Annotated in this window: 282 protein-coding genes, 5 tRNA genes and 6 pseudogenes (1 of these 293 running past the window's edge); 160 read left to right on the forward strand and 133 right to left on the reverse strand. The window is 72.8% G+C overall.

All coding sequences use genetic code 11. The features are described from left to right. The 6 genes from pknB to ACFYWQ_RS24810 all read right to left on the reverse strand — a co-directional run. Positions 1 to 1,427, reverse strand: partial view of a Stk1 family PASTA domain-containing Ser/Thr kinase gene (gene pknB / locus ACFYWQ_RS24785; protein ID WP_389519044.1) — the 5' portion only. The gene continues 568 nt to the left of window position 1, outside the view; 1,427 of the gene's 1,995 nt are visible here — the first part of the coding sequence; the start codon lies at positions 1,425 to 1,427; the stop codon falls past the left edge of the window. A 170-nt stretch (positions 1,428 to 1,597) separates the two neighbouring features. Then, a complete protein-coding gene (locus tag ACFYWQ_RS24790; RefSeq protein WP_389519045.1) occupies positions 1,598 to 3,064 on the reverse strand; it encodes a peptidoglycan D,D-transpeptidase FtsI family protein in 1,467 nt (488 codons plus the stop codon). Further along, positions 3,061 to 4,500 (reverse strand): FtsW/RodA/SpoVE family cell cycle protein, encoded by a 1,440-nt coding sequence (locus ACFYWQ_RS24795; protein WP_389519046.1) that lies wholly within the window; start codon positions 4,498 to 4,500, stop codon positions 3,061 to 3,063. The genes ACFYWQ_RS24790 and ACFYWQ_RS24795 overlap by 4 nt, the downstream gene beginning before the upstream one ends. A 27-nt stretch (positions 4,501 to 4,527) precedes the next feature. Continuing rightward, positions 4,528 to 6,057 (reverse strand): Stp1/IreP family PP2C-type Ser/Thr phosphatase, encoded by a 1,530-nt coding sequence (locus ACFYWQ_RS24800; RefSeq protein WP_389519047.1) that lies wholly within the window; start codon positions 6,055 to 6,057, stop codon positions 4,528 to 4,530. Between the two features lie 140 nt (positions 6,058 to 6,197). Continuing rightward, complete coding sequence (locus tag ACFYWQ_RS24805; RefSeq protein WP_389519048.1) at positions 6,198 to 6,710, reverse strand: FHA domain-containing protein; 513 nt, start codon at positions 6,708 to 6,710, stop codon at positions 6,198 to 6,200. A 10-nt stretch (positions 6,711 to 6,720) separates the two neighbouring features. Further along, a complete protein-coding gene (locus ACFYWQ_RS24810) occupies positions 6,721 to 7,584 on the reverse strand; it encodes an FhaA domain-containing protein (RefSeq protein WP_389519049.1) in 864 nt (287 codons plus the stop codon). A 451-nt stretch (positions 7,585 to 8,035) separates the two neighbouring features. Here ACFYWQ_RS24810 and ACFYWQ_RS24815 point away from each other — a divergent pair. The 7 genes from ACFYWQ_RS24815 to ACFYWQ_RS24845 all read left to right on the forward strand — a co-directional run bounded on the left by ACFYWQ_RS24815 (position 8,036) and on the right by ACFYWQ_RS24845 (position 14,593). Beyond that, positions 8,036 to 8,119: transfer RNA gene (locus tag ACFYWQ_RS24815), tRNA-Leu, on the forward strand. A 401-nt stretch (positions 8,120 to 8,520) separates the two neighbouring features. Further along, a complete protein-coding gene (locus ACFYWQ_RS24820; RefSeq protein WP_389519050.1) occupies positions 8,521 to 9,966 on the forward strand; it encodes a DUF2252 domain-containing protein in 1,446 nt (481 codons plus the stop codon). Between the two features lie 45 nt (positions 9,967 to 10,011). After that, a complete protein-coding gene (locus ACFYWQ_RS24825; protein WP_389519051.1) occupies positions 10,012 to 10,809 on the forward strand; it encodes a hypothetical protein in 798 nt (265 codons plus the stop codon). Between the two features lie 145 nt (positions 10,810 to 10,954). Continuing rightward, a complete protein-coding gene (locus tag ACFYWQ_RS24830) occupies positions 10,955 to 11,284 on the forward strand; it encodes a rhodanese-like domain-containing protein (protein WP_389519396.1) in 330 nt (109 codons plus the stop codon). A gap of 674 nt (positions 11,285 to 11,958) precedes the next feature. Continuing rightward, positions 11,959 to 12,591: a DUF5819 family protein gene (locus ACFYWQ_RS24835; protein WP_389519052.1), complete on the forward strand. Its 633-nt coding sequence runs from the start codon at positions 11,959 to 11,961 to the stop codon at positions 12,589 to 12,591. Beyond that, a complete protein-coding gene (locus ACFYWQ_RS24840) occupies positions 12,588 to 13,814 on the forward strand; it encodes an HTTM domain-containing protein (RefSeq protein ID WP_389519053.1) in 1,227 nt (408 codons plus the stop codon). Before ACFYWQ_RS24835 ends, ACFYWQ_RS24840 begins: the two co-directional genes overlap by 4 nt. Continuing rightward, the gene (locus ACFYWQ_RS24845) at positions 13,811 to 14,593 is read left to right on the forward strand and encodes a TrmH family RNA methyltransferase (RefSeq protein ID WP_389519054.1); all 783 of its coding nucleotides are present in this window, start codon (positions 13,811 to 13,813) and stop codon (positions 14,591 to 14,593) included. The genes ACFYWQ_RS24840 and ACFYWQ_RS24845 overlap by 4 nt, the downstream gene beginning before the upstream one ends. Positions 14,594 to 14,632: 39 nt before the next feature. On the opposite strand, the gene paaN is transcribed toward ACFYWQ_RS24845, so the two are convergent. Beyond that, positions 14,633 to 16,324: a phenylacetic acid degradation protein PaaN gene (paaN, locus tag ACFYWQ_RS24850; RefSeq protein WP_389519055.1), complete on the reverse strand. Its 1,692-nt coding sequence runs from the start codon at positions 16,322 to 16,324 to the stop codon at positions 14,633 to 14,635. A 212-nt stretch (positions 16,325 to 16,536) separates the two neighbouring features. Between paaN and ACFYWQ_RS24855 the strand changes: the two genes are divergently transcribed. After that, positions 16,537 to 18,060: a 3-hydroxyacyl-CoA dehydrogenase gene (locus ACFYWQ_RS24855; protein WP_389519056.1), complete on the forward strand. Its 1,524-nt coding sequence runs from the start codon at positions 16,537 to 16,539 to the stop codon at positions 18,058 to 18,060. Then, the gene (locus ACFYWQ_RS24860) at positions 18,057 to 18,647 is read left to right on the forward strand and encodes a TetR/AcrR family transcriptional regulator (RefSeq protein ID WP_389519057.1); all 591 of its coding nucleotides are present in this window, start codon (positions 18,057 to 18,059) and stop codon (positions 18,645 to 18,647) included. The genes ACFYWQ_RS24855 and ACFYWQ_RS24860 overlap by 4 nt, the downstream gene beginning before the upstream one ends. A gap of 19 nt (positions 18,648 to 18,666) precedes the next feature. Here the strand turns inward: ACFYWQ_RS24860 and ACFYWQ_RS24865 are convergent, their stop codons facing one another. Continuing rightward, positions 18,667 to 19,152, reverse strand: coding sequence for an Lrp/AsnC family transcriptional regulator (locus ACFYWQ_RS24865; protein WP_389519398.1), 486 nt, complete (start codon positions 19,150 to 19,152; stop codon positions 18,667 to 18,669). Positions 19,153 to 19,342: 190 nt separating this feature from the next. On the opposite strand from ACFYWQ_RS24865, the gene pdhA (ACFYWQ_RS24870) reads away from it, so the two are divergent. Genes pdhA (ACFYWQ_RS24870) through ACFYWQ_RS24890 form a run of 5 tightly spaced genes read left to right on the forward strand, consistent with a single transcriptional unit; the run spans position 19,343 to position 25,468 of the window. Further along, positions 19,343 to 20,476 carry a pyruvate dehydrogenase (acetyl-transferring) E1 component subunit alpha gene (pdhA, locus tag ACFYWQ_RS24870; RefSeq protein ID WP_389519058.1) on the forward strand — a complete coding sequence of 378 codons (1,134 nt, stop codon included), beginning with the start codon at positions 19,343 to 19,345 and terminating at the stop codon, positions 20,474 to 20,476. After that, positions 20,476 to 21,480, forward strand: coding sequence for an alpha-ketoacid dehydrogenase subunit beta (locus ACFYWQ_RS24875; protein ID WP_389519059.1), 1,005 nt, complete (start codon positions 20,476 to 20,478; stop codon positions 21,478 to 21,480). The genes pdhA (ACFYWQ_RS24870) and ACFYWQ_RS24875 overlap by 1 nt, the downstream gene beginning before the upstream one ends. Further along, positions 21,480 to 23,039 carry a dihydrolipoamide acetyltransferase family protein gene (locus ACFYWQ_RS24880; protein WP_389519060.1) on the forward strand — a complete coding sequence of 520 codons (1,560 nt, stop codon included), beginning with the start codon at positions 21,480 to 21,482 and terminating at the stop codon, positions 23,037 to 23,039. Before ACFYWQ_RS24875 ends, ACFYWQ_RS24880 begins: the two co-directional genes overlap by 1 nt. 54 nt (positions 23,040 to 23,093) lie before the next feature. Then, entirely contained in the window at positions 23,094 to 23,996 is a 903-nt protein-coding gene (locus ACFYWQ_RS24885) for an NTP transferase domain-containing protein (protein WP_389519061.1), read from the forward strand. Continuing rightward, complete coding sequence (locus tag ACFYWQ_RS24890; RefSeq protein ID WP_389519062.1) at positions 23,993 to 25,468, forward strand: molybdopterin molybdotransferase MoeA; 1,476 nt, start codon at positions 23,993 to 23,995, stop codon at positions 25,466 to 25,468. The genes ACFYWQ_RS24885 and ACFYWQ_RS24890 overlap by 4 nt, the downstream gene beginning before the upstream one ends. 107 nt (positions 25,469 to 25,575) lie before the next feature. Here ACFYWQ_RS24890 and ACFYWQ_RS24895 read toward each other — a convergent pair whose 3' ends face one another. Beyond that, entirely contained in the window at positions 25,576 to 26,691 is a 1,116-nt protein-coding gene (locus ACFYWQ_RS24895) for a potassium channel family protein (RefSeq protein WP_389519063.1), read from the reverse strand. 111 nt (positions 26,692 to 26,802) lie between these two features. Between ACFYWQ_RS24895 and ACFYWQ_RS24900 the strand changes: the two are divergent. Further along, positions 26,803 to 27,474 (forward strand): annotated as a pseudogene (locus ACFYWQ_RS24900) (potassium channel family protein); the annotation flags it as partial. Positions 27,475 to 27,559: 85 nt separating this feature from the next. On the opposite strand, the gene ACFYWQ_RS24905 reads toward ACFYWQ_RS24900, so the two are convergent. Next, complete coding sequence (locus ACFYWQ_RS24905; protein ID WP_389519064.1) at positions 27,560 to 28,408, reverse strand: ABC transporter permease; 849 nt, start codon at positions 28,406 to 28,408, stop codon at positions 27,560 to 27,562. Further along, positions 28,405 to 29,424, reverse strand: a complete 1,020-nt coding sequence (locus ACFYWQ_RS24910) for an ATP-binding cassette domain-containing protein (protein ID WP_389519065.1) — start codon at positions 29,422 to 29,424, stop codon at positions 28,405 to 28,407. The genes ACFYWQ_RS24905 and ACFYWQ_RS24910 overlap by 4 nt, the downstream gene beginning before the upstream one ends. A gap of 209 nt (positions 29,425 to 29,633) precedes the next feature. On the opposite strand from ACFYWQ_RS24910, the gene ACFYWQ_RS24915 reads away from it, so the two are divergent. After that, positions 29,634 to 30,614 carry an NAD(P)H-quinone oxidoreductase gene (locus ACFYWQ_RS24915; RefSeq protein WP_389519066.1) on the forward strand — a complete coding sequence of 327 codons (981 nt, stop codon included), beginning with the start codon at positions 29,634 to 29,636 and terminating at the stop codon, positions 30,612 to 30,614. Between the two features lie 28 nt (positions 30,615 to 30,642). On the opposite strand, the gene ACFYWQ_RS24920 is transcribed toward ACFYWQ_RS24915, so the two are convergent. Continuing rightward, positions 30,643 to 31,002 carry a hypothetical protein gene (locus ACFYWQ_RS24920; protein ID WP_389519067.1) on the reverse strand — a complete coding sequence of 120 codons (360 nt, stop codon included), beginning with the start codon at positions 31,000 to 31,002 and terminating at the stop codon, positions 30,643 to 30,645. A gap of 344 nt (positions 31,003 to 31,346) precedes the next feature. Here ACFYWQ_RS24920 and ACFYWQ_RS24925 point away from each other — a divergent pair, with 344 nt between their 5' ends. Then, positions 31,347 to 31,895 carry a bacterial proteasome activator family protein gene (locus ACFYWQ_RS24925; RefSeq protein ID WP_389519068.1) on the forward strand — a complete coding sequence of 183 codons (549 nt, stop codon included), beginning with the start codon at positions 31,347 to 31,349 and terminating at the stop codon, positions 31,893 to 31,895. An 85-nt stretch (positions 31,896 to 31,980) separates the two neighbouring features. Here ACFYWQ_RS24925 and ACFYWQ_RS24930 read toward each other — a convergent pair whose 3' ends face one another. Then, positions 31,981 to 33,630: a protein kinase gene (locus tag ACFYWQ_RS24930; protein ID WP_389519400.1), complete on the reverse strand. Its 1,650-nt coding sequence runs from the start codon at positions 33,628 to 33,630 to the stop codon at positions 31,981 to 31,983. Positions 33,631 to 33,976: 346 nt separating this feature from the next. Between ACFYWQ_RS24930 and ACFYWQ_RS24935 the strand changes: the two genes are divergently transcribed. Continuing rightward, entirely contained in the window at positions 33,977 to 35,590 is a 1,614-nt protein-coding gene (locus ACFYWQ_RS24935; protein WP_389519069.1) for a protein kinase, read from the forward strand. Between the two features lie 107 nt (positions 35,591 to 35,697). Here the strand turns inward: ACFYWQ_RS24935 and ACFYWQ_RS24940 are convergent, their stop codons facing one another. Next, positions 35,698 to 36,702, reverse strand: a complete 1,005-nt coding sequence (locus ACFYWQ_RS24940) for a phosphotransferase (protein WP_389519070.1) — start codon at positions 36,700 to 36,702, stop codon at positions 35,698 to 35,700. A gap of 522 nt (positions 36,703 to 37,224) precedes the next feature. Between ACFYWQ_RS24940 and pdhA (ACFYWQ_RS24945) the strand changes: the two genes are divergently transcribed. Genes pdhA (ACFYWQ_RS24945) through ACFYWQ_RS24955 form a run of 3 tightly spaced genes read left to right on the forward strand, consistent with a single transcriptional unit; the run spans position 37,225 to position 41,060 of the window. Further along, entirely contained in the window at positions 37,225 to 38,532 is a 1,308-nt protein-coding gene (pdhA, locus tag ACFYWQ_RS24945; RefSeq protein WP_389519071.1) for a pyruvate dehydrogenase (acetyl-transferring) E1 component subunit alpha, read from the forward strand. Position 38,533: 1 nt separating this feature from the next. Next, on the forward strand, positions 38,534 to 39,535 hold the full coding sequence (locus ACFYWQ_RS24950) for an alpha-ketoacid dehydrogenase subunit beta (RefSeq protein ID WP_389519072.1): 1,002 nt from the start codon (positions 38,534 to 38,536) through the stop codon (positions 39,533 to 39,535). Between the two features lie 10 nt (positions 39,536 to 39,545). Next, positions 39,546 to 41,060, forward strand: coding sequence for a dihydrolipoamide acetyltransferase family protein (locus ACFYWQ_RS24955; RefSeq protein WP_389519073.1), 1,515 nt, complete (start codon positions 39,546 to 39,548; stop codon positions 41,058 to 41,060). Between the two features lie 240 nt (positions 41,061 to 41,300). Here the strand turns inward: ACFYWQ_RS24955 and ACFYWQ_RS24960 are convergent, their stop codons facing one another. The 6 genes from ACFYWQ_RS24960 to ACFYWQ_RS24985 form a co-directional block, all read right to left on the reverse strand. Continuing rightward, positions 41,301 to 43,622, reverse strand: coding sequence for a hypothetical protein (locus ACFYWQ_RS24960; protein ID WP_389519074.1), 2,322 nt, complete (start codon positions 43,620 to 43,622; stop codon positions 41,301 to 41,303). 3 nt (positions 43,623 to 43,625) lie between these two features. Continuing rightward, a tRNA-Pro gene (locus ACFYWQ_RS24965) sits at positions 43,626 to 43,697 on the reverse strand. Positions 43,698 to 43,702: 5 nt separating this feature from the next. Further along, a tRNA-His gene (locus ACFYWQ_RS24970) sits at positions 43,703 to 43,774 on the reverse strand. Between the two features lie 5 nt (positions 43,775 to 43,779). Next, positions 43,780 to 43,851: transfer RNA gene (locus ACFYWQ_RS24975), tRNA-Lys, on the reverse strand. Positions 43,852 to 43,995: 144 nt separating this feature from the next. Further along, complete coding sequence (locus ACFYWQ_RS24980) at positions 43,996 to 45,309, reverse strand: nitrate/nitrite transporter (RefSeq protein WP_389519075.1); 1,314 nt, start codon at positions 45,307 to 45,309, stop codon at positions 43,996 to 43,998. Continuing rightward, positions 45,306 to 45,968: a GntR family transcriptional regulator gene (locus ACFYWQ_RS24985; protein ID WP_389519076.1), complete on the reverse strand. Its 663-nt coding sequence runs from the start codon at positions 45,966 to 45,968 to the stop codon at positions 45,306 to 45,308. The genes ACFYWQ_RS24980 and ACFYWQ_RS24985 overlap by 4 nt, the downstream gene beginning before the upstream one ends. 229 nt (positions 45,969 to 46,197) lie before the next feature. Between ACFYWQ_RS24985 and ACFYWQ_RS24990 the strand changes: the two genes are divergently transcribed. After that, the gene (locus ACFYWQ_RS24990; protein WP_389519077.1) at positions 46,198 to 47,100 is read left to right on the forward strand and encodes a D-alanyl-D-alanine carboxypeptidase family protein; all 903 of its coding nucleotides are present in this window, start codon (positions 46,198 to 46,200) and stop codon (positions 47,098 to 47,100) included. Positions 47,101 to 47,207: 107 nt separating this feature from the next. Here ACFYWQ_RS24990 and ACFYWQ_RS24995 read toward each other — a convergent pair whose 3' ends face one another. Continuing rightward, positions 47,208 to 48,032, reverse strand: a complete 825-nt coding sequence (locus ACFYWQ_RS24995; protein ID WP_389519078.1) for a maleylpyruvate isomerase family mycothiol-dependent enzyme — start codon at positions 48,030 to 48,032, stop codon at positions 47,208 to 47,210. Between the two features lie 187 nt (positions 48,033 to 48,219). Between ACFYWQ_RS24995 and ACFYWQ_RS25000 the strand changes: the two genes are divergently transcribed. Next, positions 48,220 to 49,017, forward strand: a complete 798-nt coding sequence (locus ACFYWQ_RS25000) for a carbon-nitrogen family hydrolase (protein WP_389519079.1) — start codon at positions 48,220 to 48,222, stop codon at positions 49,015 to 49,017. A 20-nt stretch (positions 49,018 to 49,037) separates the two neighbouring features. Here ACFYWQ_RS25000 and ACFYWQ_RS25005 read toward each other — a convergent pair whose 3' ends face one another. The 4 genes from ACFYWQ_RS25005 to ACFYWQ_RS25020 are packed head-to-tail and all read right to left on the reverse strand — an operon-like array spanning position 49,038 to position 50,843. After that, entirely contained in the window at positions 49,038 to 49,532 is a 495-nt protein-coding gene (locus tag ACFYWQ_RS25005; protein ID WP_389519080.1) for an LURP-one-related/scramblase family protein, read from the reverse strand. Positions 49,533 to 49,574: 42 nt separating this feature from the next. Then, positions 49,575 to 49,775 (reverse strand): DUF397 domain-containing protein, encoded by a 201-nt coding sequence (locus ACFYWQ_RS25010; RefSeq protein WP_389519081.1) that lies wholly within the window; start codon positions 49,773 to 49,775, stop codon positions 49,575 to 49,577. Between the two features lie 11 nt (positions 49,776 to 49,786). Beyond that, positions 49,787 to 49,987 carry a DUF397 domain-containing protein gene (locus tag ACFYWQ_RS25015; RefSeq protein WP_389519082.1) on the reverse strand — a complete coding sequence of 67 codons (201 nt, stop codon included), beginning with the start codon at positions 49,985 to 49,987 and terminating at the stop codon, positions 49,787 to 49,789. Positions 49,988 to 49,997: 10 nt separating this feature from the next. Beyond that, the gene (locus ACFYWQ_RS25020; protein ID WP_389519083.1) at positions 49,998 to 50,843 is read right to left on the reverse strand and encodes a helix-turn-helix domain-containing protein; all 846 of its coding nucleotides are present in this window, start codon (positions 50,841 to 50,843) and stop codon (positions 49,998 to 50,000) included. Positions 50,844 to 51,073: 230 nt separating this feature from the next. Between ACFYWQ_RS25020 and ACFYWQ_RS25025 the strand changes: the two genes are divergently transcribed. Beyond that, positions 51,074 to 51,511, forward strand: a complete 438-nt coding sequence (locus tag ACFYWQ_RS25025) for an ATP-binding protein (protein ID WP_389519084.1) — start codon at positions 51,074 to 51,076, stop codon at positions 51,509 to 51,511. A 110-nt stretch (positions 51,512 to 51,621) separates the two neighbouring features. Here the strand turns inward: ACFYWQ_RS25025 and ACFYWQ_RS25030 are convergent, their stop codons facing one another. Further along, the gene (locus ACFYWQ_RS25030) at positions 51,622 to 52,374 is read right to left on the reverse strand and encodes a hypothetical protein (protein ID WP_389519085.1); all 753 of its coding nucleotides are present in this window, start codon (positions 52,372 to 52,374) and stop codon (positions 51,622 to 51,624) included. A gap of 298 nt (positions 52,375 to 52,672) precedes the next feature. Between ACFYWQ_RS25030 and ACFYWQ_RS25035 the strand changes: the two genes are divergently transcribed. Further along, a complete protein-coding gene (locus tag ACFYWQ_RS25035) occupies positions 52,673 to 54,529 on the forward strand; it encodes an NHL domain-containing thioredoxin family protein (RefSeq protein WP_389519086.1) in 1,857 nt (618 codons plus the stop codon). A 12-nt stretch (positions 54,530 to 54,541) separates the two neighbouring features. Here ACFYWQ_RS25035 and ACFYWQ_RS25040 read toward each other — a convergent pair whose 3' ends face one another. The 3 genes from ACFYWQ_RS25040 to ACFYWQ_RS25050 form a co-directional block, all read right to left on the reverse strand. Then, a complete protein-coding gene (locus ACFYWQ_RS25040; protein WP_385069448.1) occupies positions 54,542 to 54,790 on the reverse strand; it encodes a DUF6458 family protein in 249 nt (82 codons plus the stop codon). A gap of 125 nt (positions 54,791 to 54,915) precedes the next feature. Beyond that, complete coding sequence (locus tag ACFYWQ_RS25045) at positions 54,916 to 56,265, reverse strand: M18 family aminopeptidase (protein ID WP_389519087.1); 1,350 nt, start codon at positions 56,263 to 56,265, stop codon at positions 54,916 to 54,918. 184 nt (positions 56,266 to 56,449) lie between these two features. Further along, positions 56,450 to 58,276 carry an acyl-CoA dehydrogenase gene (locus tag ACFYWQ_RS25050; RefSeq protein ID WP_389519088.1) on the reverse strand — a complete coding sequence of 609 codons (1,827 nt, stop codon included), beginning with the start codon at positions 58,274 to 58,276 and terminating at the stop codon, positions 56,450 to 56,452. Between the two features lie 521 nt (positions 58,277 to 58,797). Here ACFYWQ_RS25050 and ACFYWQ_RS25055 point away from each other — a divergent pair. The 3 genes from ACFYWQ_RS25055 to ACFYWQ_RS25065 all read left to right on the forward strand — a co-directional run bounded on the left by ACFYWQ_RS25055 (position 58,798) and on the right by ACFYWQ_RS25065 (position 61,591). Further along, a complete protein-coding gene (locus tag ACFYWQ_RS25055) occupies positions 58,798 to 59,262 on the forward strand; it encodes an SseB family protein (protein WP_385069453.1) in 465 nt (154 codons plus the stop codon). Between the two features lie 143 nt (positions 59,263 to 59,405). After that, entirely contained in the window at positions 59,406 to 60,386 is a 981-nt protein-coding gene (locus tag ACFYWQ_RS25060; protein WP_389519089.1) for a pirin family protein, read from the forward strand. A 155-nt stretch (positions 60,387 to 60,541) separates the two neighbouring features. Beyond that, positions 60,542 to 61,591: an AI-2E family transporter gene (locus tag ACFYWQ_RS25065; protein WP_389519090.1), complete on the forward strand. Its 1,050-nt coding sequence runs from the start codon at positions 60,542 to 60,544 to the stop codon at positions 61,589 to 61,591. On the opposite strand, the gene ACFYWQ_RS25070 is transcribed toward ACFYWQ_RS25065, so the two are convergent. Next, complete coding sequence (locus tag ACFYWQ_RS25070) at positions 61,558 to 63,690, reverse strand: SpoIIE family protein phosphatase (protein WP_389519091.1); 2,133 nt, start codon at positions 63,688 to 63,690, stop codon at positions 61,558 to 61,560. The two genes, ACFYWQ_RS25065 and ACFYWQ_RS25070, sit on opposite strands and share 34 nt — an antisense overlap. Before the next feature lie 213 nt (positions 63,691 to 63,903). On the opposite strand from ACFYWQ_RS25070, the gene aspS reads away from it, so the two are divergent. From aspS to ACFYWQ_RS25090, 4 genes are all read left to right on the forward strand, one after another. Next, positions 63,904 to 65,667, forward strand: coding sequence for an aspartate--tRNA ligase (gene aspS, locus ACFYWQ_RS25075; protein ID WP_389519092.1), 1,764 nt, complete (start codon positions 63,904 to 63,906; stop codon positions 65,665 to 65,667). 132 nt (positions 65,668 to 65,799) lie between these two features. Then, positions 65,800 to 66,804: an intradiol ring-cleavage dioxygenase gene (locus ACFYWQ_RS25080; protein WP_389519093.1), complete on the forward strand. Its 1,005-nt coding sequence runs from the start codon at positions 65,800 to 65,802 to the stop codon at positions 66,802 to 66,804. Positions 66,805 to 67,013: 209 nt separating this feature from the next. After that, on the forward strand, positions 67,014 to 67,433 hold the full coding sequence (locus ACFYWQ_RS25085) for a hypothetical protein (protein ID WP_389519094.1): 420 nt from the start codon (positions 67,014 to 67,016) through the stop codon (positions 67,431 to 67,433). Positions 67,434 to 67,618: 185 nt separating this feature from the next. Continuing rightward, a complete protein-coding gene (locus ACFYWQ_RS25090) occupies positions 67,619 to 68,602 on the forward strand; it encodes an intradiol ring-cleavage dioxygenase (RefSeq protein WP_389519095.1) in 984 nt (327 codons plus the stop codon). A gap of 109 nt (positions 68,603 to 68,711) precedes the next feature. On the opposite strand, the gene ACFYWQ_RS25095 is transcribed toward ACFYWQ_RS25090, so the two are convergent. Then, positions 68,712 to 70,220, reverse strand: coding sequence for a hypothetical protein (locus tag ACFYWQ_RS25095; RefSeq protein WP_389519096.1), 1,509 nt, complete (start codon positions 70,218 to 70,220; stop codon positions 68,712 to 68,714). A gap of 531 nt (positions 70,221 to 70,751) precedes the next feature. On the opposite strand from ACFYWQ_RS25095, the gene ACFYWQ_RS25100 reads away from it, so the two are divergent. After that, positions 70,752 to 70,955, forward strand: coding sequence for a hypothetical protein (locus ACFYWQ_RS25100; protein ID WP_389519097.1), 204 nt, complete (start codon positions 70,752 to 70,754; stop codon positions 70,953 to 70,955). A gap of 57 nt (positions 70,956 to 71,012) precedes the next feature. Here ACFYWQ_RS25100 and ACFYWQ_RS25105 read toward each other — a convergent pair whose 3' ends face one another. From ACFYWQ_RS25105 to ACFYWQ_RS25115, 3 genes are all read right to left on the reverse strand, one after another. Beyond that, positions 71,013 to 71,489, reverse strand: coding sequence for a hypothetical protein (locus tag ACFYWQ_RS25105; RefSeq protein WP_389519098.1), 477 nt, complete (start codon positions 71,487 to 71,489; stop codon positions 71,013 to 71,015). Between the two features lie 201 nt (positions 71,490 to 71,690). After that, positions 71,691 to 73,307 (reverse strand): methionine--tRNA ligase, encoded by a 1,617-nt coding sequence (metG, locus tag ACFYWQ_RS25110; protein ID WP_389519099.1) that lies wholly within the window; start codon positions 73,305 to 73,307, stop codon positions 71,691 to 71,693. Positions 73,308 to 73,438: 131 nt separating this feature from the next. Continuing rightward, on the reverse strand, positions 73,439 to 75,028 hold the full coding sequence (locus tag ACFYWQ_RS25115; protein ID WP_389519401.1) for a VWA domain-containing protein: 1,590 nt from the start codon (positions 75,026 to 75,028) through the stop codon (positions 73,439 to 73,441). A gap of 1,047 nt (positions 75,029 to 76,075) precedes the next feature. Between ACFYWQ_RS25115 and ACFYWQ_RS25120 the strand changes: the two genes are divergently transcribed. Beyond that, complete coding sequence (locus tag ACFYWQ_RS25120) at positions 76,076 to 78,178, forward strand: PhoX family protein (protein ID WP_389519100.1); 2,103 nt, start codon at positions 76,076 to 76,078, stop codon at positions 78,176 to 78,178. Positions 78,179 to 78,212: 34 nt separating this feature from the next. Here ACFYWQ_RS25120 and ACFYWQ_RS25125 read toward each other — a convergent pair whose 3' ends face one another. From ACFYWQ_RS25125 to ACFYWQ_RS25135, 3 genes are all read right to left on the reverse strand, one after another. Beyond that, positions 78,213 to 79,235 (reverse strand): endonuclease/exonuclease/phosphatase family protein, encoded by a 1,023-nt coding sequence (locus ACFYWQ_RS25125; protein WP_389519101.1) that lies wholly within the window; start codon positions 79,233 to 79,235, stop codon positions 78,213 to 78,215. Further along, positions 79,180 to 79,524 carry a hypothetical protein gene (locus tag ACFYWQ_RS25130; RefSeq protein ID WP_389519102.1) on the reverse strand — a complete coding sequence of 115 codons (345 nt, stop codon included), beginning with the start codon at positions 79,522 to 79,524 and terminating at the stop codon, positions 79,180 to 79,182. Before ACFYWQ_RS25130 ends, ACFYWQ_RS25125 begins: the two co-directional genes overlap by 56 nt. A 197-nt stretch (positions 79,525 to 79,721) precedes the next feature. Next, complete coding sequence (locus tag ACFYWQ_RS25135; protein ID WP_389519103.1) at positions 79,722 to 80,720, reverse strand: hypothetical protein; 999 nt, start codon at positions 80,718 to 80,720, stop codon at positions 79,722 to 79,724. Between the two features lie 284 nt (positions 80,721 to 81,004). Here ACFYWQ_RS25135 and ACFYWQ_RS25140 point away from each other — a divergent pair, with 284 nt between their 5' ends. Further along, positions 81,005 to 81,286, forward strand: a complete 282-nt coding sequence (locus ACFYWQ_RS25140) for a hypothetical protein (protein ID WP_389519104.1) — start codon at positions 81,005 to 81,007, stop codon at positions 81,284 to 81,286. Positions 81,287 to 81,407: 121 nt separating this feature from the next. On the opposite strand, the gene ACFYWQ_RS25145 is transcribed toward ACFYWQ_RS25140, so the two are convergent. Then, positions 81,408 to 81,857 carry a hypothetical protein gene (locus ACFYWQ_RS25145; RefSeq protein ID WP_389519105.1) on the reverse strand — a complete coding sequence of 150 codons (450 nt, stop codon included), beginning with the start codon at positions 81,855 to 81,857 and terminating at the stop codon, positions 81,408 to 81,410. A 322-nt stretch (positions 81,858 to 82,179) separates the two neighbouring features. Here ACFYWQ_RS25145 and ACFYWQ_RS25150 point away from each other — a divergent pair, with 322 nt between their 5' ends. Further along, positions 82,180 to 83,922, forward strand: coding sequence for a hypothetical protein (locus ACFYWQ_RS25150; protein ID WP_389519106.1), 1,743 nt, complete (start codon positions 82,180 to 82,182; stop codon positions 83,920 to 83,922). Positions 83,923 to 83,972: 50 nt separating this feature from the next. Here the strand turns inward: ACFYWQ_RS25150 and ACFYWQ_RS25155 are convergent, their stop codons facing one another. Continuing rightward, entirely contained in the window at positions 83,973 to 84,155 is a 183-nt protein-coding gene (locus ACFYWQ_RS25155; RefSeq protein ID WP_389519107.1) for a hypothetical protein, read from the reverse strand. 161 nt (positions 84,156 to 84,316) lie between these two features. On the opposite strand from ACFYWQ_RS25155, the gene ACFYWQ_RS25160 reads away from it, so the two are divergent. The 4 genes from ACFYWQ_RS25160 to ACFYWQ_RS25175 all read left to right on the forward strand — a co-directional run bounded on the left by ACFYWQ_RS25160 (position 84,317) and on the right by ACFYWQ_RS25175 (position 88,518). Next, positions 84,317 to 85,660, forward strand: coding sequence for a tetratricopeptide repeat protein (locus ACFYWQ_RS25160; protein WP_389519108.1), 1,344 nt, complete (start codon positions 84,317 to 84,319; stop codon positions 85,658 to 85,660). A 209-nt stretch (positions 85,661 to 85,869) separates the two neighbouring features. Continuing rightward, complete coding sequence (locus ACFYWQ_RS25165; protein WP_389519109.1) at positions 85,870 to 86,871, forward strand: permease; 1,002 nt, start codon at positions 85,870 to 85,872, stop codon at positions 86,869 to 86,871. Beyond that, positions 86,871 to 87,716: a TIGR03943 family putative permease subunit gene (locus ACFYWQ_RS25170; RefSeq protein WP_389519403.1), complete on the forward strand. Its 846-nt coding sequence runs from the start codon at positions 86,871 to 86,873 to the stop codon at positions 87,714 to 87,716. The genes ACFYWQ_RS25165 and ACFYWQ_RS25170 overlap by 1 nt, the downstream gene beginning before the upstream one ends. Positions 87,717 to 87,801: 85 nt before the next feature. After that, positions 87,802 to 88,518: a GAF and ANTAR domain-containing protein gene (locus tag ACFYWQ_RS25175; RefSeq protein ID WP_389519110.1), complete on the forward strand. Its 717-nt coding sequence runs from the start codon at positions 87,802 to 87,804 to the stop codon at positions 88,516 to 88,518. Between the two features lie 22 nt (positions 88,519 to 88,540). On the opposite strand, the gene ACFYWQ_RS25180 is transcribed toward ACFYWQ_RS25175, so the two are convergent. Then, a complete protein-coding gene (locus ACFYWQ_RS25180; RefSeq protein ID WP_389519111.1) occupies positions 88,541 to 89,311 on the reverse strand; it encodes a hypothetical protein in 771 nt (256 codons plus the stop codon). Between the two features lie 677 nt (positions 89,312 to 89,988). Here ACFYWQ_RS25180 and thrS point away from each other — a divergent pair. The 3 genes from thrS to ACFYWQ_RS25195 all read left to right on the forward strand — a co-directional run bounded on the left by thrS (position 89,989) and on the right by ACFYWQ_RS25195 (position 94,321). Beyond that, a complete protein-coding gene (gene thrS / locus ACFYWQ_RS25185) occupies positions 89,989 to 91,209 on the forward strand; it encodes a threonine--tRNA ligase (protein WP_389519112.1) in 1,221 nt (406 codons plus the stop codon). Between the two features lie 105 nt (positions 91,210 to 91,314). Next, positions 91,315 to 92,280: a nucleoside hydrolase gene (locus tag ACFYWQ_RS25190; RefSeq protein WP_389519113.1), complete on the forward strand. Its 966-nt coding sequence runs from the start codon at positions 91,315 to 91,317 to the stop codon at positions 92,278 to 92,280. Between the two features lie 394 nt (positions 92,281 to 92,674). Continuing rightward, positions 92,675 to 94,321: a glycoside hydrolase family 13 protein gene (locus ACFYWQ_RS25195; protein WP_389519405.1), complete on the forward strand. Its 1,647-nt coding sequence runs from the start codon at positions 92,675 to 92,677 to the stop codon at positions 94,319 to 94,321. 13 nt (positions 94,322 to 94,334) lie between these two features. On the opposite strand, the gene ACFYWQ_RS25200 is transcribed toward ACFYWQ_RS25195, so the two are convergent. Next, on the reverse strand, positions 94,335 to 95,114 hold the full coding sequence (locus ACFYWQ_RS25200; RefSeq protein ID WP_389519114.1) for a DUF4142 domain-containing protein: 780 nt from the start codon (positions 95,112 to 95,114) through the stop codon (positions 94,335 to 94,337). Positions 95,115 to 95,258: 144 nt separating this feature from the next. On the opposite strand from ACFYWQ_RS25200, the gene ACFYWQ_RS25205 reads away from it, so the two are divergent. After that, a complete protein-coding gene (locus ACFYWQ_RS25205; RefSeq protein ID WP_389519115.1) occupies positions 95,259 to 96,005 on the forward strand; it encodes an MOSC domain-containing protein in 747 nt (248 codons plus the stop codon). A 59-nt stretch (positions 96,006 to 96,064) separates the two neighbouring features. Here ACFYWQ_RS25205 and ACFYWQ_RS25210 read toward each other — a convergent pair whose 3' ends face one another. The 4 genes from ACFYWQ_RS25210 to ACFYWQ_RS25225 are packed head-to-tail and all read right to left on the reverse strand — an operon-like array spanning position 96,065 to position 97,902. Beyond that, positions 96,065 to 96,379: a hypothetical protein gene (locus ACFYWQ_RS25210; RefSeq protein ID WP_389519116.1), complete on the reverse strand. Its 315-nt coding sequence runs from the start codon at positions 96,377 to 96,379 to the stop codon at positions 96,065 to 96,067. An 8-nt stretch (positions 96,380 to 96,387) separates the two neighbouring features. Then, positions 96,388 to 96,855 (reverse strand): GNAT family N-acetyltransferase, encoded by a 468-nt coding sequence (locus ACFYWQ_RS25215; RefSeq protein ID WP_389519117.1) that lies wholly within the window; start codon positions 96,853 to 96,855, stop codon positions 96,388 to 96,390. A gap of 29 nt (positions 96,856 to 96,884) precedes the next feature. Beyond that, positions 96,885 to 97,073 (reverse strand): DUF397 domain-containing protein, encoded by a 189-nt coding sequence (locus ACFYWQ_RS25220; protein ID WP_389519118.1) that lies wholly within the window; start codon positions 97,071 to 97,073, stop codon positions 96,885 to 96,887. Positions 97,074 to 97,083: 10 nt separating this feature from the next. After that, a complete protein-coding gene (locus ACFYWQ_RS25225) occupies positions 97,084 to 97,902 on the reverse strand; it encodes a helix-turn-helix domain-containing protein (protein WP_389519407.1) in 819 nt (272 codons plus the stop codon). 243 nt (positions 97,903 to 98,145) lie between these two features. Between ACFYWQ_RS25225 and ACFYWQ_RS25230 the strand changes: the two genes are divergently transcribed. From ACFYWQ_RS25230 to ACFYWQ_RS25240, 3 genes are read left to right on the forward strand one after another with little or no spacing between them, the layout of a single operon-like run. Further along, a complete protein-coding gene (locus ACFYWQ_RS25230) occupies positions 98,146 to 98,568 on the forward strand; it encodes an ATP-binding protein (protein ID WP_389519119.1) in 423 nt (140 codons plus the stop codon). A 33-nt stretch (positions 98,569 to 98,601) separates the two neighbouring features. Next, positions 98,602 to 99,504 (forward strand): hypothetical protein, encoded by a 903-nt coding sequence (locus tag ACFYWQ_RS25235; RefSeq protein WP_389519120.1) that lies wholly within the window; start codon positions 98,602 to 98,604, stop codon positions 99,502 to 99,504. Beyond that, entirely contained in the window at positions 99,504 to 99,803 is a 300-nt protein-coding gene (locus ACFYWQ_RS25240; RefSeq protein WP_389519121.1) for a hypothetical protein, read from the forward strand. The genes ACFYWQ_RS25235 and ACFYWQ_RS25240 overlap by 1 nt, the downstream gene beginning before the upstream one ends. Here ACFYWQ_RS25240 and ACFYWQ_RS25245 read toward each other — a convergent pair. Beyond that, complete coding sequence (locus tag ACFYWQ_RS25245) at positions 99,797 to 100,303, reverse strand: hypothetical protein (RefSeq protein ID WP_389519122.1); 507 nt, start codon at positions 100,301 to 100,303, stop codon at positions 99,797 to 99,799. The two genes, ACFYWQ_RS25240 and ACFYWQ_RS25245, sit on opposite strands and share 7 nt — an antisense overlap. Before the next feature lie 208 nt (positions 100,304 to 100,511). Between ACFYWQ_RS25245 and ACFYWQ_RS25250 the strand changes: the two genes are divergently transcribed. From ACFYWQ_RS25250 to ACFYWQ_RS25260, 3 genes are all read left to right on the forward strand, one after another. Continuing rightward, entirely contained in the window at positions 100,512 to 101,048 is a 537-nt protein-coding gene (locus ACFYWQ_RS25250) for a hypothetical protein (protein ID WP_389519123.1), read from the forward strand. 83 nt (positions 101,049 to 101,131) lie between these two features. Continuing rightward, positions 101,132 to 101,734 (forward strand): ArsR/SmtB family transcription factor, encoded by a 603-nt coding sequence (locus tag ACFYWQ_RS25255; protein ID WP_389519124.1) that lies wholly within the window; start codon positions 101,132 to 101,134, stop codon positions 101,732 to 101,734. 14 nt (positions 101,735 to 101,748) lie between these two features. Beyond that, positions 101,749 to 101,937, forward strand: coding sequence for a hypothetical protein (locus ACFYWQ_RS25260; RefSeq protein ID WP_389519125.1), 189 nt, complete (start codon positions 101,749 to 101,751; stop codon positions 101,935 to 101,937). Positions 101,938 to 101,960: 23 nt separating this feature from the next. Here the strand turns inward: ACFYWQ_RS25260 and ACFYWQ_RS25265 are convergent, their stop codons facing one another. The 3 genes from ACFYWQ_RS25265 to ACFYWQ_RS25275 all read right to left on the reverse strand — a co-directional run bounded on the left by ACFYWQ_RS25265 (position 101,961) and on the right by ACFYWQ_RS25275 (position 105,143). Next, positions 101,961 to 102,842, reverse strand: coding sequence for a sulfotransferase family protein (locus ACFYWQ_RS25265; protein ID WP_389519126.1), 882 nt, complete (start codon positions 102,840 to 102,842; stop codon positions 101,961 to 101,963). A 187-nt stretch (positions 102,843 to 103,029) separates the two neighbouring features. Continuing rightward, positions 103,030 to 104,139 carry a M23 family metallopeptidase gene (locus ACFYWQ_RS25270; RefSeq protein WP_389519127.1) on the reverse strand — a complete coding sequence of 370 codons (1,110 nt, stop codon included), beginning with the start codon at positions 104,137 to 104,139 and terminating at the stop codon, positions 103,030 to 103,032. Positions 104,140 to 104,192: 53 nt separating this feature from the next. Further along, complete coding sequence (locus ACFYWQ_RS25275; RefSeq protein ID WP_389519128.1) at positions 104,193 to 105,143, reverse strand: glycoside hydrolase family 26 protein; 951 nt, start codon at positions 105,141 to 105,143, stop codon at positions 104,193 to 104,195. Between the two features lie 329 nt (positions 105,144 to 105,472). Between ACFYWQ_RS25275 and ACFYWQ_RS25280 the strand changes: the two genes are divergently transcribed. From ACFYWQ_RS25280 to ACFYWQ_RS25290, 3 genes are all read left to right on the forward strand, one after another. Then, on the forward strand, positions 105,473 to 106,153 hold the full coding sequence (locus ACFYWQ_RS25280) for a flavin reductase family protein (protein ID WP_389519129.1): 681 nt from the start codon (positions 105,473 to 105,475) through the stop codon (positions 106,151 to 106,153). Positions 106,154 to 106,248: 95 nt separating this feature from the next. Then, entirely contained in the window at positions 106,249 to 107,379 is a 1,131-nt protein-coding gene (locus tag ACFYWQ_RS25285) for a hypothetical protein (protein ID WP_389519130.1), read from the forward strand. 387 nt (positions 107,380 to 107,766) lie between these two features. Then, positions 107,767 to 109,065 (forward strand): LCP family protein, encoded by a 1,299-nt coding sequence (locus ACFYWQ_RS25290; RefSeq protein WP_389519131.1) that lies wholly within the window; start codon positions 107,767 to 107,769, stop codon positions 109,063 to 109,065. Positions 109,066 to 109,413: 348 nt separating this feature from the next. On the opposite strand, the gene ACFYWQ_RS25295 is transcribed toward ACFYWQ_RS25290, so the two are convergent. From ACFYWQ_RS25295 to ACFYWQ_RS25330, 8 genes are all read right to left on the reverse strand, one after another. Continuing rightward, entirely contained in the window at positions 109,414 to 110,757 is a 1,344-nt protein-coding gene (locus tag ACFYWQ_RS25295) for an NADase-type glycan-binding domain-containing protein (RefSeq protein ID WP_389519132.1), read from the reverse strand. Further along, the gene (locus ACFYWQ_RS25300; protein ID WP_389519133.1) at positions 110,754 to 111,323 is read right to left on the reverse strand and encodes a phage tail protein; all 570 of its coding nucleotides are present in this window, start codon (positions 111,321 to 111,323) and stop codon (positions 110,754 to 110,756) included. The genes ACFYWQ_RS25295 and ACFYWQ_RS25300 overlap by 4 nt, the downstream gene beginning before the upstream one ends. Further along, positions 111,320 to 113,278 (reverse strand): putative baseplate assembly protein, encoded by a 1,959-nt coding sequence (locus tag ACFYWQ_RS25305; protein ID WP_389519134.1) that lies wholly within the window; start codon positions 113,276 to 113,278, stop codon positions 111,320 to 111,322. Before ACFYWQ_RS25305 ends, ACFYWQ_RS25300 begins: the two co-directional genes overlap by 4 nt. Further along, a complete protein-coding gene (locus ACFYWQ_RS25310) occupies positions 113,278 to 113,721 on the reverse strand; it encodes a GPW/gp25 family protein (protein ID WP_389519135.1) in 444 nt (147 codons plus the stop codon). Before ACFYWQ_RS25310 ends, ACFYWQ_RS25305 begins: the two co-directional genes overlap by 1 nt. Positions 113,722 to 113,761: 40 nt before the next feature. Continuing rightward, complete coding sequence (locus ACFYWQ_RS25315; protein ID WP_389519136.1) at positions 113,762 to 115,669, reverse strand: VgrG-related protein; 1,908 nt, start codon at positions 115,667 to 115,669, stop codon at positions 113,762 to 113,764. Beyond that, positions 115,669 to 116,394: a LysM peptidoglycan-binding domain-containing protein gene (locus ACFYWQ_RS25320; RefSeq protein WP_389519137.1), complete on the reverse strand. Its 726-nt coding sequence runs from the start codon at positions 116,392 to 116,394 to the stop codon at positions 115,669 to 115,671. Before ACFYWQ_RS25320 ends, ACFYWQ_RS25315 begins: the two co-directional genes overlap by 1 nt. A gap of 37 nt (positions 116,395 to 116,431) precedes the next feature. Then, on the reverse strand, positions 116,432 to 116,854 hold the full coding sequence (locus tag ACFYWQ_RS25325; protein WP_389519138.1) for a phage tail protein: 423 nt from the start codon (positions 116,852 to 116,854) through the stop codon (positions 116,432 to 116,434). A gap of 72 nt (positions 116,855 to 116,926) precedes the next feature. Then, positions 116,927 to 118,201, reverse strand: a complete 1,275-nt coding sequence (locus ACFYWQ_RS25330) for a hypothetical protein (RefSeq protein ID WP_389519139.1) — start codon at positions 118,199 to 118,201, stop codon at positions 116,927 to 116,929. A 172-nt stretch (positions 118,202 to 118,373) separates the two neighbouring features. Between ACFYWQ_RS25330 and ACFYWQ_RS25335 the strand changes: the two genes are divergently transcribed. Together ACFYWQ_RS25335 and ACFYWQ_RS25340 are read left to right on the forward strand one after the other, a co-directional pair. Beyond that, the gene (locus ACFYWQ_RS25335; RefSeq protein ID WP_389519140.1) at positions 118,374 to 119,057 is read left to right on the forward strand and encodes a hypothetical protein; all 684 of its coding nucleotides are present in this window, start codon (positions 118,374 to 118,376) and stop codon (positions 119,055 to 119,057) included. A gap of 327 nt (positions 119,058 to 119,384) precedes the next feature. After that, positions 119,385 to 119,969, forward strand: coding sequence for a hypothetical protein (locus ACFYWQ_RS25340; protein ID WP_389519141.1), 585 nt, complete (start codon positions 119,385 to 119,387; stop codon positions 119,967 to 119,969). An 842-nt stretch (positions 119,970 to 120,811) separates the two neighbouring features. On the opposite strand, the gene ACFYWQ_RS25345 is transcribed toward ACFYWQ_RS25340, so the two are convergent. From ACFYWQ_RS25345 to ACFYWQ_RS25360, 4 genes are read right to left on the reverse strand one after another with little or no spacing between them, the layout of a single operon-like run. Then, positions 120,812 to 120,970, reverse strand: coding sequence for a DUF6760 family protein (locus tag ACFYWQ_RS25345; protein ID WP_389519142.1), 159 nt, complete (start codon positions 120,968 to 120,970; stop codon positions 120,812 to 120,814). Then, positions 120,967 to 121,461, reverse strand: coding sequence for a hypothetical protein (locus tag ACFYWQ_RS25350; RefSeq protein WP_389519143.1), 495 nt, complete (start codon positions 121,459 to 121,461; stop codon positions 120,967 to 120,969). The genes ACFYWQ_RS25345 and ACFYWQ_RS25350 overlap by 4 nt, the downstream gene beginning before the upstream one ends. Continuing rightward, positions 121,461 to 121,904: a phage tail protein gene (locus ACFYWQ_RS25355; RefSeq protein WP_389519144.1), complete on the reverse strand. Its 444-nt coding sequence runs from the start codon at positions 121,902 to 121,904 to the stop codon at positions 121,461 to 121,463. The genes ACFYWQ_RS25350 and ACFYWQ_RS25355 overlap by 1 nt, the downstream gene beginning before the upstream one ends. A 60-nt stretch (positions 121,905 to 121,964) precedes the next feature. Further along, positions 121,965 to 123,569: a phage tail sheath subtilisin-like domain-containing protein gene (locus ACFYWQ_RS25360; RefSeq protein ID WP_389519145.1), complete on the reverse strand. Its 1,605-nt coding sequence runs from the start codon at positions 123,567 to 123,569 to the stop codon at positions 121,965 to 121,967. Positions 123,570 to 123,791: 222 nt separating this feature from the next. On the opposite strand from ACFYWQ_RS25360, the gene ACFYWQ_RS25365 reads away from it, so the two are divergent. The 5 genes from ACFYWQ_RS25365 (at position 123,792) to ACFYWQ_RS25385 (ending at position 131,954) form a co-directional block, all read left to right on the forward strand. Beyond that, positions 123,792 to 125,513 (forward strand): DUF4157 domain-containing protein, encoded by a 1,722-nt coding sequence (locus tag ACFYWQ_RS25365; RefSeq protein WP_389519146.1) that lies wholly within the window; start codon positions 123,792 to 123,794, stop codon positions 125,511 to 125,513. Between the two features lie 113 nt (positions 125,514 to 125,626). Beyond that, positions 125,627 to 127,192, forward strand: a complete 1,566-nt coding sequence (locus ACFYWQ_RS25370; protein ID WP_389519147.1) for a peptidoglycan-binding protein — start codon at positions 125,627 to 125,629, stop codon at positions 127,190 to 127,192. Between the two features lie 218 nt (positions 127,193 to 127,410). Beyond that, positions 127,411 to 128,823 (forward strand): hydrolase, encoded by a 1,413-nt coding sequence (locus ACFYWQ_RS25375; protein WP_389519148.1) that lies wholly within the window; start codon positions 127,411 to 127,413, stop codon positions 128,821 to 128,823. Positions 128,824 to 129,002: 179 nt separating this feature from the next. Next, the gene (locus ACFYWQ_RS25380; protein ID WP_389519149.1) at positions 129,003 to 130,436 is read left to right on the forward strand and encodes an RICIN domain-containing protein; all 1,434 of its coding nucleotides are present in this window, start codon (positions 129,003 to 129,005) and stop codon (positions 130,434 to 130,436) included. Between the two features lie 135 nt (positions 130,437 to 130,571). Further along, positions 130,572 to 131,954: a ricin-type beta-trefoil lectin domain protein gene (locus ACFYWQ_RS25385; RefSeq protein ID WP_389519150.1), complete on the forward strand. Its 1,383-nt coding sequence runs from the start codon at positions 130,572 to 130,574 to the stop codon at positions 131,952 to 131,954. An 81-nt stretch (positions 131,955 to 132,035) separates the two neighbouring features. Here the strand turns inward: ACFYWQ_RS25385 and ACFYWQ_RS25390 are convergent, their stop codons facing one another. The 3 genes from ACFYWQ_RS25390 to ACFYWQ_RS25400 all read right to left on the reverse strand — a co-directional run bounded on the left by ACFYWQ_RS25390 (position 132,036) and on the right by ACFYWQ_RS25400 (position 135,541). After that, complete coding sequence (locus tag ACFYWQ_RS25390) at positions 132,036 to 134,078, reverse strand: ATP-binding protein (protein WP_389519151.1); 2,043 nt, start codon at positions 134,076 to 134,078, stop codon at positions 132,036 to 132,038. Further along, positions 134,075 to 134,728: a DUF4255 domain-containing protein gene (locus ACFYWQ_RS25395; protein ID WP_389519152.1), complete on the reverse strand. Its 654-nt coding sequence runs from the start codon at positions 134,726 to 134,728 to the stop codon at positions 134,075 to 134,077. Before ACFYWQ_RS25395 ends, ACFYWQ_RS25390 begins: the two co-directional genes overlap by 4 nt. A gap of 150 nt (positions 134,729 to 134,878) precedes the next feature. Beyond that, on the reverse strand, positions 134,879 to 135,541 hold the full coding sequence (locus ACFYWQ_RS25400) for a response regulator transcription factor (RefSeq protein ID WP_389519408.1): 663 nt from the start codon (positions 135,539 to 135,541) through the stop codon (positions 134,879 to 134,881). Between the two features lie 387 nt (positions 135,542 to 135,928). On the opposite strand from ACFYWQ_RS25400, the gene ACFYWQ_RS25405 reads away from it, so the two are divergent. From ACFYWQ_RS25405 to ACFYWQ_RS25420, 4 genes are all read left to right on the forward strand, one after another. After that, a complete protein-coding gene (locus ACFYWQ_RS25405) occupies positions 135,929 to 139,255 on the forward strand; it encodes an AAA family ATPase (RefSeq protein ID WP_389519153.1) in 3,327 nt (1,108 codons plus the stop codon). Between the two features lie 305 nt (positions 139,256 to 139,560). Then, entirely contained in the window at positions 139,561 to 139,821 is a 261-nt protein-coding gene (locus ACFYWQ_RS25410) for a hypothetical protein (RefSeq protein WP_389519154.1), read from the forward strand. A 2-nt stretch (positions 139,822 to 139,823) separates the two neighbouring features. Further along, positions 139,824 to 140,165, forward strand: coding sequence for a hypothetical protein (locus ACFYWQ_RS25415; protein ID WP_389519155.1), 342 nt, complete (start codon positions 139,824 to 139,826; stop codon positions 140,163 to 140,165). A 161-nt stretch (positions 140,166 to 140,326) separates the two neighbouring features. Continuing rightward, a complete protein-coding gene (locus ACFYWQ_RS25420; RefSeq protein ID WP_389519156.1) occupies positions 140,327 to 141,250 on the forward strand; it encodes a M12 family metallopeptidase in 924 nt (307 codons plus the stop codon). A gap of 123 nt (positions 141,251 to 141,373) precedes the next feature. Here ACFYWQ_RS25420 and ACFYWQ_RS25425 read toward each other — a convergent pair whose 3' ends face one another. The 5 genes and pseudogenes from ACFYWQ_RS25425 to ACFYWQ_RS25445 all read right to left on the reverse strand — a co-directional run bounded on the left by ACFYWQ_RS25425 (position 141,374) and on the right by ACFYWQ_RS25445 (position 149,283). Continuing rightward, positions 141,374 to 146,599, reverse strand: coding sequence for a hypothetical protein (locus tag ACFYWQ_RS25425; protein WP_389519157.1), 5,226 nt, complete (start codon positions 146,597 to 146,599; stop codon positions 141,374 to 141,376). Positions 146,600 to 146,685: 86 nt separating this feature from the next. Further along, positions 146,686 to 147,309, reverse strand: coding sequence for a Uma2 family endonuclease (locus tag ACFYWQ_RS25430; protein WP_389519158.1), 624 nt, complete (start codon positions 147,307 to 147,309; stop codon positions 146,686 to 146,688). A gap of 71 nt (positions 147,310 to 147,380) precedes the next feature. Beyond that, positions 147,381 to 147,725 (reverse strand): annotated as a pseudogene (locus tag ACFYWQ_RS25435) (hypothetical protein); the annotation flags it as partial. Next, a complete protein-coding gene (locus ACFYWQ_RS25440; protein WP_389519159.1) occupies positions 147,726 to 148,610 on the reverse strand; it encodes a helix-turn-helix domain-containing protein in 885 nt (294 codons plus the stop codon). Positions 148,611 to 148,824: 214 nt separating this feature from the next. Next, complete coding sequence (locus tag ACFYWQ_RS25445; protein ID WP_389519160.1) at positions 148,825 to 149,283, reverse strand: ATP-binding protein; 459 nt, start codon at positions 149,281 to 149,283, stop codon at positions 148,825 to 148,827. A gap of 121 nt (positions 149,284 to 149,404) precedes the next feature. Here ACFYWQ_RS25445 and ACFYWQ_RS25450 point away from each other — a divergent pair, with 121 nt between their 5' ends. Genes ACFYWQ_RS25450 through ACFYWQ_RS25460 form a run of 3 tightly spaced genes read left to right on the forward strand, consistent with a single transcriptional unit; the run spans position 149,405 to position 151,244 of the window. After that, a complete protein-coding gene (locus ACFYWQ_RS25450) occupies positions 149,405 to 150,280 on the forward strand; it encodes a helix-turn-helix domain-containing protein (RefSeq protein WP_389519161.1) in 876 nt (291 codons plus the stop codon). Further along, positions 150,277 to 150,537, forward strand: coding sequence for a DUF397 domain-containing protein (locus ACFYWQ_RS25455; protein WP_389519162.1), 261 nt, complete (start codon positions 150,277 to 150,279; stop codon positions 150,535 to 150,537). The genes ACFYWQ_RS25450 and ACFYWQ_RS25455 overlap by 4 nt, the downstream gene beginning before the upstream one ends. A gap of 41 nt (positions 150,538 to 150,578) precedes the next feature. Beyond that, on the forward strand, positions 150,579 to 151,244 hold the full coding sequence (locus ACFYWQ_RS25460; RefSeq protein WP_389519163.1) for a YdcF family protein: 666 nt from the start codon (positions 150,579 to 150,581) through the stop codon (positions 151,242 to 151,244). Between the two features lie 24 nt (positions 151,245 to 151,268). On the opposite strand, the gene ACFYWQ_RS25465 is transcribed toward ACFYWQ_RS25460, so the two are convergent. Continuing rightward, positions 151,269 to 152,234 carry a helix-turn-helix transcriptional regulator gene (locus ACFYWQ_RS25465; RefSeq protein WP_389519164.1) on the reverse strand — a complete coding sequence of 322 codons (966 nt, stop codon included), beginning with the start codon at positions 152,232 to 152,234 and terminating at the stop codon, positions 151,269 to 151,271. Positions 152,235 to 152,297: 63 nt separating this feature from the next. Between ACFYWQ_RS25465 and ACFYWQ_RS25470 the strand changes: the two genes are divergently transcribed. The 4 genes from ACFYWQ_RS25470 (at position 152,298) to ACFYWQ_RS25485 (ending at position 153,879) form a co-directional block, all read left to right on the forward strand. Beyond that, the gene (locus ACFYWQ_RS25470) at positions 152,298 to 152,684 is read left to right on the forward strand and encodes a VOC family protein (protein ID WP_389519165.1); all 387 of its coding nucleotides are present in this window, start codon (positions 152,298 to 152,300) and stop codon (positions 152,682 to 152,684) included. A 2-nt stretch (positions 152,685 to 152,686) separates the two neighbouring features. Beyond that, positions 152,687 to 153,013, forward strand: coding sequence for a putative quinol monooxygenase (locus tag ACFYWQ_RS25475; RefSeq protein ID WP_389519166.1), 327 nt, complete (start codon positions 152,687 to 152,689; stop codon positions 153,011 to 153,013). Between the two features lie 79 nt (positions 153,014 to 153,092). Beyond that, positions 153,093 to 153,470 carry a hypothetical protein gene (locus ACFYWQ_RS25480; RefSeq protein WP_389519167.1) on the forward strand — a complete coding sequence of 126 codons (378 nt, stop codon included), beginning with the start codon at positions 153,093 to 153,095 and terminating at the stop codon, positions 153,468 to 153,470. 34 nt (positions 153,471 to 153,504) lie between these two features. After that, positions 153,505 to 153,879 carry a DUF952 domain-containing protein gene (locus ACFYWQ_RS25485; protein ID WP_389519168.1) on the forward strand — a complete coding sequence of 125 codons (375 nt, stop codon included), beginning with the start codon at positions 153,505 to 153,507 and terminating at the stop codon, positions 153,877 to 153,879. Between the two features lie 33 nt (positions 153,880 to 153,912). On the opposite strand, the gene ACFYWQ_RS25490 is transcribed toward ACFYWQ_RS25485, so the two are convergent. The 3 genes from ACFYWQ_RS25490 to ACFYWQ_RS25500 all read right to left on the reverse strand — a co-directional run bounded on the left by ACFYWQ_RS25490 (position 153,913) and on the right by ACFYWQ_RS25500 (position 155,292). Further along, complete coding sequence (locus tag ACFYWQ_RS25490) at positions 153,913 to 154,308, reverse strand: luciferase family protein (RefSeq protein ID WP_389519169.1); 396 nt, start codon at positions 154,306 to 154,308, stop codon at positions 153,913 to 153,915. A gap of 114 nt (positions 154,309 to 154,422) precedes the next feature. After that, positions 154,423 to 154,764 carry an antibiotic biosynthesis monooxygenase family protein gene (locus ACFYWQ_RS25495; RefSeq protein ID WP_389519170.1) on the reverse strand — a complete coding sequence of 114 codons (342 nt, stop codon included), beginning with the start codon at positions 154,762 to 154,764 and terminating at the stop codon, positions 154,423 to 154,425. Between the two features lie 93 nt (positions 154,765 to 154,857). Further along, on the reverse strand, positions 154,858 to 155,292 hold the full coding sequence (locus ACFYWQ_RS25500; RefSeq protein WP_389519171.1) for a MarR family winged helix-turn-helix transcriptional regulator: 435 nt from the start codon (positions 155,290 to 155,292) through the stop codon (positions 154,858 to 154,860). Positions 155,293 to 155,374: 82 nt separating this feature from the next. On the opposite strand from ACFYWQ_RS25500, the gene ACFYWQ_RS25505 reads away from it, so the two are divergent. Continuing rightward, a complete protein-coding gene (locus tag ACFYWQ_RS25505; RefSeq protein WP_389519172.1) occupies positions 155,375 to 156,016 on the forward strand; it encodes an MBL fold metallo-hydrolase in 642 nt (213 codons plus the stop codon). A 77-nt stretch (positions 156,017 to 156,093) separates the two neighbouring features. Here ACFYWQ_RS25505 and ACFYWQ_RS25510 read toward each other — a convergent pair whose 3' ends face one another. Continuing rightward, positions 156,094 to 156,648 (reverse strand): Pycsar system effector family protein, encoded by a 555-nt coding sequence (locus ACFYWQ_RS25510; RefSeq protein ID WP_389519173.1) that lies wholly within the window; start codon positions 156,646 to 156,648, stop codon positions 156,094 to 156,096. A gap of 210 nt (positions 156,649 to 156,858) precedes the next feature. On the opposite strand from ACFYWQ_RS25510, the gene ACFYWQ_RS25515 reads away from it, so the two are divergent. From ACFYWQ_RS25515 to ACFYWQ_RS25545, 7 genes are all read left to right on the forward strand, one after another. Further along, positions 156,859 to 157,485 (forward strand): Crp/Fnr family transcriptional regulator, encoded by a 627-nt coding sequence (locus ACFYWQ_RS25515; RefSeq protein WP_389519174.1) that lies wholly within the window; start codon positions 156,859 to 156,861, stop codon positions 157,483 to 157,485. A gap of 239 nt (positions 157,486 to 157,724) precedes the next feature. After that, positions 157,725 to 158,708, forward strand: coding sequence for a hypothetical protein (locus ACFYWQ_RS25520; RefSeq protein WP_389519175.1), 984 nt, complete (start codon positions 157,725 to 157,727; stop codon positions 158,706 to 158,708). Continuing rightward, positions 158,708 to 160,885 carry a hypothetical protein gene (locus ACFYWQ_RS25525; protein ID WP_389519176.1) on the forward strand — a complete coding sequence of 726 codons (2,178 nt, stop codon included), beginning with the start codon at positions 158,708 to 158,710 and terminating at the stop codon, positions 160,883 to 160,885. Before ACFYWQ_RS25520 ends, ACFYWQ_RS25525 begins: the two co-directional genes overlap by 1 nt. Beyond that, positions 160,882 to 162,273, forward strand: coding sequence for a hypothetical protein (locus tag ACFYWQ_RS25530; protein WP_389519177.1), 1,392 nt, complete (start codon positions 160,882 to 160,884; stop codon positions 162,271 to 162,273). Before ACFYWQ_RS25525 ends, ACFYWQ_RS25530 begins: the two co-directional genes overlap by 4 nt. Positions 162,274 to 163,079: 806 nt before the next feature. Then, a complete protein-coding gene (locus ACFYWQ_RS25535; protein ID WP_389519178.1) occupies positions 163,080 to 164,150 on the forward strand; it encodes a protein phosphatase 2C domain-containing protein in 1,071 nt (356 codons plus the stop codon). Continuing rightward, a complete protein-coding gene (locus ACFYWQ_RS25540) occupies positions 164,150 to 165,721 on the forward strand; it encodes a hypothetical protein (protein WP_389519179.1) in 1,572 nt (523 codons plus the stop codon). Before ACFYWQ_RS25535 ends, ACFYWQ_RS25540 begins: the two co-directional genes overlap by 1 nt. A gap of 34 nt (positions 165,722 to 165,755) precedes the next feature. Further along, on the forward strand, positions 165,756 to 166,457 hold the full coding sequence (locus tag ACFYWQ_RS25545) for a VWA domain-containing protein (protein ID WP_389519180.1): 702 nt from the start codon (positions 165,756 to 165,758) through the stop codon (positions 166,455 to 166,457). 37 nt (positions 166,458 to 166,494) lie between these two features. On the opposite strand, the gene ACFYWQ_RS25550 is transcribed toward ACFYWQ_RS25545, so the two are convergent. Next, entirely contained in the window at positions 166,495 to 167,970 is a 1,476-nt protein-coding gene (locus tag ACFYWQ_RS25550; protein WP_389519410.1) for a SulP family inorganic anion transporter, read from the reverse strand. Between the two features lie 403 nt (positions 167,971 to 168,373). On the opposite strand from ACFYWQ_RS25550, the gene ACFYWQ_RS25555 reads away from it, so the two are divergent. Both ACFYWQ_RS25555 and ACFYWQ_RS25560 read left to right on the forward strand, forming a co-directional pair. Further along, a complete protein-coding gene (locus ACFYWQ_RS25555; RefSeq protein ID WP_389519181.1) occupies positions 168,374 to 168,826 on the forward strand; it encodes a MerR family transcriptional regulator in 453 nt (150 codons plus the stop codon). Positions 168,827 to 168,828: 2 nt separating this feature from the next. Continuing rightward, the gene (locus tag ACFYWQ_RS25560; protein WP_389519182.1) at positions 168,829 to 169,224 is read left to right on the forward strand and encodes a hypothetical protein; all 396 of its coding nucleotides are present in this window, start codon (positions 168,829 to 168,831) and stop codon (positions 169,222 to 169,224) included. A 94-nt stretch (positions 169,225 to 169,318) separates the two neighbouring features. Here the strand turns inward: ACFYWQ_RS25560 and ACFYWQ_RS25565 are convergent, their stop codons facing one another. Further along, a complete protein-coding gene (locus tag ACFYWQ_RS25565; protein WP_389519183.1) occupies positions 169,319 to 169,669 on the reverse strand; it encodes a MerR family transcriptional regulator in 351 nt (116 codons plus the stop codon). Between the two features lie 318 nt (positions 169,670 to 169,987). Between ACFYWQ_RS25565 and ACFYWQ_RS25570 the strand changes: the two genes are divergently transcribed. Then, the gene (locus ACFYWQ_RS25570) at positions 169,988 to 170,362 is read left to right on the forward strand and encodes a hypothetical protein (RefSeq protein ID WP_389519184.1); all 375 of its coding nucleotides are present in this window, start codon (positions 169,988 to 169,990) and stop codon (positions 170,360 to 170,362) included. Between the two features lie 91 nt (positions 170,363 to 170,453). On the opposite strand, the gene ACFYWQ_RS25575 is transcribed toward ACFYWQ_RS25570, so the two are convergent. From ACFYWQ_RS25575 to ACFYWQ_RS25600, 6 genes are all read right to left on the reverse strand, one after another. Beyond that, the gene (locus ACFYWQ_RS25575; protein WP_389519185.1) at positions 170,454 to 170,759 is read right to left on the reverse strand and encodes an SCO5918 family protein; all 306 of its coding nucleotides are present in this window, start codon (positions 170,757 to 170,759) and stop codon (positions 170,454 to 170,456) included. A 106-nt stretch (positions 170,760 to 170,865) separates the two neighbouring features. Beyond that, the gene (locus tag ACFYWQ_RS25580; protein WP_389519186.1) at positions 170,866 to 172,380 is read right to left on the reverse strand and encodes a DEAD/DEAH box helicase; all 1,515 of its coding nucleotides are present in this window, start codon (positions 172,378 to 172,380) and stop codon (positions 170,866 to 170,868) included. Between the two features lie 234 nt (positions 172,381 to 172,614). Further along, the gene (locus ACFYWQ_RS25585) at positions 172,615 to 172,818 is read right to left on the reverse strand and encodes a cold-shock protein (RefSeq protein WP_384965179.1); all 204 of its coding nucleotides are present in this window, start codon (positions 172,816 to 172,818) and stop codon (positions 172,615 to 172,617) included. A 375-nt stretch (positions 172,819 to 173,193) separates the two neighbouring features. Then, positions 173,194 to 174,552: an MFS transporter gene (locus ACFYWQ_RS25590; protein ID WP_389519187.1), complete on the reverse strand. Its 1,359-nt coding sequence runs from the start codon at positions 174,550 to 174,552 to the stop codon at positions 173,194 to 173,196. 67 nt (positions 174,553 to 174,619) lie between these two features. Then, complete coding sequence (locus ACFYWQ_RS25595; RefSeq protein WP_389519188.1) at positions 174,620 to 175,558, reverse strand: amidohydrolase family protein; 939 nt, start codon at positions 175,556 to 175,558, stop codon at positions 174,620 to 174,622. A 5-nt stretch (positions 175,559 to 175,563) separates the two neighbouring features. Continuing rightward, entirely contained in the window at positions 175,564 to 175,869 is a 306-nt protein-coding gene (locus ACFYWQ_RS25600; RefSeq protein ID WP_389519189.1) for a hypothetical protein, read from the reverse strand. A 165-nt stretch (positions 175,870 to 176,034) separates the two neighbouring features. Between ACFYWQ_RS25600 and ACFYWQ_RS25605 the strand changes: the two genes are divergently transcribed. From ACFYWQ_RS25605 to ACFYWQ_RS25625, 5 genes and pseudogenes are all read left to right on the forward strand, one after another. Continuing rightward, a complete protein-coding gene (locus ACFYWQ_RS25605) occupies positions 176,035 to 176,718 on the forward strand; it encodes a response regulator transcription factor (protein WP_389519190.1) in 684 nt (227 codons plus the stop codon). An 11-nt stretch (positions 176,719 to 176,729) separates the two neighbouring features. After that, complete coding sequence (locus ACFYWQ_RS25610; RefSeq protein ID WP_389519191.1) at positions 176,730 to 178,169, forward strand: ATP-binding protein; 1,440 nt, start codon at positions 176,730 to 176,732, stop codon at positions 178,167 to 178,169. Continuing rightward, on the forward strand, positions 178,166 to 179,365 hold the full coding sequence (locus tag ACFYWQ_RS25615; RefSeq protein WP_389519192.1) for a TAXI family TRAP transporter solute-binding subunit: 1,200 nt from the start codon (positions 178,166 to 178,168) through the stop codon (positions 179,363 to 179,365). Before ACFYWQ_RS25610 ends, ACFYWQ_RS25615 begins: the two co-directional genes overlap by 4 nt. Positions 179,366 to 179,451: 86 nt before the next feature. Further along, a pseudogene (locus ACFYWQ_RS25620) lies at positions 179,452 to 179,832 on the forward strand (BlaI/MecI/CopY family transcriptional regulator); the annotation flags it as partial. A gap of 204 nt (positions 179,833 to 180,036) precedes the next feature. Further along, positions 180,037 to 180,981, forward strand: coding sequence for a M56 family metallopeptidase (locus ACFYWQ_RS25625; protein ID WP_389519193.1), 945 nt, complete (start codon positions 180,037 to 180,039; stop codon positions 180,979 to 180,981). A gap of 40 nt (positions 180,982 to 181,021) precedes the next feature. On the opposite strand, the gene ACFYWQ_RS25630 is transcribed toward ACFYWQ_RS25625, so the two are convergent. From ACFYWQ_RS25630 to ACFYWQ_RS25650, 5 genes are all read right to left on the reverse strand, one after another. Then, positions 181,022 to 181,477, reverse strand: a complete 456-nt coding sequence (locus ACFYWQ_RS25630; RefSeq protein WP_389519194.1) for a tellurite resistance TerB family protein — start codon at positions 181,475 to 181,477, stop codon at positions 181,022 to 181,024. A 173-nt stretch (positions 181,478 to 181,650) separates the two neighbouring features. Beyond that, positions 181,651 to 182,649 carry a sporulation protein gene (locus ACFYWQ_RS25635; protein ID WP_389519195.1) on the reverse strand — a complete coding sequence of 333 codons (999 nt, stop codon included), beginning with the start codon at positions 182,647 to 182,649 and terminating at the stop codon, positions 181,651 to 181,653. 77 nt (positions 182,650 to 182,726) lie between these two features. Continuing rightward, positions 182,727 to 183,047 (reverse strand): hypothetical protein, encoded by a 321-nt coding sequence (locus ACFYWQ_RS25640; protein ID WP_389519196.1) that lies wholly within the window; start codon positions 183,045 to 183,047, stop codon positions 182,727 to 182,729. 312 nt (positions 183,048 to 183,359) lie between these two features. Then, positions 183,360 to 185,363, reverse strand: coding sequence for a tetratricopeptide repeat protein (locus ACFYWQ_RS25645; protein ID WP_389519197.1), 2,004 nt, complete (start codon positions 185,361 to 185,363; stop codon positions 183,360 to 183,362). A gap of 156 nt (positions 185,364 to 185,519) precedes the next feature. After that, positions 185,520 to 185,966 carry a MerR family transcriptional regulator gene (locus tag ACFYWQ_RS25650; RefSeq protein WP_389519198.1) on the reverse strand — a complete coding sequence of 149 codons (447 nt, stop codon included), beginning with the start codon at positions 185,964 to 185,966 and terminating at the stop codon, positions 185,520 to 185,522. A 65-nt stretch (positions 185,967 to 186,031) separates the two neighbouring features. On the opposite strand from ACFYWQ_RS25650, the gene ACFYWQ_RS25655 reads away from it, so the two are divergent. Further along, positions 186,032 to 187,240 (forward strand): MFS transporter, encoded by a 1,209-nt coding sequence (locus tag ACFYWQ_RS25655; protein ID WP_389519199.1) that lies wholly within the window; start codon positions 186,032 to 186,034, stop codon positions 187,238 to 187,240. 92 nt (positions 187,241 to 187,332) lie between these two features. Here the strand turns inward: ACFYWQ_RS25655 and ACFYWQ_RS25660 are convergent, their stop codons facing one another. The 5 genes from ACFYWQ_RS25660 to ACFYWQ_RS25680 form a co-directional block, all read right to left on the reverse strand. After that, positions 187,333 to 187,755, reverse strand: coding sequence for a PIN domain nuclease (locus ACFYWQ_RS25660; RefSeq protein ID WP_389519200.1), 423 nt, complete (start codon positions 187,753 to 187,755; stop codon positions 187,333 to 187,335). Further along, a complete protein-coding gene (locus tag ACFYWQ_RS25665) occupies positions 187,752 to 187,967 on the reverse strand; it encodes a type II toxin-antitoxin system VapB family antitoxin (RefSeq protein ID WP_329523962.1) in 216 nt (71 codons plus the stop codon). The genes ACFYWQ_RS25660 and ACFYWQ_RS25665 overlap by 4 nt, the downstream gene beginning before the upstream one ends. 106 nt (positions 187,968 to 188,073) lie before the next feature. Beyond that, positions 188,074 to 189,003 (reverse strand): hypothetical protein, encoded by a 930-nt coding sequence (locus ACFYWQ_RS25670; protein ID WP_389519201.1) that lies wholly within the window; start codon positions 189,001 to 189,003, stop codon positions 188,074 to 188,076. A gap of 2 nt (positions 189,004 to 189,005) precedes the next feature. Further along, a complete protein-coding gene (locus ACFYWQ_RS25675; protein ID WP_389519412.1) occupies positions 189,006 to 190,778 on the reverse strand; it encodes a sulfite reductase subunit alpha in 1,773 nt (590 codons plus the stop codon). A gap of 5 nt (positions 190,779 to 190,783) precedes the next feature. Further along, positions 190,784 to 196,411: a glutamate synthase-related protein gene (locus ACFYWQ_RS25680; protein WP_389519202.1), complete on the reverse strand. Its 5,628-nt coding sequence runs from the start codon at positions 196,409 to 196,411 to the stop codon at positions 190,784 to 190,786. A 301-nt stretch (positions 196,412 to 196,712) separates the two neighbouring features. On the opposite strand from ACFYWQ_RS25680, the pseudogene ACFYWQ_RS25685 reads away from it, so the two are divergent. Beyond that, positions 196,713 to 196,883: pseudogene (locus tag ACFYWQ_RS25685) on the forward strand (CGNR zinc finger domain-containing protein); the annotation flags it as partial. 68 nt (positions 196,884 to 196,951) lie between these two features. Here the strand turns inward: ACFYWQ_RS25685 and ACFYWQ_RS25690 are convergent. Continuing rightward, positions 196,952 to 197,614 (reverse strand): TetR/AcrR family transcriptional regulator, encoded by a 663-nt coding sequence (locus tag ACFYWQ_RS25690; RefSeq protein ID WP_389519203.1) that lies wholly within the window; start codon positions 197,612 to 197,614, stop codon positions 196,952 to 196,954. Positions 197,615 to 197,743: 129 nt separating this feature from the next. Between ACFYWQ_RS25690 and ACFYWQ_RS25695 the strand changes: the two genes are divergently transcribed. The 4 genes from ACFYWQ_RS25695 (at position 197,744) to ACFYWQ_RS25710 (ending at position 202,884) form a co-directional block, all read left to right on the forward strand. After that, entirely contained in the window at positions 197,744 to 198,514 is a 771-nt protein-coding gene (locus ACFYWQ_RS25695) for an SDR family NAD(P)-dependent oxidoreductase (RefSeq protein ID WP_389519204.1), read from the forward strand. 328 nt (positions 198,515 to 198,842) lie between these two features. Then, a complete protein-coding gene (locus tag ACFYWQ_RS25700; RefSeq protein ID WP_389519205.1) occupies positions 198,843 to 199,631 on the forward strand; it encodes a hypothetical protein in 789 nt (262 codons plus the stop codon). A gap of 482 nt (positions 199,632 to 200,113) precedes the next feature. Further along, positions 200,114 to 202,168, forward strand: a complete 2,055-nt coding sequence (locus tag ACFYWQ_RS25705) for a hypothetical protein (RefSeq protein ID WP_389519206.1) — start codon at positions 200,114 to 200,116, stop codon at positions 202,166 to 202,168. Positions 202,169 to 202,425: 257 nt separating this feature from the next. Further along, complete coding sequence (locus ACFYWQ_RS25710) at positions 202,426 to 202,884, forward strand: cupin domain-containing protein (RefSeq protein WP_389519207.1); 459 nt, start codon at positions 202,426 to 202,428, stop codon at positions 202,882 to 202,884. Between the two features lie 6 nt (positions 202,885 to 202,890). On the opposite strand, the gene ACFYWQ_RS25715 is transcribed toward ACFYWQ_RS25710, so the two are convergent. Next, positions 202,891 to 204,966: a BTAD domain-containing putative transcriptional regulator gene (locus ACFYWQ_RS25715; RefSeq protein WP_389519208.1), complete on the reverse strand. Its 2,076-nt coding sequence runs from the start codon at positions 204,964 to 204,966 to the stop codon at positions 202,891 to 202,893. Between the two features lie 162 nt (positions 204,967 to 205,128). Between ACFYWQ_RS25715 and ACFYWQ_RS25720 the strand changes: the two genes are divergently transcribed. Next, on the forward strand, positions 205,129 to 206,010 hold the full coding sequence (locus ACFYWQ_RS25720) for an alpha/beta fold hydrolase (RefSeq protein WP_389519209.1): 882 nt from the start codon (positions 205,129 to 205,131) through the stop codon (positions 206,008 to 206,010). A 48-nt stretch (positions 206,011 to 206,058) separates the two neighbouring features. Here the strand turns inward: ACFYWQ_RS25720 and ACFYWQ_RS25725 are convergent, their stop codons facing one another. Both ACFYWQ_RS25725 and ACFYWQ_RS25730 read right to left on the reverse strand, forming a co-directional pair. After that, positions 206,059 to 206,367 (reverse strand): TetR/AcrR family transcriptional regulator C-terminal domain-containing protein, encoded by a 309-nt coding sequence (locus ACFYWQ_RS25725; RefSeq protein WP_389519210.1) that lies wholly within the window; start codon positions 206,365 to 206,367, stop codon positions 206,059 to 206,061. Positions 206,368 to 206,545: 178 nt separating this feature from the next. Beyond that, positions 206,546 to 206,650, reverse strand: a pseudogene (locus ACFYWQ_RS25730) (TetR family transcriptional regulator); the annotation flags it as partial. A gap of 36 nt (positions 206,651 to 206,686) precedes the next feature. Between ACFYWQ_RS25730 and ACFYWQ_RS25735 the strand changes: the two are divergent. From ACFYWQ_RS25735 to ACFYWQ_RS25780, 10 genes are all read left to right on the forward strand, one after another. Further along, complete coding sequence (locus ACFYWQ_RS25735; RefSeq protein ID WP_389519211.1) at positions 206,687 to 207,097, forward strand: nitroreductase family deazaflavin-dependent oxidoreductase; 411 nt, start codon at positions 206,687 to 206,689, stop codon at positions 207,095 to 207,097. Between the two features lie 374 nt (positions 207,098 to 207,471). Continuing rightward, entirely contained in the window at positions 207,472 to 207,750 is a 279-nt protein-coding gene (locus tag ACFYWQ_RS25740; protein ID WP_389519212.1) for a hypothetical protein, read from the forward strand. Beyond that, on the forward strand, positions 207,747 to 208,145 hold the full coding sequence (locus tag ACFYWQ_RS25745) for a PIN domain-containing protein (RefSeq protein WP_389519214.1): 399 nt from the start codon (positions 207,747 to 207,749) through the stop codon (positions 208,143 to 208,145). The genes ACFYWQ_RS25740 and ACFYWQ_RS25745 overlap by 4 nt, the downstream gene beginning before the upstream one ends. Positions 208,146 to 208,572: 427 nt before the next feature. After that, positions 208,573 to 208,725, forward strand: a complete 153-nt coding sequence (locus ACFYWQ_RS25750; RefSeq protein WP_389519216.1) for a hypothetical protein — start codon at positions 208,573 to 208,575, stop codon at positions 208,723 to 208,725. A gap of 318 nt (positions 208,726 to 209,043) precedes the next feature. Then, entirely contained in the window at positions 209,044 to 211,356 is a 2,313-nt protein-coding gene (locus tag ACFYWQ_RS25755) for an N-6 DNA methylase (RefSeq protein ID WP_389519218.1), read from the forward strand. A 74-nt stretch (positions 211,357 to 211,430) separates the two neighbouring features. Continuing rightward, positions 211,431 to 211,655, forward strand: coding sequence for a hypothetical protein (locus ACFYWQ_RS25760; protein ID WP_389519220.1), 225 nt, complete (start codon positions 211,431 to 211,433; stop codon positions 211,653 to 211,655). A gap of 584 nt (positions 211,656 to 212,239) precedes the next feature. Further along, entirely contained in the window at positions 212,240 to 212,977 is a 738-nt protein-coding gene (locus ACFYWQ_RS25765) for a hypothetical protein (protein ID WP_389519221.1), read from the forward strand. A 210-nt stretch (positions 212,978 to 213,187) separates the two neighbouring features. After that, entirely contained in the window at positions 213,188 to 213,952 is a 765-nt protein-coding gene (locus ACFYWQ_RS25770) for an IS5 family transposase (protein ID WP_389519222.1), read from the forward strand. Positions 213,953 to 214,758: 806 nt separating this feature from the next. After that, the gene (locus ACFYWQ_RS25775) at positions 214,759 to 215,205 is read left to right on the forward strand and encodes a hypothetical protein (protein ID WP_389519224.1); all 447 of its coding nucleotides are present in this window, start codon (positions 214,759 to 214,761) and stop codon (positions 215,203 to 215,205) included. Positions 215,206 to 215,531: 326 nt separating this feature from the next. Then, positions 215,532 to 217,382: a hypothetical protein gene (locus ACFYWQ_RS25780; protein WP_389519226.1), complete on the forward strand. Its 1,851-nt coding sequence runs from the start codon at positions 215,532 to 215,534 to the stop codon at positions 217,380 to 217,382. Positions 217,383 to 217,756: 374 nt separating this feature from the next. Here the strand turns inward: ACFYWQ_RS25780 and ACFYWQ_RS25785 are convergent, their stop codons facing one another. After that, positions 217,757 to 218,854 carry a DUF1152 domain-containing protein gene (locus tag ACFYWQ_RS25785; protein ID WP_389519228.1) on the reverse strand — a complete coding sequence of 366 codons (1,098 nt, stop codon included), beginning with the start codon at positions 218,852 to 218,854 and terminating at the stop codon, positions 217,757 to 217,759. 86 nt (positions 218,855 to 218,940) lie between these two features. Between ACFYWQ_RS25785 and ACFYWQ_RS25790 the strand changes: the two genes are divergently transcribed. The 5 genes and pseudogenes from ACFYWQ_RS25790 to ACFYWQ_RS25810 all read left to right on the forward strand — a co-directional run. Beyond that, complete coding sequence (locus ACFYWQ_RS25790; protein ID WP_389519230.1) at positions 218,941 to 219,681, forward strand: GntR family transcriptional regulator; 741 nt, start codon at positions 218,941 to 218,943, stop codon at positions 219,679 to 219,681. 277 nt (positions 219,682 to 219,958) lie between these two features. After that, positions 219,959 to 220,396, forward strand: coding sequence for an ATP-binding protein (locus tag ACFYWQ_RS25795; RefSeq protein WP_389519232.1), 438 nt, complete (start codon positions 219,959 to 219,961; stop codon positions 220,394 to 220,396). Between the two features lie 87 nt (positions 220,397 to 220,483). After that, positions 220,484 to 221,212 carry a GntR family transcriptional regulator gene (locus tag ACFYWQ_RS25800; RefSeq protein ID WP_389519234.1) on the forward strand — a complete coding sequence of 243 codons (729 nt, stop codon included), beginning with the start codon at positions 220,484 to 220,486 and terminating at the stop codon, positions 221,210 to 221,212. A gap of 133 nt (positions 221,213 to 221,345) precedes the next feature. Continuing rightward, positions 221,346 to 221,696 (forward strand): hypothetical protein, encoded by a 351-nt coding sequence (locus ACFYWQ_RS25805; RefSeq protein ID WP_389519235.1) that lies wholly within the window; start codon positions 221,346 to 221,348, stop codon positions 221,694 to 221,696. Positions 221,697 to 221,701: 5 nt separating this feature from the next. Further along, a pseudogene (locus ACFYWQ_RS25810) lies at positions 221,702 to 222,973 on the forward strand (FtsK/SpoIIIE domain-containing protein); the annotation flags it as partial. A 465-nt stretch (positions 222,974 to 223,438) separates the two neighbouring features. Here ACFYWQ_RS25810 and ACFYWQ_RS25815 read toward each other — a convergent pair. Further along, positions 223,439 to 223,512 (reverse strand) — tRNA-Gly (locus ACFYWQ_RS25815). A 535-nt stretch (positions 223,513 to 224,047) separates the two neighbouring features. Here ACFYWQ_RS25815 and dcd point away from each other — a divergent pair. Both dcd and ACFYWQ_RS25825 read left to right on the forward strand, forming a co-directional pair. Then, positions 224,048 to 224,623 (forward strand): dCTP deaminase, encoded by a 576-nt coding sequence (gene dcd, locus ACFYWQ_RS25820; RefSeq protein WP_389519237.1) that lies wholly within the window; start codon positions 224,048 to 224,050, stop codon positions 224,621 to 224,623. Continuing rightward, entirely contained in the window at positions 224,620 to 225,129 is a 510-nt protein-coding gene (locus ACFYWQ_RS25825) for a phosphoribosyltransferase (protein WP_389519238.1), read from the forward strand. Before dcd ends, ACFYWQ_RS25825 begins: the two co-directional genes overlap by 4 nt. A 21-nt stretch (positions 225,130 to 225,150) precedes the next feature. Here ACFYWQ_RS25825 and ACFYWQ_RS25830 read toward each other — a convergent pair whose 3' ends face one another. Beyond that, the gene (locus ACFYWQ_RS25830) at positions 225,151 to 226,587 is read right to left on the reverse strand and encodes a diacylglycerol kinase family protein (protein ID WP_389519239.1); all 1,437 of its coding nucleotides are present in this window, start codon (positions 226,585 to 226,587) and stop codon (positions 225,151 to 225,153) included. Between the two features lie 452 nt (positions 226,588 to 227,039). Here ACFYWQ_RS25830 and ACFYWQ_RS25835 point away from each other — a divergent pair, with 452 nt between their 5' ends. Genes ACFYWQ_RS25835 through ACFYWQ_RS25845 form a run of 3 tightly spaced genes read left to right on the forward strand, consistent with a single transcriptional unit; the run spans position 227,040 to position 231,311 of the window. Beyond that, the gene (locus ACFYWQ_RS25835) at positions 227,040 to 228,953 is read left to right on the forward strand and encodes a glycoside hydrolase family 15 protein (RefSeq protein WP_389519241.1); all 1,914 of its coding nucleotides are present in this window, start codon (positions 227,040 to 227,042) and stop codon (positions 228,951 to 228,953) included. After that, the gene (locus ACFYWQ_RS25840; RefSeq protein ID WP_389519243.1) at positions 228,937 to 230,370 is read left to right on the forward strand and encodes an MFS transporter; all 1,434 of its coding nucleotides are present in this window, start codon (positions 228,937 to 228,939) and stop codon (positions 230,368 to 230,370) included. The genes ACFYWQ_RS25835 and ACFYWQ_RS25840 overlap by 17 nt, the downstream gene beginning before the upstream one ends. A gap of 8 nt (positions 230,371 to 230,378) precedes the next feature. Continuing rightward, positions 230,379 to 231,311, forward strand: a complete 933-nt coding sequence (locus ACFYWQ_RS25845) for a ribonuclease BN (protein ID WP_389519245.1) — start codon at positions 230,379 to 230,381, stop codon at positions 231,309 to 231,311. A gap of 98 nt (positions 231,312 to 231,409) precedes the next feature. Here ACFYWQ_RS25845 and ACFYWQ_RS25850 read toward each other — a convergent pair whose 3' ends face one another. Beyond that, complete coding sequence (locus ACFYWQ_RS25850) at positions 231,410 to 232,462, reverse strand: Yip1 family protein (RefSeq protein WP_389519247.1); 1,053 nt, start codon at positions 232,460 to 232,462, stop codon at positions 231,410 to 231,412. Positions 232,463 to 232,620: 158 nt separating this feature from the next. Next, complete coding sequence (locus ACFYWQ_RS25855; protein ID WP_389519249.1) at positions 232,621 to 234,912, reverse strand: heterodisulfide reductase-related iron-sulfur binding cluster; 2,292 nt, start codon at positions 234,910 to 234,912, stop codon at positions 232,621 to 232,623. A 250-nt stretch (positions 234,913 to 235,162) separates the two neighbouring features. On the opposite strand from ACFYWQ_RS25855, the gene ACFYWQ_RS25860 reads away from it, so the two are divergent. From ACFYWQ_RS25860 to ACFYWQ_RS25885, 6 genes are all read left to right on the forward strand, one after another. Next, positions 235,163 to 236,446, forward strand: coding sequence for an undecaprenyl/decaprenyl-phosphate alpha-N-acetylglucosaminyl 1-phosphate transferase (locus tag ACFYWQ_RS25860; RefSeq protein WP_389519251.1), 1,284 nt, complete (start codon positions 235,163 to 235,165; stop codon positions 236,444 to 236,446). Positions 236,447 to 236,541: 95 nt separating this feature from the next. Further along, the gene (dnaK, locus tag ACFYWQ_RS25865) at positions 236,542 to 238,389 is read left to right on the forward strand and encodes a molecular chaperone DnaK (protein WP_389519252.1); all 1,848 of its coding nucleotides are present in this window, start codon (positions 236,542 to 236,544) and stop codon (positions 238,387 to 238,389) included. Beyond that, on the forward strand, positions 238,386 to 239,039 hold the full coding sequence (grpE, locus tag ACFYWQ_RS25870; protein WP_389519254.1) for a nucleotide exchange factor GrpE: 654 nt from the start codon (positions 238,386 to 238,388) through the stop codon (positions 239,037 to 239,039). The genes dnaK and grpE overlap by 4 nt, the downstream gene beginning before the upstream one ends. 33 nt (positions 239,040 to 239,072) lie before the next feature. Continuing rightward, positions 239,073 to 240,245 (forward strand): molecular chaperone DnaJ, encoded by a 1,173-nt coding sequence (dnaJ, locus tag ACFYWQ_RS25875; RefSeq protein WP_389519256.1) that lies wholly within the window; start codon positions 239,073 to 239,075, stop codon positions 240,243 to 240,245. A gap of 5 nt (positions 240,246 to 240,250) precedes the next feature. After that, positions 240,251 to 240,697, forward strand: coding sequence for a heat shock protein transcriptional repressor HspR (locus ACFYWQ_RS25880; RefSeq protein ID WP_389519258.1), 447 nt, complete (start codon positions 240,251 to 240,253; stop codon positions 240,695 to 240,697). A 209-nt stretch (positions 240,698 to 240,906) separates the two neighbouring features. Then, on the forward strand, positions 240,907 to 241,566 hold the full coding sequence (locus ACFYWQ_RS25885) for a Uma2 family endonuclease (protein ID WP_389519259.1): 660 nt from the start codon (positions 240,907 to 240,909) through the stop codon (positions 241,564 to 241,566). Positions 241,567 to 241,602: 36 nt separating this feature from the next. On the opposite strand, the gene ACFYWQ_RS25890 is transcribed toward ACFYWQ_RS25885, so the two are convergent. From ACFYWQ_RS25890 to ACFYWQ_RS25905, 4 genes are all read right to left on the reverse strand, one after another. Further along, on the reverse strand, positions 241,603 to 243,318 hold the full coding sequence (locus tag ACFYWQ_RS25890) for a fibronectin type III domain-containing protein (protein WP_389519261.1): 1,716 nt from the start codon (positions 243,316 to 243,318) through the stop codon (positions 241,603 to 241,605). Between the two features lie 128 nt (positions 243,319 to 243,446). Then, on the reverse strand, positions 243,447 to 244,091 hold the full coding sequence (locus ACFYWQ_RS25895) for a hypothetical protein (protein WP_389519263.1): 645 nt from the start codon (positions 244,089 to 244,091) through the stop codon (positions 243,447 to 243,449). 58 nt (positions 244,092 to 244,149) lie between these two features. Continuing rightward, positions 244,150 to 244,353 (reverse strand): DUF397 domain-containing protein, encoded by a 204-nt coding sequence (locus tag ACFYWQ_RS25900; protein WP_389519264.1) that lies wholly within the window; start codon positions 244,351 to 244,353, stop codon positions 244,150 to 244,152. A 10-nt stretch (positions 244,354 to 244,363) separates the two neighbouring features. After that, complete coding sequence (locus ACFYWQ_RS25905; RefSeq protein ID WP_389519265.1) at positions 244,364 to 245,245, reverse strand: helix-turn-helix domain-containing protein; 882 nt, start codon at positions 245,243 to 245,245, stop codon at positions 244,364 to 244,366. Positions 245,246 to 245,406: 161 nt separating this feature from the next. Here ACFYWQ_RS25905 and ACFYWQ_RS25910 point away from each other — a divergent pair, with 161 nt between their 5' ends. Then, positions 245,407 to 245,844, forward strand: a complete 438-nt coding sequence (locus ACFYWQ_RS25910) for an ATP-binding protein (protein ID WP_389519267.1) — start codon at positions 245,407 to 245,409, stop codon at positions 245,842 to 245,844. A gap of 32 nt (positions 245,845 to 245,876) precedes the next feature. On the opposite strand, the gene ACFYWQ_RS25915 is transcribed toward ACFYWQ_RS25910, so the two are convergent. Continuing rightward, on the reverse strand, positions 245,877 to 247,613 hold the full coding sequence (locus ACFYWQ_RS25915; protein ID WP_389519269.1) for a fibronectin type III domain-containing protein: 1,737 nt from the start codon (positions 247,611 to 247,613) through the stop codon (positions 245,877 to 245,879). Between the two features lie 314 nt (positions 247,614 to 247,927). Here ACFYWQ_RS25915 and ACFYWQ_RS25920 point away from each other — a divergent pair, with 314 nt between their 5' ends. Next, positions 247,928 to 249,040: a sugar ABC transporter substrate-binding protein gene (locus ACFYWQ_RS25920; RefSeq protein ID WP_389519270.1), complete on the forward strand. Its 1,113-nt coding sequence runs from the start codon at positions 247,928 to 247,930 to the stop codon at positions 249,038 to 249,040. 328 nt (positions 249,041 to 249,368) lie between these two features. Then, a complete protein-coding gene (locus ACFYWQ_RS25925) occupies positions 249,369 to 250,406 on the forward strand; it encodes a LuxR C-terminal-related transcriptional regulator (protein WP_389519272.1) in 1,038 nt (345 codons plus the stop codon). On the opposite strand, the gene ACFYWQ_RS25930 is transcribed toward ACFYWQ_RS25925, so the two are convergent. Next, entirely contained in the window at positions 250,369 to 251,352 is a 984-nt protein-coding gene (locus ACFYWQ_RS25930) for a LuxR C-terminal-related transcriptional regulator (protein ID WP_389519274.1), read from the reverse strand. The two genes, ACFYWQ_RS25925 and ACFYWQ_RS25930, sit on opposite strands and share 38 nt — an antisense overlap. A gap of 476 nt (positions 251,353 to 251,828) precedes the next feature. Beyond that, positions 251,829 to 252,842 carry a helix-turn-helix transcriptional regulator gene (locus ACFYWQ_RS25935; protein ID WP_389519275.1) on the reverse strand — a complete coding sequence of 338 codons (1,014 nt, stop codon included), beginning with the start codon at positions 252,840 to 252,842 and terminating at the stop codon, positions 251,829 to 251,831. A gap of 86 nt (positions 252,843 to 252,928) precedes the next feature. Here ACFYWQ_RS25935 and ACFYWQ_RS25940 point away from each other — a divergent pair, with 86 nt between their 5' ends. Then, positions 252,929 to 253,132, forward strand: coding sequence for a hypothetical protein (locus ACFYWQ_RS25940; protein ID WP_389519277.1), 204 nt, complete (start codon positions 252,929 to 252,931; stop codon positions 253,130 to 253,132). A 5-nt stretch (positions 253,133 to 253,137) separates the two neighbouring features. Beyond that, entirely contained in the window at positions 253,138 to 253,476 is a 339-nt protein-coding gene (locus ACFYWQ_RS25945; protein WP_389519278.1) for a hypothetical protein, read from the forward strand. Positions 253,477 to 253,711: 235 nt separating this feature from the next. Here the strand turns inward: ACFYWQ_RS25945 and ACFYWQ_RS25950 are convergent, their stop codons facing one another. Beyond that, positions 253,712 to 254,125 (reverse strand): pyridoxamine 5'-phosphate oxidase family protein, encoded by a 414-nt coding sequence (locus tag ACFYWQ_RS25950; protein WP_389519279.1) that lies wholly within the window; start codon positions 254,123 to 254,125, stop codon positions 253,712 to 253,714. 116 nt (positions 254,126 to 254,241) lie between these two features. On the opposite strand from ACFYWQ_RS25950, the gene clpB reads away from it, so the two are divergent. Both clpB and ACFYWQ_RS25960 read left to right on the forward strand, forming a co-directional pair. Further along, positions 254,242 to 256,851 carry an ATP-dependent chaperone ClpB gene (gene clpB / locus ACFYWQ_RS25955; protein WP_389519281.1) on the forward strand — a complete coding sequence of 870 codons (2,610 nt, stop codon included), beginning with the start codon at positions 254,242 to 254,244 and terminating at the stop codon, positions 256,849 to 256,851. A 286-nt stretch (positions 256,852 to 257,137) separates the two neighbouring features. Continuing rightward, positions 257,138 to 257,671: a YbjN domain-containing protein gene (locus ACFYWQ_RS25960; protein WP_389519283.1), complete on the forward strand. Its 534-nt coding sequence runs from the start codon at positions 257,138 to 257,140 to the stop codon at positions 257,669 to 257,671. Positions 257,672 to 257,826: 155 nt separating this feature from the next. On the opposite strand, the gene ACFYWQ_RS25965 is transcribed toward ACFYWQ_RS25960, so the two are convergent. Together ACFYWQ_RS25965 and ACFYWQ_RS25970 are read right to left on the reverse strand one after the other, a co-directional pair. Next, the gene (locus ACFYWQ_RS25965; RefSeq protein WP_389519284.1) at positions 257,827 to 258,501 is read right to left on the reverse strand and encodes a DUF4232 domain-containing protein; all 675 of its coding nucleotides are present in this window, start codon (positions 258,499 to 258,501) and stop codon (positions 257,827 to 257,829) included. 228 nt (positions 258,502 to 258,729) lie between these two features. After that, positions 258,730 to 259,926, reverse strand: a complete 1,197-nt coding sequence (locus tag ACFYWQ_RS25970; protein ID WP_389519285.1) for a pyridoxal phosphate-dependent aminotransferase — start codon at positions 259,924 to 259,926, stop codon at positions 258,730 to 258,732. A 140-nt stretch (positions 259,927 to 260,066) separates the two neighbouring features. Between ACFYWQ_RS25970 and ACFYWQ_RS25975 the strand changes: the two genes are divergently transcribed. From ACFYWQ_RS25975 to ACFYWQ_RS26035, 13 genes are all read left to right on the forward strand, one after another. Beyond that, entirely contained in the window at positions 260,067 to 260,462 is a 396-nt protein-coding gene (locus ACFYWQ_RS25975; RefSeq protein ID WP_389519287.1) for a hypothetical protein, read from the forward strand. Positions 260,463 to 260,837: 375 nt separating this feature from the next. Further along, complete coding sequence (locus ACFYWQ_RS25980) at positions 260,838 to 261,395, forward strand: DUF2617 family protein (protein WP_389519288.1); 558 nt, start codon at positions 260,838 to 260,840, stop codon at positions 261,393 to 261,395. Positions 261,396 to 261,676: 281 nt separating this feature from the next. Next, positions 261,677 to 263,266 carry a polyamine aminopropyltransferase gene (locus tag ACFYWQ_RS25985; protein ID WP_389519289.1) on the forward strand — a complete coding sequence of 530 codons (1,590 nt, stop codon included), beginning with the start codon at positions 261,677 to 261,679 and terminating at the stop codon, positions 263,264 to 263,266. A 143-nt stretch (positions 263,267 to 263,409) separates the two neighbouring features. After that, the gene (locus ACFYWQ_RS25990; protein ID WP_389519291.1) at positions 263,410 to 264,321 is read left to right on the forward strand and encodes an SRPBCC domain-containing protein; all 912 of its coding nucleotides are present in this window, start codon (positions 263,410 to 263,412) and stop codon (positions 264,319 to 264,321) included. A 38-nt stretch (positions 264,322 to 264,359) separates the two neighbouring features. Then, the gene (locus tag ACFYWQ_RS25995) at positions 264,360 to 265,157 is read left to right on the forward strand and encodes an aldose 1-epimerase (RefSeq protein ID WP_389519293.1); all 798 of its coding nucleotides are present in this window, start codon (positions 264,360 to 264,362) and stop codon (positions 265,155 to 265,157) included. A gap of 30 nt (positions 265,158 to 265,187) precedes the next feature. Continuing rightward, positions 265,188 to 265,736: an orotate phosphoribosyltransferase gene (gene pyrE, locus ACFYWQ_RS26000; RefSeq protein ID WP_389519295.1), complete on the forward strand. Its 549-nt coding sequence runs from the start codon at positions 265,188 to 265,190 to the stop codon at positions 265,734 to 265,736. A 145-nt stretch (positions 265,737 to 265,881) separates the two neighbouring features. Then, positions 265,882 to 266,913 carry a class II fructose-bisphosphate aldolase gene (gene fbaA, locus ACFYWQ_RS26005; RefSeq protein ID WP_389519296.1) on the forward strand — a complete coding sequence of 344 codons (1,032 nt, stop codon included), beginning with the start codon at positions 265,882 to 265,884 and terminating at the stop codon, positions 266,911 to 266,913. A gap of 67 nt (positions 266,914 to 266,980) precedes the next feature. Continuing rightward, on the forward strand, positions 266,981 to 268,429 hold the full coding sequence (locus ACFYWQ_RS26010) for an MFS transporter (RefSeq protein ID WP_389519298.1): 1,449 nt from the start codon (positions 266,981 to 266,983) through the stop codon (positions 268,427 to 268,429). Positions 268,430 to 268,451: 22 nt separating this feature from the next. Further along, positions 268,452 to 268,865 carry a DUF3151 domain-containing protein gene (locus tag ACFYWQ_RS26015; RefSeq protein ID WP_385073208.1) on the forward strand — a complete coding sequence of 138 codons (414 nt, stop codon included), beginning with the start codon at positions 268,452 to 268,454 and terminating at the stop codon, positions 268,863 to 268,865. 184 nt (positions 268,866 to 269,049) lie between these two features. Beyond that, positions 269,050 to 269,889 (forward strand): tryptophan 2,3-dioxygenase family protein, encoded by an 840-nt coding sequence (locus ACFYWQ_RS26020; protein ID WP_389519300.1) that lies wholly within the window; start codon positions 269,050 to 269,052, stop codon positions 269,887 to 269,889. Next, the gene (gene kynU / locus ACFYWQ_RS26025; RefSeq protein ID WP_389519302.1) at positions 269,882 to 271,135 is read left to right on the forward strand and encodes a kynureninase; all 1,254 of its coding nucleotides are present in this window, start codon (positions 269,882 to 269,884) and stop codon (positions 271,133 to 271,135) included. The genes ACFYWQ_RS26020 and kynU overlap by 8 nt, the downstream gene beginning before the upstream one ends. 425 nt (positions 271,136 to 271,560) lie before the next feature. Next, positions 271,561 to 272,454, forward strand: coding sequence for an alpha/beta hydrolase (locus ACFYWQ_RS26030; RefSeq protein WP_389519304.1), 894 nt, complete (start codon positions 271,561 to 271,563; stop codon positions 272,452 to 272,454). 123 nt (positions 272,455 to 272,577) lie between these two features. Beyond that, positions 272,578 to 273,798 carry a cytochrome P450 gene (locus tag ACFYWQ_RS26035; RefSeq protein WP_389519306.1) on the forward strand — a complete coding sequence of 407 codons (1,221 nt, stop codon included), beginning with the start codon at positions 272,578 to 272,580 and terminating at the stop codon, positions 273,796 to 273,798. A 431-nt stretch (positions 273,799 to 274,229) separates the two neighbouring features. Here ACFYWQ_RS26035 and ACFYWQ_RS26040 read toward each other — a convergent pair whose 3' ends face one another. Continuing rightward, positions 274,230 to 275,096 carry a diacylglycerol kinase gene (locus ACFYWQ_RS26040; protein ID WP_389519308.1) on the reverse strand — a complete coding sequence of 289 codons (867 nt, stop codon included), beginning with the start codon at positions 275,094 to 275,096 and terminating at the stop codon, positions 274,230 to 274,232. Positions 275,097 to 275,314: 218 nt separating this feature from the next. Here ACFYWQ_RS26040 and ACFYWQ_RS26045 point away from each other — a divergent pair, with 218 nt between their 5' ends. Both ACFYWQ_RS26045 and ACFYWQ_RS26050 read left to right on the forward strand, forming a co-directional pair. Further along, entirely contained in the window at positions 275,315 to 276,598 is a 1,284-nt protein-coding gene (locus tag ACFYWQ_RS26045; protein WP_389519310.1) for an adenylosuccinate synthase, read from the forward strand. A 179-nt stretch (positions 276,599 to 276,777) separates the two neighbouring features. Continuing rightward, positions 276,778 to 277,497, forward strand: coding sequence for a hypothetical protein (locus ACFYWQ_RS26050; protein WP_389519312.1), 720 nt, complete (start codon positions 276,778 to 276,780; stop codon positions 277,495 to 277,497). Between the two features lie 13 nt (positions 277,498 to 277,510). On the opposite strand, the gene ACFYWQ_RS26055 is transcribed toward ACFYWQ_RS26050, so the two are convergent. The 3 genes from ACFYWQ_RS26055 to ACFYWQ_RS26065 all read right to left on the reverse strand — a co-directional run bounded on the left by ACFYWQ_RS26055 (position 277,511) and on the right by ACFYWQ_RS26065 (position 280,771). Continuing rightward, positions 277,511 to 278,161, reverse strand: coding sequence for a hypothetical protein (locus ACFYWQ_RS26055; RefSeq protein ID WP_389519313.1), 651 nt, complete (start codon positions 278,159 to 278,161; stop codon positions 277,511 to 277,513). Between the two features lie 224 nt (positions 278,162 to 278,385). After that, positions 278,386 to 279,093 (reverse strand): GntR family transcriptional regulator, encoded by a 708-nt coding sequence (locus ACFYWQ_RS26060; protein ID WP_389519314.1) that lies wholly within the window; start codon positions 279,091 to 279,093, stop codon positions 278,386 to 278,388. A 322-nt stretch (positions 279,094 to 279,415) separates the two neighbouring features. After that, a complete protein-coding gene (locus ACFYWQ_RS26065) occupies positions 279,416 to 280,771 on the reverse strand; it encodes an aspartate aminotransferase family protein (RefSeq protein WP_389519316.1) in 1,356 nt (451 codons plus the stop codon). Between the two features lie 304 nt (positions 280,772 to 281,075). Between ACFYWQ_RS26065 and ACFYWQ_RS26070 the strand changes: the two genes are divergently transcribed. Together ACFYWQ_RS26070 and ACFYWQ_RS26075 are read left to right on the forward strand one after the other, a co-directional pair. Beyond that, positions 281,076 to 282,974, forward strand: coding sequence for a protein kinase (locus tag ACFYWQ_RS26070; protein WP_389519318.1), 1,899 nt, complete (start codon positions 281,076 to 281,078; stop codon positions 282,972 to 282,974). A gap of 99 nt (positions 282,975 to 283,073) precedes the next feature. Continuing rightward, positions 283,074 to 284,624 carry a substrate-binding domain-containing protein gene (locus ACFYWQ_RS26075; protein WP_389519320.1) on the forward strand — a complete coding sequence of 517 codons (1,551 nt, stop codon included), beginning with the start codon at positions 283,074 to 283,076 and terminating at the stop codon, positions 284,622 to 284,624. Between the two features lie 84 nt (positions 284,625 to 284,708). Here ACFYWQ_RS26075 and ACFYWQ_RS26080 read toward each other — a convergent pair whose 3' ends face one another. Beyond that, positions 284,709 to 285,443 (reverse strand): SLATT domain-containing protein, encoded by a 735-nt coding sequence (locus tag ACFYWQ_RS26080; protein WP_389519414.1) that lies wholly within the window; start codon positions 285,441 to 285,443, stop codon positions 284,709 to 284,711. A gap of 310 nt (positions 285,444 to 285,753) precedes the next feature. Between ACFYWQ_RS26080 and ACFYWQ_RS26085 the strand changes: the two genes are divergently transcribed. From ACFYWQ_RS26085 to ACFYWQ_RS26115, 7 genes are all read left to right on the forward strand, one after another. Continuing rightward, complete coding sequence (locus ACFYWQ_RS26085) at positions 285,754 to 286,095, forward strand: YbaB/EbfC family nucleoid-associated protein (protein WP_389519322.1); 342 nt, start codon at positions 285,754 to 285,756, stop codon at positions 286,093 to 286,095. Positions 286,096 to 286,261: 166 nt separating this feature from the next. Further along, positions 286,262 to 286,861 (forward strand): recombination mediator RecR, encoded by a 600-nt coding sequence (gene recR, locus ACFYWQ_RS26090; RefSeq protein ID WP_389519416.1) that lies wholly within the window; start codon positions 286,262 to 286,264, stop codon positions 286,859 to 286,861. Then, a complete protein-coding gene (locus ACFYWQ_RS26095) occupies positions 286,854 to 287,519 on the forward strand; it encodes a DUF5063 domain-containing protein (protein WP_389519324.1) in 666 nt (221 codons plus the stop codon). Before recR ends, ACFYWQ_RS26095 begins: the two co-directional genes overlap by 8 nt. Positions 287,520 to 287,825: 306 nt before the next feature. Next, positions 287,826 to 289,103, forward strand: coding sequence for an aspartate kinase (locus ACFYWQ_RS26100; protein WP_389519326.1), 1,278 nt, complete (start codon positions 287,826 to 287,828; stop codon positions 289,101 to 289,103). Then, on the forward strand, positions 289,103 to 290,170 hold the full coding sequence (locus tag ACFYWQ_RS26105) for an aspartate-semialdehyde dehydrogenase (RefSeq protein WP_389519328.1): 1,068 nt from the start codon (positions 289,103 to 289,105) through the stop codon (positions 290,168 to 290,170). Before ACFYWQ_RS26100 ends, ACFYWQ_RS26105 begins: the two co-directional genes overlap by 1 nt. 425 nt (positions 290,171 to 290,595) lie before the next feature. Then, a complete protein-coding gene (locus ACFYWQ_RS26110; protein ID WP_389519329.1) occupies positions 290,596 to 291,282 on the forward strand; it encodes a SigE family RNA polymerase sigma factor in 687 nt (228 codons plus the stop codon). Positions 291,283 to 291,422: 140 nt separating this feature from the next. Then, entirely contained in the window at positions 291,423 to 292,484 is a 1,062-nt protein-coding gene (locus ACFYWQ_RS26115) for a hypothetical protein (protein ID WP_389519331.1), read from the forward strand. Here ACFYWQ_RS26115 and ACFYWQ_RS26120 read toward each other — a convergent pair. After that, a complete protein-coding gene (locus ACFYWQ_RS26120; protein WP_389519333.1) occupies positions 292,454 to 293,416 on the reverse strand; it encodes an SURF1 family protein in 963 nt (320 codons plus the stop codon). The genes ACFYWQ_RS26115 and ACFYWQ_RS26120 overlap by 31 nt on opposite strands. A 123-nt stretch (positions 293,417 to 293,539) precedes the next feature. On the opposite strand from ACFYWQ_RS26120, the gene ACFYWQ_RS26125 reads away from it, so the two are divergent. Beyond that, positions 293,540 to 295,357: a prolyl oligopeptidase family serine peptidase gene (locus tag ACFYWQ_RS26125; RefSeq protein WP_389519334.1), complete on the forward strand. Its 1,818-nt coding sequence runs from the start codon at positions 293,540 to 293,542 to the stop codon at positions 295,355 to 295,357. Between the two features lie 42 nt (positions 295,358 to 295,399). Here the strand turns inward: ACFYWQ_RS26125 and ACFYWQ_RS26130 are convergent, their stop codons facing one another. After that, positions 295,400 to 297,355: an NAD-binding protein gene (locus ACFYWQ_RS26130; protein ID WP_389519335.1), complete on the reverse strand. Its 1,956-nt coding sequence runs from the start codon at positions 297,353 to 297,355 to the stop codon at positions 295,400 to 295,402. 632 nt (positions 297,356 to 297,987) lie between these two features. Here ACFYWQ_RS26130 and ACFYWQ_RS26135 point away from each other — a divergent pair. Continuing rightward, entirely contained in the window at positions 297,988 to 298,929 is a 942-nt protein-coding gene (locus ACFYWQ_RS26135; RefSeq protein ID WP_389519418.1) for a permease, read from the forward strand. Beyond that, complete coding sequence (locus ACFYWQ_RS26140; RefSeq protein WP_389519336.1) at positions 298,926 to 299,687, forward strand: TIGR03943 family putative permease subunit; 762 nt, start codon at positions 298,926 to 298,928, stop codon at positions 299,685 to 299,687. The genes ACFYWQ_RS26135 and ACFYWQ_RS26140 overlap by 4 nt, the downstream gene beginning before the upstream one ends. Positions 299,688 to 299,709: 22 nt before the next feature. On the opposite strand, the gene ACFYWQ_RS26145 is transcribed toward ACFYWQ_RS26140, so the two are convergent. Continuing rightward, positions 299,710 to 300,003, reverse strand: coding sequence for a zinc-ribbon domain-containing protein (locus ACFYWQ_RS26145; RefSeq protein WP_389519338.1), 294 nt, complete (start codon positions 300,001 to 300,003; stop codon positions 299,710 to 299,712). Positions 300,004 to 300,303: 300 nt separating this feature from the next. Here ACFYWQ_RS26145 and ACFYWQ_RS26150 point away from each other — a divergent pair, with 300 nt between their 5' ends. After that, positions 300,304 to 301,833 (forward strand): FAD-binding protein, encoded by a 1,530-nt coding sequence (locus ACFYWQ_RS26150; RefSeq protein WP_389519340.1) that lies wholly within the window; start codon positions 300,304 to 300,306, stop codon positions 301,831 to 301,833. Between the two features lie 97 nt (positions 301,834 to 301,930). Here ACFYWQ_RS26150 and ACFYWQ_RS26155 read toward each other — a convergent pair whose 3' ends face one another. The 3 genes from ACFYWQ_RS26155 to ACFYWQ_RS26165 form a co-directional block, all read right to left on the reverse strand. Continuing rightward, entirely contained in the window at positions 301,931 to 302,818 is an 888-nt protein-coding gene (locus tag ACFYWQ_RS26155; protein ID WP_389519342.1) for a hypothetical protein, read from the reverse strand. Positions 302,819 to 303,101: 283 nt separating this feature from the next. Next, positions 303,102 to 303,239 carry a DUF397 domain-containing protein gene (locus ACFYWQ_RS26160; RefSeq protein WP_389519343.1) on the reverse strand — a complete coding sequence of 46 codons (138 nt, stop codon included), beginning with the start codon at positions 303,237 to 303,239 and terminating at the stop codon, positions 303,102 to 303,104. After that, positions 303,196 to 304,110, reverse strand: coding sequence for a Scr1 family TA system antitoxin-like transcriptional regulator (locus tag ACFYWQ_RS26165; protein ID WP_389519420.1), 915 nt, complete (start codon positions 304,108 to 304,110; stop codon positions 303,196 to 303,198). Before ACFYWQ_RS26165 ends, ACFYWQ_RS26160 begins: the two co-directional genes overlap by 44 nt. A gap of 181 nt (positions 304,111 to 304,291) precedes the next feature. Between ACFYWQ_RS26165 and ACFYWQ_RS26170 the strand changes: the two genes are divergently transcribed. Next, positions 304,292 to 304,765: an ATP-binding protein gene (locus ACFYWQ_RS26170; RefSeq protein ID WP_389519422.1), complete on the forward strand. Its 474-nt coding sequence runs from the start codon at positions 304,292 to 304,294 to the stop codon at positions 304,763 to 304,765. Between the two features lie 876 nt (positions 304,766 to 305,641). Then, the gene (locus tag ACFYWQ_RS26175) at positions 305,642 to 308,632 is read left to right on the forward strand and encodes an AAA family ATPase (protein ID WP_389519344.1); all 2,991 of its coding nucleotides are present in this window, start codon (positions 305,642 to 305,644) and stop codon (positions 308,630 to 308,632) included. Between the two features lie 155 nt (positions 308,633 to 308,787). Here the strand turns inward: ACFYWQ_RS26175 and helR are convergent, their stop codons facing one another. From helR to ACFYWQ_RS26215, 8 genes are all read right to left on the reverse strand, one after another. Next, positions 308,788 to 310,983, reverse strand: a complete 2,196-nt coding sequence (gene helR, locus ACFYWQ_RS26180; RefSeq protein WP_389519346.1) for an RNA polymerase recycling motor ATPase HelR — start codon at positions 310,981 to 310,983, stop codon at positions 308,788 to 308,790. Between the two features lie 380 nt (positions 310,984 to 311,363). Beyond that, positions 311,364 to 312,836 carry a hypothetical protein gene (locus ACFYWQ_RS26185; RefSeq protein WP_389519348.1) on the reverse strand — a complete coding sequence of 491 codons (1,473 nt, stop codon included), beginning with the start codon at positions 312,834 to 312,836 and terminating at the stop codon, positions 311,364 to 311,366. Then, a complete protein-coding gene (locus tag ACFYWQ_RS26190; RefSeq protein WP_389519350.1) occupies positions 312,833 to 313,897 on the reverse strand; it encodes an SIS domain-containing protein in 1,065 nt (354 codons plus the stop codon). The genes ACFYWQ_RS26185 and ACFYWQ_RS26190 overlap by 4 nt, the downstream gene beginning before the upstream one ends. Continuing rightward, positions 313,894 to 314,469, reverse strand: a complete 576-nt coding sequence (locus tag ACFYWQ_RS26195; protein ID WP_389519352.1) for a GNAT family N-acetyltransferase — start codon at positions 314,467 to 314,469, stop codon at positions 313,894 to 313,896. Before ACFYWQ_RS26195 ends, ACFYWQ_RS26190 begins: the two co-directional genes overlap by 4 nt. Then, complete coding sequence (locus ACFYWQ_RS26200) at positions 314,466 to 315,434, reverse strand: O-methyltransferase (protein WP_389519354.1); 969 nt, start codon at positions 315,432 to 315,434, stop codon at positions 314,466 to 314,468. The genes ACFYWQ_RS26195 and ACFYWQ_RS26200 overlap by 4 nt, the downstream gene beginning before the upstream one ends. A gap of 78 nt (positions 315,435 to 315,512) precedes the next feature. Beyond that, a complete protein-coding gene (locus ACFYWQ_RS26205; protein WP_389519355.1) occupies positions 315,513 to 316,610 on the reverse strand; it encodes a GNAT family N-acetyltransferase in 1,098 nt (365 codons plus the stop codon). Further along, entirely contained in the window at positions 316,607 to 318,085 is a 1,479-nt protein-coding gene (locus ACFYWQ_RS26210) for an MFS transporter (RefSeq protein WP_389519357.1), read from the reverse strand. Before ACFYWQ_RS26210 ends, ACFYWQ_RS26205 begins: the two co-directional genes overlap by 4 nt. Beyond that, positions 318,082 to 319,203 (reverse strand): GNAT family N-acetyltransferase, encoded by a 1,122-nt coding sequence (locus ACFYWQ_RS26215; protein WP_389519359.1) that lies wholly within the window; start codon positions 319,201 to 319,203, stop codon positions 318,082 to 318,084. Before ACFYWQ_RS26215 ends, ACFYWQ_RS26210 begins: the two co-directional genes overlap by 4 nt. A gap of 129 nt (positions 319,204 to 319,332) precedes the next feature. Between ACFYWQ_RS26215 and ACFYWQ_RS26220 the strand changes: the two genes are divergently transcribed. Continuing rightward, the gene (locus tag ACFYWQ_RS26220; RefSeq protein WP_389519361.1) at positions 319,333 to 319,815 is read left to right on the forward strand and encodes a gamma-glutamylcyclotransferase family protein; all 483 of its coding nucleotides are present in this window, start codon (positions 319,333 to 319,335) and stop codon (positions 319,813 to 319,815) included. On the opposite strand, the gene ACFYWQ_RS26225 is transcribed toward ACFYWQ_RS26220, so the two are convergent. Continuing rightward, the gene (locus ACFYWQ_RS26225) at positions 319,698 to 320,903 is read right to left on the reverse strand and encodes an ATP-grasp domain-containing protein (RefSeq protein ID WP_389519363.1); all 1,206 of its coding nucleotides are present in this window, start codon (positions 320,901 to 320,903) and stop codon (positions 319,698 to 319,700) included. The genes ACFYWQ_RS26220 and ACFYWQ_RS26225 overlap by 118 nt on opposite strands. A 102-nt stretch (positions 320,904 to 321,005) precedes the next feature. Here ACFYWQ_RS26225 and ACFYWQ_RS26230 point away from each other — a divergent pair, with 102 nt between their 5' ends. Next, the gene (locus ACFYWQ_RS26230; RefSeq protein WP_389519365.1) at positions 321,006 to 321,173 is read left to right on the forward strand and encodes a hypothetical protein; all 168 of its coding nucleotides are present in this window, start codon (positions 321,006 to 321,008) and stop codon (positions 321,171 to 321,173) included. Here ACFYWQ_RS26230 and ACFYWQ_RS26235 read toward each other — a convergent pair. Then, positions 321,158 to 322,237, reverse strand: coding sequence for a diiron oxygenase (locus tag ACFYWQ_RS26235; RefSeq protein ID WP_389519366.1), 1,080 nt, complete (start codon positions 322,235 to 322,237; stop codon positions 321,158 to 321,160). The two genes, ACFYWQ_RS26230 and ACFYWQ_RS26235, sit on opposite strands and share 16 nt — an antisense overlap. 510 nt (positions 322,238 to 322,747) lie before the next feature. Here ACFYWQ_RS26235 and ACFYWQ_RS26240 point away from each other — a divergent pair. Further along, positions 322,748 to 324,421, forward strand: coding sequence for a DUF885 domain-containing protein (locus ACFYWQ_RS26240; protein ID WP_389519368.1), 1,674 nt, complete (start codon positions 322,748 to 322,750; stop codon positions 324,419 to 324,421). A 603-nt stretch (positions 324,422 to 325,024) separates the two neighbouring features. On the opposite strand, the gene ACFYWQ_RS26245 is transcribed toward ACFYWQ_RS26240, so the two are convergent. Further along, positions 325,025 to 325,900: a helix-turn-helix domain-containing protein gene (locus tag ACFYWQ_RS26245; RefSeq protein ID WP_389519370.1), complete on the reverse strand. Its 876-nt coding sequence runs from the start codon at positions 325,898 to 325,900 to the stop codon at positions 325,025 to 325,027. Positions 325,901 to 326,024: the final 124 nt, after the last annotated feature.

Genomic DNA, 326,024 nt, shown 5'->3' on the forward strand with positions numbered 1-326,024 from the left:
GAGGAGACCTCTTCCTTCGTCTCGACGACCAGCTGGTACTTGTCGCCCTCCAGCGTCGACTTGGCCTCTTCCAGGGTCTTGCCGAGGACGCTGGGCACGGCGACCTTCGGCGCACCGGTCGAGACGACGATGTTGACCGTGTCGCCCTTGTCGACCTCGGTGCCGGCCTTGGGGTCCTGCTCGCAGACGCTGCCCTTCGGCGTGTCCTCGCAGGCTTCCTCGGTGCTCACCAGCTTCAGCTCGACGTTGTCGGCCATCGTCTGGGCGCGTTCCGCGGTCTGACCGACGAAGTTCGGTGCCTCGAACGGCTGGTCCTCGGCGCTGCCGCTGAACGCCCACTTGCCGATCAGGATCGCGCCGACGAGCACCAGCACGGCCGCGACGACCAGCAGGATCGTCGAGGTGTTGGACTTCTTCTGGCGGCGCCGGTCGGGGCGGTCGTCGTAGCCGAAGCCGCCGTCGTCCGGGCTCATCGGGGGCAGCATCGTGGTGGCGCCGGCGTCCGTGGAGCGCAGGGCCGTGGTGGGCTGGTCGTCGGGGTAGCCCCCGTAGCCGACGGAGCCCATCGCCGCCGTGGCCGCGACCGGCTGGCCGTCGAGGCAGGCCTCGATGTCGGCGCGCATCTCGTCGGCGGACTGGTAGCGGTAGTTCGGGTCCTTGACCAGCGCCTTCAGGACGATGGCGTCCATCTCGGGGGTGATCTCGGGGTCGAAGACGCTGGGCGCCTGCGGTTCCTCGCGGACGTGCTGGTAGGCGACCGCGACCGGGGAGTCGCCGACGAACGGCGGCCGGACGGTCAGCAGTTCGTAGAGGAGACAGCCCGTGGAGTAGAGGTCCGAGCGGGCGTCCACCTGCTCGCCCTTGGCCTGCTCCGGGGAGAGGTACTGGGCGGTGCCGATGACCGCGGCCGTCTGCGTCATCGTCATGCCGGCGTCGCCCATGGCGCGGGCGATGCCGAAGTCCATCACCTTGACCTGGCCGTTGCGCGTCAGCATGACGTTCGCCGGTTTGATGTCGCGGTGGACGATGCCGGCCCGGTGCGAGTACTCCAGGGCCTGGAGGATGCCGATGGTCATCTCCAGCGTCCGCTCCGGCAGCAGCTTGCGGCCGGAGTGCAGCAGCTCACGCAGGGTGGAGCCGTCGACGTACTCCATGACGATGTACGGGATCGAGACCCCGTCGATGTAGTCCTCGCCCGTGTCGTAGACCGCGACGATCGCGGGGTGGTTGAGCGAGGCGGCAGACTGGGCCTCCCGGCGGAACCGGGCCTGGAAGGAAGGGTCGCGCGCGAGGTCCACGCGCAGCGTCTTCACCGCCACGGTGCGGCCGAGGCGGGTGTCATGCGCGAGGTAGACCTCGGCCATGCCACCACGGCCGAGCACATGGCCCAGCTCGTACCGGCCGCCGAGGCGACGCGGCTCTTCCATAGCTACCTACCAGCCCTCTCCGTCGGTCCCGACCGGCACACATGTGCGGCCGGAGGCTGCCGTCCGGGCATTACCGTACCCGGACGGCGCTGCGTGACCTGGCCAAGCCCGTCACCCGATACAGGACCGGTATCGCAACGTGCACCGATGTGTAGGCGACGTGATCGGGGTCACTTCTTGCTGTCGATGACTGCCTGCATCACTTTCTTCGCGATCGGCGCGGCCAGACCGCCACCGGTGATGTCGTCGCGGTTGGCGGAGCCGTCCTCGACGACCACGGCGACGGCGACCGGCGAGCTGCCGTCGGACAGCTTGGCGTAGGAGATGAACCAGGCGTACGGCTTCTCGCTGTTGTTCAGGCCGTGCTGGGCGGTACCGGTCTTGCCGCCGACGGTGACGCCGTCGATCTGCGCGCTCGTACCCGTACCGGTCTTCACGACCGTCTCCATCATCTGCTGGAGCTTCTGCGCGGTCTCCGAGGACACCGCCTGGGACAGCTCCTGCGGCTCGGTCGTCTCGATGGTGTCGAGGTTGGCGGCCTTGAGCTGGTCGACCATGTACGGCTTCATCAGCTTGCCGTCGTTGGCGACGGCCGAGGCGACCATCGCCATCTGGAGCGGGGTGGCCCGGTTGGAGGCCTGGCCGATGCCGTCCATCGCGTTCTGCGGGCGGTTGTCCTCGGGGTAGACGCTCTCGGAGGCGCGGACCGGGGTGTCCAGCTCGGCGTTGTTGTAGCCGAACTTCTCCGCCTGCTCGATCATCTTCTCGCTGCCCACGGTGTCGGCCAGCTTCGCGAAGACGGTGTTGCAGGAGACCCGCAGGGCCTCGCGCAGGGTGGCGTTCTCGCAGTCGCCGTGCTCGTTGGTGAGGTCCGTGGTGGTCTGCGGCAGCTGGTACGGGTCCGGCGTGTCGGTGGCCTCGTCGATGCCCGAGACGACGCCGTTCTCCAGCGCGGCGGCCGCGGTGACGACCTTGAAGGTGGAACCCGGCGGGTACGTCTCGCGCAGCGCCCGGTTCAGCATCGGGTCGTCCTCGTTGTTCTCCTTCTGGACGGCCTTCCAGGCCTCGGCGTCCGAGTCGGACGTCCCCGCGAACTTCGACGGGTCGTACGACGGCGTGGAGACCAGCGCGAGGATCTTGCCGGTGGTCGGGTCGATCGCGGCGACGGCGCCCTTCTTGTCGCCCAGCCCGTTGTACGCGGCCTTCTGGGCGGCGGCGTTGAGGGTGGTGACGACGCTGCCGCCCTCCTTCTTCTTGCCCGTGATCATGTCGAGCGTGTTGCGGAAGAAGAGCCGGTCGTCGTTGCCGGTGAGGATGCCGTCCTCCAGCTTCTCCAGCTGGTTGGCGCCGAAGGCCTGCGAGGAGTAGCCGGTGACGGGCGCCCACATGGCGCCGTTCGTCCAGGTGCGCTTGTACTTGTAGTCACCGCTGGTGGCCTCGACGGACCCGGTGATCGCCTTGCCGTCGACGATGATGTCGCCGCGCGGGGTGGCGTAGCGCGCGATGTTGACGCGGCGGTTGTCGTCGTCGCCGGCCAGGTCGTCGGCCTTGGCGTACTGGAGCCAGTTGTCGCGGATGAGCAGGGTGAGGATCAGGAGTCCGCAGAAGATCGCGATCCGGCGCAGGGGCTTGTTCATGACGGGCGGACCACCTGGGTCATCTCGGCGTCGGGGTTGGCGGCGGGGGCCGGGGCGGGGCGGCGCGCGGTGTCGCTGATTCTCAGCAGGATGCCGACGAGCGCCCAGTTGGCGATGACGGAGGAACCGCCGTACGCCAGGAACGGCATCGTCATACCGGTGAGCGGGATGAGGCCCATCACACCGCCGGCGACGACGAAGACCTGGAGCGCGAAGGCGCCGGACAGGCCGATGGCGAGCAGTTTGCCGAACGGGTCGCGGGCGGCGAGGGCGGTGCGCACACCGCGCTCGGCGATCAGGCCGTACAGCAGCAGCAGCGCCATGATGCCCGCCAGGCCCAGCTCCTCGCCGAAGGTGGCGAGGATGAAGTCGGAGTTGGCGGCGAACCGGATCAGCTCGGAGTGGCCCTGGCCCCAGCCGGTGCCGAGGGTGCCGCCGGAGCCGAACGCCCACAGCGCCTGCATGGCCTGCTCGGAGTGGCCGACGACGCCCTCACGGGAGAGCGTGTACTCCTTCATCGGGTCGAGCCAGGCCTGGACACGCTGCTGGACGTGGGGTTCGAAGCTGGCCACGCCGACCGCGCCGGCCGCGGACATCAGCAGACCGAAGACGATCCAGCTGGTCCGCTCGGTGGCGACGTACAGCATGATGACGAACATTCCGAAGAACAGCAGCGAGGTGCCGAGGTCGGTCTCGAAGACCAGGATCAGGATCGAGATGAACCAGACCACCAGGATCGGGCCGAGGTCGCGGCCGCGCGGCAGGTACAGGCCCATGAAGCGGCGGCTGGCGAGCGCGAGCGCGTCCCGCTTCACCATCAGGTAGCCGGCGAAGAAGATCGCGAGGACGATCTTGGCGAACTCGCCGGGCTGGATGGAGAAGCTGCCGACCTGGATCCAGATCTTGGCGCCGTAGATGTTCTTGCCGAGGCCGGGCACCAGCGGCAGCAGCAGCAGGATCAGCGCGCCGACCATGGAGATGTAGGTGTAGCGCTGGAGGACGCGGTGGTCCTTGAGGAAGATCAGCACCGCGATGAAGAACGCGATGCCCATCGCCGTGTACATCAGCTGGCGCGGCGCGGCGGTGCCGGCCTGCTGGATGGACTGGAGCAGCTCGGACTGGTCCAGCCGCCAGATCGCGACGAGCCCGAGTCCGTTCAGCAGGGTCGCCAGCGGCAGCAGCAGCGGGTCGGCGTACGGCGCGAACTTGCGCACCACGAGGTGGGCGACGCCGGCCAGCAGGCCGAGGCCCAGGCCATAGCTGAGCAGGCCGGCGGGCACTTGCTCGTTGATGGCGAGGCCCACGTTGGCGTAGGCGAACACCGGGATGGCGACGGCGAACACCAGCAGCGCGAGCTCGGTGTTGCGCCGGCTCGGCGTGCCGATCGAGCCGATCGTGGACGTGTGGTGCGTCGGCGTGTTGGTTGAACTGCTCATCGTGTGACGGGGCCTCTCACGGCTTGCCTACTGCTTACCGCACAGCGAGACGACCTTCTGCTCCTCCTCCGAGAGGCTGGGGCCGGGGCTGGGAGTGGCGGTCGCGGTTGCGGACGGGGACGCGGACACCGAGGGGCTCGGTGTCGCCTTGGACGTGAGGGAGGAGGGAGTGGTTCCCGTGGTGCCTCCGGCCTCGCCCTCGCCCGTCTTGGAGGTCTTCTCGCCCGGGCTCTTGGCCTGCTGGGCCGTCTCCGCCTGCTTGCGGCACGCGGAGGCCTGCACGGCCAGTTCGTCGATCTTCTTCCGGGCGGTGGACAGGCTGCCTTCGGCGATCGTCGCCTCGACCAGCTTCTGCTGGTACTCGGGGAGGTACTTGAGTTCGATCTCGGGGTGGTCCTTCTCCACCTTCGAGAGCGAAACCCAGGCCAGGTCCTGGCTGATGCCCCGGTACAGCGCGACGTGCTCGCCCTTGGTGCCGACGTAGTACTGCGTCTGCGTCCAGCGCCAGCCGCCGTACAGGCCGCCGCCGATGACGGCGAGGGCGAGACCGCCGTAGAGGGATCTCTTCAGCCACCTGCGGCCCTTGCGCGGCTTGACGAAGTCGTCGTCGGTGTAGTCGCCGAAGCCGCCGGTGGGGATGAACCCGGTCACGTCGCCGGAGCCGGGCGGGCCGAACTCGCCGCCGCCCTGTCCGCCGCCGCGGCGGCCGAGGCCCGCGGCGCGGCCGGCGGGGGTCTGCATGATGCCGTTGTCGTGCAGCTGGTGCTGGTTCTCGGCGACGGCGCCGACCACGACCGGGGTGTCGGACAGCTGCCCGGCGAGGGTGTCACCGGTGTCCAGGTCGAGGACGTCGGCGACGATCACCGTGATGTTGTCGGGGCCGCCGCCGCGCAGCGCGAGCTGGATCAGCTCCTGCACGGTCTCCTGCGGGCCCTGATAGCTGGCGAGGGTGTCCTCGAGGGTCTGGTGGGAGACGACGCCGGAGAGGCCGTCGGAGCAGATCAGGTAGCGGTCACCGGCCCGGACCTCGCGGATCGACAGGTCGGGCTCGACGTGCTCACCGCTGCCGAGCGCCCGCATCAGCAGGGAGCGCTGGGGGTGGGTGGTGGCCTCTTCCTCGGTGATGCGGCCCTCGTCGACCAGCCTCTGGACCCAGGTGTGGTCCTGGGTGATCTGCGTCAGCGCCCCGTCGCGCAGCAGATAGGCGCGCGAGTCGCCGACGTGCACCAGGCCGAGCCGCTGGCCCGTCCACAGCAGGGCGGTGAGCGTCGTCCCCATGCCTTCGAGCTGGGGGTCCTCCTCGACCAGGGCGCGCAACTGGTCGTTGGCGCGCTGCACGGCCGTACCGAGCGAGGTGAGGACGTCGGAGCCGGGCACGTCGTCGTCGAGCGCGACGATCGTGGAGATCGCCTCGGAGGAGGCGACCTCACCGGCGGCGGCGCCGCCCATGCCGTCGGCGATGGCGAGCAGGCGCGGACCGGCGTAACCGGAGTCCTCGTTGCCCTCCCGGATCATCCCCTTGTGCGATCCGGCGGCGAAGCGCAGTGACAGACTCATGCCCACCTCGCCCGTCGGCCCCGGGTACAGCCGGTCGTGTCGAGCCACACTGCCCACCCTCCGGTCGGGAGCGCGCCGGGGCCCGGGGTGCCGGCCGCCGCTGCGTGCTCGCTCCGCTCGCGCTCACTCATGATGTAGCACTACTTCCGCAGCTCGATGACGGTCTTGCCGATACGGATCGGCGCGCCCAGCTGGATCGGTGTGGGAGTCGTCAGCCGCGTTCGGTCGAGGTACGTGCCGTTGGTGGAGCCCAGGTCCTCGACGATCCACTGGCCGTCGCGGTCCGGGTAGATCCTGGCATGGCGGCTGGAGGCGTAGTCGTCGTCCAGCACGATCGTGCTGTCGTGCGCGCGGCCCAGCGAGATCGTCTGGCCCTGGAGCGCGACGGTCGTGCCGGTGAGGGTGCCTTCGGTCACCACCAGCTTGGAGGGGGCGTTACGGCGCTGGCGGCCGCCGCCGGCCTGCTGGCGCTGCTGCGGGGGCGCGGCCTGCCGGGCGGCCTGCTGCGCCCGTCCGCTCTCCCGGCGCGAGCCGCGCTGGGTGACGCGCGTACCGAACAGGTCGCTGCGGATGACCTGCACGGCCACGATCACGAACAGCCACAGTACGGCCAGGAAACCCAGCCGCATGACCGTGAGGGTCAGCTCTGACATTGCCCCCGCTTCACCCTTCGGCTTGCCTATAGATAACGGTGGTGCTGCCCACGACGATCCGCGAGCCGTCGCGGAGCGTAGCGCGGGTGGTGTGCTGCCCGTCCACCACGATGCCGTTGGTGGAACCGAGATCCTGGATCGTCGAGGGCGAACCGGTCCGGATCTCGCAGTGCCGGCGGGAGACGCCGGGGTCGTCGATCCGCACGTCGGCCTCGGTGCTGCGACCCAGTACGAGCGTGGCGCGGGAGATCTGGTGGCGGGTGCCGTTGATCTCGATCCAGTGGCGGGTGCGGGAACCGGGCTGCGGTGCGCCGACCGGACCGCCGCCGCCGGCCGCGCCGGGGCGCTGGCCGCCTGCCGCGGGCGGGTAGCCGTAGCCGCCGGCACGGGCGCCGGGCGGCGGGGAGGACGGCATGGGCGGCGCGGCGGCGGGCGAATGGCCGTAGCCGCCGGGGCGCTGGCCGCCGGCCGCGGGCGCGCGCTCGGGGTCCTGGCTGCTGGAGGAGGCGAGCGTACGGCTGCGCACGCGGTACAGGCCGGTGTCGAGGTCGTCCGCCTTCTCCAGGTTGACCTTGATCGCTCCCATGAAGGTGTAGCGCTGCTGCTTGGCGTAGTCGCGCACCATGCCGGCGAGCTCGTCGCCGAGCTGGCCGGAGTAGGGGCTGAGGCGCTCGTAGTCCGGCGCGCTCAGCTCCACGATGAAGTCGTTGGGCACGACCGTGCGGTCGCGGTTCCAGATCGTCGCGTTGTTGTCGCACTCCCGCTGGAGCGCTCCGGCGATCTCCACGGGCTGGACCTCGGACTTGAAGACCTTGGCGAAGGTGCCGTTGACCAGACCCTCGAGACGCTGCTCGAATTTCTTCAGGACTCCCATGGGGCACCTCCTCCGTCGTGACTTGCGTCCCGCGTCCTGCTGCTTACCTGGTACTGCTTACTGATCGTATCCACGCGCCGGTGAATCGGCTGGTTCCCCCTGTCGGCCCCGTCGACGGGTGTCGACACCCTCTCCCTACCTGCTTCTGCCCAGGATCCGTTCCCCTGCCTCGGGCAGGGGCCGTACCTGTTTCTGCCCAGGATCGTAGAGGCGCCCGAGGACCAGTGTCCCGCACCTGACTGTGGACCTGGCCCGGCTGCCGGGGAGACGGCCGTCATAGGTACGAGGTTGATACGTGAACCGGTCGCCGCCGGGACGTTCGGGTCGCCGCACGTCCACGGCCCCCTGCCCAGGGAGAAGGGATGTGAACGCACCCTCGCCAGCGTGCTAATGTTCTGCATGTCGGAAGGCGCCGGGCCGAAAAGCCCACAAGCCCGAGGACACACCCAATGCGCGGGTGGCGGAATAGGCAGACGCGCTGGATTCAGGTTCCAGTGCCCGCAAGGGCGTGGGGGTTCAACTCCCCCCTCGCGCACAGCGGAAGCCCCGCAGGTCTTAGACCTGCGGGGCTTCTTCGTGTTCGGGTTGGCTCATGTTCGGGGTGGGGTGTGGCCGGTGGGTTCTGGTCGGGGTGTGTGGTGTTCGGGGTGAGGGGGACGGCTGCGGGCTGCGGTGCGAGCGCGGGTGCGGGTGTGTGTGGGGGGGGCGGGTGCGGGTGGGGTGCGGGGTTCGCGCGCGTGAGCTATCTCACGGGCCGGATGTCGGGGTGTGCGGGGGACGCCGGCGTGAGGCGTGGGGGAGTTGTCCACAGGTGGGGAGTTGTCCACAGGTCTGACGCGGTTCGGCCGTCGAGCTGTACGGTCGGCTCGAGTTGATGTTCGGCTCGTCTCGTCGAGCCGGGGTACGAATGACGCGTGACATGCGGGGGAGGCGGTCATGGTGGCCGATGTGACCGAGGGCGGAGCTGGGCGGGCCGCGGGTGCGGATGCGGTCGGTAAAGAGCGGCTGCCGCGGGTGCCCGGGTTCGCCGAGTGGCCTGCCGCGGGATCTCCCAAGGAGGAGGGCAAGGCGCTGCGCCACCGGGTGCCGCGCTCGGCCCACGCCGGACTCGACCTGGACGCCTCCCGCCCGGACGCGGTGACGGCGGTCGAGGAGTCCAACCGGGGCCGCATCCCCGACCTCACCCCGATAAGGGTGGGACGGATGGCGGCCACACCGTTCGCGTTCCTGCGCGGCTCGGCGGGCCTCATGGCGTACGACCTCGCCCGCACCCCCCTCACCGGGATCCGGGCCAGGATCTGCGGTGACGCGCACGCGGCCAACTTCGGTCTGTACGGCGACGCCCGCGGCCACCTGGTCATCGACCTGAACGACTTCGACGAGACCGTCGACGGCCCCTGGGAGTGGGACCTCAAGCGGCTCGCGACCTCGCTGGTGCTCGCGGGCCGGGTGGCCGGTGCCGACGAGGACACCTGCCGCAGCGCGGCCCATGACGCGGCCGGCGCCTACCGCCGCACCATGCGCCTGCTGGCGAAGCTGCCCGCGCTGGACGCGTGGAACGCCATCGCCGACGAGGAGTTGGTCTCCCACACCGACGCCCACGACCTGCTCGGCACCCTCGAACGGGTCTCGGAGAAGGCGCGGGCCAACACCAGTGGGCGGTTCGCGGCGAAGTCGACCGAGCCCACACCCGACGGGGGGCGCCGCTTCGTCGACGCCCCGCCGGTGCTGCGGCGCGTGTCCGACGCGGAGGCGGCGGCGGTCGCCGCGTCCCTGGAGCAGTACGTGACCACACTCCCCGAGGACCGCCTGCCCCTCCTCGCCCGGTACGCGGTGCACGACGTCGCCTTCCGGATCGTCGGCACGGGCAGCGTGGGGACCCGGTCGTACGTCGTCCTGCTGCTGGACCACCGGGGAGAGCCGCTGGTGCTCCAGGTGAAGGAGGCCCGCCCGTCGGCGCTGGTGCCGCACCTGCGGACCGCCGGCCTCGACACCCCGGACGTGGGCCACGAGGGGCGGCGGGTGGTCCTCGGCCAGAAGCGGATGCAGGTCGTCAGTGACATCCTGCTCGGCTGGACCACCGTCGACGGCCGCCCCTTCCAGGTCCGCCAGTTCCGCAACCGCAAGGGCAGCGTCGACCCGGCCGCCCTCGCCGCCGACCAGATCGACGACTACGGCCGGATGACCGGCGCCCTCCTGGCCCGCGCCCACTCCCACAGCGCCGACCCCCGCCTCGTCGCCGGCTACTGCGGCAAGAACGACGAGCTGGACGAGGCGGTCGCGGCGTTCGCCGTCGCGTACGCCGACCGCACGGAGGCTGACCACGCGGACCTGGTGGCGGCGGTGCGGGCGGGGAGGATCGCGGCGGAGACCGGCGTGTGAGGCGAGGGTCACGGTGCCCGCCCGCCCGTGGCCTACGCTGGTCGGGTGACGACCCCCGAAGCTGAGCAGGCGCGGCCCGAGGAGCGGCTCGAGCAGGCCGTGCGGGCCGCTGAGCAGGCGCTGATCGAGTTCGAGATCGCGGTGGAGACCTTCCGCGTCGAGGTCGAGAACTTCTCGCGGCTCCACCACCAGAAACTCGGTCCCATGTACACCCGGCTCGACGAGCTGGAGGCGCAGATAGCCGAGGCCCGTGCCGCCCGCAGCGGTGATCCGGAGGACGCGCGCAAGGCGGCCGAGGCGCGGGCGCGGGTGCTGCCGATGCCCGGGGTCGAGGAGCTGTTCCACGGCTGGATGGACGGTGACGGGCTGTTCCCGGAGGCCGCGGCGATGCTCACCGAGCAGCCCGTGCGGCCGCCGGAGCGGGTGCGGCCCAGTGACGAGGCCCGCAAGCTCTACCGCGAGCTGGCCCGCAAGGCCCACCCGGACCTGGCGCAGGAGGAGACGGAACGGACGCGGCGCGAGGAGTTCATCACCCGCGTCAACGCCGCCTACGCCCGTGGCGACGAGGTCGCGCTGCGGACCCTGGCCGAGGAGTGGGCGGCCGGTCCGGCGCCCGCAGAACGCAAGCCGAGCCCCAGCGAGGAGCTCTACGCCCGCCTGGAGTGGCTCGCCGAGCGCAAGGAACTGCTCGCGATGGTCGCCCGCGAGCTGGAGGAGAGCGCGATCGGCGGGATGCTCCGGCTGGCACCGGACGATCCCGACCGTCTCCTCGACGAGATCGCCGACCAGCTGCTGGCGGAGGTCGCCAAGAAGGAGGCCGAGCTGGCGGAGCTGGTGGGGTAGTCGCCCGGGCGGGGCCGGGGCCGTGTCGGGGCGGGCGGTGAGGATGACGGCGCGGCGGTGGTGACGGCGGCGTGGGGCGATGGCGGCGGTCCGGTCGGGGTGTGTGCCGTCCGGTAGCGTCGGGAGTATGAGTTTCGGAGCTGGTGTGCCCACGGTCGAGGTCGGGGACCTCAAGGACGACGACTTCCTGCTGGACGTCCGCGAGGACGACGAGTGGCAGGCGGGTCATGCCGAGGGGGCACTGCACATTCCCATCAGCGAGTTCGTCGCGCGGTACGGCGAGCTGACCGAGGCGGCGCCGCAGGACGGGCGGGTCCATGTGATCTGCCGCTCCGGTGGCCGTTCGGCCCAGGTCACGATGTACCTGGTGCAGCAGGGCATCGACGCGGTGAACGTCGAAGGCGGCATGCAGTACTGGGCGACGGTCGGCCGTCCGGTCGTGACCGACGAGGGACGGCCGGGTTTCGTCCTCTAGCGCGAGGGTTCCGCGGGTTCTGCGGGTTCCGCGGTTTCTCCGGTGCTCTGCGGGTTCCTCCGGCGCCCTTCGGACGGGTCGTTCGATCTGACGGTGTGTCATGAGTGGGGTCGGCGAGTGGCGTTCGGGGTGCCGTGAGGTCCGGGGTGTGCCGTGGGCCCCTTTCGTCCCGAGTCCGGACGGGGCGGTCCGGGGGGAGGGCTGCGCGGAGCGGGCGGGTCTGAGTACCGTTCCGTGCGACGACTGTGAGACGGCCGTGCGAAGGCCGTCCGGCTGTGCGCGGTGGTGCGCGGTGCCCGGGGCGCGGTCGTGCCCGGGGATGCGGTCGAGCCCGGGAGCGCGGGCGCACGGGCGGCCGCCGCGGCGCCGCGCGCAGCCGATGCCGCACAGTCGAACGGACCGGAATCGGGGAACGGGGCGGAATGAACGCGTACGACGGAGGCTCTGACGCTCCGCGGGAAGCGGAGGAGGCGGAGGAGGCGGAGGAGGCGGTGCGGACTCCCGAGACGGACAGGCCCACGGAAGGGCCACCGCCCGAACGCCGCCCGGCTGTTGCCGGCGCCGAGGGTGAGGACCATCCGCCCGCCGCCGGAATACCCCGGGGTCGCCCCGGCGACAGCCCCGCCCCCGCCCCCGCCCCCCTCCCCGCCCCCGAAGCCGGTCCGCGTACCGGTGTGGCCGCCCTCTCCCCCCGCTACCAGATCGCCGCCGCCCTGGCGCTCGCGGTCGTCGCGGTCACCGTCTGTGCGCACCTGGGCATGGTGTTCCTGCACGTCGCGCCGTCCAACACGGTCACCAAGGCACACGGCGACGCGATCGACGACTGGATCTACCCGGAGTTCGAGCAGAACTGGAAGCTGTTCGCGCCGAACCCGCTCCAGCAGAACATCGCCGTGCAGGTCCGCGCCGACGTCCGCACCGCGGACGGTTCCTCGCGCACCACCGGCTGGTTCGACCTCTCCGCGCAGGACGGCCGGGCCATCGACGGCAACCTGGTGCCCAGCCACACCCAGCAGAACGAGCTGCGCCGCGCCTGGGACTTCTACCTGGGCTCGCACGACGCCGACGACCGCGCGGTGGGTTCGCGCAGCGCCCTGTCCGAGGAGTACCTGCGCCGCATCGTCGTCGGTCGCCTGGAGCGTGGCGGCGCGGCCGGGGAGGGCGGCCTGATCGAGCGGGTCCAGGTCCGCTCCCGCACCACCAACGTGCCGACGCCTCCCTGGGTCTCCGACCAGGTCACGTCGCGGCCGGTGTACCGCGTGCTGCCCTGGTGGTCGGTTCCGGCCGCCGAGGGAGGTGCGCGGTGAACCGGTTGTCCCTATCGGTGTCCGCGGCGATGGCCCGTGTGACCGGGGCCGCGCTCGGGCCGTACCAGAGCGCCGTGGTCCGGATCGGCTTCAGCCTGACCTGGCTGCTGTTCCTGTTGCGTGAGTATCCGCACCGCGAGGAGCTCTACGGTCCCGACGGCCCCTGGAGCTGGGAGCTGGCCCGGCGGCTGATCGACGGCAACGGCGCCTTCTCGGCCCTGATGTGGTCGGACGGGCGGGTCTGGTTCGAGCTCGTCTACGCGTGCGCGGTGCTGGCGAGCGCGCTGCTGCTGCTCGGCTGGCGCACCCGCACGGTGTCGGTGCTGTTCATGGCGGGCGTGCTGTCGCTGCAGAACCGCAGTGTCTTCGTGGGCGACGGCGGCGACAACGTGATGCACCTGATGTCCCTCTACCTCGTGTTCACGCGCTGCGCCCAGGTGTGGTCGCTGGACGCGCGGCGGGCGCGGCGCGAGGCCGGGGCACGCGCGCGCGGAGAGCGGGTCACGGACCGGGTGGGGCCCGCCCTGTGGGGTGTGTTCGGGCTGGTGCTGGTCGTGGCGACCGGGACGGGACGCCTGGAGGGCGATCCGGTCGTGCCGGCGATCCTGTGGGCGGTGTGGGCCGCACAGGGCCTGTGGTGGGCCGTGGGGCGTCTGACACGGTCCGCGGAACCCAGGATCCTGCTGGACGTCGTCGCCAACATCCTGCACAACGGCGCCCTGCTGGTGATCATGGCGGAGGCCTGTCTGATCTACGCGACGGCCGGCTGGTACAAGGTCCAGGGCTCCCGCTGGCAGGACGGCACCGCCGTCTACTACCCCCTGCACCTGGACTACTTCTCGCCCTGGCCCGCCCTGGGCGAGCTGCTGTCCTCCAGCGGCACCATGGTCATGCTGGTGACCTACGGGACGGTGGCCGTGCAGGTCGCCTTCCCCTTCACGCTGTTCAACCGGCGCGTGAAGAACGTCCTGCTGGTGGTCATGATGATCGAGCACGCGGCGATCGCCGTGGTCCTCGGGCTGCCGTTCTTCTCGCTCGCGATGATCGCGGCGGACGCGGTCTTCCTGCCGACGCCCTTCCTGCGCCGGCTCGGCGGATGGGCGGCCCGCGCGGGCGTGGCGATCCTGGCCCGTCCGGGGGCCCGGGCCGTCGCGGCGGAGCCGCCGCCGGGCCCGCGGACGCCCCAGGACGCCGAGCCCAGCCGCGTAGGCTTCACGGCATGACCGACCCCCTCGCCCTGTGGCGCCGGACGGCCGACGCCCGCGTGCTCCTCGACGGTTTCCACGCCGTGAAGCACGCCGTGCGGTTCGGGGCCGAGATCCCGGTGGCGGTCGCCGTCGACCGGCGGGCGGCGCTCGCCCTCGCCGACGAGCTCGCCCCCGACGTCCGGCGGACGCTGGACGCGCTGCTGACGGAGGTGCCGGAGGCGACGTACGCCTCGCTGGTGCCGCGTCCGCATCCCACCGCCGTGGCCGCCCTGGCCGTACGGCCCTCCCGGGAGGCGCGTCTGCTCGCGCTGTCCCGGTTGCCGCGCACGGCGCCGGTCGTGGTGCTCGACGAGCCGCGCAACCTGGGGAACGCGGGGGCCGTGATCCGCCTGGCGGCCGGTTTCGGGGCGACCGGCGTGGTCACCACCGGCACGCTCGACCCCTGGCATCCGACCGTGGTGCGCGGCGGTGCGGGGCTGCACTTCGCGACCACCGTGGAGCGGCTGGCCGTCGACGAGCTGCCGCCCGGCCCGGTGTTCGCGCTCGACCCGGAGGGCGAGGACCTCCGCGGCGTGAAGCTCCCGGACGACGCCGTCCTCGCCTTCGGTTCGGAGCGCAGCGGGCTGTCCGCCGCGCTCCGTGCGCGGGCCGACCAGCTGCTCGCCCTGCCGATGCGGCCCCAGGTCTCCAGCTACAACCTCGCCACCAGCGTGGCCATGACGCTGTACCACTGGAGCGCCGGGGGCGGGGGCACGGAACTCCGGGACGGCTTCCCCGGGCCGGACACGATCTAGGACAGGTCCAGGGCGCTTCTGACGGATCTCCGCGGCGCCCTAGGCCTCCCGGCGCACCTCCACCACCCGGAAGCGGTTCGCGACGAAGGCGCCGTCGGTGAGGGCGGCGCTGGCCGCCGGGTTGCCGCCCGAGCCGTGGAAGTCGGAGAAGGCGGCCGTCTGGTTGACGTAGACCCCGCCGGTGAGGTTGAGGGACAGCTGGGCGGCCTCCTCCAGGCAGACCTCCTCGACGGCCCGCTCGACCTCCGCGTCGGAGGTGTACGCGCCGACCGTCATCGCGCCCTTGTCGCGGATGGTGCGCCGCAGCAGCTCGACGCCCTCCGCGGACGAGTCGACGGCGACGGCGAAGGAGACCGGTCCGAAGCACTCGCTCATGTAGGCGGCCTCGTCGTCCGGTTTGGCGCCGTCCAGCTTCACGATCACGGGGGTGCGCACGACCGCGTCGGGGAAGTCCGGGTGGGGCACCTCGCGGGAGGCGAGGGCCACCTCGCCGAGCCCGGCCGCCGCTTCGAGCCGGGCCTTGACGTCGGGGTTGACGATGGCGCCGAGCAGGGCGTTCGCGCGCGCGTCGTCGCCGAGGAGGCCGTCGACCGAGCGGGCCAGGTCGGCGACGACCTCGTCGTAGCCGCGGGGGCCCTCGTCGGTGCGGATGCCGTCGCGGGGGATCAGCAGGTTCTGCGGGGTGGTGCACATCTGGCCGCTGTACAGGGACAGCGAGAAGGCCAGGTTGGAGAGCATGCCCCGGTAGTCGTCGGTGGAGTCGACCAGGATCGTGTTGACGCCGGCCTTCTCCGTGTAGACCTGCGCCTGGCGGGCGTTGTCCTCCAGCCAGTCGCCGAAGGCCGTCGAACCGGTGTAGTCGATGATCTTGATCTCGGGCCGGAGGGCCAGGGTCCTGGCGATGCCCTCGCCCGGCCGTTCGGCGGCGAGCGCGACCAGGTCGGCGGCGAAGCCGGCCTCGGCGAGCACCTCGCGGGCGATCCGCACGGTGAGCGCGAGCGGCAGCACCGCGCGCGGGTGGGGCTTGACCAGGACCGCGTTGCCGGTGGCGAGGGAGGCGAACAGGCCCGGATAGCCGTTCCACGTCGGGAAGGTGTTGCAGCCGATGAGCAGGGCGACACCGCGCGGGACGGGTGTGAACCGCTTGGTCAGCGCGAGCGGGTCGCGCTTGCCCTGCGGCTTGGTCCACTCGGCGGTGTCGGGGGTGCGGGTCTGTTCGGCGTACGCGTACGCCACCGCTTCCAGACCGCGGTCCTGGGCGTGGGGGCCGCCCGCCTGGAACGCCATCATGAAGGCCTGGCCGGAGGTGTGCATGACGGCGTGCGCGAACTCGTGCGTCCGGTCGCTGATGCGCTTGAGGATCTCCAGGCAGGTCACCGCGCGGACCTCGGCCCCCGCGTCGCGCCAGGCCCGCTGGCCGGCCCGCATGGCGGGCAGCAGTACGTCGACGTCCGCGTGCGGGTACGTCACGCCCAGCTCCACGCCGTACGGGGAGACCTCGCCGCCCACCCAGTCGTCGGTGCCGGGCTGGCCCAGGTCGAGGCGGGTGCCCAGCAGGGCGTCGAAGGCCGCCTTGCCCGCGGCCGCGTCCAGGCTGCCGTGCTCGCCGTAGGCCTTGGGGTGTTCGGGGTGCGGGGACCAGTACGCGCGGGTGCGGATCGCTTCCAGGGCCTGGTCGAGGGTGGGCCGGTGCCTGGCGATCAGATCGGGTGCGGTGGGTTCGGCGGCCATGCGGGACCAACTCCTCGTCGTGAGAGCTCCTCGTCGAGCTCATGACCTGGGCGGAAGAAGGGCAGGACATCGGGAGACGCGGTGCGGGGCGCCTCCGTCGTGGTGGAGGCGGGTGACGGTTCGGCCAGTCAGAGTTAGAGTAACCGAACGATCGGTCGGGACAAGGGGGCCTGCCGCATCTGTGGAAAACCCCGTGCGGGAGGATCGCGCACATGACAGCACTCGACCTCAGCAGCCCCGTGGCCGTCGTCGGCACCGGCACCATGGGCCAGGGCATCGCCCAGGTCGCGCTGGTCGCGGGCCACCCCGTACGGCTGTACGACGCCGTGGCCGGCCGCGCCCGGGAAGCGTCCGCCGCGATCGGCGCCCGCCTCGACCGGCTCGTCGAGAAGGACCGGCTCACCGCCGCCGAGCGGGACGCCGCCCGCGCCCGCCTCCTGCCCGTGGACAGCCTCGCCGGCCTCGCCGACTGCGCGCTGGTCGTCGAGGCCGTCCTGGAGCGGCTGGACGTCAAGCAGGAGCTGTTCCGGGCGCTGGAGGACGTCGTCGGCGAGGACTGCCTGCTCGCCACCAACACCTCCTCCCTGTCGGTGACGGCCGTCGGCGGCGCCCTGCGCAACCCGGGCCGCTTCGTGGGCCTGCACTTCTTCAACCCGGCGCCGCTGATGCCGCTGGTGGAGGTCGTCTCCGGCTTCGCCACCGACGTCACCTCGGCCACGCGCGCGTACGAGACCGCCCGCGCGTGGGGCAAGACGCCGGTCGCCTGCGCCGACACCCCCGGCTTCATCGTCAACCGCATCGCCCGGCCCTTCTACGCCGAGGCCTTCGCGGTCTACGAGTCCCAGGGCGCCGACCCCGCCACCATCGACGCCGTCCTGCGCGAGTCGGGCGGTTTCCGGATGGGCGCGTTCGAGCTGACCGATCTGATCGGGCAGGACGTCAACGAGTCCGTCACGCACTCCGTGTGGCAGGCCTTCTTCCAGGACGTGCGCTTCACCCCCTCGCTCGCCCAGCGCCGGCTGGTCGAGTCCGGCCGCCTCGGCCGCAAGACCGGTCAGGGCTGGTTCGACCACCGCGGTGACGCCGGGGCCGGCGAGCGTCCCGAGCCGCACACCGCGGAGCGGCACCGGCCACCCGCCCACGTCGTCGCCGAGGGCGACCTCGGTCCCGCCGCGGAGCTGCTCGCGATGATCCGCGAGGCGGGCATCCCGGTCCACGAGGAGGAAGAGGACCACGGCACCCGCCTGATGCTGCCCGGCGGCGGCCATCTCGCGCTCGCCGACGGCCAGACCTCCGTCGAGTTCCGCGACGTCGTCTACTTCGACCTCGCCCTGGACTACCGCAAGGCCACCCGGATCGCCCTGTCCGCCTCCCAGGACACCTCCCCGCAGGCCCTGTCCGAGGCCATCGGCCTGTTCCAGGCGCTCGGCAAGGACGTCAGCGTCATCGGCGACGTCCCCGGCATGATCGTCGCCCGGACGGTCGCGCGGATCGTCGACCTCGCGCACGACGCCGTCGCCAAGGGCGTGGCCACCGAGGAGGACGTCGACACCGCGATGCGCCTGGGCGTCAACTACCCCCTCGGCCCCTTCGAGTGGAGCCGCAGGCTGGGCAGGACCTGGGCGCACGACCTGCTGGAGGAGCTGCATCTGCGCGAACCCTCCGGCCGCTACGCGCCCTCGCTCGCGCTGTACCGCCACGGACACGCCGCCGACCGGCGGGAGGGGACCTCATGACCACCGCCAAGCGGGACACGTACACCCCGGAGACCCTGCTCTCGGTCGCCGTGCAGGTCTTCAACGAGCGCGGCTACGACGGCACCTCCATGGAGCACCTCTCCCGGGCGGCCGGCATCTCCAAGTCGTCGATCTACCACCACGTCTCCGGCAAGGAGGAGCTGCTGCGGCGCGCGGTGAGCCGGGCGCTGGACGGCCTCTTCGGGATCCTCGACGAGGAGCACGCGCGCGTGGGGCGGGCCGCGGAGCGCCTGGAGTACGTCGTGCGGCGCATGGTCGAGGTGCTCATAGCCGAACTGCCCTACGTGACCCTGTTGCTGCGGGTGCGCGGCAACACCGACACCGAGCGGTGGGCCCTGGAGCGCCGCCGCGACTTCGACCACCGGGTCGCCGCGCTGCTGAAGGCGGCCGCCGCCGACGGGGACGTGCGCGGCGACGTCGAGGTGCGGCTGGCGACCCGGCTGGTCTTCGGCATGATCAACTCGATCGTCGAGTGGTACCGGCCGGACGGGCGGGGCATGGGCGAGCGGGAGGTGGCCGACGCGGTGGCGCGGCTGGTCTTCTCGGGGCTGCGCCGGGAGGGCTGAGGGCCAGGACGCTTCCGGGTCACCCCTGCGGCTCCAGGTCCTCCTCCTCGAACACCAGCAGCGTGCGCGTGCTGAGCACCTGGGGAATGGCCTGGAGCCGGGTGAGCACCAGCTCGCGCAGCGCCCTGTTGTCGGGTGCGTGCACCAGCAGCAGCACGTCGAAGTCGCCGCCCACCAGCGCGATGTGGGAGGCGCCGGGGAGCTGTCTGAGCTGCTCGCGCACCGTGCGCCAGGAATTCTGGACGATCTTCAGCGTGATGTACGCGGACGTGCCGTGGCCCGCGCGCTCGTGGTCGACGCGGGCGCCGAAGCCGCGGATGACGCCGTCGTCGAGCAGCCGGTTGATGCGTGCGTAGGCGTTGGCGCGCGAGACGTGGACCCGTTCGGCGATCGACCGTATCGAGGCGCGGCCGTCCGCCTGGAGCATCCGGAGGATGTCCTGATCGATGGCGTCCAGCGGGCGGGGCGGGGCCTGCGGCGAGCCGCCGTCCGGACTGTCGGCCATTTGTTCAGGTGTCATGTCCCCCCGCCTCTCCGCCGTGGACGACCTGCGTCCATCTCAGGCTGTGGAGAACCGTTTGTCCACAGCCTCGGGGGGCCAGTAGCCAAAATGTGCCGACGACCGAACAATCGGTAGGTGAGGCGGGTCACAGCCGACCCGCCTCCCGTAGCCACCCCCACGAGGAGGTGCCGTCATGACGGTCATGGAGCAGCGGGGCGCGTATCGGTCGACCCCGCCGCCCGCCTGGCAGCCCCGCACCGACCCCGCGCCGCTGCTGCCCGACGCCGAGCCCCACCGCGTGCTCGGCACCGAAGCGGCCGCGCAGGCCGACCCGGAGCTGCTGCGCGGGCTCTACGCCCAGCTGGTGCGCGGCCGCCGGTACAACGCGCAGGCCACCGCCCTCACCAAGCAGGGCCGCCTCGCCGTCTACCCCTCCAGCACCGGCCAGGAGGCCTGCGAGATCGCCGCCGCGCTCGTCCTGCGGGAGCGGGACTGGCTCTTCCCCAGCTACCGCGACACCCTCGCGGCCGTCGCGCGCGGCGTGGACCCCGTCGAGGCCCTGACCCTGCTGCGCGGCGACTGGCACACCGGCTACGACCCCCTGGAGCACCGGGTGGCCCCCCTGTGCACCCCGCTCGCCACCCAGCTCCCGCACGCCGTGGGCCTCGCCCACGCCGCCCGCCTGAAGGGCGACGACGTGGTCGCGCTCGCCATGGTCGGCGACGGCGGCACCAGCGAGGGCGACTTCCACGAGGCGCTGAACTTCGCCGCCGTCTGGCAGGCACCGGTCGTCTTCCTCGTCCAGAACAACGGCTTCGCGATCTCCGTCCCGCTCGCCAAGCAGACCGCCGCCCCCTCCCTGGCCCACAAGGCCGTCGGGTACGGCATGCCGGGCCGGCTCGTCGACGGCAACGACGCGGTCGCCGTGCACCAGGTGCTGTCCGACGCCGTACGGCACGCGCGCGCGGGCGGCGGACCGACGCTGGTGGAGGCCGTCACCTACCGCATCGACGCCCACACCAACGCCGACGACGCGACCCGCTACCGCGGCGACGCCGAGATCGAGACCTGGCGCGAGCACGACCCGATCCTGCTGCTGGAACACGAGCTGACCGCCCGCGGGCTGCTCGACGAGCGGGAGAAGCGGGCCGCGCGGGACGCCGCCGAGGCCCTGGCCGCCGACCTGCGCGCCCGCATGCACCGGGATGCGACGCTCGACCCCATGGACCTGTTCGCCCACGTGTACGCCGAACCCACCCCCCAGCTGCGCGAGCAGCGGGCCCTGCTGCGGGCCGAGCTCGACGCGGAGCGGGAAGGGGGGCACTGATGACCACCGTCGCCGCCGGGACCGCCACCATGGCGCAGGCCCTCACGCGCGCGCTGCGCGACGCGATGGCCGCCGATCCGTCCGTGCACGTCCTGGGCGAGGACGTCGGCACCCTCGGCGGCGTCTTCCGGGTCACCGACGGGCTCGCCGAGGAGTTCGGCGAGGACCGCTGCACGGACACGCCGCTCGCCGAGGCGGGCATCCTCGGCACGGCCGTCGGCATGGCCATGTACGGGCTGCGGCCGGTCGTGGAGATGCAGTTCGACGCCTTCGCCTACCCGGCGTTCGAGCAGCTCATCAGCCATGTCGCCCGCATGCGCAACCGCACCCGGGGCCGCATGCCCGTGCCGATCACCGTCCGCGTCCCCTACGGCGGCGGCATCGGCGGCGTCGAGCACCACAGCGACTCCTCCGAGGCGTACTACATGGCGACTCCGGGGCTCCATGTCGTCACGCCCGCCACGGTCGCCGACGCCTACGGCCTGCTGCGCGCCGCCATCGCCTCCGACGACCCGGTCGTCTTCCTCGAACCCAAGCGCCTGTACTGGTCCAAGGACTCCTGGAACCCGGACGAACCGCCGGCCGTTGAACCCGTGGGCCGCGCGGTGGTGCGGCGCTCGGGCCGGAGCGCCACACTCATCACGTACGGGCCGTCGGTGCCGGTCTGCCTCGAAGCCGCCGAGGCGGCCGGCGCCGAGGGCCATGACCTCGAAGTCGTCGATCTGCGCTCCCTGGTGCCGTTCGACGACGAGACGGTCTGCGCCTCGGTACGGCGGACCGGCCGCGCGGTCGTCGTCCACGAATCGGGCTCCTTCGGAGGCCCGGGCGGGGAGATCGCGGCCCGTGTCACGGAGCGCTGCTTCCACCACCTGGAGGCGCCGGTGCTGCGCGTGGCCGGGTTCGACATCCCCTACCCGCCGCCGATGCTGGAGCGCCACCACCTGCCGGGCGTCGACCGCATCCTGGACGCCGTGGCGCGTCTGCAGTGGGAGGCCGAGAGCTGATGGCACAGGTGCTGGAGTTCAAGCTGCCGGACCTCGGGGAGGGGCTCACCGGGGCGGAGATCGTGCGCTGGATGGTGCAGGTCGGTGACGTCGTCGCCGTCGACCAGCCGGTCGTCGAGGTCGAGACGGCGAAGGCGATGGTCGAGGTGCCGTGCCCCTACGGCGGCGTGGTCACCGCCCGGTTCGGCGAGGAGGGCACCGAACTGCCGGTCGGCGCCCCGCTGCTGACCGTCGCGGTCGGCGGACCGCCCTCCGACGAACCGGCGGACGACTCGGACACCCGGGGCGGCGGCGTCCAGGGCGCGGGCACCCGTGGACCGGACGCACCGGCCCCAGGTGCCCAGGGCTCGGGCAACGTCCTGGTGGGGTACGGCACGTCGGAGGCGCCCGCGCGACGGCGCCGGGTACGGCCGCCGCAGCCGACGCGGGCGGGACAGCCGACGCCGGAGGGCGGGTCGGCCCGGACGGCTCCGTCAGCCCCGCCCGCGCCCTCCGCGGGTCAGGAGCCAGCCGTCGCGTCCTTCTCCGCGCCCCCGGCGGCCCAGGGGCGGGCCGGAGGCCCCGGCGACTCCACGGCGGACGGTCCCGTCCCGGTGATCTCCCCGCTGGTGCGCCGTCTCGCCCGGGAGAACGGCCTGGACCTCGCCCAGTTGAAGGGGTCCGGCCCGGACGGTCTGATCCTGCGGGCGGACGTGGAGGACGCGCTGCGGGTGGCCGCCGCCCGGAGCCGGACCGCACGGCCGCCGGCCGGACAGCAGGCGCCGGCGGCGCTCTCGGCTCCCGCCGCCCCCCAGGTCCCCGCGCCACCGGCCCCCGCCTCCCGGCCCGCTCCCGTACCACCGACGTTCGCCGCCTCTCCGGCGCTCGCGGGAGAGCACCGCATCCCGCTCAGGGGCGTGCTCGGGGCCGCCGCCGACAGGCTCTCCCGCAGCCGCCGCGAGATCCCCGACGCGACCTGTTGGGTGGACGCCGACGCCACGGAACTGATGCGCGCCCGCACGGCGATGAACGCCGTCGGCGGCCCGAAGATCTCCCTCCTGGCGCTGCTGGCCCGCATCTGCACCGCTGCCCTGGCCCGGTTCCCGGAGCTGAACTCCACCGTCGATGCCGAGGCGCGGGAGATCGTCCGGTTCGACCACGTCCACCTCGGGTTCGCCGCCCAGACCGAGCGGGGGCTGGTCGTCCCCGTCGTCCGCGACGCGCACGCCCGGGACGCCGAGGGGCTCAGCGCCGAGTTCGCACGCCTCACGGACGCGGCCCGGTCCGGGACCCTCACTCCGGGCGATCTGACCGGCGGGACCTTCACGCTGAACAACTACGGCGTGTTCGGCGTCGACGGCTCCACGCCGATCGTCAACCACCCCGAGGCGGCCATGCTCGGCGTCGGCCGCATCGCCCCCAAGCCATGGGTGCACGACGGGGAGCTGGCGGTGCGCCAGGTCGTCCAGCTCTCGCTCACCTTCGACCACCGCGTGTGCGACGGGGGTACGGCGGGCGGATTCCTGCGTTACGTGGCGGACTGCGTGGAACAGCCGGCGGTACTGCTGCGCACACTGTGATGACGCGGCCGCCCACGCGTTCCCCGTGATCGGCGGGCCGCGCATACTCGGGGGGTGACCCCGAACGTGTCCCCCGCTCACGACGCCGTCGTGCTCGCCGGTGGCGGCGCCCGCCGCCTCGGCGGTGCCGACAAGCCCGGCGTCCGCGTGGGCGGGCGCGCGCTGCTCGACCGGGTGCTGTCCGCCTGCGCCGACGCGCGGACCACCGTCGTCGTCGCCGACCCCCGGCCCACCGTCCGGCCCGTGCGGTGGGCGCGCGAGGACCCGCCCGGCGCGGGCCCGGTCGCGGCCCTCGGCGCCGGACTGCGCCACACCACCGCCGACCGCGTCCTCGTCCTCTCCGCCGACCTGCCGTTCCTCGCGCCGGACACCGTCCGCGGCCTGCTGGCCGCCCTGGACGACCACCATGCCGAGGGCGCGCTGCTCACCGACGCCGACGGCCGCGACCAGCCGCTCGTCGCCGCCTACCGCACGTCCGCCCTGCGCCGTGAACTGGCGGCGCTCGGCGAGCGGCACAACGGCCTCACCGGCCTTCCGCTGCGCCGGCTCACCGCCGGGCTCGACCTCACCCGCGTCCCCGACCCCGTCGCGTCCTTCGACTGCGACACCTGGGACGACATCGCCACCGCCAGGGCACGTATCAGGGAGCATGGCCACGTGTTGGATGAATGGATCTCCGCAGTCAAGGACGAACTGGGCATCGACCTCGACGTCGACACCGGCGTCCTCCTCGACCTCGCCCGTGACGCCGCCCACGGCGTGGCCCGGCCCGCCGCCCCGCTGACGACCTTCCTGGTCGGCTACGCGGCAGGGCGGGCCCAGGGCGGGCCCGAAGCCGTCGCCGAGGCCGCCCGCAAGGCCGCCGACCTGGCCGTGCGCTGGGCCGACGAACCCGGCGACGGCCGGTCCGACGTGGCTCCCGACGCCACGCCCGACACCCGCCCGGACGCCGGATGACCGCCTTCGGTGTCCGGGGCGGCCAGGACGCCGAGGACCTCGACGTCGAGGAGGCGCTCGCCCTCGTGAACCACGGCAACAGCTCCCCCGGCCCGGCCGGGGACGGCGCCCTCCGCCCGGCCGGGGACGGCAGCCCCGCGTCGGCGGCCGCGCACGGTGAGGACCGGGGCGGACGGCACGGCGACGACCACGCCGGCCGGCCCGGCGCAGGGCACGGCGGGACAGCCGGCCCCCGTGATGCCCAGGGACACCCGGCCGGTCACCGGGCCACCGCCACCCCGTGGGCCGAGGCCCGCACGATCGCCGGTCGGGCCGCCCGCTCCACCGCCGCCCGCCGCACCCCCGTCTCCGTGTCCCTCGTCGACGCGCTCGGCCTGGTCCTGGCCGCCCCCCTGACCGCCCTCACCGACCTGCCCTCCTTCGACACCTCCGCGATGGACGGCTGGGCGGTCGCCGGCCCCGGTCCCTGGGCCGTACGGGACGAGGGTGTCCTGGCCGGGCACGCGCAGCCCGCGCCCCTCGCCGACGGTGAGGCCGCTCGTATCGCCACCGGAGCCCGGATCCCGCCCGACACCACGGCCGTGCTCCGCAGCGAGCACGGCCGTACCGACGAGAAGGGCCGGCTCCACCCCACCCGTGAGAACCGGCACGGCCAGGACATCCGCCCCCGCGGCCAGGAGTGCCGGAGCGGGGACCAGCTGCTGCCGGCCGGCTCGGTGGTGACCCCGGCCGTCCTGGGGCTCGCCGCGGCCGCCGGCTACGACACGCTGGCGGCCGTGCCCCGCCCCCGTGTGGAGGTGCTCGTCCTCGGCGACGAACTGCTCACCGAGGGCCGCCCGCACGACGGCCTCATCAGGGACGCGCTCGGCCCGATGCTTCCCCCATGGCTGCGGGCGCTGGGTGCCGAGGTGGTGGCGTTGCACAGACTGGGCGACGACGCGGAGGCCCTGTACCGGGCCCTGACGACGTCGGCGGCGGACCTGATCATCACCACCGGCGGCACGGCCTCTGGCCCCGTCGACCACGTCCACCCCACGCTGCGTCGTATCGGCGCCGAGCTCCTGGTCGACGGGGTTCAGGTGCGCCCCGGCCATCCGATGCTGCTGGCCCGTCTCCAGGACGGCCGGCACCTCGTGGGCCTGCCCGGCAACCCCCTCGCGGCCGTCTCCGGCCTGGTCACCCTCGCCGAGCCGCTGCTGCGTACGCTCGCCGCCCGTCCGGCCCCCGAGCCGTACACGCTGCCGCTGAAGGAGGCGGTGCACGGGCACCCGCACGACACCCGGCTCGTCCCGGCCGTTCTACGAGGCGACCACGCCGTGCCGCTGCACTACAACGGCCCGGCGATGCTCCGCGGCATCGCGGCGGCCGACGTCCTGGCCGTCGTACCACCGGGTGGGGTGCGCGCAGGTCAGGAGACGGAACTGCTGGACCTGCCGTGGGCTGCGGCCGGGATCGACGCCTGTTTCACGTGAAACACCCGAATGACCCACTCGGCCTGTTTCACGTGAAACACCTCGACAGATCACGACCTGCCCGTTTCACGTGAAACATTCGCCCCTTCAGGCGTCGCCCGCCCGGGTCACACCTGCTCGGTGACCGGGGCCCGGCTCACCGTGATCACCCGGTCCCCCGCCTTGAGCTCGGTGAGCTTCGGGTCGGCGAAGTCCAGCAGATCCTTGCCCCGCAGGACCGCCACCATCAGGTCCGCGCAGGCGCGTGGCGACCGTCCCACCTCCTGCCGGGTGACGGGACGTTCGATCAGGTCCAGTCCGCTGCCCAGGGTCATCAGGTCCTCCAGGGTCCTCGCCACGATCGGGCTGACCATGGAGACGCCGAGCAGCCGGCCGGCGGAGCTGGAGCTGGTGACCACTGTGTCCGCGCCGCTCTGCTTGAGCAGCGGGACGTTCTCGTCCTCCCGGGCGGCGACGACGATCGTGGCCCGCCGGTTCAGCTGGCGTGCGGTGAGGGTGACCAGGGCCGCGGTGTCGTCGCGCTGCGGGGCGACGATCACCCGGGCGGCGCTGGGAACCTCGGCCTTGAGGAGCGTCTCGGAGCGGGTGGCGTCCCCGGTCACCGTGACCAGCCCGTCGTCCCCGGCGGACACCGCGGCCTTGAGCTGCGCGTCCACGACGACGATCTGTTCCTTGGGGACGCCCTGCCCGACGAGCGTCTCCACCGCGTGGCGGCCCTTGGTGCCGTAGCCGACGACCACGACGTGGTTGTGGGTGCGGGTGCGCCAGCGGTGGACGCGGACCTGCTGGCGGGTGCGCTCGGTGAGCACTTCGAGGGTGGTGCCGACCAGGATGATCAGGAAGAGCACGCGCAGCGGCGTGATGACGAGGATGTTGACGAGCCGGGCCGTGTCGCTGACGGGCGTGATGTCGCCGTATCCGGTGGTGGAGAGGGTGACGGTGGCGTAGTAGGCCGAGTCGAGGAGGTCGACGGAGCCGTCGGAATTGTCGTTGTAGCCCTCGTGGTCGGCGTAGACGATCAACGTGGTGACGGCCAGCACGAACAGGGCCAGGGCGAGGCGCCGCAGCACCTGCTGGAGTGGCGGCAGGGCGCTCTGCACCGGCATCGTGATGGAGCGGCCGGCCTCGGCGTCGTCACGGGCCTCGGCGCGCGAGCGGTACCAGAGCGACCTGAGGAGGGAGAGCCGCCGTGCCCCGGCAGGCTGTCGTTCGTGGTCTCGCATCGCGTGCCCCCTGTCATGGTGATCCGTACGGTGGGCACCATGGTTCCCGGCGGGTTGTTCCCGTCAGCACGCAACACCCCGTCCGTACCGAGGTTTCGCCCAGTATCCCGGAGGTCTCCCTTGCGCGACCACACCGTCGTCGTCGGCTTCGGCACGAAGGGGCGGGCCGCGATCCGCACCGCCTGTGCCTCGGGACTGCGGAAGGAGCAGGTCGTCGTGATCGATCCCGGCGCCAAGATGATCGCCGCGGCGACGGCCGAGGGCTACGAGGGCGTGGTCGGCGACGCGACGCGCAGCGACGTGCTGCGCCGGGCGGAGGTGCAGCGGGCCGGAAAGATCATCATCGCGACGGAACGCGACGACACGTCCGTCCTCGTGGCCCTGACCGCCCGCCAGCTCAATCCCCGGGCGAAGATCGTGGCCGCGGTGCGGGAGGAGGAGAACGCGCCGCTGCTCCAGCAGTCGGGCGCGGACGAGGTCATCACCAGCGCGGGAGCGGCCGGACGCCTCCTCGGGCTGTCCGTGCTCAGCCCGGCGGCCGGCCGGGTCATGGAGGACCTCATGCACCAGGGCAGCGGCCTGGACCTCGTGGAGCGGCCCGTCACCAAGGCCGAGTCGGGACGCAGCCCGCGCGAGACGGACGATCTGGTGGTGAGCGTCGTCCGCGGTCACCGGGTGCTCGCCTACGACGATCCGGCGATCGGCGTCCTGGAGCTGACGGACCGCCTGGTCACCATCGTGCGGGTACCGCCGGAGCCGCGAACGGCACCCCCCCGCCTCTAGCGGACGGCGCCCCGCCTCCAGCGGACGGCGCCCGGCTTCTCGTGGACGGCGCCCCGCCTCCAGGGGAAGCCTTCTGGAAGCCTTCCTAATTGCGGTTGTACAGCCGCATCGTGACCGGTCCGAAGACCAGCACGAACAGCGCGGCCCACCCCAGCGACCAGGCGATGTCGGCGGTCGGCCGGTCGCCCGCCATCAGTCCGCGCACCGCGGAGGACAGATGCGTGACCGGGCTGTTGTTGACGAACGCCTGGAGCCAGCCGGGCATGGTCCTCGGGTCGACGAACACGTTGGACAGGAAGGTCAGCGGGAAGATCACCATCATGCTGACGCCCATCACCGACTTCTCGGTGCGCAGCATCAGCCCGAACATGGTCCAGATCCACGAGAAGGCGAACGAGAAGACGATCAGCAGGGCGATCCCGGCGACGACGCCGACGAACCCGCCGTCCGGGCGATAGCCGAGGATCATGCCGACGGTGAGCATCACGGCGGAGGCGATCGTGTAGCGCAGGGCGTCGCCGAGGAGGTAGCCGACCATCGTCGACGGCCGCCAGATCGGCAGTGAGCGGAAGCGGTCGAACACGCCCTTCTCGATGTCCGTGTTCACCGAGACGCCCGTGTACATCGTGATCATCATGACGGACATCACGAGGATGCCCGGCAGCAGGAACTGGATGTACTCCTTCGGCGACCCGGCCAGGGCACCGCCGAACAGGTATGTGTACATCAGCACCATCATGATCGGGAACGCGGTGACGTCGAAGAGCTGCTCCGGCACGTGCTTGATCTTCAGGACGGCCCGCCAGCCGAAGGTGAGCGAGGCCGACCAGGCGCTCGGGCGCGGCGGCCGCTCCCGGGCGACGAGCAGCGCCGCGAGGGAGTCGGCGCTCACCGGGGCGAGTGTCCGGGTGTCGTCGGTCGTCGCGGTGCTCATGCCGCCACCTCGTCCTTCGGGTCGGGCCGCACGTCGTCGGCGGCGTCGTGGGTGTCGTGTCCGGTCAGGGCGAGGAACACCTCGTCGAGGCTGGGCTGCCCGAGTGAGAAGTCGTCGACGGTGATCCCGGCCCGGGAGAGCTCGGAGAGGGCGCGCGCGGCCTGTTCGGCGGCCGTGTCGTCCGCCGTGGCGGTCAGCCGGGCCGTCAGCGCCACCGCGTCGGGTTCGGGCTCCACGGAGGCGTCCAGAACCCGTCGCAGCAGTTCCGCCGCCTCGGACCGCTGCCCGGCGTCCCGCAGCCGCAGATGGACGGAGCCGGCTCCCACGGACGCCTTCAGCTCGCCCTTGGTGCCCTCGGCGATCACCTTGCCGTGGTCGATGACGGCGATCCGGGAGGCCAGCTGATCGGCCTCGTCCAGGTACTGCGTGGTCAGCAGCACGGTGGTGCCCTGCGCGACCACCGCCCGCACGATGTCCCACACGTGGTTGCGGCTGCGCGGGTCGAGGCCGGTGGTCGGCTCGTCGAGGAAGAGCAGCTCGGGCGTGCTGAGGATGGACGCGGCGATGTCGATGCGGCGCCGCATGCCGCCCGAGTAGTGCTTGATCTGCTTGCCTGCCGCGTCGGTGAGCCCGAACGCCTCCAGGAGTTGGGCCGCCCGCTCCCGGGCTGGCTTCCTGCCGTGCCCGAGGAGCCGGCCGAGCAGCACCAGGTTCTCGGTACCGGTGAGGTCCTCGTCCACCGACGCGTACTGGCCGGTGAGGCTGACCAGGCCGCGTACCTCGTCGGCCTCGCGGACCACGTCGTGGCCGAAGACGTGGGCCTCGCCGCCGTCGGGCCTGAGGAGCGTGGCGAGCATCTTGACGGTGGTGGTCTTTCCGGCGCCGTTGGGCCCGAGGACGCCGTAGACCGTGCCGGCGGGCACGGCGAGGTCCACGCCGTCCACGGCGCGGGTCTCGCCGAACGTCTTCACCAGGCCCGCGGTCTCGATGGCCAGGCCGGCGGTGTGCTGGCTCATGGGGGAGTGTCCTTCCGCGCAGTCGGATTACGCAGGGGAGACCTTCACCGTCGCGCAGACTCATCGGTCGCGCATCGGGATGTCCCCGGGACCGGCCCATGACCGCTGCGGCTCCGCTGACCGCTGCGGGTCCGCTGACCGCTGTGGGTCCGCGGTCGCCCGACGGCCGCTACGGCGGACGCCGCGGACGCAGGAGTAGCGTCCCTCCCATGCATGCGATCACGATTTCCGAACCTGGTGGTCCCGAGGCGCTGGTGTGGGAAGAGGTCCCCGATCCCGTACCCGGCGAGGGCGAGGTCCTGGTCGAGGTGGTGGCCGGCGCCGTCAACCGCGCCGACATCATGCAGCGGCAGGGCTTCTACGACCCGCCGCCGGGCGCGTCGCCCTACCCCGGCCTGGAGTGCTCGGGGCGCATCGCCGAGCTCGGCCCCGGAGTCAGCGGCTGGGCCGTCGGCGACGAGGTGTGCGCGCTGCTCGCGGGCGGCGGATACGCGGAGAAGGTCGTCGTCCCGGCGGGGCAGCTGCTGCCGGTGCCCGAGGGGATCGACCTCCGGCAGGCCGCCGCGCTCCCCGAGGTGACGTGCACGGTCTGGTCGAACGTCTTCATGGTCGCCCATCTGCGCCCCGGTGAGACGCTGCTGGTGCACGGCGGCTCCAGCGGGATCGGCACCATGGCCGTTCAGCTGGCCAAGTCCGTCGGCGCCAGGGTCGCCGTCACCGCGGGCAGCGAGGAGAAGCTGCGGCGGTGTGCCGAGCTGGGCGCGGACATCCTGGTCAACTACCGGGAGCAGGACTTCGTGGCCGAGATCAAGCAGGCCACGGACGGTGCCGGGGCCGACGTCATCCTCGACAACATGGGCGCGAAGTACCTGGAGCGCAACGTCCAGAGCCTGGCCGTCAACGGCCGCCTCGCGATCATCGGCATGCAGGGCGGGGTGAAGGGTGAGCTGAACATCGGCGCGCTCCTCGCCAAGCGTGCCGCGATCAGCGCGACCTCGCTGCGGGCCCGCCCGCTCGAGGAGAAGGCGACGATCGTCGCGGCGGTGCGCGAGCACGTCTGGCCCTTGCTGGCCGCCGGTCACGTCCGCCCGGTCGTCGACCGCGAGGTCCCGATGCAGGACGCGGCCACCGCCCACCGCATCGTCGAGGAGAGCGGTCACGTCGGCAAGGTCCTGCTGGTCGCACCCTGACGGCACCGCACGGCCACAGGGCGTCGTCCTAGCCACGGCGCAGCCGCAGTCCGAGGAAGGCGAGGCCGAGACCGAGGCCGATGAGGATCAGGCCGCTGCCGAGGGGCAGGACCCGCAGGGCGTGCCCGACGGGCTGTTCCTGCTGGGTGGCCGCCCGCGGCGACGCGCTGGGCACGAGCCCGGCCGCGGGCGGGTCCTCCTCGGCCGGCTCCTCCTCGGCCGGGTCCTCCCCCGCGTCCTGCTCCTCGTACGCCTCCACGTCGTCGTCCTCGTACACGTCCCCGTCCTCGGCCCCGTCCTCGTCCGCCGTCCGCCCCGGACGGATGCGTCCCTCCCCGGCCCGGCTCCCGGCCCGGTCGGGCCCGACCGGGGACGCGGACGCGGACAAGGACGCGGATGTGTACGAAGACGTGTAGGGGGACGAAGACGGGGATGAGGATGAGGACGGGGACGAGGTCGTGGACGGCGACGGCGCGGCGGCGTACGACGCGACTCCGCCGTACGGCAGCCCGGCCGCCAGCGCCAGGCTCACCGCCGGTCCGCACAACCCCCACCGCCATGGAGTCACGTCCGTGACCCCCTCCCGGTGTCAGCCGATAGAGAACAAGTAGCGACAAGCCTGGCATTCGGCCGTGTTCACCGCATCACGGACTGCTCCGAACGGAAACGGTGGATCATCTTTCCCGGGGGGCACCACGGTGATGAGGTGTACGGGTGCGAGAGAATGGCGGCATGGAGATGCCGAGGAACGAAAGGTCGCCGGAGAACGCCCAGCGGATCCTGGTCGTGGGCCAGGACGGTATGGCACTCGGTGGCGGCGACGCGGACGAGGACTCCCGTGAGACCCCGGTGACGGAACAGGTCGAGCAGCCGGCGAAGGTCATGCGGATCGGCAGCATGATCAAGCAGTTGCTGGAGGAGGTGCGGGCGGCTCCCCTGGACGAGGCGAGCCGGGCTCGGCTCAAGGAGATCCACTCCAGTTCGGTGAAGGAACTGGAGGACGGTCTGGCGCCCGAGCTCGTCGAGGAGTTGGAGCGGCTCTCCCTGCCGTTCAACGACGACGCGACTCCGAGCGACGCGGAACTGCGGATCGCCCAGGCCCAGTTGGTCGGCTGGCTGGAGGGCCTGTTCCACGGCATCCAGACCACCCTGTTCGCGCAGCAGATGGCCGCGCGCGCCCAGCTGGAGCAGATGCGCCGCGCGCTGCCGCCGGGTGTGGGCGGCCAGGAGGGCCTCGACGACCCCCGCACGGGCGGCCGCTCGGGCGGACCGTACCTGTAACCCCGTACGAGGAGAAACCCCGTACGACCAGACCCCGTACGAAGGGCCCGGCGGTCGCCGCCGGGCCCTTTCGGTTGCCGGGACGTCAGGACGCCGGGTTGCCCGTCGACACGCTCAGCTCGATCTCCGGCATGTCCTCGGGGTCGACGTCCGTCCCGGCGGACGGGAACTGGTCCATGACCGCGCCCTGGCCGTACGTGTTCTCGTCGACGTCCTTGATCGTCATCGTCCAGCCGGCCGCCTGGAAGCACTCCTTGACCGACTTGATGTACTTGAACTGGAAGTTCGGGACGCGGATCTTGTCGGGGTCGTTGTACGACTCGTCGGGCTCGGAGCACTCGGCCGAGTCGATCGTCTTCGAGGTGTCCGGGCCGCGGTAGCCGGCCGCCTTCGTGGCGGTGGCGCTGGAACTGGCTCCGCCGGAGCCGCCCTTGTCGTCCTCGCTGCCGTCGTTCGCCATGAGGGTGCCCAGCAGGGCGGCGACCGCCACGACCGCGACGACAGTCGAGCCGACGACCACCGGCTTGCTGCTCGCCCGTCCGCTGCCGGGGCCCACCGCCGTCGACGGCTGCGGGGTGAGGTTGTAGGCGGGCGGGGTGTGCGGCGCCTGCTGGTGGCCGTACGACGGGGCGGGCGTCTGGTAACCGCCCTGTGCCGGATAGCCGTAGGACGGCGCCGGGGCCGGCGTCGAGGGCGCCGGGGTGCCGTACGGGTTGTTCGGCGCGGGCTGGTACGGCGTCTGCACATTGCCCGTCGGGCCCTGGGTGCCCTGGCCGACCGGCGGGAAGACCGCGGAGCCGACGCCCGCGCCGCTCGACGTCTGGGCACCGGCGACGATGCTCGGCGGGGCGGCCTGGAAGGAGGCCGCGACGCGCAGGCACTCGTCGCGCATGGCCACGGCGGTGGGGAAGCGCTCGTTCGGGTTCTTCTTCAACGCGCGCGCGACGAGCGCGTCCACGGCCGGCGGCAGCGCGCGGTTGACGGAGGAAGGAGCCACCGGCTCCTCCTGCACGTGCGCGTACGCGATCGCCAGCGCCGAGTCCGCGTCGAACGGGATCCGGCCGGTGACCAGTTGGAACAGCATGATGCCGACCGAGTACAGGTCGGAGCGGGCGTCCACGCCCCGGCCCAGCGCCTGCTCGGGCGAGAGGTACTGCGGGGTGCCGACGACCATGCCGGTCTGCGTCATCGAGGTGACGCCGGACTGCATCGCGCGCGCGATGCCGAAGTCCATCACCTTGACGACACCGCGCTTGGTCATCATCACGTTGCCGGGCTTGATGTCGCGGTGGACCAGCCCCATCTCGTGACTGATCTCCAGCGCCGCCAGCACGTCCGCGGTGATCTTCAGCGCCTTGTCGGCGGGCATCGCGCCCTGCTGCCGCACGTCCTCGTCGAGCACCGACCCGAGCGGGCGGCCCTCGATGTACTCCATGACGATGTACGGCGTCGTCATGCCGTCCACGTCGTCCTCGCCCGTGTCGAAGACGGAGACGATGTTGGTGTGCGTGAGCTTCGCCACGGCCTGGGCCTCGCGGCGGAAGCGCTCGCGGAAGGCCTGCTCGCGGCCGAGCTCGGTGTGGAGTGTCTTGATCGCGACCTGGCGGTCGAGCACGGAGTCGTAGGCGAGGTGGACGGAGGCCATGCCGCCCTCGCCGAGCAAGTCGCGCAGCTGATAGCGGCCGCCGGCGAGCGCCCGCCCCGCATACCGGCCCTGCGCGCCGTCCTGGCTCATCTTCTGCGTCCCCCGTAAGGCGTCGGGCACCTGCCGCTTGCTGTGGCTAGCCATTGATCGAAAGTGCCATTCCCGGCCAAGTCTGCCCCAGGCCACTGACACGTCAAGCGCGGTGCCCGTTCCGTGACCGTACGCGAAAGAAGCGTCGCGGAAGCGTTACAGGCGGCGTACGGCCGGTACACAGAATTTGCACGCCGGCATGGGGTGCGGGTTTGATGGCCGGTCCGGTCTCCGACCCGTACCCGCGCTCATCCCGGACCGGCGGCTTGCGCGGAGGCTGTAGCGTGGCCGACGGAGACCGTGACAACACCGCGCGCACCGCGGGCAGAAACGACGGCGAGGACTGATGGCACAGCAGCAGCGCGCTCAGGGCCCGTCCGACCCCGAGGCGACTGGCGGCGGTATGTCAGATGCGCCGGAGCTGTGGGGTAACGGCGGGCTTGTCGGGGACGGCCGGTACCGGCTGACCCACAGACTCGGCCGGGGCGGCATGGCGGAGGTGTTCGCCGCCGAGGACGTGCGCCTCGGGCGAACCGTGGCCGTCAAGCTGCTGCGCGCCGATCTCGCCGAGGACCCGGTGTCCAAGGCCCGGTTCACCCGCGAGGCCCAGTCGGTGGCCGGCCTCAACCACCACGCGATCGTCGCCGTGTACGACTCCGGCGAGGACTTCGTGGGCGGCCAGAGCGTGCCGTACATCGTCATGGAGCTGGTCGAGGGGCGGACGATCCGTGATCTGCTGCTCAACGCCGAGGCGCCGGGCCCCGAGCAGGCGCTGATCATCGTCTCCGGGGTGCTGGAGGCGCTGGCCTACTCGCACCAGCACGGCATCGTCCACCGCGACATCAAGCCGGCGAACGTGATCATCACGGACAACGGCGCCGTGAAGGTGATGGACTTCGGCATCGCCCGAGCCCTGCACGGCGCGTCCACGACGATGACGCAGACCGGCATGGTCATGGGCACTCCGCAGTACCTCTCCCCGGAGCAGGCCCTCGGCAAGGCCGTCGACCACCGCTCCGACCTGTACGCCACGGGCTGCCTGCTGTACGAACTGCTCGCGCTGCGTCCGCCGTTCACCGGCGAGACCCCGCTGTCGGTGGTCTACCAGCACGTCCAGGACATCCCGGTGCCGCCGTCGCGCACCTCGGACGGCGCCTGCCCGCCCGAACTCGACGGCCTGGTCATGCGCTCCCTCGCCAAGGAGCCCGACGACCGCTTCCAGACCGCGGAGGAGATGCGCGGCCTGGTCCAGTACGCCCTTCAGATGCTCTACGACCAGGGCGGCCACACCGGCACCTGGAACACCGGGCCGGTCGACGCGGCCGCCGGCGGGGCTGCCGCCGCGGCCGGGTTCGCGGGCACCACGGCGATGCCGCACGGCGCCGACGGCTCCAGCACCTCGCAGATCCCCCAGCCGATCCTGCCCTCGGGCTACGGAGGCGGCGACGACGGCGGGTTCGAGGGGCACGGCAACCGGGGCAGCGGCCGCGGCAAGCTGTGGGTCCTCGCCGTCCTCGCGGTGATCGCCATCGCGGCCGGTGTCGCCCTCGCGCTGAACAACAGCGGTTCGGACGGCGGCGGAGGGTCGGAGACCACGGAGTCGCCGACCGTCACGCAGTCCGCGACGGAGGACGAGAGCAGCGCGTCCCCGAGCGACTCGCCGACCGACGAGTCGACGGAGGAGGAGACGACGGAGGGCAGCTCCGGCTCGAACTACGGTTCGGAGTACACGCCGTCGTACACGCCGTCGTATTCGCCCTCCCCGAGCTACAGCAGCGAGGAGAGCGAGCAGCCGTCGGAGGAGCCGACCGAGACGCAGCCGTCGGAGGAGCCGACCGACACCGAGTCGAGCGACTCGGGCACCACGGACGGCGGGACCGGGGAGGACGCCGGTTCCACGACGGGCACCTCCAGCGGCAGCGACCAGGGCACCACCAGCCTCGGCAGCCTCGGCGGCTGACCCCTTCCGTCCACACCGCCACGCGCGCGCGTGGGGCCCGACCGGGCTCCCCACGCGCGCGTCGTCGTCTGCGCGGCCCGCCCCGGCGGGGCGGCCCCGCGCCCGGGTCAGAGCGTGAAGGCGTCGCACACCGCGTCGTACTCGCGCGTCCACCACACCGCCAGGGCGGAGGCCGCCGGGAACTGGGGATCGGCGCGGGTGTCGCCGCGCTCGTAGTGCCAGCGCAGCATCCAGAAGTCGTTGAGGCGCTCCCACCACACGCGGTGCACGGCGGCCGCGAGTTCCGAGGGGGTGGCCCCGGCGGCGCGCCGGTACGCGCGCGCGTACGCCCGCGCCTTGGGCAGGTCGAGGGTGCCGCCGGGCAGGACGAAGAAGATCGCGGCGGCGCGTACGGCCTCCTCGGCGCGCGGCTGCACACCGAGCCGGTCCCAGTCGACGATGGCGGCGGGGGCGTCGTCGCGGTAGAGCAGGTTGAAGGGGTGGAAGTCCCCGTGCACCCAGCCGGCCGGGCCGCCGCGCGGGGGACGGCGGTCGGCGTTCCGTTCCAGCAGGGCGCGCCGTTCCAGGAGCCGGTGGCGGGCCAGTTCGTCGAAGGAGTCGGCGGGGCGGTGCCGGCGCACGCGCGCGAGGAGGTCGTCGATCACGGCGAAGGTGTCGGCCGGGGCGACGCTCTCCGGGGGTGCGGCGCGGGCCCGCGCGTGTGCCGGCATCACCCGTTCCAGGCTCGCGTGCACGACCCCCAGCAGCGCCCCCAGACGGGCGCACTCACCGGGGGTGAGCTGGGCGCCGTGGCGGTGGCGGCCGTCGATCCACGGGTGCAGGGCGTAGGCGTGGCCGCCGACGACGGCGACCGTGCGCCCGTCGCGGCCGGGCAGCGGGGGCGCCACGGGGACCCCCAGGTCGGCCAGGCGCTGGGTGGCCCGGTGCTGGCGGACGATCGAGGCCTCGTCGGCGGTGTCCGGGTCGAAGTGGTGCTTGAGGAAGTAGCGGCCGCGGGTGGTGCGCAGCCGGTAGCCGCGGTTCAGCAGACCTTGGTCGACGGGCGCGCAGTCGAGGGGGGAGCCGGCGGCGTAGCGGCGGAGCAGGGCGCCCAGAGGGGGCGCGTGGGGCATGTGGGGTGGTACACAGGAGCGCGGCACGCGCCTGATGCTAGGGCACTGTCCGGTGCCGTGAGCTGCGCGTTGTCACACACAGTCACCAGGTGTCACAAGTGGTCCCCGACGGTCGCCTTGAGGTGGGTCCCGGGCGTGAAGTGATCCCCCCGGTCGGCGGCCGGTGTAGGGGTATGGGGCGCTTCGTCCTTTTCGGTGGGTTGGTGCACTCGTCTATCCGTGCTCTTCCCGTTGCCGAGGCCGACGGGATAACGTGCCGTTGCTCCGGCCTCCTGCAAGGCTGTGACCAGGATCCTTCCCGAGTTTGCCGATTTTACTTGGAAATCCAAGCAAAAACGCAGGTCAGGTGGGGTTTCACAGACATGTGGCGTACTGGGTAACGTGCATCTTGCAGGGCGCTCGCCGGGGCACCTGTCACGCCTGTTCCGGCCGAGCGGCACCCACCCCGTGCGCGGGTGTCGGAACAGGTGAGCCGTACTGGTTCCCGGCAACCCCGGGGGCCGGACCGACGGAGGAGCACACGTGACCGTGGAGAGCACTGCCGCGCGCAAGCCGCGACGCAGCGCCGGAGGCAAGGCCGGAGCCACCGGCACCGAGACGGCGACCGGCACCACCCGCGCCGCCGCGGCGAAGGCCACCGGCGGCAAGCGCGCCGCCGGCAAGCGCACCGCCGCCGGGGCCCGCACCGCCCGTACCGCCGGCGCCATCGCCGGGAAGGGCGGCGAGCCCGAGCTCGTCCAGCTGCTCACGCCCGAGGGCAAGCGCGTGAAGGACGCCGAGTACGACCCGTACGTCGCCGACGTCAGTCCCGACGAGCTGCGCGGCCTGTACCGCGACATGGTGCTCACCCGCCGCTTCGACGCCGAGGCCACCTCCCTCCAGCGCCAGGGCGAGCTGGGCCTGTGGGCCTCGCTGCTCGGCCAGGAGGCCGCCCAGATCGGCTCCGGCCGCGCCCTGCGCGACGACGACTACGTCTTCCCGACCTACCGCGAGCACGGCGTCGCCTGGTGCCGCGGTGTCGACCCGGCCAACCTGCTGGGCATGTTCCGCGGCGTCAACAACGGCGGCTGGGACCCCAACAGCAACAACTTCCACCTCTACACGATCGTCATCGGCGCCCAGACGCTGCACGCCACCGGCTACGCGATGGGCATCGCCAAGGACGGCGCGGACAGCGCGGTCCTCGCCTACTTCGGCGACGGCGCCTCCAGCCAGGGCGACGTCGCCGAATCGTTCACCTTCTCCGCCGTCTACAACGCGCCGGTGGTGTTCTTCTGCCAGAACAACCAGTGGGCGATCTCCGAGCCGACCGAGAAGCAGACCCGCGTCCCGCTCTACCAGCGGGCGCAGGGCTACGGCTTCCCGGGCGTCCGCGTCGACGGCAACGACGTCCTCGCCTGCCTCGCGGTCACCAAGTGGGCCCTGGAGCGGGCCCGCCGCGGCGAGGGGCCGACCCTCGTCGAGGCCTACACGTACCGGATGGGCGCCCACACCACCTCCGACGACCCCACCCGCTACCGGCACGACGACGAGCGCGTCGCCTGGGAGGCCAAGGACCCGATCCTGCGCCTGCGCCGGTACCTGGAGGCCTCAAACCACACGGACGAGGGATTCTTCGCGGAACTCGAGGCCGAGAGCGAGGCGTTGGGCAGGCGAGTGCGCGAAGCGGTCCGTGCCATGCCGGACCCGGACCACTTCGCCATCTTCGAGAACGCGTACGCGGACGGGCACGCGCTCGTCGACGAGGAGCGGGCCCGGTTCGCCGCCTACCAGGCGTCGTTCGAGACGGAGTCCGACAGCGGCGTCGCCGCGGGTGAGGGGGGCAACTGAGATGGCCGGCACTGCGACCAGCAAGACCAGCACGACCATGGCTCTGGCCAAGGCGATCAACGAGTCGCTGCGGCACGCGCTGGACTCCGACCCCAAGGTCCTCGTCATGGGCGAGGACGTCGGCAAGCTCGGCGGTGTGTTCCGGGTGACGGACGGCCTCCAGAAGGACTTCGGCGAGTCCCGCGTCATCGACACCCCGCTCGCCGAGTCGGGCATCGTGGGCACCGCGATCGGCCTGGCCCTGCGCGGCTACCGCCCGGTGGTGGAGATCCAGTTCGACGGCTTCGTCTTCCCGGCCTACGACCAGATCGTCACCCAGCTCGCGAAGATGCACGCCCGCTCGCTGGGCAAGGTGAAGCTCCCCGTCGTCGTCCGCATCCCCTACGGCGGTGGCATCGGCGCCGTCGAGCACCACTCGGAGTCCCCCGAGGCGCTCTTCGCGCACGTGGCGGGCCTGAAGGTGGTCTCGCCGTCGAACGCCGGGGACGCCTACTGGATGATGCAGCAGGCCATCCAGAGCGACGACCCGGTGATCTTCTTCGAGCCCAAGCGGCGCTACTGGGACAAGGGCGAGGTCAACACCGAGGCCATCCCCGGCCCGCTGCACAAGGCGCAGGTCGTCCGCGAGGGCACCGATGTGACCCTCGTCGCCTACGGTCCGATGGTGAAGGTCTGCCGGGAGGCCGCCGACGCGGCCGCCGAGGAGGGCAAGAGCCTGGAGGTCCTGGACCTGCGTTCGGTCTCCCCCCTCGACTTCGACTCCATCCAGGCATCGGTGGAGAAGACCCGCCGTCTGGTCGTGGTCCACGAGGCGCCGGTGTTCTTCGGCTCGGGCGCGGAGATCGCCGCCCGGATCACGGAGCGCTGCTTCTACCACCTGGAGGCCCCCGTGCTCCGGGTCGGCGGCTACCACGTCCCGTACCCGCCGGCGCGTCTGGAGGAGGAGTACCTGCCGGGTCTGGACCGGGTGCTCGACGCCGTCGACCGTGCCCTGGCGTACTGAGGAGAGGGTCGTGACGACGATGACGGAAGCGTCCGTTCGCGAGTTCCGGATGCCCGACGTGGGCGAGGGGCTCACCGAGGCCGAGATCCTCAAGTGGTACGTCCAGCCCGGGGACACGGTGACCGACGGTCAGGTGGTGTGCGAGGTCGAGACGGCCAAGGCCGCCGTCGAACTGCCCATCCCCTACGACGGCGTGGTCCGCGCGCTCCACTTCCCCGAGGGCACCACGGTGGACGTGGGCACGGTGATCATCGCGGTGGACATCGCGGGCGGCGAGGCGCCGGCGGCGGCAGCGGCTCCGGCGCAGGCCGCCGCCCCGGCCGTGGCGGGGGAGCCCGCCGCGCCCGAGGCGGAGGGTTCCGGCCGCCAGCCGGTCCTCGTCGGGTACGGCGTGGCCGCCTCCTCCACCAAGCGCCGTCCGCGCAAGGCCGCGGAGGTTCCCGCCCAGGAACCGGCGGCGGCCGCGGCCGTCCAGGCCGAACTGAACGGCCACGGCACGGCGGCGCACGCCGCACCGGCCCCCGCACCGGTCCCCAGCCCGGCCGCCGTACCGGCCCCCGGTCCGTCCGACGCCTCCGTCGGCAAGGCCCGCCCGCTGGCCAAGCCGCCCGTGCGGAAGCTCGCCAAGGACCTGGGCGTGGACCTCGCGACGGTGGTCCCGTCCGGGCCGGACGGCATCATCACGCGCGAGGACGTCCACGCGGCGGCGGCCCCGGCGCAGGCCCCCGCGCCCGAGCGGCCGGAGGCGCCGCAGCCCGTCCCGGCGGCCGCCCCCGCCCCCGCCCCCGTCACCGTCCCGGCCCCGGTGGTCTCGTACGACGCGGCCCGCGAGACCCGTGTCCCCGTCAAGGGGGTGCGCAAGGCGACCGCGCAGGCCATGGTGGGGTCGGCGTTCACGGCGCCGCACGTCACGGAGTTCGTGACGGTCGACGTGACCCGCACGCTGAAGCTCGTCGAGGAGCTCAAGCAGGACAAGGACATGCAGGGCCTGCGGGTCAACCCGCTGCTGCTCATCGCCAAGGCCCTGCTGGTCGCCCTCCGGCGGAACCCGGACATCAACGCGTCCTGGGACGAGGCCAACCAGGAGATCGTGCGCAAGCACTACGTCAACCTGGGCATCGCGGCCGCGACCCCGCGCGGTCTGATCGTGCCGAACATCAAGGACGCCCACGACAAGACGCTGCCCCAGCTCGCCGAGGCGCTGGGCGAGCTGGTGGCGACGGCGCGCGAGGGGCGGACGCCTCCGGCGGCCATGCAGGGCGGCACGGTCACCATCACCAACGTCGGTGTCTTCGGCATCGACACCGGCACACCGATCCTCAACCCCGGCGAGTCCGCGATCCTGGCCATCGGCGCGATCAAGCTCCAGCCGTGGGTGCACAAGGGCAAGGTGAAGCCGCGTCAGGTGACCACGCTCGCGCTGAGCTTCGACCACCGCCTGGTCGACGGCGAGCTGGGCTCCAAGGTGCTGGCGGACGTGGCGGCGATCCTGGAGCAGCCGAAGAAGCTGATCACCTGGGCCTGAGCCCGGGTGAGCGCGGGGAGCCGCGGCCCCCTCGGGTGGGGTCGCCCCACCCCGTGGAGCCGTCCCACCGGGCCGGGTCGCCCCACCGGGCCGGGTCGCCCCACCGGGTGGGGTCGCCCCACCCCGTGGAGCCGTCCCACCGGGCCGGGCCGCCCAACCGGGCGGGGTCGCCCGGTGGGCGGGGCCGTCCCACCGGGCGGGGCCGTCCCACCCGTGGGTACGACCCACCGCATGCCCGGCTCAACGGGCGGCGGTGGTCCCCGGGGTCTCCTCGCGCATCCAGTGGCCGTCGGTGGCCCAGCCCAGGAGTCGTCGGCCTTCGCCCTCGTCCGGCGAGCCGCCTTCGGCGGTCTGCCGCAGGCCGGTCAGGGCGGGAGCGAGCCGGGTCGCGACATGGCCGGGGCGGCGGGCGGCCTCCTCGGTCAGCCGGTCCAGGGCGCGGGCCTGTTCCCGCGGGGTGCACAGGGACAGGTGGAACAGCATCTGGCGCCAGGCGTAGGCCGCATCCTTGATGGTGGCGAGGGGACGCGGGTTCCCGTGGACGCGGGCGGTCAGGCGGCAGACGGTGTCGAAGCTACGGAGGGCCAGGTCCTCCCAGCCCGTGGCCGGGCTGATGCCGACCCGGTGGACCAGGGTGGCGAGGTTGTGCGTGGTGAGGATCTGCGCCTGCTCGATGACCGTGCCGTTCGCCGCCACCGATCCGGAGCCCCACCGGGAGCGGGTCGAGGAGGCCCCGGCCCGTTCGGCGCACAGCTGCGCGAACCGGGCCGAGGCCCGGGGCCGGACCGTCCGGAGCTGGGCCTCACCGGCTTCGAGGATCGCCAGGTTGCGCACGGCGCGGTAGTCGATGGCGTAGTAGCGCTCGTAGAGCGAGCCGCCTCCGAGGAGTTCCGCGGCGACACGGGCGGCGACGAGGAACTTCGGGGTGAACGTGCCCATGAAGATGTCGGCGGCCAGCTCCTCGACCAGCGGGGCGCCGAGGTCGGCCTGGCGGGCGAGGACGGACAGTTCGCGGACGAGCGGGTTGGGCAGGATCGTGCCCGGGAAGGCCTGCACGGCCAGTTCGCCGAGCTGCCGCAGCGCGAGGGCGGACACCTCGTCCGCCTCGCCACCGGTACGCCACCCGGCCACGGCCTTCACCCATGGCAGTTCCTCCGCCCGCACCTGCCGCTCCAGGTTGAGCAGCAGCAGCGAGCGGCGGTTGCGGAAGGCGCGGTAGTGGGCGGCGGCCAGCGTGCGCAGCGACTCCTCCGGGTAGGCCTGCGCGGTCGTCGCGGCGACGAGCTGCGGGACCAGTTCGGCCATGACCTCGGCGGACGGCACCACACCGCGCTCCACCAGCGTGCCCAGCGGCGCGCTCAGCGCGGTCTCGACGGGCCGGCGCAGGGCGCGCGGGATCGCCGCCCCCGCGGGCAGTCCCGTCTCCCGGGCCTCCTCCTGGCTGACCGCGGCGACGAGCGGACCGACCTCGGCGACGCCCTCCTCCGGCGGCAGCCCGGACAGCCGGCGCAGCACCAGCTGGGCCAGCGCGTGGTGCGAGGGCAGCGCCGCCTGCGCGGCCTGCTTCCGGCGCAGCGCCGTCAGTTCGGGCGAGCCGGGCAGGCCGCGCCGCCGCACCATGGAGGTGACGGCGTGCCGCAGCAGCCCGAGCCGGCGCGCGTCCAGCGGGCGTCCGGCGACGCTCTCCTCCAGCGCGCCGCGCAGGATGGCGAGGTTCTGCTTGGGGTCGAGGTGCTTGGTGCAGCGGGTGTGCCGGCGGGCGAGGTCGCGGTAGCGGCGCAGCAGGGCGGCGCCCCGCTCGTGCCAGGCGGCGTCGGGTGTGCGCGCCAGGACCCGGCCGTCCTCGGCCGTCTCCAGCCAGTGCGCGAGCAGTTCGTCGCCGAACGGCTGCCAGACGGCCAGTGCCTCCCGCTGTGTCTCCACGGCCTCGCCGGGCCGGCGCCGGCCCAGACCGTGCCGGGCGTCGCCGACGGTCCGGCGGTGCACCGCGGCGGCGTCGGGCGCGGGGCGGTCGGCGGGGGCCGGGGTGAAGCGCAGCCGGTCCGCGAAGGGGACCAGTTCCTCGACGAGGTCGAGGGCGGCGTCCGTCTCCCCGGCCCGGGCGAGCCAGGCGACGGTGAGCAGGGCGGCCTCCTCGGGGACGGTCACCTCGTAGCGGCCGCTGTCCAGCAGGTCGTACAGGCGGCGCAGTCCGTCCTCGGACAGCCAGTACGCGAAGAGGGCCCGCCGCTGCGCGGGGACGCCCGCCTGCCGCGCGGCCTCGGTCTCGTACGGGCGCAGGGGGCCGCCGGCCGCGGCCTCGCCGGTGGCGAAGCCGCCGCGGACGACCTGCGGGGTCACCCAGGCGGGCAGTCCGGCGACCGGGGTGCGCGAGCCGACGGAGAGCAGTCCGTTCGCCATGCCGGCGAGGACGGCCCGCCAGGCGCGGCCCTTCTCCTGGGCCCGGTGGCGGGTGTCGGGGTCCTGGTGGGTGTGGGCGGTCCTGAGCGCCTTGGCCAGTTGGCCGGACGCGTAGCCCGGGTTCGCCTCTGCGAGGTGCTGCTGGTCAGCGTCGTTGTCCATAAGCCGACGTGACGGGTTCCGCCCCCGTGCCCTCCGGGTCCCGAGCCCGGCGCTCTGCTGCTGAGCTACACGTCGATGAGCCGACGTGACGGGTTCCGCCCCCGTGCCCCCCGGGACCACAGCCCGGTGCTCTGCTGCTGAGCTACACGTCGTCGAGCCGACGTGGCGGGTGCCGCCCCCGCGCCCTCCGGGTGAAGAGCCCGGTGCTCTGCTGTTGAGCTACACGTCGATGGCCTAGACGGTAGATCCCGGAGCTACGGTCGGACAATCGGATTTACGACGGCGTCCGTTCCGCCCCGGGACCGGCACCGGCTCCGGGACCGGCATCGGCTCCGGCACCGGGACCGGCATCGGCTCCGGCACCGGGCCGTGGCTACGCGGGCACGTGCACGGTGGAGACCCGGCTGGCGACCAGCCGCTCCCGTTCCCGCCGGGCCGCCCGCCTGCGCAGCCGCAGGATCTGGCTCACCCCGACGGCCTGGAGCACGAACACCGCGGAGAAGGCGGCCCGGTAGTCGTCGCCGGTGGCGTCCAGCAGGACGCCGATCGCGAAGAGGGTCGTCATGGAGGCGACGAACCCGCCCATGTTGGTGATCCCGGACGCGGTCCCCTGCCGCTCGGGCGGGTTGGCGGGCCGGGCGAAGTCGAACCCGATCATCGAGGCGGGCCCGCAGGCCCCGAGCACCACGCACAGCACCACCAGCAGCCACATCGGCGCGTGGTCGTCCGGGTAGGCGAGCGTGGCCGCCCACAGCAGCGCGGTCGCCCCGACGGTGCCGAGCGCGAGCGGCAGGCGCGCCCCGTGGTGCCGGGCGACGACCTGCCCGTACACGAGTCCGACGGCCATGTTGGACAGGACGACGAGGGTGAGCAGTTCGCCGGCGGTGGCCCGGTCGAGGCCCTGGGCCTCGACGAGGAACGGCAGCCCCCACAGCAGCAGGAACACCATCGCCGGGAACTGGGTCGTGAAGTGCACCCACAGGCCCAGCCGCGTGCCCGGCTCCCGCCAGGAGGCCGCGATCTGCCGCCGTACGTAGGCGGCGCCCTGGTGCGGGAACGGCTCGGGGTCGTGCCCCTCGGGGTGGTCCTTCAGGAACAGCACCAGCAGCACCAGGACGACGACGCCGGCGAGCGAGCTGCCCGCGAACGCGGCGGTCCATCCCACGCCGTGCAGCAGCCGCGCCAGCACCAGCGTGGACACCAGGTTGCCGGCCATGCCCGCCAGGCCCGCGAACTGCGCGACCATCGGCCCGCGCCGCGCCGGGAACCAGCGGGTGCCGAGCCGCAGCACGCTGATGAACGTCATGGCGTCCCCGCAGCCGAGCAGCGCCCGCGAGGCGAGTGCCGTGCCGTACGTCGGGGAGAGGGCGAACCCGAGCTGCCCGGCGGTGAAGAGGACCACACCGATGCCCAGGACCTTCTTGGTGCCGAGCCGGTCGACGAGGAGACCGACCGGTATCTGCATGCCCGCGTACACCAGCAGCTGGAGGATCGAGAAGGTGGACAGCGCGGAGGCGTTCACATGGAAGCGGTCGGCGGCGTCGAGGCCGGCCACTCCCAGGGAGGTGCGGAAGATGACGGCGACGAAGTAGACGGAGACGCCGATCCCCCAGACGGCGACGGCGCGCCGTCCGCCCGGCGGGTCACCCGGTCGGGTGGAGTTGCCCAGGGGCCTCGCCGGGCTCATCGGACCTCCCCCCGGGCCAGGTGCGAGAACCAGCCGACGTGCCGGTGGACGATCCCGACGGCCGCCTCCGCGTCGCCGGAGCGCAGCGCCTCCAGGATCTCGGCGTGCTCGGTGAGGGTCTTGGCGATCCGGTCGGGGTGGGAGTGCAGGACCGCGACGCCCATCCGCAGCTGCCGGTCGCGCAGTTGGTCGTAGAGCCGGGAGAGGATCTCGTTGCCGCCGCTGCGGACGATCTCGGCGTGGAAGCAGCGGTCGGTGACGGCGGCCCCGGCCAGGTCGCCGGCGGCCGCCTGGGTCCGCTGCCGCGCGAGCAGTTCCTCCAGCCGTGCGATGAGCCCCGGCGGCGCGGGGACGGCCTTGCGCGCCGCGTGCTCCTCCACCAGCAGCCGGGTCTCCACGACGTCCGCGATCTCCTGCGCGGACACCGGCAGGACCAGGGCGCCCTTCTTCGGGTAGAGCTTGATCAGCCCCTCCACCTCCAGGCGCAGCAGCGCCTCGCGCACCGGCGTGCGCGAGACCCCGACGGCCTCGGCGAGCTCGCCCTCGGTGAGGAGCGTGCCGCCCTCGTAACGGCGGTCCAGGACTCCCTGCTTGACGTGGGTGTAGACGCGGTCGGCGGCGGGTGGCTGCTTGAGGGGGGCGGGCGGCGCGGATGGCATGTCCACAGGATAGATACAACACGTACGCATGGGTGGTCCGCGTCCATCATGCGGACCCCCGGGGCGAAGTGCCCTCCGAACGGGTCACGGGTGGGGCGTAAGGGGATCCCCTCGCAGCAAGCGCACAACTATCTGTGCTACTTACGTGTCACACACATGCGGCCCCTTCTGCTTTCCCCTGCAACTCGGCCGCACCTCAGGGGCATTCGACGTAATCGGGGTATTTCAGTTGATAACCGCCACCAAGGGCTTCCGTGTCCGCAGGGCCGCTGCCGTCGTCGTGACGACCGGCGCAGTGCTCGCCACCGGAGCTCTCACAGCGGCGCCCGCGCAGGCTGTCACGACGCCCACCATCACCGCCAAGGGCGCGTACCTGATGAACAGCGCGACCGGCGCGACGCTCTACAGCAAGTCCGCCGACTACAAGAGGCTCACCGCCTCCACCACGAAGGTCATGACCGCGAAGGTCGTGCTCTCGCAGTCGAACCTGAACCTCGACACCAAGGTCACGGTCAAGCAGGCGGTCAGCGACTACATGGTCCGCGAGGGCTACCCTTCGTCGGCCAAACTGATCGTCGGCGACAAGGTCACGGTCCGTCAGCTGCTGTACGGGATGATGCTGCCGTCCGGCTGTGACGCAGCGATGGTCCTCGCCGACAAGTTCGGCACGGGTACGACCGTCGCGGCCCGCACCAAGAACTTCATCGCCAAGATGAACACCACGGCCAAGAACCTGGGCATGACGAACACGCACTTCGACTCGTTCGACGGCCTCAGCAACGGCTCCAACTACTCGACGCCGCGCGACCTGACGAAGCTCGGCCGCAGCGTGATGAAGAGTTCCACGTTCAAAGCCGTCGTGAAGACCAAGTCCTACACGGCGAAGACGATCACCAAGACGGGTGCCACCCGCACCATGGCCGCTTGGACCAACACCAACACGCTGCTCGGCTGGAACGGCACGCTCGGCATCAAGACCGGCTCCGGCACCCAGGCCAAGTACTGCCTCATCTTTGCCGCCACGCTCAACGGCGAGTCGGTCGTGGGCACCGTCCTCACGGCTCCCGACGCGGCGAACCGCACGGCCGACGTGAAGAAGCTCATCAACTACGGCTACGCCAAGATCAGCTGACGCGCACCCACCCGTGTGCGGACGGGCCCGTCGTGACGTTCACGACGGGCCCGTTCCGTTGTGCGGCTGTGCGGCCTTGCAGCCGTGAGGCCATGCGGCCGTGACGGCTAGCGCGTCACCGCGAAGTTCCGCAGGATCGCGGCCGTCAGCTCCGGCTCGCCCTCCGCCTTGACCCGGTCCGCGACCGCCTCCGGGGACACCCGGCCGCAGGCGAGGCGGACGTACGTCTCCCAGTCGAGGGCGAAGGAGGCGGCGGGCCCGAGGGCGGGGGCCGTCTCCAGGGTGCCGCGGCCCTGGATGTCGACGCGGATGGTGCGCAGGAACTCGATCGGCCCGTGGACGTCGAAGACGACGGCGGAGCTGCGCGGGGCGTCGGACCGGGTGGCCACGACGCCGGGGAGCTCGGAGAGGAGCACGTCCCGGGCGATGTGCGCGCCGGGGGAGTCGAGGTTGCCGGGGCGGCCGAGGGCGGCGCGCAGGTCCTGCTCGTGCACCCACACGTTGAACGCGTGGTTGCGCATGGACTCCTCCAGCGTCAGCTCGGTGCCGAGGGGGCCCCGCACCTTGGCGCCGGGGTCGCGCGACTCGTTCCGCAGCTGCCGGTTGCGGCGGATGATCGTGTACTCCAGCTCGGACGTCATCTCCGGTGACGTGTGGTGCCGGCGGACGTCCACCTGTATCTCCATGTAGCGCTGGAGGTCGGTGGTGACGTGGAAGAGGTCCCGGGGCAGGGAGTGGATCGGCCGCGGGTCGCCGTACATCTCGCAGTCCAGCCCGATGACGTGCGACACGATGTCGCGGACCGACCAGCCCGGGCACGGCGTACGGCGGTTCCAGTCCGCCTCCACCAGCGGCTGCACCAGCTCGGTTATCGCTTCGATGGAGTGGGTCCAGGCGTCGGCGTAGGGCTGGAGGGTGGAATGCAGACTCACGGAACGGGACCCCTCGGCGGTCGGTACACGGGCGGGCAGGATGGTGGCGGCGGCGGTGCCAGCGGGAGGTGGCTGTCGGCGGGTGTCTTGAGACGCTAAGTTACGCTGCTGTGAGGCACCCCGGCAGTGCTTTCGTGTGACGATCGTAGGCCCGTGTGGACTACTCGAATGCCAGGACGGTGGTAGTGTGCGCGCCTCTCTGATCCAGATCGCCGTGGAAGAGGGCGAATCGGTCGACGTACGGCGGGCGCGAGTCGCCTCGCTGGTGCGGGAGCAGGCCGGCTCGGCCGACCTCGTGGTGCTGCCCGAGCTGTGGACGACCGGAGCCTTCGCCTACCAGCGGTTCGGCACCGAATCCGAGCCGCTCCAGGGCCCGACCCACGAGGCGATGGCCAAGGCGGCGAGCGACGCGGGCGTGTGGCTGCACGCCGGCTCGATCCCCGAGCGGGACCCGGACGGCACCCTCTACAACACCTCCCTCGTCTTCTCCCCCACCGGCGACCTCGCCGCTGCCTACCGCAAGATCCACCGCTTCGGCTTCGACAAGGGCGAGGCCGTCCTGATGGGCGCGGGGGGCGACCTGGTGACCGTGACGCTGCCGGAGACCACCATCGGTGTGGCCACCTGCTACGACCTCCGTTTCCCCGAGCTCTTCCGCGGCCTCGTCGACGCCGGCGCCGAGACCCTGGTCATCCCGGCGGGCTGGCCGGAGCGCCGCCGGGCGCACTGGACGCTGCTGGCTCAGGCGCGGGCGGTGGAGAACCAGGCGTTCGTGCTCGCGTGTGGAACGGCCGGCACGCACGCCGGGGTTCCCCAGGCGGGTCACTCGATCGTGGTCGATCCGTGGGGCGAGGTCCTCGCGCAGGCCGGCGCGGGCGAGGAGGTCCTCACCGTCGACTTCGACCCGGCGAAGGTCGCGACGACCCGGGAGCAGTTCCCGGCCCTGAAGGACCGCGTCCTCGGCGTGGCGGCACCCCGGCGCTGAGCCCCCGCCCCTCCGGGCGCTCAGTCCTCCCGCTCCTTCTCCGCCAGGTTGATCACGCACACCGCGACCGCGATCAGCAGCGCCGGATCGGCGTCGTCACGGACGACGTCGACGCCGTACGTGTCCCGCACGTGCAGCCACCGCCGTGAGATCACGGCCAGCAGTTCGCCGTCGTACTCCACGGCGAACTCCCGGTCGAGGATCTTGCCGCTGACGTCCAGCTCGGTACGGCCGTCCGCCAGGGCGACCCGGTAGTGGTTGCGCAGCAGAGACAGCCGCTTGCGGCGGATCGTCGCCAGGGGCTCGCCGTCCCGTTCGATCACCATCGTGTCGCGCAGGGCGAACATCTTCTGACGGATGTCGATCAGGACCCGTCCCTCGGTGTCCTTCAGCTCGAAGGTGTGCCGCATCCGGATCGCCTTGCCGTCGACGAGGTAGACCCGGTTGCCGTGGTCGTCCTCGATCCAGTAGTCGTCACCGAAGCCGAGGATGCGGTCGCGCACGAGGAATCTCATGGCTCTACGGGTACCCCCGACGGTCCGAGCGGGACGCAGCCGCTAGGCCGACGGGCTGATCCCCGCCTTCCGCACGGCGGTGAGCAGGGCGCTGACGGCGCTGGGGGTGGGGGTGAGGATTGTGGTGGGGGTGTCGCTCTCGCGGAGGTGGAGGGTGGTGGGGGTGGCGGCTATCTCCAGGCAGTCATTGTCGGAGTCGCCTGCGGAGAACGACGACTTCTGCCACTGGAGGGTTTCGGACACGTCGAGCCCCTTCACACGGTTGGGCCAGGTGCGGGCGTGTGTCGCACCGCTGTGAGCAGGGCGTTCAGGGCGGTGGGGGCGGGGGTGAGGATTGTGGTGGGGGTGTCGCTCTCGCGGAGGTGGAGGGTGGTGGGGGTGGCGGCTATCTCCAGGCAGTTGGTGTCGGTGTCGGCGGAGAAGGACGACTTCTGCCAGTGGAGGGTTTCGTGCACAGGGATTCCTTCACAGTTCCTGGGCGATGCGATGAATGAGGTCGAGTGAAGCATCCTCCGGGAGGGCTGCCTTGTCGATGCTCCCCAGGACGTTGCGGTAGCGGTTCAGTCGTGCCGTGGCGTCGATGAACTCGGCGCCGTGTGTGGTGTCGATCTGCACGGTGTCGAGCTGGTGGACAGCTCCGCCGACGTACTGCATTGAATAGCCGCCCCCTGAGAATCCCTCAGTGGTGAAGGGGACGACGCGCAGGATGAGCGACTTCCTGTCGGACGCATCGAGGAGGTGTTTGAGCTGGTCGCGGGTGACCTTGGAGCCGCCGACGCGCATGCGTAGCGCGGCCTCATGGATGATCACGTCATACGGCGTGCCCGACTCCAGCACCTGTCGGCGCTGCATCCGGAAGGAAACGAAAGCCTCGCGGATCTCCTTCGGGCGGTTCGGGTCGAAGAAGTCGGAGGTTGCGCGTACGTGCGCCTCCGTCTGAAGAACTCCGGGGATGTGCACCACCTCGAAAGCGCGCACGTATGACGCGTCGTGCTCCAGCTCGGCCAGATCGAGTGCCTGCGGCGGCATCACGCCTCGGTACTCGTCCCACCAGTTGCCGAAGCGCGGCAACGACATGGCGACCAGCGCGTCCACGAGCGCTGCGTCGTCGCAGTCGTAGAACTCGGTCATCCTGCGCAGGCGTTCTTCGCTGATGCCGATGCGCCCGGACTCGATGTGGCTGATCTGGGTCGGGCTGACGCCCAGTTGTGCGGCGGCCTTCCGGTTCGGGACACCCGCCGCCTCTCGCAGCTTGCGCATTTCCGTGCCCAGCCGCGCTTGTCGGGCCGTCGGATTGGGTCTCGAAGTCATGCGTCCTCCCAAACGGTGACGAGTTTCCCGAAACGTTGAGCCGCTTCAACGTTTGCCGCTACAGTCGTCACTGTACTCACGGAGAGTGCTCACAGTGTCACTCTCTCGCAACTTCCGTACGCCCGATCCCCGTTGGAAGTGCCACCCCGGCCCCGCTGCCGGGGCGTCGGACAGTGACGTGGTGGTCAGGCTCGCACAGACCCCCTTCTCCTCACCGGAGTTGATGCCCCATGCCCTCGTACACCCTGATCTGTCCGCCTCTCGACAGTTCCCCCCACATCGCCCGCGACTTCGTCGCCACCGTGCTGCGCGCGCTCGAACTGGACGGCGATCTGATCGACGACGCGACGCTCTGCACCTCGGAGATCGTCACCAACGCCTGTGTGCACGCGAAGGGCGGGGACGGCGCGATGCTGTGGCTGGCCGTGGAGGAGGGGCGGCTGCGGGTGGCGGTGTACGACGGGGACGACAACCCACCGGTGCTGAGAGAGGTGACGGCCGAGACGTGGGAGCGGGGCGGCGGCCGGGGCCTCTACCTGGTGGACGCCCTCACCGGCGGCCGCTGGGGGCACGGCCCGGACCTCCCGTACGGCGGGCACCGGTACCCGTACCCGGACGGCAAGGCCGTCTGGTTCGACCTGCCCGTGCGGCGAACGGCGGTGCCGTGACCGGTCAGCCGCGGACGGCCGACCGGCAGCTGCTGGAGCGAACACGCACCGGTCCGGCCGACGAGGACGCCGACCGGACCGGAGGGGATGTCGGATGGTGCGCCGCGCGGCTATCCGATGACCTGGAAGCTGAAGCCGCGGTTGCTGCGCGCTCCGACGCTGTTCCCGGTGACGATCACGACCCGTCCGGTCTCGATGACGGCGGCCTGGGTGTTGTCCAGCGTGTACCAGCCGTCTCCCCAGACGTTGGAGGTGGCGCTGGGCAGCGTGGTGAAGGGGCTCTGGAAGACGATGGAGTAGCGGCCCTCGCCCTCCCTGGTCACCCAGAAGTCGCCGCTGCCGCTGGCGACGCTCCCGTCGGCGTTGACGTTGCCGAACACCAGGCGTCGGCCCGTCGCCGTGGTGCCGCCGCCCTGGCCGGAGCCGGTGGAGGGCCGGCCGGCGGTACGGGTGAGGCCGAGCCGTTGCCCGTAGTCGTTGCGCAGCCAGATGCGGCGCGCCTCGCCCCCTCCCTGGAGGTCGAGGTTGTCGAAGACGTGGCTGTCGGCGCCGGGGTTGACGGTGATGGTGGCGCGCTCCAGGCACCAGCCGTCGGTTCCGAGGTAGCGGAGGTAGGCCGGATAGCGGTCCAGGTCCTCTGTGGTCAGTTGCGGTTTGCGCGGGTCGTTGTACTCGGCCTGCTCGACGTTGGCGCCCTCGCCGAGGACGAACTCGTCCGCCGCTCCCTGTTCGTAGTCGTCGGCCGCGGTTTCCAGGACGAACTCGCGCCCGGCGATGCCCAGGTAGACGGTTCCGCTGTCGGTCTTGGCGTCGGCGATGTCCGCGGTGTAGATCGTCGCGACGATCTTGGCGATGTCGGCCATGACGGCTCCTTCGTCTCGGTGCGGCGGTGGTCCTGCCGGGGCGGATCCCGGGGCGGTGTCGCCGCACAATCCGTTACGGAGGGTGTGTCCGACGTAAGCGGAACGTGAACTTCCCTGTGGAAGCGCGCAGTTGTCGGCCCCCGCCCGCGCACGCCAGCACCAGCCGCCGGACCACGGACGCACCGGTCGTGACCGGACGTGCCACCGGGTCCCTCATCGGTGGGGTTTGGCCCCCCCTGTACGCGAAAGTCCGTACACGTGTGAACCTACGCTCACGCCCGGCTGGCAAGCTGGACGCATGAACGATGCCGCCTCGGCGCCCACCCCCGCGTCCGCGCCCCCACCCCGTCGCCGTGCCCGTGTCCGTGCCCCCGAGCTGGTCGGCATGGGTGGCTGGCTGAACACGGGCGAGCAGCAGTACACCCTCGCCGACCTGCGAGGACGCATCGTCATCCTGGACTTCTGGACGTTCTGCTGCATCAACTGTCTGCACGTCCTCGACGAGCTGCGCGAGCTGGAGGAGAAGCACCGGGACACCGTGGTCGTCGTGGGCGTGCACTCGCCGAAGTTCGTGCACGAGGCGGAGCACGCGGCGGTCGTGGACGCGGTGGAGCGGTACGGCGTCGAACACCCCGTGCTGGACGACCCCGAGCTCGCCACCTGGAAGCAGTACGCGGTGCGGGCGTGGCCGACGCTCGTCGTGATCGACCCCGAGGGGTACGTCGTCGCCCAGCACGCGGGTGAGGGGCATGTGCACGCCATCGAGCGGCTGGTGACGGAGCTGGAGGCCGAGCACGCGGCGAAGGGGACGCTGCGGCGCGGTGACGGGCCGTACGTGGCGCCTGAGCCGGAGCCGACGGACCTCCGCTTCCCCGGCAAGGCGGTCCTGCTGCCGTCCGGGAACCTGCTGGTCAGCGACACCACCCGGCATCAGCTCGTGGAGCTGGCGGAGGACGGGGAGAGCGTCGTACGGCGGATCGGGTCGGGGGTGCGCGGCTTCGCCGACGGCGCGGCCGGCACCGCCTCCTTCAACGAGCCGCAGGGGCTCGCCCTCCTCGACGCCTCCTCCGTGGTCGTCGCGGACACCGTCAACCACGCCCTGCGCCGCCTCGATCTCGACTCCGGTGAGGTGACCACGCTCGCCGGTACCGGGAAGCAGTGGTGGCAGGGGGCACCGACGTCCGGTCCGGCCCGGTCGGTCGATCTGTCCTCGCCGTGGGACGTGGCCCTGTTCGGCGGCACGGTGTGGATCGCGATGGCGGGCGTGCACCAGCTGTGGGCGTACGACCCGGTCGCCGGGACCGTCGGTGTCGCCGCCGGGACCACCAACGAGGGGCTCGTCGACGGGCCCGTCGACGAGGCCTGGTTCGCGCAGCCGTCCGGGCTCGCGGTCTCCCCCGACGGGGAGCGGCTCTGGCTGGCCGACTCCGAGACCTCGGCCCTGCGCTGGGTGGATTCCGGCGGCGTCGTCCGCACCGCCGTCGGCACCGGCCTGTTCGACTTCGGTCACCGGGACGGCGCGGCGGGGCAGGCGCTGCTCCAGCACCCGCTGGGCGTCACCGTCCTGCCCGACGGCTCGGTGGCCGTCAGCGACACCTACAACCACGCCCTGCGCCGCTACGACCCGGCGACGGGCGAGGTCACCACGCTCGCCACGGACCTGCGCGAGCCCAGCGACGCGGTGCTCGTCGGCGACGACATCGTGGTCGTGGAGTCGGCCCGGCACCGGCTGACCCGGCTGCGGCTGCCGGAGGAGGCGGTCCGCGTCGAGGCGGTCGCCCACCGGACGCAGCGGGCCGCCACCGAGGTGGCGCCGGGCACGCTCCGGCTGGACGTGATCTTCCAGGCGCCGGCCGGTCAGAAGCTCGACACCCGCTACGGCCCCTCGACCCGTCTGCTGGTCTCCGCCACCCCGCCCCAGCTGCTGCTGTCGGGGGAGGGCGCGGACACCGATCTGGTGCGCGTGCTGGAGCTGAACCCGGCGGTGCCGGAGGGGGTGCTGCACGTCTCCGCGATGGCCGCGTCCTGCGACGACGACCCCGCGGCCGAGTACCCGGCCTGCCATGTCCACCAGCAGGACTGGGGTGTTCCGGTGGTGCTCACCGAGTCAGGCGCCGACCGGCTGCCGCTGGTGCTGGCAGGCCTGGACGCCTGATCCCGGGAGCGGTCACACGCCGTACCCGTCGCTGTAGCCGTCGCGGTGGTGCCGGTCCGTCTCGACCACGGTGGTCGAGGCCGGCGGCACCATCACGCGGCGGCGCCGGGCGATGCTGCTGAAGGTCGTCACGCCGATCAGGCCGACGATCATCAGGATGACTCCGACCAGGTCGAGGTTGACCCCCTGCATGTCCCAGTCGGTCGCGAACGTGAGGATGGCTCCCACGGCGATGAGGATGATGCACCCGCCGAGGCCCATGAGTGTCGCCTCCCTGTCCGGTGTACCGGTCGTTCCGGTTCCCCGAACCCGTGTACCCCGGCGGTCGACGCCCATGCGGTGACGGATCCTCACGGACCGCCGGCCGGTGCTCCGTCGACGGCGTCTCAGCCCTCCAGGAAGGCCGCCAGGGCGTTCGCCAGCAGGTACGGGTCGTCCGCGCCGCTCAACTCCCGTGCGCTGTGCATCGACAGGATCGCCACGCCGATGTCGACGGTGCGGATCCCGTGCCGGGCCGCGGTGATCGGGCCGATCGTCGTGCCGCACGGCATGGAGTTGTTGGAGACGAACGACTGGAAGGGGACGCCCGCCTTCTCGCAGGCGGCGGCGAAGACCGCGCGGCCCGTACCGTCCGTCGCGTAGCGGTTGTTGACGTTGACCTTGAGGATGGGGCCGCCGTTGACGCGCGGGTGGTGCGTCGGGTCGTGCCGCTCCGCGTAGTTGGGGTGGACCGCGTGCCCGGTGTCGGAGGAGAGACAGACGGTGCCGGCGAAGGCCCTCGCCCGGTCCTCGTACGTCCCCCCGCGCGCGAAGACCGAACGCTCCAGGACGCTGCCGAGCAGCGGCCCGTCCGCGCCGGTGTCCGACTGCGAGCCGTTCTCCTCGTGGTCGAAGGCGGCGAGCACGGGGATGCAGGGCAGGGCGGTGCCGCCGGTCGCCACGGCCGCCAGCGCCGCCGTGCCGGCGTGCACGGACAGCAGGTTGTCCATGCGCGGCCCGGCCACCAGCTCCTCGTCGCGGCCCAGGTAGGCGGGCGGCTCGACGGAGTGCGTCATCAGGTCCCAGCCGGTGACCTGGTCGGCGGCGAGCCCGGCCGACTCCGCCAGGAAGGCGATCAGGTCGCCGTCGCGGACGTCGTTGCCCAGTCCCCACACGGGCTGGAGGTGGCGCTGCTTGTCGAGCTTGAGGCCTTCGCTGCTCACCGCGCGGTCCAGGTGGATGGCGAGCTGCGGCACCCGCAGCAGCGGCCGGCCGACGTCGATCAGGCGGGTGGAGCCGTCGCGCAGGGTGAGGCGGCCGGCGATGCCCAGGTCGCGGTCGAGCCAGGAGTTGAGCAGCGGACCGCCGTAGATCTCCACGGCGACCTGGCGCCAGCCGTGCGCGCCGGTGTCGGGCAGCGGCTTGACGCGCAGGTTGGGGGAGTCGGTGTGCGCGCCGACGATCCGGAAGGGGGTGTGCGGGGCGGCGTCCTCGGGGACGTACCAGGCGACGATGGCGCCCCCGCGCAGTACGTACTTCCCGCCGCTGGTCCCGTCCCAGGCGTCCGTCTCGGCGACCTGCCGGAACCCGGCCTTCTCCAGCCGTTCGGCGGCGTTCGCCACGGCGTGGTACGGCGACGGGCTCGCCGTGAGGAAGGACATGAGGTCGTCGGTGTGGCCGCGGTCGAAGGCCGCAGGAACGCGCGAGGCGCTTCCCGGAGGGGTGGCGCCGGAGGGCGGGCGGGCAGGTTCGCTCATGGAGTTCACCTTAACGACGTACGAAAGCCCGCTCCTGTCGAAAGGAGCGGGCCCACGTGAGGACGGTGTGGAGTTCGCGGCTGCCGCGGGGGCTTCCCGGGGGGCGGTGACCCGGGCGCTTCCCCGGGGCGGTGACTCGGGCGCTTCCTCCGGGCCGTGACTCGGGTGTTTCCCCGGGCGGTGTCTAGAAGGCGGCCTCGTCCAGTTCCATCAGGTCCAGGTCGACGCCCGAGGCCACCTTGCGGGCCAGGGTGACGCCCGGCAGGACGTTCGCCGCGAAGAACTTCGCCGCGGCGATCTTGCCGGTGTAGAACGCCGTGTCCTTGGCGGAGGCCGTCTGAAGCTTCTCCGCCGCGACCGCCGCGCCCTTCAGCAGCAGGTAGCCGACGACCACGTCACCGGAGGCCAGCAGCAGGCGGGTGGTGTTCAGGCCCACCTTGTAGATGTTCTTGACGTCCTGCTCGGTGGCCGCGAGGTCGGTCAGCATCAGGCCGACGATCGCCTCCAGCTCCACGGCCGCCTTGGCCAGGTGCTCGCGGGCGCCCGCCAACTCCTCGCCGCCGGTGCCGAGGGCCAGGAACTTCTTGATGTCCTCGGCGAGGGAGTTCAGGGCCGCGCCCTGGTTGCGGACGATCTTCCGGAAGAAGTAGTCCTGGCCCTGGATCGCCGTGGTGCCCTCGTACAGGGTGTCGATCTTGGCGTCGCGGATGTACTGCTCGATCGGGTACTCCTGGAGGAAGCCGGAGCCGCCGAAGGTCTGGAGCGACTGGGCGAGCTGCTCGTAGCCCTTCTCGGAGCCGTAGCCCTTGACGATCGGCAGGAGCAGGTCGTTCAGCGCGTGCTCGGCGGAGGCGTCCTCGCCGTTCGCCTCCTTGACGGCGATCGCGTCCTGGACGGAGGCGGTGTACAGCACCAGCGCCCGCATGCCCTCCGCGTACGCCTTCTGGGTGATCAGCGAGCGGCGCACGTCGGGGTGGTGGGTGATGGTGACCTTGGGCGCGGTCTTGTCCATGAAGTTCGCCAGGTCGGGGCCCTGGACGCGCTCCTTGGCGTACTCCAGCGCGTTGAGGTAGCCCGTCGACAGGGTGGAGATCGCCTTCGTGCCGACCATCATGCGGGCGAACTCGATGATGCGGAACATCTGGCGGATGCCGTCGTGCTTGTCGCCGATCAGCCAGCCCTTGGCGGGGTGGCGGTCGCCGAAGGTCATCTCGCAGGTGTTGGAGGCCTTCAGGCCCATCTTGTGCTCGACGTTGGTGGCGTAGACGCCGTTGCGCTCGCCCAGCTCGCCGGTCTCGGCGTCGACGAGGTACTTCGGGACGAGGAAGAGGGACAGGCCCTTGGTGCCGGGGCCGGCGCCCTCGGGGCGGGCCAGCACGTAGTGGAGGATGTTCTCCGACATGTCGTGCTCGCCGGAGGTGATGAAGCGCTTCACGCCCTCGATGTGCCAGGAGCCGTCCTCCTGCTGCACCGCCTTGGTGCGGCCGGCGCCCACGTCGGAGCCCGCGTCGGGCTCGGTGAGGACCATGGTGGAGCCCCACTGGCGCTCGACGGCGATCCGCGCGATCTTCTTCTGGACCTCGTTGCCCTCGTCGAAGAGGATCCCCGCGAAGGCCGGGCCGGAGGAGTACATCCACACGGCCGGGTTGGCGCCCAGGATCAGCTCGGCGTACGCCCAGATCAGGGACGGCGGGGCGGTGGTGCCGCCGATCTCCTCGGGCAGGCCGAGGCGCCAGTACTCGGAGTCCATGAAGGCCTGGTAGCTCTTCTTGAAGGACGCGGGGACCGGCGCGGTGTTGGTGGCCGGGTCGAAGACCGGCGGGTTGCGGTCGGCGTCCGTGAAGGACTCGGCCAGCTCGTTCTCCGCGAGGCGGGTCAGCTCCTCGAGGATGCTTTTCGCGGTCTCGGTGTCCATCTCCTCGAAGGGTCCGCTGCCGTACAGCTTGTCGCGGCCCAGCACCTCGAAGAGGTTGAACTCGATGTCGCGGAGATTCGACTTGTAGTGCCCCATGGCGACGGCTCCCGGATCCGTAGAGAGATCGGCGAGGCACTGGATCCTCGCGCTAGTTCACGTACCAACAAGTAGCTACGATGATGCTACCCGCCGGTAATAAGCCGCAACCCCGATCCCGGATCTGTGACGATCGCCGCGTTCCCGCAGCCCGCGGACGGCGTCCGCCCGGGCCGCGGGCTGCGTCCGGGCGGCGGGCAGGCGGCTTCCGTGCGGGCCCGGACGGCCTCCGCGCGGCCGGTGGGCGGCCTCTGCCCGCTCCGCGGACGGCCTCCGGTCGGCCTAAGGGCGGCTTCCCCGTGGCCGGTGGGCGGGTTCCGCCCGGCCCGCGGACGGCCTGCACCCGGCCCAAGGGTGGCTTCCGTGCCACCCGCGGGCGGCCTCCGCCCGGCCCAAGGGCGGCTACCCCGTGGCCGGTGGGCGGGTTCGGCCCGGTCCCGGGGTGGGCCCTCCCGTCCCGGGATCCCGCTTACTCCCGGGTGGCGCCGCGCCCGAACACCGCTCTCGGTACGCTTGCGCCCATGTACGGCTACGACCAGAACGTCGGCGCTCAGCAGCAGTACGCCCCGCCGCAGCAGCCCATGGGCGGCGGGTACGGCCAGCAGCCGCCCCTGTACCCCGAGCCGTCCCCGCCCTCGCTCGCGGACGCGGTGCGGGCCTTCACCACCGGGCAGTTGGCCGCCGAGGACTTCCAGCAGGTCTTCGCGACCTCGAAGGTCTACTGCCCGCGCGGCGACAACCCCGGCTTCCTCGCCCTGCACAACACCCAGCAGCCGGTGATCCCGATGTTCACCACGCTCAAGGAACTGCGCCGGTACGCCGGCAAGGAGTCCAAGTACTTCGTGATCACCGGTGCCGAGGTGCTGGACCTGCTGCCCACCGGCTACGGCTTCGTCCTCGACATGGAGGGCGAGCACCGGATGGTCTTCGACGCGAAGGCGGTCGAGCAGATGGTCGACTTCGCGATGCGCCGCATGTACGGCTGACGGCCGACCGCACGCGCCGCACCGGCGCGGCCCGCCAGTGCACGAGCCCGGAGGGAATGCCCTCCGGGCTCGTGTCGTTATGAGTGGCGGAAAGTTCAACGCTCAACTAAAGTGGGACGCACGTCGCCCAAGGAGGTACCGACATGCCCGCCGTGACCGTCGAGAACCCGTTGACGCTGCCGCGTGTGACCGCGCCGGCCGATGCCGTGGCCCGCCCCGTGCTCACCGTCACGACCGCGCCCAGCGGTTACGAGGGTGAGGGCTTCCCGGTGCGCCGCGCGTTCGCCGGGATCCACTACCGTCACCTCGACCCGTTCATCATGATGGACCAGATGGGCGAGGTGGAGTACGCGCCGGGTGAGCCGAAGGGCACCCCCTGGCACCCGCACCGCGGCTTCGAGACCGTGACCTACATCATCGACGGCATCTTCGACCACCAGGACAGCAACGGTGGCGGCGGCACCATCACCAACGGCGACACCCAGTGGATGACGGCGGGCTCGGGCCTGCTGCACATCGAGGCGCCGCCGGAGCACCTGGTCATGTCGGGCGGTCTCTTCCACGGCCTCCAGCTGTGGGTGAACCTGCCGGCCCAGGACAAGATGATGGCGCCGAGGTACCAGGACCTGCGCAGCGGGCAGGTCGCCCTGCTGACCTCGCCGGACGGCGGCGCGCTGATCCGCGTCATCGCCGGCGACCTGGACGGCCACCAGGGCCCCGGTGCCACCCACACGCCGATCACGATGATCCACGCGACGCTGGCGCCGGGCGCCGAGCTGACCCTGCCGTGGCGCGAGGACTTCAACGCCCTCGCCTACGTGATGGCCGGCAAGGGCTCGGTCGGCACCCAGCAGCGGCCGATCCACCTGGGCCAGACCGCCGTCTTCGGCGCCGGCTCCTCGCTGACCGTCCGCGCGGACGAGAAGCAGGACTCCCACACGCCGGACCTGGAGGTCGTCCTCCTCGGCGGCCGGCCCATCCGTGAGCCCATGGTCCACTACGGCCCGTTCGTCATGAACACCAAGGACGAACTCATGCAGGCCTTCGAGGACTTCCAGAAGGGCCGCCTGGGCACCGTCCCGGCCGTCCACGGGATGACGGAGAGCGGTCCCGAGGAGGCCTGAGCCGCCGTCAGCCGCCGTCAGCCGCCGTCAGGCGTCGCCAGGCGTCGCCAGGCGTCGTCAGGCACCGTCAGGCACCGTCCGCCCGGGTGACACCCCGTCACCCGGGCGGACCGGCACGGAGGGACAACCGGGCGGGCACGTGATCCGCTGGACGCGTGCGCCTGCTGCCCCTCCCCGTCCGCCGCCTCGCCGCCTGGTGCGCCGTCATCCTGCTCGTGTCGGGCGTCGTCTACGTCGGGATCCGGCTGTGCGTGGAGTTCCGGACGGCCGTCGTGCCCGTGCTGCTCGCGCTGCTCGGCACCGCGCTGCTCGGGCCGTTCCACCGGCGGCTCGTCCAGGCGGGGGTCAACCGGTCGGTCTCCGCCGCCGCCACCTGCGTGGCCGTCCTGGCGGTGGTCGGCGGGGCCGTGTACATCGTCGTCGCCGTGCTGGTCGACAGCGGGGACCAGATCGTCGCGTCGCTGAGGGCCGCGGCGCGGGACCTCGCCCGGCACTTCGGGGCGGCCGGGACCTCACTGGAGGACCTCGCCTCCAACGCCAGGGAACTGCTCGGCAAGTTCGGCGGGACCGCCGCCTCCGGAGTCATCAGCGGGGTCAGCGTCGTGGGCGAGAGCATCGCCATGGCCGTCCTCGCGCTGCTGCTCGTCTTCTTCTTCCTGCGCGACTCCGACCGGGCCGTCGGCGCCCTGCGGGCGGTCGCGCCGGACGGCGGCGCGGACACCGTGGAGGCCATGGCCCGCAAGGCGTTCCGGGCCGTCGAGGGGTTCATGCGGGGGACGACGCTCATCGCGTTCATCGACGCCGTGTGCATCACCGTCGGGCTGCTCGTCCTCCGGGTGCCGGGGGCCGCGGGACTCGGCGCGCTCGTCTTCGTCGGGGCGTACATCCCCTACCTCGGCGCCTTCCTCTCCGGCGCGGTCGCCGTGCTCGTCGCGCTCGCCGACCGCGGCTTCGTCATCGCGCTGTGGGCGCTCGGGGTGGTGCTCGCCGTGCAGGTGCTGGAGGGGCATGTGCTCCAGCCGATGATCCAGAGCCGGACCGTGCAGATGCACCCGGCGGTGGTGATGCTGGCGATCACGGCGGGGGCGTCCGTCGCGGGGATCCTCGGCATGCTGCTGGCCGTACCGCTCACCGCGGCCGCCTTCGGGGTCGCGGACGAACTGCGGGAGCGCTATCCGGCGGCCGCCGCCGGGGGCGACTCGTAGAGCTCGAACCAGATGCTCTTGCCCTCGCCCCGCGGCGCCACCCCCCACCCGTCCGCGAGGAGCTCGATGAGGACCAGGCCGCGCCCTGAGGAGGCCAGCTCCCCGGGGCGGCGCTTGTGCGGCAGGTCGTCGCTGCTGTCGGTCACCTCGAACCGCATCCGCCGCTCGCCGGGGTCGCCGGTCACCTCGACGACCAGCAGCGCGTCGGTGTCGGTGTGCACGAGGACGTTCGTCAGCGTCTCGGAGACCAGCAGCACCGCCGAGTCGACCTGGTCCTCGGAGGGCCAGTCGTGCAGCAGCTCGCGCACCTCCCGCCGGGCCTCGGAGACCCGCTCGGGCTCGGCCTGCGCCACCGTCATCATGGTGCGCCGCACGGACGGTTGCAGGGGCACGGCGGCGCCGAGGTCGCAGCTGCCTCCCTGGCGGCAGACGAGGAGGAGGGCGATGTCGTCCTCCCGTCGGTCGGTGAAGGGGCCGGGGGTGTGGTGGGACGACGGCCCGTGCACCGCCTGGACCAGTGCGTCCGCCAGCTCCTCCATTCCGCCCTCGTGGGACTCCAGGATGTTGCGGACGCGCCGCCAGCCGGTGTCGAGGTCGTGCCCGCCGGTCTCCAGCAGCCCGTCGGTGCACATCATCAGCGCCTCGCCGGGTTCCAGGCCGAGGCGGGTGATCGGGTAGTCGGCGTCCGGGTCGACGCCCAGGGGCAGCCCGCCCGACGTGGCGCGGACCAGGACGGTGCCGTCGGCCAGCCGGACCGCCGGGTCGAGATGACCGGCCCGCGCGGTCTCCAGGACCCCGGTCACCGGGTCGACCTCGACGTACAGGCAGGTCGCGAAGCGCAGGTCGGGGCCGGTGCCGGACTCGTCGGTGTGGGTGAGGCCGTAGAGGAAGCGGGAGGCGCGGGAGAGGACGGCGTCGGGGCGGTGGCCCTCGGCTGCGTACGCCCGCAGGGCGATGCGCAGCTGGCCCATGAGACCGGCGGCGCGCACGTCGTGCCCCTGCACATCCCCGATGACCAGCGCGAACCTGCCCCCGGGCAGCGGGATCATGTCGTACCAGTCGCCGCCGACCTGGAGGCCGCCGCCGGTGGGGATGTAGCGGGCGGCGAGGGTCATGCCCGGGATCTCGGGGCCGAGCGTGGGCAGCATCGTGCGCTGGAGGCCGTCCGTCAGCTCCCGCTGGACCTCGGCGGCACCCGCCCGGCTGAGGGCCTGGGCGAGCATGCGGGCCACGGTGGTCAGGACGGACCGCTCGTCGGGGGTGAAGGCCACCGGATAGGTGAACGCGGCCATCCAGGCGCCCATCGGGCGGCCCCCCGCCGTCAGCGGAAGGTAGGCCCAGGACTGCCGGCCGTAGTGCGCGATCCGCGGCCAGATGAGCGGGTAGCGCTCCCGGTACTGCTCGGGCGAGGACAGGTAGACGGCCCGGCCGGTGCGTATCGCCTCGGCCGCCGGATAGTCCGTCCGCAGCGACAGCTGGGTGAAGGGGATGTCGCCGGGCGGATGCCCATGGTGGCCGGTGATCGTCAGCCGGTCGCCCTCCACTCCGAAGACCGTCAGGCCGTCCGGGGTGAAGCCCGGCATCGACAGCCCCGCCGCGACCCGCAGCACCTCCTCCGTGGAGCGGGCCTCCGCCAGCGCCCGGCCCGCGTCCAGCAGGAACGCCTCCCGGGAGCGCCGCCAGTCGCCGGTGACGGCGGTGCGGTCGGACGGGGTGCCCGGACGCGGCTCGGTGACCTCCTGGAGGGTGCCGGTCAGCTCGTACGCCTTCTTCACCGGGTCGAACGACGGCTTGGAACGGCTGCGGACCACCCGGACGACCCGTCCGTGGTCGTCCACGATCCGGATACGGACCTCGGCGAGGGTGCCCTCGGCGACGGCGAGCTGGATCACTCCGGTGATCTCGTTCCAGTCGACCGGGTGGATGCGGGCGCGGGCCCGCACCTCGGTGAGGACGGTCGCCTCGGCGGGCAGCCCGAGCAGCCGGGCGGCCTCGGCGTCGACCGTGACCAGCCCGGCGGCCGTGCTCCAGTGCCACAGGCCGGTCGCGAGGGAGGCGAGGACCTGCTCCACGGCGGGCAGGGGCTCACCAGTGCGCATTGCCCCACTTTAAGAACATGCGAACGACGTCTGCCACTGATCGCGGTCTGTGGGGTGCCGCCGGTCGACGGCCGATCGTCAGCGCCGTAAGTCGGGAGAGCCGACGGTGGCCTGCCCGGTACGCTGGGGGTGTTTCATGTTTCACGTGAAACATCCGGCCTGCAGCACGGGCCGATCCACAGACCCCGATCCGCGAAGACTGGATGAACGACGATGCATCGGTACAGGTCCCACACCTGCGGCGAGCTCCGCGCCTCTGACGTCGGCACCGACGTCCGGCTGAGTGGCTGGCTGCACAATCGGCGCGACCTGGGCGGCATCCTCTTCATCGATCTGCGCGACCACTACGGCATCACGCAGCTGGTCGCCCGTCCCGGCACGCCCGCGTACGAGGCACTCGACAAGCTGACCAAGGAGTCGACCGTCCGGATCGACGGCAAGGTCGTCTCGCGGGGCGCCGAGAACGTCAACGCGGACCTGCCCACCGGTGAGGTCGAGGTCGAGGTGGCCGAGGTCGAGCTGCTCGGCGCCGCCCAGCCGCTCCCCTTCACCATCAACACCGAGGACGGGGTCAACGAGGAGCGGCGCCTGGAGTACCGCTTCCTGGACCTGCGCCGCGAGCGCATGCACCGCAACATCATGCTGCGCACGGCGGTCATCTCGGCCATCCGGCACAAGATGACGGCCCTCGGCTTCAACGAGATGGCGACCCCGATCCTGTCGGCGACCTCTCCCGAGGGCGCCCGCGACTTCGTGGTGCCCTCCCGCCTGAACCCGGGCAAGTTCTACGCCCTGCCCCAGGCGCCGCAGCAGTTCAAGCAGCTGCTGATGATCTCCGGCTTCGACCGCTACTTCCAGATCGCGCCCTGCTTCCGCGACGAGGACGCCCGCGCCGACCGTTCGCCGGGTGAGTTCTACCAGCTCGACGTGGAGATGAGCTTCGTCGAGCAGGAGGACGTCTTCCAGCCGATCGAGAAGCTCATGACGGAGCTCTTCGAGGAGTTCGGCAACGGCCGTCACGTCACCTCGCCGTTCCCGCGGATCCCGTTCCGCGAGGCGATGCTGAAGTACGGCTCCGACAAGCCGGACCTGCGCGCCCAGCTGGAGCTGGTGGACATCACCGACGTCTTCGAGGGGTCGGAGTTCAAGGCGTTCGCCGGCAAGCACGTGCGCGCGCTGGCCGTTCCCGCTGTGCAGGACCAGCCGCGGAAGTTCTTCGACCAGCTCGGTGACTTCGCGGTCTCGCTCGGCGCCAAGGGCCTGGCCTGGGTGCGCGTGGCCGAGGACGGTTCGCTGACCGGCCCGATCGCCAAGTTCCTCACCGAGGAGAACGTCGCCGAGCTGACCAAGCGCCTGTCGCTGGCCGCCGGCCACGCGGTGTTCTTCGGCGCGGGCGAGTTCGACGAGGTCTCCAAGATCATGGGCGCGGTCCGGGTCGAGGCCGCCAAGCGCGCCGGGCACTTCGAGGAGGGAGTCTTCCGGTTCTGCTGGATCGTCGACTTCCCGATGTACGAGAAGGACGAGGACACCGGGAAGATCGACTTCTCGCACAACCCGTTCTCGATGCCGCAGGGCGGACTTGAGGCCCTGGAGACCCAGGACCCGCTGGACATCCTCGGCTGGCAGTACGACATCGTCTGCAACGGCGTCGAGCTGTCCTCCGGCGCGATCCGGAACCACGAGCCGGAGATCATGCTCAAGGCCTTCGAGATCGCCGGCTACGACCGGAACACCGTCGAGGAGCAGTTCGCGGGCATGCTGCGCGCGTTCCGCTTCGGCGCCCCGCCGCACGGTGGCATCGCGCCGGGCGTCGACCGCATCGTGATGCTGCTGGCCGACGAGCCCAACATCCGCGAGACCATCGCCTTCCCGCTCAACGGCAACGCCCAGGACCTGATGATGGGCGCGCCGACCGAGCTGGACGAGGCGCGTCTGCGCGAGCTGCACCTGACGGTGCGCAAGCCGCAGCCGAAGTAAGGCAAGCCTTTCGAACAGCGCCGTGAAAAGGGACCTGAAGTCGACGTCGATTTCAGGTCCCTTTCGCATGCGCGGCGGAAGACGGCCTTTTTCTCAGCTCGCTGACAGGCTTCCTACCTAGCTTCCAGCGCCATGACAGCGAATGAACAGCCTCAGGAGCGCAACGAGAACAACGAGTACAACGACTACGACACGACCGATGCACTGACGCGCCGCAAAGTGGTCGCCGTCGGCGCGGGCGCCCTCGCCGTGGCGGGACTGGGCGGCAGCGCCTTCGCGACGAGCGCGTTCGCCGGTGACGGCACGAGAACCGCCGACGACGAGGCCGACGCCGATCTCTGCTACCGGCTGACCTCGGAGACGGTCGAGGGCCCGTACTACATCGACGCCGACAAGATCCGTCAGGACCTCACCGAGGACCGCGAGGGGATCCCCCTGCTGCTCAGCCTCAAGGTGATCGACTCGGAGACGTGCCGGCCGATCCGGAACGCGGCCGTGGACATCTGGCACTGCGACGCGGTCGGCGTGTACTCGGGGTACGAGGACCAGGGCAACGGCGGCGGGGGCGGCCCGGCTCCCACCGGCGAGCCCCCGACCGGCACTCCGACCGACACCCCCACCGGCGAGCCCCCGACCGACGCCCCCACGGGCGCGCCTCCCGGCGGGGGGCACCAGGAACCGACGGACGACACCCGCTACTTGCGCGGCACCTGGCGGACCGACCGGCAGGGCCGGGTCGCCTTCCGGACGGTCTTCCCGGGCTGGTACCGGGGCCGCTGCGTCCACGTCCACACGAAGGTGCACGTGGACGGCGAGTGGACCGACGCCGGGTACGAGGGCGGGCACACCTGCCACACCGGCCAGTTCTTCTTCGACGAGGAGTCGGTCCTCGCCTCCGCCGAGCTCGCGCCCTACAGCACCAACACCGCCGAGCGCACCACGCTCACCGAGGACACGATCTACGACCAGAGCGGCGCGCAGGGCGGCCTGCTGAGGCTCCGCTACGACAAGGAGGACATCGGCAGGGGTGTGCGCGCGTCGCTGACGGTCGGGGTCGATCCGGAGGCGACGGAGGACGGCCAGGACACCCCGGGGACACCGGCTCCGAGCACCTCGCCGTCGGCCTCGGCGAGCTGACGGCACGCGCCCCTCCTCCCGGCCGCCCGCCCGGCGGCGCGCACGACCCGTCCGTACAGCCCTTCGCGGCATCTCACCGGCGCCCCACAGGTATCCCGATGGAGCCCACAGCGGCCTGTCGTCTCATGGTGGAGACGGAACGGAACCGGACGGAACCGGACGGAGCCGACGTGAGTCGGCACAGGTCTGCGCGCAGGGAGGAAGCCACCATGGGGCTCATGATCGTGATCGCGGTACTGCTGATCGCCGGTGCGGTCGCCGGCGTGGTGGCCCTGCGCCGGGCCGCACCCCGCCTCCGGCCCTCCTCGCACCTGTCCGACCTGGACGCCGAGGCGGAGGCGAACCAGTGGCTCGTCCGCCTCGGCGGCGGCCTCGTCCCCACCGACGTCCGCGCCTGGGCCGAGGCGGACGAGGCGGCGGGGCGGGCGTTGAGCCGTGCGGCGGAGTGCCACCGCACGGCTCGCGCCCGGCTGGCGGCGGCGCGGACGGCACAGGAGTACGGCGAGGTGACGCGGCTGGCCGGGGAGGGCCTGGACCACCTGCGCACGGCCCGCACGGCACTGGGCCTCGACCGGCCCCCGTCCGACGACAGGACCCCGGCGGCCGTCCACCGCCCGGCCGCGGCTTAGGGCGCTCCCCTTTTCCCGTGCTTTACCCGGGACGGGAAATTGTTCAGGCCGTATGTGGATTTGGTGATGTGTTGTCGGCCGTCGGCTGAAAAGCTGTGTGTTTCCGGGTGGGCGGCGCTGAATTCATGGGACTGCACAGGCCTTTCCCACGTCTCTGACAGGCCCGCCTCCTAGTTTCCTGGCCCATGACGGGAAACATTGAGAACGAGCAGGGACCCAAGCACAAACGCGATCTGACCCGCCGCAAGGTGGTCGTCGCGAGCGCCGGTGCGGCCGTGGCCGTCGGTGCGGGCGCCACGCTCGCCGCGGGTGCTTTCGCCGGCGAGAACGGCAAGACGAAGGGCGCCTCGGCGACCAGCACCTCCAGTGACTCCGAGGTCTGCTACCGGCTCACCTCCGAGACCACCGAGGGCCCCTACTACATCGACGCGGACAAGCTCCGCCAGGACATCACCGAGGACAAGGAGGGCATCCCCCTCACCCTCGACCTGAAGGTCATCGACTCCGAGACCTGCAAGCCGCTGCGGAACGTCGCCGTGGACATCTGGCACTGCGACGCGCTGGGCATCTACTCCGGCTACGAGAGCCTGTCCACGGGCGGGGGCGGCCTGCCGTCCGGCGCTCCCTCGGGCAGCCCCACCGGTGAACCGCCGACGGGTGCGCCGTCCGGCGGGACCGGCGGCGGCAGCATCCACTCGGAGCCCACCGACGACGAGCGGTACCTGCGCGGCACCTGGAAGACCGACAAGCAGGGGCGGGTCACCTTCAAGACCATCTTCCCCGGCTGGTACCAGGGCCGCTGCGTGCACATCCACACGAAGGTGCACGTGGACGGCGAGTGGACCGACGCCGGGTACGAGGGCGGGCACACCTGCCACACCGGCCAGTTCTTCTTCGACGAGGAGTCGGTCCTCGCCTCCGCCGAGGTGGAGCCGTACTCCACCAGCACCACCGAGCGGACCACGCTCACCGAGGACACGATCTACGACCAGAGCGGCACCGCGGGCGGCCTGCTCACCCTCAAGTACGACAAGAAGAACATCGCCAAGGGTGTGCGGGCGTCGATCACCGTCGGCGTCGACCCGGACGCCACCCACGACGGCACCGACGACGCCGTCCAGCCGGGTGGCGGGGGCGCGTCGGCCTCCCCGTCGTCCTCCGCGAGCTGATCCGGCGCCGCGGTGCCGGTCTGACCCGCCGACCGGTCCGGCCCGGCCGGTCCGGCGAGCCGATGCGGCCGGGGTGTACGCCCCGGCCGCATCGGCGTCCCGCGGCCGGTCAGGTCTGACGGCCCCGCGCGTGACGCCCGTGACTGCGGCGGAAGTGGGCGACGACGGTGCGCAGGAAGCCGCGGGAGGTGGGCGGCGCGGGGACGGGGGCCGGCGGCCGGACGTCCGGCAGCGGCCCGTCCGGGAAGGCGACGATCACCAGGCGCCGGGAGGGGACGGCGGCCGCGGGAGCGGGCAGGGTCCGCACGGGCGTGCTCGGACGGACGGCCTGGTACGCGGACGCGGTGAGGCCGTAGGGCGCGGTGTCATGGCTCGGGAACTCCTGGCCGGCACCGGGGTCGTGCGGGCCGTACGGGCCGTGCGGGTCGTAGGAGGGCCGACTGAGGGTGAACGGTGTCGGGTCGTACGGCCCGTGGTCGTACAGCCCGTGGTCGTACGGCCCGTGGTCGTACGGAGCGGACCAGTCGTACGACGGCGCGGACGACCCGTCGTACAGGGCGGCCGAGTAGCCGTACTGGGCGGCGGAGTAGCCGTACTGCGCGTCCGGGTCCGCGAAGTCCGCGATGACGGCCTGTGGCGCGAGGCTGTTCCACGACGGCAGCGTGTGCGTGGCCGGCTGGTGCGCCGTCGTCAGCGCGGCGAGCTTGTCCCGCTCCTCCCGCAGGATGACCAGGGCCCCCACCGCTTCCTCGCGGGCGACGTCGGCCCGCGTCGCCCGGTCGTGGGCCGCGGCCGCGTCGCCCTCCAGGCGCTTCAGACGGGCGGCGAGACGCGCCTGGTCGGCGCGGTGTGACAGTTTCTGACGTCGGCGTTCCTCACGTTCGGCGTCCGCGGCACGGGCCCGCTCCCCGAGCCGTTCGGCGTGGTCGCGGTAGGCGTCGAGCAGTTCGTCCGTCATGAACCGGCCGTACAGGACCGGGGCGCAGCGCCGGAGCACCTCGACGTAGTCGAGCATGAGCGACTGGCGCTCCCGCGGGGACAGGGGCCGGCCGTCCCGCGCCAGCAGGTCGAGGAGGAGCGCGACCTCCCGGTGCCGCGGTGTCCGAGTGCCCTGGGCGACTGCTGACAGCGCGGCCGGCGTCACCCCGTCGTCCGGTTCCCCGTCGGGGAGAAGGCCGCGCAGCCTGCCGCCGATGTCGTCGAAGTCGCCGCCCAGCGGGGTGAGGACGCTCGCGCGCAGCCGGGCGGCGAACCGCTGGACGGCGGCGGTGGCCTCCGGGTCGGCCTCCGACGTCTCCTCCCGCAGCGCGTCGTACCACAGGCCCTCGATCCTGGACCAGACGCGCTGCTCCTCCTCGGGCGTTCCCCGGGTGCCGTCCAGCCGCACCAGGTGGAGCACGACGGCGCGGAGCGTGTCCAGCCTCGTGCGCTGCTTGGCGCGGAGGATGACGGAGATCGTCTGACGGCTGGCGGTCGCTTCCTTCTCGTCCGCTCTGACACGGTCTTCGATCCGGCGCAGCGACGGGTTTCCCGCGGACGCCCGCAGGGCCGCCACCTCCCGGGCGATGCGGTGCAGCGCGCCCTGTGGCTCCTGGTCGTCCGGCGCCCCTGCCGTCATGGCCGCGGCTCCTCCGCTGTGTCAAGGCTGTGTCAGATGAGAGGGCCAGAGCATCCCATATGTCAGCCGTTCGGCAGACGGCGCACGGGGGCGCGTGTCAGAGCGCGACGGCGGAAGATCTGCCCCGTCAGACGCGTCAGTGCCCCTGCCGGTGGGTGTCGACTGGAGAGACCGGCTGGTCATCGGTGGGCCGGTCGGCCGAGACCGGGCCGCGCTTCCCGCTGCCTGCTGGTCCGCGACGGCCCGGTCTCTCCCACCCACTTCATTCAAAGGGGCGATATGTTCAAGCTACGGCGGACGTGTGCGCGGGGGGCCGTTCCTCGGCAAAGCGGTGGCCGGGAGGCGGCTCTGCGGTACCGTTCCTCCCTTCTCTGTGCCCTCGGGCTCCTGTGGCTCGCCGCCGGGCCCGCGACGGCCGCCTTTCCGGAGTCGTCCGCGGCCCCGACGCCGGCACGGTCCTCGGTGACGGCACCGGCACCGGCACCGGCACCGGCATCGGCACCGGCATCGGCCCCGGCACCGGCGGCCCCGGTGTCGGCCGATCACTCGCTGGTGCGCGACGCCCTGCCGGAGTTCCTCGGTTCGCTCGGTGCGGGTGTCCTGCTCGCCGTGGCGGGGGTCGCCGCCAACCGGATCAGGGCGCGGCGGGCGGCGGCACGGGGCGAGGGGACGGCGCGGGGCGAGGGGACGGCTGGGCCCGTGGCGCCGGACGCGGATCCGTCGGGCGGGCGGTGAGCCGTCGGGTGGTGAGGCTTCGGGTGGTCAGGTGCCGGGCGGTGAGGTGCCGGGCGGTCAGGTGTCGTACGTGCCGTCCCACGGTGCGGCGAAGGCCAGGCGGTCCGGGTAGAGCTCGGCCCAGCTCTCGTCCTCGTCCTTCCGGACCACCAGGCCGAACACGACGCCCTCGTGGGTGACCTGGAACGGGCGGATCGCGATGTCCGTGTAGGACCGGCCCGGGAGGCTGCGCAGCAGGTGGGCCAGGTGGACGCGGGCGCGGGTGAGGACCGAGTCCTCGCCGTGCGGGTCGCGCAGGTGGTCGGCCCAGGTGCCGGCGCACCGGATCTGCGAGTCGCGGTAGCGGCCGTCGGCGTCGAAGGTGTGGAGCACCGTGTAGAGGCGTTTGTGTTCCTCCCACCCCTCGTCGAGGCCGAATCCCTCGGGAAAGGCGTACGTGATCGACGCGAGGAACTGACCGTCCGCGTACCGGCCGATGGACTCGGTGCGCTGCTTCGGCCGGTAGCCGATCGGGATGACGTCGGGGACTGCCATGGCGAAAACCATACGGGTTGGCGGGAACATGGCGAAACGCGGCCCCAGGCTTCGGGGGCCCCCGCCTTCGGGGGCGTGGTGGGCCCCGGGCTCCGGGGGCGCGGGCACCGGGGACCCGGTCCCGGGGGACGCGGGGTCCGGAACGGGCGGGGCCCGGGAAGCCGTACGCTTCCCGGGCCCTGTTCACCGTGGACCGACGGCCTACGCGGTGGGCTTCTCCTCCAGGCGCGGGAAGAGCACCGCGCCCTTGGTGACCGTGGAACCGGCGGGCAGCCGGCCCCACGCGCCGGCCTCCTGCACCCGCTGCTCGGCGAGCGCGCCCAGGGTCGCCTCGGCGCCCAGGGAGTCCCAGAGCTTCTGGGAGGTGTCCGGCATGACGGGGTTGAGCAGGACGGCGACCGCGCGCAGCGACTCGGCGGCCGTGTACAGGATGGTGGCGAGGCGGGCCTGGCCCTCGTCCGAGGTGTCCTTGGCCACCTTCCACGGCTCCTGCTCCGTGATGTAGCCGTTGACCTGCTTCACGAAGTCGAAGACGGCCAGGATGCCGCCCTGGAAGTCCAGCTCGTCGCCGATCTTCCGGTCGGCCTCGGCGACCGCCTTGGCCAGCCCGTCGTGCAGCGCCTTCTCGGCCTCGCCGTCGGCGGTGGCCTCGGGCAGCCGGCCGTCGAAGTACTTGCCGACCATGGCGGCGACGCGGGAGGCGAGGTTGCCGTAGTCGTTCGCCAGCTCGCTGGTGTAGCGGGCGGAGAAGTCCTCCCAGGAGAAGGAGCCGTCCTGGCCGAACGCGATCGCGCGCAGGAAGTACCAGCGGTAGGCGTCCACGCCGAAGTGCGAGGTGAGGTCCTGCGGCTTGATGCCGGTCAGGTTCGACTTCGACATCTTCTCGCCGCCGACCATCAGCCAGCCGTTCGCGGCGACCTTGCCGGGCAGGGGCAGGCCCTGCGCCATCAGCATCGCCGGCCAGATCACCGCGTGGAAGCGGAGGATGTCCTTGCCGACCAGGTGGACGTCGGCCGGGAAGGTGGCCTCGAACTTCTCCTCGTTCTCGTTGTAGCCGACCGCCGTGGCGTAGTTCAGCAGCGCGTCGACCCACACGTAGATCACGTGCTTGGTGTCCCAGGGGATCGGGATGCCCCAGTCGAACGTCGAGCGGGAGATGGAGAGGTCCTGGAGTCCCTGCCGGACGAAATTCATGACCTCGTTGCGCGCGGACTCGGGCTGGATGAAGCCGGGGTTCGCCTCGTAGTGGGCGAGGAGCTTCTCGCCGTACTCGCTCAGCTTGAAGAAGTAGTTCTCCTCGCTGAGGATCTCCACGGGCTTCTTGTGGATCGGGCAGAGCTTCTGTCCCGCGAAGTCGCCCTCGCCGTCGAGCAGCTCGCCGGGGAGCTTGTACTCCTCGCAGCCCACGCAGTACGGGCCCTCGTAGCCGCCCTTGTAGATCTCGCCCTTGTCGTACAGGTCCTGCACGAACTCCTGGACGCGGTCGGTGTGCCGCTTCTGCGTGGTGCGGATGAAGTCGTCGTTCGCGACCTCGAGGTGCTCCCAGAGGGGGCGCCAGGCCTCGTCGACGAGCTTGTCCGCCCACTCCTGCGGGGTGACGCCGTTGGCCTCGGCCGTGCGCATGATCTTCTGACCGTGCTCGTCCGTGCCGGTGAGGTACCACACCTTCTCGCCGCGCTGACGGTGCCAGCGCGTGAGCACGTCCCCTGCGACGGTCGTGTAGGCGTGGCCCAGGTGAGGAGCGTCGTTGACGTAGTAGATGGGGGTCGAGACGTAGTAAGCCTTCGTCCCCTGCTTCTCGGTTCCAGTGGCCGCCATGCCCGGAATCCTACTGGCCCCGGGAAGGTCCACTCACCTGCGTTTGGGGGGTGGACGGGGCCTGGGCGGCGGTCCGTCCACCCCCCGGGGGCTGGTGTGGGGTGGGTGGTCGTGCGGGTGCGGGCGGGTGGTTACGGGCGCCAGGACGCCAGGACGCCCTCGTAGAGCTCCTGGTCCGTGAGCTCCCGCGGGGTGGGGCCCGCGTGGAAGAACGCCGTGTTGGGGGTCTTCAGCTTGCGCAGGTAGTCGAAGGCCTTGTTGTCGTGCTCGCCGAACGCGACGAAGGAGAAGAAGACCGTGGGGTGGTTCTTCGCGGCGTCGGTGAGGGACTGGGTGGCGGGGGTCTTGGCGTCCGGCGCGCCGTCCGTCTGGAAGATCACCAGTGCGGGGGACTGCGCCGATGCCCGGTGCCGCTCGTGGTGGGACACGACGGCCTCCACGGCGGCGTGGTAGCTGGTACGGCCCATGCGGCCGAGGCCGGCGTGCAGCTCGTCGATCCTGTTCTCCGGGTCGGCGGGGGTCAGGTCGGCGGTGCCGTCGACCTCCGTCGAGAAGAAGACGACGTGGACCTTGGGCTCCGTGCCCTCCGGGGTGAGGTGGGCGGCGAGGGCGAGGGTCTGGTCGGCGAGGGCCTGGGCGGAGCCGTCCTTGTAGTACGGGCGCATGGACGCGGAGCGGTCGAGGACCAGGTAGACGTCGGCGTGGGTGCCGGCGAGGTTCAGGTTGGCGAGGGTGGCTGTCGGGGGCTCGGCCTCGGCCTCGGCTTTGCCTTCGGCCGGGTCGTTCCCACCCGCACCACCCGTGCGGCTCTCGTCGTCGGGTGCGGGTGGCCCCTGCGGGGCTTCCTCGCCGTCGGCGGCCGCGGCCTCGGCGGCCTCGGCGGCCTCGGCGGGCTCGGCGGCCTCGGCGGGCTCGGCGGCCTCGGCGGGCTCGGCGGCCTCGGCGGGCTCGGCGGCCTCGGCGGGCTCGGCGGCCTCGGCGGCCTCCACGGGCTCCGCCGTGTCGGCCGGCTCCGCCGTGGGGGCATCCGGGGTCGTCGGCTCCTCGGAGGCGGCGGTGGCGGGAGCGGCAGGTGCGGCCTCGGGCTCGGGGGTGGCCTCCTCGGCGACCGGCTCCGTGACGGGCTCGGGCTTCTCGGCGACCGGCTCCGGCTCGGAGGCCGGCTCCTCGGTGGTGGGCTCGGGCTCGGTCTCCGAGGTGGTTGCCAGGGCGGGCTCTTCGGCGGCGCGCGCCGGCTCGGCCTCGGGCGTGGCCTCCTCGACGGGGGGAGCCGTCTCGGCCTCGGGCTGCTCCTCCGCCGTGGGCTCTTCGGCGGTCGGCTCGGTCTCGGGCGATGCGGTGGGTTCCTCGGTGACCGGCTCGGTCGCGGCCTCGGGCTCCGGGGCGGCGGACTCTTCGGTGGCGGGCGTCGTCTCGGGGGCGGGCTCCGGCTTCGCCGTCGGGGCCTCGGCGACCGGCTTCGTCTCCGGTGCGGCCTCCGGCTCCTCCGCGGCCTCCGTCGTCTCCGCGGCTTCCGCGGCAACCTGGGGCTCGGCCTCCTGTGCCGGCTCCGCGGCGACCGGCTCGGCGGAGGACGCGGCGGTCGTCTCCTCCGCGTCGGACTCGGTGTCCGGCGTGGCCGTCTCGGTGACCGCCGTCGGCTCGGCCTCGGTCTCGGCCTTCGGCGAGACCTCGTCCGCGACCGGCGTCGGCTCATCCGTGACCGTGGCGGGCTTCTCCACAGCCGCAGCCGCCTCTTCGGCGACCGGAGTGGGTTCCTCGGCGACGGGCGTCGGCTCTTCCGCGGCCTGGGCCGGTTCCTCGGCGACCGCAGCGGGCTCCTCCACGGCCGGAGTGGAGTCCTCGGCCTTCGGCGAGACCTCGTCCGCGACCGGCGTCGGCTCTTCCGTGACCTGGGTCGGTTCCTCCGTGACCGCAGCGGGCTCCTCCACGGCCGTAGCAGGCTTCTCCTCGGCCGGAGCGGCCTCCTCCGTCACCGGTACGGCCTCAGCCGCGGCCTGGGCCGGTTCCTCCGTGACCGCAGCGGGCTTCTCCTCGGCCGGAGCGTCCTCCTCCACGCCCGGGGCCGGTTCCGGCACGCCCGCCGTGGCCTCCTCCGTCACCGGAGCCGATTCCGCCTCCACCGCCGTCGGCTCCTCAGCCGCCGGAGCCGTCACGGTCGGAGCCTCCGCCTCCGCCGCAGCCTCCGCCGGCGTCTCCGCCGGCTTCGCCGTCGCGGAGAGGGTGTCCTCTGTGGGGCGGGACGGCTTGGGGACCGTTACGTTGTCGAAGGCTGCTGCGACCAGGTCGTGTTCGGTGGGGGGCGCGGTGCGGGGCTCGGGGACGTGGGGGGTGGGGGCGGCCGGTTCGGTCGCCTCGGGGGTGGCGGGGGCTTCCTGCGCGGGGGGCTCCTGCGCCGGTGCTTCCTGCCTCGGCGCCTCCTGCGAAGGAACCCGTTCCGCACCCTCTGCCTCGGCCGTGTGCGTCTTGCGTGAGCGGCCGAACGCGTTCCGCAGGAGAGTGAGAATGCCCATATGCGCAACCCTTCGCGTGAGTTGATGCCCGTCAATCCCTGGCCAGGACGGACACGTAAGGTTAGCGGCCCTGAGCGGTGATCTTGGGGAGGGGTGAGTGGGCGGAAGGCAGGTGTGTCAACACCGCCTCGGCGTTCCGTCAACCTCCTTGTGGCAGCCGGGGATTCACCCGCCGTTCACTCAGCGTCAGCGCTTCCGCACATATGTACCCCTACCGTCACGGTCACACCATGGGCACGCAAGGGGAGAGTAAAGGTGCGCAAGCTTCTGCCGCTGATCGGAACGCCGTCCCAGTCGCATCCCGGCGGACGATCCGCCATGACCTGCCGTTTCCGGTGTGGTGACGCCTGCTTCCACGAGGTGCCCAACACCAGCGCCAACGACTACGTCGGTGACGTCATCGCCGGTGCCCTGAGCCGCCGCTCGATGATGCGCGCCGCCGCCGTCGTCACCGTCGCGGGTGCCGCCGGAGCGACGGGCGTCGTCGCCGGGGCGCGTCCGGCCGCCGCGGCGGCCCAGGAGTCGACCGCGGCCTCCGCCGCCTCCGCGGCGCAGAAGACCTCGAAACCGGGCGGCAAGGCAGCGAAGGGGCTGCGCTACAGCAGCGTCGCGCCGAACACGACCGACGCCGTGGTCGTCCCGGACGGGTACGGGCAGAACGTCGTGATCCGCTGGGGCGAGCCCATCCTGCGGGGTGCGCCGGCCTTCGACCCGGAGAACCAGACGCCGGCCGCCCAGGCGGGCCAGTTCGGCTACAACAACGACTTCCTCGCGCTGCTGCCGCTGCCGGGCGAGCGGAACCGGCAGCTGCTCGTCGCCAACCACGAGTACACCGACGAGATCCTGATGTTCCGGGGCTACGACGCCGCCAACCCGACCCGGCAGCAGGTCGAGATCGCCTGGGCCGCGCACGGCCTGTCCGCCGTCGTCGTGGAGGAGGACCGCACGACCGGCAAGCTCGTCGCCGTCCCCCGGCACTCGCTGAACCGGCGCGTCACCGCCACCACCGAGTTCCGCCTGACCGGTCCCGCCGCCGGCTCCGACCTGCTGAAGACGTCCGTCGACCCGACGGGCACCAAGGTGCTCGGCACGCTCAACAACTGCTCCGGCGGCACCACCCCGTGGGGCACCACCCTGCACGGCGAGGAGAACTTCAACCAGTACTTCGCCAACAGCAGCCGGACGACGGACAAGCGGTACGGCATCGGCACCGGCGCCACCGAGCGCAAGTGGGAACGGTTCGACAAGCGGTTCGACGTCGCCCAGGAGCCGAACGAGGTGCACCGGTTCGGGTACGTCGTCGAGTTCGACCCGTACGACCCGACGTCCACGCCCCGCAAGCACACCGCCCTCGGCCGGTTCAAGCACGAGGCCGCGACCGTGCGGCTGACCTCCGACGGCCGGCCCGTCGTCTACACCGGTGACGACGAGCGCTTCGACTACTTCTACAAGTTCGTCGGCAGCAAGCGGATGAAGCACGGCAGCTCCCGCGCCGCCCGCGAGCACAACCTCTCGCTGCTCGACGAGGGCACCCTGTACGTCGCCAGGCTCACCGGCGACTCCCCGGCCGTCGAGATCGACGGCACCGGCACGCTGCCGGCCGACGGCGAGTTCGACGGCAGCGGCGAGTGGATCCCGCTGGCCACCGCCACCGCCGAGGGCGCCGTCTCGCACGTCGAGGGCATGACCGCGGAGGAGGTCTTCGTCTTTACGCGGCTCGCCGGTGACAAGGTCGGCGCGACGAAGATGGACCGGCCCGAGGACATCGAGCCCAGCCCGGTCACCGGCAAGGTGTACGTCGCCCTCACCAACAACAGCAACCGCGGTGTCGGCTCCAACGCCAAGCCGGACGAGGCCAACCCGCGCAACGCCAACAAGCACGGGCACGTCCTGGAGCTGACCGAGCGCCGCAACCGGGCGGAGGCGACGGAGTTCGCCTGGTCGCTGTTCCTGGTCGCGGGTGACCCGGAGGACCCGGCGACGTACTTCGCGGGCTTCCCGAAGGACTCGGTCAGCCCGATCTCCTGCCCGGACAACGTGGCCTTCGACCCGCACGGCAACCTGTGGATCTCCACGGACGGCGCGCAGCTCGGCTCGCACGACGGTCTGTTCGGCGTGGCGACGCGCGGTGCGCGGCGCGGCGAGCTGAAGCAGTTCCTCACCGTGCCGACCGGCGCCGAGACCTGCGGTCCGCTCATCCAGGACCGCCGTGTCCTGGTCGCCGTCCAGCACCCGGGTGAGGTGGACGGCGCGTCCGTGGAGAAGCCGGCCAGCACCTGGCCGGACGGCGCCGGCAAGATCGTCCGCCCGGCGGTCGTGGCCGTGTGGCGCCAGGACGGCGAGGACATCGGCGTCTAGCGGCCGGTGCCGTTCGCGCTCCACCGTCCCCGGTTCAGCGGGGCCGGTGGAGCGTGAGGTCCACCAGCAGGGAGCGGTGGTCGGTGCCGGGCAGGTCGAGGAAGCGGGCGCGGCGCGCGGAGAACTCCCCGGAGACGAGGACGTGGTCGATCTGGGCGCCGAGGGCGGGCGTGGTCCGGGTCGGCCAGCTGGGTTCGCGGTGCGCCCCGGCGAGGCGGGCGGCGTCGTACAGCCCGGTGTCGAGGACGCGGCGGAACGCGGCGTGGTCCTGGGAGGCGTTGAAGTCCCCGGCGAGGATCAGCGGCCCGTCGGCGCGGTGCGCGGCGGCGAAGTCCGCCAGCCGGCCGAGCTCCCGCTTCCACAGGGCGACCTGGCGGGGCAGCGGCGGCTTGGGGTGCGCGAGCTGGAGCCGTACGGGGTGCCCGTCGACGTCGGCGACCGCCCCGGGCATGCCCATCCGGCCGGGCACGCCCGCGGTCGGCGTGAGCGGGAACCGGCTGAGGATGACCGACCCGACCGAGGTGTCCCCCGGCACGGCCCGCCGGTGCGGGTAGCCGCCCCCCAGCTCCCGCACCACCGCCGCCTGACAGCCGTACTCGCACTCCTCGACGAACACCAGGTCGGGCCGCTCGCGTCGCACGGCGGCGATCAGCGCGTCGGTCGCCCGGCCGAACTCGACGTTGGAGGTGAGGACGCGCACCCGGGCGACCGGCACCCCCTCGGGCCGGCTCCCCTTCCCGTACGGCTCGGTGAACCAGCCGAGCAGGGCGAGCAGCACGGCCCCCCACACCAGCCCGGTCCACCAGCGCGCGAGCAGGGACAGCGCCAGCCCGAGCCCGGCCGGCACGAGCAGCCACGGCAGGAAGGCGAGGAGCTGCGGTACGGGCGTGACGGCGTCGGTGTCCGCGGTCCGGCACCCCACGACCAGGCTCACCCCGGCGCACAGCGCCCCCGCGCACCAGCGCCCGACCAGCGTCCACCGCCGCCGCCCGCCGGGCACGTCAGCGGAACTCCCGTACGACCTCGATGCGTCCGACGATGTGAGCGTTGAACTCATCCAGTTCCTCCGCCGGCACCCACAGCTCCAGGATGGTCTCTCCCCCGGCCCGCCGTACGGGATACCGCCGGAGGAAGTCGCTGTCGACCTCGAACCGGGTGACGTACCCGGCTCCGGACGCGGGCACGTTCCAGTCCCGGGCGATCCGCACCGCGTAGTCCTCGTTCAGCACCGGGTAGAAGATCGGCTGTTCGGGCAGCCGGGGCGGCCAGGCGGTCCATCCGGACGCCTCGACGAGGGCCAGTTCCTCCGGGCCGGTGGGACGCCAGAGCGTCGTCGTGCTGGGCATGCCCGGTGACGGTAGCCGGGCGGGTGCCGGTCCGGCCAGGGATTACCCGCCGGCCAGTCCGGCCAGGGATCACCCGCCGGCCGGCCCTGCCACCCCCGGACGGAGGGGAACGTCCCATGGAGTGGCGCGGGGGCTGACCGAGGTGAGCCGCGGTCAGGGGGACTGGGGGACAGGCGGCGTGGGGGCGTGGGGGTGGTTCAGCCGAGGCGGCTGGGCGGGTGCGTGAGCGGTGTCTGGGGCGGGGGTGAGGCCGGGGGCGTGGGTGTGGCTGTGGGTGTGGGCGCGGGTGGGGTTCCGGGGGCGGGGGGCGCCGGGGTGGGGCCGGTCGGTGGCCGGCGGGAGTGCGCCGTGCGGCGGACGCGGATCTGCCGGGTGAGCCACACCGTGCCCGCCACCGTCAGGCCCGCCGTCAGCAGCAGCCAGGACACCGTGCGCAGGGTCGAGGTGAGGGCGTCGTAGACGGCGGCCGCGGCCGGGCGGTGGGTCTGGTCGGGGAGGTCCCCGAGAGTGAGCCGGCGGCCGAGCGCCACCGCCAGGCCCAGGAACGCGCCGCCGAGGGCCGTGCCGAGGGCGGTGGCGGTGAGGGCGCGGCGGCGGTGCACCGCGACGGCGATGCCCGTGGCGGCCAGGGCCACCGCCGCGACCGGGAGCCAGAAACCGGCGACGTCCAGCACGTGGTAGCCCTTCCGGAGCGTGGCCAGGTCGTTCGCCGGGAGCAGGGCGACGCTGGTGTGCCGGATCGGCACCTTCTCGGCGAACGGCACCCGGTCGGCGACGAGCTGCGCCTTGAGACGCGTGGTCACCGGAGCCAGGTCCACGGAGATCCCGCGGGCGCGTTCGTCGTGCAGCGCCGTCATGACGGCCTTGTGCGCCTCCTCGTTGCCCGCGTCCCACGCCCGGCGGTAGGCGCTGGTCCGGGTGAAGGAGCGCACCGCGTCGTGCACGAAGGGCGTCACCTCGGGGTGCAGGGGGCGGTGGCGGTCGGTGGCGGCCTCCCGCAGGATGCCGGCGGCCACCGCGTCCACGACCTCGTCCTGGACGGCGGGGTCGGAGGCCAGCGGCGCCATCGTGGTGACGTAACGGCCCGTGTCCGTGAGGCCGTACGCGGCCCAGGCGGCCAACGCGCCGAAGGGCAGCAGGAGGCAGGCCAGGGCGATGGTGACGGCCGAGACGGCGGTTCGCAGGCGTCGGGACACGCCCTCAGACAACGGGAGCGGCGGCGGGTGCGCCAGCGGGGCTGGGCCGCTCGGGTGACGGCCGCCCACGGACGGCCGGTTGCCCCGCCGTCCGGTGCGGCGACCGGCCGGTCGGCCCGCCGTCCGGTGCGGTGACTGTCCGGTCGGTCCGCCGTCCCCGCAGGTGGCGGGCGGCCGGTCGGTCCGTCGTCCGCGCAGGTGGCGGGCGGTCTTGCGGTCTCCGGTGGAGGGTTCACCCGAACGGGTGTCTCATGGATCAGGGGGGACGGGAGAAGGAGGCGATGATGCGCACCACTCCGATCCTGCGGGCTCTGGCCGCGGTCCTGCTCACCGGTGGAGCCCTCGCCGTCACGGCGGCGGGCACCACGGCGTCGGCAGCCCCGCGGGCCACCGCCGAAGCACGAGCGAACGGCGTCGACTGCCTGGTCCTGGGACACGACTGGAGTGCCACCCTGGCCGACGCCTTCAGTTACTCGAGCTCCTGGACCGTCGGCGTCTGCGAGGCCTCCGTTGATACGTCCGGTACCTCGTCGGGCGAGTGGGAGTGGACCCCACTGGCCCGGTGAGTGGAGGGATGAGGGAAGTGGGCCCCGGCGAAAAACCGCCGGGGCCCACGTATGTCCTCGCGGGTCGGACGACCGTGGGTCGGAGACCGTGGGTCGGAGACCGTGGGTCGGAGACCGCGGGTCAGAAGATACGGTGTCCCTCCGCGTCCTCGTGCGTGTAGTAGCGGTAGAACAGCACCCCGAACCAGCCCGCCGCGCACGCCACGGCGATGCCCGCCGAGTTCAGCACGCTCGCGCCGGTCTGGCTGATCAGGAAGCCCACCGCGCAGCCGGTGAACGCCGCCCACAGCAGGGCGTGCACCTCACGCCGCATGCGGGAGGCCAGGGCGCGTACGGCGGCGTACAGCCCGACGAACACGAGCGCCGTCACGAAGCCGAACAGGATGTTCCAGCCGGTGACCGGGCCGCCGTGGCGCTGGTTGGCGGCGGCCCAGTAGCCGTAGACCAGCCCGAGGGTGACGGGTGTCGCCCACTTCGCGATCAGGTGGGTCCGCGCGCCGAAGACGTCGGGCGTCGTGGTGGTGACGGCGGACGGGGGCCGCACGCTCGGTGCGGGTGCCGCATGAGCCATGAGAGCACTCCTCTCTCCTCGCCCCCGGTTTCCAGGGCACACCTGGGCGCGGGCGGTGGCAAGTCGGCCGGTTGCCTGTCGCCGCCCGTGCCGGGCCGGCCGGTTGCCTGTCGCCGCCCGCGGCGGGCCGGCCGGTCGCCCGCCGCCGCCCGTGGCCGGCCGGTCGCCGCTGCCGCCCGTGGCCGGGCGCCGATCTTCGCGGACGGCGTGCGGGGCCGAGACCGACGAAGGCCCCGTACGGGGACGTTTGCAGACCTGGGCCCCTCCTTTGCAGCAGCAGCGGTTACGGTGCTGCCGTACGTGATCGACAGGGGGAGGGACGATGCCCGGAACCGTGCTGCTGCTGGCGGCCTCACCCGTGGGCAAGGGATGCCTGGTGGAGGCGGCCTCCGTGCTTCCCGTGCTCGCGGCGGTGCCGCCCGCGGTGCTGGCCGGCACCGACACCGCGAACGTCGTCGAGCTCGCCGATCCGCTCGAACCGCAGGCCGTCCTCACCCGGCTGCGGGCCGCCGCGGCCGCCCCCGGGCCGCTGACCGTGTTCGTCGCCGGTCAGCTCCAGCTCGACCGGCGCCAGCGGCTGCCCCATCTCGCGCTGGCCCGTACGACACCGGCGACCGTCCGGTACACGGCCTTCCCCTGGCACTGGTTCCGGGAGGAGCTGCGGCTGCGGCCGGCCGGGGCGACGACGCTGCTGGTCGACCTGCACGCGGACGCGGAGACCTGGCAGTGGCTGCGGGGGCGGGGCCTGGACTGCGGGCCGTCGGTCGCCGTGCACGGGCGGATCGCGCCGCCGCCCGGACGGCGGCGGGTGGCGTCGCCGACGTACATGAGGGCGGTCGCGACGATACTGCGCAGCGGCGGGCGGCCGCCGGCGGAGCAGTTGCACCAGATGGCGTTGGCGCGGATCGCGTCGGAGGGGGAGGTGGGGGACCTGGTGGTGTCCGGAGTGGGACCCGCCGGAGCCCCCTCCGCCCCCTCTGCCTCCTCCGCGGCCGCGGCCCCGTTCGCCGTGGCTCCCTTCCCCGGCTCCCCGTTCCCCGGCGGTGCTGTCCCGGTCCCGGCCCCGGTCCCGGCCCCGGTCGCGGTCCCGGTCGCGGTCCCGGCCTCTCCTGCCGTAGCGGCTCAGACCCCTCCGGCCGCCGCCTTCCCCGGCTTCCCGGCGCCCGGCTCTCCGCCGGCCGTCCCCGCCGACGCCGCGCTCCCCGCCCCCGCCCCTCCCACGGCACCCGTCCCGGCGGCCCCCGAGCCCGCCTCCGCGCTTCCCGTACCGGCCCCGGCGGTCCCGGCGGTCACCGGCACCACCCGGACGCCGGAGGGCGCGCAGGACGGCCCACAGGGCACCGCGCAGGACGGCCCACAGGGCACCGAGCCGGACGTCCCGCAGGGCATCGAGCCGGACGCCGCGCTGGGCACCGAGCCGGACGCCGCGCTGGGCACCGAGCCGGACGCCGCGCCGCACGTTCCGGAGGGCATCGAGCCGGACGCCGCGCTGGGCACCGAGCCGGACGCCGCGCCGCACGTTCCGGAGGGCACCGCGCCGGATGCCGCGCCGCACGTTCCGGAGGGCACCGCGCCGGATGCCGCGCCGGACACCCCGCAGGGCACCGGGTCGGACGTCACCCCGGACGACGCGGCGCCCGACGACGACCCCCACGCCGCGATCACCACCGCCGTCCAGTCCGGGCAGCACGCGGACGCCGACGCGCTCGCCGCCCGCTGCGAGCGGGCCGCCGCGGCCGCGCACGGGCCCGGTTCGGAGGAGGCGCTGCACTGGGCCGAGGTGCGGGCGGACCTGGCGATGTTCGCGGGGGACGCGGAGCGCAGCTGCCGTACGTGGATGGCGGTCGCGAGCGCGCGGCTGGCCGCCGGGCAGCCGGCCGACGCGCCCGCGGTGGAGGCGGCCGTGGACCGGGCGCACCACCAGTGGGGCCGGATCCCGGACGCCGACCGGGCCAGGGAACTGGGCCCGGACCTCGCCGACCTGCGCGGCCGCGTCCCGGGCCGCCGCGAGGGCGCCCTGGACCACGTCCGCCAGCACCTGCACCAGTTGCAGACCCAGGGCTGAGGCTGAGCAGGCCTCCGGTCAGGCGGAGGACCCGACGTTCCGGCCGCCCGTCACTCCGCCCCCCGCACCCCGTCCTCCACCGCCGCCGAGGGGACCGGGCGGTCGGACGTCGCCTGGGCCGGGATCGCGTTGGCCGCGGTGACGAGGGCCGCCACGGCGACGACGGCCGCGGCCAGGGCCCTGGCGTACCGACCGGAGGAGCGGCCGTAGGGTGCGGATGTGCGTCCGGGCACGGCAACCTCGCAACGTCGGCTTCTTCGGCGGGCAAAAAAGCGATTCCTGCCACGGCTGCTGGTGTCAACCGTGTATTAAGCATGGTTAATTCGATGTTTAACCTAGGGGCTGGGCGAGCCCAACGGCAAGGGCCCTAGGGGGAGTTGGGGGGAGTCGGGGCGTGCGCGAGCGGGACGAACCGGAGGTCATCGGACGCCGGGTGCAGCGGCTGCGGGTCGAACGCCGGCTGACGCAGCGGCAGTTGGCCGAGCCGACCTACACCCCTGCCTACGTCTCGACGCTGGAGGCGGGCCGGGTGCGCCCCTCCGACGACGCGCTCAGGCACATCGCCGAGCGGCTCGGGGTGGACTTCGACGAACTGGCGACCGGGCGGCCGGCCCGGCTCGTCACCGACCTGAGGCTCCGCCTCACCGAGGCCCAGCGCGTCCTCGCCACCGGGGAGGCGGAGGAGGCGGCCCGGCAGTACGCGGGGCTGCTCGCGGAGACCGAGGAGCACGCGCTCGTCGAGGAGCGGGCCACCGCCCTGCTCGGGCTCGGCGAGTGCGGCATCGAGGCGGGGGACCTGGAGACGGCCCGGGGGTTCTTCGAGCGGGCGGAGACGTGCCTGGCCGGGGCGCCCCTCACCGCGCGGGTGCCGGCCCTGCGCGGCCGGGCCGTGGCCCACTACCTCGCCGGGGAACTCCGCTACGCCGTGTACCTGCTGGAATCCACCCTCGACGAGCTCAACCGGGGCGGCCTGCACGACCCCGACGCCCTCCTGCTGCTCTACGCCTCCGTCATCGGCCCCTACATGGACATGGGCGCCCACGCCCGTGCCGCGCAGGCCGCCGAGTTCGCCCTCGCCCTCGCGCCGAAGGTCGGCGATCCGGCCCTCGTGGCCCGTATGCACCGCTCCGTCGCCCGCACCCTCCTCGCCGAGGGCCGCGTCGCCGAGGCCGACGCCTCCCTCGCCAAGGCCGCCGAGCTCTACCGGCAGCTCCAGCTGCGCACCGAGCTCGCCAACTGCCACTGGATGCGCGGCTACGTCTGCGCCCAGAACGGCGAGCTGGAGCGGGCCGAGGACGAGCTGAGGCAGGCGCAGGCGATGCTCTCCGCGCAGCGCGCCGCCCTCTACAGCAGCCAGGTCGCCGTCGAGCTGGCCGACGTCCTGCACCGCCGGGGCAGGTCGCAGGAGGCGGCCGCGCTGCTGCACGGTGTCCTCGGGGACCTGTCCTCCGAGCGCGGGGCCGTGCACGCGGCGGGCGCGCACCGGCTGCTGGGCATCATCGCCGAGGACGCCCGTGACACGGAGACCGCCGAGGAGCACTACGTCCGCGCCCTGAGCCTGCTGGAGCGGGCCGGGGCCGCCGGTGACCTCGCCGACCTGTGCCGGCTCCTCGGTGACCTGCTGCGGCGCACGGGGCGGGTGGAGGCCGCCCTCGACGCGTACCGGACGGGGCTGGGCCACCGTACGGCGCCGGGGACGACCACCCTGGGGCCGGCCCCGGCCCAGCCGCCGCTGTAGCCGGACGGCGCTCGCCCCGGGCGGGGCCGTTGCCGGGTGCGGGTCGTGGTGGGTTGTTCGCGCAGTTCCCCGCGCCCCTGGGGCGGATACCCGCACGTCCGCTGCCGTAGCAGATGTGCGGTGTGCACAGGTTTCTCTTCGGTGATCCCGAGGGTCCGCACAGTCGTCGTGGTTAGCGTGCCCGCGACGACGACGGGCGGGACCGGAGAGTGCAGAACGAACGAACAGTGGCCGACGGGCTGCGCCTCGGCGTGCGCGTGCTGGTGTACGCCGTCCTCGGGGGCACCGCGCTGCTCGCCGTCGCCACCGTCGTGGCCGTGCTCGGCCCGACGCTCGCGCTCGACCTGTACACCCCGCCCGTGGCCGCCTGGTGGACGGTCTTCACGGCCATCGCCGTCCAGGGCGTGCCGTTCCTCCTCCTCGGTACGGTCGTCTCGGCGGCGATCGGCGCGTTCGTGCCGGAGCGGGTGCTCCGACGGCTGCTGCCGCGCCGGCCGGCGTTCGCCGTGCCGGTCGCCGGGGTCGCCGGGGTCGTCCTGCCGGGCTGCGAGTGCGCGTCCGTGCCGGTGGCCGGGAGCCTGATGCGGCGCGGGGTCGCCCCGGCGGCGGCCCTCGCCTTCCTGCTCTCGGCGCCCGCGATCAACCCCGTCGTGCTCGTCGCGACCTCGATCGCCTTCCCGGGGCAGCCGATGATGGTCCTGGCCCGGCTGGTCGCGTCGCTCGGCACCGCCGTGGTGATGGGCTGGCTGTGGGCGCGGTTCGGCCAGGAGAAGTGGCTGCGCCTGCCGCGCCGGCCCGCCGCGCACGCCACCGGCGCCCGCGCCTTCCTCATCGGACTCCAGCACGACTTCCTGCACGCCGGCGGCTTCCTCGTGCTGGGCGCGGCGGCCGCGGCGACCTTCAACATCGCCGTCCCGCGCTCCGTGCTGGACCTGTTCACCGGCTCGCCGTGGCTGTCGGTGCTGCTGCTGGCGCTGCTGGCGGTGGTGCTGTGCGTGTGCAGCGAGGCCGACGCCTTCGTCGCCGCCTCGCTGAGTGCCTTCCCGGCGACCGCGCGGCTGGCGTTCATGGTGGTCGGGCCGATGGTCGACCTGAAACTGATCGCTCTCCAGGCCGGTACCTTCGGCCGCGCCTTCGCGGTGCGGTTCGCGTCCGTGACCTGGGTGGTGGCCGTGGCCGCCAGTGTGCTCGTGGGGTGGTGGCTGCTGTGATGCGGCGGTACGGACCGGCGGTGCTGCTCCTGCTGACGGGCGGGGCGGTCCTGCGCATCGCGCTCTTCAGCGAGCTGTACCTGCGCTACGTGCAGGCGGGGCTGCGGCCCTACCTGATCGTCTCCGGGGCGGCGCTCGTCCTGCTGGGACTGGTGACGGCGGTACTCCGCGGCCGCACGGCGGACGGTCACGGGGAAGACGACGGTCACGGGGAAGACGGCGGCCACGACGAGGACGGCGGTCACGACGAAAACGGCGGTCACGACGAGGACGGCGGTCACGCGGACCACGGCCACGACGAGGACGGTCACGAGGACGACGGCCACGGTCACGGCCACGCCCATCACCCCGCCGGCCCCCGTCTCGCCTGGCTCCTCACGCTCCCCGCCCTGGCCCTCCTCCTCTTCCCGCCGCCGGCCCTCGGCTCCTACAGCGCCGAGCGGGAGGCCGCGCAGCAGGCCGCGCAGGGCGTCGGGACCTTCCCGGCGCTCCCGGCCGGGGACCCGCTGGACCTCACCCTCTCCGAGTTCAGCTCCCGCGCGATCTACGACAGTGACCGCTCGCTGAAGGGCCGTACGGTCCGTCTGACCGGCTTCGTCACGCGCGGCGACGACGGCGCCTGGTACGTCACCCGCCTCGCCGTCGCCTGCTGCGCCGCCGACGCCACCACCGGCAAGGCCGAGGTCCGCGACGCGGACGCGCCGACCGTCGACACCTGGGTCACGGTCACGGGCACCTGGCACCCGAAGGGCACCCTCGGTTCGGAGAAGGCCTGGCCGCCGGTCATCGACGCGGTGTCGGTCCAGCGGATCGAGCAGCCCGCGGATCCGTACGAGGACGCGTAGGCCCGCCGGTTTCCGCCACGGGCGGGGGGTACCCGGCCGGACGACGGAGAGGTCACTGCGGCAGGCGTACGCGGAGGTGGTCGGCGTGCGCGATCGGGACCGGGAGCGGATCACCGACGTGATCGCCCAGGAGGTGCGCGACGCGGAACCCGGTGAGGTTCCCGAGCGGCTGTGCGCGGCGGCGGTGCGGCTGCTGCCGGTGAGCGGCGCGAGCGTGTCCCTGCGCGGGGACGGGATGCTCGTGCCGCTGAGCGCGAGCAGCGAGCTGGCCGCGCACCTCATGGAGGTGCAGGCCACGCTGGGGGACGGCCCCTGCCAGCGGGCCGCGGACACCGGCGCGCCCGTGTTCGCCTCCGACCTCACGGCGGGCCGGGACGCCGGCCGCTGGCCGGTGTTCGCCCAGCAGGCGGCGGCCGCCGGGGTGCGGGCCGTGTACGCGTTGCCGCTCGGCGACAGCGCGGTGTGCGTGGGCACCCTCGACCTCTACCGGGAGGCCCCCGGCGAGCTGGACCCCCAGGAGGTCCGTACGGCCCGCTATGTGGCCGACGTCGTCACGGTCGCGCTGATGGCGCTGCCCCGCGGGGAGGAGGCGGGCCGGCTCGGCGACGGCCTCTGGCTGAGCCCCCTGGCGACCGGCCACGACGAGGTGTACCAGGCCGTCGGCATGGTCATGGCCCAGCGCGGGGTCCCCGCCGACGAGGCGCTGGACCTCCTGCGCGCCCACGCGTTCGCGGAGGGCCGCACGGTCCTCGACATGGCGCACGACGTCGTCGCCCGTTCGACCCGCTTCGACGCGGACTGACGGGGCCCACCGGGTCCGCGCCTCACACCTGCGCCCGGCCCAGCTTCCTGACCTCCGTCAGCCGCCGCACGCCCAGTTGCACGGCGGCCTGCGTGGCCTCGTTCGGCACGTCGTTGAGGCTGCCGTTGGTGAGGGCGAAGGTGTCCTGGCCGGCGCGGACGACGGCGACGTCGAGGTCGAGGGAGACCGGGTCGCCGTCGGTGCTCCAGTCGGTCAGCGTCACCCGCAGGCCCTGCCGGGCGTCGCCGACCGCCGGCAGGCGCAGCTCCCTGACCGACACGTCGAGCACGGTGCCGTCCGGTGCCGTCGCCGTGAACCGCGCGCACTTCTCGGGCAGCGTCCGCAGCCAGGCCAGGACCCGGTCCGCCTCCGCCGGGCGCAGGCCGCCGAGCTGGTAGCGCAGCTGGGCCTCGCTGTCCGGGTCGTCGAGGGCGACGACGGCGCGGGCGGGGCCCCCGAGCAGCTCGTCGGTGTACAGGCCGTCGAGCAGTTTCTGGCAGTCCGCGGTCGGCGTGGTCGCCTTGAGCATGCCGTCCCGCCAGGCGGCGGTGCCGCGCGTCGGGGTCCAGGGCGCGCCGAGGTCGGTGTCGGTGATCAGCGCGGCGTGCGCCTGGTCCTCGGTGAGGACGGGGACGTTCGCGGGCGCGGAGGGCTTGCCCGACGGCTTCTCCACGGTGGGGAGCGGCTGCCGCGCGGTCGGGGGGTGCTCCAGGCCGAGGGTGGCGCAGGCGCTGGCGGTGAGCAGCAGCCCGGTGACGGAGAGGGCGGAGGCGAGGAGCATACGGCGGGTCATCGGGGCGTGCCTCCTGGAGGAACGGCGGTCTGCCGGGGGAAGGGCGGTGTGCCGGGGGCCGGGGAAGGGCGGTCTGCTGGACGGCCGTCGGCCGTCGGCCGGGCCGGGCGTGCGGCCACCCGGCCGGGCCGACGGCCACCCGGCCGGCGGTCAGCAGGGCTGCCTCCTCTTCACGGCACCATCAAGCAGGCGGCCCGACCACGCGGCGGAGCCGTCCGGATGACGGGACCCGGTGCGGACGGGTGAACGCGGGCGGGCGGGAGGCGTCGCCGCCGGAAGGCCGCCCGGGAGCCGGGAGAATCCGCCGCCGTCCGGGGGGTGTCCGGGAGCCTGGGGAGTTCGCCACCCCCGGAAGGCTGCTCGGGAGCCGGGGGAATGCGCCACCCCCGGAAGGCCGCTCGGGAGCCGGGGGAGTCCGCTGCCGTCGGGGAGTACCCGGAAACCGGGCGCGTCCCCTGCCCGCCCCCCCCGCGCCGCCCGCCCGAAAACCCGTCGCCCCCTCCCCGCCCCCCTTGCTACGTTCCCCCCATGAAGCGCGCCCTTCCGTCCGCCACCGCCACGACGACGCCGGAGAGTGTCCCGGCGCGCTGACCACTGGATGTCCGAAGCCCCGGGGCGAGTGCCCCGGGGCTTCGTCGTGGGTGCTCGTCCCTCCTGGTTCCCGAGGAGGAGCAGCCATGCACGACCACCGCCGGCTCGGCCGTGAGCTCGACCTGTTCGACACCGATCCCCTCATGGGCGCGGGCCTGCCGTACTGGCTGCCCGACGGCGCGGTCGTCCGCCACACCCTGGAGGAGTACGTCCGGGAGCTGGAGCGGGCGGCCGGCTACCGGCACGTGTACTCGCCGGTCCTCGGCAAGCGCGACCTGTACGAGATCTCGGGTCACTGGGACCACTACCGCGACGACATGTTCCCGCCCATGGAGCTGGGCTCGGAGCAGGTCGTGCTGCGGCCCGGCCTCTGCCCCCACCACGCCCTGATCTACCGCTCCCGCTCCCGCAGCCACCGGGACCTCCCGCTCCGGATCGCCGAGCTGGGCGGGATGTACCGCGCGGAGCTGTCCGGCGTCCTCGGGGGTCTGACCCGCGTGCGGGCCATCACCCTCAACGACGCGCACGTCTTCTGCACCCCGGAGCAGGCGGTGGAGGAGGCCCGCGCGGCGCTCGCCCTGATCGCCCGCGCCTACGCCGACCTCGGCATCCGCGCCTCCCGGCACCGTCTCTCCCTGCCCGGCGGGGGCGGCAAGTACGTGGCCGACCCGGAGCTGTGGCGGCGGGCGACCGCGCTGCTGCGGGAGGTGCTGGACACCTCGGGCCTGGAGTACGAGGCGGCCGAGGGGGAGGCCGCCTTCTACGGCCCCAAGATCGACGTGCAGATCACCGATCCGGCGGGCCGCGAGGCCACCCTGTCCACCGTTCAGATCGACTTCCACCAGCCCGAGCGCTTCGGCCTGCACTACATCGGCGCCGACGGCGCGAAACACCGGCCGGTCATGGTCCACCGGAGCGTCATCGGCAGTGTGGAGCGGGCCGTGGCCCATCTGATCGAGGCGCACGGCGGCGCGTTCCCGGCGTGGCTGGCGCCCGTGCAGCTGGCCGTGCTGCCGGTGGCGCGGGCCCAGGAGGAGCGGGCGCACGCGGTGGTGCGGGAGGCGGTGGCGCGCGGGCTGCGGGCGGAGGTCCACGGCCCCCGCGAGGGCACCCTCGGCGCCCGGATCCGGGCGGTGCGCCGGGTGCCGTACCAGGCGGTGCTCGGCGAGCGGGAGGCCGACGGCGGACTGGTCGCCGTACGGCTGCGGGACGGGCGCCGGCCGGGGGCACTGCCGGTGGACGAGGTGCTGCGCCGGATCACCGGCCGGGTCGCGGCGCGCGGGCCGGAACTGTGGGCGGCTGCGTAAGGTCACTGACGTAACGCCGAACCCCGAGCTCGCCCCCGACCCCGACCCCGACCCCGCGCCCGAGCCCGACCCCGACCCCGACCCCGATGTGGGAGGAGCACCGCCGTGACCCGTCACCACCCCATCCCGGTGATCATCGACTGTGACACGGGCGTCGACGACGCCCTGGCCCTGCTGTTCGCCGTACGGCACCCCGGTCTGGATGTGCGGGCGGTGACCTGCGTCGCCGGGAACACCGACGTGGACGGGGTGGTGCGCAACACGCTGACCGTGCTGGAGCAGGCGGGCGCGGGCGACATCCCGGTCGCCCGGGGCGCCGAGCGTCCGCTGATCGAGCCGGTCCGCACCGCCCGGCACGTGCACGGGCAGGACGGGATGGGCGACCTCGGGCTGCCCGCGCCGACGCGGGTCCCGGTCGACGTGGACGCGGTGACGCTGCTGCGCCGCGAGATCCTCGCCTCGCCGCGTCCGGTCACGCTGATCCCCACCGCGCCGCTCACCAACATCGCCCTGCTGCTGCGTACGCACCCGGAGGTGGTGCGCAACATCGAGCGGATCGTGTTCATGGGCGGCGCGGTGGCGACCGGGAACGCCACGCCGGTCGCGGAGTTCAACGTGTGGCACGACCCGGAGGCCGCGGCGATCCTGCTCACCGCCGGGGTGCCGCTCACCATGTACGGCCTGGACGTGTTCCGGCAGGTCCTGGTCCCGGCGGCGGACGTCCAGCGGCTGCGCGCGAGCGCGGAGCCCCGGCTGCGGCTGGCGGGGGAACTCCTCGCCCACCGCGACCCGGCGACGTCCGGCGACCCCACGCCCACGGGCGGCCTGGGGGACGCGGGCGCGGTCTGCGCGGTCGCCGACCCGGCGGGCCTGACCACCGAGCCGCTGCCGGTCGAGGTGTCGCTGGCGCCCGGCCCGACCCGCGGCCAGACGGTCGTCGACCGCCGCCCGCGGCCGGGCGAGGCCGAGATCCACGAGGGCGCCCGCGAACAGCGGCTGGTGGACGTGGCGTTGGGGGTGGACGTGGAGCGGTACGTGAGCCTGTGGCTGACGACGGTGGAGAAGCCGTAGGCCCACCGCCTCCCCGCCGCCTCCCGGAGGCGCCCCGCACCCCACAGCAGGCGCCCGCCCGCCCCACCCAGGGGCGCGGGGAACTGCGCGAGCAACCCACCACGACCCGCACCCGACGACGGACCCCCGCGCCCCCGCGCTCCCGCACCCCACAGCAGGCGCCCGCCCGCCCCACCCAGGGGCGCGGGGAACTGCGCGAGCAACCCACCACGACCCGCACCCGACGACGGACCCACCACGCCCCGCGCCCCCGCGCTCCCCACGCCCCCCGCGCAGGGGGTGCGCACGGCAGCGCCGGGAGGGCGCGCGCGGCGGCGCGGACGTTGTCCTTCCCGGCGAAGTGGACAGGCTTCTGTGCGTGACCGACTACGACACAGCTCCCGTGGCCGATCCCATGGCCGACCTGTCCTCCCGCAACCCCGACTGGTGGCGCCAGGCCGTCGTCTACCAGGTGTACCCGCGCAGCTTCGCCGACGCCGACGGCGACGGGCTCGGGGACATCAGGGGCGTCACCGAACGCTTAGCGCACCTGGGGGCGCTGGGCGTCGACGCGCTCTGGCTGAGCCCCTTCTACCCTTCCGAACTGGCCGACGGCGGCTACGACGTCATCGACTACCGGGACGTCGACCCGCGCCTGGGCACGCTCGACGACTTCGACGCGCTGGTCGCCGAGGCGCACCGGCTCGGTCTGAAGGTGATCGTCGACGTCGTCCCCAACCACACCTCCCACCGGCACGTCTGGTTCCAGGAGGCGCTGGCCGCCGGCCCCGGCTCACCCGCCCGCGCCCGCTACGTCTTCCGCGACGGGCGGGGCGAGCACGGTGAACTCCCGCCCACCGACTGGCAGTCCGTCTTCGGCGGCAGCGCCTGGCAGCGCGTGCCCGACGGCCAGTGGTACCTGCACCTCTTCGCGCGCGAGCAGCCCGACCTCGACTGGGGTCACGAGGAGGTCCGCGAGGACTTCCGCACCACCCTGCGCTTCTGGTCCGACCGGGGCGTCGACGGCTTCCGCGTGGACGTGGCCCACGCCCTCGTCAAGGACCTGCGCGAGCCGCTGCGCGACCTGGGGGCGCCCGCGCTGAGCGCGGAGGACGCGCTGGAGGGGATGGAGCCGGGCACCCACCCCTTCTACGACCGCGACGAGGTCCACGACGTCTACCGGGACTGGCGGCGCGTCCTGGACGCCTACACGCCGCCCCGCACGGCGGTCGCCGAGGCCTGGGTCCCGGGCGCCCGCCGCGCCCTGTACGCCCGCCCCGACGAACTGAACCAGGCCTTCAACTTCGAGTACCTGCAAGCGTCGTGGGACGCGGCGGCGGTCCGCGAGGTCATCACGTCCTCCCTCGCCACCGCCCGCGCCGTGGGCGCCTCCGCGACCTGGGTGCTCTCCAACCACGACGTCGTCCGGCACGCCTCCCGTCTGGTGCTCCCGCCGGGCACGGACACGAACGCCTGGCTGCTGTCCGCCGGTCACGCCCCGCCCGTCGACGAGGAGGCCGGCCTGCGCCGCGCCCGCGCGGCCACCCTGCTGATGCTGGCGCTGCCGGGATCGTCGTACCTCTACCAGGGTGAGGAACTGGGGCTGCCGGAGGTCGCCGGGCTGCCCGTGGAGGTCCTCCAGGACCCCCTGTGGGAGCAGTCGGGCCGGGTCCGCAAGGGCCGTGACGGCTGCCGGGTGCCGCTGCCGTGGACGACGTCCGGTCCGTCGTACGGCTTCGGCGCGGGCGGGGCGTGGCTGCCGCAGCCGTCGTCGTTCGCGCGGTACGCCGTCGCGGCGCAGGACGGCGCGGAGGGCTCCACCCTGGAGTTCTACCGCACGGCCCTGCGGCTGCGCCGCAAGCTGCTGGACGGCGAGGAACTGGTCTGGGCGGACGGCACCCCGCCCGGCGTGCTCGCCTTCACCCGCTCCGACGGCTGGCGGTGCGTCGCCAACCTGTCGGACGCGCCGGTGCCGTTGCCGCCCGGGGAGGTGCTGCTGAGCAGCGGGCCCCTGGACGGCGACGGGCGGCTCGCACCGGACACGACGGTCTGGCTGGCGTAACAGGCGAGGGGCCCTACCCGGCCGTCGGCGTCGGCGTCGGCGCCGGGGTGGCCCCGCCCACCACGGCCGCGGCGTCGATGTCCACGGGGGTGGACGTGGCGGTCGGCGGCGGTGTGAGGACGACGGTCGGCTGGCCGGCGGCCGGGGGCGGCGGGGTGAGGTCCGACGCGGGCAGCTTCGGCGGGCTGGTCTGCTGGAACAGCGACTGGTCGAAGTCGACCAGGCCGGTCTTCTCCATCACCGTGATGTGGTCGAGGACGGTGTCGTTGGCCTGGTCGGCCAGCGCCCGCACCAGCGAGTTCTTGGTGGTGGAGCGGATCTTCGCGACGGTGTTGAAGATGGAGCCGTGCGTCTGGCGCAGGATGTTGGCGAACTCGACGTCGAAGTCCTTGCCGGTCTTCGCGTTGATCTGGTTGACGAAGCCGACCTGCTGCGGGCTGGCCACGTTGGGCAGGGTGATGTTCAGCATCGGCGCGATCTTGCGGCAGGTCGTGTCGAGCGCCGCGTGCCCGTCGACCAGGTGCTCGCTGGCGGTCTTGACCGCCGCGCTCTGCCCCTTCTGCAACCCGATCACTCCGAGCGGGTACTCCCACAGCCCGGCCGCCCGCACCTTGACCACGAAGTCCCGGTCGCCCTCCGTCAGCGGGCCCCACTGGGTGTTGGCGATGATCCGGTCGTTCGAGGTGGACACCGTGTCCAGCCCCAGCATCGACGGATAGGCGAGGGCCACGAGGGTCAGGCTGAGAGCGCCGCCCACGAAGGCGGTTCCCACCGTGTTCCGCGAAAAGCGCACCGTTCCTCCTGCCCGGTCGGGGATGCCCGCCACGCGAACACCGTGCTCGGCGGGGCCGTACACACAGGAGTACGGACGCGGAGCCGCGGGAATTCACCGGTCCGCGCGGGAATTTCGGCCGACGGAACCGAGGGGGCGTCGCCCATGACGACGGCGAGGGTCACGGAACTCACCTACTACCCGGTGAAGGGCTGCGCCGGCATACCGCTCCCCCGGGCCCGGCTCACCTCCGCCGGCCTCGCCCACGACCGCGCGTACGTGATCGTCGACGAGGCCGGGGAGCCGCGCTGGCAGTGGGGCGACCCGGCGCTGGCCCTGATCACCCCCGAGCACGACCCGGCGACCGGCACCCTGACCCTGCGCGCCCCCGGCCACGAGCCACTGCGCCTGCACGACGCGGAGAAGGACGGGCAGGAGGAGGAGGCGGCGGCACGCTGGCTGACCCGGCTCCTGGGCCGCCCCACCCGGCTCCGCCGCGACCGCCCGGACGCCGACGGCGACGGCGGGACCGGGAACATGAACCGCCTGCACGTCGTCTCCCGCGCCAGCCTCAACCACCTGAACCGGAAACTCCACGAGCGCGGCGCCCCACCCCTCCCCATGAACCGCTTCCGCCCCAACCTTGTCATCGACGGCTGGACCGCCCCCCACACCGAGGACACCACCGCCCACCTGTCCATCGCCGGCACGGAACTGACCTTCACCGAACGCACGATCCGCTGCGCCGTCACCATGGTCGACCAGGAGACGGGCCGCCGTGCGGGCCCGGAACCCCTCCGCACCCTGTCCACCTACCGGCGCGAGCCGGAGGGCGTGGCGTTCGGGGCGTACTTCACGGTGGCGCGGGAGGGGGAGGTGGCGGTGGGGGACGTGGTGACGGAGCGGGGTTGACGGCGATGTGTTGACGGCCACCTCGTCGGCGTCACCCGATCGGTGGCCATGCAGAAGGCTCAGTATTCGGTGAGATCCACGACCACGTCACAGTGCGGATCGTCGGAAGGCCGGTGCAGATGCTTGTTCGCCAGGAAGGCCGGGGACACCAGAGCGCCGAGCAGCCCGGGTCCGGTATTGCTGATTTTCACGTCCACACCGTACGTACGGTCCCGCTCGGGCGAACGGAAATAGAGGCGAATACGTTCGCCGTCCGTGATGACCGCACCGATGAACAGCGGTTTCCACGACACGTGCGTGGTGACGAGTGAACGGACGAGACCGAGCAGACAGGCCGTGCCCGCCTCCTCGGCCTCAGCGTCAGGAGAGTTCACAGCCCGTCTCAGTTCAGGAGGAGGACGACCTCGTCGATCTCGCCGCCGCGAGCCTGGGCGAAGCCCCTGTCCCGCCCGGTGACGACGAAGCCGCACTTCTCCAGCACCCGGATCGAACCGGCGTTGTCGGCCGCCGCGCGGGCGTGCAGCGGCCGGGTGCCGACCAGACCGACCAGCGCGGTCAGCGCCGCCGTGGCGATGCCGCGCCCCCAGTGGGACCGGTCGATCCAGTACGTGACCGAGCGCTCGTCCGGCGGCCCGTACACCGAGGCGTGGCCGACCACCTCGTCGTCGGCGAGCACCGTGCGGATCACGATGTCCGGGTTGGTGCGGATCCTCGCCCAGTAGCCGTCGAACTGCTCCCGGTCGTAGTGGTACTTCCTGGTCACGGCGGCCACGTGCTGTGCCGCGGGGTCGGACAGGTGCTCCCAGAAGACGGGCAGGTCACTGTCACGCACTTCGCGCAGGGAGATCATGTCGACGGTCGCTCCTGGCGGGCTGGTCCTCAAACGGCCCTGGAGCGTACCGCGTTGAGCAGGTGATCGAGCGGGGTGCGGGTGGTGGTGAGGACGGTGGCGGGGTCGTCGGACTCGCGGAGGTGGAGGGTGGTGGGGGTGGAGGCGAGTTCGAGGCAGTTGTTGCCGTCGTCCGGGCCGGAGTAGGACGACTTCTGCCAGTTCTCTGGACTGGTCATGGCATGCGCCTCACAGTTCCTTCGCCATCCTGTGCATGAAGTCACGTGATCTGTCGGGTTCGAGCGATACAGACTCCACTTTACGGAAGCGCGTGCGACAGACGCTCAGCTGAGCCTCTGAGTTGATGAAGGCCGAGCCATGGGGTACGTCACGGACAACCGTGTCCAGCTTGGGGACGGGACCGCCCACGTAGGTCATGGCGCTGGCCGCTCTGCCGAAGTTGTCGAGGTCGAAAGGGATGACGCGCAGGGTGATGTGGTCCCTCTCGGACAGCTCCAGCAGCCGGAGGAGCTGATCCCGTGAGGCGGTACGATCGCTCACCCTGATGCGTAGCGCCGCCTCATGCAACACGACCTCGTACGGGCGGGGACAGGGCCCGTCGACGGCCACTTGGCGGGCCTTTCGGTGCTCGACGCGCACCTCAAGTTCCTCCTGCGTGAGTTCAGGGACTCGAGCCGAGAAGACGGCGCGAGCGTAAGCCTCCGTCTGCAACAGGCCGGGCACGTAAAGGATGGCCACTTCACGCTGGAACGTCGCATGGTGATCCAGCTCTGACAGGTCCAGGAACGATGTCGGCAGCAGCCCCCGGTACTCCTCCCACCAACCACGCGTCCGGTCGGTAGCCATCGCGACCAGGGCGTCGACGAACTCGTCGTCCGTGCAGGCGTAGTGAGATGCGAGACGGCGGAGTCGCTTCTCGCTCACGCCCGCGAGTCCCGACTCGATGTGAGTGATCTGGGCGGGACTCACTCCGAGCAGCGCCGCGGCCTGACGGGCGTTGAGGCCGGCCGCCTCGCGCAGTCTGCGCAGTTCAGTCGCCAGTCGCATCTGACGTGCCGTTGGTTCGCGCCTCACGGGTCTCGACTGCTCCTCGGTTCAACGCGCGCGTAGGCGCAACTCGTTCGGAGTCAGATTACGCGACCGGCTTGCGGCATCTCTAAATTTAGATCTACCGTCAGTGACGTAAGAATCACTCTGCGGAAGCGCACTGCTCCGTCCTGCCATGGCGGCTGCGGCATTGCCACCGCGCCCTCGTTCCCTCCCTCACCCCCTCACGAACGGAGCTGACGCATGTCCGAAACCGCCACGGCCCCCACTCCCTGGGAGTACTCCCTCTACATCCCCAACGACCCGAGAGCCGTCCCCGTTTCGCGCCGCACCCTGCGCCTGATCCTCGCCCTCCACGGCCTCGCCCACCTCACCGACACCGCCGAGCTGATCGCGAGCGAGTTGCTCGCCAACGCCGTGCGGCACACCAGTGGCCCCGCCGCCCTCCGCATCCGCTACGCCGACGGCGTCCTGCGCGTCGGGGCCTGGGACGCCGACCCCGAGCCACCGGACCCGCCCGCGAAGCTCGACGACCTCGCCGACGACGCCGAGGACGGCCGGGGCCTGGCCCTGGTCCGGGCCTGCGCGGACGTCTGGGGCTGGCAGCCGCTGTCCCGCCTCGGGCATCGCGGCAAGTACGTGTGGTGTGACCTGGCCACCGCGTAGCTCGTTGATCACGTCGGACAGAAAGGAGAGCCGATGGTCGGCTCGTCGCACGAGGCCATGCACCGCATCTTCCAGAAGGACCCCGCGCTGCTGACCCGTGCCCTCCAGAAGGTGTTGCAGGTCCCGTTCCCCGACCCGTACGACTTCGCGGCGATGAACGTGGACCTCACCGAGATCGAACCGGTCGAACGCCGCGTGGACACGCTGCTGCGGGCGGAGACCGGTGAGGGCACGTACCTGCTGGTCGTGGAGTCGCAGGGGAAGCCGGACGAGAGGAAGCGCGGCAGCTGGCCGTACTACCTCAGCTACCTGTACGAGAAGTACCGCTGTGAGCCGGTGCTCATCGTCGTCACGCAGAACAGCGCGACGGCGCGCTGGGCGTCGGAGCCCATTCACCTCGGGGTGGCCGGATGTCCGTCGCTGACGGTGCGCCCGTTCGTCCTCGGCCCGGACAACGTGCCGGTGATCGCGGACGAGCGGGAGGCCGGACAGGACGTACCACTCGCGGTGCTCTCGGCCATGACACACGGCCGGGGACGGCAGGCCCCCGCCATACTGGACTCCTTGGCGGCAGCCCTGCGGACCATCGACCGCGACACCGCCGCGGTCTTCGTGCAGTTCGTCGACTCGTGCCTGGCGGACGACCAGGCCCGGCAGATGTGGAGGGACCTGATGACGGCGATCCAGTACTTCTGGCGGCACCCGCTCGCCGAGCAGGTGCGCGAGGAGGGGCGAGTGGAGGGGCGCGAGGAAGTCCGTGTTCAGGAGAGGGCGGATACGGTCGTGCGGATTCTCGGTTTCCGTGGCGTCCCCGTCTCCGACGCCGTCCGCGCGCGAGTGGAGTCCTGCTCCGACCTCGACCGACTCGCCCTGTGGCAGAAGCGGGCCTTGCACGTGGAGAAGGCTGAGGACATCTTCGTCGAGGACCCCAGCTGATGCCGATGCAGAACGACTGGCGGCACCCGCTGGCCGAGAAGATCCGCGAGCAAGCCTTCAGGCAAGCGTATGAGGAAGGCTTCAAGGAAGGCCTTATCGAGGTGCGGGCGGAGGGGGTCGTCTGGATTCTCGGCTTCCGTGGCATTCCGGTCTCCGACGCGGTGCGCGAGAGGGTGGAGTCCTGCTACGACCCCGACCGACTCGCCCTGTGGCAGGACCGGGCCATGCGTGCGGAGAAGGCGGAGGACATCTTCGACGACCGCGACTTGACCGCACCACCCCCGCCCCACCCTCAGTAGCGCACCGCCCGCGGCACCTCCGCCCGTACGTTGCCCGGCAGCTGGTGGGTGCTGCGGGCCGTGGCCGTCTTCTTCCCGCCCGCCGGTACGTCCGCGACGGTGACGAGGACCGTGTCCCGCCAGGTGCCGTCGGGGTCGTTGAAGTCGACCTGGACGGCGAAGGACTTCGCCGAGTCGGCGGAGTTGGTGGCGGTCACCTGCACCGTGGTGCGGTTGCCGGCGACGGTGGGGGCGCCGAGCTTCACGTCGTCCTTGGCCTCGACGCCGCCCTTGATGGAGTCCAGCTTGCGGCCGGCCTCCGCCGTTGCCGACGCGAAGGCGGACGCGGCCTGGCTGCCGACCGATTGGGCGGCGGAGGCCGCGCGGCTGGTCACGGACGACGGGTTGGTGTCGTCCGTGCAGCCGGACAGCGTGGCGGACAGCAGGACGGCGCACGCCACCGCCACCGCCGCTGCCGTCGGCGCGGCTGCGCCCGCCCCGCGTATTCGGTGAGCTGCCATGGGGATCTACCTCCTGTGGCGTCCGGTCGGGTCCGGCCCCTACCGGGGGCCGACTCCAGTGAAAGACGCCACGCCGCCCCCCGCACCCCGGTTCACCCGGACGGCCCACCCCTCGTGGTGACGGCCCGCCGTCGCGCCGATGGTCGAGGGAGAACCGCCCGCGACGGAACCGCCCGGCGCGGGAGCAGCGAGAAGAGCGGGGTACGCCATGAGCGAGCAGCCGTCGCAGTCCCACCCGACCCGGGATCCCGATGCCAGTCCCCAGGAGTCGCCCGTGTGGGACCCGTCCCACCAGGGCACGGGGTACCACATGGCCGGACCGGGCGGTGGCCACCCGGCGGGTGAGGCCGGCTGGGCGGCCGGCGGGGTCGTCTTCGCGGGTGTGCTGATGCTGGTGAACGGCCTCCTCGCCGTTTTCCAGGGCATCGCCGCGATCGCCGAGGACGACGTGTACACCCGGATCGGCGACTACGTCTACAAGATCAACCTCACCGGGTGGGGCTGGATCCTGCTGATCGTGGGCGTCGTGGCGGCCGTCACGGGTTGGGGCCTGCTCAAGGGCGCCGCCTGGGCCCGCGCCGCCGGCATCGCGCTGGCCGCGCTGAGCCTGGTCCTCCAGTTCCTGTTCCTGCCGTACGCCCCGCTCTGGTCGATCATCCTGATCGCGATCGACGTCTTCGTGATCTGGGCGCTGGCCGTGTACCGGCCGACGGGCGCGGCGGGGACGAGGGTCCGTCCCGTCTGAGCCGTACGACCCGCCCACGCTTACAAAGAACCCGTTGCAAAGAGAGCCTTGCAACGGGTTCTTTGCATGACTACGGTTGAAGCATGACGGAACCCGGCACGACGGAACCCGAGGGCTCGCGGGTCCGCCCACTCGACGCCCGCCTCCTGCGCGGGCTCGCCCACCCGCTGCGCATGCGGCTGCTGAACGCCCTGCGCCACGGAGGCCCGGCCACCGCCTCTCAACTTGCTGCGAAACTGGGCGAGTCGAGCGGCGCCACCAGCTACCACCTCCGCCAGCTCGCCGCCCACGGCTTCATCGAGGACGCCCCCGAGCAGGGTAAGGGCCGGGAGCGCTGGTGGCAGGCCGCCCACCAGGGGGTCAGCTTCGACGACGCCCTGCTCACGGACGCCGACCCCGATGTGCGGGGGGCCGCCGACCTGTACCTGCACGAGGTCGCGACCACCCAGACCCGCGACCTGTCGACCTGGCTCGGCAACCGTCACGCCTGGCCCGAGGAGTGGCGCAGCACCTGGGACATGAGCAGCGCGACGCTACGGCTGACGCCCGAACTCACCCGCGAACTCGTCGAGAAGATGCACGCGCTCGTCGACACCTACCGCGACCGCGTCACCGACGAGGACGACGCCACGGACACCGCCCACGTACGCATCCATACCCACGCGTTCCCCTTCACCACGGAATGAGAGGCCGCAGTCCGATGCACTCGTACACCCACCTCGCCCCGCACCGCCTCCGTGTCGCCGAACTGCGCGCCGAGGCCGATGCCCACCGCCTCGCCATGGCGGCCCGGCGGCCCCGGGACCTGCGTACCCGCCTCGGCTGGGCCCTCGTGGAGGTCGGCCTGCGGCTGACCACCCCGCCGAGGACGGCCGCGGCCGTCGCCTGAGACCGGCGGAACCGCACCTGGCCCTACGCTTCGTACCCCCACGCGCGGGCGAACTCGGCCAGCCGGGGTGGGAGGTCGGTGTCCGGGGTGGCGGTGCGGGCGGGCTGGATGCGGCCCGACTTGATGGCGCTGCTCCAGTCGCCGAGCTGCGGGCGGAACGTGCCGTGGTCGTTGCGCCCGTAGTCGAGCATCCCGCTCTCCCAGGGCACGCCCAGGAAGGCGCACAGGCCCCGGGTGACGCGCTCCGGCTCCGCGGTGAGCTCCTCGTACGTGATCACGTGGGCGCCGTCGAGGCGTTGCCGGGCCTCCTCCAGCTTCTCGCAGTAGCCGAGCACCTCGGCGAGGATGGCCTCCCGGTCCGGATCGGTACGGCGACTGGTCAGGGACGCGACGATCGCGCCCGGGTGCCGCAGCAGCAGCACGAACCGCGCGTTCGGCCAACATCGGTGCAGCCTGGGCCAGATGAGACTGTTGGGCGGGGTCTTGTCGACGATGACGTCCTTGCCGCTGCGGGTCAGCTCCAGGTGCAGCACCCGGTCCCACAGCACGTGCTCCAACTCCGCCTTGTCCAGCTCCAGTTCCTTCATGGCGGCGGCGGTGAACCCGCGCGTCAGCTGGACGTGCAGCGTCCGCAGGTGCATCTCGTGCGGGGCGCGGACGCGGCTGTGGCTGTTGAGCAGCACCCGCAGCAGCGTCGACCCCGAGCGCACGGAGGACAGCACGAACACCGGTGACTCCACCAGCCGCGCGGCCCGCGGGGCGACGTAGCCGTCACCGCCGTCCGCCTCCGGCCGCGGCGCCGGTACGGTGCTCCCCGCGCGCCGCGGCGGGCTCACCGCCTGCGCCACGAGCCTCCCCCGGCGCTTCAGCCCCTTGCTTATCGCGGTCAGACGCGGGTCTCGCACGACGACACCTTCCTCCCTGGCTCCGGCTCCGCATCCCAGGTGCCCCAAGCGGACAACACGTGTCCCGCAGGCGAACAACGAGAGCCGGAAACGCCGCCAGGGAGGGCCTGAGCTGGGCATTTACCGATTTCTTAAGTGTTGCTGTGAGTTGCTGTCAGTTGCCCGTCACACCCCCGGTGGCGAGGCCTCAGTCGGTGCCCGGCTGCTCCGGCGGTGTCACCCGCACCGCCTTCCTCCGCAGCCACGGCAACGGCGGCACCGCGGATCCCATGTACGGCGTGATCCGCACCTCGAAGTGCAGGTGGGGACCGGTGACGTTGCCCGTGGCGCCCGCGAGTCCTAGGCGCTGCCCCGCCCCCACCCGCTCGCCCTTGCGGACGTCGGTGCGGGAGAGGTGGGCGTACTGCGTGAAGTACCCGTCGGCGTGGCGGACCACGACCTGGTTCCCGAAGCCGTCGCCGCACGTCGTCACGCGGACGACGCCCGGACCGACGGCGTACACCGGAGTGCCGGCGGGCACGGCGAAGTCCTGGCCGGTGTGCCGGTGGGCCCAGCGGGAGCCCTTGTCGGCGTAGCCGGCGGAGAGCCAGTAGCCGCGGGTCGGTGCGGTCCACTCCGCACGGTCGCCTTCCTCCTTGCCGCCCTTCTCCTTCTCCCGGTCCCGGTCCCGGTCCCGGTCCCGGTCGCGCTCGGGCGTCCGGTCGGGGGCGGGGGCGGGGTCCGGGACGGCGCAGTGTCCGGCCCGGCCCGCCGGGTCGACGGCGACCGGGTCGCCGTTGTCGTGCGCCGCCGGTCCCAGCAGGTCCCACAGATCGTCGCGGAGGGTCTTGCGGCGGCTTTCGGCGGCCTTGACCTTCGTGGTGCCGGCGTCCGTCCGCCGGAGCCGGTCGACCCGTTCGCGGGCCTGCTCGTGGTCGTGCACGACCCGGGCGGCCCGCTCGCGGACGCCGTCGCTCCCGGCGTCGGCGGGCATCGCGGCGAGCGCGACCAGGGCGGCGGCCAGCAGCACGGCCAGGACGGCGGCCCCGGCGGGGACGCCGACCGTCGTCCCGGCGGGGCTGCCGGGGACGCCGGGGACGCCGGCCGTCGTATCGGCATCGGCCCGGAGGCGGGCTGCCGTATCGGCAGGGGCACGGTCCGCGGACACGGTCGTCACCTCGGCCACGGCGTCGGCCGTCGCCCCGGTCACGGCATCGGTGGTCGCCCCGGTCACGGCATCGGTGGTCGCCGCGCACCCGGAATCGGTCGTGTCGTCGAGGCACGGGGGGAGGGGGTGCGCGGGGTCTTCTCGTCGCATCTTGGGATCATCGGACCGACGCTCGCCGACGGTCCGTCAGACGCGCCGCGCCCTCAGCCGAACGGCCCACCCACCAGGGCCCGGTACACCTCCGACGACCGGGGATTCTCCCGGCACTGCCACACCCCGTGCGGGCAGTAGTCGGTGATGCTCTGGTAGAGCGGCCGGTGCCGGGCGAACCAATTGAGCATCCCGCGCACGTAGTCGGGGTTGTCGCCGTTGCGGTACAGCCCCCACTCCGGGTACGCGATCGGCTTGCCGTGCTCGGCGGCGAACCGCACGTGCGCCGCGAGCCCGTACGGCTCGGCGACCTGCCCCGCGAAGGACATGCCCGCGGGCTGGTCGTAGGCGTCCATGCCGATGATGTCGACGTACGCGTCACCGGGGTAGCACGCGGTCCACGGGATGGCGTCGCGCCCCCGGTTGGGCGCGAACTCGAACCGGAACCGCTCCCCGTCCACGGCTCGCATGGCCCGGACGATCCGCGCCCAGTACCGCTTCCAGGCGGCCGGGTCGGGGCCGCAGCGGTGCGTGTAGGACACGCCGTTCATCTCCCAGCCGAGGACGAGCACCGTGTCGGCCAGCCCGAGCGAGACGAGCCGTCGCCCCAGCACCCGGAAGTGCCCGTCGTAGGCGCCGCCCGCGCCCTTCGCCAGCTCGTGCCGCACGACGGAGTCGGGCAGCCGCGCCTCGTTCCGCTCCAGCATCGGGACGTTCAGCACGAACATCCTCTCGGGACGCGCCCCGCGCCATCGCGCCCAGTGCTCCAGATGGCCGGGCTCCCCCTCGATACGGTGCCACCGGTCCCCGGGCAGGTAGGCCCGGCCGACCACCGGAGTGGCCTTCCCCACCCACGCGCCGAGCCTCGCGATCCGCGGCACCGCGGCCGCGTCGTACCCGACGTACGCCCCGAAGGCGGTCCCGTCCCCCGCCGCCGCCCTCGCCCGGCCGTCCGTCGTGCCGCCCCCGACGGGCACACAGGCCGCACCCGCGAGGAGCAGCACGAGGGCCGCCGCAACGAGCCGGAGCGCACGCGTGAGTGGGCGCGGTGAAGAGCGCGGCGGGCGCGGCGAAGAGCGCCGGAGGCGCGGCGAAGGGCGCGGGAGGCGCGACAGAGAGCGCGGGGAAGCGTGTGGGAGAACGCTGGGGAAAGCGCGCGGGAAAGCGCGGGGGAAAGCGCGCGGGAGCCGTAACACCGGCCCAGCATGCCGGTCAGCGCCCCACCCGGCGGCCGACTCGCCCCACGGGCCACCCGGACCGGGGACGCGGTTCGGACGTGCGTGCGAGCACGTTTCGGCGGGCGGCGAAGCGTCGGGCACCTAGCGTTCCCGGCATGAGCACAGCAGCAGTCGGAGGGGACGTCGTCGCCGGGCGGCACGTGGCCCTCTCCCCGAGCATCCTGTACTTCGGCACGCCCGTGGCCCTGCTGGCCACCGAGAACGCCGACGGCACGCCCAACCTCGCCCCCGTCTCCTCGGCGTGGGCGCTCGGGTACACCGTCGTGCTCGGGGTGGGCCGGGAGAGCCGTACGGCCGAGAACCTGGCCGCGCGGCCGGAGGTGGTGATCAACCTGCCGGGGCCGGGACTGTGGCGGCAGGTCGAGGCGCTCGCCCCGCTCACCGGCGCCGATCCGGTGCCGGAGGTCAAGCGGGCGGTGTACCGGCACGAGGGCGACAAGTTCGCGGCCGCGGGACTCACCCCGCAGCCCGCCGAGACGGTACGGCCGCCCAGGGTCGCCGAGTGCCCGCTCCAACTGGAGGCGGTCGTACGGGCGATGACGCCGGGCGGGGCGGACGGGCACTTCTGGACGGTCGAGTGCGAGGTGCTGCGCGTGCACGCCGACGCCTCCGTCGTCGTCCCCGGCACCCAGCACATCGACCCGTCGGCGTGGAGCCCGCTCATCTACAACTTCCGCCACTACCACGGCCTCACCCCCGAACTCGGCCACGGCTTCCGGTCCGAGACGCCGAGGGAACGGGACCGCGACCCGGACCGGGAAGGGGAGCGGGCCTGATCAACGCCCGTTTATTCACAGGTTGGTTGGCGGCGGACATGTCAGGATGAGGGTCCCTGTACGTGATCCGTCGACCCGGGGGAGTCAACGACGTCATGAGCACCACCGCCGACGGCTACGACCGGCCGCCCTACCGCACGCCCCCCGCCGCCCCGGCGCTGGTGCCCGGGCCCGTCGCCTGGGTGCTGGACGTACTCCTGCCGTGGCGGCTGGCCCGGCGGATCTACGGCCCGTTCCACGCCTTCCGGTTCGACGCCGCCGCGGCCATCGGTCTCGCCGCGCCGGGGCAGCCCGTCGTCACCACCCTCGCCGGGCAGGCGGCCGACCCGCTCATCGAGCGGCTGCTGCTGCCCAGGGCGCTGCTCGGGCTCGGCGTCCTGTTCTTCGTCATCCACCTGTTCACCGGCGGAGGCTTCTTCGACTCCGTCGAGCAGGCCATGACCGACAGCATCCTGATGCTGGCCACCGGGCCGGTCGCCCTGCTCGTGGCGTGCGTCCCGCTCATCGCCCTGGCCCGCCCCGGCGCCCGCGCCACCGTGGCCCGGCTGTGCCTGCGCCCGCTGCTGACCGCTTCCATCACCGCCGGCTTCTGCGCCCTGTTCGTGGTCTGGATGCTGAACGGCTACGACTACGAACCCGAGCAGATGGCCTGGTACGTCCTGCTGCTGGTCTTCCTCCCCTGGCTGATGGTGTTCTTCGGCTCGGTGCTCTACCTCATCCACCGCAACTCCTTCAGCGTCGGCGGGCACCCCCTCGTCCGCCCCCTGGCCGCGGTCCCGCTGGTGTGGCTGACGGCCATCGCGCACTCCGCCCTCGTCGACTCCGTGGAGGCCTACCCGGGGTCGCACCCGACGCCGTCCTACTACGTGGCCCTGTTCACGGGCCCGGTCGGCGTCACCGTGACCGCCGTGGTCGAGATCGTCCTGCTGCGCCGCCGCCACGGGGTCGGCTTCCGGGGCCCGCTGCCGCACTGGCGGCCCCCGCCGCCCCCGCCGCCCACCCTGCCCCCGGCCCTCGTCGAACGCCTGCGCACGGACGTCAACCTCGGCCACGCGCAGTTCTGGCAGCGGTACACGGACCGCAACGGCGTCGTCTGGGGCGCCTCCCCGCTCTTCCACGACGGCCATCCGGTGCTGTGGCCCTTCGTCTTCACCTTCACCGCTGAGGCCCGGCCGGCGACCTTGCCGGAGGCGCGGCGCATGGCGGGCCCGCTGCGGCCCCGGTAGGGGAACCGGGAACCGGCCTCCACCGGGTGCCGCGGGGGCACCGGCCGTCGTCGGCCGCCGTCAATGGACTTTCACGGGGAACGCAACGTTCGGGACGGATGAGTCGTCTGTGTTCCCGGGACGTATTCCTCCGTGTGGGGAGGTTCCCGTCGTCCGGCGGTGACCGACGCCGAACGATCCGAGCACGGTGTACGGGGTGGACGGCCGAGCGGAGGGCGAGTGCCGGTGAGCGGTACGGGAAGGCGTCGGCGCACACCGCCCGGCGGGACCGGCGGGACCGGCGGGTCCGGCACGGGCAGGGGAACGGGCGCGGGCGCGGGCAGGAGCCGGGGCAGGGGGAAGACCCGGCTGACGCGGCGCGGCCGGGTCCTGGCGTGGGGCGCGGGGGTGACCTCGGTGGTCGTCCTCGCGGTCGGCGGGGTCGGCGCGTGGATATACCAGGACCTCAACGACAACATCAGCGCCGCCGACGTGGACGACAAGCTGGGCGGCGACCGGCCCGAGAACCTCAGTCCGGGCTCGCAGAACATCCTGGTCGTGGGCTCCGACAGCCGGGACGGCGCCAACGCGAAGTACGGCAAGGACCTGACCACCATGCAGTCGGACACGCTGATGGTGCTGCACGTCCCCGCCGACCGGAAGTGGGCCGCGGTCGTGTCGTTCCCGCGCGACTCCTACGTGGAGATACCCGCCTGCGACATGGGCGACGGCCGGACGTCCACCCCGCACAAGGGGAAGATCAACGAGGCGTTCGCGATCGGTGGCGCCAGCGGTGAGGTCGCCGGGGCCGCCGCGTGCAGCATCAAGACCGTCGAGGCCCACACGGGTCTGCGCATCGACCACTTCATGTCCGTCGACTTCTCCGGCTTCAAGGGCATGGTCGACGCCCTCGGCGGCATCGAGGTCTGCCCCGAGCAGGCCATCACCTCCGACAAGGCCCGCCTGGACCTGGACGCCGGCTGCCAGACCGTCGACGGCGAGACCGCCCTCGGCTACGTCCGGGTCCGCTACGGCGTCGGCGACGGCTCCGACATCGGACGCATCGGCCGCCAGCAGGAGTTCATGAACGCCCTGGTGAAGAAGGCCAAGTCCAAGCTGACCAGCCCCAACGCGCTGTACGGGTTCCTCCGGTCCGCGACCGAGTCGCTGACCACCGACCCGGACCTGGCCGGCATCCAGCCGATCTACGCCCTCGCCAACGAGCTCAAGGGCATACCCACCGACCGGCTGTCCTTCCTCACCGTGCCCAACTACCCGCGGGAGGCGGACGTCCCGACGGACAAGGCCAACGTCGTCTGGCAGTACCCGCAGGCCGCCGATCTGTTCACCTCCCTGGCCAAGGACGAGGAGACGACCAAGACGCAGTTGCAGACGGCCGTGAAGGACCTCGTGTACGCCTCCGCCGTCCGCGTCCGGGTCCTCAACGGCACCGGGATCGGCGGACGCGCCGCCGCCGTCGCCGAGAAGCTGCGCGCGGCCGGCTTCACCGTCACCGGGACGGGCAACGCGCCCGAGCCGGCGAGCGAGACCACCGTCGGTTACCCGGCGGGCCTGGAGCGGCAGGCCGCCGTCCTCTCCTCGCGCCTGCCCGTCCCGGGGGTGCCCTCGGCCGCGTCGGCGGAGGCGGACGCGGACGTGGTCACGCTCGTCGTCGGTCCCGACCTGGACGTCGACGAACTCGGCTGAACGGTACGGGGGGTGGTGGGGTGACGGGTGGTGTGACGGGTGGTGCGGCTGTGGTTTGCGTGACGGCCGGAGTGCTGTAGAGTTGATCACGAGCTGGTCGCCACAACAACAGCGGCGAAACGGTTCTGCGTTGGTGGTCCAAGGAAAGACGTCCCGCTTCCTGCGGGGAGATGCAGGTGCAAGGCCTGCCCGGCGCTCCAGCGCGAGGCCCATTCCGTGTCACACGGAATGGGCCTCGTTCGTTTGTGCCGGCTCCCGGCTGACATCGGGGCCGTCCGGGCCGTCCCGTCCGGGCTGGGCCGTCCGGGCCGTGCGGCCCGGACGGTGGCGCGGGTGGGGCGGGGTCGGTCAGGTCGCGTTGGCGTTCGAGCGGCCGAAGAACTCGATCTCCGCGATGGAGACCTGCTTGCTGTCCGAGGCGGCGTAGGCCGACTCGATGGTGAAGCGGACCTTGATCACCTCACCGACGCGGAACCCGCGGCGCTGGCCGCCGGCGCTCTGGTCGAGCGTGAGCTCCCTCGTCGTGGTCGTGCCGTCCTTCAGGGTGATCGTCGCCTTGATGCGGTGCGGCAGGGCCGACTCGGACAGCTGCTCGGCGCGGGTCGAGACGCCCGGGGTGATGATCAGGTCCAGCAGGCGGGTCGGCTCGGAGAAGCGGGCCTCGATCCACTCGCCCTCGCCGGACTGGGCGACACCGGGGCCCCACCAACTGTTGTTGATCTTGTCGAAGGCCAGCTCCGGCTTGTGGCCGGGGTACGAGCGGGAGGCGGCGATCGTGTCCGGGGCGACCGGGGCCCGCTTGGCGAAGTGGTCGCGGGTGGCCTGGATCCAGTCCGGCGTGTTGACCCCGACCCAGATCAGCAGGCTGAGGACGGCCGCGGTCACCACCCACGTCACGATCCGGTCGAAGGTGCGGCGCAGCCGGGGGCGCTCGCCCGCCCACGGCGTCTCGCGGTTGCGCCAGTCCACCAGGCGGCGCCACCACGACCGGCGCTCGAACGAGTGGTCCTCCCGGGTCATCGGCATCGCGCAGCGGGTGCAGTAGTGCCGGTCGGGGCGGTTGGGCGTGGAGCACCAGGGGCACGGGAGCCCGTTCGCGTCGCCCAGCTCGGGGCCCACGGCGCGCACCTGCGGCCGCTCCGCGACCGGCCGGCCCGGCAGCACCGGCACGACGGTCGGCGGCGGGGTGGGCCGGTCCTCCGGGTCCGCCACCGGGACGAGGAGGGAACGCGCCCGGGCCGTCATGGTGTCGTCCGGGGCGGACGCGGACGCGGAGGAGGAAGTGGAGGAGGAAGTGGAGGCGGCGGCAGCGGCGGGGACCGGTTCGGTGGGGGCCGTGTCGTCGGCGGCCGGGGCCGACGGCCGGCCGGCCTCGCCGTGCGCCGGGGTGTGCTCGTCCGGCGGCAGGGCCGGGAGCGGGGTCTCCGTGGTGTCGTCGTCGTCCGCCGTCGCGGACGCGTCCGGCGTCCGGGAGGTGTCGGGGGCGCCGGCGGTGGCCACGGCGGCCGCCGGGCGGGCGGCGGCCGTCTCCGGCTCGGCCGGGGCCGACTGGCGGCGGGCCTCCGGCGCCGGCTCGGCCGCGGTGCGGGCCGGGGAGCGGTCCGTCCAGCTCAGTACGGCTCCGCAGCCGTCGCAGAAGGACTGGCCCGGCTCCGCCCGGGTGCCGCACTCGGCGCAGTTCTGGGTGGTCATCTCTCCGGGATCCTTTCGGCGGCGGTCAGGGCAGGGGTCACCTTGACCGTGTAGGGCATGTGGGCGGGCCGGGCGGCGGCCACGAGGGCGTCCAGCCGGTGCTCGTCCGCCGGGCCGGGGTCGGACAGACGGAGCGTGACGTGCAGATGGGGGCGGGACTCGCCGGGGAACGAGCCCAGGGGGCGGGCGCTCCAGGCGGCGCCGCCGCTCTCGGAGATCTCCGGCTCCACCCCGAAGGCCAGGCGGATCGCCTCCGCCAGCCCGCGCCGGGTGCCCCGGACCCGGTGCAGGTGGGTGGCGGCCGCGACCGCGGCCCGCAGCCTCGGCTCCGGCTCGGTGCCGTCGGTCTCGGCGCCGACCCAGCCGGCCAGCCACCGGGTGAAGTCGACGGGGGCGAGCGCCGGGTCGAAGTAGGAGGGCAGGCAGTCGAGGACGTTGAGGATCGGCGCGATGACGTCGTCGAGGCCGCCGACGAACCGCTGCGCGAGGTCGTCGTCGGCGAAGACGGCCGGCAGCATCGCCCCGATCGGCGCGGACGAGCCGAGCCCGTCCACCGAGCCCCTCATGCGCCGTCCCCGATCACGCGGACCCGGTGGTCGTAGGAGAACACCAGGGCGGGCGCCGACAGGTCGATGCGGTCGGTGGCGTCGCCCCGCTTGCCGGTCAGCGGGTCGGCGGGGTGCAGGGTGACCTGGTCGACCAGTTCGACGCCGGGGACGCGCTGGAGGACCGCGAAGACCTCGCCGGACTGCACGGGACGGCCGAACGGCCAGCCCTTGCCGTCGGCGCCGCCGGTCAGCGGGTCGAGGTGGCGGTAGAGGGCGTCGTGGGCCTGGCGCCGCACCCGGTCGGTGTCGACGCCGCGGAAGGCGTGCACGGTGGCGACGACGGTGACGCCCTGGTAGTAGGGCGGGCCGACCGCCAGTCGCGTCCCGATCAGACGGCGTTCGTCGAGGTGGCGGGTGATGCGGTCGAGCAGGGCGTCGCCGGGCACGAGCTGCTCGAAGCGGAGCCGGCCGCCGGGGTCGGGGACGGCCTGCGGGACCACCAGGACCCGTACCGCGTAGGAGCCGTGCTCGTCCGGGCTGCCCTCCAGGCAGGTGATGCGCGCGGTCTCGGGGGCGGCGCGGCGGGCCAGCTCCTCGTAGTCGCGCAGGGTGACGGCCCGTTCCTGGGCGCGCAGCGTGATCGGGGCGCGGACCTTCGCCTCCTCGACCGTCTCGCCGTCGACCCCGCCGCGCGCGGCCTCCCGGTTGACGACCTCGGAGACGTACGGGACGGAGGTGCGCAGGACCTGGACGGCGCCCCGGGCCACGTTGCCCGAGCGGCCGCCGCCGGTGCGGTAGCGGCGGGCGCGGACGACGGCGCCCTTGGGGGCGACGGCGCCGTACTGGCGCAGGGTGCCGTCGGGTTCGCGGACGGACGGCCCGAAGGTGATCTCGCCGGTGGCGGCGTCGAGGGTGATGTGCCGGTCCTGCGGCCCGGAGGCGGCGAAGTGGGGGACGACCCGCCAGTCCACCCAGCCCTCGTGCTCGGCGGTCTGGAGCAGCAGCGGCGGGTCGTCGCCGACGACGGGGGTGTGGGCGAGGCGCAGGCGCTGGCCGGGCAGGCCCGTCGACTCGCCGAGCGCCTCGTCGTACACCGTCTCGGCGTGCACGGCGGGCGCGGTGCCGCCGACCGTGAAGGCCTCCGCGGAGCGGACGGTGGGGGAGGTGGTGTAGAAGGGCTGGTTGGTGAGGGGCTCGGTGACGCGGCAGCGCAGCCAGCCGGCCTCCTGGCCGCCGGAGCGGGACAGCACGTGCCCGCCGGGGACGTGCAGGACGACCTCGCCGGGGCGGTTGAGGCCGCCGGTGCCGTCGCGGTCGACCTCGCACTCCTGCCAGCCGTCCTCCGTCCACGCCTCCCACACCAGGGGCGGCTGGCGCGGGTCGACGCCGACGCCGTCCACGCGGCTGTCCAGCTCCAGCACCACCGCGCAGTGCGGTACGGCGGCGCTGAGGCCGAGCAGCATGCAGTCACCGGGGTTCGGGGACTCGGCGAAGCAGAAGACGTCCTTGCCCTCGGCGAGGTCGGTGGTGCGGTCGGTGACCGGTTCCCCCTTGTGCTGCACCACGACGTGGCCCAACGAGCAGGGCACCACGCTCAGTTCGCGCTCCGTGGCGAAGACGACGGACTCCTCGCTCTCGGTGCGCACGGTGGCGACCTCGGTGCCCAGCGGCAGCAGCACGGTCTCCTCCTGGGGGGCGGAGAGCCAGAAGGTGACGTCCGTGCGGGCGGCCGAGGGCGGGAAGAGGGTGATGCCGACGAGGTCCAGGAAGGCCAGGTGGTTCTTGTCCGGCACGCGGTTGAGCCGGTAGACGATCTGGTCGGCCATGTGGGCCACGGTCTCGACGAGGGTGACGCCGGGGTCGGAGACGTTGTGGTCGGTCCACTCCGGGGCGCGCTGCTGGATGTAGCGCTTGGCGTCGTCGACGAACTGCTGGAAGCGGCGGTCGTCGAGGTTGGGCGAGGGCAGGGCCATCAGCGGTCGCTTTCGGAAGCCGTACCCGTGGAGCCCGGCAGGTCCGGCTCGTCGTGGGACGGGATGACGTAGAAGGGGAAGACGAGGCTGCGCGGGTTGTTGGTGCCGCGGATGGAGTAGCGGACGTCGATGAAGAGCACGCCCTGCTGCGTACCGGCGGTGACCTCGACGTCGTGGACCTCGATGCGCGGCTCCCAGCGGTCGAGGCTGACGTACACCTCGTGCTGGATGCGGCCGGCGGTGGCCTCGTTGACCGGCGCGAACACCAGGTCGTGGATGGCGCAGCCGAACTCCGGGCGCATCGGCCGCTCACCCGGCGCGGTGGACAGCACCAGCCGGACGGCCTCCTCGATCTCGCGTTCCCCGCTGACCAGGGCGATGCCTCCGGTGGGCCCGATCCGGAGCGGGAACGCCCACCCGGACCCGACGAACTGTTCGGCCATCAGAGGGCCACCTGCCTTCTCCTTCTGCTGACGGACCCGGTCATGCCGGGAGCGGATACTTGACGTTGTTGACGAACACCGCGCCCTGGAGCAGCAGCGTGGCGGCGCGGATGCCGACGTTCGCCACGGAGTTGACCTGGAGGGTGGCACCGGAGGAGATCAGTGTGGCGCCCACCGCCTTGAGGTTGAGGGCGCCCATCGCGTCCACCGTCACCGCGCCCGCGAGGGACTTGAGGTTGACCAAGCCCTGGCCCTGGAGGGTGAGCGGTCCACCGCTCTTGATCGTCACCGATCGGCGTCCGTTCAGCGTGAGGTCCGTGCCCGCGTTCACCGACACCGACCGGCTGCCCTTGATGCTGACCGATCCCTTGCTGTCGACGGTGATCTCCGTCTGCACCCGGTCCAGGTTGATGACGAGTTTGCCGTCGCCGCTGGTCACCCGGACGCCCTGCTTGCCGCCGGTGCGCTGGCTGAGCAGGTCGACGCGGTTGCCGGTGCGGTCGGACAGGGTGTGCCGGGAGGCGCGTCCCCGCATGCCGTCGTGCAGGGGCACGTCCTTGACCGGGGTCGGGTTGTCCTTGCCGTTGTAGAGGCCGGCGATGACGTACGGGTGGTCCAGGGCGCCCCGGTCGAAGGCGACGAGCACCTCGTCGCCGACGTCCATCGGGAAGATCGAGCCGCCGCCCTTGCCGCCCCACTGCGCCACGCGGGTCCAGTCGCTGATGTAGGTGTCGTCCAGCCAGGGGAACTGGAGCTTGACCCGGCCCTTCTTGAGCGGGTCCTGCACGTCGGTGACGAGGGCGTTGACCACGCCGGGCAGCCGCAGGCCGTTGTCCGCCCCGTTGCCGCCGCCGGAGGTGAGGCCGTAGAGGGAGCGCCACTGGCGTCCGCTGACGGTCACCCAGGTCTCGTAGTGCTTGCCGTCGCCGAAGACGTGGCGCACGGACGTGGGCGTGTACTTGCCCTCGAAGGGGAAGCCGACGTCGGACAGGGTGACGGGGATGCCGGGGCGGAGCTTGGGGCCGCCGTGGACGACGACCTCCATCTCGGTGAAGGAGGAGGTGACGTCGGCGGCGAGGGAGTCGGCGGCGAACTTCACCTCGGACTGCTGGTCGTAGGGGATCTGCGGGTCGACGAGTTTGGCGGCCTTGAACTTGCCGGCCGCCTCACCGGGCGTGGTGCCGATGGTGAAGCCGGTGTTGGTCGTCGCCTTCGCGGTGGCGGTCAGCGCCTTCTTGGTGGTGACGTTCCAGCCGCGGGTCTCGACGGTGCCGACCTGTTCGGCGGCGGTGACCGCGGAGCGCAGCCGCAGGATGTCGATGCCGGCCTTCAGCTCGAACGGGTTCTTCCCCGAGGAGCTGACGGGCGGGGCGCCGGACGCCGGGTCGGGCTTGACGAACTGGAACTTGCCCTTGTTGTCGACGGACATCACCATCTCGTTCTCGTCGGCGAGGCGCGCGAGGAAGTCCCAGTCGGTGACGTTGGCCTGGCTGATGAACTCGTACACCGTCTTCGTCGACTCGACCCGGCCGATGGGGACGCCGTCCAGGGCGGCCAGCTTGCGGGCGATGTCGGAGGCGGACTGGTTGCGGTAGGCGGCGACCCGGCGCTGGCGCATCAGACGGTGGCCGTGGTCGTAGCCGCGGATGATGGTGAAGGTGCCGGTGCCCTCGTAGTCGCTCTCCAGACCGCACACCTCGCCCGTCAGCAGGGGGTCGCCGGCCCCCTTGCCGTCGGCGATGGGCGTGATCACCACCTCGGTGCCGAACGTCGCGTTGAGCTTGCCCAGGAGCAGCCGGCCCGGGTCGCGGAAGGTGAGCCGGAACGCCGCCGGGACGCCGAGGCCCTGGTCGACCCAGCCGTCCACGAGCATCGGCTCCAGGTCGGAGGGCAGGGGGCTGCCGCCGATGGTGACCTTGATGACGCTGGAGTAGGCGATCTGCACCATCAGTGCCGCACCTCCTCGGCGGCGGGGAGGACGAGTTCGGTGCCGGTCGGCAGGTGGCCGGGGTTGTCGATGCCGTTGGTCTCGGCGATCGCCCGCCAGGCGCTGGCGTCGCCGTACTCGCGCCAGGCCAGGGACTGGAGGGAGTCGCCGGCCACGACCCGGTGCACGCGCTGCGCGGTCAGGGCGCCCGACGTGGGGTTCTGCCCCTTGGTCTTGCTGGGGATCTCGTGCAGGCTGACCTGGCAGGTGGCCCGGATGGGCATGCCCGTCGTCCCGAAGAGGGAGTAACTCACCTCGACACTGCGCACGTAGGCGGTGAAGCGCGCGGTGGAGAAGGAGCCCCACTGGAAGATCACCCAGGGCGGGGAGGGCTGCTTGGCGGCGATGGACTTGGTGGTGACCTCGCAGCATTCGAGCAGCGACTCGACCTGCTTCATCACGTCGTTGCTGTCCGGGTCGTCCGAGCGGTCGAGGAAGACCTCCACGCTCATCTCGCGGGGCTCGGGGCCCATGAACTCCGGGACGACGCCGTCGCGGACCGCCGGGGTGGGCGTCGACTTCCACTGGGACTGGCGGGACAGCGTCAGCTGCGAGGGGTTGAACTCGAGCTCGAACTGTTTGATCAGCCCGCCCGGCGTGGTGCTGGTGCCCACCGGCGGTTCGTGAATGGCGAGGGTGGCGTGGACCAGGCTCTTGCCGGCGCCGCCCCTGCTGGATTTGGCCATGCTGCTTCCGTCCTCTCCCGTGGTCCGCTGGGGGCCGTCAGTCCGTGAATCCGTGGTGGGTGATCTCCAGGACCTCCGTGGCGACGGCCGGGTTGGCCGGGTCCAGGGTCGGCCCCTGCCAGCTGACCGGCAGGACGTCGATCAGTCCCCACCGGGCGACCTCCGAGCCGTCCGCGCGCAGCGCGGCGATCTGGGCGGTGGGCCGGGTGACGCCCGTGGTGATCGAGGAGATCCACGCGGCGACCTTGCTGGTGTCCGGGGTGAGCGGGCGGGTCAGCTTGATGTTGGAGAAGGTGACGCGGGAGGGGAGCTGCCAGACGAAGCCGTTGTTGCCGCCTTCCTGGCGCTGCTCGATCTCCACCGAGGACGACAGTCCCTCGCACCCGTTGAAGTACCCGAGGCTCTCGCCGTCGATGGTCAGGGTGAAGTAGATGGCGGAGCCCGGATCGAGATCGGACATCGAGAGGGCCTTTCTGGGCGGCCGGTAGGGACGTGCGGAACGGTGACGCGCGTGGGGCGCGGCTGCGGGTGCTCAGCCGCGGGGGTCGCGGAGTCTGCCGATCCGCTCCCGGTCGAGCCGTAGTTCGGTACGGAGCAGTCGGGTGATCCGGCCGGTCAGCCGGTGGGTCAGCTCGTCGAGCTGGAAGTCGGTGAGCGCCCGGGGATCGAAGGCGCCCTTGGGCACCTCGGTGTAGGCGGGCGGTGGCGTCGACGCGCCGCCGGTTCGCTGGTGGCCGGTGGGGGGATCGTGGGGCGGCGCCGAACCGGTGGACGTGACCGCGGGCGCGTTGCGTCGCTGGACCGCGGGAGGCGCGGAAGCCGGGGGAGCCGAGTGCGGCGGCACGGCCGCGGACCGCTGGACGGCCGGGGGCGCCGCGACGGTGGGGAACGGCGGGGCGGCGGCCGGAGCGATGGGGTGCGCCGTGGAGGGGAACGGCTGGGAGGCCGCGGTGACGGGGTGCGCCGTGGACGGGAACGGCTGCGGGTCCGCGACGACGGGCGGCAGCGACCGGCGCTGCACGGCGGGCGGCAGCGCGCTCGCGGGCATGGGCCGGGCGACGGGCTGCGGCTCCGCGCCGGGCGGGGTACGGCGCAGCGGTACGGCGGCCGGAACCGCCCGGCGCTGCACCTGGGGCGCGGACGCCGGCCGGTACGCGGCCGGTTCCACCGGCGGTGGCGTGGCGGCGACGGCGCGCTGAACGGGGGCGGGGGCGGCGGGCCGGGGCGGCAGGGCGGTGGTGTGCCGTACCACGGGGGCCGGGCCGGGTGTCGGGCCGGCGGTGTGCGGCGGCGCGACCGGTGAGGGTGCGGGGGCGGCGACGTGCCGGCCGGGGGGAGCCGGCAGGGGCGCGTGCGGGGTGGCCGGTGCGGCGGTGCGCTGAACGGCGGGCGGCATGGCGGGGCTCGGGGCGGCGGGCGCCGACGGGTGCGTGTGCGGCGGGGTCGCGCCGGTGGGGGCCACGGCTGCGGCCTCGGCCGGCCGGGTCGGGTGCGGCGCGGTGGCCGGTGCCGGTCGGGTGGGGGTGGCGCGCTGTACGACGGGGGCGCCGAGCGGCTTCGCGTCGGCCGGGCGGGCGGTGAGCGGGGCGCCGAGCGTGGGGCGTTGCCGCAGCGGCGAGGGGCCGGCGGTGTCCGTCCGGTCGGGGGCGGTCACCTCGCGGGACCGGGGGGCACCGAGCGCGGAGGCGCGCTGGACGGCGGGGCGCGGTCCGTCGGCCCGTGAGCCGGCCTGCGCGGGCGGTCGGCCGACGGGCACCGGGGCGGCTGCGGCGGCGGGGGGAACGGCTGGTCCGGGGCTGTTGTTCACGGGCGTCCCTGGGGTGGATGCCGGCGCCGGCACGGAGGCCGGTGCGGTGCGCTGTACGGCGGGCGTGCCGGGGCCGGCGTGCGGACGTACGGGAGCGGGAGCGGGGGCCGGGGCGGTGGAGGAGGCGGCGGGGCGCGTCGGTGTGCCCGTTGCGGTGCGCTGTACGGCGGGCGTGACGGCCGGAGCCGGTGCGGTGGCCGGGGTGGAGCGCTGTACGGGAGCCGGGCCCGTCGGGGCGGGGCTCGTCGGCGGTACGGGAGCCGGGCTCGTCGGCGGTACGGCCGGGGTGGCGCTCTGTACGGGCGTGGACACCGGTGACGGCGCGGGCGCCGGACCGGTCCGCCGCGCGGGGGCCGGTTCCGCGGTGGCCGGGCTCGCGGGCGGCGGCACGGCGACGGGAGCGTTCACCGGGGAGGACGGGGTGTGCTGGACGGGGGACGCGGCCGGTACGACGGGAGTCGCTGCGGGCGTGCCGGGGGCCGGAGCGGGGGTGGTCCGCCCGGTGCGCTGGACCGGGGCCGGGGTCGGTGCACCGGCGGAGCCCGCCGGAGAGGACGTGGCGGGCGGGGTGGGCCGCTCGGCGCGCTGTGGGGGAGGGGCGGGCGTGGCCGGGGCGCCGGGGGCGGGTGTGGCAGAGGTGGTGTGCCGGGCCGGGGACCCCGGGGCGGGCGTGGCCGGGGTGGCGCGCTGGACGGGAGCGGCGGTCGGCTTCGTGGCGCGCTGGACGGGAGTCGCGGGAGTCGCGGGGGATGCGGTGGCGCCGGGTGCGGGTACGGGCGTCGCCGGGGTGGGGTGCTGGGCCGAGGCGCCCGGGGCGGGTGTGGCCGGGGCGGTGGGCGGTGTCGTGGCGCGCTGAAGGGGGGCCGCGGTGGGCGTGGCCGCGCCCGGGGCGGGCGTGGCCGGGGCCGGCTGCCGGGCCGGTGTGTCCGTGGCGGGTGCCGCCGGACGCGGTGTGGTCCGCTGGACGGGGGCCGGGTGCGGTGCGGTGGGGGCGGGCTCGGGTACCGGGGTGCGCGAGGTGGGGGCACCCAGCCCGAGCCGGCGCGGCGGAGTCGCCCCGGGGGCGACCGCCCGCTGGACGCCGGGCGCGGAACGGGGCGCCGGGGCCGGGGGCGTGATGCGCTGGGAGGCCGCCGGGGTTGCCGGGGCTGCGGCCCCTGCCGGAGCAGGGGACGGAGTGCCGGTGGCCGAGCGGTGTGGCGGGGTGCTGGACGGCACGGGTGCGTTCACCGGGCCACGGGACGGCGCGCTGTCGCTGTCCCGCGCGGCGCGCTGCACGTTCGGCCGGGGGGCGGCCGGCGACGTGGTGCCGCCGGGTGCCGGTGCCGGAGCCGGAGCCGCGGGACGGCCGGTCGTGGCGGCACCGCCGGATGCTCCCGAGCCGGTGCGCGACTCGGTCGCCGAGGTCGCTGAAGACGTCGGCGTCACCGGAGCCGCCGGAGCCGCAGAGGTCGCCGAAGACGCCGAGGTCGCCGACGTCGCTGAAGACGCCGGCGTCACCGGAGCCGCCGAGGTCGCCGCAGGCCCCCCGCTCCTCCGGTTCTCCGGAGCCGGGGTGTCCCGTCGTGCCGCCGTCCGCTGGATCGGGGGCCGGTCGGGAACGCCGGGGCGTCGGGCGGGCTCGGCCGACTGGGGCGCGGCGGCCGCCGGGGTCGTAGAGGCGTCCGGGGTCGTGGCGGCGTTCGGGGTCGGCCCTTCCTGCCGTGTCGCCGTCCGCTGCACCGGGTGCCGGTGCGGGGGGTCGCTCGGGACGGAAGCGGGGGCCTGACCGGGTCGCGGGGTACGGGTGTCTCCCTGCTGCGGCCGTGCCGCCGGGCGCGGCGCCGGGCGTTCGCCCGCCGGTCGCGCCGGTCGTGTCACGGCTCGCTGCACCGAGGGCGCGGCACCCGCGTCCGGAGCGGCCCCGCGCTCGGGCGCGGTCGGCCGCGTACCGGAGACGGCGGGCCGCGGGCTCACTGCCGGGCCCGGAACCGGCTCCTCACCGCTGTCGCTCCCCCCACCGCTGCCGCTCTCCACCGGGGCCGCGCCGGTACCCGAGCCGGTCGGGGCGGTCGCGGTCGTCGGGGCAGGGGGGATGCGGGCCGGCAGCGTACGACGCTGCACCGGCGCCGGTGCGGACTTCGTCAGAGATGCCGGGGCCGGCGTCGGGGGCTGGGGCGGTACCGGGTTGGCGCGGATGCCGTGTGCCGGGAACGACGGTGCGGCCGGCCGCGGGGCGGGCTCCGCCGTCTGCGGTGGTGCGACCGCCGGCCGGGTGCGCGGGGGCTGTTCGACGGAGGCCGGGGCGGAGAGCACGCCGCCCCGGGTGCCGTCCAGCACCGCGTGCGACCGCGTGCCCGCGAAGGTGGGGTTCTGCCAGGTGGCCAGCCGGCCGGCGAACCCCGGGTCCGCGACCCCGGCCGCTCCCGTGGCCGTGCGCTGGATGGGCGGCAGCGCGGGCCAGGCCGCCGGGCGGGGACGTGCCACGGGCACGGCGGGCGCGGGCGTACCCGTGTCCGCCGGTCCCGGTGCACCCGCGCCCGGCGTACCCGTACCCGCGCCCGCCGCGCCGTCCTCGCCCGTCGCCGGAACTCCTCGTCCCGCCCGGAACCGGTCCAGGAACCCCATGTCTCAGCCCTCCGCCCCGCTCCGGGTGACCAGGGTCGTGATCTGGTCCGCGTAACGGCGCCGGTCGTGGTGTTCCAGGTCCAGGATGTCGTCCAGGGCCCAGTGGAAGTGGTAGGCGACGTACGCGATCTCCTCGTGCATGCGGTCGGTCGCGTACGTCACGATTCCCCCAGGCGGCTCCCGCCGAGTTCCACCTCGAAGGGCTCCGAACAGTGCGGGCACTGCACCGAGGCGCGGGTGTGCCCCTCGGCGTTGACCTGGCGGTAGAAGTCCTGGAGGAACGCCAGGTCGGAGGCGAACATGTTCTCCACGATCCCGTCGTGGACCAGGGGGAGCGTGCCCAGGCGGGTGATGACCCGGCCCAGGAGCACCACCGACAGGTACGCGGGGTTCTCCTGGACGCGCATGTCCCGCAGGGGCACCAGTTCGTCGCGGGCCGTGGCCAGGCGCATCACACCGTCGCGGTGGACGGTGCCCGCCTCGTCGACGTAGCCGCGCGGCAGTTCGAAGGGGAACTCCGTCTGCAGGCGGTACGCCTCCGGGGCCGGTGCGGCGGCGGGAACGGGCGCGGGCGCGGCGGCGGGGGCGGGAGCGGGGGAATCCGGGCTGGTCCCCACTCCCGCGTCGGCCGCCCGGACAGCCGTACGGCGCATTACTCGATGACCAGTTCTTCGAACGTGATGGTCACGGTCTCGGTCAGGGCCGACGCCTCGCCGGCCTTGACCGTGCTGGTGTCGATCTTGCTGCACCAGGCGTTGCGCATGTTGTACCGCTTGACCGGGTTGTTCTGGTAGTCCATCACCATGATCGTGGCGTTCTTGCGGGCGGTGCCCATGTCGCCGCGGATGGAGCTGCTGATCCACTCGTTGAACGCCGCGGACTGCGTCATACCGCGCACGACCGTGGCCGTACCGGCCTTCTGCACGCCCGGCATCTTCTTGGTGACCGGCTTGCCCTGCGCGGAGACCTGCTGGTACTCGATGACGTCCTGCTCCATGCTGAGGCCGCTGACCTCGGCGAGGTACTCGACCAGCACGCCGTCGATCTGGAGCCCGAAATTGTGTGATGTGAGGGCGTCACCCGGCTGGAGACTCATCTGGCTGTCCTTCTAGGGGTTCTGGGGGTTGGCGACGGGCTGCGGAGGCGGAGGCGGTGCCTACTCCTCCAGCTCGCCGTTGCCGCTGGAGAACTGGGCCAGCCGGAAGATCACGAACTCGGCGGGCTTGACCGGCGCGATGCCGATCTCGCACACGACCCGGCCGACGTCGACCGACTCCGGCGGGTTGGTCTCCTCGTCGCACTTGACGTAGTACGCGTCCTCGGGCTTGGCGCCGAAGAGGGCGCCGGCGCGCCACTCGTTGACCAGGAACGCCGAGACGTTGCGCCGGATGCGGGCCCACAGCGCGTGGTCGTTCGGCTCGAACACCACCCACTGGGTGCCGATCAGGATCGACTCCTCCAGGTAGTTGAAGTACCGGCGGACGTTCAGGTAGCGCCAGGCCGGGTCGGAGGAGAGGGTGCGGGCACCCCACACGCGGATGCCGCGGCCGGGGAACGCGCGGATGCAGTTCACGCCGATCGGGTTGAGCAGGTCCTGCTCGCCGCGGGTGATCTGGAGCTCCAGGTCGACCGCGCCGCGCACGACCTCGTTGGCGGGGGCCTTGTGCACGCCGCGCTCGGAGTCGTTGCGGGCCCAGATACCGGCCACGTGACCGCTCGGCGGGACCAGGCGGGACTGGCCGGTCGCCGGGTCGAAGGACTTGATCCACGGGTAGTACAGCGCCGCGTACTTGGAGTCGTAGCCGGCGGTCTCCTGGCGCCAGACGCGGATCTGGCGGGCGTTCAGACCGGGCGGCGGGTCGATGATCGCGACGCGGTCGCCCATCAGCTCGCAGTGCGCGATCAGGCCGAGCTGGACGGCCTTCACGGCCTCCAGGTCGATCGCGCCGCGCTGGTAGGCGGCCATCAGGTCGGGGACCGCGACCATGGAGATCTCGTCGACGGCCTCCAGGCCGCCGAAGCCGGTGCGGTCGGCGCTGTCACCGAGGTACTGCGCGGGCCCGGCGGTCTGCGCGGGCTCCTCCCCGGCGGCCGGGGCGGCGGGGCTGCCGACGGCCGGCGCGGCCAGGGCCACCGTCTGGTTCTCGGGGCGGACCAGCTGCGCCGACGGCGCGGCCTCCGCCACGGTGATGAGCTTGGAGCGCTCCTTGACCTGGGTGACGACGTAGGAGCGGTTGCCCTTCTTGGCGGTCACGTCGAACGTCTCGACCGGCTTGTCGCCGTCCTTGACGATCAGCTTGAACCGCTCGGCGGGGCCCTCGCCCTCCGCGTCGGCGACCTCCACGCTCAGCGGGCCGTTCTGCCCGGGCGCGGTGGCGGTGACGGTGAAGGTGCCGAGCTGCGCGGGCTCGGCCGCGGGCAGCGCCGCCCGGGCGGGAGCACCGGACACGGCGGCCGGGGTACCGGCGGACCCGGCGTCACCGGCGGCGCCCGCCGCGGAGCCGCCGACCCGGACGACGTACGCCGCCGAACCGCCGTTGTTGAAGAACCCGTAGACGGAGTGGGCGAGGTAGTACCCGTCGGTGAAGTCACCGAACGCCGCGACGTACTGGCTCCAGTTGGTCACCAGCGTCGGCTCGTTCAGCGGGCCGGTCGGGGCGAGCCCGACGAAGGCCGCCACCGAGGTTCCCACTCCCTCGATCGGGCGTGAGCCGCTGGCCACCTCCTCGACGTATACGCCGGGCGACAGGTAGGACGGCATGCTGTGCTCTCCTCGGGGTACGCGTCAGGTCGGTTCCCACCCTCACGCGCGAAGCGCGTCGTCTGAAACGTCCTCCGGTACCGGACCGGAGGCAGACTCGTTGCCCGGAAGGGCAGACTCCCGGACCGTGCCCCCGTGATTGCCCCGGAGTTCCTTCCGCCGCCCCGCGGCTCCCCGGCATGCTGGGGGATTGACGTCTACCGGCAGTCGAGGGGAGCGCCCGTGCGCGCGCAGGACAGGGACAGCGACCGCGGCAGCAACCAGGCCGCTCCGGGCCGTCCCGTCGGGCGGAACGCCGTCACCGGGCCTGCCGCCGGACTGCTCGCACTCCAGCGGACGGCGGGCAACGCGGCCGTGGCGCAGGCCGTGGCGGAGGAACGCCACCAGCACGACGCGCACTGCGGTCACGCCCCGGCCGTGCAGCGCCGCTCCCTGGTGCACGACGTGCTGCGCACGCCCGGCCGGCCCCTGGACACTCCGCTGCGCACCGAGATGGAGTCACGCTTCGGGGGCGCCGACTTCAGCGGGGTACGCGTCCACTCCGACACCGTCGCCCAGCGGTCGGCGCTGGAGATCGAGGCCAAGGCGTACACCTCCGGACCGCACATCGTCGACGGCGGCTCCATGTCCAAGGAGGACTGGGCGCACGAACTGACCCACTACATCGACCAGCAGGCCGGTCCCGTCCCCGGCAAGGACAACGGCTCCGGCCTGAACGTCTCGGACCCCGGCGACTCGGGAGAGCGCCGGGCGGTGGAGAACGCGCGCCAGGTGATGAGCGGGCCGGTGCCGCCGGTGCAGCGGGTCGCCGCCGACGACGGGCACGGCCCGCACGCGCACGGTCGGCACGGTGCGCACGGCCCCGGCGGGACGGCGGCCGGGGCGACGACGGCGTCGGCGGACGCGCCGGCCGCCGTGCAGCGCACGGTGTGGAAGTACAACGGCAGCACCCGGACCCACGGCCACGTGGGCGGCCAGAACTCGGGCCTGTGGCACGACGAGGCCAACCCGCAGCAGACCCGCAGCACCACCGATCTCGGCCTGAACCCGGACCGGGTGCACCACGGCGACAAGTACGACGACACCACACGGCAGTTGCACGGCAGCGGCAACATCGCCTTCTCCAAGCGCGGCACCTTCGAGGACAGCCCGCAGGCGCACCAGCGGCAGACCGCCTACGCGCAACGGGAGAGGAGGATCCGCCAGGCCGTGGTGGAGTCCAAGCAGCGGATGGCCACCACGTTGCAGATGCTGCACGCGGCCACGCAGGGCGCCCCCCACCCGACGCTGCTGCACGCCCTCCACCGGAGCTTCCCCTTCACCCAGTCGCTCACCCCCGCCCAACTGGTGTCCGTGATCGGGCACATCACCCAGGCGATCACCCGGGTCCAGGCCGGCCTGAACGCGCAGGGCGCGCAGATCGCCGTGGTGGGCACACCGGGCCTCTTCGACATCAACGCCCAGGGGGCCTCCGCGGCCGGAGCGGTCGGCTGGGTGGAGCCGACCATGAGCGAGCGGATCACCAACGCCACCACGAACCGGCTCGCGCCCGAGAACCCGCTGCCGCCCATGGACACGGACCGCACCGGCCCCATCAACCTCAACTTCCAGGGCGACAACGCCTGGTTCGTCATCCACGAGGCCACCCACCGCTTCGCCGGCACCCTCGACTACCAGTACAGCTCGTACGACTTCGAGATCGGCGAGGACGCGGCGGAGAACGCGATGGCGACGCTCCGGACACCGGCCGAGCAGGCCGCACGCATGGCGGAGGTGGTCGGCAACCGCGCCGTCCGGCCGTCCGACGGCTACACCGGCCAGGACGAGAAGTCCCGCCCGGCGAAGCAGCAGAACTGGTACGCCATGGGCCGGCGCGCGCTGATGAACGCCGACTCCTACGCCCAGCTGGTGCTGACCGCGACCGGCGCGACCATGCCCTTGTGAACCGTGCCCCTGTGAACCGTGCCGGCCGGCCTCCGGTGATCCGGTCCTTTCGCGCAGCCTCGCGTGCCCCTTCATCCCCTGGCGCCGCGAAGGGCGTTTCGTAACGTCTTCCTGTGAGCCTTTGGACATCCCTGGAGCCCGCCTCCGTCACGGTCGATCCCGGCAGCCGCGCGACCGTGCGCCTGCGGGTGCGCAACACCGGCGACGTGGTGGACGAGTACCGTTTCGAGCCGGTCGGCGCGGTCGCGCCCTGGACGACCGTGGAGCCGCCGACGCTGCGGCTCTACCCGGGGACGACGGGCACGGTGGAGCTGACCTTCGCCCCGCCCCGCACCCCGGACGCCACGGCCGGCCCGAACCCGTACGCGGTGCGCATCACCCCGACCGAGCAGTCCGACGCGGTCACCGTGCCCGAGGGCACCCTCACCGTCACGCCCTTCAGCGAGCTGCGGGCCGAGCTCGTCCCGCCGACGGTCAAGGGACGGTTCCGGGGGCGGCCGCGCCTCGCGGTCGACAACCTCGGCAACACCCCGCTGACCGCGTCGGTCAGCGGCAGCGACACCGGCGACCACCTGTCGTACGACCTGACTCCCGGCTCGGTCCAGGTGCAGCCCGGCCGGGCCGTGTTCGTGGACGCCACGCTGCGGCCCCGGGAGACCATCTGGTTCGGGTCGAAGGAGCAGCGGCCGTACGCACTGGCCGTGCACCGCTCCGGGGAGAGCCCCGTCACCGTCGACGGGACGTTCGTGCAGCGCGGCGTCCTGCCCCGCTGGCTGGCCACGGTGCTCAGCATCGGCCTGGCGCTGGCGATCACGTTCGTGTCGCTGTGGCTCGGCTACACGCCGCGGGTGAACAGCGGGGCCGTGGAGCACGTGGAGGAGGTCGCCGCCGCCGAACTGCCCGCCGTGCCCACCTCCCAGGCGCCGCTGCCCTCGCCGCAGGCGCCGGAGGCGGCGGCCGGGCAGGACACCGGCGGTGACGGCGACGACGGCGGCGACGGCGGCGAGGAGGACTCCGGCGGAGCCGCCGCGGAGGAGACGGAGCAGGCGGAGCCCGCCGGCCCGCTGCCGTTCCGCGAGGGCGACGGACCCAACCTCTTCGTGCAGTTCGCCCAGTCCAGGATGGCCACCTTCAAATCGACGGACCCCTGCCGGCTGACCGCGGAGCACACCACGGGCGTGATGGACGCGGCGACGGTCGAGGCGCTGAAGTGCTCCCAGCAGAGACTCGACGAGCACTACGGCGGGGTCATGGTGGAGACGGACGGCCTGGGCAACCTGGGCCGCGCCACCATGACGGGCCTGCTGATGGCCCACTTCGGCACGGACACCTCCAGCGTCCAGCCCGGCGACGACAACCCGGACGTGGTGTGGATCAACAGCGTGCTGCTGTGGGCCGGCTACGACACCTACACCGACGACGTCGTCGCCGCCCAGATCCTGACCGTGGGGCAGGACATCCACTACCTGCGCAACGTCGGCAATCGCGCCCACGCCACCGCGGACGACGCCCTGCGCACCCGGGTGATCCTCTACCAGCAGGCGATGGGCCTCTCCGCCACCGGCACCATCGACGCGGACACCTTCGCGCTGCTGCACGCCGGGAAGGTGGTGTCGCAGGACGACCCGGGGACGGTCACCGCCGATCCGTACCCGCCTGCCACGTCCTCGGACCAGTAGCGCGCGGTACGCCGACCGGGCCCTCGGACCGTCCGGGCCCTCGGACCGTCCGGGCCCTCGGACCGTCCGGGCTCCCGGCCATCCGGGCTCCCGACCGTCCGGGCTCCCGACCGTCCGGGCCCCGTAGGCCCTCATGGGACGGGGCGGGAGCCCTTCGGGCAGCGGTCGTGCCCCGCGGGCTCCTGACGCCGTCACCGCCGGGGCCGTAGCGTCGACGGGTGACTCTGTGGACTTCTCTGGAACCGGCCTCCACGACGGTGGACCCGGGTGGCAGTGCCCGGGTGCGGCTGCGGGTGCGCAACACCGGTGACGTGGTGGACGAGTACCGCTTCGAGCCGGTGGGTGCGGTGGCGCCGTGGACGACGGTGGAGCCGCCGACGCTGCGGCTGTATCCGGGGACGACGGGGACGGTGGAGCTGACGTTCGCCCCGCCGCGCACGCCGGACGCGACCGCGGGGCCGAACGCGTACGCGGTGCGGATCACCCCGACCGAGCATCCGGACGCGGTCACCGTGCCGGAGGGCAACCTCACGGTCACGCCGTTCACGGAGGTGCGGGCCGAGCTGGTGCCGCCCGTGGTGAAGGGCCGTTTCCGGGGCCGCCCCCGGCTCGCGATCGACAACCTCGGCAACACGCGCCTGACCGCCTCGCTCAGCGGTTCCGACAACGGTGACCGGCTCGGGTACGAGCTCCAGCCGGCGAACGTGCAGATCGAGCCCGGCCGTGCCGTGTTCGTCGACACGACGCTGCGGCCCCGGGAGACCATCTGGTTCGGGTCGAAGGAGGAGCACCCGTACCGTCTGGCCGTGCGGCGGTCGGGGGCGGAGCCGCTGGAGGTGGACGGGACGTTCGTGCAGCGCGGGTTCCTGCCGCGCTGGCTGGCGACCGCGCTCAGCCTGACCGTCGCGCTGGCCATCGCCTTCGTGATGATCTGGCTCACCTACAAGCCGCAGGTGCGCAGCCTCGCGGCGGAGAAGCTCGCCGAGGCCGGCGTGAGCACCCTCGCGCCGCCCAGCCCGTCGGCCACGATCGAGGCACCGAAGGCCGTCGAGGAGGCACCCGCCGAGGCCGCCGCACCGGCCACCAGCGCGCCCGCCGCCGACGACGGCGACAGCGGGGGCGGCGGCGGGTCGGGCGAGGAGGAGGAGCCGGAGGAGGAGGCGGAGGTGACCGCCGCCACGGCCGTGCAGGAGCTCGCCGCCCGCAGCGACGGCCGGCACATCTGCTACCGCGCCTACGTCGCCGACCAGGGCTGGCAGGACCCGGTGTGCGACGGCGCCGAGGCCGGTACGACGGGCCAGAACCTGCCTGTCAAGGCGCTCAACATCGCCGTGTCCGGGACCGGTGGTGTGTCGGGCAACGGCGCCCACATGGTCGAGGGCTGGAAGACGGGCGACAAGTGGTCGTCGGCGGCCGACGGGATCGACATGTACATCGGGTCCACCAAGGAGGCGGACTCCGCGATGATGGGCTACACCATCAAGGTGACGGACGGCTCCGTCTGCCAGAACGCCCACGTCGCGGACAAGGGCTGGCTGGGGCTGGGCTGCACCGAGGCCGGCAAGTGGGTCTACGGCGGTGCCCCGTTCGACGACCGGAAGCAGCTGGAGGCGGTCCGCTTCACCGTGTGACGTGGACCGCGCCCGGCCGTGTGAGGCGATCGGCCCCGCCGTGTGAGGCGGTCCGCTCCGCCGTGTGAGGCGGTCGGCCCCCGCCGTGGGAGAAGGGCAGGCCCGGTCGTCCCTTTCGGGCACCGGTCCTGCCCCGCCGCTTCCTGACGAGGTATCACGCCCCGCCTTAGCGTCGACAGGTGACTCTGTGGACTTCCCTGGAACCGGCCTCCACGACGGTGGACCCGGGTGGCAGCGCGCGGGTGCGGCTGCGGGTGCGCAACACCGGTGACGTGGTGGACGAGTACCGCTTCGAGCCCGTCGGCGCGGTCGCGCCCTGGACGACGGTGGAGCCGCCGACGCTGCGGCTGTATCCGGGGACGACGGGCACGGTGGAGCTGACGTTCGCCCCGCCACGCACGCCGGACGCGACCGCGGGGCCGAACGCGTACGCGGTACGGATCACGCCCACGGAACACCCCGACGCGGTCACCGTCCCCGAGGGCAACCTCACGGTCACGCCGTTCACGGAGGTGCGGGCCGAGCTGGTGCCGCCGGTGGTGAAGGGCCGCTTCCGGGGCCGTCCCCGGCTCGCGATCGACAACCTCGGCAACACGCGCCTGACCGCCTCGCTCAGCGGCTCCGACAACGGCGACCGGCTCGGGTACGACCTCAAGCCGGCGAACGTGCAGATCGAGCCCGGCCGTGCCGTGTTCGTCGACACGACGCTGCGGCCCCGGCAGATCACCTGGTTCGGGTCCAAGGAGGAGCACCCGTACCGCCTGGCCGTGCGGCGCTCGGGGGCCCAGCCGCTGGACGTGGAAGGGACGTTCGTGCAGCGCGGGTTCCTGCCGCGCTGGCTGGCCACCGCGCTCAGCCTCACCCTCGCGCTCGCCATCGCGTTCATCATGATCTGGCTCACCTACAAGCCGCAGGTGCGCAGCCTCGCGGCGGAGAAGCTCGCCGAGGCGGGGGTGAGCACGCTCGCGCCGCCCAGCCCGTCGGCCACGATCGAGGCACCGTCGGCCGTCGAGGAGGCACCCGTCCAGTCCGTCGCGCCGGCCGCCACCGAGGAAGAGGACGACGGCAGCGGCTCCGGCGGCGGTGAGGCGTCCCCGTCCCCGACGGCGACGAAGAAGGCGGAGAGCGTGCTGCCCGCCATGAAGATCCTGCTGCGCAACACCACCACCAAGAAGTGCGCCGACCTCCCCGGCGAGGGCAAGGGCAGCCTGGACGGCACGGTCCAGCAGTTCACCTGCGACGAGTCCGAGGACGACAACATGCTGTGGAACCTGGAGGTGAAGTACCCGAAGCTCGGACCGGGCGGCCGGCAGCTCTTCCAGATCCGCAACGTCAAGGACCAGCTGTGCATGGACCTGCCGAACTACGGGGCGCAGCCGGTCAGGACCCCCATCACCGAGTTCACCTGTGACGGCACCACCGCCGACAACCAGCTGTGGTGGCTGGAGAAGCAGAAGAGCGGCGCCTACTGGATCCGCAACTACGCCTCCAACAACAAGTGCCTGGACGTGGCCGGCCTCAGCACCGGCGGCGACAACACGAACCTCACCCTGTACGACTGCTCCAACAGCGACGACCAGGAGTGGCTGATCGTCCGGCCCACCTCCGAGTAGGAGCGGGGCGCACGGGGAGCAAGGTCTTCACGGTCCGATGCGGTGTGAACGGGCAGGGCGGTGCGTCCCCTTCGGGCACCGGTCCTGCCCCGCCGCTTCCTGACGGGGCACCGCCGCTCGCCTTAGCGTCGACAGGTGACTCTGTGGACTTCTCTGGAACCGGCTGCCGCGACGGTGGACCCGGGCGGCAGTACGACCGTACGGCTGCGGGTGCGCAACACCGGTGACGTCGTCGACGAGTACCGCTTCGAGCCCGTCGGCACGGTGGCGCCCTGGACGACCGTGGAGCCGCCGACGCTGCGGCTCTACCCCGGTACGACGGGCACGGTGGAGCTGACCTTCGCCCCGCCCCGCACCCCGGACGCGACCGCGGGCCCGAACCCGTACGCGGTACGGATCACGCCGACGGAGAACCCGGACGCGGTCACCGTCCCCGAGGGGAACCTGACGATCACGCCGTTCACGGAGGTGCGGGCCGAGCTGGTGCCGCCCGTGGTGAAGGGCCGTTTCCGGGGGCGGCCGCGCCTCGCGGTCGACAACCTCGGCAACACCCGGCTGACCGCGTCGGTCGCCGGTTCCGACACCGGGGACCACCTGTCGTACGAGATCCGGCCGGGCAGTGTGCAGATCGAGCCCGGCCGTGCCGTGTTCGTCGACACCGCGCTGCGGCCCCGGCAGATCATCTGGTTCGGGTCGAAGGAGCAGCGGCCGTACGCGCTGACCGTGCAGCGGTCGGGCGAGCTGCCGCTGACGGTGGACGGGACGTTCGTGCAGCGCGGGTTCCTGCCCCGCTGGCTGGCCACCGTGCTCAGCGTGAGCATGGCGCTGGCCATCGCGTTCGTCATGATCTGGATCGCGTACAAGCCGCAGGTCAACAGCCGTGCCACCGAGCAGCTCGCCGAGGCGGGCAGCACCTCGCTGCCCAGTCCGGCCGTCTCCTCGCCGTCCGTGCCGAACACGGACTCCTCCGCCGAGTCCGTGCCCTCGGTCACGGTGCCGTCCGAGGACGCGCAGGAGCAGGACACCGGCTCCGGCACGAGCGGTTCCTCGTCGTCCTCCGGCGGCGGTTCGAGCAGCTCGGGCGGCGGCGGATCGGACACGGAGTCCACCCCCGAGGCCGTCCCCGGCACGCAGATCATCGGGCAGGCCTCCAACCGCTGCATCGACGTGACCGACTCCCAGGACGGCGAGGGCCGCGACGGCACCCCGCTCCAGATCTACGACTGCGCCGGCACCGCCAACCAGAAGTGGGACTTCCGGGGCGACGGCACCGTCCGCTCGCTGGGCATGTGCATGGACGTCGCGTGGGGGTCGAGCGAGGACGGGGCCGTCATCCAGCTCGCCCGGTGCAGCGGCAACCCCGCCCAGCAGTTCGTGCTGAGCGTCGACGGCGACCTGGTGAACCCGCAGGCCGACAAGTGCGTCGACGCCAAGGACAACGGCACCGGCAACAACACCAAGCTCCAGCTGTGGACGTGCGCGGGGACCCCCAACCAGAAGTGGCGGGTCGAGGACTGAGGCGTCCAGGACTGACGCGTCCAGGACTGACGCGTCCAGGACTGACGCGTCCAGGACTGACGGGGCCCGGCAGGGGCAGGGCTACCAGTTGGCCTCTCCGGGGACCAGGCGGCCCGCCTTGCGGTACTCGCGGCGGGCGCCCTCCAGCAGGTCCCCGTCGCCGACCGGCTCGTCCCGCGCCGCGGCCAGGTAGGCGGCGGTGACCACCGCGCTGCGGATCGAGCCGCCGGCCAGCTCGAACTCCTTGGCCAGCGGGGACGGGTCGATGCCGGGCGCGCACGGCACGTGGGAGAGCCCGTGCCGCCACAGGGCCAGGCGCTGCTCGGGGTCCGGGAACGGGAAGTCGACCACCAGGTCCAGCCGGCGGGTGAACGCCTCGTCGATGTTGGCGCGCAGGTTGGTGGTGAGCAGCGCGATGCCGTCGAAGGACTCCAGCCGCTGGAGCAGGTAGGCGCTCTCCATGTTGGCGTACCGGTCGTGCGAGTCCTTGACCTCGGAGCGCTTGCCGAAGACCGCGTCGGCCTCGTCGAAGAGGAGCACGGCGTCGGTGCGGTCGGCCTCGGTGAAGATCCGCTCCAGGTTCTTCTCCGTCTCGCCGACGTACTTGTCGACGACCGAGGAGAGCTGGACGACGTACAGGTCCAGGCCGAGTTCGGCGGCCACGACCTCCGCGGACAGCGTCTTGCCGGTGCCGGACTCCCCGGCGAACAGGCCCAGCACGCCCCGGCCCCGCCCGCCGCCCGCGCTCAGCCGCCAGTCGCCCAGGACCCGGTCGCGGTGGCGGGCGCGCAGGGCGAGCTCGCGGAGCTGGGTGAGGGGGCGGTCGGGCAGGACGAGGTCGTCCCAGGTGACGTCGGGGCGGATGCGGCGGGCGTGCCGTTCCAGGCCGGACGCCGACTGCTGGCGGGCGGCCAGGCGGATGTGGGCGGCGGTGAGCGGCCCGCCTTCCAGGGCGGCGAGCCCGAGGGCGGCGTGCGCGGCCCGCGCCACCCGTTCCCCGCCGAGCCGGTACGGCGCCACGGCGGTCGCCAGGTCGAACGCGTCGGCGTCCGGGCCGAGCGCCGCGGCCCAGGCGGCGGTGCCGCCCGCGCGGCGGCGGGGGGCGTCCAGGACCAGCGGGTCGCGGACGCTCCAGTGCGGGTCGTAGGGGCGCGGGTCGGACAGCAGCACGGTCACGTCCGTCGCCGCCGTCAGCGCCGAGATCAGCGGGCCCGGCTGCTCGGGCAGACCGGACAGGACGATCGCGCGGCCGCCGAGCCGGGCCTCGCGCAGCAGCTCGGGGACGCGGTCCTCGGGGCCGGTGTAGCGCAGCGCGCCGAGACCGGCGGCGGCCAGGGCGGCGGCGACGCAGGCCAGACCGTCGCCCTCGCGGTGCTCGCGCAGGTGGACGGTGAGGGGGCCGCGCCGCAGCCGGGCGGCGAGCCGGGCCACGAAGTCCTCGTCGTCGGCGGGGAGCAGCTCCGGCAGGGGCAGCAGGTGGCCGTGCAGGGCGGCGTCCGGGGTGTCGTCGCCGAGCAGGTGGGCCAGGACCCGGTCGGGGACGCGCAACGACCGGGACAGGAAGGGGCGTTCGGGCTCCTCCACGTCCAGCAGGCCGAGGGCGCGCAGGGGCGCCGCGGAGTGGAACCGGGCCCGGGCCGCCGCGAGGTGCACGGGCGCCCCGCACAGCTCCAGCGCGAGCCCGACGGTCGCCCGCCGGCGGCTCACGTCGTCGTTGAGGTAGCCGTAGAGCGGCTCGAAACCGCGGTCGAGATCGGGGGCGAGCGCGATGAGCAGGACCGCCGTGTCGAGGGCGGTGAGGGGGAGGCGGGCGGCCAGCCGGTCGAGAGGGTCGTGGGGGGTGTGCGGGTCGTGGGGGTCGTGCGGGGTGTGCGGGTCGTGGGGGTCGTGCGGGGTGTGCGGGGCGTGGGGGGTGTCTCCCGCCTGTGCCTCCCCGGACGGGTCGGCCGTCGCCGTGCTCAGCAGGTGGCGTACCGCCTCCTCCGACAGGTACAGGCCGCGCAGCGGGTCGTCGGCGGTGGGGTCGGTGGCGGTGCGGTGGTCGACCAGGGCGGCGACCCGGTCGCGCAGACCGGCCAGGCGGGAGAGCAGGGCGGGACCGCCCGCCGGGGGAACGTCCGTCATCGCCGCTCCCGCGCCTCACGGGCCGCCGCCACCTGGTGCGGGCGGTGGGCGCGTTCCCCGGAGGAGGGCGGGTCGCCGTCCAGGCCGCGGACGCGGACGGCCGCGCCCTCGGTGACCGGCGGTCCGGCGTCGTACTCGGGGTACGCCGGGAAGGGCGCGGTCACCACCAGGTCCAGGGACGGCTTGAGCTCACCGCCGAGCGCGGACCAGATCTCGGCGAGGGAACGCGACTCGGTGTGCAGACCGGCCACGGTCATCGGCACGGCGAGCCCCAGGGCGCCCAGGGCGCCGGGGAGTTCGTCGGCGGGGAGCAGCTCGCGCGGCAGCAGCGTCGCCAGGACCGCGGACAGCAGCCGGTGTTCGTCCTGCGGGGTGCGGGTCCAGGCGGTCACCAGGTACGACAGGCGGAACCAGCGCGGCGGTTGGCGGCGGCGTACGACGATGTCCCGCTCGTCGCGCACCGAGATCTGGCCGCGCTGCCGACGGGACACGTCCTCGCGGATGTCGTACAAGTAGGTGTTGATCGTGGGGGCGTTGCGGCGGGCCGCCCAGTCGCGGGTCGGGGCCTCGAAGGAGACGTCGATGCCGGAGCCGGCCAGCGCACCGCCGCCGAGGAGGCCTTTGAGGACCTCGTCCACCTCGTGGATCACCGTCGTGCGCTCCTCAACCGCCCTGCTCGCCGGGCCTTTTCACCCACCGTGCCGATCGTGCCGTCCGGACCGCGCCGACCGCAGGCGCGCCGGGGTCGGCGGGCGGGCAGGGGGCGTTGCCCGCGTGTCCTCCTTCGATTGCCCGTTCGGTCAGATGTAGCCTTCCCGGAGGGCATATGCCACGGCGTGCGCCCGGTTGCGCAGATGCAGTCGTGTCGTGAGCCCGTGCATCACGTTCTTGACGGTCCGTTCGGAGTAGGACAGCTTGCTGGCGATCTCTCCGGTGTCGAAGCCCTCGGCGACCAGCCGCAGGACGTCCACCTCTCGGGGCGCGAGGCCCAGGGAGGGCGCGCCCGGCCGGTTCGCCGCACCCCGGTGCAGGGTGCCCACCTGGCTGATGAGCCGGCCCAGCAGATCGGCCGGCAGGTCGCCGTCGCCGCGCGCGGCGGCCGTCACCGCCTGCACCAGCCGGTGCGCGGTGGCCTCGCGGCGCCAGACGATCGCGCCGACCCCGCACTCGATGACGTCCAGCAGTTCGGTCTCCCGGATCGTGCCCACGACCAGCACGGCCCGCGCTCCCTCGCTGCGCACGACCCGGCGCAGCCGGGCCAGGGCGGCCTCGTCGAGGGTGTCCTCGATCAACAGGGCCACCGTGCCGGCGCCGTACTCCTCGCGGAGCTCGATCTCCGGGCGGGACCGCAGCTGGCTGACGGCTCCCTCGCGGGAGATCGGGTCGGAGGCCTGCACGGCCACGGGCGTGCGGCGCGACGCGCCATGGCCGGCACCTGTGCCGGTACCGATGCCGGTACCGATGCCCGTGCCGGTACCGATGCCGGCGCCGATGCCGAGTCCCGTTCCGGTGCCGGTTTCTGGTGTCCGGGGTGCGCTGAGCAACCGTTTCCCCCCTGTTCACGAACCCGTCGACCGGCAGGGGCCGGTGACGGCAGGTCATGTTCCACCCTTCTGTGACCGCTGGGGCGGGCGCAATCGTGGAGCACCACGAGGCGGACCACGAGAGCAGCGCGACGGCCACCACGAGAAGTGCCGCCGACGGGCGTCGTCGCAGGTGAACCGGGGTGCGACGGGAGCCGTGGTGCAGGTGGGGGACCGTCCGGAGTCCGCCGTGAGCATCGCCACAACGACCGTACGCCCCCGTCGGAACCCGTGCGCGGGATTTCCCGTCCACCCCAGGAGGCAGGCATGACCGGACCGCTGCGGGAACGCGAGGACGCGTACGCGCTGTTCGCGGCCGAGACCGAGCGCGCCCGCGCCGGTGCGGGCCGGTTCGTCCTGCTGCGCGGGGCCACCGGGACCGGCCGCTCCGCACTGCTGGAGGCGGCGGTCGCCCACGCGGCCGGTCGCGGCCTGCGCGTGCTGCGCGCCCGCTGCTCCCCCGAGGACACCGCCGTGCCGTTCTCCTCCGTCCTCCATCTCCTGGGTCCGGTACCGGAGTTCGCCGACATGGCGCCCGGCGCCGACGACCGGGGCAGCGCGGCCCGGCTGTGGCGGGTGCTGCGCGCGTACGCGGCCGAGTCGCCGCTGCTGGTCGCGGTGGACGACGTCCACCTCGCCGACGGGGCCTCCCGCCGCTGGCTCGCCGAGGCGGCCCGGCGCGTCGACCGATTAGCGGTGCTGGTGGTGGCCACCGAACGCAGCCAGTACGACGTCGACCCGCAGCCCGCGGGCCTCACCCATGCCCTCTCCCCGTCCCTCGTCCGCACCCACACCCTCGCCCCGCTCACCGACGCCACCGCCGCCCGACTGGTCCGGGACGCCTTCCCCACCGCCCCCGACGGGTGGACGGCGGACTGCGTCCGCGCGGGCGCCGGCAGCCCGCTGCTGCTGCGCGCCCTCCTGGAGGACCTGCACGGCACCCCGCCCCCGACGGCCGTCCCGGCGACCTGCGCCGCCCTGTACCCCGGCGCCTACCCGGCGGCCGTCTCGTGGTGGCTGGACAGCGCGGGCCCGGCGACGGCGGAGGTGGCCCGCACACTGGCGGCACTGGAGGGTTCGTGGACGCCCACCGCCGAGGCCCCCGCGCCGGGCGGCGGTCCGGCGTTCACCGAGGCCCCCGCGCCGGGCGGCGTCCCGTCCTCCGCCGAGGGACCGTTCGGCGTCCCGTCCCCCGCGGAGGGACCGTTCGGCGTCCCGTCCCCCGCGGAGGGACCGTTCGGCGTCCCGTCCCCCGCCGAGGGACCGTTCGGCGTCCCGTCCTCCGCCGACGGACCGTTCGGCGTCCCGGCCCCCGCCGACGCGGCCGGCACCCCCGTCGGTCCCCCGGCCTCCGTCTACGGCACCGACGCCTCCGCTGTTCCTCCGGCCTTCTCCGGCTACAGCACCGACGCCTCTGTCATTCCTCCGGCCTCCTCCGTCTACGGCGCCGGTACCTCCGTCGTTCCTCCGGCCCCCGCCGACGGGACCGGCACCGCCGTCGGAAGGCCTGCGGGCTTCGCCGGTGCGACGCCCGCCGGTGACGGCGCGTCGGGTTCCGCCCACGGCGCCACCCCGCCTCCCGCGCATGGCGCCACCGCCGCACCCGTCGCGCATGGCGCCGCCACCACCCCGCCCCCCGCCCACGGCGCCCCCGCCCGAGGCGCCCCCCTGGCCCCCGCTTCCACCCCAACCCCCGCTCCCGCCCTGGCCGCTCTCCTCGCCGATGCCACCGGTGCCGATCCCGTCCGGGTGGCCGGTTGGCTGACCGCCATGACGCGGCTGGGGGTGGTGCGGCCGGACGCGGACGGACGGCCGCGCTTCGCGCACCCCCTGCTGCGGGACGCGGTGCTCGCGGGCTGGCCGACCGCCCGTCGCCGGGCCGCTCGGCTCGCGGTGGCCGAGGCGATGCTGCGGCGCGGGGACCGGGCCGAGCCGGTGGCGCGGCAGTTGCTGGGCAGCGGCGCGGTCGGCCTGCCCTGGGCGCTGCGGGTGCTGCGGTACGCCACCGCCGTCGCCGTCCGCGAGGGCCGTCCCGGCGACGCCGTCGCCTACCTCCGCCGCGCCCTGGCCGAACCGCTCTCCGACGAGTTGCGGCAACGGCTGCTGACCGAGCTCGGTTCGCTGGAGTACGCCTCGGCGGGCGCCCCGGCCGGCATCCCGCGTCTCGCCGAGGCGCTGAGCCTGCCGGCGGAGCCCCGCGACCGGGTGCGGACGGCGATCGCGCTGGGCACCGCGCTCGCGGCCCGCGGCGAGGTCCGTACGGCGGTGGACGTGCTGAACCGGCTGGAGGACCGGCTGGCCGGCCACTCCGAGCTGGTGCGGACCGTGCGGACGGCGTCCGCGCTGCTGTCCGACCGGGACCAGACGGTCCGCCGCGAGGCCTACCGGTGGCTGGCCGACGCGGCCGGGCGTTCACCGGAACTCGTCGGCGCCACCGGCCAGGCCCTGCTCGTGCGGTACGCGGCGACCGCCGGGGCCTCTTCGGCCCGGTCGGCGATGGCCCGGCTGCGGACGCTGCTGACCGAGCCGGCGGACCCGCTGGCCGAGCCGTTCCTGCTGGGTACGGCCGCCGCGGTCGCCCAGTGGGCCGACGAGCTCGACGAGGCGGAGCGGCTCGCCGAGCGCGGGATGGCCGGGCAGCTCCCCTCCCTGCTGCACCCGATGCAGCGGGCCCTGCACGACGTCCGCCTGGACGTCGCCGCCGCCCGCGGCCGGTACGACCTGCTCCTCGCCGGCCGCGCACCTGTGGACGCCGGTCCCACCAACGCCGACGCCCACGCCCTGCTCGCCCTCGTCGAGACCGGCCGCAGCGCGGAGGCACGGCGTCTCGCGCACGGGTTCGACCTGCGGGCGGCCCACGACTCCTGGGAGCTGAACCGTTTCCTGTACGCCCGGGGCGTCCTGCGCCGCACGGAGGGCGACGCCACCGGCGCCCTGCACGACTTCCTGGAGTGCGGCCGCCGCCAGTCCGGCCGGGGCGTGCTCAGCCCGGTCGTCACCCCGTGGCGTTCGGCCGCCGCGGAGTGCCAGATCGCCCTGGGCACCGTGCGGGAGGCGCGGGCGCTCGCGGAGGAGGAGCTGCGGCTGGCCCGGGTCTGGGACACCCCCCGTACGGTCGGCCGGGCGCTGCGCGTCCTGGCCCGCGCGACCGGCGGGCGGCACGGCCTGGAGCTCGCCGAGGAGGCGGTCGCCCTGCTGCGGACGTCACCGGCCGACGACGAACTGATCGCCGCCCTGCTCACCCGGGGCCTGCTGCTGACCACCGCGGGGGAACGCGCCCGGGGCCGGGAGAGCCTGCGCGAGGCCGCCGAGCGCGCCGAACGCCTCGGCTCGGTCCGTCTGCGCACACGGGCCGAGCACGCCCTGCGCGCGGGCGGCGCCCGCCGCAGCGGCACCGCCCGCACCGGCTCCGCGGCCCTCACCACCAGCGAGCGCCGGATCGCCGAACTCGCCGCGGAAGGCCGTACGAACACGGAGATCGCCGACTCCCTGCACGTGGCCCGCCGCACCGTCGAGACCCATCTGACCAGCGCCTACCGCAAGTTGGGGATACGGCGGCGCGGAGAGCTGCGGGAGGCCCTGGCCCGCCCCTAGCCGCAGTGGCCGTCACGATCCCGAACCGGATGAATTCAAAAAGGCGACGGTGTCTCCTTCGTCGTGTCATGAATTGCTGCGGTGAACGCCGTTCCCGGGATGCAGAACGGTAGGACCTGGAGCAGGATCGGTGGTAGGGGAATCAGTTCGGCGGGGATTCTGCGGCAGACGACGGTAATCACCCGTTGAACGTTTCGAGATCGCACGACAGGCCGGGCCGGGCCGGGCCCTTCAAAGGTCGATCAGTTTCGCTGCGGAAGGGTTCGGGATACCCGCGCCAGGGGAAAGCGACGGGGTGTTTCGACATGTCCAACAATCAACCGACCGGATTCCCGGCGCCGCTCCAGAATTTCGAGCCGGGTGTCGAACTCCTCCAGGAGGCGCCCGAGGAGGACGCCCGGGGCGGGCTCGACTCGACGGCCCACGACGAGGCGCCGGCCGCCGGCGCCGACGAGGCCACGGCGGTGCGGCGACCTCCCGTCGTGGCGGTGGAGGACGTGCCGCGGACCACGCTCGCGGAGCGCTGGCGCGAGCACGTGGACGCCTCCCGACAGCAAGGAGCATGACCATGCCGTACTTCCGCAACAGCCATTCCTCGACGATCCAGGTCGTCGGGATGTACTGGGACTCGCAGGCCTGCGGGGCCTACGGCAACTACCGGACCATGGGCTGGTGGCGCATCAAGCCCTACGAGCGGATCCTCATCGCGCCCAACAACAACCAGTTCTTCTACTGGTACGCCGAATCCGACGACGGGAACAAGTGGGAGGGCCGCTACGGGCCCGTCTACACCTACCTCTACCCGTTCGACTCCTGCCTGGGGATCGGTTCGACCGCCGCGTGGAAGACGGTGACGATGCGTGAGCACGACACGTACGCCTTCCCCGGCGGCGTGAACGTCGATCTGTGAGCCCCGACCACGAGCAGGACCCAGGAGCAATCGTCATGGTCGCTCAGAACGACAACGAAACTCCGCGGTATTGCGCCCAGCCTCCGCAGAGAATTCCCGCGCTCCGCCCGGACCTCAGCCTTCCGCGGACCAGAGCGATACTGCAGAACCACTCGAAATGGGTGAACGGTACACCGCTGCGGTACTGCTTCCTCGACGGCGCCGACAACGGTGTGGAGAAGGCGTGGCTGGCCGAGGTCCACAACGGTTTCCAGGAGTGGGAGGACCTCGGGATCGGATTGCGTTTCCGCCCCGAGGACAACCCCGCGGAATCGGAGATCCGGATCACCTTCGCCGACGACGGATCCTGGTCGTACGTCGGCACCGACTGTCTCGGCATCGGTGTCGACGAGGCCACGATGAACTTCGGATGGGATCCGACCTCGCCCTACGGCAAGACCACGGTCCGGCACGAGATAGGGCACGCGCTCGGTTGCTGCCACGAACACCAGAATCCGTTCGCGGGCATCGAGTGGGACGAGCCGAAACTGTACGCGTACATGGGCGGCCCGCCCAACTTCTGGCCGCGGGAGACGACTTACCACAACATCGTCCGGAAACTCTCCGCGGACCAGGTGAGCGGTTCGCACTGGGACCCGACATCGATCATGCATTACGGGTTCGGGCCAGGTCTGATCAAGCGGCCGGAAGAGTACCGGAACGGCATTCCCTCCCCGCGGGGGCTGTCCGAACAGGACAAGGAGTACGTGCGCACGTGGTATCCGCCGCTGGCTCCGCACATGGAGGTGCTCCAGCCGTTCCGGTCGGCGGTCCTCGGCCTCGGTACCGGAGAGCAGGCCGATTTCGAGATCGTCCCGGAGAAGAGCCAGAAGTACCGGTTCAGTACCTTCGGGGACGCCGACGTGCGGATGGTCCTCTTCGAGGGGGCGGAACAGGACCTGCGCTTCGTCACCGGCGAGGACGACAGCGGTGAGGACCGCAACGGCCAGTTCGAGGTCAAACTCTTCGCGGGCCGCCGCTACGTCCTCCGCCTCCGGATGTACTCCACGTGGGGCGCGGGGAACGCGTCGGTCATGTACTGGTGACCGACGGCCATGTACGGGTGACCGACGGGGGCCGGTCCGCCACCGGGCGGCCGGCCCTCCCGGACGTACCGGACGCACCGGATGCACCGGACGCACCGGATGTACCAGATGTACCGGACGCCCTCAGGCCCCCTCGGGCGGTGTCGCCCGGGCCGCCGCGCGCAGGCCCAGCCGGTCGTCCGGGTCGCTCAGCCGTCCCGCGTTCGCCGGATCGGTGAGCAGTCGGCGGACGGCCGGGTCCGGCATGCGGATCACGACGGGGGCCGGGAGGGTGACCTCCTGCACGGCCACCGACGGGCGGCCGCCGCGCACCCGGTCGGTCACCCGCGCCACCACCCGCACGTCCAGCGTGAACTGCACCAGCACGGACTTGAACTTCGGCTTGTGCATCGGCATCGAGCCGGCCGCGTTCGCGGCGGTCGCCGTGCCGCTGCCGGAGCCGTCGACCGTGCCGAGGAGCTGGTTCATGCGGAACTCGTCCGCGTTGAGCACGCCCGCGCCGAACAGACCGCGCGCCGACGAGCCGTGCTCGTTGGCCTGCTGCCCGTCCGCGCCCGTCGGGCGCGGCGCGTCCAGGCCGCTCTGCGCGACCGTCTCGAAGGTCATGGTGTCGCCGACGCCCAGCACCCGGCCCTCGCGCAGCCGCGCGTGCAGCGAGGCGCGCAGGTCCTGGCCGGACGCGCCGGTCGCGTGCACCGGCGGCAGGTCCACGCCCGCGGAGGTCAGCAGGGGCAGCGCCGCGATCAGCCACTCGGTGGAGACCGCCTCGCGCAGCAGGTGGAAGGCCGCCTCGCCGCCGGTGCGGAAGCGGTCGCCGCCGCCGGCCCGCTGGACGGCGTCGTCGACCGCCTGCTGCACCCTGGGCGTGCCCTGGAAGCCGTTGACCTGCGACTCCATCGGCAGGCGCACGCCGTTGGCCCGCCAGGACCCGAGCCGGTCGGCGCGCGCGTCGGAGGCCGGGGCGGACCGCCGCCCGACCTGCCGCGGCGGTGGCGGCGCGAGTCGGGACAGGGCGTGGAGATCGGCGTCGAGGACGCGGTGGGTCAGGGACAGCCCGGTCAGCCCGGTGAGGGCGATCCGGCGGTTGCCGTTCCACAGTTCCAGGGTCGCGTCGATCGGCACGCTCATCCGGGACGAGGACGCGGAGGACGCCTCGGCGACCGTCTTGACACCGAGCTGGGCCCGTCCGGCGGACGCGGTGCGCCGCGCGTCGCTCCGCCCGAGGCCCAGGCCGGCCGCCCCGCCGACGTTCTTCAGCTGTCCGGCGCCGCCGTCGGGTTTCCCGGCACCGGCGAGGACGGCCTCGACACCCCGGGAGTCGCTCTCGTCGTGGGCGGAGGCCCGCTGCGCGGCGGCGGAGGTGATGTACTCCATGTCCCGCCCGTCGGACGCCGTCTCCGCGTACTTGCCCCGCCCGGTCCGCCGGACGTGGAACACCGCCCGGTAGGGCCGCTTGCGCCCGTCGAACAGCTCGACGCCCACGCCGCCGTCCATCGCGCTCGACAGCAGGCCCGCCGAGCCGTCCCGGTCGAGGACCCGCAGCAGCCGCTGCACGTTGTCGTTGCGGTCCGTCGACTGGGTGCGCGGCAGCAGGTCGTCGGCGAGGGAGCGGTCGAGCCGGCCGCGCAGCCGCTCCAGGAGCGGCACGAAGTCGGGCAGGTCCTCGATCATCCCGAAGCCCAGCGGCAGCCCCTGGGCGAGGTCCGGAACGGGAGCGGGCGGGACGAGGGAAGCCGACTTCGGGGCGCCCCCGGCCGTCGAACCCCGCGCGGTGCCGTCGTCCCGGGCGGTCTCCTTGCCCTTGGCGGACGTGCCGTCCTTCCCGGCGGGCGCGGCGTCCTTGCCCTTGCCCTTGCCGCCGTCCTTGGCCGCGGAGGTCTCCCCCGGCAGCCGCAGCCCCGCCGCCCGCACCTGCGCCTCCGTCATCCACACGGCCACCGCGCCCGGCGCCGTGCGCCCGCCCCGGGCGACGTACGGGCCGCCGCCGGTGACCGCCACCTCGGCGACCATGCGCAGCACGAGGTCGCACTGGACGAGGTACAGCGGGCTCTTGCGGGAGGTGTGGGCGTTGCGTTCCACGGTGCCGGAGAGGGTGAGGGCGGAGGTGTCGCCCGAGCCCAGGCTGCGGCCGGCGGACACGCCCTGGCCGAGGCGCCACTCGGGGCCGTTCTCCGAGCCCATGAGGCCGCCCTGCACGGACGTTCCGTAGTTCTTGCCCTCCTGGCCGGTGACCTGGTGGCCGCCCAGCACGAACGTCTCGGTACCGGGGCCCGTCCCCTGGTGCACGACCCGCGCTCCGCTGAGCGCGAACCGGGTGCCGACCGCGCCGGTCAGCCCGTTCAGCCGGCGCGGGTGGCGCAGGTTCTTCACCACCCACCCGGCGGAGACGCCCTGGCGCAGCGCGGCGGTGAGGGCCTGCGGGCTGAAACGGTCCTCCAGGGTGACGCGGGGCGCCAGTCCCTCCGTCTGGAGGGCCCGGTCCTCGCGCGCCTCCTTGTTGCGGGCGGCGGCCTTCGCCAGCAGCTCGAACGCCAGGTCCCGTACGGGCTGCCCGTCGCCGACGGTCTCCACCAGCGTCCAGTCCCGCACCCCCTTGCCGCCCATCTGGCGGGGCGCGAGCCCGGCGAGGTCGCCGATGCCGGCCGCCGCGAAGTCCGTGCGGACGTCCCGGTGGGCGGCGGTGCGCGCGGCGGTCGCGTCGTCCAGCCGCTGCTTGCCGTCGTCGTCGAGGGTGAACGCGGTCGGGGTGAGCAGCCGTACGTCCTGCTCGTCCAGGCGCAGCCCGGCGAGGGTCGTGGCCTCCGGCACGTCGTGGCCGGGGGCGCCGAAGGTGACGGCGCGGGCCGCCTTGCGCTGCCGGCTCGTCATGGTGACGTCGACGTTCAGCCCGAGCGCCGCGCCGAACGCGCTCGCGTCCTCGGAGCCGTTGGTGAGGACGTCGGTACGGGTGGTCGGCCCGGCCTGCCCGCGCCGGGTCGTCGTACGGGTCTTGTCGGCGCGGACCGACGCGGTGAGGGCGCCGGGGATCAGCCGGAACTGGCCGAGGGCCATGCCGCCGATGGTGCGGGAGCTGGCCCGCCCGCTCTGCGCGCTGGTGGTGACGCCGGTGTGGCTGCGCACCAGCCAGTCCTTGGCGTCGCCGAGGTAGCCGGTCTCCCGGAGCGAGCCGGTGACCCGCAGCTGCACGTCGTGCGCGTGGAAGGTGCTCTTGCGGCGCAGCCGCACCCGTACGCCGGTGGACAGCAGCTGGTCCTTGTGGACGCGGAGGTTGGTCTCCGACAGGACGGTCACCAGCTCGCGGTAGTTGCGCCGCTGGACCTCCGCCTCCTCCGCGCTGACCTTCCCCGCCTGCCGCTCGGCGCCGAAGGCGGGCAGGTAGCCGGCGAGGCGCGGGTCGGTGGCGAAGAGGCCCAGCACCGCCTTCATCATCGGCGCGGTGTCCAGCTGGCTGATCGCCACACTCGACCCCATGGCGCCGAAGGGGAGGTGCCGCACGATGTGCTCGGGCGCCTCCTCCACGGCGTCGACGGCGTCCACCGCCTCCTCGGTCTCCTGCCCGGCGAGGGTGCCCGGCCCGGTGGAACTCCCGGCTTCACCCTGCCGGACGCCGACCGGTGCCCGCCCCTTGGCGCCCTTGCCCTTCGCCTTGCCCTTGTCCTTGCCCTTGGGGTCGTCGGCGGGCCGTTCCGGCCGGGTGAGGAAGTCCCCGGCGGTGACCCCGTCCGGCAGCGGCAGCCCCAGCTCCTGGGCCTCGTCGGCGCGCAGGGTGATCCACACCTTCATGGAGTGGTGGGCCGTACGGTCGCCCTTGACCAGGGGCGACTCGGGTCCGCTGCCCTCGACGGTGAACCGGACGGTCCCCAGGTAGAGGACCTTGTCGCCGCGGACCTCCGCGCCCTGCCGGCTGGAGACGGTCTGGTCGGCGACCGTGAACCGGGCCTTGCGGGCGCCCGTGATCGGCATGACGGTGCCGCGTACGGCGGCGGCGTTGCCCAGGACGCCCACGCCCATCGCGGGACCGGCGCCGAACATGCCGCCCCGGCCCTTCCCGGCGGTGTCCGTCACCGACTGCTGGGTCTGCTGGTGGGTGCGCAGCTGGGTCTTGCCGGTGCCCCAGCCGGGGGCCAGCGCGGTGATCGCGGCGCGCATCCGGTAGGTGCCGGTGGTCTGGCCGTCCCGGCTGGTGAGGTCCTCGCCGACGACGCCGTCGCGCAGCAGCCGGGGCATGTCCTCCAGCACGGTCGAGGCAGCCGTCGCCTCGTACAGCCGGGCCCGGCCGGGGGCGCCGGGCCAGGTCAGGGACGGGGGCAGTACGGAGGCGACCGCGTCGAACAGCCCGCCGCCGCCCCCGTGCGGCGCGGCCCGGTCGGCGACGGCCAGGGGTGCCATGGAGTCGGCCAGCGACACCCGCCGGGCGGTCGCGGCGCTCACCCGGCGCGGCCGGGCCGGGGCGCCCATGGACACCGGCACCAGGTGCTCGGTCGGCACCCGCATGGTGAGCCCGCCGGTCGCGGCGAAGTTCTGGGCCCCCGGGGTGCCGTCCTTGGCGATCCGTACGCCGTAGCGCACCTTCCGTGGCACCTCCACCGTGCCCTTGTCGCTGCGCAGGACGCGGGGTTCGGCGACGTTGCGCTGGCTGCGGGAGTCGCGGGAGGACTGCCAGGGCTGGGCGGACGCGGTCACCGCCCCGCCCGCCCACACGCCGGGGGCGACGGGCGCCAGCCCGAACGCGGTGAAGGCGGCGCCCTTCGCGGCGGAGGAGCCGGTGGACTGGGCGACGGTGGCGGAGGTGTTGTGGTGCACGTCCACCTTGGTCGCCGTGCCCTCGGCGTCCGGGTTCTTGGGGGCGAAGGTCGGGGGCCGGTCGTCGTCGGTGGGCGTCACGGTGACCGTGACGTCGTAGCGGTCCCGGCCGCGCGGCCCGGTGACGGCGAAGGCGCGGCCCTGCCCGTAGAAGCTCTCGGGGCGTCCGGCGAGTTCGGCGGCGATGTCGTCGATCGTCTCGTCGCGGTGGCCGACGACGGTGACGAGGGTGGTGGCGACGAACTCGTGCCCGCTCAGCCCGTACGCCGAGGACAGTCCGGGCGCGTCCATGTCCTTGAGGTACGGCGGGAGTTCGAGGGAGTCGTCGGCGACCTCGGTGAGCGCTTCGAGGGGCGGTCCGCCGCGCGCGGTGGAGGGGCCGCCGGCGCTCAGTGCGCGTGCGGTGGCGGCGTTGCCCGCCGTCTGCTGGAGCCCGAGCAGGGGAGGCGCGGCCGAGCGCGGTGGCCGGGACGTCCGGGACGCCCAGGGAGCCCGCTCGGTGCCCATGCCGTGACGGTCGTCCGTCGTCTGCCGCTGTCCTCGCACCGCGTCAGCGTAGGAACGGCGGGCCGCCCGCGGGGGCTGAGCGTCGAGTGTTCAACTCGTGTACGACAAAAGGTCATCGGTGCGGGTCAGCGGGGGTGTGCGCGGGTCGCCGCGGGCGGGTCCGGGTACAGCGGCAGCCCCTCCGTGGAGATCGTCCACTCGGCGACGGTGACGTCCTCGCCGTAGACGAAGTCCTTGCGGGTCGCGTAGCGGGGGCCGTCGGGGGTGGGGTGGATGTCGGAGAGGACGGCGCCGGTGCCGGTACGGGGGTCGAAGACCGCGTAGACGGGCACGCCCATCAGGGGGTAGTCGCGCATCTTGGTGACCCAGTCGTTGTCCGGGTTGGAGCGGGAGGCGACCTCGATGGCGGCGATGAGCGTGCGGGGGTCGAAGGACCCCTCTCCTTCCATCTCCGCCTCCGCGATCACCATCACGTCGGGGTGGCGCGTGATCCCCTCGGGTTCGTCCTCGACATCCGGTACACCCGTGTGGGCCACGATCTCGTCCGGCGTCACCTTTTCGAGGCGTTTCCGCAGGTGCAGGGTGGTCAGCTCGTGGGGGCCGACGGGGGCCCTCATGTCGTGGACGATTCCTTCCTTGGTGACCTCGAACTTGCCGGGGAGGGTGTCGTCCATGGACTGAACGAAATCCCGCATGGCCCGGTACCGGTGGGAGGCGCCCTGCCGCGCGTCGTCCGGGGCGATGGTCATGGCGCTCGCTCCTCGTCGTCTGTGCCCAGGGGCTTCGACGCCGAAGGCGTACTCCCACTTCCAGGACACTTGCGCACCGCGCTCATCGCCTCGTCCAGTACGGCGCTCAGCTCTTCCAGGGCTTCCTCCGCGACGACGACGTCCTCGTGCTCCAGGTTGCTCTTGGCACGGGCGTAGCGGCTGGAGAGGTCGGGACGGCGGGCGATCTCAATGTCCCGGGCCCAGGTCAGAACCCAGCTCCACACCGGGCTGAGGGACTGCCATTCGACTGCCCTGGCGAAGGCCTCGTCCTTCGTGGCCTGCATCTCTGCCAGACGGCCGGGTGCGACGACGGCGAGGGCGGCGCGAAGCGCGTCAGGGGTCCGCGCGGGACGAGGAACCAGTAGCGGGGAGCGCGAGAGGGGTGAACCGTGCATTCAGATATCCGAGTGAACGTGATCGCGGCAGTCGCGGCAGTCGCGGCAGCGGCCCGGCTCGGGGGCGCGGAAGGGGCGGTCGCAGCCGGGGCAGGTCTGGAAGGGGTGTCGGGTGGGTGGGGGCGGGCCGGAGGGCCGGACGGGCGGCGGTGGGGGGAGCAGGGCGGTGAGGCGGTGGGCCAGGAGGGCCGCGGGGCGGTGCAGTGGCTCCTCGGGGAGGCCGAAGGCGAGGGCGTGGCGTACGGCCGTGGGGGTGACCTCGCGTTCCAGCCAGGCGGCGACACCGGGCGCCAGGTGGGCCGTGTCGTCGGCTGAGAAGAGGAGGCGGGAGTCGAGCCGGCGGAGGGAGGCGAGGAGGTCCGTCGCCGTCTGGAGCAGGGCGGCGGCGGGGAAGGACGGCCGGGGGACGTCCGGGAGGGCCTTCTTGCGGGGAGCGGCGGGCGGGCGCTGCCGCGTGGGTGCGGGTGCGGGGCGGCGGTCGTCGGCCGCAGTGGTCTGACGGTGGTGGCCGGGCCGGTTGCAGGAGATCGTGCGGGTGACGATCCGGCCGCCGGGCACGCGGGTGCGTTCGCGCCGCAGGTAGCCGTGCGCCTCCAGCTCCCGCAGGGCTGCGGAGATCCGGGCCGCGCCCTCGGGGAAGCGGGCGGTGAGGGACTTGATGTCCACGTGGGCGCCCTTGGGCAGCGACTGGATGTGGACGCCCAGCCCGATCGCCAGCAGCGAGAGCTCGGGGTGCTGGGCGAGGTGGTTGCCGACCACCGTGAAGTGGGTGGTGTGGCGGGCGTTCTCGTGGTGGAGTCCGCCGGAATGCCGCCGGTTCGGGTGGTGGTTGGCACCAAGCCGGGACTGGGCGGGCGGGGGCGCGCTAGGGTTTTCGATACCCATTGGGGAAGTTGTTGCCTTCCTCGGTGGTCAGGCCCTCGCACTGGGATGGCAGTCCCGGCGGGGGCCGACGCATGTCTGCTGTGTCGTCGCGCTGAGCGTAGGGCAGGCAATGCCCCCCAAACCCCGCCGAGTTGGCATTTTCACCCACCCGGGTGAGTTTGCCGCGCGGGCGGGAGGGGTGGGGCTTGGTGAGGTTCTTTCACCCTGGTGGTTCTTAAAAAAGACCGCCCGTGTCACCGGAGCACGGGGACGCGAGTTCCGGTGCCAGAGACACCTCGGCCCAGACCGTCTTGCGCGACGCCGGACCCTCGCTCACTCCCCATCGCTCCGCCAGCGCGTCCACGAGAACCAGCCCCCGGCCTGACTCGCTGTCCGGCGGCACCTGCCCGACGCACGGCGTACGGTCACCGCGCGTGTCCGAGACCTCGATGCGCAGGGTGTCGCCGATGACGTACAGCAGCAGCCGGAAGTCGCGGCCGTCGGCCCGGCCGTGCGTGACGGCGTTGGCCGCCAGCTCGGCGACGATCAGCGCCGCCGGGTCGACCGGGAGCCCCCAGCTGCGGAGTTGCTCGGTGGCGAGCAGCCGGGCGAGGCGGGCCCCTCGGGGCGTGGGGGACAGCTGCGCGTGGAAGTGGCGGAGGGGCGAGTCGAGTTGGTGTGTTTCGTGGATCACATCACCCAGAGTGGCCGGGCTCGCCTACCGTGAACAGTGACGACATCGATACGTAGGGTCACTGTCGGTCGCTTGTCCGGGCGTGTCCGGGCATGTCGGCGGGGCGGAGAGGGGAGACCGGATGCTGGTCGACGGAGAGGCGGCGCGCCTCAAGGGGGAAGCGGACGAGCCGGGGTGGGAGGTCGACCCCGACGACGAGTGGGGCGTCGCGGTCGTCGCGACCGTGGGACGGCAACTGCGGCTCCGCCGTGAGGCGGTGGGCATGCGGGCCACCGAGTTCGCGGCGGCGGTCGGGTACGGCGAGGATCTCGTCTACAAGATCGAGGGCGGCAAGCGGATTCCCCGGCCGGAGTACCTGGACAAGGCGGACGAGGTGCTGGGGGCGGGTGGGCTGCTCTCGGCGATGAAGGTGGATGTGGAGAGGGTCCAGTATCCGAAGAAGGTGCGGGCGCTGGCTCAGTTGGAGGCCAAGGCGGTCGAGATCGGGGTGTACGAGTGCAACAACATCCACGGCTTGCTCCAGACGCCGGAGCACGCGCGTGCGTTGTTCGACGTATGGCAGCCGCCCTACTCTCAAACCGAGTTGGAGCGGGTGCTGGCCGCTCGTATGGGGCGCCAGGCCATCTATGAACGGGACCCATCTCCCTCGATCAGCTTTGTTCAGGAAGAGGGGACGCTGAGGCGTCGCATCGGGGACACAATGGCAAGGCGGCGGCAGTACGAACGACTGCTGGAGGTAGGGCAGATGCGAAACGTCACCTTCCAGGTCATGCCGCTCGACAGCGGTCCCCATCCCGGCCTGAGCGGGAGGATCGAGTTGCTGAAGTTCGAGGACGGTACGGGCGTTGGACGCTCCGACGGCGCGTTCAATGGCCGTCGGCTCACTGATCCCAAGCAGCTCCGCATTCTTGAGCTGCGGTATGGAACCATCCGGGCTCAGGCTCTCCCTCCGAGGGAGTCGTTGGCCCTCGTCGAGCAACTGCTGGGAGAGACATGATCCGCAAGGTCCCCTCACTGGTCTGGTTCAAGAGCAGCTACAGCAGCGGCCCGGACGGCGACTCCTGCGTCGAAGTAGCGCTTGCCTGGTTCAAGAGCAGCTACAGCGACGGCCCGGACGGCGACTCCTGCCTCGAAGTAGCCCCCACCCCCACCACCATCCACATCCGCGACTCCAAGGTCACCGACGGCCCCCGCCTCGCCCTCGCGCCCCGGCCCTGGGCGGACTTCGTCCGGTACGCCGCGGCCCGGACCTGAGGCGCGCTAGGCCTCGGCAACGCTGACCAGGGAGAACACGCGTGAGCGACGATCAGCAGGTCATCACCGAAGGCCAGCGGCGCCCGGCGGAGCTGATCTGGGACTACCACCGGATGCACCACGAGCTGCGGCCCGTCGACGTGGCGATCGGGCTGGGAAGCCACGACCTCGGCGTCGCGGCCCGCTCCGCTGAGCTGTATCGCGCTGGGTTCTTCCCCCATCTGGTGTTCACCGGCGGCACCAGCCGCACCACCGCCAAGGTCTTCCCGCGCGGCGAGGCCGTCCACTTCCGCGAGCACGCCATCGATCTCGGTGTCCCCGCCGCCGCGATCCTGCTGGAGCCCAACGCGGGCAACACCGGACAGAACATCACCTTGTCCCGTGAGGTCCTAGCGGCGGCCGGCATCCACCCGACCAGGGTGCTGCTGGTCTCGAAGCCCTATATGGAGAGGCGGTCGTTCGCGACCGCCCGCAAGCTGTGGCCCGACGTCGAGATCCTCTGTGCTTCGGCGCCGCTTGAGTTCGACGACTACGTGAAGTCCATCGGCGACGAGAAGCTGGTCCTGGACATGCTCGTCGGCGATCTTCAGCGGGTCATCGAGTATCCGAAGCTCGGATTCGCCATCGAGCAGGAGGTCCCGGAGGACGTGCGTGCAGCGTACGAATCCCTCATCTGCGAAGGCTTCACCCGCCGCCTCATCTCCTGAGCTCCCTGCCGCCACAACGTCTCTCTACCGGGGCTGACCGTTCGCGTTCTCCTCGAACAGTTCCCGGGTGCGGTGCAGCAGGGCTTCCCGTACGGCGTCCGGGGTCAGGACCCGCAGGGGTGTGGCCAGGCTGAGGAGGTACCTGGCGAGGCCGTCCGCGTCGGGGCCGCCGATGTCGACGAGCGTGGCGTCGGGGCCATCCGGGCGGTGGGTGCCGACCGTCTGCGGGATCAGTCGCAGCGCCTGGTCCAGGGGAAGCGGGAGGCGGATCGTCACGTGGAGCGGGTAGGCGCCGGTCGCGATGGAGCGGGAGACGAGCGCCGCCGGGTCGGGTGGGTCGAGGAGTTCCACCGGGCGCCCGGTCGGTTCTATCCGGCCGACCCTGTCGGCCCGGAAGGTGCGCCACTCGTCCCGCGTCACGTCCCGCGCGACGAAGTACCAACGGCGTCCCGTGTGCACCAGGCGGTAGGGGTCGACGTCCCGGACCGTGGCCGTCCCCTCCCGGTCGCGGTACGACAGGCGGCAGCGCTCCGCCCGGCGGCACGCGCCGGCCAGGTCCAGCAGCATGCCGGGCGCGATCTGCGGCGCGTCGGGCCGTGTGGTGTGGACGAAGGCGGCGTCCATCTCGCCCAGTCGGTCGGCGATCCGGCCCGGGAGCACCTGACGTAGTTTCAGGAGTGCGGACAGTGCCGCTTGGTCGCCGCCGAGGACGCCGCTGAGCGCGGCCTCGCGCAGCCCGACGGCCACGGCGAGTGCCTCTTCGTCGTCGAGGATCAACGGCGGCACGCGGGATCCGGCACGGAGGCGGTAACCGCCCCATGGCCCGGGGTCGGACTCGACGCCGTAGCCGAGTTCCCGGAGCCTCGCGATGTCCCGCCGCACCGTGCGCTCGGTGACCGCCATCCGGTCGGCCAGCTCGCCGCAGGTCCACGACGGCCGCGCGGACAGCAGGGACACCAGTCGCAGCAGGCGGGCGGATGTGCTGATCACATCGGGAAGTGTCCCGCACGACCAGGACCGAAACTGTCCTGGTCCCGTCATAGCGTCCTCCTCATGAGCACTGGAAGCACGTCCGCACCCGCGATCCGCTACGCGGCCGTCACGTTCGACTGCCCGGACCCCGCCGAACTGGCCCGCTTCTACGGCGAGGCCCTCGGTCTGCCCGTCGCCTACTCCAGCGACGACTTCGTCCTGCTCGGCCGGGAGGGCTCGGCCGGACTGGGGTTCAACCGCCTGGCCGACTACCGGCGCCCCACCTGGCCCGACCCTTCCCAGGAGAAGCAGGCCCACTTCGAACTCGGCGTCGACGACCTGGACTCCGCGCAGGCGCACCTGCTGGCCCTGGGGGCTGTCGAGCCCCCGACCCAGCCCCGGCCCGACCGGTGGAGGGTCCTGCTGGACCCCGCCGGCCACCCGTTCTGCATCACCACCCTGGTCTGAACATGATCGGCAGACTGATGACCATGACCGCGCACCCGGGCAAGGGCGGTGAACTCGCCGCCGTCCTGCTGAGGGTCGCGGACGGGCTGCACGGCTTCCCCGGCTGCGAGATCTACCTGATCAGCCAGGACGCGGCAGACCCGGACACGGTGCACGTCACCGAGGTCTGGCGGGACGAGGCCAGTGCGCAGGCGGCCCTCGCAGCTCCGTCGCGCCCCGACGGCCCCCAGCCCGCGGACGTCCTCGCGCTGCTGTCGTCCCCGCCGCGCCGCACCGACCTCACCGTCCTGGGCGGAGTGGGCCTCCCCGCTTCCGACGGCCGACCCTGACACACGCCCCTTACGGCGAGGGGGCCCGCTCGGCAGTCATTCCTGCGGTCGGGAGGGCGCACGCCCGTAGGGTGGCGGGATGCCCGCCACCACATCCGCCGCCACCACCCCCGCCGCGATCGTCCGCGGTTACGTCGCCGCGCTGCTGGTGAACCTGGCCATCGGCGTACCGACGGTCGTGCTCGTCGTGTGCGCCCGCTGGTACGCCGCCCACGGGCACTGCGACAACGGGGATCTGGCGCGGCGCGACCTGGACGGGTGCACGTACGACCAGATCGAGAACAGCGGGTTCGTGCTGGCCGGGCTGGTCGGATCCGGGGTTCTCGTCGCGGTGCTGGTGCTGGTCTTCGACGTGCTGCGTCCCCGGGCAGGGCAGCACCCGCTCGGGCCGCGCCTGCTGACGCTCCCCGCGGTCCTCCTGCCGTACGGGCTGCTGGCCACGGCGGCGGCCGGATGAGCGGCGTACCGGCAGCGCCTGGTACAACCGAACGATGATCTACCACGTCGTACCGAAGGGCGAGTGGGAGGCGGACCCCGGCGAGCCCTACGCGCCCGCTTCGCTCGCGGCGGACGGCTTCGTCCACTGCTCCCCCGACGAGGAGACGACCCTCGCCGTCGTGAACCTCTTCTACCGCAGTGCGCCCCGGCCGCTGCTGGCCGTGCTCCTCGACGAGGACCGGCTCACCGCGCGCTGCGCGTGGGAGGCGCCGGACCCCGTTCCGCCGCCCGGGGTCGCCGAAGGGGTCCTGTTCCCGCACGTCTTCGGGCCCCTCGACCGGGAGGCGGTCAACCGTGTACTGGAGGTGCGGTGGGACGGGCGGGGCCGGGCGACGGGACTGGTGGACCCGGCGGAGGCGGCGGGCTGACCGCTCAGCACCATGCGGAGCCCTGCCGGTCGGTCAGCGGTCGTCGGGGTCGTCCCGTGGCACCAGCGTCACCCGGTGCAGGTTGCAGGAGCCGGCGGCCGGAACGGCCCCCGGAACGGCGGCCAGGTGTGCCTTGAGCGCCATGCTGACCAGGCTCATCAGCAGGTCGACGTCCGCGTCGCAGTCGAGGTGGACGGTGACCCAGCGGGAGCCCGGCACCACCCGGACCGCCGTCGACGCCCGCAGGTCGTCACGTATGCGCTGGATCGCCGGGACGGTGAGGTGGAGGTCCACGTCGTGCCCGGAGTGGAAGTGGAGTATCTCGCTGTGAACGGAGCGCATCGCCCGCCCTGCCCCGCAACTGGCGTCGACCGCGGTGAGATCGGGCCAGACTTGAAGTCGTTCCAGGGCACGCTCGGCCAGAGTCATGTGCCCATGGTCGCCCGATCACCGCGCCGCAACCAGGGGTTGAGGGAAACGTAACCGGGGCGTGAGGTGGACCGGAGGCCCCGGCTCCGCCTGACGCCCCGGCCCGACCGGGCGTCAGTCCTGCTTCGGCGCCGCCTGCTGGACCACTTCGAAGGACCACAGCGTCGCGTCCGTCGCGGCGGGCTTCGGCCGCTCGCCGCCCTCCGCGGAGCCGGCGCCGGAGCCGCCGCCGTGCGCCGCCTGGGCGCGACCGGACATCCAGTTCTGGAAGTCCTCCTCGCTGCGCCAGCGCGTGTAGACGAGGTAGGTGTCGGTTCCCTCCACCGGCCGCAGCAGCTCGAACCACTCGAAGCCGTCGGAGCCCTCCACCGCGCCGGCCCGGGCGGCGAACCGCTTCTCCAGCGTCTCGCGCTGCTCCGCAGGGACCGTGAGTACGTTGATCTTGACGATGCTCATGGGGCCATTGTCCCGCAGCAGGCCCGGACGGAGCGGTTCCCGTCGGCCGTGGCGGCGTCAGGCGCCGGGCGCTGGGCGTCGGGCGTCGATCCGTCACCTTCCGGTGAGGTGTGCGGTCAGGCGGGACAGCAGGACGACGCAGTCGTGCAGTTGCCCTTGCTCTTCGGGGCTGAAGGTGTCCTGGAGGGCGGTGGCGAGGGCGCGGGAGCGCCGGGCGCGTTCGAGTCGCAGGCGGGCGCGGCCGGTGTCGGTGACGTGCAGCAGCAGCTTGCGGCCATCGCTGGGGTGGAGTTCTGTGCGCACCAGGCCGGCGTTGACGAGTTCCTTGACGGACTTGGCGGCCGACTGGTGCGTCACCCGGCGCCGGTGGGCGAGGTCGGACGTGGTCAACGGGCCGTCCCGGTCGAGGAAGCCGAGGGCGGCCGCCTCCCCGGCGGGCATGGTGTCCACGACCCGCACGGCCCGGACCAGGTCCCCGATCGTCTGCCGCAGCTCCTCGGCCAGCTCGGCCAGTGCCTCTTCGTCCATGCGTCCATCCTAGCCGGAGCCATGAAACATAGTTGTACAGTCTAGTTGTACAGTTTCATCGGTGAGGGAAAGGGAGCCGGTCATGCAGCTCACCAAGTTCGGCCATGCCTGTGTGCGGGTGGAGAAGGACGGTCGCCGACTGGTCATCGATCCCGGTGGCCTGACCGGGCCCGAGGCGCTGGACGGCGCCGACGCGGTCCTGGTCACGCACGAGCACTTCGACCACTTCTCGGAGGAGACGCTGCGCCGGGTGGCCGAGGCCGATCCGCGCCTGCGGATCTGGACCAACTCCTCGGTCGCCGGGCGACTGGACGGCCTCGGCGCCCGGGTCACCGCCGTCGGGGAAGGCGACGCGTTCACCGCGGCCGGCTTCGACGTGACGGTCCACGGCACCTGGCACGCGGTCATCCACCCCGACATCCCGCGCGTCGCCAACGTCGGCTTCCTCGTCGACGACGAGCTCTTCCACCCCGGAGACGCCCTGACCGTCCCCGGCGCGGCCGTCGGCACGCTGCTGCTGCCGGTCCACGCCCCGTGGTCGACCGTCGGCCACCTGATCGACTACGTTCGCGAGGTCGCCCCGCGCGACGCCTACGCCATCCACGACGGCGCCCTCAACGACATCGGCACCGCCATGGTCGGCGGCTTCCTCGGCGACCAGGGCCCCGGGACCGCCGCGCGCTACCACCGCCTGGTCCCGGGCGAGACCGCCCGGATCGGCTGAGGCCCGCCCGCCCGCCCGGATCGGCTGAGGCCCCTCCGCTTCCCGGCGCCGCCGTGTCCGTCAGCCCGCCGTGTCCGTCAGCCCGTCGCGGCCGCGGCCAGGGCCGCCGTCACCAGGCCGGCGGCGGCCAGGGCCAGGGACGCCTGGGTGCAGCGGTGTTTGCGCCAGGCGATCTTCGACATGATGACCAGCTGGCGGCTCAGCACGGGGAGGGGGTCCGTCGTGCGCAGGGTCTGCGCGAGCTCGTCGGGGTCCAGGCCGCGCAGGTCGCCGAAGTAGACGAAGCCCGGTCCGGACGGGGGGACCCCCTCGTTCCCCAGGCGGGGCACGACCGCCAGGACGGCCAGCAGGGCGGCGACCGTCAGCAGCCCCATGCCGGCGGTCGCCAGCACCGGGGCGGACAGGCCGTCCACCCGCGGTGCCCCGCCGGGACCGGAGTGCGACGAGGAACGCAGCACGGCCGTGAGGGCGAGCGCCGCGGATTCGACGGTCAGTGCGAATGCCGCCTTCGTGTCCACCTTTCCCGTCCAGTCGGCGAGCGCCGTGTAAATGCGCCAGGCGGTTTCGACCGTGGACGCCTGTGCGAATATCGGGGGTGCGGTGGTCGGCGAGTTTCCCGAAGAATCAGACACGTGTTCCTCCTTGCGTCCCTGCCGGTATGAACGGCCACTTCCACTTGTATCCCGACCGTGCTCATCGGTCTGCGTCATTCGGCGCACGCCAACTCCCCTATTTCCGTAAGCTGACGTCAACGCGGACAGGGTGGGGGAGGCCTTTTCGTGTCAGAGGAAAGATCTTTTGCGGGCCGTCGTACGGGCCATGAACCCTTCACTCCCGACGAATTGCTCCTCTTCCGCGCGGCCGGCCGGGTCCGGGGCTGGGAACGCGGCGCATCACTGATGCGGGCGGGCGGCCCGCCCGACTGCGTGGTGCTCGTGCTGAGCGGCCTCGCCAAGGTCACCGCCGAGTCCGACAACGGCTACACGAGCGTGCTCGCCCTGCGCGGTCCCGGCGAACTCGTCGGCGAACTCTCCTGTCTCGACGGCACCCGGCGCTCCGCGACCGTCACGGCGCTCGAACCGCTCGAAGGCGTCAAGGTCGGCAGCGACGCGTTCCACCGACTGCTGCGCAGCCACGCCTCGTTGACCCTGGCCGTGCTGCGCAGCGTCGTGGCGCGGCTGCGGGACTCCGACGCCATGCGCACCGAGCAGGGCGCGCGCTCGTCCCGGTCGATGCTCGCCCGGGTCCTCCTGGACACCGCCGTACGGCACGGGGAGCCGGTCGACGATCCGCGCGGCGCGCTCGCGGTCCGCATGAACCAGCAGGAACTCGCGGGCGCCGCGGGCGTCTCCCGCGAGTCGGTGGTGCGCTCGCTGCGCGCCATGCAGGAGGCCGGGCTGGTCACCACCAGCCGCGGCCGGACGTGCGTCCTGGACCTCGCCGAAGTCCGGCGCTGGGCCGAGGAATGACCCGCGGCCGCGCGTGACCTCGGGGGTCGGCCGTAACCGCCGTAACCGCCGTGGCCGCAGTGACCGCTGTGACATGCGTGATGGCCGTGACGCGGCACGCCATTCGGTGATCCGGTGCTGTGCGTCATCTGACGCTGTGCGCGGACCGGGCCCCGGATATGCATGACGAGGGCACCGTGGGCCGCCGGTCACGGGGGTGGTGGTCCACGGTGTCGCATCTCTCGTAAGAAGGACGGATCATGAAACCGAAGGCTCAGGTCTACTCCATAGTCGTCGTCGACATCGAGAAATTCGGCCGACGCGCCAATCCGGTCCAACTCTGGCTCAGGGAACGCCTGTACGACATCGTCCGGAAGGCGTTCTCGGAATCGGGGATCGACGCCGAGAACGGACCGGAACCGTCCGACCGCGGAGACGGATTCTTCTGGCTGCTGTCCGGAGTCGACCGCACCCAACTCACCGGGCGGTTCGTCGACGTGCTCGACCAGAAACTGCGCGCGCACGCCCGGACGAGCAACGAACAGGGCGCACTGCGGCTGCGCGTGGCCCTCCACCAAGGCGATGTGACCGACGACGGGCCCGGCTGGGTCGGCGAGGAACTGAACACCGCCTGCCGCCTCGTGGACATCGACCCGCTGCGCACGGCGCTGGAGTCCGGGCCGCGGGCCGGACTCGCGCTCGCCGTCTCCGGCGAGTGGCACCGGCAGGTCGTCCGCCACGACGACGCCTCCGTGGCGGGCGACACCTTCCGGTGCGTCCCCTTCGACGCCAAGGAGATCCGGGGCGCGCACGCCTGGATCAGGGTCCCCGGCTACGACGCCCCGCCCGGCATCTCGGGAGCCCGTACCGCGCCCGACACCCCGCCGCCCCACGGACCGGCACCGGGCGCCGCGCCCGCCGGAGGCGCGAGCGGGGGCCCGGCCACCGGTGACGGCGGCCGGACCGCGGCAGCCGACGGCGGGTCGACGGCAGCCGGTGGCGGGTCGACGGCAGCCGGTGGCGGGTCCACCGGAGCCGGTGGCGCGGGCGCGCGCGGCGAGGGCCGGCGCGGGGACGGCGCGGCCCCGGCCGGCCAGGGGCCCTTCGCGGGGGCCCGCTTCGACCGGGTGAACCAGGTCTTCGGCGGCGACCAGATCGTCCACGGAGGACAGACGTTCTCGTGGGGTGACGGCCCGGACGAACCCGCCGCGCGTGACGGCGAGGACGGGAACGGGGGTGCCTGATGGCGGACGCCGCACCCCCCGAAGGCCCGAAGCCCGAACCGACACCCTCCCCGCCCGGCACCCCCGACCCGCCGCAGGGCCTGCGCGAGGGCCTCGCGGCGCTGCGCGGCACCCGCGGAGCCGCCGGGGAGCGGCTCGACGCGGAACGCGACGCCGTCAACGGACTGCGCGTCTCGGCGGCCCAGGTCTTCGGCGGCGACAACTACGTCTTCCAGCTCGGCGGCACCGCCGCCGGCCCCCGCTCCTACCGGCTGACCGCCGAGAACCTGGACGAGACCCGCGAGGCGTTCGCCCCGCCGGACGGCTTCGACACGGTCGTCCACGAGGTGACGGCCCGTGCCGTCACCGTCCTGCGGGGAGCGGCCGGCACCGGCAAGGAGGCCCTGGCGCGGGCCGTGCTCCAGCGGGCCGGGCACCGCGTCCTGCACCTGCTCGAACCCACGACCGACCTCGCCCTCCTCGACGACAAGGCCCTCATCCCCGGCGTCGGCTACATCCTGCCCGACCTCCCGCAGCGGGGCGCGGACCTGCTGACCGCGTTCGAACTGCACCGGCTCGACGCCCTGCTGCGGCGCGCGGACTGCCGGCTCGTCCTCACCGCCCAGGCCGCCGTGCAGATCACCGACCCGCGCGTACGGCCCGCCGTGACCGACGCGCCCGGCGCCCCGGACCTGTCCGCGATCGTCGCCCGGCAACTGGGCTGGCGGCTGGGCGCGGCCGCCGCCGCCCGCGCCCGCCGCGTCCTCGCCCGCCCCGACGTCACCCGGCTGCTGCGCGAGCAGCTCGGCGGCGGCGCGGACGCCGGCACGGCGGCCGACCTGGGCCGCGACCTGGCCGAGGCCGCGGCGGCGGGCGGCGACGACGAGATCGTCGCCCGGGTCCGCGCCCGCAAGGACCTCCACGACGAACGCGCGGTCGCCCACTGGCTGCACGACATGGCGGACCTCGCCGAACAGTGCCTCGCCATCGGCATCGCCGTGTTCGGCGGCGAGGCCTACGAGACGGTGGCCACCCTCTCGCGCGACCTGGAGGAACGGCTCCAGGTCGAGGAGAGCCCCGACAACCCCGTACGCCCCCGGGGGACCAAGCTCACCGGGACCCGCACCGCCCGGCTGGCCGCCGTCCGCGCCGCGCTGGTGGACTCCGAGGTCGCGACCCGGCACGGCGGCGCCCGCGGCAAGGTCGTCCGCTTCCAGGACCCCGGTACCGCCCGGCGGGTCCTCGACCACGTGTGGAGCGAGTACGACGAGATACGCGAGGCACTGCCCGGCTGGCTGCGCGACGCGGCGGCCCGCGGCCTGCCCACCGTCGGCGTACGCGCCGCGGTCGGCGCCGGGACCCTCGCCCGGCACAGCTTCGAGACCGTACGCGCCCGCATCCTGCGGCCCTGGGCGGCCGACAAGGACGCCGAGCTGCGCGACGCCGCGGCCATCGCGCTCGGCGTCGCCGCCCGGGAGTCGGGCCACGCGCTCGCCGCGTACAACCTGGTCATGGCGTGGAGCGCGGACGACCGCTCCCCGGAGCTGCGGGCCACCGCCGCCCGCGCCTGGCGCGTGGTCTTCGAACAGGACGGCGACGAGATGGCCTGGGGCTGGCTGCACCAGCTGGCCGGCACCCAGCACGTGGCCGTGATCGAGGCCCTGTGCCGCAGCCTCACCGAGTACATGGCCCTCGACGGCGGCCGGTACCGCTCCGACGCCCTCGACCTGCTCGACCAGTGGGCGGTCACCGGCCTGCACGACCCGCAGCGCCGGATCTTCGGCGAACTGGCCTTCCTCTACGCCGCGGCCGACCTGGTCGGCCCCCCGCCCCCGCCCCCCGCCGGCCGGTCCGCGCCGCCCGGGGCGCCGGTCTGGCCGGCGCTGCTCACCGCCACCGCGCACGACCCGGTGCAGCGGGCGGACATCGCCGCCCTGTGGCGCCAGACGGTCAACTCGGCGCTCACGTACGGCATGGCGCACGACGTCCTCACCGACTGGGCCCGCCTGGTCGACCACGACCCGCGCGGGCGCGAGGCGCTCGCGGTCCTGCTGGCCGGCGTCGCCGCCGACCGGCGCACCCGGGTGATCCTCCGGCACCTGGCCGACGGCTGGGTCCGCGGCACCGCGGGACGCACCGCGCCCCGTTCCGGCCACCGTCTACTCGCCCGTCTCGACGCAGGGAGCGGCACACCGTGACACCACAGGATGCAGCACAGCAACCCCTCTTCACCGGCCCGCTCCCCGTGAGCATGGGGGACCGGGGCGGCCCGGTCCGCCCGGGGCAGGCCCTCCTGTTCAGCAACGAGGAGGGCGATCTCACCGAACTGCCGCGCAAACCCACGGCGTTCGGCTCCCTGCGCTACCGCTACCGGTACGAGGTGGACCTCTCGGACCACACGGTGAGCTGGTCGGAGCCGTTGCAGAGCGGCACCGGCGGATTCGACTTCCAGGCCGCGTTCGAGGCCCGCTGGAAGGTCTCCGGCCCGGCGGAGGTCGTCCGCCGCGGGATCCGGTCCGTGCGCGACGGACAGGAGGCGGTGTGCGTGGCCGTGCGGGACCTGCTCTGGCCGCACGCCACGCGGTACGGGATCGAGCGGATGGAGGAGTTCGCCGGGTTCGTGCGCGGCTCGCTGTGCAGCCGGCAGCACCGGCTGGCGACCGGCCTCACCGTGGACTCCCTGACCGTGCGGATCTACCTCGACGAGGCCGCGGCCGGGCAGCTGCGGGCGCTCAAGCAGCGCGAGTTCGACAAGCAGCTCGCCGTCGCCGGGCACGACGTGGCGATGACCGAGCACAGCCTCGACCAGCGGCTCCAGACCAAGCGCCGGGAAGCGCTGCTCGCGGCGGCCCGCGGCGAGGGCGGCCTGCTGGTCGAGCTCATCGCCCAGGACCCGTCGAAGCTCCACGAGATCATGCGGGAGCTGGGCCAGCGGCACGACGTGGCGGTGGAGCAGAAGGGCCGGATGCTGCGGGACCTCGTCGAGGCGGGCCACATCCAGCCAGCCGAGGCCCAGCAGATGTGGTACGAGATGTACAGCCCGGCACCGCTGTTCGGCGGCGGCCCCACCGCGCTCCCGGCCACCGGACCGGGCGGTCCGCCCGCGCAGCTGACGCAGGGGCCCGGTGCGCTGCCGGCGGGCGCGGCCTCCGCCGGGCCCGGGGGTGGCACGACGGGCGGTGCGCCTGGTGGCGTGACGGCCGGTACGCCTGGTGGCGTGACGGTCGGCGGGGCGGGTGGTGTGACAGGTGGTGTGACGGTCGGCGGGGCGGCAGGCCCGGCCGTGGTGGCCGGCACGGTGGTTCCCGCGGCGGGCACCCAGGAACCGCCCAAGCCCCGGCGACGCGCGGGATCACCGGTGTCTCCGGCCGCCGCCGGTCCCGCCGCGCCCGTCCCTCCCACCCCGCCCAACCCGTCGGCCCCGGCCAACCCGTCGGCCCCGTTGGCCCCGTCGGCCCCGGCGGTCCCTCCCGCGTCCCGGAATCCGGACGCTTCGGGGGACGGCTCGGCCAACGTGGTCGGCGAGACCCGGGTCGGCCCGCGGGGCGGTCGCGGTGGGCGGCGCACGCCGGGGGCCGGATCGTGAGGCCGGGCCAGGGCCAGCACCGGGCCACCGACGCACCGCGCACGGCCGGGGACCCCTCCGGCGCCGCCGGAGAGGGCAGGCCGTCCCGCGGGGTCCGGCCGGCCCGCCGTACCCGGCTGACCCTCACGTTGATCGTGGCGGGAACCGCACTGCTGGCGGGAGGAAGTGCCTTGTTCGGTTGGAAGGGGCTGGGCCTCACCGCGACGGGCGTCGCCGTGGCCGCCGTCGCGGGGGTGCTCCGCCAGGCGCTGCGGAACGACCCGGCGGGCGGCGACCCGGCGGGCCGTGACCCTGCGGGCCGCGACTCGGCGGGCGGCCCGCAGGAAGGGCCCGGCAACGGCTACGTCCGCCGTGAGTTCGGGCTGTACGGCAGCGCCGCCGCACGACCCGAGGGCGACCGGGAGGCGCGAGCGGGGTCCGGGTCCTCGGGGTCCGGGCCCTCCGGGTACGGACCGGAGGGCGACGGTCGCGAACCGCGTGCGGGAGCGGGCCAGGGTGCTGGTGCCGGTGCCGGTGCCGGTGCCGGTGCCGGAGCCGGAGCCGGAGCCGGAGTGTCATCCCGGCGTGGGAGCGACCGTGGGGCGCGTCCTCCGGCGGGGCGCGCCGCGCGGCCCCCGGTCTCCGGGGCACCGTCCGCGGGGGCGGAGGATTTCCACTCGGCGACCCCGGCGACCCCGGCGATCCCCGCGATGCCGGGCTTCTCACCCTCCTCACCCCCCTCATCCTCCTCACCTCCCTCCCCCTCCGGGGCCGACACCGGACGCCCGTCCGGCGGCACGGCCGTCCCCGCCCGACCCGTCTCCCCGATGACGAGCGACGGGCTCCCCGGACCGAACGGCCACCCGGCCGCCCCCGGGCCCAACGGGTACGGGGAGCTGCCGGAGGGCGCCGGAACCACCGGCCACGCCTCCGCACGGCCGGTGGCCGGGATCACCGAGGCCGTCGGCGGACCGGCGCCCGCCCCGGACGGCGCCGCCCCGGCCCGGCGGGCGCGGGACACCGGGCTCGCGTTCCCGGTGCCGGACGACGAGGGGCCGCCCGTGCTCGTCCGCGGTTCGCGCGCCTCCCGGGAGCCGTGGCGGCTGCCCGCCGAGCCGGGGCCGCACGGGCTGGCGGCGGACGAGGCCGCGCTGGGCGGGCTGACCGTCCGCGCCGCCTCGGTCGTCGGCCCCGGGCACCGGGCGCACGGCCGGCCCCGGCAGGACGCGTACCGGATCGGCCGGGACCGCGCGGGCGAGCACCTGGTGATCGCCGTGGCGGACGGCATGTCGGACAGCGCCCACTCCGACGTCGGCGCGCAGGTGGCCGTGTCGGCGCTGGTGAACACCGTCCGGACGGCCCTCGACGCGGGGACCCCGCTGGAGCGGCTGGACCACTGCGCCGCCTTCCTCAGCGCCGCCGGACAGATGATCGCGGTGGCGGAGCAACGCGGCTGGGACCCGGACACGGTGCGGGCCGTCGCGGTCGTCGCCGTCGTGCCGGCCCGGCCGCACGTCAACGGCCGGCGCCGGGTGTGGCTGGCCGCGATCGCCGACGTCAGCGCGTGGCGGCTGAACGGCGACGACTGGGAGCGTCTGATCGGCGAGGAGAAGCACGGCTTCGACGCGTCGGCCGTCGCCCGGTACCTGCCGCACGACCCGCGCGGCGCCGACCACGGCATCGTGGAACTGCCGCCCGCCAGCGTGCTGGCGGTGACGACGGACGGGGTCGCCGACGCGTTCGCCACCGGACCCCAGGCCCGCCGGTGGTTCGCCGAACGGTGGGCCCGGCCGCCGGCCGTGGGCACCTTCCTCAACCAGGTCGGCTTCGACCAGGTCCAGATGCACGACGACCGGACCGCCGTCGTGGTCTGGTGCGACGACGAGGAGCACCGCTGATGGGCACCTGGTCCGACAGCCCGTTCCCGTCCCGCGAGGAGCTGTCCGGCGCCCCGCAGGGCACGGTGATCAGCCGGGACAACGGCGAGTCCCGGCTGGTGTACGAGATCGAGGGCCGCCCCGGCTGGCTCGCCAAGCTCTACAAGCGCCCCGCGGACGCCGTACGCGCCTCCGACCTCCAGCGCCTGGTCTACCTGCCGACCGGCATGTCCCAGACGGACCAGGACCTGGTGGACCGGTGCCTGTCCTGGCCCACCACCCGCCTCTACGACGGCTCCGACCTCGTCGGCGTGGTGATGGCGAAGGCGCCCGACGGTTTCTACGCGCCCCTCAAGGCGCTGTCGGGCTGGAAGGACCCGGCACCGCTGCCGGTGGACTGGCTGATGCAGGACGCCGACAAGTGCGCCCAGGTCGGGCTGCGCCCGCCGGACCGGGACACACGGCTGCGCGCGGTGGAGGAACTGCTGGCGGTCGGCGACCTGTTCGCCCGGCACGACGTCGTGTACGGGGACTGGTCGTACCGCAACGCGCTGTGGAACCAGCACACGGGCGAGGTCTTCGTCATAGACATGGACTCCTGCGGGATCGGCTCCCGGGAGTGGGTGGAGTCGCCCGGCTGGGCCGACCCGCTGTTCCCCGACCGGTCACGGCGGCCGACGGTGGCCAGCGACAGCTACAAGCTGGCCGTGCTGACGGTGCGCTGCCTCACCGCCCAGCGCCAGGACCCGCTCGACGCGCTCCGCGCCGTGGAGACGTCGAAGGCGGACGCCTCGCTGACCGGCCTGCTGCGGCGGACGCTCACCGCGGCACGGCCGGAGGACCGGCCGGAGTGCGCGGAACTCCTCGAAGCGGTCCGGCGGATACGCGGTACGACGGCGCCGGGGGGAACGGCCACCGGGTCGGCGTCCGCTGCGTCCGCGGCGGGCGCGGACAACGTCACCACCTGGGTCAAGGTCGGCCCCAAGGCCGGCGCCACCCGTACCCCGCGGGCCGCCTCCGGCGCGGCGGGGACGAACGGCACCACGGCGCCGAACACCGGCGCGGCGTCGAACGTGACGGGATCGGTGAACCTGCGCGGCCGCTCGGCGACCCGCCCACCGGCCCCCGCCCCGGCGCCCTCGCCCTCGCCCCCTTCCCCTTCCCCTTCCCCTTCCCCTTCCCCTTCCCCTTCCCCGTCCTCGACCGGCGGAGGACCGGCCCGGCCTGGTTCCGGTTCCGGTTCCGGGTCCAGGTCCGGGGCTGCGGCGAACGGCACGTCCCGGCCCACCACACCCCGCTCGACCAAGGCAACCCCCCGGTCCACCTCCGGCCGGTCCACCTCCGGCCGGTCCACCTCCGGCCGGTCCACCTCCACCTCCACCTCCACCTCCGGCTCCGGCCGGGCCGCCGCCCGACGCGCGGCGGCGGCGCCCGGCCGGAGCGGCACCGCCCCGGCCGCCCGCACCGCCCCGGCCGCCCGCACCGCCCCGGCCGCCCCGGCCCGTCCCCGGCGGTACGCCGTCTCCGCGGTGCTGCTCTGCGCGCTGATCGTCGCACTCTGCGTCGCCCGCTTCGTCCTGGGCTGGATCTGACACACCCGTGCACAGAAGGAAAGAAGAAGAGAACATGACCGACTACACCGAGGCATCGGCGGGTTACAGCGCCTTCAAGACCAAGGGCCTGCCGGCCTACCTGGTCCTGGACACCTCCACGTCGATGAAACCGTACGAGCAGCTCCTCAACGAGACGCTGCTGAAGATCTACGACACCCTCTACACCAGCCCTCAGCTGTCGGAGTTCATCCACCTGTCGGTGATCTCGTTCAACACGATGCCGCACGTGGTGACGTCGATGACCGACATCGAGGCGCTGGAGACCCTGCCCACGGTCAGCTGCGGCGGATGGACCAACGTGGGGCCGATGTGCGAGCTGCTGAGGGCCCGGATCACCGAGGACGTCAGCGCCCTGGCCGGGGACGGCGTCCAGGTCCTGCGGCCCGTCGTGTTCCTGCTGACCGACGGACTGCCCACCGACAAGCCGTCCGGCGCGTGGAAGCACGACCTGGACGCGCTCCAGGACCGCTCCTGGAAGCCCCGGCCGCACATCATCACGTACGGCTTCGGCGACGCCAGCGAGTCGGTGCTCAGCACGATCGCGACCGCCGCCGCGTACATCGCGGAGGACCCCGGCGGCGACAACGGCGAGGCCCTCTCGCAGGCCATGGGCAGCCTGCTGAACTCGCTGGTGGCGTCGGCCCGGGCGCAGAGCCTCCAGGTGCCGGAGGAGGTGGAGGGCTACCGCACGCTGCCGACCGACTACGTCAGCTGAGCCCGGACGGGCACCGCCCCCGCGGTGCCCCCGCCGGTCAGCCGCCGCCCGTGAGTTCGCCGCTGAGCGTCCGGTGGAGGCGGGCGCTGTGCTCGTTCAGGCCGATGATCTCGACGGTCCTGCCGCGCTGGGCGTACTTGGTCTCGACGGCGTCGAGCGCGGCGACGGAGGAGGCGTCCCAGATGTGCGCGGCGGACAGGTCGATGACGACCCGGCCGGGGCCGTCGGCGTAGTCGAACCGGCCGACGAGGTCGTTGGACGAGGCGAAGAACAGCTCGCCGGTGACCCGGTGCACGACGGTGGTGCCGTCGGGGTCGGTGACGGTGGTGACCTCGGCCAGGTGGGCGACGCGCCGGGCGAAGACGACCAGGGCGGTCAGGGAGCCGACGACGACGCCGACGGCGAGGTTGTGGGTGGCGACCACGCACACGACGGTCACCACCATGACGGTGATCTCCCCGGCCGGCATCCGCTTCAGCGTCCTCGGCGCGACGGAGTGCCAGTCGAAGGTGGCCACCGACACCATGACCATGACGGCGACGAGCGCGGCCATGGGGATGTCGGAGACGACCGGCCCGAGCACGATGCACAGCACCATCAGGAACGCGCCCGCCAGGAACGTCGACAGCCGGGTACGGGCCCCGGAGACCCGTACGTTGATCATCGTCTGGCCGATCATCGCGCAGCCGCCCATGCCGCCGAAGAAGCCGGTGACGATGTTGGCGATGCCCTGTCCGACGGACTCCCGGGTCTTGGACGAGCGGGTGTCGGTGATGTCGTCGACCAGCTTGGCCGTCATCAGCGACTCCATCAGGCCGACCAGCGCCATGGCGAGCGCGTACGGCGCCACCGTCGTGAGCGTGTCCAGGGTGAACGGCACGTCCGGCAGGCCCGGCGTCGGCAGCGAGGACGGCAGGGCGCCCTTGTCGCCCACGGTCGGCACCGCGATCCCGGCCCCGACCGTGACGACGGTCAGGATCACGATGGACACCAGGGGCGCCGGGACCACCGTGGTGACCTTCGGGAAGAACACCATCAGCGCCAGCCCGGCCGCGATCAGCGGATAGACGGGCCACGGGACGCCCGTCATCTCCGGGACCTGCGCCATGAAGACGAGGACGGCCAGCGAGTTGACGAAGCCGACCATCACCGAGCGCGGCACGAACCGCAGCAGCTTCGCCACGCCGAGCGCGCCGAGGACGATCTGGAGGACGCCCGCGAGGATCACCGCCGCGACCAGGTGGCCGAAGCCGTGCTCGCGGTTCAGCGGGGCGATGACCAGGGCGACGGCACCGGTGGCGGCCGAGATCATGGCGGGCCGGCCGCCGACGACCGCCAGGGTCACGGCCATCGTGAACGAGGCGGACAGCCCGACCGCCGGATCGACCCCGGCGATGATCGAGAAGGAGATCGCCTCGGGGATCAGCGCGAGGCCGACCACGAGCCCGGCCAGCACCTCGGTGCGCAGCACCTTCGGGTCGGACAGCCAGGCCGGACGGCGGACGCCGCGCATCCGGGCGGCCGGGGACAGCGGGGAGGAGGACAAGAGGAACGGAACCTGTCGTGCTCGGGCCGCCGTGGCATCACGGCGGGCGCGCGGGAAGGAGGGCACGGCACGGCCGGACGCCGGGGCGCCCGGGTGCCCGCCGAGAGGGGGCGAAGGGTCACGGCGGGCAGGCGGCGGCGCGGGGCACCAGGGGCACGCGCACGCTCTCTCCCGCGGACATCGGTCTTCGCCGGGGGCTTCGTCGGCCCCGACACGGCTGACGGCGACGGGACGGACGTCCCGCGCCTGGGGCACGGGCGGTGGTCGCCGACCCGGCACCCCGGCAACCCTACCCTGACGTTAGGGTAGGGATCGGGTCCGGCGGCCGCGCCGGCCGCCGCAGCGGCGAGAGACCAGGAAGGCCCCCCGCGTGAGCAGCGCGCACATGCAGATCGGCGAGGTCGCCGCTCGGACCGAGCTGTCCCTGCGCACCATCCGGCACTACGAGGAGACCGGCCTCGTCATCCCCTCCGCCCGTTCCCAGGGCGGCTTCCGCCTCTACACCGAGGCCGACGTGGCCCGTCTGATGGTCGTCCGCCGGATGAAGCCGCTCGGCTTCACCCTCGACGAGATGCGCGCCCTGCTCGCGGCCACCGACCGGCTCGACACGGGCGAGGGACTGCCGCCCGAGGAGCGCGAGGCACTTGTGGAGCGCGTGCGCGGCTTCGAGCGGGCCGCCCGGCGCCGGGTCGAGGATCTGCGCACCCAGCTCTCCCGGGCGGAGGACTTCGCCGCCACACTGGCTGAGCGCCTCACCGCGCGGGGCGCCGACGGGCCGCGAACCTCTCCCCACCCGGCGGTGAGAGGCGGGAAGGAGCAGTGAACATGATCGAGTGGGCGCCGTTCGGAGTCGGAGCCAGGCCCGTTCCCCATCCCGTCGCCACGCCCGTGGTGTGGTCCGCGGCCGTCGGCGGAGCGCTGCTGCTGGTGGGGCTCGTCAACGCCTTCGTCGGCCAGGACCGGCCCGGCCTCGCCCTGGCGGCGCTGTCCGTGCTGGCCGCCCTGCTGGGCGTCTGCGCGCGCTTCACCGCGGCCCCCGGTACGGCCGTCCTGTGCTGGCTGTTCCTCAACGCCTTCGGCATACCGCCCACGGGCACGCTCGACTGGGTCGGCCACCGGGACACCTTCTGGCTCGGCTGTCTGCTCGCCGCCGCCCTCACCGGCACCCTCGCCGGCCGGCTGATGCACGCCCGCGCCGCCTACCGCCGCGTCGGCGGGTGAGGCGGCGACCCGGCGACAGGCGGCCACAGGCGGTAGGCGCCACGGCGCCACGGCGGCAGGCGGTGTGCGGCGGGCGCCGCGGGGCCGAGCCGGCTCAGCCGGGCCGGAGGCCGGGGTTGCCCCGCGCCGCGTCCGCCGCACGGCGGTACTCGGCGTTGATCCGCTGGGCTTCCTCCAGCTGGTCCTCGAGGATGACGATGCGGCAGGCCGCCTCGATCGGGGTGCCCTGGTCGACGAGTTCGCGGGCGCGGGCGGCGATCCGCAGCTGGTAGCGGGAGTAGCGGCGGTGCCCGCCCTCGGAGCGCAGCGGGGTGATCAGCCGGGCGTCGCCGAGGGCGCGCAGAAAGCCAGGCGTGGTGCCGAGCATCTCGGCGGCCCGGCCGATCGTGTACGCGGCGTAGTCGTCGTCGTCCAGTCGATCGTGGAGCGGATTGCCTGCTGTCATGTCACCTCGATGTGCAACGCGTCGAGGGGCCCCGTGCCGTACGGCACCGGGCCCCGGGACGAATTCAACACCATGGGCCGATTCTGCCGCTGTGCCGGTCCCGGGTGCCGGGCCCGGTGCCGGTCCCCTCGCGCGCCCCGGCCGCGGGAGCCCCCGGCCCTCCGCCGGGCCTTCTCCCGAACCCGTCGGCCCTCCGGCGGATCTTCTCCCGGCGCCGTCGGCCCTCCGCCGGATCTTCTCCCGATCCCGTCGGCCGTTCTCCGGAGGCCGTTCCCGGTGCGGGGCGGGCGCGACCGGTCCCTGAATAGAATCGCTTGCATGCCGAACGCTGATGAGTTGCTCGTCTCCATCGCCGCCGTGGTGGAGTCGGAGCCGAGCAATCAGATGTCGCTGACCGTGGTGGCCGGCGGTGCCGTCATCACCGGGCGGCTGGCCCCCGAGGCCATGTGGCGGGAGCGGGTGGCGGAGGTCCTGCGCTCCTCGGACCGGCTGGGCCCGTTCTCGGGTGTGTTCACCGGCCATCGCGAGGAGGGGCGGCCCGACCGCGAGGAGGCGCCCACGCACCTGCACTTCCACCTCGCGCGGATCCTCCAGGGCAGCCTCGGGATCCCTGAGACGGGCGGGATGTACCGGGTCGCGATCCGTGACGTCAGCGCCTGGACCGTGGGCGACCTCAGCTACTTCGAGCAGTGAGCCGGTGCCCGTGTGCCGCGAGGGTCCCGCCGAGCACGTCGGCGGGACCCTCGCGGTGTCACGGTGTGCGGCGGCTACACCCGCACGTCCCTCACAGGTCCGAGGGCGAGGTGCCGCCGAGCAGCTGCCACGCGGCCGGAACCGGGTCGGGCGCGGGCACGGGCTCGGGGGCGTGGCAGGTGAACCCCAGGCGGGTCATGGCCCGGGTGACCTCGTGGCCGGTGAAGTCGCGGCGGTCCTGACGGGTGATGACCTCGCCCACCTGCTTGACGGGGTAGCGGCGGCGGCCGATGGTCACGGACTCGCCCGTGACGGGCTCGGGCTTGACGCCCTTCATCGAGGCGAGGACTCCCTCCCGGGTCAGTTCGAAGGGGTACTGGGCGATGACACAGCGCATGGTGCCTCACAGGGAGAGGGAGGGTGGACGGGCCGGCCGGAAGAAGGACTCGGCCGCGGTCCCGCCGACGACAGGGGCCCTGCCGCCGAGGGGACCGCGGCCGGACTCAGGCCGCCGGGTCGGCGGCGGACGGGCGGCGGGCGCTGCGGCGCGCCGCTCCGCCGGTCGGCCTGCCCTTGCCGGTACGGCCGCGGCGGCTCCGGTTCGAAGAGTTCGAAGAGTTCGAGGACTTCGAGGAGTTCGCGGCGGACGGGGTGCGGCGGGCGCGTTCCGCGGCCGGTTCGGTGATGACGACCGGGACGCCGGAGGGCGCCTGCGCGCCGGTGATGCGGCTGAGCTCCGCCTCACCCGGACGTACCTGGGTGATCTGCGGGACGATGCCGGCCGTGGACATCAGCCGGTTGATGTCGCGGCGCTGGTCGGGGGTGACCAGGGTGACGACGCTGCCGGACTCGCCGGCGCGGGCCGTGCGGCCGCCGCGGTGCAGGTAGTCCTTGTGGTCGGTCGGCGGGTCCACGTTGACGACGAGGTCGAGGTCGTCGACGTGGATGCCGCGCGCCGCGACGTTGGTCGCCACCAGGACGGTGACGTGACCGTTCTTGAAGCGGTCGAGCGTCTTGGTGCGCTGCGGCTGGGACTTGCCGCCGTGCAGGGCGGCCGCGCGGACGCCGCTGTTCAGCAGGTGCTTGGTCAGCCGGTCCACGGCGTGCTTGGTGTCCAGGAACATGATCACCCGGCCGTCGCGGGCCGCGATCTCGGTGGTCGTCCGGTGCTTGTCGGTGTCGTGCACGTGGAGCACGTGGTGCTCCATGGTCGTGACGGCGCCCGCGGAGGGGTCGACGGAGTGGACCACCGGGTCCGACAGGTAGCGGCGGACCAGCAGGTCGACGTTGCGGTCCAGGGTGGCGGAGAACAGCAGCCGCTGCCCGTCGGGGCGCACCTGGTCGAGCAGGGCGGTGACCTGCGGCATGAAGCCCATGTCGGCCATCTGGTCGGCCTCGTCCAGGACGGTGACGGCGACGTCGTCCAGCCGGCAGTCGCCGCGGTCGATCAGGTCCTTGAGCCGTCCCGGCGTCGCGACGACGACCTCCGCCCCGGCCCGCAGCGCCCCGGCCTGCCGGCCGATCGACATCCCGCCGACGACGGTGGCCGGCCGCAGGCCCAGGGAGCGGGCGTAGGGCGTGAGCGCGTCGGTGACCTGCTGGGCGAGTTCCCGGGTGGGGACGAGGACCAGGGCGAGCGGCCGCCGTGGCTCGGCGCGGCGGCCGTGGGTGCGGGCCATCACGGCGAGGCCGAAGGCGAGGGTCTTGCCCGACCCGGTGCGGCCGCGGCCGAGCACGTCCCGGCCGGCCAGGGAGTTCGGCAGGGTCGCCGCCTGGATGGGGAACGGTGTGGTCACGCCTTCACGGCCGAGTGTGGCCAGCAGCGGCGCGGGCATGTCGAGATCGGCGAACGACTCGGCCGCGGGCAACGGCGGCGTGATCGTCTTGGGGAGCGCGAACTCGCCCTGGGGTGCGGCCTGTCGGCGCCCGCCGCCCTGGGACCGGCGCCTGTTGCCGGAGCGCTGGGACGCGGAGCCGCCGGAGCGGTCGTACGGACGGGTGGTCCGTGCACGGTTCATGCGGAGCCTTCCTTGACGCGGCGCGTACCAAGGAATTCCCGCAGCAATGGAGCGGCGCAGAGAATCGCGAGAACGTGCCGGAAATGATGGGCAGGGGAAGTGGGAAGTCGCACGGGAAAAGGCGGCTTCCGGCCCGGGGGGAATTCCCCGGGTTGCCCTGAAACGCAGCGAGCTGGGGCCCGCACCCCAAGGTGCGGGCCCCAGCTGCGAAGTATGACGTCAGGGACGACGACGTCAGGCCGCGGTGATGTTCTCGGCCGTCGGGCCCTTCTGGCCCTGCGCGATGTCGAACGTCACCTTCTGGCCTTCCAGAAGCTCGCGGAAGCCCTGGCTGTTGATGTTCGAGTAGTGGGCGAAGACGTCGGGGCCGCCGCCGTCCTGCTCGATGAAGCCGAAGCCCTTTTCCGCGTTGAACCACTTGACGGTGCCGGAAGCCATGAGAATCTCCTCTGGGACGGTGCTCGGAACACGCCCTGTGCGCGCTCCGGTCGCCGCGATGATCACCCCGTCGGAAAACCCTCCAGGCAACCAAAACTGCAACTGGCGTCGACAGTAGCATGTCGGCTTCGGCCCTGCCCGCCAGATATTTCCCCTCCGCCTGCTGCCCGGGGAATATTCCCGGGGCCCCGTGTCAATTCCTCACTTCACGGACACAGGTATTGTCCCGCCCGGACGGCAGTGTCGCCGCCGGGCGTTCCCGGCCGCACCGCCCTGACCTCCGCCGACGGGCCGGGGCGGCAGCCCGGCGGCCACCGCGGGCGGGACGCCGGCGGACCCGCCGGAGCGGCGACGGCGAGACGAATACCACACCGGTCAGGCCGGCGCCGCCTCCCGCTGCCGGGCCGTCTCGGCGAGACGGGCCGAGCGGGTGCGGGTGCCGAAGGCGGCCAGGGTGATCGCGCCGACCAGCCAGGTGGCGGCGATGAAGCAGAAGACGCTCCGGTAGCCGTGGCCGTTGTAGAGCGCGGCGACGATCAGTGGGCCGGCGGCGTTGGACAGGCGGCCGAAGCCGTAGGAGACGCTGGTGCCCAGGGAGCGGCTGCGGGTGTCGAACAGCTCGGGGGAGTAGGCGTAGGCGAGGGCGGTGTAGCCGCGCTCGAAGAGGTTCACCAGGAACCCGAACACGATGATGAGGACCGGGTCGAAGGTGAGCCCGTACAGCAGGCCGCAGCCGGCGATCACCGTGCCGAAGGCGACCAGGCACCACTTGCGCTCGAACCGGTCGGTGACCAGGGAGGCCAGGTAGCAGCCGAGCGGCGCGCCGACCGTGGTGAGCGCCACGTAGAAGACGGACTTCTCGACGCTGAAGCCCTCCTTGGCCAGCAGGGTGGGCGCCCAGCTGGAGTAGCCGAAGAAGCCGATGGTCTGCGTCGTCCACAGCACGGTGAGCAGCAGCGTCGGGAGCAGGTACTTCTTCCGAAGGAGCAGCCGCAGCGGCGCCTTCGTCGACGGGGTCTCGGCGACCGGCGGCGCGGGCTCGGGAAGGGGGCCCTTCTCCGCCGCGACGCCCGCCTCGATCTCCCTCAGGACCGCGTCGGCCTCGGCGTGCTCGCCCCTGCTCTCCAGCCAGCGGGGCGACTCCTTGAGGTGCCGGGCGAACAGCACGAGCAGGACGCCCAGGGAGCCCCAGAGGTAGACCAGCCGCCACGACCAGTCGTTGAGCGGGACGACCGCGCTGGCGACGAGGTTGGTGACGGGGGTGCCGCAGATGCCGATGACGATGGCGTACGCCTGGTACTTGCCGCGGATCGCGGACGGGTACATCTCGTTGACGTAGACGACGCCGACGACGGTCATGGCCGACAGGCCCGCCGAGGTCAGCACGCGGAACACGCCGAGCGACACGAGGTCCCAGGCGAACACCGCCGCGAACGAGGAGACGCCGAACGACAGCGTCGTCCACAGCAGCGCCCGCTTGCGGCCCCACCGGTCGGCGATGGACCCGGCGACGATCGCCCCGACGAACATGCCGACGAACGACAGGGAGGTGACGTAGGCGATCTGGTCGACCGTCACGCCCCAGAGCGTGATCAGTTTCGGCGCGGTGGTGGCGAAGCTGTTGATGTCGGCGAACTCGAAGAAGTAGGCGAAGGCGACGGCGAGCAGGGTGACTTTGTGGAACCGGGAGACCGGAAGCCTGTCCAGCCGGTTCAGCGCGTTGGAGTGGTGCATGAGCGGCCCTTGTCGAAGTCGGGGAGAGGGTCTCGGAACGGGGGCTCGGAACGGGGGCCCGGGGACGTCAGAGGTCCTCGTCGGGCCAGTAGAGGGCCATGGGGTTGGCGACGAGCAGCTTGTGCCGCTGCTCCTCGGTGACCGCCACCTGTGGCACGTGGCCGACGAGGAGTCCGTCGTCGGGCATGTGGCCGGTGAGGTTGGGGTGCGGCCAGTCGGTGCCCCACAACACCCGGTCGGGGAACTCCTCCACGACCCGGCGGCCGAAGGGGACGACGTCGGTGTAGGGGTGCCGTTCGCCGTCCAGGGCCGCGGGGCCTGTCACGCTGAGGCGTTCGGGGCAGGTGACCTTCACCCAGATGTCGTTGTCCTCGGCGAAGCGCAGGAACCGGGTGAACTCCGGCCCGTCCGCCGGCCGGGTCACGTCCGGCCGCCCCATGTGGTCCACCACCAGCGGGACCGGCAACGACCGGAAGAAGCCCTCCAGTTCGGGCAGGTCGGCGCTCTCGAAGTAGAGGACGACGTGCCAGCCCAGCGGGGCGACCTTCCGCGCGATCGTGCGCAGGTCGTCCTGGGGCGAGGCGTCGGCCAGGCGCCGTACGAAGGTGAACCGCACGCCGCGCACGCCCGCCGCGTCGAGCGCGAGCAGCTCGTCCGCGCCGATGTCCGGGCGGACCGTCGCGATGCCGCGGGCCCTGCCGCCGGCCGCGCGGACGGCGTCGACCATGGCGCTGTTGTCCGCGCCGTGGCAGGTGGCCTGCACGATGACGTTGCGGGCGACGCCCAGGTGGTCGCGGAGCGCGAACAGGTCGTCCTTGCCGCCGTCGCAGGGCGTGTACTTGCGTTCCGGCGCGAAGCGGAACTCCGCCTGCGGGCCGAAGACGTGGCAGTGGGCGTCGACGGTCCCCGGCGGCAGCCGGAAGGCCGGTGCGGACGGGTTCCGGTACCAGTCCAGCCAGCCGGGGGTCTTGGCGGCGAGAGGGGCCTCGGGGGAGGGGGCGTCCACGCGGATCACCGGCCCTGGCGCTTCAGCAGCGCGTCCGGGGCGTCCAGGGCGTCCAGGGCGTCCGGGCGGGGGGCCCCGACGTGGTGGGCCGTGAACGACGCACGGGGCGAGGAGACCGTCGTGTCGATGCCGGGCCCGTCCGTCAGCCGCGGCCGGTCCGGCTCGACGGTCTCGCGCGGCTCGTCGCCGCCGCGCAGGTCAGCGGGGGCGGGGGCGGCGGAGGGACCGGTGGGGGAGGCGAGCCGCCGGGTGCGCCACGCCTGAGGGGCCGGCGGGGCGGGCGTGCGGCGACCGTGACAGTCGATGATCATGTGCGGCGTCCTTCCGGGCTGCTGGGTGCCGTGCAGCCTGGCCCGGCGCCGTACCGCGGACGAGGGGTCCGGACGCAGAACTAACCTCCCCTTAACACTCCGGCGGGCGCGTGGCCGGTGTGGTCTACATTCGGCTGACGGGGTGGCCGAAAGGAGGTGGCCGGGGTGCAGATACTGCTGGCCGAGGACGACGACGGCGTGGCCGCGGCGCTCGTCGAGGTCCTGTACGACCATGGTCACGTCACCCGGCGGGTGCGGTACGGCAGGGAGGTGCTGACCTACCACCGCAGCTCCGACCTGCTCCTGCTCGACCTGGGCCTGCCCGACACCGACGGTCTGGACGTGCTGCGCGCCCTGCGGGCGGTCAGCGATCTGCCGGTGGTGGTGCTCACCGCCCGCGGCGACGAGCGCTCGGTCGTGCGCGGACTGCGGCTCGGGGCCGACGACTACCTCGTCAAGCCGGTGCGCCTCGCCGAGCTCCTCGCCCGCATCGACGCCGTCACCCGCCGCAACGCGGCGCGGGGCGCCTCCTCCGTACGGACGGTCCGGGCCGGTGACGTCGAGGTGGACCTCGACGCGCGCCGGGTCCGGGTCGACGGGACGGAGGCGGACCTGACCACCAAGGAGTTCGACATCCTCGCCGTGCTGGCCGGACGCGCCGGCACGGCGGTCAGCCGCGAGCAGCTCCTGGACGCGGTGTGGGGCGCCTCCCGCCACACCGCGTCCACCTCCCGCTCCCTGGACGTCCACCTCACCCAGCTGCGCGCCAAGCTGCGCCACCCCGAGCTGATCACCACGATCCGTGGCTTCGGCTACCGCTTCGGGGACTCCGGGCACCCCGGCGACTGAGGAGCTGACGCGTGCGTACCCGGGTCCAGGCCGCGCTCCTGGTGTTCGTCGTGATCGCGGTGGCCGCGTTCGCCGTGCCGCTGCTGCTGGTCACCGCGTCCGACCGCACCCAGCAGCTGGTCCTCGCCCGCAGCGCCGACCTCGACCGGTTCGCGTCCCTCGTGGACCAGGCCGCGGCGACCGGGGACACCTCGGCCGTCGCCGCCGAGGCGCGGCGCTACACCCGGCTGTACGGGGAACCGCTCGTCGTCACCGACACGCGCCGCCGCCCCGTCGTCCAGACCGGCGGCATGCGGGCCGCCGACCCGGCCGTCGCCCGGCTGCTCGACGCGGCCCTGCGCAACCAGACCGCGCACCCCAGGGACACGCTCCGCCCCTGGTCGCGGGGGTACCGCATGTTCGCCGAGCCCGCGGGCACCGGGACCCGGGTCTCCGGGGCCGTCGTGCTGCGGGCGTCGGTCGGCAACGCGGCGGAGGACATCACCCGGCGCTGGGCCGCCGTCCTCGCCGGTACCGCCCTGGTCGCCGTGGCCTGCACGGTCCTCGCCCGGGCCGCCACCAGGTGGGTGGTCAGCCCGTTGCGCCGCCTCGACCGGGCCGTCGGCCGGCTCGCCGCGGGGCTGCCGCCCGAACAGACCCGGGCCGGCGGCCCGCCCGAACTGCGCCGGCTCGCGACCGGCTTCAACCGCATGGCCCGTACGGTCACGGCGGCCCTGGAGCAGCAGCGCCGGCTCGTCGCCGACACCTCCCACCAGATGCGCAACCCCATGGCGGCGCTCCGGCTCCGCGTCGACGCCCTGCACACCCATCTGCCCGCGTCCGCCGACCGCACGTACACCGGGGTCACCACCGAGCTCGACCGCCTGGAGACCCTCCTGGACGACCTGCTGGCCCTCGCCGCCGCGGAGCACCGGGCCGGGGAGCTGACGGTGACGGACGGGTCGGGCGCCCGCTGCGACGCCGCGGCGGTGGCGGTCGACCGGCACCGCCTGTGGGAGCCGGTCGCCCACCGCGCCGGAGCCCGCCTGGTCCTGCGGGCGGCCACGGCCCCGGTCCCGGCCGCCTGCACCGACCGCGAACTCGCCCAGGTCGTGGACGTCCTCCTGGACAACGCCATCAAGTACGCGGGTCCGGGCGCCCAGATCTCGCTCCGCTGCACCGCCGAGGGCCCGCTGGCGGTCCTCACGGTGACCGACGACGGCCCCGGCCTGGACCCGGAGGAGCTCGCGCTGGCCACCACCCGCTTCTGGCGGTCGGGCCGCCAGTGCCGGGCCGGGACGACCGGGACCGGCCTGGGCCTGGCCATCGCCGAACAACTGCTGGCGGGGCGGGGAGGCCGGCTGGAGCTGGCGCCGGCCCGGCCGCGGGGGCTGCGGGCCAGGGCGGTGCTGCCGCGCGCGGCGGCCGCGGGCACCCCGGCCGGCACCGACCCGCAGGGCGGCACGCCATGACCCGCCCGCGCCCCCGTCCCCACGACCGTCCCCAGCCTGTGGACCGCCGCACCGTCCTCCACGCCGCCCTCGGCACGGCGGCCGCCGCGGTCCTCGGCGGGGTGCTCACGGCCGACACCTCCCGGCAGCGTCCCGGTCCGAGCGGCGTCCTGCGCTTCGCGACCGGTGAGCCCACGGCGTTCTACGAGGCGTTCGGCCGCCTCCTCGCCACCGAGCTCCACGCGGCACACCCCCGGCTGAGCTGCCGCGTCCGCACCACCGCGGGCAGCGTCACCAACATCGCACTGCTCCGCGACCGCCGCGCCGACCTCGCACTCGTCCTCACCGACACCGCGCGGGCGGCCCTGGGCACCGCGCTCTTCCCGCACCCGGTGCCCCTGCGCGCGATCGGCCGGGTGTACGAGACCTACCTCCAGTTCGTCGTCCGCGCCGACTCGCCCGTGCGCGCGGTGTCCGACCTGGCCGGACACACCGTCTCGCTCGGCGCGGCCGGATCGGGCGCGGCCGTGCTCGGCGAGCGGATCCTGCACGCCGCGGGCCTCACACCCGGCACCGACGTGCCGGTGCTCCACCTCCCGCTGGCCGACGCGGCGGACGCGATGCGGGCGGGCTCGGTCGACGCCCTGCTCGTCGCGGGCGGTGTACCGCTGCCCGTCCTGTCCGACCTCGACGACCGCCCCGGCCTGCGCTTCCTGCCGCTGGCCGGCCTGCTGCCCCGGCTAGGGCCTGTTGCGAAAGTCCCGCCTGCCTGGCGACGCCATGCACGCACTCTCGCCGCACCGGCCCCTGACCCAAGTACATCCAGTACGAGGGCCAGGGGCCGGCACGCCGAGAGCACGCACCTGACGCCGCCAGGCCCGCCCTCCGGGCGGACGACGGGACTTTCGCAACAGGCCCTAGGCGGCGCCGACGGCCGGGCCGGTTCCGGCCTGGAGGAGGTGACCCTGCCGCAGAGCGCGTACCGGACGGCGGGCGGGGTCGCCACCATCGGTGTGTCCAACCTGCTGGTGAGCCGCCCCGACCTGCCCCGCGCCGTCGCCGAGGCGCTCACCCGGCTCCTCGTCCTGCGGGCGTCCGCCCTGGTCCCCGACAACGCCGTCGGCACCCAGTTCCTCGACGTCGGCAGCCTGATCGGCACGGGCGCCGTCCCGCTGCACCCGGGCGCGGCCGCGGCGTACCGCGCCCTGCACGGCTGAGCCCGGGACGAGGTGCGGAGGGCGGCCGCCGGGTGCCCCTACGATGGACCGCTCGTGAACTCGGGGCCGGCGGAGAGGAGACGGACGTGACGGATCACCGGCAGCGTGCCCGGCGGCGCGGACAGGGCGAGCTGGAGTCGCTCGTCCTGTCCGCGCTGCGCGAGGCGGACGGCCCGGCGACCGCGGGCTGGGTGCAGGAGCGGCTGGGCGGGGACCTCGCCTATACGACGGTGATCACCATCCTGACCCGGCTGCTGGCCAAGGGCGCCGTCACGCGGGAGCGGGCCGGCCGGTCCTTCGCCTGGACGCCCGCCTCGGACCAGGCGGGCCTGGCCGCGCACCGGATGCGCAAGGTGCTGGACGGCGAGAGCGACCGGGAGGCGGTGCTGGCCAGCTTCGTCACCGGTCTCGGCCCGCAGGACGAGCGGCTGCTGCGCGAACTGCTGGGCCGGCCCGCGGACGACGGAAGCGGACACGGCGAAGCAGGCGGACTCGGCGAAGCAGGCGGACTCGGCGAAGCAGGCGGACTCGGCGAAGCAGGCGGACTCGGCGAAGCAGGCGGACTCGGCGAGGAGCGCGGGCACGGCGAGGGGCGCGGGCACGGCGAGGGGCGCGGGCACGGCGAGGGGCGCGGGCACGGCGAGGGAAACGAAGGAGACGGCTGAAGCCTCATGGGGGTGTTCGTCTTTCTGCCGCTGGTCCTGCCGCTGAGCGCCTGGCCGATCGCGCGCCTGGCCGAGCAGCGGCTGCATCCGCGGACCGCGACGAGGCTGCTGACCGGGGTGGCCGCGGTCATGGCGGTGTGCAGTTCGGTGTGCCTGGGGCTGGTGATGGTGGTCGGCACCGCACAGCTGCCCGGCAACCCGCTGCCCGACGGCTGGTCGGACCCCGAGGTGCGGGCGGCGGTCCCGTACGACGAGGTCGTCGGCAAGGCGGCCATCCCCGCGCTGTGCGCGGTGGTGGTGGCCTGCGGCCGGACCCTGTGGCGGCACGGCCGGGTGCGCCGCCGGGCGCACCGCGCGCTCGCCGGGCTGCGGGGCACGCGGGTGGCGGTCCTGCCGGACGACGTTCCGTACGCGTACGCCCTGCCGGGCCGTCGCCGCGACCGGATCGTGGTGACCACCGGCCTGCTGGACCACCTCGAACCGGCCGAGCGGCGCGCCCTGTTCGCCCATGAGCGGGCCCATCTCACCGCCCGGCACCACCGGTTCCTGCTCGCCGTCCGGCTGGCCGCGCGGGCCAACCCGTTCCTGCGGCCGCTGTGCACGGCGGTGGCCTACACGGCGGAGCGGTGGGCGGACGAGGAGGCGGCCGACGCCGTCGGCAGCCGCCGTACGGTGGCGTGCGCGATCGGCAAGGCGGCCCTCGTCTCCCGTGGGACCCCCGTGGCCACGCTGGCGGGCTTCGCGGCGCCCGGGCCGGCGCCGGGACCCGTGCCGCGCAGGGTGGCGGCCCTGCTCGGCCCGGCGCCCGCGGTGCGCAGCTGGCCGCCGGTGTTCACCTCGGTCGGCCTGGCGGCCTGGGGCGCGGCGGCGGGAACGGCCGCCTCCGCGATGTCCTCCGCGAACTCCGCCGTGACGATGGTCCTCATCCTGCGCGCGGCGACGCCTTTCTGAACCGGCCCGGTTCAGAAAGGCGCGGACCGTCGCGCGGGGGTCAGAGGTCGAACTCGTGCGGCGGCAGGTCGAGGGCGAAGCACGCCTCGCGGACCACGGCCTGCTCCGTCTTGTCGAAGTCGCCGTCGGCGCCGCCGATGACGACGCCGATCTGGATGACGGCACGCGCCTCGGCGGGCTTCTTCCTGGCCTTGGCGACCTCCTGCAACACGCTGACCTTGCCGAAGTCGAAGTCGGCGGTGAGCTTGTCCAGGTTGTCGTCGAAACGGCGCTGGAGGTCCATGGCGTCGAAGTTCTGCAACACCTCGTTGGTGGCGATCAGCTGGGCCACGCGCCGGCGTTCGGACGGATCGATGGTGCCGTCCGCCGCCGCGACCAGCGCGCACATCGCCATGGCGGCGTCCCGGAAGGCGCCGCTCTTGAGGTCGTTCTTCTTCGCCACGAGCTGCGTCTGCATCTGAGTGGCGGAATCCTTGATGCGGTCCCAGAGGGCCATGAGAGCTCCGTACGGTCGGTCGAGGGCCCGTCCTGCCCGGGCGGCAGCCGGCTCCCCGGTTCAGTTCTACAGCAATGTAGAAACGAGTGTCCCGCCCGGTGAGTTCCCGCCCGGTGGGTTCCCGCCCGGTGGGTTCCCGCCCGGTGGGTTCCCGTCCGCTCCGTCCGCGCGCCTCAGTCCTCCTCTCCGCCCTCGTCCTCGTCGTCGCCCTCGAAGAAGTCCCCCACCTCGTCGATCACTTCGGCCGCCACCATGCCGCCGACGACACCGACCGCGAGCCCGGCCGCGCCCGCGGCGACGGCGGTGCCCACGCCGGGCCCCGAGCGGTGGCCGTCGTGGTCGTGATCGCCGTACCCGTGTCCGGGGTGACCCTCGTGTCCGTAGGAGGCGTGGGAGCCGTACGCCGCCCGGTGCTCGACCAGGTGGCGGATCCACCCGTCGACCTCGGTGTTCCAGTCGCGGGAGTCGTGGTGCCCCACGGTGAAGCGGGTGAGCGTGTCGTGGCCGGGGGTGAAGAGGCCGCCGCGCTTGTCCGCCTCCAGGACGACCTCCACGCCGGCCGGGCCGGCCAGGAAGGTCAGCTCGATCTCGTTCACCTGGTGCGCGTACTGCGGCGCCGGGGTCAGCTCGATCTCCTGGTAGAAGGGCAGCTGCTGGCCGGTGCCGCCGATGCGCCCGTACTCCAGGTCGGCGGACCGGAAGCCGAAGCCGAGCTGCCCGAGCGCTTCGAGGACCGCCTCCTGCACGGGCAGCGGGGCGACGTCCAGCCGGTCCAGGTCGCCCTTGTCCCTGGCGCCGGCCACGGCCAGTTCGGTCCGTACGCCGAGGACGACGCCCAGGCCCTGCCCGTACAGCTCGGTGACGGGTGTCTCCCACGGCAGTGCCATGGTGAAGGGGACGCCGCGCTCCTCGCCCGCCGCGAGGCGGAACCCGCCGCCGACGGTGAACCGCTCGAAGGCGACCACGCCCTCGCTCTCCCCGTCCTCGTGCTCGGCCTCGACCCGTGCGACCAGCTCCAGGGTGATGTGCTCGACGTCGAAGTCGGCGTCGCCGCCCTTGAGCCGGACCTGGCCGGTCAGTGCGCCGCCGGGGCGGGCGGCTCCCGGGTCGAGGACCGTGTCGACCGTGGGGCCGCCGAGGCCGAGCGATCCGAGCAGTCGTTTGAACACCATCGTGGCGTCCACTCCTTCACGTGCGTGAGACCTACTGGTTCTACAGGCACGTAGAAGCATAGGGGGTGCGTCACCGGTCAGCCGTGTCCGGCGAGCAGGCCGTGCATCGCGGCCGCCGTGCGCTCCGGGGTGTCCCGCTCGTCGACACGGACCTCGACGTACCGGGTGCCGCTAGCCGCGTGCCGGTCGCGGACGGCGGCGACGCTCCGCGGGGCGCACGGGACGATCGCCACGACCCCGTTGCGCGCCAGCACCTCGGCCAGCAGGCCCGTGCGCCGAGTGTCGGCGCCCAGGTCGTCGTACCGGTCGAGCACCTCGACCCGGCGCCACTCGGCCGTGAGCCGTTCGGCCAGTGCGTAGGCGGCCGCGAGCCGGTCGGCCGTCGAGGGGCCCGTCACCCAGACCGTCGCGCCGGGACAGGTACATCGGCACCTCCCGTCGTGCCCGCCGTTCAGCACGGGCGCCCCCCGGCGCGAGTCACCTGACGCACCGTCGGACTGCCCAAGACCATCGCTGGCGCCTCCCTGCGAACCATGTGGTACCCGACGCTCCCGGTGAGAGCTGGACCATGATGCGGTGCGTTCCTGGTCGTGCCATGGGGAGAGGATGAGAATCCCGTGAGGCGTGCCGCGGGAGCGCGGTGACGGGGACGGGGACGGGGACGGTGCGGCCGGGGGACCGGCCGGGCCGACCGGTTCCCCCGGGTGGTGTCAGTGCTGGTGGCCGACCTGGTGGAGCAGGGCCCGGATCTCGCGCAGGGTCTGCTTGGTGCCGGCGTCGGCGTTCCAGTCGGCGACCACCTCGAAGTGCTTCTCGGCCGCGGGCAGATCGCCCCGGCGCCGGGCCAGGATCCCCGCGAGGCGGTTGGCCTCGACATGGCGCGGATACTGTTCGAGGAGCTCCCCGACCAGGCCCGCCGCCTCCTCGTCCCGCTCCGCGTCGACGAGCAGTCCGGCCAGTTCGGGCCGCGCGTCGGCGCGGGCCCTGCCGAGGCCGTCCTGCTCCAGCTCGAACTCGTCGCGCCGCTCCACCGCGCGCCTGAGCCACTCCTCGGCCTCCGCCTGCCGCCCCTGCGCGCGCAGGGCCCGGCCCAGGTGGTAGGACGCCTGGACGATGCCGTCGTCGAACGCGAGCCGCAGCCACCGTTCGGCCTCGGCGTGGCGCCCGTACCGCACCATGCTCCGGCCCGCGAGGTAGGCGGGCCGCGACAGTCCGGTCTCCGCCGCCCGCGCGTACCAGCGTTCCGCGAACTGGGGGTCGCCGCCGCGCTGCTGGGAGAGCCGGCCCAGGTACCAGGCGGCCCGGCCGTGCCCGAGCCGTGCCGCCCGCAGGTGCCAGAGCCCGGCCGAGCGTTCGTCCTTCGCCCGGTCGTGGAGGACGGCGATGTCGTACGCCGCCCCGGCGTCACCGGCGTCGGCGGCGGGTTCGAGGAAGGGGATCACGTGGCGGCTCCCGGCGCCGCCCCGCTCGTACAGCATGCGGCCGAGGGCGAGCAGTGCCCGCGGGGTGCCCGCCCGCCGGTACCACTCGGCCGCCTCGGGCAGCCGCTGGAGCCGGTCGAGCGCGTCGGCGCAGGCGGTCATCTCCTCCGGGCCGGCGCCGTCCGCCTCGGCGGCGGCCGTCAGCCCGGGCAGCCGCTCCCGCAGCTCCCCGTCCGACGGCCGTCCGGGCCGGGCGCGGGCCTCCTCGATGTCCGCCAGGGTGCGGACGATCAGGTCGTGCGTGGTGTCCCAGGGATCCTGGTTCTCCTCGTCGACACCGGTGCCGCGCAGCCACTCCTCCGCCTCGTCGAACCGGAGCTGGCGTTCGCAGAGCAGACCGAGGTTGACGCGGGCGACGAGGTGACCGCCGTCCGATCCGGCGGCGGTGCGGTACCACTCCTCCGCCTTCCGCAGCTCACCGCGCTGCTCCCACCAGACGCCCAGGACGTACGCGGCACCCGGGTAGCCCCGTGCGTGACCGCGCTCGGCGAGGGCGCGCACCTCGGCCCACCGGCTGTCGTCCCGGGCCGCGAGGACGGCCTGGTCCACCAGTGCCTCGGCGCTGCCGGCCGCCGCGGCCCGGGCGAAGAGGGCCTCCGCCGCCGCGGCCGCGGCCGGGTAGGCGTCGAACGCGTCGTCGTACCCGCCGTCGGTCAGCTCCCGCAGCGCTTCGTACGCGGCCTCGGAGTCGCCGTTGCGCTCGGCCTCCGCGAGGTCCGTCTCCCGTCGTTCGAGGTCGTCCAGGAGGCGGGTGAGGGCGGCGCGGGCATGGGCGGCCACCCGGTCCCCCCGCTCCTCCGCCTCCTCGAGCCGTTCCAGGGCCTCGTCCCACTCACCCCGCCGGGCCAGCCGGACGGCCCCGTTGGTCAGACACTCCACACTGCCCAGCTCGGCACCGCGCGCGTACCACTCCCGCGCGCCGGTGTGGTCGCCCGCCTCCTCCAGCAGGGTCGCGAGCCCGAACGCGCAGCCGCCGTCCCGGCCGGCGGCGCTGCGGTACCACCGTTCGGCCCCCGCGAAGTCCCACCGGTCCCGGTGGACGATGGCCAGGGTGCGCGCGGCCTGGGCGTCCCCCTCCGCGACCGCCTTCTCCCACCAGGGCAGCGCCTGGTCCACCTGTCCGCGCCGGGTGAGGAGGTCCGCGTACGTACGGGCCGCTCCGGGCAGGCCGGTCTCGGCGGCGGTCAACTCGGGTTCCGGATCGGGTGTTTCGGCGAACGTCCGCTCGTGCATGCGTGCATCGTGTCAGACGCCCGGAGCCGTCCGGGTGCCGTCGGCGGGCCGTCCGTGAGGGGGCCCGGGTCCCCCTGCGCGGCGTCCCATGGCGCCGATCACCGCAGGGTCCGGCGGCGCGCCGTGGACGAACGGGGGGAGGTCAGGCCGAGGCGGTCAGACCGACACGGTCAGGGCCTCGCCCGCGGTGGCGGGCGGCACCGGTTCTCCTGGTTCTCCCGGTTCCCCCGGGGCGGCCGGGTCCCGGTCCCGGCGTACGGCGTCGACGTAGTCGGAGATGGCGTCCCTGCTGCGGACCAGGCACTCGATCCGCCGTGTCATGCGGTCCAGCTCCCGCTCCAGGGTGGCGATCGTCTCCGGCGTCGCGTCGGAGACGCGGATGGACCGGGGCTGCTTCAGGCACGGCAGCACCTGCCTGATGATGCGGGTCGGCAGCCCGGCGTCGAGCAGCCCCCTGATCTGGAGGACCCGGTCCACGCTGCGCTCGCAGTAGTCCCGGTATCCGTTCGGCGAGCGGTCCGGGACCAGCAGGCCCTGTTCTTCGTAGTAGCGCAGCATCCGGCGCGGGGTTCCCGTGCGCTCGGCCAGCTCCCCTATGCGCATGTGGCCCACCTCACACAGAGACGACTTGACCCTCACATACATGTGAAGGTTGGACGATATCGCGCATGACAACGTCCGAGACAGAGCTTCCGGCCGGCGAACCGTCGGCACCGGAGGGGCCGCGACTGCCTCTCTCCCCGCTGCTCGCCCTGGCCACCGCCGCGTTCATGAGCATACTGACCGAGGCCTTACCGGCCGGCGTCCTGCCGGAGATGGCCCGCGGCCTCTCCGTCGGCGAGTCCGCGGCGGGACAGACGCTGACGGTCTACGCGATCGCCACGGGCCTCTCGGCCATCCCCGTCTCGGTGGCCACGGCGACGTGGCGGCGCAAGAGGCTGCTGCTGCTCGCCGTGGCGGTCTTCGCCGTCGCCAACCTCGTCACGGCCCTGTCCTCCAGCTACGCCCTGACGATGGCCTTCCGCCTCGCCGCCGGGGTGGCCGCCGCCGCCGTGTGGGCCGAACTCGTCGGATACGCCCGCCGTCTGGCCCCGCCGCACCTCCAGGGCCGGGCGATCGCCGTCACCATGGCCGGTGTGCCGCTGGCGCTCTCCCTCGGCATTCCCGTGGGTACCTTCCTGGGCGAAGCGTTCGGCTGGCGGCTGACCTTCGGGCTGGTGGCCGTGGTCTCCGTGCTCCTGCTCGGGTGGATCTCCGTCTCGGTCCCGGACCACGCCGGGCGCCGGCCCGGTAAGCGCGAGCCGGTCCTCGGGGCGCTGAGGCTGCCCGGCGTGGTGGCGGTGCTCTTCGTGGTCGCCGCCTACGTCCTGGCGCACAACGTCCTCTACACCTACATCGCCACCTTCCTCGACGAGCACGCCATGGGCGGCGCCCGCGACCTCGTGCTGCTGGTCTTCGGCATCGCCTCCGTGGTGAGCATCTTCGTCACCGGGGCCCTGGTCGACCGCAGGCTGCGCGCGCTGACCGTCGTCAGCAGCGTCCTGTTCCTGGTGGCGTCCGGCATGCTGACGGTGCTGGCCGACAGCGCCGCCCCGGTCTACCTGGCGGTGGTGCTCTGGGGCCTCGGCTGGGGCGGCGTGACCACCCTGCTCCAGACCGCGGTCACCGACGCCGGCGGCGACCGCGGACAGGCGCTGCTGGTCACCACCTGGAACTTCGCCATGGCCGGCGGCGGCGCCGTCGGAGGCGTCCTCCTCGACGCCCTCGGCCCCGACTCCTTCCCCTGGAGCGTCCTGATCCTGATGACGCCCGTCCTGCTCGTCGTCCTCGGCGCCCGCACCCACGCCTTCCCCGCCGAACGCCCGGGCACGCGATGACGACCCGCTGACCTCCCGCCCACGCGAACCCCCGGCACCCCGGCCCGGCACCCGTTCCCGTGTGCCGGGCCCGCCGCGGGACCGTCACCGGCTCACTTGCCGGGGTCGGGGCCGTACCACTGAAGTGCCTGCCCGGTGACGGCGGCGATGCACTCGAAGTCCCGGTCGCGGTGCAGGAGGGTCAGCCCTTGCAGTTCGGCCGTGGCGGCCACCACGAGGTCGACGGCTCCGGCGCTGCGATGCTGCCCGCGGTGGGTGAGGATTTCCTGGACCTGCCCCGCGCGGTCGTAGGCACGGTCGTCGACCGGTACCCAGCCGAAGAGCAGGCGCAGGTCTTCGACGCCCCGTGCACGGTCGGCGGCGGAACGCGCGCTGTAGAAGAACTCCAGCTCGGTGACCGGACACGTGGCGATCAGCCCGGCCGCCGCCGCCCGGTCCCAGCCGTACTGCTCGGCGTCACCGCGTAGCAGGCGGGCGAGCGCGCTGGTGTCGATCAGGAACTGCGCGGCGTTCACCGACGGTAGTTCTCCTTGTCCTCGAGGAGATCGAGATCGAAGGCGCCCTCGGCCGCCGCCGCCCGCAGACGGGTGAGTGCCAGAGCCCGCCGCCGGTTCTCCAGCACCTCGCGCAGCGCGGTGTTCACCGTCTCCTTCTTGGTGCTGGTGCCGAGGGCCTTGGCCACGTCGGCGACGAGTTGATCGTCAAGATCGATCACGGTGCGAGTCATCTGCCACACCTCCTGTGATATCGAGTGTGCCATCGAGTATATATACGTCGGTGGCGCCGAGACCCCCGCGTGCCCGCGGGGCGGCGTGCGTCGGTCACCCGACCGGCTAGGCCCTGCGGTCCGGCAGGGACGCCGTCAGGTGCTCCCACGCCGCGTGCACGTCCGCTCCGACGATTCCGAACTGCGTGATGACCGCGACGCAGCGGCCGTCCTCGTCGTCGAGTTCGATCGCCGACGTCGGGCCGTGCGCCGCCGTGGAGCGGACGAGGTGGCACGCCCGGACGCCCGCGAGGTCGATCTCCACCGAGCTCTCCGCGACCGCCGCGAACACCCGCCCGCCGACGGTGCGGTCGGTGACGTGCACCCGGCCGCCGCACGCCTGGAGGGCCGCCGGGGCGAACACCGCAACGCCGATCGGCAGCCCGAGGGAGCAGACGTGGTCGAGCACCGCGGGCACGACGCCGGGGTCGATGGTGCGGTGCTCGCCGCGGTACCGGTGGAACGCCCGGCGCCGGGCGGTGCCGCCGTCCGCGAGGACCGCGTCGAGCTGGGCGAGCTGGTCGCCGTTCTCCCAGGCCGGCACCGCGGGGGCCGCGGACGGTCCGGTGGCCGACGCCCCGGCGTCGACCGTGCGGGCGAGTCCGGCCAGCAGCCGGTCCCCCTCGGACAGCAGCCGCCCCTGGTGCGCGGTCCGGCCGGCCGCGTCGAGCAGGTGCAGGGCGACCGAGCCGGTGCCCGCGTCCCGCGCGACCACGGCCGAGGCGATCCCGTCGCCGTCGACGCGCAGCGTGATCGAGCCCGGGGTGACGGCGAACGCGTCGCCGCGCAGGCTCGGGACGGCGTAACCGCCGGCCTGGTCGATCCGCGCGACCGGTCCTCCGGTGACCGCCTGGACGTGCTGGAAGAGCGTCAGGCAGCGCGCCAGCTCCGGCATCCGCGCGTCGATCAGCCGCACGCTGCTGTCGCGCCGGCCGCAGCACCCCTCGAACACGCACCGGCCGTCGGCGCCCCGCGGCCCGGGATCGTGGTCCGTCATGCTCAGTACACGTCCCGCACGTAGCGCTTCGCCCGGCGCAGGTCCGCGAGGTACTCGGCGGCGTCGTCGTCCCCGCGTCCGCGCTGCTCGGCGATGACGCCCAGCAGGGCCGCCTCGACGTCCTTCGCCATGCGGGAGGCGTCGCCGCAGACGTAGAGGTGCGCGCCTTCCTCCAGCCACGCGTACAGCTCGCGCGACCGCTCCCGCATCCGGGTCTGCACGTAGACCTTCTCGGCCTGGTCGCGCGAGAACGCCAGGTCGAGTTCGGTGAGCACACCGCGCTCGCGCAGCCCGGTCAGCTCGTCCTCGTACACGAAGTCGGTGGCGCGGTGCTGGTCGCCGAAGAACAGCCAGTTGCGCCCGGAGGCGCCCCGCGCGGCCCGCTCGTGCAGGAAGCCGCGGAACGGCGCGATGCCGGTGCCGGGGCCGATCATGACCATCGGGGCGTCGTCGTCCGCCGGGACGCCGAAGGAGGCGTTCGGCTGGAGGTGGACGCCCACGGTCGCGTCCGCGCCGACGCGGTCCGCGAGGTAGGTCGACGCGACGCCCTCGTACCGGCGGTGCGGGGTGCCGTACCGGACGGACGCGACGGTGAGGTGGATGCGGTCCGGGTGGGCGAGCGGACTCGACGAGATCGAGTACTGCCGTGCCTGGAGCGGCCGCAGGAACGGCAGCAGCTCGTCGACGCCGGGCGCGGCGGCCCCGGCGTCACGGAGCAGGTCGAACACGTCCCGGCCCCAGAGCCAGGAGTCCAGGTCGGACCGGTCGCCGTGCGCGACGACCGAGGCGAGGTCGCTCGACGGCGCCCGCTCGACGAGGTCGGCGACCAGTTCCTTCGACGGGGTGCGGATCTCGCGTTCGGTGCGCAGCACCTCGGCGAGCGGCCGCCCGTCGACCTCCTCCTCACCGCTCGCGCCGAGCTGTTCCAGGAGCGCGCCGACGAGCGTGTCGTCGTTCACCGGTACGACGGCGAGCGCGTCGCCGGCCGCGTAGGTGATGCCGCTGTCGCCGAGGTCGAACTCGTAGTGGCGGATCTCCTTGGCGCTGCCCGGCGCGGACAGCAGCCGGTTCACCGCGAGCCGGGACCGGTACGGGTTGCGCCGGTTCCAGGGGGAGCGGGTCCGAGCGGACGCCTTGGCACCTGCGCCCGCACCCGCGCCGGTGCCCGCGCCCGAACCCGCGCCCGTGCCCGTCGCGCCGGTCTCCGCGGCGACCCGGTCCAGGACCGCCGCCGTCCACACCGCCGCGGGCTCCTCGAAGTCCACGTCGCAGTCGACGCGGTCGTGCACCCGGGTGGCGCCGAGCTGCTCCAGGCGGGCGTCGATGAGCTTCGCGGCCTGGCAGAAGTCGTCGTAGCCGCGGTCGCCGAGCCCGAGGACCGCGTAGCGCAGGCCCTCCAGCCGCGGCGCCGTGCCGGCCTGGAGCGCCTCCCAGAACAGCCCGGCGTTGTCGGGCATCTCGCCCTCGCCGTACGTCGAGGTGACGACGAGCACGTGGGACATCGCGGCGAGCCGCTCGGGCGTGACGGCGTCGAGCGCGGTGGCGGTCGCGCCGAGGCCGCGGGCGCGGGCCCCGGCGACGAGCTCGTCGGCGACGAACTCGGCGTTGCCGGTCTGCGTGCCGAACAGCACGTCGATCGTCGCGGCGGGCGCGTCGCCCGCCGCGCCGTCCTGGCGTCCGGCGGCCGCGATACCGGCGATGAACCCGGCGAGCCAGGCCTCCTGCTCGGCGGAGAACGGCGCGTCGGCCGGGATGAGGGACCCGGTCGGGGGCATGAGGGTCACGCGGTCACCGTCTCGGTCGGGGCCTGCGGGGCACGGCGTCCGGCGATGTCGGCGAGCGCCGCGGTCGCGAGCAGCTCGTCGAACCGGGCGGCCCGCACGCGGCCGGCGTTCTTCGTGTTCTGGTGGACGATCCAGCCGTAGGTGCCGGGGGCGTCCACGCTGAGGTTGTTGCGCTGCCGCAGCGCCTGCTTGTAGTCGTCGAGGCGCTTGACCGCGATGAGCGTGGCGAGCTCGTCGTCGTCGAACCGCTCCAGCGTGCCGCGCAGGTACTTCACGACGCGCTGCTTGACGAAGAAGTCCTCGGTGAGGACGAGGTTGCGGACGGCCTCGGCGACCCGCGGGTCGCCCGGACCGCTCGCCCCGGGCACCCGCTGGAGCGCGACGTCCTGCGCGACGCCGAGCACCGTGTACGACGACAGCAGCGAGAACATGTCGTCGCCGCCCTCGTCGCCGAAGGCCGGGGCACGGCCGCCGAGCACGGTGCGGCGGTCGCGGTAGTCGACCTTGAACGCGCGGAGCTTGTCCGTCGCGATCGACGTCGCCAGCTCGTCGAGGAGCTGCCCGCGGGTCGCGGCGGCGAGGATCTCCCCGGCGTCCTGGTACAGCAGCAGCGCCCGGGGCATCCCGCAGTACACGTGCTGCCGCTCGCTCTCCCAGTCCTCCAGCAGCCGGGCCGCGAGCGGCGAACCGGTCGCCTCCAGGTGCCAGGTCAGGAGCAGCCGTACGGCCTCCTCGTGGAAGGCGCCGTGCCCGGTGTCGGTCACCGGGAACACCAGCAGCGAGTCGGCGCTCACCCGGCCGGGCAGTTCGCCCGACGGGTCGTACTGGTAGAGGAACCCGCCGCTCATGCCGTTGCCGAGGCCCTTGCCGAAGCCGCCGAGGTTGAGCACGGTGCCGCCGGTCATGTACTCGCAGCCGAAGTCGCCGACGCCCTCGACGACCGCGGTCGCGCCGGAGTTGCGCACGGCGAACCGGTCACCGGCCTCGCCCTGCACGAACGTCCGGCCGCCGGTCGCGCCGAACAGCGCGAAGTTCCCGACGAGCACGTTGCCGCCGCGCTCCGCGCTGCCGCCGCCCGGGGCGCGCACGACGATCCGGCCGCCGCTCTGGCTCTTGCCGACGCCGTCGTTGGCGGTGCCGGTGTGTTCCAGGGTGATGCCGTCGTTGCAGAACACGCCGTACGACTGTCCGGCGGACCCGGTGGTGCGGATCCGGACGGCGCCGTCGACGAGGCGGCGACGGCCGCGGTCGTCGGTGGTGACAGCGGGGACGTCACCGTCGAACGCGTGATCCTCGTGATCCTCGTGATTGAGGATCCGCTCGACGTCGATGCCGAGCTGCCCGCCGACGGACTTGTCGCTGTTGCCGAGGTGGATGCCCTCGACGAGCAGGGACGGCTCGCGCCGGTCGAGGAGCGCGGCGCGGACGCGCTCGATGAGGGCGTCGTCGGTGGTGAAGTCCTTCTCCAGGTACTCCGGGTCCTCGACGACCTTCTCGGGCACGCGGGCGAGCAGCCGGCGCACGTCGAGCCGCCCGACGCTCGCGGGGTGGTCGAGCAGCTGGAGCAGGTCCGTGCGGCCCCGGGCCTCGCGCAGCGACCGCAGGCCGAGGCGGGCGAGGATCTGCCGGACGTCGTGCGCGATGTTGAGCAGGTACTGCGCCAGCGCGCGCGGGTCGCCCTCGAAGGCCTCGGCGTTGGTGGTGAGCCCGGCGGGGCACTTCACGTTGCAGTTCTTCGCCATGACGCAGCCGAGCATCATCAGCGCGGTCGTGCCGAACTCGAAGCTGTCGCCGCCGAGCAGCGCCGACGTGACGACGTCGCCGCCGGTCTGGTGCGCGCCGGAGCAGCGCAGGACGACCTTCTGCCGCAGCCCGTGGGCGACGAGCGCCTGGTGCACCTCGGCGACGCCGATCTCCGCGGACCGCCCCGCGTACTTCAGGCTCGTGACGGCCGCGGCGCCCGTGCCGCCGGTGTTCCCGGCGACGTTGATGACGTCCGCGCCGGCCTTGGCGACGCCGACCGCGATGGTGCCGATGCCCTCCGAGGACACCAGCTTCACGACCACCCGCACCCGCGCGGCCTTGCAGTCGTGGATGAGCTGCGCGAGGTCCTCGATCGAGTACGTGTCGTGGTGCGGCGGCGGCGAGATCAGCTCGATGCCCGGGGTGCCGCCGCGCGCGGCCGCGATGTCGACGGTGACCTTCGGCGCGGGCAGCTGACCGCCCTCGCCCGGCTTCGCCCCCTGCCCGATCTTGATCTCCAGCTCCTCCAGCATCGGGTCGGCGAGGTAACCCGCCCAGATGCCGAACCGGCCGGACGCGAACTGCTTGATCCGGGAGCCGCGGACGGTGCCGTACCGGGAGTGGTGCTCGCCGCCCTCACCGCTGTTCGACATCGCGCCGACCATGTTCGCGCCGTGCGCGACGGCCTCGTGCGCGGTCGCCACGAGCGCGCCGTGGCTCATCGCGCCGGAGGCGAGCGCACGGGTGATCTCGTGCGCGGGCTGCACCTCGTCGAGCGGCACGCTGTCGGGCGCGCCGTCGAGGAGGGTGAGCAGCTGTGCGGCGGAACCGGTGGCGGTGACGACGACGCCGTCGGCGTCGGTGCCCACCGTCCGGACCTCGCCGGGGTGGGCGAGGGCGAGCCCTTCGGCGAGGGCGGCGTGGCGCCGGGCGTCGTCGTCGGGTCCGGTGGATTCGGTGGGGCTGTTGGGTCCGGTGAGCCCGGTGAGCCCGGTGAGCCCGGTGGGTCCGGTGGGGGTGAGGCGCAGCCGGACCGTCACCGCGCCGCCGTCACCGGAGGCCCGGTCCGTGACGGTCGCGACGACCCCGCGGGCCGTGACGCTCGCGTTGCCGGTCGTGGAGAACCGGCCCAGCTCGCGGGCGAAGTCCTCCGGCGTGCGCAGCCCGGTGACGTCCGCGGGCAGCGCGAGCACGTCCCGCAGCGCGGACGGGCGGCGGGACCGCTCCTCGTGCGTCGTCCGCAGGAAGGCGCGGTACCCCGGCGTGATCCGGAACGCGTCGATCTCGGCGTCGCTGAGCGCGTCGTACCCGGTGTTGCGGTACGCGGCGTCGGTGATGCCGAACGCGTCGTCGAGCCGGCCGAGGGTGAGCAGCCGGAGCGCGTCCGGGTCGCCGGGCCGTTCGAACTGCGGCCGCTCCTCGACCATGTCGCCGAAGCCGCGCACGGCCGAGACGCCGAACGAGTGCCCGGCGCCGTCCGACCGCTCCTTGAACAGGCCGAGCAGCGGGATCTGCTGCTCGGTCTCCACGGTCCGGGCCCGCTCGTGCCAGTCCGTCGCGGCCTGCGCGATGCGGGCGAACCCGACACCGCCGACCGGGGCCTCCATGTGCGGGAAGATCCGCGCGAACACGTCGTCGCGGGTGTCGAGGTAGTTCGGCTCGAAGAACTCGCCGCCGATGTAGCTCTCGGCGGTGCACAGCCCGACGCGGCCCATGGTCTTCGCGAGGGACTTCTCGGCCGCCTTGCGGAACCTGGCCAGCGCCCGGTCGGTCTCGGTGATCTCGCCCGCGGGTGCCGGCGCGCTCGGGTGCTTCTCCTCGGCGCGCAGCCGCGCGCTGAGGCTGTAGACCGCCGAGGCGCCGAAGCCGAGCGCGGTCGCGACGTGGTGCGAGGAGGACAGCTGCCCGCTCTCCGCCACGACCGAGACGCGCAGCCGCAGCCCGGTCTCGATGAGGCGCTGGTTGACCGCCGCGACGGCGAGGATCACCGGCAGCGGGGCGCGGGTCGACGAGATCGCCCGGTCGGTGAGGAGCGCGATGCCGCCCCGCTCGGCGGCGAACCGCTCCACGTCGTCGCAGAGCACGTGCAGGGCCGACCGGAGCGCGTCGGCGTTCGCCGCCTCGTCGCCCGGCACCGGCTCGTAGAGCATGGCGAACCGCTCCAGCGGCACGATCCGCTGGTCGCGCAGCCGGACCATGTCGAGGTGCCCGAGCACGGGCGACGACACGACGAGCTGCCGGCCGCTGGTGTGGTGGGTGCCGTCGGGCTTCGGGCCGAGCGCGACCCGCATGCTCATGCCGTCGGCCTCGCGGATGCTGTCCAGCGGCGGGTTGGTCACCTGGGCGAAGCGCTGCGAGAAGTACTTCGCCATGCCGCCCTCGGTGTCGCTGAGCGCGTTGATGGCGTTGCCGTAGCCCATCGCCGAGATCCGCTCCGACCCGTCGGCGAGCATCGGGTCGAGCATGAACCGGAAGCTCTCCTGGTTCAGCGAGTACGCCACGTACCGGCCGGCGAGGGTGAGGTCGCCGTCGTAGCCGAGCGTCGTCGTGCCGCGGTAGTAGTCGGGGGCGGGCAGGTCGTCGAGGTTCACCCGGGCCGCGCCGAGCAGTTCGCTGTACGGCCGGCGCGCGGCGAGGGCGTCGAGCACTTCGCGGGTGCGCATCCGGCGGCCGGTGCGGTGGTCGACGACGAGCATGCCGCCGGCCTCGATCCGGCCCCGGTGCACGACCTCGTCGTCGGGGAAGGCGACCTGGCCGGCCTCCGACGCCACCATGAGGTACTCGGCGGTCTCGACGGTGCGCAGCGGGCGCAGGCCGAGCCGGTCGAGCCGAGCGCCGACGACGTCCCCGTCGCTGAAGATCACGGCCGCCGGGCCGTCGTTCTTCTCCTCGTACAGCGAGAAGTACTCCAGCATGTCGCGGACGCCGGCGGGCAGGGTGCGGTCGTTCTCCCACGCGGGCGGCATGAGCGACACGACCGCCTCGACGATGTCCAGGCCGTCGTCGAACACCCGGCTCTGGAGGGTCTGGTCGAGCCGGGAGGAGTCGGACTGGCCCGGCGGGCGCACGATGCTGCGCGTCCGGGCGCGGGCGAGGGCCTCGTCGGAGAGCCGGTTCTTGCGGTCGGTGTTCAGCTCGCCGTTGTGCGCCATGAGGCGGAAGGGCTGCGCCATGGTCGGGTGCGGCTCGGTGTTCGTGGAGAACCGGGTGTGGAAGTACAGCGACCGCACGGAGTGCCGCGGATCGCCGAGGTCGCGGAAGTACGGGATGACCTCGCCGGAGTTGAGCCGTCCCTTGAGCACCTGCGTGCGCGCGCTCAGCGAGAGCGGGTACAGCCCGGCGTACGCGTCGTCGGCGTAGGCGACGGCCTCGACCGCGAGCAGGGCACGGTTGGCCGCCGCGTCGACGTCGTGCCGCTCCCACCCCTGCGGGGCCCGGAACACCCACTGCACGATGGGCAGCTGGTACTGCTCGGCGACGGGCCGGGCGACGGTGTGGTCCACGGGGACGTCGCGGACCAGCAGCACGTCGAAGCCCTGCTCGGCGATGCTCCGCCCGACGAGGTCCACCGCGCCGTCGCGGCGGCCGGCGTCGGTCGGCACGAAGCAGTTCGCGACGCCGAAGTACCCGGCGCGCAGGTCCTCGCCGGTGAGCGCGCCGAAGAACTCCACCGACAGGTCGATGCTCACGCCCGCGCCGTCGCCGACGCCCTCGGAGGATTTGCCGCCCCGGTGCGGGATGGCACGGAGCGCTTCGTCGCCCTTGCGGATGACGTCGTGGCTCGGCGTCCCGTCGAGGCGGGTGAGGAAGCCGACGCCGCAGTCGCTGTGGTCGAGGGCGGGGTCGTGGAGACCGAAGGCCGAGGAGGGTGCAAGATTCAAGTGCGGGTCCTGTGAGCGGGTTCCGGCTGGGGGTACCTCCCAGGCCCTCGGGGCACTGGGGGAGGACGGCCAGGCTGCGTCGGTGGAGCGCTCGCCGCGGGCGGACCGGTGTGACGGCCCGGACCCTGAGTGGTGCGATTGTCGACGGTAAGCCTCGCCTAACTTCCGCCGCAAGGGTGTGTCCTGCACGTATACGTCACATTGCCGTCGCCGTCACGCGCCTTTCCGGCGCCCGGGGTGGGGCCGGAAGGCGCGGGCTGAGAGTGGACTGGGCGCGGGCCGGGCGCGGGCTGTGCGTCGGCCGGGCGTGCCCCTGCTCAAGGAGTGCGGCAGCCCGGAGCGCACCCGCACCTGCGTCGACCGGTCGCGGGGCATGCGCCGGCGGTGGTGCGGCATGGAGTCCTGCGGCAACAAGATCAAGGCGGCCGCATACCGCGCCCGCGGGAGGACCACGCCCGCGCCGGCCCGCTGACCCGGCCGCCGTCGGCCCCCTGACCCGGCCGGTCCGGTGTCGCAGGTCACGGCACCGGTCCGGGGCCGTCAGGTCCGCACCGGTCCGGGGCCGTCAGGTCCGCACCGGTCCGGAGGTCCGCCCCGCCCCGCCCCGCCCGCCGTCGCGCGCAGATGCTCGATCCCGGTGTCGAGCGCCGCCCTGAGGTGGGTGGAGTCCCCCGTGGACATCATGATGGCGACGCCTCCCTGAACGCCCGCGAGCAGCGCGGCGGCCGTCCGGTCCACATCGAGGTCCGGCGACACCAGGCCGTTCGCCTGGAGGGCGCGCATGCCGCGCGCGAGCTGCCGCTGCCATTGGCGCATCAGCTCCGTCACGATCGCCCGCGCTCCGGGGCGGGACCGCCCGACCTGGAGGAACAGCGACCCCAACGGGCAGTGGTCGCCCTGCCGTTCGTACCGTTCCACCACCACGTCCCGCCACTCCTGCCAGGACTCCCACGAGTCCAGCCGCCCCAGGTGCGGCTGCTGGTCCGCCAGGACGCGGTCGGCCTCGAACCGGGCCACCGCCAGCAGCAGTTCGTCCTTGCCGTCGGGGAAGTAGTGGAAGAGCTGGCTCTTGCTCGTGCCGGTGCGGGCGCGGATGTCGTCGAGGGTCGTGAAGGCGACCCCCTGTTCGCGCAGCACCTCGGCGGCCCCCTCGACGATGCGGGCCCGCGTGGCGCGGCCCTTCGCGGTCGGCGCGTCCGGCATCCGGCCCCCTCCCTCCTCCTGGGATCGACGACCCCACGCTACCGGCCCGGACCCCCGACTCTGGACTTGCTGGTCCATTTTCCTCGGCGCACAGTGGTCCGCACACTGCCGGACAAGGGAGAGTGCGTCATGAGTGGACGACTGCGGAACAAGACGGCGCTGGTCACGGGCTCGACCAGCAACATCGGGCAGGCGATCGCCGAAGCGTTCGCCGCCGAGGGCGCCCACGTCATCGTGTCCGGGCGCAGTCCGGAACGAGGAGCACAGGTCGTCGAAGGGATCCGCGCGTCCGGAGGCCGGGCCGACTTCCTGGCGGCCGACCTCGACGGCAGTGCGGAGGCTTCCCGGGACCTGGCCGACCGGGCCCGGGAGACCTTGGGCGGGCGGATCGACATCCTGGTGAACAACGCCGGCATCTACCCGGCCCCCGCCACCACCGACACCGACGAGGCGACGTTCGACAGGGTCTACGGAGTGAACGTGAAGGCCCCGTTCTTCCTCACCGCCGCCGTCGTCCCCGCCATGGTGGAGGCCGGTGGCGGTGCGATCGTCAACCTCGGCTCGTGGATCGCCCGCCTGGGCGTCCCCACCGGCGCGCTCTACAGCTCCACCAAGGGGGCCATGGAGACGCTCACGCGGGCGTGGGCCGCGGAGTTCGGCCCGAGGGGCGTGCGGGTGAACGCCGTCTCACCGGGGGTGATCCTGCCCCCGGCCCCGGAGGGCGGCGAGCCCCACCCCGGCGAGATCATGATGAAGGGCACCCCGGCCGGTGACGTCGGCACACCGGACGCCATCGCCCAGGCCGTGGTCTGGCTGGCCGGCGACGAAGCGGCCTTCGTGCACGGAACCGTCGTGGACGTCGACGGCGGCAGGACGGGCGTCGCCGTCATCGCCGCGTAGCGCACGCCTTCACACCGGACCGCACGCGAAGCCGAGGGGCCGAGGTCCCCGACCCGGGCCTCGGGCGCGGAACGGGCGGCGGGCACCGACAGCCGCCCGGCACACGCGCCCGACGTGGCGCGCAGCACTTACGCTGCTGGCTCCAACCAGTCGTCCCGGTCCAGGAGTTCAGTTGTCCTCGGCACCCCCGCCCCAGCCCAACAGCCCGAACCCGACGCCCGACCCGGGAGCAGGCCCCGACCCGGGAACAGGTCCCGACCCGGGAACAGGTCCCGACCCGGGAGCAGGCCCCGACCCGGGAACAGGCCCCGACCCGGGAACAGGCCCCGTGCCGGACCCTCCGCGACCGTCCCGGGCGCGCAGGGCCCAGGCCTGGTTCAACGGTCTGAGCGAAGCCGGGAAGATAGGTCTCATCGGTGCGGTCATCACCACCGTCGGAGGCGGCCTCTTCGGAGTGATCATCGCCCTCATCCCCGTGCTGGCCGGTGGATCGGGCGGCGATCCGGCGCCCACGCCGACGGTCCTGCCCTCCGACACGACGTCCCCGCCGAGCGAGGCACCGGCGACTCCGACTCCCACGCCCCCCGCTTCCCCGACCGAGGACACGCCCACCGGACCCGCGTCGACGGCGCCGGCCTCGTACAAGCTCGTCTACGAGGACCAGCCCATGAGCCTGGGCATCTCGGAGGAGCATCTCTCCACGATCGACTTCGACGCCCCCGAGGCCCGGAGCTACAGCTACGACGAGTGGGACGAGCTGGAGGCGAACGCCCAGGAGACCGGCGCCACCCTGGCACCGGACCTCTCGTACCACGACTTCTACTACGGCTACCTCCAGCTCGGCGACGGCCGTAGCGCCGCCCAGCTGAGTGCCGCGGAGGCGCCGACCACCGCAGAGGAATGCGCCCGCGCGGCCCGAACCGGCGGCTTCGGCGAGACGTACATGACCGAGTGGAAGGTCCCGGCGAAGACCGTGTTCTGCGTCGTGACCGACAAGGGCGACATCGTCCGCGCCGAGATCACCGGCTTCGTCGGCACCGACGACCCCGACAAGGAGGTCAACGACGCCCCCGAGCAGATCAGGTTCGCCGTCACGATGTGGGAGCCCGCGGGGTAGGGCGGGGCGGTACGAGGTCCGACACGGACCCGTACGCCTGTCGGGCCCCCGATCGATCAGTCCCCATGGTCACCGACATGCCCTACGCCGCGTCTTCGACAGCGATCACCCCCCCCGACGGCGGCAAGGCCACCTACAAGGTCACCCACCAGGGCGACGCCACGCGATCCCCTCGGCCCCCTCGGCTCCGACAGGCCGAAGAAGGCGAGGCACGGAGACGACGGCATCACCGCCGTGTTCCGTGGCCGACCAGGCTCAGCGGCACGTCTTCGTGTACGGCAGAGACGGTATGAGCGTTGCCCAGCTCTCCTTGCCGAGCCCAGTGCCGGCCAGCCGGCAGGCGTGGACGTCCGGCGTGTGGCGCAGCTCGGCGAGGCCGCCGGTGTCCCACGACCGCAGTTCCCCGTCGAGTTCTCCGTCACCATGTGACGGCCGATCAGAGGCCGCCCTCCGTTGTCAGACCCGTACGCCATGATCTGCCCATGGAGCGTTCGAGCGGGGTGCGGGGAGACGGGATGGCGTCGGGTGAGCTGCTGACGGCGCGGGCCGGGACGGTGGCTCTGGACGATCATCAGGTGGGGGTCGCGCTGGACGGGCTCGTGGACGGCTCGGGGTACTGGAGCGGCAAGGGGGCGCTGGCCGGTATCGAGCGGACGGGGCGTTATCTGGCCGGGACGTGGTCGCCGACCGCGCCGGACGAGGGTCCGGGATGGGCCGGGGAGGGCTCCTGGGCGCGGTTCATCGGGCGTATCGGTGCCGTGGCGCTGCGTGCCGTCGTGGAGCCCACCCGCGACGAGCGGCGCCGGCGTCTGCTCGCGCTGCTGGAGATCTGGGCGGACAGCCCCTTCGCCGATCCGCGGGCCCGGATACGCACCGGTCTGGTGCGGGTGGCCGAGGGCGACCCCGCGGCCGTCCGGGACGAGCGGGGAGCGGCCGTCGTGGTCGGCTGGGCCGCCGACGGGTTGCGGACGTTCGTCGACCTGCGGACGGGGGAGGCGGATCCGCCGAGCCTGGGGGAGATCGAGGGGGTGACCGACGTCCCGCGGGGGTGGGGCAGTGCGGAGCAGGTGCGCCGGCTGCTGGACCTCGTCCGGGAGCGCGGGCCGGTGCCGTGGGACCTCGACGCGGTGGGCGTGCTGAGGGACGGCACGGGGATGGGCCGGGCGGCGGCGTCCTTCGCGCTGGCGGGGGTGCTCGCCGGAGGGTATGTCCCGCGCCTCGACACCAGGGAGCGGGAGATCCACCGGCTCAAGGTGGCCGAGATCGAGGACGGCGTCCGCGAGCCCGGCCGGACGGGCTCGCCGGACCGCCTCGCGCTGGTGGCGGACGTGCTGCCCGAGGACCCCGCCGACCTGTGGGAGCCGCAGGGCATGCGCACGGTGGCGGAGCGGATCGCGCGGGCGTGGCGGGAGCGGCACGGCCGGCGGACCGTGGTCCCGGAGCGCACCTTCGACGCGGTCGTCGAACTGCGTCCGTTCCTGTTGTCGGCGGGCCGCTTCTGCGCGGCGTTCACCGACCCCGAGTCGATACGCGGTCTCCGCTCGGACCTCGACACCTGGATCCGCGACAGCGACTACCACCCCTTCCCGACCGCCGGGGGCTGGGACCTCCAGGACTTCGAGGACACCCTGCGTACCGTCGTCCCGAACCTCTTCTGGGTCTACGCGGAGCTTCCCGCAGGCGACCCGGTCCGCGCCGGCGCGCCCGGCCTCGTACGGGCGCTGCGGGAGCGGTTGAACCACCCGGGCCTGCTGCTGGACGCCGGTGTCCTCAGCGGTGCGGTGGGGCGCATGGTCGCCGATGTGCACGACCGGTTCGGCTCGCGCCCCTACACCGGCCCGGAGCCGCTGGACGTCGCGAGCGTCGACGACGGGCTGACCGTGGCCGTGGAGGGCGCCGTCGACCGCAGAGGCGAGCGGTTCCAGCCCTCGCTGTACTTCCGCCCGGCGTTCTACGGCGACGACGAGCGCTCCCGGACGCTGCTGGCGGCCCGGGCGGACTCCCGCTACTCCCCGGAGATCGAGCTGGTCGAGTGGCTGCGCGGCCCGGCCTGCGCGCGCATCGTCGAGCGGATCGAGGCCACGTCGCCGCCCTCGGGGGCGTACGAGACGCATCCGGTGCACTCCGCGCCCGACGTGCTGGCACAGGTCGTCGGCGAGCTCGGCGTCGACGAGGACGCGGCAGCGCTCTACCTGCAATTGCTGACCCTGCGCGCGCCGAGCGACCGCAACGTCCGTCTTTGGAACGGCTGGAAGGCCGCCCGGCACCAGAAGGCCGCCGCCGTGCTGGTCGAGCGCGGCCTGGCCGTCGAGGACAAGCGCGCCCGGGCGGGCCGCCGGCTCTTCCTCCCCGGCGAATGGATCCCGGCCGGGAAGCCCTACCAGCCCATGGAGGCGTGGAAGGCGGACCTGCTCGGGGTGGAACGCTCGTACAACGGCCGGCTGGAGAACCCCCTTCCCCTCCCCACCCGCACCCTGCCCGAACTGTTCGCCCACGCGTGGGGCCTGGTCGAGAGCGGACGGGGGCCCTCGGCGTAAGGACACCCGGCTCCGGCCGACGGCCGACCCCCCGGGTGGGTATCGGTGAGCGGCATCGAGCAGGGGGCGGGCAGACGGTGGCCTGGCCGGTGCCGACGGCGCCCGGAAGACTCCGGCACAGCCGAACTCCCGTGTCGCCGTGTCGCCGTGTTGCCGTGGGGGGCGGCCGTTGCCCGTGTTCCCGGACCGACAGAAGGAATCCGTGAGTGTCTCTTCGCCTTCCCCCCGTTCACGTTCCGCCCGACGGCGGGGAGCCCGTGTTCCTGGTCGGGCACACCCACACCACCCTGCTGACGTCGGCGCAGACCGGCGGCGAACTGTCCCTGGTGGAGTCGGTCCTGCCCGCCGACGCCGGGCCCCCGCCCCACACACACCACCGCGAGTCCGAGACCTTCATCGTCATCGAGGGCGAACCGGTCATCACCGCCGGGGACAAGGAGCACGAGGTCCGGGCGGGCGGCGTCGTGTACGTGTCCAAGGGCGTGCGGCACTCGTGCAGGAACCTCAGCAGGACGACCCCGCCCGGATCTACTTCCTGTACGCGCCCGGCGGCATGGACGGCATGTTCACCGGGATCGGCGCCCCCGGTGTGTTGTGCGGCCGGGTCGGTCCGCCGACCGCTCAGCCCGGCCCGTCCGTCCTCGCACCGCTCACCCTGCCCGGTCCGTGCCCGGCACCGTTCAGTCCTGCCCGGTGCGTCCTGCCGCGAGCCGTGACCGCTCCTACGCGCCGTCGGCGGCCGGCCCGGTGGGCGAGGGGACGCGCGCCCCGAGTGCCGCGTCGGCGGCCGACAGGTGGCGGGTGACCGGGCCGAAGGAGACCAGGCCGCTGCCCGCGCCGGCGTACTCGGCTCCGGCGGCGGCGAGTTCCTCGCGGGCGCGGCGCAGGACCGGCACATGCCCCACGGACGCGGCGGCGCGGGCGAGTACGCACCACAGTGCCTCCTGGAGGAGGTCGTGCGGTGGCCGGGGAACCGTCGTCAGTGCCCGGCGGGCCCGGTCGGTGGCGCCCGAGGCGGCCAGCAGCAAGGGGTCGAGCCACGGCCGGTAGGGACCGGCGTCGAGGCGGGCGAAGTCGTCGGGGTCGGGCAGGGCGTCACCGCGCATGACCGGGACCAGCGCGACGAGGACGGCGGCTCCCCGGGTCAGGCCGGGCATGCCGCAGCCGGCGGTTTCCGCCAGGACGTGCGTGTACCGGGGGCGGGCGGCCGGCCAGCCGTCGGTCTCGCAGGTGCGCAGCGCCCGGTACCAGGCGGTGAACACCGCGGCGAGCGGCCGTTCGTTGCGGTGCGCGAGCCGGTCGATCTCCTCGGCCTCGGCGTCCGCCGCCGCGAGGTCGCCGAGGCCGGCGAGCGCCTGGAGGCGGACGATGCGGCCCAGGACCTCGTGACCGGGCAGCTGGTGGTCGACGGCCAGCCGGGTCAGTTCACGGCCGAGGGTGTCCCTGCGGGCGGCGGACCCGCAGCCGGCGAACGACTGCATGAAGGCGCCGTTGAGGGCGAACGCCAGGAGCGCGGGGTCGCCCAGGCGCCGGGCGAGCCGGACGGCCTCCTCGGCGGCGCGTCCGGCGCGCTGCCGCCACGGTTCGGTGGCGGGGGCGTCGGCTGCCCGGGGAAGCGGCGCGTCGGCGGCGGCATCGCCCCGTGACTCGACCGCCACGACGGACAGCAGCCGGGCGCGCAGCGCGGCCGGCCCGCCGGGGCCGAGCCGGGCGGCGGCGCGGGCGGCGGCCCGGGACAGCTCACCGGCGCCGGCGGGGTCGTCGGCACGGGTCCACACCGCCGGGACGTCGTAGGAGCCGATGATCCTGGCGGCCAGCTCCGGGTCGCCGGTCGTCTCGGCCGCCGCGACCAGATCCCGCCGGTGCCGGTGCGCCTCCCCCAGACCGTCGGGGCCGGTCACCGCGAGGTCGCGCAGCAGGCCGGCGGTGGCGTGCAGCCGGGCCCGGGACCGGGCGGGCACCGAGCGGTCATAGGAGGCCGCCGCCCGGTCCCAGACGCCGTCGGCCGTCCCGGCCGGTTCGGTCGCGGAGCCGGCGGTGCCGCCGCGGATGCGGTCCTCGGCACGGGCCAGGGCGCCTCCGGGGCCGTACCCGCCGCTCGCGCCGGCGGTGACGGCGGTGACGGCGGCGCGGGCACGGCTCAGGGTGTCCAGCGCCTCACCGCGCCGTCCGGCACGGTCGAGCGCGGTGGCCAGCAGGACCCAGCCGTCCTCCCGGCCGGGGTGGGCGGCGACATGGGCCCGCAGGTCGACGACGGCAGCGCGGGCGGCGCCGGTCGCCAGCAGGGCGTCGGCACGCCGTTCGACCGCGTCGAGGCGGAGCGCCTCCAGCCGGGCCTGTTCGGCGGCGGCCCACGCGGCGGCGGGGAAGTCGGCCAGCACCGGCCCCCGCCAGCGGGCGAGCGCCTCGTCCCACAGGGCGACCGCCGCGTGGGGCGGTGCCTCGGCGGCCCGCGCGGCGGTGTCCTCGAACCGCCAGGCGTCCACCGCCTCGCGGCCGGCCCGCAGGACGTAGCCGGGGCCGTCGGTGACCAGCAGACGGGACGGCTGCCGGGGAGGGCGACCGGGCTCCAGGACACGGCGCAGCGCCGCGACGAAGGTGCGGACCGCGCCCACCGCACCCGCCGGGGGTTCGTCCTCCCACAGGTCCGCCACGAGCCGGCCGACCGGTACCACCCTGCCCCGGGCGATCAGCAGCCGTCCGAGGACCTCCCGGTGGCGGGGCGCGCCGAGCGGGAGGGCCGAGCCGTCGGCGTCCCAGGCGGCGACCGGCCCCAGCAGTCCGAACTCCACGCCCACGGCGGGTCCTTTCGCGGGCGGCGCCGTCCCCGGCGGGTGCCGCGTGTCCACTCATCGATCGCTGATCCGGGGCCCACAACCTGGGTGACGTCCCCGGACGACCCGGACCGCCGAGGTCAGGGGCCCGGAACGTCCACTCTGCCACGACCCAGAGGAATCGCTGTGACAACCCCGAGCATCCCCGGTTTCACCGAGCACCACGTGTGCGTCGACGACGGCGTCACCCTGAACGCCGCCGTCGGCGGCGCGGGCGCCCCGGTCGTCCTGCTGCACGGCTTCCCGCAGACCCACCTGATGTGGCGGCACGTCGCCGCCGACCTCGCCACCGACCACACCGTCATCTGTCCCGACCTGCGCGGTTACGGCGCCAGCGACAAGCCCGCCGAGACCGGCCCCGAGGTCTACTCCAAGCGGACCATGGCCCGGGACGTCGTACGTCTCGCCGCCGAGCTGGGCCACGACCGGTTCACCCTGGCCGGTCACGACCGCGGCGCCCTGGTCGCCTTCCGCGCCGCGATGGACCACCCGGACACCGTCGCCCGCGCCCTCTTCCTCGACGTGCTGCCCACCCTCGACATGTGGGACGCCCTGCGCGGAGTCTCCGCCGCGGTCGGATTCCACCTGTATCTGATGGCCCAGGCCCCCGGCCTGCCGGAGGAGATGATCCAGGCGTCCGCCGACCCCTTCTTCGCCCACTTCCTCGACGCCTGGACCAAGGACCGGGACGCGATCCCCGCCGACGTCCGCGACCACTACCTGACCGCGTCCGCGGCGGCCGTGCCCTCCATCGTCGCCGACTACCGGGCCTCGGCCGGCGTGGACGTGGACCACGACACTGCCGACCGCGAGGCGGGCAACCGGCTGGCCATGCCGGTGACCGTGCTCCAGCAGGACTGGGGCGCCGCGCTCGGCTACCACGCCCAGGGCCTGTGGAGCGCCTGGACCGACGACCTGCGGCACCGCACGGTGTCCTGCGGTCACTTCATGGCCGAGGAGGACCCCCGGCTGATCGCCGACGAGATCCGGGCGCTCGCCGACCGCTGAGCGGGACGCGCCGACGCCGCCGGGCCCGGACGGCAGGCGGACACCGCCTCAGGCCGCGGCGGACCTGGCCGCCATCATCAGGACGGCCTCGTCGACGACCCGCTCGACGGCCGGACCGTCCGGGGCCCGGTGCGGCAGGAGCCTCCGAGGCCGGAACACGCAGTTGGAGATCATGCCGAGGAACTGGGTCGCGGCCGGTCCGGGATCGTCCAGTACGACCGTGCCGACGTCCCGCTCCGCCTCCAGATAGCGGCGCACTGACTCGAAGTAGGGCATCTTGCCGCGGTTGAACTGCGACTCGGCCAGTTCCGGGAAGCGCGGCAGCTCGGCGATGACGATCCGGAACAGGTCGGCCATGTCCGGGCGGGTGAGCAGGGCGACATAGCGCCGGCCGATCAGGGCGAGGCCGGCGCGGAGGTCGCCCGGCGGCGGGGGCTTCCTCGCCCCCGTCCCCCGCCCGCCAGGACGCGGTGACGATCGCGTCGAAGAGCGCCGCCTTGGTCGGGAACTGCTTGAACAGGGTCGCCTTCGACACCCCGGCGGCCTCGGCGATCCTGGCCAGCGACGTCCGGTCGTATCCGGAGTCCAGGAACAGGCGGGTGGCCGCGCGCAGGATCGCCGCCCGCTTCTCGTCCGACAATCAAGGGAACCGCCAACCAAGGGAAAGGAGCACCCCGTGGACGCGGCGGTACGCGCGGCCATCGAGATCGCCCCCGCCGCCGGCACGCGCGAGCGGATCATCGACCTCACCACGACCGGACGCCGGACCGGCCGCCCCCGAAGGATCGATATCTTCTTCTACCGGGCGTCGGGCCGGACCTGCCTGTGCAGCGGCACCTCGGGCCGCCCCACCAGCTGGTACGCCAACCTCATGGCCCACCCGGACTTCACCTTCCACCTGAAGCCCGGCATCCGGGCGGACCTCCCGGCCCGCGCCGTCCCCGTCACCGACGAGGAGGAACGGCGCCGCATCATCACCGAGATCGTCACCGACCTCAACCAGCCGCACAATCCCGGCACTCTCGCCCAGCCGACCCACGTACGGGACTGGCTTGACAGCAGACTCGCGCGCGTCACCTTCCTCTGACGGGGCCGGTCCGCCGACGCACGGCGTCGGACGCGGCCCGGGAGGACGCCGCGGGAGGTCGGACATGATCCTGGAGACTGCGGCCCCGACCATGGAACCACCACCATCGAGACGGCCACGGCCGCCCCGATCGGCAACCACCGCCCACGGGGAAGAGACGGCGGTTCGGCGACCGTGTCCCCACACCGCGAACTCCTGTCGGGAACTGGTTCAGCCTCTGCACCGCGACGCCATCCACGCTCACCACTCCCTGAAGGGCGTGGGTGGTGCCCCCACTCGAAGACCTGGCCTCCGCGCTGGATTCCCTCGTCATCCGCTCACAGTCCCGTGCACCTCGCCGAGCGCTATGCCATATCCAATGGCATAATCGACGTGTGACTGATGACGACGTTGACTTCCCGCCCGGCGATGGCCCCACCAGTGGTATCTCCGTCACCCTGACCGCCGGAACTCTGCATGCGATCCGTGAGCGGGTCGGCAAGCGAGGCGTTTCGGCCTACCTGGAGAAGGCGGCCCAGCGCCAGATCGAGCGCGACAACCTGGACGAGCTGATCGCGGACTTCGACAAGGTGCACGGCCCGGCCGACCCTGCTGCCGTGGCGGCCAAGCGCGCCCGGCTGGCCGGAGGCTCGAACGCCGGGGCGGCCGCGTGAGCGGTGCCCTGGTCCTGGACAGCGAGGGCCTGGCGAAGGCCGTACAGCGTGATCGGGAGATCCACGAGTGGCTGGCGGCGGCTCGCGACGCGGACCTGCCAGTGATCACCTCGGCCGCCGTGCTGGTCGAGGTGATCCACCCGAAGATCAACGACGCCGCACTGAAGTGGACCCTGTCCCGCCTGAGTGTCGAGCCGGTAACCCAAACCCTCGCGCAATCCGCTGCCGCTCTGCTGCGTGCAGCGGGGCTGCACGGCCACAAGTACGCCATCGACGCCATGCTGTGCGCGACCGCCCTGCAGCATCCCGGCCCGGTGACGATCCTGACGTCGGACGTGGAAGACATCGGGCTGCTCACTGCGGAGCATCCGCGCCTGAGCGCGGAGAAGGTCTGAGCCGAGGCTCCGAAGCCGACTTTCGTGACGAAGAGCGAGCCGCTCACCCCGATGATCAGCGCTCTGAGGGCAGTCGCAGTATGGCGACGTCTGCCGTCTCCGTGACTCTGGGCTGCACCCTGCCCGATCTGGTGCGCTGGTGATGCGTGAGCCTTCATCGAATGCTCGGCGGGAACTACCGCCTCTGCGCTCCGCAGTGCTTCATCGGCGCGGTGATCCGCGCCTGGTCCGCCTGACCGTGCCCTCGCTTGTCCCGCATTCGGTGGCCACCTGGCACCCCCGGGCGATGTGCCGTCTCCTGCTCAGCACCCACTGGTGCATGGGTTCGACCTGGTCCGGAGGTTTTCGGGCATCGCGGTAAGGCCCGCATGGACGAACAGCCGTCGGCTGATCTTCGAAGTGTCCCACCTCGAAGGAGATCGGCACGATGACCGCACCCGACAGTGTGACCCTGCACGTCCTCGCCGAGAACAACCTCGCCGCGGCGAGTCCCGACCCGCTGCGCGCGATGGTTGACGCGTTCGTCGCCGACCTGACGTCGCCGGCACCATCGAATGCGCCGTGCCCGAACAGGCCCTGATCTCGGTGGTCGCCACCACCTACCTCCTCGGCGTCACCCACCGTCGAAAACCCAGGGCGGCACGAGAAGCAGGAGCCGAGACAACTGTTAAGCCCAGTAATCGTTGACTCTGGTCAGAGGATCCGGCCGCAGGGACATCACCAGACCCGTTTTCACGTGCTTCTTTCGTCTCTGTCGCGGTCTTTGCAGGGTCGGTTGCCCACCACTCCGCCCGTGCGGACTCAGTGAGCACTGTGAATGCGCGTTTGGATCGTACGTCCCCTTCCTCGTACGGTCCTCACGTCGGCATCTCAACCGGCCCAACGAACAGGAGTCGACGTGCAGTTGGCGGACGACGAACAAACCGGTCTTGTCACCCGAAACCAGATCGCTGAGCGTGCGGGCGTCAAGCGTCCGGCCGTGTCGAACTGGGCCCGGCGGCACAAAGACTTTCCCACCCCTGTGCGCTCCGGCGATACGGAGCTCTTCCACGAGACCGAGATCACGCGGTGGCTGACGGACCGCACCATTCCTCAATCGCAGTTGCGCGAAGGCGAGCAGGCGGGAACCACCTACGCCGACCGATTCCGCCGGGGGGCCGGCGGTGACCGACCGTCTGCGGAATCGAAAGCCGTGGGGAGTGTTCAGCGCACCGGGACAGAGGACAAGAACGCCGTCGATCAGCTTATGGGCCGACTCGCGGACCGGGTCCGCGGCCCGGCGACGATGGCGGACTACGTGAATCTCTGTCTCATCGTGATGTACGTACGACATGCGGAACCGGAGCGGTGGCGCCGGATCGAGGACGTCATGTCGGCCGGCCAGGGGGCCCGAGACGTGCAATCGCTGCTCCGCTCCCTCGGCGACATGGCGCAGGACACGCTGCGGCGGAACGGCGACCGCACCGACATGCGCAGCAGCTTGCTGCAACTGGAACCGCGGAGCTGGGACGACCTCACCACGGCAGTACGGACGGCGGCAGGCACAGGCGTCGGCGCCTTCCAACTCGTGTGGGAGTCCTTCAGCGCCAGGGAAGGGCTGCAGAGCTCGGAGTTCTGCAGCCCGGTGGGCCTGGCCTCGTTGGCCGCGGCACTCGTACTGACCCCGGGACAGAAGACCACGGTGCTCGACCCCTACATGAGAGGGGGAGAGATGCTGGCGGCTGCGCACCGTCACATCGGAGGCGCGCGCGGGACCCTGTACGGCGAGACCCTCGACGGCCGACTGCAAGCAGTCGCGAGTCTGTACCTTCTCCACCTCGGCGTACGGCCGAAGTTGACCAGCACCCGGTCCGACCGATGGCCACCGAACCACGCACACGGTGTCGACGTGGTGCTGACGAACCCTCCGTTCAACATGAGCGACGCACCCGGCCCCGGCCGCCGAGCGGGAGGCTGGCCGTACGGATCACCGCCACAGGGCAATGACAATTTCGCCTGGGTGCAGTACGCCCTCGGCGCGCTGGTACCCGGTGGTCGCGCAGTGGTGGTCATGCCGGTCAAGGCGGGCAACTCGGTGAACACCGCCGAGCGCGAGATCCGCCGCGCTCTTGTCCGTGGATGGGCCGTGGAGTGCGTCATCACGGTGCCGTCCCACCTGTTCTCCGCGACGCCCGTGCCGGTGTCCCTGTGGGTGCTGCGACGAGCGGAGCATCCGGCGAGGGAAGGCATCCTGTTCGTCGACGCCCAGGAGTTGGGGACGAAGGTCGGGCGTCGGCGCGTGCTGCGGGACACGGACCGCGACGCGATCACGGCCGTGGTCCGCCCATGGCTCGACGGGGAGCAGTGCCCGCACAGCGAGTACGCGGTGCGTGCTGCCGAAGGAGGCTTCTCCGCTGTCGTCGTGGCCCGTGAGGTCGTCGCCGACGAGGGATGTTCACTCCGCCCTGCCGACTACCTGGGGAGCGGAAACTACGGCGCTGCTCCCGTCACGGCCCAGTTGCTCGAAGCCGGTGAGTCGGTGGTGGAGCATGCGGACGAGCTACGTCTGCTGGAGCGGCGGGCGAGGGAAGCTGGGCACGGCTACCGCACGGGATCGGGAACTGGCGGCTGGAACGAGGCAGTGCTCAAGGACCTGTGCGACATCCAACCCGGCCCGTCATACACCCGCCTACCAGCAACGGCACGCACTGCGGACGCCGGTGTTCCGCTGGTCTTCCCGCAGGATCTCGTTGACGGACGGATCGGGGACGCAACCCGGGACCGCGTGCCGTGGGAGACGGCCGAGCGCTTCAAGAAGTTCGAGTTGCTCCCGAACGACATCGTCTGCGTACGCACGGGCGCGCAGCAACGACCCGCGCTGGTCTCCGGCACGCAGGCGGGATGGCTGCTCAGCTCGAACGTGATGCGCCTGCGCGTACGCCTGAATGTCGAGATCGACCCCCTGTACCTCCATGCCTACCTGGGCCTCCGGTACTCGCGCGAGTGGATGTCCCACCGCGCAGCGGCCACGGCAGCCCCGTCGCTGAGCTCTGCTGCTCTGGGCCACCTTCCCGTGCGTTTTCCGCCGGTCGGTCTGCAACGGCGCAGCGTGGATCTTCTCGACGAGCTCGGCCGGCGCGCCGACGCGTACGCCTCGTACGTCTCGGCACTTGGTCGGCTACGGGCTGAGCTCGCCGAACACCTGCTGCATGGCTTGGTCGAGCCGCGGTGACGGCCTGCCCGTCGCTGGGCCCCCGCGCGTCCCTTCTCCGTCTCGCCCGTGACTCTCGAAAGGATCTACGTCCCATGCCCGAATCGACAGCCCGTTCCGCACGTACGTGGCAACTGTGGCTGGCACTGTACGTTGCCTGCTCCATGGTGATCGGCCTCTTCGTCAGCCTGTTGGTATCCCGGTCAGGCGTTGGCACCACGGATGTCGTTCTGGCAGGGGGAGGTGGCTTCGCGACCTCCTTCGCCCTGTGCCTCGCACTGCCCGCGGCGGTACGCGAACTCAAACGACAGAGCCACTGACCCGGACCGATCGTCCACGCAGCTGAGCCCGGTCGGACGGGATCCTCTGACCACGGATGCGGCAGAGTCGGCGACAGCCTTCCGCAACGGCCCTGCCGCCGCCCCGGCCCGGCCAGTCAAAAGGCCCAGGTCTCTGACCTGGGCCTTCGATCTGGAGCGGGTGACGAGAATCGAACTCGCGCTCTCAGCTTGGGAAGCTGCGGTCATTTGGTGCCGGTTTGGACGCTGACCTTGGTGAACGGCCGTGGCGCGGCTTCGTGGGGCTCGGTCGTTTTCACCGTGGTTCCCCGCTGTTCCCCGCTCTATCTGGTGCGCTTGTGGTGCGGCGTCCGTGAGGGGGGCAGAGAGGTCCCCTCGGACTAGCCAGGTCTGCGGGGCAATGGCCCGGACGGGCCGGGGCCTGCATCTCAACTCGGTGCAGGCGAAGGGAACTTCGCCAGTTCCCGCTAGGCTCCCTGAGAACGTCAGCCTCGGCACATGCCGGGGCTTCTTGTGCGGGTGCTCCCAGTCGGGGCACCGGGGGGCGAATGATGAATGCTTCTACGGTCGGAAGACGGGTCGTTGCGGCGGCGGGTGTCTTGTTAGTGCTGGCGCTGACCGGCGCGTGTGATGCGGACAGCAGGGACGATGCCGGCGAAGGTAGAAAGCCTGCGACCGGCGGGTCCACCTTGTCTGCGAGCTCGACGCCGCAGCAGGTATCCGGATCGCCTGCCTCCGCGGCCGGGAAGAGCCTCGACCAGAAGGGCCTCGACCGCCTGGCGCTGACCGCGCACGATGTTCCCGGCTATACCGTCAACACCGTCACGGGCCAGGGCAGCCCGGTGGATCACGACGTGCTCACGACCTACCGCGCCGTCACGCCCGCCCCTTGCCGACCCGTCTACGCGGCCGCACAGCTGGGCAGCCTGCACGACTTCACGGCCCAGGTCAGCCAGGATGTCGTGTCCGTCTCCGACGATCTCGGGCAGCACGCGAGTGTCGGCCTGACGTCCTACCCCCTTGCCGACGCCCGCACGGTGATGACCGAACTGCGCACAGCGCTTCCGAAGTGCGCCACGGCCGAGATGCGCCCGTCCGCTGCCCACCCAGGTGCTGGACTGGGGTACTCCGGTTCCCAGTCCCGGTCTGTTTCCGGTTACGGCGACGAGACACTCGCATTCGACGCTACCCAGGTCGTCGACAGCGGGGGACCCAGCATCCCCGTCACCGTCCTGGTCGTCCGACAGGACTCCACCATCGCCACCTTCCTGTCCCTCAACCCCATCCAGCCCCCGACCATCCCGCAGGACATCGTCGACGCCCAGTTGAAGAAGCTCGCCTGACCTAGTCAGGTGGGGCATGACGTACGTGCCGCGGTTCACAGCAGACCTTCGGCCAGAGGATCCCGGCCTCCACGCAGCTGTAGTGGTACGCGTGTGGCACTGAGCGTTTTCCAACCTGCCGTTGTGATCCAGCAGTTGGCGTGACAGGCGAGTGAAGCCCCTGGTAGACGGGTTCACGACCAAGATCACCCGATCCGCCAGAGGCTTCACGTGCTTGTCTACCCCTCCGGACTGGACCTGTCCAGCTCGCACCTTCGTTTCCTCGCTGCCCGCATCCGCGAACGACGTCGTGCGATCGGCAGCCGGTGGCGCCGGCTGAGCGCGGGCCGACAGGCCCTGCTCACCCTCGCCCATCTGCGCAACGCGCACCCCTACGCCCAGCTCGCCGCCGGGTTCGGCATCGGCACGACCACGGCATACCGCTACGTCACCGAAGCCGTCGACCTCCTCGCAGCCCTGGCACCTACGCTCGAACAAGCCCTCCGCGAAGCGTCAGCAAAGGCGTTCGTCCTGCTCGACGGCACCCTGCTGCCCATCGACCGGATCGCCGCCGACCGGCCGTTCTACTCGGGCAAACACAAGAAGCACGGCATGAACGTCCAGGTCCTCGCCGACCCGGCCGGACTCCTGCTGTGGGCTTCACCCGCCCTGGCCGGTGCCATCCACGACATCCGCGCCGCCCGCGAACACGGCATCCTCGAAGGCCTCGCCTCCGCAGGCATCTTGTGCTGGGCCGACAAGGGCTACCAGGGCGCCGGACCGGCTGTCCGCGTGCCGTTCCGAGGCCGATGGGAGAACCTGTCCGAAGGCCAGCAGGCCGTGAACCGCTCGCAGGCCAAGATCCGGGCCCTGGTCGAACCCGCCGTCGCGACCCTCAAGAACTGGCGGCTCCTGCGCAAGCTCCGGTGCAGCACCACCCGCATCACCAGCCTCGTCCAGGCCGTCCTCACCCTTCATCTCACCTGCTCAAACTGAGGTTGGAAAAGGCTCACTGTCCGGGTACGACGAAGGGCCAGCCTGGGAGGAAACCCCTCCTGAGCTGGCCCTTCGGCTTGTGCCCCGACAGGATTCGAGCCTGTGACACCCGCTTTAGTTAGGAGTTCGATCCAAGGTCGCTCCGGCTGCTGCCGTCGGCTGGTGCGGTGGCCGGACAGAGATGCTTGTGTACATCCCCGTCCGGCGTCGTTGATGTCAGCCGTGGATGTCAGACGCCTTCTGATCCGTAGCTCTATGTGGATCGGTCGGTGAGGGCATACCGGTCGCCTTACGGCTCCTCAAGGACGCTGCCGGACGAGGACGGTTGCTGTATTCCCCTGCTGTACTGCTTCCGGCCAGATCCTTATCAGGTCGATCACGGGACGTCTCTGGTGTCGGTCAAACGGCCGGAGTCGCCGACCGATGGTCTGCAGAGGTTCAGCGCCTATCGCCGCTGTCCGTGGGTGTTGGTGCCAGGAATCGGACAGGCAGACCACGACGCAGCACGCGCCGCGCACCAGTGCGACAAGGCAGCAGTTCGCCAGCGGTTGTGAGCCGCCTGTATGGGGTTCAGGATGGAGAAAGTGGCGGATTGAAAGCCAACGATGGTCGCAGTGCTCCCCGCACTGAGCGCTAGATCGCCGCGATGCCTGGGAGCCTCCACTCGATCAGTCCGGGGCCACAGGCGTTTCCGGGCAGCGACCCGAATTCCACAGGCCTGTGCAATACGGCACCCCATCTCTCAATTCGGGCTGTCTCCGGAGGCGTGGAGCAGAGCGGGACTGACGGCGAGAAGGAAGATCGTGATGCCAACCGACACTGAGCTCCTCAAGACCGACGACAAGCAGCTTGAGGAGCTCTTTCGCAAGATTCCGGCGGGTGAGATCCCCAAAGGCCCGATGGAGGGTCTAGCGATCTTGCCAGGGGCGGGGCTTTCGGGGGCGCGGTTGCTCGCCCGCCTGGTGCATCTGTTCTGGTGGCGGGGCAAAGTCTTCAGCCCCGACGGCTACCTCAGTAATCGACTCTTCCCGCTGGACATGCTGTCCATCGTTGCCATGGTCGGGCCGGGCCCCAGCCGTCTGGACGGCCAGGAGTGCATCGTCATCGATTACTCCAACACGTCGCTGGTGTTCGGGGGCGTGCGCGATGAGCTCCGCCAGGTCGACCCACACCTGTACTTGGGCCTGATCTGGCTGTCCAGCCGCAAGATCGGATGGTTCACGCTGCGCGACCCGAACAGCAGCAACGGATAGGAACCGATCGCGCCGAACCGGGGCGCTGTGATCACGACCGTACGAGGGCCGCTGTCGGGAGTCTCTCCGGGAAGTCGTGACATTCGGTTGATGGGTTAGACCCCGCCTGTGAGCGCAGGTTCTGACACGAGCCGACATGACGAAAGGCGCCGACCTTGCTTCCCTCGACCATTCACCCCCGCAGATCAGCACTCCGCGTTCGTCGCAGCGTTGGGAAAGCCAAGCCCCGCCGACCCCTTCCAGGCGCCGCTTTTGCCGCATCGGCCACCATGGCACTGGTCCTGACGGGGCTCCCCGCAACCACGCCTCCCGGCACGCCGGCCCCGTTGCACGGCACAGCCACCAGCGCTGGAAAGCCGCTGTCCCACGCCGACGTCACGCTCTTCGCCGGAGACCGGCAAGGCACTCGGGAACTGGGACACGCCACCACCGACGCCAACGGAACCTTCCAGATCCGGCCCAGCCAGCGCACGGGCTCGGTGCTGTACGTCGAAGCCGTACCCGCTGGCGGCCGGTCGTTGCGTCTGCGCTCCGTCGTGGGAGTCGGCCCCGGCGGTGGTGTGCCGCAGCGCTTCGAATCCGCTGTCACGGTCAACGAGTTCACCACCGTCGCCGCCACCTACGCACTGGCCCAGTTCACCGACCAGCGCGGCATCACTGGGCCTAGCCCCGGCCTGGAGAACGCCGCAGCCACGTCCTACAACCTCGCAGACCCGGCCTCAGGAAGGCCCGGCAAGGTCGTCACCGACCAGAACAACGGCACCAAGAACGACACTCTGGCCACCCTCGGCACCCTGGCCAACCTCGTCTCCCTCTGTGCGCCGGGAGCGGATACCGGGAGATGCCAGGACATGCTGCGCCTGGCAACACCGCAGCACGGGACCACTCCCGCCGACACGGCACAAGCAGTGCTCAACCTCACCCACAACCCGAGACTGGCCACCGGCAAGCTGTACGCCCTGGCAGGCCGGGCACATACCTACACCCCCGCGCTCACCTCGGCCCCGGAGGCCTGGGTCCTGGCCCTGCACTACACCGCCCCCGACGTCTACGCCCCCGGCCGGATGGCCATCGACGCCAAGGGAAACGTCTGGGCCTCCAACAACTGGCTGCCCGGAACGCGAAACCCCAGCCCCTACGTCACCGTGCAGGACCCGGTGGGCAACCCCACCCTGAACAGCCCCATCAGCGGCGGCGGCATGAAGGCAGGCGCCTGGGGCATCGCCATCGACCACGATGGCTCCGTATGGGTGCCCAGCTACGGCGGCGATGCCATGTCGAAGTACTCGTCGACCGGAAAGCCGTTGTCGCCCGGCACAGGATTCAAGAACGGCGACCTGAACCACCCCCAGGGCACCGCCGTGGACCAGAAGGGCAACATCTGGATCGCCAACTTCTACGGCCTGAAAGGCAACCGCGGCCAGGGAAGCGTGATCGTCTACCCACACGGTGACCCCTCAAAGGCGATCACCATCAAGGGCGGCGGCCTCGACCACCCGTTCTCCATCCAGATCGACGGCTACGGCCGGGCCTGGGTCAGCAACGCCCGCCTCAACGGGGCAAAACTCCTGGACACACGCGTACCCAAGGGCCACGTCGGCGGGAGCGTCACCGTGATTGGCCCCGACTTCAAGCCGACCTCGTTCTCCCCCATCAAGGACAACTCACTCGACTGGCCCCTCGCACTCGCCGTCGACTCCAAGAACAACGTCTGGGTGCCCAGCTTCGTCAGCAACTCAGTCACCAAAATCGGGCCGAGCGGAAAGATCACAGGCGAGTACAAACTGCCGACCACGATCGCACCCTGGTCCCTGGCCATCGACGGATCCGACCGCATATGGATCGCCGGTTTCGGCGCCCCCTCCGTCTCCGTCCTGTGCGGCGTGAATACCAGCGCCTGCCCGCCCGGCTCCTCCACCGGCTCCCTGCTGACGCCGCCCCACGGCTACCGCAGCAACTCCATCCAGCACCTCACCGCCATCCAGATCGACCAGTCCGGCAACGTCTGGCTGGCCAACAACTGGTCCAAACTCGTCCCACCCACCGGTGGCACCGGCCTGGTCGAACTCATCGGAGCCGCCACACCCGTCTGCACGCCCCTGACCCCGGTACCCGCACGCCCAGCAACGACCAGCTCAACCGCCTGCCCCGCCCAGACCAGCACGCAGCCCAGATGACAACGGCCCAGTAATACCGCTGTCGGGCGTGACAGGTCGGCGGAGCGATTTTGGCCTGGAGCTGCTTTGGCGCGAGTGATCATGGCCCCGTAAGCTTCCGGCGAGTCGGGCAGTCTGTGGACCTGCCCGGTGAAGCACGACGTTGGGGCCATGATCTTCGAGGCTCGCGCCAAAGTGGCTGCCTAAAATTGCGGAGCCGACCGCCCCAGCCACGACGTACCCCTTCTCTGGGGTCAGGCGGCTGATTGCTGTGCGCGGCACGGGCGCCGGCCGGGCTGGAGCGGGGCGGAGACAGGAGCGCAGGCCCGGCCGGGGGCCGGGCCGCGCGCGGGGAGCGGAGCGAGCCGCCTTGAACCCGTAAAGAAGGTTGTTACTCAGGTGGCGTTTGGGATGTGCCACAGTGGGGACGCGAACTGCTCCGGTCGGCTGTCGATGAGTAGTCGGCGCAGGTCATCGCGCTGTGAGCCGCTGAGGTTCAGCACCTCGGTGAGGCGGCGGAACGTCGTGTGGGTGACTCCGCGGCTTCGGGCGGCTGCCTCGAACTGGGCGAGCTGGGGTAGCACCGACTCGGCGTCGAGCTTGGTCGACCGCTGGTCCTTGAGCCAGAGAGCCTTGTTCCGCTCGTAGTCGATCTCGGAGAAGCCACAGATCTCGCGGCTCAGTGCCTCTGCCTCGTCCAGGGTGGTGGTCGACATAATGGCGCGAGTCAACTCGTTGCGGCCCACGGCCTCGTCCAGGTCAACCTCGTGGAGCGTCGGGCTCTCGTCGGTGAGGGGGATGGGCAGGCCGGCGTCTCGGACTTCGCATGTGCCGCGTACGCCTCGGGCTGCTGCCGCGAGCATGCCTGTTGCCTCTGAGGGGTGCCACTCCAAGACCTGGCTGATCGACTCCGTGTCCGTCGCGGTGAAGGTGTGGACGAGTGGGCCGAGTATGCCTCGCAGGTCCTCGTGCGACAGTTCGCCGTCCAGGCCGGGGCCTGCGATCAACAGGCGTACGGGTGCGTTCATCTGGCAGCACGCTGCCAGTGTCAGGGAGTCGGCGAGTGGGCTCTTTAGGGTGGGTTCGTCGCCTCGGGCCAGCACGTCGCCGCCGACGTCCAGGAGATCGATCGACATCGGCCTGAGGTGGGTGACCAGGTCTTCGAGCTGGCGTGTGACGCCCTCGGCGCCGTCCTTCGGGTCGATCAGGGCGAAGGTGTGTTGCGGGAGGTCTGCCGCCAGTCGGGGGAGTGTGGAACCTGCCGGCGCGATGGGGCGGGCTTCCGCCGGCACTCTCCAGACAGCGGGGGTGAGCGCTTCCAGGCCGGTGAAGTCGTCGGCTCCCCGGGGGCCCGGTAGCGGGTCGATCAGCAAGCGGTCCCATGCGTAGGTGAGGATCACCGCCTGGTCGTCGTCCCCGTACAGGGCGGCCTGAAGCATTGCGGCGGCGACAGCGTCGCCCCCTCCTCCTGCTGCGACGATCAACCGCGTCATGGGCCCAAGACTACGGGGTGGGGTCTTGACCATTCACCCTATAGTGGCTAGAGGCTATAGCCACTTGGGCGAGGAGGGGACAGGACATGCCTCAGATTGAGGAAGCTCAGCCGAAGTATCTCCAGATCGCGCACTTCATCCGCGATCAGATCCTTCGGGGTGACCTGAGGCCGGGGGACGAGGTTCCGTCGGAGCGGCAGTTGGCGGCTGACTGGAAGGTGTCCCGGCCGACCGCGGCGCGCTCGTTGGAGGCGCTGAGCCATCAGGGGCTCGTCGAGAAGCGCCAGGGGTCCGGTACCTACGTGCGAAGCCTTGAAGTCAACCGGCGGGCGCGCGAGTTGTACGGGCGGGCCCGGCAGACCGGGAAGATCTACACGCCCGGTGAGTACGCGGTGATCACGTCGGCGGGGTGGCTGGATGCGCCGGACCATGTCGCTGAGGCGCTGGGCCTGGTCAAGGACCGTCGGGCCGTGCACCGACGACGGGTGACCAACAATCAGGACGGTCCCATCACGCTCTCCACGTCGTGGTTCGCGCCGGACGTCGGGCAGCGGGCGCCCAAGCTCTTGGAGCCGGAACGGATCCAGGAAGGCACCCTTATGTATGTCGAGAACGTGACCGGCCGCAAGGGGAGTTACGCGGAAGACCGTATGTGTGCCCGGCAGGCAACCGACGAGGAGGCGGCAGACCTCCAGCTCGCGCCCGGAAGCGCGGTGCTGATCGTGCACCATGTCGTCTTCGACCTCCAGGACCGGCCGTTGGAGTTCGCCGAAGCCACGTACCCGCCGCACCGCTGGGCGTTCGAGCAGGGGTATCCGCTCACCTGAGGTGACGTCACTTCGGTGGAACGGCTTGCGCGCCGCGAGTGGCTAATGCCACTATCCAGAAAGTGGCTAAGGCCACTTGATCGGAAGGGGGCATGGCGTGACGAGTCAGCGGCTGGACCGGGGAGCGCACTTACCTTGCCGGGGCTGCCGGGGCCGTGGCTGGAAGCGAATCGGTCCCCGTGCGTCCCTTGCGCTCGCCACTGCTGCCGACCGCGACCGTGCCACATCGAAGCGGCGCTGCCTCGACTGCGACGGCAGCGGCAAGGAGTGGCCGCGGATGGCTTACAGGATCGACCGCTACCCCTCTGAGGACTCACCGCGGCTCGGGGCGATGACCCTGCATCCGACCGCCGAGTCCGTTCCGCGAGCCCGACGCTGGTTCCGGAAGTTCATCGCCCCCTACAACCCCGCCTGCTCCGTCGACGAGTGCGTGCTGATGATCTCGGAGCTGGTGACCAACGCCATCCGCTACGGGCAGGCCGACGACCCCTGGAACGTGCGGGTCGAGTGGTTCCGTGAGGGCGCCTCGCTGCGGGTCGAGGTGCACAACCCGGGCTTCCCGGCGAACGTCCGACTGCGACACCCGGACGCCAACGACGCACACGGGCGCGGGCTGCTGCTGGTCGACTCGATCGCCGAGTCCTGGCACTCCGGCCCCAGCCGCTTCGGCGGGACGGTGGTCTCCTTCGTGGTCGCCTGCGCCTGGCCGTCGTGAGGGCGGCACCCCGGTACTGCGCCGGCGGATTCGTCGCTAGTCTGGTTGACCGGTTGACTTGGCCAATCTCGACGGGCGGCGGTTTTCATGGCGTATGAAGTGGAGGCGCCGAAGTACGTGCGCCTCGCCCAGACGATTCAGCGTCGCATCGAGGACGGCACGTACGCGCCCGGCACTCGCGTGCCCAGTGAGAACCAGCTGGTGCAGTCCTTCGGGATGTCCCGCCCGACCGTCGTCCGGGCGCTGGAGCTGCTGAAGCGTGACGGCTGGTTGGAGTCCCGGCAGGGGTACGGCACGATCGTGCGCGGGCGTCCCGCGGGGGCTGAACAGAAAGACCGTCGGGGGAGCGAAGCGCTCGCGCGCGACGAGTCTCGTGCCTCGGGGCGGCTCGTCGACGTCGGTCACGTCTCCGTTCCGGCGCGCGTCGCCTCCGTGCTCGGGCTGCCGAAGCGCGCGAAGGTTCTGATGCGCCGGTTCCTGGTCGAGGAAGACGGCGAACCCGTCGAGCTTGTCTCGTCGTACTTCCCCGCCGGCCTCGTCGAGGGCACCGAGCTGGAGAGTGCCGCGCCTCTGAGTGGTGGGACCCGTGCGCACCTGGAAGCGCGGAAGAAGGTCCGCTTCGACCACGTGACGGAACGGGTCTCGGCTCGGTTGCCCGAACGGGATGAAGCAGAGCTTTTGGAGCTTCCGGACGGCGTGCCCGTCCTCAGCGTCCTGGTCGTCGCGTGTGACGCCTCCGGGCAGGCGCTGCAAGTCTCCGACGTGCTGCTTCCTGCCGATCGGCAGGAGCTGGAAGACACGTACCGGCTGAACTGAGCTCGGCTGGGGGGCAGTTGCCTGCCACTTCCCCCGGTTCTCACTTGACAAGTCAACCTGTCGTCTCTATCTTCGAACTTGCTAAGTCAACTTGTCGGGTGGCGAGTTGATCGGCTCAGAAGGAGAAACCTCTGTGCGTGTGATCCGCATTGACGCCTCGACCGCGACGATCCTGCTCACCGAAGCGCCGGCGCCGAAGGTGCGCGACCGGCAGACCGGTGAGATCGCCAAGGACGCCGTGAGCGGTGAGGCGCTGATGACCATCGGCGTGGTCTACATCGACGAGGGCGACTCGTCGCTGATCCAGGTCACCATCCCGGAGAGCGGTGTGACGGACGGCCTGGCCGTCGGTTCCCCGGTCTCCCTGCCGGGGCTCGTCGCCCGGCCCTGGGAGAGCGTGTTCAACGGCCAGCAGCGGCACGGCATCGCCTACCGCGCCACGGCCGTCATGCCCGGCACGTTCCAGATGGCGCAGGCGGGCTGATCGACGTGCCCGACCTGGTGACGTTGGCCGAGCTGGGCGCACCGCTCGCCATGATCGGCGGCGCGGCCTACGCCCGGCACGCCCATCCGACGGCGTACTGGTCCACGGTCGGGCTGCCGCTCTCGGTGGCCCGGCTGCTGGCCTCGTACTCCTCGACCATGGACGCCTGCGGGCTGACCGTCGAGTCGTCCCGCTGGCGGGCCCTGGCCGTCCGCGCCACCACCCGGCGGGAGGTACGGCCGGTTCCTCCGCGTCGCGGACTCATCCGGCCCACCTCGACCGGTCTCCGGGTCCGGCTACGGCTCGCCCCCGGTCAGGAACCCGCGGATGTGGCTGCCTCAGCTGAACGGCTGCGGCACGCTTGGGGCGTTCACGCCGTGTACGTACGGGACGTCAAGCCCGGTGTCGTCGAACTCCGGCTCGTCGGCTACGACGTCTTACGCAAGGTTCGGATGCCTCGCCGCGTCGACAACGGGCTTCTCCGGGTGCCGGTGGCGCTGCGGGAGGACGCGACCGCGTTCGTCCGCGACTACCGCGCCGTACCGCATGAACTCGTCCTCGGCGCCACGCTGTCCGGCAAGTCCATGTACCTCCGGCACCTCATCGCCGGCCTCGCGGCCCAACCCGTCGCCCTGGTCGGCATCGACTGCAAGCGTGGTGTCGAACTGGCGCCCTTCGCCTCGCGGCTGTCCGCGCTGGCGACCGACCCGGACGAAGCGGCCGAGCTGCTGCCGGTCCTGGTCAAGGAAATGGAGGACCGATACGACCTGATCAAGGCCCGACAAGGCATCGCACCCGGCACCCCGCACGAAGAGATCACGTCCGACGTCTGGGGGCTGCCGAAGAGTGAACGCCCGGCTCCCATCGTGCTGTTCGTCGACGAGGTGGCCGAACTCTTCCTCGTCGCCACCCGCAAGGACGAGGAACGGCGGGACGAGATGGTCACCCACCTCATCCGGCTCGCCCAGCTCGGCCGTGCGGCCGGCATCTACCTCGAAGTGTGCGGGCAGCGCTTCGGCGCCGAACTCGGCAAGGGCGCGACCATGCTGCGGGCCCAGCTCACCGGCCGTGTCAGCCACCGCGTCAACGACGAAGCCTCCGCCAAGATGGCGCTCGGTGACATCGCGCCCGAAGCGGTCTACGCGGCCTGCTCCATCGCACACGAATTGCCGGGCCTGGCCGTCGTCGGCGACACCTCCGGCGGCTGGTCCCGCATCCGCACTCCGTATCTGTCCCTCGCCGAAGCCGCGGCCACCTGCCGTGAGTCGGCACACCTCGTCGAGGCCTGGTTCGCCGAGAAGGGGCCTGACGGCCTGGTCTTCGTCGGTGAGAAGGGCGCGCCCTTCCGGCGCACCTCCTTCGGCCGGAAATGGCGCCGGGCCCGCGCGGCCGTCGGCCTCCCGGACGGCTTCCGCTTCTACGACCTTCGTCACACCGGCCACACGCTCTCGACCCGCTCAGGCGCCACCCTCAAGGACACGATGGTGCGCGCCGGCCAGTCCTCCGAGAAGGCCGCGCTGATCTATCAGCACTCGGACGACGAGCGGCAGCGGGACGTGGCGGCCGGGCTCGACGACATGGTCCGGGCCGAGCGTGCGAAGCACCACACCGACGACCGTGTGCACCACAAGCAGAAGGCCACCGGCAGCTAGCAGCGCCCTTATGGTGCGAATGTGGTGCGCTCCTCACCCAGCGGTCTAGACAACAAACAACCCCCGGGTCGATGACCTGGGGGTTTGTCGTGGAGCGGGTGACGAGAATCGAACTCGCGCTCTCAGCTTGGGAAGCTGATGTTCTACCATTAAACTACACCCGCGTAAGACGCCAGCCAGTCGGCCCGTCGGTTGTGCCGAGCCGGTGTCTGATCGCCTCGTCACTGTACCTCATGCCAGGCCCCCGGCGCTGAAGCCGTGGGGCCTGAGTCTGTTTCAGGGGAGGGATCCGGGTGCGGGTGGCCGGAGTTGGGGCGTACGGTGGGGGCGTTGGAGAGGGTCCGGGTGAGGTCGGAGTGCCGCCTGGAGGGCCATCCCGAACGTCCCGTAATGTGGCGTTTGTCGTCACGGCATCCCGCCAGATGTGACGCCGGCTCTTGGGGAAGGGACTCTAGGACTTGATGGAGCGCACCGTCGTCCGTTGTGCCGATGGGCACGTGTTCAGTACCGCTTCGTTCCCGATGCAGAAGGCCGAGCGACTCGGCCCCGGGCGGCTCGTCCGGTGTCCTCGCTGTGCGCGGTTGCGCAGCGCGGTGCCGGTGACCCTCGAGAAGCGGTAGGACACAGCGAGGCACACAGCCTGGCGCGCGGAGTCGTCCTGATTGTGGCGGGTCCGCGCGCCTTGCGTATCCTCGGGGCGTGCTTCTCTCAGACAAGGACATCCGGGCCGAGATCGACGCCGGGCGGGTGCGGATCGATCCCTACGACGAATCCATGGTGCAGCCGTCGAGCATCGACGTACGTCTCGACCGTTTCTTCCGGGTGTTCGAGAACCACCGGTACCCCCACATCGACCCGTCCGTCGAGCAGGCCGACCTGACGCGGCTCGTGGAGCCGGAGGGCGACGAACCGTTCATCCTCCACCCCGGTGAGTTCGTCCTCGCCTCGACGTACGAGGTGATCACGCTTCCCGACGATCTCGCCTCCCGCCTGGAGGGCAAGTCCTCGCTCGGGCGGCTCGGGCTCGTCACCCACTCCACCGCCGGGTTCATCGACCCCGGCTTCTCCGGGCACGTGACGCTGGAGCTGTCCAACCTCGCGACCCTGCCCATCAAGCTCTGGCCCGGTATGAAGATCGGGCAGCTGTGCATGTTCCGGCTCAGCTCGCCGGCCCAGCACCCGTACGGCAGCGAGCGCTACGGCTCCCGCTACCAGGGCCAGCGCGGGCCGACCGCCTCCCGGTCCTTCCTCAATTTCCACCGGACCCAGGTATGAGCGACGTACGCGAGAACCTCAGCTACGAGCGGTTCGGCACCGCCGTCCGCGAGCTCGCCCAGACCATCGCCGACGACGGGTACGAGCCCGACATCGTGCTCTCCATCGCCCGCGGCGGTGTCTTCGTCGCCGGTGGGCTCGCCTACGCCCTCGACTGCAAGAACATCCACCTGGTGAACGTCGAGTTCTACACCGGCGTCGGGACCACGCTCGAGATGCCCGTCATGCTCGCGCCCGTCCCCAACGTCATCGACTTCTCCGACAAGAAGGTCCTGATCACCGACGACGTCGCCGACACCGGCAAGACGCTCAAGCTGGTGCGCGACTTCTGCCTCGACGCCGTCGCCGAGGTGCGCACCGCCGTGATCTACGAGAAGTCGCACTCGCTCGTGAAGTGCGAGTACGTGTGGAAGCGGACCGACGACTGGATCAACTTCCCGTGGAGCGTCCTGCCGCCGGTGCGGAAGCCCGGGGAAGCGGCCAAGCCGAACAAGGAAGCCCTCTGACCTGCCGTGCGCGGCTGATTCTCAGCGCGGGCGCGGCAGGGGCCGGATGCCGTCGGCGGTGAATCCGGCGGTGAATCGGGCGCTGAATCCGGAGGGGCATCCGGAGGTGTATCCGGAGGCGTGGATTGTGGCTGGCGACGGCACACCGAGACGCCGTGCCTCCGCGTCCGTGTCCCGAGTCCGGCGGGGAGACAGGCGGCCCAGCGCCAGGTCCGCCACGCGCGGCCAGTCGGCCGCCGAGCCGCTCGCCCGTGCCGTACGCGGGCGGCGGCGTGGCACGCGGACCCGGAGGGCCCCGGGGGCGCTGCGGCACACGACGGGTGCCGGGAGGACGACGTGTTCGCCGTCGATGCCGACCGGGAGGGTGTCCGTGTCCGCTTCGACGACGACCTCCCCGGCGCTGAGCCGGATGAGCCCCTCGGAGTGCCGGCCGGAGCGCGGACCGCGCACCATGCGCGCCGCCTGAACGGCGTTGGAGACCCGCACGCACACCACGCCGAGCAGCCCCGAGTCCAGCCGTTCCCTGCGCCCCGGTCGGGACGCGTCGACGGCGCGTCCGTAGGGGTTGTTGCTGACGAGCAGCGCCTGGAGCCCGTCGGTGCGGGTGCGGCCGACGCGCATCCGCAGCCCGGGCGCTTCCTCTCCGGTGAGGAGACCGGGGAGCGTCCGCAGGGCCGTGTGCGCCTTCGCGTTCCGGTACGCGGGGTCGGCGACGACGGCCGCGTACGTTCCGAACGAGGCGTTGTTGACGAAGACCCGGTCCGCCGCGTAACCGAGGTCGACGCGGAGTTCGACGCCGTCGGTCACGGCCTCTAGGGCCGCCGCGGGGTCGTCGCGGTCGAGGCCGAGATCGAGGGCGAAGTGGTTGCGGGTGCCCGCGGGAACCACCAGGAACGGCAGGTCGTGGTGGGCCGCGACCTCGGCCACCAGAGCCTGGGTGCCGTCGCCCCCCGCCACCGCCAGGAGGTCGGCTCCCTCGGACACGGCCTGCCGGGCCAGCGCGGTGACGTCCTGGCCGTGCTCGAGCAGGACCACTCGGCAGCCGGCCGCCCGGGCCTTCTCCACCAGGTGGAAGCGGCCCACCTTGCCGCCGCCGGAGCGCGGATTCATGAGGACCCAGGGGTGACGGGGCGCCTCGGCGGTTCCCTCGGAGGCGGTGGGGCCGGGCCCTGGAGCCAGTGCGGTGCGCGCCGTCGCGACGGCCAGCAGCCACAGCGCCACGGACAGGCAGGCCACCCACAGCATGCCGGACAGGGCGTACAGGACGAGGACGGCGACCGGGGCGGTCACCGCCAGGGCCGTCCCCAGGGCACGGAGCACACCGGTGTGCGCCAGGGCCCACCACACGCCGACGGCGGTGAGCGCCAGTCCGGCGATACCGGCCGCCACCCACAGCACGCTCCGCAGCAGACCGGCGGCGACGAGCGGGACCAGCGCGCTCGCCAGCAGCGCCAGCACGGCGAGGCGAGCCCGTCCGGGGCTGCCCTCACGGGGCCGTCCGGCACCGGCCCCACGTGGAGGTTCAGCCCTTCCCTCTCCCAATCCGCTCACCGCTCTTCTTCGCTCTTCTTCACGACCGTCGCGATCACCACGCCACGACCATCCCGATCACCGCGCGCTGTCCCGTTTCCGTTCCGGAACCCACCTCGTCAGCGTGCGCACACCGACGATCGGCCGGCCTCACCCGACCTGGGTGAATGTGCGGGCCACGGGATGCCCCCGCCGTCGCGCGTCCGGCGCCGGCACGCAGGTTTCACCCACCGTGGGTGAGGCGACGGCCACGGCACTGCCGAACGCTGAGCGTGGACAGGCCGCTGGCGTGCCCGACGTGCCCGAAGTGCGCCCGTCCGTACCGCCGCAGCGCGTCGGAACCCGCGTCGGAACCCGCGTCGGAACCACCGAGGAGAGTTGTGAACCGCTACCCGCCCATCGCGGAACACGGCATGGTCGGCGATCTCCAGACCGTCGCCCTGGTGTCGTCCGACGGAACCGTCGACTGGTGGTGCACGCCCCGCTTCGACTCGCCCAGCGTCTTCGCCTCGCTCCTGGACAGCGAGCGCGGAGGGCACTGCCGGCTGGCCGCGGAGTTCCCGGACGGCGACGGCATGACCGTACGGCAGTTGTACCTGTCCGACACGGCGATCCTGGTCACCCGGTTCATGGCGCCCGGCGGAGTCGGTGAGGTGGCCGACTTCATGGTCCCCGTCGACTCCGCGGCCCCCACGGACGCGCACCGGCTGGTGAGGGTCGCACGGGTCGTCCGGGGCAGCCTGCCGTTCGCGCTCACCTGCCGGCCCCGGTTCGACTACGGCCGCGCCCCGCACACGCTCTCGCGGACGGGCGATCACTCCGCGCTCTTCCGCGGCCCGGGGACGGACCTGCATCTGCGGTCCACCGCCGGCGTCGTCCTCCGCGCGGACGGCAACGACATCGGCGCCCGCTTCACCCTGACCGCCGGCCAGGTGGCCGCGGTGGTGCTGACCAGCACGGCAGGGGGCGGACCCGCCCCGGCCCCGCCCTCCCTCGAAGGCATCGCGGACGCGCTGGAGACCTGCCGTACCTTCTGGCTGTCGTGGCTGCGTCCGTGCACCTACCGGGGGCGCTGGCAGGACGTCGTCAACCGCTCGGCGATCACGCTCAAGCTGCTCACGTACGCCCCCACCGGCGCGCCCGTCGCCGCCGCCACGATGGGGCTGCCCGAGCAGATCGGCGGCGAGCGCAACTGGGACTACCGCTACACGTGGGTCCGCGACGCGTCGCTGTCCGTGAGGGCGTTGATCGATCTCGGCTTCCACGAGGAGGCGCACGCGTTCCGCCGCTGGCTGCGCGAGCGCATCGAGGCCGAGGACGGTACCTCGGCGGACCCCTTGCAGATCATGTACCGCGTCGACGGCGATCCCCACCTGACCGAGGAGACCCTCGCCCACCTGGAGGGCTACCGGGGGTCCCGTCCGGTGCGGGCGGGCAACGCGGCGGCCGACCAGCTCCAGCTCGACATCTACGGCGAGGCGTCGGACGCCCTGATCGTGGGCGGTGACATCGGTGCGATCCGCGGCTGGCACGCGCTGAGCGACGTCCTGGACTGGCTCGCCGAGCACTGGGACCAGCCCGACGAGGGGATCTGGGAGACCCGAGGCGGCCGTCAGGACTTCACGTACAGTCGGCTGATGACGTGGGTGGCGTTCGACCGCGGTGTCCGCGCGGCCACCGAATTCTCCCGCCCCGCCGACGTCGCGCGCTGGACCGGTGTGCGGGACACGGTCTTCCGCCAGATCGTCGAACGCGGCTGGCACGATGGGCGGCAGGCCTTCGTGCAGCACTACGACACCGACGTCCTGGACGCCTCGCTCCTGCTCATGCCGAAGGTCGGCTTCGTCTCGCCGCACGATCCGGACTGGCTCAGCACCCTGGACGCCATGGACGAGGAACTGGTCAGCGACAGCCTCGTCTACCGCTACGACCCCAAGGCGTCCCCCGACGGCCTGCGCGGCTCGGAGGGCACCTTCAACCTGTGCAGCTTCTTCTACGTCGAGGCGCTCGCCCGCAGCGGCCGGCTCAACCAGGCCCGCCACGCCTTCGACAAGATGCTCACCTACGCCAACCACGTCGGCCTGTTCGCCGAGGAGATCGGGCCCTCGGGGGAGCAACTGGGGAACTTCCCCCAGGCGTTCACCCACCTCGCCCTGATCACGGCGGCCATGGCGCTCGACGAGGAGCTGGAGAAGGCGCAGACCGGGCCGCGGCACGGCGACCACGAGCATCCGGTGACCTACGGCCTCACGGTGCCCGAGGAGGAGACGAGCCGGGGTGACGCAGGTGGCTGAGACGGCCGGCACCACACGACCGACGGGACAGCGACGCGTGCTCGCCGCCCTCGCCCTCGCCCAGTTCATCTGCAGCTTCGCCGGCTCCAACATGAACGTGATGATCAACGACATCAGCGAGGACCTGGACACCACCGTCCAGGGCGTCCAGGTGGCGATCACGGTCTTCCTGCTGGTGATGGCGGCCCTGATGATCCCCGGAGGCAAGCTGACCGACCGCTACGGCCGCAAACGCTGCTTCCTGACCGGTCTCGTCGTCTACGCGGTCGGCGCCCTGCTGAGCGCGGCCGCCCCGGGGCTCGGGGTCCTGATCCTCGGCAACTCGATCCTCGAAGGCATCGGCACCGCACTGCTCATCCCGCCCGTCTACATCCTCACCACCCTCCTCCACCCGGATGTCACCTCGCGCGCCCGGGCGTTCGGGGTCGTGATGGCGCTCGGCGGTGTCGGGGCCGCCGCGGGGCCGCTGATCGGCGGACTCATCACCACCGCGATCAGCTGGCGCGCGGCCTTCGTGTTCCAGGCCCTGGTGATCGCGGTGATCGTCGTCCTCAGCCGCCGGATCGACGACCCGCTGCCCCCCGATCCGACCCGTTCGTTCGACACCGGCGGAGCGGTCCTCTCGGCCGTCGGCCTCGTCCTCGTCGTCATGGGCATCCTGGCCACGGACGACAGCATCCCGCTCATGGCCGTCCTGCTGGTCCTGGGCGCGCTCGTGCTGTGGTGGTTCTTCCGCTCCGCCCGCGCCAAGGAGGCTTCCGGCCGGGAGCCGCTGCTGTCACCGAGCCTGTTCCGCAACCGCACCTCCGACCTCGGACTGGTCACCCAGAACGTCCAGTGGCTGCTGCTCATGGGCACGTCGTTCACGGTGGCGGCCTACCTGCAAGTGGTGCGCGGCTACGACGCCATCCGGACCGGCGTCATCTTCACGGCGGCCACCCTGGGCCTGCTGGTGTCGTCCCTGGCCGCCGAGCGGCTGGCCCGCCGGCACGCGCAGCGGACGCTCGTCATGACCGGCTTCGCCGTCGCCGTCGCCGGAGTGATCGTTCTGGTCGCCCTGGCCGGGACGTTCTCCACGGCGTGGGCGTTCGTCCCCGGACTCCTGCTCACGGGACTCGGCCTGGGCGTCATGCTGACCCCGTCGGTCAACGTCGTCCAGTCCAGCTTCCCCGAGGAACAGCAGGGGGAGATCTCGGGCCTGTCCCGCAGTGTGTCGAACCTCGGCTCGTCCTTCGGGACGGCCATCGCCGGCACCATCCTCGTCGCGGGCCTCACCACCGGCGCCTACGCCGCCGCGATGATCACCCTCGGCGTCATCGGCCTCGGCGGCCTGGCCGCGGCGGCGCTCCTTCCCCGCGCGGCGGGACCCGGACCGCCCGGCCGCCGCCGTGTGCGGCCCCACGCCGGAACGGGGTGACCGGTCGTATGACCGACCGCGGCGGCCCGCACGGCAGACGGGGTGACCTCCTCCACCGGGGCGTCCACTGGGGCGTCCACCGGAGCGCCCACCGGAGCGCCCACCGGAGCGCCCACCGGGGCGCGTGGCGGGGCGTCCACTGGGGCGCGTGGCGGCAGGGCACCGTCCGTCGTGTCCGGGGCAGCCAGGCGGGCACGCTGTGGAGCCGGCTCTCCACGGTGGACTTCCTCGGGAACTCCTTCCAGCTCGCCGCGCTCTCCCTGCTGTGCTTCTTCCCGTTCCTCATCGTCGTGACGGCCGCGACCGGCCGGGACGCCGCCACCGCCCTCGTCGGCTGGCTCGGGCTGCACGGGCAGGCGGCGCAGGCCGTGGCCTCCCTCTTCCCGGCGGGCGAGGCCTCGGGCGGCGTCACCGCGGCGAGTGCCTGTCTGCTGGTCGTCGGCGCCGTCGCCGTCGCCGGCACCTTGCAGAGCTGGTACCGCAAGCTCTTCGACATCGCCCCCGGTGGGTGGCGGGACGTCGCGGCGCGGATCGGCTGGCTCGCCGCGCTCCTCCTCTACAGCGCCGTGCAGGCCCTGGCCGGCCGTGTGCTCGGCGGGAGCGAGCCGGTCCTCCAGGCACTGGTCGGCTTCGCGACGGCCACCTGCTTCTGGTGGGGCAGCATGTACGTCCTCCTCGCGGGGGCGGTCCGCCCGCGCACGCTCCGGCCGCCGGCCGTCGCCACCGCCCTGTGCTGGACGGGCCTGGGGGTGTTCTCCGCGCACTACTTCTCCGAGCTGATCGTGGAGAACAGCCAGCGGTACGGCCCCATCGGGGTCGTCATGGTGATCCTGTCGTGGGTGATCGCGGTGGGGGTGGTCATCCACCTCGGCGCCGTGATCGGCTGCCTGTACCTGGAGCAGCGTTCCGGGCGGAGCGGGCCGCGCGGGGCACCCCGTTGACGCCTGCTTCCGGCCCCACGGACGGGCCGGGGCCTCCCGATCCTCGGTGGATCGGGAGGCCCCGGCCGTACTTTCAGTGAGCGGGTCCGCGGGCGGCCCTAGAACGTGCCCAGCTTCACGATCGACAGCAGGGCGACCAGCTGGATCGCGGACGCGCCCAGCGCCTTCGGCCACGGCAGGTCGTGGGAGCGGCTGACCATGATGGTCAGCAGGGCGCCGGCCGCCACCCAGGTCGCCCAGCCGAGGATCTGGACGAACGACGCGTCGCCGCCGAGGAACATGGCCACGATCAGCCGCGGGGCGTCGGTGAGCGACATGATCAGCATGGAGAGGCCGACCGTGGGCTGCCAGGCGCCGTCGCCGCCGAGCTGGCGGGCCAGGGTGTGGGTGACGACGCCGAGGACGAAGGAGCTCAGCACCATCGCGACGGCCGTCGTCAGGACTATCGGGATCGCGTTGGAGAGCGTCGCGTTGATCGCGTCCTCGCGCGCGGTGTCGAAGCCGAAGACGGCGAGCAGGCCGTAGAGGAACGTCACGATGAGGGCGGGGCCCCACAGCGTGTAGTCCCGCATCTGGAGGAACGTCCGGCTGGGCGACAGGACGACGCCCTTCAGCAGTTCCTTCCAGGGCAGGCGCGGGCCGACCGGGCCGGCCGGGGCCGCCGCGGCGCCGGCGTGGTACGTCTCGCCCCGGCTGTACTGCTGGTGGTCGTCGATCGAGAACGCCTGGGTGTGCCCGGGGTTGTTCGCGGCGTACGGGTCCGGGGTGCCCGGCCCGGCGCCGTACGACGACGGGTCGTCGCCGCCGAAGTACTCCGGCTCGCCGCCCTGGCCGCCGTAGCCGCCGCCGTGCGCGGAGGGCCACTGGCCGCCCGCTCCGCCGCCGGTCGAGCCGTACGGGGGCTGCTGGCCGCCGCGGTACTGCGGCCGCTGCTGCGGGTACGGCTGCTGCGCCGGCGGGTAGCCGTACGACGGCCCCTGGGGCGCCTGCTGCCCGTACGGAGGGTCTTGGGGTCGCGCTTGCGGGGCGCGGCCGTCCCGGCCGCCACGTCCGATCCTGAATCCAGCCACGTCAACGAACGTACCTGGTCCCGGAGAGTGACGTGCCGGGCCCTGCCCACCGGAGGCGGCTTTGCGGCCGACCTGTGACATCCCCTAAGGGACACCCGGAGTCCGGAGCCTCCCCCAGGGGGACCCGAAGCCCGGAGCCGCACACGCCGACGCCCCCTGTCCGCGTCCGGCGGAACAGGGGGCGTCGGTGGGGCTCGGCGGGCTCGGCGGGGTGCGGAGGTGCCGGGTGCCCGTGGTGGTCACTTGACCGGCTGGGGCTCCGGCTCGCTCTCCGTCTCGGACGTGCCCGCGGGGGGCTCGTCGTCGACGGGCGTCTTGACGGACTCCAGCAGGAGCTGGGCGACGTCCACGACCTGGATGGACTCCTTGGCCTTGCCCTCGTTCTTCTTGCCGTTGACCGAGTCGGTCAGCATGACGAGGCAGAAGGGGCAGGCGGTGGAGACGATGTCGGGGTCGAGGGAGAGGGCCTCGTCGACGCGCTCGTTGTTGATGCGCTTGCCGATCCGCTCCTCCATCCACATCCGGGCGCCGCCGGCGCCGCAGCAGAAGCCGCGCTCCTTGTGGCGGTGCATCTCCTCGTTCCGCAGGCCCGGGACGTTGGCGATGATCTCGCGCGGAGGCGTGTAGATCTTGTTGTGGCGGCCCAGGTAGCAGGGGTCGTGGTAGGTGATGATGCCCTCGACCGGGGTCACCGGGATCAGCTTGCCCTCGTCGACGAGGTGCTGGAGCAGCTGGGTGTGGTGGATGACCTCGTAGTCGCCGCCGAGCTGCGGGTACTCGTTGCCGAGGGTGTTGAGGCAGTGCGGGCAGGTGGCGACGATCTTCTTCGCCGACTTCGGCTTCCTCGACTCCTCGGTGACCTTGCCGTCGTCGTCCGTCTCCTCGCCGAACGCCATGTTCAGCGCCATGACGTTCTCCATGCCGAGCTCCTGGAAGAGGGGCTCGTTGCCGAGGCGGCGGGCGGAGTCACCGGTGCACTTCTCGTCGCCGCCCATGATCGCGAACTTGACGCCCGCGATGTGGAGGAGTTCGGCGAACGCCTTCGTGGTCTTCTTGGCGCGGTCCTCCAGGGCTCCGGCGCAGCCGACCCAGTACAGGTACTCGACCTCGGAGAGGTCCTCGATGTCCTTGCCGACGACCGGGACCTCGAAGTCGACCTCCTTGGTCCACTCCAGGCGCTGCTTCTTCGCCAGGCCCCAGGGGTTGCCCTTCTTCTCCAGGTTCTTGAGCATCGTGCCCGCCTCGGACGGGAACGACGACTCGATCATGACCTGGTAGCGGCGCATGTCGACGATGTGGTCGACGTGCTCGATGTCGACCGGGCACTGCTCGACGCAGGCGCCGCAGGTGGTGCAGGACCACAGGACGTCCGGGTCGATGACGCCGTTGTCGTCGGCGGTGCCGATCAGCGGGCGCTCGGCCTCGGCGAGGGCGGCGGCGGGCACGTCCTCGAGCTGCTCCTCGGAGGCCTTCTCCTCGCCCTCCATGGTCTTGCCGCCGCCGGCCAGCAGGTAGGGGGCCTTGGCGTGCGCGTGGTCGCGCAGGGACATGATCAGGAGCTTGGGGGAGAGCGGCTTGCCGGTGTTCCAGGCGGGGCACTGCGACTGGCAGCGGCCGCACTCGGTGCAGGTGGAGAAGTCCAGCAGGCCCTTCCAGGAGAACTGCTCGACCTGGGAGACGCCGAAGACGTCGTCGTCGCCGGGGTCGGTGAAGTCGATCGGCTTGCCGCCGGACGTCATCGGCAGCAGCGCGCCCAGCGAGGTCTCACCGGTGGCGTTGCGCTTGAACCAGATGTTCGGGAACGCCAGGAAGCGGTGCCAGGCCACGCCCATGTTGGTGTTGAGCGAGACCACGATCATCCAGATGAACGAGGTGCCGATCTTCACCATCGCGGTGAAGTAGACCAGGTTCTGGAGGGTGGTGACGCCCAGTCCCTTGAAGGCCAGGACCAGCGGGTACGAGGCGAAGTACGCGGCCTCGTAGTGCTCCACGTGGTGGATCGCGCCCTCCAGGCCGCGCAGCACGTAGATGGCGAGGCCGATGGTGAGGATGACGTACTCGACGAAGTACGCCTGGCCGGCCTTGGAGCCCGCGAAGCGGGACTTGCGGCCCGGGCGGGAGGGCAGGTTCAGCAGGCGGATGGCGATGAGCACGGCGATGCCGAGGATCGTCATCACGCCGATGAACTCGATGTAGAGCTCGAACGGCAGGAAGCCGCCGATGACCGGCAGTGTCCAGTCGGCCTGGAAGAGCTGGCCGAAGGCCTGCGCCAGGGTCGGCGGCAGCGTCAGGAAGCCGATGGCCACGAACCAGTGGGCGACGCCGACGATGCCCCACCGGTTCATGCGCGTGTGGCCGAGGAACTCGCGGACCAGTGTCACGCTGCGCTGGTAGGGGTTGTCGGTCCGGGTGCCCGCCGGGACCGGCTGGCCCAGCTTGAAGTACCGGACGAACTGGCCGATGGCTCGGGCGAGCAGGGCGACGCCGACCACGGTCAGGGCCAGCGACACGATGATCGCGGCGAGTTGCATGGGGGCTCCTCGGGCCTGCGAGGGGGATACGGCGGGGACGTGTCGTGCGGCGCGTGCGCGGGGTGCGCGGCGCGCCTCGGAACAGGTACCCGAAATTACTAAGCGGTAACTTATGTAGTCCGTCTGAGACTACCCCCATCTCCCGTCGCACTGTAGTCGGGCGGCGGGTGATCTGGGTCGCTGAGGGTCACCTCAGAATCAGACCGTGTTATTCATGCCAAATTGGTACATTCATGACTAATTTATATCCGTGCTCTACGGGATCGCCGCCGCCACCGCCGCCCTGCTCCTCACCGCCTTCCTCGCCGCGCTGCTGCGCGGGCCCGCCCTGCGCGTCGGACTGGTCGACCAGCGGCAGCGGCAGCGGCGGCGGCGGGTGGCGCTGTCGGGCGGCGTGGCCGTCGTCCTGACGACGTGCCTCGTCGCGACCGCCGGGGACTGGACGGGGGCCGCCCCGCTCGGCGAGGGCATGGGGGCGCTGCTCGTCGCGGGCGGCGGGGTCGCGGCGCTCGGGCTGGTCGTGGACCTGTGGCGGCTGAAGGCCCGGTTCGTGGTGGCGGGTACGGCGGTCGCGGCGGCCTTCGTGGTGCCCTACGGCGACACCGGCGTCGTCGCCGGAGTGGCGGCCGTCGGCTGGATCGCCTGCGTCGCGCTCGCCTTCCGGGCCCTGGACCACGCCGACGGGGTCGCCGGGACCGTGGGGGTCGTCACCGCCTTCGGCGTGGGGGCGTGCGCGGCGGCCGAGATGATGGACGGCCTCGCCGTGCTGCTGAGCGTGCTCGCCGCCGCCCTGACCGGGTTCCTGATGCACAACTGGCCTCCCGCGCGCGTGGCGCTCGGCGGCTGCGGCGCGCTCTTCACCGGCTTCCTGCTCGCGGCGGCGGCCGTCTCCGCGCGCGCGGGCCAGGACGCCGTGGCCGGCGCGGGCGTGCTGTTCGCGCTCACCGCGGTCGCCGCCGCCGACGTCGTCCTCGTCCTGCTGGCCCGGCGCACGGCCGGGCGCCCGCTGCTGCGGCGCGGGCCCGACCACCTGGCCCACCGGCTGCGGCGGCTCGGCCTCACCCCGCAGGGGGTGACGGTCCTGCTCGGCGTCGCGGCCTTCGCGGGGGTGCTCGTCGGGGCCCTGGTGCACGCAGGCTGGGCGGACGCGCAGGCCGTGCTGTGGGTGGCGGGCGCCGTCCTGGCCGTCGTCCTCGGGCTGTGGCGGGTGCCGGTGTACGCCCGGCCGCCGGGAGAGGGCGGCGGCGCGGCGCGGCGGCCGGGGGAGGGGGGCGTGGTGCGGCGCCCTGGCGAAGGCGGTGTGGTGCGGCGCCCCGGGGAAGCGGGCGCGCGGCGGTCCGGGGAGGGGGCCGGGCCGGGGCGGCGCCAGGAGGAGGGTGCCGTGCGGGCCCGTGCCCGTGCCCGGCGGCCCTCCGTCTCCGCGGTGCAGCCCCCTCGGCGGTCGGCCGAGTCACCCGCGCGATCACCCGCGCGAGCGTCTCGCCATACGGTGTCACCGCAGGTCAGCGAGGTGTTGCGCGTAAGGAACGGATAAGAGTTGAGTCGGTGTGACTCAGGTCTGTTGACCGGGCGCCGGGTGTCGTGCACACTTGAGTCCGTTCCACTCAAGTCAGCTGGAGGAAGATCACCATGGCACGTGCGGTCGGCATCGACCTGGGCACGACTAACTCCGTCGTCAGCGTTCTGGAGGGCGGCGAGCCCACCGTCATCACCAACGCCGAGGGTGCCCGGACCACGCCGTCCGTCGTCGCCTTCGCCAAGAACGGCGAGGTGCTGGTCGGCGAGGTCGCCAAGCGCCAGGCGGTCACCAACGTGGACCGGACCATCCGCTCCGTGAAGCGTCACATGGGCACGGACTGGAAGATCGAGCTCGACGGCAAGAGCTTCAACCCGCAGCAGATGAGCGCCTTCATCCTGCAGAAGCTGAAGCGCGACGCCGAGGCGTACCTGGGCGAGAAGGTGGCCGACGCGGTCATCACCGTCCCGGCGTACTTCAACGACTCCGAGCGCCAGGCGACGAAGGAGGCCGGTGAGATCGCCGGTCTCAACGTCCTGCGCATCGTCAACGAGCCCACCGCGGCCGCGCTCGCCTACGGCCTCGACAAGGACGACCAGACGATCCTCGTCTTCGACCTCGGTGGCGGCACCTTCGACGTGTCCCTCCTGGAGATCGGCGACGGCGTCGTCGAGGTGAAGGCCACCAACGGTGACAACCACCTCGGTGGTGACGACTGGGACCAGCGCGTCGTCGACTACCTGGTCAAGCAGTTCCAGTCCGGCCACGGCGTGGACCTGTCCAAGGACAAGATGGCGCTCCAGCGTCTGCGCGAGGCCGCCGAGAAGGCGAAGATCGAGCTGTCCTCGTCCACCGAGACCTCGATCAACCTGCCGTACATCACGGCGTCCGCCGAGGGCCCGCTGCACCTGGACGAGAAGCTCACCCGCGCCCAGTTCCAGCAGCTGACCGCGGACCTCCTCGAGCGCTGCAAGACCCCGTTCTTCAACGTCATGAAGGACGCCGGCGTCTCCATCAACGAGATCGACCACGTCGTCCTCGTCGGTGGCTCCACCCGTATGCCCGCCGTCGCCGAGCTCGTCAAGGAGCTGACCGGCGGCAAGGAGGCCAACAAGGGCGTGAACCCGGACGAGGTCGTCGCCATCGGCGCCTCGCTCCAGGCCGGTGTCCTCAAGGGTGAGGTCAAGGACGTCCTGCTCCTCGACGTGACCCCGCTGTCCCTCGGTATCGAGACCAAGGGCGGCATCATGACCAAGCTCATCGAGCGCAACACCACGATCCCGACCAAGCGGTCCGAGATCTTCACCACGGCCGATGACAACCAGCCGTCCGTGCAGATCCAGGTCTACCAGGGCGAGCGCGAGATCGCGGCGTACAACAAGAAGCTCGGTATGTTCGAGCTGACCGGTCTGCCGCCGGCGCCGCGCGGCGTCCCGCAGATCGAGGTCTCCTTCGACATCGACGCCAACGGCATCATGCACGTGACCGCGAAGGACCTGGGCACGGGCAAGGAGCAGAAGATGACCGTCACCGGCGGCTCCTCGCTGCCGAAGGACGAGGTCGACCGCATGCGCCAGGAGGCCGAGCAGTACGCGGAGGAGGACCACCGCCGCCGCGAGGCCGCCGAGGCCCGCAACCAGGGCGAGCAGCTCGTCTACCAGACCGAGAAGTTCCTCAAGGACAACGAGGACAAGGTCCCCGGCGAGATCAAGACCGAGGTCGAGGAAGCCCTCTCCGAGCTGAAGGAAAAGCTCAAGGGCGAGGACACCGCCGAGATCCGCACCGCCACCGAGAAGGTCGCGGCCGTCTCGCAGAAGCTCGGCCAGGCCATGTACGCCGACGCCCAGGCCGGCCAGGCCGCGGGCGGCCCGGAGGGCGCCACCGCCGGCGGTGCCAAGGCCGACGACGACGTCGTGGACGCCGAGATCGTGGACGACGAGCGCAAGGACGGTGCCGCGTGACGGAGGAGACCCCGGGCTTCGAGGAGAAGCCCGACGTCCCCTCCGGCGCCACCTCCGACGACGCCGAGCCGAAGGCCGCTCCCTCCGACGAGGGGGCGGCCCCGGCCGGGGACGCGAACCAGACGGCCGGGCTGGTCGCCCAGCTGGACCAGGTGCGCACCGCGCTCGGCGAGCGCACCGCGGACCTCCAGCGGCTCCAGGCCGAGTACCAGAACTACCGCCGCCGGGTCGAGCGCGACCGGATCGCGGTCAAGGAGATCGCCGTCGCGAACCTCCTGACCGAGCTCCTGCCCGTGCTCGACGACATCGGCCGCGCGCGGGAACACGGCGAACTGGTCGGCGGCTTCAAGTCCGTCGGCGAGTCCCTGGAGACCGTCGCGGCGAAGATGGGCCTCCAGCAGTTCGGCAAGGAGGGCGAGCCCTTCGACCCGACGATCCACGAGGCCCTGATGCACAGCTACGCGCCGGACGTCACCGAGACGACGTGCGTGGCGATCCTCCAGCCCGGGTACCGGTTCGGCGAGCGCACCATCCGTCCCGCCCGGGTGGCCGTGGCCGAACCCCAGCCGGGGGCCCAGACGGTCAAGCCGGCCGAGGAGAACGAGACGGCGGCCGACGACAAGGAGAGCGGTGGCCCGGACGAGGGCTGAGCTTGAACCGACGCGAGAGGAGGGACGTCGAGGATGAGCACCAAGGACTTCATCGAGAAGGACTACTACAAGGTCCTCGGCGTCCCCAAGGACGCCACCGAGGCCGAGATCAAGAAGGCGTACCGGAAGCTCGCCCGCGAGTACCACCCGGACGCCAACAAGGGGAACGTCAAGGCCGAGGAGCGCTTCAAGGAGATCTCCGAGGCGAACGACATCCTCGGCGACCCCAAGAAGCGCAAGGAGTACGACGAGGCGCGCGCCCTCTTCGGCAGCGGCGGCTTCCGCCCCGGTCCGGGCGCGGGCGGCGGCTCCTTCAACTTCGACCTGGGCGACCTCTTCGGGGGCGCCCAGGGCGGGAACGCCGGCGGTTTCGGCGGCGGGATCGGTGACGTCTTCGGGGGCCTGTTCAACCGCGGCGGCGCCACGGGTACCCGCGCCCAGCCCCGGCGCGGCCAGGACATCGACACCGAGGTCACCCTCAGCTTCACCGAGGCGATCGAGGGCGCGACGGTCCCGCTGCGGATGACCGCACAGTCACCGTGCAAGGCCTGTTCCGGCACCGGCGACAAGAACGGCACCCCCCGGGTGTGCCCGACCTGCGTCGGCACCGGGCAGGTGGCGCGCGGCTCGGGCGGCGGCTTCTCCCTCACCGACCCCTGCCCCGACTGCAAGGGGCGCGGCCTGATCGCCGAGCACCCCTGCGCGGAGTGCAGCGGCAGCGGGCGGGCCAAGTCCTCCCGCACCATGCAGGTCCGCATCCCCGCGGGCGTCACCGACGGGCAGCGGATCCGGCTGCGCGGCAAGGGCGCCCCCGGTGAGCGCGGCGGCCCGGCCGGCGACCTGTACGTCGTCGTCCACGTCGACCCGCACCCGGTCTTCGGCCGCAAGGACGACCACCTCACCGTCACCGTGCCCGTCACCTTCACGGAGGCGGCCCTGGGCGGCGAGGTCAGGGTGCCCACGCTCGGCGGCCCGGCCCTGACGCTGAAGCTGCCGCCCGGCACACCCAACGGGCGCACCATGCGCGCCCGGGGCAAGGGCGCGGTCCGCAAGGACGGAACCCGCGGCGACCTGCTGGTCACCGTCGAGGTGAGTGTTCCCAAGGACCTGTCGGGGAAGGCTCGTGACGCGTTGGAGGCGTATCGCGAGGCCACCGCGGGTGAGGACCCGCGGGCGGAGCTGTTCGAGGCCGCGAAGGGAGCTTGAGGGTGATGGACGGCCGTCGACGTAACCCGTATGAACTGACCGAGGAGACCCCGGTCTACGTCATCTCGGTGGCGGCCCAGCTCTCCGGCCTCCATCCGCAGACACTGCGCCAGTACGACCGCCTCGGCCTGGTCTCCCCGGACCGTACGGCCGGGCGGGGCCGACGCTACTCGGCCCGTGACATCGAACTGCTGCGCACCGTGCAGCAGTTGTCGCAGGACGAGGGCATCAACCTGGCCGGCATCAAGCGGATCATCGAACTGGAGAACCAGGTCGCCGCCCTCCAGGCCCGGATGGCCGAGCTCCAGTCCGCGCTGGACGGCGCCGCGGCGGCCATGCAGCAGCGGGAGGCGGCGGTCCACGCCTCCTACCGGCGCGACCTGGTGCCGTACCAGGAGGTGCAGCAGACCAGCGCGCTGGTGGTGTGGCGGCCGAAGAAGGCCAAGGACTGACGGCGACGCGTCGACCCGTGTGAAGGGGCCCGGAGGACGAACCTCCGGGCCCCTTCGCGCTCGTCGCACGCGGACGAAACCGTTCCGCTCTCGCTCGAACGGGTGAACAGGTGGCATGTGGGCCGGTCGGAGGCACGGCCGTTCCTACGGTGATCGCGTTGCTTGTGCCGTGTGCACCCCCGGCCCACACTTGAGGAGGTGATGCAGCCATGACCGCTCTTGCGCACGAGAGGCCCGACACCATGACCGAGACCAGGACCCCGTCCGTGCCTCTGCCGGAGAACGGCCCCGATCTGGACGAGGTCCTGTGGCAGGCATGGAAGGCCATGGAACTCCCCGAGGGCTACCGCGCTGAGATCATTGAGGGAGCCATCGAGGTGTCGCCCACCGGCCGCTACTCGCACAGTCAGATCATCTTCCTGCTGAGGGAAGCCCTGGGAGATCACTTGCGGGGCGGGGATTTCGCCGTCCGCAACGACACGAACGTCATCCACGAAGGCTCGGCGTGGGTGCCGGATCTGTTCGTCGTCGCGCGGGACCCGGAGCGTTACGTGACCGATGACGGTCTGGGCCTCACCGCCGCCGGAGTGCGGGCCGTCTTCGAAGTCACCTCGCCCGGCAAGCGCAGCCTCGAACGGGACCGTGTGAGGAAGCGCCGTGAGTACGCCCGGGCCGGCATCCCCGTGTACGTCCTCGTCGACGACTACGACGGCCAGGGCGCCGTCACCCTGTTCACCGGACCCCGCCCCGACGAGGCGGACTGGGAGGACGTCCACCGCGTTCCGTACGGCACCGAGGTCACCGTGCCCGAAGGCCCCGCCAAGGGCTTTGTGATCGGTGAGGCGATCACGGGCCCGAAGCGGGGCTGAGGCGGATCGGACGGCGGATCGGACGCGTGGCGTGCGCTACGGCGCGGTGACCGCCGCGCCTCCGGCCGGCAGGGACTCGGTGCCGTCGGCGGCGACCGCGGTCACCCAGTAGTAGTGGGTGGTTCCGGTCCGCGCGGTCAGGTCTTCATAGGCCTGCTCGCCGTTGGCGACGTCGGCGAGCTTGTCGTACGTGGAGGTCTCCGGGTTCCAGCGGTAGACCCGGTAGCCGCCCGCTGCCTCGGGGGAGGACGCGTCGAGGCCGGTCCAGTCCAGCCAGACCTCGCCGTCCCAGCCCGGCCACACCACGGACAGCTCCAGGGGCGAGCCGTCGGGAGTCGGGACGCTCGGTGTCATGTCCAGCTCGGTCGCGGTCACGATCTGCGCCTCGCCGGTCCACCGGAACGCGGAGTTCCCGGCATCGTCGACGGCGTCCACGATGAAGCAGGACTCCTCACCGTCGGGAAGGACGGTGTACGCGTACGAGGTGGTGCCGGCCGGTACGGAGTAGCCCGCGGAGAGGGAGCACACCCGCTCATCGCCCTCGTCGCCCAGGAGCTCGCCCCGGCGGACCGTGTAACTCGCCAGGTCCGCGGTCGGGTTGGCGTCCCAGGTCACCTGGAAGCCGTACTCGGTCGGGGTGACGGTCACCCCGGTGACCGCGGACGGGGGCGTGAGGTCCCGGCGCTTGCCGCTCGCGGCGGCGGACCGCGCGGACTCGTTGCCCGCCGTGTCCAGCGCGGTGACGCGGTAGTGGTACGTGGCGTCCTCGGCGGCGGTGGTGTCCAGGTACGAGGCCTGGTCCGTGCCGGTGCCGATCCGGGTGTACGTGCCGTCGGCGCTCGCCGCGCGGTACACGCCGTACGACGTCGCTCCCGTGACCTGACTCCAGTTGATCCGCAGGCCCCCGGACTCGCTGTTGACGTACAGCCCGGCGGGCACGCCCGGGGCGGTCCGGTCCACGGTCGTGACGGTCTTGTCCGCCGTGCCCGCCGACTCGTTGCCCGCCTTGTCGTAGGCGCGCAGCTCATAGGCGTAGGCCGCGCCGGTCACCGGGAGGGTGGTGTCGGTGTACGTGGTGGAGGCGGTGGCCGCCAGCCTGGTCCAGGTCGCGCTCTCGGCGGGCCGCCGGTAGACCCGGTACCCCGCGAGGTCCATCTCCTTGTTCGCCGCCCAGGTGAGCTTCGCCCGGCCGGCCGCGGTGTCGTAGGCGGCGGCGAGGCCCGTCGGGGTCAACGGCTTGACCTTGTCGACGGTGGCGGTGGTGCGGGGCGCGTACGTGAAGCCGACGTTGGCGCTGCCTGTCCAGTTCACGTAGTCGACGCGGAGGGTGTGCTTCCCGGCGGACAGGGTCAGGTTGACGGTCTTCGTCACCGTCGTCGACCCGTTCTTCCAGATGTCGACCTTGCGGACACCGTCGACGTAGACGCGGAGACCGTCCTGGACGGCGGCGGTGAAGGCGAAGGGCCCGCCGGAGCCGAAGTCGCGGGTCACCGTCCAGCGGACGCCGAAGTTGTTCGACGGGACGCCGGAGGCCGGGGCCTTGGCACCCCAGTTCTCGCTGATCGCGGCGTCGCATCCGGTCTGCTTCGGCGTACCGGAGAACGTGGTGTTGGCGAAGATCTGCCGCTGGTAGACGGGCGCGGTGCAGGTCGTGGCGGCGGAGGCGGGCGCGGTGGTGACGGCGAGCAGGCCGCCCGCGGTGACGAGCACGACCGTGGCAGCGGCGGCGGTCGTGCGTCTTGCTCGGTTCATGCAGTCCTTCGGTCCGTTTCGGCGACGGCGGTCATCGGCCGTCGCCGGGACGGACTGTTCAGGAGGGTGCAAGGTTGTACGGCGGCTGCCTGAGGTGCTGGAGGGGGGCGGGGAGGGGGCGGGTGGGCTCAGGACTCCCAGTAGTCGCTCAGCACGCAGCCGTCGACGAGGGCCGACTCCGTCCGGTAGTCGCTCGGCGGGGCGAAGTCCTCGTCGCAGGTGAAGAAGGCGAGTTCGGAGTGCGACAGGGCCTCCACCTGGTCGTCGCCGACCGGGACGACCACGATGTTCTCCCCGACGGCGAACTCGTCGCCACTGGCCTTGGCCTGGGTCTCGAACTTCGTCATGTCCGACACCGTCAACAGGGCTATGGGGTAGGTGAAGTCCTTGCACACGGCGCGGTCCGTGATCCCCCAGGCGGGGTCCGCCGCCTCCTCCGTGCCCCAGGCGGTGGCCGATCCGTCGTGCCCGGCGTCGTAGGCGTCGCCCGTCTCGACCTCCTTGCACGAGGTGTACAGGTCGACGTACCGCGCGAGGGCGGTGGTGTCCGTCGCCTCGGGGAGCGCGCCGTCGAAACCCTGCTCGGTGGTGCCGGCGCCCGACACGCTGCCGGTGGCCGGCTCCGTCGTACGGGCCCAGCTCGGCGCGGTGGTCGCCCCTGTGGTGTCGGCGGCGGCGCTGTCGTCGTCCTCGCATCCCGTCACCGCCGTCAACGCGACCAGTGTGATGCCGACCGTGAGTGCCCGCCTGATGCCCATGGTGTCCCCGGTCAACGCGTGAAGATCGCCTTGACCGTACACGGGCATCCCGGCGCGTCCCTCCGGTCGTTGTTCAGGAGGGTGCAAGGTTGTACGGGGGCTGGCGGAGGTGCTGGAGGAGGGCGGCGAGGGGGGTGGGGGTGGTGGCCAGGACCGTGTCCGGGGCGTCGCTCTCGCGGAGGCGGATTCCGCCGTCGGCGGTGGGGGCGAGGTAGAGACACTCTCCTTGCGGGCCGCCGCTGAACGACGACTTCTGCCAGGTGAGGTGCTCAGACATCCGGGCCTCCTCAAAGGGTGTAGAGCAGGTGCTGGATGAGAGCCAGCGAGTCCTTCACGGAGTGTGCTTCCGGGGCCAACGATACGTCGACGGGGGCGAGGGCGTACTCGGCGAGACTCTCGAACAGCGTCCCGTACTGGACCTGGCTGGCGCGGTCTCCCAAGTACTGCATGCTGCCGAACTGTTCGAGCACCACTGTGCCCAGTTCGGCGACGGCGGGGACGACGTGGACGAAGCTGCTGGAGAGAGCCGGGTGAGCCCGCGAGGTGAAGGGATAGATCTGCACGGTGACATTGGGCAGCCGAGCCAGCTCGATCAGACGCAGCAGTTGACCGCGCAGCACCTCGGTGCCGCCGAATCGCATGTGCAGAGCGGATTCGTGGATCACGGCGTGCACGGCGGGCGGGTCGTCGCGGGTGAGCACGCGCTGTCGCTCCATGCGGAACTTCAGTGCCTCTTCGATCCGTTCGAAGCCCAGGCCCGGGGTGGCGAAGAGAGCCCGCGCGTAGTCCACGGTCTGGAAGAGACCCGGGATGAGCAACGGCTGGTGCACCCGTAGCGCAACGGCGCCTTCTTCCAGCTCCGCCATGTTCAGCGGGCCCTGCTCCATCGGCTTCTTGTAGGCGGTCCACCAACCCTTGCCGGTGGCCTCGGACATGGCGACAAGGGCGTTGACGTAGGTCTCATCTTTGCATGCGTAGAGACGGCAGAGTTGGCGGAGCCGCTCCGTCAGGATCGTGGTCTTCGCGGTCTCGATCTGGCTCAGCTGGGCCCGGCCCATACCGATCCGCTCGGCGGCCTCACCAGCACTCAAACCTGCTTTTTCGCGCAGGTGTTTGAGTTCGAAACCGAGTCGCCGCTGACGTTCGGTGATGGTGGTGCGCAGTCCCACGGTTCACTCCTAGTCCGGTCGTCAAAGTCTCTCCCTGTCGGGTGAGTTCGTCCACCGATCTAGGTAGATAGCTTGAAAATTGTAAACCTCTATCTCTACCGTGAGTGTGGAACCGGTCACTCACCGGAATCGCTCCCCTGTGCCGTGAAGGAGCCGCCCTCATGAACCCAGCCCGCAGTGCCGCCCATCGGCCCACCCAACTCCTCTGGGAGTACAGCCTGTTCGCCCCCGCGGACGTGACCTCGCCCCGCGTCTGCCGGGACTTCGTCCGCGCCGTCCTCTTCACCCACGACCGCGAGCCCCTCGTCACCCCGGCCGCCCTGTGCACCTCGGAACTCGTCACGAACGTGCACCTGCACACCAAGGGCACGGCCATGCTCCGGCTCCGCCTCACTCCGGCGCGGCTGCGCGTCAGCGTCTTCGACGAGAGCCCGGACCCGCCGGTGGTCGGGTACCCGGCGGCCGGGGCCGTGGCCTGCTGGGGGAGGGGGCTCGCGCTCGTCGAGGAGATGGCGGATGTGTGGGGGGTCGCCGAGGAGCGGGCGGGGAGGTACGCGAAGGGGGTGTGGTTCGAACTGGGGCCCGCGACAACGGCGTGAGCGCCGGGTGCGGGCCCCGTGATGCCCGTGGGCTACGGCGCGGTCGACACGGCCCCGGCCGCCGGGAGGGACTCGGTGCCGTCGGCGGCGACGGCGGTCACCCAGTAGTGGTGGGTGGTGCCGCGTTCTGCGGTGAGGTCGTCGTAGTAGCGGTCGGCGGCCGCAGTGTCGGCCAGCTTCTCGTACGCGGAGGTCTCCGGGTTCCAGCGGTAGACGCGGTACCCGCCGGCCGCCTCGGGGGAGGACTCGTCGAGGCCGGTCCAGTCCAGCCAGACCAGGCCGTTCGACTCCGCCCACACGCTCAGTTCCAGCGGTGAGCCCGCGGGCGTCGGAACGCTCGGCGTGAGGTCGAGTTCGGTCGCGACCTGGCCGGCGGCCTCGCCGTTCGCACGGAAGACGGAGTTGTAGTAGTCGTCGACGACGTCCACGACCAGGCAGGCCGTCTCACCGTCCGGGACGGTGGTGTACGCGAAGGAGGTGGCGTCGGGCTGGTCGTCCACCCAGGCGACCGCCTTGTAGGAGGTGCAGGACTCGCCCTCCCCGTCGGCCTGGAGTTGCCCCCGGTAGACCGTGTAGTGGTCCACGTCGGTCGCCGGGCTGGGGTCCCAGGTCAGCTGGAAGCCGTACTCGGTGGGGGTGGCGGTCAGCCCGGTCAGGGCGGGCGGCGGGGTGAGGTCACCGCGCGATGCCTTGACCGCTGCGGACTGCGCGGATTCATTGCCGGCCGAGTCCAGCGCCGACACGCGGTAGTAGAAGGAGGCCCGCTCGGCGATCGTCCTGTCCACGTAGTAACTGCCCTTCGTGGTGCCCACGAGGGTGAACGCGCCGCCGGGTTCCGTCGCCCGGTACACCCGGTACGAGGCCGCGTCCTCAACCACGTCCCAGCCGGTGTAGGCACCTTCCGCCAAGAGGGAGCCGTCGATCCGCGTGATCGCGGCCGGTGCCGTCCGGTCGACGGTTACGACCTCCTGGTCGAGGCTGCCGCCCGACTCGTTGCCCGCCTTGTCGTAGGCGCGGATCTCGTAGTAGTAGAGGTGGCCGTCCGTCGGCGGGGTGTCGGTGTACGAGGTCGCCGTCGTCGACGTCAGCCGAGTCCAGCCGCCGTACTCCATGTTGCGGTAGACCCGGTACCCGGCGAGGTCCATCTCCTTGTTCTTCGCCCAGGTGAGCTTCATCTTGCCGGTCGTCTTGTCGTAGGCCGACGAGAAGCCGGTCACGACCAGGGGCTTCACCTTGTCCACCGACGCCGAAGTGCGCGGCGCGTAGGCGAACTTGACGTTCGCCTTGCCCGTCCAGTTGACGTAGTCGATGCGGAGGGTGTGCTTGCCGTGCGGGATGGCGATGTTCAGCGTCTTGGAGACCGTCGACGAGACGTTCTTCCAGAGGCTGATCTTGCGGACGCCGTCGACGTACACCCGGATGCCGTCCTGGGCGGTGGCGGTGAAGGTGAACGGGCCGCCGGAGCCGAAGTCGCGGGTGACCGTCCAGCGGACGCCGAAGTTGTTGGACGGGACGCCGGAGGCCGGGGCCTTGGTGCCCCAGTTCTCGTTGACCGCGGCGTCGCAGGCGGTCTTCTTCGGGGTGCCGGAGAAGGTGGTGTTCGAGAAGATCTGCCGCTTGTAGACGGGGGAGGCGCAGGTGGTCGCCGCGGCGGCGGGGGTGGCGGTGGCGGTGGTGACGAGGCCGCCGGTCAGGGCGAGCACGACGGCGGTCGCGCGCCTGGTTAAGACCCCGCGGGCGGGGCGGTTCATGCGGTTCATGCGGTTCATGCGATGCGTCGGATCCTCTGTTCGACGAAGGACGGCAGGTCGGCCGTCCAGTGATCGACTCGCCAGGGGTCGCCGTGGTTGTGCGGTTCCTCGGGGTTTCCTGAGACGCCGTCGAGTGAAGGGCCCGTAAAGGGTGTTTGGAGGGGAGTTCGCCTCGTCTCCATGTGTCTTCACGCGCTAAGCGGAGGGTGATGTTGCTACTTCGTTAAGTAGTACCGCTTGACGTCGGTGGTTGCCGACGCGTTGGCTTTTGAAGCACCTGGGTCAACATGCCGAACCCATGTCCGGAAAACGCACCTGAAGTGAGCCCCCTAATGCGCCGTCGTATCGCCATGGCCGTGGCCGCCTCCACGCTGTCCCTCTCGCTCGCCGGATGCGGGATGCTGAGCGCCACAGAGGACGCCGCCGACGCGACGCCGACCAAGGGTGACGACATGGTCATCGGCATGCTGATGCCGGAGAAGACGAACACCCGGTACGAGGAGTTCGACTACCCCATCCTCAAGGAGAAGGTCGCCTCCCTCACCAACGACAAGGGCAAGGTCGAGTACGCCAACGCGGCCGCCGACGCGGACACCCAGGTGACCCAGATGCAGCGGATGATCGACGACCAGGTCGACCTCATCCTGCTGGACGCCGTCGACGCGGAGTCCATCGCGGACACCGTGCAGAAGGCCAAGGACGCGGGCATCCCGGTCATCGCCTACGACCGCCTGGCCGAGGGCCCGATCGACGCGTACGTCTCCTTCGACAACGAGCTGGTCGGCGAGGTGCAGGGCCGCAGCCTCCTGGAGGCGCTCGGCACGGCCGACACCTCCGACCAGATCGTCATGATGAACGGCTCGCCGACCGACCCGAACGCCGCGCAGTTCAAGGCCGGCGCGCTGAGCGAGCTCCAGGACCAGGTGACGATCGCCGAGTCCTACGACACCAAGGACTGGAGCCCGGAGGTCGCCCAGTCCCAGATGACCGAGGCGATCGAGAAGATCGGCGCGGACAACCTCGCGGCCGTCTACTCCGCGAACGACGCCATGGCCGGCGGCATCCTCAAGGCGCTGGAGGCCGCGGGCGTCAGCGACTCCGACCTGCCGCCGATCACCGGCCAGGACGCGGAACTGTCGGCGGTGCAGCGGATCGTCAGCGGCCAGCAGTACATGAGCGTGTACAAGCCCTACCCGGAGATGGCGGAGGCCGCCGCGGAGATGGCCGTCGCCAAGGTGCGGGGCCGGGAGATCCAGTTCGACTCCCTCACCCGTGACACGGTCGACAGTGCCACCGACAAGGACATCCCGGCCCAGCTGGTCACCGTGGTCGCGCTGACGAAGTCCAACATCGAGAGCACGGTCGTCGCGGACGGCATCTACGACGTGTCCGACATCTGCACCGCCAAGTACGAGGCCGCCTGCGCGGCCATCAAGCTCAACTGACGCCGACGGCACGGCGGAAGGGAGGGGGGCACGCGCATCGCGTGCCCCCCTTCCGCGTGCCCCGGAGCGCCGGCGGCGCCCGCGTTCCGCCGCCCGCCCCTCACCGCCCGCGTTCCGCCGCTCCCCGCCCCGAAACCCGGGCGGAACGGGCGGGCACGAAACTTCTGACACCCCCAACTTGTTGCAGTGCGAACGGCGGAGGCCGGGAGATACCCGTATGTACCGGGGTATTCCAGCGGACCGGGCGGTCCGAGCCGTGTTGCGGTGCCGGTCCGGGCCGCGCATAGTTGCGCTGCGGAAGTGGCCGACAGCGGGGGTGGGATGGGCGATGGCCGGGCACGGGACGGAGGAGCATCCTCACGGTGCTGACCGACTGTGCGAGGCCGGGGATCGCGTGTATTCCCGGGCCGTACGGCGGGGCCGTGTGCCGCGCCGGGACGCCGAGCCGGTGCCCTGTCTGCTGGAGCTCGCCCTGCTCCACCCGGACCCCGACGACATGGACTGGCTGGTGCCGACCTCCCCGCAGGAGGTCATGACCCGGCTGCTGCGCGGACTGTACGACGAGGTCAGCGCGAGCCAGCGGCGGATGGGCTCGGCGGTGGCCGCCTTCGAGTGGTACGCGGGCCTGGGCGGACCGGCGCCGGCCCCGGTGGCCGGGGAGGGCGCGGCGATCCGCGTCCTGGACGGTGCCTCCCGCATCCAGGCGGCCCTGGACCAGGCGACGGACGCGTGTACGACCGAGGTGCTGACGGTCCAGCCCGGCGGCATCCGGCGCGAGCACGAGCTGTCCGAGGGCCTGCACCGGGCGCTGGCGCTGCGCGGGCGGGGCGTGCGCATGCGGGACCTGTACAACCATGTGGCCCGGCACGGCCAGGGCCTGCTCAACTACCTGGAACTGATGGGCGACACGGTCGAGGCGCGGACCCTGGACGAGGTCGTCGACCGGCTGATGCTCTTCGACCGGACGGTCGCCTTCATCCCCGCCAACGCCGACCGCACGATGGCGCTGGAGCTGCGCCACCCGGCCCTGATCGCCTACCTGGTCACCGTCTTCGAACGCCTCTGGCGGCTGGCGATCCCGCTGACCGCGCCGCTGCCCGACACCCGGATCGAGGGCATCTCGCACCGGGAGCAGTCCATCGCGGCCCTGCTCGCGGAGGGGCACCAGGACGCGGTGATCGCGGAGCGGCTGGGCATCAGCGTCCGCACCTGCCGGGCGCACATCGCCCGTCTGTCGGAGACGCTGGGCGCGGCGAGCCGTACCCAGCTGGGCGTGCGGATCGCGCAGGTGGGCCTGGACGGGCACCTGCCCGAGGTGGCCGCGCCGGTCATCGTTCCCGGTCGAGGATCCCCGACCGTCCGATGAGGTAGCCGAGCTGGGCGCGGCTCTCACTGCCGAGGGTGGCGGCCAGTTTCGCGATGTGGACGCGCGCGGTGCGGACGTTCATGCCGAGGCGGTCGGCGATGACGGTGTCGGTGTGGCCCTCGACGAGGAGGGCGGCGATCGCGCGCTGGCGGGGGGTGACGCCGTTGAGACTGGGCTGCCGGACGGCCTCCGGGTACATCGGTGTCGCGAGCCGCCAGAGGCGGTCGAAGACGGTGGCGAAGTAGTCGATCAGGGCGGGGTGGCGGACCTCCAGGGCGAGGGTGCGGTCCCTGCTGGCGGGGAGGAAGGCGACCGTGCGGTCGACGACGAGGAGACGCTCGGTGATCTCGTCGAGGGTGCGGGCCTCCACGTCGCCCCGCAGCCGTTCGTAGCGCGCCTGGACCGTGGGGATGTGCCGGGTGGTGTGCTGGTAGAGCGTGCGGATACGGCCGCCGCGGTCGAGGAAGGCCTGGTCGCGGTCGAGGGCCTCGGCGTGCACCTCGGGCGGCGGGCCCACGTGGCTCGCGTGCGGCTGGATGGCCAGCACCTCGCCGGTGGCCCGCGTCATGGTGCGCGTGAGGACCTGGTTGATCCGGCCGAGCCCGCTGATCAGGACGAGTTCGGCGGGGTCCGCCGGGTCGGCGCCGGGTACGGCGAGCGCGAGGAGCGGTGCGAACGCCTCGGCGAGCCGGGTCTCCTGCCGGCGCCGGCGGGCTATGTCCTCGGCGACGGCGCGCAGCAGGCGGGGCAGGGCGACGGCCGGGGCCAGCGGGTGCAGCCGGTGCGGGTCGCCGGGGCCGGGCCGCAGGAGCCCGGCGTCGACCAGACAGGGGTACTGCTCCGCCTCGTGCGCCGGGACGCCGCCCGACCGCAGGGCGCGCGCGTAGAGCTCCAGGGCCGCCTCGCAGGGCCCGTCCGGACCGTGGTCGTGCGCTGCCGCAGTCACGCGTGACTCTCTCCTCGGGTGTGCGGTGCTCCCGGTTCGGCGTGCGGGGTGGTGGCGGGGGTGGCGCGGCCGGCCCGGGGGTCGGTCGGGCCGGGGCCGGGGGCCGGCCGGGCCGGTGGGGTTGGTGGGGAGCACCGTGGGCTGGTGGGGGGGAGCGGGGGTGGGGGCCGATGGGCTGGCGGTGTGGGGAGTGGGGTGGGGGCCGATGGGCTGGTGGGGGCGGTGGGACCGCCAGGGCCGGCGGGTCCCGTGCGACGGGTAGGGCGATGCTGCCCGGGCGGGTGGTGCGGGATGCCCGTGGGGGTCGTGCGGGTCGGCCGGGCGGGTGGTGCGGGATGCCCGTGGGGGTCGTGCGGGTCGGCCGGAGGGGTGGGGCGGGACGGCCGTAGGGGTCGGGTGGGACGGCCCGGAGGGGTGGGGTGCCATGCCCGGAGGGGTGGGGCGGGCATGGCGGTCCGGGCGTCCCGGCGGGTGGGTCAGTGCTCCCGGTCGAGGATTCCCGACTGGGCGATGAGGAAGCCGAGCTGGGCGCGGCTGCCGCTGCCCAGGGCGGTGGCGAGCTTGGCGATGTGGGCCCGGCAGGTGCGGACGTTCATCCCCAGCCTGCGGGCGATGGCCTCGTCGACGTGCCCCTCGACGAGGAGCTTGGCGATGGAGTGCTGGATGTCGGTGATGCCGTCCGGATCGGTCTCGTACGGTGTCCCGGCCCTGAGGGGCACCGCGCGGCCCCACATGAACTCGAAGACCTTGGTGAGGTAGCTGACGAGGCCGGGGTGGCGCAGTTCGAGGGCGACCTGCCGGTCGTCGCGGATGGGGATGAAGGCGACGGCCTCGTCGCAGATGATCAGGCGCTCGACGAGTTCGTCGATGGTGCGGTACTCGACCTTGCCGTCGGTGAACTGGTCGACGTAGGCCAGCCGGTCGGGGCTGTAGCGGGCCGTGTGCTGGTAGAGGGTGCGGATGCGCACGCCGCGCTCGATCAGCGGTCTGTCGCGCTCCAGGGCCTCCAGGAGCCGGTTCTCGGGGCTGCGGCGGCCGCTGGGCTGCACGGTGAGCATCTCGGTGCGGCACTGCGAGGTGGCGAGGTCGAGCGCCGCGTTGATCCGGTCGAGGCCCTCCAGCACGGTGATCGAGTGGGTGGGGGCGGTCTCCTGGGCGCTGAGGGCCATGAAGGGTTCGAAGACGTCGGTGAGCGCGATCGACAGCCGCCGGCTCTCGGTGATCTCGCGCTCGAGGGGGTGCAGCCGCTGGGCCAGGGCGATGGACGGGGGGACCGGCCGCAGCCAGTTGGCGTCGTCGGGGTCGGGGTGGAGGAGGGCGAACTCCATCAGGCAGGGAGCGGGTTCGACGTCGGCACGGAGGATGCGGCCGGTGCGCAGGGCGTTCGCGTAGAGACGGCTTCCCTCCTCACACAGCTCGGTCACCGCATGGGGATGTGCCGCCTTAATCCCATTTGTTGCCAAATCTCCACCCCCCAGGGTCCTGAACATGCAGGAACATGATGCACCGATCGTGTGGCCATGACGTGCCTGAATGAGCCATCGTCTTACTCGACGGGGGAAGAGGGGACCTTCAAGTGAGGACGAAGCCGACTATGCGTAAGAGAATGCTTCGCTCGGTGCTTGTCGCCGCCTTCTCCGCCGTTGTGGCCGTCGGAACGCTGGCCGGCCTCTCCGAAGCGAAGAGCGACGCGCACAAGACGGGTGGTGCTCAGACCGTGATCGCCGCGGTCGCCAGTGAGGACACGCAGGTCGTCCCCCTTGACAGCAGGTGGGACTGATCACGATGACCACACCACCCGACGATCGTTCGTTCCGCCGCGAGATGGCCACCGCCTACCGCTCCGGCTGGCACTTCATCGACCTGGTCACCGCCATCCCCCACAGCGGCGACTCGTTGATGGTGACCGTGTTCGGAGAGCCGGTGGTCGTGACGCGGGACGACGACGACGACGTACGGGCCTTCCGGTGCCTGCGGCGGCCCCGGGGCGCGCCGCAGCCCGTCCGGTGTGCCATCCGGTACGGAATGATCTTCGTGAACCTCGATCAGCGTGACCACCAGCTGGCGGAGCCGGTGAGCCCCGCCGTCCCGAGGACCATCTCAGCCACCCCCCGCAGTGCCTGACGCGATTCCCCCGTCGTAACAGATCGCCTCAGGCGCTTCCCCCCGCAGCGGCGTCACCGTGACCTGAACACGGTGACGCCGCTGCAGTTTGCGGTGACATGTCGGGGTACGGAATCCCCGCGCGGTGGCCGAAAAGCGGTGGGTGTGGAACTGGTCACCCTCGGTGCCGACCGGTGCTGACCGGGCGGTCGGCCCGCCTTTCCGTCCGCTCCGCCCGCCCCGCGGCCTGCCGGTCTCAGCCCCGGCCCATGGCCCCGCTCAGTTCGATCTCGATCACCACGCGGGTGGGATTGGGGCGCGGGGCGTGCCCGTAGCGCTCGGCGTAGCGGCGCTCGGCCTCGGCGACGCGTTCCGGGTCCGCGTGGACGGAGGCCCGGCCCTCCAGGGTGGCCCAGCGGCGGCCGTCCACCTGGCAGACCGCGACCCGGGCCCCCTCGGGGCCGGCGGCCCGGACGTTGGCCGCCTTGGCGCTGGCTCCGTCGGTGATGACGCGAGCGACGCGGGCCTCGGGATCGTATGTGACACCGACCGGAACCACGTGCGGGGAACCGTCCGGGCGTGGTGTGGTCAGGGTGCACAGATGGCGTTCACGCCAGAAGGCGAGGTACGCGGCGTCGGGAGCGCCCGGGTTCTGCGGGTATGCGGCCATGGTGCGGAACTTAGTCGCCGCGGAACTCCCCAGCACCGCCTTGAGTGGAATAGACTCAACTTTGTGTACGTTGTGCGAGTCAGTGTGACGGCTGACGCAAGGAGGAGACAGCGAACGTGGACGCCGAGCTGACCAACCGGAGCCGGGACGCCATCCAGACGGCCGGCAACCGGGCCGTGTCCGAGGGACACCCCGACCTCACCCCAGGCCACCTGCTCCTCGCGCTGCTCCAGGGGCAGGACAACGAGAACATCGTCGATCTGCTCGCCGCCGTCGACGCCGACCAGGCGGCCGTGCGGGCCGGCGCCGAGAAGGTGATCGGCGCGCTGCCCAGCGTGACCGGGTCCACCGTCGCGCCCCCGCAGCCCAACCGCGAGCTGCTCGCCGTGATCGCGGACGCGCAGGCGCGGGCCCGGGAGCTGGGCGACGAGTACCTGTCGACCGAGCACCTGCTCATCGGGATCGCCGCCAAGGGCGGGCAGGCCGGTGACGTGCTCGCCCGGCAGGGCGCCACCGCCAAGAAGCTCCTCGACGCCTTCCGCAAGGCCCGCGGCGGGCGCCGGGTGACCTCCGCCGACCCGGAGGGGCAGTACAAGGCGCTGGAGAAGTTCGGCACCGACTTCACCGCCGCCGCGCGGGAGGGCAAGCTCGACCCCGTCATCGGACGGGACACCGAGATCCGCCGCGTCGTGCAGGTGCTGTCCCGGCGCACCAAGAACAACCCCGTCCTCATCGGCGAGCCCGGCGTCGGCAAGACCGCCGTCGTGGAGGGGCTCGCCCAGCGGATCGTCAAGGGCGACGTGCCCGAGTCCCTCAAGGACAAGCGGCTCGTCGCGCTGGACCTGGGCGCGATGGTCGCCGGCGCGAAGTACCGCGGTGAGTTCGAGGAGCGGCTGAAGACCGTCCTCGCCGAGATCAAGGACTCCGACGGGCAGATCATCACCTTCATCGACGAACTGCACACCGTCGTGGGCGCGGGCGCCGGCGGGGACTCCGCCATGGACGCCGGCAACATGCTCAAGCCCATGCTCGCCCGCGGTGAGCTGCGCATGGTCGGCGCGACCACGCTGGACGAGTACCGGGAGCGGATCGAGAAGGACCCCGCCCTGGAGCGGCGCTTCCAGCAGGTGCTGGTCGCCGAGCCGACCGTCGAGGACACCATCGCCATCCTGCGCGGGCTCAAGGGGCGGTACGAGGCCCACCACAAGGTGCAGATCGCGGACAGCGCGCTGGTCGCCGCCGCGACCCTCTCCGACCGGTACATCACCTCCCGCTTCCTGCCCGACAAGGCCATCGACCTCGTCGACGAGGCCGCCTCCCGGCTGCGCATGGAGATCGACTCGTCCCCCGTCGAGATCGACGAACTCCAGCGCGCCGTCGACCGGCTGAAGATGGAGGAGCTGGCCCTCGGCAGGGAGACCGACCCCGCCTCCCGCGAGCGGCTGGAGAAGCTGCGCCGCGACCTCGCCGACAAGGAGGAGGAGCTGCGCGGCCTCACCGCCCGCTGGGAGAAGGAGAAGCAGTCCCTCAACCGGGTCGGCGAGCTGAAGGAGAAGCTCGACGAACTCCGCGGCCAGGCCGAACGAGCCCAGCGCGACGGCGACTTCGACTCCGCCAGCAAGCTGCTGTACGGCGAGATCCCGGCCGTCGAGCGCGACCTGGAGGCCGCGTCGGAGGCCGAGGAGGAGGCCGCGAAGGACACCATGGTCAAGGAGGAGGTCGGCTCCGACGACATCGCCGACGTCGTCGCCTCCTGGACCGGCATCCCGGCCGGCCGGCTCCTGGAGGGCGAGACGCAGAAGCTGCTGCGCATGGAGGAGGAGCTGGGCCGGCGGCTCATCGGCCAGGGCGAGGCCGTCCGCGCGGTGAGCGACGCCGTACGCCGGTCCCGCGCCGGCATCGCCGACCCCGACCGCCCCACCGGCTCCTTCCTCTTCCTCGGCCCGACCGGCGTCGGCAAGACCGAGCTCGCCAAGGCGCTCGCCGACTTCCTCTTCGACGACGAGCGGGCGATGGTCCGCATCGACATGTCGGAGTACGGCGAGAAGCACAGCGTCGCCCGGCTCGTCGGCGCACCCCCCGGGTACGTCGGCTACGAGGAGGGCGGCCAGCTCACCGAGGCCGTCCGCCGCCGCCCGTACAGCGTCGTCCTGCTGGACGAGGTGGAGAAGGCGCACCCCGAGGTCTTCGACGTCCTGCTCCAGGTGCTCGACGACGGCCGCCTCACGGACGGGCAGGGGCGCACGGTCGACTTCCGCAACACCATCCTGGTGCTGACGTCCAACCTGGGCAGCCAGTACCTGGTCGACCCGGTGTCGACGGAGGAGGAGAAGAAGGAGCAGGTCCTGGAGGTCGTCCGGGCCTCCTTCAAGCCGGAGTTCCTCAACCGGCTCGACGACCTGGTCGTCTTCTCCGCCCTGAACAAGGACGAGCTGGGCCGGATCGCCCGCCTCCAGATCGACCGCCTGGCCCGGCGGCTGTCCGAGCGGCGCCTCACCCTGGAGGTCACCGACGCGGCCCTGGCCTGGCTCGCCGACGAGGGCAACGACCCGGCCTACGGCGCCCGCCCCCTGCGCCGCCTCGTCCAGACCGCCATCGGCGACCGCCTCGCCAAGGAGATCCTGGCGGGCGAGGTCAAGGACGGCGACACGGTCCGGGTGGACGCCTTCGGCGACGGACTCCTCGTGGGCCCCGCCACGGCGGAGCAGGCGGCCAAGACGCTCTGACGGCGGCCGGGCGCACGACACGGGCTCCGCACCGCCGCGGCGGTGCGGAGCCCGTGGAATCCGAGGCGGACCCGTGCGCCCCGCCGCCCGAGGCGGACCCGTGCGCCCCGCCGCCCGAGGCGGACCCGTGCGCCCCGCCGCCCGAGGCGGACCCGTGCGCCCCGCCGCCCGGGGAGGGCCGGGCGGCCGGATCCCGTCAGCCCGTGGCATACACACCGGGTCGGGGTTGCCATCCCCCGCCCCCTCTGGGGGAGGATGGCGGGATCCGTACGAAGGGAAAATCACGGTGAGCATCGACCCGTCCTCGATTCCGAACTTCGGGGGCCAGCCCGAGCCGCAGCCCCAGGGACCGGCGGGCCCCGTCGTTCCGGATCAGGACCTCGTGAAGCAGCTCCTCGACCAGATGGAGCTGAAGTACGTCGTCGACGACGAGGGTGACCTCGCGGCGCCGTGGGAGGAATTCCGTACGTACTTCATGTTCCGCGGCGAGGGCGACCAGGCGGTCTACTCGGTGCGTACGTTCTACGACCGCCCCCACAAGATCGACGACAAGCCGCAGCTGCTGGAGTCCGTCGACGACTGGAACCGCCGCACCCTGTGGCCCAAGGTCTACACCCACACCCACGACGACGGCACCGTCCGCCTCATCGGCGAGGCGCAGATGCTGATCGGCGCCGGGGTGAACATCGAGCTGTTCGTCTCCTCGACGGTGAGCTGGGTCCGCGCCGCCATCGAGTTCGACAAGTGGCTCGCGGAGCAGCTGGGCCTGGAGAAGGAGGTCAACGACGCGGACACGCCCGACGAGGGCGACGACGCGTGACGCCTCGCGACACGGCGTGAGGCCCGGCGGCGACGGCGTACCGGCGCACGCGACCGCACACGCCCCGTCCGCACGGGAGAGCCCGGCCCCGCCGCGACCACCACGGTCGCGACGGGCCGGGCTCTCGCCGTCGTCGGGAGGTCGTCAGGAGGCCGTCAGGAGGTGAAGGGCACGGCGTCCTGCTGGGCGGTGTGCCAGTTGGTGACGAGCGGCTCGTCCACGAGGACGGTGCCGATCTCCAGGGACTCCGGGTTGGGGTCGTCGGACGCGGCGGAGACGATCACCGTGGTGTATTCGACGCCCTCGTTCCCGCTGGTGCTCTTGGGGCTGAGACCGGCGTAGGCCGTCGTGTCACCGGAGAGGGTGAGCTCGTCCCCGGCGACCTGCTCGGCGGCGGCGGCCTCCGTGCCGCCGGAGCCGAAGGCCACCACGGGGAGACCGCCGGGCAGCACACAGGTGATGCCGTCCTTGGCCTTCACGCTGATCAGGAAGTAGCCGCCCGCCTGGCTCATCTCCTGGGCGCTCCAGGTCAGGTCGTTGGTGCCGCAGGACTGGCCGTAGCCGGTCTTGTCCCCGGCCTCGTCGGAGGAGTCGGTGCCGGAGTCGGTGCCGGACGAGCCGCCGGACGTCGCGGAGGAGCCGCTGCCGCTCGTTCCCGAGCCCGAGGCACCCGGCGTGGCGGATCCCGACGCGGCGGTCCCGGACGCGGTGGACTCCGCCGAGGCGGCGGGGGACGTCGCGGTGGCGTCGCCCTCGCAGGCGGTCATCAGCAGACCGGCCGAGACGGCGGCGGTCACGACGAGAGCGGTGCGCAGACGGCGGCTGTTCATGGGGAGTCCTTTCGAGGCAGCTCGCGCGCTGCCGTACGGCAGCCCGGTCAGCTGCCCGTTTCTCTCTTCCGATCAGCATGACGGCGGCGGAGGGGTGTGGGTTCGGTGCCGTCATCCACCAGTGACGGCTGTCACGCGGCTGTGACACGCCCGGCGGCCGGGGCGCGGGTTTCCGGCCACCCCGGACCCCGGGGGTGACCGGAAAGAAGCGCCCCGGTAGGCCGCCGGCTAGCCGGCCAGCGCCTTCAGCCGCCGCACCGCCTCCTCCAGCACGTGCGTCTGCTTGCAGAAGGCGAACCGCACGAACGGCGCGCCCGCCTCGCGGTGGTCGTAGAACACGGCGTTCGGGACGGCCACCACGCCCGCCCGCTCCGGCAGCGCCCGGCAGAACGCGACGCCGTCGCTCTCGCCGAGGGGCCGGATGTCGGCGGTGACGAAGTACGTGCCGGCCGGCCGGAACACCGCGAAGCCCGCGTCCGCCAGCCCGGCCGACAGCAGGTCCCGCTTGGCCAGCAGGTCCGCGCGGAAGGAGTCGAAGTAGCTGTCGGGCAGGGCGAGCGCCTCGGCGACCGCGTACTGGAACGGGCCGGACGCCACGTACGTCAGAAACTGCTTGGCCGACCGCACCGCCGTCACCAGCGCGGGCGCGCCCGTCACCCAGCCGACCTTCCAGCCGGTGAACGAGAAGGTCTTGCCGGCGCTGCCGATGGTGACCGTCCGCTCCCGCATCCCCGGCAGGGACGCCAGCGGCACGTGCTCCGCCCCGTCGAAGACCAGGTGCTCGTACACCTCGTCGGTGACGACCAGCAGGTCCCGCTCCACCGCCAGGTCCGCGATCGCGGTCAGCTCCGCACGGCTGAGGACCGTGCCGGTCGGGTTGTGCGGGGTGTTGACCAGCAGCAGCCGGGTGCGGTCGGTGACCGCGTCGCGCAGCTCGTCCAGGTCGAGCCGGAACCGGGCCCCCTCGGGGTCGGGCCGCAGCGTCACCGGCACGCGCGTCCCGCCCGCCATCGCGATGCAGGCCGCGTAGGAGTCGTAGTACGGCTCCAGGGCGACCACCTCGTCCCCCGGCTCCAGCAGCGCCAGCAGGGACGCCGCGATCGCCTCCGTGGCGCCCGCGGTGACCAGCACCTCCGTGTCCGGGTCGAAGGTCAGGCCGTAGCGGCGGCGCTGGTGCTCCGCGACCGCCGTCCGCAGCTCGGGGACGCCCGGCCCCGGCGGGTACTGGTTGCCGCGCCCGTCCCGCAGCGCCCGTACGGCGGCCTCCCGGATCTCCTCCGGGCCGTCCGTGTCGGGGAAGCCCTGCCCCAGGTTGATGGCTCCGGTCCGCACCGCCAGGGCGGACATCTCGGCGAAGATCGTCGTCCCGAAAGCGGCGAGGCGGCGGTTGAGGAAGGGGCGTGCGGTGGAGGTCATAAGGGTCATCCTGCGTCGAAGCTCTGGACTTCCTCAAGTGTGCTTTGGCCGGTGAGAGGGGCGGGCATCCCCCGTTCACGCACCGCTCGACCGGTGCGCGAGGCGCCCACGGGGGGTCGCTTCGGGGGACACGGAAGGAGGGTGACGCCATGGTCATCGGCATCATCCTGGCGGTGCTCGGAGTCGTCGTCGTGGTGACGGGCGTGTGCGCGATCGTCGACGCCGCGCGGCCCCGCCGCACCGCGCGGTCCGCACGGAGGGGCCGCGCCGGCCGCTCGCGCGGTTCCGCCGGCTCGCGCGGGTCCGGCGGCCACAACAACAGCGCGGACAGCGCGAGCAGCTGGTGGGTGCTCGGTGGTGACATCGGAGCGTCCTCGTCCTCGGGGAGCGACTCCGGTGACTCCGGCGGGCGTTCGGGCGGGCACTCCGGCCACTCCGGCGGCCACGGCGGCGGGCACTCCTGCGGCGGCGGATCGTCCTGCGGAGGCGGCTCGTCCTGCGGTGGCGGTGGCGGGGGCGGCGGATGCGGGGGCGGAGGCGGCTGACACGGGGCAGCCGAGCTCCCCGCGGGGGAGCCGCATCCGGACCGCGGGGCGCCCCCGAACAGGGCGCCCCGCGGTCGTCTCCCGTCCGGCGGCGGGGCGCGTGGAGGTGCGCGTGAGCCGCACGGCGTACGCCGTGGTGGAACAGTTGAGCTGGGGAGCCCTCTGAGGGATGGAAACGTTACGAAGTTGGGTAAAAACGCTGTGGCGGCGCCACCGTTCATGATTCCCTCTAAGTCACCAACGCAGCCCCTCGGACCCCTCGGACGTCCCGCGCGGACGCCCTCCCCAGACCGGGCCGGCCGGGGCCGATCCCCCGGTGTCGGCCGGGGCGCGCGGGACCCTTCCCTCTCCTTTGCGTTCTAGCGGAGCCGAGTCATGCTCACGACCCTGAACACCTCCTACACCGACACGTGCGCGGCCGACCTCGCCTGGGCCCTGGGGCGTGAACCGCTGCCCGCCCTGGCCACCCTCGACCTCGAACTGTCCGGAGCCAAGCTCCAGTTGCGGCTGCTCGGCGCGTCGCACCAGGTGCTGCTGGAGGAGGAACGGGGGTCGTGCTCCGAGACGGTCGCGTGCATCCCCGGCAGCAGCACCCCGCTCCCGCTGGGCGTGGCCAAGCGGCTGGGCGAGTGGGAGTACGAGTTCGCCGCCCACGTCGAGGCCCTGACGCCAAGTCAGTTCGCGGCTCGGGCTCAGGAGTTGCTGGCCCTCGTCGCCGAGCACCCGCACGGTCTCGCCGGTGTCTTCCCCGGCAGCCCCCACGCCTTCACCGCCCTCCTCGCCCAGCGCCACGAGGGGCATGTGCACTGGCGTACGTGGCACGCGTACCCGCAGGACGGGCAGCTGGTGGCGACCAGGACGAGAGTGGGCGTCCGCCGGGCGCCGGCCGGGCGGCCCGGGACGCCCGCGGGGGCCCTCTCCCGGGGGGCGTGAGGCCGGGCCGCCCGGGTCGCCCGGGCGGACGCGGCGGGGGCGGACATGACAGGGCCGGGAGCCACGGCCGGAGCGGCGACCGCCGTGCCGGTCCTGAACCGGCGATCCTCGTGCCGGTCCTGGGCCAGCGAGCGGCGTGCCGCTCCCGAACCGGTGACCGTCGTGCCGGTCCTGAACGGCGACCAGCCGTGCCGCTCCTAAACCCGCGGCGGGCCGGACATCCCGGGTTCCACACGTGTGGGTGACGTTGCGTACCGCACCCGTGACGTAACGTCGCAGTCGTGATCGAGCCGCACGCCCCCGCCCCGCCCGGAGCCCCACCCCCCTGGCGCGGCCCCGCGCGGCTCCCCGTCCGGCCGGACACCGGACGGTTCCTGGTCCTGGCGTGCGTCTTCGTCTGCGCGGCCTGCGGTCTGGTGTACGAACTCGAACTGGTCGCCCTCGCCTCGTACTTGATGGGCGACTCGGTCACCCAGGCCTCCGTCGTGCTGTCCGTGATGGTCTTCGCGATGGGCATCGGCTCCCTCGCCGCCAAGCGGCTGCGCCCCCGCGCCGCGGCCGGTTTCGCCGCCGTCGAGGTGACCCTCGCCCTGGTCGGCGGATCCAGCGCGCCCGCGCTGTACGCGGTGTTCGCCTGGACGGGGGACTGGGGCGGCCTGTGGGAGAACGGCCCCCGGATCCTGCTGGTCGCCTTCTCCCTCGCCATCGGCCTGCTGATCGGCGCCGAGGTCCCGCTGCTGATGGAGCTGATCCAGCGCATCCGCCGCCAGGACGCGGGCGGCGCCGTCGCCGACCTGTTCGCCGCGGACTACGTCGGCGCGCTCGTCGGAGGGCTGGCCTTCCCCTTCCTGCTGCTGCCGTTCCTCGGCCAGCTGACCAGCTCCCTGCTGACCGGGGCGGTCAACGTCGTCGCCGGCGGCGCCCTGGTGCTGGGCCTGTTCCGGCGCGACCTCACCGGCCGGACCCGCTGGCTGCTGCTGACGGCCACCGTCGGCGTGCTCGGCGTCCTCGGCTCCGCCGCCGTCCTCGTCGACGACTTCGAACACGCCGCCCGCCACGCCCTCTACGGCGACGACGTCCGCGTCGCCGTGGAGACCGACGTCCAGGAGGTCGTCCTCACCGGCGGCACCCGGGGCCGCCCCCTCGGCCTCTACCTCGACGGCCGGCTCCGCGTCGACGGCCGGGACGAGCGCCGCTACCACCGGTCCCTGGTCCACCCCGCGATGGACGGCCCGCACGCCCGCGTGCTGATCCTCGGCGGCGGCGACGGCCTGGCCGCCCGCGAGGTGCTCACCCACCCCGGCGTCCACCGCGTCGACGTCGTCGAGCTCGACCCGGGCCTGATCCGCCTGGCCCGCACCGACCCGCCCCTGTCCCGCCTCAACGGCCACGCCTACGCCGACCCGCGCGTCCACGTCACCGTCGGCGACGCCTTCCGCCACCTGCGCGACACCCCGGCCGCCCGCTACGACGTGGTGATCGCCGACCTCCCCGACCCCGGCATCACGGCCAGCACCAAGCTGTACTCCCAGGAGTTCTACGGCCTGGCCCGCCGCGTCCTGCGCCCCGGCGGCCGCCTCGTCGTCCACGCCGGACCGGTCGCCTCCCGCCGCCGCGTCTTCTGGACGGTCGAGACGACCCTGCGCGCGGCGGGCCTGCACACCACCCCCTACCGGGTCGACAGCCGCGACACCGGCGTCACCACCGGCCCCGACCGCACCGAGGACACCTCCCGCGCCCCCCGCGACTGGGGTTTCGTCCTGGCCGGCACCGCGGACCCGCCACCGCTGCGCCCGCACCACGACGAGCGGCCGCCGGGGCGGCCGGTACCGGGCGTGCGCGCCTCCACGCTGGTGCACCCGCGGTACTGACGGCGGACGCGGACGCGGGCGCGGGCGCGGCGGGGAGGGTAGGCGAGGCGGGCGCGGGAGGGTACGCGAGGCGGGCGCGGCGGCGGTGCGAATCATGGTTTCGGCGGGTGCTTTTCCACACGCCGTGGGTAGGCTCCGCTTCCATGGAGCATGAGGTGTTCGTTCCGGTTCCCGTCGAGCGGTTGCGGGCGGCCCTCGCCGATCCCGCACAGGTGGCCCGGGCGGTCCCCGGACTCCAGCAGGACGCCGGGAGCGAGCCCGTCGCGGGCCGGCTGAAGGTGCGCGTCGGCGGCCACACGATCACCTACCGGGGCACCCTGCGCGTCACCGCCCGGGAGGACGGCACCCACGCCGTGGAGGGCGACGCGAGCGAGGTGCGCGGCACGGGCACGGTCGAGTTCGCGCTCACCGTGCGGCTCGGGGCGTCCGAGGACGGCACCACGCTCGGCTTCGATGGCACCGCCTCCGCGGACGGCCGGATCGCCCAGCAGCCCGGCGAGGCGGTGGACGGCGCGGTCGTACGCCTGCTGAACCGCTTCGCGGAGAACCTGGGAGCCGGAGCCGGAGCCGGAGCCGCAGCCGAGGCGGCGGACGCCGGGGCCGCGCCCGAGCCCGAGCGGCCGCTCCCCGCCGACGAGCCCCCGGCCGTCCCCGACACCGGCATCCCCCGATCGGACCTGGCCGACGACATCGACGGCGGGGCCGATGCCGTGGACGACGGCGGCGACCTGGACGACATCGACGGACTCGACGACGTCGACGGCCTCGGCGAAGAGGACGAAGCCGACGAGGTGGACGAAGCCGACGAGATGGACGGTCTGGGCGGCCTCCCCCCCTCCTCCGAACCCCCCGCCGAGGCCGCGCACGCCCGCCGGACGATGATCGGGCGCAGTGCCGAGGAGGTCGACCACGCCCCGCCCCGCGGCCGGTACGCGCCCGTCCCGGCCGCGCAGACCGTCACCCCGAACAGCACCCTGCGCTGGGCGGGCCCGGCCGCCGCGCTGGTGGTGGCGTCGGCGATCGTGGTCGGCAGGGCGCTGCGCCGCCGCCGGTGAAGCCGACGTACCCCTGATCGCCTCGATAGGGTCGTCCCGTGAGCGACGAAGACATCACGCTGACCGCGGGTGACGCGGAGGTGACCGTGCAGCCCGGCAACGGCGGACGGGTCGGAGGGCTGCGCGTCGGCGGTGCGGAACTGCTGCGGCAGGGGGAGCGCTTCGGCTGCTTCCCGATGGTGCCCTGGTGCGGGCGGGTCCGGGACGGCCGGTTCCGGGACGGCGCGACCGTCCACCAGATGCCGCTCAACTCCCCGCCGCACGCCATCCACGGCACCGTCCGCGACGGCGCCTGGCGGGTCGCCCGCAGGTCGGCCGACGAGGCGGTCCTGACGTACGACCTGGTGGAGCCCTGGCCCTACCCCGGCCGGGTCACCCAGGTGGTCGCGCTCGCCGAGGACGCGCTGACGCTGACCATGGCGGTGGAGACGTACGGCTCGTCGTTCCCGGCGCAGATCGGCTGGCACCCCTGGTTCAACCGCACCCTCGACGGCGCGGACGGCGAGCGGGTGCGGGTCGCCTTCGACCCGGCCTGGCAGGAGGAGCGCGGCGACGACCACCTGCCGACCGGCCACCGGATCGACCCGAAGCCGGGCCCCTGGGACGACTGCTTCGGCATGCCGGACGGCGTCCACGTCACCCTCACCTGGCCGGAGCGGCTCCGGCTGGAGGTGACCAGCCCGGAGCGGTGGGTCGTCGTCTACGACGAGCAGGAGGCGGCCGTGTGCGTGGAGCCGCAGACCGGCCCGCCCGACGGCCTGAACACCCACCCCCGCCTGGTCACGCCGCTGGAGCCGCTGGAGGCCACCACCACCTGGCGCTGGACCCGTCTCTGAGCCGGCCGTACACGGCTCTAAGCTGGCCGTATGAGTGACGTACGTGGCGCGCTGCTGGAGCAGATCAAGGACAAGGCCGTGGTGCACGGCAAGGTGACCCTGTCGTCGGGCCTGGAGGCCGACTACTACGTCGACCTGCGCCGCATCACCCTCGACGGGGTGGCCGCCCCGCTGGTCGGCGAGGTGCTGCTGGACCTGACCGCCGAGCTGGAGTTCGACGCCGTGGGCGGCCTGACCATGGGCGCCGACCCGGTCGCCGCGGCCATGCTGCACGCCGCCGCGGCGCGCGGCCGCCGGCTGGACGCCTTCGTGGTGCGCAAGGCGGCCAAGGCGCACGGGCTCCAGCGGCGCGTGGAGGGGCCGGACATCACGGGCCGCCGGGTCCTGGTGGTGGAGGACACCTCCACCACCGGCGGTTCGCCGCTGGCCGCCGTGGAGGCCGTGCGCGAGGCGGGTGCCGAGGTCGTGGCCGTCGCGACCATCGTGGACCGGGCGACCGGTGCCGCCGAGAAGATCCAGGAGGGTGCGGGGGTGCCGTACCTGTTCGCCTTCTCGAAGGATGAACTGGGTCTGGACTGACGACCGACTTTGACCTGGACTTGACCGGCGCGTGGACCGACCGCGCATGTCTGGAAAGATGGGCACGACGATGACGTCGCACCCAAGGTCTAGGTCAGGGCCGTAAGCAGCTGAACGCCAACCCGCACACCCAAGGAGCGGACGAATGCCCATCGCAACCCCCGAGGTCTACACCGAGATGCTCGACCGGGCGAAGGCAGGCAAGTTCGCCTACCCGGCCATCAACGTCACCTCGACCCAGACCCTGCACGCGGCTCTGCGCGGCTTCGCGGAGGCGGAGAGCGACGGCATCATCCAGATCTCGACCGGCGGCGCCGAGTTCCTGGGCGGCCAGTACAGCAAGGACATGGTGACGGGCGCGGTCGCCCTCGCCGAGTTCGCGCACATCGTCGCCGAGAAGTACCCGGTCACGGTCGCCCTGCACACCGACCACTGCCCGAAGGACAAGCTCGACGGGTACGTGCGTCCGCTGCTGGAGATCTCCCGCAAGCGCGTCGAGGCCGGTCTCGGCCCGCTGTTCCAGTCCCACATGTGGGACGGCTCCGCGGAGACCCTGGCCGACAACCTGGCCATCGGGCAGGAACTGCTGGAGAAGGCCCGCGCCGCGAAGATCATCCTCGAGGTCGAGATCACCCCGACCGGTGGCGAGGAGGACGGCGTCTCGCACGAGATCAACGACTCCCTGTACACCACGGTCGAGGACGCGATCCGCACGGCGGAGGCCCTCGGCCTCGGCGAGAAGGGCCGCTACCTGCTCGCCGCGTCCTTCGGCAATGTCCACGGCGTGTACAAGCCGGGCAACGTCGTCCTCCGCCCCGACCTGCTGAAGGAGCTGAACGAGGGCGTCGCCGCCAAGTTCGGGCAGCCGGCCGGCTCGCAGCCGTTCGACTTCGTCTTCCACGGCGGCTCCGGCTCCACGGAGGAGGAGATCGCGACCGCGCTGGAGAACGGCGTCGTCAAGATGAACATCGACACGGACACCCAGTACGCCTTCACCCGTCCGGTCGCCGACCACATCCTCAAGAACTACGACGGCGTCCTCAAGGTCGACGGCGAGGTCGGCTCCAAGAAGACCTACGACCCGCGGACCTGGGGCAAGCTGGCCGAGGCCGGCATGGCCGCCCGGGTCGTCGAGGCGACGCAGAACCTGCGGTCGGCCGGTACGAAGATCAAGTAGGTCCTCGTACGGCTGATGGCGGACGAGCCCGGTGCCCCGGCACCGGGCTCGCTGTATACCTGGGGCCATGCCCGACGTCCGGCTGGCCTCGCCCCAGGGCACGTGGATCCTGCTCACCACGGTCCTCGGCTCCAGCATGGCCATGCTGGACTCCACCGTCGTCAACGTCGCCCTGCCGAGCATCGGCCGTGACCTCGACGCCGACCTGGCCGCCCTCCAGTGGACGGTCAACGCGTACATGGTCACGCTGGCCGGTCTGATCCTGCTGGGCGGCTCGCTCGGCGACCGTGTCGGCCGCCGGAAGGTGTTCGTGGTCGGCGTGGTGTGGTTCGCCGCCGCCTCCCTCCTGTGCGGTCTCGCGCCGAACGCGGCCGTCCTGGTCGCGGCACGGGCGTTGCAGGGCGTCGGCGGCGCCCTCCTCACCCCCGGCTCGCTCGCCCTCATCCAGGCCTCCTTCCACCCCGACGACCGGGGGCGGGCCGTCGGCCTGTGGTCCGGCTTCGGGGGCGTCGGGGCGGCCGTGGGGCCGTTCCTGGGCGGCTGGCTGGTGGACGGGCCCGGCTGGCGGTGGGTGTTCTGGCTGAACGTCCCCCTGGCGCTGGCGTGCGTCCCGGTGGCCCTGCGCCACGTCCCCGAGTCGCGCGACCGGCGCGCCCACGGCCGCTTCGACGTACCCGGCGCCGTCCTGGCCGCGCTGTCGCTCGGGCTGGTGACGTACGCGCTGATCGAGGCGGGCACGGGGACGCCGGCCGTCGCCGTCGCGGCGGTGGCCGGGGTCGCCGCCGGGGTGGCCTTCGTCCTGGTCGAGCGGCGCAGCCCGGACCCGATGCTGCCGCTGGACGTCTTCGCCTCCCGCCAGTTCACGGCGGTCAACCTGGTCACCCTGTGCGTGTACGCGGCCTTCGGCGGGTTCTTCTTCCTCTCCGCGCTCCAGCTCCAGACCGTGGCCGGCTACTCCGCCGTCGGCGCCGGTACGGCACTGCTGCCGACGACCGCGCTGATGCTGCTGCTGTCGGCGCGCTCCGGTGCGCTCGCCGACCGGATCGGCCCGCGCCTGCCGCTCACCGTGGGCCCGCTGCTGTGCGCCGCGGGCATGCTGCTGATGCTCCGGGTGGGCCCCGGCGCCTCCTACGCGGTGGACGTCCTGCCCGCCGTGCTGGTCCTCGGCCTCGGCATGGTCACCCTGGTCGCCCCGCTCACGGCGACCGTCCTGGCCTCGGTGGACGTCAGCCGCGCGGGTCTGGCCAGCGGCGTCAACAACGCGGCCGCCCGCGCGGCCGGCCTGATCGCCGTGGCCGCGCTGCCCCTGGTCACGGGGATGGGCCCGGAGGCGTACCGCTCCGCGGAGGCCTTCGAGGGGGCGTTCCGGCGGGCGATGGTGGTGTGCGCGGGCGTGCTCGTGGTGGGCGCCGGGGTGGCATTCGCGACGGTGCGGCGGCCGGGGCCGGGCTGCCGGCGGCCGGAGTGCCGGTGTCACGGCAGCGTGACGGCACCTCCGTTGGAGGCGGGGCGGTGAGCCGATCGGCCAGACTGGACCCATGTCCATTCACGAGAACCTCCTCGGGGGCCCGCCCCCGACGCACCTCCCCGACGACCCGGAGCCCCGTGAGCTCCTCGCCGCCGGCACGGCGCCCGCCGACGTCGCCGCCGGGCACCCGACCTCCTCCCTCGCCTGGGCCCAGCTCGCCGACGACGCGTTCGAGCGGGGCAGCGTGGTCGAGTCGTACGCGTACGCCCGTACGGGCTACCACCGCGGCCTGGACTCTCTGCGCCGCAACGGCTGGAAGGGCCACGGCCCCGTTCCCTGGGAGCACGAGCCGAATCGCGGCTTCCTGCGCGCCCTGCACGCTCTCGCAAGGGCCGCGCAGGCGATCGGCGAGCAGGAGGAGTACGAGCGCTGCTCGCAGTTCCTGAAGGACTCCTCGCCGACGGCGGCCCAGACGCTGGGCTAGGCGTGATGTCGACGGCCCACCCCACCTGACGTGGGGCGGGCCGGCGTGGCGGGCCCGCCCGGTGTGACCGGGCGGGCCTTGCGCTTTCGGGGGACGATACGGAGGATGCCCGTGGGGACCGGGGCCCCCGTGTCGGTAACGGCAGGGGCGGACCGCTACCCGGAGTACACAACAGGAGACAGCGATGTCCCATGAGGCTCAGGAACCGCACGAGCCCGAGACCCCGCATCTCGACTTCGACGGCACGACGCCGTACGAGGACTACGTCAAGGCCGACGTGCTCACCCACCTCCAGCACACCCTCTCCGACGACCCCGGAGAGATGGTCTTCCTGGTCACGACCCAGGTGATGGAGCTGTGGTTCACCGTCATCGTCCACGAGTGGGAGACGGCGGCGCAGGCCCTGCGCCAGGACCGGGTGCCGGTGGCGACCGCCGCGCTGAAACGTTCCGTACGGGAGCTGGAGGCGCTGAACGCCTCCTGGCGGCCGCTCGCCCAGCTCACCCCCGCCCAGTTCAACGCGTACCGCTCCGCCCTCGGTGAGGGGTCCGGCTTCCAGTCGGCGATGTACCGGCGGATGGAGTTCCTGCTCGGCGAGAAGTCCGCGTCGATGCTGGTCCCGCACCGGGGCGCGCCCCGCGTCCACGCCGAGCTGGAGAAGGCGCTGCACGAGCCGAGCCTGTACGACGAGGTGCTGCGGCTGCTGGCCCGCCGCGGGCACGCGGTCCCGGACTCCGTCCTGCGGCGCGACGTCGCGCTCCGGTACGAGCCGTCGCCGGAGGTGGAGGCGGTGTGGACCGCCCTCTACGCGGGCGACGAGAGCGACGAGCTGGCCCGCCTCGGCGAGGCGCTGACCGATGTCGCCGAGCTGGTGTGGCGCTGGCGCAACGACCACCTCGTCGCCACCCGCCGCGCGATGGGCGCGAAGACCGGCACGGGCGGCTCGGCCGGAGTGGCCTGGCTGGAGAAGCGCGCGCGCAAGAACGTGTTCCCCGAGCTGTGGACGGCGAGGTCCCATGTCTGACCTGACCCTCAGGGCGGGCGAGCTGGACGCCGGTGACGAGCTGGCCGCGAAGCGCGCCGAGTTCCTCCTCGACCCCGCGTCCGGCCCGGAGGCGGGCGACCCGGTCGTCTACCTCGACGGCAACTCCCTGGGCGCCCTGCCGGTGTCCGTCCCCGGCCGCGTCGAGGACGTCGTACGCCGCCAGTGGGGGGAGCTGCGCATCCGCTCCTGGGAGGAGAGCGGCTGGTGGACGGCGCCGGAGCGGATCGGCGACCGGATCGCCCCGCTGGTGGGGGCGGCGGCCGGGCAGATCGTGGTCGGGGACTCGACGAGCGTCAACGTCTTCAAGGCGCTCGTGGGCGCCGTGCGTCTCGTGGACGACCGCCGCGACGAGATCCTCGTCGACGCGACGACCTTCCCGACCGACGGGTACATCGCCGGGTCGGCGGCCCGGCTCACCGGACGCACCCTGCGGCCGGTGACCCCGCCGGAGGTGCCGGCGGCGCTGTCGGACCGTACGGCCGCGGTGCTGCTGAACCACGTCGACTACCGCACCGGCCGGCTGCACGACCTGCCGGGGCTGACCGCCGCCGTGCGCGCGGCGGGCGCGATCACCGTCTGGGACCTGTGCCACAGCGCGGGCGCCCTGCCCGTCGGCCTCGACGAGCACGGCGTGGACCTCGCGGTCGGCTGCACCTACAAGTACCTGAACGGCGGGCCGGGTTCACCGGCGTACCTCTACGTCCGGCGCGGTCTCCAGGACCGCTTCGACTCCCCGCTGCCGGGCTGGAACTCCCATGCGGAGCCCTTCGGCATGCACCCCGGGTACGAGCCCGCCCCGGGCGCCGCGCGCGGGCGCGTCGGGACGCCCGACATCCTGTCGATGCTCGCGCTGGAGGCGGCGCTCGACGTCTGGCGGGGCGTGTCGATCGAGGCCGTCCGCGCGAAGTCCCTCGCGCTGACGGACTTCTTCCTGGAGTGCGTGGCGGCCTACCTCCCCGCCGGGCGCCTGGAGTCCGTGACGCCGGTCGCCCACGAGGAACGCGGCAGCCAGGTGGCCCTGCGCTGCACCCCCACTCTCGGCTCCGCTCGAGCGGGCGGTGCCCCCATCGCCGGGGACATCATGAAGCGCCTGATCGACCGGGGCGTCGTCGGTGACTTCCGCCACCCGGACGTCCTCCGCTTCGGCTTCACCCCGCTGTACGTGGGCTTCGCGGACGTGGAGCGGGCGGCGCGGGTGCTGGGGGCGGTGGTGAGGGCCAGCTAGCGCGGGCGGGGGGCGCTGGGGGGCCGCGCGTCGGGCGGTCACCGGGTGCGGAGGCCCCCGTCGGCCCCCTCATCGGCCCCCCATCAGCGCCCTCGTCGGCGCCCCCCCGTCGGCGCCCTCATCGGCGCCCTCATCGGCGCCCCCGCCGTGGACGCCTGCCGTGGACGCCCGCGGCACGGCCGTACGGACCCGTGCCGTGCGGCCTCCAGGGCCTGCCGTGCCGGGTTCGCCGGACATGTCGACCTCCTCCACGCCCCGCTGATCGGCGTGACGGGACGTCAGAACCCCTGATCCCTCACCGAGCGTGACATCCCCGTGTCCGCGCACGTCACCGGCCTGGTACCGTCCCCGCCAACGGCCGAATCCCCACCTGGTCCGCCACATCCGTCCCGTCCAATTACGTTACGTTGCTGAGAGGTTGGAGCATGCCGGACGACGTCGTCGCAGCCCGGGCCGCCGCCGAAGAGGAGTCGGCCTTCTCGCACCCGGCGGTCGACCCCGACACCACCGCCGCCTACGGCGACCACCCCGACCAGGTGATCGACTTCTACGCGCCGCGGGCCACGGCCGGGGCGGGCGCCCCCGGCGGCGCCGCCCCGCTGGTCGTCGTCCTGCACGGCGGCGCGTGGCGGGCGCCGTACGACCGGCGGCACATCACGCCGTTCGCCGGCTTCCTGGCCCGGCGGGGGTTCGCCGTGGCCAACGTGGAGTACCGGCGGGGCGCGGCGGGCGAGGCCCCGGGGGAGAAGGCGCCGGTCGCCGGCCGCTGGCCCGACACCTTCGACGACGTCGCCGCCGCGCTCGACGCCCTGCCCGCCCTCGTACGCCGGGCCCTGCCGCAGGCCGACCCGCGCCGCACCGTCCTCACCGGCCACTCCGCGGGCGGCCACCTCGCCCTGTGGGCCGCGGCCCGGCACGTGCTGCCCGCCGACGCGCCCTGGCGCACCGGCGGCCCCGCCCCGCTGCGCGGCGTCGTCGCGCTCGCCCCGATCGCGGACTTCGAGGTCGCCGGGAAACTGGACGTCTGCGGGGGCGCGTGCCGCCAGCTCCTGGGCGGGGACGAGCACGTCGCCGAGCGGCAGCCGTACGCCGACCCCGCGCTGCTGCTGCCGACCGGCATCGCCACCACCCTGGTGCAGGGCCGCACCGACCTGGTCGTCCCGCAGGAGGTCGCCGAGTCCTACGCGGAGGCGGCGGCGAAGGCGGGGGAGGTGGTGGGCGTGACGCTGCTGGAGGACGTCGGGCACTTCCCGCTGATCGACCCGGTGGCGGACGCGTGCGCGGTGGTGGCGGAGGAGATCGCGCAGCTGGCGTGGTGAGGCGTGCGGGGGCGGTGTTCGTGTACGAGGCGCGGCTGGTGACGACGCCGGGGTGAGACGCCCCTGGTCCCCTGCCGCCTGACCCCCCTGGTCAGCGGGGCCGCCGACGGGTAGCGTCCGGTCATGGCAGCAGTCGACGATCTTCGCTTCGATCCCTGGGACCCGGCGTTCGTGGCCGACCCGTACCCGGCCTACGCCGAGCTGCGGGAGCGGGGCCGGGTGATCCGGTACGAGCCCACCGACCAGTGGCTGGTGCCGCACCACGCGGACGTCTCGGCGCTGCTGCGCGACCGGCGGCTGGGGCGGACCTACCAGCACCGGTTCACGCACGAGGACTTCGGGCGGACGGCGCCCCCGGCGGAGCACGAGCCGTTCCACACGCTCAACGACCACGGGATGCTCGACCTGGAGCCGCCGGACCACACCCGCATCCGGCGCCTGGTGTCGAAGGCGTTCACCCCGCGCACGGTCGAGCGGCTGAAACCGTACGTGGAGCGGCTGGCCGGCGAGCTGGTGGACGGGCTGGTGGCGGCCGGCGGCGGGGACCTGCTGACGGACGTCGCCGAACCGCTGCCGGTGGCGGTGATCGCCGAGATGCTGGGCATCCCGGCGTCGGAGCGGGCCCCGCTGAGGCCCTGGTCGGCGGACATCTGCGGGATGTACGAGCTGGGTCCGTCGGAGGAGACGGCCCGCCGGGCGGTGCGGGCCTCGGTCGAGTTCTCCGCGTACCTGCGGGAGCTGATCGCGGCCCGCCGCAGGGAACCCGGCGAGGACCTGATCTCGGGTCTGATCGCCGCCCACGACGAGGGCGACCGGCTCACCGAGCAGGAGATGATCTCGACGGCCGTGCTCCTGCTGAACGCCGGCCACGAGGCGACCGTGAACGCCACGGTCAACGGCTGGTGGGCGCTGTTCCGCAACCCGGACCAGCTGGCGGCCCTGCGCGCGGACCACTCCCTGGTGCCCTCCGCCGTGGAGGAGCTGATGCGCTACGACACCCCGCTCCAGCTCTTCGAACGCTGGGTCCTCGACGACATCGAGATCGACGGCACGACGATCCCGCGGGGCGCGGAGATCGCGATGCTGTTCGGCTCCGCCAACCGCGACCCGTCGGTCTTCGCCGCCCCGGACCGCCTGGACCTGACCCGGGCGGAGAACCCGCACATCTCCTTCAGCGCGGGCATCCACTACTGCATCGGCGCCCCCCTGGCCCGCATCGAACTGGCCGCCTCGATGCGGGCCCTGCTGGAGAGGGCCCCGGCGCTGACCCTGGCGGCGGAGCCGTCGCGCAAGCCGAACTTCGTGATCAGGGGGCTGGAGGGGCTGAGCGTGACGGTCGGCTGAGCCGCCTCACGCCGTCGGGGCTCGGCTGAGCCGCCTTACGCCGTCGGGGCTCGGCTGTGAGCTGCCTCCCGTCGCCCGGGCTCGGCTGGAGCTGCCTCAGGCCGTCGGGGTTCGGCTGGAGCTGCCTCCCGTCGTCGGGGTTCGGCTGGAGCTGCCTCAGGCCGTCGGGGTTCGGCTGGAGCTGCCTCCCGTCGTCGGGGTTCGGCTGGAGCTGCCTCCCGTCGCCCGGGTTCGGCTGAGCTGCCTCCCGTCGTCGGGGTTCGGCTGAGCTGCCTCCCGTCGCCCGGGCTCGGCTGAGTCGCCTCACGTCGTCAGGTCCCGTCGGTGCAGCGCGGCGGCGCCGGCCGCCACCAGTCCCGCGGCCGGACCCGTCAGGGCCAGGACCGGGCTCGGTGAAGGACCGCCCGGCGCTCCGGCGGTGCCGCGCCCCCTCACCGCCCCGGCAGCACCAGCCCCAGCGCGCCCTCCAGCACCGTCCACGTCCTCCTGCGGACCGGGCCCACCACCGACGCGTCCGCCCGGTAGCGGAAGTCCGCGCCCGAGACGGTCACCGTCCGGCCCCGGGCCTCCAGCGGTGACGCCTCGGCGCCCAGGGACAGCGGGCGCACCTCGACCGTCGCCGTGCCGGTGGCGTCGGGGGTCACCGCGACCTCCTCGACCGGCTGGCCCAGGTCGACCAGTGTCACGCCGTCGACCTCGACCCGCAGCCGGGCCGGGCCGGGCGGGGGAGGGGCGGAGGCGCCCCGGGCGGGCCGCGCCGGCACCAGGGTCCGTACCAGGTGCTGGCAGGTCCGCAGCCAGGGGTGCGCGTGCGCCCCGCCCGGGGCGGCCGCACCGTCCGGCGCGTCCCGCGGGGCCAGCGGCACCGGCGGGATGCGCAGCGCCCCCAGCACCACCCCGTCGCTGTCGTCGACGAGCAGGTCCAGCCGCCGCTCGGCCCCTTCGAGCACCGCCCGCGCCGCCGCCACGGCCCCCGTGGGCACCCCCAGGGCGTGCGCGACGCCCAGGGAGCCACCCACCGGCACCACCGACAGCACGCAGTCGGCGAGCTCCCGCCGGCGGTGCAGCAGGGCCACCGCCCGGCTCAGGGCGCGGTCGTCACCGACGACCACCGGCCTCCGGGAGCCCCGGCGGTCCAGCATGCGGGCAAATTCCTCCGGCCCCTCCGGAAGGCACACTTTCGCCGCCGCACCCGCGCTGAGCACGTCTTTCGCGATTCTCACGGACTCTCCGTCCGTCGTCCGGGCGACCGGATCGATGATCACCAGCAGCTGGTCCGGCGTCGCGAAAGTCGCCACCTCGGTCCTGCCTCGCTTCCTCGGGTAGCATCTTTGTGCAAGAGCCCCTTGCGCTATTGCGCCAGGGGCTTCGTCTATTCCGGGGCATCCGGGTCCGACGGTGTGCGACCGGTGACGGTCGCGTGGCGGCCAACGACGGTCGCGGTGCACGCGGTGGTAAGCGCCTTCGCGTACGCCCCTGACCCTGGACATGCCCCACCCGGAAGGGGTGTACGCGCGTGCCCGCACTTGTGCTGCTCGGTGCTCAGTGGGGTGACGAGGGCAAGGGGAAGGCCACCGACCTGCTCGGTGGCTCGGTGGACTACGTAGTGCGTTACCAGGGCGGCAACAACGCCGGCCACACGGTCGTCGTGGGCGACCAGAAGTACGCACTCCACCTCCTCCCCTCCGGGATCCTCTCCCCCGGATGTACGCCCGTCATCGGAAACGGCGTCGTCGTCGACCCGTCGGTCCTGCTCTCCGAGCTGAGCGGTCTGAACGAGCGCGGCGTCGACACGTCGAAGCTCATGATCAGCGGCAACGCGCACATCATCACGCCGTACAACGTCACTGTCGACAAGGTGACGGAACGCTTCCTCGGAAAGCGCAAGATCGGCACCACGGGCCGCGGCATCGGACCGACCTACGCCGACAAGATCAACCGCGTCGGCATCCGTGTGCAGGACCTGTACGACGAGTCGATCCTCCAGCAGAAGGTCGAGGCGGCGCTCGACGTCAAGAACCAGCTGCTCACCAAGCTCTACAACCGCCGGGCGATCGCCGTCGACCAGGTCGTGGAGGAGCTGCTCGGCTACGCCGACAAGCTGGCGCCGTACGTCGCCGACACGGTCCTGGTGCTCAACCAGGCCCTGGAGGACGACAAGGTCGTCCTCTTCGAGGGCGGGCAGGGCACCCTCCTCGACATCGACCACGGCACGTACCCCTTCGTCACCTCCTCCAACCCGACCGCCGGCGGCGCCTGCACCGGCGCGGGCGTCGGACCGACGAAGATCAGCCGCGTCATCGGCATCCTCAAGGCGTACACGACCCGCGTCGGCGCCGGCCCGTTCCCGACCGAGCTGTTCGACGCGGACGGCGAGGCGCTGCGCCGCATCGGCGGCGAGCGCGGTGTCACCACCGGCCGTGACCGCCGCTGCGGCTGGTTCGACGCGGTGATCGCCCGCTACGCCACCCGCGTCAACGGCCTCACGGACTTCTTCCTCACCAAGCTGGACGTCCTCACCGGCTGGGAGGAGATCCCGGTCTGCGTGGCGTACGAGATCGACGGCAAGCGCGTCGAGGAACTCCCGTACTCCCAGTCCGACTTCCACCACGCGAAGCCGGTCTACGAGACCCTCCCCGGCTGGTCCGAGGACATCACCAAGGCGAAGTCGTTCTCCGACCTGCCGAAGAACGCCCAGAACTACGTCAAGGCGCTGGAGGAGATGTCCGGCGCCCCGATCTCCGCGATCGGCGTGGGCCCGGGCCGGGACGAGACGATCGAGATCAACTCGTTCCTGTAGACCGCACGCCGACACACGTGGGCAGGTCGGCACACCGTCACGCCGGCCGGGGCCGGTCCGGGACATCCCGGACCGGCCCCGGCCGTTCCGGTACAGGGTGAAACCGCTTGCGCCCCGTTGATCGTCTCCTGTGGGCGACGGACGGAAACGGCAGCCGTGTCGACGGGGGTGGCGGGACGATGATCGTGACTCGTTTCCAGGGGGCGCTGCTGATCGCGGTGTCCCTGGTCTCGGCGGCGGCCTGCTGGTTCGCCTTCGCCACCTGGCTGCGGACCGACCTGGATCTCTACCGGGAGTACACCGCGGCCGCGCCGTGCCCCGACCGCGCGGCGAGCCGGCGCTCCGAGGACTGCCTGCGGACGGTCTCGTTCACCGTCGAGGGCACGAGAGTGAAGAAGGGCAGGCACCCCGAGTACCGGGCGGCCCTGTCCGGCACTCCCTTCTGGGACGGCGTCGTGGACTTCGGAGACCGGGACCCCCTGCTGGTGGAACTCGTGCCGGGCGACCGGGTCACCGGCACGGTCTGGCGCGGCGCGGTCATGACGATCGGCAAGGACGGCGTCCGGCAGAGCACCGCCGCCGAGCCGCGCGACGAACCCCAGATGGCGGCCGCCCTCGGCACGGGCGCCGGTCTCCTGGCCGTCCTGGGGCTGGTGTTCGGCACGGCGCGGCTGCTGCGTCCGGGCCGCCACGAGCGGTTCGTCTGGCGGCCCTACGGCAAGCGGCTGCTCATCATCACCGGGATCGTCTGTTTCGTCGTCGGGCTCCTGGGCGTGTGGTCCGGCATTCCCTGGTGGCTGGTCCCCGGCCTCGCCGTCCTGCTCGTCGCGGGGGGCGTGAAACTGGTCTACGGGTGGGAGGACCACACGGGAGACGTCCGGCGGACGGGCGTGTCCTGAACGGTGCCGCGCCTCAGCTGAACACGATCATCGACCCCTGCGCGAGGCTCCGGGTCGCGGCGGCGTGCAGCCCGAGCCACACGTGCCGCTCACGGGCGAACGGGCTGGGGTCGTACGGCGCGGGAACGGCCGGTTCCTCCAACTCGGTCGGGGCTGCGGGGGGTTGGGGGGCCGCCGGGGGGTTCGCCGGGTCGATGCCGATCGACGGGGCGACGTACTCCAGCTCGCGCAGCAGGGCCTGCGAGGAGCCCAGCGGGCCGCCTCCGGCGAGGAGGTCGTCGTTGGAGAGCGGATGCGGGAAGTCGACGGGGACGTACGCGCCCGCGTGGTCGTAGTGCCACACCAGGTGGGACTGCTGGGCCGTCGACTCGAACATCTCCAGGAGCTGCTCGTAGTCGCCGCCGAGTTCGTCGACCGGGGTGACCGGCAGGCCGCACACCTGCAACAGGTAGGCGCGCCGCAGGAAGTGCAGGGCGTCGTAGTCGAAGCCGGCCACGGGGGCGACGTCGCCGGACAGGCCCGGCATGTACTGGTACACCGGCACGGGCGGGAGTCCCGACTCGGCGAGCACCTTGTTGTACTGCGCGAGTTCCTCGGCGAACGGGTTGTCGGGGGTGTGGCACAACACGTCGACGAGCGGTACCAGCCACAGGTCACAGGCCAAAGAGAGCTCCTCACCTAGCGCGATCGTCGTGCCATTGCCATTGCCATTGCCATTGCATTGCCGTCGGTGCGTTGCTGTTGGCGTTGCCTTTGCCATTGCCCGGTCTGCGAAGGGTAGTCGGTGCGGCACGCCACGGCGCCCCTCGTACGTTTCCGCGTGCAGGTCCCCTACCCATCCACCGCCCGCTCACCTACCAGGACGGCCAGGATCGGCCGACGGGGCGCTCATCCCGTTTCCGCCGCCGGCCGCTCGATCAGCGCGATCGAGTGGGCGTGGTAGGCGTCGAGCATCGAGCGGGCGGTGGCGGTGTCGTGCCGGCGCAGGGCGTCGACCAGTTCGGTGTGGCCGGACCACAGGCGGCCGCGCAGCTCGGTCAGCCGCCGCAGGTGCTGCACGAGGCACACCCAGGACTGCACCCGCAGCCGGTGCAGGAAGTCCGCGATGTACGGGTTGCCGAACAGGGCACTCAGCTCGCGCCAGAACCGCAGGTCGTAGCCGATGAGGACGGTGAGGTCACCGGCGGTGGCGGCCCGCTGGGCCTCCTCCCCGCGCCGGCGCACGCCCGCGACGGCGGCGGCGATCCGCGGCTCCTCCACGTCCCGCAGGCGCCGGCTGTCCCGGTCGAGGGCGAGGAACATGCTCTCGGTGATCAGGCTGCGCGCCTCGATCATGCCGCGGAAGTCCTGGACGGAGTACTCGTGGACGCGGAAGCCGCGGTGCTGGTCGGCCTCCAGCAGCCCCTGCGCCGACAGGTCGACCAGGGCCTCGCGCACCGGGGTCGCGGAGACGCCGTACTGCTCGGCGATCTCCTTCACGGTGAACGCCTGGCCCGGCTGGAGCCGGCCCCCCAGCACCTCGTCGCGAAGCGCGTCGGCGATCTGCTGCCGCAGGGTGCTGCGGGTCACGGCGCCGCTGCCGCTGGTGCCGGGCATGGTCGGGGCGTCTCCCTCGTCGCGGACGTTCGGTGGCGTGCTCGTGCGCGGACCGCGCCGGCACTCGCGCTCGCACGGGTGCGGATGCGCGTACCGGAAGCCGACCGGCCGCCGTACCGACCGCCGCAGCGGCGGTCGTACCGGCAGCCGCGGTGGCCGTCGTACCGGCAGCCGCAGTGGCCGTCGTGCCACCGGCCGGGCCGGCGGTCGTACTCGCACACACACTCGTACTCATCTACGAGCACGCCACCTTACGCGTTCGACGGGGCCGGGCGCTCTCCGTGTTCGGACGCCGCCCCGCGCCGGTCGCGCCGGCCGGCGTCTACTCCGTGTACGCGTCCGCCACCGACAGTGCCGCGTCCAGTGCCGCCAGGCCCTCCTTCACCTCGGACTCGCTCGCGTTGCACGGCGGCACGAAGTGGGTGCGGTTCATGTTGACGAACGGCCACGCGCCGGCCTGCTTGGCCGCGGCGGCGAAGGCCGCCATCGGCGCGTTCGCCTCACCGGCCGCGTTGTACGGCACCAGCGGTTCGCGCGTCTCGCGGTTCTTCACCAGCTCGACGGCCCAGAACATGCCGACGCCCCGCACCTCGCCGACGCTCGGGTGGCGCCGCGCGAGCTCGCGCAGCCCCGGCCCGACCACGGTGGCGCCCAGCCGCTTCGCGTTCTCGACGATCCCCTCCTCCGCCATGACGTTGATCGTCGCGACGGCGGCCGCGCAGGCCAGCGGATGCCCGGAGTACGTCAGACCGCCCGGGTAGGGCCGCCTGGCGAAGGTCTCCGCGATGGCGCCCGAGATGGCGACACCGCCGAGCGGCACGTATCCGCTGTTGACGCCCTTGGCGAAGGTCATCAGGTCGGGCACGACGTCGAACAGGTCGGCGGCGAACCACTCGCCGGTGCGGCCGAAGCCGGCCATGACCTCGTCCAGGACGAAGACGATGCCGTACCGGTCGCAGAGCTCCCGTACGCCGGCCAGGTAGCCGGGCGGCGGAACCATGATCCCGGCGGTGCCGGGGATGGTCTCCAGGATGATCGCGGCGATCGTCCCGGGCCCCTCGAAGGCGATGGTCGTCTCCAGGTGCTCCAGCGCCCGGGCGCACTCCTCCTCCTCGGTCTGCGCGTAGAAGCGGGAGCGGTAGAGGAACGGCGCCCAGAAGTGCACGACCCCGGCGGAGGCGCCGTCGGAGGCCCAGCGGCGCGGGTCGCCGGTGATGTTCACGGCCTGCTGGGTGCCGCCGTGGTACGAGCGGTACGCCGAGAGCACCTTCGCCCGGCCCGTGTGCAGCCGCGCCATGCGCACGGCGTGCTCGACGGCGTCGGCGCCGCCGTTGGTGAAGAAGATCTTGTCCAGGTCGCCGGGGGTGCGTGCGGCGATCAGCCGGGCGGCCTCGGAACGGGCCTCGACGGCGAAGGCGGGCGCGAAGGTGGCCAGGCGCGCGGCCTGCTCCTGGATCGCGGCGACCACCGTCGGGTGCTGGTAGCCGATGTTCGTGTAGACGAGCCCGCTGGTGAGGTCGAGGTAGCGCTTGCCGTCGTAGTCCCAGAAGTACGACCCCTCCGCGCCGGCCACGGCGAGCGGGTCGATGAGTTCCTGGGCGGACCAGGAGTGGAAGACGTGCGCGCGGTCGGCGGCCTTCACGGCGGCGCCGGCCCGGGGGTCGGTCTGAGGGGTCATGCGGTGAGCGTAGATGTCCGCGATGCGGAAACGATATCGGCGTCATGTCTGCGGACGGGCGCTTTCCGCGACAGGTTGTCGACGGCCGGTACCGAGGACCGACCCTGCCGGTACCGAGGACCGGTACCGAGGACAGACCCTGCCGGTACCGAGGACCGGTACCGAGGACCGATCCGCTCGGCGCGGCGTCCGCCGCCTTCCACCGGCCCCCGTTATGGAACCGTACACACCACGCCGCTCGACTCCCCGAACGGCCGGATTATTCTCGGCTCGATCACACGTGCGGGGGGAAGGGGGAGCGGCCATGGAGAAGCTGGGGGCGGAGGATCCGCAGCACATCGGCGGATACCGGCTGCTCGCGCGGCTGGGGGCCGGCGGGATGGGGCGGGTCTACCTCGCCCGCTCGGACCGCGGCCGGACCGTCGCCGTGAAGCTGGTCCGGCCGGAGCTGGCGGCCCGCGAGGAGTTCCGGGCGCGGTTCCGCCAGGAGGTGCGCAACGCCCAGCGGGTCGGCGGCTTCTGGACCGCGCCCGTCCTGGACGCCGACACCGAGGCGGCCGTGCCCTGGGTCGCCACCGGCTACGTCGCCGGCCCGAGCCTCCAGCAGGTCGTGGGCCACGACCACGGCCCGCTGCCGGAGCGGTCGGTGCGCGTCCTCGCCGCCGGGCTCGCCCACGCGCTCACCAACATCCACGCGGCCGGGATCGTCCACCGCGACCTCAAGCCGTCCAACGTGATGGTCACCATCGAGGGCCCCCGGCTCATCGACTTCGGCGTCGCCCGGGCCATGGAGACGGTCGGCGGCGACGCCGGAGGCCTCACCCGGACCGGCGCGATGATCGGCTCGCCCGGCTTCATGGCGCCCGAGCAGGTGCGCGGCGACCGGATCACACCCGCGTGCGACGTCTTCTGCCTCGGCTCCGTCCTCGCCTACGCCGCCACCGGCACGCACCCCTTCGGCTCCGCCGACAGCGGCGTCCACGTGCTGATGTTCCGCATCGCCGAGGAGGAACCCGACCTGTCGGGCCTCTCCGAGGACGTCGCCGACCTGGTCCGCGCCTGTCTGCGCAAGGACCCGGCCGCCCGGCCGTCCCTGGAGTGGCTCCTGGAGCGCACCGGCGCGCACGAGACCGTCGCCGAGGGGCGCTCCCGTGAGCCCTGGCTGCCGAACACCCTGGTCGCCCAGTTGGGCCGGCACGCGGTGCGGCTGCTGGAGACGGAGAACCCGGAGGGCGACGGGGCGTCCCCGGCCGGCGCCCCCGAGGCCGCGCCGGAGCACTCCGGCCCACGCGGCGCGGTCCCGTACCCGGCCGCCCCCACGCCGCCCGCCGCCCCGCCGACGGGCGCCGGCGGCACGACCGCGCCCCCGGCCCACCCGGCGTACGGCCACCCCCGCCCGCACCCGCAGTCCGCGCCCCCGGTCCCCCAGACGGTGCCGGGGCCGGGACCCGTCCCGCACAACCCGTACGCGACGGCGGGCGGCGGCCCCGGCGCGACCCTGCCGCACTCCGGGCACGCCCCGTACGGGAACGAGCCGCACCCCTCGTCCGGCCCCCACGGGGAGGGCCCGTACCCCTCGTACGCCCCGTACACCCCGTACGGCCCCTACGGGGACGAGCCGCAGGAGCCGCCGCGCCGCAGCGGCCGTACGACCGCGCTGCTGGTCGTGGTCGCCCTGGTCGTCGCGCTGGCCGCGGGCGGCTCCGTGTACGCGCTGATGAACGGCGGCGGCGCCGACTCCACCGCGCGCCCCGACCCGGCACCGACCGCCTCCGCACCCTCCACGTCCTCCGGCACCGGGTCCGCCACCCCGGCCGCGTCCGGTGGGCCGTCGGCCTCGCCGTCCGCCTCGGAGCCGGCCGGCGCGGTCCCGGCGGACTACCTCGGCACCTGGGCCACGACCGTCGACGGCGCGAGCGGCACGGACACCCGCCGGCTCACCCTCACCCAGGGCGAGGTGGGCGACACCGTCCTCTCGCTCGTCGCGGAGGGCGACTCCTACCACTGCGAGTTCACCGCCGAGCTGACCCAACGGCCGTCCTCCGACGGCCCGTTGCGGATCGGCCCGTCCACGGTCACCACCGGCGAGCCGCTCTCCTCCTGCTCCCCGGGCGCCCCCACCGAGGTCACCCTCCTGTCCGACGGCAGGCTGCAACGCGTGAACACCTCCACCGGGGAGAAGCTGACGTACACCCGCCGGTGAACGTCCGGCGAACTCCCGCCCTCCCGTCCGGAATGTCCCCTCGGACAGACGTACGGTGACCCCACGATCCGGCCGGCGGGAGTGGCGGGGGCACCCACAGTGGACTGGCTGAACGCTGAGAACGTCGTGGCCGTGGGGACGGCCGTCCTCGGTATCGCCGCGTCCGGCGCGATGGTCTGGTACGAGCGCCGGGTGCCGCGCCGCAAGCGGATCGGCTACCGGGTGCAGATGGACAACCCGATCGGCGACGACGTCCGGTCCGGCCGACCCAACCGCCGTCTCGGCCTCTTCGACGAGACCCCCGGCATGGCGGCCGCCACCCTCGTCCTGCTGCGCATCGAGAACGACGGCTCGCAGGGCATCGCCCGCGACGACTACACCGGCCCCGAACGCCACGGGCTCACCGCGGTGTTCACCGACCGCACCATCCGCGGGGTGTCGGTCACCCAGCCGACCGACACCGACCACCTCATGGACCACTTCACCGCGGACCGCGGCTTCGGCTACGAGGACAACACCCTGCGCATCCCGCGCGTCCCGCTCAACCCGCGCGAGCACTTCAAGCTCCTGGTCCTGCTGTCGGGCGGCGACGTCGGCCACGGCATACGGCTCTACGGCGGCATCCGCGACGGCGAGGTCCACCCCAACCGCAGCGCCACCCCGGACGACACCCCGCCGCTGTTCAGCCGGGCGGCCCGGCTGATCTCCCTCCTCCTCACCCTCTGCGTGATCACCCTCGCGACGATGGTCGTCGTCCGCGACGACACCCCGCCGCCCATCGGCTGCGAGCGGGGCAGCCTCACCCTCACCGGCTCGACGGCCTTCGCCCCGGTGATCCGCGAGGTGGCCCGCAAGTACGAGAGCGACTGCGAGGGCGCGCACCTCACCGTGGACCCGCACGGATCGACCGCCGGCATCCGCGAGCTCACCGCGGCGGGCACCCGGGCGAAGGACGGCTCCCCGCCCGTCGTGGCCCTCTCCGACGGTCCCAAACCGTCCGGCCTGGCCGAACTGCGCGAGAACCGGGTGGCGGTGTCGGTGTTCGCCCTCGTCGTCCACGACGGCGTCCCCCTGACGGACCTCTCCACCGAGGACGTGCGCCGCCTCTACCTCGGGCGGATCACCAACTGGCGCCGGCTCGGCGGCCCGGACCTGCCGGTGGTCCTGGTCAGCCGGGACGCCAACTCCGGGACCCGGCAGGTGTTCCAGCGTCAGGTGCTGGGCCGGGGCGAGATCGCCAACTCCTCCGTCGACTGCGTGCACAAGGACGACCCGACGGCCTCCGTCGTGCGCTGCGAACTCGACTCCACCGAGCAGGTCCTCTCCACCGTCGCCGCCACCCCCGGCGCCATCGGCTACAGCGAACTCAACGTCGCCGACCGCGCCGAGGGCCTGCACGCGCTGCGCCTCGACGGCGACCCCGCCTCCGTCGACGCCATCGAGGACGGCACCAGCGACTACCCGTACCGCGAGATCGAGTACGCCTACACCTACGGCCGCCCCCCGGCCGACTCCCTGGCATCGAGCTTCCTGACCTACCTCACCCGCGGCAACGGCCAGGACGTCATCCGCACCCACGGCCACCTCCCGTGCTGGACCCCGGAGGGCCTGCGCCTGTGCGCATCGTCCAGTAGCCCGTCCGGCGTTTGAGGACGAGGCCCCTTAAGGGCCGAAGCGGGGGTCTGGGGGCGGCAGCCCCCAGGGGACCGGAAAGAAAGAGGGCGGCGTCAGCCGTCATCGAGGCTCCGGCGGCCGCTGCCGAGGCATGTTCGGCCGGCTCCCGGCCCCCGGCGGCGACGGAAACCTCCCCTGCGGCACCCCCGCCTCCGGCCGCCCGCCGCCCGCCACCGCCCCCTGGATCCCGAGCGGCGCGGCCCCCGTCCGGAACTCCACCATCCAGTCCGCCGTCTCCACCCGCACCAGCTCGGTCACGTCCTCCGAGAACCGCCGGAGCACCCCCAGGCACCGCTCGGCGGCCTCGCTCGCCGTGCCCTCCGCCGGCCCCAGCACCTCCCGCGCGCTCTCCGACGCCCAGTCGAACTGCAAGACCTGCAACCGCCGCTGCACGGCCTGCGCGGTCGCCACGTCCCTCATCCACCCGGACGTCACCCCGAAGAACCGGTCCACGGCCACGCACGCCACCGCGGCCAGCAGCGCGAGACACCCCCAGGGAGCCACCCCGCTCCGCACCCCGGTGAGGTCCAGCAGCAGCAGCGCGGCCCCCGCGACCGCCCCCGCCGCGGCCCCGGCCCGCAGCACCCGCGCGCCCCGCCGCTTCCACACCCGGTCGGCGAGGTACCAGGCCGAGGTCTCCAGGGCCCGCTGCTCCACCCAGCGGTACAGCTCGTCCAGCCGTTGCGCCGGCTCGCCCCAGTCCCCGAGCGGCAACGCCCGGCCGGTCAGATCGCCCGGCCGCAGCCCGGCCGCGCCCTCGCCCCGCCCGTCCTGAGGCGGACCCTCGGGTTGCATCTCCGGCTGCTGACCCACCCGGCACTCCCTCCTGAACCCGACCGACCTGAACCCGACCGACCCCGACCGGCGCCCCGGTCACCCGCGGGACCCGTGGTGACGCCTGATGCGCCGCACCTTTCCTACCTCCCGACGGGTGGCGAAGAGGAAGGTTTCCTCGCCCTTACGCCCGTAAGGGGGCCTTGATCAGGTGGAGACCTCGCCGAAGACTCACTCGAAAGAGTGCCGGGGCGACACCCGCACAGACCACGTAGGCTCGTGCCGAGCGGAAAAACCCGTCTCGACCCCAGGCCCGTAAGAGGAGCTGATCGTGATTCCCGGTGGTGGCCAGCCCAACATGCAGCAGTTGCTCCAGCAGGCCCAGAAGATGCAGCAGGATCTGGCCCGCGCCCAGGAGGAGCTGGCGGGCACGGAGGTCGACGGCCAGGCCGGCGGCGGCCTGGTCAAGGCCACGGTGACCGGGTCCGGCGAGCTGCGCGGCCTGAAGATCGACCCGAAGGCGGTGGACCCGGAGGACACCGAGACCCTCGCCGACCTGATCGTCGCGGCCGTCCAGGCGGCCAACGAGAACGCGCAGGCCCTCCAGCAGCAGAAGCTGGGCCCGCTGGCCCAGGGCCTGGGCGGGGGCGGCATCCCGGGCCTGCCGTTCTGACCCTCGCGGCGCCGGCCGTCGCGATCGCGCCGGCCGCTCCCGTCGTTCCCGTCGCCCCGGTCGTTCCGCCGCAGGTCGCCGGGGCGACACCCGCACCGCCTTCCTAGGACGGGTGGCGGACAACTACCGTACGTACTGCAAGGAACCCAGGAAGGACGGCAGTCCGTTGTACGAAGGCGTGGTCCAGGACCTCATCGACGAACTGGGGCGGCTGCCCGGCGTCGGTCCCAAGAGCGCGCAGCGGATCGCCTTCCACATCCTCCAGGCGGAGCCGACCGACGTACGGCGTCTCGCGCAGGCCCTGATGGAGGTCAAGGCGAAGGTCCGCTTCTGCGTCACCTGCGGCAACGTGGCGCAGGAGGAGCAGTGCGGCATCTGCCGCGACCCGCGCCGCGACCCCGCCGTCATCTGTGTGGTGGAGGAGCCGAAGGACGTGGTGGCCGTCGAGCGCACCCGCGAGTTCCGGGGCCGCTACCACGTGCTGGGCGGGGCGATCAGCCCCATCGAGGGGGTCGGTCCGGACGACCTGCGCATCCGGGAACTGCTGGCCCGCCTGGCGGACGGGACGGTCACCGAGCTCATCCTCGCCACGGACCCCAATCTCGAAGGCGAGGCGACGGCCACGTACCTCGCCCGCATGATCAAGCCCATGGGCCTGAAGGTCACCCGCCTGGCCAGCGGCCTCCCGGTGGGCGGCGACCTGGAATACGCGGACGAGGTCACCCTCGGCCGCGCCTTCGAGGGGAGACGACTCCTAGATGTCTGACGCCACGCTGCACGCGAGCGACCAGAACCCCGACGACTTCGCGGTCCAGATCGCCGACCAGATCGAGAGCTTCCTGGTGGCCGTCGCGGAGGTCGCCAAGGGCGACGAGCCGGGCTCGGCGGTCCCCTTCCTCCTGCTGGAGGTCTCCCAGCTGCTGCTGGCCGGCGGCCGTCTCGGCGCCCACGAGGACATCGTCCCCGACGAGCGCTACGAGCCCGACACGGGCCCCGACGCGGACGTCGACGAACTCCGCGAGAACCTGGCCCGCCTCCTGGACCCGGTCGACGTGTACTCGGAGGTCTTCGACCCCTACGAGCCCCGCAAGGCGCCCGTGCCGGCCCGTATCTCCGACGACCTCACCGACGTCATCACCGACCTGCGCCACGGCATGGCCCACTACCGCGCCGGCCGCACCACGGAGGCCCTGTGGTGGTGGCAGTTCTCGTACTTCTCCAACTGGGGCTCGACGGCCTCGGCGACCCTGCGCGCCCTGCACTCGGTGCTGGCCCACATCCGCCTCGACCAGCCGCTGGAGGAACTGGACGGGCTGGACACCGACCAGGGCATGGGCGACGACACCCTGGAATTCGAGGCCGGGAGGGTCATGGCGGAGGAGATCGGCGGAGGCGGACACCCGGGTCTGCGCCCCGCCACCTGACCGGGTCGCGCCCCGCCGTGTGACCCTCGGCGAGGAGTACCGGCGCGGAGCACCGGCGTGGAGCACCGGCGTGGAGCGTCGGCGTGGAGCACCGGCGTGGAGCGTCGCGCATCAGTTCGGTGGAAGTGGGCAGGGAACGTCCTGGACGGGCGGCCGGACCCGTCCCCGGCACCTCTCGCCGTGCGGCCTGGACGTGGTCTCACGATGCGATACCCCGGGGGCGGACGACGGACGCTCGTTACACTGAGCCGACCCGCAGTACAAGGGCGTATGTGCGGAAAGAGACAAACTGAGCGAGGAGCGCACGTGGGCCTTGTCGTGCAGAAGTACGGAGGCTCCTCCGTAGCCGATGCCGAGGGCATCAAGCGCGTCGCCAAGCGGATCGTGGAAGCCAAGAAGAACGGCCACCAGGTGGTCGCCGTGGTTTCCGCGATGGGCGACACGACGGACGAGCTGATCGATCTCGCCGAGCAGGTTTCCCCGATCCCTGCCGGGCGCGAGCTCGACATGCTGCTGACCGCCGGAGAGCGGATCTCCATGGCCCTGCTGGCCATGGCGATCAAAAACCTGGGCCACCAGGCCCAGAGCTTCACTGGCAGCCAGGCAGGTGTCATCACCGACTCGGTCCACAACAAAGCCCGGATCATCGACGTGACGCCGGGCCGGATCCGTGACTCGCTGGACGAGGGCAACATCGCCATCGTCGCCGGGTTCCAGGGCGTCAGCCAGGACACCAAGGACATCACCACGCTGGGCCGCGGCGGCTCCGACACCACCGCCGTCGCGCTCGCGGCCGCGCTGGACGCCGAGGTGTGCGAGATCTACACCGACGTCGACGGTGTGTTCACCGCCGACCCGCGCGTGGTGAAGAAGGCCCGGAAGATCGACTGGATCTCGTTCGAGGACATGCTCGAACTGGCTGCCTCCGGGTCCAAGGTGCTGCTCCACCGCTGCGTGGAGTACGCGCGCCGCTACAACATCCCGATCCACGTCCGCTCGTCCTTCAGCGGACTCCAGGGCACGTGGGTCAGCAGCGAGCCGATCGAGCAAGGGGACAAGCAGGTGGAGCAGGCCATCATCTCCGGTGTCGCGCACGACACCTCCGAGGCCAAGATCACGGTCGTCGGCGTGCCGGACAAGCCGGGCGAGGCCGCCGTGATCTTCCGCACGATCTCCGACGCCGAGATCAACATCGACATGATCGTGCAGAACGTGTCCGCCGCCGCCACCGGCCTGACGGACATCTCCTTCACGCTGCCGAAGGCGGAGGGCCGCAAGGCCATCGACGCCCTGGAGAAGAACCGGTCCGGCATCGGCTTCGACTCGCTGCGCTACGACGACCAGATCGGCAAGATCTCCCTGGTCGGCGCGGGTATGAAGACCAACCCGGGCGTCACGGCCGACTTCTTCAAGGCGCTGGCCGACGCGGGCGTCAACATCGAGCTCATCTCGACCTCCGAGATCCGCATCTCGGTCGTCACCCGCGCCGACGACGTCAACGAGGCCGTGCGCGCCGTGCACAGCGCCTTCGGGCTCGACTCCGACAGCGACGAGGCCGTCGTCTACGGAGGCACCGGGCGCTGATGACGGGCCCCCGTGTGACCGGGCGCCCGACGCTCGCGGTCGTGGGAGCGACCGGGGCGGTCGGCACGGTCATGCTCCAGATCCTGTCCCAGCGCGCCGACGTCTGGGGCGAGATCCGGCTCATCGCCTCGCCGCGCTCGGCCGGCCGCAAGCTGGCCGTGCGCGGCGAACAGGTCGAGGTGGAGGCGCTCACCGAGGAGGCCTTCGACGGGGTCGACGTCGCGATGTTCGACGTGCCCGACGAGGTCGCCGAGCGGTGGGCGCCGCTCGCCGCCGCCCGGGGAGCGGTCGTCGTCGACAACTCCGGCGCCTTCCGGATGGACCCGGACGTGCCGCTGGTCGTCCCCGAGGTCAATCCGCACATGGTGCGGGCGCGTCCGCGCGGGATCGTCGCGAACCCGAACTGCACCACCCTGTCGATGATCGTCGCCCTCGGCGCGCTGCACGCCGAGTTCGGGCTGCGCGAGCTGGTGGTGTCGTCGTACCAGGCCGCCAGCGGGGCGGGCCGGGCCGGGGTGGAGACGCTCCGCCGGCAGCTGTCCCTGGTGGCCGGTACGGAGCTGGGGACGAGCCCCGGTGACGTACGGCGGGCCGTGGGCGACGGCACCGGGCCGTTCCCGGAGCCGGTCGCGCTGAACGTGGTGCCGTGGGCCGGGTCGCTGCGCGAGGACGGCTGGTCGTCGGAGGAGATGAAGGTGCGGGACGAGTCCCGCAAGATCCTCGGCCTGCCGGGGCTGCCCGTCGCCGTGACCTGCGTACGGGTGCCGGTGGTCACCGTGCACTCCCTCACCGTCCACGCCCGCTTCCAGGACGAGGTCACCGTCGGGCGGGCCCGCGAGATCCTCGCCACCGCGCCGGGCGTGGTCCTGTGCGACGACCCGGCCGCCGGGGAGTTCCCGACGCCCGCCGACGTCGTGGGCACGGATCCGACCTGGGTGGGCCGGGTGCGCCGCGCGCTGGACGACCCCACGGCGCTCGAACTCTTCGTGTGCGGCGACAACCTGCGCAAGGGAGCCGCCCTGAACACCGCGCAGATCGCGGAGCTGGTGGCGGCGGAGCTGTCGTGACCCGGTGAAGGGGCCGAAAAAACGCTGGCCACGGCATGGCAGGTTTGTAGGATCTTCAGCACGGATGTGAGCCGGTCGGTGGTCCGGACCACTTGTCCTGGGACCTGTCGGCATCCGAAGATTTTCCTCCCCGTGTTCCGCAACCGTGCGGAACGCGGGGAGCGTCTTTGCCGTCACCCTCCGGGGTGCGCAGACGTGATCCCGGCGCACAGGGGACGCCGTGATCGGGGCGTGGGGGCGCCCGTTCCTATGGACCACAGGGGAAGAGCGGGACGCATGAGGGCATGTGAGGCGCCGTCGGCGGGGAAGCCGGCCGGCGCGAGACGGGCGCCCGGAACGGTGCCGGTCACCCGTGTACCGCCGTACGGCGCGAACGCGACGGCGGACGTGTACAACCCCCGAGGGGGGACGGGTGTCCAACTGGCGTGGCAGAGGTACTCGACTTCCCCGCGGCGGCCCGCGGCACCGCCCTGCGGCCGCCCCGCACCGCCCTCCGTCCCCGCCGCCCGGCCGGGGCGCCCGGTGGCATGCCGGTGATCGCGCCCATGCCCGCAGCGCGGCCCGCCCGCATACCCAGCCAGCGTGACGGCGCGGCCCCCGCGGACGACGGTGTCGCGGCCGGAACGACCGTCGACCACCTCACCGAGACCTACCGGGCGCACTACCGCTCGCTGCTCGGTCTCGCCGCCCTCCTCCTCGACGACACCGCCTCCTGCGAGGACGTCGTCCAGGAGGCCTTCATCCGCGTCCACTCCGCGCGCAAGCGCGTCCGCGACCCGGAGAAGACCCTCGCCTACCTGCGCCAGACGGTCGTCAACCTCTCCCGTTCCGCCCTGCGCCGCCGCATCCTCGGACTGAAGCTGCTGTCCAAGCCGATGCCGGACATGGCCAGCGCGGAGGAGGGCGCCTACGACCAGCTGGAGCGCGACTCCCTCATCAAGGCGATGAAGGGGCTCCAGCGCCGCCAGCGCGAGGTCCTGTCCCTGCGCTACTTCGCCGACATGACCGAGGCCCAGGTCGCCGAGACCCTCGGCATCTCGCTCGGCTCGGTGAAGGCGTACGGCTCCCGCGGCATCGCCGCGCTGCGCGTCGCCATGGAGGCGCGGACGTGAGCGGGCGGGCCGGCGGGGACGGCACGGGTGACCGGGAGCGGCGCGAGCCGTTCACGGGGCGGGAGTCGTCCGTGGAGCGGGAGCCGGGGCGGGCACCGCACGAGCAAGAGCCGAAGCAATCGCACGCTGGGAACGGAACCGTGAACCACCACCTCGACGACCAGGGCCCCGACGGGCTCGACTCGGACGAGCTGGCACTGCGCCGGATGCTGCACCAGGCGGTCCAGGAGATGGAGCCGCGCGACGGGACGCTGGACCACCTCCGGCGGGCCGTCCCGGCCCGCCGGGCCCGCAAGCGGCAGGCCGCCGTCGGCATGGCCGCCGCGGCCCTCTTCGTCGGCACCGCCGTCCCCGCCCTGTGGCACGTCTCCGGCGCCGGCGGCTCCGACGCCAGCCCCTCCATCGCCGGCCAGGCGTCCCAGGCCCAGGGCGGCGCAGGGGAGGGCCGGACCCCCGACAGCGACTCCTCCGGCACGGCCGGCGGCTCGGTCGGCGGGACCGGCGCGCAGGGCGACGACACCACCGAGGGCACCGGCCGGGGCAAGGACCCCGGCGGTACCGACGGCACCGGGGACGGCACCGGATCCGGCTCCTCGGTCGAGGCGGACGCCACCGCCTGCACGGCGTCCCAGCTCGGCGACGCCTCCGCCGCCGTCGCGGTCCCCGACTCGGCCGGCACCGTCTACGGCACTTTCCGCGTCGTGAACGTCTCCGGCAGCGCCTGTACCGTCGGCGGGAGCGTCTCGGTGACGCCCACCGCCCAGGGCGCCGCCGACGCCACGAAGATCAGCGTGGTGGAGCACGTCTCCGGGGACGCGGCGGCCGGCCTGCCCGACCCCTCCCTCTACGTCTCCCAGCTCTCCCTCGCCCCGGGCTCGGCCTACGACGTGAAGTTCGCCTGGGTGCCGTCCGAGACCTGCCCCACCACCGGCGGCAGCAGCAGCGGCGGCAGCACGGGGGGCGACGGCGGCAGCACGGCCTCCCCCGACCCGAGCCCGAGCGAGCAGACGGGCACCACCGGTTCCACGACCACCACCGAGACCGAGGGCACCGCGGCCCAGCTGCTCGTCGCGGACGGCACGGCCGACGGCAGCGTCGTGGTGACGTACACCGCCGAGGCCGGCGTCCCGACGGTGTCGGCGACGGTGTCGAACGCGTGCGCCGGGACGGTCTACCGGACGGGCGTGCTGGCCTCGTCGTGAGCCCCGGCGGACACCGCGGGGCCGGATCCGGTCCCGGCGGTCCCATCGGTCCCATCGGTCCCATCGGTCCCGTCGGTCCCATCGGTCCCGTCGGTCCCGTCGGTCCCTTCGGGTCCGGCCGCCTCGGTTCCGGTTCCGGCTCCGTCGGTTCCGGCTCCGTCGGTTCCGGGCCCGTCCGGGGCGAGGCCGAGTGCCGCGTCCCGCGCGAACTCCGCCTCACGGCGCAGCAGCCGGAACCACATGAACACCACGAACCCGGCGAAGACGAACCACTCGCCGGTGTACCCGAGGTTCTGGAACGCCTTCAGGTCCAGCCCGCTGCCGGCGGGCGCGCTCGCCGGCACCGCCGTCATCCCCGCGTCGGCGGTGCGGAGCGTGACCCACGCGTCGTACAGGTCGTAGTCCACCAGGTTGACCAGGGAGGCCGCGCTGATCGCGGCCGTCTGCCCGGCGGGCAGGCCGCCGCGGGCGCTCACGCCGTCGCTGCCGGGCGTCTCGGACGCCTGGAGCGCGCCCGTGACGGTGACCTCGCCGGTGGGCGGCGCCGGGGCCTTCGCCGGGTCGGCCGTACCGGGCAGCCAGCCGCGGACCACAGGGAGCGCCTCGCCGCCGTCGGTGCGCAGCAGGGTCAGGACGTAGTAGCCGTTCTTCCCGTCGAGCTCGCGGTCGGGCACCAGCAGCTGGTCGGCGTACCGGCCGGTGGCGGTGACCTGCTTGCCGGAGGTCGCCTTGTCCACGGGCAGCATCTCGGCGAGCGGCCGCGCCGCCTCCTCGCGGGCGGACTCGACCTGCGCCTCCGCCGCGCGGTGGTCGTCGACCCGCGCCTCGAACCGGCTCAGCTGCCAGGACCCCATGAAGACGCAGAAGGGGATGGCCAGCAGCACGAAGACGTTGATCCCCCACCAGCGGGGCGTCAGCAGAAACCGGTACACGACCTCAACGGTACGGGTCTCGTGCGGGGAACCCGTCGCCGGGGTGTGGGGATGAGGCCGAAGTTTTCCACAGGCTGGGGAGGGGAGCGGTCGTTTGTCCGCGCGGGCGGGCAGTATGGGGCCATGACTGAGAGCAACGGGTCCGCCGCACCGCAGCGGTACGAGGAGATGCCGGACTGGGAGAGGCGCTTCCGGGCGCCCCGGGTGTCGCTGCCCGACTGGGCGGAGGACGCGCCCGACCGTTCCCTGTTCGTCTCGAACGCGACGGGGACGTACGAGCTGTACGCATGGGAGCGCTCCACCGGCGAGCAGCGCCAGGTGACGAACCGGGCGAACGGCACCACGGACGGCGTGCTCTCCCCGGACGGCGCGTGGATCTGGTGGTTCGACGACAAGGACGGCGACGAGTTCGGCGTCTGGCGCCGCCAGCCCTTCGAGGGCGGGGAGGACGAACTGGCGGCACCCGGCCTGGACCCGTCGTACCCGGCGGGCCTGGCGCTGGGCCGCGACGGCCGTACGGCGGTGGTGGGCCGGTCCACGGACGAGGACGGCACCACGATCCACGTGGCCCGCACCGGCGAGCCCCCCTTCGAGCTGTACCGCCACCGTGAGTCGGCGGGCGTGGGCGACCTCTCCCACGACGGCTCCCTCGTCGCGATCGAGCACACCGAGCACGGCGACGCCATGCACTCCGCGCTGCGCGTCCTGCGCCCCGACGGCACCACCGTCGCCGAACTCGACGACACCCGGGGCGGCACCCGGGAGCTGGGCCTGGAGGTGCTGGGCTTCGCCCCCGTCGACGGCGACACCCGCCTGCTCATCGGCCACCAGCGGCGGGGCCGCTGGGAACCGCTGGTGTGGGACGTGGCGACGGGCGCGGAGACCGACCTGGCGCTGGACCTGCCGGGCGACGTCAGCGCCGAGTGGTACCCGGACGGCTCGGGCCTGCTCGTCGCCCACGGCTTCGAGGCCCGCAGCGAGCTGTACCGCTACGACCTGGCGACCCGCGAGCTGGTCCGGGTGCCGACCCCGGCGGGCACGGTGTCCGGGGCGACCGCCCGCCCCGACGGCAGCGTGGAGTACCTGTGGTCCTCCGCCGCCCGGCCGCCCGCGGTCCGCTCCACGACGGGCGCCGTGGTCCTCGACCCGCCCGGCATGAAGTCCCCCGGCTCGGTCCCGGTGCAGGACGTGTGGGTGGAGGGCCCCGGCGGCCGTATCCACGCCCTGGTCCAGAAGCCGGCGGGCGCGACCGGCCCGCTGCCCACCGTGTTCGACATCCACGGCGGCCCCACCTGGCACGACAGCGACTCCTTCGCGGCGGGCCCGGCGGCCTGGGTGGACCACGGCTACGCGGTCGTCCGGGTGAACTACCGCGGCTCCACCGGCTACGGCCGGGCCTGGACGGACGCGCTGAAGCACCGGGTGGGCCTGATCGAGCTGGAGGACATCGCGGCGGTCCGCGCCTGGGCGATCGACTCCGGCCTCGCCGACCCCGACCGCCTGGTCCTCACCGGCGGCTCCTGGGGCGGCTACCTCACCCTCCTCGGCCTCGGCGTGGAGCCCGACGCGTGGGCGCTGGGCATCGCCGTGGTCCCCGTCGCCGACTACGTCACGGCCTACCACGACGAGATGGAGGCCCTGAAGGCCATGGACCGCACCCTCCTGGGCGGCACCCCCGAGGAGGTCCCCGAGCGCTTCGAGGCGTCCTCCCCGCTGACCTACGTCGACCAGGTCAAGGCCCCGGTCTACATCTCCGCGGGCGTGAACGACCCCCGCTGCCCCATCCGCCAGATCGACAACTACGTCAAGCGCCTGGAGTCCCGCGGCGCGACCCACGAGGTCTACCGCTACGACGCCGGGCACGGCTCGCTGGTGGTCGAGGAGCGGATCAAGCAGGTACGGCTGGAGCTGGAGTTCGCGGAGCGGCACCTGGGGGCGTAGCGGCGACCGGGACGGGAGGAGCAGGGGTCTCAGGGGCGGTGGTCACCGCCCCTGAGACCCAGAGCTGCCCCGCCGCCTCCGCCCCAGCAGCTCCGCCAGCCCCTTCCGGGTGGCCGCCAGCACCACCCGGTCCTCGTCCCTCAGGACGTACGTCTCCGGCAGGTCCCACACCAGCTCGGACCCGCCCGGGCCCTCCTCGCCCATGTCCAGCGCCAGCACCCGCCAGTACCCGGCCCGGAACGCCTCCCCGACCGTCCGCCCGGCCAACTGCGCGTACGCGCCGACCTCCAGGGCGGCGAACAGCAGCACCCGCCGCTCCACCGGGATCGCCCCCAGGATCTGCCGCCCCATCATCGCCCCGGCGAACGACGGCGCCGCCAGATGCGTCACGCTCCGGCTCCGGGTGAGCGCCTGCGGGTGCGCGGCCCGCAGGGTGCGGTACACGGCGGTCGCGAAGTCGTCGTCGTACAGCCGCAGCACCACGCGCAGATCGGGCCGCAGGGACCGCGCGTACAGGGCGGCCTCCAGGTTCGTGGTGTCGGAGCTGGTCACCGCGAGCAGCGTGTGCGCCCGGCCGATCTTGGCCGCCTCCAGCACCCCCTCCTGGGTGACGTCGCCGAACACCACCGGCACCCGCAGCCGCCGCGCCGCCGAGACGCCCCGCGCCTCCGGTGTGGCCTCGACGCACACCACGGGGATGCCCAGCTCCCGCAGCCGGGTCAGCACCCGCGTCCCGATCTTCCCCAGCCCCAGCAGCACCACATGCCCGCCGAGCCCGCGCGGCGGCCTGCGCACCGCCCCCGCCCCGCGGAACGTCCCCAGCGCCTCCAGCACCGCGGCCAGCAGCACCGGCAGCAGCAACAGCCCCATCAGCCCGGACAGCAGTTGCAGCACCTGCCGCTCCGTCGACGACCCGAGCGCCGGTTCGTTGATCGCGAACAGGTCCAGCAGCGTCAGGTACACCGCGCCCAGCGGATGGATCCCGGTCACCAGCCACAGCGCGACCGCCAGCGCGACCACACAGCCCACCAGCCCGGCCAGCGACCACCGCAGCCGCCGGGAGAACAGCGAGGCGAACGGCGGCACCATCCCGACACCCCGCCCGGCCGGCAGCGCGCCCCCGGCCGTGTACGCCACCTGTTCCAGGACGACGCTGCCCCGCCCGGTCGCCGCGGCCACCGTCGCCGCGTCCGGCAGCAGCACCGGCCCCTGCTCCCCGCTGGCCTCGGAGCCGTCCGCGAAGGCGGGGTCGTTGCCCGTCGAGGACAGCAGCGCGAGGGTGGGGGTGGCCCGACCCGCGCCGGCGGCCTGCCCCGGTCCCGGCGGCGGGCGTTCGACGGCCCGCAGCAGCAGGCCGTCCGTCTGGACGACCTTGGTGGTCCCGGCGACGGCGGTCGCGGCGAGCGCGGGCGCGGCGGTGTCCGCGTCGGACAGGACGGTGGTCGAGGCGTCGCCGACCGCGCGCTCGGCGCCCCCCGAGGCCAACGCGGCCGCCTGGTCGAGGAGTTCCTCTATGTGCTGCCCCAGCCGTCGGTTGTACAGCCGCAGCACGAGCCGCAGCCGGGGGTTGAGCCGGCGGGCGGTGAGGGCGGCGCGGATGTTCCGCTCGTCGTCGTCGTACACCAGGGCCAGCGCGGCGGCCTGTTCCACCCCGGCCTCGGCGAGGACGGCCTCGGTGGGCTCGGCGGCCTCCAGTTCGGGCCCGCCGCCGGGGTCACCGCCGCCGGCGCCGCCCCCGGACGCACCACTGCCGGCGCCGCCCCCCGGCGGACCGCTGCCGCCGTTGCCGCCGCTGCCGCCGCTGCCGACGGCCCGGTTGACGGCCGCGCTCACCACCCGGTCGAGCAAGGCCGCCGACACCGCACGGGCGCGCCCGACGACCGGCGGCCGCACCGTCCGCTCGGAGGGCGGCACGACGAGCGTGACCCGCTCCCCGTACACCTGCCGCAACTCGGCGGCCAGCCGGTGCGCCAGCCCGTCGTCACCGCACACCACCATGTGCCCGACGGGCTCACCCGACGGCCCACTCTGATTCGGAACGCTCCCCACGAGGGAGAAGACTGCCCCACCGGGACGGGTGGTTCCAGAGGTGCGCTGAACGCGGGCGGCCGTCCGGCCGTAGGGGAGGGGAGGGACAGACACGGATCCGGAGGTGCCCACCCGTGGCCATCACACGAGCCCCGTCGGACGAGGGGGAGCTCCCGGCGCCGTCCCGGGGACGGCCGGGGCCACCGACGGACCCGCTGCGGGAGCCGGTGCGGGAGCCGGAGCCGGTGCCGGAGCCGGTGCGGGAGCCGGTGCTGCTGCCGGACGTGCTGCCCGAGCGTGTGCCGGACCTGCTGCGGGGCCCGCTGCCGGAGCCGGAGCCGGTGCCGGACCCGCTGCGCGAGCCGGAGCCGGAACCGCTGCGCGAGTCGGAGCCGGACCCGCTGCGCGAGCCGGAGCCGGACCCGCTGCGCGAGTCGGCGCCGGACCTGCTGCGGGACCCGGTGCCGGTGCCGGTGCCGGAGCAGGGGCCGTTGCCGCTGCCGGACGGGCTGCGGGACCCGCTGCCGGAGTCGTCCGGTGAGTCCGAGCGGCCCGCGGCCGCGTCCCGGGCCCCCGCGCGGAAGCCCCCGGAGACCGGGCGCCTGACGTCCCCCCTGGCCCTCACCCTCACCCTGCTCCTGCTGGTGCTGCTCCAGGGCCCGATCCGCCGCGCCCTGGCCGCGCCGGTGATGCAGAGCTGGACGACGGTCTTCCTCGCCGTGGTCGTCCAGGCCCTGCCGTTCCTCGTCCTGGGCGTCCTGCTGTCGGCGGCGATCGCCGTGTACGTCCCCCCGTCGTTCTTCGCGCGCGCCCTGCCCCGCCGCCCCGCGCTGGCGGTTCCGGTGGCGGGGGCCGCGGGCGCGGTGCTGCCCGGCTGTGAGTGCGCGTCCGTGCCCGTCGCCGGCGCCCTGGTCCGCCGGGGCGTCACCCCCGCCGCGGCCCTGGCGTTCCTGCTCTCCGCCCCGGCGATCAACCCGATCGTGCTGACGGCGACGGCCGTCGCCTTCCCCCACGCCCCCGAAATGGTCCTGGCCCGTTTCGCGGCGAGCCTGCTCGTGGCGTGCGCGATGGGCTGGCTGTGGCACCGCCTGGGCCGCACCGACTGGCTGCGCCCGCCGTCGCACGCCCCGCACGAGGGGCGGAGCAGGGGCGAGGCCTTCTGGGGCTCGGTGCGGCACGACGTGATGCACGCGGGCGGCTTCCTCGTCGTCGGCGCGATGGCGGCGGCGACCCTGAAGGCCGCCGTCCCGGAGACCTGGCTGCGCACGGCCGCCGGTCATCCGGCGGTGGCGGTCCTGGCCCTGGCCGTCCTGGCCGTGGTGCTGTCCCTCTGCTCGGAGGCGGACGCGTTCGTCGCGGCGTCGCTGACCCAGTTCTCGCTCACGGCCCGGCTCACCTTCCTGGTGGTCGGCCCGATGATCGACCTCAAACTGTTCGCGATGCAGGCGGGCACCTTCGGCCGCGCCTTCGCCCTGCGCTTCGCCCCGGCGACCTTCGTCCTCGCCGTCGCCGTGTCGGCACTGACCGGGGCGGTGCTCCTGTGAACCGCCAGGCCCAGGCCGCGCTCCTGTTCCTGCTCGGCGCGAGCCTCCTGCACGCCGGCACCACCGACCTCTACCTGCGCTACGTCAAGGCAGGCCTGCAACCGCTCCTCCTGGCGTCCGGCGCCGTCCTGATCGCCACGGCGCTGGCGACGGGGTGGTACGAGTGGCGCCGGCGACCGCAGCGACCGGGGGAGGCGAGCCACCGGGAGACGAGCCACCGGGAGACGAGCCACCGGGAGACGGCCGCCCACCCCGAACCCCGCGTCTCCTGGCTCCTCCTGCTCCCCCTCCTGGCGCTGATCCTCGTCGCCCCGCCGGCCCTGGGCTCGTACACCGCCACCCGCACCGGCACGGCCCTCCAGGAACCGGTCGCCTACCCCGCCCTCCCCGCCACCGACCCCCTCCCGCTGGCGGTCGCCGACTACGCGGGCCGCGCGGCCTACGACCACGGCCGCACCCTCACCGGCCGCCGCGTCGCCCTCACCGGCTTCGTCGCCCTCGACCGCGACGGCACCCCCTACCTGGTCCGCATGGCCCTCAACTGCTGCGCGGCGGACGCCCAGCCCGTCAAGGTCGGCCTCACCGGCCGCGTCCCCCCGGTCCTCCAGCCGGACACCTGGCTGGAGGTCACCGGCACCTACAGCCCCCGGCTGACCCACGACCCGGTCAACGGCGGCCCGATCCCGTTCCTCGACGTCACCGCCGCCAGACCCGTGGCGGCGCCCGGTGACCCGTACGACGAGACGTGGAACACCTGAGGAAGACGTACCGGGAAGTCCGTCACCGCCCCTGGTACGGCTGCTGCTGCGGCCGGCCGTGCGCCGGACCGCCGTACCCGCCCGCGTCCTGCGCCTGCAACTGCTGCGCCTGCTCCGCGGTCACCTTCTGCTCGGTGCCGCAGAAGGTGCACTGCGTCAGGTACTTCGTGGAGATCGGGAACAGCGGCACGAAGAAGAGCGTGAACTTCGTGACGCGCTTCCTGAGCGTGTGCGCGGCGGGGTTGCCGCAGCTCCCGCACACCAGCGTCAGTATCGCGAGCTGGTACAGGTACCCCTTGGTGCCGAAGATGATCACTGCGCTGCCCTTCCGTCCTACCCGGGTCCGTCCCCTCGATCCTCCCCCGGATCCTCCTCCGGACCTCCCCCGGATCCTCCCCAGGACCCTGACGCGCCTCTGCCCCCGCTGACCGGAGCGGGTCGGCCAGGGCACCCCACCGGAACCCGCCGTACCGCTCGAACGGCCTCCGAACACCCCGCGCGGTGACGCCAACTCCCCTACCCTGACGTGGATTTGCCCGACTCAGATCAATTGGATCACTTCGGATCACTTCGGATTGCTTCGGATCACTTCGGATCCGAGGGGGGAGCGGCACGTATGTCCCGCACACCGTCAAGGCGTACCGTCCTGCGCGGACTCACCGTCACCGGGACGGCCGTGATCGGCTTCGATCCCGCCACGCGGAGCTGGGCCACGACCGGCTCGACATCCGCCGCGGAGTCCGGCGCGACATCCGCCACCGCGTCCGGACCGGCGTCCGGCGCCCGGCCGATCGAGGGGATCCCCCGGCTGGACGGGACCCTCGTCACGGACGAGCCGTCGCTCATCGCCGCGGCGGACGACTTCGGCCACATCGTGCACCGCCGTCCGGCCGCCGTCCTGCGCCCGGGTTCCGTCCGCGACGTCGTCGCCATGATCCGGTTCTGCGGCGAGCACCGCCTGCCGGTCGCGCCGCGCGGCCAGGGACACGCGGCGTTCGGCCAGGCGCAGACCGAGGGCGGTCTCGTCGTCGAGACCGCGACCCTCGCGGACATCGGCCCGCTCGGGCCGAGCAGTACGACCGTCACCGTGGGCGCCGGCGCCCGCTGGAGCGACGTGGCCAAGGCCACCCTCGCCCACGGCCTCACCCCGCCCGTCTTCACCGACTACCTGGAGCTCTCCGTCGGCGGCACCCTGTCCGTGGGCGGCCTGGGCGGCCAGGCCCACCGGCACGGCGCCCAGGTCGACAACGTCACCGAACTCCGGGTCGTCACCGGCGCGGGGGAGTACCTGCGCTGCTCCCCGTCCCGCCGCCCCGACCTCTTCCACGCCGTCCTGGCCGGCCTCGGCCAGTGCGCCGTCATCGTGGAAGCCACCCTGCGCCTGGTGCGCGCGCCCGAGACCGTACGCCACTACCAGCTGACCTACGACCACCTGGAGACCTTCCTCGAAGACCAGCGCGTCCTCGCCCAGGAGGGCCGCTTCGACTACGTGGAGGGCCAGGTCTTCGCGGACGCCGCGGGGAGGTTCCGCACCTACGTCATGGAGGTGGTGGCCTACGGCCCACCGGCCGGCCCCGCACCGGACGACACGGCCCTCCTGCGCGGTCTGCGCCACGACCCCGCCACCGTCCAGCGCGCCGACCTGCCCTACTACGACTTCCTCGACCGGCTGGCCCCCACCGTCGCCGCCCTGAAAGCGGCCGGCCAGTGGACCTGGGCCCACCCCTGGCTCGACCTGCTGCTCCCCGGCAGCTCCGCCGCCACCGTCGCCGCACCGCTCCTGGACGCCCTCACCCCGGCCGACCTGGGCCCCGGCGTGATCCTCTTCTACCCCCTGCTGCGCGACCGCCTCACCACCCCGCTGTTCCGCGCCTCCGACGAGCCGGTGACGTATCTCTTCGACGTCCTCGGCGCCGTCCCGCCCGACGACACCGCCACCCTCGACCGCCTCCTCGCCGCCAACCGCTCCGCCTACGAGACCGCCGCGGCCGCCGGCGGCCACTGGTACCCCGTCGGCAGCATCCCCTTCACCCCCGCCGACTGGCAGACCCACTTCGGCCCGGCCTGGCCCCGCCTGGCGAAGGCCAAACGCACCTACGACCCCCGGTCACTCCTGACCCCGGGCCAGAACGTCTTCCACCCCTGACCGCACGGGCGTCCCCGCAACCGCACGGGCGTCCCCGCACGGCCCCCGTCCCGAGGCCGCTCCCGCCTGCGGGGCGACCGCACACCCGGCCACCGGTTCAACCGGCCGCACGGAGGCCGTTGCCCGCTCGGCAGTCCCGGCAGTCCCGGCACCGCCCCGGTTCCGGGGCGCGGAACGCCCGCTCGCAGCCGTCGCAGGTCTGGAAGGGCGGGACGGCGGTTGGGCGGTCGACGGGGTGGGACGAGGGAGGCGGGGCGGGCAGGGGCGTCTCGCGCAGACGGAAGGCGAGGATGCCCGCCGGACGGGCCCGGAAACGGTCGGGGAGCCCGGCGGTGAGCAGTTCGGTGATGCGGTGTGCGTCGAGGCCGGCCGCGAGCCACTCGGCGACGGCCGGAGCGAGCCGCGCGGCCTCCTGGGCGGAGAGGACCAGACGCGGATCGACCCGGCGCAGGGCGGCCAGCACCCCGACGGCCTGCGGGTCGGCGTCGGCGAGCGCGGGCGGTGCCTCTTGCTCGGCCGCGGGTGGCGTCTCCTGAACGGCCGTGGGCCGCTTCCGGGGCCGGTGCGGCTTCGGCGGCTCGGGCGGTCCGTCCGGCTCGGGCGGTCCGTCCGGATCCGGCCGCCCGTCGTCGCCGCCGCCGGGCACGGTGTGGAAATACGTCCGGGTACGGATCTGCCCGGTGGACAGTCGCTCACGGCGGCGTTCGAGGTACCCGGCGGCTTCGAGGTCCCGGAGCGCCCGCGAGATGAGGATCTCGCCCTCGGTGAAGTGCTCGCACAGGGCGGCGATGCTCACGGGGGAGCCGTCGGGCAGGGAGAGGATGTACGCCGCGACACCGATCGTCACCGCGCTGCCGCGCCGCTGCGCGAGGGCGTTGGAGATCACCGTGAAGTCGGCGGTGAGGCGGGTGCGGAGGTGGATCACGCCGGAGGCGGGAGCTCCGGCGTCGGCGCGCACGGGCGCGTTAAACTGCGAGTCAGCCATCGGGAAGGTGCTTTCTTCCTGATCGGTCAGGCCCTCGTTCGGGATGCCAGTCCCGGCGGGGGCCGTCTCTGTTTGCGGTGGTCGAGGGGGAACGTAACCGTCCGTATCCCGCCCCGGCAAGCCGGTCACCCGTACGGGTGACGGGGGCCGGGAGGGTGGGTGGGCGGGTAGTTCTGTACCCGGTTCTTTGGGAGTCCCGTGGCCCACCGGCCCCTCGCGGGCGAGGCTCCGGCGGGCTCGGAAGACGGGGGGTGCGCCGGTACCCGACCGGTACCTGACCGACTCAGAGCCGGTGCCGGGCGGCCTTCAACTCCCTTATGAACGCCGACCAGGAGCCCGGTGTGAAGGTCAGAGCGGGGCCGTCGGGGGCTTTGCTGTCACGGACGGGGACGAGGCCGGTGACCCCCTCGGCCACCTCCACGCAGTTGCCGCCCTCCTGATTGCTGTGACTGCTCCTGCGCCAGGCGGCGCCGTTCAGATCGGGACGGGACCTTGGCTTCACGGTGGTTGCCCTCCATCACGGATCGGATCATGTCGAGCGACATGAGCGGGGGCAGGGCTGCCGCCCTCAGTCGATCGTAGGTGAAGGCAAAGCGCCTGACCTCGGCTGGATCCTCGACGAGTTGGCCGTAGTGCGCCCCTTCCGTGTAGGCGACCTCCGAGCCGTCGGGCAGCGCGAGGATCGTCAGCGAGCCGCCCATCACGTCGTGCTCACCCTGGTCGAACGGCAGCACCTGCACGGTGACGTGATGTTCCGTTGAGGCCTCCAGGAGCCGCCCCAACTGCTCACGCATCACCTCGAGTCCACCGATCGGACGCCTCAACACCGCCTCGTCGAGAACGACCCACAGGCTGGGTCGGTCAGCCGAGTCGAGCCGTGCCTGACGTCCCATGCGGGCGGTGAGCCTCTCCTCCAACTGCGCCTCGTTGCTCAGCGTCAGGCCGACGCTCAGTACGGCTCGCGCGTAGTTCTCGGTCTGCAGCAGGCCGGGCACCACATGTGCTGCGTACTCCCCGATGGACACCGCCCTCTCCGAATACGCCATGAACTTCCGTGACCAGTCCGGGAAGGCCTCCCGGTACACGTACGGCCACAACTCCACCAGCAGATCGTCCGCCCCGAGGGCGGCATCCAGTGCTCGCGCCAGTTCCAGTGTCGGTTTCGCTCCGGAGGCGCGTTCGATCTGCGTGATGCGCGTGCTCACGACGTGGGTCTTCTGGCCGAGTTCCGCCTGGGTCAGGCCGGCCGCCGTCCGGAGTCTGCGTACGCGCGCACCGAACAGCGCCGCCATCGACGTACTGGGGTCGATTCCGTTGGCCAAGGCGTCACTTCCGTTCCTTACGAGCCGAAAGGTAAGGCTCTGTCACCTTTCGAGCGTAGGGCCGCCCGACGACCCTTGAGTGCGGAACGTGACGACTCGCGCACGCTGCGGGGCGTCGGAGGAGACGACAGGCAAGGACGGGCACGCTGTGCTGACGACAGGACCGACCACCTCGGGCGAGGGGCCCCGCACGAGCACCGAACACCCCGCGGCCGAAGCAGGGTTCGCCGCGACGCCACGAGGTGCCCGACTCGCCCGGCGGCTCGCCGTGGGGTGGATGGAGGAGTGGGGGCACCCGCCGGTGTCGGACGCGTCGTGCGCGGTCGCCCTCGTCGTGGGCGAGCTGGCCGCGAACGCCGTGCGGCACGGCCGGGTGCCGGGGCACGAGGCCCACCTCCGGCTGCGTCTGGACACGGCGACGGGCCTGGTGCGGGTCGAGGTCGCCGACGCGGCCGCAGGGCAACGGCCGCCCGCCGCCCCGCCCGAGCCCCTCCCCGACGGGGAGTCGGGCCGCGGTCTGCTCCTGGTGGACGCCCTGGCCGTGCGCTGGGGCACGGCGGGCCGTCACCCGGTGGGCAAGACCGTGTGGGCGGAGGTGCCGAGCGGCCCTCCGGATCTTTCCTGAAAGGGACCGGTCTTCCTCCCTTCCCTTGCAGTTCGCGCAGTGGTTTCTGCTACTTCTGTAGGTGGGGACAGGCGGGCTCCGGCCCGCGACAGCGCGTGCGGCGCTGCGGGAGGGGATCACATACGTGAGCAACGTGAGCAACGTGAGCACGACATCACGGGACGCGGCCATCGCCGTCGAGCAGAAGGCCGTCGACCGCGCCTACGACTGCTACGAGGCGAGGCTCACCGAGCTGACCGCCCAGACGGCGGCGACGGCCTCCGCGAGCGGCAAGGACAGCATCGCCGTCCGCCAGGGCGCGGAGGCCACGGCGGAGACGTACGGCGGTCTCGGCGGGGAAGCCCTGGTCGTCAGCCGGGTCGACGTCCAGGAGGCCGGGGACGCCGAGCCGGAGACGTTCTACATCGGACGACGGCACGTCTTCGACACCGAGACGCGGGAACAGGTCGTCGTCAACTGGACGAACCCGATCGCCGTGCGCTGGCACAACGCACTGCCGGAAGCGCCCGGCGAGGTGCTCCTGCGACGGCAGCTGAGCTGCGCCGAACGCACCGTCGAGGACTTCCGGGACGACATCGCCCGGGTCGGCGCGCCGCAGGCCGGTGCGCCGCGGACCGGTGCGTCGGCGCCCGAGCGGGAAGCGGCCGTACCGTCCGCGGCCGACGAGGACACCGTCGTACCGGAGACGGCTCCGGGGCCCGTTCCGGAGACCGCCCCGGAGACCGCTCCGGACGTCCCCGGGGCACCGTCGCCGCGCGACGTCGAGCGCAGGCAGCGGAGGAAGGCCCAGCCGGTCGACGACTTCCTGCTGCGCGAACTGCGCCGGTCCCGCAGCGGCCGGATGCGGGACATCGTCGAGACGATCAGACGGACCAGATGGCCCTGGTCACGGGCTCACCCGCGGACGTCCTCGTCGTCCAGGGCGGGCCCGGCACGGGTAAGTCGGCGGTCGGTCTGCACCGCGTCACCTGGCTCGTCCACAACGACCACTTCCGCGCCCAGGACATCCTGGTCGTCGGCCCGCACCAGAACTTCCTCGAGTACGTGGGACGCGTCCTGCCCACCCTCGGCACCCGCAACGTCACGGCCGTGCAGCTGGCCCGCCTGTGGGAGGGGGAGATCCGCGGGACCGACTCGGCCGCCGCGCGGCTGGTGAAGTCCGACGAACGGATGGCGGCCGTCCTGCGGCGCCGCGTGGAGAGCGAGTGCCGGCCCGAGGCCCTGGACGCCCTCACCTCCGCCCCCTCCCACGCCCAGGACGAGGCGGCCTTCGTCGTCACCGTGGGCAGCACGTCCCTCCGCCTCCCGCGCTCCGAGGTGCTCCGTCTCCTCCAGGACGCCCGCGACGGCACCGGGGCCTACCGCACCCGCAGGGACCGCTTCCGCACCCTCCTGGTCGACCGGCTCCTGAACGAGCTCGTCCGGATTGCACCGCGCCGCAGCCGGGACCGGACCGTACGCCGTGACCTGGAGCGCAACCGGCAGGTCACGGCCCTCGTCGAGCGGACGTGGCCCGCGCTGAGCCCCGAGGAGGCACTGCGCAGCCTGCTCACCTCCCGCGCCAGGCTGGGCGAGTGCGCCGCGCCGGACCTCGACGACGACGAGCAGGCCGCCCTCCTGCGGCCGAGGGCCGACACCGCGGACGACGAACCGTGGACCCTCGACGACCTGGTCTGCCTGGAGGAACTGCGGTTCCTGATCGCCGGCGAGACCCCGCAGCGGTACCGGCACATCGTGGTCGACGAGGCCCAGGACCTGACCCCGATGCAGGCGAGGTCCCTGCGCAGACGCTGCCCGACCGGCTCGATGACCGTGCTCGGCGACCTGGCACAGGCCACCGGCCCGCACACGTACGGCACGTGGGAGCGGCTGGGCGGACTCCTCTCCGACCAGGGCGACTGGCGGGTCGCGCAGCTCAACACCAGCTACCGGGTGCCGGCCGAGATCATGGAGTTCGTCACCCCGCTGGCCCGGGCCGTGGCGCCCTCCCTGCCGTACCCGGCCGCGGTGCGGCTGGCCGGTGAGGACGCGGTACGACTCGTCCCGACGACCCCGTGGCAGCTGCTGACCGAGACCGCGTCCCGCACGGCACGCCTGGTCGGCACCGACGACGGGCGGTCCCTGCGGTCGGTCGCCGTCGTCGTACCCGACGACTCCGACTGGATCGACGAGGTCCGCCGACGCGTGGACGCCGTGGACGGCATGACCGAGGAGAAGCGGCGCACCGTGTCCGTGCTGCCCGCCGCGCAGGCCAAGGGCATGGAGTTCGACCACGTCCTGGTCCTGGAACCGTCGGCCGTCGCCGACCGGGATCCGGCCGGACTGCGCCGGCTGTACGTCGCGCTGACCCGCAGCACCCAGACCCTGACCGTCCTGCACACGACACCGCTGCCGCGGGAACTCACCGCGGCCGGTGACGACGGGACGGCCGCCCCGTCCGACGACACGGCAGTCCCGTCCGACGGCACGGCAGTCCCGTCCGACGGCACGGCAGTCCCGTCCGACGGCACGGCCGCCCCGGCGGACGCCGAGGTCTCCACGGAGGCCGGCGCCTCCACGGGTGCCGATGCTCCGGCGGGTGCCGAGCCTGCGGCCACGGCCGCCACCGGCCGGCTGCCGGTCGGCACCCCCGTCAAGGTGCGTGTGCTCGGCCCGGGCCCCGGCGCCCACTGGAAGGTCAAGGCGCTCGTTCCGGCGACGGACCGGACCCTCCTCCTCGTCTCCCGCCACGGGGAACCCACCCCCGCGACGGGCTCCCGGCTGGACGCCTGGGTGACCCGCAACGAGGGACCGGTGAGCCTCGTCTCGGCGGGAGACTTCGGCCGCAGGCCGGTCAGCGCCCGCATGGCACCGCGCTACCTGGCGGCGCTCGACGTCCTCCGGGAGATCGCCGACGGCGACGGCGCGCTCCCGCCCGGCGCCGCCGACCGCCTCTCCGAGCTGAAAGGCATGGCCAACCGGTGCCTGCGCCGTGACCAGGCGGACTGGCTGAGCGTGTGGCGCCTCCTGGGCTCCCCGGGCCGGGACCGCCTCGGCGCGCTGGCGGACCTCGCCCAGCGCACGCGCCACGCGGTCAGCTCCCACACCCCCGGCCTGCGGACGGCCCTGGTGGCCGACCCGGCGTACATCCACTGGACCGGCCCCCTCGCCCAGGCACGCGAGGAACTGCGCGGCCGGCTCGCCTCTGCCCCGACGGAGCCGGATCCGACGGAGCCGGAGACGGCGGAACCAGATCCGACGGAGCCGGAGACGGCGGAACCCGCCCCGGGGGAACCCGAGGCGGCGGAACCCCGGACGCCATCCGCCCCCGGAACGACTCCCGCCCCCGCCCCCGCACCGCCCTCCGCTCCCGCCCCGCCCTCCACCCCCGGACAGAAGGACACCCCCGCCATGGAAGCCGCCGCCCCGACGGACACCGTCGCCACCCAGCCCGCCGGGTCGACGGCGCCCGGTGAGGCCCTCGCCCGCCACCTGGCGCTCGCGGCCGAGACCGACAGGGAGTGCAACACCCACGAAGCCGTGCGCTTCGAGCTGAAGGCCGCCCTCCTGCGCGCCGGACTGCGCCCCACGGACTCCCCGGCGGCCGACGTGATCGCCGACCGTCCGGACGGCCTCTTCCTCTACGAAGTGCTCGGCGCGGGCCGCTCCGCCCACGCTGACCTGCGTGCGGGAGCGGCACGCCTCATGGAGATCGACCACCTCGGCCCCCGCCCCGCCGACCGCCGCTACCTGGTCCTGTCCGAACCGCCGACGGACGACTGGGCACCGGAGGCGGTACGAGGCGTATTCGGCGTGGACACCCTGTGGAGGACGAAGGACGGCTGGGACGGCGCGGACGCGCGGACCGCCCTGCGCCTGCCGGACTGACCGCCGCGCCGACCGGCGGCAGGGGCCGACCGGCGGCAGGGGCCGACCGGCGTCGAGGGCCGACCGGCGGCAGGGCCCGACCGGCGGCAGGGCCCGACCGGTGCCAGGGCCCGACCGGTGCCGGCGGCCGGTCGGAGCCAGGGGCTCGTCCGGCGTCAGGGGCTGGTGAGGACGACGAGCTGACCGGTCGCCCGGGTCATCGCGACATAGCGGTCGACGGCCCCTCGGACGCCCTCGCCGAACGCCTCCGGGTCGACGAGGACGACCAGGTCGAACTCCAGGCCCTTCGACAGCTCCGGCGTCAGCGACCGGACCCGGGACGTCGCCCGGAACGAGGGATCGCCGATGACGCAGGCGGTCCCGTCGGCGTGCGCGGCGAGCCAGGTGCCGAGGACCGAGTCCAGGTCCGCGGCGGACCCGTGGACGACGGGGACGCCGCCGCTGCGGATGGAGGTCGGCACGTTGGCGTCCGGGAGCGCGGCCCGGATGACCGGCTCGGCCTCCGCCATGATCTCCTCCGGGGTCCGGTAGTTGACGCTCAGGGCGGCCATGTCGATCCGGTCGAAGCCGACCCGCTCCAGCCGCTCCCGCCACGACTCCGTGAACCCGTTCCTGGCCTGGGCGCGGTCCCCGACGATGGTGAAGCTCCGGGACGGGCACCGCAGCAGCAGCATCTGCCACTCCGCGTCGGTGAGTTCCTGGGCCTCGTCCACGACGACGTGCGCGAACGGACCGGCGAGCAGATCCGGGTCGGCGGTGTGCAGTTCGGACTCGTCGACCAGGCTGACCTGGGCGTCCTCGCCGCGCAGCATGGTCACCAGGCCCTCGCCGTCGTCACCGTCGGCGCCGGAGTCGGCCACGGCGTCGATCAGGTTGTCGACGACCTGGGCCATGCGCTCGCGCTGGGCGGCGATGGCGGCGCGGTGCCGGCGCTTGCGCCGTGCCGTCTCCGGGTCGCCGAGCCGCTGCCGTGCCGCGTCCAGGAACGGCAGGTCGGACACCGTCCAGGCCTGGGGGTCCGCGCGCTGGAGCCGCCGTACGTCGTCGGGGCCGAGCCAGGGGGCGCACATCCGCAGGTACGCGGGGACCGACCACAGGTCCGAGACGAGGTCGGCCGCTTCGAGCAGCGGCCACGCGCGGTGGAACGCGGTGCGGAGTTCCCTGTTCTGCGACAGCGACCTGCGGAACAGGGCGGGCGGGACGTCGTCGCCGTCGTGTTCGGCGTCGTGTCGGTCGTCGTGCTTGTCCTTCAGGATCGTGAGCAGTTCCTCCCAGACCTGCTCGCGCGCCTCGTTGTGCGGGGTGCCGGGTTCCGCCGCCTCGAACGCCACGGCCCAGTCCCTGGCGGTCAGCTGGATGTCGGACCAGTGGGTCGTGACCGTCATCCCCTCGGTGGGCGGCTCCTCGTAGAACCGGACGGCCTTCTCGATCGCCCCCACCAGCTTCGCGTCCGACTTCAGGCGGGCCACGTCCGGATCGGTCTCGACCGTCGCCGCGGCCCCCTCGGCGACGAGGTCCCGCAGGACACAGGTCTGTACGCCCTCCTCCCCGAGGCTGGGGAGGACGTCGGCGACGTAGGCCAGGTACGGCCGGTGCGGGCCGACGAACAGCACGCCGCCCCGCCGGTGACCGAGACGGGGGTCGGAGTAGAGGAGGTAGGCGGAGCGGTGCAGGGCGACGACGGTCTTGCCCGTGCCCGGACCGCCGTCGACGACGAGGGCGCCACGGGAACCCGCGCGGATGATGGCGTCCTGGTCGGCCTGGATGGTGCCGAGCACGTCCCGCATCCGGGGCGACCGGTTGCCGCCCAGGCTGGCGATGAAGGCGGACTGGTCGTCGAGCGCGGCGTGCCCGGCGAAGCCGTCCGCGGTGAACACCTCGTCCCAGTAGTCGCTGATCCGGCCGCGGGTCCAGCGGTACCTGCGGCGGCTCGCCAGCCCCATCGGGTCGGCGTGGGTGGCCCCGAAGAACGGCTCGGCCGCGGGGGAGCGCCAGTCGACCAGCAGCCGACGGCCCGTGCTGTCCGTGAGGCCGAGCCGTCCGACGTACACGGGCTCGGGGTCGTCCGCGCTCACCATGTGGCCGAGGCACAGGTCCAGCCCGAAGCGCCGCAGCGTGCGCAGACGGGCGGTCAGCCGGTGGATCTCCGCGTCCCGGTCCATCGCCTGCCGGCCGATGCCGCCGGGCGCCCTGCGCTCGGCGTCGAGGCGGGCGGACACCTCGGCGATCGACTGCTCCAGACACTCCGCGACGGCCGCGAAGTGCCGCTCGTCACGGGCGATCAGCGCCGGGTCGGCCTTGGGCGCGAGACGGTCGGGAAGGTCGAACGCGCTGGTGGTCAGGGGTGTCACGTCGTCAACTCCGGGAGGCAGGTCGCTGGGGTGGGGGGATCGTTTCGGTCGCCGGCGACCGGTTCACGCAGGGCAGGGCGTGGCCTACGAGGTCTGGACCGCACCGCACGCATTCCACATCCTCGTTTCCGCAGCTCCCGACCCTCGGCGGGCGATTCTGCGCCACGGAGGGGGCCTTGCCGCAAGCCCCCCGGTGCGCTATACGTTGAGAGTGGAAAGGAGCGGGTGTCTCCTTTCCTTTTCTCTTTTCCGGTCAGTTTTCCGGTTCTCTTCTGCGATCAGTTTTCCGGTGGGTCGTGGACGGGACAGGGCCCTGGGCTCCTCGGGTGAGGAGCCCAGGGCCCTGTGCGCTACGGGGGCTTGTCCGGTGACCGGACCGCTCAGCGTGCGGAACCGACGGTGAAGACGCCGGTGGTGCGGGTCAAGGGGTTGGAGCCGTAGTTGACGACGGCGGAGGCGGAGGCGGGGGCGGCCCGGACGTCGGTGCCGGCGTAGCCCTGAGGAGTGAGGAACAGGCCCCAGGCCGCGACCCAGGGGGTACGGGCGCCCGTGTCGGGGTCGAGCACGGGTTCGGTGCGGGGGAGGACGCGGCGCTGGACGATCCAGCGGTTCCCCAGACCGGTGAGGGGGCCGGTGGCGTCCGCCATGCGGTCCTGGAGCAGGCGGGCCCAGTCGTCCGGGTCGCGTTCCCAGCCGGGGATCACGCCCGTGCCCCCGAAGTCACGGAGGGGCTTGAGGAGGAGCTGGGTGCGGTGTTCCCGGCAGAAGGACAGCAGGTCGGTGACGGTCTCCCCGGGCGTGGGGCCGGGAGTGGGCGGTCCGTCGGCGAGGAGACGGGTCCACGGGAGGAGACGGTCGGTGAGGGCGCGTTCGGCGGGGGTGAAGGCGGTGGCGGGATCGGAGAGGAGCGCGAGGGCGCCCTTGTTGGAGTAGAGGGAGCTGTCCATCGGCGTCCACAGGACGGCGCGGCCCTCCTCGTGGGCGCGGAAGGCGAGTTCGGCGCGGGCGGCGGAGGAGGGGTCGGCGCAGAGGTCGTCGACGGTGAAGAAGCGCAGGACGACGTCGAGGGGGGCGCCGTCGAGGTGGAGGCGGTCGCCCCGCTCGGTGAGGGTGTCCAGTTCGCCGAGGGTGAGGGGGAGGCCGAGGTCCCGCATCATCTCGGCGAAGGCGAGCAGCAGATGGCCGAAGGCGGCCAGCCCGCCCGGCGCGCAGACCAGGCCGACGCGGGGCTCCCGGACCCCGCGCGTGAGGGGAAGGGCGGCCTCGCGCAGGGCGACGGCGATGCGTTCGCCGGTGTGGACGTGGTCCAGGCCGTGTTCGGCGGCGAAGTCCGCGAAGGCGGGGTGGGTGAGGAGGGCCCGCTGCATCTGGGAGCGGTCGGTGCCGCCCAGGTCGCTGGCGATGTTGAACTCCAGCAGCTTGAAGGCGCTGCCGTCGTGGTAGAGGTCGGCGCGGCCGTAGCGGGTGGCCTGGCCGTAGCGGGGGGCCTGGCCGGAGCGGGGGGCCAGGCCGGGGGCGTCGGCGAAACGGTTGATCACCGCGGCCCGGTCGGGTGCGATACCGAGGGCGTCGCAGTAACGGGCCGTGTCCCCGTCGAAGAGGCGCCGCGGGAGGGAGGCCAGCAGGGCGAACAGGTCCTGCACGTCGGCCGCGGCCCGGTGCAGCTCGGGGCCGTCGGTGAAGAGGGGGCGGGAGAGCATGCGGGCCCCCCAGCACTCCTGGAAGGCCGGGGGGTAGACGGTGTCGCGGACGGCGTCGGCCAGGCGGGGGTCGGAGAGGTAGGCCTCGGTGACGGCGGCGGCGGTGCGGCCGGCCGAGGCGGTCGCCGGCGTGGTGCCCGGGGCGAGGGTCACAGTTTCACCGACCGGATGGCCGAGGCCCAGGGCTCCGCCTCCAGGTGGGTGAGGTCGGGACTGGCGCCCGTGCGGGCGGCGGCCAGGGAGACCAGGCGCTGGAAGGGGACGACCGACACCAGCGGACGGACGAGGGCGGGGACGGGGGCGAAGGGGAGGGCGGACGCGGGATCGTCGGCGCAGTGGTGGACGGGGGCGCCCAGGGCGCGCAGGACCCGCTCCAGGTCGGCGGTGCGGCCGGCGTCGGACGCGGCGGGGCGCAGCAGGAAGCCGGCGGTGGTCGCGGAGAAGACGGCGGGGGTGCCGTGCAGGGCGAACTCGGTGTGCAGGGCCTCGGCCCAGCGGTAGGTGCCCTCCTTGATCTTGAGCGCGGCTTCGGCGGCGGTGATCGCGTCCAGTCCGGTGCCGGTGACCAGGACCGGCCCGGTGGCGTCGGCCAGGGCGTCCACGGCCTCCGGGGCGACGGGGAGTTCCAGGGTGCGGGACAGGGCCTCGGGGACCTGCCCGAGTGCGGCGGCCAGCGGGGTGCCCTGTTCGCCGAGGGCGGTGGCGACCAGGCGGGCGAGCAGGGTCAGGGCGGTGGTGTAGGAGACGGTGTGGGTGCTGGCGGCTTCCTGGGGGCAGGTGCGCAGGACCGTGTCGGCGGCGGGCTCGGCCGGGCCCTCGCCGGTGATGGCGACCGTGGTGGCACCGGCTTCGGCGGCGCGGCGGAGGACGCCGTTGGGGCAGGCCTTGGTGCCCCGGTGGCTGACCACCACGACCTGGTCGGCGGAGGTGATGTGCTCGGTGAGGGCCAGGTCGTGGGCGTCGAGGGCGGCGGCCCGTATCCGTCCGCCGGTCAGCAGCCGGACCCAGGCAGCGGCGACGCGGCAGGCGTGGAGGGAGGTGCCGATGCCGGTGAGGACGAGGGGACGGGCGGGGTCGAGGACCGGGACGGGGGTGTCCAGGAGGGCGGCCACGGCCGTGGGCTGGGAGGCGACGTGACCGTCGTAGGCGGCGGAACCGCCGGACTCCGGGGCGGTGGGGTGCACGGGCGTGGGGGCCGGGGGCAGGGCGGTCATCGGACGGGCTCCTCTGCGGGGGTGTGGACGGCGAGCAGGTCGTCGAGGGGGGTGCCGTCGTAGCGGGCGCAGTTGGCGGGGAAGGTGCGCTGGAAGATGTCCAGGTCGGTCAGGCGGCCGAGTTTGTAGCCGACCTGGCGCAGGACGCCCTCGTGGCGGTAGCCGGCGCGCAGGACCATACGGCGGGAGGGCTCGTTGCCGGCGGAGATGAACGCGATCACCGTGGACATGCCGGCCTGCTCGGCCAGTTCGGTGAGACGGGCGCACAGGGCCGAGCCGACGCCCCGGCCCCGCGCGTCGGGCGCGAGGTAGATGGAGATCTCGGCGCTGGCCAGATAGCCCCTGCGGGACGAGAACGGACTGAGGGTGCCGTACCCGGCGAGCCGCCCCTCCCGCTCGGCGGCCAGGGCGGGGTAGCGGCCGTGGTGGGCGGCCAGCCAGACGCGCAGGTCGTCCAGCGTCTTCTCGTCGTGGTCCAGGGTGGCGTCGGTGTGCCGGATGGCGTGGTTGAGGGTGGACAGCACCTCGGGGAGATCGGCCTCGGTCAGCGGGCGCAGGACGAGGGTGCTCATCGGGAGGCCTCCCGCAGGACGGCGTCGGTGCGGCGGCGGTAGACACCGACGCCCTCGGAGCTGGGGATCAGGCGCTGGAGGTCGTAGTGGGCGTCCAGGTGACCGTGGAAACGGGCGTACTGGGCCCGGTTGTTGGCGATACGCCCGGTGAAGTAGCGGTTCTCGGTGAGGTTGCCGAGCAGCATGTTGTGCGCGATCAGCAGGCAGCCGGGGCGGAGGGCGGGGGTGGTCGCCTCCATGATCGGGAAGTAGATGGCCTTGTCGATCAGGTCGGGGTCCATGCCTTCGGGAGCGCGGTGGGGGGAGGGGCCCTCGGCGTCCAGGACACACAGGTCGACGGGTTCGAGGGTCCGGCCGTGGGCGATGGCGTCGGTGGTGGCGAACTCGACGCCGTCGGCGAGACCGAGGGCGGTGAGGTTGCGTTCGGCCAGCGCCATCGTGCCGGGGTCGATGTCGATCAGGGTGGCGGTACCGCCGGCCGCGCGGATGCCGGGCAGTGCCCAGACCGCCCAGTACCCGTAGTACGAGCCGGGGAAGACGGTGCGGCGGGGAGCCAGCAGATGGCAGAGGGCGAAGAGCAGGCGGGCCTCTTCCGGGAAGATGTAGGTGGTGCGGCCCTCGTGCGCGAACTGCCGGGCGACGCGCTCACGCAGCGCCTCGAACTCGTCCTCCGGATAGTCGGTGGAGGCGATCACGCCGTCCCGCTCCAGCCCCTCCAGGACCTCGGCGACGAAGGCGCGCTCGTCCACGGGGAAGCGGGTGGAGAGGTTGAGCTGGTCCTCGTTCAGCCCGACGTCCTCGGGGCGCAGGCCACCGGCGCCCAGCCAGGAACAGTACGCGGCGCGGCTGAGCAGACCCCTGCGGAAGTCCTGGTACTCGGGGACGGCAGCCAGGGCGCGGTCGATGATGTCGTAGGCGACTCCGCCGGCTGTGCGGGTGGTGTCGAGAGTGGCGGCGGTGGTCACGCCGGGCTCCTTCTGGTGGGGTGGGACGGGGGAACAGGGAGGGCGGTCACAGCGGCAGGACGTAGCTGTGCTGGGTGGTCACAGCGGCAGGACGTAGCTGTGCTGGGTGGTCGCGGTGCAGCCGCGGGAGCTCTTGGCGTCCTCGCTGCCGAGCCCGTAGTGGACGGTGCGGATGCCGTTCGCGGCAGCGTGTTCGACGATGCGGTAGTAGAGCGTCTCGTAGTACAGGGGCAGCTTGGCCGGCTCCTGGAAGGCGTAGTCGAAGCCGGCGCGCAGGGCGTACCAGCAGCTGCCGCGGGCGATGAACAGACCGAATCCGCGGACCTCACCGTCGGCGACGGTGGCGGAGACGAAGGCGTCCTCGCCGAACACGGACAGGGTGCGTTCCAGGACCTCCTGGGACTGGGACGCCTTCCAGTGGCCGAGACCGTACTTGGCGAAGAGCTCGGCCTCCAGAGCGGCGAGGCGGGGCAACGGGAAGTCGGCCAGCGGACCCATGACGTGCTCCACGCCCGCGCCGTCCAGGGCGCGGCGCTCGGCGCGCATCCTGCGGCGGCGGTGGCTGCTGAACCGTTCGAGATAGGCATCGAAGCCGCCCTCGGGAACATCGAGCCGGCTGTAGCGGCCGGCCTCGGCGGAGCGGTAGCCGCGGTCGCGGAGGGCGTCGACGAGGAAGGTGTCGGTCTCGTCGGTGTAGAGGAAGGAGACCGAGCGGGCTCCGCGGGCGCGGGCCCATTCCTCCGTACGGTCCAGGAGCGCCGCCACCTCGGCGGGGCCCGCTCCGGGAGCGAGCAGCAGACGGGTTCCGCCCACGTGGCGACCGCCCGCGACCACGCCCGGCAGCAGGGCCTCGGCGGGATCACCGGGGAGGGAGGCCAGGAGTTCGGCGGCGCCGGGGAGCCCCTGTTCGGCGCCGGAGGCGAGGACGGTGTCGGGACGGACCAGGGTCCAGGGGACGCTCGCGTCGGCCAGCGCCATGGAGACGGCGGCCACGGGGCGGCCCGCGTCGTCCGGGAGGACGACGTAGTGGGTGTCCACCTTGCCGGTGGCCTCCACGACGCTGGTCCAGCGGTGGCTGAGGAAGAAGTCGTGGTCGCCGGCCAGCGTGTCCCAGAGGGCGGCGGGGATCTCCGCGATGCGGTCCGCCTCGGCCGGGGCGGTGAGAACGGTGGTCATGAGGGGGAGCTCTCTGTACGGGTGACGAGGCCGGCCGCCGCGGTCAGGGCGGCGAGCAGCCAGAACAGGACGGCGGGGCTCAGCGCGAGCATCGACGTGACGAGGAGGGGGGCCAGCGCGGTGGCGATGCCCACCGGGAGCTGGTTGGCGGCCAGGTACGCGCCGCGCCTGGATTCCGGCGGGAGGCCGGTCAGCACCACCGCCACCGTCTGGAAGACGATCAGCTCGCTGACCGTCCAGCCGATCATGGCCACGACCAGGAGAACGACGGCGGAGCCGGAGCCGAGCCTGGTGGCCAGGGAGAACAGCAGGACGGAGGCCGCGGCGAGAAGCGTGCCCACACCCAGCAGACGGCTCGGCGGGTGACCGTTGAGACGGCGGTCCAGGGGGAGCTGGCCGAACATCAGCAGGGCGGTGTTCAGGCCGAACATCGCGCCGACGGTCCAGCCGGGGAGCCGGAGCGTGTCGAGGAGGTAGACCGGGAGGGCGTTCTCCAGGGCGGTGGCGGCCAGGAAGAGGGCCGCGCCGGCCAGGGACACGCGCACGAACCGGGGGTCCCGCCAGGGGGAAGGACCGTTCGGCCGCGCGGCTTGCGGAGCGCGGGTGCCGGGGGCGACGGCGGCGGGTGCCTCCGTGGCGGCCGGTGTGTTCGTGGCGGCCGGTGTGCCCGTGGCGTCTGGCGTGTCCGTGGCGGCCGGTGTGCCCGTGGCGTCTGGCGTGTCCGTGGCGGCCGGTGTGTCCATGGCGGCCGGTGTGTCCGTGGAGGCCGGTGCGCTCGTGGAGGCCGGTGCGCTCGTGGAGGCCGGTGCGTCCGTGGAAGCCGGCGTGCCCGTGGCGGCCGGTGCGTCGACGGCGCGCCCCGCCGGGTGGACGCGCCCCGCCGGGTAGAGGAGAGCGGCGAGGGCGAATCCGGTGGCGGTGAACAGGCCGAGCGTGGGGTAGCCCACGCCCCCGGTGACGAGCAGACCGCCCAGCAGGGCCCCGCCGCCGACGCCCGCGTTGAAGACCGTCCGGTACAGCGCGAGCCAGCGGCTGCGGGCGGCGCCGTCCTGGCCGCCGTCCTGGCCGGCCAGGACGGCGGCCAGCAGCGGGCTGCCGATCTGTTCGGCCCGGGCGCCCAGCGAGGACAGCATGGCCAGGACGAGGAAGGGGACCAGGCCGTCCAGGAGCAGGAAGCCGGCGAACGCGGTGGCGCGGGCCAGCGAGGCGGCCACCAGCAGCCGGCGGGGGCCGATCCGGTCCGCGAGGCGGCCGAGGGCGGGCAGCAGCAGGAGGATCGCCAGCGAGGCGGCCGTCAGACCGGGGCCGACGGTGGACAGCGGGAGGTCCGCCACGTCCTGGAAGAAGAGCAGGGCGAAGGAGACGAAGAAGCCGCTGCCGACCGCGTTGAGGAGTCCGGCCGCGGCGAAACGGCGGACCCCGGAGCCCTCCGGCAGCAACCGCTCCTTCCCGGCCGCCCGGGTGGGGGCGCTCACCGGGCCGTCGCCGGCTTCAGGATGTACGCGTACTGGGTCTCGGCCGTGCACCCCCGGGAGCGCTTGGCCTCCTCGCTGCCCAGCCCGTAGTGGATGCCGGTGACGCCATGGGCGGGGGCCTCGGCGGCGGGCCGGTAGTAGAGGGCCTCGAAGTAGAGGGGGAGACGGCCCTGGTAGGCGTAGTCGAAGCCGGTCTGACGGGAGTACCACTGGTCGCGGAAGCGGAGCAGGACGGCGTAGCCCCGGATCTCCCCGTCGCCCGTGACGCGCGAGACGAGGGCGTCCTCGCCCATGACCTCGGCGATGCCGTGCAGGGCGGCCTCGGTGTGCGCGGGGGTCCAGTCCAGGCCGTACTTGGCGAGGAGCGAGGTCTCCAGGACGGCGAGCCGGGGGATGTCGCGGACGTCGAGCGGGGCCAGGGAGGAGGAGATGCCGGCCTCGGCGAGCTGCCGGCGGTCGGCCTGGGCACGGCGGCGGCGCTTGCCGGGGAGAGCGGCGAGGTAGCCGTCGAAGCCGCCGGGCGGGAGGGCGAGACGGGAGTAGCGGCCGGAGACGTGCTCCAGATAGCCGCGCTGCCGGAGGACCTCGCGCAGGGCGGTGTCGTGCTCGCCGACGAACGGGAAGGCGACCGAGGCCGCGCCGGCGGCGCGGGCATGGGCTTCGGCGCGGTCGAGGAGGCCGCGGGTGGTGGCGTCGTCGTGCGGATCGGTACGGAGCAGCCGGCTGCGGCCCATGTGGCGGCCGCCGCACACCAGGCTGGGGAGCAGGGAGGACGGGCTGCCGACGGCGTCCAGGGCGGCGGCCGCGCCCTCCGCCCCTTCGGCGGCGCACGCGGTGAGCAGGGTGTCGGGGCGGGCCAGCACCCAGGGCGCGTCCGCGTCGGCGAGGACGGTGGGAAGGGCGCCCGCCAGGGATCCGTCGCGCTCGTGCAGGAAGTACCGGAAGGGGGCGGCCGTGGTGCGCTCGGCGATGTTCAGCCAGCGGCGGGAGAGGTGGAAGTCGTCGCTGTGCAGCAGAGCCTCCCAGGGGGCGCCGCCGGCAGCCTCGGCGGCCGTGGCGACCTGCGGCCAGGCGCTCCCGGTGGGCGGGCTCGGTGGTGTCGACTCGGTCCGCGTCATGCCTGGTTCTCCGTCTTTCCTGAGATGGGGGGCGCCCGGCGGGGGCGGGCGTGCGACGTAGGCTCCGGCAGGACGTACCGGCTGCCTGTTCGTGTGGGAGTGAGATCTTTGCTGACGGCCGATCACCTGGTGTCCGAGCTGCCTCTGTTCGTCTACGGCAGCCTGTCCTTCGGCGCAGTGCAGCGGGTGCTGCTGGGACGGCTCCCGGCGTCCCGTCCCGCGGCCGTGACCGGCTGGCGCAACGCGGCCCTGCGGGACCGCGCCTTCCCCGGCCTGGTGCCCCGGCCGGGGGGCCGGGTCGCCGGATGCCTGCTGACCGGTCTGGAGCCCGCCGAGCGTGCTCTGCTGCATGCCTACGAGGGGCCGATGTACGAGGACCGCGCCCTGTCCCTGGAAGGCGGCGGCCTCGGCCTGGCCTACGTGTGCACCGACGCCTCGCTGGTCCTGGAGGACGACTGGGACCGGGAGCACTTCGGCCGGGAGCTGCTGCCGGGCTACCTGGCGGGGGTGGTCCGCTGGCTGGCGTCCCGGCCGGATGTCCCGGGTGCGGCCCCGGCCGGTGGCGGTGCTTCGGGCGAGACGAGGCCCACCCGCACCGAATCCAGCAGCTGATCCGCCAACGCCCCCGCCTCCTCGGGCCGTTCGGTGCCGACCATGAGCATTCCGTAGCGGTCACTGTTGGAGCCGCCGGAGCGGATCTCCGTGCCCGGCGCGAGGGTGGTGGTCGCGGCGAGTACGGCGGGGTGGGCGGCGGCCTCCTCCCAGCCCGAGACCTCCCGGACCGTGCCGGCCGGCGGGACGAGGAACCGCACGGCGGCACCGCGCGCGGGGTGCGCGCCGGCGGGGAGGCTCACCGGACGGCCGAGCAGGTCGTCCAGCCAGCTTCCGTACAGCTCCAGGCCGGGGTGGCACCACTCCAGCAGGGCGTGGATGCCGTCACCGCCCTGCCGGACGTGCACCTCGCCGAGGACGACGCCCCGCGGGGTGGTCCAGCACTCCACGTGGAAGGGGCCGGTGCGCAGGCCGAGCGTGGTCAGGGCCGCCTCGACCTGCGTGGTGATCTCTTCGAGCAGGGCGTCCGGGAGCGGGGCGGGCATGGTGTGCCCGGACTCGACGAAGGAGCCGGTGGACAGCTTCTTGGCGGTCACCGCGAGCGCCCTGGGCACCCCGTCGGCGAACAGGCCCTCGACGCTGTATTCCGCGCCCTCCACGAAGGTCTCCACCAGCACCAGACCGTCCGCGTCCCGGGCCTGGTCGAAGGCGGCGGGCAGCGCCGCCGGATCGCGCACCAGCCGGACGCCCTCGCTGTTGCAGCGGTCGCGCGGCTTGACGATCACCGGTGCGCCGGCCTGCGCGGCGAGGAACGCGGCGGCCTCCGCGGGCTCGGAGCAGAGCCGCAGCTCGGGCTGGGCGAAGCCGGCCGCCCGCAGGAACTCCCGGCAGGCGTCCTTGGAACGGACCCGGCGGACCGCCACCGGATCGTTGCCACGCAGGCCGAGCGCGGCCGCCGTCTCCGCGACGGCGATCACCGCGTACTCGCGGAAGCCCACCACCGCGTGCACCGGGTGCCGCTCCGCGTAGGACACGGCCCAGGCGGCGCAGGCGGCCGGATCGGTGAAGTCCAGGGGGTATGCCTCGTCGGCGGCGGCCACCAGCTCGGGGCAGGCTTCCAGGGCGGTGGCGGTGTCGGTGAGGACCACCCGGCACCCGCGGGTGCGGAACTGGCGTACCGAGCGTTCGCTGATGTCCCTGCCGTCGGTGGCCCACAGCGGGGCCGTGCCGCCGAGAACGAGGACGGTGGGTTGTCCGTGGTCTCGGTGGTCTGCGTGGCCTCCATGGTCTGCGTGGCCTGCGTGGCCTGCGTGGCCTGCGTGGCCTGCGTGGCCTGCGTGGCCTGCGTGGCCTCCGCGGTCTCCACGGCCTCCGCGGTCTCCATGGTCGACAGAGTTCATCATCACACCAGTTCGTAGGTCTCGAAGGCGGCCCGTACCGCGGGGTCGTCCAGCGCCCCGAGCCGGGTGAAGTGCTGGACCGTCTGCTGAGCGGCGTCACGGGTGGTCTTGCGGACCAGACCCGGGGGGAACACCTCGGCCAGCACCTGCTCGACGGCGTCCTGGGCCAGCCCGTACCCGGTCAGCTCTTTCCGCAGGGCGGGCAGGTCGGGTTGGAGGAAGGCGTCCACCATCACCGGCGCGAGGGTGCCGATCAGCCGCCGCTCGGTCCGGTCCGACTGGGCCCACAGCTCCTTGAGGAAGAGGGCGAAGTAGGTGTGGTGGCGGCCCTCGTCCAGTGCGTGGTCCCGCACCACCTCGCGCACGGTGGGCACCACCCGGGGATCGTCCGGGACCTCGCCGAGCGAGCCCGAGATCAGCGTCTCGGAGACGATCACGAAGACCAGCTCGGCCAGCGCCCGCCACTCGGGGTGCTCCTGCTGCACCAGCGCCAGCCGGGTCAGGAAGTACGGCTCGGCGGGCAGCCGCGGGGCGATCCCCGTACGGCGCTCCGCCTGCCGCATCAGGTCGGCGGAGAACAGGGCGTGGTACGCCTCGTCGCAGTAGACCCGGTAGGCGTCCAGCCGCATGTCCGGGTGGAGGTCCAGGCCCACCGTGCCCTGGGCGATGCCGAGCGCGGTGCGGTTGACGACGACCTGTTCCAGCTTCGCGGTGAAGTCCAGGTAGCGGTAGAGGTGCTGGACCAGCACCTGGTCGAACAGCTCGGGGCGAAGGTCCCGCACCAGCTCGTGGCGGGCCAGCGGAACCAGCTCGGGCGAGAAGAAGTACTTCCCGTCGGTGTCGTCCGGCAGTTCCCGCCGGGGAGCCGCACGGACCGAGGCGCGCTTGTCCCACCTGCGGAACGGACTGCGGTACCCCTCACCCTGCTCCGGGCCGGCGGGCCGGGGCGTTTGCGCGCCGTCCGCGGCTCCGGGAACCGGCGTGTCGACGTCCGTACGCGCTCCGGGACCCCCGGTGAGCAGACGCTTGGGACAGTAGCTGACCGCGGTGCAGCCAGTGAAGAGACCGATGATTCCACACATGCTTACCCCCGTTATCAAGATTCTCTGGCAGCACTGCGATACCGAAAGGAATTCGCGTGCGAACCGCGATCCTCCGTCTTTGCAGGGGCGCGGAAAGGGTAGTCCTGATAAAACGGCTCCGGATGCCGTCGTTGATGATCTTGCAAGGGGTGCATTCGCAGGGTCAAGCGTTCGCTATCAGAATCTCGGAAGGTGAGATGGGCGGGGGGAATGCTTCAATCGGTCATCGCGGGGCGTTTACCTCGATCTACCAACGGCTCGCCCGCGTAGGGACAGTGTCGGCTCGTCAGGTGCTGGTCGGCGTCCGGCGGGGCTTTTGACCCCTTGGTCGCCAATCGGTCCGATCGACACGTTCGTACGGGCGGGGTACGGGCCGGGATATCCGCCGGAGTGCATCACGAAAGACGCCGGACCGAATAATGCTGCGGCCTATCCTCCGCCGCCCGCAAACAAGCCGGGATTCCCTGGGCGGTACAGTTATCGTGCTGGCGGTACGGTTACTATGCGCAAATGCCTGACTCCGATGCCACTCCCCGGAAAATAGCCGACGCCCACACCCGCGCCTATGTGGAGCTCGACCCGATCACTGGAACTGAGTACGGTCTGGCCGCGGGCGACGACCGGATTCCCGACTTCTCCCCCGAGTGGCACGAGGCGCGCGCCGCTCTCCTGCGCACGACGCTCGGTGAACTCGCCCGTGCTCCGGTCGACGACGACGCGGAGCGCCGTTGTGCCCGTCTCCTCGACGAGCGCCTGAACGCCGAGCTCGCCGTGATCGAGGCGGACGAGGGGCTGCGCCAGGTCAGCAACCTCTTCTCCCCGGTCCACGCGGTACGCGAGGCCCTCACCCTGATGCCCACCGGTACCGAGGACGACTGGGCGGTGATCGCCCGACGCCTCGCCCGTGTCCCGAAGGCGCTGGAAGGCTACCGGGCCTCGCTGACCGAGGGCCTGCGGCGAGGCCTCCCGGCAGGCCCGCGCCAGGTCTCCGCCGTCATCGACCAGCTGGGCGGCTGGCTCGACGGAGGCTCGGGCCGGAGCTGGTTCACCGACTTCGCCACACCGGGCCCCGACGTCCTGCGGAGGGACCTGGACGCCGGCGCCGACGCTGCCGCCGAAGCGGTGGCGGGGCTGCGGACATGGCTGCGCACCGTCTACGGACCCGGTGTCGTCGACGCCCCGGACCCGGTGGGGCGGGAGCGGTACCTGCGCTGGGCCCGGTTCTGGAACGGCATCGACCTGGACCCGGAGGAGGCGTACGCGTACGGCTGGTCCGAGATGCACCGGATCGGCGCGGAGATGCGCGAGGCCGCCGGCGCGATCCTGCCCGGCGCCACCCCGTTGGAGGCCATGGCACACCTGGAGGGCCGCGGCGAGGCGGTCGAGGGCACCGAGGGCATCCTGTCCTGGTTGCAGGGGCTGATGGACGAGGCCGTCGAGCGGCTCGACGGCAGCCACTTCGACCTCGACCCCAGGATCAGAACCGCGGAAGCGCACATCGCTCCCCCCGGGACCGCTCCCGTCCCCTACTACACGCCTCCGGCGCTGGACTTCTCCCGCCCGGGCCGCACCTGGCTGCCCGCTCGGCCGGGCCAGAGCCGCTTCCCCACCTGGGACCTGGTCAGCGTCTGGTACCACGAGGGCGTCCCCGGCCACCACCTGCAACTGGCACAGTGGGTCCTCAAAGCCGACCGGCTGTCCACCTACCAGGCCACGCTCGGCCGCGTCAGCGCCAACTGCGAGGGCTGGGCCCTCTACGCGGAACGGCTGATGGACGAGCTGGGACACCTGACCGACCCCGGTTACCGGCTGGGCTACCTCAACGGCCAGATGCTGCGGGCCGTCCGGGTCATCATCGACCTCGGCATGCACCTGTCCCTGACGATCCCGCGCGACTCCGGCTTCCACCCCGGCGAGCGCTGGACGCCCCGACTGGGCCGAGAGTTCCTCGCCGCCCGCACAGGTCTGCCGGCGGCCACCCTGGACAGCGAACACATCCGCTACCTGGGCATGCCGGGCCAGGCCATCGGCTACAAGCTCGGCGAACGCGTCTGGCTGGCGGGCCGCGAGACGGCGAAACAGGCCCACGGCCCCGCCTTCGACCTGAAAACCTGGCACATGGCCGCACTCTCCCAAGGCTCCCTGGGCCTGGACGACCTCGCCGCGGAGCTTGCCGCACTCTGACCATGGCGTTCACACCAGCCGTGCGGCGGCCGTACGAGGCCACCCAAGGACACCGGTGGTCGCGGTGGCTGCCGTTCCGCGCCGCAGACGGGACCGGCATCGGCTCGCGGGTCTATCGGAAGCAGATCCAAACCGGCGCCGTGACCAGCCAGGCAGCGAGACACACAGCAACGCCAGAGGGCCCTTACCTACCCGGTAAGGACCCTCTGATCTGCTACTCAGCTGTCGGGGTGGCGGGATTTGAACCCACGACCTCGGCATGCAACTGGCACGCCCCGAAACACCCTGGGGCGGGAGGCTGGTCGTGGGGTCATCTGAGCCTCAGCCGACGACAGTCAGCCACGGTGGCGGTGCGCCGACCGATCAGGTGCGCGTGTGCCCCTCTGCACCCCCACTGCTCGGCCACGCCGCTGTGCCGTCGAACAGGGCAAGCCATGACGGCCTGCCCGTGATGACCGTGCTTCGGCCCTCAGCTTGATTCGTACGACGGAACAGCCACGGGCCTTGGTGAAGTGCTGAATTGATCCCCGTTTATACCCGTGGCTCACCGATATATCTGGCGCAGTGCTGGCACGCCCTCCGGGCAACCCATTGCCCGCCTGACTACTTGAACCGCTTCGACGCAGCAAGCGCCTCGTTGGTCTTCATTTTGCGAAGGTCCTCCCCATCGCGCACGTAGTACTCCTCGTGGAAGCTGGACAGCTCTGACTGGGCGGGAATTCTGATAACCACGTATGACCGCCCAGAGTAAGTGACGGTGTCCACGTTTGCCAAGACGGCACTCTTTAGCGGCTCACTCATAGGAGAACCTTGAATGGCTCCCAAGATTTTCCGCGTGTAATCGCTAAGCTGGATTCCTAGAACTCGGCATTCTCGGTCCACGCCGACAAGAAGTTGACGCCCCATGCGGAGAGCCACGACGGAATCAAGCTGCTCAACTCGTTCCGCATCCTTGCCGGTATCCGCTACGCCGAAGACGATGTATCCATCCGCTTCGGGTCCTACATTTGCGATGGCTGAGATAATTTTCGGCATCTTTTCGAGAAAGGTCTGGTTGATTTCTCGCTTGCCGTACAGTGAAACTATCCCTTGTTTAAATTCATAGCGCGCACTCTCTATTGGAGCTCGCCTGATGATGTTAGGGAACTCAATCTCCATGGCGGGGCCGTGAGTGAGCGCTGGCCGCGGTGCACTGGCGAAGTGCTTCTCCAAGAGACCGCGAACAATGTCAATATTCTCCTGGCGCTGTTGCTCGGTCGTTGTATTTCTGCTAGGGGTCAGCCTAGCGGATACTTTTCGAATAGCAGCAAATGCCGCTTTAGGGTCTGCGAGCTGCTTCTGTTGCCTGATCATCAGATCGTAGAACGCCATAAATATTGCATAGAAGGGCGTTTTGGCGGAAGTGAAGCTACTAGTGCTGACGTGCGATCGGAAGGCTCCGCTGATGCCTGGTCGCTCGGACTCCACCATGGTTTTCATGGCGCCAAGCACGTCCTTGACATCGCTGGCTAAGCGTTGTCCCGTAACTGCTGTTCATGGGTGAGATGATCTTGCCGTGGCTGGTGTGATCACGGCGTCGGAGCCCTCCTGGATAGCCCCGTTC

The organism is Streptomyces sp. NPDC003247 (genome assembly GCF_042888135.1).
Lineage (GTDB): Bacteria > Actinomycetota > Actinomycetes > Streptomycetales > Streptomycetaceae > Streptomyces.

Coding starts and splice junctions, on each gene's coding strand:
- ACFYWQ_RS24790 (WP_389519045.1), bottom strand. CDS start 3,064: ATGAACAAGCCCCTGCGCCGGATCGCGATCTTCTGCGGACTCCTGATC.
- ACFYWQ_RS24795 (WP_389519046.1), bottom strand. CDS start 4,500: ATGAGCAGTTCAACCAACACGCCGACGCACCACACGTCCACGATCGGC.
- ACFYWQ_RS24800 (WP_389519047.1), bottom strand. CDS start 6,057: ATGAGTCTGTCACTGCGCTTCGCCGCCGGATCGCACAAGGGGATGATC.
- ACFYWQ_RS24805 (WP_389519048.1), bottom strand. CDS start 6,710: ATGTCAGAGCTGACCCTCACGGTCATGCGGCTGGGTTTCCTGGCCGTA.
- ACFYWQ_RS24810 (WP_389519049.1), bottom strand. CDS start 7,584: ATGGGAGTCCTGAAGAAATTCGAGCAGCGTCTCGAGGGTCTGGTCAAC.
- ACFYWQ_RS24820 (WP_389519050.1), top strand. CDS start 8,521: ATGGTGGCCGATGTGACCGAGGGCGGAGCTGGGCGGGCCGCGGGTGCG.
- ACFYWQ_RS24845 (WP_389519054.1), top strand. CDS start 13,811: ATGACCGACCCCCTCGCCCTGTGGCGCCGGACGGCCGACGCCCGCGTG.
- paaN (WP_389519055.1), bottom strand. CDS start 16,324: ATGGCCGCCGAACCCACCGCACCCGATCTGATCGCCAGGCACCGGCCC.
- ACFYWQ_RS24855 (WP_389519056.1), top strand. CDS start 16,537: ATGACAGCACTCGACCTCAGCAGCCCCGTGGCCGTCGTCGGCACCGGC.
- ACFYWQ_RS24860 (WP_389519057.1), top strand. CDS start 18,057: ATGACCACCGCCAAGCGGGACACGTACACCCCGGAGACCCTGCTCTCG.
- ACFYWQ_RS24865 (WP_389519398.1), bottom strand. CDS start 19,152: ATGGCCGACAGTCCGGACGGCGGCTCGCCGCAGGCCCCGCCCCGCCCG.
- pdhA (WP_389519058.1), top strand. CDS start 19,343: ATGACGGTCATGGAGCAGCGGGGCGCGTATCGGTCGACCCCGCCGCCC.
- ACFYWQ_RS24875 (WP_389519059.1), top strand. CDS start 20,476: ATGACCACCGTCGCCGCCGGGACCGCCACCATGGCGCAGGCCCTCACG.
- ACFYWQ_RS24880 (WP_389519060.1), top strand. CDS start 21,480: ATGGCACAGGTGCTGGAGTTCAAGCTGCCGGACCTCGGGGAGGGGCTC.
- ACFYWQ_RS24890 (WP_389519062.1), top strand. CDS start 23,993: ATGACCGCCTTCGGTGTCCGGGGCGGCCAGGACGCCGAGGACCTCGAC.
- ACFYWQ_RS24895 (WP_389519063.1), bottom strand. CDS start 26,691: ATGCGAGACCACGAACGACAGCCTGCCGGGGCACGGCGGCTCTCCCTC.
- ACFYWQ_RS24905 (WP_389519064.1), bottom strand. CDS start 28,408: ATGAGCACCGCGACGACCGACGACACCCGGACACTCGCCCCGGTGAGC.
- ACFYWQ_RS24910 (WP_389519065.1), bottom strand. CDS start 29,424: ATGAGCCAGCACACCGCCGGCCTGGCCATCGAGACCGCGGGCCTGGTG.
- ACFYWQ_RS24915 (WP_389519066.1), top strand. CDS start 29,634: ATGCATGCGATCACGATTTCCGAACCTGGTGGTCCCGAGGCGCTGGTG.
- ACFYWQ_RS24925 (WP_389519068.1), top strand. CDS start 31,347: ATGGAGATGCCGAGGAACGAAAGGTCGCCGGAGAACGCCCAGCGGATC.
- ACFYWQ_RS24930 (WP_389519400.1), bottom strand. CDS start 33,630: ATGAGCCAGGACGGCGCGCAGGGCCGGTATGCGGGGCGGGCGCTCGCC.
- ACFYWQ_RS24935 (WP_389519069.1), top strand. CDS start 33,977: ATGGCACAGCAGCAGCGCGCTCAGGGCCCGTCCGACCCCGAGGCGACT.
- ACFYWQ_RS24940 (WP_389519070.1), bottom strand. CDS start 36,702: ATGCCCCACGCGCCCCCTCTGGGCGCCCTGCTCCGCCGCTACGCCGCC.
- ACFYWQ_RS24950 (WP_389519072.1), top strand. CDS start 38,534: ATGGCCGGCACTGCGACCAGCAAGACCAGCACGACCATGGCTCTGGCC.
- ACFYWQ_RS24960 (WP_389519074.1), bottom strand. CDS start 43,622: ATGGACAACGACGCTGACCAGCAGCACCTCGCAGAGGCGAACCCGGGC.
- ACFYWQ_RS24980 (WP_389519075.1), bottom strand. CDS start 45,309: ATGAGCCCGGCGAGGCCCCTGGGCAACTCCACCCGACCGGGTGACCCG.
- ACFYWQ_RS24985 (WP_389519076.1), bottom strand. CDS start 45,968: ATGCCATCCGCGCCGCCCGCCCCCCTCAAGCAGCCACCCGCCGCCGAC.
- ACFYWQ_RS25005 (WP_389519080.1), bottom strand. CDS start 49,532: ATGAGATTCCTCGTGCGCGACCGCATCCTCGGCTTCGGTGACGACTAC.
- ACFYWQ_RS25020 (WP_389519083.1), bottom strand. CDS start 50,843: ATGACTTCGAGACCCAATCCGACGGCCCGACAAGCGCGGCTGGGCACG.
- ACFYWQ_RS25025 (WP_389519084.1), top strand. CDS start 51,074: ATGCCCTCGTACACCCTGATCTGTCCGCCTCTCGACAGTTCCCCCCAC.
- ACFYWQ_RS25030 (WP_389519085.1), bottom strand. CDS start 52,374: ATGGCCGACATCGCCAAGATCGTCGCGACGATCTACACCGCGGACATC.
- ACFYWQ_RS25035 (WP_389519086.1), top strand. CDS start 52,673: ATGAACGATGCCGCCTCGGCGCCCACCCCCGCGTCCGCGCCCCCACCC.
- ACFYWQ_RS25040 (WP_385069448.1), bottom strand. CDS start 54,790: ATGGGCCTCGGCGGGTGCATCATCCTCATCGCCGTGGGAGCCATCCTC.
- ACFYWQ_RS25045 (WP_389519087.1), bottom strand. CDS start 56,265: ATGAGCGAACCTGCCCGCCCGCCCTCCGGCGCCACCCCTCCGGGAAGC.
- ACFYWQ_RS25050 (WP_389519088.1), bottom strand. CDS start 58,276: ATGGGGCACTACAAGTCGAATCTCCGCGACATCGAGTTCAACCTCTTC.
- ACFYWQ_RS25055 (WP_385069453.1), top strand. CDS start 58,798: ATGTACGGCTACGACCAGAACGTCGGCGCTCAGCAGCAGTACGCCCCG.
- ACFYWQ_RS25060 (WP_389519089.1), top strand. CDS start 59,406: ATGCCCGCCGTGACCGTCGAGAACCCGTTGACGCTGCCGCGTGTGACC.
- ACFYWQ_RS25070 (WP_389519091.1), bottom strand. CDS start 63,690: ATGCGCACTGGTGAGCCCCTGCCCGCCGTGGAGCAGGTCCTCGCCTCC.
- aspS (WP_389519092.1), top strand. CDS start 63,904: ATGCATCGGTACAGGTCCCACACCTGCGGCGAGCTCCGCGCCTCTGAC.
- ACFYWQ_RS25080 (WP_389519093.1), top strand. CDS start 65,800: ATGACAGCGAATGAACAGCCTCAGGAGCGCAACGAGAACAACGAGTAC.
- ACFYWQ_RS25085 (WP_389519094.1), top strand. CDS start 67,014: ATGGGGCTCATGATCGTGATCGCGGTACTGCTGATCGCCGGTGCGGTC.
- ACFYWQ_RS25090 (WP_389519095.1), top strand. CDS start 67,619: ATGACGGGAAACATTGAGAACGAGCAGGGACCCAAGCACAAACGCGAT.
- ACFYWQ_RS25095 (WP_389519096.1), bottom strand. CDS start 70,220: ATGACGGCAGGGGCGCCGGACGACCAGGAGCCACAGGGCGCGCTGCAC.
- ACFYWQ_RS25105 (WP_389519098.1), bottom strand. CDS start 71,489: ATGGCAGTCCCCGACGTCATCCCGATCGGCTACCGGCCGAAGCAGCGC.
- metG (WP_389519099.1), bottom strand. CDS start 73,307: ATGGCGGCCACTGGAACCGAGAAGCAGGGGACGAAGGCTTACTACGTC.
- ACFYWQ_RS25125 (WP_389519101.1), bottom strand. CDS start 79,235: ATGAGTTCAACGCTCACATCGTCGGACGCATCGAGGTCGTACGGGAGT.
- ACFYWQ_RS25130 (WP_389519102.1), bottom strand. CDS start 79,524: ATGCCCAGCACGACGACGCTCTGGCGTCCCACCGGCCCGGAGGAACTG.
- ACFYWQ_RS25140 (WP_389519104.1), top strand. CDS start 81,005: ATGCGCACCACTCCGATCCTGCGGGCTCTGGCCGCGGTCCTGCTCACC.
- ACFYWQ_RS25145 (WP_389519105.1), bottom strand. CDS start 81,857: ATGGCTCATGCGGCACCCGCACCGAGCGTGCGGCCCCCGTCCGCCGTC.
- ACFYWQ_RS25150 (WP_389519106.1), top strand. CDS start 82,180: ATGCCCGGAACCGTGCTGCTGCTGGCGGCCTCACCCGTGGGCAAGGGA.
- ACFYWQ_RS25170 (WP_389519403.1), top strand. CDS start 86,871: ATGCGGCGGTACGGACCGGCGGTGCTGCTCCTGCTGACGGGCGGGGCG.
- ACFYWQ_RS25180 (WP_389519111.1), bottom strand. CDS start 89,311: ATGACCCGCCGTATGCTCCTCGCCTCCGCCCTCTCCGTCACCGGGCTG.
- thrS (WP_389519112.1), top strand. CDS start 89,989: ATGCACGACCACCGCCGGCTCGGCCGTGAGCTCGACCTGTTCGACACC.
- ACFYWQ_RS25195 (WP_389519405.1), top strand. CDS start 92,675: ATGGCCGACCTGTCCTCCCGCAACCCCGACTGGTGGCGCCAGGCCGTC.
- ACFYWQ_RS25205 (WP_389519115.1), top strand. CDS start 95,259: ATGACGACGGCGAGGGTCACGGAACTCACCTACTACCCGGTGAAGGGC.
- ACFYWQ_RS25215 (WP_389519117.1), bottom strand. CDS start 96,855: ATGATCTCCCTGCGCGAAGTGCGTGACAGTGACCTGCCCGTCTTCTGG.
- ACFYWQ_RS25220 (WP_389519118.1), bottom strand. CDS start 97,073: ATGACCAGTCCAGAGAACTGGCAGAAGTCGTCCTACTCCGGCCCGGAC.
- ACFYWQ_RS25225 (WP_389519407.1), bottom strand. CDS start 97,902: ATGCGACTGGCGACTGAACTGCGCAGACTGCGCGAGGCGGCCGGCCTC.
- ACFYWQ_RS25230 (WP_389519119.1), top strand. CDS start 98,146: ATGTCCGAAACCGCCACGGCCCCCACTCCCTGGGAGTACTCCCTCTAC.
- ACFYWQ_RS25235 (WP_389519120.1), top strand. CDS start 98,602: ATGGTCGGCTCGTCGCACGAGGCCATGCACCGCATCTTCCAGAAGGAC.
- ACFYWQ_RS25240 (WP_389519121.1), top strand. CDS start 99,504: ATGCCGATGCAGAACGACTGGCGGCACCCGCTGGCCGAGAAGATCCGC.
- ACFYWQ_RS25245 (WP_389519122.1), bottom strand. CDS start 100,303: ATGGCAGCTCACCGAATACGCGGGGCGGGCGCAGCCGCGCCGACGGCA.
- ACFYWQ_RS25250 (WP_389519123.1), top strand. CDS start 100,512: ATGAGCGAGCAGCCGTCGCAGTCCCACCCGACCCGGGATCCCGATGCC.
- ACFYWQ_RS25255 (WP_389519124.1), top strand. CDS start 101,132: ATGACGGAACCCGGCACGACGGAACCCGAGGGCTCGCGGGTCCGCCCA.
- ACFYWQ_RS25260 (WP_389519125.1), top strand. CDS start 101,749: ATGCACTCGTACACCCACCTCGCCCCGCACCGCCTCCGTGTCGCCGAA.
- ACFYWQ_RS25270 (WP_389519127.1), bottom strand. CDS start 104,139: ATGCGACGAGAAGACCCCGCGCACCCCCTCCCCCCGTGCCTCGACGAC.
- ACFYWQ_RS25280 (WP_389519129.1), top strand. CDS start 105,473: ATGAGCACAGCAGCAGTCGGAGGGGACGTCGTCGCCGGGCGGCACGTG.
- ACFYWQ_RS25285 (WP_389519130.1), top strand. CDS start 106,249: ATGAGCACCACCGCCGACGGCTACGACCGGCCGCCCTACCGCACGCCC.
- ACFYWQ_RS25295 (WP_389519132.1), bottom strand. CDS start 110,757: ATGACCACCCAGAACTGCGCCGAGTGCGGCACCCGGGCGGAGCCGGGC.
- ACFYWQ_RS25300 (WP_389519133.1), bottom strand. CDS start 111,323: ATGAGGGGCTCGGTGGACGGGCTCGGCTCGTCCGCGCCGATCGGGGCG.
- ACFYWQ_RS25305 (WP_389519134.1), bottom strand. CDS start 113,278: ATGGCCCTGCCCTCGCCCAACCTCGACGACCGCCGCTTCCAGCAGTTC.
- ACFYWQ_RS25310 (WP_389519135.1), bottom strand. CDS start 113,721: ATGGCCGAACAGTTCGTCGGGTCCGGGTGGGCGTTCCCGCTCCGGATC.
- ACFYWQ_RS25315 (WP_389519136.1), bottom strand. CDS start 115,669: ATGGTGCAGATCGCCTACTCCAGCGTCATCAAGGTCACCATCGGCGGC.
- ACFYWQ_RS25320 (WP_389519137.1), bottom strand. CDS start 116,394: ATGGCCAAATCCAGCAGGGGCGGCGCCGGCAAGAGCCTGGTCCACGCC.
- ACFYWQ_RS25325 (WP_389519138.1), bottom strand. CDS start 116,854: ATGTCCGATCTCGATCCGGGCTCCGCCATCTACTTCACCCTGACCATC.
- ACFYWQ_RS25350 (WP_389519143.1), bottom strand. CDS start 121,461: ATGCGCCGTACGGCTGTCCGGGCGGCCGACGCGGGAGTGGGGACCAGC.
- ACFYWQ_RS25355 (WP_389519144.1), bottom strand. CDS start 121,904: ATGAGTCTCCAGCCGGGTGACGCCCTCACATCACACAATTTCGGGCTC.
- ACFYWQ_RS25360 (WP_389519145.1), bottom strand. CDS start 123,569: ATGCCGTCCTACCTGTCGCCCGGCGTATACGTCGAGGAGGTGGCCAGC.
- ACFYWQ_RS25390 (WP_389519151.1), bottom strand. CDS start 134,078: ATGACGGACGTTCCCCCGGCGGGCGGTCCCGCCCTGCTCTCCCGCCTG.
- ACFYWQ_RS25405 (WP_389519153.1), top strand. CDS start 135,929: ATGACCGGACCGCTGCGGGAACGCGAGGACGCGTACGCGCTGTTCGCG.
- ACFYWQ_RS25410 (WP_389519154.1), top strand. CDS start 139,561: ATGTCCAACAATCAACCGACCGGATTCCCGGCGCCGCTCCAGAATTTC.
- ACFYWQ_RS25415 (WP_389519155.1), top strand. CDS start 139,824: ATGCCGTACTTCCGCAACAGCCATTCCTCGACGATCCAGGTCGTCGGG.
- ACFYWQ_RS25430 (WP_389519158.1), bottom strand. CDS start 147,309: ATGACCATCGCCCCGGACGACGCGCGGCAGGGCGCCTCCCACCGGTAC.
- ACFYWQ_RS25440 (WP_389519159.1), bottom strand. CDS start 148,610: ATGGGTATCGAAAACCCTAGCGCGCCCCCGCCCGCCCAGTCCCGGCTT.
- ACFYWQ_RS25450 (WP_389519161.1), top strand. CDS start 149,405: ATGCTGGTCGACGGAGAGGCGGCGCGCCTCAAGGGGGAAGCGGACGAG.
- ACFYWQ_RS25455 (WP_389519162.1), top strand. CDS start 150,277: ATGATCCGCAAGGTCCCCTCACTGGTCTGGTTCAAGAGCAGCTACAGC.
- ACFYWQ_RS25470 (WP_389519165.1), top strand. CDS start 152,298: ATGAGCACTGGAAGCACGTCCGCACCCGCGATCCGCTACGCGGCCGTC.
- ACFYWQ_RS25475 (WP_389519166.1), top strand. CDS start 152,687: ATGATCGGCAGACTGATGACCATGACCGCGCACCCGGGCAAGGGCGGT.
- ACFYWQ_RS25480 (WP_389519167.1), top strand. CDS start 153,093: ATGCCCGCCACCACATCCGCCGCCACCACCCCCGCCGCGATCGTCCGC.
- ACFYWQ_RS25485 (WP_389519168.1), top strand. CDS start 153,505: ATGATCTACCACGTCGTACCGAAGGGCGAGTGGGAGGCGGACCCCGGC.
- ACFYWQ_RS25490 (WP_389519169.1), bottom strand. CDS start 154,308: ATGACTCTGGCCGAGCGTGCCCTGGAACGACTTCAAGTCTGGCCCGAT.
- ACFYWQ_RS25495 (WP_389519170.1), bottom strand. CDS start 154,764: ATGAGCATCGTCAAGATCAACGTACTCACGGTCCCTGCGGAGCAGCGC.
- ACFYWQ_RS25500 (WP_389519171.1), bottom strand. CDS start 155,292: ATGGACGAAGAGGCACTGGCCGAGCTGGCCGAGGAGCTGCGGCAGACG.
- ACFYWQ_RS25505 (WP_389519172.1), top strand. CDS start 155,375: ATGCAGCTCACCAAGTTCGGCCATGCCTGTGTGCGGGTGGAGAAGGAC.
- ACFYWQ_RS25520 (WP_389519175.1), top strand. CDS start 157,725: ATGAAACCGAAGGCTCAGGTCTACTCCATAGTCGTCGTCGACATCGAG.
- ACFYWQ_RS25525 (WP_389519176.1), top strand. CDS start 158,708: ATGGCGGACGCCGCACCCCCCGAAGGCCCGAAGCCCGAACCGACACCC.
- ACFYWQ_RS25535 (WP_389519178.1), top strand. CDS start 163,080: ATGACGAGCGACGGGCTCCCCGGACCGAACGGCCACCCGGCCGCCCCC.
- ACFYWQ_RS25540 (WP_389519179.1), top strand. CDS start 164,150: ATGGGCACCTGGTCCGACAGCCCGTTCCCGTCCCGCGAGGAGCTGTCC.
- ACFYWQ_RS25545 (WP_389519180.1), top strand. CDS start 165,756: ATGACCGACTACACCGAGGCATCGGCGGGTTACAGCGCCTTCAAGACC.
- ACFYWQ_RS25550 (WP_389519410.1), bottom strand. CDS start 167,970: ATGCGCGGCGTCCGCCGTCCGGCCTGGCTGTCCGACCCGAAGGTGCTG.
- ACFYWQ_RS25560 (WP_389519182.1), top strand. CDS start 168,829: ATGATCGAGTGGGCGCCGTTCGGAGTCGGAGCCAGGCCCGTTCCCCAT.
- ACFYWQ_RS25565 (WP_389519183.1), bottom strand. CDS start 169,669: ATGACAGCAGGCAATCCGCTCCACGATCGACTGGACGACGACGACTAC.
- ACFYWQ_RS25570 (WP_389519184.1), top strand. CDS start 169,988: ATGCCGAACGCTGATGAGTTGCTCGTCTCCATCGCCGCCGTGGTGGAG.
- ACFYWQ_RS25575 (WP_389519185.1), bottom strand. CDS start 170,759: ATGCGCTGTGTCATCGCCCAGTACCCCTTCGAACTGACCCGGGAGGGA.
- ACFYWQ_RS25580 (WP_389519186.1), bottom strand. CDS start 172,380: ATGAACCGTGCACGGACCACCCGTCCGTACGACCGCTCCGGCGGCTCC.
- ACFYWQ_RS25585 (WP_384965179.1), bottom strand. CDS start 172,818: ATGGCTTCCGGCACCGTCAAGTGGTTCAACGCGGAAAAGGGCTTCGGC.
- ACFYWQ_RS25590 (WP_389519187.1), bottom strand. CDS start 174,552: ATGCACCACTCCAACGCGCTGAACCGGCTGGACAGGCTTCCGGTCTCC.
- ACFYWQ_RS25600 (WP_389519189.1), bottom strand. CDS start 175,869: ATGATCATCGACTGTCACGGTCGCCGCACGCCCGCCCCGCCGGCCCCT.
- ACFYWQ_RS25615 (WP_389519192.1), top strand. CDS start 178,166: ATGACCCGCCCGCGCCCCCGTCCCCACGACCGTCCCCAGCCTGTGGAC.
- ACFYWQ_RS25625 (WP_389519193.1), top strand. CDS start 180,037: ATGGGGGTGTTCGTCTTTCTGCCGCTGGTCCTGCCGCTGAGCGCCTGG.
- ACFYWQ_RS25630 (WP_389519194.1), bottom strand. CDS start 181,477: ATGGCCCTCTGGGACCGCATCAAGGATTCCGCCACTCAGATGCAGACG.
- ACFYWQ_RS25635 (WP_389519195.1), bottom strand. CDS start 182,649: ATGGTGTTCAAACGACTGCTCGGATCGCTCGGCCTCGGCGGCCCCACG.
- ACFYWQ_RS25645 (WP_389519197.1), bottom strand. CDS start 185,363: ATGCACGAGCGGACGTTCGCCGAAACACCCGATCCGGAACCCGAGTTG.
- ACFYWQ_RS25650 (WP_389519198.1), bottom strand. CDS start 185,966: ATGCGCATAGGGGAGCTGGCCGAGCGCACGGGAACCCCGCGCCGGATG.
- ACFYWQ_RS25655 (WP_389519199.1), top strand. CDS start 186,032: ATGACAACGTCCGAGACAGAGCTTCCGGCCGGCGAACCGTCGGCACCG.
- ACFYWQ_RS25665 (WP_329523962.1), bottom strand. CDS start 187,967: ATGACTCGCACCGTGATCGATCTTGACGATCAACTCGTCGCCGACGTG.
- ACFYWQ_RS25670 (WP_389519201.1), bottom strand. CDS start 189,003: ATGACGGACCACGATCCCGGGCCGCGGGGCGCCGACGGCCGGTGCGTG.
- ACFYWQ_RS25675 (WP_389519412.1), bottom strand. CDS start 190,778: ATGCCCCCGACCGGGTCCCTCATCCCGGCCGACGCGCCGTTCTCCGCC.
- ACFYWQ_RS25690 (WP_389519203.1), bottom strand. CDS start 197,614: ATGCCGGACGCGCCGACCGCGAAGGGCCGCGCCACGCGGGCCCGCATC.
- ACFYWQ_RS25695 (WP_389519204.1), top strand. CDS start 197,744: ATGAGTGGACGACTGCGGAACAAGACGGCGCTGGTCACGGGCTCGACC.
- ACFYWQ_RS25705 (WP_389519206.1), top strand. CDS start 200,114: ATGGAGCGTTCGAGCGGGGTGCGGGGAGACGGGATGGCGTCGGGTGAG.
- ACFYWQ_RS25725 (WP_389519210.1), bottom strand. CDS start 206,367: ATGGCCGACCTGTTCCGGATCGTCATCGCCGAGCTGCCGCGCTTCCCG.
- ACFYWQ_RS25750 (WP_389519216.1), top strand. CDS start 208,573: ATGACCGCACCCGACAGTGTGACCCTGCACGTCCTCGCCGAGAACAAC.
- ACFYWQ_RS25760 (WP_389519220.1), top strand. CDS start 211,431: ATGCCCGAATCGACAGCCCGTTCCGCACGTACGTGGCAACTGTGGCTG.
- ACFYWQ_RS25775 (WP_389519224.1), top strand. CDS start 214,759: ATGCCAACCGACACTGAGCTCCTCAAGACCGACGACAAGCAGCTTGAG.
- ACFYWQ_RS25785 (WP_389519228.1), bottom strand. CDS start 218,854: ATGACGCGGTTGATCGTCGCAGCAGGAGGAGGGGGCGACGCTGTCGCC.
- ACFYWQ_RS25790 (WP_389519230.1), top strand. CDS start 218,941: ATGCCTCAGATTGAGGAAGCTCAGCCGAAGTATCTCCAGATCGCGCAC.
- ACFYWQ_RS25795 (WP_389519232.1), top strand. CDS start 219,959: ATGGCTTACAGGATCGACCGCTACCCCTCTGAGGACTCACCGCGGCTC.
- ACFYWQ_RS25800 (WP_389519234.1), top strand. CDS start 220,484: ATGGCGTATGAAGTGGAGGCGCCGAAGTACGTGCGCCTCGCCCAGACG.
- ACFYWQ_RS25825 (WP_389519238.1), top strand. CDS start 224,620: ATGAGCGACGTACGCGAGAACCTCAGCTACGAGCGGTTCGGCACCGCC.
- ACFYWQ_RS25845 (WP_389519245.1), top strand. CDS start 230,379: ATGACCGACCGCGGCGGCCCGCACGGCAGACGGGGTGACCTCCTCCAC.
- ACFYWQ_RS25850 (WP_389519247.1), bottom strand. CDS start 232,462: ATGTCACAGGTCGGCCGCAAAGCCGCCTCCGGTGGGCAGGGCCCGGCA.
- ACFYWQ_RS25855 (WP_389519249.1), bottom strand. CDS start 234,912: ATGCAACTCGCCGCGATCATCGTGTCGCTGGCCCTGACCGTGGTCGGC.
- dnaK (WP_389519252.1), top strand. CDS start 236,542: ATGGCACGTGCGGTCGGCATCGACCTGGGCACGACTAACTCCGTCGTC.
- dnaJ (WP_389519256.1), top strand. CDS start 239,073: ATGAGCACCAAGGACTTCATCGAGAAGGACTACTACAAGGTCCTCGGC.
- ACFYWQ_RS25880 (WP_389519258.1), top strand. CDS start 240,251: ATGGACGGCCGTCGACGTAACCCGTATGAACTGACCGAGGAGACCCCG.
- ACFYWQ_RS25885 (WP_389519259.1), top strand. CDS start 240,907: ATGACCGCTCTTGCGCACGAGAGGCCCGACACCATGACCGAGACCAGG.
- ACFYWQ_RS25890 (WP_389519261.1), bottom strand. CDS start 243,318: ATGAACCGAGCAAGACGCACGACCGCCGCCGCTGCCACGGTCGTGCTC.
- ACFYWQ_RS25900 (WP_389519264.1), bottom strand. CDS start 244,353: ATGTCTGAGCACCTCACCTGGCAGAAGTCGTCGTTCAGCGGCGGCCCG.
- ACFYWQ_RS25910 (WP_389519267.1), top strand. CDS start 245,407: ATGAACCCAGCCCGCAGTGCCGCCCATCGGCCCACCCAACTCCTCTGG.
- ACFYWQ_RS25915 (WP_389519269.1), bottom strand. CDS start 247,613: ATGAACCGCATGAACCGCATGAACCGCCCCGCCCGCGGGGTCTTAACC.
- ACFYWQ_RS25920 (WP_389519270.1), top strand. CDS start 247,928: ATGCGCCGTCGTATCGCCATGGCCGTGGCCGCCTCCACGCTGTCCCTC.
- ACFYWQ_RS25925 (WP_389519272.1), top strand. CDS start 249,369: ATGGCCGGGCACGGGACGGAGGAGCATCCTCACGGTGCTGACCGACTG.
- ACFYWQ_RS25935 (WP_389519275.1), bottom strand. CDS start 252,842: ATGTTCAGGACCCTGGGGGGTGGAGATTTGGCAACAAATGGGATTAAG.
- ACFYWQ_RS25945 (WP_389519278.1), top strand. CDS start 253,138: ATGACCACACCACCCGACGATCGTTCGTTCCGCCGCGAGATGGCCACC.
- ACFYWQ_RS25950 (WP_389519279.1), bottom strand. CDS start 254,125: ATGGCCGCATACCCGCAGAACCCGGGCGCTCCCGACGCCGCGTACCTC.
- ACFYWQ_RS25965 (WP_389519284.1), bottom strand. CDS start 258,501: ATGAACAGCCGCCGTCTGCGCACCGCTCTCGTCGTGACCGCCGCCGTC.
- ACFYWQ_RS25970 (WP_389519285.1), bottom strand. CDS start 259,926: ATGACCCTTATGACCTCCACCGCACGCCCCTTCCTCAACCGCCGCCTC.
- ACFYWQ_RS25975 (WP_389519287.1), top strand. CDS start 260,067: ATGGTCATCGGCATCATCCTGGCGGTGCTCGGAGTCGTCGTCGTGGTG.
- ACFYWQ_RS25980 (WP_389519288.1), top strand. CDS start 260,838: ATGCTCACGACCCTGAACACCTCCTACACCGACACGTGCGCGGCCGAC.
- ACFYWQ_RS25990 (WP_389519291.1), top strand. CDS start 263,410: ATGGAGCATGAGGTGTTCGTTCCGGTTCCCGTCGAGCGGTTGCGGGCG.
- pyrE (WP_389519295.1), top strand. CDS start 265,188: ATGAGTGACGTACGTGGCGCGCTGCTGGAGCAGATCAAGGACAAGGCC.
- fbaA (WP_389519296.1), top strand. CDS start 265,882: ATGCCCATCGCAACCCCCGAGGTCTACACCGAGATGCTCGACCGGGCG.
- ACFYWQ_RS26010 (WP_389519298.1), top strand. CDS start 266,981: ATGCCCGACGTCCGGCTGGCCTCGCCCCAGGGCACGTGGATCCTGCTC.
- ACFYWQ_RS26015 (WP_385073208.1), top strand. CDS start 268,452: ATGTCCATTCACGAGAACCTCCTCGGGGGCCCGCCCCCGACGCACCTC.
- ACFYWQ_RS26020 (WP_389519300.1), top strand. CDS start 269,050: ATGTCCCATGAGGCTCAGGAACCGCACGAGCCCGAGACCCCGCATCTC.
- kynU (WP_389519302.1), top strand. CDS start 269,882: ATGTCTGACCTGACCCTCAGGGCGGGCGAGCTGGACGCCGGTGACGAG.
- ACFYWQ_RS26030 (WP_389519304.1), top strand. CDS start 271,561: ATGCCGGACGACGTCGTCGCAGCCCGGGCCGCCGCCGAAGAGGAGTCG.
- ACFYWQ_RS26035 (WP_389519306.1), top strand. CDS start 272,578: ATGGCAGCAGTCGACGATCTTCGCTTCGATCCCTGGGACCCGGCGTTC.
- ACFYWQ_RS26050 (WP_389519312.1), top strand. CDS start 276,778: ATGATCGTGACTCGTTTCCAGGGGGCGCTGCTGATCGCGGTGTCCCTG.
- ACFYWQ_RS26060 (WP_389519314.1), bottom strand. CDS start 279,093: ATGCCCGGCACCAGCGGCAGCGGCGCCGTGACCCGCAGCACCCTGCGG.
- ACFYWQ_RS26065 (WP_389519316.1), bottom strand. CDS start 280,771: ATGACCCCTCAGACCGACCCCCGGGCCGGCGCCGCCGTGAAGGCCGCC.
- ACFYWQ_RS26070 (WP_389519318.1), top strand. CDS start 281,076: ATGGAGAAGCTGGGGGCGGAGGATCCGCAGCACATCGGCGGATACCGG.
- ACFYWQ_RS26080 (WP_389519414.1), bottom strand. CDS start 285,443: ATGCAACCCGAGGGTCCGCCTCAGGACGGGCGGGGCGAGGGCGCGGCC.
- ACFYWQ_RS26095 (WP_389519324.1), top strand. CDS start 286,854: ATGTCTGACGCCACGCTGCACGCGAGCGACCAGAACCCCGACGACTTC.
- ACFYWQ_RS26105 (WP_389519328.1), top strand. CDS start 289,103: ATGACGGGCCCCCGTGTGACCGGGCGCCCGACGCTCGCGGTCGTGGGA.
- ACFYWQ_RS26125 (WP_389519334.1), top strand. CDS start 293,540: ATGACTGAGAGCAACGGGTCCGCCGCACCGCAGCGGTACGAGGAGATG.
- ACFYWQ_RS26130 (WP_389519335.1), bottom strand. CDS start 297,355: ATGGTGGTGTGCGGTGACGACGGGCTGGCGCACCGGCTGGCCGCCGAG.
- ACFYWQ_RS26150 (WP_389519340.1), top strand. CDS start 300,304: ATGTCCCGCACACCGTCAAGGCGTACCGTCCTGCGCGGACTCACCGTC.
- ACFYWQ_RS26155 (WP_389519342.1), bottom strand. CDS start 302,818: ATGGCTGACTCGCAGTTTAACGCGCCCGTGCGCGCCGACGCCGGAGCT.
- ACFYWQ_RS26165 (WP_389519420.1), bottom strand. CDS start 304,110: ATGGCGGCGCTGTTCGGTGCGCGCGTACGCAGACTCCGGACGGCGGCC.
- ACFYWQ_RS26175 (WP_389519344.1), top strand. CDS start 305,642: ATGGCCCTGGTCACGGGCTCACCCGCGGACGTCCTCGTCGTCCAGGGC.
- ACFYWQ_RS26190 (WP_389519350.1), bottom strand. CDS start 313,897: ATGACCGCCCTGCCCCCGGCCCCCACGCCCGTGCACCCCACCGCCCCG.
- ACFYWQ_RS26195 (WP_389519352.1), bottom strand. CDS start 314,469: ATGAGCACCCTCGTCCTGCGCCCGCTGACCGAGGCCGATCTCCCCGAG.
- ACFYWQ_RS26205 (WP_389519355.1), bottom strand. CDS start 316,610: ATGACCACCGTTCTCACCGCCCCGGCCGAGGCGGACCGCATCGCGGAG.
- ACFYWQ_RS26215 (WP_389519359.1), bottom strand. CDS start 319,203: ATGACGCGGACCGAGTCGACACCACCGAGCCCGCCCACCGGGAGCGCC.
- ACFYWQ_RS26235 (WP_389519366.1), bottom strand. CDS start 322,237: ATGTGTGGAATCATCGGTCTCTTCACTGGCTGCACCGCGGTCAGCTAC.
- ACFYWQ_RS26240 (WP_389519368.1), top strand. CDS start 322,748: ATGCCTGACTCCGATGCCACTCCCCGGAAAATAGCCGACGCCCACACC.
- ACFYWQ_RS26245 (WP_389519370.1), bottom strand. CDS start 325,900: ATGAAAACCATGGTGGAGTCCGAGCGACCAGGCATCAGCGGAGCCTTC.